General features: G+C 55.0%; 336 protein-coding genes and 17 pseudogenes (1 of these 353 cut by a window edge). 170 read left to right on the top strand and 183 right to left on the bottom strand.

Features of this window, described 5'->3' with window-relative positions:
* The 3 genes from D5066_RS07825 to D5066_RS07835 all read right to left on the bottom strand — a co-directional run.
* Nucleotides 1-55 carry the 5' end (the start) of an NAD(P)H-dependent oxidoreductase gene (locus tag D5066_RS07825; RefSeq protein ID WP_119915565.1) on the bottom strand. It extends 545 nt beyond the left edge of the window, so the window shows 55 of its 600 coding nt (coding positions 1-55); the start codon lies at nucleotides 53-55; the stop codon falls past the left edge of the window.
* A 74-nt stretch (nucleotides 56-129) separates the two neighbouring features.
* Nucleotides 130-723, bottom strand: coding sequence for a TetR/AcrR family transcriptional regulator (locus tag D5066_RS07830; RefSeq protein WP_119915566.1), 594 nt, complete (start codon nucleotides 721-723; stop codon nucleotides 130-132).
* Nucleotides 724-812: 89 nt separating this feature from the next.
* On the bottom strand, nucleotides 813-1,280 hold the full coding sequence (locus tag D5066_RS07835) for a nuclear transport factor 2 family protein (protein WP_119915567.1): 468 nt from the start codon (nucleotides 1,278-1,280) through the stop codon (nucleotides 813-815).
* 104 nt (nucleotides 1,281-1,384) lie between these two features.
* Here D5066_RS07835 and D5066_RS07840 point away from each other — a divergent pair, with 104 nt between their 5' ends.
* On the top strand, nucleotides 1,385-1,960 hold the full coding sequence (locus tag D5066_RS07840) for a TetR/AcrR family transcriptional regulator (protein WP_119915568.1): 576 nt from the start codon (nucleotides 1,385-1,387) through the stop codon (nucleotides 1,958-1,960).
* 54 nt (nucleotides 1,961-2,014) lie between these two features.
* Here D5066_RS07840 and D5066_RS07845 read toward each other — a convergent pair whose 3' ends face one another.
* Nucleotides 2,015-2,794, bottom strand: coding sequence for an SDR family oxidoreductase (locus tag D5066_RS07845; protein ID WP_119915569.1), 780 nt, complete (start codon nucleotides 2,792-2,794; stop codon nucleotides 2,015-2,017).
* Nucleotides 2,795-2,883: 89 nt separating this feature from the next.
* Here D5066_RS07845 and D5066_RS07850 point away from each other — a divergent pair, with 89 nt between their 5' ends.
* The gene (locus D5066_RS07850) at nucleotides 2,884-3,261 is read left to right on the top strand and encodes a winged helix-turn-helix transcriptional regulator (RefSeq protein ID WP_080327179.1); all 378 of its coding nucleotides are present in this window, start codon (nucleotides 2,884-2,886) and stop codon (nucleotides 3,259-3,261) included.
* Between the two features lie 75 nt (nucleotides 3,262-3,336).
* Here D5066_RS07850 and D5066_RS07855 read toward each other — a convergent pair whose 3' ends face one another.
* Nucleotides 3,337-4,125, bottom strand: a complete 789-nt coding sequence (locus D5066_RS07855) for a hypothetical protein (RefSeq protein WP_080327178.1) — start codon at nucleotides 4,123-4,125, stop codon at nucleotides 3,337-3,339.
* 1 nt (nucleotide 4,126) lies between these two features.
* A complete protein-coding gene (locus D5066_RS07860) occupies nucleotides 4,127-4,324 on the bottom strand; it encodes a hypothetical protein (protein ID WP_024908361.1) in 198 nt (65 codons plus the stop codon).
* Nucleotides 4,325-4,581: 257 nt separating this feature from the next.
* Between D5066_RS07860 and D5066_RS07865 the strand changes: the two genes are divergently transcribed.
* The 8 genes from D5066_RS07865 to D5066_RS07900 are packed head-to-tail and all read left to right on the top strand — an operon-like array spanning nucleotide 4,582 to nucleotide 10,456.
* The gene (locus tag D5066_RS07865; protein WP_080327177.1) at nucleotides 4,582-5,016 is read left to right on the top strand and encodes a nuclear transport factor 2 family protein; all 435 of its coding nucleotides are present in this window, start codon (nucleotides 4,582-4,584) and stop codon (nucleotides 5,014-5,016) included.
* Complete coding sequence (locus D5066_RS07870; protein WP_119915570.1) at nucleotides 5,013-5,732, top strand: SDR family NAD(P)-dependent oxidoreductase; 720 nt, start codon at nucleotides 5,013-5,015, stop codon at nucleotides 5,730-5,732. Before D5066_RS07865 ends, D5066_RS07870 begins: the two co-directional genes overlap by 4 nt.
* Entirely contained in the window at nucleotides 5,729-6,988 is a 1,260-nt protein-coding gene (locus D5066_RS07875; protein WP_119915571.1) for an NAD(P)/FAD-dependent oxidoreductase, read from the top strand. The genes D5066_RS07870 and D5066_RS07875 overlap by 4 nt, the downstream gene beginning before the upstream one ends.
* Before the next feature lies 1 nt (nucleotide 6,989).
* On the top strand, nucleotides 6,990-7,712 hold the full coding sequence (locus D5066_RS07880; protein ID WP_119915572.1) for a DUF1365 domain-containing protein: 723 nt from the start codon (nucleotides 6,990-6,992) through the stop codon (nucleotides 7,710-7,712).
* Nucleotides 7,709-8,929: an SAM-dependent methyltransferase gene (locus D5066_RS07885; protein WP_119915573.1), complete on the top strand. Its 1,221-nt coding sequence runs from the start codon at nucleotides 7,709-7,711 to the stop codon at nucleotides 8,927-8,929. The genes D5066_RS07880 and D5066_RS07885 overlap by 4 nt, the downstream gene beginning before the upstream one ends.
* Nucleotides 8,926-9,411, top strand: a complete 486-nt coding sequence (locus D5066_RS07890) for a DUF2878 domain-containing protein (protein WP_119915574.1) — start codon at nucleotides 8,926-8,928, stop codon at nucleotides 9,409-9,411. Before D5066_RS07885 ends, D5066_RS07890 begins: the two co-directional genes overlap by 4 nt.
* Nucleotides 9,408-9,932, top strand: a complete 525-nt coding sequence (locus D5066_RS07895; protein ID WP_119915575.1) for a chalcone isomerase family protein — start codon at nucleotides 9,408-9,410, stop codon at nucleotides 9,930-9,932. The genes D5066_RS07890 and D5066_RS07895 overlap by 4 nt, the downstream gene beginning before the upstream one ends.
* Nucleotides 9,929-10,456 (top strand): DUF3833 domain-containing protein, encoded by a 528-nt coding sequence (locus D5066_RS07900; protein WP_119915576.1) that lies wholly within the window; start codon nucleotides 9,929-9,931, stop codon nucleotides 10,454-10,456. The genes D5066_RS07895 and D5066_RS07900 overlap by 4 nt, the downstream gene beginning before the upstream one ends.
* A 2-nt stretch (nucleotides 10,457-10,458) precedes the next feature.
* On the opposite strand, the gene D5066_RS07905 is transcribed toward D5066_RS07900, so the two are convergent.
* Nucleotides 10,459-10,917: a DMT family transporter gene (locus tag D5066_RS07905; protein WP_119915577.1), complete on the bottom strand. Its 459-nt coding sequence runs from the start codon at nucleotides 10,915-10,917 to the stop codon at nucleotides 10,459-10,461.
* Nucleotides 10,918-10,921: 4 nt separating this feature from the next.
* Complete coding sequence (locus D5066_RS07910) at nucleotides 10,922-11,356, bottom strand: DMT family transporter (RefSeq protein WP_119915578.1); 435 nt, start codon at nucleotides 11,354-11,356, stop codon at nucleotides 10,922-10,924.
* A gap of 99 nt (nucleotides 11,357-11,455) precedes the next feature.
* Between D5066_RS07910 and D5066_RS07915 the strand changes: the two genes are divergently transcribed.
* Nucleotides 11,456-12,394, top strand: coding sequence for a LysR family transcriptional regulator (locus tag D5066_RS07915; protein ID WP_119915579.1), 939 nt, complete (start codon nucleotides 11,456-11,458; stop codon nucleotides 12,392-12,394).
* On the opposite strand, the gene D5066_RS07920 is transcribed toward D5066_RS07915, so the two are convergent.
* The 5 genes and pseudogenes from D5066_RS07920 to D5066_RS07940 all read right to left on the bottom strand — a co-directional run.
* On the bottom strand, nucleotides 12,391-13,419 hold the full coding sequence (locus D5066_RS07920; protein ID WP_119915580.1) for a methionine synthase: 1,029 nt from the start codon (nucleotides 13,417-13,419) through the stop codon (nucleotides 12,391-12,393). The two genes, D5066_RS07915 and D5066_RS07920, sit on opposite strands and share 4 nt — an antisense overlap.
* Before the next feature lie 24 nt (nucleotides 13,420-13,443).
* Nucleotides 13,444-14,418, bottom strand: coding sequence for a DUF1852 domain-containing protein (locus D5066_RS07925; RefSeq protein ID WP_119915581.1), 975 nt, complete (start codon nucleotides 14,416-14,418; stop codon nucleotides 13,444-13,446).
* A 179-nt stretch (nucleotides 14,419-14,597) separates the two neighbouring features.
* Nucleotides 14,598-14,696: pseudogene (locus D5066_RS07930) on the bottom strand (type VI secretion system tube protein Hcp); the annotation flags it as partial.
* Between the two features lie 18 nt (nucleotides 14,697-14,714).
* Nucleotides 14,715-14,939 (bottom strand): annotated as a pseudogene (locus D5066_RS23045) (DUF4926 domain-containing protein); the annotation flags it as partial.
* A 23-nt stretch (nucleotides 14,940-14,962) separates the two neighbouring features.
* Nucleotides 14,963-15,778, bottom strand: a pseudogene (locus tag D5066_RS07940) (DUF8093 domain-containing protein); the annotation flags it as partial.
* A 311-nt stretch (nucleotides 15,779-16,089) separates the two neighbouring features.
* On the opposite strand from D5066_RS07940, the gene D5066_RS07945 reads away from it, so the two are divergent.
* Nucleotides 16,090-16,629 (top strand): DUF2058 domain-containing protein, encoded by a 540-nt coding sequence (locus D5066_RS07945; protein ID WP_028013071.1) that lies wholly within the window; start codon nucleotides 16,090-16,092, stop codon nucleotides 16,627-16,629.
* A 7-nt stretch (nucleotides 16,630-16,636) separates the two neighbouring features.
* On the opposite strand, the gene D5066_RS07950 is transcribed toward D5066_RS07945, so the two are convergent.
* Nucleotides 16,637-17,323 carry an RluA family pseudouridine synthase gene (locus D5066_RS07950; RefSeq protein ID WP_119915582.1) on the bottom strand — a complete coding sequence of 229 codons (687 nt, stop codon included), beginning with the start codon at nucleotides 17,321-17,323 and terminating at the stop codon, nucleotides 16,637-16,639.
* Between the two features lie 90 nt (nucleotides 17,324-17,413).
* Nucleotides 17,414-18,019, bottom strand: coding sequence for an FMN-dependent NADH-azoreductase (gene azoR / locus D5066_RS07955; RefSeq protein WP_008502313.1), 606 nt, complete (start codon nucleotides 18,017-18,019; stop codon nucleotides 17,414-17,416).
* A 205-nt stretch (nucleotides 18,020-18,224) separates the two neighbouring features.
* Between azoR and hrpA the strand changes: the two genes are divergently transcribed.
* A complete protein-coding gene (gene hrpA, locus D5066_RS07960; RefSeq protein WP_119915583.1) occupies nucleotides 18,225-22,127 on the top strand; it encodes an ATP-dependent RNA helicase HrpA in 3,903 nt (1,300 codons plus the stop codon).
* 81 nt (nucleotides 22,128-22,208) lie between these two features.
* Here the strand turns inward: hrpA and D5066_RS07965 are convergent, their stop codons facing one another.
* The 4 genes from D5066_RS07965 to D5066_RS07980 form a co-directional block, all read right to left on the bottom strand.
* Nucleotides 22,209-22,868: an O-methyltransferase gene (locus D5066_RS07965; protein ID WP_119915584.1), complete on the bottom strand. Its 660-nt coding sequence runs from the start codon at nucleotides 22,866-22,868 to the stop codon at nucleotides 22,209-22,211.
* 71 nt (nucleotides 22,869-22,939) lie between these two features.
* Nucleotides 22,940-24,319: an efflux transporter outer membrane subunit gene (locus tag D5066_RS07970; RefSeq protein ID WP_119915585.1), complete on the bottom strand. Its 1,380-nt coding sequence runs from the start codon at nucleotides 24,317-24,319 to the stop codon at nucleotides 22,940-22,942.
* Nucleotides 24,316-25,398 carry an HlyD family secretion protein gene (locus D5066_RS07975; protein WP_119915586.1) on the bottom strand — a complete coding sequence of 361 codons (1,083 nt, stop codon included), beginning with the start codon at nucleotides 25,396-25,398 and terminating at the stop codon, nucleotides 24,316-24,318. Before D5066_RS07975 ends, D5066_RS07970 begins: the two co-directional genes overlap by 4 nt.
* A gap of 22 nt (nucleotides 25,399-25,420) precedes the next feature.
* Entirely contained in the window at nucleotides 25,421-27,073 is a 1,653-nt protein-coding gene (locus D5066_RS07980) for an MFS transporter (protein WP_119915587.1), read from the bottom strand.
* 203 nt (nucleotides 27,074-27,276) lie between these two features.
* Here D5066_RS07980 and D5066_RS07985 point away from each other — a divergent pair, with 203 nt between their 5' ends.
* Nucleotides 27,277-28,071 carry a YdcF family protein gene (locus D5066_RS07985; protein ID WP_119915588.1) on the top strand — a complete coding sequence of 265 codons (795 nt, stop codon included), beginning with the start codon at nucleotides 27,277-27,279 and terminating at the stop codon, nucleotides 28,069-28,071.
* Between the two features lie 59 nt (nucleotides 28,072-28,130).
* On the opposite strand, the gene gap is transcribed toward D5066_RS07985, so the two are convergent.
* Entirely contained in the window at nucleotides 28,131-29,132 is a 1,002-nt protein-coding gene (gene gap / locus D5066_RS07990; protein ID WP_119915589.1) for a type I glyceraldehyde-3-phosphate dehydrogenase, read from the bottom strand.
* Between the two features lie 190 nt (nucleotides 29,133-29,322).
* Here gap and cybB point away from each other — a divergent pair, with 190 nt between their 5' ends.
* Entirely contained in the window at nucleotides 29,323-29,853 is a 531-nt protein-coding gene (gene cybB, locus D5066_RS07995) for a cytochrome b561 (RefSeq protein ID WP_119915590.1), read from the top strand.
* 44 nt (nucleotides 29,854-29,897) lie between these two features.
* Here the strand turns inward: cybB and D5066_RS08000 are convergent, their stop codons facing one another.
* From D5066_RS08000 to D5066_RS08020, 5 genes are all read right to left on the bottom strand, one after another.
* Nucleotides 29,898-30,965 (bottom strand): oxidoreductase, encoded by a 1,068-nt coding sequence (locus tag D5066_RS08000; RefSeq protein WP_119915591.1) that lies wholly within the window; start codon nucleotides 30,963-30,965, stop codon nucleotides 29,898-29,900.
* A 13-nt stretch (nucleotides 30,966-30,978) separates the two neighbouring features.
* The gene (locus D5066_RS08005) at nucleotides 30,979-31,722 is read right to left on the bottom strand and encodes a DeoR/GlpR family DNA-binding transcription regulator (RefSeq protein WP_080327151.1); all 744 of its coding nucleotides are present in this window, start codon (nucleotides 31,720-31,722) and stop codon (nucleotides 30,979-30,981) included.
* A gap of 178 nt (nucleotides 31,723-31,900) precedes the next feature.
* Entirely contained in the window at nucleotides 31,901-32,173 is a 273-nt protein-coding gene (locus tag D5066_RS08010; protein ID WP_119915592.1) for an ElaB/YgaM/YqjD family protein, read from the bottom strand.
* A 119-nt stretch (nucleotides 32,174-32,292) separates the two neighbouring features.
* The gene (locus D5066_RS08015) at nucleotides 32,293-32,961 is read right to left on the bottom strand and encodes an epoxyqueuosine reductase QueH (protein WP_119915593.1); all 669 of its coding nucleotides are present in this window, start codon (nucleotides 32,959-32,961) and stop codon (nucleotides 32,293-32,295) included.
* A 122-nt stretch (nucleotides 32,962-33,083) separates the two neighbouring features.
* On the bottom strand, nucleotides 33,084-33,560 hold the full coding sequence (locus D5066_RS08020; protein ID WP_119915594.1) for a GNAT family N-acetyltransferase: 477 nt from the start codon (nucleotides 33,558-33,560) through the stop codon (nucleotides 33,084-33,086).
* Between the two features lie 90 nt (nucleotides 33,561-33,650).
* On the opposite strand from D5066_RS08020, the gene D5066_RS08025 reads away from it, so the two are divergent.
* Nucleotides 33,651-34,577, top strand: a complete 927-nt coding sequence (locus D5066_RS08025) for a LysR family transcriptional regulator (RefSeq protein WP_119915595.1) — start codon at nucleotides 33,651-33,653, stop codon at nucleotides 34,575-34,577.
* 169 nt (nucleotides 34,578-34,746) lie between these two features.
* Here D5066_RS08025 and iraM read toward each other — a convergent pair whose 3' ends face one another.
* Nucleotides 34,747-35,178: an anti-adapter protein IraM gene (iraM, locus tag D5066_RS08030; RefSeq protein WP_336431796.1), complete on the bottom strand. Its 432-nt coding sequence runs from the start codon at nucleotides 35,176-35,178 to the stop codon at nucleotides 34,747-34,749.
* Between the two features lie 590 nt (nucleotides 35,179-35,768).
* Here iraM and D5066_RS08035 point away from each other — a divergent pair.
* The 3 genes from D5066_RS08035 (at nucleotide 35,769) to D5066_RS08045 (ending at nucleotide 39,046) form a co-directional block, all read left to right on the top strand.
* Nucleotides 35,769-36,044 (top strand): metal/formaldehyde-sensitive transcriptional repressor, encoded by a 276-nt coding sequence (locus D5066_RS08035; protein ID WP_080327146.1) that lies wholly within the window; start codon nucleotides 35,769-35,771, stop codon nucleotides 36,042-36,044.
* 31 nt (nucleotides 36,045-36,075) lie between these two features.
* Nucleotides 36,076-37,194 carry an S-(hydroxymethyl)glutathione dehydrogenase/class III alcohol dehydrogenase gene (locus D5066_RS08040; protein ID WP_080327145.1) on the top strand — a complete coding sequence of 373 codons (1,119 nt, stop codon included), beginning with the start codon at nucleotides 36,076-36,078 and terminating at the stop codon, nucleotides 37,192-37,194.
* Nucleotides 37,195-37,354: 160 nt separating this feature from the next.
* Complete coding sequence (locus tag D5066_RS08045) at nucleotides 37,355-39,046, top strand: methyl-accepting chemotaxis protein (protein WP_119915596.1); 1,692 nt, start codon at nucleotides 37,355-37,357, stop codon at nucleotides 39,044-39,046.
* A 90-nt stretch (nucleotides 39,047-39,136) separates the two neighbouring features.
* Here the strand turns inward: D5066_RS08045 and D5066_RS08050 are convergent, their stop codons facing one another.
* The 4 genes from D5066_RS08050 to D5066_RS08065 all read right to left on the bottom strand — a co-directional run bounded on the left by D5066_RS08050 (nucleotide 39,137) and on the right by D5066_RS08065 (nucleotide 44,222).
* Complete coding sequence (locus D5066_RS08050) at nucleotides 39,137-41,518, bottom strand: glucose/quinate/shikimate family membrane-bound PQQ-dependent dehydrogenase (protein ID WP_119915597.1); 2,382 nt, start codon at nucleotides 41,516-41,518, stop codon at nucleotides 39,137-39,139.
* Between the two features lie 259 nt (nucleotides 41,519-41,777).
* The gene (locus tag D5066_RS08055; RefSeq protein WP_080327142.1) at nucleotides 41,778-42,701 is read right to left on the bottom strand and encodes a LysR substrate-binding domain-containing protein; all 924 of its coding nucleotides are present in this window, start codon (nucleotides 42,699-42,701) and stop codon (nucleotides 41,778-41,780) included.
* A 182-nt stretch (nucleotides 42,702-42,883) separates the two neighbouring features.
* The gene (locus D5066_RS08060) at nucleotides 42,884-43,768 is read right to left on the bottom strand and encodes an SDR family oxidoreductase (RefSeq protein ID WP_119915598.1); all 885 of its coding nucleotides are present in this window, start codon (nucleotides 43,766-43,768) and stop codon (nucleotides 42,884-42,886) included.
* A gap of 64 nt (nucleotides 43,769-43,832) precedes the next feature.
* On the bottom strand, nucleotides 43,833-44,222 hold the full coding sequence (locus tag D5066_RS08065; RefSeq protein WP_080327140.1) for a YdeI family stress tolerance OB fold protein: 390 nt from the start codon (nucleotides 44,220-44,222) through the stop codon (nucleotides 43,833-43,835).
* Nucleotides 44,223-44,360: 138 nt separating this feature from the next.
* On the opposite strand from D5066_RS08065, the gene D5066_RS08070 reads away from it, so the two are divergent.
* Genes D5066_RS08070 through D5066_RS08085 form a run of 4 tightly spaced genes read left to right on the top strand, consistent with a single transcriptional unit; the run spans nucleotide 44,361 to nucleotide 46,854 of the window.
* Complete coding sequence (locus D5066_RS08070; RefSeq protein WP_119915802.1) at nucleotides 44,361-44,864, top strand: hypothetical protein; 504 nt, start codon at nucleotides 44,361-44,363, stop codon at nucleotides 44,862-44,864.
* Nucleotides 44,865-44,873: 9 nt separating this feature from the next.
* Nucleotides 44,874-45,320, top strand: a complete 447-nt coding sequence (locus tag D5066_RS08075; protein ID WP_080327139.1) for a DUF421 domain-containing protein — start codon at nucleotides 44,874-44,876, stop codon at nucleotides 45,318-45,320.
* Between the two features lie 11 nt (nucleotides 45,321-45,331).
* Nucleotides 45,332-45,850, top strand: a complete 519-nt coding sequence (locus tag D5066_RS08080) for a 2-oxo-tetronate isomerase (protein ID WP_080327138.1) — start codon at nucleotides 45,332-45,334, stop codon at nucleotides 45,848-45,850.
* Nucleotides 45,851-45,867: 17 nt separating this feature from the next.
* Entirely contained in the window at nucleotides 45,868-46,854 is a 987-nt protein-coding gene (locus D5066_RS08085; RefSeq protein WP_119915599.1) for an SDR family oxidoreductase, read from the top strand.
* On the opposite strand, the gene D5066_RS08090 is transcribed toward D5066_RS08085, so the two are convergent.
* From D5066_RS08090 to D5066_RS08125, 8 genes are all read right to left on the bottom strand, one after another.
* Nucleotides 46,855-48,480 carry an alpha-amylase family protein gene (locus D5066_RS08090; protein WP_119915600.1) on the bottom strand — a complete coding sequence of 542 codons (1,626 nt, stop codon included), beginning with the start codon at nucleotides 48,478-48,480 and terminating at the stop codon, nucleotides 46,855-46,857.
* A gap of 8 nt (nucleotides 48,481-48,488) precedes the next feature.
* Nucleotides 48,489-49,499: a cytochrome d ubiquinol oxidase subunit II gene (cydB, locus tag D5066_RS08095; RefSeq protein WP_119915601.1), complete on the bottom strand. Its 1,011-nt coding sequence runs from the start codon at nucleotides 49,497-49,499 to the stop codon at nucleotides 48,489-48,491.
* Entirely contained in the window at nucleotides 49,499-50,902 is a 1,404-nt protein-coding gene (locus D5066_RS08100; RefSeq protein ID WP_119915602.1) for a cytochrome ubiquinol oxidase subunit I, read from the bottom strand. The genes cydB (D5066_RS08095) and D5066_RS08100 overlap by 1 nt, the downstream gene beginning before the upstream one ends.
* Nucleotides 50,903-50,967: 65 nt before the next feature.
* The gene (locus D5066_RS08105; protein ID WP_080327133.1) at nucleotides 50,968-51,840 is read right to left on the bottom strand and encodes a manganese catalase family protein; all 873 of its coding nucleotides are present in this window, start codon (nucleotides 51,838-51,840) and stop codon (nucleotides 50,968-50,970) included.
* A gap of 15 nt (nucleotides 51,841-51,855) precedes the next feature.
* A complete protein-coding gene (locus tag D5066_RS08110) occupies nucleotides 51,856-52,362 on the bottom strand; it encodes a ferritin-like domain-containing protein (protein WP_080327132.1) in 507 nt (168 codons plus the stop codon).
* A 25-nt stretch (nucleotides 52,363-52,387) separates the two neighbouring features.
* Nucleotides 52,388-52,591 carry a hypothetical protein gene (locus D5066_RS08115; RefSeq protein ID WP_013096662.1) on the bottom strand — a complete coding sequence of 68 codons (204 nt, stop codon included), beginning with the start codon at nucleotides 52,589-52,591 and terminating at the stop codon, nucleotides 52,388-52,390.
* A 23-nt stretch (nucleotides 52,592-52,614) separates the two neighbouring features.
* Nucleotides 52,615-53,109 (bottom strand): YciE/YciF ferroxidase family protein, encoded by a 495-nt coding sequence (locus tag D5066_RS08120; protein ID WP_080327131.1) that lies wholly within the window; start codon nucleotides 53,107-53,109, stop codon nucleotides 52,615-52,617.
* Between the two features lie 94 nt (nucleotides 53,110-53,203).
* Complete coding sequence (locus D5066_RS08125; protein WP_004150795.1) at nucleotides 53,204-53,389, bottom strand: con-10 family general stress protein; 186 nt, start codon at nucleotides 53,387-53,389, stop codon at nucleotides 53,204-53,206.
* A gap of 508 nt (nucleotides 53,390-53,897) precedes the next feature.
* Between D5066_RS08125 and hglS the strand changes: the two genes are divergently transcribed.
* Nucleotides 53,898-55,241, top strand: a complete 1,344-nt coding sequence (gene hglS, locus D5066_RS08130; RefSeq protein ID WP_080327129.1) for a 2-oxoadipate dioxygenase/decarboxylase HglS — start codon at nucleotides 53,898-53,900, stop codon at nucleotides 55,239-55,241.
* A gap of 43 nt (nucleotides 55,242-55,284) precedes the next feature.
* Nucleotides 55,285-56,790, top strand: coding sequence for a carboxylesterase/lipase family protein (locus D5066_RS08135; RefSeq protein ID WP_119915603.1), 1,506 nt, complete (start codon nucleotides 55,285-55,287; stop codon nucleotides 56,788-56,790).
* On the opposite strand, the gene D5066_RS08140 is transcribed toward D5066_RS08135, so the two are convergent.
* Nucleotides 56,777-57,619, bottom strand: coding sequence for a LysR family transcriptional regulator (locus D5066_RS08140; RefSeq protein ID WP_119915604.1), 843 nt, complete (start codon nucleotides 57,617-57,619; stop codon nucleotides 56,777-56,779). The genes D5066_RS08135 and D5066_RS08140 overlap by 14 nt on opposite strands.
* 114 nt (nucleotides 57,620-57,733) lie before the next feature.
* Here D5066_RS08140 and D5066_RS08145 point away from each other — a divergent pair, with 114 nt between their 5' ends.
* From D5066_RS08145 to rimL, 4 genes are all read left to right on the top strand, one after another.
* A complete protein-coding gene (locus D5066_RS08145; protein WP_119915605.1) occupies nucleotides 57,734-58,903 on the top strand; it encodes a pyridoxal phosphate-dependent aminotransferase in 1,170 nt (389 codons plus the stop codon).
* A 10-nt stretch (nucleotides 58,904-58,913) separates the two neighbouring features.
* Nucleotides 58,914-59,687 (top strand): transporter substrate-binding domain-containing protein, encoded by a 774-nt coding sequence (locus D5066_RS08150; RefSeq protein ID WP_080327125.1) that lies wholly within the window; start codon nucleotides 58,914-58,916, stop codon nucleotides 59,685-59,687.
* 242 nt (nucleotides 59,688-59,929) lie between these two features.
* Nucleotides 59,930-61,585 (top strand): glucan biosynthesis protein D, encoded by a 1,656-nt coding sequence (locus D5066_RS08155; protein WP_080327124.1) that lies wholly within the window; start codon nucleotides 59,930-59,932, stop codon nucleotides 61,583-61,585.
* Nucleotides 61,586-61,630: 45 nt separating this feature from the next.
* Nucleotides 61,631-62,179: a 50S ribosomal protein L7/L12-serine acetyltransferase gene (gene rimL / locus D5066_RS08160; protein ID WP_119915606.1), complete on the top strand. Its 549-nt coding sequence runs from the start codon at nucleotides 61,631-61,633 to the stop codon at nucleotides 62,177-62,179.
* On the opposite strand, the gene ydcK is transcribed toward rimL, so the two are convergent.
* The gene (gene ydcK, locus D5066_RS08165; protein WP_119915607.1) at nucleotides 62,174-63,154 is read right to left on the bottom strand and encodes a YdcK family protein; all 981 of its coding nucleotides are present in this window, start codon (nucleotides 63,152-63,154) and stop codon (nucleotides 62,174-62,176) included. The genes rimL and ydcK overlap by 6 nt on opposite strands.
* 122 nt (nucleotides 63,155-63,276) lie before the next feature.
* Here ydcK and tehA point away from each other — a divergent pair, with 122 nt between their 5' ends.
* Both tehA and tehB read left to right on the top strand, forming a co-directional pair.
* The gene (gene tehA, locus D5066_RS08170) at nucleotides 63,277-64,278 is read left to right on the top strand and encodes a dicarboxylate transporter/tellurite-resistance protein TehA (protein ID WP_080327121.1); all 1,002 of its coding nucleotides are present in this window, start codon (nucleotides 63,277-63,279) and stop codon (nucleotides 64,276-64,278) included.
* Nucleotides 64,278-64,871 carry a tellurite resistance methyltransferase TehB gene (gene tehB / locus D5066_RS08175; RefSeq protein ID WP_080327120.1) on the top strand — a complete coding sequence of 198 codons (594 nt, stop codon included), beginning with the start codon at nucleotides 64,278-64,280 and terminating at the stop codon, nucleotides 64,869-64,871. Before tehA ends, tehB begins: the two co-directional genes overlap by 1 nt.
* On the opposite strand, the gene pepT is transcribed toward tehB, so the two are convergent.
* Nucleotides 64,868-66,097 carry a peptidase T gene (gene pepT, locus D5066_RS08180; protein WP_119915608.1) on the bottom strand — a complete coding sequence of 410 codons (1,230 nt, stop codon included), beginning with the start codon at nucleotides 66,095-66,097 and terminating at the stop codon, nucleotides 64,868-64,870. The genes tehB and pepT overlap by 4 nt on opposite strands.
* 111 nt (nucleotides 66,098-66,208) lie before the next feature.
* On the opposite strand from pepT, the gene D5066_RS08185 reads away from it, so the two are divergent.
* On the top strand, nucleotides 66,209-67,804 hold the full coding sequence (locus D5066_RS08185; RefSeq protein WP_119915609.1) for an ABC transporter substrate-binding protein: 1,596 nt from the start codon (nucleotides 66,209-66,211) through the stop codon (nucleotides 67,802-67,804).
* A gap of 134 nt (nucleotides 67,805-67,938) precedes the next feature.
* The gene (locus tag D5066_RS08190; RefSeq protein ID WP_119915610.1) at nucleotides 67,939-68,613 is read left to right on the top strand and encodes a DUF3313 domain-containing protein; all 675 of its coding nucleotides are present in this window, start codon (nucleotides 67,939-67,941) and stop codon (nucleotides 68,611-68,613) included.
* A gap of 34 nt (nucleotides 68,614-68,647) precedes the next feature.
* Here the strand turns inward: D5066_RS08190 and D5066_RS08195 are convergent, their stop codons facing one another.
* A complete protein-coding gene (locus D5066_RS08195) occupies nucleotides 68,648-69,544 on the bottom strand; it encodes a DMT family transporter (RefSeq protein WP_119915611.1) in 897 nt (298 codons plus the stop codon).
* Between the two features lie 174 nt (nucleotides 69,545-69,718).
* Between D5066_RS08195 and D5066_RS08200 the strand changes: the two genes are divergently transcribed.
* Complete coding sequence (locus tag D5066_RS08200) at nucleotides 69,719-70,591, top strand: helix-turn-helix transcriptional regulator (protein WP_119915612.1); 873 nt, start codon at nucleotides 69,719-69,721, stop codon at nucleotides 70,589-70,591.
* Here D5066_RS08200 and D5066_RS08205 read toward each other — a convergent pair.
* Nucleotides 70,571-71,818 carry a benzoate/H(+) symporter BenE family transporter gene (locus D5066_RS08205; RefSeq protein WP_080327114.1) on the bottom strand — a complete coding sequence of 416 codons (1,248 nt, stop codon included), beginning with the start codon at nucleotides 71,816-71,818 and terminating at the stop codon, nucleotides 70,571-70,573. The two genes, D5066_RS08200 and D5066_RS08205, sit on opposite strands and share 21 nt — an antisense overlap.
* 11 nt (nucleotides 71,819-71,829) lie before the next feature.
* Between D5066_RS08205 and D5066_RS08210 the strand changes: the two genes are divergently transcribed.
* A complete protein-coding gene (locus tag D5066_RS08210; RefSeq protein ID WP_119915613.1) occupies nucleotides 71,830-72,357 on the top strand; it encodes a helix-turn-helix domain-containing protein in 528 nt (175 codons plus the stop codon).
* A gap of 80 nt (nucleotides 72,358-72,437) precedes the next feature.
* The gene (locus D5066_RS08215) at nucleotides 72,438-74,402 is read left to right on the top strand and encodes a peptidase U32 family protein (protein WP_119915614.1); all 1,965 of its coding nucleotides are present in this window, start codon (nucleotides 72,438-72,440) and stop codon (nucleotides 74,400-74,402) included.
* Here the strand turns inward: D5066_RS08215 and D5066_RS08220 are convergent, their stop codons facing one another.
* Nucleotides 74,403-74,633, bottom strand: coding sequence for a DUF2554 family protein (locus tag D5066_RS08220; RefSeq protein ID WP_080327111.1), 231 nt, complete (start codon nucleotides 74,631-74,633; stop codon nucleotides 74,403-74,405).
* Between the two features lie 242 nt (nucleotides 74,634-74,875).
* On the opposite strand from D5066_RS08220, the gene D5066_RS08225 reads away from it, so the two are divergent.
* Nucleotides 74,876-75,238 carry a hypothetical protein gene (locus tag D5066_RS08225; protein WP_119915615.1) on the top strand — a complete coding sequence of 121 codons (363 nt, stop codon included), beginning with the start codon at nucleotides 74,876-74,878 and terminating at the stop codon, nucleotides 75,236-75,238.
* Between the two features lie 155 nt (nucleotides 75,239-75,393).
* Here D5066_RS08225 and ftrA read toward each other — a convergent pair whose 3' ends face one another.
* On the bottom strand, nucleotides 75,394-76,401 hold the full coding sequence (ftrA, locus tag D5066_RS08230; RefSeq protein WP_080327109.1) for a transcriptional regulator FtrA: 1,008 nt from the start codon (nucleotides 76,399-76,401) through the stop codon (nucleotides 75,394-75,396).
* 73 nt (nucleotides 76,402-76,474) lie between these two features.
* Here ftrA and D5066_RS08235 point away from each other — a divergent pair, with 73 nt between their 5' ends.
* The 8 genes from D5066_RS08235 to zinT all read left to right on the top strand — a co-directional run bounded on the left by D5066_RS08235 (nucleotide 76,475) and on the right by zinT (nucleotide 84,493).
* Nucleotides 76,475-76,888 carry a rhodanese-like domain-containing protein gene (locus tag D5066_RS08235; protein WP_119915616.1) on the top strand — a complete coding sequence of 138 codons (414 nt, stop codon included), beginning with the start codon at nucleotides 76,475-76,477 and terminating at the stop codon, nucleotides 76,886-76,888.
* Between the two features lie 155 nt (nucleotides 76,889-77,043).
* Nucleotides 77,044-78,147: a cobalamin-independent methionine synthase II family protein gene (locus D5066_RS08240; protein ID WP_041910011.1), complete on the top strand. Its 1,104-nt coding sequence runs from the start codon at nucleotides 77,044-77,046 to the stop codon at nucleotides 78,145-78,147.
* Between the two features lie 202 nt (nucleotides 78,148-78,349).
* Complete coding sequence (gene urtA / locus D5066_RS08245) at nucleotides 78,350-79,621, top strand: urea ABC transporter substrate-binding protein (protein ID WP_119915617.1); 1,272 nt, start codon at nucleotides 78,350-78,352, stop codon at nucleotides 79,619-79,621.
* A gap of 24 nt (nucleotides 79,622-79,645) precedes the next feature.
* A complete protein-coding gene (gene urtB / locus D5066_RS08250; RefSeq protein WP_119915618.1) occupies nucleotides 79,646-81,220 on the top strand; it encodes an urea ABC transporter permease subunit UrtB in 1,575 nt (524 codons plus the stop codon).
* On the top strand, nucleotides 81,220-82,293 hold the full coding sequence (gene urtC, locus D5066_RS08255; protein WP_119915619.1) for an urea ABC transporter permease subunit UrtC: 1,074 nt from the start codon (nucleotides 81,220-81,222) through the stop codon (nucleotides 82,291-82,293). Before urtB ends, urtC begins: the two co-directional genes overlap by 1 nt.
* A complete protein-coding gene (gene urtD, locus D5066_RS08260; RefSeq protein WP_119915620.1) occupies nucleotides 82,293-83,090 on the top strand; it encodes an urea ABC transporter ATP-binding protein UrtD in 798 nt (265 codons plus the stop codon). The genes urtC and urtD overlap by 1 nt, the downstream gene beginning before the upstream one ends.
* 9 nt (nucleotides 83,091-83,099) lie before the next feature.
* On the top strand, nucleotides 83,100-83,798 hold the full coding sequence (gene urtE, locus D5066_RS08265) for an urea ABC transporter ATP-binding subunit UrtE (RefSeq protein ID WP_119915621.1): 699 nt from the start codon (nucleotides 83,100-83,102) through the stop codon (nucleotides 83,796-83,798).
* A 53-nt stretch (nucleotides 83,799-83,851) separates the two neighbouring features.
* Nucleotides 83,852-84,493, top strand: coding sequence for a metal-binding protein ZinT (gene zinT / locus D5066_RS08270; protein ID WP_119915622.1), 642 nt, complete (start codon nucleotides 83,852-83,854; stop codon nucleotides 84,491-84,493).
* 46 nt (nucleotides 84,494-84,539) lie between these two features.
* Here the strand turns inward: zinT and ydeE are convergent, their stop codons facing one another.
* A complete protein-coding gene (gene ydeE / locus D5066_RS08275; protein ID WP_119915623.1) occupies nucleotides 84,540-85,757 on the bottom strand; it encodes an efflux MFS transporter YdeE in 1,218 nt (405 codons plus the stop codon).
* A 196-nt stretch (nucleotides 85,758-85,953) separates the two neighbouring features.
* Between ydeE and eamA the strand changes: the two genes are divergently transcribed.
* Nucleotides 85,954-86,853, top strand: coding sequence for an O-acetylserine/cysteine exporter (gene eamA / locus D5066_RS08280; RefSeq protein ID WP_119915624.1), 900 nt, complete (start codon nucleotides 85,954-85,956; stop codon nucleotides 86,851-86,853).
* Nucleotides 86,854-86,891: 38 nt separating this feature from the next.
* Here eamA and marB read toward each other — a convergent pair whose 3' ends face one another.
* Genes marB through marR form a run of 3 tightly spaced genes read right to left on the bottom strand, consistent with a single transcriptional unit; the run spans nucleotide 86,892 to nucleotide 87,978 of the window.
* On the bottom strand, nucleotides 86,892-87,110 hold the full coding sequence (marB, locus tag D5066_RS08285; RefSeq protein ID WP_119915625.1) for a multiple antibiotic resistance protein MarB: 219 nt from the start codon (nucleotides 87,108-87,110) through the stop codon (nucleotides 86,892-86,894).
* 32 nt (nucleotides 87,111-87,142) lie between these two features.
* The gene (marA, locus tag D5066_RS08290; RefSeq protein WP_008502237.1) at nucleotides 87,143-87,523 is read right to left on the bottom strand and encodes an MDR efflux pump AcrAB transcriptional activator MarA; all 381 of its coding nucleotides are present in this window, start codon (nucleotides 87,521-87,523) and stop codon (nucleotides 87,143-87,145) included.
* A 20-nt stretch (nucleotides 87,524-87,543) separates the two neighbouring features.
* Nucleotides 87,544-87,978: a multiple antibiotic resistance transcriptional regulator MarR gene (gene marR / locus D5066_RS08295; RefSeq protein ID WP_080327098.1), complete on the bottom strand. Its 435-nt coding sequence runs from the start codon at nucleotides 87,976-87,978 to the stop codon at nucleotides 87,544-87,546.
* A gap of 256 nt (nucleotides 87,979-88,234) precedes the next feature.
* Between marR and D5066_RS08300 the strand changes: the two genes are divergently transcribed.
* On the top strand, nucleotides 88,235-88,900 hold the full coding sequence (locus tag D5066_RS08300; protein ID WP_119915626.1) for a MarC family NAAT transporter: 666 nt from the start codon (nucleotides 88,235-88,237) through the stop codon (nucleotides 88,898-88,900).
* A gap of 44 nt (nucleotides 88,901-88,944) precedes the next feature.
* Here the strand turns inward: D5066_RS08300 and D5066_RS08305 are convergent.
* Nucleotides 88,945-90,141: pseudogene (locus D5066_RS08305) on the bottom strand (sugar transporter).
* 177 nt (nucleotides 90,142-90,318) lie between these two features.
* Between D5066_RS08305 and D5066_RS08310 the strand changes: the two are divergent.
* The 3 genes from D5066_RS08310 (at nucleotide 90,319) to D5066_RS08320 (ending at nucleotide 92,502) form a co-directional block, all read left to right on the top strand.
* A complete protein-coding gene (locus tag D5066_RS08310; protein WP_119915627.1) occupies nucleotides 90,319-91,107 on the top strand; it encodes a PhzF family phenazine biosynthesis protein in 789 nt (262 codons plus the stop codon).
* A 26-nt stretch (nucleotides 91,108-91,133) separates the two neighbouring features.
* Nucleotides 91,134-91,928 (top strand): PhzF family phenazine biosynthesis protein, encoded by a 795-nt coding sequence (locus tag D5066_RS08315; RefSeq protein WP_119915628.1) that lies wholly within the window; start codon nucleotides 91,134-91,136, stop codon nucleotides 91,926-91,928.
* Nucleotides 91,929-92,019: 91 nt separating this feature from the next.
* Nucleotides 92,020-92,502: a GNAT family N-acetyltransferase gene (locus tag D5066_RS08320; RefSeq protein WP_119915629.1), complete on the top strand. Its 483-nt coding sequence runs from the start codon at nucleotides 92,020-92,022 to the stop codon at nucleotides 92,500-92,502.
* On the opposite strand, the gene ptrR is transcribed toward D5066_RS08320, so the two are convergent.
* A complete protein-coding gene (gene ptrR, locus D5066_RS08325; protein ID WP_119915630.1) occupies nucleotides 92,456-93,334 on the bottom strand; it encodes a putrescine utilization regulator PtrR in 879 nt (292 codons plus the stop codon). The genes D5066_RS08320 and ptrR overlap by 47 nt on opposite strands.
* Nucleotides 93,335-93,432: 98 nt before the next feature.
* On the opposite strand from ptrR, the gene sad reads away from it, so the two are divergent.
* From sad to D5066_RS08370, 9 genes and pseudogenes are all read left to right on the top strand, one after another.
* Complete coding sequence (gene sad, locus D5066_RS08330; RefSeq protein ID WP_119915631.1) at nucleotides 93,433-94,821, top strand: succinate-semialdehyde dehydrogenase; 1,389 nt, start codon at nucleotides 93,433-93,435, stop codon at nucleotides 94,819-94,821.
* 107 nt (nucleotides 94,822-94,928) lie between these two features.
* Nucleotides 94,929-96,518 (top strand): annotated as a pseudogene (locus D5066_RS08335) (methyl-accepting chemotaxis protein).
* A 62-nt stretch (nucleotides 96,519-96,580) separates the two neighbouring features.
* Nucleotides 96,581-97,507: a glutaminase B gene (gene glsB / locus D5066_RS08340; protein WP_080327089.1), complete on the top strand. Its 927-nt coding sequence runs from the start codon at nucleotides 96,581-96,583 to the stop codon at nucleotides 97,505-97,507.
* Nucleotides 97,507-97,869: a DUF4186 domain-containing protein gene (locus tag D5066_RS08345; protein ID WP_119915632.1), complete on the top strand. Its 363-nt coding sequence runs from the start codon at nucleotides 97,507-97,509 to the stop codon at nucleotides 97,867-97,869. Before glsB ends, D5066_RS08345 begins: the two co-directional genes overlap by 1 nt.
* A 107-nt stretch (nucleotides 97,870-97,976) precedes the next feature.
* Nucleotides 97,977-99,425, top strand: coding sequence for a GGDEF domain-containing protein (locus D5066_RS08350; RefSeq protein ID WP_119915633.1), 1,449 nt, complete (start codon nucleotides 97,977-97,979; stop codon nucleotides 99,423-99,425).
* 110 nt (nucleotides 99,426-99,535) lie between these two features.
* Complete coding sequence (locus D5066_RS08355) at nucleotides 99,536-100,501, top strand: sensor domain-containing diguanylate cyclase (RefSeq protein ID WP_119915634.1); 966 nt, start codon at nucleotides 99,536-99,538, stop codon at nucleotides 100,499-100,501.
* An 82-nt stretch (nucleotides 100,502-100,583) separates the two neighbouring features.
* A complete protein-coding gene (locus tag D5066_RS08360; RefSeq protein ID WP_119915635.1) occupies nucleotides 100,584-101,111 on the top strand; it encodes a GNAT family N-acetyltransferase in 528 nt (175 codons plus the stop codon).
* A gap of 116 nt (nucleotides 101,112-101,227) precedes the next feature.
* Nucleotides 101,228-102,679 carry a tagaturonate reductase gene (locus D5066_RS08365; protein ID WP_119915636.1) on the top strand — a complete coding sequence of 484 codons (1,452 nt, stop codon included), beginning with the start codon at nucleotides 101,228-101,230 and terminating at the stop codon, nucleotides 102,677-102,679.
* Nucleotides 102,680-102,879: 200 nt separating this feature from the next.
* Complete coding sequence (locus D5066_RS08370; RefSeq protein ID WP_119915637.1) at nucleotides 102,880-103,794, top strand: bestrophin family protein; 915 nt, start codon at nucleotides 102,880-102,882, stop codon at nucleotides 103,792-103,794.
* On the opposite strand, the gene D5066_RS08375 is transcribed toward D5066_RS08370, so the two are convergent.
* Nucleotides 103,782-104,330 carry a GNAT family N-acetyltransferase gene (locus tag D5066_RS08375; protein ID WP_119915638.1) on the bottom strand — a complete coding sequence of 183 codons (549 nt, stop codon included), beginning with the start codon at nucleotides 104,328-104,330 and terminating at the stop codon, nucleotides 103,782-103,784. The genes D5066_RS08370 and D5066_RS08375 overlap by 13 nt on opposite strands.
* 187 nt (nucleotides 104,331-104,517) lie before the next feature.
* Between D5066_RS08375 and D5066_RS08380 the strand changes: the two genes are divergently transcribed.
* From D5066_RS08380 to D5066_RS08405, 6 genes are all read left to right on the top strand, one after another.
* Nucleotides 104,518-104,988 (top strand): GNAT family N-acetyltransferase, encoded by a 471-nt coding sequence (locus D5066_RS08380; RefSeq protein WP_119915639.1) that lies wholly within the window; start codon nucleotides 104,518-104,520, stop codon nucleotides 104,986-104,988.
* A 12-nt stretch (nucleotides 104,989-105,000) separates the two neighbouring features.
* Nucleotides 105,001-105,441: a GNAT family N-acetyltransferase gene (locus D5066_RS08385; RefSeq protein WP_119915640.1), complete on the top strand. Its 441-nt coding sequence runs from the start codon at nucleotides 105,001-105,003 to the stop codon at nucleotides 105,439-105,441.
* Between the two features lie 145 nt (nucleotides 105,442-105,586).
* Nucleotides 105,587-106,582, top strand: a complete 996-nt coding sequence (locus tag D5066_RS08390; RefSeq protein WP_119915641.1) for an alpha/beta fold hydrolase — start codon at nucleotides 105,587-105,589, stop codon at nucleotides 106,580-106,582.
* 44 nt (nucleotides 106,583-106,626) lie between these two features.
* Nucleotides 106,627-107,367, top strand: a complete 741-nt coding sequence (locus tag D5066_RS08395; protein WP_080327080.1) for a response regulator — start codon at nucleotides 106,627-106,629, stop codon at nucleotides 107,365-107,367.
* A complete protein-coding gene (locus D5066_RS08400; protein ID WP_119915642.1) occupies nucleotides 107,364-108,662 on the top strand; it encodes an ATP-binding protein in 1,299 nt (432 codons plus the stop codon). The genes D5066_RS08395 and D5066_RS08400 overlap by 4 nt, the downstream gene beginning before the upstream one ends.
* 135 nt (nucleotides 108,663-108,797) lie before the next feature.
* On the top strand, nucleotides 108,798-109,988 hold the full coding sequence (locus D5066_RS08405) for a cytochrome c biogenesis protein/redoxin (protein WP_119915643.1): 1,191 nt from the start codon (nucleotides 108,798-108,800) through the stop codon (nucleotides 109,986-109,988).
* 6 nt (nucleotides 109,989-109,994) lie between these two features.
* On the opposite strand, the gene tam is transcribed toward D5066_RS08405, so the two are convergent.
* On the bottom strand, nucleotides 109,995-110,753 hold the full coding sequence (gene tam, locus D5066_RS08410) for a trans-aconitate 2-methyltransferase (RefSeq protein ID WP_119915644.1): 759 nt from the start codon (nucleotides 110,751-110,753) through the stop codon (nucleotides 109,995-109,997).
* 76 nt (nucleotides 110,754-110,829) lie between these two features.
* Nucleotides 110,830-111,414 carry an NUDIX hydrolase gene (locus tag D5066_RS08415; RefSeq protein ID WP_119915645.1) on the bottom strand — a complete coding sequence of 195 codons (585 nt, stop codon included), beginning with the start codon at nucleotides 111,412-111,414 and terminating at the stop codon, nucleotides 110,830-110,832.
* A gap of 86 nt (nucleotides 111,415-111,500) precedes the next feature.
* On the opposite strand from D5066_RS08415, the gene D5066_RS08420 reads away from it, so the two are divergent.
* Complete coding sequence (locus D5066_RS08420) at nucleotides 111,501-112,262, top strand: DeoR/GlpR family DNA-binding transcription regulator (RefSeq protein ID WP_119915646.1); 762 nt, start codon at nucleotides 111,501-111,503, stop codon at nucleotides 112,260-112,262.
* 31 nt (nucleotides 112,263-112,293) lie between these two features.
* Here the strand turns inward: D5066_RS08420 and D5066_RS08425 are convergent, their stop codons facing one another.
* From D5066_RS08425 to D5066_RS08455, 7 genes are all read right to left on the bottom strand, one after another.
* Complete coding sequence (locus D5066_RS08425) at nucleotides 112,294-112,656, bottom strand: TIR domain-containing protein (RefSeq protein ID WP_119915647.1); 363 nt, start codon at nucleotides 112,654-112,656, stop codon at nucleotides 112,294-112,296.
* A 117-nt stretch (nucleotides 112,657-112,773) separates the two neighbouring features.
* A complete protein-coding gene (locus tag D5066_RS08430; RefSeq protein WP_119915648.1) occupies nucleotides 112,774-113,217 on the bottom strand; it encodes a PACE efflux transporter in 444 nt (147 codons plus the stop codon).
* 285 nt (nucleotides 113,218-113,502) lie between these two features.
* Nucleotides 113,503-114,807 (bottom strand): type II toxin-antitoxin system HipA family toxin YjjJ, encoded by a 1,305-nt coding sequence (gene yjjJ, locus D5066_RS08435; protein ID WP_119915649.1) that lies wholly within the window; start codon nucleotides 114,805-114,807, stop codon nucleotides 113,503-113,505.
* 44 nt (nucleotides 114,808-114,851) lie between these two features.
* The gene (gene silA / locus D5066_RS08440) at nucleotides 114,852-118,028 is read right to left on the bottom strand and encodes a Cu(+)/Ag(+) efflux RND transporter permease subunit SilA (protein ID WP_119915650.1); all 3,177 of its coding nucleotides are present in this window, start codon (nucleotides 118,026-118,028) and stop codon (nucleotides 114,852-114,854) included.
* Between the two features lie 10 nt (nucleotides 118,029-118,038).
* Nucleotides 118,039-119,289 (bottom strand): efflux RND transporter periplasmic adaptor subunit, encoded by a 1,251-nt coding sequence (locus D5066_RS08445; protein WP_119915651.1) that lies wholly within the window; start codon nucleotides 119,287-119,289, stop codon nucleotides 118,039-118,041.
* A gap of 12 nt (nucleotides 119,290-119,301) precedes the next feature.
* Nucleotides 119,302-119,643, bottom strand: coding sequence for a cation efflux system protein CusF (gene cusF / locus D5066_RS08450; protein WP_119915652.1), 342 nt, complete (start codon nucleotides 119,641-119,643; stop codon nucleotides 119,302-119,304).
* Nucleotides 119,644-119,666: 23 nt separating this feature from the next.
* Nucleotides 119,667-121,052 (bottom strand): efflux transporter outer membrane subunit, encoded by a 1,386-nt coding sequence (locus tag D5066_RS08455; protein ID WP_119915653.1) that lies wholly within the window; start codon nucleotides 121,050-121,052, stop codon nucleotides 119,667-119,669.
* A gap of 157 nt (nucleotides 121,053-121,209) precedes the next feature.
* Between D5066_RS08455 and D5066_RS08465 the strand changes: the two genes are divergently transcribed.
* Both D5066_RS08465 and D5066_RS08470 read left to right on the top strand, forming a co-directional pair.
* Nucleotides 121,210-121,893, top strand: coding sequence for a copper/silver response regulator transcription factor (locus tag D5066_RS08465; protein WP_080329131.1), 684 nt, complete (start codon nucleotides 121,210-121,212; stop codon nucleotides 121,891-121,893).
* The gene (locus tag D5066_RS08470; RefSeq protein ID WP_119915654.1) at nucleotides 121,883-123,337 is read left to right on the top strand and encodes a Cu(+)/Ag(+) sensor histidine kinase; all 1,455 of its coding nucleotides are present in this window, start codon (nucleotides 121,883-121,885) and stop codon (nucleotides 123,335-123,337) included. Before D5066_RS08465 ends, D5066_RS08470 begins: the two co-directional genes overlap by 11 nt.
* A gap of 4 nt (nucleotides 123,338-123,341) precedes the next feature.
* On the opposite strand, the gene D5066_RS08475 is transcribed toward D5066_RS08470, so the two are convergent.
* Nucleotides 123,342-124,247, bottom strand: a complete 906-nt coding sequence (locus D5066_RS08475) for a LysR family transcriptional regulator (RefSeq protein ID WP_119915655.1) — start codon at nucleotides 124,245-124,247, stop codon at nucleotides 123,342-123,344.
* Nucleotides 124,248-124,363: 116 nt separating this feature from the next.
* Here D5066_RS08475 and D5066_RS08480 point away from each other — a divergent pair, with 116 nt between their 5' ends.
* On the top strand, nucleotides 124,364-125,761 hold the full coding sequence (locus D5066_RS08480) for an MFS transporter (protein WP_119915656.1): 1,398 nt from the start codon (nucleotides 124,364-124,366) through the stop codon (nucleotides 125,759-125,761).
* 56 nt (nucleotides 125,762-125,817) lie between these two features.
* Here the strand turns inward: D5066_RS08480 and D5066_RS08485 are convergent, their stop codons facing one another.
* The 3 genes from D5066_RS08485 to D5066_RS08495 are packed head-to-tail and all read right to left on the bottom strand — an operon-like array spanning nucleotide 125,818 to nucleotide 128,528.
* Nucleotides 125,818-126,813: a DUF2891 domain-containing protein gene (locus D5066_RS08485; protein ID WP_119915657.1), complete on the bottom strand. Its 996-nt coding sequence runs from the start codon at nucleotides 126,811-126,813 to the stop codon at nucleotides 125,818-125,820.
* A 9-nt stretch (nucleotides 126,814-126,822) separates the two neighbouring features.
* Nucleotides 126,823-127,809, bottom strand: a complete 987-nt coding sequence (locus tag D5066_RS08490; protein WP_080329136.1) for a DUF979 domain-containing protein — start codon at nucleotides 127,807-127,809, stop codon at nucleotides 126,823-126,825.
* Nucleotides 127,806-128,528 (bottom strand): DUF969 domain-containing protein, encoded by a 723-nt coding sequence (locus D5066_RS08495; protein WP_025756467.1) that lies wholly within the window; start codon nucleotides 128,526-128,528, stop codon nucleotides 127,806-127,808. The genes D5066_RS08490 and D5066_RS08495 overlap by 4 nt, the downstream gene beginning before the upstream one ends.
* A gap of 201 nt (nucleotides 128,529-128,729) precedes the next feature.
* On the opposite strand from D5066_RS08495, the gene D5066_RS08500 reads away from it, so the two are divergent.
* On the top strand, nucleotides 128,730-129,275 hold the full coding sequence (locus tag D5066_RS08500) for a winged helix DNA-binding protein (RefSeq protein ID WP_119915658.1): 546 nt from the start codon (nucleotides 128,730-128,732) through the stop codon (nucleotides 129,273-129,275).
* Nucleotide 129,276: 1 nt separating this feature from the next.
* Here the strand turns inward: D5066_RS08500 and glgX are convergent, their stop codons facing one another.
* From glgX to treZ, 3 genes are read right to left on the bottom strand one after another with little or no spacing between them, the layout of a single operon-like run.
* Nucleotides 129,277-131,352: a glycogen debranching protein GlgX gene (gene glgX / locus D5066_RS08505; protein WP_119915659.1), complete on the bottom strand. Its 2,076-nt coding sequence runs from the start codon at nucleotides 131,350-131,352 to the stop codon at nucleotides 129,277-129,279.
* A gap of 15 nt (nucleotides 131,353-131,367) precedes the next feature.
* Nucleotides 131,368-133,836, bottom strand: coding sequence for a malto-oligosyltrehalose synthase (treY, locus tag D5066_RS08510; protein ID WP_119915660.1), 2,469 nt, complete (start codon nucleotides 133,834-133,836; stop codon nucleotides 131,368-131,370).
* Nucleotides 133,833-135,620 carry a malto-oligosyltrehalose trehalohydrolase gene (gene treZ / locus D5066_RS08515; RefSeq protein WP_119915661.1) on the bottom strand — a complete coding sequence of 596 codons (1,788 nt, stop codon included), beginning with the start codon at nucleotides 135,618-135,620 and terminating at the stop codon, nucleotides 133,833-133,835. Before treZ ends, treY begins: the two co-directional genes overlap by 4 nt.
* A gap of 132 nt (nucleotides 135,621-135,752) precedes the next feature.
* On the opposite strand from treZ, the gene D5066_RS08520 reads away from it, so the two are divergent.
* The 4 genes from D5066_RS08520 to D5066_RS08535 all read left to right on the top strand — a co-directional run bounded on the left by D5066_RS08520 (nucleotide 135,753) and on the right by D5066_RS08535 (nucleotide 139,158).
* A complete protein-coding gene (locus D5066_RS08520; protein ID WP_119915662.1) occupies nucleotides 135,753-136,280 on the top strand; it encodes a GNAT family N-acetyltransferase in 528 nt (175 codons plus the stop codon).
* Nucleotides 136,281-136,365: 85 nt separating this feature from the next.
* Nucleotides 136,366-137,115, top strand: a complete 750-nt coding sequence (locus tag D5066_RS08525; protein WP_373274474.1) for a 5'-nucleotidase, lipoprotein e(P4) family — start codon at nucleotides 136,366-136,368, stop codon at nucleotides 137,113-137,115.
* A 137-nt stretch (nucleotides 137,116-137,252) separates the two neighbouring features.
* Nucleotides 137,253-138,239, top strand: coding sequence for an MBL fold metallo-hydrolase (locus D5066_RS08530; protein ID WP_119915664.1), 987 nt, complete (start codon nucleotides 137,253-137,255; stop codon nucleotides 138,237-138,239).
* A gap of 1 nt (nucleotide 138,240) precedes the next feature.
* Nucleotides 138,241-139,158, top strand: coding sequence for a LysR family transcriptional regulator (locus tag D5066_RS08535; protein ID WP_119915665.1), 918 nt, complete (start codon nucleotides 138,241-138,243; stop codon nucleotides 139,156-139,158).
* Between the two features lie 16 nt (nucleotides 139,159-139,174).
* Here the strand turns inward: D5066_RS08535 and D5066_RS08540 are convergent, their stop codons facing one another.
* Together D5066_RS08540 and D5066_RS08545 are read right to left on the bottom strand one after the other, a co-directional pair.
* The gene (locus tag D5066_RS08540) at nucleotides 139,175-140,095 is read right to left on the bottom strand and encodes a hypothetical protein (RefSeq protein ID WP_119915666.1); all 921 of its coding nucleotides are present in this window, start codon (nucleotides 140,093-140,095) and stop codon (nucleotides 139,175-139,177) included.
* 28 nt (nucleotides 140,096-140,123) lie between these two features.
* Nucleotides 140,124-140,621 carry a hypothetical protein gene (locus tag D5066_RS08545; protein ID WP_119915667.1) on the bottom strand — a complete coding sequence of 166 codons (498 nt, stop codon included), beginning with the start codon at nucleotides 140,619-140,621 and terminating at the stop codon, nucleotides 140,124-140,126.
* Between the two features lie 163 nt (nucleotides 140,622-140,784).
* On the opposite strand from D5066_RS08545, the gene D5066_RS08550 reads away from it, so the two are divergent.
* Together D5066_RS08550 and D5066_RS08555 are read left to right on the top strand one after the other, a co-directional pair.
* The gene (locus D5066_RS08550; protein ID WP_119915803.1) at nucleotides 140,785-141,072 is read left to right on the top strand and encodes a VF530 family protein; all 288 of its coding nucleotides are present in this window, start codon (nucleotides 140,785-140,787) and stop codon (nucleotides 141,070-141,072) included.
* A gap of 7 nt (nucleotides 141,073-141,079) precedes the next feature.
* Nucleotides 141,080-142,372, top strand: a complete 1,293-nt coding sequence (locus tag D5066_RS08555; RefSeq protein ID WP_119915668.1) for a glycoside hydrolase family 10-like protein — start codon at nucleotides 141,080-141,082, stop codon at nucleotides 142,370-142,372.
* A 40-nt stretch (nucleotides 142,373-142,412) separates the two neighbouring features.
* Here D5066_RS08555 and dsbG read toward each other — a convergent pair whose 3' ends face one another.
* The 6 genes from dsbG to D5066_RS08585 all read right to left on the bottom strand — a co-directional run bounded on the left by dsbG (nucleotide 142,413) and on the right by D5066_RS08585 (nucleotide 147,345).
* On the bottom strand, nucleotides 142,413-143,171 hold the full coding sequence (gene dsbG, locus D5066_RS08560; protein ID WP_080329147.1) for a thiol:disulfide interchange protein DsbG: 759 nt from the start codon (nucleotides 143,169-143,171) through the stop codon (nucleotides 142,413-142,415).
* 41 nt (nucleotides 143,172-143,212) lie between these two features.
* Complete coding sequence (locus tag D5066_RS08565; protein WP_119915669.1) at nucleotides 143,213-143,824, bottom strand: DsbA family protein; 612 nt, start codon at nucleotides 143,822-143,824, stop codon at nucleotides 143,213-143,215.
* Between the two features lie 6 nt (nucleotides 143,825-143,830).
* Entirely contained in the window at nucleotides 143,831-145,855 is a 2,025-nt protein-coding gene (locus D5066_RS08570) for a protein-disulfide reductase DsbD family protein (RefSeq protein ID WP_119915670.1), read from the bottom strand.
* A gap of 48 nt (nucleotides 145,856-145,903) precedes the next feature.
* Nucleotides 145,904-146,272 (bottom strand): hypothetical protein, encoded by a 369-nt coding sequence (locus tag D5066_RS08575; RefSeq protein WP_080329150.1) that lies wholly within the window; start codon nucleotides 146,270-146,272, stop codon nucleotides 145,904-145,906.
* A gap of 87 nt (nucleotides 146,273-146,359) precedes the next feature.
* Nucleotides 146,360-146,920, bottom strand: coding sequence for an RNA polymerase sigma factor (locus tag D5066_RS08580; protein WP_119915804.1), 561 nt, complete (start codon nucleotides 146,918-146,920; stop codon nucleotides 146,360-146,362).
* Between the two features lie 5 nt (nucleotides 146,921-146,925).
* On the bottom strand, nucleotides 146,926-147,345 hold the full coding sequence (locus D5066_RS08585; protein WP_119915671.1) for an HMG-box domain-containing protein: 420 nt from the start codon (nucleotides 147,343-147,345) through the stop codon (nucleotides 146,926-146,928).
* 567 nt (nucleotides 147,346-147,912) lie between these two features.
* Here D5066_RS08585 and D5066_RS08590 point away from each other — a divergent pair.
* Nucleotides 147,913-149,631, top strand: coding sequence for a DUF262 domain-containing protein (locus D5066_RS08590; protein ID WP_119915672.1), 1,719 nt, complete (start codon nucleotides 147,913-147,915; stop codon nucleotides 149,629-149,631).
* A 548-nt stretch (nucleotides 149,632-150,179) separates the two neighbouring features.
* On the opposite strand, the gene D5066_RS08595 is transcribed toward D5066_RS08590, so the two are convergent.
* From D5066_RS08595 to D5066_RS08630, 8 genes are all read right to left on the bottom strand, one after another.
* Entirely contained in the window at nucleotides 150,180-151,730 is a 1,551-nt protein-coding gene (locus D5066_RS08595) for a methyl-accepting chemotaxis protein (RefSeq protein WP_080329158.1), read from the bottom strand.
* Between the two features lie 89 nt (nucleotides 151,731-151,819).
* On the bottom strand, nucleotides 151,820-152,836 hold the full coding sequence (locus D5066_RS08600; RefSeq protein WP_119915673.1) for a LacI family DNA-binding transcriptional regulator: 1,017 nt from the start codon (nucleotides 152,834-152,836) through the stop codon (nucleotides 151,820-151,822).
* A 28-nt stretch (nucleotides 152,837-152,864) separates the two neighbouring features.
* Nucleotides 152,865-154,271 carry a sucrose-6-phosphate hydrolase gene (locus D5066_RS08605; RefSeq protein ID WP_119915674.1) on the bottom strand — a complete coding sequence of 469 codons (1,407 nt, stop codon included), beginning with the start codon at nucleotides 154,269-154,271 and terminating at the stop codon, nucleotides 152,865-152,867.
* Nucleotides 154,271-155,641 (bottom strand): sucrose-specific PTS transporter subunit IIBC, encoded by a 1,371-nt coding sequence (locus tag D5066_RS08610; protein WP_119915675.1) that lies wholly within the window; start codon nucleotides 155,639-155,641, stop codon nucleotides 154,271-154,273. Before D5066_RS08610 ends, D5066_RS08605 begins: the two co-directional genes overlap by 1 nt.
* A 65-nt stretch (nucleotides 155,642-155,706) precedes the next feature.
* Nucleotides 155,707-157,224, bottom strand: a complete 1,518-nt coding sequence (locus D5066_RS08615; protein WP_119915676.1) for a carbohydrate porin — start codon at nucleotides 157,222-157,224, stop codon at nucleotides 155,707-155,709.
* Nucleotides 157,225-157,396: 172 nt separating this feature from the next.
* On the bottom strand, nucleotides 157,397-158,287 hold the full coding sequence (cscK, locus tag D5066_RS08620; protein WP_119915677.1) for a fructokinase: 891 nt from the start codon (nucleotides 158,285-158,287) through the stop codon (nucleotides 157,397-157,399).
* 88 nt (nucleotides 158,288-158,375) lie between these two features.
* A complete protein-coding gene (locus D5066_RS08625) occupies nucleotides 158,376-159,587 on the bottom strand; it encodes a diguanylate phosphodiesterase (RefSeq protein WP_119915805.1) in 1,212 nt (403 codons plus the stop codon).
* Between the two features lie 94 nt (nucleotides 159,588-159,681).
* Nucleotides 159,682-161,163, bottom strand: a complete 1,482-nt coding sequence (locus D5066_RS08630) for an alpha/beta hydrolase (protein WP_119915678.1) — start codon at nucleotides 161,161-161,163, stop codon at nucleotides 159,682-159,684.
* Nucleotides 161,164-161,429: 266 nt separating this feature from the next.
* Between D5066_RS08630 and D5066_RS08635 the strand changes: the two genes are divergently transcribed.
* From D5066_RS08635 to D5066_RS08665, 7 genes are read left to right on the top strand one after another with little or no spacing between them, the layout of a single operon-like run.
* A complete protein-coding gene (locus D5066_RS08635; RefSeq protein ID WP_080329165.1) occupies nucleotides 161,430-162,284 on the top strand; it encodes a MurR/RpiR family transcriptional regulator in 855 nt (284 codons plus the stop codon).
* Nucleotides 162,285-162,296: 12 nt separating this feature from the next.
* Nucleotides 162,297-162,872: a D-alanyl-D-alanine dipeptidase gene (ddpX, locus tag D5066_RS08640; protein ID WP_048959010.1), complete on the top strand. Its 576-nt coding sequence runs from the start codon at nucleotides 162,297-162,299 to the stop codon at nucleotides 162,870-162,872.
* A 14-nt stretch (nucleotides 162,873-162,886) separates the two neighbouring features.
* On the top strand, nucleotides 162,887-164,419 hold the full coding sequence (locus D5066_RS08645) for an ABC transporter substrate-binding protein (RefSeq protein WP_119915679.1): 1,533 nt from the start codon (nucleotides 162,887-162,889) through the stop codon (nucleotides 164,417-164,419).
* A gap of 23 nt (nucleotides 164,420-164,442) precedes the next feature.
* Nucleotides 164,443-165,465, top strand: a complete 1,023-nt coding sequence (locus D5066_RS08650; protein ID WP_119915680.1) for an ABC transporter permease — start codon at nucleotides 164,443-164,445, stop codon at nucleotides 165,463-165,465.
* Nucleotides 165,462-166,355: a D,D-dipeptide ABC transporter permease gene (gene ddpC / locus D5066_RS08655; protein WP_119915681.1), complete on the top strand. Its 894-nt coding sequence runs from the start codon at nucleotides 165,462-165,464 to the stop codon at nucleotides 166,353-166,355. The genes D5066_RS08650 and ddpC overlap by 4 nt, the downstream gene beginning before the upstream one ends.
* On the top strand, nucleotides 166,355-167,341 hold the full coding sequence (locus D5066_RS08660) for an ABC transporter ATP-binding protein (protein WP_119915682.1): 987 nt from the start codon (nucleotides 166,355-166,357) through the stop codon (nucleotides 167,339-167,341). Before ddpC ends, D5066_RS08660 begins: the two co-directional genes overlap by 1 nt.
* Nucleotides 167,334-168,263, top strand: a complete 930-nt coding sequence (locus D5066_RS08665; protein WP_119915683.1) for an ABC transporter ATP-binding protein — start codon at nucleotides 167,334-167,336, stop codon at nucleotides 168,261-168,263. Before D5066_RS08660 ends, D5066_RS08665 begins: the two co-directional genes overlap by 8 nt.
* On the opposite strand, the gene D5066_RS08670 is transcribed toward D5066_RS08665, so the two are convergent.
* Nucleotides 168,260-169,009, bottom strand: coding sequence for an SDR family NAD(P)-dependent oxidoreductase (locus D5066_RS08670; RefSeq protein ID WP_119915684.1), 750 nt, complete (start codon nucleotides 169,007-169,009; stop codon nucleotides 168,260-168,262). The genes D5066_RS08665 and D5066_RS08670 overlap by 4 nt on opposite strands.
* 112 nt (nucleotides 169,010-169,121) lie before the next feature.
* Between D5066_RS08670 and D5066_RS08675 the strand changes: the two genes are divergently transcribed.
* Entirely contained in the window at nucleotides 169,122-170,027 is a 906-nt protein-coding gene (locus D5066_RS08675; protein ID WP_119915685.1) for a LysR family transcriptional regulator, read from the top strand.
* 23 nt (nucleotides 170,028-170,050) lie between these two features.
* Here the strand turns inward: D5066_RS08675 and D5066_RS08680 are convergent, their stop codons facing one another.
* Entirely contained in the window at nucleotides 170,051-170,479 is a 429-nt protein-coding gene (locus D5066_RS08680; RefSeq protein ID WP_119915686.1) for an OsmC family protein, read from the bottom strand.
* A gap of 115 nt (nucleotides 170,480-170,594) precedes the next feature.
* Here D5066_RS08680 and D5066_RS08685 point away from each other — a divergent pair, with 115 nt between their 5' ends.
* The gene (locus D5066_RS08685; protein ID WP_119915687.1) at nucleotides 170,595-171,554 is read left to right on the top strand and encodes a hypothetical protein; all 960 of its coding nucleotides are present in this window, start codon (nucleotides 170,595-170,597) and stop codon (nucleotides 171,552-171,554) included.
* Between the two features lie 7 nt (nucleotides 171,555-171,561).
* On the opposite strand, the gene D5066_RS08690 is transcribed toward D5066_RS08685, so the two are convergent.
* Entirely contained in the window at nucleotides 171,562-172,437 is an 876-nt protein-coding gene (locus tag D5066_RS08690; RefSeq protein ID WP_119915688.1) for a LysR family transcriptional regulator, read from the bottom strand.
* A 110-nt stretch (nucleotides 172,438-172,547) separates the two neighbouring features.
* Between D5066_RS08690 and D5066_RS08695 the strand changes: the two genes are divergently transcribed.
* The 9 genes from D5066_RS08695 (at nucleotide 172,548) to adhP (ending at nucleotide 180,967) form a co-directional block, all read left to right on the top strand.
* Nucleotides 172,548-173,399: a Vmh family MBL fold metallo-hydrolase gene (locus D5066_RS08695; RefSeq protein WP_119915689.1), complete on the top strand. Its 852-nt coding sequence runs from the start codon at nucleotides 172,548-172,550 to the stop codon at nucleotides 173,397-173,399.
* A gap of 231 nt (nucleotides 173,400-173,630) precedes the next feature.
* Entirely contained in the window at nucleotides 173,631-173,846 is a 216-nt protein-coding gene (gene bdm / locus D5066_RS08700; RefSeq protein WP_119915690.1) for a biofilm-dependent modulation protein, read from the top strand.
* A gap of 95 nt (nucleotides 173,847-173,941) precedes the next feature.
* Nucleotides 173,942-174,079: a stationary-phase-induced ribosome-associated protein gene (sra, locus tag D5066_RS08705; protein ID WP_008501714.1), complete on the top strand. Its 138-nt coding sequence runs from the start codon at nucleotides 173,942-173,944 to the stop codon at nucleotides 174,077-174,079.
* A gap of 176 nt (nucleotides 174,080-174,255) precedes the next feature.
* Nucleotides 174,256-175,953 carry an NAD-dependent malic enzyme gene (locus tag D5066_RS08710; protein WP_119915691.1) on the top strand — a complete coding sequence of 566 codons (1,698 nt, stop codon included), beginning with the start codon at nucleotides 174,256-174,258 and terminating at the stop codon, nucleotides 175,951-175,953.
* A gap of 334 nt (nucleotides 175,954-176,287) precedes the next feature.
* Nucleotides 176,288-176,977: a hypothetical protein gene (locus tag D5066_RS08715; protein WP_119915692.1), complete on the top strand. Its 690-nt coding sequence runs from the start codon at nucleotides 176,288-176,290 to the stop codon at nucleotides 176,975-176,977.
* Between the two features lie 5 nt (nucleotides 176,978-176,982).
* The gene (locus D5066_RS23050) at nucleotides 176,983-177,171 is read left to right on the top strand and encodes a hypothetical protein (protein ID WP_080329708.1); all 189 of its coding nucleotides are present in this window, start codon (nucleotides 176,983-176,985) and stop codon (nucleotides 177,169-177,171) included.
* A 34-nt stretch (nucleotides 177,172-177,205) separates the two neighbouring features.
* The gene (locus D5066_RS08725; protein WP_119915693.1) at nucleotides 177,206-177,685 is read left to right on the top strand and encodes an Hcp family type VI secretion system effector; all 480 of its coding nucleotides are present in this window, start codon (nucleotides 177,206-177,208) and stop codon (nucleotides 177,683-177,685) included.
* Between the two features lie 363 nt (nucleotides 177,686-178,048).
* The gene (locus D5066_RS08730) at nucleotides 178,049-179,761 is read left to right on the top strand and encodes an ABC-F family ATP-binding cassette domain-containing protein (protein WP_119915694.1); all 1,713 of its coding nucleotides are present in this window, start codon (nucleotides 178,049-178,051) and stop codon (nucleotides 179,759-179,761) included.
* 195 nt (nucleotides 179,762-179,956) lie between these two features.
* Nucleotides 179,957-180,967, top strand: a complete 1,011-nt coding sequence (gene adhP / locus D5066_RS08735) for an alcohol dehydrogenase AdhP (RefSeq protein WP_119915695.1) — start codon at nucleotides 179,957-179,959, stop codon at nucleotides 180,965-180,967.
* A 38-nt stretch (nucleotides 180,968-181,005) separates the two neighbouring features.
* Here the strand turns inward: adhP and araJ are convergent, their stop codons facing one another.
* The gene (gene araJ, locus D5066_RS08740; protein WP_119915696.1) at nucleotides 181,006-182,181 is read right to left on the bottom strand and encodes an MFS transporter AraJ; all 1,176 of its coding nucleotides are present in this window, start codon (nucleotides 182,179-182,181) and stop codon (nucleotides 181,006-181,008) included.
* 165 nt (nucleotides 182,182-182,346) lie between these two features.
* Here araJ and ppk2 point away from each other — a divergent pair, with 165 nt between their 5' ends.
* Entirely contained in the window at nucleotides 182,347-183,165 is an 819-nt protein-coding gene (ppk2, locus tag D5066_RS08745) for a polyphosphate kinase 2 (protein ID WP_119915697.1), read from the top strand.
* Nucleotides 183,166-183,225: 60 nt separating this feature from the next.
* Here the strand turns inward: ppk2 and fdnI are convergent, their stop codons facing one another.
* Genes fdnI through fdnG form a run of 3 tightly spaced genes read right to left on the bottom strand, consistent with a single transcriptional unit; the run spans nucleotide 183,226 to nucleotide 187,818 of the window.
* On the bottom strand, nucleotides 183,226-183,882 hold the full coding sequence (fdnI, locus tag D5066_RS08750; RefSeq protein ID WP_080329188.1) for a formate dehydrogenase-N subunit gamma: 657 nt from the start codon (nucleotides 183,880-183,882) through the stop codon (nucleotides 183,226-183,228).
* Nucleotides 183,875-184,759, bottom strand: a complete 885-nt coding sequence (fdxH, locus tag D5066_RS08755) for a formate dehydrogenase subunit beta (RefSeq protein ID WP_080329189.1) — start codon at nucleotides 184,757-184,759, stop codon at nucleotides 183,875-183,877. The genes fdnI and fdxH overlap by 8 nt, the downstream gene beginning before the upstream one ends.
* Before the next feature lie 11 nt (nucleotides 184,760-184,770).
* Entirely contained in the window at nucleotides 184,771-187,818 is a 3,048-nt protein-coding gene (fdnG, locus tag D5066_RS08760) for a formate dehydrogenase-N subunit alpha (RefSeq protein ID WP_119915698.1), read from the bottom strand.
* Between the two features lie 221 nt (nucleotides 187,819-188,039).
* Between fdnG and yddG the strand changes: the two genes are divergently transcribed.
* Together yddG and D5066_RS08770 are read left to right on the top strand one after the other, a co-directional pair.
* Nucleotides 188,040-188,918 (top strand): aromatic amino acid DMT transporter YddG, encoded by an 879-nt coding sequence (gene yddG, locus D5066_RS08765; RefSeq protein ID WP_119915699.1) that lies wholly within the window; start codon nucleotides 188,040-188,042, stop codon nucleotides 188,916-188,918.
* 475 nt (nucleotides 188,919-189,393) lie between these two features.
* A complete protein-coding gene (locus tag D5066_RS08770; protein ID WP_061098128.1) occupies nucleotides 189,394-190,503 on the top strand; it encodes a porin OmpC in 1,110 nt (369 codons plus the stop codon).
* Nucleotides 190,504-190,562: 59 nt separating this feature from the next.
* On the opposite strand, the gene D5066_RS08775 is transcribed toward D5066_RS08770, so the two are convergent.
* On the bottom strand, nucleotides 190,563-192,050 hold the full coding sequence (locus tag D5066_RS08775) for an MFS transporter (protein WP_119915700.1): 1,488 nt from the start codon (nucleotides 192,048-192,050) through the stop codon (nucleotides 190,563-190,565).
* 117 nt (nucleotides 192,051-192,167) lie between these two features.
* On the opposite strand from D5066_RS08775, the gene D5066_RS08780 reads away from it, so the two are divergent.
* From D5066_RS08780 to narI, 6 genes are all read left to right on the top strand, one after another.
* A complete protein-coding gene (locus D5066_RS08780) occupies nucleotides 192,168-192,743 on the top strand; it encodes a TetR family transcriptional regulator (RefSeq protein WP_119915701.1) in 576 nt (191 codons plus the stop codon).
* Between the two features lie 210 nt (nucleotides 192,744-192,953).
* Nucleotides 192,954-194,339 (top strand): NarK family nitrate/nitrite MFS transporter, encoded by a 1,386-nt coding sequence (locus D5066_RS08785; RefSeq protein WP_119915702.1) that lies wholly within the window; start codon nucleotides 192,954-192,956, stop codon nucleotides 194,337-194,339.
* Between the two features lie 67 nt (nucleotides 194,340-194,406).
* Nucleotides 194,407-198,147, top strand: a complete 3,741-nt coding sequence (locus D5066_RS08790; RefSeq protein WP_119915703.1) for a nitrate reductase subunit alpha — start codon at nucleotides 194,407-194,409, stop codon at nucleotides 198,145-198,147.
* Complete coding sequence (narH, locus tag D5066_RS08795; protein WP_119915704.1) at nucleotides 198,144-199,688, top strand: nitrate reductase subunit beta; 1,545 nt, start codon at nucleotides 198,144-198,146, stop codon at nucleotides 199,686-199,688. The genes D5066_RS08790 and narH overlap by 4 nt, the downstream gene beginning before the upstream one ends.
* Nucleotides 199,688-200,383 carry a nitrate reductase molybdenum cofactor assembly chaperone gene (gene narW, locus D5066_RS08800; RefSeq protein WP_119915705.1) on the top strand — a complete coding sequence of 232 codons (696 nt, stop codon included), beginning with the start codon at nucleotides 199,688-199,690 and terminating at the stop codon, nucleotides 200,381-200,383. The genes narH and narW overlap by 1 nt, the downstream gene beginning before the upstream one ends.
* Nucleotides 200,380-201,060, top strand: coding sequence for a respiratory nitrate reductase subunit gamma (narI, locus tag D5066_RS08805; RefSeq protein ID WP_080329198.1), 681 nt, complete (start codon nucleotides 200,380-200,382; stop codon nucleotides 201,058-201,060). Before narW ends, narI begins: the two co-directional genes overlap by 4 nt.
* 79 nt (nucleotides 201,061-201,139) lie before the next feature.
* Here the strand turns inward: narI and nhoA are convergent, their stop codons facing one another.
* Nucleotides 201,140-201,985, bottom strand: coding sequence for an N-hydroxyarylamine O-acetyltransferase (nhoA, locus tag D5066_RS08810; protein ID WP_119915706.1), 846 nt, complete (start codon nucleotides 201,983-201,985; stop codon nucleotides 201,140-201,142).
* A gap of 108 nt (nucleotides 201,986-202,093) precedes the next feature.
* On the opposite strand from nhoA, the gene D5066_RS08815 reads away from it, so the two are divergent.
* From D5066_RS08815 to D5066_RS08825, 3 genes are all read left to right on the top strand, one after another.
* Nucleotides 202,094-202,666: a flavin reductase family protein gene (locus tag D5066_RS08815; RefSeq protein WP_119915707.1), complete on the top strand. Its 573-nt coding sequence runs from the start codon at nucleotides 202,094-202,096 to the stop codon at nucleotides 202,664-202,666.
* Nucleotides 202,667-202,792: 126 nt separating this feature from the next.
* Nucleotides 202,793-203,155, top strand: a complete 363-nt coding sequence (locus D5066_RS08820) for a CHAP domain-containing protein (RefSeq protein WP_119915708.1) — start codon at nucleotides 202,793-202,795, stop codon at nucleotides 203,153-203,155.
* Entirely contained in the window at nucleotides 203,155-203,580 is a 426-nt protein-coding gene (locus D5066_RS08825; RefSeq protein WP_119915709.1) for a DUF3828 domain-containing protein, read from the top strand. Before D5066_RS08820 ends, D5066_RS08825 begins: the two co-directional genes overlap by 1 nt.
* Nucleotides 203,581-203,644: 64 nt before the next feature.
* Here the strand turns inward: D5066_RS08825 and fusA are convergent, their stop codons facing one another.
* Nucleotides 203,645-205,747, bottom strand: coding sequence for an elongation factor G (gene fusA / locus D5066_RS08830; protein WP_119915710.1), 2,103 nt, complete (start codon nucleotides 205,745-205,747; stop codon nucleotides 203,645-203,647).
* Between the two features lie 160 nt (nucleotides 205,748-205,907).
* Between fusA and D5066_RS08835 the strand changes: the two genes are divergently transcribed.
* On the top strand, nucleotides 205,908-206,213 hold the full coding sequence (locus tag D5066_RS08835; protein WP_119915711.1) for an ArsR/SmtB family transcription factor: 306 nt from the start codon (nucleotides 205,908-205,910) through the stop codon (nucleotides 206,211-206,213).
* Nucleotides 206,214-206,274: 61 nt separating this feature from the next.
* On the opposite strand, the gene D5066_RS08840 is transcribed toward D5066_RS08835, so the two are convergent.
* The 12 genes from D5066_RS08840 to D5066_RS08895 form a co-directional block, all read right to left on the bottom strand.
* The gene (locus D5066_RS08840) at nucleotides 206,275-207,276 is read right to left on the bottom strand and encodes a Kdo(2)-lipid IV(A) acyltransferase (protein WP_119915712.1); all 1,002 of its coding nucleotides are present in this window, start codon (nucleotides 207,274-207,276) and stop codon (nucleotides 206,275-206,277) included.
* Nucleotides 207,277-207,471: 195 nt separating this feature from the next.
* Nucleotides 207,472-207,702: a tautomerase PptA gene (gene pptA, locus D5066_RS08845; RefSeq protein ID WP_080329217.1), complete on the bottom strand. Its 231-nt coding sequence runs from the start codon at nucleotides 207,700-207,702 to the stop codon at nucleotides 207,472-207,474.
* Nucleotides 207,703-207,739: 37 nt separating this feature from the next.
* A complete protein-coding gene (locus D5066_RS08850; RefSeq protein WP_119915713.1) occupies nucleotides 207,740-208,357 on the bottom strand; it encodes a glutathione S-transferase family protein in 618 nt (205 codons plus the stop codon).
* Between the two features lie 93 nt (nucleotides 208,358-208,450).
* Nucleotides 208,451-209,224 (bottom strand): amino acid ABC transporter ATP-binding protein, encoded by a 774-nt coding sequence (locus D5066_RS08855; protein WP_080329219.1) that lies wholly within the window; start codon nucleotides 209,222-209,224, stop codon nucleotides 208,451-208,453.
* Nucleotides 209,208-210,134 carry an amino acid ABC transporter permease gene (locus tag D5066_RS08860; RefSeq protein ID WP_119915714.1) on the bottom strand — a complete coding sequence of 309 codons (927 nt, stop codon included), beginning with the start codon at nucleotides 210,132-210,134 and terminating at the stop codon, nucleotides 209,208-209,210. The genes D5066_RS08855 and D5066_RS08860 overlap by 17 nt, the downstream gene beginning before the upstream one ends.
* A gap of 9 nt (nucleotides 210,135-210,143) precedes the next feature.
* Nucleotides 210,144-210,653 carry a GNAT family N-acetyltransferase gene (locus D5066_RS08865; protein ID WP_080329221.1) on the bottom strand — a complete coding sequence of 170 codons (510 nt, stop codon included), beginning with the start codon at nucleotides 210,651-210,653 and terminating at the stop codon, nucleotides 210,144-210,146.
* A 9-nt stretch (nucleotides 210,654-210,662) separates the two neighbouring features.
* Nucleotides 210,663-211,595: an ABC transporter substrate-binding protein gene (locus tag D5066_RS23385; protein ID WP_080329222.1), complete on the bottom strand. Its 933-nt coding sequence runs from the start codon at nucleotides 211,593-211,595 to the stop codon at nucleotides 210,663-210,665.
* Between the two features lie 14 nt (nucleotides 211,596-211,609).
* Nucleotides 211,610-212,926 (bottom strand): LLM class flavin-dependent oxidoreductase, encoded by a 1,317-nt coding sequence (locus D5066_RS23390; protein ID WP_119915715.1) that lies wholly within the window; start codon nucleotides 212,924-212,926, stop codon nucleotides 211,610-211,612.
* 16 nt (nucleotides 212,927-212,942) lie between these two features.
* Entirely contained in the window at nucleotides 212,943-214,064 is a 1,122-nt protein-coding gene (locus D5066_RS08880) for an amidohydrolase (RefSeq protein ID WP_119915716.1), read from the bottom strand.
* Nucleotides 214,061-215,062, bottom strand: coding sequence for an LLM class flavin-dependent oxidoreductase (locus D5066_RS08885; RefSeq protein WP_119915717.1), 1,002 nt, complete (start codon nucleotides 215,060-215,062; stop codon nucleotides 214,061-214,063). The genes D5066_RS08880 and D5066_RS08885 overlap by 4 nt, the downstream gene beginning before the upstream one ends.
* A gap of 110 nt (nucleotides 215,063-215,172) precedes the next feature.
* A complete protein-coding gene (locus tag D5066_RS08890) occupies nucleotides 215,173-215,712 on the bottom strand; it encodes a P-loop NTPase family protein (RefSeq protein ID WP_119915718.1) in 540 nt (179 codons plus the stop codon).
* A gap of 74 nt (nucleotides 215,713-215,786) precedes the next feature.
* Nucleotides 215,787-216,185, bottom strand: a complete 399-nt coding sequence (locus tag D5066_RS08895; protein ID WP_080329227.1) for a (R)-mandelonitrile lyase — start codon at nucleotides 216,183-216,185, stop codon at nucleotides 215,787-215,789.
* Between the two features lie 112 nt (nucleotides 216,186-216,297).
* On the opposite strand from D5066_RS08895, the gene D5066_RS08900 reads away from it, so the two are divergent.
* Together D5066_RS08900 and ansP are read left to right on the top strand one after the other, a co-directional pair.
* Nucleotides 216,298-217,188, top strand: a complete 891-nt coding sequence (locus tag D5066_RS08900; RefSeq protein WP_080329228.1) for a LysR family transcriptional regulator — start codon at nucleotides 216,298-216,300, stop codon at nucleotides 217,186-217,188.
* A gap of 398 nt (nucleotides 217,189-217,586) precedes the next feature.
* Complete coding sequence (gene ansP, locus D5066_RS08905; RefSeq protein ID WP_014883943.1) at nucleotides 217,587-219,083, top strand: L-asparagine permease; 1,497 nt, start codon at nucleotides 217,587-217,589, stop codon at nucleotides 219,081-219,083.
* 51 nt (nucleotides 219,084-219,134) lie between these two features.
* On the opposite strand, the gene yncE is transcribed toward ansP, so the two are convergent.
* Nucleotides 219,135-220,196, bottom strand: coding sequence for a 7-bladed beta-propeller protein YncE (gene yncE, locus D5066_RS08910; RefSeq protein ID WP_119915719.1), 1,062 nt, complete (start codon nucleotides 220,194-220,196; stop codon nucleotides 219,135-219,137).
* Nucleotides 220,197-220,438: 242 nt separating this feature from the next.
* On the opposite strand from yncE, the gene pqqU reads away from it, so the two are divergent.
* Entirely contained in the window at nucleotides 220,439-222,553 is a 2,115-nt protein-coding gene (gene pqqU / locus D5066_RS08915) for a TonB-dependent receptor PqqU (protein ID WP_119915720.1), read from the top strand.
* Nucleotides 222,554-222,670: 117 nt separating this feature from the next.
* Here pqqU and D5066_RS08920 read toward each other — a convergent pair whose 3' ends face one another.
* The 3 genes from D5066_RS08920 to D5066_RS08930 all read right to left on the bottom strand — a co-directional run bounded on the left by D5066_RS08920 (nucleotide 222,671) and on the right by D5066_RS08930 (nucleotide 225,275).
* Complete coding sequence (locus D5066_RS08920) at nucleotides 222,671-223,339, bottom strand: GntR family transcriptional regulator (RefSeq protein ID WP_119915721.1); 669 nt, start codon at nucleotides 223,337-223,339, stop codon at nucleotides 222,671-222,673.
* Between the two features lie 254 nt (nucleotides 223,340-223,593).
* Nucleotides 223,594-224,634 carry an NADPH-dependent curcumin/dihydrocurcumin reductase gene (curA, locus tag D5066_RS08925; RefSeq protein ID WP_119915722.1) on the bottom strand — a complete coding sequence of 347 codons (1,041 nt, stop codon included), beginning with the start codon at nucleotides 224,632-224,634 and terminating at the stop codon, nucleotides 223,594-223,596.
* Between the two features lie 65 nt (nucleotides 224,635-224,699).
* The gene (locus D5066_RS08930) at nucleotides 224,700-225,275 is read right to left on the bottom strand and encodes a helix-turn-helix domain-containing protein (RefSeq protein ID WP_080329233.1); all 576 of its coding nucleotides are present in this window, start codon (nucleotides 225,273-225,275) and stop codon (nucleotides 224,700-224,702) included.
* A 148-nt stretch (nucleotides 225,276-225,423) separates the two neighbouring features.
* On the opposite strand from D5066_RS08930, the gene D5066_RS08935 reads away from it, so the two are divergent.
* The gene (locus D5066_RS08935; RefSeq protein ID WP_080329234.1) at nucleotides 225,424-225,942 is read left to right on the top strand and encodes a GNAT family N-acetyltransferase; all 519 of its coding nucleotides are present in this window, start codon (nucleotides 225,424-225,426) and stop codon (nucleotides 225,940-225,942) included.
* Nucleotides 225,939-226,388: a DMT family transporter gene (locus D5066_RS08940; protein ID WP_080329235.1), complete on the top strand. Its 450-nt coding sequence runs from the start codon at nucleotides 225,939-225,941 to the stop codon at nucleotides 226,386-226,388. The genes D5066_RS08935 and D5066_RS08940 overlap by 4 nt, the downstream gene beginning before the upstream one ends.
* Here D5066_RS08940 and D5066_RS08945 read toward each other — a convergent pair whose 3' ends face one another.
* Both D5066_RS08945 and D5066_RS08950 read right to left on the bottom strand, forming a co-directional pair.
* Nucleotides 226,389-226,622: a YdcY family protein gene (locus D5066_RS08945; RefSeq protein WP_080329236.1), complete on the bottom strand. Its 234-nt coding sequence runs from the start codon at nucleotides 226,620-226,622 to the stop codon at nucleotides 226,389-226,391.
* A 55-nt stretch (nucleotides 226,623-226,677) separates the two neighbouring features.
* Entirely contained in the window at nucleotides 226,678-228,276 is a 1,599-nt protein-coding gene (locus D5066_RS08950; RefSeq protein WP_119915723.1) for an ABC transporter substrate-binding protein, read from the bottom strand.
* A gap of 283 nt (nucleotides 228,277-228,559) precedes the next feature.
* Between D5066_RS08950 and D5066_RS08955 the strand changes: the two genes are divergently transcribed.
* The 3 genes from D5066_RS08955 to D5066_RS08965 are packed head-to-tail and all read left to right on the top strand — an operon-like array spanning nucleotide 228,560 to nucleotide 235,069.
* The gene (locus tag D5066_RS08955; protein ID WP_119915724.1) at nucleotides 228,560-229,912 is read left to right on the top strand and encodes an SrfA family protein; all 1,353 of its coding nucleotides are present in this window, start codon (nucleotides 228,560-228,562) and stop codon (nucleotides 229,910-229,912) included.
* Nucleotides 229,913-229,916: 4 nt separating this feature from the next.
* The gene (locus D5066_RS08960) at nucleotides 229,917-232,898 is read left to right on the top strand and encodes a virulence factor SrfB (protein ID WP_119915725.1); all 2,982 of its coding nucleotides are present in this window, start codon (nucleotides 229,917-229,919) and stop codon (nucleotides 232,896-232,898) included.
* Nucleotides 232,895-235,069 carry a virulence factor SrfC family protein gene (locus D5066_RS08965; RefSeq protein WP_119915726.1) on the top strand — a complete coding sequence of 725 codons (2,175 nt, stop codon included), beginning with the start codon at nucleotides 232,895-232,897 and terminating at the stop codon, nucleotides 235,067-235,069. Before D5066_RS08960 ends, D5066_RS08965 begins: the two co-directional genes overlap by 4 nt.
* A gap of 56 nt (nucleotides 235,070-235,125) precedes the next feature.
* Here D5066_RS08965 and D5066_RS08970 read toward each other — a convergent pair whose 3' ends face one another.
* Both D5066_RS08970 and D5066_RS08975 read right to left on the bottom strand, forming a co-directional pair.
* Complete coding sequence (locus D5066_RS08970) at nucleotides 235,126-235,881, bottom strand: alpha/beta fold hydrolase (protein WP_119915727.1); 756 nt, start codon at nucleotides 235,879-235,881, stop codon at nucleotides 235,126-235,128.
* An 86-nt stretch (nucleotides 235,882-235,967) separates the two neighbouring features.
* Nucleotides 235,968-236,141 (bottom strand): GhoT/OrtT family toxin, encoded by a 174-nt coding sequence (locus D5066_RS08975; protein WP_003856960.1) that lies wholly within the window; start codon nucleotides 236,139-236,141, stop codon nucleotides 235,968-235,970.
* A 244-nt stretch (nucleotides 236,142-236,385) separates the two neighbouring features.
* Here D5066_RS08975 and D5066_RS08980 point away from each other — a divergent pair, with 244 nt between their 5' ends.
* The 3 genes from D5066_RS08980 to D5066_RS08990 are packed head-to-tail and all read left to right on the top strand — an operon-like array spanning nucleotide 236,386 to nucleotide 237,280.
* Nucleotides 236,386-236,712 carry a TehB family protein gene (locus tag D5066_RS08980; RefSeq protein WP_080329709.1) on the top strand — a complete coding sequence of 109 codons (327 nt, stop codon included), beginning with the start codon at nucleotides 236,386-236,388 and terminating at the stop codon, nucleotides 236,710-236,712.
* 27 nt (nucleotides 236,713-236,739) lie between these two features.
* Nucleotides 236,740-237,093: a TehB family protein gene (locus tag D5066_RS08985; RefSeq protein WP_119915728.1), complete on the top strand. Its 354-nt coding sequence runs from the start codon at nucleotides 236,740-236,742 to the stop codon at nucleotides 237,091-237,093.
* A gap of 4 nt (nucleotides 237,094-237,097) precedes the next feature.
* Entirely contained in the window at nucleotides 237,098-237,280 is a 183-nt protein-coding gene (locus D5066_RS08990; RefSeq protein WP_003856955.1) for a DUF1869 domain-containing protein, read from the top strand.
* Nucleotides 237,281-237,318: 38 nt separating this feature from the next.
* Here D5066_RS08990 and patD read toward each other — a convergent pair whose 3' ends face one another.
* The 7 genes from patD to ymcF all read right to left on the bottom strand — a co-directional run bounded on the left by patD (nucleotide 237,319) and on the right by ymcF (nucleotide 244,638).
* Nucleotides 237,319-238,743: an aminobutyraldehyde dehydrogenase gene (gene patD, locus D5066_RS08995; protein ID WP_119915729.1), complete on the bottom strand. Its 1,425-nt coding sequence runs from the start codon at nucleotides 238,741-238,743 to the stop codon at nucleotides 237,319-237,321.
* Nucleotides 238,744-238,767: 24 nt separating this feature from the next.
* Nucleotides 238,768-239,574, bottom strand: coding sequence for an ABC transporter permease (locus tag D5066_RS09000; RefSeq protein WP_080329244.1), 807 nt, complete (start codon nucleotides 239,572-239,574; stop codon nucleotides 238,768-238,770).
* Entirely contained in the window at nucleotides 239,564-240,508 is a 945-nt protein-coding gene (locus D5066_RS09005; protein ID WP_119915730.1) for an ABC transporter permease, read from the bottom strand. Before D5066_RS09005 ends, D5066_RS09000 begins: the two co-directional genes overlap by 11 nt.
* A gap of 1 nt (nucleotide 240,509) precedes the next feature.
* Nucleotides 240,510-241,523: an ABC transporter ATP-binding protein gene (locus D5066_RS09010; protein ID WP_119915731.1), complete on the bottom strand. Its 1,014-nt coding sequence runs from the start codon at nucleotides 241,521-241,523 to the stop codon at nucleotides 240,510-240,512.
* A gap of 17 nt (nucleotides 241,524-241,540) precedes the next feature.
* Nucleotides 241,541-242,686 (bottom strand): putative ABC transporter substrate-binding protein YdcS, encoded by a 1,146-nt coding sequence (ydcS, locus tag D5066_RS09015; RefSeq protein ID WP_119915732.1) that lies wholly within the window; start codon nucleotides 242,684-242,686, stop codon nucleotides 241,541-241,543.
* Between the two features lie 271 nt (nucleotides 242,687-242,957).
* Nucleotides 242,958-244,367: an aminotransferase-like domain-containing protein gene (locus D5066_RS09020; RefSeq protein WP_080329248.1), complete on the bottom strand. Its 1,410-nt coding sequence runs from the start codon at nucleotides 244,365-244,367 to the stop codon at nucleotides 242,958-242,960.
* A gap of 82 nt (nucleotides 244,368-244,449) precedes the next feature.
* Nucleotides 244,450-244,638, bottom strand: a complete 189-nt coding sequence (gene ymcF / locus D5066_RS09025) for a cold shock small protein YmcF (protein ID WP_028013309.1) — start codon at nucleotides 244,636-244,638, stop codon at nucleotides 244,450-244,452.
* Between the two features lie 461 nt (nucleotides 244,639-245,099).
* On the opposite strand from ymcF, the gene D5066_RS23060 reads away from it, so the two are divergent.
* From D5066_RS23060 to hslJ, 6 genes are all read left to right on the top strand, one after another.
* Nucleotides 245,100-245,471, top strand: coding sequence for a hypothetical protein (locus D5066_RS23060; protein ID WP_119915733.1), 372 nt, complete (start codon nucleotides 245,100-245,102; stop codon nucleotides 245,469-245,471).
* Complete coding sequence (locus D5066_RS09035) at nucleotides 245,468-245,962, top strand: DUF3828 domain-containing protein (protein ID WP_244288134.1); 495 nt, start codon at nucleotides 245,468-245,470, stop codon at nucleotides 245,960-245,962. Before D5066_RS23060 ends, D5066_RS09035 begins: the two co-directional genes overlap by 4 nt.
* A 121-nt stretch (nucleotides 245,963-246,083) precedes the next feature.
* Nucleotides 246,084-247,484 carry a cytochrome ubiquinol oxidase subunit I gene (locus tag D5066_RS09040; RefSeq protein WP_119915734.1) on the top strand — a complete coding sequence of 467 codons (1,401 nt, stop codon included), beginning with the start codon at nucleotides 246,084-246,086 and terminating at the stop codon, nucleotides 247,482-247,484.
* Nucleotides 247,484-248,494 (top strand): cytochrome d ubiquinol oxidase subunit II, encoded by a 1,011-nt coding sequence (gene cydB / locus D5066_RS09045; protein WP_119915735.1) that lies wholly within the window; start codon nucleotides 247,484-247,486, stop codon nucleotides 248,492-248,494. The genes D5066_RS09040 and cydB (D5066_RS09045) overlap by 1 nt, the downstream gene beginning before the upstream one ends.
* Nucleotides 248,494-248,622, top strand: coding sequence for a DUF2474 domain-containing protein (locus D5066_RS09050; RefSeq protein WP_119915736.1), 129 nt, complete (start codon nucleotides 248,494-248,496; stop codon nucleotides 248,620-248,622). The genes cydB (D5066_RS09045) and D5066_RS09050 overlap by 1 nt, the downstream gene beginning before the upstream one ends.
* 126 nt (nucleotides 248,623-248,748) lie before the next feature.
* A complete protein-coding gene (gene hslJ / locus D5066_RS09055) occupies nucleotides 248,749-249,186 on the top strand; it encodes a heat shock protein HslJ (RefSeq protein WP_119915737.1) in 438 nt (145 codons plus the stop codon).
* Here the strand turns inward: hslJ and D5066_RS09060 are convergent, their stop codons facing one another.
* A complete protein-coding gene (locus tag D5066_RS09060) occupies nucleotides 249,187-249,453 on the bottom strand; it encodes a putative hemolysin (protein WP_032658293.1) in 267 nt (88 codons plus the stop codon).
* Nucleotides 249,454-249,723: 270 nt separating this feature from the next.
* On the opposite strand from D5066_RS09060, the gene nifJ reads away from it, so the two are divergent.
* Nucleotides 249,724-253,248: a pyruvate:ferredoxin (flavodoxin) oxidoreductase gene (nifJ, locus tag D5066_RS09065; RefSeq protein WP_119915738.1), complete on the top strand. Its 3,525-nt coding sequence runs from the start codon at nucleotides 249,724-249,726 to the stop codon at nucleotides 253,246-253,248.
* A 389-nt stretch (nucleotides 253,249-253,637) separates the two neighbouring features.
* Nucleotides 253,638-254,765, top strand: coding sequence for a porin OmpC (gene ompC, locus D5066_RS09070; protein ID WP_119915739.1), 1,128 nt, complete (start codon nucleotides 253,638-253,640; stop codon nucleotides 254,763-254,765).
* Nucleotides 254,766-255,099: 334 nt separating this feature from the next.
* Here ompC and D5066_RS23065 read toward each other — a convergent pair whose 3' ends face one another.
* The 4 genes from D5066_RS23065 to D5066_RS09085 form a co-directional block, all read right to left on the bottom strand.
* Complete coding sequence (locus D5066_RS23065; RefSeq protein ID WP_223239581.1) at nucleotides 255,100-255,177, bottom strand: hypothetical protein; 78 nt, start codon at nucleotides 255,175-255,177, stop codon at nucleotides 255,100-255,102.
* Between the two features lie 68 nt (nucleotides 255,178-255,245).
* Nucleotides 255,246-255,668, bottom strand: a complete 423-nt coding sequence (locus tag D5066_RS09075; protein ID WP_119915740.1) for a GFA family protein — start codon at nucleotides 255,666-255,668, stop codon at nucleotides 255,246-255,248.
* A 3-nt stretch (nucleotides 255,669-255,671) separates the two neighbouring features.
* Nucleotides 255,672-255,869, bottom strand: a complete 198-nt coding sequence (locus tag D5066_RS09080) for a hypothetical protein (RefSeq protein ID WP_080329258.1) — start codon at nucleotides 255,867-255,869, stop codon at nucleotides 255,672-255,674.
* A gap of 120 nt (nucleotides 255,870-255,989) precedes the next feature.
* Nucleotides 255,990-256,334, bottom strand: a complete 345-nt coding sequence (locus tag D5066_RS09085) for a DUF1294 domain-containing protein (RefSeq protein ID WP_119915741.1) — start codon at nucleotides 256,332-256,334, stop codon at nucleotides 255,990-255,992.
* An 805-nt stretch (nucleotides 256,335-257,139) separates the two neighbouring features.
* Here D5066_RS09085 and D5066_RS09090 point away from each other — a divergent pair.
* On the top strand, nucleotides 257,140-257,502 hold the full coding sequence (locus D5066_RS09090) for a hypothetical protein (RefSeq protein ID WP_119915742.1): 363 nt from the start codon (nucleotides 257,140-257,142) through the stop codon (nucleotides 257,500-257,502).
* A 43-nt stretch (nucleotides 257,503-257,545) separates the two neighbouring features.
* Here the strand turns inward: D5066_RS09090 and D5066_RS23320 are convergent, their stop codons facing one another.
* The 3 genes and pseudogenes from D5066_RS23320 to D5066_RS09100 all read right to left on the bottom strand — a co-directional run.
* Nucleotides 257,546-257,680 (bottom strand): lysis system spanin subunit, encoded by a 135-nt coding sequence (locus tag D5066_RS23320; RefSeq protein ID WP_419179112.1) that lies wholly within the window; start codon nucleotides 257,678-257,680, stop codon nucleotides 257,546-257,548.
* Nucleotides 257,650-257,982, bottom strand: a pseudogene (locus D5066_RS09095) (lysis system i-spanin subunit Rz); the annotation flags it as partial. The pseudogene D5066_RS09095 and the gene D5066_RS23320, both read right to left, overlap by 31 nt.
* Nucleotides 257,979-258,290, bottom strand: a pseudogene (locus D5066_RS09100) (lysozyme); the annotation flags it as partial. The pseudogenes D5066_RS09100 and D5066_RS09095, both read right to left, overlap by 4 nt.
* Between D5066_RS09100 and D5066_RS23070 the strand changes: the two are divergent.
* From D5066_RS23070 to D5066_RS09120, 4 genes and pseudogenes are all read left to right on the top strand, one after another.
* Nucleotides 258,272-258,550, top strand: a pseudogene (locus tag D5066_RS23070) (site-specific integrase); the annotation flags it as partial. The pseudogenes D5066_RS09100 and D5066_RS23070 sit on opposite strands and share 19 nt — an antisense overlap.
* Before the next feature lie 286 nt (nucleotides 258,551-258,836).
* Nucleotides 258,837-259,517: pseudogene (locus tag D5066_RS09110) on the top strand (SOS response-associated peptidase).
* 395 nt (nucleotides 259,518-259,912) lie between these two features.
* Complete coding sequence (locus D5066_RS09115) at nucleotides 259,913-260,428, top strand: hypothetical protein (protein WP_119915743.1); 516 nt, start codon at nucleotides 259,913-259,915, stop codon at nucleotides 260,426-260,428.
* On the top strand, nucleotides 260,425-260,856 hold the full coding sequence (locus tag D5066_RS09120) for a hypothetical protein (RefSeq protein WP_119915744.1): 432 nt from the start codon (nucleotides 260,425-260,427) through the stop codon (nucleotides 260,854-260,856). The genes D5066_RS09115 and D5066_RS09120 overlap by 4 nt, the downstream gene beginning before the upstream one ends.
* A gap of 446 nt (nucleotides 260,857-261,302) precedes the next feature.
* Here the strand turns inward: D5066_RS09120 and D5066_RS09125 are convergent.
* The 6 genes and pseudogenes from D5066_RS09125 to D5066_RS09150 all read right to left on the bottom strand — a co-directional run.
* Nucleotides 261,303-261,625, bottom strand: a pseudogene (locus tag D5066_RS09125) (DUF4113 domain-containing protein); the annotation flags it as partial.
* A gap of 64 nt (nucleotides 261,626-261,689) precedes the next feature.
* Nucleotides 261,690-262,358, bottom strand: a pseudogene (gene gpJ, locus D5066_RS09130) (TipJ family phage tail tip protein); the annotation flags it as partial.
* A 69-nt stretch (nucleotides 262,359-262,427) separates the two neighbouring features.
* Nucleotides 262,428-262,979 (bottom strand): annotated as a pseudogene (locus D5066_RS09135) (C40 family peptidase); the annotation flags it as partial.
* 1 nt (nucleotide 262,980) lies between these two features.
* Nucleotides 262,981-263,736 (bottom strand): phage minor tail protein L, encoded by a 756-nt coding sequence (locus D5066_RS09140; protein WP_119915745.1) that lies wholly within the window; start codon nucleotides 263,734-263,736, stop codon nucleotides 262,981-262,983.
* Nucleotides 263,676-263,906 (bottom strand): phage tail protein, encoded by a 231-nt coding sequence (locus tag D5066_RS09145; protein WP_208861679.1) that lies wholly within the window; start codon nucleotides 263,904-263,906, stop codon nucleotides 263,676-263,678. The genes D5066_RS09140 and D5066_RS09145 overlap by 61 nt, the downstream gene beginning before the upstream one ends.
* A 35-nt stretch (nucleotides 263,907-263,941) precedes the next feature.
* A pseudogene (locus tag D5066_RS09150) lies at nucleotides 263,942-265,206 on the bottom strand (phage tail length tape measure family protein).
* A gap of 125 nt (nucleotides 265,207-265,331) precedes the next feature.
* Between D5066_RS09150 and D5066_RS09155 the strand changes: the two are divergent.
* Nucleotides 265,332-265,643, top strand: coding sequence for a hypothetical protein (locus tag D5066_RS09155; protein WP_119915746.1), 312 nt, complete (start codon nucleotides 265,332-265,334; stop codon nucleotides 265,641-265,643).
* 745 nt (nucleotides 265,644-266,388) lie between these two features.
* Here the strand turns inward: D5066_RS09155 and D5066_RS23075 are convergent.
* The 3 genes and pseudogenes from D5066_RS23075 to D5066_RS09175 form a co-directional block, all read right to left on the bottom strand.
* The gene (locus D5066_RS23075; protein WP_419179113.1) at nucleotides 266,389-266,574 is read right to left on the bottom strand and encodes a lysis system i-spanin subunit Rz; all 186 of its coding nucleotides are present in this window, start codon (nucleotides 266,572-266,574) and stop codon (nucleotides 266,389-266,391) included.
* Nucleotides 266,511-266,654, bottom strand: a pseudogene (locus D5066_RS23220) (hypothetical protein); the annotation flags it as partial. The pseudogene D5066_RS23220 and the gene D5066_RS23075, both read right to left, overlap by 64 nt.
* A 388-nt stretch (nucleotides 266,655-267,042) precedes the next feature.
* On the bottom strand, nucleotides 267,043-267,267 hold the full coding sequence (locus D5066_RS09175; RefSeq protein ID WP_119915747.1) for a DinI family protein: 225 nt from the start codon (nucleotides 267,265-267,267) through the stop codon (nucleotides 267,043-267,045).
* Between the two features lie 338 nt (nucleotides 267,268-267,605).
* Here D5066_RS09175 and D5066_RS09180 point away from each other — a divergent pair, with 338 nt between their 5' ends.
* The gene (locus tag D5066_RS09180; RefSeq protein WP_119915748.1) at nucleotides 267,606-268,598 is read left to right on the top strand and encodes a TIR domain-containing protein; all 993 of its coding nucleotides are present in this window, start codon (nucleotides 267,606-267,608) and stop codon (nucleotides 268,596-268,598) included.
* A gap of 434 nt (nucleotides 268,599-269,032) precedes the next feature.
* Here the strand turns inward: D5066_RS09180 and D5066_RS09185 are convergent, their stop codons facing one another.
* The 4 genes and pseudogenes from D5066_RS09185 to D5066_RS09205 form a co-directional block, all read right to left on the bottom strand.
* Nucleotides 269,033-269,698: an AtpZ/AtpI family protein gene (locus D5066_RS09185; protein WP_119915749.1), complete on the bottom strand. Its 666-nt coding sequence runs from the start codon at nucleotides 269,696-269,698 to the stop codon at nucleotides 269,033-269,035.
* A gap of 35 nt (nucleotides 269,699-269,733) precedes the next feature.
* Nucleotides 269,734-270,546 carry a toll/interleukin-1 receptor domain-containing protein gene (locus tag D5066_RS09190; RefSeq protein WP_119915750.1) on the bottom strand — a complete coding sequence of 271 codons (813 nt, stop codon included), beginning with the start codon at nucleotides 270,544-270,546 and terminating at the stop codon, nucleotides 269,734-269,736.
* Nucleotides 270,547-271,293: 747 nt separating this feature from the next.
* Nucleotides 271,294-274,836, bottom strand: a complete 3,543-nt coding sequence (locus tag D5066_RS09200) for a hypothetical protein (protein WP_119915751.1) — start codon at nucleotides 274,834-274,836, stop codon at nucleotides 271,294-271,296.
* 166 nt (nucleotides 274,837-275,002) lie between these two features.
* Nucleotides 275,003-275,278 (bottom strand): annotated as a pseudogene (locus D5066_RS09205) (replication protein P); the annotation flags it as partial.
* Between D5066_RS09205 and D5066_RS09210 the strand changes: the two are divergent.
* From D5066_RS09210 to ttcA, 6 genes and pseudogenes are all read left to right on the top strand, one after another.
* A pseudogene (locus D5066_RS09210) lies at nucleotides 275,278-275,826 on the top strand (PD-(D/E)XK nuclease-like domain-containing protein); the annotation flags it as partial. The pseudogenes D5066_RS09205 and D5066_RS09210 sit on opposite strands and share 1 nt — an antisense overlap.
* Before the next feature lie 9 nt (nucleotides 275,827-275,835).
* Nucleotides 275,836-276,921 (top strand): RecT family recombinase, encoded by a 1,086-nt coding sequence (locus tag D5066_RS09215; protein WP_119915752.1) that lies wholly within the window; start codon nucleotides 275,836-275,838, stop codon nucleotides 276,919-276,921.
* A gap of 38 nt (nucleotides 276,922-276,959) precedes the next feature.
* A complete protein-coding gene (locus D5066_RS09220; protein ID WP_020882485.1) occupies nucleotides 276,960-277,202 on the top strand; it encodes a DUF4060 family protein in 243 nt (80 codons plus the stop codon).
* Between the two features lie 64 nt (nucleotides 277,203-277,266).
* Nucleotides 277,267-277,479: an excisionase family protein gene (gene xisR / locus D5066_RS09225; protein WP_014884030.1), complete on the top strand. Its 213-nt coding sequence runs from the start codon at nucleotides 277,267-277,269 to the stop codon at nucleotides 277,477-277,479.
* A gap of 1 nt (nucleotide 277,480) precedes the next feature.
* The gene (locus D5066_RS09230; protein WP_119915753.1) at nucleotides 277,481-278,719 is read left to right on the top strand and encodes a site-specific integrase; all 1,239 of its coding nucleotides are present in this window, start codon (nucleotides 277,481-277,483) and stop codon (nucleotides 278,717-278,719) included.
* Between the two features lie 49 nt (nucleotides 278,720-278,768).
* Nucleotides 278,769-279,704, top strand: a complete 936-nt coding sequence (gene ttcA, locus D5066_RS09235) for a tRNA 2-thiocytidine(32) synthetase TtcA (protein WP_080329263.1) — start codon at nucleotides 278,769-278,771, stop codon at nucleotides 279,702-279,704.
* Nucleotides 279,705-279,746: 42 nt separating this feature from the next.
* Here ttcA and dbpA read toward each other — a convergent pair whose 3' ends face one another.
* From dbpA to D5066_RS09260, 4 genes are all read right to left on the bottom strand, one after another.
* Nucleotides 279,747-281,120: an ATP-dependent RNA helicase DbpA gene (gene dbpA / locus D5066_RS09240; protein WP_119915754.1), complete on the bottom strand. Its 1,374-nt coding sequence runs from the start codon at nucleotides 281,118-281,120 to the stop codon at nucleotides 279,747-279,749.
* Nucleotides 281,121-281,147: 27 nt separating this feature from the next.
* Nucleotides 281,148-281,330: a proline-rich small protein YnaL gene (ynaL, locus tag D5066_RS23090; protein WP_119915755.1), complete on the bottom strand. Its 183-nt coding sequence runs from the start codon at nucleotides 281,328-281,330 to the stop codon at nucleotides 281,148-281,150.
* 273 nt (nucleotides 281,331-281,603) lie between these two features.
* Nucleotides 281,604-282,587: a zinc transporter ZntB gene (gene zntB, locus D5066_RS09255; RefSeq protein ID WP_080329266.1), complete on the bottom strand. Its 984-nt coding sequence runs from the start codon at nucleotides 282,585-282,587 to the stop codon at nucleotides 281,604-281,606.
* A 155-nt stretch (nucleotides 282,588-282,742) separates the two neighbouring features.
* Complete coding sequence (locus D5066_RS09260; RefSeq protein ID WP_119915756.1) at nucleotides 282,743-283,885, bottom strand: methyl-accepting chemotaxis protein; 1,143 nt, start codon at nucleotides 283,883-283,885, stop codon at nucleotides 282,743-282,745.
* Between the two features lie 455 nt (nucleotides 283,886-284,340).
* Here D5066_RS09260 and D5066_RS09265 point away from each other — a divergent pair, with 455 nt between their 5' ends.
* The 3 genes from D5066_RS09265 to D5066_RS22910 all read left to right on the top strand — a co-directional run bounded on the left by D5066_RS09265 (nucleotide 284,341) and on the right by D5066_RS22910 (nucleotide 288,010).
* The gene (locus D5066_RS09265; protein WP_119915757.1) at nucleotides 284,341-286,470 is read left to right on the top strand and encodes a putative bifunctional diguanylate cyclase/phosphodiesterase; all 2,130 of its coding nucleotides are present in this window, start codon (nucleotides 284,341-284,343) and stop codon (nucleotides 286,468-286,470) included.
* Between the two features lie 92 nt (nucleotides 286,471-286,562).
* Nucleotides 286,563-287,795 carry a sensor domain-containing diguanylate cyclase gene (locus D5066_RS09270; protein WP_119915758.1) on the top strand — a complete coding sequence of 411 codons (1,233 nt, stop codon included), beginning with the start codon at nucleotides 286,563-286,565 and terminating at the stop codon, nucleotides 287,793-287,795.
* A gap of 74 nt (nucleotides 287,796-287,869) precedes the next feature.
* A complete protein-coding gene (locus D5066_RS22910; RefSeq protein WP_165853336.1) occupies nucleotides 287,870-288,010 on the top strand; it encodes an Ecr family regulatory small membrane protein in 141 nt (46 codons plus the stop codon).
* Nucleotides 288,011-288,200: 190 nt separating this feature from the next.
* Here the strand turns inward: D5066_RS22910 and D5066_RS09275 are convergent, their stop codons facing one another.
* Complete coding sequence (locus D5066_RS09275; protein WP_119915759.1) at nucleotides 288,201-289,100, bottom strand: LysR family transcriptional regulator; 900 nt, start codon at nucleotides 289,098-289,100, stop codon at nucleotides 288,201-288,203.
* A gap of 142 nt (nucleotides 289,101-289,242) precedes the next feature.
* On the opposite strand from D5066_RS09275, the gene D5066_RS09280 reads away from it, so the two are divergent.
* On the top strand, nucleotides 289,243-290,229 hold the full coding sequence (locus D5066_RS09280; RefSeq protein WP_119915760.1) for an aromatic alcohol reductase: 987 nt from the start codon (nucleotides 289,243-289,245) through the stop codon (nucleotides 290,227-290,229).
* Here D5066_RS09280 and D5066_RS09285 read toward each other — a convergent pair.
* Nucleotides 290,165-291,034, bottom strand: coding sequence for an AraC family transcriptional regulator (locus D5066_RS09285; RefSeq protein WP_119915761.1), 870 nt, complete (start codon nucleotides 291,032-291,034; stop codon nucleotides 290,165-290,167). The two genes, D5066_RS09280 and D5066_RS09285, sit on opposite strands and share 65 nt — an antisense overlap.
* Before the next feature lie 157 nt (nucleotides 291,035-291,191).
* Here D5066_RS09285 and D5066_RS09290 point away from each other — a divergent pair, with 157 nt between their 5' ends.
* Nucleotides 291,192-291,947 (top strand): SDR family NAD(P)-dependent oxidoreductase, encoded by a 756-nt coding sequence (locus tag D5066_RS09290; protein WP_119915762.1) that lies wholly within the window; start codon nucleotides 291,192-291,194, stop codon nucleotides 291,945-291,947.
* A 97-nt stretch (nucleotides 291,948-292,044) separates the two neighbouring features.
* Here D5066_RS09290 and D5066_RS09295 read toward each other — a convergent pair whose 3' ends face one another.
* Nucleotides 292,045-293,661, bottom strand: coding sequence for a peptide ABC transporter substrate-binding protein (locus D5066_RS09295; RefSeq protein WP_119915763.1), 1,617 nt, complete (start codon nucleotides 293,659-293,661; stop codon nucleotides 292,045-292,047).
* Nucleotides 293,662-293,846: 185 nt separating this feature from the next.
* Between D5066_RS09295 and mpaA the strand changes: the two genes are divergently transcribed.
* Nucleotides 293,847-294,560 carry a murein tripeptide amidase MpaA gene (mpaA, locus tag D5066_RS09300; protein ID WP_119915764.1) on the top strand — a complete coding sequence of 238 codons (714 nt, stop codon included), beginning with the start codon at nucleotides 293,847-293,849 and terminating at the stop codon, nucleotides 294,558-294,560.
* Here the strand turns inward: mpaA and ycjG are convergent.
* Nucleotides 294,551-295,516: an L-Ala-D/L-Glu epimerase gene (gene ycjG / locus D5066_RS09305; protein ID WP_119915765.1), complete on the bottom strand. Its 966-nt coding sequence runs from the start codon at nucleotides 295,514-295,516 to the stop codon at nucleotides 294,551-294,553. The two genes, mpaA and ycjG, sit on opposite strands and share 10 nt — an antisense overlap.
* A 108-nt stretch (nucleotides 295,517-295,624) precedes the next feature.
* Here ycjG and tpx point away from each other — a divergent pair, with 108 nt between their 5' ends.
* Together tpx and D5066_RS09315 are read left to right on the top strand one after the other, a co-directional pair.
* Nucleotides 295,625-296,131, top strand: a complete 507-nt coding sequence (gene tpx, locus D5066_RS09310) for a thiol peroxidase (RefSeq protein WP_119915766.1) — start codon at nucleotides 295,625-295,627, stop codon at nucleotides 296,129-296,131.
* A gap of 274 nt (nucleotides 296,132-296,405) precedes the next feature.
* Entirely contained in the window at nucleotides 296,406-297,614 is a 1,209-nt protein-coding gene (locus tag D5066_RS09315; RefSeq protein ID WP_119915767.1) for an aldose 1-epimerase family protein, read from the top strand.
* 33 nt (nucleotides 297,615-297,647) lie between these two features.
* Here the strand turns inward: D5066_RS09315 and tyrR are convergent, their stop codons facing one another.
* From tyrR to D5066_RS09330, 3 genes are all read right to left on the bottom strand, one after another.
* Nucleotides 297,648-299,189: a transcriptional regulator TyrR gene (gene tyrR, locus D5066_RS09320; RefSeq protein WP_119915768.1), complete on the bottom strand. Its 1,542-nt coding sequence runs from the start codon at nucleotides 299,187-299,189 to the stop codon at nucleotides 297,648-297,650.
* Nucleotides 299,190-299,301: 112 nt separating this feature from the next.
* A complete protein-coding gene (locus D5066_RS09325; protein ID WP_119915769.1) occupies nucleotides 299,302-300,354 on the bottom strand; it encodes a YcjF family protein in 1,053 nt (350 codons plus the stop codon).
* Nucleotides 300,351-301,748 (bottom strand): YcjX family GTP-binding protein, encoded by a 1,398-nt coding sequence (locus D5066_RS09330; protein ID WP_119915770.1) that lies wholly within the window; start codon nucleotides 301,746-301,748, stop codon nucleotides 300,351-300,353. Before D5066_RS09330 ends, D5066_RS09325 begins: the two co-directional genes overlap by 4 nt.
* Before the next feature lie 155 nt (nucleotides 301,749-301,903).
* Here D5066_RS09330 and D5066_RS09335 point away from each other — a divergent pair, with 155 nt between their 5' ends.
* Nucleotides 301,904-302,914: a LacI family DNA-binding transcriptional regulator gene (locus tag D5066_RS09335; protein WP_080329282.1), complete on the top strand. Its 1,011-nt coding sequence runs from the start codon at nucleotides 301,904-301,906 to the stop codon at nucleotides 302,912-302,914.
* A 33-nt stretch (nucleotides 302,915-302,947) separates the two neighbouring features.
* Here D5066_RS09335 and D5066_RS09340 read toward each other — a convergent pair whose 3' ends face one another.
* The 15 genes from D5066_RS09340 to pspA all read right to left on the bottom strand — a co-directional run bounded on the left by D5066_RS09340 (nucleotide 302,948) and on the right by pspA (nucleotide 317,384).
* A complete protein-coding gene (locus tag D5066_RS09340) occupies nucleotides 302,948-303,862 on the bottom strand; it encodes an OmpG family monomeric porin (RefSeq protein ID WP_119915771.1) in 915 nt (304 codons plus the stop codon).
* 66 nt (nucleotides 303,863-303,928) lie between these two features.
* Complete coding sequence (locus tag D5066_RS09345; protein ID WP_119915772.1) at nucleotides 303,929-305,011, bottom strand: ABC transporter ATP-binding protein; 1,083 nt, start codon at nucleotides 305,009-305,011, stop codon at nucleotides 303,929-303,931.
* 13 nt (nucleotides 305,012-305,024) lie between these two features.
* Nucleotides 305,025-305,690, bottom strand: a complete 666-nt coding sequence (gene pgmB / locus D5066_RS09350) for a beta-phosphoglucomutase (RefSeq protein WP_080329285.1) — start codon at nucleotides 305,688-305,690, stop codon at nucleotides 305,025-305,027.
* A complete protein-coding gene (locus tag D5066_RS09355; RefSeq protein WP_119915773.1) occupies nucleotides 305,680-307,959 on the bottom strand; it encodes a glycoside hydrolase family 65 protein in 2,280 nt (759 codons plus the stop codon). The genes pgmB and D5066_RS09355 overlap by 11 nt, the downstream gene beginning before the upstream one ends.
* Nucleotides 307,953-309,011, bottom strand: a complete 1,059-nt coding sequence (ycjS, locus tag D5066_RS09360; RefSeq protein ID WP_119915808.1) for a D-glucoside 3-dehydrogenase — start codon at nucleotides 309,009-309,011, stop codon at nucleotides 307,953-307,955. Before ycjS ends, D5066_RS09355 begins: the two co-directional genes overlap by 7 nt.
* Before the next feature lie 11 nt (nucleotides 309,012-309,022).
* Nucleotides 309,023-309,811, bottom strand: a complete 789-nt coding sequence (ycjR, locus tag D5066_RS09365; protein ID WP_119915774.1) for a 3-dehydro-D-guloside 4-epimerase — start codon at nucleotides 309,809-309,811, stop codon at nucleotides 309,023-309,025.
* A gap of 17 nt (nucleotides 309,812-309,828) precedes the next feature.
* Complete coding sequence (gene ycjQ, locus D5066_RS09370; RefSeq protein ID WP_119915775.1) at nucleotides 309,829-310,881, bottom strand: D-guloside 3-dehydrogenase; 1,053 nt, start codon at nucleotides 310,879-310,881, stop codon at nucleotides 309,829-309,831.
* 29 nt (nucleotides 310,882-310,910) lie between these two features.
* Nucleotides 310,911-311,753, bottom strand: a complete 843-nt coding sequence (locus D5066_RS09375; protein ID WP_119915776.1) for a carbohydrate ABC transporter permease — start codon at nucleotides 311,751-311,753, stop codon at nucleotides 310,911-310,913.
* Complete coding sequence (locus tag D5066_RS09380; protein WP_119915777.1) at nucleotides 311,740-312,621, bottom strand: carbohydrate ABC transporter permease; 882 nt, start codon at nucleotides 312,619-312,621, stop codon at nucleotides 311,740-311,742. Before D5066_RS09380 ends, D5066_RS09375 begins: the two co-directional genes overlap by 14 nt.
* Nucleotides 312,622-312,643: 22 nt before the next feature.
* Nucleotides 312,644-313,936 carry an ABC transporter substrate-binding protein gene (locus D5066_RS09385; protein WP_119915778.1) on the bottom strand — a complete coding sequence of 431 codons (1,293 nt, stop codon included), beginning with the start codon at nucleotides 313,934-313,936 and terminating at the stop codon, nucleotides 312,644-312,646.
* Nucleotides 313,937-313,949: 13 nt separating this feature from the next.
* Entirely contained in the window at nucleotides 313,950-315,647 is a 1,698-nt protein-coding gene (locus D5066_RS09390) for a sugar phosphorylase (protein WP_119915779.1), read from the bottom strand.
* A 194-nt stretch (nucleotides 315,648-315,841) separates the two neighbouring features.
* Nucleotides 315,842-316,066, bottom strand: a complete 225-nt coding sequence (pspD, locus tag D5066_RS09395; protein ID WP_080329292.1) for a phage shock protein PspD — start codon at nucleotides 316,064-316,066, stop codon at nucleotides 315,842-315,844.
* A gap of 12 nt (nucleotides 316,067-316,078) precedes the next feature.
* Nucleotides 316,079-316,438 carry an envelope stress response membrane protein PspC gene (gene pspC, locus D5066_RS09400; RefSeq protein ID WP_061098018.1) on the bottom strand — a complete coding sequence of 120 codons (360 nt, stop codon included), beginning with the start codon at nucleotides 316,436-316,438 and terminating at the stop codon, nucleotides 316,079-316,081.
* Entirely contained in the window at nucleotides 316,438-316,662 is a 225-nt protein-coding gene (gene pspB, locus D5066_RS09405; RefSeq protein ID WP_080329293.1) for an envelope stress response membrane protein PspB, read from the bottom strand. Before pspB ends, pspC begins: the two co-directional genes overlap by 1 nt.
* 53 nt (nucleotides 316,663-316,715) lie before the next feature.
* Nucleotides 316,716-317,384: a phage shock protein PspA gene (pspA, locus tag D5066_RS09410; RefSeq protein WP_119915780.1), complete on the bottom strand. Its 669-nt coding sequence runs from the start codon at nucleotides 317,382-317,384 to the stop codon at nucleotides 316,716-316,718.
* Between the two features lie 166 nt (nucleotides 317,385-317,550).
* On the opposite strand from pspA, the gene pspF reads away from it, so the two are divergent.
* From pspF to D5066_RS09445, 7 genes are all read left to right on the top strand, one after another.
* Complete coding sequence (gene pspF, locus D5066_RS09415; protein ID WP_080329295.1) at nucleotides 317,551-318,528, top strand: phage shock protein operon transcriptional activator; 978 nt, start codon at nucleotides 317,551-317,553, stop codon at nucleotides 318,526-318,528.
* A gap of 88 nt (nucleotides 318,529-318,616) precedes the next feature.
* The gene (gene sapA / locus D5066_RS09420) at nucleotides 318,617-320,257 is read left to right on the top strand and encodes an ABC transporter substrate-binding protein SapA (protein WP_119915781.1); all 1,641 of its coding nucleotides are present in this window, start codon (nucleotides 318,617-318,619) and stop codon (nucleotides 320,255-320,257) included.
* The gene (gene sapB, locus D5066_RS09425) at nucleotides 320,254-321,219 is read left to right on the top strand and encodes a putrescine export ABC transporter permease SapB (protein WP_119915782.1); all 966 of its coding nucleotides are present in this window, start codon (nucleotides 320,254-320,256) and stop codon (nucleotides 321,217-321,219) included. The genes sapA and sapB overlap by 4 nt, the downstream gene beginning before the upstream one ends.
* Complete coding sequence (sapC, locus tag D5066_RS09430; protein ID WP_119915783.1) at nucleotides 321,206-322,096, top strand: putrescine export ABC transporter permease SapC; 891 nt, start codon at nucleotides 321,206-321,208, stop codon at nucleotides 322,094-322,096. Before sapB ends, sapC begins: the two co-directional genes overlap by 14 nt.
* On the top strand, nucleotides 322,096-323,088 hold the full coding sequence (gene sapD / locus D5066_RS09435) for a putrescine export ABC transporter ATP-binding protein SapD (RefSeq protein WP_047958816.1): 993 nt from the start codon (nucleotides 322,096-322,098) through the stop codon (nucleotides 323,086-323,088). The genes sapC and sapD overlap by 1 nt, the downstream gene beginning before the upstream one ends.
* A gap of 1 nt (nucleotide 323,089) precedes the next feature.
* A complete protein-coding gene (gene sapF, locus D5066_RS09440; protein ID WP_080329299.1) occupies nucleotides 323,090-323,896 on the top strand; it encodes a putrescine export ABC transporter ATP-binding protein SapF in 807 nt (268 codons plus the stop codon).
* Nucleotides 323,897-324,058: 162 nt separating this feature from the next.
* Complete coding sequence (locus D5066_RS09445) at nucleotides 324,059-324,973, top strand: ATP-grasp fold amidoligase family protein (RefSeq protein WP_119915784.1); 915 nt, start codon at nucleotides 324,059-324,061, stop codon at nucleotides 324,971-324,973.
* 14 nt (nucleotides 324,974-324,987) lie between these two features.
* Here the strand turns inward: D5066_RS09445 and D5066_RS09450 are convergent.
* A pseudogene (locus D5066_RS09450) lies at nucleotides 324,988-326,053 on the bottom strand (ATP-binding protein).
* Nucleotides 326,050-326,754, bottom strand: coding sequence for a response regulator (locus D5066_RS09455; protein WP_119915785.1), 705 nt, complete (start codon nucleotides 326,752-326,754; stop codon nucleotides 326,050-326,052). The pseudogene D5066_RS09450 and the gene D5066_RS09455 overlap by 4 nt, the downstream one beginning before the upstream one ends.
* 271 nt (nucleotides 326,755-327,025) lie before the next feature.
* Between D5066_RS09455 and crrC the strand changes: the two genes are divergently transcribed.
* The 9 genes from crrC (at nucleotide 327,026) to osmB (ending at nucleotide 338,847) form a co-directional block, all read left to right on the top strand.
* Nucleotides 327,026-327,412: a colistin resistant protein CrrC gene (crrC, locus tag D5066_RS09460; RefSeq protein WP_165853337.1), complete on the top strand. Its 387-nt coding sequence runs from the start codon at nucleotides 327,026-327,028 to the stop codon at nucleotides 327,410-327,412.
* 229 nt (nucleotides 327,413-327,641) lie between these two features.
* On the top strand, nucleotides 327,642-330,737 hold the full coding sequence (locus tag D5066_RS09465; protein ID WP_119915787.1) for a multidrug efflux RND transporter permease subunit: 3,096 nt from the start codon (nucleotides 327,642-327,644) through the stop codon (nucleotides 330,735-330,737).
* A gap of 264 nt (nucleotides 330,738-331,001) precedes the next feature.
* Nucleotides 331,002-331,790: an enoyl-ACP reductase FabI gene (gene fabI, locus D5066_RS09470; RefSeq protein WP_003856831.1), complete on the top strand. Its 789-nt coding sequence runs from the start codon at nucleotides 331,002-331,004 to the stop codon at nucleotides 331,788-331,790.
* A gap of 155 nt (nucleotides 331,791-331,945) precedes the next feature.
* On the top strand, nucleotides 331,946-332,932 hold the full coding sequence (locus D5066_RS09475) for a CMD domain-containing protein (RefSeq protein ID WP_119915788.1): 987 nt from the start codon (nucleotides 331,946-331,948) through the stop codon (nucleotides 332,930-332,932).
* A gap of 88 nt (nucleotides 332,933-333,020) precedes the next feature.
* Complete coding sequence (locus D5066_RS09480) at nucleotides 333,021-334,955, top strand: exoribonuclease II (RefSeq protein WP_119915789.1); 1,935 nt, start codon at nucleotides 333,021-333,023, stop codon at nucleotides 334,953-334,955.
* Nucleotides 334,956-335,278: 323 nt separating this feature from the next.
* Nucleotides 335,279-337,270 carry a cyclic di-GMP phosphodiesterase gene (pdeR, locus tag D5066_RS09485; RefSeq protein ID WP_119915790.1) on the top strand — a complete coding sequence of 664 codons (1,992 nt, stop codon included), beginning with the start codon at nucleotides 335,279-335,281 and terminating at the stop codon, nucleotides 337,268-337,270.
* 117 nt (nucleotides 337,271-337,387) lie between these two features.
* Nucleotides 337,388-337,570: a YciZ family protein gene (locus D5066_RS09490; protein ID WP_080329307.1), complete on the top strand. Its 183-nt coding sequence runs from the start codon at nucleotides 337,388-337,390 to the stop codon at nucleotides 337,568-337,570.
* A gap of 43 nt (nucleotides 337,571-337,613) precedes the next feature.
* Nucleotides 337,614-338,366: a DNA-binding transcriptional regulator YciT gene (gene yciT / locus D5066_RS09495; RefSeq protein ID WP_119915791.1), complete on the top strand. Its 753-nt coding sequence runs from the start codon at nucleotides 337,614-337,616 to the stop codon at nucleotides 338,364-338,366.
* A gap of 262 nt (nucleotides 338,367-338,628) precedes the next feature.
* The gene (gene osmB, locus D5066_RS09505) at nucleotides 338,629-338,847 is read left to right on the top strand and encodes an osmotically-inducible lipoprotein OsmB (RefSeq protein ID WP_008501216.1); all 219 of its coding nucleotides are present in this window, start codon (nucleotides 338,629-338,631) and stop codon (nucleotides 338,845-338,847) included.
* Between the two features lie 103 nt (nucleotides 338,848-338,950).
* On the opposite strand, the gene yciH is transcribed toward osmB, so the two are convergent.
* The 5 genes from yciH to pgpB form a co-directional block, all read right to left on the bottom strand.
* Complete coding sequence (gene yciH / locus D5066_RS09510; protein WP_063942363.1) at nucleotides 338,951-339,277, bottom strand: stress response translation initiation inhibitor YciH; 327 nt, start codon at nucleotides 339,275-339,277, stop codon at nucleotides 338,951-338,953.
* Nucleotides 339,277-340,014 carry an orotidine-5'-phosphate decarboxylase gene (gene pyrF, locus D5066_RS09515; RefSeq protein WP_119915793.1) on the bottom strand — a complete coding sequence of 246 codons (738 nt, stop codon included), beginning with the start codon at nucleotides 340,012-340,014 and terminating at the stop codon, nucleotides 339,277-339,279. Before pyrF ends, yciH begins: the two co-directional genes overlap by 1 nt.
* A 185-nt stretch (nucleotides 340,015-340,199) precedes the next feature.
* Nucleotides 340,200-341,369: a lipopolysaccharide assembly protein LapB gene (lapB, locus tag D5066_RS09520; protein WP_080329309.1), complete on the bottom strand. Its 1,170-nt coding sequence runs from the start codon at nucleotides 341,367-341,369 to the stop codon at nucleotides 340,200-340,202.
* 6 nt (nucleotides 341,370-341,375) lie between these two features.
* Nucleotides 341,376-341,684 (bottom strand): LapA family protein, encoded by a 309-nt coding sequence (locus tag D5066_RS09525; protein ID WP_080329310.1) that lies wholly within the window; start codon nucleotides 341,682-341,684, stop codon nucleotides 341,376-341,378.
* A gap of 148 nt (nucleotides 341,685-341,832) precedes the next feature.
* On the bottom strand, nucleotides 341,833-342,600 hold the full coding sequence (gene pgpB / locus D5066_RS09530; RefSeq protein WP_119915809.1) for a phosphatidylglycerophosphatase B: 768 nt from the start codon (nucleotides 342,598-342,600) through the stop codon (nucleotides 341,833-341,835).
* A gap of 197 nt (nucleotides 342,601-342,797) precedes the next feature.
* On the opposite strand from pgpB, the gene ribA reads away from it, so the two are divergent.
* Nucleotides 342,798-343,388: a GTP cyclohydrolase II gene (gene ribA, locus D5066_RS09535; RefSeq protein WP_028013401.1), complete on the top strand. Its 591-nt coding sequence runs from the start codon at nucleotides 342,798-342,800 to the stop codon at nucleotides 343,386-343,388.
* A 36-nt stretch (nucleotides 343,389-343,424) separates the two neighbouring features.
* Here ribA and acnA read toward each other — a convergent pair whose 3' ends face one another.
* The 6 genes from acnA to topA all read right to left on the bottom strand — a co-directional run bounded on the left by acnA (nucleotide 343,425) and on the right by topA (nucleotide 350,912).
* Nucleotides 343,425-346,100 (bottom strand): aconitate hydratase AcnA, encoded by a 2,676-nt coding sequence (gene acnA / locus D5066_RS09540; protein ID WP_119915794.1) that lies wholly within the window; start codon nucleotides 346,098-346,100, stop codon nucleotides 343,425-343,427.
* A gap of 163 nt (nucleotides 346,101-346,263) precedes the next feature.
* Nucleotides 346,264-346,362, bottom strand: a complete 99-nt coding sequence (gene ymiC, locus D5066_RS23095) for a small membrane protein YmiC (protein ID WP_244288137.1) — start codon at nucleotides 346,360-346,362, stop codon at nucleotides 346,264-346,266.
* A 138-nt stretch (nucleotides 346,363-346,500) separates the two neighbouring features.
* The gene (locus tag D5066_RS22915; protein WP_165853338.1) at nucleotides 346,501-346,671 is read right to left on the bottom strand and encodes a YciX family protein; all 171 of its coding nucleotides are present in this window, start codon (nucleotides 346,669-346,671) and stop codon (nucleotides 346,501-346,503) included.
* 2 nt (nucleotides 346,672-346,673) lie between these two features.
* The gene (locus tag D5066_RS09545) at nucleotides 346,674-346,814 is read right to left on the bottom strand and encodes a YmiA family putative membrane protein (protein WP_217478758.1); all 141 of its coding nucleotides are present in this window, start codon (nucleotides 346,812-346,814) and stop codon (nucleotides 346,674-346,676) included.
* A gap of 338 nt (nucleotides 346,815-347,152) precedes the next feature.
* A complete protein-coding gene (gene cysB, locus D5066_RS09550) occupies nucleotides 347,153-348,127 on the bottom strand; it encodes an HTH-type transcriptional regulator CysB (RefSeq protein ID WP_006175683.1) in 975 nt (324 codons plus the stop codon).
* A 187-nt stretch (nucleotides 348,128-348,314) separates the two neighbouring features.
* Nucleotides 348,315-350,912, bottom strand: coding sequence for a type I DNA topoisomerase (gene topA / locus D5066_RS09555; RefSeq protein WP_080329313.1), 2,598 nt, complete (start codon nucleotides 350,910-350,912; stop codon nucleotides 348,315-348,317).
* 399 nt (nucleotides 350,913-351,311) lie between these two features.
* Here topA and D5066_RS09560 point away from each other — a divergent pair, with 399 nt between their 5' ends.
* Nucleotides 351,312-351,563 (top strand): YciN family protein, encoded by a 252-nt coding sequence (locus tag D5066_RS09560; protein ID WP_080329314.1) that lies wholly within the window; start codon nucleotides 351,312-351,314, stop codon nucleotides 351,561-351,563.
* A gap of 34 nt (nucleotides 351,564-351,597) precedes the next feature.
* Here D5066_RS09560 and sohB read toward each other — a convergent pair whose 3' ends face one another.
* On the bottom strand, nucleotides 351,598-352,644 hold the full coding sequence (gene sohB / locus D5066_RS09565) for a protease SohB (RefSeq protein WP_080329315.1): 1,047 nt from the start codon (nucleotides 352,642-352,644) through the stop codon (nucleotides 351,598-351,600).
* Between the two features lie 252 nt (nucleotides 352,645-352,896).
* Here sohB and D5066_RS09570 point away from each other — a divergent pair, with 252 nt between their 5' ends.
* Both D5066_RS09570 and cobO read left to right on the top strand, forming a co-directional pair.
* On the top strand, nucleotides 352,897-353,658 hold the full coding sequence (locus D5066_RS09570) for a YciK family oxidoreductase (RefSeq protein ID WP_119915796.1): 762 nt from the start codon (nucleotides 352,897-352,899) through the stop codon (nucleotides 353,656-353,658).
* A complete protein-coding gene (cobO, locus tag D5066_RS09575) occupies nucleotides 353,655-354,245 on the top strand; it encodes a cob(I)yrinic acid a,c-diamide adenosyltransferase (RefSeq protein WP_119915797.1) in 591 nt (196 codons plus the stop codon). The genes D5066_RS09570 and cobO overlap by 4 nt, the downstream gene beginning before the upstream one ends.
* Before the next feature lie 34 nt (nucleotides 354,246-354,279).
* Here the strand turns inward: cobO and rluB are convergent, their stop codons facing one another.
* On the bottom strand, nucleotides 354,280-355,155 hold the full coding sequence (gene rluB / locus D5066_RS09580; protein WP_008502809.1) for a 23S rRNA pseudouridine(2605) synthase RluB: 876 nt from the start codon (nucleotides 355,153-355,155) through the stop codon (nucleotides 354,280-354,282).
* 253 nt (nucleotides 355,156-355,408) lie between these two features.
* On the opposite strand from rluB, the gene D5066_RS09585 reads away from it, so the two are divergent.
* Nucleotides 355,409-356,892 (top strand): tyrosine-type recombinase/integrase (locus tag D5066_RS09585; RefSeq protein WP_119915798.1); only part of this gene is annotated, 1,484 nt, incomplete at its 3' end.

Genomic DNA, 356,892 nt, shown 5'->3' on the forward strand with positions numbered 1-356,892 from the left:
CGACAGGATGAGCCGTCACGATCAGCGCGTTGTTTGTAGCGTGTGTTGCAGACATAGCGACCTCGAAGTGGGTGAGAATTTGTATCTATATTACTATTGGTAACTTAGCTGTCAATTCGCTCCCAACGATCATTTTGTGCTATTCGCGTAGGTCTCCAGCACGCCCGACATCGCGCCGCTGAGCATATCTTCTGCAACATTGCGGGCCAGCACGCCGTTACCGGCGGCGGTGCTGAGCGCATCCGCCGCGCCAATGATGGCCGTCAGTGCGGCTTCTCCCTGAACGCCTTTCAGCACGATAAACGGGGAAAGCGCGGTGCGCAGGCAGTCGGCGCACTCGGCCACGCACGCCTCACGAAACGTCTGCAGCGCGCGGGAGCCGGACAGCGCCGCCGCAATCGGACCCGTTTCAGGCCCGGCGGTAATGGCGCAGTCAATATAGGCAGCGCTGAAAAAGCGGATCGTTTTCTCCAGCGTTTTGCTGTCGACCGCCAGCGTCTCCCTGAACTTCGCCAGCTGCCGATCGCTATAGTCCTGGTAGAGCGCCATCAGCAGCCCTTCGCGATCGCCAAAGTGATCGTAGGGAATAGGCTTCGTCACGTTGGCCCGCTCCGCCAGGTAGCCCAGCGTCAGCGCCTCCGTGCCTTGCTGACGAACGATTCCGCGCGCCACTTCCAGCAGCTGCACGCGGCGATCCTCTTTTCTTAAGCGCTTAACAACCATGCTTTCCTCGGGTCAGTTATCTACTCATGGTAGTTTACGCGTTTAGGCAGGGTGCTGCACCCGTTGTTTCCCGGAGCGGAACCGGAACTTCAAAGCCCAAGTTCGCTCAGAGAAGGGTGATCGTCCGGGCGTCTGCCCAGCGGCCAGTGGAACAGACGTTCAGATTCTTTTATCGGCATATCGTTTACGCAGGCAAAGCGGCGCTTCATCAGCCCGTCCGGCTCAAACTCCCAGTTCTCATTGCCGTAAGAGCGGAACCAGTTGCCGGAATCATCGTGCCATTCATAGGCATAGCGCACCGCGATCCGGTTATCCGTGAATGCCCAGAGCTCTTTAATCAGGCGGTAATCCAGCTCTTTTTTCCATTTCCGCGCCAGAAACGCCTGGGCTTCCTCGCGGTTGGTGGCGAACTCCGCGCGGTTGCGCCACTGGGTATCCAGCGTATAGGCCAGCGCGACTTTTGCCGGGTCGCGGCTGTTCCAGCCGTCTTCGGCCAGTCTGACTTTTTCGATGGCGCTTTCGTGAGTGAAGGGCGGTAATGGAGGACGTGTGTTCATTGCGATAACCTCAGTGTTGAATTAAGTAGACAGGTCTGTCTACCTGATGTAATGTATGCCTGAAAAATAACGCTGTCAATATCCGTTTTGAGGCCGTCGAAAAAATGAAATCAGAATCCGCAAGTAACGAAACAAAAGTCAGCGTCAGGGATAAAATATCACTTACGGCGCACGATCTGTTTTATTCCACAGGCTTCAGGGCGACGGGGGTGGATACGCTGATTAAGGCGTCAAAAGTCACCAAGGTGACTTTTTATCGCCACTTTCCGAGTAAAAGTTTGCTTATTCTCGCCTATTTGCACTATCGGCATGAAATATGGATTAGCTGGTTTGAAGCTACGTTACGTCGACATCTGGACGAAGGCGAATCACCTTCTGATGCGATATCCGCAACGCTTCACGAATGGTTTATCTCACCCGATTTTCATGGCTGCGCGTTTATTAACGCCAGCGCAGAGGCAAAATCCGAAGAGATTGAGAATGAAATAAAAGAGATATGCCGAGACCATAAAACAGAAACAAAGAAAAAAATCGAAATGCTCGCCGGTATAACGGATGAAAAGACCTGTAACGACATTATGATGCTTATCGATGGGGCTATTATCCATGCCCAAATGGGAATGGATACAGAATCAGTAATAAACGCGTTGAAAACGGGCCTGGAAAAGCTGACGGGCTAATGACATGACCCTGTGCTTAATCAGCCCTCATCCGGGGCCGATTAAGCACCCGCGTTACACCGTCGGGATGGTGCCGCCATCAATGACAAATTCAGTACCCGTAATACTCGCAGCATGCGATGACGCGAGGAAGACGATGAGGTTAGCCACTTCAATCGGCCTGGCAGGGCGTCCCAGCGGTATTCCACCCAGCGACTTCATAATAATCTGCTTGCCGCCTTCGTAGTCTGTGCCTGCCTGCGTAGCCAGCCTCTCCGCCAGCGCCACCGCGGCCTCGGTTTCGATCCAGCCGGGCGCGACGCGTACAACACGAACCCCCTTAGGCGAGACTTCTTTTGAAAGGCTTTTACTGTAGGTCGAGAGTGCCGCTTTAGCCGCTGCATACGCGGTGGTTGATTCCGGTAACGGCAGTTCGCGCTGAATAGAGGTCACATGAATAATTACCCCGTTTCCCTGAGCAAGCATTCCGGGAAGCAGGGCGCGATCCAGGCGAACGGCGGGCAGCAAATTAAGATTGAGCTCCTGCTGCCACGCTTCTTCTCCCAGCGCAGCAAAACCGCCAACGGGTGAAGTGGAACCGCCTGCCACATGAATAATCACGTCGACGCCTCCCATCTGTTCCTGAACGGCCGATGCGACCAGGTCACATCCTGCAGTTGTCGTAAGGTCAGCGGTTACGAATGTATCTGCGATATTGACCTCCGGCTCATGGCGCGCCGTGGTAAATACCGTTGCACCAAGTTGTTTTAAAAGCCCGACGACTGCTTTTCCCAGCCCTTTTGTGCCAGCGGTAACAAGCACGCGCTTGCCTGTGAAATTAATATCTAATGACATGACCATAACTCCCGTTATTTACAGTACGGGTATATTCAACATAGACTGAGAAATTGACAAGTACGCACGAAAAAGTGAGTTACTAAATTATGAGTAAGTTTTATAGTCCGGAATCTGCCGCAAGCGGCGTGGAGCAAGTATTACGGCTGCTCGAAGGCCGCTGGAAATTAATTATTCTTTTTCATCTTTTTGACGGAAAAGTGCAGCGTTACTCTGATTTCGAAAAACTGATCCCCGGTATTTCCCAGAAGATGCTGGCGCAGCAGCTTCGACAGCTTGAGTCCGACGGTATCGTTTCGCGGATGGTCTATCCTCAGGTACCACCAAAAGTGGAATATCGACTCACCGAATGGGGGCAGGCATTATGCCCGGCGCTCGATGCCATGCTGAAATGGGCAGAAAAACGCGAGGATTACGCGAGCCCGGCATCCGATGTAAGCGCTATAAAGATCCCCAACGGAGAATGACGCCTTAAACTAATGTCATTCGCCGTTCGTTAATGCGGGTTATTAGCATCCCCTCACAGCAGAGCATACTCAGGATTATGGGGATGTCTCTTTAGAAAGAGGGGGGGCGTCCCGCTGCGCCAGGGACAGCGCGCTGGCGCTGGCGGGGTCGAACAACGAGATGCTCTCAATCTGATTGAGCAAAATCACCTTTCGGAAAGACATGGCGCTGCGGGGTTCTGAATCGAGCGTGATGTCATGCTCCGCATACCACTTGCTGTAATTATTCTCGATGCGCAGATTCATCGTTTTCTCGTCTCTGTATCCGCTTAACATCGGGATCAGCACAATATTGGCCGTTTTTTCATATTCCAGCGTCGCGGTGTGGATCATGCCGATGTAAATCCGCCGCGACCGGAGCGTCACCTGCGCCAGCTCGCCTTGCTCCATACACTGATACAGCAGCTGTTCAATACCGCTCGACTGGGCAAGACGCTTGTAGAGCTTTTTCCGGCTTTCACCGTCCAGCCTGGCGCTGCCTGCCCAGTTAGAACGGTAGAGGCAAAACAGGATGGCAAACGCCAGCATCACCACCACCGGCGCCTGAATGCCTAAAAAACTCCAGTTCATAAAGTCGACTTGCCAGTCGGTATATTTCAGTGAGGCAAAATGGAAAGCGTTGTTGGCGGCGGAAAGGGTGAACAGCAGCAGCCAGAGTAATCCCGTGGCGATTACGCCCTGCAGAACGAAAATACAGCCGTACAACGCAACGAGAAAATAGACGTCCCAGCCGAAAGAACGCTTGATTTTAAAGCGGGTCGACAGGTCGCGGCTGGTATACCAGTACCCGCAAACCATCAGCACCATAAATATCGCCGTTCCCATATCAGGCCCTCTTCAGCGTGTTGACGTGACGCAGAAAATCCTGCCTCACCTCGTTGCTTTTGTAGTTCACCGACGCGTTCCCGTCCTGGTCGATAATGATGCGATCGCCGTCTTCGACGGCTTCAATAATTTCCTGCTGGCTCATTACCTGGAGCAAGGATTCGGGGCTGGAGAAAAGCGAGAGAAAGAAACGTTTCATGTCAGGCATCCTTATGAATAAAAAGGATAAGCCTGGAAGATGACGGCTGAGTTTGCCTTAAGGATAACCTGAAAGTGAAAGCGGGGTGGCGGCTACGCCTTACCCGGCCGACAAAACCGTCAAAGGAATGAGTTGTCAAATCGTTGATATTTATAGCTAATAAAAAATAAATTTGCACAAACTTGGACAAGTAACATTAATTGTGTAAGTTTTAATTATGCGATTACGCCACGTTGTTTACAGCCAGGATGTGACCCATGAGCACTTTGCCCTCTGTCGTGAGTCGGTTTGTTGAGTACTACACCGCACTGGATAGCCAGCCGCCTTCGGCGCTGGTCGGGCTTTACCATTCGAATGCCGCGCTTATCGATCCGTTTGGCGAACACGACGGCATCTTCGCGCTTCAGCGCTATTTCACCCATCTGCTGGCTAACGTCGAGCATTGCCGTTTTACCATCGATCCGCCGCTGTGCAGCGGGAACCGGTTCGTTGTCACCTGGGTAATGCACTGGTCGCATCCGCGCATTGCCGGAGGGGAGCCTCTTGAACTGCCCGGATGTTCGGTAGTGGACACCGAAAACGATCTCATCACGCGTCAGCGGGATTACTACGATGCGGGAGAAATGATCTACGAACATCTTCCACTGCTGGGCTGGGCGGTACGCGGCGTGAAGCGGAGGGTCAAATCATGAAGACGGTGCTGATTACCGGCGCAAGCTCGGGCATTGGCGCGGGGCTGGCGAAGTCCTTTGCCGCTGACGGCTACCACGTGATTGCCTGCGGGCGCGATCCGGCGCGCCTCGAAACGCTGCATCAAACCTGCCCCAATCTCACCGTTCGGCTGTTTGATATGACAGACAGGGACGCCTGTCGCCAGGCGCTGAGCGGCGTTTACGCCGATCTGGTTATTCTCTGCGCCGGTACCTGCGAATATCTCGACGGCGGCGTGGTGGATGCGGCGCTGGTGGAGTGGGTCATGAACACCAATTTTCTCGGGCCGGTGAACTGCCTGGCCGCGCTGCAGCCGCAGCTGGCTGCCGGCAACCGCGTGGTGCTGGTGAGCTCGATGGCCCACTGGCTGCCTTTTCCACGGGCAGAGGCCTACGGCGCGTCCAAAGCGGCACTGAGCTGGTTTGCTGAGAGCCTGAGGCTGGACTGGGAGCCAAAAGGGATTGCCGTGACGGTGGTCTCTCCGGGCTTTGTCGATACGCCGCTGACGCGAAAAAACGATTTTGCCATGCCCTGCAGGGTGAGCGTCGACGAGGCGGTCAAGGCGATCCGTACCGGTCTGGCGAAGGGCAAAATGCATATCGCGTTTCCGGTCGGGTTTGGCCTTATTTTGCGGCTGCTCTCCGGGCTGCCTGCGTTTCTTCAGCGCGCGCTGCTGCGCAGGATGGTGCGTTCATGAACATTGCGATTATCGGCAGCGGCATCGCCGGGCTGACCTGCGCCTGGCGCCTGGCAGGGCACCATCAGGTCACTCTGTTTGAAGCGGGATCCACGCCCGGCGGCCATACCGCAACGGTTGACGTCTCAACGCCACAGGGCACATACGCGATCGATACCGGGTTTATCGTCTACAACGATCGCACCTATCCGCGTTTTATGGGCCTGCTCAGCGAGCTCGGCATCAGCGGGCAAAAAACGCAAATGAGCTTTTCGGTGCACAACCCCGTGACGGGGCTTGAGTACAACGGTCACACCCTGACGTCGCTGTTTGCCCAGCGCCGAAACCTGGTGAATCCGGCATTCTGGCGGCTCCTCGCGGAGATTGTCCGCTTTAACCGCCTGGCGAAAGCGGCGCTGGGCGGGGAGGTGGACCCGAACGCCACGCTGCAGACGTTTCTGGACCAGCACGGCTTCACGCCGTTTTTTGCGCGCCACTACATTCTGCCGATGGGGGCCGCCATCTGGTCATCGTCGCTGCAGGAGATGAAGCGCTTCCCGCTGCCGCTCTTTTTAGGTTTCTTCCACCACCACGGCCTGCTGGATATCACCCAGCGCCCGCAGTGGTACGTGGTGCCGGGCGGCTCGCGGGAGTATATCCGCGCCATGCTCGACAAGCTGGGCGACCGTCTGAAACTGCATCTCAATTCTCCGGTGCAGCGCGTGAGCCGCCACGCGCACGGCGTTACGCTTCAGCTCGAAAACGGTAGCCAGGGTTTCGACCAGGTTATTTTTGCCTGCCACTCCGCCACTGCCCTGGCGATGCTTGAGGATCCTACGCCCGCAGAGCGCGAAGTGCTGGGCGATATCGGCTGGCAGCGCAACGAGGTTGTTTTGCACAGCGATCCGCGCTGGCTACCGGTGCGGCAGCGCGCGTGGGCGAGCTGGAACTATCGCCTGAGCGCGCAGGAACAGGCCAGCGCCTGCGTCACCTATAACATGAACATCCTGCAGGGGCTGCCTGCGGGCAGCCCGCTGTTCTGCGTCACCCTGAACCCGGACACGCCGGTGGATGAACGCTTCATCCTGCAACGCTTTGTCTATGAGCATCCGCTGTTTAACCCGCAAAGCTGGCGCGCGCAGGCGCGGCGCGGCGAGATCAACGGTCAGAACCGGAGCTGGTTCTGCGGCGCTTACTGGTACAACGGCTTTCATGAAGACGGGGTACGCAGCGCGCTGGACGTGGTCAATGAAATCGCCGCCGGGGAGGGGAACTGAGATGAACAGCTGCCTCTATCACGGCGTACTTCGTCACCGCCGCCTTCAGCCGAAAACCCACGAATTTAGCTACGGCGTTTTTATGGCCTGGCTGGATCTCGATGAACTGCCGCTGCTGGCGTCCGTCGGCGTGAGGCGCAACCGCTTTGCCGCCGCCGCGTTCCATGACGCGGACTATCCGCTCGGCACGCCGCTTAAAGAGAACGTACTGAACAGGCTGGAGAGCCTGACCGGGGAACGTCCAGCAGGGCGGGTCATGCTTCTGACGCAGTTGCGCTACTTCGGGTTTCATTTCAATCCGGTCAATTTTTACTACTGCTATGACCAGGACAACACGCTTCGCTGGGTGCTCGCCGAGGTGCGCAACACGCCGTGGAACGAGCGTCACTATTACGCGGTCGACGGGCAAAATGCTCAGCCCACGGAGAAAGCGTTTCACGTTTCCCCCTTCAACCCGATGGACATGATCTACCACTGGCGCTTCAACAACCCGGACAACACGCTGCATATGCACATTGAAAATCATCAGGAAGTAAAGGTATTTGACGCCACGCTGGCCCTGCGCCGGGAGCCTCTGACCCGTCCGGCGCTGCGCTCGCTGCTGCTGCGCATCCCGCTGATGACCCTGAAAACCGTTCTCGCCATTTACTGGCAGGCGCTGCGGCTGTGGCTCAAGCGCGTGCCGCTGTATAACCATCCCGTCCGCAGGAGTGAACGCTCATGACCGATCCCGTCTTTGCGCTCGAACCCGATATCCCGCGCAACGTCCGCGTGGCGCGCTGGCTGCTGTTCCGTCTGTTAAGCGGCATTCGCGGCGGCTCGCTCACGCTGCGTGAAGGTGCGCAGACCTTTCATTTTGGCGAGATATCCTCCGCGCGACATGCCGAGGTGCAGATCCTCACCCCCGGTGTCTACTGGCGTATCTTAACGGGCGGTAGCCTCGCGGCTGCAGAAGCCTGGATGGATGGCGAATGGGAAACCGCGCACCTCACGTCGCTTCTGGAACTGCTGGCGCTCAACGGCGAGGTGCTCGGACGTCTGGAAAACGGGTTTCGCCTGCTCGGCAGGCCGCTGGAACGCCTGCGCCACTGGACGCGGCGCAATTCTCGCGCGCAGGCGCGTGAAAATATTGCCGCCCATTACGACCTGGGTAACACCTTTTATAGCCATTTTCTGGATAAAGAGCTCCTCTATTCCAGCGCGCTGTTTACCGCTGACGAGCAGGATCTTACCGTGGCGCAGCAGGCCAAAATGGCGCGCCTGTGTGACCAGCTGGCGCTAACCCCCGGTGACCATCTGCTGGAAATTGGCACCGGCTGGGGTGCGATGGCGGAATACGCGGCCCGCCACTTCGGCTGTCGGGTCACCACCACCACGCTGTCGCAGGAGCAATACATCTGGGCGACCGAGCGCATTGCCCGCGCCGGGCTGCAGGATCGGGTTGAGGTACTGCTCTGTGACTATCGCGATCTGACCGGACAGTATGACAAGCTGGTCTCGATAGAGATGATCGAAGCCGTCGGGCAACGGTATCTACCCACATTCTTCCGTACCTGTCAGGCGCGGCTGCGTCCGGGAGGACGAATGGCAATTCAGGCCATCACCATTCAGGACCAGCGCTACCGCGACTACAGCAAAAGCGTCGATTTTATCCAGCGCTACATTTTCCCCGGCGGCTTCCTGCCGAGCATTACCGCGATGAACGAGCTGATGACGCGCCACACCGATTTCGTGGTACGCAATCTCTACGACATGGGGCCGGACTACGCCCGCACGCTGGCCCACTGGCGGCAGCGCTTTGTCCACGCCTGGCAGGAGATCGAAAAACTCGGCTTTGATGAACGGTTCCGCCGGATGTGGCTTTACTACTTCGGCTACTGCGAAGCCGGGTTTAACGCCCGCACCATCAGCGTGGTGCAGCTCACCGCCGAGCGCGTATGAGACGTTACCTTCAGGTCTTCCTGCTGGCCGTGGCGTTCGATCTCTACTGGGCGCTGGTGGTGATGTTTCGCGAACAGGGCCTGATTATCTGGCTCGGGCTGGCGATCCTGGCGTGCCTGTCCTTGCCGGCAGCTTACCGTCTGTACGCGGTAGGGCTCGCCGCGGCGGGCAGCCTGCTGGATGCGCTCTGGGCGCTGACGGGGCTGATTGCCTTCACGGGCGACGCCCTGATGCCGCTATGGATGGTGGCGCTGTGGCTGATGTTTGCCACGGTCTGGACGCAGCTGACGCGCACCACCACGTTACCCGGCTGGCTGCTGACCCTGCTGGCCGCCGTGGGGGGACCGGTGGCGTATCTGATTGGCGAGCGGCTGGGTGCCATCACGTTTCTGGAGCCGACCTTTATCGTCGTCAGCTGGATGGCGCCGGGCTGGCTGGTGCTGATGCTGTTTTTCCACCTGCTGATGGGGAGACAAAAATGAGGGCTATGGCTCTGCTGATTTGCCTGATAATCGCGGCACCCGCCGTCCGGGCCGCCGACTGGCTGGCCTGGCAAAAGGTGGGCGACGCCACGCTGACCTGGGGGCCGTTCACGGTCTATACCTCCCAGCTGCGGACCCCGGACGGTCGGTATCGCGCGGAGGAACCGGATCTGGCGTTGATCATCACCTACGCACGCGATATTGATCGCGATGAGCTGGTCGATGCAACCCGCGATCAGTGGCAGGCACTGGGAATTCTGGCGCAGGAAGCGCAAAGCGAAGCCTGGCTGCGCATGCTCCAGTCCCTGTGGCCGGATGTCCGACCGGGTTCACAGCTGGCGTTTGTCCTCAATGATAAGCAGGGTCAGTTCTGGTACCGCGCGTCTATGGCGCAAACATCCTTTATTCCGCTCGGGCCGCGTCAGTCGGAAGCGTTCAGCACCCGCTTTCTGGCCATCTGGCTCGATCCCCGCACGCAATACCCTGAGCTGCGTCAGCAGTTGATCGGAGGCCAAAAATGAAACGTATCCTGATGATGGCGCTGGCATTGACGATGCTGCTGGCTGGCTGCAGCACCGAGGTGACCGAGTATCGCGAGCAGCAGCCGCGGCTGGATATCTTCCACTACTTCCAGGGTAAAACCGAAGCGTGGGGCATGGTGCAGGATCGCAGCGGCAAGCAGATCCGCCGCTTTCACGTTGAGATCGCCGGGGACGTTATCGGCGATACGCTGACGCTCAACGAGCACTTTGTTTACGACGATGGCGAAAAACAGCAGCGGGTCTGGCACATTCGCCGCGTGGGGAACGACCGCTACGAGGGAACGGCAGGAGATATTGAAGGCGTTGCCACCGGGCAGGCCGCAGGCAACGCCTTTAACTGGCATTACAGCATGAATGTGAAGGCCAACGGCATAACCTGGCTGCTGAACTTTGACGACTGGATGTACCTGCAGGATGAGACGCATCTGTTCAATAAAACCGAGATGAAGAAATTTGGCGTCACCGTCGCCACGGTGACGCTGTTCTTTACCCGTAAGACCTAAGCTTAGCCGCGGGCATTACCGGTTTTGCTGCTGGAGTAAATGAAGTAGAGGGCAATCCCCAGGCAAACCACCGCGCCCAGACGGCTCGGTGAAAACGGAATCGCGGGATTGTTCAACCAGCCAAAGTTATCAATCAGCATGCTCATGGTGAGCTGACCGAAGATCACCGCCACCGTGGCGACGGCGGTGCCGATGCGCTGAACGGCGAGCACCATTATTACGATATAGGGCACGCCAAACATCGCGCCGAGGAGCTGCCATTTCGGCACGTCCAGCAGCGTGACCGCTTGCCTGGGCTCAAAGAAGAAAATGAGCAGGGCGGTCACCAGTGCGCCGACGGAAAAGGTCAGAAACGCGCTTTTGAAGACCCCCACACTGCTGCCGAGCTGTCCGTTAATCGCGGCCTGAATGCTCAGCGTCGCGCCCCCGCAAACGGCCAGAATTATCATCATCAGTGTCATACGTTTACCCCTGTGCGACCAGTACCAGTGCGGCAATAATAAAAACCAGCGCCACGATGCGTTTTGCGTTTATCTTCCTGTGCGGCGTCCCTAGCAGGCCAAAGTGGTCAATGATCAGGCTTTTGAAAACCTGGCCCGCCAGTATGCCGATCATCGTCATGGCGATACCGATGGCTGGCGTGGCGATAGTCAGAATGACCACGTACACCGGGCCAAGCACCCCGCCGAGCAGCTGCCATCCGGGCTGTGCGAAAAACGACGGACTGTTGCGCGGGCTGAAAAACAGCATCAGCAGAAACGTCAGCGCGGCACCCACGCCGAAGATGCTGAACGTGGCCCATAAATCACCCACTTCGCCGCCCAGCGGTCCCAGCAGGCCCGCCTCTATGGACAGTCCCATCCCGCCAGCAATCACCAGTAAAATTAAAATAAGTTGCATTGCACATACTCTCTCGTTGCTCAGGCGATGAAGAATAATGCGTATCAGCAGTGAGAAAAATGCCATAATGCAGGAAACACCATTGCAGGAAATGCACTAATGATTGATGCCGGAAATATCAGCATTCGCGCGCTGCTGATCTTTATCGCGGTTTATGAATCGCAGAATTTCTCCGTGGTTGCGCGCAGGGAAGGGATCTCCGCTTCACAGGTTTCACGTGTCATCCACCAGCTTGAGGACGCGCTTGGCCAGCAGCTTTTTTATCGCAACACGCGGGCCGTGATACCGACGGAAAGCGGGCATCTTTTCATTCGCTACGCCCGGACGATGGCGGGAAGTCTTGAAGAGGCGCGCCGGGAGCTGGATGAGAGGTCTATCGAGCCAACGGGCCTGATTCGCATTAACTGCCCGGTATTTTTTGGACAGCGGCACGTTGCTCCCGGCCTGGCGGGACTGTCGGCGCGCTACCCCCGGCTCACCCTGGATTTGACGCTCACCGATGATTTTATCGATCCGCATCGGGATGCCGCCGACGTGCTGTTCCGCATCGGCACGCTGACGGACTCCTCGTTTCACGCGCGGGTGCTCGGGCAGCAGCTTTATCATCTGGCGGCGTCGCCGTCCTACCTGCGACAGCACGGCGCGCCTGATGGGCCGGAGGACCTGACGCAGCACAGCTGCCTGGTGTATCGCGGATCGTCCGGGCCTAACCGCTGGCTTATTCGCCGCCCTGATGCGCCATGGGTTCACTATCCCGTTGCGCCGCTGATGACGTCCAACAACGCCGAAACGCTGCTGATTGCCGCGCTGGGGGGGATGGGGATCGTACTGTTCCCCGACTGGCTGGTGAGTGAAAGGCTAAAAAGTGGCGAGCTGGTGTCGTTCCTGCCGGAGCATGAATGCGGGATCAACACGGAGCCGCAGACCATCGCGGCAATTTACCCGAACGCGCGTCATCCGCCCCTTAACGTCAGGGCGGTGATTGATTATTACGTGGAACTGTTCGGCACGCCGCCGTACTGGCAGCGTGAACGTTAGCGGGTGAGTTCCTTGCGGATAATCTCCGCACCAGCGCTGAGCGCCTTCAGCTTGCCGTTGGCAACCTGGCGGGAGAGCGGGGCCATACCGCAGTTGGTGGACGGATACAGCCTGTCGGCATCGACAAACTGCAGCGCTTTGCGCAGCGTATCGGCCACTTCCTCCGGCGTTTCGATGTGGTTCGTCGCCACGTCGATCGCTCCGACCATGACTTTTTTACCGCGGATCAGCTCCAGCAGATCCATCGGTACGCGGGAGTTATGGCACTCCAGGGAGATGATGTCGATGTTAGAAGTCTGCAGCTTAGGGAAGGCCTCTTCATACTGTCGCCATTCTGAGCCGAGCGTTTTTTTCCAGTCGGTATTGGCTTTGATGCCGTAGCCGTAGCAGATGTGTACCGCGGTTTCGCACTTCAGCCCTTCGATTGCGCGCTCCAGCGCGGCGATGCCCCAGTTGTTGACCTCGTCGAAGAAGACGTTAAACGCAGGCTCGTCGAACTGGATGATATCGACCCCGGCGGCTTCCAGCTCGCGCGCTTCCTGATTCAGGATTTTTGCAAATTCCCAGGCCAGCTTTTCGCGGCTTTTGTAGTGATCGTCATAGAGGGTATCGATCATGGTCATCGGCCCCGGCAGGGCCCATTTGATCGGCTTGTCCGTGAGCTGGCGCAGGTACTTTGCATCGTCCACGAATACCGGCTTCTGACGCGCAACGGCAGAAACCACGGTGGGCACGCTGGCGTCATAGCGGTTACGAATGCGCACGGTCTGGCGGTTTTCAAAATCGACGCCGCTCAGGTGTTCAATAAAAGTGGTGACGAAGTGCTGGCGGGTCTGCTCGCCGTCGCTGACGATATCAATGCCCGCACGGATCTGCTCGTCCAGAGACAGGCGCAGGGCATCCTGTTTACCCGCCAGTAATTCATCATTCTGGAGTTTCCACGGTGACCACAGCGTTTCAGGTTGCGCAAGCCAGGTTGGCTTAGGCAGGCTGCCAGCCGTAGAGGTCGGGAGCAATGTTTTCATAATAAAAGACCTTTTTTTGATGAATTAAAGCGTGTAGTTATCAGACCACTGCTCAAGAATATGTTGGTAAGGCTTAATGAAATACGCTTCGGTAAATCGGCCCTGTTCAATCGCCAGTCGGCTTCGCTCTTCGCGGTCATACACAATTTTGGTTAATGAATGATCCTGCTGGTTCAGATCCGGGCGGTAGTACAGACCCGCCGCCGAGTTCGCGTTATAGATTTCCGGACGGTAGATTTTCTGGAATGTTTCCATGGTGCTGATGGTGGCGATCAGTTCCAGATCGGTGTAATCGTTCAGCAAGTCCCCGGTGTAGAAGAAAGCGAAGGGTGCCACGCTGTTTTCCGGCATGAAATAGCGAACATTCAGGCCCATTTTGGCGAAGTACAGTTCCGTTAACGACTCGCCGTCCGGCGCGTACTCCATACCCAGCACCGGATGCTGGTTACCGGTACGGCGGTAGGTGTCTTTGCTGGAGACGCTCAGGCAAATCACCGGGCCCTTTCTGAAGTTCTCTTTGTATTCCGGCGAATTCATAAAATGACGGAAGATATTGCCGTGAAGTTCGCCAAACTTTTCCGGAACAGTGAAGTGCTGCTGATTCTTATTGTGTTCCAGCAGCAGAACGCTGAAATCATAGTCCCGTACGTAAGAGGAGAAGTTATTCCCGACAATCCCTGCAATGCGCTGGTTATTTTTTTTGTCGACAATGTACGTCTGCAAAACCTCAATGGCCGGGAATGACTTTTCCGCGCCTATGTTCAGGTCGACGGAGATGATTTCAAGCTCAACCGCGTAGCGATCGGCGTTTGGATTATCCCAGCGCGCTAAAGCGTTGAAGCGGTTGTTGATCATCACCAGCGTATTGCGCAGGTTTTCCTGACGTTTTTCCCCGCGCGCCAGGTTGGCAAAGTTGGTGGTCGTACGCGTATTTTCGGACGGGTTGTAATTCTCATCGAAGCAACTGCGCTTAAGGGTATAGGTGAAAGCTTTGCTCATTGTGGTTGTGCATCCTAAGTTCATGTTGCTAAGAAGTTACTAATGCATAATTTATGCCTGAGCCCGCGGCGAAGGGGAAGTGACTTAATTTCAATGCAACATGAGCGAAGTTCATGAACGGTATTGCGCACAGACTGGAGAGGGAAGTGAGAGAGTAAGGGGCATTGAGCCCCTTAGCGTTATGCTGTAGGACGTTCGTTCCAGGCGTCGCTGTGCATGATGTTCCCGTCGACGATGCGCCAGGTGATTTTTTCATATTGCAGGCTTACGCTTTTGATCACACTTTATTCAGGGCGAACCAACCGTGTTTTGAGGATGCCAGGAGTGAAATAACTCTTTAGCTGAGCGGGTAGCAAAGCAGGCATTGCTATTGTTCTTCCTTCTTCGTCGCAAAATTCGACAAGATAGCCCAGTGTCGGGGTATCGAAAACCATAACAATCGTACCAACAGCCCCTTTTACCAGTCCTTCATCCGGTAAATCTTCGTCTAAAACCACAACGTCTAATTCGGCTCTTTTCATTTTTGTTTTCTCATTTAACGAATATCGATAATGGCGTGTTCAGCGTTCAGCAACGTACCGCTCTCAGATGTGAAACCTTTTACATATGGACTTTCTAGCGCGGGTATTTTACTGAGACCCGATATTTCATCTATTTCGCTTAAAGGGCTCAACCTGCTCATTGTTAATCCTGCCACAACGGAGGCGCCCGTAATGATTAACCCTTTATTGTTCATGATTTGATCGTAACCGGCTGAAGCATGCCCACCAAGCTGTTGCGCGGTTTTATGAAAACCCTCAATATTGCCGTTATACACACCACCAGCAGCGAGCAGTCGGCCCACAGCTTTACTATTCAGCGTTTTCCCCGATGGTGCTGTTGTTGGTCCGTAATAATCATAATGCATCCGTTGAGTGGGAGCAGGCTTCCTGCCTTGTCGATCGGCAATAACGTGCCGGTAGGCACTCATGATTTCGTCCTTATACCATGAATGCCAGGATGAGGCTGTAAGGGTAAACATCAGATCGCCGTTGTCGTCGATGTAAAATGGATTCCTGTCGCTGCTCCAGCGCCTGGAGGTATCTACTCCAACAAGCCAGCCAATTTGAAGTTCGCGTTCTACTTGATCATAAATGGGATCTGCGTAGCTGCATTGCCGTCGTTCATATGGTTTTTGATGTGGAGATATGCTGTATTTTCTTTTGGGAAGACCAAAAGAGAGGCTATGACCGTTTGCTTCATAAGACAGATCATAATGTATACACGCCTCTTTCAGCGAACCTGCTGGCGTGAGAATGTATTGAAAATCTTCAGGGTTTAATTGCCGTGTTAAATCATGTGACCGGTAGAGTCGGAACATGCGGAATCCTTATCGTTAAGCATCATTCTTCCTTTTAAGGGCATATTTTTTCTTCATACTCTTAATAATAAAAAACAGCATACGGCTGAAGCGATAACAATTATTCAATCCACATCATATTCACGAACAGCTCTTTTTTTTTAAGAAAATGACCTGGCAATTTTTAACCACTCTTCATGCATTAACGAGAGTAGATACTGTATGAATAATGAGCCTGACTCAGCGAACAAAACGGTGCGCCTACTTCTCTGGCACACGCTCCGCAATTCCCGCTATAATCCCCAAAATTTCCAACCGGTTTAGAAACAATCATGACAAAACTCACCCTCCAGGAGCAGATGCTGAAAGCGGGCCTGGTCAGCAGTAAGAAAGCGGCGAAAGTGCAGCGCACGGCAAAGAAATCGCGCGTTCAGGCGCGTGAGGCGCGTGAAGCGGTAGAAGAGAACAAGAAAGCGCAGATCGAGCGTGACAAGCTGCTGAGCGAGCAGCAAAAGCAGGCCGTGCTCGCAAAAGAGTTTAAAGCCCAGGTGAAGCAGCTGATCGAGATGAACCGCATCACCGTGGCGAAGGGCAACATCACCTTTAACTTCACCGACGGTAATCTGATCAAAAAAATCGAGGTCGACAAGCAGACGCAAACTCAGCTGATCAACGGCCGTCTGGCGATTGCGCGCCTGGTGCTGAATGCAAACGGTGACTGTGAGTACGCGATTATCCCGGCGGTGGTGGCCGATAAAATTGCCCAGCGTGATGCCGACAGCATTGTTCTTAACAGCGCGCTCAGCCAGGAAGAGCAGGACGAAGACGATCCGTACGCGGACTTCAAAATCCCTGACGATTTGATGTGGTAAAACGCATTCAGAACGGGGCGGCGTGACGGGCGTTAACCGGCTCTCCGCTCACGGGATGAATAAAATTCAACTCGCTGGCATGCAGCATCAGCCGGGACGTCGTTTCGACGCCTGGCCATTCAAGACCGCCATACAAATCGCAGCCCAGAATAGGGTGCCCCAGCTGCTGGCAGTGGATGCGCAGCTGATGGGTTCGCCCGGTTTCCGGCGTAAGTACCACCCGCGTTAACGGCACGCCCGTTCCCTGATAAAAACGTTCAATAACCCAGTAGCGGGAGCGCGCTGGTTTACCCGTGACGGCGCAGATCGACATCAGCGGGAACAGCGCCGGGTCTTTGGCAATCGGCGCGTCTATTATTCCTTCGTCATTTTCCAGATGCCCGCAAAGCAGGGCACTGTAAACTTTCTCCACGCTGCGCTGGCTGAACTGCTGACAGAGCGCCGCGTTGATGGCTTTATCGCGCGCAACCACCATCAGCCCGGAGGTGCCGAAATCCAGACGGTGTACCAGCGTGCAGCCGGGGAACGTCTGGACCAGACGATAATGGACAGAATCGATGTTTTGCGGGTTTTTGCCCGAGAGGCTGAGCAGGCCAGAAGGCTTATTAATCAGCAGCAGATGTTCATCCTGCCAGAGGATCTCAATGTCGTCGTGACACGGTGGGGCAATAAAGGAATCGATAATCGCAGACATCAGGCCGCCCGGCTGGAGAGTGGGAGCGGATGATAACGAAATGCGGAGGAAAAGAAAAACCCTCCCACCGGGCGGTGAGAGGGGGAAATCTTACGCGGCTACCAGGCTGTCGATGGCGGCTTTCGCATCGGTCTGCGCTTTGGTCGCCACTTCCGGACCGTAAGCGATACCTTCCGCGAACACGAAGTTCACGTCAGTGATGCCGATGAAGCCCAGGAACAGGCTCAGGTACGGCGCAACCAGGTCAGTTGGGGTATCTTTATGGATACCGCCACGGCTGGTCAGAACGATGGCACGCTTGCCTTTCACCAGACCTTCCGGGCCGTTCTCGGTGTAACGGAAGGTTACGCCAGCGCGCGCCACCAGGTCGAAGTAATTCTTCAGCTGGGTAGGGATGTTGAAGTTGTACATTGGCGCGTTGATGACGATAACGTCGTGCGCCTGAAGCTCAGCAATCAGCTCGTCGGACAGGGCCAGGGCTTCCTGCTGACGCGGAGACAGCGGCGCATCGCTCGGACGCAGCGCGCCAACCAGCTCGCCGTCGAGCACAGGAATCGGGTTTGCCGCCAGGTCACGCACGGTGATTTCATCCGCAGAATGCTGTTCACGCCACTGTTCAACGAAGTAATCAGACAGCTGACCAGACTGAGAGTACCCTGCCAGAATACTGGATTTCAAAACTAATACTTTGCTCATGGGTGATTCCTGTTTTTGCATTTGATTGAAGGGGGTTGCCCCGTTGCTTGTTGACACTTTATTCACAATCCTGCCACAGGGATAGCGCAATATATCGAAGTCTATGTTCGAATTTTTTGAATAAGGCGCTAAAAGCCCGGATGTGGTACTCTATATCAATCATTAAAAAGAGATTTTATCCGGCAGTGCACTGCCCGTTAACGCTATGACAGAACAACAAAAATTAACCTTCCCGATGCTCCTGCAACAGCTGGATTCACTGATGCTGCGCGATAAACAGCGCTTTGCGCGCCGTCTGCACGGGGTGAAGAAGGTTAAAAATCCTGATGCACAACAGGCCATTTACCAGGAGATGGCGAAAGAGATTGAACAGGCGGCTGGGAAGGTTGTGCTGCGCGAAGCCGCGCGCCCGGCGATTACCTACCCGGAAAACCTCCCCGTCAGCCAGAAAAAACAGGATATCCTTGAGGCCGTCCGCGACCACCAGGTGGTGATTGTCGCGGGGGAAACCGGGTCGGGGAAAACCACCCAGCTGCCGAAGATCTGTATGGAGCTGGGGCGCGGGGTGAAAGGGCTGATTGGCCACACCCAGCCGCGTCGTCTGGCCGCGCGCACCGTGGCGAACCGTATCGCGGAAGAGCTGCAAACGGAGCCGGGCGGCTGCATCGGTTATAAGGTGCGATTCAGCGACCACGTCAGCGATAACACCATGGTCAAGCTGATGACCGACGGTATTCTGCTGGCGGAAATCCAGCAGGATCGCCTGCTGATGCAGTACGACACTATCATTATCGATGAAGCGCACGAGCGCAGCCTGAACATCGACTTCCTGCTCGGCTACCTGAAAGAGCTCCTCCCGCGTCGCCCGGATCTGAAAATCATTATTACCTCCGCGACCATCGACCCGGAGCGCTTCTCAAAGCATTTCAACAATGCGCCGATTATCGAGGTGTCAGGCCGCACGTATCCCGTGGAAGTGCGCTATCGCCCGATTGTAGAAGAGGCGGATGATACCGAGCGCGATCAGCTTCAGGCCATCTTCGATGCCGTTGACGAGCTGGGCAACGAAAGCGCGGGCGACATCCTGATCTTTATGAGCGGCGAGCGCGAAATTCGCGATACCGCCGATGCGCTCAGCAAGCGCGACCTGCGCCACACCGAGATCCTGCCGCTTTACGCGCGCCTGTCGAACAGCGAGCAGAACCGCGTGTTCCAGCCGCACGGTGGACGCCGCATCGTGCTGGCGACCAACGTGGCCGAGACCTCGCTGACCGTGCCGGGCATTAAATATGTCATCGACCCGGGCACGGCGCGCATTAGCCGCTACAGCTACCGCACCAAGGTTCAGCGCCTGCCGATTGAGCCGGTCTCGCAGGCGTCCGCTAACCAGCGTAAAGGCCGCTGCGGCCGCGTGTCGGAAGGGATCTGTATTCGTCTCTATTCCGAAGATGATTTCCTGTCGCGCCCGGAATTTACCGACCCGGAAATTCTGCGCACCAACCTGGCGTCCGTTATCCTGCAGATGACCGCGCTGGGGCTGGGCGACATCGCGGCGTTTCCGTTCGTCGAAGCGCCGGACAAGCGCAACATTCAGGACGGCGTGCGCCTGCTGGAAGAGCTGGGCGCGATTACCACCGACGAACAGGTGACGGCCTATAAGCTGACGCCGCTGGGCCGCCAGCTCAGCCAGCTGCCGGTCGATCCGCGTCTGGCGCGCATGGTGCTGGAAGCGCAAAAGCACGGCTGCGTGCGCGAGGCGATGATCATTACGTCTGCGCTCTCCATTCAGGATCCGCGCGAGCGCCCGATGGACAAACAGCAGGCGTCTGACGAAAAGCACCGTCGCTTCCACGATAAAGAGTCTGATTTCCTGGCCTTTGTGAACCTGTGGAACTACCTCGGCGAGCAGCAGAAAGCGCTCTCTTCGAATCAGTTCCGCCGCCAGTGCCGCGTGGATTTCCTCAACTACCTGCGCGTGCGCGAGTGGCAGGATATCTACACCCAGCTGCGCCAGGTGGTGAAAGAGCTGGGCATTCCGGTGAACAGCGAACCGGCGGAGTACCGCGAAATTCATATCGCGCTGCTGACCGGCCTGCTGTCCCATATCGGGATGAAGGATGCGGATAAGCAGGAATATACCGGCGCGCGCAACGCCCGTTTCTCCATCTTCCCGGGTTCCGGCCTGTTCAGGAAGCCGCCGAAGTGGACCATGGTCGCCGAGCTGGTGGAAACCAGCCGCCTGTGGGGGCGCATTGCCGCGCGCATCGATCCGGAATGGGTCGAGCCGGTGGCTCAGCACCTGCTGAAACGCTCGTACAGTGAACCACACTGGGAGCGCGCGCAGGGCGCGGTGATGGCGACCGAGAAGGTGACCGTTTACGGCCTGCCGGTGGTCGCCGCGCGTAAGGTCAACTATAGCCAGATTGACCCGGCGCTCAGCCGCGAGCTGTTTATCCGCCACGCGCTGGTGGAGGGCGACTGGCAGACGCGCCACGCGTTCTTCCGTGAAAACCTGAAGCTGCGCGCCGAGGTGGAAGAGCTTGAGCACAAATCCCGCCGCCGCGACATTCTGGTGGACGATGAGGCGCTGTTTGAGTTTTACGACCAGCGCATCAGCCACGACGTTATCTCTGCCCGCCACTTCGACAGCTGGTGGAAAAAGGCCAGTAAAGAGACGCCGGACCTGCTCAACTTTGAAAAGAGCATGTTGATTAAGGAAGGAGCGGAGTCGGTCAGCAAGCTCGACTACCCGAACTTCTGGCATCAGGGCAACCTCAAGCTGCGTTTGACCTATCAGTTTGAGCCGGGCACGGACGCGGACGGCGTGACCGTCCACATTCCGCTGCCGCTGCTGAACCAGGTGGAGGAGAGCGGGTTCGAGTGGCAAATTCCCGGCCTGCGCCGCGAGCTGGTGATTGCACTGATCAAATCCCTGCCGAAACCGGTGCGCCGAAACTTTGTGCCTGCGCCAAACTATGCGGAAGCATTTTTAGGCCGCGTCACGCCGCTGGAGATGCCGCTGCTGGACGCGCTTGAGCGCGAGTTCCGCCGCATGACCGGCACCACCATCGACCGCGAAGACTGGAACTGGGATCAGGTGCCCGATCACCTGAAAATCAGCTTCCGCGTGGTGGACGACAAAAACAAAAAGCTGCAGGAAGGCCGTTCTCTGACGGAGCTGAAAGAGGCGCTGAAAGGTAAAGTCCAGGAGACGCTCTCTGCGGTGGCCGATGACGGCATTGAGCAGAGCGGGCTGCATATCTGGAGCTTTGGTCAGCTTCCGGAAAGCTATGAGCAGAAGCGCGGCAACTATAAGGTCAAAGCCTGGCCCGCGCTGGTGGACGAGCGCGACAGCGTGGCGATCAAACTGTTTGATAACCCGCAGGAACAGCAGCAGATGATGTGGCGCGGGTTGCGTCGCCTGCTGCTGCTCAACATCCCGTCGCCGATCAAGTATCTGCACGAGAAGCTGCCGAACAAAGCCAAGCTGGGGCTCTACTTTAACCCGTACGGCAAGGTGCTGGATCTGATTGACGACTGCATCTCATGCGGCGTCGACAAGCTGATCCACGAGGCGGGCGGCCCGGTCTGGACGGAAGAGGGCTTTGCTCAGCTGCATGAAAAGGTGCGCGCGGAGCTGAACGACACCGTGGTGGAGATAGCCAAACAGGTCGAGCAGATCCTCACCGCCGTGTTCAATATCAACAAGCGCCTGAAGGGGCGCGTGGATATGACCATGGCACTGGGGCTGTCGGACGTGAAGGCGCAGATGGCGGGACTGGTTTACCGCGGCTTTGTTACCGGCAATGGCTTCAACCGTCTCGGCGATACGCTGCGTTATCTGCAGGCAATTGAAAAACGGCTGGAGAAGATGGCTATCGATCCGCACCGCGATCGCGCACAGATGCTGAAAGTGGAGAGCGTGCAGCAGGCGTGGCAGCAGTGGTTAAACAAGCTGCCGCCAGCTCGCCGCGACGATGAAGACGTGCAGGCGATCCGCTGGATGATCGAGGAGCTGCGCGTCAGCTTCTTTGCCCAGCAGCTCGGTACGCCGTATCCGATTTCGGATAAGCGTATTCTGCAGGCGATGGAGCAGATTTCCGGTTAAACCCTTGCCCGGTGGCGCTGCGCTTACCGGGCCTACGGGAGAACTGGTAGGCCCGGTAAGGCGTAGCCGCCACCCGGCTGGTTATTGTTCTACAATCGCCAGCGTAAACCCATCCCAACCCTTAATCCCCACCGTTTGCAGCGCGGTGGCGGTTAAGCGGGGGGTATCTCCAGTCATCTCAATAAAACGCCGCACGCCCAGCACGCGCGCGTCGTCGCTTTCCCCGTTAATGACCTCGCCGTCGCGCACCACGTTATCGCCGATAATCACCGTACCCGGGCGGGAGTAGTGCAGCGACCACTCCAGATAGCCGGGATTGTTCGGCTTATCGGCATCAATAAAGATCAGGTCAAACGGCAGAACGTCGCCGAAATTCTCCAGCGACTTCAGCGCCGGGCCTTCTATTAATTCAATACGATCGCTTAGCCCCGCGAGGCGAATATTCTGGCGGGCAACATCGGCATGCGTCGGGTCAGCCTCAAGCGTAATCAGCTTTCCGTCCGGCGGCAGGGCGCGCGCCATCCAGATTGAGCTATAGGCACCCAGCGTCCCGATCTCAAGAATGCGTCTTGCCTGCGTCATGCGCACGAACAGCGCCAGCAGTTGCCCCTGATTGGCGGCGACATCGTGTTCAGGTAACCCGGCGCGTTTGTTGTTTTCAAGAACCTTCTCAAGAACCTCATCCTCAGGGATAAGCGAAGAAATCATGTAATTATCTACTGCAGACCATTGTTGTTGCATAGATTGACTCCTTGTGGGATTACCGGATGCGAAATGTACGCCCGGTAAGCGAAGCGCCACCGGGCAGGTTTTCAGGCACTGACCCAGCCCCCGCCCAGCGCCTTATACAAATCAATCTGCGCCAGCAGCAGGTTATTTTTCACCTGCACGACGCTGGTTTGCACCGAGAACAGCGTGCGCTGCGCGTCCAGCACGTCAAGATAGGAGGAGTAGCCGTTGCCATAGCGGTTCTGCGCAATGCGCAGCGTCTCCTGCGCCACATCCTGCTGGGCAAGCAGCTCCGTCAGCTGTTCCTGATAGCGCGTAATAGCGTCAAGGCTGTTGTTCACTTCGGCAAACGCGTTACGCACGGTTTTTTCATACGCATATAGCGCCTGGTTACGCTGGGACTGGGAAATATCCACCTGCGCATTCAGCGCCTGGCGGTTAAGCAGCGGGGCGAGAATACTGCCGCCTGCGCTCCAGAGCTGAAGCGGGTTGTCCAGCAGGCCGGAAAGGGTGCGATCCTGTATCGATCCGGTTGCGGTCAGGTTGATCGACGGCAGCAGGCTGGCGTGTGACGCGGCAAGCGAGGCGTCAGCCGCAACCAGCTGTCGTTCAGCCTGAACGATATCCGGCCGACGGTTCAGGAGCGTGGAGGGCAGCTGCGACGGCAGGGTGAGCGGCGTCAACGTTTCAAAACTTTTGCTGCGCACCACCGCGCCGGGGTTGCTTCCCAGCAGCAGGCTCAGGGCGTTCTCCTGCTGCGCAATCTGATGCTGCAGCACCGGCACCTGCGCTCGCGTTGAGCGCAGTTCGGAATCCGACTGCATCAGCTCCAGGCGCGAGCTGTAGCCCGTCTCAAACTGGCGTTTCGCAAGGTTAAATGCCTCTTCACGCGCTTTCAGCGTCGATTCGGTCACCCGCAGTTGCTCGTCAAGCGAGAGCAGGGTGACATACCCGGACGCAACGGACGACGCGACCGTCAAATCTGCGGCGGCGGCAGCGGCTTTTTGCGCTTCCAGCGAGGCCTCCGCGGCATTGGACGTACTGCGGTTGACGCCCCAGAGATCAACGTCATAGCTCGCCGTCAGGCTACCTCTGTACAGCGTGCCGTAGACCGGTAGCCCGGTGGCGGCAGATTGCGAACGGGCGCGCGTTCCGGTTACGCCCGCGTCAAGCGACGGAAACAGGCTGCCGTCGGCGGCAAAGACCCGCGCCTGATACTCGTTTATCCGCTCGCGGGCGATCAGCACATCGCTGTTGTTCTTCAGCGCCCGATCCACATACCGGTTAAGATTGTTGTCATGGAAATTGCGCCACCAGAGCTGTTCCGCCGGGCTGGCAGGGCCGGAATCGGCGCGCCACTGCGCAGGGATGTGCAGCGTCGGCTGCGCCGGTTTTACGTCGACGGACTGGCATCCGGCCAGCGTTACCGCCAGCACCAGCGCGGCTATCGGGCGGAGGGTCATGGCTTCGCCTCCCGCGTATCAATCGTCACCTGCACCGACATGCCCGGGCGCAGCAGCGCAGACTCTTCAGGCTTGCCGAGCACCTCGATGCGCACCGGAATACGCTGGGCGATTTTGACAAAGTTCCCGGTGGCGTTGTCCGGCGTGATGGCGCTGAACTCAACGCCGGTAGCCGGGGAGATGCTCTCTACGCGGCCCTGATACGCTTTGTCGTTCAGGGCATCGACGGTGAATTTCACCGGCTGACCGACGCGCAGCTCCGCCAGCTGGGTCTCTTTGATATTGGCGATCACCCAGTGTTGCGACGGAACCAGCGTTGTCAGATGTGTTCCGGCGGTGACATACGCGCCAAGACGCACGGCGATCTGGCCCAGCTGGCCGTCGCGCGGGGCGATAATGCGGGTGTTTTGCAGGTCAATCTGCGCCAGCTCCAGCGCCGCTTTGGCGTTTTCGACGTCCGCCTCCAGCGCCCCGCGGTTCACAATCACCGTCTGCAGATCCTGACGCGACATCTCAAGCGTGGCTTTCGCCTGATCGATATCCGCGCTGCCCTGGGCCGCACTGGCCAGCGCGGCATCGCGTTCGCGAATGGAGAGCGAACCGTCAGCCGTCAGATCCTTCACGCGCTTTAAATCCGCCTGGGTTTTCAGGCTCTGGGCGCGGGCATTTTTCAGCGCGGCTTCATTTTTGGCGATGGTCGCTTCGGCACTTTTACGCTGCTGCAGGTTGTTATTGAGGGCGGCAATTTTCATCGCCAGCTGCGCCTCGGCCTGATGGACGCGCTGACGATAAATACGGTCATCAATCTGCAGCAGCAGGTCGCCTTTTTTAACTTGCACAAAGTCCTGAACCTTCACCTCGGTGATATAGCCATTCACCTGAGGGCTGATAAACGTCGTCTGACCGCGCACGTAGGCGTTGTCGGTAAACTGCGCGTGGCGGGTGAACGGCGGTAGCTGCCACGCGTAGAGGATCACCAGCACGCCGACAATACCGATGGCGGCGGCGGTGAAAACGGAAACAATGCGCACATTTTTGCGGGTGTTGGCCTGCTCTTTGGCGGCATCCTGCTGACTCATACATTCTCCAGAAATATTACAATTATTTGTTGCCGGTGGCGTTCTTCAGCGCCATACGGGCAGTGATGCGCAGGCGCAGCAAGCGCCATAAAATCCAGACCAGCGTGGCGGCTGCAATGCTCGCCGTCAGCAGATAAGTATCGTTGTAAGCCAGAATATTCGCCTCCAGCGTGGTGACCGTTTGCAGCTGCGTTATCGCCTGCGTTCCCAGCAGCGAACTGTCGCCAATCAGGCTTTTATACATCTGGGTATAAAGCTGAATCCGCTCGTTGACCAGCGGGTTGAGCGTGGTGAGCTGGTCTGCGAGCAGGCTGGAGTGGTATTTCTCGCGCCAGGTCTGGAAGGTGCCGAGGATCGCGGAACCCAGCAGGCCGCCAAGGTTCTGGCTCATGCCAAACATCACTGAGAAGCTGACGAGGTTGCGCGGGTCGGCAATCACCCCGCCAATGGCGGCCAGCATGGCTGGCGCCAGGAAGAAGGCGCTGCCAAAGCCCAGCAGGAACTGGCTGACCATCAGCTGATCAGGACGGGTCAGGTTATTGGACTGGCTGTCCAGCAGCGAGGCCACAATCATCAGCGCCAGAGAGGTGATGATTGGCCACGCCAGTTTGGTAGGCTTAATCGTGAGACAGCTGGTGACGATCCCGCAGACGATCCCGGCGAAAATGGACCACGCCAGGTGGGTCATCTGCTCATTCTGTAACCCAACATACTGCAGCCAGCCGATGACGCCGGTGTTTTGCTCTGCCAGCACGATACGGATCAGCAGCATAATGAGCCCCAGACGGACGATGCTGCCGCTCGACAGCCAGCGGGTGTTCAGCAGCGGGTTGGCGCGGTTATGTTCAAACACGATGGCGGAAACAATCAGCACCAGCGATAGCGCCAGCGACCAGCCGATCCACGGCGCCTCGAACCACCAGTCAAGACGGCCTAACGAGAGCACGGCGCAGAGCAGGGCCATCCCGGGGGCCAGTAAAAAGAAGGTGATAAAGTCTTTCTTCTCAAAGACCTTGCGTCGGTCACCCGGCGGCAGCTTTAAGGCGATTACGCAGGCCAGGGAGATCAGCGCCAGCCCCAGTTCAAAGAAATAGAGGCCACGCCACTCGTCCAGCTGGAGAAGTTCGGTGGAAAACAGGCGCGCCAGCGGAATGGCGAGCGACGACCCGGTAATCCCGATGGTGAGCGCCTTCAGGCGGTGCTTCGCAGGCCAGGCCTGGATCTGGTAGTAAATCCCCAGCGAACTGAGCGCTGCGGCCACCATCCCGTGCGCGGCGCGCACCATCAGCGCGGAGCTGAGGTCGTTAACGAACAGGTGGAAAAACGTGACCAGCACGTACAGCACCAGAAAACCTTCGGTGAAGGCGCGCAGTCCGTACTGCTGGCGGAACTTGACCAGCAGCAGGTTGATGGAGATGTTGGTCATGACGTAGACCGCGGGCAGCCAGGCGATTTCAGTCGACCAGGCCCCGAAGGTTCCCTGCAGGTTTTGCAGGTTGGCGGTCACCACCGCATTACCCAGCGCCCCCGTCAGGCACACCAGCAGGCCAACCACGCCGTAGGCAATGCGTTTTGGCGTACTGTGTTCGGGTGTGGAGGGCGAACCCAGCAGGGCGGGTTTCTCATGTGGCTGCCACTCGCGAGGAGCATAAGGGTCGCGTTCGGGCAGGCGCATAACGTCGGTTACCTTAGAAAAGTGGAATAATTAGCAGGCTGGGGATTCTACGTCTGCCGCAAAAGATAATTCAAGTGAATATGATTTATGTATGTTAATCAAATGTTGAGGGAAAAGTTTAAGGAAAAAGAGCGGCCCGAGGTCGCCGTTGTGTTGAGAAACTGAAGCCGCTACCCTGAAGGGACAGAGAGGAGGAGTTCACCATGGATCAGACCCATTTCCCCATCCTGCCGGATGCCACGCTGGCGGCCATCAATACTGTCGGTGAATGGCTGGCGCAGGACGACCTGAGCGGCAGCCGGCAACTCCCGGACATTGACGCGGTAATTCTGGCAGGAAACGCGGTGATCCCGACCATCGACGCCGCCTGCCGTATTGCCGCGATGAAAGAGGTGCCGCTGCTGATTAGCGGTGGCATTGGCCATTCGACCACGTTTTTATATGAGGCTATCCGCCATCACCCGCGATATCACACCGTACCGGTCGACGGGCGATCGGAAGCGCGTATTCTTGCCGACATTGCGCGGGAGTTCTGGCAGATCCCCGAGGCGCGCCTGTGGATTGAAGACGGATCCACCAACTGCGGTGAAAACGCGCGTTTTAGCTGGAACATGCTGAAACAGCACCAGCAGACTGGTGGACGCATGCTGGTGGTGCAGGACCCGACGATGCAGCGCCGCACGATGGCGACCTTTGCCCGCGTGTGCCGCGATGAGCCCGCCTCACCGCAGTGGATAAGCCATCCCGGGTTTACGCCGATGCTGCAAAACGGCAAAGAGTGCATGGAATTTATCGGGGGCAACGCCGGGCTGTGGCCCGTTGAGCGCTACCTTTCACTGGTTCTGGGTGAGCTGCCGCGGCTGTATGATGACGTTAACGGCTATGGCCCGGCCGGGCGTGATTATATCGCTCACGTTGCCTTTCCGGAGGCGGTGACTGCCGCGTGGAAACAGCTACAGCAGGATCCTGTCCTGAAGAGCGCACGTAAAATAATTTAGGCACGGAACAATCCCCTCGCCCCTTTGGGGAGAGGGTTAGGGTGAGGGGGGGGTGGAAATCACAGCGCCGCAAACTTATCCAGCGTGCGCACCAGTTGGGTAACGAAACCGTACTCGTTGTCATACCACGCGACGGCTTTCACCAGCTGTAGCTCGCCCGCTTCAGACACCTCGGTCTGGGTGGCGTCAAATACCGAGCCATAATGCGAGCCAATCACATCTGAAGAGACAATCTCGTCATCGGTATACCCGAACGATTTATTCCCCTGGGTCGCCTTTTTCAGCGAGGCGTTGATCTCCTCGACGGTCACTTTCTTGCCCAGAATCGCGACCAGTTCGGTCACGGAGCCGGTTTTAACCGGCACGCGCTGCGCGTGGCCTTTGAGCTTACCGCTGAGCGCCGGGATCACCAGCCCGATAGCTTTTGCCGCACCGGTGGTATGCGGAATAATATTTTCTGCCGCCGCCCGCGAGGCGCGGAGATCTTTCCCGCGCGGGCCATCTACCAGCGCCTGGGTGCCGGTATAGGCATGAATGGTGGTCATGGTGCCCACTTTAATTTCAAACGCGTCGTTCAGGGCTTTTGCCAGCGGGGCGAGGCAGTTGGTGGTGCAGGACGCGACGGAGATAATGGTATCTGCGGCGTCAATGGTGTCGTCATTCACGCTATAGACGATGGTCTTCATGTCGCCCGCCGGCGCTGAGATCAGCACCTTCTTCGCGCCGGCATCGAGGTGCGCCCGCGATTTCTCTTCTGAGGTATAAAAGCCGGTGCACTCCACGACGATATCCACGCCAGCGGCTTTCCACGGTATATGCTTCGCCTCTTTTTCGGCGTACACCGCAATGGTTTTACCGTCCACAATCAGCGCATCCTCGGTGAAATCCACGCTCCACGGGAAGCCACCGTAGTTGGAATCATGCCTGAGCAGGTAGGCCAGGACTTTCGGGGAGGTGAGATCGTTGATGGCGACAACGGTGTTGCTGTCCTGGGTTTCAAGAAGGCGGCGCAGTACAAGGCGTCCAATGCGTCCAAATCCGTTAATACCAATTTTACTCATAGCATTCTCCTGGTAAATGTGTCGATACGACCGTTTGAACTCATCCAGGCTTAGACCATCACGGGAAGGGCGGCAATTGAAGATGCTTCATACGGGAGGAAGTAATTGAAAAACCATACAGAAAAGTTAATGAATTTTTAAGGAAAGGAGATTATGTTGGCGCGGTAACTGTTTTTTTTCAGGAAATCCCATGCGCACTAAATATACAAGCCTGCAAATCGCGATTCACTGGCTGGTGTTTATGTTAATCGTCGTCGCCTACTGCGCGATGGAGTTCAGAGGCTTTTTCCCGCGTACCGACCGCCCGCTTATCAACATGATCCACGTCTCCTGCGGCATCTCGGTTCTGGTGTTGATGGTGGCGCGATTGCTGATCCGCCTGAAGTTTCCCGCTCCACCTATTCAGCCGAAACCCAAAGCGATGATCACCGGTATGTCCCACCTTGGGCATTTGATCGTTTATCTGCTTTTTATTGCGCTGCCGCTGATTGGCATTGTGATGATGTATAACCGCGGAAATGACTGGTTTGCCTTCGGGATGCTGATGCCGCACGCGGCGGAGGGGAATTTTGACCTGGTGGATGTGCTGAAAGAGTGGCACGAGACGCTGGCGAACCTGGGCTATTTTGTGATTGGCCTGCACGCGGCGGCGGCGCTGATGCATCACTATTTCTGGAAAGATAACACCCTCCTGCGCATGATGCCGAAAAAGCGTCAGTAGTCTATAACGCTTGCCGGGTGGAGCAGCGCCACCCGGCTTGTTTTTTAACCCAGCAGAGCATGCTCCTCAGCCGTTAACGCCAGCGTCTGCGTCGCACCCGTATCCGACGATTTCACCGCCGCTTCCAGCACGGCCATGACCGCTAGCGCCTCGACAGGGTGAACGGGATTGGTGATTTTCCCGAGCAACGCATCACGTACGTTGATGTAATACTGGCGCTGATCGCCCTTCGGTGTCGTTATCGTCTGCGGTTCGCCGTTAGCGCCAAAGAACACCATGCTGTCGTCGTCTTCACCCCAGGCTTCACTGCCGGGGATCACGCCAGCAAGCAGTTGCGCCTCCTGCTGATCGATTCTGGCTTTCACCACGCTCCCTTTATCTCCGTGGACGGAAAAGCGTGCCGTACCGCCAGCCACCAGCATGCTGGCGTGCAGAACCACCTTATGTTCCGGGTAATTGAGGACCACGTGCGCCCAGTCATTCACCTCTGCGCCGTCGCGCAGCGTCGCGATATTGCCCTGAACCGACTGCGGCAGGCCAAAGATCTGAAGCGTCTGGTCAATCAGGTGCGGACCAAGGTCAAACCACAGGCCGCTGCCGGGCACGTTCTGCTCGCGCCAGCGCACGCGGACTTCCGGGCGGAAGCGGTCAATATGCGACTCCAGGTGCTTAACCTTGCCGAGCGTGCCTTGCTCAATAATCTGTTTAATGCCGAGGAAATCGCTGTCCCAGCGGCGGTTGTGAAAGACGGAAAGCAGAAGCTGCTTTTCATCCGCCAGCGTAATCAGGTCGCGGGCCTCCTGCATGTCGAGGGTAAAGGGCTTATCCACGACGACATGCTTACCTGAGTTCAGGGCCAGCGTCGCCAGCGGCGCGTGCGTGGCGTTAGGGGAAGCAATCACCACCAGGTCGATATCAGGGTGTTGAATGGCTTCTTCCGGCGTGGCTACCACCAGTACGTCCGGCAGATCGCGTTTGACCTTCTCTTCATCACGAGAAGAGACCACCGCCAGCTTAAGCCCATCCACGGACTGGATCAGCGGGGCATGGAAGGTTTTACCGACAAAACCATACCCGATCAGCGCAATGTTAATTGTTTTAACTGTACTCATGACCTTCTCCACGTTATTGCGCGCACACCGTGACCTGCAATGCGCTATGGTCCCCAAGCTCAGGCCAGGGACGATCTAAAAAGAGTTGTTGAATGTCAGATAACCCGGAAACCAGATACGGTTCGCAGCGGTTAACTTTCAGATGATCGGCGACGATCCAGTGCGCATGGCTTGCCGCCAGCATCGCGCGCTTAACCTCGGCATCCGCTTCTTTACCGGCACTCAAACCGAGTTCGGCATGAATAGCACACGCCCCAAGAATGGCGATGTCTGCCCGGTAGCGGGACAGCAGCGACAATGTGGCGCTTCCGGCAAACAGGCGCTGCTTCGGGTCCCATTTTCCGCCGAGCAGGATCAGCTCAATATCTTCGCGGTCACTAAAATGCTGGGCGATATCCAGCGAAGTGGTGATCACGGTGTGAGGTCCCTGAAGAAAAGTGGCGACGGCCATCACCGTGCTGCCGGCATCCAGAAACAGGGTGGAACCGGATGGAATCGCCTGCGCGACCTGCTTACCTAAACGCTGTTTGGTTTCCGGCAGGAGCGTGTTGCGGTTATGACGATTCATGGCGGAAAGATTCAGCGCGATAGCCCCGCCGTGGTTCTTCTGCGCCAGACCCTGGTTTTCCAGGTCGGTGAGATCCCGACGGATGGTATCCGCTGACACCTGCAGCTTGTCTGCCAGGTCGGTGATGCTGGCCTGGCCTTGCTCACTGAGGAGGTCAAGAACATAGCGTTGACGCGCGGTTTTGTGCATGGGCAGCAATCCTGCAAAATGTCGCAATAGTTTGCATAATACAGCATTTTGACGCAGAGGGAAGAGGGCTGACAGGGGCAAGATGCAGGAGGATGAATCAGATGAGGAATGATTTCGGTGATATTAAGGAAATATCGGAATAAATGGAGAGGGAAAATAAAGCCCCGAAGGGCTGAAGTTATTTACGTCCCAGCAGCAGACCGAGAACAATACCCACTGCACCGGCAGCAATCAGCCCGGTTAGTGGATTATTTCTGACCGCTTCCGTCACATCAGAAACGGCATCGCTGGCCTGAGCAGCATATTTTTTAGCAGCACCTTTAACCTGATGTTTTGGTGAATCAACGAATTCACCAAACTGCTGCTGCGCTGAACCTGCAAGTTCATCAAATTTATTTTTTGCTTTGTCTTCAGCAAATTGCGTGTTTTTATCAGTATCGAAATCAGACATTTTGGCCTCCTTTTGTAGATACATAAAGGATAGCCTCTCTCGGAAAAGATGAGAGGCGAAACGCTAAATTACGGGGCAAATACGCCTGTTTTCAGATATATCTCCATGTCAGGAGCGCGTTATTTGTCGTTCTCATCCTGACCGTAATAGAGTTTGCCGATCCGGATAAGCGGACGGCTCTGAGATTTACGGTGCAGGTTACTGTCCCGAAGGGAATATACGCAGCCGCAATACTCCTGCTGGTAAAACTGTTCCCGCTTGCTGATCTCAATCATGCGTGAGGAGCCGCCCTGTTTGCGCCAGTTATAGTCCCAGTAGACCATGCCCGGATAGTGGGCCGCTGCACGCTGGCCGCAGTCATTGATCTGCTGCATATTCTTCCAGCGGGAGATCCCCAGCGAGCTGCTGATAACGCTAAAACCATTCTCTGCCGCATAAAGCGCGGTGCGCTCGAACCGCATGTCAAAGCACATGGTGCAGCGGACGCCGCGCTCGGGTTCCCACTCCATGCCTTTCGCGCGTTCAAACCAGTTATCGGTGTCGTAGTCGGCATCGACAAACGGCACGCCGTGTTTTTCGGCAAAACGAATGTTTTCCTCCTTACGGATGAGGTATTCCTTTTGCGGATGGATGTTGGGGTTATAGAAGAAAATGGTGTAATCAATGCCCGAAGCCTGAATCGCTTCCATGACTTCACCGGAGCAGGGGGCGCAGCAGGAGTGCAGCAGAAGTTTATCAGCGCAGTTCGGCAGGGTGAGTTGCGGGCGGATGAAGGGAGTTGTACTCATGTTGTTCTACAATATGTTAATGAAATTTATGGAATTGTAGCACAAGTTATCAGTCTCTTCAGACTGTACTGATGGGAACGGAAGATCCCGCCTGGTCGGGATCCTCGCGCTGAGCGGCGCCGCTATTCGGCAAATTTGAGCAGCGCTTCGCCGTCAAGACGGTAGCGTACCCATTCGGGCTGCGGCAGCGCGCCGATGCTCAGGTAAAAATCAATGGCGGGCTGGTTCCAGTCCAGCACGCTCCATTCAAGGCGGCCACACTGCCGTTTTACCGCGAGCTGTGCGATATGTTTCAGCAGCGCTCTGCCCGCGCCTTTACCGCGATACGCCGGGGAAATGTACAGGTCTTCCATATAAATCCCGTTGCGTCCAAGCCAGGTCGAATAGCTGGTGAAGAATACGGCATAGCCGACGATCTTGCCTTCAAATTCCGCGATCAACGCCTCGGTTTTACTGCCCGCCCCAAAGAGGGTTTCCCGGATCTCTTCCGGCGTGGTTACCACCTCATCAGGTGCTTTTTCATATACCGCCAGCTCATAGATCATGGCGTAAATGGCTGCGGCATCTTCGGGACGGGCCTGACGAAGGGTTATGCTCATTGTTTTTCCTGTTTTTTTGCATCTGTTTCGATTGATGGCGTCAAGCATACGGAGTATTGTCCGAAGAATTAAGTGCAATGAAATCAACAAATGATGAATATTATGCATCCGGCGCTGAAACGTCTTGATTTAAACCTGCTGCCCGTTTTTGACGCCATTTACCGCCACCGTTCGGTTCGCCTGGCAGCCGACGAGCTGGCCATGAGCACTTCAGCACTGAGCCATGCGTTGTCGCGTTTGCGCACGACCCTCAACGATCCGCTCTTTTTTCGGGAAGGGCATCGTATGTCCCCCAGCGTGTATGCCGCTCAGCTTGCGCCTTCCATTGCTTCCGCACTGTCGTTTCTGAATCATGAGTTGACCCCGCAGCCGGAGTTTGACGCGGCCAGCAATACTGAAAGCTTACAAATTGGAATTACGGACTTTACCGCGCTGTGCATTTTCCCAGCGCTGATGCACAAACTGCAGCTTGCTGCCCCTGGGTTGCGTTTCGAATTGCGCTATCTGCCGCACAGCCCGGCGCTGACGGAACTGCTGGCGGGCGAAGTGGATCTCGCGCTGGGGTTCAGCACCCAGGATGATATCCGTCATCCGGAACTGGAAGAGATCGACTGGTTTAAAGATGAGTATGTGGTCATCAGCAACGCGCGTCGGACACGGTTGACGCTGAAGGATTACCTCGCTGCCCGACACCTGGTGGTGACGCCGTGGAATGAGAAGCAGGGCGTTCTTGACGTGCGGCTTGAGCAGCTGGGCTATACCCGCCAAATCGCGATCAAAACGCCGTCGATGCTCAGCGCGCCGTTTATCGTTGCGGAAAGCGACCTGCTGATGGCGATTCCTCGTTATGCCGCAGAGAAACTGATTGCGGCAGCGGAACTGAGGATTTTTCCTTTACCGTTTTCGATACAACCTTTTGAAGTGAAAATTTACTCGCATAAGCGCAGCGGTCAGCGGGGCGCAACCCGCTGGCTTAAAGAAGCGCTGCAGGTGCTGGCGCAGCAGGGGGAAAATTGATTAATGACATAGGCTATCTGAGTGATGCCCCGCGCTGCCGCAAGCAATCGACAGGCGCGCGGGGACCGTAACTGATAGGTTTCAGTGGGTATCTCAGTAAAATATATGTTAAGCATGCGGTCCCTGTAATGAGGGGGACAGCGGATCAAAAAGTTAATTCATTAAATGATTAGCTATTGCGGGGAACTCTTATTATCAAAGGCGTTGTCTCAAATCCGTGCGGGCATTTGCGCGCATTGCAATGCTCAGCATATGAGCAGTCTTCTGAATCCGGTTCTTTATTAAAAGGACAGGCCATTTTGTTTTTTATTTCGTGCCACAGGTTCTCATTGTATGGCGAGACGTTATAAAGGGTTATTTGGTTAAACACACCATTTACAAAAATTCCATTTTTTGCTGCATGTATTCTGTCTCCGGGCAAAAGATAGATGTCACTCTCGTACCAAATTATTAATCTTAATAATTTTAAACCCACTATGTGCGAATAAACGACGCCTGTGTTAGGACAAATGACAGAACTTAATACTCGCCACGACATCATGCTTTTCTCCATCCATAAGATATTTTTACCTGGATTTAGGTTTAGCACGTGATGAGACATCGATCAATATTGTAACTCATTGATATTGATCGTTATTTTAAAGTTCTCTGCTTTTTATCTATATATAACAATGATTTGCGAAACATGGTTTTGATAATTGTTATGAATTATTTATCAAACATGAAAAGAGGAGTGGTTTGATTTTGACCGTTTACAGATTCTGAACGCAAAAAATAACATTCCTGAGAGGGGTTTATTATTAAACAAAATTTAGTCATGGCAGAAATGATTTCATTTCAATATGTTACCAGGTTTAAAGTTTAGAAAGTTTTTTGAATTATTATCAACGCTGCTTATTGATTCACCGAATAAAGGGTACTACAGGCGCTTTTTCCTGGGTTAGCCATAGAAAAGGACTGAATTCGAATGCAGATGCCAGCATTTCAAAGAGAAATTATTCAGAATGCCTTATGTATGATTATGCTCTTCCAGAGCCTGGTTAGGTTTCTTACCGTCAACGCATCGCTATCCGAATCAAACTGTGCTGTATAGGCAAACACATTCAGGCTGATGCGTATCCAGAACGACTGTTTACATCAGGTTGCTTAAGCAGGTACCATACCCCCCTATAGTATCTCAGCGGAGGGCGTATGCCGCATTCACCCGAAGATAAAAAACGTATTCTTACCCGCGTCCGCCGCATTCGGGGCCAGGTTGATGCCCTTGAGCGCGCGCTGGAGTCGGGCGAGCCTTGTCTGGCCATTCTGCAGCAAATTGCCGCCGTGCGCGGGGCTGCCAATGGCCTGATGGGCGAAATGGTTGAAATTCACCTCAAAGATGAGCTGGTGGCGGGAGAGACCACGCCGGATCAGCGAGCCGTACGCATGGCGGAAGTCGGCCATTTGCTGCGCTCTTATCTAAAATAAACCCACACACCTGACAAAAAGGGAAGACATGATGAAATCTCGCGCAGCTGTTGCATTTGGCCCCGGCCAGCCGCTGAAAATCGTCGAAATCGACGTCGCACCGCCGAAAAAAGGCGAGGTGCTGATCAAAATTACCCATACCGGCGTGTGTCACACCGATGCGTTTACGCTTTCCGGTGATGACCCGGAAGGCGTCTTCCCGGCGGTGCTGGGTCATGAAGGCGGTGGCGTTGTGGTGGAAGTGGGCGAGGGCGTGACCAGCCTGAAGCCTGGCGATCACGTTATCCCGCTGTACACCGCAGAATGCGGTGAGTGTAAGTTCTGTAAATCCGGCAAAACTAATCTTTGCCAGGCCGTGCGCGCCACTCAGGGCAAGGGCCTGATGCCGGACGGTACCACCCGTTTCTCCTACAACGGTGAGCCAATTTATCACTACATGGGCACCAGCACCTTCAGCGAATACACCGTTTGCGCGGAGATTTCGCTGGCGAAGGTGAACCCGCAGGCGCCGCTGGATAAAGTCTGCCTGCTCGGCTGCGGTGTGACCACTGGCATTGGCGCGGTGCATAACACGGCCAAAGTCAAAGAAGGCGACACCGTGGCGGTGTTCGGTCTCGGCGGCATCGGCCTGGCGGTGATTCAGGGCGCGGTACAGGCGAAGGCCGGTCGTATCATCGCGGTCGATACTAACCCGGAGAAATTCAAGCTGGCGGGCGAAATGGGCGCGACCGATTTCGTGAACCCGAAAGATCACGAAAAACCGATTCAGGACGTCATCGTTGAGATGACCGACGGCGGCGTGGACTTCAGCTTTGAATGTATCGGCAACGTCAACGTAATGCGTTCCGCGCTGGAATGCTGCCATAAAGGCTGGGGCGAGAGCATCATCATCGGCGTGGCCGGGGCGGGTCAGGAGATCAAAACCCGTCCATTCCAGCTGGTGACCGGGCGCGTCTGGCGCGGTTCTGCGTTTGGCGGCGTGAAGGGGCGTACCCAGCTTCCGGGCATGGTTGAAGATGCGATGGTTGGAAAGATTCAGCTCGATCCGTTTATTACCCACCGTTTACCGCTGGAGCAGATCAACGAAGCTTTCGATCTGATGCACGAAGGAAAATCCATCCGTACCGTCATTCATTTCGGCGACAAGTAACTCTTCTGCCAGCGGTTTTTCGCCGCTGGCATTTCTTTAATAATCTTTACTAAAGTGTGACCAGTGCGGCGTTTTTAGCCGTAATTTAAATCTCAACCGTGCCGATGACTATCTAACAGGCGTGTTTTTACGCATCTTACCTATAAGAGAGTCGACGGTCATGGACAACACTACTTCGATGCAGGCGCAGCGCAAGCTGAGCTTCCTGCATCACATCAGGCTGGTTCCGCTGTTTTCCTCCATTCTCGGTGGCATTATTCTGCTGTTTGCCTTGAGCTCAGGTCTGGCGGGGTACTTCCTGCTGCAGGCAGATACCGATCAGCAGGATGTCACATCAGAAATTCAGGTGCGTATGGGGCTGTCCAACAGTTCAAACCATCTGCGCACCGCGCGTATCAATATGATCCACGCCGGGGCGGCAAGCCGTATCGCGGAGATGGATGCCATGAAGCAGAACATCCGCGAGGCAGAAACGCGTATTAAGCAGTCTCAGGATAGCTTTACCGCCTATATGAATCGTTCCGTGCGCAGCGCTGCGGACGAAGCGCTGGATGCGGACCTGAAAGCACGCTATGACGCCTATATTGCGGGGCTGCAGCCGATGGTCAAATTTGCCAAAAACGGCATGTTCGAGGCCATCATCAATCACGAAAACGAAACTGCGCGCCCGTTGGATGACGCCTATAATGCGGTATTGCTGAAAGCGATTAAGATCCGCACCGACCGCGCGAATGCCCTGACGGCGCAGGCGCACAGCCGCACGCAGTTGGGCCTGATGTTTATGGTAGGCGCGTTTGCGCTGGCGCTGGTGCTGACGGCGCTGACCTTTATTGTGCTGCGCCGGACGGTCATTAATCCGCTCCAGCGTGCCGCCACCCGCATCGAGAATATCGCGAAGGGCGATTTAACGATGCCTGACGATGCGACGAGCCGCAGCGAAATTGGCCGACTGACGCGTGACCTGCAAACCATGCAGCACTCTCTGGAGACCACCGTTGGTACCGTGCGTCAGGGGGCAGAAGAGATCTACCGTGGAACCAGCGAAATTTCCGCCGGTAACACCGATCTCTCTTCGCGCACCGAGCAGCAGGCTGCCGCGATTGAACAGACTGCCGCCAGCATGGAGCAGCTGACCGCGACGGTGAAACAGAACGCCGATAACGCGCATCATGCCAGCAAGCTGGCGGAAGATGCCTCCGGGAAAGCCAGCCGCGGCGGTCAGATGGTTTCCGGCGTGGTCAAAACCATGGGCAATATCTCCAGCAGTTCGAAGAAAATCTCTGAGATTACCGCGGTGATTAACAGCATCGCCTTCCAGACCAATATCCTGGCGCTTAACGCGGCGGTAGAAGCGGCGCGCGCGGGCGAGCAGGGACGCGGGTTTGCCGTGGTGGCGAGCGAAGTGCGTACCCTGGCCAGCCGCAGCGCCAACGCAGCAAAAGAGATTGAAAGCCTGATTAACGAATCGGTATCGCTGATTGACCAGGGGTCTGGCGAGGTCGTTGCCGCAGGCAACACCATGAATGAAATCGTCGAAGCGGTGAAGCGCGTCACTGACATCATGCTGGAGATCGCCGCCGCGTCTGACGAGCAGAGCCGCGGTATCGTGCAGGTCAGCCAGGCCATTTCTGAGATGGATAAAGTGACGCAGCAGAACGCCTCGCTGGTGGAAGAGGCCTCCGCGGCGGCGGCGTCGCTGGAAGAACAGGGCGCACGATTGACCGAGGCGGTTGGCGCGTTTCGTCTGAACGGCACGAAGACTGGCCGCGTGGTAGCGTCTGCGCCAGTGGCAATGAGCACGCCGCTGCGTCCGGCGGTGACGGTTTCGGGGGATAACTGGGAGACGTTCTGACTCGCCAGCCGTGTCGGGTGGCGCTTCGCTTACCCGACCTACCAAAGCTGGCCTACAAAAAAGGGACCTTTCGGTCCCTTTTTTCATCCGTTACTGCTTATCGGGTAACGCATACGCGATAACGTAATCACCGCGATCCGGTGACTGGCGCGCACCGCCCGCGTTAATGATGATGTACTGTTTACCGGTTTTCGGCGAAACGTAGGTCATCGGGCCGGACTGGCTGCCGACCGGCAGACGGTCCTTCCAGATCTCTTTCCCGGTGGCGGTGTCAAACGCGCGCAGATAGAAATCCTGGGTGCCGGCGAAGAACAGCAGGCCGGACTGGGTAGAAAGCGATGCGCCCAGCGTCGGCATCCCGATGGGGATCGGCATGTGCATGCGAATGCCCAGCGGACCGGTATCTTCCACGGTACCAACCGGTACCTGCCACACCAGCTTGCCGGTTTTCAGATCAACGGCCGACATGGTGCCGAACGGCGGCTTCTGGCACGGAATACCCAGCGGCGACAGGAAGCGTTCGCGCATTGCGCCGAACGGGGTACCGTCCATCGGGACAATGCCCATCTCGATGCCGCTGGCGTTTTTCGCCACGTTAGCGCGCGGCACCATGTAGTTTGCCAGCCCCAGGCGCATATCGTTGACGAACATCAGGCTATTGTTCGGGTCAACGGAGACGCTGCCCCAGTTCATCCCGCCGAGCGAGCCGGGGAACTGCAGGGAACGGTCGAGACCAGGCGGGGTGAAGACGCCCTGATGGCGCATCTCTTTGAACTGAATACGGCACAGCAGCAGGTCAACAGGCGTCGCCCCCCACATGTCGGATTCGGTCAGCGTCTGGTTGCCAATCATCGGCATGCCCACGGAATACGGCTGGGTCGGGGAGTAGCGTTCGCCTTCGACGTTACCCGCCGGGACAGGACGTTCTTCTACCTTCGCCACCGGCTTGCCGGTTTCACGGTTAAGCATAAAGATCATGCCCTGCTTGCTTGTCTGCACCAGCACCGGCGTGGTGCCGCCTTTGCCGTCAGGCAGGTCGTACAGCAGCGGCTGGGAAGGCAGGTCGAAATCCCACAGATCGTGGTGGGTGGTCTGGAAATGCCAGCGCACCTGTCCGGTGGTGGCGTCCACGGCGACGATGGAGGAGCTGTATTTATCGTCCAGCGCGGTACGTTCGCCCGCCCAGAAGTCCGGGGTGGCGTTGCCGGTTGGCAGATAGATCAGGTTCAGCTTTGCATCGTAAGACATCGCAGACCAGACGTTCGGCGTACCGCGTGTGTAGGTCTGGCCTTCTGGCGGCAGGCCGGTGAGGTTCGGGTTACCCGGATCCCACGCCCAGGCAAGCTTACCGGTGTGAACGTCGTATGCGCGCACCACCCCCGGCGGTTCGCCGGTGGAGAAGTTATCCGCGACGCGACCGCCGACGACAACGACGTTTCCGGCCACCAGCGGCGTGGAGGTCTGCTGATAATAGCCCGGCTTGATCTCGCCCATGCCGACGCTCAGATCCACGGTGCCATGGTCACCGAAGTCTTCACAGACCTTGCCGGTATCCGCGTTGATGGCAATCAGGCGGGCATCGGTGGTTGGCAGGAACAGACGGCGAGGGCAGGCGGCAGGCTGCGTCTCGGTATGTGACGTTGTCACGCTGGAGCGATCTTCAAAATAGCCCAGACCGCGGCAGCGCTGCCAGTTAGGCGCTGTTGCTTTGGAATCATAACGCCATTTTTCTTTCCCGGAATCCACGTCCAGCGCCAGCACTTTACTGTACGGGGTGCAGACATACAGCGTATCGCCAACCTGCAATGGCGTGTTCTGATCTTCCGCACCGGAGCCATTGCTCTGCGGAATATCCCCGGTGTGCGCCACCCACGCGACTTTCAGGTCGCTGACGTTTTGCTTGTTAATTTGATCCAGCGCGGCGAAGCGGTCGCCATGGGTGGTGTTGCCCCAGTGCTCCCAGTTCTTTTGCTGCTCGCCGGGTGTGACGGGCTTCACCGGAACGGGCTCGTTCGCCGTCACCAGGGTTTGCGGCTTAAACATCCACCCCAGGCTGACCAGCATCGCCACCGCCAGAACGGCCGCAACGGTAAACGCCGGTGCCTTATTCGAGGCGTTGTGGTTTGCCGCGCGCAGGAAAGGCCAGACGATGGCGCAAAGGAAGGCCAGTACGGCAAAGGTAAAGAGGCGTGAGAAGAGCGGCCAGAAATCCCAGCCCGCATCGCTTACCGCCCAGATCAGCGAGGCGATAAACGCGATGCCATAAAGCACGATCCCGCTGCTGCGATTGAGGAAAATCAGGAGCGCGGCAATGACCATCACCACGCCCATTATTACGAAGTAAAAACTTCCGCCTACGGTGGCGAGCTTAAAGCCCAGTCCGCCGACCGCCAGACCGATGAGCAACATCAGTCCGGCAAGGAGCCACTGCAGAATACGAGGTATTCCACGCGGCGCGCTGCCAAATGCCATTTCTGTCTCCTGTAAATCCCCCTTCGCGCTGTATATGTACCAGTTGGGTAACAAAAGCGAGGGAGAAATGATTAATACGAATGAATCCGTGGTTATCAAACGATTTCACGAACCATTTGGTGAATTCACCGTTATGATAAAACTGTTAAATTGTTTTACGCAATTGTTAATGAATCATTCCGCATTATTTGATTAAGGCACAGGACAGTTCCCTCTCCCCTAAGGGGAGAGGGTTAGGGTGAGGGGGGTGTGAGAAGGGTCAAACCGGCATAGATTTACGGATAGCGCTCAGCAGCGTCTGCGCGCCTGTTGAGAGTGGCGCGTCAACCCGGGTCAAAATGCCGATGGGTTCACCGGCACCAGGAGAAGTGATTGGCAGAGCGGTCAGCGTGCCCTGGCGTAAATCATCTTTTACCGCGCCCGAGGGGACGAACCAGACGTAGTCATAATCCAGCGTGAGCTGGCGTGATAAGGAGGCCGACAGCGTTTCGATACAGCCAGAAGGCAGCGTACAACCTTGCATCTGCAGCAGTGCTTCCGCGGTCTGACGCGGGACGGTGCCTTTCGGGCAGACCACCACAGGCCATTCCATCACGCGGCTTAACGTCACGGTGTCCTGCAGCAGCGGGTGATCGGGACGAACCACCAGCTTCAGCGATTCCAGGAACAACAGTTCGTAATTGAGACCGCCCATCAGTTCAGGGTCGGACATTCGACCGATACCGAGATCCAGTTCGCCGGATTTCAGCCCCGCGAGCAGCATGGTGTTATTCATGGTGGCAACCTGGATCGTGGTATGCCGCTGCTGTTTGTGGAACTGGCCGATAACGGGCGGCAGAATGCCCAGCGCCGCGGTTGGCAGGGCACCCACGCGCACCACCTCGCTGGATTGCTCTTCTTTTCGATGCAGAGACTGGCCTGCGGTATTGAGGGCATCCAGCACCTTCACGGCGTGGGTGAGGAACTGTTCGCCGACCAGGGTGAGCTGAGCGCCCAGCCGACCGCGATCGAACAGTCGGGCGCCGGTCAGTTGTTCCAGCTCGTTCAGCGTTTTCGAGAGAGCAGGCTGGCTCAGGTTGAGAGTTTCAGCCGCGCGCCCCAGCGTTCCCTGTTGAGCGACGGCCACAAATGTATGCAAATGGCGCAAGCGTATGCGCTGACTGAACAGACCATTTTTTTCCATAGGCGATGTTAAAAACAGAGCGATGCGGGTGACAAGCTAAGTTGTTTAATTTTGATAACCTGATAGCAAAATATTTTTAACATCTGATCTGTTTGAGTTACAACATATTTTTCGGGAGTGGCGATAAGCGAACGTCCTTGTTCATTTATTGCTCATTGCGGAGGGGTAAATTGCAAACCGGTTTAGATCACGCCGTCACCGCCGTCAGAACACCAGACCTGACCAGACGTAAATGAACATTCATCCGAGGCCAGCGTGACGTACAGCGGGGCGATCTCCACGGGCTGGCCCGGACGCCCCAGCGGGGTATCGCCGCCGAACTCCTTCACTTTCTCCATTGGCTGGCCGCCGCTGGACTGCAGCACCGTCCAGTAAGGGCCGGGCGCAACCGCATTCACGCGAATGCCTTTCGGCCCCAGCTGTTTGGCTAAAGATTTGGTAAACACGGCCAGACAGGCTTTCGTCTGGGCGTAGTCCAGCAGTACGGGGCTGGGCTTCACCGCCTGAACGGAAGAAGTATTAATGATAACGGACGATGCTTTCAGGTGGTGCAGGGCCGCCTTGGTGATCCAGAACGGGGCGTAAACGTTGGTTTTAAACGTCGCGTCAAAGTCTTCGGTGGTCAGCTCTTCCAGGGATTCCCGGTACTGCTGGCGACCGGCGTTATTGACCAGAATATCAAGCCCGCCCAGTTTCGACACGGCTTCCTCGACCATATTCTGGCAGAAGGTTTCGTCCCGGACGTCCCCCGGCAGCGCGATGGCCTTGCGACCTTCCGCTTTGATCAGGTCGATGACCTCGGCGGCATCTTTCTCTTCTTCAGGCAGATAGTTGATGGCAACGTCTGCCCCTTCACGGGCATAGGCGATCGCCACTGCGCGGCCAATACCGGAATCCCCACCGGTGATCAGCGCTTTTTTACCGGCAAGACGACCATGTCCTTTATAGCTTGTTTCGCCGTGGTCAGGGACGGGTTGCATTTCGGATGCCAGACCCGGCGGCGTTTGCGGCTGCTCCGGGAACGGGGGCTGCGGGTAAGCGTTCGTACGTTGTGTCGTATCACTCATAGCTGACTCCTTAAGCCAAGGGGTGAGATTTGATGGATAATTGCAGCGTTAACGCTTCGCAGAATTATTTCTGCATATGATCAACACGCACGACGGCAGGGGATGATTTTTTATCAAGCGAACCGTTGATGCTGATCATCTGGTCGGGTTTGACCGTTCTGCCGTCGAAAACTGCCTGGGGAATAATAACGTCGATTTTTCCGGTTTTATCCTGAAATACAAACTTATCGCCGCTACCGTCAATAAGATTACCGCGCAGTGAAATAGTCGCACCGTCGTGCATTTGTTTTGCCTGGTCGATTGTCATAATACGCGCGTCGTCGGTTCCGCGATATCCGCTGTCAAGGGCGTGTGGAGGCGGCGGCGCTTCACCTTTCTGTAACCCGCCGTTATTATCTGCCCATGCGGCTGGAACCAGAAATATCAAAAAAGCGGAAATAAGTGATAATTTCATCTGATATCCTTCATTTTAAGTGTCTTGACTTATTAAGTATTGTTGCTATTTCTTTATGTGGCAAATGTGATAAGTCCTAAAAACATTCGCGTTAGAAATCAAAAGTATCGGATAATAAGCGAAACGGTGACGATGGCCATGAAACGTGAAAATGAAAGCTTACCCGGGATAGATGAAAGTTATCGCCTGCTGAGGTTTGAATATGCATTTCGTCAGGTGGGTTTTGTCGTGCTCCTGGGTATTATCATTGCAGCCGTTGCCGGTCTGTTTTCCAGCGGAATGGTCAGCGATACGGCTAAAACGAATACTGCTGAATCCCTCACTGTTAACTATGAACGCTTTGGCAGACGGGAGACCGAGACCCGGATGCAGTTCGCGTTTCCGGTGAAGGTCGAGGGGATGAATACCATAAGCATCACCAGCGAAAGCAGCGATGCGTATGAGCCGGGCAGCGTCTGGCCGCAGCCAGACAAAATGTATAGTCACGAAAAAACCCTCTTTTTGGTCTATAACGACCTGAAAAAGTCTGACAGTTTCTCTGTGTTGTTCTTCACGACGCCTTCCGGAGCCGGTAAATGGAACACCGTCATCCGCGTCAACAACGAGCCGGAGGTTAACGTCTGGCAGTTTATTTACCCGTAGGAGCCTGATATGGATATGGTCTTTCGTGCGCTGGCGATTTATCTGTTCCTCGTGGTGGTATTTAAAGTAGCCGGACGACGCGCACTGCTGCAGATGACCAGCTTTGATCTCATTCTGCTTTTAATTATTAGTGAAGCGACCCAGCAGGCGCTGCTGGGGCAGGATTTTTCGGTCACCGGCGCGATGATTACGATTACCACGCTGGTGGTGGTTGACATTATTTTTGGTCTGATGAAAAAGTATTTTTCTCCGGTGGAGAATATTCTGGACGGCACGCCCGTGATTCTGGTTGAGGATGGCATCCCCTTAGCGGATAAACTTAAAAAAGTCGACGTCTCTTGCGATGATATTCTGGTATCGGCCCGGCAGAATAATGGTATTACAAAGATAGGTGATATTAAATATGCCATACTTGAGCGCAATGGACATATTTCAATCATTCCTTTCGAGAAATAAGAGGCGGCATAATGAGCAATCTTTTTCACGACCGAAATTATACCGTCAGTGAACTGACTAAAAAACTGGCGAGTAAATTAACCGATGCCGGGCTGCGACTGACGACTGCGGAGTCCTGCACGGGCGGAAAGCTCTCGGTGGCGCTCTGCGCAGAAGAGAACACGGCCGATTTTTACGATGTCGGGCTGGTCGTATTCAGCGATGAAGCAAAACAGCGGATCCTCAGCGTGCGTCCTGAAACGCTGGCGCGGTATACCGCGGTCAGTGAACAGACGGTGACCGAGATGGCTGCCAGTATTCGTGATATCGCGCAGGCAGATATCAGCATCGCCATTAGCGGCTACGCGGGGCCGGAAGGCGGCGATGACGGCACGGCGGCGGGAACGGTCTGTTTTGCCTGGAATATAGGCGGTGAGACGGAAACCCGCACCGTCCTTTTCTCCGGAGACTGTCAGGATGTGGTGGAAAAAGCGGTGCAGTTTGCACTGGCTGAACTGGTGACAAAATTGTCAGACAGCAAAATTGAGTGAACTCATGCGGAGGTTCTATGGCAGTTGTAGTCATTACCGGCGGGACGGCAGGCGTGGGGAAGGCCACGGCGCTGCACTTTGCAAAGGCAGGATACCACGTGGGGATCATTGCCCGTGACGAAGCCAGCCTGCACTCTACTCAGGAAGAGCTGCGCCGCTTTGGCGTCAATGCGCACGCCGTGCAGGCGGACGTGGCCGACAGCCAGGCGGTGGTAGATGCTGCGAACGAGATTGAGTACCGCCTCGGGGCGATTGATGTGTGGGTCAACAATGCCATGGGGGCGGTGCTGGCACCGTTTCGCACCCTTACTCCGGACGAATTTCGCCGCGTGACTGACGTTACCTACCTCGGCTTTGTCAACGGCACCCGCGCCGCGCTGGAGCTAATGGTGCCCCGCGACAGGGGCGTGATTATTCAGGTTGGTTCTGCGCTGGCCTACCGCTCCATTCCTTTGCAGTCGGCCTACTGCGGGGCCAAAGCGGCGATACGTGGGTTTACAGACGCGGTGCGTACCGAGTTGATGCATGAGAACAGCCGGGTTCAGCTTTCCATGGTGCAGATGCCGGGACTCAATACGCCGCAGTTCGAATGGGCAAGGAATAAGTTCGCCTGGACGATGCGCCCGGTGCCGCCGGTCTTTGAGCCTGAAGTGGCCGCCAGCGCCATCTTTAAGGTTGCACAGAAACCGGTGCGTGAACTGTGGGTGGGGAGCAGCACTATCCAGTCGATTGTCGGGCAGTTTCTCTTCCCGGGCTTTCTCGATCGGTTGATGGTGAAAAAGGCGTGGGAAGGACAGATGACCGACGAACTGAACGCGCCGGATCGCCGGGACTATCTCGACCAGCCGGTTAATGACCTGCATAAAATTCACGGGCGTTTTACTGACGAAGCGAAAACGCGTGCGCCCTCCGTTACCTCCGGCATGCCAGGCAAGGTGGCGCTGGGTGCCCTCGCGGTCGCAGGAGTGATGCTGACGCGTCTGATGACCCGCCGGAAAGGGTAATCAGCGCAGCGCGCTGCGGTGGGTCCAGAACCAGCGGTAGCCGTAGCCGCCAATACTGAGTTCGACGGTTTTGCCGCACACCAGCGCGTCGTCGTAGCGTTTGTCCGCGAGGCAGGCGGTCCAGGTGGCGTTGCGGATCCCTCTGGCGCTGAACGTCACCGGCTGGTCGCTAAAATTCACGAACGTCAGGATGCTGCGTTCGTCGGTCTCGTAATAGATCCCCAGCACCGCGTCATGATCGAGAGTGATGAGACGAAAGGGCGCCACGGCAATTTCGGGGAACTCCGAGCGGGTATTAGCAATATCGATAATCCGGTGCAGAAGCGAGTTGCGGTGGAGCAGCGAATCGGCCACGTTGATTTTCTGATAGCGGTAAGGGCCGTGGTCGATAATCGGCGCGATAAATTTTTCAGGATCGGCAGCGGAAAAACCGCCGCCCTGTGAGCCCGCCCACTGCATCGGGGTGCGAACGGCATAGCGCTCCTCCAGCTCCAGGTCGTCACCCATGCCGATTTCATCGCCGTAGCGCATCACCGGGACGCCGGGCAGAGAAAAGAGCACCGCGTGGCAGAACGCCAGCCGCTTTGGATCGCCATTCAGCATCGGCGCCAGGCGGCGGCGGATCCCGCGCTGATAGACGTTCATCTCTTCGTCAGGGGCGAACGTGTCGAGGACAAACTGTTTATCTTTTTTGCTAATTCCCTCGAGATCCAGCTCATCGTGGTTGCGCAGCCAGTTGGCAAAACAGCAGGAATCAGGCGGGACGATCATCTTTTTTACCGCGTTGCGCAGCGGTCGGGCGCTTTTTCTGGCCAGGCTGACGTAGAAATACTTGTTGAGCCAGAAGTTGAGCACCAGATGCAGGCGGTCGTTATTGCCGAAATAGTCTTTATAAACCTCAACGTCTACGTCCACTTCGCCGAGCAGGATGGCGTCCGGGTTACGCTGTTCGATGAGACGGCGCATGTGCTCCAGGATCCACAGCCCCTTTTTTTCATCACCGTTGCCCGCCTGCTTCGTGAGATGTGATGCGGCATCCAGGCGAAATCCCGATACCCCCAGCTTGAGCCAGAAGAGGATAATATTTTCAATCTCTTTAAGCACGGCGGGCGAGGTCAGGTTCAGATCTGGCTCGTGGCGGTAAAACATGTGCCGGTAATATTGTCCGGCCTCGTCATCCCAGCTCCAGATACTTTTTTCCACGCCGGGGAACATGGGGGGCGTGTCGTCGTCGTCGTTATCCGACCAGAGGTAATAGTCGCGATAGGGCGAGGCGGGATTGCGGCGGGCCTGCTGGAACCAGGGATGAGCGTCCGAGGTGTGCTGGATCAGCAGTTCAATAATGACCTGCATGCCCAGTTCACGGGCCTGTTCGATAAAGGCGATGATATCGGCCAGCTTTCCGAAGCGGGGATCCACCTGCAGATGGTCGCTGACGTCATAGCCTTCATCCAGAAAGGGCGTGAGGTAAAATGGGGTGATCCAGATAACCGTCGCCCCCATGCGGCGAATATAGCGCAGCTTGGCCGCGATCCCGGCGATGTCCCCGCAGCCATCGCCGTTCATATCGTAAAAAAGCGCGGTATCAATCTGGTAGATAATGGCCCGTGTATGCCAGTCCGTCATAGCGTTCCTCAGTGATAGCCTTCAGTATCCGAAACTTTGCCCCGGAAGACGTAGTAGCTCCAGGCGGTGTACACCAGAATCACCGGAATGATCAGCAGGGTCCCGACCAGCATAAACAGCTGGCTGGCAGGCGGCGCCGCGGCTTCCCACAGGGTGATGTTCGGCGGAATGATGTTTGGCCACAGGCTGATACCGAGCCCGCTAAACCCGAGGAAGATCAGCCCCAGCGTCAGCAGGAAGGGGCGCGCGTGGCTGGTTGGGGTGCGGGTCAGGCGCCAGATCAGCACGCTGAACAGGCCCACCAGCAGCGGAACCGGCAGGAACCAGAAGAAGTTAGGGAAGGTGAACCAGCGGTCGGCGACGTACTGCCAGCCGAGCGGCGTCCAGACGCTCACCACCGCGATGACCACCATCAGCGCCAGCAGCACGTGGCGGGTCAACTCGCGCATACGGTTTTGCAGCGCGCCTTCACTCTTCATGATGAGCCAGGTGGTGCCCAGCAGCGTATAGGCGACGACCAGCCCGATACCGCAGAAGAGGTTGAAGGGGGTCAGCCAGTCAAGCGCAGAGCCGACGAAACGGCGGCCCTCAACGTCAAAGCCGTTGATCACCGCCCCGACGACGATCCCCTGGCTGAAGGTGGCGAGCAGGGAGCCGCCGGCGAAGGAGTAGTCCCAGAATTTACGGTGCGAGGGCGTCGCTTTAAAGCGGAACTCAAAGGCGACGCCGCGAAAGATAAGGCCGATCAGCATGGCGGTGAGGGGGATGGTGAGCGCATCAATGATCACCGCATAGGCCAGCGGAAACGCGCCGAACAGCCCCGCGCCGCCGAGCACCAGCCAGGTCTCGTTGCCGTCCCAGACGGGTGCCACGCTGTTGACCATCACATCGCGCTCTTTCGCATCGCCCACGAAGTTAAACAGCAGGCCGATCCCCAAATCAAAGCCATCCATAATGATGTACATCAGCGTGGCAAAGACGATGATGGCAAACCAGATAACAGAGATATCGACGCCCATCAGTTTCTCTCCTGTTCCGGAACAGACTCCGCGGCAGACAGCGGACGGGCAGGGGTGCCCGAGGTGTTTGACGTCAGCGTCTCGACGGGCTGCGGCCCTTTCTTAATCAGCCGGATAAGGTACACATAGCCCACGCCAAACACCGACGAGTAGACCACGAAGAACGCCAGCAGGCTAATGCTCATCTGCAGGGTGCTGTGCAGCGATACCGCGTCAATCGTGCGCAGATAGCCGTAGACGACCCACGGCTGACGCCCCACTTCGGTGGTGACCCAGCCAGCGAGCAGTGCCACCAGACCCGCGGGCCCCATGCAGAGGGCAAACCACTGGAACGCACGCGAGTGGTAGAGCCGGTGGCGATAGCGTAGCCAGAGGCTGACCAGCCCAAGGGTAATCATCAGCAGACCCATGCCGACCATGATGCGGAACGACCAGAAGATGATGGTTGAATTTGGACGATCTTCTTTCGGAAAGTCCTTCAGCGCCGGAACCTGTTTGTCCAGGCTGTGCGTCAGGATAAGGCTGCCGAGCGCGGGGATCTCCAGGCCGTATTTGGTGCGTTCCTCGTCCATATCCGGCAGGCCAAACAGCAGCAGCGGGGTGGCCTCGCCGGGCGGATTTTCCCAGTGTCCCTCGATGGCGGCAATTTTGGCAGGCTGATGCTCAAGCGTGTTCAGGCCGTGCATGTCACCCACGACGGCCTGGATGGGGGCAACCAGCAGCGCCATCCACATCGCCATGGAAAACATCGTGCGCACGGCGGGCGTATCGTTACCGCGAAGCAGATGCCATGCACCCGACGCGCCGACAAACAGCGCGCTGCTCAGGAACGCGGCGATGGCCATATGAATAAGGCGGTAAGGGAAGGAGGGGTTAAAGATAATCGCCAGCCAGTCCTGCGGAATGACCTGACCGTTTTCAATGGTGAAACCCTGCGGGGTATGCATCCAGCTGTTAGAGGCAAGGATCCAGAAGGTCGACATCAGCGTGCCGAGCGCTACCATGCAGGTTGAAAAGAAGTGCAGGCCCGGCCCCACCTTATTCCAGCCGAACATCATGACGCCAAGAAAACCGGCTTCCAGGAAGAAGGCGGTTAACACCTCGTAGGTCAGCAGCGGGCCGGTGATGCTCCCCGCAAACTGTGAAAACCCGCTCCAGTTGGTGCCGAACTGATACGCCATGACCAGCCCGGAAACCACCCCCATGCCGAAGTTGACGGCAAATATCTTGAGCCAGAAGTGGTACAGCGAGCGCCAGACGTCGTTTTTGGTGCGCAGCCACATGCCTTCAAGCACGACCAGATAGCTGGCAAGACCGATGGTGATCGCCGGGAAAAGAATGTGAAACGAGACGGTAAAAGCGAACTGAATTCTGGCGAGATGGAATGCATCAAGTTCGAACATGGTCCGTACCTCTGAAGCGATGGGGCACGAGAATTGCCGGGCGATCGGGTTGCCCGGCAAAACGGTTACGGTTTACTCTTTCCGGCACCCAGCTCGGCACCGGTCAGCGGGTCGGAATGGGGATCGGACTTCGTGCGGGCAGACATCGCCTTAACCAGCGTGGCCTGCTCGGTCGTGAGCGTGACGCTGGCGCTACCATCACCGCCATCAACGGCAGGCTGGGGGGACTCAACGTAATCGAAATGTTTATCGCTGTTCCAGCTTCCGCGGACCTCTCCACCTTCTGACATATTGTAGTACTTGTTGGTGAATTCCTCGATTGGCGGCAATTTCCCCGGCGGGAAGTTGTTACGAATTGACTGCAGCGCCTTCTCAAAGGAGAGCTGATGCGCCGCCTCGCGCGTCATCAGAAACGCCAGCGCATCTTTCACTCCGGGATCGTCAGTGACGTTAATCAGCCGTTCATAGATGATTTTTGCCCTTGCCTCTGCGGCCACGTTCGAACGCAGATCCGCCGTTGGCTCGCCGATGGTATCAACGTAGGCTGCCGTCCACGGCACGCCCGCGGAGTTCGTAAGCGGGGTGCCTCCGCCGTAGAGCAGGGAAGTGATATGGCTGTCATTACCGTTTTCGGTCATGGACCTGTACAGCTCAGCCTCATTTTCCACCCCTTCCGCCAGCGCGCCTTTGGCACCTTTATTCAGCATGCCGACCAGCGTACCGATGATTTCGAGATGGCTTAACTCTTCGGTCGCAATATCCATCAGCATATCTTTACGGCCCGGGTCGTCATCGCTCAGCCCCTGAGTAAAGTAACGGCAGGCGGCAGCCAGCTCGCCCTGAGGCCCGCCAAACTGTTCCAGTAAAAGATTGGCAAGGCCAGGGTTCGGTTCAGCAACGCGAACCGTGTACTGCAGTTGTTTTACGTGTCGAAACATACAGACTCTCCTTGGTTATTTTTTCGCTTCGACACCAGATGCGTCTGAACGCAGCAGGAACTGTTCCGTCGTTTGTGGAATATGGCGAATCAGCCAGTCGGCCATTTCACGCTCTTCTGCCAGAATGGTCTCGATGGCAGGCACCGAGGCTGTGTCGCCCGCTTTTTTCGCGGCGGCAAGCAGGGAGGTATAGCAGGCGATCTCAAACTGTTCGAACACATAGCCGCTGATTGAGCCTTTAACGATCTCATCAGAAGGGAACATACCGCCGATGGACTGACCCAGTGCGGCCATTTTGCTCATCGAATCTTTTAAAACCGAACGAGAAATACCATTACGATCGAGAATTTCTTCCAGCAATGTAATTTGCCGTTTTGTCTCATTAATATGTTGCTCTATTCTGGCGCGAACATCAGGATAATTATCAATACGGCTGGCCATAGATTCCAGCATAGATTCGGCTTGCTTTTCCATCGCATGGGCATCGCGTAGCCAGTCATGATAGTGTTCTACGTGATTCATCATTGTATCCTCATTATGGGTTCGCTTATTTGGTCTCACTTTCAGCAGCCTGATCGGCACGCGCAGCACTGTAGCCAGATAAATGGCCGACAATATTGGCGTAAATACTGATGATAATGACCCATAGCACGCTGTTCTTCCACCATATTACGGAAGGGATAGCGAGAATGAACCATATTATAGCTGCCGTTAAATGGCACCGTTTAATTGTCCTGGGACTGATGCTCATTTTATTTAACCTGTGTTATAGCGTCATTTTTGCGCTTTTTGGTTAATATTTCCAACGGCCAGATCGGTGAGTTTAAGGTCGGTCTCTTTTTCTTCTTCCAGCGTTTCGGCAAGAAGTTTAACGGCTTTTTTATAGCCTAGCTGTTCTGCTAAGGTGGCGAGGGTACCGTAACTCGCTATTTCATAATGCTCTACTTTTTGCGCAGCGGCTATTAAGGCAGCATCACGGACTTCATTTTTTTCCGTGCTTTCGATGACTTCATTGGCTTCTTCAATTAAGCCTTCCATCGCCACACATTTCATACGCTTGAGCTTGATACCGTCTTCCTGTTCAACGATCTGGTCGATACGTTCTATCTGACCCTGCGTCTCTTCAAGGTGTGCGGTAAAGGCGGCGCTCAGCTTCTCGCTGGACGCGGCACGGGCAAGCTTGCTTAGCGCTCGGGTAAGCTGCTTTTCCGCACTATAGGTATCGGACAGAAGATGAATAAAGACATCCTCAATACTTTTCATATTCATAATAATTACGCTCCGGTAAAATAAGGAAAGGGTACTGCGAGCCAGGCGGCCCGCAGCATGCTCTCTGGTTTTACTAAAAGTAAATTAAATAAGATCAGGAGTTATCAGATTTACGGCCTCCGCCGTGACTGTTCTGTCCCCCTTTCTTACCCGCTTCAGATGCGCGTTGTGGGTCGTTTTTAAAGTTACCACCGCTATGCTGGCCACCTTTACGACCTGCTTCTGATGCTTTTTCACGGTCTTCTGCGAAATTACCGGAACCACCACGATGCTCTGCCATATTAAACCTCATATTCATATATTGGTTATGTCAGTACGATACGAAAATATTCCGTATCACTCGTCGTTCGATTAATAACTCTAGTCGCTGTGCGTCATTCGTCAAATGCGTTCCGCCATTCGCGGTTGCGTTATTTTTAATTATTGATGCGTTTGCGCTTCGCTTGGACGGAAAATATGCATGGGTGGGAAGGGCTTGTAAATAAAGGTTCGGATTAGTCCTAAGTTTTGGTTAAAAAAACGGATGATTGAGGCTAATAATAATGGCGTAGTCAAATCGAATAATTTGTAAGCGGCAAGCTGGAAAGAGTTACCCCTTTGGGGTTAGTGAAAATAGTCGCTATTAATCATAAGGAAAATCCTGGAAAAAGTGGGCAAGGGTCCCGGTCAGGCGCCGGTAGCACACGGTTTGACCACTGGCGTCTTAAGATCACAAATCAGAAATTCTTCCCCCCGGAAGGAACGGCCTTCTCTACACTCCAGGTAATATTCACTGGAGGCATGACATCATGGCGAACACCATCACGGCTGATGATATTCGGGAACATTTTTCGCAGGCTATGTCGGCGATGTACCAGCAGGAAGTTCCGCAATACGGCACCTTGCTCGAACTGGTTGCGGACGTAAACCTGGCGGTTCTGGAAAATAACCCACTATTACATGAACAACTGGCGAACGCCGACGAGCTGGCGCGCCTGAACGTGGAGCGTCACGGGGCGATCCGCGTTGGTACCGCACAAGAGCTTTCAACCCTGCGTCGTATGTTTGCCATTATGGGCATGTTCCCGGTCAGCTATTACGATCTTTCGCAGGCGGGGGTGCCGGTCCACTCAACGGCGTTTCGTCCGGTTGACGATGCGGCGCTGTGCCGTAATCCGTTTCGTATCTTTACCTCACTGCTGCGCCTTGAGCTGATTGAAAACGTGGCGTTACGCGAGCGAGCGGCAAAAATTCTCTCTCACCGGAACATCTTTACGCCGCGCTGCCTGGAACTTATCGACCTCCATGAGTCGCAAGGTCACTTTACCGAAGCGCAGGCGCATGAGTTTGTGCAGGAAGCTATCGAAACGTTCCGCTGGCACCGCCATGCAACGGTCGACCAGGAGACCTACCTGGCGCTGAGTAACGAGCACCGGCTGATTGCTGACGTGGTCTGCTTCCCGGGGTGTCATATCAACCACCTTACGCCGCGCACGCTGGACATTGACCGGGTGCAGGAGCTGATGCCGAAGTACGGCATTGAGCCGAAAATTTTGATCGAAGGCCCGCCGCGTCGTGAAGTGCCGATCCTGCTGCGTCAGACCAGCTTTAAAGCCCTCGAAGAGCCGGTGCTTTTCGCCGGTGAACATAAAGGCACCCACACCGCGCGCTTCGGTGAAATTGAACAGCGCGGCGTGGCGCTGACCCCGAAAGGCCGTGAACTGTACGATAGCCTGCTGGCGCAGGCCGGAACGGGTAAAGATAACCTCACGCACCAGCTGCATCTGCGGGACATTTTCAGCGCTTTTCCGGACAGCGAGATGTTCCTGCGCCGTCAGGAGCTGGCGTATTTTCGCTACCGCCTGACCCCGGCGGGAGAGGCCCATCGTCACGCGTTTCGCCCAGGCGATGATCCGCAACCGCTGATCGAACGCGGGTGGGTAGTGGCTCAGCCGATAACCTATGAAGATTTCCTCCCGGTGAGCGCGGCAGGGATTTTCCAGTCCAATCTCGGGAATGAAACCCAGGCGCGTAGCCACGGTAATGCCAGCCGCAATGCGTTTGAAGCGGCGCTGGGCTGCCCGGTGTATGACGAGTTTACGCTCTACGAAGAAGCGGAAACGCGCAGCAAACAGCGTTGCGGTTTGCTCTGAAATCGTTACTCTTCAGGGGTGTGATGGAAAAAATAAGGTCGTTATGCAAAATCCTTCCGCCCCTGTGGTTGAGACGCGCCAGGGCGCACTGTCTGGCTTAACCGATGAAAATGTACACTGCTGGTGCGGTATTCCCTTTGCCGCGCCGCCCGTTGGCAACTGGCGCTGGCGCTCGCCACGGCCGCCAGAACGCTGGGATGGCGTTCGCGACGCCACCTCCTTTTCCCCCTCAAGCTGGCAAAGCAGTGAATATTGTCAGGAACTGGGCGGGGGCGATCCCGGTCAGTTCTCTGAAGACTGCCTCTATCTGAACGTCTGGTCTCCCGTCGACCGTACCGGGCCGCTGCCGGTGATGGTCTGGCTGCACGGCGGCGGGTTTACGATCGGCGCCGGAAGCCTGCCGCCCTATAACGGCAAAGCGCTGGCGGCGCGCGGCGTGGTGGTGGTCACGATTAACTACCGTCTGGGTCACCTTGGCTTTTTCGCCCATCCTGCGCTGGAGGGGGAAGAAGAGCGGGTAGTGCATAATTTTGCCCTGCTGGATCAGATCGCCGCGCTCGAATGGGTGCGGGAGAATATCGCCGCGTTTGGGGGCGACCCCAATAACGTGACCCTGTTTGGTGAGTCTGCGGGGGCGCGCAGCGTGCTGTCGCTGCTGGCCTCGCCGCTGGCGGAAGGGTTGTTCCATAAGGCGATTGTGCAAAGCGGATATACCCTGCCGGACACGCCGAAAAAGCAGGCCCTGCAAAAAGGGGAAGCGCTGGCCGCCCATTTCGGCCTGGAAAATGCGACGGCAGAGCAACTGCGCGCTATCCCGCCCGAGGCGTTCTGGCCGCTCACTGCGCCGCTTAACATCGCCCCGGCGCCCATCGTTGGCGATTGCGTCCTGCCCGAGGCCATGCTTGACGTCTTTTTCGCGGCCCGCCAGCATCCCGTGCCGGTGATGATTGGTTCCAACAGCGATGAAGCCAGCGTGATGGCGGTGTTTGGTGTCGATCTCGCCGGACAAATCCAGAAGCTTCGCCGCGAACGGCGCTTTGGCCTGGGGCTGATCAGGCTGCTCTATCCTGGCGTGAAAGGCGATGAGGAGCTGGGCAGGCAGGTGTGCCGCGACATGGCCTTCACCACCATGGGCTACGTGGCGATGCAGGCCCAGCAGCGCGTCGGCGGGCTTTGCTGGCGTTACTGGTTTGATTATGTGGCCGAAGCGGAACACGCGACCTATATCAACGGCGCCTGGCATGGCAATGAAGTGCCGTATGTGTTCGATACCCTCGGCCAGGTGGAGCCTTCGCGCCAGTATGTCAACGAACGGGATCTGGCGTTTGCTGCCCAGGTGGCCGACTACTGGGTGAGCTTTGCGCGAGACGCAGGCCATCGCGACAGCCTGCCCGGGCCGACGCACTGGCCCGCCTGCCGCAAAGGACGGGACGTGCTGTTACGCATCGGAGTGAATAAACATGCAGGTTTCAGGCTTGAAAACCGCTTTATGCGTGCCCGCATGAGCCTCTTTAAGCGGGTAATGAAGCACCACGTCAGCCTCGATTAAGTAAACAGGCGCGAAACGCCGCCAGCCCGTTTTCCAGACCGGGCGTTTCGCGCAGCACCAGCCGGTAGCTCGCGCCGGTTTTGACGCTGGTCTTACAGGGCCGCATCAGCCTGCCTGCGCGGACATCTTCTGCAACCAGCGTTTCGTCGGCAATGGCGACGCCGAGCCCCTGAATCGCGGCGGTAATCGCCAGATCCATCGTGTCGAAGTGTTGATTTTTGTGCATGACAAAGCCCGGACCTTCCTGTTTCGCCAGCCACAGCGACCAGTCTGTTTTATCACGCGTAGGATGAAGAAACGTCAGCGAATCCAGCGCGGCACCTGCCCGCACGGGGCTGAATACCGGGGTTAATGCCTCTTCAAACAGCAGATCGCCCGCGCTCATGTGCGTGCCGAAGACAATCGCTGCGTCGTAAGATTCGGTTTTGAAATTAACGTTATGATCGGTGGTGGTGGTGAGCGCGATCTGCAGATCCGGCTGTTCGCGCTCCACCTCCAGCAGACGCGGCACCAGCCAGCGCATCGCGCAGGTGGGGGCCTTGAGGCGGATCACGGTGTGCGGGCTGCGGGCCTGGTCGGCCACGCTCAGCAGCTGTTCGAAAGCGGACTGCAGTTCCGGAAGCAGGGCGCTGCCCTGCGGGGAGAGGCGCAGCCCGCGCGCGTGGCGCTCAAACAGCGGAAAGCCAAACCACGCCTCAAGGGAGGCGATCTTACGGCTCACGGCCCCTTGAGTCAGACACAGTTCTGCGGCGGCGTGGGTAAGGTTCAGGTGACGCGCGGTGACTAAAAATGCGTCGATGGCATTGAGCGGGAGCGAACGGCGCGACATAAAAACACCTCAGCTATGCATTTTTCTCATGGCTATTATGACAACAATTCGATTGTCCCGGCAATGCAGATGTTGTTTGAATAGTTATGCAACGTCCATGAGAAGGGAAAGAGGATGACTTTACGAACGCCTGTGCAAACCCGCTCCAAACTTCCAGATGTGGGAACCACCATTTTTACCGTTATCGGCCAGCTCTCGGCGCAGCATAACGCGATTAACCTTTCTCAGGGCGCACCGAATTTTTCCTGCGACCCGAAGCTGATCGCGGGGGTCACCCGCGCGATGGAGGCAGGGCACAACCAGTACGCGTCGATGACCGGACTGCAGCCGCTTAAAGAACGTATTGCCGATAAAATTGCCGCGCTCTACGGCACGCAGTATGACCCTGCCAGCGAGGTGCTGGTGACCGCCAGCGCCAGCGAAGGGCTCTATTCGGCCATAAGCGGGCTGGTGCATCCGGGCGATGAGGTGATCTACTTCGAGCCGTCGTTTGACAGCTACGCGCCTATTGTTCGTCTTCAGGGGGCAACGCCTGTCGCCATCAAGCTCACGGTACCGGATTTTGCCGTCAACTGGGATGAAGTGCAGGCGGCCATTACCCCGAAAACGCGTATGATCATCATCAATACGCCGCACAACCCGAGCGGTCAGGTCTTCTCCGCCGATGACCTGCAACAGCTGGCGGCGCTGACGCGCAATACCGACATCATTATTTTGTCTGACGAAGTGTACGAACACGTCGTATTTGACGGCGAGCCGCACCACGGGATGGCCACGTACCCGCAGCTGGCGGAGCGCAGCGTGATTATTTCCTCTTTCGGAAAAACCTATCACGTCACCGGGTGGCGCGTCGGTTACTGTGTTGCTCCGGCGGTACTGATGGACGAGATTTGTAAAGTCCATCAATTTTTGATGTTTTCCGCCGATACGCCAATGCAGTACGCGTTTGCGGAACATATGGTCGACCCGCAAACCTGGCTGTCGCTGGCGGCGTTTTACCAGCGCAAGCGCGATCTGCTGCACAGCCTGCTGGCCGATTCGCCGTTTACTCTGCTGCCGAGCGCCGGATCGTTCTTCATGCTGGCGGACTACAGCCAGTTCAGCGACGAGCGCGACAGCGAGCTGGTGAAACGGCTGATCGTTGAGTACGGTGTTGCCACCATTCCGCTGTCGGCGTTTTATGCCGACGGTACGGATAATAAGTTGATTCGTCTCTCTTTTGCCAAAGATGAGGCAACGTTACGGGCAGGTGCCCAGGCCCTGTGTCGGGTTGAACCACGCTGAGGAGTGTGAAATGAAATTACGCGCGTTAATAGTCGGCATGGGATTGCTGTGTACCTTTTCGTCCTTCGCGGCTACCGAGCTGCGCTACGGTCTGGAAGCGGAATACCCGCCGTTTGAGAGCCGCAATGCGGCAGGCGAACTGGAAGGGTTTGACGTTGAGCTGGGTAATGCCATCTGCAAGGCCGCGGCGCTGAAATGCAGCTGGGTGGAAACCTCGTTTGATGCGCTGATCCCGGGCCTGGTGGCGAAGAAATTTGACGCCATCAACTCGGCGATGAACATTACCGACCAGCGCCGCAAGAGCATTGATTTTACCCAGCCGATCTACCGTATTCCGTCGCAGCTGGTCGGCAAGGCCGGTACGGCAGTTGAAGCCACGCCAGAAGGGCTGAAGGGTAAAACCATCGGCGTGCTGCAAGGTTCCATTCAGGAAACGTACGCGAAAGAACACTGGGAAAAGCAGGGTGTCACCGTGGTGTCTTATAAAGATCAGAATATGGCCTGGGGCGACCTGCTGAATGGCCGCATCGACGCCTCGCTGGTGATGTCCGCGGCCGGGCAGGCAGGTTTCCTCAGCAAGCCGCAGGGTAAAGGGTTTGGCTTCATCGGCAAGCCTGTGTCTGACGACACCATCCTCGGCAGTGGGATCGGCTTTGGGTTGCGCAAAGGTGATGAGGCCACCAAAAAGCAGCTCGATGCCGCGATTGATAAAGTACGTGCCGACGGCACGATCGCTAAACTCGCTGATAAGTACTTCCCGGGTATCGATGTCAGCGTAAAATAACCGCCTCATTCGCCCCGTCAGCTGATGTCCTGACGGGGCATTTTTCTACACATTTTCCAGGCTTTCTTTACACCACTTTCGGGCCGTTCTGGTCGACAGAAAATATTTCTCACTTTGTTCAGATAATCACCGGCCAACAATTGGATTCTTAACCATTTTTGTTTAGGCTGTGCGTTCTTTCTTGCCGTCATTTCGCCGAGCGCGAAACACATTCACACGACCATAAGGACGTTTTTCCAGGCATGAATCGCAGACGTTTTCTAAAAGGCTCGCTGGCAGTGGCAGCCCTGAGCGGCACCTCTGGCCTTGCTTCCCTGTTCTCCAAAGCGGCATACGCTGCTGACTCTGACATCGCTGACGGTCAGAGCCGTCGTTTTGACTTCTCCGTACTGCAATCCATGGCGCATGACCTGGCGAAAACCCCGTGGGGTGGTGCGCCACGTCCGCTGCCGGAGACGCTGGCAACCATGACGCCGCAGGCGTACAACGCCATTCGCTACGATGAGAAGCAGTCTCTGTGGAACAACATTGAAGGGCGTCAGCTGGACGTGCAGTTCTTCCATATGGGAATGGGGTTCCGCCGCCGCGTGCGCATGTTCTCGCTGGACCAGTCCACTTCTATGGCGCGCGAGATCCACTTCCGCCCGGAGCTGTTCAGCTACGGTGAAACGGGGGTGGATACCAAACAGCTGGAAGGGCAAAGCGATCTCGGTTTTGCGGGCTTCCGCGCCTTTAAAGCGCCTGAGCTGGCGCGTCGAGATATCGTCTCATTCCTCGGGGCGAGCTACTTCCGCGCGGTGGACGATACTTACCAGTACGGCCTTTCCGCGCGCGGCCTGGCGGTAGATACCTTTACCGACACGCCGGAAGAGTTCCCGGACTTCACCTCCTTCTGGTTTGAAACCGTCAAGCCTGGCGACACCACCTTTACCGTCTATACGCTGCTGGACAGCCCGAGCATCACCGGTGCCTACAAATTCGTGATCCACTGCGAGAAGAGCCAGGTGATCATGGAGGTGGAAAACCATCTCTACGCGCGTAAAGACATCAAGCAGCTCGGCATTGCGCCGATGACCAGCATGTTCAGCTGCGGTAATAACGAGCGACGCATGTGCGACACCATTCATCCACAAATCCATGATTCCGACCGCCTGGCGATGTGGCGCGGCAACGGGGAGTGGATCTGCCGTCCGCTGAACAACCCGCAGAAGCTGCAGTTTAATGCCTATATGGATAAGAACCCGAAAGGGTTCGGGCTGCTGCAGCTCGATCGCGATTTCTCGCACTATCAGGACGTGATGGGCTGGTATAACAAACGCCCGAGCCTGTGGGTTGAACCGCGAAACGACTGGGGTAAAGGCTCGGTTGGCCTGATGGAGATCCCAACCACCGGTGAAACGCTGGATAACGTGGTCTGCTTCTGGCAGCCGGAAAAAACAGTGAAAGCGGGTGACGAGCTGGACTTCAAATATCGCCTGTACTGGAGCGCCATGCCGCCGGTGCGTTCCCCGCTGGCTAACGTTTTTGCCACCCGTACCGGTATGGGCGGGTTCCCGGAAGGCTGGGCGCCGGGCGAAAATTACCCGAAAGTGTGGGCGCGTCGCTTTGCTATCGACTTCGTCGGGGGCGACCTGAAGGCCGCGGCGCCAAAAGGCATCGAGCCGGTGATTACGCTCTCCAGCGGTGAAGCAAAGCAGGTTGAGATCCTCTACGTTGAACCGTTTGACGGCTATCGCATTCTGTTTGACTGGTATCCAACCTCTGACTCTACCGAACCGGTGGATATGCGTTTGTTCCTGCGCTGCCAGGGCGATGCCATCAGCGAAACCTGGCTGTATCAATATTTCCCGCCAGCGCCGGATAAACGTCAGTATGTTGACGATCGGGTAATGCGTTAACGATCGATTCCCTCTCCCCATGGGAGAGGGTTAGGGTGAGGGGCAATGACCGCAACACAATCCGAAACTATTCCCGTATCTGACGCTCTCGAGCTTCGCGCCGTCGAAGAGCGCTACACTGCCGACCTGCACAATCTCGTCGTCAAAAACAAAACCTTTCTGCAAACCGCCTTTGACTGGGCGCAGCACGTGGGAAGCGAGGACGATACCCGACGCAACGTGCAGAGTAACCAGATGCTGCACCAGCGCGGCTACGCCAAAATGTTTTTGATCTTCAAGGACGATGAGCTGGTCGGCGTGCTGTCGTTCAATGCGATTGAGCCCGCCAACAAAGCCGCGTACATCGGCTACTGGCTGGATGAAGCGCATCAGGGGCAGGGGATCCTCTCGCAGTCTTTACAGGCGTTTATGCGCTACTACGCCGGGCGCGGTGAGATCCGCCGTTTTGTGATCAAGTGTCGGGTGGCGAATCAGAGCAGCAACAGCGTCGCCCTGCGCAACAGTTTTACGCTGGAAGGGTGCCTGCGGGAAGCGGAATACCTGAATGGCGCCTATGACGATGTGAATATCTACGGAAAGATTTATACCCTATAGCGCCCCCAGCAGCGGCGTGCGGGTGATACGCTGGTCGCCGTTAATCACCTTTTCGCCGCGCAGGTGAATAGTTTCCCCGGCAAAGGCTTCAATCACCGCATCATCGGTGATTTCAACCCGATGCTCAATCAGCACGTCACCGCTGATGCGCGCGCGTCCCTGAATCACTACCTTATCATCCAGCATGATCGGCCCGCCGCGCAGCCATGCCTGGCCGCCGATCAGTACGTGGTGCTTGATCACGCAGTTTCCTTCGACCACCGCGTTTTCGGCCACCTGCGAGCTGTAGCGCACGGTCGGGATGGCATCGTCCTCGAAACCGGCAATCACCCGGGCGTTGCCGTACACTTTGGCGCAGTCGCACACCCAGACGTTGTTGAGATCATTACCTTCGAGGATCGCGCAGTCGAACACCTCGGCGCGGTGCTCAACGAAGGCATTATTCACCATCGCCTCACCGTAGATTTGCGCCTGGTGGACAATGCGCGAACGGCTTACCGTCGCCCTGTCATAGATTTGCAGGATCTGGTCATGATCCGGCGTGAGCCCTTTGGCGGCAATGATAACGCTGTTGTGAAGGACGCGAGCGTCACCGTAGATATGGCATTCGCCCCGCACGCAGGAGTGCTGTATAGTGACGTTGTCACTTATTCGCGCCCCGTGGCTGACTTCTGCCGCGTCAAGCCAGCAATTGTCGCCTGCGTGCGCGTCATGGCTCAGGATACACGGCAGGGTAAGGCGCGCGTTGCCGGACACGGATGCCCCGGCGAACACCACGCTGTTTTCATCATAGATCCAGCAGTCTCCCTCCTGGGACAGGGCACGCTCATCGTCAACCCAGCCGCCTTTCGTACCGGTCGTCACATCATTAAAATCTGCCGTGGCGATAATTTGCCGCAACGTGGTCGAGTGGGTTGTTTCGCCATTTTTCCACTGCCAGATCCGGGTTTCATCGCTGAGCCGATATTTGTTCATCATGTTATCCCTGGTGAGCGTCTCCACTAAACGTAGCAAATTTTCGGCTTTCCGTTGTGCTGGCATCCGTCGCGGAAACCCCTTAAAATGGCATTTAAAATACATTTTAAAAATTCAAATTTATGAATAACGTTAACAAATCCCAACAGGTGCTTAACCTTCCCGCAGGGTATTTTGGCATGGTGCTTGGCATCATCGGCATGGGGTTCGCCTGGCGATACGCCAGCACCCTGTGGCCGGTGACGCGCTGGCCGGGTGAGATTCTGGTCGCTCTCGCGGTTACATGCTGGTTTTTACTGACGGCAGCGTTTATTACCCGTGCAATTCGTTTCCCGCACAGCGTGCTGGCAGAGATGCGCCACCCGGTGATGAGCAGCTTCGTCAGCCTTTTTCCGGCCACGACTATGCTGGTCGCCATCGGTTTTGTCCCCTGGTTCCGTCCGGTATCGCTGGCGCTGTTTGGCGTGGGCGTGGTGGTGCAGCTTGCCTATGCTGCCTGGCAAAGCGCCGGGCTATGGCGGGGGACGCACCCGCACGAGGCCACCACGCCGGGATTATATCTGCCGACGGTGGCGAATAATTTTATCAGCGCAATGGCGTGCGGAGCCCTGGGGTTCAACGACGCAGGGCTCGTCTTCCTCGGTGCGGGCGTCTTTTCCTGGCTCAGCCTGGAGCCGGTGATCCTCCAGCGTCTTCGCAGCGCCGGAGAGCTTCCCTCCGCGCAGCGTACCTCTTTAGGCATTCAGCTGGCGCCCGCGCTGGTGGCATGTAGCGCCTGGTTTAGCGTCAACGGTGGAGAAGCCGACACCTTCGCCAAAATGCTGTTCGGCTACGGCCTGTTGCAGCTGCTGTTTATGCTGCGCCTGCTGCCGTGGTATTTGTCTCAGCCGTTTAACGCCTCCTTCTGGAGTTTTTCGTTCGGCGTGTCGGCTCTGGCTACCACGGGGCTGCATCTGGGGCACGGCAGTTCGTCTGGATTCTTCCACGCCATTGCCGTGCCGCTGTTTATCTTTACCAACCTCATCATTGGGATGCTGTTGGTTCGTACATTTATCCTGCTGATACAGGGCAAACTTCTGGTGCGCACTGATAAAGCACTGCTTATGCAATCTGAGGAAAAATAATGGCTGTCGATGAAAATTACTTCACTGAGAAATATGGCTTAACCCGTACGCATTCCGAGGTGCTGTACAGCGCGGGGATCGTTAAGCCGGGTAAAACGCTGGATCTGGGCTGCGGCAATGGCCGCAACAGCCTTTACCTGGCGGCTAACGGCTACGATGTCACCGCCTGGGATAAAAACCCGATGAGCATTGATAACATCGAGCGCATCAAAGCGGCAGAAGGGATAGCCAACCTGCATACGGCGATTAAGGATCTCAACAGCCTGAGTTTTGACGGCGAGTACGACTTCATTCTCTCCACCGTGGTGCTGATGTTCCTGGAGGCGAAAACCATCCCGGGCCTTATCGCCAATATGCAGCGCTGCACGAAACCCGGCGGCTATAACCTGATCGTTGCCGCGATGGACACGGCGGATTATCCGTGCACCGTCGGCTTCCCGTTTGCATTTAAAAGCGGTGAACTGAGCAACTACTACGAAGGCTGGGAGTTGCTCAAATACAACGAAGAGGTTGGCGAGCTGCACCGCACCGATGAAAACGGCAACCGCATTAAGCTGCGCTTTGCCACCATGCTGGCGCGCAAGCCCGCTTAACGGGCGGCCAGCAGGCAGATCTGCAGGGCAGTCCTGTAAGACGCCTCGAAGGACGACAGCGGCAGGAATTCAAACTTCGAGTGGAAGTTATGCGCGCCGGTGAAGAAGTTCGGGGTGAGTAACCCTTTTGCTGACAGCGCCGCGCCGTCCGTGCCGCCGCGCATGGGGATGGGTTTTGGGGTAATGCCGAGCGATTCCATCGCCTCAAACATCAGGTCGATAGCGCGCCGGTCTTCACCAATCGCATTGCTGATATTGCTGTAGGTATCCTCAATGCGATACTCCACCTTTGCCGTCGGGTGTTGGGCGGCAATCAACGCGGCGACGTCCGCGATCTGCTGCTTGCGGGCGGCAAAGCCGGTTTTATCAAAATCACGAATGTTGGCCTTTAACACGGCGTCGTTTTGCCCGGCCTGGATGCCGTTAAACCAGATATAGCCCTCGCGGCCCTCGGTGCACTCTGGCGTTTGCTGGCGGTCGAAATGGCTGATGAAATCGGTCGCCATCAGTAACGGGTTCACCAGTACGCCTTTGGCGGACATCGGGTGCGCCGTCACGCCGGTAAAGCGGATCTCAGCGGCTGCCGCGTTAAAATTCTCGTAAACAATTTCCCCCAACTCGCAGCAGTCGATGGTCCAGGCAAAATCAACGTCGAAGCGTTTCAAATCCAGCGCCTTGGCGCCGTTAAGGCCAATCTCTTCATCGGGCACAAACGCGACCACAATGTCGCCATGCTGATGTTCAGCGGTGAGGTTTTCCAGCACGGTCATCACCACGGTTACCGCTGCTTTATTATCTGCGCCTAATACGCTGGTACCGTCGCTGAAAATAATCTCTTCATCCGGATAAGCCAGAATTTCCGGGTGCTCATTCACGCGCAGCCAGATGTCTTTATCCTTATTCAGACAGAGATCTTCACCACGAAACGTTAATATTTGCGGATGAATATCCGGTGATAAACCGACGTCAACGGTATCAATATGGGTAATAAAGCCGATGCGCGGCGCGCCGGGCACATTGCCTTTTTTTACCGCCGTCACGGTAGCGAATTCGTCAATCACGATGTCGTTTAACCCCAGCTGTGCCAGCTCTTGCGCCAGTTCCCGCGCCATGTCGTGCTGGCCCGGCGTCGAGGGCAGGGTTTTCACTTTCGGATCGCTCTGGCTGGTAATAGCGAGATAGCGGAAAAAACGGTGCGTTAATTGTCTGGAAAGAGGCGAGCCCATAGTGTTTTCTTCCTTATTTATTTTTCGGGTGTTTGCCACTTCACTTTAATGTTATTTATGAAATGGCAAAAGAATTAATTAGCCGTCGAATTAAAAAGACAGGAATAAATGATGACAAGCAAACGCACAATGTTAACGCTGGCACTCGCTGCGCTTACGGTCAGTTCCTCCGTTGCCGCGAAAACGCTGGTGTATTGCTCCGAAGGGTCGCCGGAAAACTTTAATCCTCAGTTATACACATCGGGGACCAGCGTGGATGCCAGCGCCGTGCCGGTCTATAACCGGCTGGTCGATTTCAAACCCGGCACCACGGAGCTGGTACCGAGCCTGGCAGAGCGCTGGGAGGTGAGCGACGACGGCAAGGTTTACACCTTCCATCTGCGTAAAGGGGTGAAGTTCCAGAGCAATAAATTGTTCACGCCGACCCGGGATTTTAACGCCGATGACGTGATCTTCTCGTTTATGCGTCAGAAAGACGTGAACCATCCCTATCACAACGTCTCAAACGGCAGCTATTCCAACTTTGAAAGTCTGGAGTTTGGCAGTCTGATAACCGCCATTGATAAAGTCGATGACCACACGGTGCGCTTTACCCTGGCACACCCGGAAGCGCCGTTTGTTGCCGATCTGGCATGGTATTTCGCCTCGATCCTCTCCGCGGAATATGCCGATGCGATGCTGAAAGCGGGCACGCCGGAGAAGGTGGATATGCAGCCCATCGGCACCGGGCCGTTTAAGCTGGCGCAGTATCAGAAAGATTCCCGCATTCTGTTTACGGCATTTGCCGACTACTGGCAGGGGAAATCGAAGCTGGATCGGCTGGTCTTTACCATCACGCCGGATGCCTCCGTGCGTTTTGCCAAAATTGAGAAAAACGAATGCCAGGTAATGCCGTTCCCGAACCCGGCGGATCTGCCGCGCATGAAGGCAAATAAGGATATTAACCTGATGAGCAAGGCGGGGCTGAATACCGGTTTTCTGGCGTTTAATACCCAAAAGCCGCCGCTGGATAACGTGAAGGTTCGTCAGGCGCTGGCGATGGCGATCAACAAACCGGCCATTATCGACGCGGTATTCCACGGCACGGGCACCGCGGCGAAAAACCTGCTGCCGCCCGGCGTCTGGAGCGCTGACAGCGAGCTGAAAGATTACGATTACGATCCTGAAAAAGCGAAAGCGTTGCTGAAAGAGGCCGGTTTTGCCAACGGGGTGAGCATCGATTTATGGGCGATGCCCGTGCAGCGGCCCTATAACCCGAATGCGAAACGCATGGCGGAGATGATTCAGGCCGACTGGGCAAAAGTGGGCGTGCAGACCAAAATTGTCACTTACGAATGGGGCGAATACCTTAAGCGCGTGAAGGGTGGTGAACATCAGGCCGCGCTAATGGGCTGGACGACCGCAACGGGCGATCCGGATAACTTCTTTGGCCCACTGTTTACCTGCACGTCTGCCAACGGCGGATCGAACTCGGCCAAATGGTGCTACCCGCCCTTTGATAAAATTATTGCCGAGGCAAAATCGATAACCGATCGCGACAAACGTGTGGCGCTGTACAAAGAGGCGCAGCAGATGATGCATGACCAGATGCCAGCGGTGATGATTGCACATTCAACGATTTTCGAACCCGTCCGCAAGGAGGTGACCGGCTACGAAATCGACCCGTTTGGCAAACATTTGTTCTGGCAGGTGGATATTCAACCGTAATTTTCACTGCCCGGTACGCTTCCGGGCAGTCTTTTCGCAATTTGTGCTCCCCGCATCATTTTTTGTCACAACAAACCCACCAGACTTTTGCTATAACTTCAAATGCATACTTGCAGATAACATGGAAAACTATCATGCGTACTCAAACTTTTTTTAAAGTTGCAGTGCTTACTGGTTTATTGGCAGTGGCGGGCTGTTCTTCAAAAGTCGCGGCTCCCGAACAATATTCAGGCTTTTTAAAAGATTATTCCGGCTTGCAGCAGACGACGTCTGCGACAGGTAAACCCACGCTGCGTTGGGTTGATCCTTCCTATAACGAAGCCAACTACGACAGCATTATCTGGACGCCAATTACCTATTATCCAGCGCCAAAACCAACGACGCAGATTGGGCAGAGAACGCTTGATGAACTGTTGAATTACACCAATAACAAAATGAAAACGGCGATTGGTACCCGTAAGCCGATTGTGACCACGCCAGGTAAACACAGCCTGATTTTCCGCGGTGCAATCACCGGGGTGAGTTCGCAGAAAGAAGGCCTGCAGTTCTATGAAGTGGTGCCGGTCGCGCTGGTGGTAGCAGGTACGCAGATGGCAACCGGCCATCGCACCATGGATACCCATCTCTTCTTTGAAGGCGAGCTGATCGACGCGGCCACCAATAAGCCGGTGATGAAGGTCGTTCGTAAAGGCGAAGGTAAAGAGCTGAATAACGAAAGTACGCCGATGACCTTTGCGACGCTGAAGCAGGTTGTTGACGACATGGCGACGGATGCCACCATGTTTGACGTGAAGAAAACCACCAAATAACGTAAAACGGCCTGCATCGCGCGGGCCGTTTTTCTTATACCGTACGCAGGCGCCTGAACCAGGTTTCTGGTTTCGTAAACATCACCATATTCCCGCCCAGAATCAACAGTAAACCGACGATGCCGTTGATATGCCAGACGTAGCCTTCATACACCGTTGAGATGGAGAGCGCCACCAGCGGGAAGAGCAGCGTACTGTAGGCCGCTTTCCCGGGGCCAATGCGTCCTACCAGGGTGAAGTAAGCGCCAAAGGCAATAACCGAACCAAACAGGGCCAGATAAAGCAGCGCGCCCATGTAACTCACCGTCCATTCCGGGGCAAAACTGTCGCCTCTGAAAAGCGCAATACATCCCATAACCAGCGTACCGTAAAGCATCGCCCAGGCGTTGGTGGTCATGGTTTCCAGACCTCTGCGCTGATGCCGCATGCTGATCATATTGCCCAGCGAAAAACCGTACGTGCCGAGGGCGGAAAGACCAATGCCCGTCAGCAGCGAGGCGCTCCAGCCGCTGGCCAGCAGGTCGTCCCAGAAAAGGATAACAATCCCGATAAGACCCAACGTCGCCGCCGTCCAGAACCGCGCAGGCGGGCGCTGACCGAAGAAAATAAAGCAGTTAATGGCGTTGTAGAGCACCGCCATGGAAAAGATCACCGATTCCAGCCCGGTGTTGATATGCGCCGCCGCGGTATAAAAACACCAGAAGTTAAAGCAGAACACGCAGCATCCCTGCAACATGCAAAACAGATGATCGCGCAGCGCCAGCTTGCGCAGTCGGCGCAGGGCGAGCAGCACAACCATCATCGTGGCGCTGGCCACGGCGAAGCGCCAGAAAATAGACACCGGGGCCGGCACGGGGCCTTGCTGCAGGAAAATGGCAATCCAGGTGGTTCCCCAGATGATCACGACCAGTCCATATAATAATGCGTTCATACCTTTTCTCTTCTTAAACCACAGAAGCCGCCAGTATGGCGCTGGGATCGGTCAGGGGCTTTCAACGGCTTGCGGTGGACTTGCAAAATCTTGCGCTTTTTTCTTTTCCGGGGGCTGGCAACGGGAGAAAACAATTCTTAGACTGACAGTTCACTCAATAACGCGCTAACGGTTATGTCTCACGCTTACGATACCTTTGAAACGCTACGCCAGCAGAATGCGGTGCTCCGGGAAACGGTCGCGCTCAATTCCGGCATTCAGCTGGCGGCGTGGTACAACAAGCACGACACGATAACGGTTAAAAGCAACCATCACACCCTCAGCCTGTACGTGGCCGACGGCTACGAGAGCTATCAAAAAACGCCGGGCGGCTGGAAGAACGGCGGGGGACCGGACCGTTTCTGTCTGATGCCGAAAGAGAGCGAATCGACGTGGGACATCCGTGATGACCTGTCGTTTGTGCATCTCTGCTGCACCGATGAACATCTGCGCGATGTGGGGGAAAAAATCTGGGACAAACGGCCGCTCTCGCTGACGCTGGACGAGCGCATTTTTGGCAGCGATCCGAAGATCACCGCGCTGTACCGCCAGTTTTTGCTTGGCTGTGACTGGCAGCAGCAGGCCAATCAGCTCACCCTGAGTACAGCCTCCACGCTGCTGTTGACCCATTTACTGCAAAACTACGCCAACGTTCAGTGGAAGCTGCCTGTCGTCACCGGCGGGCTATCGCCCTTTGTGTTGCGTAACGTGCTGGCGTTTATCGAAGAGAACCTCGGGCAGCCGCTGACGCTGGCCGAACTGGCGGCGCAGGCCGCCCTCAGCGAATACCATTTTGCCCGCATGTTCCGTCAGTCGACGGGGCAGGCGCCGCATCAGTACGTCATGCAAAGGCGCATGGAAAAAGCGAAAAACCTGGTGCAGCATACCTCGATGCCACTGACGGATATCGCCCTGGCCTGCGGGTTTAACTCCGCCAGCCATTTCAGTAACCGTTTCCGCAGCGTCATGGGCATCACGCCGTCCCAGCTACGCGCGACGAGCGCGTGAGAACAGAGCATAGCTTACGCCGCCCAGCACCAACCCCCAGAATGCCGAGCCGATGCCCAGGATCGTGACGCCGCTTGCGGTCATCAAAAACGTGACGATAGCCGCGTCGCGCTCCGCTTCATGATTCAGCGCCTGGTATAAACTCCCACTGATGGTACCCAGCAGCGCCAGACCCGCCAGCGTCTGGATCCAGCTGAGCGGCAGCGCAGCCATTATCCCGGTGATGGAACCGCCGAACACTCCCGCCAGCAGATAAAACCCACCGGCCGCGATGGCCGCCAGCCAGCGTTTACCGGCATCCGGATGGGCATCCGGGCTTTGACAAATGGCGGCGGTAATCGCCGCAATGCAGATGGAAAAGACGCCGAAAGGAGAAAGCAGCAGCGCCAGCCCGCCGGTAAAGATGATGAGCGGTGAGACCGCCACCGGGTAACCGGAGGCTTTCATCGTCGCGAACCCGGGAGCATTCTGCGAGGCCATGGTCACCAGGAAGAAGGGGACGCCGATGCTCACCAGGCTGGTGAAGGTGAACGTGGGCGCAATAAACTGAGGCATCACGAGAGAAAACGTTAGCTTATCGGTGACAACGTCACCTCCCGTCCACGCTACGATCCCCCCGACCAGCAGCGTCACCACGATGGCATAGCGCGGAGCCAGCGCTTTTGCCAGCAGCCACGCCGCAATCATGCTGCCGCACAGCAAAAAGTGTCCCTCAAGATGCGCAAACGCATGCAGGCCAAACTGTAGCAACACCCCAGCCAGCATGGCCGCAGCCAGTGAATGCGGGACAAGCTTCATCAGGCGGGCGAAAAGCCCGGTAATACCGCAGAGTAAAATGAGCGCGTTAGCAAAAATGAATACGCCGATCGTTTCGGCCAGCGTCACGCCGTGCAGGCTGGTGGCAAGCAGCGCCGCGCCGGGCGTCGACCAGGCTGTCAGCACCGGCGCTTTGTACCACCAGGAAAGCGCCAGCGTGCTGATGCCCATCCCAATCCCCAGCGCGGTCATCCAGCCCGCAATTTGCTGCGCGCTGGCGCCTGCCGCTGCAGCAGCCTGCCAGATGATGGCGGCCGAACTGGCGTAACCGACCAGCACGGCGACAAAGCCAGCCAGGACGGCTGGCACGAGATGAGATGAAGGGCGCATGGAAACTCCGTTGTGCGTTATAACGTCCGCGATAAGGTAACACTGTGCGCTATAGCGTACAAGTGGTATGCTGATCGCCATCAGGAGGGCACATGGACATCACACTACATCTTGCAACAACGCTGAAAACGCTGCGTCAGGCGCGCAGCTGGAGTTTGTCGAAGCTGGCGGAAGAGACGGGCGTTTCAAAAGCGATGCTTGGGCAAATCGAACGTAATGAATCGAGCCCGACGGTATCAACGCTGTGGAAAATCGCCACCGGGCTGAACGTTCCGTTTTCTGCGTTCATCACGCCGGAGGCGGACAGGCAGGCTGTTTTTGACCCTCAGCAGCAGGCGATGGTGGTGAAACCGCTTTTTCCCTGGGATGAGACGCTCCGGTTCGATCATTTCTCCATCACGCTGGCGCCTGGTGCCCTGAGTGAGTCCACGCCGCACGAGGCGGGAGTGATTGAACATGTGGTGGTCATCAGCGGCGAGCTGGAGATGAACATTAACGGCGAGTGGCAGACGCTTTCAGCCGATTCGGGCATCCGTTTTGCCGGGGATAAACCGCACGCGTACCGCAACAGCAGCGACCGGCCGGTGCATTTTCACTCTCTGATCCATTATCCCCGCTGACGCTACGCAAAACTGTTTCGCTGGCGCAGACTTCTGACTACAATAGCCGCCATTTTGACCATAACGGATAACGACGAAGTATGCGCCTGCAATCCCATCATCTTGAACTTTTAAGCCCGGCCCGCGACGCCGCCATTGCCCGTGAAGCGATCCTTCATGGTGCTGACGCCGTCTACATCGGCGGCCCTGGCTTCGGTGCCCGCCATAACGCCAGCAACAGCCTGCGCGATATTGCCGAGCTGGTGCCGTTCGCCCACCGTTTTGGGGCGAAAGTGTTCGTAACCCTGAACACCATTCTTCATGATGATGAGCTGGAACCTGCGCAGCGTCTGATTACCGATCTCTACCAGACCGGCGTCGATGCCCTGATTGTTCAGGACATGGGCGTTCTGGCGCTGGATATTCCACCTGTCGAGCTCCATGCCAGCACCCAGTGCGATATTCGCACGGTTGAGAAGGCGAAGTTTCTTTCCGATGTGGGCTTTTCGCAGATCGTTCTGGCGCGCGAGCTGAACCTCAATCAGATCCGCGATATTCACCAGGCCACCGACGCGACGATTGAATTCTTTATCCACGGCGCGCTGTGCGTGGCCTATTCCGGTCAGTGCAACATTTCCCACGCCCAGACGGGGCGCAGCGCCAACCGCGGCGACTGCTCGCAGGCCTGCCGTCTGCCGTATACCCTGAAAGACGATCAGGGCCGCGTGGTGGCGTTTGAGAAACACCTGCTCTCCATGAAGGATAACGATCAGACCGCCAACCTGGGCGCGCTGATTGATGCAGGCGTGCGTTCCTTCAAAATTGAAGGGCGCTACAAAGACATGAGCTACGTGAAGAACATCACCGCGCACTATCGCCAGATGCTGGATGCCATCATCGACGATCGCGGAGACCTGGCGCGCGCCTCGGCTGGTCGTACCGAGCATTTCTTTATTCCGTCGACGGACAAGACCTTCCACCGCGGCAGCACGGACTATTTCGTGAATGCCCGTAAAGGGGATATCGGCGCGTTTGATTCACCGAAGTTTATCGGTTTACCGGTCGGCGAAGTGCTTAAAGTGGCGAAAGATCATCTGGACGTCGAAGTGACGGAGCCGCTGGCAAACGGTGATGGCCTGAACGTGATGATCAAGCGTGAAGTGGTGGGTTTCCGCGCTAACACTGTCGAAAAAACCGGCGAGAACCGCTACCGCGTATGGCCGAATGAAATGCCTGCCGATCTCTACAAAGCGCGACCAAACGCGCCGCTCAACCGTAACCTGGATCACAACTGGCAGCAGGCATTGCTGAAAACCTCCAGCGAGCGTCGCATCGCGGTGGACATTGAGCTGGGCGGCTGGGAAGAGCAGCTGATCCTGACCATGACCTGTGAAGACGGTATCAGCGTAACGCATACGCTCGATGGCCAGTTCGAGGTGGCAAATAACGCGGAAAAAGCGCTTAACAGCCTCAAGGACGGCGTGGCGAAGCTGGGTCAGACGATTTACTACGCGCGCGCTATCGAGGTTAATCTGCCGGACGCGCTGTTCGTGCCGAACAGCCTGCTTAACCAGTTCCGCCGTGAAACGGCAGAGATGCTGGATGCCGCACGCCTGGCGCACTATCCGCGCGGCAGCCGTAAGGCCGAATCTGTTCCTGCACCCGTGTACCCGGACACCCATTTATCCTTCCTGGCGAACGTTTACAACCATAAAGCGCGTGAATTCTACCATCGCCATGGCGTGCAGCTGATCGACGCGGCCTATGAAGCGCATGAAGAGAAGGGCGATGTGCCGGTAATGATCACCAAGCACTGCCTGCGCTTTGCTTTTAACCTGTGCCCGAAACAGGCGAAAGGGAATATCAAAAGCTGGAAGGCAACCCCCATGCAGCTGGTCAACGGTGACGAAGTCCTGACTCTGAAGTTTGACTGTCGTCCTTGCGAAATGCATGTTATCGGCAAGATGAAGAACCACATTTTCAAAATGCCACCGCCGGGCAGCATCGTTGCGTCCGTGAGCCCGGACGATCTGATGAAAACCCTTCCGAAACGTAAGGGCAGTTAATTACCTTACGTGGGTGTCCGGTTTGCGCGATTTCTGCCACAGGTGGTGTTCGCGCAAACCCTCCGCTGACTCTTCTGCCGCGCTGCGTAGCTCGTCGCTGTCGGCCTCATGCCGCAGCTGATGCTCCACATTCTTTACCCAAATATATTCATGGCCTTTGTGCCCGGCCATCAGCTGGCCTGAAAATAGCGCACAAATAAGCATAATAAGAGATAACCCTTTTTTAAACATGGATTCACCGCTGAATGATATCGCGGAATAATCATGCCGATTATTTCTTCTTGTTATTATTCAATAATTCAAATTAGCGCAAAGAAAGTGTCAAATAATGTGCGTCTGGATTTTTTCTTAGGAAATATCCTAAATATGAATCGAGCTGTGTAAACTACCTGTTCTGGTACGCAAACAGACGTTTACTTTAAGGATAATCCTATATAATAGAGATTCTCTGGCTAAGGAATGAGTCTTAATAAATGAAAAAAATAATCGCACTTGCGCTCCTCGTGGCGGCCGTTGGAGCAACGGCTGGGGTTCGCTATATGGGTAATGATGAACCAGAATATATTCAGTCCGCGAAAGTCCGCGTTGGTTCCTATTTAACCAGCGACTATGGACGCGTAGCCTGTAATAGCAAAAAAGTAAACGAACAACGCTGGGAATTAGACTGCACGCATCAGGCAGGGGGGAAAACATTCCAGTTTGCGGTGTATCCCTCTGAAAAAGCACCTTATGGTGTTTCGCGACCATTTTATCTCGAAGCCCTGAATGATGATGCAAAACAGAGCGCTCAGCAGGGCCTGATGCGCTATTTACAGATCAATACCCGGGCGAGTTAATAAGTCTGTTGAGCTTTCGTTAAGATAATCAGTGTTAGTTTGTAGGGGATCCGCTGCCCGACCATGGAGCGTCGGGGACGTAGAGACCAAAATACAAATCTATCCATGCAAGCATTTACCGCCAGATAATGGCGGTTTTTTTTGCCTTTTTTCCGCTAGCGGGCCGTCTCAGAACGAGAAAACTGTTTACGATACTGAGCCGGAGAAAGCGCGAACTGCTGACGAAAATGATGGCGCAGCGTCGACGCCTGGCCAAACCCGGTCTGCTCGGCGATGCTGTCGATGCTTAAACGGCTGCTTTCCAGATAATCTTTTGCTCTTAGCAGGCGCTCATTGAGCAGCCAGCGTGCGGGCGTCGTGCCCGTTGCCGCCTCGAAGCGGCGCAGGAAGGTGCGCTGGCTCATGCCGACCCGACGCGCCAGGGAGTCGACGCTGTGCGGCTCGACAAGGTGCGTGTGCAGAAAATCAAACAGCTGGCCCAAACGCTGGCTTTCACGCAGCTGCGCTACCGGGCGGCTCAGCTGTTGCGGCTGTGAACCGTCCCGGTGAGGGGGGATGACCAGCCTGCGCGCCACGCTGTTGGCGGTCTCCATGCCATAATCCCGACGCACAACGTGCAGACAGAGATCGATTCCCGCCGCGCTGCCTGCGGACGTCAGGATGTCACCCTCGTCCTGGTAGAGCACGTCCTCAACCACATGGATTTCGGGATAATGCGTTTTCAGCGCCTCGATGTAGCGCCAGTGGGTTGTCGCTTTACGGCCGTTCAGCAGCCCCGTAGCGGCCAGTACGAACACGCCCGAGCAGATGGACAGCAGCTGACATCCTCGCGCGCTGGCCTGGCGCAGCGCCTCGCAGAGCGCCGGAGGAACCGGTGAGTCCAGCCCCCGCCAGCCGGGAACCACGATCAGATCCGCCGATTCAAGCAGGCTTAAATCGCCATCGGTAACGATGCGGATCCCACCGGTCGCCCGCAGTTCTCCGCTATCCACGCTCGCCACTGCAAAACGATACCAGTTGTCGCCCAGTTCCGGGCGCGGCAGGCCAAAAATCTCAACCGCCACGCCAAACTCAAAGGTACATAGCCCGTCATAGGCAAGCACGACGACGCCAGGGCGGGCAATTTGTCTTAAGTTTGTCATCTTTTTGCTGTTTTCTGGCATAAGCGAACGCATTCACGGGCCGAATTTGTGGATAGAGTAGTGTTAACACAAACGCCAAAGATGAGGAAGGATCATGAGCTATGTTACTGAATTTCCGGCTGCCGAGCCGCAGGAAGCCGTCACCCATTTTCTGCGTCGACTAAGCGTCGAAACCGACTGTGCCGACGTGCATCATGCCATCGCCAATAATGAGCAGGACTTCGAGCTGCTGCACGTGGTGGGGAGCCCGGAACAGTTTGCCCGTCGCCATGTCCCGGGTGCGCTGCATATGCCCTGGAGTCAGATAACCGCTGAACGGATGTCCCAGTGGCAGGAAGGGACGCTGTTTGTCGTTTACTGTGCGGGGCCACACTGTAACGGCGCGGACAGGGCGGCGCTCAAGCTGGCGCGTCTCGGTCTGCCGGTGAAAATCATGCTCGGCGGCATCACCGGCTGGGAAGATGAACGCTACGCGTTTGCCAGCCAGGAGCCCGCTGCCGCACTGTGAAGATGAATTTTTTTCAACACCCGTGAAATTTTCTCGTTTGCCGGAGCCGACGAGGTATGACATCTTTTTTGGACATTTAGACATCCAGAAGTCTAAATATTCAAATGATGAATTATCACTGCGGGCAATTAATACCGGCAGACGAGGAGATTTCCATGCAACGACAGCACGCCCCATACCGCGCCGATGTAGTCGGCAGTTTTTTACGCCCGGATGCCATCAAGCAGGCTCGCCTAAAGTTCGCCAGCGGTGAGATTGATGCCGGACAGCTTCGCGCGGTGGAAGATGAGGCCATTCGCCACGTCGTCGAGCAGCAGTGCGCGTGCGGCCTGCATGTGGTCACCGACGGTGAATTCCGCCGTGCGTGGTGGCACTTCGATTTCTTCGATGGTCTGCAGGGCGTTGAGCGTTACGATTCACAGCAGGGCATTCAGTTCAACGGAGTGCAAACCAAAGCCCACGGCGTGCGCGTGACCGGCAAGCTGGGCTTTGGCGACCACCCGATGCTGGAAGACTTCCGCTATCTGAAAAGCATCAGCGGCAATGCCCAGCCGAAAATGACCATTCCCAGCCCAAGCGTGCTCCATTTCCGCGGCGGGCGCAAAGACATCGACGCGACGGTGTACCCGGATCTGAACGACTATTTCGACGATCTGGCGACCACCTGGCGCGACGCCATCCGGGCATTCTACGACGCGGGCTGCCGTTATCTGCAGCTGGACGACACCGTCTGGGCCTACCTCTGCTCGGACGACCAGCGCCGTCAGATCCGCGAGCGCGGCGACGACGCCGATGAGCTGGCGCAAATCTACGCCCGCGTGCTGAACAAGGCGCTGGAAGGTAAGCCGGAGGATCTGACCATCGGGCTGCACGTCTGTCGCGGTAACTTCCGTTCCACCTGGATTTCTGAAGGGGGCTACGAGCCGGTGGCGGAAGTGCTGTTCGGGACGGTTAACGTTGACGCCTTCTTCCTCGAATACGATAACGACCGCAGCGGGGATTTCGCGCCGCTGCGCTTCGTTCGCCCGGGCAAGCAGCAGGTGGTGCTGGGCCTGATCACCACCAAAAACGGTGAGCTGGAGAACCCGGAAGGCGTGAAGGCCCGTCTGGAAGAGGCGGCGAAATACGTGGCGAAAGAGCAGATCTGCCTCAGCCCGCAGTGCGGCTTTGCCTCCACCGAAGAGGGCAACAGCCTGAGCGAGTCCCAGCAGTGGGATAAAGTCCGTCTGGTGACGCAGATCGCCAGCGAAGTCTGGTAAGACCGCTTCCTCAGCGCTGCATTATAAAAGTGCAGCGCTGTGCCATTCTGAGTCGTTCTCTTTACATCCTGCCTTCCGTCTCCTGCAATAGCGCGTTCTACATCCTGGCATCCTTTTTGCTCCTGCTTCGCTGACACCTTTATTTCCGCGTCCATGCCATAACGGACGTTTTCGCACAGCGTTCTTTTTCAGGAGTGAAAATATGCAGCGTCGTACCTTATTAAAAGCCTTTGCGTTATCCGCGTCCGTCGTGGCGATGGGAATGAGTTTTGGCGTGCAGGCGGCCGACACCATCAAAGTGGGGATCATGCACTCTCTGTCCGGCACGATGGCCATCTCTGAAACCCCGCTGAAGGACGTCGCCCTGATGACCATCGACGAGATCAACGCCAAAGGCGGCGTGCTGGGTAAAAAACTGGAGCCGGTGGTGGTGGATCCGGCCTCAAACTGGCCGCTGTTTGCCGAGAAGGCGCGCCAGCTGCTGAGCCAGGATAAAGTCGCCGTGGTGTTTGGCTGCTGGACGTCGGTTTCGCGCAAATCCGTGCTGCCGGTGTTTGAGGAGCTGAACGGTCTGCTGTTCTACCCGGTGCAGTATGAAGGCGAAGAGATGTCGCCAAACGTCTTCTATACCGGTGCGGCACCGAACCAACAGGCCATCCCGGCGGTGGAATACCTGATGAGCGAGGACGGCGGCGGGGCGAAGCGCTTCTTCCTGCTGGGTACCGACTACGTTTACCCGCGCACCACCAACAAGATCCTGCGCGCCTTCCTGCATTCGAAAGGCGTTGAGGATAAGGACATCGAAGAGGTTTACACCCCGTTTGGCCATAGCGACTACCAGACCATTGTCGCCAGCATCAAGAAATTCTCCGCAGGCGGCAAAACCGCCGTGGTGTCGACCATCAACGGCGACTCCAACGTGCCGTTCTACAAAGAGCTGGCTAACCAGGGGCTGAAGGCCACCGACGTGCCGGTGGTAGCGTTCTCCGTAGGTGAAGAAGAGCTGCGCGGGATCGACACCAAACCGCTGGTGGGTAACCTGGCGGCGTGGAACTACTTTGAATCCGTGGATAATCCAACCAACCAGACATTTGTGGCGGATTACAAAGCCTATGCGAAGGCGCACAAGCTGCCGAATGCCGATACCGTCGTCACAAACGATCCGATGGAAGCCACATATGTAGGCATCCATATGTGGGCGCAGGCGGTGGAAAAAGCGGGCACCACCGACGTGGATAAGGTGCGCGCGGCGATGGCCGGTCAGTCGTTTAAGGCGCCGTCTGGCTTTACGCTTACCATGGATGCCACCAACCATCATCTGCATAAGCCGGTCATGATCGGTGAAATCGAAGGCAACGGCCAGTTCAACGTGGTCTGGCAGACGGAGCAGCCGGTGCGCGCCCAGCCGTGGAGCCCGTTCATCGCCGGGAACGATAAAAAGCCCGACCAGCCGATGAAAACCGCCAGCAATTAAGCCATCACCGCAGGGAGAAACGTCATGAACGCCATGCGCATGTTCATCGCTCTTGTATGGCTTTCCGGACTGCTGCCAGGGATGGCGCAGGCATCGGATGCCGATCGTTTTGTTGCCGCCAGCCGCGGCCAGCAGGCGGAACTTCTCACGCAGTGGGCCGCTGCGCCGGATGCCGCCAGGCTTCCGCTGCTTCAGTCCTTGCAAAAGGAAAACCTGTATACCGACAGCCAAAAGCACGCCTTTACGCAGCGTAACGGTGAAATGGTTTCGCTGGGTGACGCTACGGCAACCGTAGGGCAAACCAAAGCCGTGCGCCTGACGAACCGGCTGCGCGTGCTGGCTGCAACGGCCATCGCCACGCATCAGCTTGTTAGTGACAGTGTCACAGAAAGGCGTGCGGCAGCGCGTCAGCTCCAGCGCGACGCCCAGCCCGACATGCTCGCTTTTCTGGAAAAGCGCGTTGGGGATGAGACGGACGCTGTCGCGCGTCAGGCGCTGTTGCTGGCGGTGGCAAACCTCCAGCTGGCAAGCCCGCAGCCGGAGGTGCGCCGCAGGGCCGTCGAACTGCTGGGCCAGTCAGACGATCCGGACGTGCAGTCCAGACTCACTCCGTTTACCCAGGCGCAGACCGAGCCGGACGCCAGCGTTCGCGCGGCCGCAGAAGAGAGCCTTAACCAGATTACGCATCGCCTGATGTGGGGCGATCTGCTGGGTCAGGCGTTTATGGGGCTTTCTCTGGGGTCGGTGCTGCTGCTGGCCGCGCTGGGGCTTGCCATCACCTACGGTCTGCTCGGCGTCATCAATATGGCGCACGGCGAGATGTTGATGCTGGGGGCGTATGCCACGTGGATGGTGCAGCAGGCGATGGTCGGGCTTGCGCCCCAGTGGCTGGCGCTCTATCCCGTTATCGCGCTGCCGGTAGCGTTCTGCCTGACGGCGGGCATCGGAATGGTGCTTGAGCGCACCGTGATCCGTCATTTGTACGGTCGTCCGCTGGAAACGCTGCTGGCGACGTGGGGTATCAGCCTGATGCTTATCCAGCTGGTGCGCATGACCTTTGGCGCCCAGAACCTGGAGGTGGCGAACCCCGCATGGCTCTCCGGCGGGGTGCAGATTTTTGCCAACCTGACGCTGCCGTGGAACCGCATTGTGGTGCTGGGCTTCGTGCTGCTGGTGCTGTTCTTTACCTGGCTGATTCTGAATAAAACCCGTCTGGGGCTCAACGTGCGCGCGGTGACGCAGAACCGCAGCATGGCCGCCTGCTGCGGGGTACCGACAGGTCGCGTCGATATGCTGGCGTTCGGGCTGGGCTCAGGGATTGCCGGGTTAGGCGGCGTGGCGTTATCCCAGTTGGGTAACGTCGGGCCCGAGCTGGGTCAGGGTTACATCATCGACTCGTTCCTCGTGGTCGTCCTCGGCGGCGTAGGCCAGCTGGCAGGCAGCGTGGCCGCCGCGTTCGGGCTGGGCATTTTCAATAAAATCCTCGAGCCGCAGATGGGGGCGGTGCTGGGCAAGATCGTGATTCTGGTGGCGATCGTCCTGTTTATCCAGAAGCGCCCTCAGGGGCTGTTTGCGCTGAAAGGGAGGGTGATTGACTGATGAGCCAGCCGCTGACCTTAACGCTGGCGCGCAAAGCGCCGCGCACAACGCAGATTGCCGGCAGCCTGCTGGTGGCGTGTCTGCTGATAATACCGTTTTTCGCCTTACTGCCTGCGACGCATCCGCTGGCGCTGTCGACCTGGATGCTGACGCTTATCGGCAAGATCCTTTGCTATGCCGTCGTTGCGGTGGCGCTGGATCTGGTGTGGGGCTACGCCGGGATGCTCTCTCTTGGACACGGCATCTTCTTCGCCCTGGGCGGCTATGCGATGGGCATGTACCTGATGCGCCAGGCGGCGGGTGACGGACTGCCCGCATTTATGTCTTTTCTCTCCTGGAGCGAGCTGCCGTGGTTCTGGTGGGGCACCCAGCATTTTGCCTGGGCGCTGGTGCTGATTGTGATGGTGCCGGGCCTGTTGGCGCTGGTGTTTGGCTGGTTTGCCTTCCGCTCGAAGATCAAAGGAGTTTACTTCTCGATTATGACCCAGGCGCTGACCTACGCGGGCATGCTGCTGTTCTTTCGCAACGAAACCGGCTTTGGCGGCAATAACGGCTTTACCGGCTTCACCACGCTGCTCGGGTTTTCGGTGACGGACACGACCACCCGTATCGGGCTGTTCCTGGCGACGGTGCTGTTGCTCATTCTGGCGTTGGGTACTGGATTTGCGCTGGCGAAGAGCAAGTTTGGCCGCATCCTGACCGCCGTTCGCGACGCGGAAAACCGCCTGACGTTCTGCGGGTACGATCCGCGCGGGTTCAAGCTGCTGGTGTGGACGCTCTCCGCAGTGCTGTGCGGCCTGGCGGGGGCGCTGTACGTCCCGCAGGTCGGCATTATTAACCCCGGAGAGATGTCGCCGACCAACTCGATAGAAGCCGCCATCTGGGTGGCGCTGGGCGGACGCGGCACGCTGGTCGGGCCGGTGATTGGCGCGGCGCTGGTGAACGGGGCAAAGAGCTTCTTCACCGTCGCGATGCCGGAGTACTGGCAGCTGTTTCTGGGGCTGATTTTTATCGCCGTCACGTTGTTCCTGCCGCGCGGCGTCTACGGTCTGTTGCGTAAGGGGGATAAATAATGCAGCCATCGGAAGAGTTATTTACCCGCCAGTTGCCCGGCGATCGCTACCGGGACCAGACCGACCCGGTGCTTCAGCTTGAGGCCATAAACGTCAATTTTGATGGATTTCAGGCGCTGACCGATCTCTCGCTGAATATCGGCGTGGGGGAGTTGCGCTGCGTGATTGGCCCCAACGGGGCCGGTAAAACCACGCTGATGGATGTGATTACTGGCAAAACGCGGCCAAAGAGCGGGAGAGCCATTTACGACCAGTCTATCGACCTGACCGCGCTGGAGCCTGCGGCTATTGCCCGTCAGGGGATTGGTCGAAAATTCCAGAAGCCCACGGTCTTTGAAGCGCTGACGGTGTGGGAGAACCTTGAGATCGCCATGAAAACCGATAAATCCGTCTGGGCAAGCCTGCGGGCAAAACTCAACGGCGAGCAGCGGGACCGCATTGACGAGATGCTGGTTCTTCTGCGCCTTGGCAGCGAGCGGGACCGTCGCGCCGGGCTGCTTTCGCACGGGCAGAAACAGTTTCTGGAGATCGGCATGCTGCTGGTGCAGGAGCCGCATCTGCTGCTGCTGGATGAACCCGCCGCCGGGATGACCGACGCTGAAACGGAATACACCGCCGAGCTGTTCAAAACCCTGGCGGGTAAGCACTCCCTGATGGTGGTGGAGCACGATATGGGCTTTGTTGAAACGATTGCCGACCACGTCACGGTGCTGCATCAGGGACGCGTGCTGGCGGAAGGCTCGCTTCGCGAGGTGCAGGCCAACGAGCAGGTGATTGAGGTCTATCTGGGGCGCTAAGGAGCGATGATGTTACAGGTTAACGAACTGAATCAGTATTACGGCGGCAGCCATATCCTGCGCGGCGTGAGCTTTGAAGCCGCCACCGGTGAAGTCACCTGTCTGCTGGGGCGCAACGGCGTCGGGAAAACCACGCTGCTGAAGTGCCTGATGGGGCTGATCCCGGCGAAAACCGGGGAGGTCATCTGGCAGGGAAAAATGATCACCCACAGCAAGCCGCACCAGCGTGTGCAGTCTGGCGTGGCGTATGTCCCGCAGGGTCGCGAGATTTTTCCGCGCCTGACCGTGGAAGAGAACCTTCTGCTGGGGCTGTCGCGCTTTTCCGCCCGCGAGGCAAAGCAGGTGCCGGATGAGATCTGGCAGCTGTTTCCGGTACTTAACGAGATGAAGCACCGCCGCGGGGGCGATCTCTCCGGCGGGCAACAGCAGCAGCTGGCGTTTGGTCGCGCGCTGGCGAGCCGTCCGCAGCTGCTGATCCTCGACGAACCGACCGAAGGCATACAGCCTTCCGTCATCAAAGAGATTGGTCAGGTGATCCGTACCCTGGCAAACAGAGGCGACATGGCGATCCTGCTGGTCGAGCAGTTTTACGATTTTGCCGCCGAGCTGGCTGACAGCTATTTGCTGATGTCGCGCGGCACCATCATCCAGCGCGGACGGGGCGAAGATATGGAGCAGGAGGGCGTGCGCGGGCTGGTTGCGATCTGAAATGTTATAATATAACATCCATCATTCTTATAAAACGGAATGAGGGCGTTACTTTGGCTGCACATATTGGGAAATTTGCCATGACTCTGGGGGCGCTGCTGGTCAGCGGCCAGCTGTTTGCTCACTCGCACGGCCATCAGATGACCGAAGCGGAACAGAAGGCGGCAAACGGCGTGTTTGAGGATAAAGACGTAAAGGACAGAGCGCTGTCTGACTGGGACGGCACCTGGCAGTCGGTCTATCCGTTCCTGCTGGACGGTTCGCTGGATCCGGTCTTTAAACAGAAAGCGCAGAAGGATAAAAGTAAAACCTTTGACGAGGTGAAAGCGTATTACCGCAAGGGATATGCGACGGACGTGGATGCCATCGGCATTGAAAATAACGTGATGGAATTCCACAGAGGCAACGCGGTCAGCAGCTGTAAATATGACTACAGTGGCTACAAAATCCTGACCTACGCCTCAGGCAAAAAAGGTGTTCGCTATCTGTTTGAGTGTAAGGATGCCGACAGCCAGGCGCCGAAGTTCGTGCAGTTCAGTGACCACATCATCGGGCCGAAAGCCTCATCCCACTACCATATTTTTATGGGCAATACCTCCCACGAGGCGCTGCTGAAAGAGATGGACAACTGGCCGACCTATTATCCAAACGAGATGTACAAAGAGCAGGTGGTGGAGGAGATGCTGCACCACTGATCTGTTGCTTTTGCCGGATGGCGGCTAAGCCTTATCCGGCCTACGATTAGGGTTTCGTAGGTCGGGTAAGCGCAGCGCCACCCGACACGCTATCTGCACTTTTCACGCTCATTCCCCGCAAAATCATCAGCCAGGCAACCACGATAGCAACCATCATGATCGCAAACAGCGACCAGTGCGGCAGGTTGGTCAGGATAATGCCGGTGATCATCGGGTTTGCTGCCGCGCCGAGCCAGCCCAGCGCCTGTGCGGAAAAATAGCTCGCTTTCATCCCCGGCGGGGCGATGTTATCGATCAGCATGTATTCACCCGGCGCATAGATAATCTCACCCAGCGTAAAAATGGCGGCGGCGATGCCCCAGTAAATCAGGTTCTCCCCGGAGAGCATAAAGCCGCCCAGCCCCAGGATAAAAAACAGCGTTGCGGCGGTCATTAAAGGCCGAATATTGCTGGCGGAGATCTTGCGCCCCAGCGCGTACTGCAGCGTCACCACCACGGCGGCGTTAACGGGCAGCACCACGGCGACCACCTTCTGGGCAAAATCGCTGTCGGCATTGGCGGCCAGCACGTACTGCGAAATGCAGCTGGCGAACGATCCGCCCACATAGGAGGCGAGCAGGCCGGAGAGGGTGAACCAGAACAGGGCGCGGTCTTTCAGGAGCACCGACGGTTGCCAGGGCATTTTCTCTTCGGCGGTATCCAGCGCGACGCTTTTTTGCACGAAGAAATGAATAAACCCGAGCGGCAGCGCGGCGCAGAAGGCCGCCAGCCAGAACGGCAGCTGCAGGCTGTACATCACCAGCAGGGTGCCAATCGGCGGCCCGATCGTCCAGCCAATGTTCAGGAAGCTGTAGTTGAGCGAGAAGACGCGCGCTTTCTGGCTTGAGGTCAGCACATCCGAGAACCAGGCTTTCAGCACCGTCGAAAAGACGGAATAGGCGCAGTTGATCAGGGAAAAGAACAGCACCACCAGCGTGACGTTATCCGCCAGCGGGATCGCGACAAACCCGGCGATAAAAGCCACGATCGCGATCAGCATGTAGCGTTTTTTATCAAACTTATCGGCCAGAATGCCAAATCCCAGGCTGAACACCACGCCAACGGTCAGCGCAATCGTCAGGGCATAACCAATATTCTCGACGCTCATGTTAAACACGCGCGTGAGATAAATGGTCATGAACGGCAGCGTTGCCCCCCGACCAATGGTTAATAACAATGACGATGCCAGCAGCGCTGCGGTTGAGCGCCTGAGAGATGGTTTCATATTCCTGCCCGACGGTTGCTTATGCTTTTTTTTTAGACGTGTGTTAAAAGGATTACCATGACATAAGGGGCTTGTATAGCGCCCAATTTATCCCTAAGTGCTTCAGCTGCCTGCCAGAAATAATGATCTTCTCGCGGCACACTTTTTTCTGTTACCTTGAAGTGTTAACAAATTATTAATAATTCAGGGGCAGGGTATGACGCGTAAAGACGGACTGCTGGCGTTGCTGGTGGTCGTGGTGTGGGGGCTCAATTTTGTGGTCATCAAGCTGGGGTTGCACAACATGCCTCCGCTGATGCTGGCCGGTTTGCGTTTTATGCTGGTGGCGTTCCCGGCGCTCTTTTTCGTCGCCCGTCCGAAAATCCCGTTGAAACTCCTGCTGGGCTACGGTCTGACCATCAGCTTTGGCCAGTTCGCGTTTCTCTTCTGCGCCATCAAGTTCGGCATGCCGGCCGGTCTTGCCTCGCTGGTGCTACAGGCGCAGGCGTTCTTTACCATCATTCTCGGCGCGTTCGTCTTTGGCGAACGTCTACAGGGAAAACAGCTGGCGGGGATCACGCTCGCGGTGTTTGGCGTGCTGGTGCTGATTGAAGCCAGCCTGAACGGACAGGATGTGGCGCTGCTTGGGTTTATGCTCACGCTGGCGGCGGGGCTGAGCTGGGCGTGCGGCAACATTTTCAACAAGCTGATTATGCAGCACGAGGCGAGACCGCAGGTGATGTCCCTGGTGGTCTGGAGCGCGCTGATCCCGATAATCCCTTTTCTGGCGGCGTCGTTTATTCTGGATGGCCCCGAGGTGATGCTGAAAAGCCTGGTCGACATCGATCTGACCACGATCCTTTCTCTTATCTATCTTGCGTTTGTCGCCACCATCGTGGGTTACGGGATCTGGGGCTCGCTTCTGGGGCGCTATGAGACCTGGCGCGTGGCGCCGCTGTCTTTGCTGGTTCCGGTAGTAGGGCTTGCCAGTGCGGCGATACTGCTGGATGAAACGCTGAGCGCGCTGCAGCTGCTCGGTGCCGTGCTGATCATGGCCGGGCTGTACATCAACGTATTTGGCCTGCGGGTACGCCGAACGGCGCGGGTAAGAGGATAGGGCATAAAAAAGCCCCGCGGCTGCGGGGCAAAAACGAATCAGAGGCCGTGCGCGTGATAATAAGGCACGCCTAATTCGTCGGATTTGTCGCTACCAGCACCCATGTGGTTGAAATCGTAAGGTGACTGGTCATGTGCTGACGGCAAAATCATCGTATCGCGATTATTTTGCTGCGTTGCACCTGGGGTTTGCTCCGCGAAGGTCTGGCTGGAAAACAGCACCAGCAAGGCGAGGGCGGCGGAGGCGGTAACTTTCATTTTTTCCTCGGTTACGTCTTTACAGGCGATAATTAACTACAGTGTTTTAACGGATACAGGTATCGGGATTCACCCGGCACGCTGGTGATTCGGTACTTATGAGGCGGCACGTCAAAATAGTTCTTGAACGTACGCGTGAGGGTCTGTTGTGATTCAAACCCGTAGCGCTCCGCCAGATAAAGGATCGGCTCATTGCTTTCTTTCAGTTTCTGGGCAATTTCCGTCAGCTTGCGGCTGCGAATATATTGACCTAATGAATGGCCGGTCTCTTTTTTGAACATCCGTTGCAGGTGCCATTTGGAGTAACCTGAACGCTCTGACACTTTTTCAAGGGAGAGCGGCGATTCCAGGTTATCTTCGATCCAGTCCAAAATGCTATGAATAGTGATAGCGTCAGTATTGCGTCTGGACATCGTCATACCTCTTTTTCTGTTTACGGCAGTATTTTCTTCAGCAAGAGCTCAAGGGTTGCCACTTCATCTGCCGTTAAGTTTTTTGTTAGTTCCTGATGCAGTGTTTGTCCTACTAATTGATGACATTGTTCACACATGTCCGCGCCATCGCTGGTCAGCCTGACCAGTACGCCGCGTTTGTCATTCGGGTTAGGGCTTCGTTCTACCCATCCTTTGCAGACGAGACGATCGAGCATGCGGGTTAACGCACCCAGATCGACAGAGAGTACCTTTTTCAGCTCAACCGGCGTGATACACCCTTCGCAGCGAATGGAACACAGCACTTTGAACTGTGTTGCGGTGATATCCAGCGGTGACAGATAGTCATTGAGCAGGCGGTCTTTTTTCTGATTAACCATATGAATAAGACGACCCAGCGGAACAACGTCGTTAAAGATATCACTGGTGCTTTTCACAATGGTTGCCCTGGCAAGTAGTTTAATCACGGCAGATATTATTGCTCAGGCAAGTATAAGTCAACTGAATGAATCAGCCGATGCCACGAATTGCTAAAACGTTTCATGAACGAATTTTGCAACCTTTCAAATCAGGAAGATAACAAACGGGTATCGTTCCCGGAGGAAAACAATCGTTACGTTGCGCCGATGGCTGAACGTCACACTTTCACCCTATAATTGCGATGTTAAATGTGGATAAGGACAACGACGCACTATGTTGGATTTGATTAAAGCAATTGGTCTCGGACTGGTGGTACTGCTGCCGTTGGCTAACCCGTTAACGACGGTGGCGCTGTTCCTGGGGCTCGCAGGGAATATGAACAGCGCCGAGCGAAACCACCAGTCGATGATGGCTTCGGTGTATGTATTTGCCATTATGATGGTGGCCTATTACGCCGGACAGCTGGTGATGAACACCTTCGGGATTTCAATTCCCGGGCTGCGTATTGCCGGAGGGCTGATCGTGGCGTTTATCGGCTTCCGCATGCTGTTCCCGGCGCAAAAAGCGCACGAGTCTCCCGAGGCGGCCAGCAAATCCGAAGAGCTGGAGTCCGAACCGAGCGCGAATATTGCTTTTGTACCGCTGGCCATGCCGAGCACGGCCGGGCCGGGTACTATCGCGATGATCATCAGTTCCGCGTCGACGGTGCGCGACAGCTCCACCTTCCCGGACTGGGTACTGACCGTTGCGCCACCGCTGATTTTCGCGCTTATCGGGGTTATCGTGTGGGCGTCTCTGCGCAGTTCCGGTGCGATCATGCGCTGGGTGGGCAAGGGCGGTATCGAGGCGATTTCCCGTCTGATGGGCTTCTTACTGGTCTGTATGGGCGTGCAGTTTATTATTAACGGCGTGCTGGAGATTATTAAGACTTATCATTGATGTGATTGCCGGGTGGCGCTGCGCTTACCCGGCACAAACACACGTCATCCATGCTGCCCCTGTTCCTCCAGCGCCACCGGCCACTTGCGGAAGATAAGCACTGACCAGACAAGCGCGACGAGGGCCGGAATGGCCCCCAGATAGCCAATCGCCGACATCGACACATGCAGGCTAATCTGATTGCCCACCAGCGCCCCCGCGCCAATCCCAAGATTAAAGATCCCCGAGAACAGCGACATCGCCACGTCCGTGGCATCCGGCGCCAGGGCCAGAACTTTCACCTGCATGCCGAGACCAATAATCATGATCGCCACGCCCCAGAACAGGCTCAGGATCGCCAGCTGGCTTTCGCTGCCTGATGCAGGCAACAGCAGCACCAGACACGCCAGCAGCAGACCGATGGCGCTGCTCACAAGCGTGGAGGCATGCTGGTTGCCGAGCTTGCCAAACAGCACGCTGCCAATAATGCCCGCGCCGCCGAGGATAAGCAGCAGGAGAGTGGCAAAGTTAGCGCTAAAGCCCGCGACGACCTGCACAAACGGTTCAATGTAGCTGTACGCCGTGTAATGCGCGGTGACCACGATAACCGTAAGCAGCTAGATACTCATCAATGCCGGGCGACGCATCAACAGCGGAAGGCTTTTCAGCGAGCCGGAGTGTTCGCTTGGTAGTTTTGGCAGCAGCTTAACAAGGCATACCAGCGTCACCAGCGCGCCCATGCCGATGGCAAAGAAGGTGGTACGCCAGCCGAAGTACTGCCCCACGATGCGGCCAATCGGCAGACCCAGCACCATCGCCAGCGCGGTACCGGTGGCGATCAGGCTTAAGGCCTGGGCGCGTTTCCCCGCCGGTGCCAGCCGTATTGCCAGCGACGCGGTGATCGACCAGAACACCGCGTGGGCAAAAGCAATCCCGATGCGGCTTATGACCAGCACCGTAAAGTTCCACGCCATAAACGACAGCACATGGCTGGCGATGAACAGGACAAACAGTCCGATCAGCAGCCTGCGCCGCTCCATCTGGCTGGTCAGCAGCATAAACGGCAGCGACATCAGCGCCACCACCCAGGCGTAGATGGTTAACATAATCCCCACCTGCGCCGTTTCCATCTGGAAACTGTCGGCGATATCAGACAACAGCCCAACCGGAACAAATTCTGTGGTGTTGAAAATAAATGCGGCAATGGCCAGCGTGACCACGCGTAGCCACGCGACCCTGCGGGAAACTGTGTTCGTTGTCATAGGGATGTCGGAGATTCGTTGCTGGAAAGACGAGAAAGCGATCTTAAAACGTCATGCGGCGAAAACTCAACCATTATGTGACGCAGATCTCAATATTTACCTTATGAAAGCGGTAGCCGGGGACGTTGTTTTCATTGAATATAAAAGTACAACACAGCAAAAACAGGCGGTAAGACAATGCAGGAGATTGATTTTTATCTGGTAGATGCGTTCAGCGATACCTCGTTCGGCGGCAATCCGGCTGCGGTGTGCCCGCTGAACGAATGGCTGCCGGATGAAACGTTACTGAAAATGGCGCAGCAGCATAATCAGTCAGAAACCGCATTTTTCGTCTGCACTAAGGGTGGCATTGAGCTACGCTGGTTTACCACGCTCACCGAAGTCAATCTCTGCGGACACGCGACGCTGGCCGCCGCGTACGTCCTGTTTACTGAACTGGATTATCCCGACTCGCGGATCCATTTCGATACCGCGTCTGGCCGCCTGACGGTCAGCCGGCAGGGAGAGTGGATGACGCTTGACTTCCCGGCTAGCCCCACCCGGGAGGAAACGCCGCAGCCGGAGATGCTGTCGGCGCTCGGTATCCAGCGCTACGTTGACGCGCGCAAAGGGCGTGCGTGGGTTATCGTTCTGGAGAACCGCCAGCAGGTGGAAGCTCTTGAGCCGAACCTGTCGGCGATGACGCCGGGCGAGCATAAAGTGAGCGTGACGGCGCGAGGAGAGGGGGAATATGACTTTGTCAGCCGCTTCTTCTCGCCGGGCGTTTCCGTTCCGGAAGATCCGGTGACCGGATCCGCACATACGATGCTGATCCCCTACTGGAGCGAAAAGCTCGGTAAAGCGACGATGTTTGCCCGCCAGGTATCAGCACGCGGCGGTGACGTGCGCTGCGAGCTGCGAGGGGAACGCGTCCTGATGAGCGGCCAGGCCTCATGCTATCTGAAAGGCTCCGTCTATTTGCGCTAAAAACCATAACAAGAGAGGAAGAGACAATGCGGGAAATTGATTTTTATCTGGTGGATGCCTTCAGCGACAAAACTTTTGGCGGCAACGCTGCGGCGGTATGTCCTCTGGAAGAGTGGTTGCCTGACGAGACGCTGCTCAAAATGGCGCAGCAGCATAACCAGTCGGAAACCGCCTTTTTCGTGCGCACCGACAGCGGGTTTGAGCTGCGCTGGTTCACCACGCTGCATGAAATTAACCTCTGCGGCCATGCGACCCTTGCGGCATCACACGTCATTTTTGAATATCTGGATTATCCGCATACGGAAATTCGCTTTAGCACCCGCTTTGTCGGCGAGCTGACGGTCAAACGCAGCGGCGACTGGCTGACGCTGAACTTTCCCGCGTGGTCAACGGAGGCGGTCGATAACCCACCGGCAGCGCTGTTTAGCGCGCTGGGCATCCCGGAGGCAAAAGAGGTGCGCGTCGGGCGAGACTACATGGTCGTGCTGGAGAGCCAGCAGCAGGTGGAGGCGTTAACGCCGGATATTGGCGCGATGGTTCCGCTGGACAAAATGGTCTGCGTGACCGCGCCGGGCGAGGGGGAATATGACTTCGTCAGCCGCTTCTTCTGCCCGGGCGAAGGGGTGCCGGAAGATCCGGTTACCGGGTCCACGCACAGCATGCTGATCCCCTACTGGAGTGAAAGGCTGGGTAAGACGTCGCTCAACGCCCGCCAGGTGTCGTACCGCGGCGGGGATCTTCGCTGTGAACTGAAGGGCGACCGCGTGCTGATTGGCGGCCAGGCCACGCTGTATCTGAAAGGACGTATCTTCTTACGCTAGCCGGACAGCGCTATAAGTTAATACTATGAAGCACCCTGGCAGGGCTGCGCTATGTTGGAATTGAGTCTCAAAAACAAGCAAGGAGCCTGCCATGTATTCCATTACCTCTGAATCTGCCCGTCATCCTGACATTCTCAAACTGATAGCGGCGCTTGACCGCTATCAGAGCGAACTCTATCCCGCTGAAAGCAATCATCTGCTCGATCTGGCTGCGCTGCCGGAGATGTCGCTCATCCTGATGATCGTCCGCGACCAGCAGCTACAGGCCGTGGGCTGTGGGGCCATCGTGCTCAACGGCGACGGAACGGGGGAGATGAAGCGGGTCTATATCGATCCAGCCCATCGTGGGCAGCATCTCGGAGAGACGCTGTTGGCCGCCCTGGAAGACGAGGCCCTGAGCCGTCACTGCCACACGGTACGCCTGGAGACGGGGATCAAACAACCCGCCGCGATTCGTCTCTATGAACAGTGCGGATACGATGTGCGTCCGGCGTTTCCCCCGTATGCTGACGATCCGCTCAGCCTGTTTATGGAGAAGGCGCTGGTTGAAGACGTTCGTTTAGCAGCGCTATGAACGCTTCCAGCTGGCGGGTCATCGCCCCGCGTCGCCACACCAGCCAGGTAGTGAGCCAGCGCCAGTTTTCCGCCAGCGGCCAGGCTTCAACCTGATGGTGGCCCGGCATACTCTCCAGCATTGAGCGCGGCATCAGCGCGATGCCCGCGCCCGCAATGACGCAGGCGAGCATACCGTGATAGGACTCCATCTCGTGAATGCGTCCCGGCGTGGATCTGTCCGCGTGAAACCAGCTTTCCAGGTGTCGGCGATACGAGCAGTTTGCGCGAAAAGCATAAACGTCGCAGCCGCTCACCTGTGTAGCGCGTGTCACCTCTGCATGCCCGGCGGGCGTGACCAGCATCATCTCTTCGCGGTAGACCGGCATTCCCTCCAGCTCCGGGTGCGACAGCGGCCCGTCGACAAAGGCGGCGCTTAAGGTTCCCTCCAGTACGCCATCAATCATCGTTCCGGACGGCCCGGTAGAAAGGGCAAACTGGATGCGAGGATAGCGCTGGTTAAACTGCGCCAGTGTTTCAGGGATGCGCACGGCGGCGGTGCTCTCCAGCGCGCCGAGGGCAAACAGCCCCTGCGGTTCATCGCCCGCGACGACCATGCGTGCTTCATCAACAAGCGCCAGGATCTGCCTGCTGTAGCGCAGGAAGTTATGCCCGGCGGGGGATAAGCGCAAACGCTGGTTCTCGCGAATAAACAGCTCAACGCCAAGATCGGCCTCCAGCTGACGAATGCGGGTCGTCAGATTCGAAGGAACGCGGTGCACCTTCTGCGCCGCCTGGGTGATGCTGCCCGTCAGCGCGACGGCGTTAAACATTTCAAGCTGGGTTAAATCCATAGCATTCTCGTTTCGTGAATAAGGTGGTCAGTATTATTCATTTTTAAGAAATAGCAGAGTGAGCCACACTTAATCAACAGAAATGCGTGGAGAACATCATGAAATATTCATCTGCTACACATGCCCTGTCCGTTAACCCGGCAACGGGCGAAACGCTCGCTGCGTATCCGTGGGCGACGCCGCAAGAGGTTGAACGTGCCATCGCGCTGGCTGATGCGGGCTTTCGTCAGTGGCGGCGCGAAAGCGTTGCCCACCGGGCGCAGAAGCTGCGCGATCTCGGCGCTGCGCTGCGCGGTCGTGCGGAAGAGATGGCCCGGATGATGTCCCTGGAGATGGGTAAACCCATTCTTCAGGCACGGGCTGAGGTCGCTAAATCTGCCGGACTGTGCGACTGGTATGCGGAGCATGGCCCGGCGATGTTGAATGCTGAACCCACGCAGGTTGAGAATCACAATGCGGTCATAGAGTATCGTCCGCTGGGGCCGATTCTGGCAGTCATGCCGTGGAACTTCCCGCTCTGGCAGGTGCTGCGCGGCGCGGTGCCAATTCTGCTGGCGGGCAACAGCTATCTGCTTAAACACGCCCCCAACGTGCTCGGCTCGGCGGAACTTATCGCGCAGATTTTTGCGGATGCCGGTCTTCCTGAAGGTGTTTTCGGATGGGTGAACGCCACCAATGATGGCGTAAGCCAGGCGATTAACGATCGCCGCATTGCGGCCGTGACCGTCACCGGCAGCGTGCGTGCCGGGGCCGCTATTGGCGCGCAGGCCGGGGCGGCACTGAAAAAATGCGTGCTTGAGCTGGGTGGCTCCGACCCGTTCATCGTTCTCAACGATGCCGACCTGGATCTTGCCGTGAAGGCGGCGGTTGCGGGGCGCTACCAGAACACCGGACAGGTGTGCGCGGCGGCCAAACGCTTCATTGTAGAAGAGGGTATTGCAGATACCTTTACCCGACGCTTTGTTGACGCCGTCGCCGCGTTGAAGATGGGCGCGCCCGATAAAGAAGAGAACTACCTTGGCCCGATGGCGCGTTATGACCTGCGCGATGAACTGCATCAGCAGGTACAGGCGAGCCTGGCAGAAGGGGCAACGCTGCTGCTGGGCGGAGAGAAAATCAGCGGTGAGGGGAATTATTACGCACCAACCGTGCTGGCAAACGTCACTCCGTCGATGACGGCCTTCCGTCAGGAGCTGTTTGGTCCGGTCGCGGCCATTACCGTTGCGAAAGACGCGGCGCACGCCCTGACGCTTGCCAACGACAGCGACTTTGGCCTCTCCGCCACCGTTTTTACCGCTGACGCAGCGCTTGCGGATAAATTCTCTCGCGAACTGGAGTGCGGTGGGGTGTTTATTAATGGCTATAGCGCCAGCGACGCGCGCGTGGCCTTTGGTGGCGTGAAGAAAAGCGGCTTTGGCCGCGAGCTTTCCCATTTTGGTTTGCACGAGTTCTGTAATGTGCAGACGGTCTGGAAGGATCGCGTGTAATTTATTCGGCCCTCATCACGAGGGCCGCTGTCATTTATCTGCAATGGTTCTGTCATTTTCGTTTCGTAGACTCGCACGCGTCTAACGTCTTGTTACTGAAGAAAATTATGAACCTAACGCAAATTTTTCGTCGTATTGCGCAGCGTCTTATCCCGCGTCAGTTTGGCCTGTTGACGGGTATCTTTTGTATTATTGGCCTTTTCTCCGCGCTGCAGCTCTCCTCATCCTTTCTGCTGAACGCCTCCCTGAAGGAAGCTCAGCGCAACGAACAGCAAAATCTTCTGGCGTATCAGCAGCAGAGCAAGCTGGATCTGGCGCGCGTCTCCCTGCTGGCGGCGAGCGATCTGCTCAACCGCTCCGGCGTCTGGTTTATGCAGGATAAAGAGACCGGCTCGGAAGGAAGCTGGCACAGCCTGATGGACGACGCGCAAAAGTCGCTGGCGGTGTCTCAGCAGGCGTGGAAGGCCTGGATGGCGCTCAGTCCGCCAAAAGATGAGGCGCTGGTGAACAGCTATCAGCTTTTCTACGATGCCATTAAAGAGCAATCCGAGGCGCTTGTCAGGACCAACTCGATTGATGCCTTTTTTGCCGTACCGGCGCAGGCGTTTCAGACCGATTTTAACGACAACTACGCGCGCTATCAGCAGGCCAGCGAGAAGCAGGCGATGCAGGGGCGTCAGACCTTAATGGCGCAGCTTTCCGATCTGCAAACGTTGTTCCTGCTGGCGCCGGTGCTGTTGCTCGCCATCGCCGTTGCCGTCTGGTTCGGCATGTCCAGGTGGGTGATTACGCCGCTGCGTCGGCTTATTGCGCACATCAACCAGCTGGCCGCCGGAGATCTCTCCGGCACACCGCCCGATGTTATGCGCTTTAACCGGGAGACCGGGCAGCTTAGCGACAGCATTGCGACCATGCAGCACGGCCTGCAGCAGCTGGTGACGCAGGTCAGCCATGCAACGACGGCGATGGTTGAGAATATTGGTTCCCTGGCGCAGGGAAACCAGAAGCTGTACCAGCAGTCGGCTCGTCAGGCAAAAGAGCTGGAAGAGGTTACGGCACACATCGCGTCGCTGGAAAACCATGTGGAAGGGAATACCGGCTATGCCAGGCTCGCCAGCTCGCGGGCGGATGAAGCGCGTCAGGCCGCGGTAGGGGGGGACAAGATGATGTCGACCGTGAATGCCTCCATGCAGGCGATCGTCGAGTGATCGTCCGAGATGCGCGGGATCGTGGCGATGATCGACAGCGTGGCGTTTCAGACCAACATTCTGGCGCTGAATGCCGCCATCGAGGCCGCCCATGCCGGAAACCAGGGACGCGGGTTTGCCGTCGTCGCCCGCGAAGTGGGCCTGCTTGCCCGAAAGAGCAGCCACTCCACGCAGACTATTCAGGCGCTGATTAATCGCTCCGTGCAGGGTATCGAAGACGGTTCCCGCGCCGTGAACCTGATGGAAGAGAATCTGCAGCAGGTCACCGGTCTGGTGGGTAATTTAAGCAGCCTTCTGAATGAGATCTCAACCGCCACGCTCAGCCAGGGGGAGAGTATTCATCAGATGACGCACCAGCTTCAGGCGCTGAATCAGGTCTCCCGCCAGACGGATTTGCTGGTCGCTGACGCCTCAGAGGCCTCAGAACGTCTGCAAAAGCAGTCCGATCTTTTATTGCAGGCCGTTTCGCGTTTTCGTCTTAGCGCCTGACGCAATACATAAGCCTCTGTTATACTCGCAGCCCGTTTTAGCCTGAGGGCAAGGAGCAAAGTGTGGCTGCGGTCATCCATAATGAGATGCTGGACGAGATTCTGGCACAGGTTCGTCCGTTAATTGGAAAGGGGAAGGTTGCCGACTATATTCCGGCCCTTGCCTCGGTCAGCGGGAATAAGCTGGGTATTGCTATCTGTACCATTGACGGACAACGATACCAGGCAGGTGATGCAACGGAGCGTTTTTCCATTCAGTCCATTTCTAAAGTGCTGAGTCTGGTCGCGGCGATGCGTCAGTATGAGGAAGAAGAGATCTGGCAGCGCGTGGGGAAAGATCCGTCCGGCCAGCCTTTTAACTCACTGCTTCAGCTCGAAATCGAACAGGGTAAGCCGCGTAACCCCTTTATCAACGCCGGGGCGCTGGTGGTTTGCGATATGCTGCAAAGCCGCCTCAGCGCACCGCGTCAGCGAATGCTTGAGATTGTCCGCCAGCTCTCGGGTGTGGACGATATTGCCTACGATCCGGTCGTGGCGCGCTCTGAGTTTGAGCACTCGGCCCGCAATGCGGCCATCGCCTGGCTGATGAAATCCTTCGGCAATTTCCACAACGACGTGGCGACCGTGCTGCAAAACTATTTCCATTACTGCGCCCTGAAAATGAGCTGCGTCGAACTGGCCCAGACGTTCCTGTTCCTTGCGCACCAGGGGCACGCACCGCATCTCGATCAGGAGGTGGTTTCCCCTTTGCAGGCACGTCAGGTCAATGCCCTGATGGCAACCAGCGGGATGTATCAAAATGCCGGGGAGTTTGCCTGGCGCGTCGGGCTTCCGGCTAAATCCGGCGTTGGCGGCGGAGTGGTGGCGATTGTGCCGCATGAAATGGCAATTGCCGTCTGGAGCCCGGAACTGGATGAAACCGGGAATTCGCTTGCCGGCGTGGCGGTTCTGGAGAAACTGACCCAACGGCTGGGACGTTCCGTATACTGATGTCTGATCTGGGTCCCCTCTTTTCCCGTCTGGCGCGATCGCCATTTCGCTCGCGCTTCCGCTTAGGCAATAAAGAACGGCAATACTGCTGGGACAAAGGCCCCGAAACCATTGACCAGCATGCCGCGGATTTTGTCGCTAAGCGTCTTGCCCCCGCGCACCCCGCAAACGATGGCAAACAGACGCCCATGCGCGGCCATCCGGTGTTTATCGCCCAGCATGCCACCGCCACCTGCTGCCGGGGCTGTCTGGCAAAATGGCATCACATTCCGCAGGGCGTTCAGCTTACCGCGCAGCAACAGCAGTATATCGTCAGCGTGATCCACCACTGGCTGGTGATACATATGAACGCCCAAATTTGACGAGTTATGATCCTGTAGTAATTGTGTTATAGATGCAGGTTAAGTGAGTCCCGATCGTGCTGACGACCGCAATAATTGCCATAAGCTTCCATATGGAATGATATTTTATGCGTCCTGCTCTTACCGCCTTCAGGTTGTTCCAACCCGATACGCCGCTGCGTAATGCCTCGGCAATCTTTATTCTGACGACGCTGTTTTATTTTGTGGGGGCGGAATTACGGCTGGTCGAGGCGTTATCGCTGTTCTGGCCGCTGAATGGCGTGATGGCGGGGATTTTTGCCCGCTATGTTTACCTGAATCGGCTGCATTACTACGCGGTGTCCTATGTCGCAATGCTGATGTACGACGCGGTAACAACGAGCTGGGGAATGGCCTCAGTGACGATCAACCTTTCTAACATGATCTTTATCGTCGTTGTCGCCGTGCTGGTGCAGCGCGACAGGCGGCTGATGAAGAAAACGCCCGATCCACTTAATGCGCTACGCCTGTTTAACTATTGCCTGATTGCCGCGCTGCTTTGTGCCTTGCTCGGCGCGGTGGGGTCGGTTGGTATTGACAGCCACACGTTCTGGCCGCTGTTTGCCGACTGGTTTAGCGAACAGTTCTCGACCGGTGTGCTCGTGGTGCCATGTATGCTTACGTTACGTATGCCCGCGCGTGAACTCAGGCTGCGTCTGGAGCAGTTGCTGCCGGTCATCGCGCTGATTATTTCGGTGTTCGCGTCGGTGGTGATAGGCGGCGCGGGGAGTCTGGCATTCCCGCTGCCTGCGCTTATCTGGTGTGCGGTACGGTACGCTTTACCAACGACCTGCGTGCTGACGTTTATGACGGGGGCGACTGAAATCATTCTGGTCGCCAATTCCATTATCAATATTGCCGTGGCGACGCCACTGTCGACCCCAATGATGTTCTCCGCCAGGCTCGGCATTGCCACCATGGCGATCTGCCCGATAATGGTATCCGTCAGCATGGCGGCGATTAATTCCCTGATCCGCCAGGTTTCCCTGCGGGCGGATTATGACTTTCTGACGCAGGTTTACTCGCGTTCGGGGCTTTACGAGGCGCTGAAACGCGAAGAGACGCACCGCCATTCGCGTTTTCTGACCGTGATGCTGCTGGATATTGATTACTTTAAAAGCATCAATGATAACTACGGCCACGAGTGCGGGGACCGCGTGCTGGCCTCGTTTGCCCGTCAGGTTCAGCGAGTTGTTGGCGAAGACGGGATGGTGGCGCGGATGGGCGGGGAAGAGTTTGCCGTGGTCGTGAACTCCGGCGACGCACAGCATGGTTTTGAGCTGGCTGAACGCATCAGAACTACCGTCGCTAAACATCCTTTCACCTGGCGTCAGCAAACGCTTTCCCTGACGGTCAGTATTGGCCTGGGAAGTGGAAAATCTGAGTCATGGCGGCTGACCGAGGTCTTTAACAAGCTCATGGCCGAAGCGGACGATAACCTTTATCGTTCAAAAAAAGCGGGCCGAAATCTTACCAGTGCCCGGGGACCGGACGAACACGTTACGGTCGCTACCGGAAGCGAAACCGAACTGCGTTAATCGTCATAAGGCATTGACGAGAATAATAAGCGGCATAACAGGATGTTGGCACACTGACAATGTCTCTGTTTAAGCTACGCTTTGAGTAACGCTTTACGTCAGGAGACATTATGAAAGCACCTGCAACCCCTGAAAATGAAACGGAACGTCTGAACTCGCTGCGCGAATCGGGTCTGCTTGATATTGACAGTTCCCCCGCGTTTGACCGCTTAACGCGTCTGGCAAAACGTTTTTTCCAGGTACCGCTGGCGATGGTCAATCTCATTGATGAGCATTCGCTGATCGTTAAGTCGGCTGATGGCCAGGCGCCAGATTCCGTTCCACGCCATATTTCATTCTGTGGCCATACCATTCTCAGCGAGGCACCGCTGGTGGTGGGGGATATGCTGCAGGACGATCGCTTTGCGGATAATCCGCTGGTGGCCGGTGAGCCGCGCGTGCGGTTTTACGCGGGTTTCCCGCTGCGCTTACGTAACGGCGCAAGCGTCGGATCGCTCTGCCTGATTGACTACGCCCCCAGGGAGTTTTCAGCCGCCGATCTTGCCGTGCTGGGCGACCTGGGCGCGCTGGCTGAGGATGAGTTTGCCGCAGTCAGCGCGGCAACCACCGATGAATTGACCGGGTTATTCAACCGACGGGGCTTTAATCAGTTCGTTCGGTTCACGCTTTCCATCGCCCGACGCCGTGCCGAGCCGTTGACCCTCGGCTGGCTGGATCTGGATCGTTTTAAAGAGATTAACGATCGCTACGGACATGAAGAAGGTGACAAGGCGCTGAAAGTGATGGCGCAGCTGATGCGCACCTCTTTCCGCGAAGCGGATCTGCTGGTCCGTTTTGGTGGCGATGAGTTTGCCGTGCTGTTTGCCGATACCGATGAAAAGGGCGCGTGGATTGCCATGCAGTATCTTACCGAGCAGGTCGAAAACTATAACGCGCGCAAGCTGCACCCCTGGTCGCTTCATTTCTCATGGGGGCTGAGCGAATTCGATCATAACGGCAATGACCTGCAGCAGTGGCTCAAAGACGCCGACGAAAAGATGTATGCCATGAAGCAGCAGCGGTCGCGCGCCCGGTGACATAATTAAAGCGTATGACCGAACCGTTTGCGTTAAAAAAATGTTAAATGCAAAGTGTGGGTATTCAACGTAAGGAAAAGAAATGAATACCTCACTGCAAATCAAAAACCTCACCCGGGACGATATTCTCACCCATCTTGATGCGCTGGCCGGGATCCTTGAAAACTGCGTCAAGGGCGGCGCGTCGGTCAGTTTCATGTTGCCATTTAGCCTCGCTAAGGCGCGCGCTTTCTGGTGCGGCATCGCTGAAAGCGTAGGGCGGAATAAACGCGTTGTGCTTGCCAGTATTGATCCACTGCTGGGCGTGATGGGTACGGTGCAGCTGATTACCGACCAGCCGGAAAACCAGCCGCATCGTGCAGATGTGGCGAAGCTTCTTGTGCATGAAAATGCACGTCGTAAAGGCGCCGCAATGGCGCTGATGGAAGCGCTTGAAGCTGAGGCCCGGGCCAGGAACATTTCGGTTCTGGTTCTCGATACTTCCACCGGTAGCGGGGCTGAAACTTTTTACCAGCGGGCTGGCTGGCAAAAAGTGGGTGAGATCCCACGCTATGCCCTGATGCCGGACGGTGCGATGACGGCCACCTCCGTGTTCTATAAATTCTTATAAATATTTTCACAACCACGCAATGGATTGATCGAAACAGGGTTCCTGGTCGTAAAGTTTTGGTAAGTTATCGTACCAATCTTATCAGGCTGTATGACTAATCATAAAAGGAACCCATTGTGAACACGCTCAACCGTCGTGATTTCCCCGGTGCGCAGTATCCCGACCGCATCATTCAGTTTGGTGAAGGCAATTTCCTGCGTGCGTTTGTCGACTGGCAAATTGACCTGTTAAACGAACATACCGATCTCAATGCCGGCGTGGTTATCGTTCGACCTATTCAAAGTGATTTCCCGCCGTCGCTGAGTACCCAGGATGGTCTTTATACCACCATCATTCGCGGCCTGAACGAGCAGGGCGAGGCGGTGAGCGAGAGCCGCGTCATCCGCTCCGTTAACCGGGAGATTAGCGTCTACAGCCAGTATGATGCGTTCCTGAAACTGGCTCACAACACAGATATGCGCTTTGTATTCTCGAACACGACCGAAGCAGGGATCGGCTATCACGCGGGGGATAAGTTCGAAGATGCCCCGGCTGTGAGCTATCCGGCGAAACTGACGCGCCTGCTGTTTGAGCGTTTTAGCCACTTCAACGGTGCGCCGGACAAGGGCTGGATAATCATCCCCTGTGAGCTTATCGACTACAACGGTGATGCGCTGCGTGAACTCGTCCTGCGTTATGCTCGCGAGTGGGCGCTACCTGCTGTTTTTATCCAGTGGCTTAACGAGGCAAACCACTTCTGCTCAACGCTGGTTGACCGTATCGTGACAGGTTACCCGCGCGACGAAGTGGACACGCTTGAGGCTGAGCTGGGCTATCACGACGGTTTCCTGGACACGGCTGAACATTTCTATCTGTTTGTGATTCAGGGGCCAGCCTCACTTGCTCATGAACTGCGCCTGGATAAGTACCCGTTAAACGTGCTGATTGTCGACGACATCAAGCCTTATAAAGAGCGCAAAGTTGCCATTCTCAACGGTGCGCACACGGCTCTGGTGCCGGTGGCCTATCAGGCCGGGCTGGATACCGTAGGCGAGGCGATGAACGATGAAGACGTATGCGCCTTCGTCGAAAAAGCGATTTATGAAGAAATTATTCCGGTTCTCGATTTGCCGCGTGACGAGCTGGAATCTTTCGCCAGTGCGGTTACCGGGCGTTTTCGTAACCCTTACATCAGACACCAGCTGCTTTCCATTGCGCTCAACGGCATGACTAAGTACCGCACGCGTATTCTGCCGCAGCTGCTGGCAGGGCAGCAGGCAACAGGTCAACTGCCAGCGCGTCTGACGTTTGCGTTAGCAGCACTGATCGCGTTTTATCGCGCGGAGCGTAACGGAGATAACTACCCGGTGCAGGATGATGCGTTCTGGCTGGAACGTTATCAACAGCTCTGGGCCCGGCATCGAGACCAGCAGTTGAGTACCCATGACCTGGTGCAGTCGGTACTGAGCGTGCGCGAGCACTGGGAACAGGATCTGACGCAGGTGAATGGTCTGGTTGACCAGGTGACGCGGGATCTTGATACCATTCTGCTAAAGGGGATGCGCGCAGCGGTCAAACCGCTTTGCTGATAACGTGACCCGGCTTCGGCCGGGTTTAAATACAACCTCATTAGTTACAACATACTATCCCCTTTACTCTTTAAAAATCCATGCAGCACCGTGCGCTTTTCGCTATTCAGGTGAGAAAATGCAATGTCCCGTTAACAAGCTTGCAACTGTGAGGGGGATCACGTTTAATAGCCACGCTCTTTTCTTGCCTGAAACTCACTATGATTGTTCGTCCTAAACAGCACTGGCTACAACTGATTTTTGTCTGGCACGGTTCGGTACTTCCCAAGATTTACACCCGACTGCTGCTCAACTTCCTGCTTTCTATTGCCGTTATCCTGATGCTGCCGTGGTATACCTCGCTGGGCATCAAATTTACCGTGGCACCATTTAGCATTCTCGGCGTGGCGATCGCGATCTTTCTGGGTTTCAGAAACAATGCCTGTTATTCACGCTACGTTGAGGCTCGCCAGCTGTGGGGGCAACTGATGATAGCGGCACGCTCGCTGTTTCGCGAGGTAAAAAACACCTTGCCTGACGATAAGCACCTGGGCGAGTTTGTCCGCCTGCAGATCGCCTTTGCTCACTGCCTGCGCATGACTCTGCGCCGGGACACCCGCGCCGATCGGCTGGCGCCTTATCTCACTCCTGATGATTTACGCAAAGTGATGGATGCCAACTCGCCGGCGAACCGTATTTTACTGATCATGGGGGAGTGGCTGGCCGTGCGGCGGCGTAACGGACAGCTTTCGGACATCCTGTTCCACAGCCTGAACAACCGTCTGAACGATATGTCCATCGTCCTTTCCGGCTGTGAACGTATTGCGACAACGCCCGTACCGTTTGCCTATACGCTGATTTTGCACCGCACGGTGTATCTCTTCTGCATCATGCTGCCGTTCGCGCTGGTCGTTGACCTGCACTATATGACGCCGTTCGTCTCAGCCCTGATCTCTTACACCTTTATCTCGCTGGACACCCTGGCGGAAGAGCTGGAAGACCCGTTTGGGACAGAAGATAACGACCTGCCGCTGGACGCCATCTGCAACATGATGGAACGCGATCTGCTGCAGATGAACGATGAAGAGAACATTCCCGAAAGAATGATGCCGGATAAGTATTATCAGCTGACCTGACGGGCGTTCCATTCGTCTCGGGTGATCTCCCACAGCTCGGAGTCCAGCATCCCGCTGACGTAGGCTTTCTTTTCCGTTCGGATAAGCCGCATGCCGCTACTGTCTGAAATACGACGGGAGCGGCTGTTAGCGGCGGCCTTCGGGGCACGTAAAACCGGTTTGTTCAGGGTGTTAAACCAGTAATCCGTCGCCGCAATGCTGGCCTCGCGCATATATCCCTGTCCCTGAAACTCCGGCGCCAGCCAGAATCCGCGGTTGTTATCGTCAACGTCGTACAAACAGATAATGCCCATCAACGCATCCGGCACCTCACGACGTCGGATGCTCCAGAACCAGGCAATCCCTTTTGCCATATCCGGCAGCGCGACGTTATTCACATAGTTTTCTGCGCCGTTTTCCGGGTAGGGCCAGGGCACGGAAGAGACCATATAGCGGACAATCTCCCAGCGCGGATAAAGCTTTTGAATCTGAACCGCATCTTCGGCAACCAGCGGTTTCAGCAGGAGGCGTTCTGTCGTGAGGGTCGGTATTTTCATCTGCGGATCTCCTTATTTAAGCGTTATGTTTTTGTTTGCGTTCTGGTATTTTCACTTCTATCACATTCTATATACGTTCTGGTCTCTATCCGAAGCGCTTTCCAACCGGACCGGTTCAGGTTGAGCTCACACGTCAACTTGGATAAGTGATTACAAGTGCCGCGGAACTAGCAGGGAGAGAGGTGAAATGACGTTACGAAAAGCTAAGCCATCTGAAGCCGAAATACTCTGGAATATTCGCAATCAGGCGATTCGTCACGGCTGCAAAACCAGCTACGAGGCTGACGTGATTGCACGCTGGACGCCGGATCTGATGCCCGAGCATTACCGCCAAATGGTCATTGAATATCCTTTTTACGTGGTGGAAGACGAGAAGGGCGTGATTGCGGCAACCGGTTATCTGGATCTTGATACACATTGCCTTGAGGCCATATTCACCTTGCCCGCAGCCACCGGAAAAGGCATGGCGTCCCGAATTATTGAGGCGCTTATACACGAGGCGCGCAGCCACGGCATAACCCGCCTGAGGTTAGATGCAACGCCTAACGCCCAGACCTTTTATCAGAAGCTGGGGTTCGTGACGCTACGCGAAAACTATCATCACTCGCGTATGGCGGGGGCTGATTTACGCTGTTTTGAAATGGCAATCGACTTGTAATGTGAGGAACGCATGGCTGTCACGGTAAGATCTCTACACGAAGACGACTATTCCCAGTGGCGACCGCTGTGGGATGGCTACACCCATTTTTATGATTGCTACCTCGAGGAGTCCGTTACCGCATCGACATGGGAAAGGGCGCTCTCAGCGCATTCTCCGATGTTCTGCCGCGTGGTAGAGAAAGACGCAAAGGTCATCGGTTTCGCAATGTGTGTTCTGCACGAAGGAACCTGGTCAACCGCACCCATCTGCTACCTGGAAGATCTGTTTGTTGATGCCGCCGAACGCGGTGCTGGAGCAGGAAAAGCGCTCATCGATGCCCTGATAGCGGAAGGAAAGCGCGAAGGGTGGTCAAAGCTCTACTGGGTCACCCGGGAGAACAATCCGGCGCGTAAACTCTATGACCAATACGGTGACGCTGACGACTACGTCCGCTATCGTCTCTCTCTTTAAGGCAAAAACGCCTGTGTTTGTATCACACTGTATCTGTATTCCGGATACATACACAGGCTTGCAATAAAGTCGTTTCCGCACATATCCGCTATACATTGCGGTGTTGATATATCCCCGTGAATTGTACTCAACCGGAGATATCAACATGTTCAGCAAACTTGCTTACTCAACTCTCGCACTGACCGTTTCTCTTGGAACCGTAATGTCCTGTCAGGCCGAAGTCACCGGCACAAATTTCGCGGCAGCCTTTGATCACCCGCAGCAAATTAATGCCGGCGATCTTAACGTCGGGTATGTCGACATCGGTCCGAAAGACGGCCAGCCGGTCATTTTATTACACGGCTGGCCCTACGATATTCACAGCTACGCCGACGTCGCGCCCGCACTGGCGGCAAAAGGCTACCGCGTAATTGTGCCTTCTCTGCGCGGCTACGGCACTACGCGTTTCCTGTCAGCCAAAACGCCGCGCAACGGCCAGCCTTCCGCAATGGCGAAAGATATTGTGAACCTGATGGATGCCCTGAACATTAAACAGGCCGTGTTCGCAGGATACGACTGGGGTGCCCGCACCGCGGATATCGTTGCGGCATTATGGCCAGAGCGCGTTAAGTCACTCGTTTCGGTGAGTGGTTATCTCATCAGCAGTCAGCAGATCGGTAAACAGCCGTTGCCGCCAAAAGCGGAGCAGCAGTGGTGGTATCAGTTCTATTTCGCCACAGAACGCGGTGCTGAAGGCTATGCTAAAAACACCCATGACTTCGCGCGTTTGATCTGGTCTCAGGCCTCGCCGGACTGGAAATTTAGCGACGCAGTTTTTAACGCCAGCGCCAAATCCCTTGATAACCCGGACCACGTCGCGGTGACGCTCAGTAACTATCGCTGGCGGTTAGGGCTGGAAAAAGGCGAGCGCAAGTACGATGCCTACGAGCAAAAACTGGCCACGCTGCCAAATATCACCGTACCGACAATCACCATCGAAGGCGGAAACAACGGTGCGCCGCATCCGGCACCGCAGGCCTACGCGGGTAAATTCACCGGTAAGTATGAACACCGTACCTTCGGCGCAGCCGTGGGGCACAATCCGCCTCAGGAAGATCCGCAGGATTTCGTCAAGGCAGTTGTTGACGCTGACAAACTCTGAAATGTGCTATTTTCAGTACGTTACCCTTCGGTCTGGAGAGTTCGGTGGAGCATATTGATCATATCCTTGTCGTCGATGACGACAGGGATATTCGTGAACTGATTATCGACTATCTCGTCAAGTCCGGTTATCGCGCCTCTGGCGCGGCAAACGGCAAAGAGATGCGCGTCGTGCTGGATAAACAGCATATCGACCTGGTGGTGCTGGACGTGATGATGCCCGGGGACGATGGTCTTACATTGTGCAGGCAGCTACGCAGCGGTAAACACAAAGATTTGCCCATCCTGATGCTGACGGCACGCAACGAGGAGACGGACAGGATCCTGGGTCTGGAAATGGGGGCCGATGATTACGTCGTGAAGCCTTTTGTCGCGCGGGAATTGCTGGCGCGTATCAAAGCCATTTTACGGCGTTTTCGCACGATGCCGCCCAATTTACAGGTCACGGAGGCAGGGCGGCTGGTGATGTTCGGGGAATGGCAGCTCGATACCGTTGCCCGTCACCTGATCGACCCGGAAGGAGTTATTGTGGCGCTCAGCGGGGCGGAGTATCGCCTGCTGCGCGTTTTCCTTGACCATCCTCAGCGCGTATTGACCCGCGATCAGCTGCTCAACCTGACGCAGGGGCGCGACGCCGAGCTGTTTGAACGCTCAATCGACCTTCTGGTTAGCCGGGTCCGTCAGCGGCTGAATGAAGATGCCCGCACGCCCGCGTATATTAAAACCGTGCGCAGCGAGGGCTACGTATTTACCATGCCGGTTACTATCAAAGAGGCCAACGAATGACACTCTGGCCACGCTCTCTGCTGGCCCGCCTGCTGATCATTGTGCTTCCCGGCCTGTTGCTGGCCAACGCCCTGAGCCTGACGCTGGTCATGATTGAACGCATGCACAGCGCACGCACGGTGATGCTCGGTAATCTGGAATACGATGTCGCAACCAGCGTGGCCATTTTAGACCGCTTGCCGGCCAATGAACGTGCGGCCTGGCTGCCGCGCCTCGAACGGGGCAATTATCGTTACATCCTCGGTCCAGGGGAACCCGGCAACGCGCCGACGGACAAGCGTTCGCGGGACGCCATCCGTACCTTAAAAGCGACGCTCGAAGCACAGTACCCGCTCAGCTTCACCGCTGTTCCCGGGCCCATTTCGCACATTCAGGCGCACCTTAGGTTACGCGACGGCGCGCCGTTGACCATTGACCTGATCCCACGCATGCCGCCGGTCGCCAGCTGGCTACCCGTTGTCCTTATCCTGCAGCTGTTGTTGCTTGCGGCCTGCTCCTGGATCGCCGTGCGGCAGGTGATTCGGCCTTTTTCGCAATTCACCCGCGCGGTTGACTCTCTGGACCCGGCGGCCAGCACGCCGATGACGGAAAAGGGGCCGCTGGAGGTGCAAAGGGCCGCCCATGCCTTCAACGCGATGCAGGCGCGTATCCAGTCTTATCTCAGGGAGCGGGCGCAGATTCTGGCCTCCATTTCGCACGATCTGCAGACGCCGATCACCCGCATGAAGCTGCGCGTCGAAATGGCGGAGCAGCCTGAACTTCGCGACAAGCTCTTAAACGATCTTGATAATATGTCGCGCCTGGTGCGGGAGGGTATAGCGTATGCCCGGTCATCAGAATCCCTGGAAGAGACCTCGCTGAAGCTGGAACTGAACGCCTGGATCAACAGCATCGCCTGCGATTATCAGGACATCGGAAAAAACGTGCAGTTTCAGGCAGGCGAGACCCGTATACCCATTGTGACGCGGCCGCAGGCGCTTCGTCGGGTGATGACCAACCTGCTGGATAACGCCCTGAAATTTGGCGACTACGCCACCATTACCATTGATGACTCGACTACCGGAGAGGTGGTGATTCACATTATGGACGGCGGGCCGGGAATACCGGATGCCGAGCTGGAGGCGGTATTACAGCCGTTTTATCGGGTAGAAACATCACGCAACCGCGACACCGGCGGGACAGGACTCGGCCTGGCGATCGCTGCGCAGCTCACCGCTCAGCTGGACGGAAAGCTAAAGCTGGCGAACCGCGCACAGGGCGGGCTGGACGTTTCGATTACTCTCCCGCGCCGTTAATTGTACGGTTCTGTATCTTCGCGCATGGGCGATACAGAGCCAGACAAAACCCACGCTTTTACACATATCCTGAACACATCCGTACGTTGAAATAGCCTCACTGCAGCGTCGCAGGACTTGTATTGTGAGGTGTCTATGTTTCTGATAATTGCTTTCCTGGGCGGGATGATAAGCCTGCTCAGTCCATGTACGCTCCCGGTTATTCCTCTTCTGTTCGCCGGTTTTCAGGGGCAGCGGCGACACATTCTGGCGCTGCTCGCGGGGATGATCGTCATGTTCACCCTGGTGGCGATGGCCGTCACCGTTGCCAGCGAGTGGATAGCAGAGGCAACTATCGTCGGGCGCTGGATCGCGCTTATCGTCCTGGCCACGGCCGCGCTGGCGTTAATTTTTCCCTCCTTCGCCCAGCGCATCGCCGGGCCTGCGGTCAGCGCGGGAAATCTCCTGAATAGCCGAAGCGGTAAGACGCGCGGTATGGTTTCCGCTTTTCTGGCCGGTCTGGCGGTCGGGCTGCTCTGGTCTCCCTGCGCGGGGCCTATTCTTGGCGCCATTTTCAGCATCAATATTGCAGGGCATTCAGCCATCGCCACCGGGGCGTTGCTGGCCGCCTACGGTAGCGGCTGCGCGCTGATGCTCGGCCTGCTGGTTCTCGGTGGCCGCACGCTGATGGCACCGCTGAGAGCAAAATCTTCGCTGATGGAAAGGTTACGTCAGGCCGCGGGCGTGGCGATGTTAGCGGCTGTCGTCGTTAATGCCACCGGAATGACCTCGGCTCTGAAAGGCGCAAACGGCGTGGCGGATCGCCTTGAAACCACGCTGCTGAACCTGGCAAAACCGGTCAATCAACCGGCGAAGCTCCAGCCGGTCGTTATGACCGAGCCCAGCAGTCAGCTGCCTTCGTTAAGCGGTGGAACGGGGTGGGTAAACGGTGACCCTGTCACGTCTGAAGCATTGCGAGGGAAGGTGGTTCTGATCGATTTTTGGACATGGGACTGCATTAACTGCCAGCATACGCTTCCACACGTGCGTGACTGGGCGACAACGTACCAGTCTCAGGGGCTGGTCGTCATCGGTGTTCACACGCCGGAATACCCCTGGGAAAAACCGATCGCCTCGGTGAAAAATGCGGTTAATAAATGGCAGCTGCCGTACCGGGTCGTAACGGATAACAATTACCAGATCTGGAACGCTTTCGGCAACCAGTACTGGCCCGCGCACTACTATTTCGATGCTAAAGGGCAGCTCCGCTATACCTCATTTGGCGAAGGAAATTATGAGCAGCAGGAAAAGGTTATCCAGCAGCTGCTCAAAGAAGCCCGTTCATAGCCCCGTTCAGGGCTGACGCTGAGCCACCATAAACAGCCGTGGAAAAGCCAGCAGTATCTGCCCGTTTTCCTGGAGCGGATACTGCTCTTCCAGCAGTTCATGGTAGCGTTCCAGGAATCGATGCTGCTCGCTCTCGTTCAGTTCCTGGAGCCACGGGCGCAAACCGGTGGCGCTTACCCAGTCAATAATGGCCTGGTGGGAGCGCATTTTATGGAAATAGGTTGTCCGCCAGATATCCACTTCGCAACCGGCCTCCGACAAAATATCGTAATAGGCATGTACGCCAGGCAGCGGTTCGCGGCCACGGTCCGGGTAGCCTTGCTCAAGGGCCACTTCACGCATCGCGACATGCGTGGGCTCAAGCCAGTTGTCCGGCATCTGGATCGCCAGCACGCCATTGAGCGTGAGCAGTGACACCAGGTGCGGCAGGAGATCGTAATGGTCAGGGATCCACTGTAGCGATGCGTTCGCATAGATGAGTTTCAACGGCTGGCCTGGCTTGTACTGGCGGATATCAGCCTCAACAAAGTGGCAGTCGGGCAGCGCATTACGTGCCTCTTCCAGCATCGCCGGTGAGTTATCGACCCCGGTGATCTGCGATGACGGCCAGCGGTGCCGCAACAGCGCGGTGCTGTTTCCCGGCCCACAGCCCAAATCGGCGATGGTGCCGACGTCACTCAGTGGAATTCTGGCAAGCAGCTCGGCGGCAGGGCGCGTTCGTTCAGCGCCGTATTGCAGATAAAGAGAAGGGTTCCAGTCGGCCATCTTCAGATCTCCGTTTTGCGTGTTTCAGGAAGGATAGCACAGGCCGACACCTGCACCGGAACAGGCGTCGGGCAGGTTACAGAATGCCTTTCAGAGCAACGTGATAGAGCAGCATGATGGTTTTTCCGTCGACGATTTTACCCGTATCAATTCCCCGCAATGCCTCTTCAAAGGGCATTTCCAGCACGTCGATATCTTCTCCCTCCGCTTTGATACCGCCGCCTGCGCTGGTTTTGTCCTTCGGCTGATACTCGGCAATATAGAAATAGAGTTTCTCCGTGACGGAGCCTGGGCTCATGTAGGCTTCAAAGATTTTCTGCACGCTCGACACCTTAAACCCGGTCTCTTCTTCCGCTTCAGCCTTAATGCGACTTTCCGGATCCATGTTATCGAGCAAACCGGCCGCCGCCTCAATCAGATCGTCCTCATGGCCATTAATGAACACCGGAAAGCGGAACTGGCGGGTCAGAATCACCGTTTTTTGGTCACGGTTGTAGAGCAGGATCGTGGCACCGTTCCCGCGGTCATAAACTTCACGCGTTTGCCGCTGCCATTCGCCATCGCGTCTCTGCAGGTCAAAGGTATATTTTTTAAGTAAGTACCAGTTATCGGACAGGGTTTCACTGTCAATGATGCGCACATCTGCACGTTTTGATTGCACGTTTCGTCCTCCTTACGTAGAGTAACTATCAATATCAGCATTAACGTGCAGTTTCAAGATTAAACATGCAAGATCAGGAATCCAGGATGCTCACCAGTCAGCGAAAACAGTTAATCCTTGAAAAGCTCGGCGCCGAAGGTCAGGTCCAGTCAAAAGCGCTCAGCATTCTCTTCGACGTCTCTGAAGACACCATCCGACGCGATTTGCGCGAGCTGGCAGCAGAAGGGCGTTTACAGCGGGTTCACGGCGGCGCGCTGCCGTCGTCTTCCGCTATTGTGCCTTTCGCGGAACGACAGTCCGTTAAAATGGATGCCAAAAGAAAGGTGGCGCAGAAGGGAGCGCAGCTGATTTCTTCAGGCCAGGTGGTGATCGTTGACGGTGGAACGACCACCTCAGAACTGATCGCCTTTTTACCGCATGACCTGCGCATTACCGTGGTGACGCACAGTCCGAGCATTGCCCTGGGGCTTGTTAATCATCCTTTTATTGAGGTGATTCTGATCGGCGGCCGTTTGTATAAACACTCGATTGTCGCCGTCGGCGCGGCGGCCATCGAAGGTATCGAAAATATTCATGCGGATCTGTTCTTTATGGGCGTGACCGGCATCCATCCGGAAGCAGGCCTGACGACCGGAGATTTCGAAGAGGCGAACATCAAACGTGCATTTTCCGGCAGAGCCGCCGAGACGGTTGTCCTGGCGTCGCCGGAAAAAATAAATACGGCGTCATCATTTGTGATTGGCGATGTGGCACTGGCGAATACGATTGTGGTTGAAGGCGATACCGATCAAGGCTGGATTACGGCAGTATCGGAAAAAGGGGTATCGGTCGTATTGGCTAACGCGTGAGCCAGCCAGAAACTGGCTGGCGCGGGCGCCGTTAAGCCTGAGGAATGCTTTCAAGCGTGGTATAAATCGTGAGGCCGTGTTTCCGGGCAACCTCTATGTCCATATCCGCGCCCTGAGACGCGCCGGCAATACGATAAATCGCATCGCATTTTGCGATAAGCCGGTGTGCAACGGGATACAGCATCGATTCTGCAATTTCATCGCCAACCGACGTCGAGCCCGCGGCCTTCGCCAGTGGAAGCGCCAGCCATTCACCAATCACCGGAACGTGGCCGCGCTGGTAAACGGCTAATGCAGCTCGTTCAAGACGGGCAAGATTTTCATCAATGCGGGCCTGAATGCCATCGGTACCGCTTCGATAGGGGCCAGCAATCAAAATCAACTGTTGCGTCATATCCACCTCGTTAAGTGTTTTTGCATGAAGTTGCAGGTTTGTGTGTCATATCACGAGGATGATAATCGGCATTATCGTGCAGTATCAAGCATAATCAGGCAGGCGGGTGAAATCTCGCTACACAGCAGACCGTTTACTCCCAACTAATGTCCAACGAAGGTAATCATAGAGCCAGTTAAAGAGCATCGTGTATGGCAGGAAAAACAGCACAAGGCCAATCTCGACAAAAAATGCCTCTGCGATCGTTAAATTCAGCATGAACATGGCCACAGGGATCAAGGTGACGATAAGGCCCGTTTCAAACCCAACCGCATGGATGGTGCGAACGAGGAACGTTCGTTGAAACTGATGTTTTTTCTGCAGGGAGTCAAAGAGCTTATTGAAGATAAAATTCCAGACTGTTGCGGTAAGTGCGGATATCACGGACAACGAACCGGACTGGAGTACCGAAACGTTCATCAGCCATGCAAGAGACAGAGCGATGATAACGTTAGCCGTCACTTCAAAAATGACAGCGTGGAAAATCCTTTCTTTGAAGCTTTTATCGAGTTCAATTTCCATAAGTCTACAGCAGCGGTGGTCAAAGCCTGGAGTATATCAAACGTCTTTTAACCTTATATAAACGTAGAAGTTGGTAGCCAGCAAGCTTTCAATGACCAGGGCAATCATGGCTGTAGAAAGGCAGATTTTGCCAAATCTTACATTGGTGCGCATAATGTATATTATGTTAAATACGATATTGAAGCCACATATCTATACCGGCCTAAATCCAACAAGTCATTAATTTCTGCCCTCCCGTTGCAACCTGATAAAAATCCCGCCATACCCTGGCGGGATTCATGCTCATTATCCCAGACGCGATATCCTTGACCTCGCCTCGTCAAGATGTGCGCGTAATGCCGTCACGCATGGTGCAAAGCTGGCAGAGAAATGTTCGCAACCGCTGACTAAAGTAAAAAAGCGTTCAGCCAGTTCCAGAGCTTCATGCCAGATCTCTCCCTCTATTGCATCAAGTAGCGATGCCGGGCGAAGCGTATTCACGATCTCACCACCTGACTTCGGCGCGAATCCCATGGGCAGAACGTCATAGGCTGGCGCAAGATGATATGGACGACCATGCGCACTGATGAAAGACAGATTACCGTGGTGCATGTCGGTATTGCCAATCAGCATACCAAACGCCCAGAGTCGTGCTGTTCCGGCCACTGCATCAGGATGAACGCAGCCCTGCTTAACCAGCTCATTAACCAGAACAGGCCACGCCTCTCTCGCACGGCCAACAAACTCAGCCTCAAGAGCCCGCAAAGAAAAAAGCCCCTTACGCCCAAGCAGGCCTGTGCGATCGAACCGCGGGATTTCAAGAAAACGCCGTCCACCGAAATCAAATACCTCTGTTTCGACACCAAGAACGTTTAAAGCAAGATGTTCGGCGAGCAACAAATCTCGCCAGCGCTCGCTGATGGGATTTTCGTCCGCGGCTGTAAATTTGACTATGACGTGGCCACGTTCTGTATAGGTGCAAAATTTTGGTTGTTCGCCGCCAGCAGACGAACCCGGTACATCTCCGGAACTCACGGCCAGAGCCAACGACGGATATGCCGTGGCCCTGTCCACTGCAACAGGCGACGGCATATCCACAAAATGGTTTCGTGCCTGTTCTCCTATTAACAGATTTCCAACCGCATCGTGCCCATGCGCCAGCAAGGCCCTGATAACATCAGAGTCACTCCAGATCTCTGGATTTGCCGGCAGGCCAAGTTCGGATGAAAATCGGGATGCATACGCGCGACCAAGATATCCCTGAGGCCGCATATCAAACAACCACCACGGCAGCCCGTCGCTATGGAGACAGACATTGTCCGTTTGTTCCATCACAAATCCATCTGGATAAACCGGAATGAGCCGTCCCAGCGGTTTGACCTTCCCCTCTTCAGTTATGCGATATATGGGGGCCGAACTGAACCCACGAAACGGGTCTCGCAGCACATAGTGAATAGATGGACCGGCGCCAACGCGTACAACCTCATCACCCAGTGCTTTTATCGCTCTGGAGATGGTTGGCTGACTAATCCCCATAACATCAGTAAGTTGCCTCACTGATGTTGGGCCTTGCCTCAGCAACTGTCGTATCGTTTCGGACCGGTTTGTCATGAAGATGAATCACTTTATGAATAGGTAATTGAATAGCTAATTTATCAGCTAATGTTTACCCTGTCATCTTCAGGAAATGCTGTCATTTTTCTCTGCCTGCGCAACCAAATTAACTTATACGCCGCCGGAATAATAAACAGCGACAGCAGCGGCGCCGTAATCATTCCGCCAATCATGGGTGCCGCTATCCGGCTCATGACTTCCGACCCTGCCCCCGTCCCCCAGAGTATCGGCAACAGGCCAGCAATAATCACCGCCACGGTCATCGCCTTTGGCCGCACGCGCAGCACGGCGCCATGATAAAGCGCGTCATCAAGCCCCTTTTCGGTGAACGTGCCCCGATGGAACAATACCGAATTCGCCTCAATGGCATGACGCAAATACATCAGCATGACGACCCCGAACTCAGCCGCCACACCGGCCAGGGCGATAAATCCGGTGCCGGTCGCGACCGACATATGGAAGCCCTGCCAGTACAGGAACCAGATGCCACCGACCAGGGCAAACGGCAGACTCATCAGGATCAGCAACGCCTCATCCACGCGCCGGAAGGCCAGATAAAGCAGTATGAAAATGATCATCACCGTCATCGGCACCATCAGCTTCAGCTTCTTGTTGGCGTGCTCGAGCAGTTCAAACTGCCCGGAGAATGACACGCTGGTCCCCGGTTTCAGCTTCACGTTCTGACTGATAGCCGTCTTAATGTCGTTCACCACCGACACCATATCCCTGCCCCGCGCATCGATGTAAATCCAGCTGGCAGGCCGCGCATTCTCCGTTTTCAACATGGTCGGGCCAGAAACGACCTTAATATCAGCCACATCCCCCAGCGTGATCTGCTGCTTCATCGGTGTCAGAATCGGCATCTCTCTCAACGTCTGCGGGCTGTTCCGGTAGTCCTGCGGGTAACGAATGTTTATCGGGTACCGGGCCACACCCTCTACCGTTTCCCCCATCGTCGCGCCGCCGATGGCCGAGGAGACAAACAGCTGCACGTCACCCACCGTCATCCCGTAGCGGGACGCTTTTTCCCGGTTGATATCAATATCAATGTAGCGCCCGCCCTCCAGACGTTCAGCCAGGGCTGACACCACGCCCGGCACGGTTTTCGCTACCGCCTCGATGCTTTGCGCCGTCGCGTCGATATCAGACAAAACGGTACCGGACACCTTGATACCTATCGGGCTTTTGATCCCGGTTGAGAGCATATCAATGCGGTTTCGAATAGGCGGCACCCAGAGATTTGCCAGGCCGGGCAAACGAACGGTTTTATCCAGCTCGTCAACGATCTTGTCCATCGTCATGCCTGGCCGCCATTGATCCTCCGGCTTAAGCTGAATGGTGGTTTCCACCATTTCGAGCGGTGCGGAATCCGTTGCCGTTTCCGCCTTACCGGTCTTGCCAAAAACAGAGGCCACCTCGGGCACGGTTTTGATGAGTTTGTCCGTGGTCTGCAATAGCGCAGCAGCTTCTGCCGGCGACACGCCGGGTAACGTGGACGGCATATACAGCAGATCGCCCTCGTTGATCTTCGGCAGAAACTCGCCGCCCACCTGGCTTAAGGGCCAGATCACCGTAAGGATAGATAAAGCGGCAACGAACAGCGTTGTTTTGGGCCAGTGCAGCACCCGAACCAGCAGCGGATGATAAGCTTTAATCAGCAGTCTGTTCAGCGGGTTGCTGGTCTCGGCGGGAATTTTTCCCCGGATCCAGAATCCCATCAGAATCGGAATCACAATGATGGCCAGCGCGGCTGCACCCGCCATGGAGTACGTTTTGGTAAAGGCCAGTGGACCAAACAGCCGCCCTTCTTGTCCCTCCAGGGTAAAGATGGGAATGAACGACAAGGTAATAATCAGCAGGCTGATAAACAGCGCGGGCCCCACTTCCACAGAGGCGTTAGTGATCACCTTCCAGCGAGTAACATTATCAATCTCTTCTCCCGGATGCTGGTGATCCCACTCTTCCAGCCGTTTATGCGCGTTTTCAATCATCACGATGGCAGCATCCACCATCGCCCCGACGGCAATGGCGATCCCGCCCAGCGACATAATGTTGGCGTTCAGCCCCTGGAAATGCATGACGATAAAGGCAATACACAGGCCAAGCGGCAGAGAAACAATCGCCACCAGCGCGGAGCGGACGTGCCAGAGAAACAGCGCGCAGACGATGGCCACCACAATGAACTCTTCGAGGAGTTTGTAGCTCAGGTTATCAATAGAACGGTCAATTAACTGGCTGCGATCGTAGGTTGTGACAATCTCAACGCCCTCCGGCAGGCTGGCCTTCAGCGTGTTGAGTTTATCTTTCACCGCAGTGATAACGTCGCGTGCGTTTTTGCCAGAGCGCAGGATCACCACGCCACCCGCCACTTCCCCCTGCCCGTTCAGCTCGGCAATGCCGCGCCGCATTTCCGGCCCCGTTTGTACGCGGGCGACGTCGCGGAGATAAACCGGAACCCCGTTCTCGCCGGTTTTCAGGACGATGTTATTGAAATCATCCAGCGCCTGTAGATAACCGCTGGCGCGGACCATATACTCCGCTTCCGCCATTTCAACCGACGATCCCCCTGCTTCCTGGTTCGACGATTCAAGCGCCTGCTTAACCTCCGGCAGGCTGATGCCGAACTGAGTCAGCTTTAGCGGATCTACCTGAATCTGATATTGCTTAACCACACCGCCCACCGACGCGACCTCGGCCACATTCGGGATGGTTTTCAGCTCAAATTTCAGGAACCAGTCCTGCAATGAACGCAATTCGGCGAGATCGTGTTTTCCGCTGCGATCCACCAGCGCATACTCAAATATCCAGCCCACGCCCGTGGCATCAGGGCCGATTTCAGAGCTCACCCCGGCAGGCAGTTTGCCCTGAACCTGATTCAGGTACTCCAGCACGCGCGAACGGGCCCAGTAGAGATCGGTGCCATCTTCAAATATGACGTACACATACGAATCGCCAAACTGGGAAAAACCTCGCACGGTCTTTGCGCCGGGAACCGACAGCATGGTGGTCGTGAGCGGATAGGTGACCTGGTTTTCAACAATCTGCGGGGCCTGGCCGGGATAGCTTGTTTTGATAATCACCTGAACATCAGACAGATCCGGCAAGGCATCGACCGGGGTGTTGATGATGGTCCATGTCCCCCAGACGCTGAGGAACAGCGCCCCCAGCATGACCAGGAAACGGTTGGCGACCGATCGCCGGATAATCCATTCAATCATCATCCTCTCCTTAATGGCCGGAATGCGCGTCGTCAGCGGTGTCAGTCTGACGCATACGCTCCAGCGCGCCGGTAATATTGGCCTCCGAGTCAATCAGGAACAGGCCGCTGACCACCACCGACTCCCCTTCTTCCAGCCCGCTACCAATACCGGACAGCTGCTGAGATTCATGCAAAACGTGGATCGGTTTCGGCACAAAGCGCCCGTCAGCATTAACGGTAATCACTCGCTGTTCTTTACCGGTATCAATCACGGCCTGTGACGGGATGAGCAGCATCTCCTGGCTTTGCGTATTCAGCTTCAGGTACGCGTTCATGCCCGGCTTCAGCAGTTCGTCCTTATTAGAAACCTGCAGACGCACCTGCAGCGTACGGGTGGTTTGATCCACGCTCGGCAGAAGACTCCATTTCTCCACCGGGAAAGATTTATCCGGCCAGGCCGGTATCGAAACAGCAAACTGTGAGGTATCTTTCAGCAGATATGCGACAGACTCAGGCACCGCCGCGCTGATCCAGACCGGATCCATGCCCTGAATTTGCGCCACCACCTTATCTTTGGAAATATTCATTCCGGTACGCAGATCGAATGCCGTGATCACCCCGTCGATGGGAGCCTTAATGGTAAAACGGGTCTGGATGGTGCGGGTCGCGCGCAGTCTCTGAATATCGTCGTCCGGCATACCGGCCAGCCGCAGCCGTTCAAGCACCCCTTTAATCTGCGTGGGCGTACCGCCGGTGCCGGATAACAGTAAAAATTCACTCTGCGCTTCTACCCAGTCCGGGATAGTCATATCAACGAGCGGCGTACCTTTCTTCACGCGATCGCCGGTCGTCAATGGATATACTTTCTCAACGAACCCTTCCGCACGGGCCTGCACAATAACAAACTGATAGTCGTTATAGCTGACGTTAGCCGGGATCGTCTGGGCATAATTCAGCGTTCCGCGCGTCACCTTTTGCGTTTTTAAACCCAGGTTCTGAACCTGGGTCGGGTCAATACGTATCCCGGCACTGCTTTTATTCTCGTTTTCATCCGCATATTTCGGCACCAGGTCCATATCCATAAACGGGGATTTACCGGGCTTATCAAATTTAACGTCTGGCTTCATCGGGTCATACCAGAACAGCACCTTTCTTTCTGTCGCGCTATTTTCCGTTTTTTCAGATGAATGAAAAGCCTGCCATGCCGTCACGGATATCAGCCCTCCTGCAATAAGGCTGCAGAGTATGATGGCAGCATATTTTATGTTTAATGAGGCCATGCCGTATCTCGCCTATTTAATGCTCTTGAGTAAAGAGATATTTCCCTGCTGAACAAAGGTAAAATCGACCGGGCTGCCAGGCTTCAGCGCGTTAATACTCTCGTCAGCCTTGATGAACGTGAAGCGCATGGTCATTGCAGGCCAGTCGACCGCCGGGATAGCGTCATGAGAAATGGTGATTTTTTTATTCGTAAGATCGATCGCTTTTACGACACCCTTACCGTGGATAATTTGCTCTGAAGCCGCGTCGCTGGCGGCACTCATCCCCTCGTGCTGATGAACCTCAGCCTGGAGGGTGGCAGAAAACATCACGGCGATTGCGCCGAACGCAACGGCTTTAAGTGAATTACGCATTTTTATTTTCCTCTTTGATTAATTTATTCGACCCAACCACCACCCAGCGCAGTGAAGAGATTAATTTCATTCACCTGACGGGCATAAATAAGGTCGAGAATAGTTTGCTGCGTGGAAAAAAGAGAACGTTCCGCATCGAGCACGTCGATATAGCTAACGGCACCGCCGGAATATAATCCTCTGGCACGCTGTACAGTAATATGCAGTGAAGCAAGATACCGCTGCTGCGCGTCAATTTGCTGGTTAATACTGTCCCGCAGCGCAAGCGCGTCCGCGACCTGTTTGAAGGCGGACTGAATTTTTTGCTCATAATTCACCACCGATTGCTGCTGGCGAATTTCCGCTAATTTCAGGTTGGCGTTATTCCTGCCCGCATTAAAGATGGGGATCTCAATTTTAGGGATAAAATTCCACATTCCGCTTCCCGTGGTGAACAGGCTTGATAATTCCGTACTGCCTGTTGAAAGCCCGCTGGTCAGTGAAATGGACGGGAAAAAGGCCGCGCGCGCTGCGCCAATATTCGCATCAGCCGCTTTTAGCTGATACTCCGCCTCCATAATATCCGGGCGCTGCAGCAGGATTTCTGATGAAAGATGAGGCGGCAGTTTTACCGGCGTAATATCCCGGGCATTCATTCCGCCATCATCCGGCAATGCGCGATAGGTTCCCAGGACCAGATGCAGGGCGTTACTGGCCTGCGCCAGTTCCCCCTCTCTTTTGGCGATCTCTGCCTGGGTACTTTCAATCTGGCCACGGGCCTGCTCCAGCGCCAGAACGTTCGTACTGCCCGTCACCAGCTGCCGCTCAACGAAAGCATAAGACTGCCGGTAATTTTTCAGGGTATCCCGTGCAATACGCAGCTGTTTAAACGCCAGCTGCTGATTGAAATAGCTTTGCGACACGTTTGCGATGAGCAAAATATGCACCGCGCGACGCGCTTCTTCACTGGCGAAATAGTTTTGCCGGTCGGCCTCGCTCATGTTTCTGAGCCTGCCGAAAAAGTCGAGATCGTAGCTAAGCGCCAGGCCCGCGTCATACTCCTGCGCGGTGGGTTTGTCACTTTTCAGCCCGCCGCGGTAGGTAATACCCGAGGAGGCATTCAACTGAGGATAACGATCCGCATCCGTCACGTTGAACTGCGCCCGGGCCTCTTCGACCTTCAGGGCGGCCATTTTTATATCGCGGTTGTTCTTCAGGGCTTCTGTAATCAGCCCCGCAACCTGAGGATCGGCAAAAAAGTGACGCCAGCCAGTGTCCTGATAGCCTGAAGCCGCGGGCATCAGGCCGTTGCGGGAAAGCGAAAACTGCCGGGGTACCGGTGATGCGGGCCGCTGGTACTCGGGGGCCAGCGAGACGCAGCCTGCAAGGATAAATACCGTACTGATGCTTAGTCGTTTTAACAGGAACATAACGCTTCTCGTCCAGAGTTTGACGAGGGCTACTCTACGGAACGCATCCTGTTTGACGGGTGACAGGATAATGACAATGTTGTCATCTTTAACGTATGTCATTGTTAATGATCGCGGGCACAATAGAATGTCCTCAGCAGCCAGCCTGGGGAGCAAGATGAAATTACTGATCGTTGAAGACGAGATTAAAACCGGTGAGTACCTGAGTAAGGGGCTGACTGAAGCGGGGTTTGTGGTGGATCGCGCGGACAACGGCCTGACCGGCTACCATCTCGCCATGACCGCTGATTATGATTTGCTGATCCTGGATATCATGCTACCCGATGTGAACGGCTGGGATATTGTCCGCATGCTCCGCTCAGCGGGCAAAGGGATGCCCATACTGTTACTCACGGCGCTCGGCACCATTGAACACCGGGTGAAGGGGCTTGAGCTGGGCGCGGACGATTATCTGATTAAGCCGTTTGCCTTTGCGGAGCTGCTCGCCCGGGTCAGGACGCTGTTAAGACGCGGAAATACGGTGATCGCAGAAAGCCAGCTTCAGGCGGCTGACCTGACGGTCGATCTCGTTTCGCGAAAAGTCAGCCGCGCAGGAAACCGGATCCTGCTCACCAGCAAAGAGTTCAGCCTGCTGGAGTTTTTCCTGCGCCACCAGGGAGAAGTGCTGCCCCGCTCGCTGATTGCCTCCCAGGTCTGGGACATGAACTTTGACAGCGACACAAACGCGATTGATGTGGCGGTAAAGAGGCTGCGCGCGAAAATCGATAACGATTTTGAACCGAAGCTGATCCAGACCGTGCGCGGCGTGGGCTATATGCTGGAGGCACCGGATGCGCGCTAAGCTCTTCAGGCGCCCTTTCTCGCTTGCCCTGCGGCTGACCTTCTTTATCAGTCTCTCCACCATCCTGGCCTTTTTCGCCTTTACCTGGTTTATGCTGCAGTCCGTTGAAAAGCATTTCGCCGAGCAGGATATCAGCGACCTGCAACAGATCAGCACCGCGATGCACCGCATCCTGCAGTCTCCGGCCGATCCCGACCAAAAGAAAATCAGCAAGCTTAACGAGTCGATTGCCAGCTACCGCAACGTGGCCGTCCTGCTTCTCGATCCGCAGGGAAATGTCCTTTTCAGCTCGGCGCAAGGGACGGCATTACGCCCCGCGATGAATACGACGGATTTCAATGCACACCGTCGCGCGCAGGAGGTGTTTCTCTGGACGGTCGAAGACTCTGCTGATCCCATGCATGCCGGGTCCGGCATGCAAATGGAAACGTACCGGATTATCGCCTCTTCGGGAACGGTGACGTTGCAGGGTAAAACGCAGGGCTACGTGATGCTGATCGGGCTCTCGATTAATTTTCATCTGCATTACCTCGATGCGCTGAAAAAGAATCTGTTTGCCATTGCCGCAGCGATGAGCCTGCTGATTATTTTTGTCATTCGCGTTGCGGTACGCCAGGGGCATTTGCCCCTGCGCAACGTCAGTACCGCCATTAAAAATATCACCTCGGAGAATCTTGACGCACGCCTGGAGCCCTCGCGCGTGCCCGTTGAGCTGGAACAGCTTGTCATCTCCTTCAACCATATGATTGAAAAGATTGAAGATGTCTTTACCCGACAGGCCAATTTCTCTGCCGATATCGCCCACGAGATCAGAACCCCCATTACCAACCTGGTGACGCAAACCGAAATCGCGCTGAGCCAGAACCGCTCTCAAAAAGAGCTTGAAGACGTTCTGTACTCCAGCCTTGAAGAGTACAACCGGATGACCCGGATGGTCAGCGACATGCTTTTCCTGGCACAGGCGGACAATAATCAGCTGATCCCGGATCGGGTGATGTTTGATTTGCGTGCGGAAGTCATGAAAGTGTTCGATTTCTTCGAAGCCTGGGCCGAAGAACGCAACATCACGCTGAAATGTAACGGGCTGCCGTGCCTGACGGAGGGGGATCCGCAGATGTTCAGAAGAGCGATTAATAATCTGTTATCCAATGCCCTGCGCTATACCCCGGAGGGGAAAACGGTGACCATCTCGCTCAGGGAGCAGGAAAGCGATGTTGAACTGGTGGTGGAGAACCCCGGCACCGCCATCCCGGAAGCACATCTGCCGAGGCTGTTTGACCGTTTCTACCGGGTGGATCCGTCAAGACAGCGTAAAGGCGAAGGCAGCGGAATTGGTCTTGCCATCGTCAAGTCCATCGTTACCGCACACCACGGAAAAATCCGCGTGGAGTCTGACGCGGTATCAACGCGATTCATCCTCAACGTGCCGAAAAAAACTGTTTGAGCGGTCAGCGCACGGCCTGGCATACTTCCAGCACTTTCTCCCTGAGCCACCGGTGGCCCGGGTCCCTTTCCATGCGCGGATGCCACATTTGTGACACTGTAATGCTTCTGGCCTTAAAGGGCAGTTCAAAAACATGCACGTGTTCAGACATCGGCTGATTGAGCAAATAGAGCGCCGGAACCAGCGCAATCAGATCGGACGTCAGCGCCACGGATAGCGCCGTTGGAAAACCGGGCACCACGCTGGCGATTTTGCGTTTCATCCCGCGCTCCGCCAGCGCGTCATCGACAAACCCGTGCAGGGATCCGTCTGGCGAGGCCACCACGTGTCCCCATGAAACATAATCGTCAAGACTAACTGACGACAGCAAGACCAGCGGATGGCCCTGCCGTACTGCGCCAACAAAGCGATCCTGAAAAAGTCTTTGCAGACGTATTTCAGGCCCCATATTGCTCTGCACGCCAATTTCCAGATCAACCAGTCCTTCGCGTAAATAGCGCGACGTTTTCTCAGGTTTCGGCGAGAAACGGATGCACACCCCGGGCGCCGCCTTCGCCACTGCGGCAATGAGCATGGGCCCAAACGCCACCACAAAACCGTCGTTGGCCCTGATGGTGAAGAGGCGCTCCATACGCTCAACATTCAGCGTTTCCGTGGAGGGCAGCAGGACCGCCCTCGCCTCATGCACAGCGCTTCTGGCGCGATCCCGGGTGGCTTCGGCCCAGGGGGTCAGGACCATATGCCGACCGGCCCTCACCAGAATAGGATCGCCGGTCACCTCCCGCAGCCTGTTCAGGGTGCGGCTCATGGCGGAGGTGCTCAGGTTTAAGCGTCGCGCCGCGCCCGCTACGCTGGCCTCAGCCAGCAGGACGTCGAGGGCAACAAGCAGATTAAAATCAGGATCCGACACGATGACTCCTTATATAAGGCGTTGTGTGCAACGATTAAGTGCAAACGCTGCGTCTTCCGCCCTGTATATCCCATGATTATAGTTTCGTCATCACTATTCTTCTCTGGAGTCAAACGATGACACTCTTCTCCAACCAACCCGGTGATGAAGGCTTGCCCGGCCATGAACGCGCGCGGGTAATGATCGCACTGATGACCACCACGCTGATGGGCGTCTTTGACGGCACCATGATTAACGTTGCGCTGCCTTCGATGGCAAACGCAATGAAGGTTTCTGCGGATATCGCGGTATGGTTTGCCAACGGTTACCTGCTGTCGGCGGCGATGACGCTGGCCATCTTCGCGGCGCTGGCGGCGCGCGTGGGCTATCGTTCGGTATTTCTCGCCGGGCTTGCCACCTTTACGATCGCCTCGCTCGGCTGCGCGCTGGCAACAACGCCAGACGTGCTGATCGGAATGCGTATTTTGCAAGGCATAGGCGGCGCGGCCACGCTGAGTATCGCTCCGGGGATACTGCGCTCCGTTTTTCCCGGGCGACTGCTTGGCCGCGTTCTGGGGCTCCACGCCCTGCTGATTGCCGCCAGTACGGCCATAGCCCCCGTGCTCGGCGGTACGATCCTTGAGGCGCTGCGCTGGGAATGGCTGTTTGCCATTAACATTATTCCGGGAAGCGTTGCGCTGCTGCTGGCCTGGAAGGCATTACCGCGTGGATCCGCTTCTCAAAAAATGCCCTTTGACACGGCTGGCGCGGTGCTCTCGGCAATCCTGTTAGGTTCAACAATCGTGACCGCTAACCATTCCCGGCACATCAGTCAGGAGACCACTTGCTGGGCGATGCTTGCCATACTTAGCGCCATCGCCTTTATCTGGCATATTCGACGGACCCGAAGCCCTTTGCTGCCCCCCGTGATGTTCAGCAATGGCCGCTTCACGCTTGCCGCCCTGACCTCACTGGCCTCGTTTGTCAGCCAGGGCATTACGTTTGTCGCCCTGCCGTTCCTGTTTCAGAGTGTGTATGGCTATACCCCGCTCGAATCCGCGCTGCTTTTTACTCCGTGGCCGATTGGTATCGTGATCATCGCGCCACACGCGGGGCGCTGGGCGGATACGATTTCCGCGCCGCTGATTTCAACCATTGGGCTGATCGTTTTTGTCTGCGGCCTGATTCTGCTGGCGACGATGCCGGAAAACCCTTCGGCATGGAATATCTGCCTGCGCAGCCTGGTGTGTGGGATAGGTTTTGGGTGCTTCCAGAGCCCCAATAACCGGGAGATGCTCGCTAACGTGGCGCGGGAATATGCCAGCTATGCATCGGGCGTGTTGTCTATCGTCAGGACGTTCGGCCAGTGCCTTGGTACCGCCGCGGTGGGCGTGCTGCTTGCGACGACCGAATCAGACCATGACCGGGCCGTACATTTTGCGCTGTGGATAGCCGTCATCGCCTCGACGGGGGCGGTTTTGTTTAGCGTGAGCAGGCTGCGCCCGGCGGCGCTACGCTTGCACGGGCCTACGTAGTGCGGTAGGCCGGGTAAGGCAAAGCCGCCACCCGGCAAAAAAGACGACTCGTTCGTTTATTCAAGAGCCAGCAGCGCAAAACTCGCCAGCCAGTGCCCGCCGCTGTAGTGGCTGCCCACCACATGCTCCACGCTTGCCGTCAGGTGTTTCGCCACGGCATCACTCAGCGCCTGCTGCGCCGGATGATGTGCGGGAAGCGCGCGGGCAATATGCTTCATACACCACGCGCGGCTGAGGTTTAACCCGTCCAGATGAGCAATTTTCGGGTCGGTTCGGTCGCTCACTTCCGCCGGGTTCATCAGCGCCGCAATGGAGCCAATATCCGGAAGAAACCCGTCGAACCAGGCCGGGAAATTCTCTGCGACCTTGCTCATCAGCAGCGCTTCCGTCAGCGCGCCGGAAATGTACTCATCGCCACCGGGTTCGTAATGGGCCGGATAGCGCGTATCCGCGAGGTAAAACCGCTCCGCCGCCGTCACAATCGCCTGCCCAAGCGCGCTATCTTCCACGGCTCGGGCGTAGTCCAGCCCCAGCGCGAGGGCAAACGCGGTGTTGTAGTGCGTCCCGACGCGGATCGGATAGGTAAGCTTGCTGAGGTAATCCACCAGCCGGTTGCGAATATCCTGGGTTAACGGCTCCAGCGTCTGGTACCAGCCTGCGGCCTGCGGCAGAGACGATTGTTTCAGCTCCTGGGCCAGCGCCAGCAGCCAGCCGTAGCCATAGGGGCGTTCGAACGAGGCGCGGAACGGCGCGGTGAAATAGGCCAGCTCCTTCGCCACGTTCTGCTCGGTCAGGTGCTCGTCGAAAAGCGCAACGATGTCATTCCGGCTCGGCAGTTCCGGGTAGAGGCGCACGCAGCGCAGCAGCAGCCAGTAGCCGTGCACCGCCGAATGCCAGTCAAAACAGCCGTAGAAAATCGGGTGCAGCTCGCGAGGCGGCAGAACGTCACCATCATCATTCAGCAGATGCATGATGTGGTTCGGGTATTCCTGGCGCAAATAGGTTAAAGGCATGCGGGCAAACGCGTCAGCCTGATGTTGCGTCAATTCCATAACAGCTCCTTAGCGAAACACGAGGAAATACATGAGGAACACGTTCACCACCAGCAGGGTTAACGCGGTCGGGATCTGGATTTTGATCACCTGATATTTGTCTTTCAGCTCCAGCAGCGCGGCGGGAACGATATTGAAGTTCGCGGCCATCGGCGTCATCAGCGTGCCGCAGTAGCCCGCGTACATGCCAATCGCCAGCAACGGTGCCGGATTACCGTGATGCACGTTGATCAGGAACGGCAAGGCGATCCCCGCGCTCAGCACCGGAAATGCCGCAAAGGCGTTACCCATGATCATGGTAAACAGCGCCATGCCCACGCAGTAAATCACCACCAGCATGAAGCGACTGTCCGGGTTCACGAACAGGCTCACCACCTTCTGCACCGAATCACCGGTATTGGCCGCCACGAACACGCCGCCGAGCATCGCCAGCATCTGCGGCAGGATCACCGCCCAGCCGATGGTATCGACAAGACGACGAGACTGACGAATGGCGTGCAGCGGCGTGCCTTTGGTCAGCCACCAGCCGGTAAGGATCGCCGCGACGCAGGCCACGCAAAGCGCCGCAAGAGTAAGCTGTTTCTGGTCGAGAAGATAAACGCCACCAATCGACACGCCCTTCAGGAACAGCGTCCCGATAACCGTCACCACCGGGATCATCAGCGCGGGCAGGAACAGCCAGTTTTTGAGCCGGTTCGATGAGGCAACGCGTTCCTCGTCGGAGGCCATTTTATAATGCCCTTTCCCGACAAGCCCGAAACCCGCCAGCAGCGCGATAGCGATGACGCACCCGCCAACGATCCGGTACGCCAGCGATTTCCCCAGCTCCTGAACCATCAGGTCACCAAACAGGAAGATCCCGCCGAATAAGAACCAGAACAGCGCGGTGGTAAAACGCTTCGGATTAGCGCGGTCGCGCAGGGTCATCACAACCAGCAGCATGACGACAAAGCCGATCAGATAGTACACGCGGTTAATGGTGATAAGCGTCATCATTGCGCGGCCTCCTGCGTACCCTGCTCTGCTCGCCAGGCCATGACGTCGCGACGGATGCTGGCATCCAGGCGCAGCAGGCGCGTCATATGAATAATCAATGCAGCAATGGCAGTTGGAATGGCCCACAGGCCGATGTGCAACGGCTCGATCCCTTCAATTCCGTTTTCCTTCAGGAAGGCGTCAATCAGCAGCACCGCACCAAAGGCGATAAAGATATCTTCCCCAAAGAAGACCGCGATGTTGTCGCACGCGGCGGCATGGGCTTTGATTTTGTCGCGGATGTGCTGCGGCAGCTCGCCATATTCGTTCAGCGCGGCCCCTTCGGCCATCGGCGCCAGCAGCGGGCGCACCGTCTGGGCATGACCGCCAAGGGACATCAATCCCAGCGCCGCCGTACCTTCACGCGCCACAAAGTAGAGCATCAGAATACGCGCCGAGGTGGCGCTGGCGATCTTCGCCACCCAGGCCTGGGCGCGCTCTTTAAGCCCGTAATACTCCAGCAGACCGATCACCGGCAGGATCAGGATGAAGGTCGCCAGCGATCGGCTATTCACAAACTTCTCGCCGAAGGTCTCCAGCAGCATCCCGAAATCCATGCCGACCAGCAGTCCCGTCGCCAGCCCCGCCACTACGACCACCAGCAGCGGGTTGAAGCGCAGTGCAAAACCAATAACCACGATCGGTATCCCGATCAGCGGCAGCAGCGTAGTACCGTCCATAAACGTTTACCCTATCGAAAGTGAGCGTCGCGCGCCGACGGCTATTTTTTTAATTTGCGGCGAGCGATGTTGTGTTTTTTCGTCAGGCTTCGAAAAACCTGCGCTAAAAAGCTATATCTGAACCTCAAAAACATGTAAACAATTTATCAATAAAATGTTCTTATTTTATCGACGAGTTTACATTTCTGGCTAAGGAACGTTATGACCGCAAAAAAGAGTGCCTTACCCCATCACGACGATATCAACGATGGCCGGATCGTCTCTTCCCGCCATCTGGTGTCCGAGCGCTGCGCGGAACTGTCAGAGCTGGAGTACGCGCTGATCATGACCAGCAACGCGTTTAACAAATGGATGGTGCGCTGCATGACCGCAGCCGGAGAGCCGGATATGGGCGCTTTTGACGTTTCGCTTCTCCACCACGTAAACCACCGCGACCGCAAGAAAAAGCTGGCCGATATCTGCTTTGTTCTCAACGTGGAAGACACCCATGTGGTGACCTATGCCCTGAAAAAGCTGGTCAAAGCGGGCTACGTGACGAGCGAGAAGGCGGGGAAAGAGCTCTTTTTCTCCACCACGGACGAAGGGAAAGCGCTGTGCATGAAATACCGGGACGTGCGGGAAGCGTGTCTGATCGCGATCCACGCGGAGAGCGGCATTTCCGGGAAATCGATCGGCGAAACCGCGCAGCTGTTACGCGCGATCTCCTCCCTGTATGACACCGCCGCCCGGGCGGCGGCATCACTCTGAATCACGGACGTCTGAACAGGGTAATACTGCGTCCGGCCAGGTCGTACTCTACGGTTTCGGTGATCGCTGTCCCGGCGGCAGCGTCATCCGCCGTAGACAGCTCCAGCACCCATCCTCCTTCACCAAACTGCGGGATCTGGAACGGAACCGTCCCTTCGAACGGATTGAACAGCATCAGCACGTCGTGCCAGATGCCTTCCTCCTGAGCAAGGTCGGGCCTGCTGATGGAAACCCCGAGCGTCGAGCCTTCATCCCACTGCTCCGCCTGCTGCGGCCCCCCTCCGGCATTGAACCAGCGGATCTCCAGCCCGTCGCGCCAGCTTTCACGACGCAACAGCGGCTGCGATGCGCGAAGCGCAATGAGATGGCGGGTAAAGTCGCGCAGCGCCGCGTCGTATTCGGACAGCCCGTTCCAGTCGATCCATGAGATCTCGCTGTCCTGACAGTAGCCGTTGTTGTTGCCCTTCTGCGTGCGGCCAAACTCATCCCCCGCCAGCAGCATCGGCGTGCCGTGGGAAAACAGCAGCGTAGTCAGGAAATTACGCTTCTGCCGTTCGCGGGTGGCAATAATATCCGGGTTCTCCGTCGGCCCTTCTTCACCATAGTTGTACGAGCGATTATCGTTATGCCCGTCGTTATTGTCCTCGCCGTTATCGGCGTTATGCTTCTCGTTGTACGAGACCAGGTCATTCAGCGTAAAGCCGTCGTGAGCGGTGATAAAGTTGACGCTGGCCCACGGGCGACGACCGCGCAGATCGTACAGATCACCGGAGCCCAGCAGGCGCGCGGCAAAGTCCGTCGAGACGTTGTCCCCCTTCCAGTACTCACGAACGGTATCGCGGTATTTATCGTTCCACTCGCCCCAGCCCGGCGGGAAGCCACCGACCTGATAGCCGCCGGGGCCGATATCCCACGGTTCGCCGATCAGCTTGAGTTTTGATAGCACCGGATCCTGGGTGACGGCATCAAAGAAACCGCCGCGTGGGTCAAACCCTTCGGGCTCGCGGCCCAGTATCGTCCCCAGGTCGAAACGAAAGCCGTCAATGTGCATGGATTCGGCCCAGTAGCGCAGGGAATCCATCACCATCTGCAGCACGCGCGGGTGCGAGGTATTCACCGTGTTCCCCGTCCCGGTGTCGTTAATGTAATACCGGTGCTGGTCCGGCAGCGTGCGGTAGTAGCTGTAGTTATCAATGCCCTTGAACGAGAGCGTTGGCCCCAGCTCGTTACCTTCCGCCGTGTGGTTGTAAACTACGTCCAGAATCACCTCGATGCCCGCGTCATGATACGCGCGCACCATATCGCGAAAGCCCTGGATCCCTGCCGGGCCGTAGTAGCGCGACGCCGGGGCAAAAAAGCCGAGCGTGTTATAGCCCCAGAAGTTTTTCAGGCCGCGGTCGAGCAGATGCTGATCGTCCGGGAACCAGTGAACCGGCAGCAGCTCTACCGAGGTAATGCCGAGGCTTTTGATGTAGTCGACCGAGGCTTTGTGCCCCATGCCCTCAAACGTGCCGCGCAGTTCGGGCGGAATGGCCGGGTTCATCTGGGTAAAACCCTTCACGTGGCTCTCATAGACGACGGTATGCGGCCAGGGCACGTTTGGCCGGTTGTTGTCCTGCCAGTCGAAAGCGTTCGGGTCGATAACCCTGCATTTTGGCGTGAACGGCGCGCAGTCCCGCGTATCGAAGCTAAGATCCAGCTCCTCATGTCCCAGCTCATAGCCGAAATGGGCGTCGTTCCAGTCGATATCACCCACCAGTTCTCGGGCATACGGGTCGATAAGCAGCTTATGCGGGTTGAAGCGGTGGCCGTTTTCCGGATCGTAGGGGCCGTAGACGCGATAGCCATAAAGCGCACCGGGTTTCAGATCGGGCACATAGCCGTGCCAGACCTCATGGGTATACTCCGGCAGCTCCAGCCGGGCGATTTCGGTTTTCCCGGACGGGTCAAACAGACAGAGCTCCACCCGCTCAGCGTGCGCGGAGAACAGCGCGAAGTTGACCCCTTTCCCGTCATAATTAGCACCCAACTGCTGGCCATGACCGGCCCGAATTTCAAACGTAGTATCCTTTGCCATTTTCGTTCTCCACGATTATTCGCAGGTAAGCAGAACTAATAAACATCCCGTTTCAGACGTTAAATCCAGCGTCTCTTGCAGAATGCGGCTTTCACCGCTGAACAGATCCCGATAGCGTTTCCCCGCCAGCTCCTCGGGTATCGCTACCCTGGTATTGACCCATAGTTTTGCGTTGTCGGTGACGCCAAAGACCAGCCGCGGCACGGCAACAATCAGCGCCTCCTCGTCCTTAACCCGCGCATAGACAATCAGGTTCTCCTCGCGCTCGCCGGAAACCTTGAGCGGCAGCCAGTCGCCGTAGCGGAAAAGCGCGTCGTAATGCGGCCGCAGCCGCAGCAGCGTGGCGGTGACAAATTGCTTAACCCTGCCGTCCCGCCAGCACGCCGGGTTGTCGAACACCGTGGCATCCGCCGCGCTGAGGTTGTGCACCAGCGCGTTGAAGTCCGGCTCACGTCGGTTATCCGGGTCGACGAGGCTAAAGTTAAGCGCTTCACTGCCCTGATAGATATCCGGCACGCCGGGAGCCGTCAGCTTGATCGCCGTCTGGCTGAGGCTGTTCATCAGTCCGGCACGGATAAAGGGCTGCATCGCCTCGCTGAAATCCTGCAAAAAGAGCGTGTTATCCGGGGACAGCAGATGCCGCGCGTAGCTCAGCACCACGCTCTCATAGCTCTCGTTGCTGTCTGTCCAGTCGGTGCGCTGCTTTGCCTCGCGAAGCGCTTTCTCAAGGAAGCCGAGGAAACGCGTCTCCAGCGATGCAAGCCCTTCGGCATCATCATGCGACAGCGTGGCGGGCCAGACCCCCGCCAGCGCCTGATAGATCATCCAGGTATCGGCAGCGTTGGGTGCGGTGCCGTCGTTGAGAAAACGCACCTGGGTCTGGTTCATCTGTCGCCAGCGGGCGAGATTCTCACCCCAGCGTTCCGGCGCCTCCGTCAGGGTGTAGAGCCGCGCACGGGCGTCCTCTCCGCGCTTGGTATCGTGCGTGGAGGTGCCCAGCAGCGCGTCGGGCTGACGGGCGAGACGAATGCGCATCTCCTGGTGAAAACGGGATAACGAGAACGCGCGCGGCGTCGGGTCAGCGCCCACTTCATTGAGCGCCAGCTCCAGGTTGTGGCGAAAGAACAGCGTGTCCTCCACCGACTTCGCCATCAGCGGCCCGGTCAGTTGCTGGAAACGGGTTCTGAACAGCGCGGCGGAGTCGCGGCAATCTTCCGGCAGATCGCCGGTAAGAATGCGCACAATCAGGCTCAGGGCCGCTTCGGACGTATTTACCCCGGCGACCACGCGGCTAAGCAGCGCCACGTCCGGCGGGGTTAACCCCTCGCGAGTGCCGTAGGTGCGGTACACCGGAAAGGCGATAAGCAGCTCGTGCAGCGCGTGGCGGATCTCCTCGCGCGGCAGCGCAACGTCATTGCGTTGGGCCAGATCGTCCGCAAGGTTTAGCAGCGTGGTGAACTCGCCCTCAAAATTACGATCGGTCATCAGGCCCTTGGCATCGCGCAGTTCAGCGTGCCGATCGACCGTGACGCCCAGCGTCTCGTCGTGGATGGTCTCCAGGCGCGAGAGGTTATCGTCGTCGACCAGCACCTCCGCCAGCGAGGCGATAAACTCGTACCCGGTGGTGCCGGATACCGGCCAGTCTGCGGGGAGCTGTTCTCCCTTCGCGAGAATTTTTTCAACCGTGATGTAGCAATCGGGTCCGGTTTTCTGCCGCAGGCGCTGCAGATAGCCCAGCGGATCGGCCAGGCCGTCGACGTGGTCAATGCGCAGGCCGTCTACCACGCCCGCGTGGACCAGCTCCAGGATCAGCCGGTGCGAATCGTCGAAGACGGCGTCATCTTCCACCCGAACGCCGACCAGACCGGTGATCTCAAAGAAGCGCCGCCACGAGAGCTGCTTCGGCGCCTCCCGCCAGGACATCAGCCGCCAGCTTTGCGCGTCATGCAGTTCAGCGATGCTCTTATCCTCGCTGTACGTGCCCGGGTTGAGCGGATACTCGGCGTCATAATAGACCAGAGCGGCTTTTTTCGTGACAGTGTCACGTTTTAAAGTGATGGCCCCCTTCTCCAGTTCCGCCTCAAAGGTATCGCCGAGAAACGGTAGCGTAAGGGGGCGCGACGCGTCGATATCGAAATAGCGGAAATAGCGGCTCTGCTGGCCGTATTCAATCACGTCCCGCCACCAGGCGTTTTCCAGCGTGGTGGACATATGGTTCGGGACAATATCCAGAATCAGCCCCATGCCGGCCTGCCTGAGCGCCGCGGCCATGCGGTCAAACCCTTCCCGACCGCCAAGTGCGGGGTCAATTTCATTCGGGTTGGTCACGTCATAGCCGTGGGTGGAACCCGTTGTGGCAGTAAACACGGGCGAAGCGTAGAGGTGGCTGATGCCGAGGTCTTTCAGATACGGCACCAGCTCGACAACGCGGTCAAACGTCATGCCGTTGCGGAACTGGATACGGTACGTGGCGGAAGGGATCATAACGATGCGTCTCCATCAGCAAAGCGAACGACAATACTGTTCGGCGGCAAAACGTCCTTTACCTCCGGCCAGGCGAAGCGTGTCTCCCCTGCGATCGCGGGCAAGTCGACAGGCTTAGGGCCGATATTGAGCGCCAGAGAGAGCGTCCCGGAGGGGAAGCGCCAGTTCACCGCTACCATGCCGGGCGCGGTCTCGATCGCCTTGCCCTTAACGGTGCCGCCCTGATGCAGAAGCGGAACGATATAGCGATGGCGCAACGTCAGCAGATGGCGCGTGAAGCGCAGCCACGTTTTCCCTTCGTCGGTGGCAATCTTATGCCAGTCGAGCTTTGAACGAACAAACGTGTTCACGTCGTTCGGATCCGGGACGGTGTCATCGTGCCCGGCATGGCCGGTAAACTCTTTTGCGCGCCCTTCCCGCACCGCCTTTGCCAGATCGCCGTGAAAATCGGTGAAGAACAGGAACGGGTGCGTTTCACCGAACTCCTCGCCCATAAACACCAGCGGGATATGGGGGGAAAGCAGCAGCGCGGCAAGCAGCACCCGTGTCTTATCGGCCCCCGCGAGGGTGATAAGCCGCTCCCCCTGGGCGCGATTCCCGGTCTGATCGTGGTTCTGAATGAAATCGATGAAGAACTGCGGCGGCTGGGTGCGGCACTCCACCCCGCGCGATTCCCCGGTTTGCAGCGAAATCTCGCCCTGGTAGACAAACCCTTCCGCCAGCGCGCGGGCGAATTTTTTCTCCGGCTCACACGCAAAATCCTGGTAGTACGCGTGCGTTTCGCCGGTGGCAAACACGTGTGCAGCGTTGTGAAAGTCATCATTCCACTCGGCGGTGAACAGCGGGGTGTTGCCCTGTTCGTCGCGCGGGTGCAGGAAAATGACGTTGCGGCTGTCTTCCGTGGTCAGGTGAACGTGACGGTGCGGGATCGCCTCGCGGATCTTCTCTGCGATCTCCTGAAGGACGTGCGTCTGCGAGCTGTCTTTAATCTGGTCGATGGCATCAAACCGTAAGCCGTCCAGACGATATTCCGTCAGCCAGTAGAGCGGCGCGTCGGTGATGTACTGCCTCACCGGCTCGCGCTCGTAAGCGATGCCGTTGCCCCACGGCGTCATTCGATTCGCATCGAAAAACGCGGGCGACAGTAGCGGCAGGTAGTTCCCCTCCGGGCCGAAGTGGTTGAGCACGATATCCAGCACCACGGAAAGCCCCAGCCCGTGTGCGGCATCGATAAACGCGTGGAAATCCTCCGGCGTACCGTAGGCAGAGTGCGGGGCATACAGCAGCACGCCGTCGTAGCCCCAGCCGCGGGATCCGCCAAACTGGGAAACGGGCATGACTTCGATCTGGGTTATGCCAAGCTCGGCAAGATACGGCAACTTATCGATAGCCGCCCGGAAGGTGCCTTCCGGGGTAAACGTGCCGACGTGCAGTTCGTAAATGACCGTCTCTTCCCAGGGACGTCCTGCCCATTCCCGGTTAACCGGTTGATAGCGCCGGGGATCGATAACAACGGAGGGGCCGTTAACGTCGCCCTTTTGCGCGCGCGAGGCCGGGTCGGGCACCGTCATGCCGTCCTGCAAGACAAACTGATACTCTGTACCGTGCGCGACGCCGTTCACGTCGGCCTGGAACCAGCCGCCGCCGACGGCACTCATCGGCATATCGGTGGCGGCAAGTCGTAGCGTAAGTTCTTTCTGTCCTTCTGCCCAGACGCGAAAACGTACCACGTCATCGGAAATAAACTCAGCACCCCACTGCTTTTGAAATGTCCTGAATTCCATTCATTGTCCTCGAATGACCCACATTTTACGCGGAACGAAGTACAAGCTTAGTTCAGGATCACAAGTGTGTTACCTCAGCGGTTTTAACCGCTTCGTCTATTCTTTATGAAATAACTCACTACCGGGAATACTATGCAGATTCGAAAAGGATTAAATACCGATCTCCCACGCCTTGAATGCTGTGACTTTTCTTTCACCATTAGCCGCATCGCCAGAGAGCCTTTTATCCACGGTGATTTGCATATTGAAACCGTTGCCGAGCCCTGGATTAAAACCTACGAGCTCGATATCCAAACCCTTGAAAACCACTGCGTTAATCCGGACGCCATCTTTCTTGTCGCCGAAACGGATGACGGTGAAATAGCGGGATTTATTACCGCGTCAATCGGCTGGAATAAGTTTATTTCGGTGGACTACATCGCCGTGGAGCGCACGAAACGCCGAACCGGCGCCGCGCAAAAACTGATGGCCGCCGCGCACGTCTGGGCCCGAAGCGTAAACGCGCCGGGACTACGGCTTGAAACACAAAATGTGAACGTCTCTGCCTGTCTGTTTTATCGCCATTACGGGTTTACCCTGGGCGGATACGATCGCTATCTCTACAACGCCTTACCGGAAAAAGACGAGGTCGCCCTGTTCTGGTATTACATGCTGGTTTAGCAACGCGCCTTCATATTTCTGTCATTGAATTTCATTACGCTTTCGGAATTTTAACCACGGTGTAAAGGAAAGAAGTGTGAATTCAATGGCTAAGGCATTACTGCTGGCATTACCTGTTTTGAGTGCAACGGCAACGGCGACGGCCGCCGGGGGCGACCTGTGTGAACCCAAAGCGTACGAAATGGCGCTGCGCTATCAGCAGAAATCAGCAGAGATCATGGCTCTTCAGCTGCAGACGTATCGGTTTGCCACCGAGCGTTTCAACGAAAAGTTAAAAGATCTGAAAACGCCTGAAAATTACGCCGTGGTAATGGATCTGGATGAAACGGTACTGGATAACACCCCTCTGCTGGTGCGCGATACGGAGCAGTGTCACGACTTTACAAAATGGGACACCTGGAGCGACTGGGAAAAACAGGGAAAACCTGGCTTAATTCCTGGTGCGAAGGCGTTTCTTGACCATGTGAATCAAAGCAAGGTCCGTATCTATTATGTCTCGGACCGCATGCAGGAAAATAAAGCCGATACGCTCAGAACGTTAACAGCCCTGGGACTTCCGCAGGTGTCCGATGAAAGCGTGCTTCTGGATACGGTCAGCAAGGAAGAGCGTCGCCAGAGCATCCTCAAAAAGCAGCAGATCGTGATGCTGTTTGGCGACAGCCTGCCGGATTTCGCCGTGCAGTTTAAAAACAAAAAGCCGAGCGAGCAGCAGCGTGAGCTGGTTGAGGCCAGCGCCGAACACTTCGGTAACGACTGGATTGTGCTGCCTAATGCCGCTTATGGCTCCTGGTCGAAAGCCACCCCGGACAGCTGGAGCGCGCCGCTGAAAAAATAACGTTTTATGAGCCGGGAAAGGTTACCTCCCCGGCTTTTGCGCTTTGCTATTTATCCCGTTTATAGGTCCTATCATTTCCGGGCAGGTTCTTATAATTTTACGAAGAAGTAAGATGAGCGCTTTCAAAGGAGACTCGTATGCTTACCGTGAAAAAACTTGCCCTGTCCACGTTGATTTCCAGCTCATTGCTTTTCTACCCTGCGCTGCAGGCATCGGCAGAGACGCCGCAGCACGTCGTTAAACAACCGGCGGGTGGATACAGCGTTCAGGTCGGCGACGTTCTGGTCACCTCGTTTACGGACGGGACCGTCGCGCAGGATCTACATAAACTGCTGCGCCGGACAACGCCGCAAAAAATTGATGCGCTGCTCGCGAAAAATTTTCAGACCAACCCGCCTGAGGTGTCCATCAACGCGTTCCTGATTGCGATGCCCGGACATAAAATTCTTGTAGATACGGGCTCAGGCCAGCTCTTTGGCCCCGGCAACGGCGGACGTCTGATTGAGAGCCTCGCCACCCAGGGGATTAAACCCGAGGACATCACTGAAGTCCTGCTGACCCACGCCCACTCCGATCATGCAGGCGGCCTGGTGAAAGACGGCAAGGTGGTGTTCAGCAACGCGCGCGTTTACCTCGGCAAGCCGGACGTCGACTTTTTCTTTAACGATGAAAATCAGAAAAAAACCGGCTACGGCAAGAACTACTTTGACATCGCTCAGAAGACCTTAGAGCCTTACCTTGATGCCGGTAAAGTAACGCCTTTTAGCGGCACATCAGAGCTTCTTCCGGGCATTACCGGCACGGTTCATCCTGGCCATACGCCGGGTTCAGCCTTCTATACGCTGACGAGCAAAGGCGAGAAGATCACCTTTATCGGCGACATCATTCATGCCGCGGCGGTTCAGTTCCCGCACCCTGACGTGACCATTACCTACGATGAAGATCAGAACAAAGCGGCAAGCGTGCGCGAACATGCGTTTGCGGACTTTGTGAAAAACAAAGACCTGGTTGCCGCGCCGCATCTGCCTTTCCCGGGCATCGGCTATGTGACGAAAGGAGAGAAAGGCGGCTATGCCTGGGTCCCCGTCACCTATACCAACCGGGACGCCAGCAGCGCGAAATAAAATGGTGCCCGTTTCTGAGATGGACATAGACCTGCTTCTGACGCTGGACGCTCTGCTTCAGGACAGGAACATCACTCATGCGGCCACGCGACTGGGCATCAGCCAGCCCGCGCTGTCCGCCCGCCTGGCGCGTCTGCGCACGCTCTTTGGCGAACCGCTGTTTATCCCCTCCCCACATGGACGCGGGGTGTTACCCACCCCGAGAGCGGAGGCGCTGAAGCCGCAGGTTGAAAGCGTTTTACGCGGCATCAGCGCGATGTTTGCTCCCACCGCGTTTGATGCGAAGACCAGCACCCGGACCTTTGTTATCGCGCTACATGAAAACCCGGCGCTGATGCTGGGCAGCGAATTGCTGAACCAGATAAGCACCGATGCGCCGGGGATACGTCTGCGCTTCGCCCTGCCTGATATGGCCAAACTGCCGCAACAGCTGGAATACGGTGACGTAGATATTTACATCGGCGTAAGCGCGGGGGCGCATGACGGCTGGGTCAGGCGCAAACTGCTCGACGACGCGTTTGCCACCGCCCAGCGTAAAGAACACCCGCGCGGGACAGGTCCGCTGGATCTGGAAAGCTACTGCGCCCTTGCTCATCTGGTGGTGTCATCGGAAGGCGATCCGTTTACCGGCTTTGTCGATCAAACCCTGGCCGGACTCGGCCATCAACGTAATGTGGTGATGTCTACTCAGAGTTACGCTATGGCGCCTCCGCTGGTCGCCAGCACCGACCTGGTATGCACCCTGCCGGGACGGATGCTGCGACAGTTTGCGGCGACGCTGGATATATTCCCGCCGCCGCTGCCGCTCCAGCCGATTATCCTTTATATGTACTGGCACCCGAAAAACGGTCAGGATCCGGCGAGCGTCTGGCTGCGTGAGCAACTGCTGCAGGCCGCCGGACGTCAGGAGCGATCGTGACTTTTACGACCCATCGTTACAGGCGGGGTTTCTTTGGTCTGTTTGGAGACTTACTTTTCGGCGTAGCCCAGGGATCATCATAACCCGGCAGTGGCGCGGTACGCGTCAGTCCGCCCCATGGCGAACGGTGTCTCTTTATTGATTCCGGTAATGTGTCGGCTAACAGGTATTCTTCCAGGAGAATGATTTCCGCCAGGGGCTTAAGCGCGAGGGAGTCCGCCAGGCTTTTTAAAAAATGGCCATAATTATTTTCAGTTATTTTCCTGTACTGTTCCAGCGTAGGTTTTACTCTCTTAATAACATTGCGTAGTTCTGTTCGGGAAGGAAATAACTCAGCGAGTTTTACCAGACCCTCTTTGAAATAACCTGCCTCGTTATTCTCAACAAGCTTAAGATCAATCACCTCTTTCAGCGCAAGATAAATCCCAAGGCTGGATTTTATTTCATCCTTGAACTTCAGGTATGTTTTGGGAATACCAAACTGAACGTCGTCATATTCTGGCGCGTGGACAAATACCCATTCATCCATTCCTTCTATCTCGTGTTTACGGCTTGTTTCAATAGCGGACAGGGTATCGTAAAGACTGATTAACGTGAGTTTTGAGAGAAGAGTGCAAACGTCGGGATTGATAATAAGGGGCTGTGCATGGTCCGGGACAGGATCAACAACGTCGATGGTAATATCCTTGTCTGCATCGATCGAGGCATGAGTACAGACAAAGGTCAGGATCTTTTCAGGTGTGCCTGCTTTACGGACAACATGGGTAACACTTTTTAATTGTTTGACTGCCTCTTCTATCCTTTGCCATCGAGAGGCATGTCCTCCACCTTTACTCTCAAAAACATGCCATTTACCCTTGCGCGTTTCAATAAGATAATCCGGCGTTTTTCGCTTCTCCTTATCCGGGTAAAACTTTAAAGAAGCTTTCTTAATCAACCCTGCGTGAATAAAATGTGCGATCTGCTCATGTCTGGACGTCAGCCAGTAAGTTGCCGATTGATAGCAAAAAAAAACCACCGAGGATAAAGGATATGGTCGCTTTTTCTGAGGACTCAATGCACTGATAAAAATCTCGCATTTTGAATGCCTTGCCCTGACTTATTTCAACGCATGTTCCGGCAAGTCTTAATCTGTTGCGTGCATACCAGCCAATCCATTTGTAAATATTCTCATCTAAAATGCCATCAGCCGTCCAGTCTATACACTGTGAATATCCACATTCCAGTGCACCGGGAGTCGCAAGCAATGACGTTTCAGCTATAAATCTTTCCTGCGGTTTTTCCATGCTCTTAGGTTTGGAATAAATAATGCAGGTTTCTTCGTATGACGGGTAAGGGATCCTTTTATTCTTATTACTTAATCTCTGCGCATCAATGTTTGCTTTTTTTTGATTCCTTTCACTCACTAACTGTGCCGAAACCTCAAGCCAGGTAAAGACGTTCCCATTTTCATTCATAATCATTTATCCCTGAACACAAATTGTAGGTTATTGAGCCAGCGTTATTATACCGTTCTGGATAAAATTCATGACGCTCAAATAAGGTAGGTTTGTTGCCGCTTCCCCTGCTTTCTTGTACCCTTTCACCGGTAAACTCACCCCACTAAAACTGAGACCTTCGATGCCTATGACTGCACACATTTCCAAAGACCCTTTACATGGCGTAACGCTGGAGATGATGGTCAACGCCCTGGTGGCGCGATACGGCTGGAGCGAGTTGGGCGACCGCATCAAAATTAACTGTTTCAGAAAAGATCCCAGCGTTAAATCGAGCCTGAAGTTTCTGCGCCGCACCCCGTGGGCGCGTGCGGAAGTTGAAGCCATGTATCTGGATTCCCTCATCGATGAGGTAAATACAGAGCAGGCGGCGCCCGCCTTTAATCCCTGGGCTAACAGTCGGATTCTTAAGAGCTAATACGCAAATGACGCGACACGTAAAACGGATCGGTGCGCTGGGTGCCTGCGCGCTTTTACTTGTAAGCTGCTCCTCAAAACCACCTAAATCATTGGTTACCCCTCTTCCCAACGCGAGCAAGCCGACGCCGCAGGCAAACGAGCCGATGCGCGGGATCTGGCTGGCGACCGTCTCTCGCCTTGACTGGCCCCCGGTGGCCTCGGTGAATGGCCGCAGCGCCGACCAGCGCATCGCGATGCAGAAACAGGCGCTGACCAGCAAGCTCGACAACCTCAAGCGCCTCGGCATTAACACCGTATTTTTCCAGGTGAAGCCGGACAGCACCGCGTTGTGGTCATCAAAAATTCTACCGTGGTCGGATATGCTGACGGGCACCATCGGCGAATATCCGGGTTACGATCCGCTGCAGTTTATGCTGGATGAAGCGCACAAGCGCGGCATGAAGGTCCATGCCTGGTTCAACCCGTACCGCGTGTCAACCAATACGAAGCCGTCAACCATCGCCGCCCTGAACCGGACCGCATATCTTTCCCCGTCCAGCGTTTATGTCCAGCATCCGGAATGGGTGCGCGTCTCCGGCGATCGTTTTGTTCTCGACCCGGGCATTCCGGACGTGCGCGACTGGATAACCAAAGTGGTGACCGAAGTGGTGGCAAACTACCCGGTAGACGGCGTGCAGTTCGATGACTACTTCTATACCGAATCGCCAGGATCCGCGCTCAATGACGCGCAAACCTGGCGGCAGTACGGCCAGGGATTTGCCTCAAAGGCCGACTGGCGCAGACACAACACGCAGCAACTGATCGTGCAGGTGTCCCGCGCAGTGAAACAGACGAAGCCCGGCGTAGAGTTTGGCGTCAGCCCGGCGGGCGTGTGGCGAAACCGCTCCTTTGACCCGGCGGGTTCGGATACCCGCGGCGCCGCGGCCTACGATGAATCCTACGCCGATACGCGTCAGTGGGTGCAGCAGGGCTTGCTGGACTACATTGCCCCGCAGATATACTGGCCATTCGCCCGTGATGCGGCGCGCTATGACGTGCTGACCAGGTGGTGGGCCGACGTCGTCAAGCCGACCCACACGCGCCTGTATATCGGCATTGCCTTCTACAAGGTGGGGGAGCCGTCGAAAAATGAGCCGGACTGGACGGTACAGGGCGGCGTGCCGGAGCTGAAAAAACAGCTCGATCTTAACGATTCGCTGCCCAACGTGAACGGCACCATCCTGTTCCGGGAAGATTATCTCAACCAGCCGCAGACCCAGCAGGCGGTGAACTACCTGAAAGGACGCTGGGGTAGCTGAGTGAAGCTCGGGCAGAAACGCCCCGTTTCTGCCCGATTTTTTACGGCTTCGGCCCGAACATCGCCTCAAGCTGCTGCGCGTCCGGCATACCAACCACCTGCTGCAGCTCGTTTTCCGCGTTCAGATAGTAAATAGCCGGCGTGGCGTTAGCGCCCAGGCTGTCCATCAGCGCCTGATGTTTCTGCAGGATCTCGACCGTTTCGCGGGAAGCGTCCCCTTCAGGCTTCGGCAATTTTTTCCCACCGGAAAGCTCGTATTCGCGCCAGGCCGAAACCGGATCTTTCGCATTCAGGATCGCGGAGGCGTTGCGCCCGCTGTTGGGGTTAAGAAACGCCACCAGCAGCGTGTTGAGCTGCACCTTGCCCGCCTTCACCCACGGCTGCGCTTCGGACCAGAACTGCTTGCAGTACGGGCAGAACGGATCGGCGAAGACGAAGACCTTACGCGGGGCGTTATCGGCCCCTTCCTTCAGGGGATGCGCCGCATTAAGGTTCTTCCACATCTCGCGACCCATCGGAGCGTAGATCTCTTTCTGGAAATAGCCTTCGCTGAGGTTTTTTCCTTTGTCATCGTACAGATAGCCCGAAATAACGTGCTTGCCGTCCGGCGTTAAAAAAAGCGTCACGCCCATGTCCTGATATTGCCCCAGCCAGGCCGGTGCGCCGCCGGGAGCATCCAGTTTCTTAATAATTTTGATCTGCTGCTGCTCGCTGAACTGCTTCACCACATCCGGTATGGCCTCAGCGGCCTGGGCCAGCCCTGAGGTCGCCAGCGCCGAAAGTAACAGTAATTTTTTCATTTCCCTCTCCGGTTTGTCGGGGGCATTCCGCCCCCTTCAGGTTAGCGGTTTTTCAGTGCGTCACTGACAATTTCGTCGAACTCTTCAAAAGGCACCCAGCCGGGCAACAGCCCTTCGCCGATAAGCGTGGCGGGCGTGCCCTGAATTCCCATTTTTTCTGCGACGATCAGGCTGCGCTTAATCGTTATCATGCTCTCCTCATCCGGCGTCGTGATGCTGACACCTGCCCGCTTCTGCGCCTCCTGAATGCTGGCGTCATCGTGGTATCCCTTTTTGGCCATCAGGGTATGGTTCAGTTTCATAAACTGCCCGGGATCTTTACGCCAGAGCGTTAACGCATCACGCGCGGCGGTCAGCGAACTTTCCGAGCGGAAAGGCAAAAACTTAAAGACCACCGCCACATCCGGGTGTTTTTCGACGATCTTCTCCAGGTACGGATCGAATTTCTTACAGTACGGGCAGTTGTAGTCGGTAAACACCACCAGGGTGAGCTTTGGATTTTTCGCGCCGATGCGCGGGGAGTTCGGATCGTTAAACAGGAAATCCGCGATCATCTTCTGCGCACGCTGCTCCTGGTCCGGCGTCAGCGGCTGGGCTGCCATCACCTGAACCGAGGCCAGCAGGAGCATAAGCGTAATAAAGAATTTTTTCATGATGCATTAGCCTTTTGCGTTATTCAGGGTGGTGACCAGAGTGTGCTTGTCCAGCAGCGGCGAGAGGATCTCTCCGTCAGGCGTGCCGGGGCCATAGATCGCGTTAAACGGAATGGCGTAACGATTTCGCTTCGCCAGAAAGTCCGCAATAAACGCGGAGGGCTGGCTCCAGTCTCCGCGCAGGGCCACCACGTCCGGCTGGCTCAGCGCGGCAATAACGTCCGGCTGACGCAGTACCCGGTGCTCGTTAACTTTGCAGGTCACGCACCAGTCTGCCGAAATATCCACAAACACCCGTTTCCCCTGCGCCAGCGCCTGCTGGATGGCTTCCTCGCTCAACGGCTGCCACGGGATGGTCTGTGCCACGCTTTGCGTGGTGGCGTCAGAGTGTGAGTTGAGCAACCCGCGCAGCTGATACCCGCCAGACACCGACAGCGCGATGACCACGACCCAGAACAACGGCGAGGAGGTTTGCCCCTTCTTCGTGAACAGCGCCAGCGCGATAACGATCAGCACCAGCATCACGATCTGGCTGGCCGCTTCACCCAGATGCACGCTCAGTAGCGTCACCAGCCAGAGGCTGGAAACCAGCATCATCAGACCCAGGATGATTTTTAGCGTGTTCATCCAGCGGCCCGGTTTCGGCAGCAGCATGGCCGTTTTCGGTACCAGGGCAACAAACAGCCACGGCAGGCTCATGCCCACGCCGAGCATCAGGAAGATAAGCCACAAAGAGTACAGCGGCGCGCCAAGCGCAAAGGCAACCGCCGTACCGAGGAACGGCGCGGAGCACGGCGTGGCCAGCAGCGTGGCGAACATCCCTTCACAGAAGCTGCCGCCAGGCCCCGCGCCCCCTGCCGTCGCCAGCCGACCGGCGGCGGCAGATGGCAGAAGCATCTCAAACGCCCCGAACAGGTTCAGCGCAAACAGGAAGGTCACGGCAACCATCAGGCCGATAAACCACGGGTTCTGGAACTGAATGCCCCACCCCAGCGACGCTCCGGTCAGCTTAAGCGCGGTCACCATCGCGGCCAGCAGCATAAAGGAGGTGATGATCCCGGCGCTGGTGGCCAGGAAGCGCAGCCTGATGGCGCGCCTGTCCGATCCCGCCTGCAGGATGCTGTTAAGCTTCATGCCCATTACCGGCAGCACGCAGGGCATCAGGTTCAGGATCAGCCCGCCCAGCAGGGCAAAAAGCACCATTTTGCCCGTTCCGCCCGGTGCGGAAGGCTCTGCGGGGGCAGCCCCAACGGTCATAGTGGTTTGCTGCGCGTTACCGCCATTGGTCAGCACAAACGACAGCTTCTTGCCTTCCAGCGAGGCGGGTTTATCGCCCCATTCGTCGGTCACGGGTACCGTCACCCGAAGCGTATTGCCGTCGTGTCTAACGATCGGCTCACCGGGAAGAATGTCACCCTCCAGCGGGTCAAAGTAGATCCCCGGATTATCCCACTTCCCGTCCGTGGTGCCGGTAATCACCAGCTTGTCGTCAGAGAGCCAGGCGGACAGATCCGTGGATACGCCCGACGTGCCCGGAACGGCGCGCATCGCTTGCTGGAAGGCGGCCTGGAAGCCCTCATCCACCGGCTGGTTAAAATCGAGATGCAGCGGGTAGTCCGTCAGCAGGCAAACGTTACTGCACGTGGAGAGCGTGAGCGTCCCGCCCAGCGTGTCGCTCTTCACCCCGTCGAGAACGATCGGGATCGTGACCTTGTCGTGATACCCCTGCGTGGTCATGCCGGAGATATCGAAGCGCGACGGCACCGGCCAGGACCAGCTGTCCGTTACGCCTTCCGGCCAGCTGATTTTCGGGGCCACGCCGCCCTCGCCCGGCGATCGCCAGTAGGTTTTCCAGCCGGGCTTTAGCTCAACGGTGAGCAGGCCTTTAATGTGCGTTTGCTCCCTTTCCGCCTGGAAGCGGATGCGGGCGTGATCGTTTTGTGGGGAGACCAGCCAGCCGGTGTCTGCCGCATGGACAATGCCGATGCAGGCCAGCCACAGGAAGACGAATCCCCTGAAGAGGTTAACCATGTTTTACTCCGTGAACAGTGAAAAATTATCGTGTTAAGACGATGATTTTCATTCACGGAAAACGCAGTTTTTAAGGTGTATTCGGGGAGGCGGTGCCTGAACGGGCTGTTCCGCGGGAGCAAATGCCCGCCCTTGCGTCAGCAGCTGTAACAGCGCGAAGAAGATAATGATGGCCGGCAGCGCGCCGTCGAAGAACAGCGGCTGGGCACAAAGAAGCGACTGGGCGCCTAGCTGGCAGGGCGATGGCCCGGACTGCTCAGTATTGCTTTGCGTTGGGGCATCTGCACTCAGTGAAATCTGCGGATCCAGTCCCTGTAAAAAATGGTTGAGATACACCGCACGCTGCACGAGGCAAAGCGCCATCGCGAGACAGGTGATGATCAAAAGCCATTTTCCGAGGAGCTGACGGTTGCGCATAATATTCCAGAATAACAAGACGCCCCGATCATAAACGATAGTGATGAATCTACAAGTGTCCGGAGTGTAAGGTTTTGTCTGTCGCCGCTATTCACCCGTCAGCGCGTCGTAGATATCCCGCAGCCGCGTGCGCAGAAACAGCACCGCCTTGTGCTTGCGGGATAACAGCGCCTGCTCGCTGGCCCCCGTCTCCTCTGCCAGCTTTTTAATGCTGTAGCCGTGCAGCTCGGTCTTTTCAAACACCTCGCGCTGCGGCGGCGGGAGTTCTGACAGCGCCTGCCCCAGCTCTTCCCACAGCAGCGTTTTGAGATACTCCTCCTCCGGCGTTTGCGGTACGCCGAACAGGGTTTCGGCCAGCTCGTCTTCGGGGAACCCCTCTTCGTCTTCGCCCGTAAAATAGCCGGAGAACGACACCTCGCGCTTTTTACGCGCCCGGTCGGTCATCTCGTTACGCGCCGCGCGGAACAGCCAGGCCGCGACGTTTTCAACCGGCTGCTCCACTTTCATCAGCTGATAGGTCACTTCCTGCAAAATGTCGTCGGCATCATCGCGAACGGACGTCCGTCCGCGAATGAAGGCTTTCAGCCGGGCGCGGCAGGCACTGAGCGCCGACATCAGCATGGAACCGCCCGCCTCACCAGCTTTCATCTCGCTCACTCTGCTTCCGGCGTTTTTGGCGCGGCGTCATCGCGCTTATCGTCACGATGGCCGTGCCAGCCGCAGTGCCCGCGCCCGTAGCGACCAAATCCTTCGCGGCGCTGCTGAATAAACGCCTCGCGCTGTTCTGGCGTCATGTTCATCCAGCGCTCGTGCATCCGGCGGTGCGCGCCAAACATCCCCGGGCGGAAACCCAGCCCGCCAAACAAAATGCGGCTCAGCACCAGGATTCCTAATGCCTGCCAGAACCCGATGGCCTTCACGCCGAGGATCGCCGGGAGCAAGGCGTTCCAAAGGGACATCACCAGCAGGCCGAGTACGATGAAAATCACCGCGCCGATGATTAAACCTTTGCCCATGCGGTGGCGACCGAATCCGCGCCCGTGCCCTCTGCCGTGCATTTCAAAATCTCTCATGGTGTTTACCTCGTTTACAGTAACTGATTATGGCTTGTGATGAGGTAGACGGATGAGGGGGGGAAATATTGCTGGGGTGAATATAAATTTTTTGCTCACGACCGGTAGCGTTCTTAAGCAATGGCTGCAATTCCTTGATATTTCAAATTTTTATAACTACGCTAGGTGATACATCCAATGATGGAGAGTTCAGATGAAACGGATTCTTGTTTGGTTCTTAAAGTCGTTCTTTTATCTCATTCCCGCGGCATTAATTGTTGCGTGTATATATCTGTTTGTACGCTATGTTCCGGATTACGCCGCAATCCTGAGCTCCATCTGGATGGTGGCTGTTTCAGTGGTCTATATTATTTTTAACAGGTGGTATTAGTCTGACATAAACATCAAGGATCCTAAATGAATAGTTTGTTAACCTAACTAACGTTGGATTTTTGTTACTAGAGTTTCAACAACCGCCATAGAGTCTCGCTGGAGTTTCGCTCAATAACGGGACGTAAGTTATTGATATTATCTCCATTAAGAGATATGTTTTAGTATACAACCTCATAAAATTGAAAAGGAAAACCAATGAAAATTGAAGCTAATGATAAAGAGATACAAGATATCTTTTCATCAGGATATTTCAAAATTCCCAGATTCCAAAGGCCCTACTCCTGGGAGAAGGATGAAGTAGAAAATTTCTGGGAAGATATAACTAAAAATAATGATGAAAATTATTTCATTGGTTCCATGGTTGTATTTCAATCCGTAAAGCCTTATTTTGGCATTGTTGATGGGCAACAACGTTTAACTACCATAACAATAATTTTATCTGTAATTAGAGATGCATTTCTTACATTAAAGCAAGACAACCTCGCAAGAGGAATACATAAATACATAGAAAAAGCAAACGTCGATAATGAAGATGAGTTTATTTTAAATTCCGAAACATCACTCCCTTTTCTACAAGGAGTTATTCAATCATACAAAAAGAACATTATCAAAGATGAAATTGGGGTAGAAGAAAGCAATCTCCAAAATGCATACAACTTGATAAAAAACAAATTAACCTCATTAATTCCACAGATAACATCTTATGATAATAAACAAATAGAACTTTTCAATGATGTTAAAGATAGTCCTATTCAAAAACTAAAAGACATCAGAGATAAAATACTTGCACTCAAGTTGGTGTTTATTCAACTTGATAATGAAGATGATGCCTATTTAATATTTGAAACTCTTAATGCCCGTGGTCGTGATTTAAAAACATCAGATCTAGTGAAAAACCTTTTCCTTAAAAAATTAAGATCAAACAATTCGCGATTTGATGCTGCAAAAATCTCATGGAATAATCTTGTATCTAAATTCGATAATGATTCAGGTGAGCAAACGTTAGATAATTACCTTCTTCATTATTGGTTGTCGGAGCATAAATACATCACTGATAAGAAGCTCTTCCCGGAGATAAAATCAACGCTAGGAGATGATAATCAGAAAGCCGAAAACCTTTTGAATACCATAATAAAAACAGCCGATTATTATAAACAAATAACTTATCCTAATAGTGTTGAATGGAGTAAACAAGAGTTAAAAATAAAAACGATATTTGAGAATCTCAATTTATTCAAAGTCAAACAACAATCATCAATGACACTTGCTCTTACTCGCGCATGGAGAGAGAATAAGATAACACTAAAAGTCCTTAAATCGTCCCTTGAAAAAATAGAGTATTTTCATTTTGTATTCAATGCAATAACATCACAGCGTTCATCTGGAGTGATCGCCACAACTTATTCAGAACATGCTATCAACCTAACCGCAACGAGTTCACATGATCAAATACAGTCTATTCTAAATTCATTATTTAAATCCCTAGATTCTAAATTACCTAGCTTTGATGAATTTTATGTTAACTTTGCTGAATTAAATTATCTTTCAAATAAAACAAGAAACAAAAATATAATTAAATACATACTATCGAAGCAGTTGGGTGATGCTATATCCTGTCTTAACATAAACCATCACCTTTTGACTATTGAACATTATATCCCAGAGTCAAACATTAAATCCGGAGTTCCAGGCGATATAATTGGAAGCATTGGTAACCTATTGCTAATCGATGAGGTAACAAATAATAATATATTAAAAAACTCCGTCATCGCTGAAAAATATAGCATATTAAACAAAAGCGGATATCCATTAACCCAAACTTATATAATGAGTCCTTTGTGGGGAGAGCAGGAAATAAAACAAAGGACCGAGATGATTGCAAAGCAACTCTATAATGGCACTAGGTTATTTTAAACAAAAATGCCTGAGCCCCCTCAGGCATTGCCTTAAGTTCTTTCAAAGCCACAATCAATTATAAAACCCTACGCCACTAATGATTTTTCCATATATTCCCTCCTAATTCCACTTTGCTGACGAACATCAAGTTTGATTATACATACAAAAACAAGCATGACGTAAGATAGGTCAGAACCATATAAACTATCGGCACCAATAACACTTAATAAATATTTTACCAAATAACACCCCGGTTATTTTTCACTACATCAACGCCCCCGAAACACTTATATTTAATGATTTATAAAACCCATTCTAATTTACTAAAGAAAAACTCGCAACCTGTATAACCCTGTGACGCGTCAACGAAACAGAATATAATCTCAACACCTAATACTTCTTAGATAAATAATTGCCTGTGAAAGTGGATATTTTAATGCTATCTAAGCGCCGTCTTGACTTATGAATAAAACCTACAAAAAGAGTAGAATAAAAGAGTTGCGTAGCATGCCTTTTCTTTTATACCCGCCACAAAAAAGGCCCCCCAAGGAGCCTCCCACCATCAATCAAGCCTGCACCGGCAACCTAAAACTCGAAATACTCCGTGAAAGCTGCTGCGCCTGCTCTTCCAGCGATGCCGCTGCCGCGGCAGACTGCTGCACCAGCGCGGCGTTCTGCTGGGTTACGCCGTCCATCTCGGTCACCGCCTGCCCGACCTGACTGATCCCGCGGCTCTGTTCTTCAGAGGCGACGGAGATTTGCTCCATCAGCGTATTCACCTTATTCACCGACGAAATAATCGAATCAATCACTTCGCCCGAGCGGTTCACCAGCTCCGCACCGTTTTTGACGCTGGAGACCGACTGCGCAATCAGGCTCTCGATGTCCTTAGCCGCCACCGCGCTTTTCTGCGCCAGAGTTCGCACTTCGCTGGCCACCACCGCAAAACCGCGGCCCTGCGTGCCGGCGCGCGCCGCTTCAACCGCCGCGTTCAGCGCCAGTATGTTGGTCTGGAAGGCGATGCTGTTGATCACGCTGGTAATGTCTTCGATGCGCTTCGAGTTCGCAGCAATGGTGTTCATCGTGTCGATGACTTCGCGGGTCACCGCTTCACCGGTGTGGGCATTGTTCACCGCGTCCTGCACCAGCTTTCCGGCCTGATACACATTATCGGTATTATTCGCCACCGTCGCGCTCAGCTCTTCCATGCTCGCCGCCGTCTGGGTCAACGCGGAAGCCTGCTGCTCGGTACGCGAAGCCAGGTCGATATTCCCGGAGGCAATCTCCTGGGCCGCGTGCGTCACGGTATGACTCGCATCGCGCACCTGGGCGATGGTGGCAAGCAGTGCCTGACGCATCTGCTCCATCGAGCCCATCAGGTGGTCGATTTCGTTATGCGCACTCCCCTTCACCGGCACCGGAATGTCCAGCTTGCCTGCGGCAATCTGGCTGCAGTGCTCGCGCGCCAGGTTGACCGGGGCAAAGACGAAGCGCTTCATGAAGATGCTGACAGCAACGATCACCACCACAAACAGGCAGGCAATAACGGCAATCATCACCAGGCCGGACACGAAATTGCTGCGTGCATCCTCGTTCAGGCTTTTGGCGTATTTCTGGTGGACGGATAGGACCTGGTCGAGAATGATTTCGTACTGCCGATCGAGACGGGAAACTTCCGGGATCAGGGCGTTAAATTTGGCGACATCGTGCGCCGCAGCGGCATCGATCAGCGGCGCCAGCCCCTGATTGCGGTAGTTTTGCCAGGCGTCCTGATAGGCACTCACCAGCGGCGCTTCATCCGTCAGACGCGGCGAAGCCATAAACGCCGCAAAGGCATTGTCCGCTTTGGTCAGCGCCTCTTTCACGGCGGTTAGCTTTACAGACTCGTCCGCCGCGTTGCCCGCTTCCACCATCTTCACGTACTCCATCACCCGCACGCGCAGCGTACGGCTGTGGTTGATGGGGTCAATAATCGACAGCACCACCTGGATCTCTTTGTTCACGTTATCCAGCGAGTTATTACTTTTAATGATGAGGCCAACGCTGGTAACGATGCTGACAACAAAGAAGAAAAGCAGCGAGAACAGGACAATCAGGGACGACTTTTTCAACGACATAAACCAATACCTCAAGGAGAATTATTCCTTATGGTTATCGGCGCTTCCAAAACTTAAATTAATTAAAGTTATTGATGGATCGGACGACGCTATACCCCTGACTTATAGCGCCGCTGCAGGGTGGCATCCAGCTTGCGCTGCAATGGCTGCGGCGTCTCCCCTTCGATCAGTTTGCCAATCAGATCAAAGCAGTGCCACGCCAGCTGGCGGTTGTCCTGGCGAATGGTATCCACCGGGATCGTCAGCGAATCATACAGATAGTGATCGTCAAAGCTGGCTAACCTGATATCGCTTTGCAACAGGTTGTGCTGGCCCATATAGCGCAACACCCCTTCCAGAAGCCCACAGGCGGCGGTGAAAAGCGCTTTTGGCGGACGTCCCAGACGCGCACAAAGTTCAGCAAACATCTCGTAGCCGGAGCTCGGGTGATAGTTGCCGTGAATGATCCACTCGGGGCGCAGTTCCACACCGGCTTCACGCAGGCCTTGCTTAAACCCGTCAAGACGGTCGCGCGTCGGAGAAAGCCGCGGCTGGCCGCCGAGGAAGTAAAATTCATCCGGATGCTGGCGCGCGATGTCCGCTACCAGTGCCGTTGTCGGGGTAATCGAGTCGGTGATCACCAATGGCAGCGCGCTGTCGTTCATATGGCGGTCAAAAAGCACCACGGGCAGCTGCTCGCTGAGCTTCAGGTAGTCCGCATCGTTCAGCATGCTGGAGGCCACAATCAGCCCGTCCACCTGACGCGCCACCATGTTGTTCACCACCACCGTCTCCTGCCCCGGGTTTTCATCGCTGCAGGAGATCAGCAGTTGAACGCCCGCCTCGCGGCACAGCGTCTCCAGCTCGTGAGAAAAGACGGCGAAACCGTAGTTGGTGATTTCCGGAACGACAAGACCAATAGTGTGGCTGCGGTTGTCGCGCAGCGACCTGGCGTGAATGCTGGGCTGATAGTGGTGCTCTTTGGCAATCGCCAGCACGCGTTCGCGCGTCTCTTCCGCCACGCGAAGCTCTTTGCTGCGCCCGTTCAGGACCAGACTGGCGGTGGCTTTTGACACACCCGCCAGCTCCGCGATGTCTTTAATGGTGACGCGTTTTGTTTTTCTCACAACGACTTAGATCCGGCTGCCAAAACCCTCATTCTATCATGCAGGCGCGCAGCGACCAGTAGCGTAATGTGATGTCGGACGCACCTTCGAATCGCACCCGGGCCGGATGGTCAGGAAAATAGCGGCTGCTCATCACCCCTTCGCCGTGATTGATGAAAATTTCGACGCTGGAGCGGTCGCACAGAACGCGTAAATGAGTCACGTCGCCCTGCCAGTAGCGGGTCAACGTTTCACCGGTTTTCAGGCTCGCGCGTTCAAGCCGTATGCCCTGCTCATCGACGCTGAGACGCAGCGCGCCGGCAAAATCAACGCTCGCGTGCGATGCGCCCAGCTCAAACTCCAGGCGCGTCGCATCCAGGTCTGGCGCCTCGCTGGCGCGTCCCTGCCAGCGCTGCTCATCTTTACGCAGCGCCGCCAGCTCGCGGGCCGGGGTCTGCCAGAGCCTGCCATCGCGATAGCGTAATTCACGCGGGCAGGTCATCTGGTGCATCCAGCCGTGCGCCCGCGTCGGCTGAAGCATCTCTTCTCCATCCGGTACGCCCATCCAGCCGATAAGAATGCGTCGACCGTCCTCCGCCTGCGTGGTTTGCGGAGCGTAAAACTCAAAGCCCGCGTCCAGCTCGTGAAGCTCGCCGTGATCAAATGCGGCGCTGGCATAGTCAAACGCCCCGCTCATCCAGGTGGCCGGATAGGTGTTGAGGTAGCGATGCGGCTCGCGCGCCAGCCCCTGCGGGCAGCAGATCAGCACGTGCGTGCCGTCGAGGGCAAACAGGTCCGGACACTCCCACATATATCCCGCATCCGTCAGGTCGTTGACACCGTGACCAGCGATCTCCCCGCAGGACGCCCAGGCGTGCAAATCGGCTGATTTAAACAGCAGCACCTTGCCGCGCTTTTGCACATCCTGCGCGCCGAGAACCATGTACCACTCCCCGTCGTGCTGCCACACCTTCGGGTCGCGTACGTGGCCAGTGTAACCTTCCGGCAGCGCCAGCACCGAACCCAGCTTCTTAAAGGTTCCATCCGCTTGTTCCTCCGCCAGGCATTGCCAGGCGGTGCGGCTGCCGTCATCAAACTTAACGTTGCCGGTGTAGCACAGGGTCAGTACGCCCTGGTTATCCACGGCGCTACCGGAGTAGCAGCCGTTGCGGTCATACTCTTCGTCGGGCATCAGCGCCAGCGGCTCATGCTGCCAGTGCACCAGGTCCGCAGAGCTCCAGTGCCCCCAGCATTTAAAACGATGCTCGCAGGCCAGCGGGTTCCACTGATAGAACAGGTGATAGCGACCAGCAAACCAGATAAACCCGTTCGGGTCGTTCATCAGCCCCGTCACCGGCGCGGGGTGCCACTGCGGATAGTGGCTATCCGCCAGCGCCCGCGGCTGCCCTTTCATAACGGCCTGCAGGATCGCAGGCCAGCGGGAAAGTTGCGTCATTATTCAGAGTCCGTTTTATATTTCAGCAGCAGCGAGACGGTAAACGCCACGCCGAAGGCGATCACCATGCCGATAATATAGTTGAGGAGCGAGCTGGCCTGCACGATAGCCATACCCGGAATAGCGGTCAGCCCCACGGCGGTCATATACACATGGACTGACACCACCCAGGCCCCGCCCGCTGCGCCGCCGATCAGCGCGGCGATAAACGGCTTCACGAAGCGCAGGTTGATACCAAAAATGGCCGCTTCGGTGATGCCCAGCATCGCAGAAAACGCCGACGGTAAGGTAATGGCTTTGATTTTCGCATCTTTGGTTTTAAACCACACCGCCAGACAGGCGCCGCCCTGCGCCACGTTCGCCATGGCCCAGATCGGCAGCAGGAAGTTCACGCCAATCGACGGATTCCCCAGCAGCCCGGCTTCAATCGCGTGGAAGCTGTGGTGAATACCGGTGATCACAATCACCGAGTACAGGCCGCCGAACAGTAGCCCAGCCAGCCAGCCCGCGTGGGCGATCAGCGTGCTCAGGATAAAGGAGATGCCGTCGCCCAGCGCACGCCCTGCCGGGCCGATAATCAGCAAGGCGATAAAGCCGGAGATAACGACGGTGAGGAACGGCGTCAAAATCAGATCCAGGGCGTCCGGGATCGCGCGGCGCAGGTTCTTCTCGACGATGCTCATAAACCAGACGGCCAGCAGCACCGGGAATACCGTGCCCTGATAGCCAATCATCGCAATCTCAAGGCCGAAGAAGTTCATGGTGTGGAAGCCGGAAGCCACGCCCCAGGCGTTGGTCAGCGCCGGGTGCGTCAGAATGCCGCCCAGCGTCGCGCCCAGATACGGGTTACCCCCAAATTCCCGCGCGGCGGTAAAGCCGATCAGGATTGGCAGAATGATAAACGCTGCCGAGCTGCACATATCCAGCATGATGTAGAGCGCGTTATCTGCATTGACCCAGCCGTAGGTTTTCACCATCCCGAGCAGGCCCATCAGCAGACCGGACGCCACAATCGCGGGAATGATCGGGACAAAGATGTTGGAGAGCAGACGCGCAATGCGCTGGAACGGGTTCAGCTTGCGCGCCGCCAGGTCCGCGGCTTCCGACTTACTGGATTCGCTAATCCCCGCCGCCTGAATAAACGCGGCGTAGACTTTATTCACCACGCCCGTGCCGAAAATCACCTGCATCTGCCCGGCGTTACGAAAACAGCCTTTAACGCCCTCGACCTTGCCGATAGCCTGCTGATCGGCAAGCGCGTCGTCGACCAGCACCAGACGAAGACGCGTAGCGCAGTGCGCCGCGCTGGCGATATTTTCCTTGCCACCGAGCAGCGGAATAAGCTCGCGGGCGATTTGATTAACATCCATAGATACCTCTGCCTGACTTCTTTTTATGATGTGCGAAACGCCCCCGCGGGCGGGAGCGTGATGGGTTAAAACCAGGTTTCCATCTGGACCCCAAAGTTCCATTCCCCGCCGGCGTTGAAGCCGCTGCTGCCAAAGGCATCATCGCTGGCGTAATTATCCAGTTTGCTGCTCCAGTCCATCCAGGTGGCGAACAGGCGCAGCTCCGGGCGGCTGAAGAAATCGCCGATTTTGCTCGCTTTTAACGTCGGCGCAAAGGTCAGCTTGTAGAAACTGCCGTTGACGGCGTTGCGGTCCTTATAGCCTTCCGGATTTAAATCCATGTACTGATAGCTTCCCTCAAACGCCAGGGCGAAGTTCTGGGTCACCTCTTTAATCAGGCGGGTGTTGAGCGTCACCCACTCATAGCTATCGCCCTTGACGTAGCGATCTTTACTGCTCTGCGCCAGCACGGCAGGCGCGATACTCCAGCCACCGCCAACAGGCGTGACACCGTAACTTGCGAAGCGCCAGGTATCGGCCTCAGACAGCAGCGCCCCGTCGGAACCGATGCTCTTAACTTCTGCCCCCAGGCCGTGACCGTACAGCAGTGCCGTTTTGGCACTCCCTTCGCGCAGGCCGTAGAAGCTCTCGTTGTGCAGCCCAATCAGCGCATGCACGCCGTTATTGGCCGCGTCGGTTTTGATGAGATCGCCGTTGGTGTCTTTACGGTCGTCGTTATCTTTCGCCCGCAGGCCGCTGACCATCACCTGCAGCGGCCCGGCGAAGTGGTTCATGCTGAGGATATAGTTCTGAACGTTATTGTCGGTCTGTTCCACGCTGCCGAAGTTGCGGCCGTAGATGGAGAAGTTGCTGCGCAGCGAATCGTTCCATTTCACGTCGTAGACGCCGCCGCCGGTACCGGCGAGGAACACCACGTCGGAATCCAGCCAGTGAATGTCAAAGTTGTCGCGGTCAAAGCGTTTACCCGCCCAGAAGGTGCTGCCCTTCAGCGCGCCGGTAAAATCAGGCAGATTGCCCAGCTCCGCGAAGGCCTGGCGAATATTGAGATCGCTGGTATCAGCGGACCAGTCGTTATAGGTTCGCTGACCGTCGGCCAGCATCGCCTTGAAGCGCGTGGTCGCCCCGTTATCCAGAGTTTGCTTGTGCTCCAGGTTCAGCTCGACGTAAGTGTCGGCTTCGTTACCCAGACGCCCTACCGCACCGCCGGTTTCCCCGGCTGGCGTCAGGTACGGGCCGCTTTTGCTGCTGGAGGCCGCGTCGTTCATCAGCAGGCCGGAGCGGGCATAGCCGTGGAACTCAAACCCGCTGCTTTGATCCGCTTTTTGCTCCAGCGCGGTGGTGCGCTGCGCCACCGCCTGGGTTGTGGTTTGCGTCTGCTGCTGGGCGGCGACCAGCTGCTGCGTTTTTTGTTCGGCTTCGGTGGCGCGTTTTTCAGCGACCTGCGCACGCGCTTCAGCAGCCTGAAGGCGCTGCTCCATCGCGGCAAGGCGCGCTTCGATACTTGTCATATCCGTCTGGGCAAAAACAGAGGTACTGCCGGCCAGCATGCCTATCATCACGGCAAGTCTGCGTTTTTTATACATTTTGTCGCATCCCTAAAAGTATTAATCGAACGTGCTAAATTGCTAAACCGGTTTAGGTTGCTGATACTAAACCTGTGAATTTTGGATCGGCAATCTTTTTTGCTAAACCGTTTTAGTAAGTGTGATCGAGGCGACAATTCAGGCCGCCGGATAGCGGCCAGTGAGGGAAGGATTACAGGTCGTGCTGCCAGGGTAACGCGGTCATCGCCCCCTTTGCCGTGGTGGCTAACGCGCCGCAGCGCTGGGCTAAGGCGATTGCCGGGACCAGTTCCTGACCGGCGGCGAGCCCGTAGAGCAGCCCGGAGACGAAGGCATCGCCCGCGCCGGTGGTATCTACGCATTTCACAGGGGTTGCAGGATAGTGTTTCACCGCGCTCTGATGCCAGGCGATAACGCCCTCTTTACCCTGCGTCACCAGCACCAGACGCGCCGGACAGCGCTGCATCAGCGTGTTCAGACCTGCCTGTACCTCCGCATCGCCGGTTAAAAATGCCAGTTCCTCAACGGAGAGTTTGACCACGTCGGCGCTTTGCAGAGCCTGTTCCAGGCAGCGACGCAGCGCGTTCTCATCCGGCCAGAGATCCGGGCGAATATTGGGGTCGAAGCTCACATAACCGCCCGCCTTCCGGATGGCGTCCATCGCCTGAAAGGTCGCCGAGCGGCTCGGCTCTGCGCTTAGCGCTATGGAACAGACGTGAAGCCACTCGCCCGCCCTGAAGGTCGGCAGGTCGGCGGGTTCCAGAAACAGATCGGCGCTCGGGCGCACCATGAAGGTAAACGAGCGTTCGCCGTGGTCGTCCAGATCCACCACCACCGTCGAGGTGCGGTGTGCCGGGTCAAGGCGCATATGCTTCACGTCGACCCGCTCGTCAGCGAGCGTTTTTGCCATAAAGCGCCCGAAGGGATCGTCGCCAACTCTGCCGATAAATGCGCTTTTGCCCCCCAGCCGGGCAATGCCCACCGCCACGTTGGCCGGTGCGCCGCCGGGGCACTGCAGTAATCGCCCTTCACCATCAGGCAGTAAATCCACCACCGCATCGCCCAGTACCCAAATTTTCTTCATGTTATCCTCGCAGCTAAACAATATTAAACCGTTTTAGCTATTTAAGCACAGGCAGGGTAAAGGGGAAATAACGCGGGAGGAAAATTGCCTAGCGCATCATATGCGGCCAGCGAATATCGCCGACGCCGTTAAGCTGCGGACGGGCAAACAGGAAGCCCTGGAAGCGGCGGATCCCGGCCGATTCGAGCCAGCACCACTCCTCTATTTTCTCGATACCCTCTGCGACCAGGGTAATTTCGAGGTCTGAGCAACAGCTGATGATAGAGCGCACAATCGCCTGCTTCGGGCCGCTGAGGTGGATATCGCTGATAATTTCACGGTCGATTTTGATTTTATCCGGCTGGAAGCGGGTCAGCAGCGAAAGACCGGCATAACCGGAACCAAAATCATCAATCGCCAGGCCAACGCCCTCGGCACGAAGCTGTTTAATGGCGCTATTAAATTGATTAAGCCCGGATATCATCTCGTTTTCAGTAATTTCAACGACCACCTGCTCCGGCTGGAGGCCATGTTTTTTAATCTGCTCGACCAGAAATTCCACTGCGCCGGGGACATTCACCAGCGACATCGGCAGCAGATTGACCGCAATTTTATGGCTGCCAATCCCCAGTTTTTCCGCCAGCGCAAAGGCATACGCTTTCGTCTGGAGATCGACTTCGTAGATTTTGTCCGGGTCGAGGGTGCTGAAGAAATGCTCCGGGCTGCCGCCATCGTTGCCGCGTATCAGCGCCTCGAGGGAGCTGATCTTCCCTTCCGAGGGATCGACAATCGGCTGAAACGCAAACTGGCAGGTTTGGCTGTCAAGCAGGCCCAGACTCTCGCCCAGCGGTAAGGTTTCCGTTGCGAGCGTCCATTTTGCCGGATCGTATCGCCCGCCCGCCAGGGCAGAACGTTTGTTAGTAATAAATGTCTGGATAAATTTGAACACCCGGTCATCGGATGTCAGATAGCTGTCGAGCTTGCTGTAATGCAGAACCTGCTGCAGCACCTCTTTTGGGGACTGGATTTGCAGGTCAAAAAGCAGCATACCGACATTTTCGAATCGTCTGCGCGGGCCGTAATCCCGCATCAGTTCAACCACCCCACTGTGCCGTTTGTCATCACGGATGGTATGGAACAGCTTAACTACGCTCTCTTCTGAACCTTCGAGAATTTGCAGCACGTCAGTGCCTTTTGCGAGCAAAACCCCGGTGATATTCAGACTGGCATTGCGGATCCGGGCCCGCTCCACCAGCTCCCTCAATGCGGATGAATGACAGGATAATTTCAACTGGCTTCGGTAAATCAGCGTGGTCAGCACAAAAGGTGTTCCGATGAGAAAGAGCGGTGCATTGAAGCTACTGTTTAACATACTTTAACAATGCGACCTAGCTTATTCACGCCACAAGGGAACGTTACTTTTCCCCGTCCCCGATCCGGCTGTTAATCCTCTCCTGCATATAGTTGTAAAACGGGTTCGAGGTGACCCGCATTAGCGCCTCTTTGCCAACGCTCAGCACGGACGTTTCGCCCCACAGCGCAATCGTCCCCAGGCTGATCCCGTAGCGGTTTTTCACGCCTGGCTCACGACCGTAGAGATCGTCATCCGGCGGGAAAGGCACGGCAACGTGCGAGAGCGAATAGACATCCTGCGGCCAGGACTGCGCAAGCGGCACAACCGTCTCCCGCGTGCTGCCTGCCGGGGTTGTCTTCGCCACCGTCGCAAAACTGTGCTCGCTGGCATTGGTGATTATCGTGACACTGTAACGCCTCTTTGCAACCGGCAGCAGCGCCGAGGTTGCTGTCCACGACGACGGCTTAAACAGCGGGCGGAAGCTCGCCGCCTGGTTGATGTCAAACACCACCAGCTCGCTGCCGTTTGCCGGAAGCTGGTCAAACAGACCGCTCACTACTGCGCGGGTGCTGACCGTAGAATCCATCACCGACTGGAACGCCAGTACCGGCGGCAAATTCGCCAGCCGGTTTTCACGCGCCTCGCGGCCAATCTGCTCCTGCAGGGCCTTCGTCAGCAGCCACGACTGGCGGGCGGCGTTCACCGGGAACGAGTTGTATTTATACGGGTTATATTCCGGAGAGATATTCAGCCACGCCGCTTTGGCAAACGCCGGCAGCAGCGCCGGTAGCCCGGCAAAACCGGCAAAGCGCGCAAAGGCCGTTACGCCGATCATCGGAGACAGCAATACCAGCTGCTGCGGCTGCCGCAGCGTTGGGGAATCAAGCGCATCGAGGGCATATTTCATTGCCAGCGCCCCGCCGTTGGAGTACCCCACCAGATGCAGCGGCACGTTCTCCCCCGCCAGGCGCGTGGCTTCCCGCATGGCACGACGCGTTGCGGCGAGCCACATCTCCCAGTCAACGTCCGTCAGCGCGCCGGGCGCGGTGCCGTGTCCGGGAAGGCGCGGAACCACGGCCACAAAGCCGTGCTGCTGATAGTTCACGGCAAGGTGCCTGACGCTGTAAGGCGAGTCCGTCAGCCCGTGCAGCAATACCACCGCGCCGCGCGGCTTCCCGTCCGGTATCAGCACAAACGATCGGTTGGCATCGGGAGCAAACTGACCGGGCCACACCAGGCTCTGACGATAAAAGCGGTTTAATGGCGTACGTTCCTCGCCCTCTGTTTTCGCCGTCACGGCGCGATCAAGATCGACGAAAATGGCGTTTTCCCGGGCGATATACCCGGCAAAATTGGCGTTATCCATCTCGCGCACGGACATCTCGCCCGCCCGCCAGGTGTGCCAGAGGTGCAGCTCCGGCCCCTGCTGCGAGAGATAGACCCGCACCGCCAGCAGGACGACCAGGACGATCCCCACGACCATCCCTGTTTTCTTTGCAAGCGCCACCAGGCGCACGCTGACTCGCCAGGGCAAATTCGCCATGCCGGGATCCTTTTAGTGTTTTCAGTGCCGCTATCTTATCAAAAATGTGAACGGGCTGACGTATTCACCAAATTCATACCGTCCGGTTCAGCCAGTGCACCAAAAGTGAACTACGCTGCACAAATGTTGATCATCGGTTAACAATTTATTGCGTGAATTTTACAACGCAGCGGGTTTTCACCTCCCTGTGAACATGGCACGCGTCATGCATTGTTAACCCGGTAACACAAATCCAGCTTTTGACAGCCAGTTAACAGCGAGGCGGTATGACGACGAAACCCGAGATGTTGAGCCGTATCGAAGCGACGTTCAGCCAGCTTACGCCCAGCGAAAAGCGGGTCGGAAGCTGGCTGCTGGCGCACGCCGCGCAAATCCCGTTTGAAACGGCGGAGAGCGTCGGTCTGGCGAGCGGGACCAGCGGAATTACCGTCGGACGCTTCCTGCGCAAGCTGGGATACCGCAACCTGGAAGATGCCAAAAAGAGCCTGCGCGATCCGTATCAGCCCTGGGGCATGAACGAGCGGCTGGACTCCTGGCAGCAGCAGCGCCCCCTGCCCAACCGCCTTCAGCACGCCCTGTCGCTGGAAGTGGACGCCATTACGCAGGTGTATCAGCTGGCGCAAACGGACGCCTTCCGTCAGGTGGTGCACAACCTGGCCCACGCCGACGCGGTGTTTGTGCTGGGGATCCAGTCCACGCGCGGGATCGCCAACGCCTTCTTCAGCCACCTTGAGTACCTCCGCCCGCGCGTGAGTTATTCCGAGGGCGCTTCCGGCAGCTGGGTGGAATCCCTGAACTCGGGGTTTTCGCACCCTTACGTTGTGCTGACCGATACGCGCACCTACTCCGCGATGGCCCGCCAGTACTGCCGCGTTGCGAGCGAGAAAGGCGTTCCTCTGGCCTTAATCACCGACATCTGGTGCCCGTGGGCGCGGGATTACCCGATGGATTTACTGCAGGTGAAAACCGATACCGGTCATTTCTGGGATTCACTTGCCCCCGTGAGCTGTCTGTTCAACCTGCTGCTGTCGGGCGTGGTGGAAGCGCTGGGTGATGCGCTTCCGGCGCGCCTGGCGGTAAACCGACAATTACAACAAGAGTTTGGTCAATTCGAACGCTAAAGGAGCGGAGCTATGCCCGATGAGAGTGAACTGATTGATGTGGCGAAGACGTTTCCCACGCTGCATATCGATCTGAAGTACGCCACCGCCGACAACATCACCGGCAGGCCGATCTATCAGGAGGCGCTGTGCCTGCTGCATACCGACGCCGCCACCGCGCTGGCAAAAGCCATCAGCATTGCCGCCCTGGCCGGGCTGAAGCTGGTGGTGTACGACGCCTACCGGCCGCAGCAGGCGCAGGCTCAGCTGTGGGACGCCTGCCCGAACCCGGAATATGTCGTCGATGTGGCAATTGGCTCCAATCACAGCCGCGGCACGGCCATCGACGTCACGCTGATGGATGAGCATAACAGCGTGCTGGATATGGGCGCCGGTTTTGACGAAATGCATGACCGTTCGCATCCGTATCACCCCTCCGTACCGCCGCATGCCCAGCGCAACCGTCTGCTGCTGAACGCCATCATGTTCGGCGGCGGTTTTGTGGGGATTAGCAGCGAATGGTGGCACTTCGAACTGCCGAACGCTGCCAGCTATCCGCTGCTGGAAGACCGTTTTGCCTGTTTTCCCCTGACGCACACCTCTCTTTAACCTGGAGCACTGCCATGAAAACAACGCTTCTCACGACCCTGATTGCCGCCACGCTGGCGTTGAGCGCCCCGCTGGCGCTGGCTGCCGTCCCGAAAGACATGCTGGCAATCGGTAAAGCCGCCGACCCGCAAACGCTCGATCCTGCCATTACCATCGATAACAACGACTGGACCGTCACCTATCCGTCTTACCAGCGCCTGGTCAAGTACAAGCCCGGCTCTACCGAGGTGGAGGGCGATCTGTCGACGGGCTGGAAGGCCTCCGACGATCAGAAAGAGTGGACCTTTACCCTGGCGGATAACGCCAAATTCTCCGACGGTACGCCGGTCACCGCCGAGGCGGTCAAACTCTCCTTTGAGCGCCTGCTGAAGCTCGGCCAGGGGCCATCTGAAGCCTTCCCGAAAGATCTGAAAATTGACGCCGTGGATGAGCATACGGTGAAGTTCACCCTCAGCCAGCCGTTCGCGCCTTTCCTCTACACGCTGGCCAACGACGGGGCGTCCATCATTAACCCGGCGGTGCTGAAGGCCAATGCCGCGGACGACGCGCGCGGTTTTCTGGCGCAAAACACCGCCGGTTCCGGGCCGTTTATGCTGAAGAGCTGGCAGAAAGGCCAGCAGCTGATCCTGGTGCCAAACCCCCACTGGCCGGGCGAGAAGCCGCACTTTAAGCGCGTCTCGGTGAAGATTATCGGCGAGAGCGCCTCGCGCCGACTGCAGCTTTCCCGCGGCGATCTGGACATCGCCGACTCCCTGCCGGTCGATCAGCTTGCGGCCCTGAAGCAGGAAGGCAAAGTCGCCGTCGCGGAATACCCGTCCCTGCGTGTGACCTATCTCTACCTCAACAACAGCAAGGCGCCGCTCAATCAGGTGGATTTACGCCGGGCCATCTCCTGGGCGACGGACTATCAGGGGATGGTGAAAGGCATTCTGAGCGGCAACGGCAAGCAGATGCGCGGCCCGATCCCGGAAGGCATGTGGGGCTTTGACGCCACCGCAATGCAGTACAGTTTCGATGAGGCCAAAGCCAAAGCGGCGCTGGAAAAGGTCAAAGACAAACCCGCCAGCCTGACCTTCCTCTACTCGGACAACGATCCGAACTGGGAGCCAATCGCCCTCTCCACTCAGGCCAGCCTCGGCAAGATCGGCATTAACGTCAAGCTGGAAAAACTGGCCAATGCCACCATGCGCGACCGCGTCGGAAAAGGCGATTACGACATTGCCATCGGCAACTGGAGCCCGGACTTTGCCGACCCGTACATGTTCATGAACTACTGGTTCGAATCGGACAAAAAAGGGCTGCCGGGCAACCGTTCGTTCTATGAGAACAAGGAGGTGGATTCCCTGCTGCAGGCCGCGCTGAAAACCACCGACCAGGCGGAACGCACTAAAGATTACCAGCAGGCGCAAAAGGTGGTGATCGACGAGGCGGCCTACGTCTATCTGTTCCAGAAGAACTACCAACTGGCGATGAACAAAGAGGTCAAAGGGTTCACCTTTAATCCGATGCTCGAGCAGGTGTTCAACATCGCCACCATGAGTAAATAACGGTTCTTGTCGGGGGAAAATGTATGACGTTCTGGAGCATCGTGCGCCAGCGCTGCTGGGGGTTACTCCTGGTGGTGGCCGGTGTCTGTATTATCACCTTTATTATTTCGCACATGATCCCCGGCGATCCGGCGCGCCTGCTGGCCGGCGATCGCGCCAGCGACGAAATCGTGCAGAACATCCGTCAGCAGTTAGGGCTGGATCGGCCGCTGTATATACAGTTTGGCCGCTATGTGGACGCTCTGGCCCACGGTGATTTAGGCACGTCCATCCGTACCGGACGCCCGGTTGCGGAAGACCTGAAAGCCTTTTTCCCCGCCACGCTGGAGCTGGCCTTTTGTTCTCTGCTGCTGGCGCTGGTCATCGGCGTGCCGCTGGGGATTTTATCGGCGGTGTACCGCAACCGCTGGCTGGATCACCTGGTGCGTTTAATGGCGATGACCGGGATCTCCACCCCGGCCTTCTGGCTCGGGCTGGGCGTCATTGTGCTGTTTTACGGGCATCTGCAGATTCTGCCGGGCGGCGGCAGGCTGGACGACTGGCTCGATCCCCCGACCCACGTCACCGGGTTTTATCTGCTGGACGCGCTGCTGGAAGGCAATGCAGAAGTCTTTTTCAACGCGCTGCAGCACCTGATTTTACCCTCACTGACGCTGGCGTTTGTGCATCTGGGCATCGTGGCGCGCCAGGTGCGCTCGGCGATGCTGGAGCAGCTTAGCGAGGACTACATCCGCACCGCACGCGCCAGCGGGCTGCCCGGCTGGTACATCGTCCTGCGCTACGCACTGCCGAATGCCATGATCCCGTCCATTACCGTGCTCGGGCTGGCGCTGGGCGACCTGCTTTACGGTGCCGTGCTGACCGAAACCGTCTTTGCCTGGCCGGGAATGGGGGCCTGGGTGGTAACGTCCATTCAGGCACTCGATTTTCCTGCCGTGATGGGCTTTGCCGTCGTCGTTTCACTGGCCTACGTGCTGGTTAATCTGGTGGTCGATCTGCTTTACCTGTGGATTGACCCGCGAATCGGGCGCGGAGGTGCCGAATGATGTTAACGCAGGAAACGCCCGCCCCGGCGAAAACCGCCAGACAACGCATCAACTGGGCAAAGCTGTTCTGGATGCTGCGTCAAAGCCCGCTCACGATAGTCGGCGGCGTCATTATGATTGCGATGCTCTTCCTGATGGTGGCTTCGCCATGGATTGTGCCGCATGACCCGAACGCGCTGGATCTGACCGCCCGTCTGCAGGCGCCGTCTGCGCAGCACTGGTTTGGTACCGATGAGGTTGGACGCGACCTGTTCAGCCGCGTGCTGACGGGCAGCCAGCAGTCCATTACCGCCGGGCTGGCGGTGGTGGTGATTGCGGGCGGCATTGGCTCGCTGCTGGGCTGTTTGTCCGGTGTCCTGGGCGGTCGCGGCGACGCCGTCATCATGCGGGTGATGGATATTATGCTCTCGATCCCTTCTCTGGTGCTAACCATGGCGCTGGCCGCCGCGCTCGGTCCGAGCCTGTTTAACGCCATGCTGGCGATTGCGATTGTCCGCATTCCATTTTATGTGCGGCTGGCGCGCGGGCAAACCCTGGTGGTGCGTCAGTTTACCTACGTTCAGGCCGCCCGCACGTTTGGCGCCTCCCGCTGGCATTTGATCCGCTGGCATATCCTGCGCAACGCCCTGCCGCCGCTGATCGTGCAGGCGTCGCTGGATATCGGCAGCGCCATTCTGATGGCCGCCACGCTGGGGTTTATTGGCCTGGGCGCGCAGCAACCCACCGCCGAATGGGGCGCGATGGTGGCCGTGGGCCGTAACTACGTTCTGGACCAGTGGTGGTACTGCGCCTTTCCCGGTGCGGCGATTTTGATTACCGCCGTAGGCTTTAACCTGTTTGGCGACGGTATCCGCGATCTGCTGGATCCGAAATCGGGAGGAAAACAGTAATGACCGAACCGGTATTACGTATTGAAGACCTGCATCTGAGCTTCCCGATTTTTCGCGGTGAGGTCCACGCGCTGAACCACGTCTCGCTGGAGATCGGCAGGGGCGAAATTGTCGGCGTGGTGGGCGAGTCGGGGTCGGGTAAATCGGTGACCGCCATGCTCGCCATGCGGTTGCTGCCGGAAGGGAGTTACCGTATTCACCACGGTCAGGTGAAGTTACTCGGCGAAAACGTCCTGACGGCGTCCGAGAAGCAGCTTCGCCAGTGGCGCGGTGCACGAGTGGCGATGATTTTTCAGGAGCCGATGACCGCCCTCAACCCGACGCGGCGGATTGGCAAACAGATGGTGGAGGTGATCCGCCAGCATCAGCCGCTTTCCCGGCGCGAGTCGCAGCAGAAGGCGATCGCCCTGCTGGAAGAGATGCAAATCCCGGACGCGAAGCAGGTCATGTCGCGTTATCCGTTTGAACTCTCCGGCGGTATGCGCCAGCGGGTGATGATCGCCCTTGCCTTCTCCTGCGAGCCGGAGCTTATCATCGCCGACGAGCCGACCACCGCGCTGGACGTGACCGTCCAGCTCCAGGTGCTGCGCTTGCTGAAGCATAAGGCAAAGGCCAGCGGCACCTCGGTGCTGTTTATCAGCCATGATATGGCCGTGGTGTCGCAACTCTGCGACAGAATGTACGTGATGTATGCGGGCAGCGTGATCGAGAGCGGTGCCACCCAAACGCTAATCCACCGCCCTGTGCATCCCTACTCCATCGGCCTGCTGCAGTGCGCACCGGAAAACGGCCAGCCGCGCGACCTGCTTCCCGCCATTCCCGGCACGGTGCCCAACCTCAGCCAGCTTCCGCAGGGTTGCGCCTTCCGCGAGCGCTGCTTTGCCGCCGGAGCGAAATGCAGCGAAACGCCGCGCTTACAGGCCAATGGCGCAGAAGGCCAACAGGCTGCCTGCTGGTATCCGCAACGGGAGAAACACCATGTCTGATCTACTGCTCGAACTGGATAGCGTGCACGTGAACTTTGCGGCGCGCAAAAACTGGCTGGGCCGCGTGACGGAACAGGTCCATGCCCTCAACGGGCTCGATCTTCAGATCCGTCGGGGCGAAACGCTCGGTATCGTCGGGGAATCCGGCTGTGGGAAAAGCACGTTGGCCCAGTTGCTGATGGGGATGCTTAAACCCAGCACCGGCGCATGCCAGCGGGCGCACCACGCGGGCGGCATGCAGATGGTGTTTCAGGATCCGCTCTCCTCGCTCGACCCGCGATTGCCGGTCTGGCGCATCATCACCGAGCCGGTGTGGGTGCAAAAACGCAGCAGCGAGCGCGAACGCCACCAGCTGGCGGCGGACCTGGCGCTGCAGGTAGGCATTCGCCCGGAATATCTCGACCGGCTTCCGCACGCCTTTTCCGGCGGGCAGCGCCAGCGCATTGCCATCGCCCGGGCGCTCTCGTCCAACCCGGATATCATCGTGCTTGATGAGCCCACCAGCGCGCTGGATATCTCCGTGCAGGCGCAAATCCTCAACCTGCTGGTGACACTACAGCAGCAGCGTAATCTGACCTACGTGTTGATCTCGCATAACGTCTCGGTGGTCAGACACATGAGCGACCGCGTGGCGGTGATGTACCTCGGGCAGATAATCGAGCTGGGCAGCGCCGCGCAGGTGCTTGGCGAGCCGCGCCATCCCTATACCCGTCTGTTACTCGACTCGGTTCCCCGCACCGGTGAACCGCTGGATGAAACGCTGGCGTTACGCAAAACGGAGCTTCCCGGCAACCGTCACCTGCCCGAAGGCTGTTATTTCCGCGACCGTTGCCCGATGGCAGCGCCGGGGTGTGAACGTCCCCAGCCGTTACAGCCCTCACGCGAGGGCCGTGACGTCCGCTGCTGGCGCAGTCTGGATTAGATTTGCGCCATCCCGCCGTCCACAAACAGTTCGGTGGCGTTGATAAAGCTGGCCGCGTCGGAGGCCAGAAACGCCACCGCTTTACCCACTTCACCCGGCGCGCCTAAACGCCCCAGCGGTACCTGCGCGGCCAGCGCGTCATACAGCCCCTGACGGTGTTCTTCTGGTACCAGATCGCCAAGACCTGGGGTTTTGATCGGACCCGGGCTTACCACGTTGACGCGGATCCCGCGCCCCTGCAAATCCAGCGCCCAGGAGCGGGCAAAGTTACGCACCGCGGCCTTACTGGCGCTATAGACGCTGAAGTTGGCCGTCCCTTTAATCGACACCGTCGAGCCGGTCAGAATGATTGACGATCCGGCGGAGAGCAGCGGCAGCGCCTTCTGCACCGTGAACAGCACCCCGCGCACGTTGGTGCCAAAAATCCGATCAAACTGCTCTTCGGTGATCGCGCCCAGCGGCAGCATATCGCCGCCACCCGCATTGGCGAACAGGATATCGAGGCGACCTTCATCTTTGGCTATCCGGGCATAGATCTCATCCAGATCGGCAAGCTTTGAGACATCCGCGCGAATGCCTACCGCGGTTGAAGCAATTTCAGCCACCGCCGCGTCCAGCTCGGCCTGGCGACGTCCGGTGATGTATACCTTCGCGCCCTGTGCCGCCAGCTCCTGCGCTGTGGCGAGACCAATACCGGTGCTGCCGCCGGTGACCAGTGCGATTTTTCCTGAGAGAGTCGTGTTCATGTCATTTACCTTTGTGTGTTTGCGTTGGAGAGACTTTAGCCCTTGCGGCATTAGTGAAAAACAGGCAAAAATGAAAATGACTATTCACCTACAGAAATAATCAGAGGCCATCATGGATCAGCTCATGGCGATGCGCGCTTTCACGCGGGTGGTGGAATCCGGCAGTTTTACCCGCGCGGCGGACTCGCTGAATATGCCGATCGCCACCCTGAGCAAGCTGGTAAAATCGCTTGAGGCGCACCTGGCGATACGCCTTCTGCACCGGACGACTCGCCGCGTGGTCGCGACGCCTGAAGGGATGGAATACTATGAAAAAGCGCTCCGGGTACTGATTGATATCGAAGATATCGACACCTCGTTTCGCGTTTCCCGCGCGACGCCCAAGGGGCATTTGCGGGTTGACGTGGGCGGATCCACCGCCAGGGACGTACTCATCCCTCTGCTGCCGGATTTTATGCAGCGCTACCCGGATATCCGCATCGATCTTGGCGTGGCCGATCGTCCGGTCGATCTCATCAGCGGTAACGTAGACTGCGTGATCCGCGGCGGGCCGCTGGACGACTCGACCCTCATCGCCCGCCATATTGGCAACGCCGAAATGGTTACCTGCGCGACGCCGGGTTACCTGAAAAATCACGGCGTTCCGGCCTATCCGCAGGAGCTGCGCAATGGCCACAAGCTTATTAGCTATCTCTCGCCCGTCACCGGGCGGCCATTTCCGTTTCGCTTCCGGCGGGACGGCGAGGCGCTGGAAATCACTATTCCGCACTATCTCGGCGTCAATGAAAGTAACGCTCATCTGGCAGCTGCCACTGCGGGGCTGGGGATCGTTCAGACCTTTGAGTATTCAGCAAAGACCTATTTGCACTCGGGAACGCTGGTGGCGATTCTGGGTGACTGGCAACCTGCCGCGTACCCGTTTCACGTGGTATACCCGCAGAACCGGCATTTAACGCAGAGACTGAAGGTGTTTATTGCCTGGCTGGCGGAGGTGTTCCCCGCCGCGCTGAAAGGATAGCCGGGCGCGAACCCGGCTGTGGTTTAGTTAAGCTTGTAGTCCAGAGTGATCTCGGCTTTCAGGAGCTGCGATACCGGACAGCCCGCTTTCGCTTTCTGAATAATGCCATCAAACTGCGGTGGCGTAATGCCCGGAACGGTGACCTTGCTCTGCAGCGCAACCTTCGTGATGGCAAAGCCGCCATCGGTTTTATCCAGCGAGACGTCCGCGGTCGTATCAATCGAATCAGCGGTGTAGCCCGCTTCACCCAGCATCAGCGACAGCGCCATCGAGAAGCAGGCCGCATGTGCCGCGCCAATAAGCTCTTCCGGGTTGGTCCCCTTTTCACCCTCAAAACGGGTATTGAAACCATAAGGCTGTTGATTGAGAACGCCGCTCTCAGTGGAAACCGTTCCTTTTCCGTGCTTAATGTCGCCAGACCAGTGTGCTGAACCGTGCTTATGAATCGTCATTCTTGCTCTCCTTTTGGCTTACAAAGGGTTAAGTATAGACTACGCATCTGACACGCCCTGGAACACAGACGATTCCGGGTCTTTCACCTGCTGTACCGACAACAAGGATAAAAATATGACGCTAAAAATCAGGATGGCCGTCGCGGTAACCACGCTGGCTCTCTCTCTTTCTTCACTGGCCAAAACGCCGGAAAACTTTATCTATACCAGCTCAGGCGACCTCGACGCGGCGCTCCCGCTTGTTGCGCGTGGCGACATCGGCGGCGTACAGATCGTATACAACTGGCGCCTGCTTGAACCCGAGAAGGACAGCTATGACTTCTCACGGATTGAACAGGATCTGGCGCGCGTTAAGGCCGCCCGAAAAAAGCTCTTTATTCAGATCCAGGATCGTTTTTTTGAGCCGGAAGCCCGCTACGTTCCGGACTATCTGATGCACGATAAGCAATACAGCGGCGGGATTGCGCCGCAGTTCGATAACCCCGGCGAGGGCAAGCCTGTCGGCGCGGGATGGGTAGCGCGTCAGTGGGACCCCGCGGTGCGCCAGCGCTACCAGGCACTGCTGGCTGCGCTCGCAAAACGCTTTGATGGCGAGGTGTATGGCGTAAACCTGCCCGAAACCGCGATTGATATTGACGAGAAAAATCCGCCAGCGGGCTTTACCTGCGACAGCTATTTCGCGGGTGAGATGGAAAACCTGGCCTTTGCGCGTAAGGTCTTTCAGAAATCACACGTGGTGCAGTACGTGAACTTCTGGCCGTGCGAGTGGGATAACGACCACAACTACATGGGGCGTCTGTTTGCGTATGCCAGCGCCAACAATATCGGCCTCGGTGGGCCGGACATTGTTCCCAACCGCAAGGCGCACATGAAGAATGCTTATCCCTTCTTCCATAAAAATAAACAGACGCTGCCGCTTATCGCCATGGCGGTTCAGGAACCGACTCTGACCTATAAGGATCCTCAAACCGGTAAGCCCTTCACCAAAGCGGAGTTTGTCCGCTTCGGCGAAAATTATCTCGGGGCCGATGTTATTTTCTGGAGCACGGCCTCTCCCTGGCTAAAGGCAAAGTAATTGCCCCTCAGGCAAGGCTGCGGGACAGTTCGTCGAGGAACGCTCGCAGCGCGGCAGGCTGGTATTCCCGTGACTGATAAATGCCATGGATGGCAAGCGGTTTCGGCACCAGCGACTCCAGTACCGGCACCAGTAATCCTTGCTCCAGCGCGGCGCGCGCTTCGCGCTCCGGCAGCATGGCAATACCGCAGTGCTTGATCGCCGCATCCATCAGCAGCGACGAGATGCTGGCGCTCAGATTGCCGCTGACGGCCACGCTCAGACTTTCGCCTTCCGGCGTCAGAAAGTGCCAGGACTGCCCGGCGAAAAAGCTGTAGTGCAGGCAGTTATGCTGCGCTAGTTCTTCGGGGCTGGCGGGCGTCCCATGCTGCGCCAGATACGCCGGCGAGGCGCAGAGCACAGAGCGACATTCCCCCAACCTGCGGGCAATCATGCCGGGCTCGGGGTTGTCGGTAATGCGCACGGCGACATCAATGCGCTCTCCCACCAGGCTGACCGGGTGGTTATTTACATCCAGCTCGATACGTAACTGCGGGTAGCGCGAGAGCAGGCCGGGCAGGACCGGCGAAATCAGGTGCATCGCAGTAAAATGTGCACAGGCTACCCGCAACGTGCCGGACGGCAGATCTTTTTCCGACTGACCTTCAATCTCCTGCGAGATCTGCGAGAGCGTCCGGGTTTTTTGCAGCACTTTTTCCCCTGCTGCGGTCAGCGTCAGCTTGCGCGTGGAGCGGTTTACCAGCCGCGTTCCCGCCCACTTCTCCATTTGTTCCAGGTAGCGGCTCACCATCGGTCGGGAAATACCCAGCGCGCGGGCCGCCGCGCTCAAACTTCCCAGCTCGCATATCCGGTTGTAGACCTGAGCGGCGATAACGCGATCCATATAAGCTCCATCTGCTCGATTTATGAAACTAAGCATGTCTTGTTTCAGGAATTCTGGCAAATGAGAATATCCGTAAAATAACGATATTCCTGAACAACAGAGACAACAGCATGAAACTCACTCATATTGCCCTGCTTTCCGCCCTTTTCGCTCCGGCCGTTTTTGCCGCACCGTTGACGATTGATGCCTATAACCCGCAGGAAAAAGGCATTTTCGCGGTCTCCTCCACGCTCGTTTCCGGCCCGAAAGAGGCGGTGCTGTTTGACGCGCAGTTCAGCGTGAAGGATGGCGAAGCGCTGGTAGAGAAAATCCGCCACAGCGGTAAAACGCTGAATAAGATTGTGATCACCTCCGGCGATCCAGATTTCTATTTTGGCCTGCAGCCGCTGGTGAAAGCCTTCCCGAATGCCAAAGTGGTGGCCACGCAGCAGGTGGTTGACCATATTAAGGCCACCAAAGACGCCAAGCTCGCCTTCTGGGGCCCGCAGATGAAAGACGGGGCGCCAACGGAGCTGGTGGTGCCGCAGGTGCTCGCCTCCACCACGTTTATGGTTGACGGGGAAAAAATTGATATCGAACAGCCGGACAGCTACGCGGCCTACGTGTGGATCCCGTCCGCGAAAACCATCCTCGGCGGCACCGGAGTAGCCTGGGGGATCCACGTCTGGACGGCAGATACCCAGACCCCGGCTCGCCGCCTGCAGTGGCAGCAAACCCTGGATAACATGGCCGCGCATAAACCGGAACGCGTGATCCCGGGCCACTATCTGGGCACGCCACCGGCGGGAACCGGGGCTATTGATTTTACCCGTGGCTATCTGCAGCATTTTGAACAGGCGTTGTCGGCACATAAAGACTCTGCCAGCGTCATCGGAGCACTGAAAAAACAGTATCCGGGTCTGGCCGAAGAGAGCTCGCTGGAATTAAGCGCTAAGGTGAATACCAGCGAAATGAAGTGGTAATTTAAAAACGGCTCCTGCTATATTTTCATGATGGCAGGAGCCCCCGCAAATATCCACACCGTCACACATCAATATATCCCCACGCTTTAAAAGCGCATAAAAGCATGCACTTATGTCATTTTTATTTCTAAGATGAATCTGAGACACAACCGGAAAAATATTTGCCATTCTGTTTATGAATTAAATTTTTTGCGAGCCGTACCATTAAACAGACAACGACACGGAGGCAGCATGTTTACTTTTTACCCGGCTAATACTGCAGCAGCACAACCTGAACTCGTTAACGCGATTGCGCAGGGTCTTCACGCCGAGCACGGTGCTGTGACTGAAGATGACATTTTGATGGAGCTGACCAAATGGGTTGAATCCACAGATAATGACATCCTCAGTGACATCTACCAGCAGACCATTAACTACGTCGTCAGCGGGCAAAACGCACCATTGTAAAAACCTGCTAAGCTGGATCTGCAACCTAAGGGGTTACATTTCGTTTGCGCAAGCAAACTGGTCCTTAAAACTATCAACAGGATTGAGGAGTTAATATGAAATCGAACCGTCAGGCACGCCATATTCTGGGACTGAACTACAAGCTTTCTAATCAGCGTAAAGTGGTGATTGAAGGCGACCATGAAACGCAAGTCACTCACGCCACCGGCAGAAAACGCCACGCGGGCAAGTAAGTTCCAGACTGAGATCCAGAACACCATCGGCAAAACCGATGGTGTTTTTGTTTATGTGTTGCGGTAATTAATATTTAGCTCCTTTATAATACCGCCCGACCGCACCCCGCAGCACAGGCCAGAAAGATGACAAACAGCAGTGTCAGGGACGGATCTTCAAAATAAGAGTGAGTGACATGGACAACAAACTGAAAAAACATCGTTCCTTATATATCCCATACGCCGGACCCGTTTTACTGGAATTCCCCCTGCTCAACAAAGGCAGCGCCTTCAGCATGGAAGAGCGCAGCAGCTTTAACCTGCTTGGCCTGCTGCCGGAAGTGGTTGAAACCATTGAAGAACAGGCGGAGCGCGCGTGGATCCAGTATCAGGGGTTCAAAACTGAGATCGACAAGCACATCTACCTGCGCAACATCCAGGACACCAATGAAACCCTCTTCTACCGTCTGGTACAAAATCATCTCGAAGAGATGATGCCGGTGATCTACACCCCAACGGTGGGTGCGGCGTGCGAACGCTTCTCTGAGATCTACCGTCGCTCACGCGGCGTCTTTATCTCTTATCAGAACCGTCACAACATGGACGATATTCTGCAGAACGTGCCTAACCACAATATCAAAGTGATTGTGGTAACCGACGGCGAACGTATTCTTGGCCTCGGTGACCAGGGCATTGGCGGGATGGGGATCCCAATCGGTAAACTCTCTCTCTACACTGCCTGCGGCGGCATCAGCCCGGCGTATACCCTGCCGGTAGTGCTGGATGTCGGTACCAACAACCAGCAGCTGCTTAACGATCCGCTGTACATGGGCTGGCGTCATCCGCGCATCACCGACGACGAGTACTATCAGTTTGTCGACGATTTCATCCAGGCCGTGAAGCACCGCTGGCCGGACGTTCTGCTGCAGTTTGAAGACTTTGCGCAGAAAAACGCGATGCCGCTGCTGAACCGCTATCGCGATGAGATCTGCTCCTTTAACGACGACATCCAGGGCACCGCAGCGGTGACCGTGGGCACGCTTATCGCCGCCAGCCGCGCGGCCGGCAGCCAGCTGAGCTACCAGAAAATCGTCTTCCTGGGCGCAGGCTCTGCGGGCTGCGGTATCGCCGAGCAGATTATTGCCCAGACGCAGCGCGAAGGCTTAAGCGAAGAGCTGGCCCGCTCCCGCGTGTTTATGGTGGACCGTTTCGGCCTACTCACCGACGCTATGCCGAACCTGCTGCCGTTCCAGACCAGGCTGGTGCAGAAGCGCGAGAACCTGAAAAACTGGGATACCGATAACGAAGTGCTCTCCCTGCTGGACGTGGTGCGCAACGTGAAGCCGGATATTCTGATCGGCGTTTCCGGGCAAACCGGTCTCTTTACCGAAGAGATTATTCGCGAGATGCACAAGCACTGCGAGCGCCCTATCGTGATGCCGCTCTCTAACCCGACCTCCCGCGTGGAAGCGACGCCGCAGGACATCATCGCCTGGACCGAAGGTAACGCGCTGGTCGCCACCGGCAGCCCGTTCGATCCGGTGGTGTGGAAAGATAAAACCTATCCGATCGCCCAGTGCAACAACTCATACATCTTCCCGGGCATTGGTCTGGGCGTGATCGCCTCCGGCGCGTCCCGCATTACCGATGAGATGCTGATGTCAGCGAGCGAAACCCTCGCGGGCTACTCGCCGCTGGTCAACAACGGTGAAGGGCTGGTGCTGCCGGAGCTGAAAGACATTCATAAGGTGTCGCGCGCTATCGCGTTTGCGGTGGGTAAAATGGCACAGCAGCAGGGCGTGGCGGTGAAAACCTCTGCCGACGCGCTGCAGCAGGCTATTGATGATAACTTCTGGATGCCTGAATACCGCAGCTATCGTCGTACCTCGATTTAATTCTGCACTCGAACCGTTCCCTCTCCTCTTAGGTGAGGGAACGTGAATATCCTCCTTCCTTTATTGTCTTTGCTTCTACTGCAGCATTTCACTGAATATTATTTGAATAATTAATATTCCAACAACAATACATATCTCTTTGAAATATAAATATTTTGCATAACATTTTTTGCCTAATAAACAGATTGTTTTGAGGGTTTAGTAACGTTCGGCATTACTAATAAAAGGTATTTTGAAATGGCAATCCCGGTTTGTTGTTGGGTGAAAAGTGATGGAAGTGCGGACATCAAAAGCGCTATTGCTTTGCAAATCGCGAGGGGAGCAAGGAGCGGTTATGTACTATAGCGATGAAGTGATCCGTTATTTACAGGCGAATAACATCCTTGCGTTAAAACTCGACCACGCATTAACGGGTGTAGGAAAATCCGTATCAAATCAGATTGAAACGATCGGCGCAGGTGCTACGCGCGCGCTGTATTATACGTCTTGCTTTACTGATGAATATCAGGATGTTTGTCAGAAACAAAAGTCCGAGGACATCCGATTTGCTAAGGGTGTTTATCATATAATATTTGATGGAGATGTTGTATATGAAATGCTCAAAATCTATTTTGAAGAAGTATTCCGGCACAAAACCTCCGACCAGCTAGAGCACATCAAACAATTGCTAATGACTGTAAATATTCATATCGCCGCAAGTTCACTTACAAACGCGGGATTTGCTTTAGCAACAGCATCATTTGTTGCCGCGGGCATGAGTTTAAGTCTTGAACTCAGTGTACTGACAGGACGAAGTGCAGGCGGGTTTGTTGGGATTATTGGCGTATATGGCGTTGTGCAGAAAGCGGCAGATAGCGCAAGTCGTCTTCACATTACCTACCCAGACTACTACTCGGCGTTATATGCACAAGAATTGGAAATGATGTACTTCCTGATAGAACCATTGTTTGAACGAGCTGGGGCGTTTAAAGCACAATGGGGATCGGATGGTGAAATTGCAGATATCATCAGAAGGCTGATTTGATGAACATGATGATTCTTATTAAACGGATTTTCATGCGGATATTCAGGTCATTGATATCGATGTACGGCCCTGCCTTATTGACACTTGCATTTGCTGTTGTCTTTTTTCAATTTTTCCCTGATGGACCGATATGGCCTGTCCCCATATTCTGCATTTTCGTGATCGTTGTCTTTTATCGATATGTCAAATGGTAGCCGTCAAAGGCTATCTTATTTATAAGGAAATATTATGTCTACCCCCGCACACTTATGGCTTGAAGATGAAAATGGTTCACCTATTGTTGGCAGTTGCCTTATGCCACTTCGCCTGGGGTCTATCGAGTTAAAATCCTTCTCTCACGGTGTCACTATCCCGGTAGATACAAGCTGGGGAAAACTGACAGGAACGCGTGTCCATCGCCCTATCACGATAGTGAAGGAGTTTGATCAAACAACACCACTTTTGTACCGTGCTGTCTGTGAAGGCCGCACTATGAAAAAAGCTACAATTAAAATGTACCGTATTCTGGAATCAGGCATTGAGGCCGAGTATTTCAATATCATTCTGGAAAACATCAAATTCACAACGGTTGCACCATACCTATCTCCAAACAGTATGAGTAGTACTCATCTTGAAACACTCGAATTGCGTTATGAAGCGATTACCTGGAAGTATACGGAGGGTAATATTATCTATCGTGATTCATGGAACGATCGTTGTTGCGCATGATGACGAAGGAGGCAAAGGATGCTTTATCTTCTTTGCCTCTAATGAATAGTGAAAATCCTCACTTTAACCGCAGACCAACGATAAGAAGCAAAGTTAGGCTTATGCTTAAAAACGTTATATAGTGTTAGTTACCTGCAAACTCAAAACCTATAAGGAGGCCAATTATGCTGTATCGTGAAATTTTCAATGTTTCACATACACTTGGTGATCGCACCAGCTCAAGCGTTATCGGTATCGTGCTGCGATAACTTCTGCTTGAGCGAAGACACCAACCCCTTAAATCCCTTCTCTCGGGCTTACTGAGTTATCGTCAGCGATGTTTGACGAGGCATAAACATGCCTGTAACTCTTGGGTAAGCAACAATGAGCACTTTACTCACTGCACAATCTTTACGCGTTGATACGGCGTTTGGCACGCTCTTCGACTCACTCTCCTTTACGCTGAAAAAAGGCGACCGCATTGGCCTGCTGGGCGACAACGGCTGCGGCAAAAGTACTCTTTTAAAGGTGCTGGACGGAACAGATATCCCTGCCGCCGGAACAGTAGCGCTGGCCGGGCATTGCCTGATGGCACGCGTGGAGCAACATCTCCCGGACGCTATTTTCCCGCTGACCATGCTGGATGCTGTACTCGCGCAACTGCCTTTAGCTGAGCGCGACAGCCTGCGCTGGAAAGCCGAAACGCTGCTGGCAAGCATGGGCTTCACGCCGCAGGATATGACGCTGCAATCCGCCACGCTGAGCGGCGGACAGCACACGCGCCTGCTGCTGGCGCGAGCGCTGATTCACGAGCCGGACCTTCTGCTGCTGGATGAACCCAGCAACCACCTCGATTTGCCGACCATGCTCTGGCTGGAACATTTCTTACAGAACTGGTCAGGCAGCTTCGTACTGGTCTCGCACGACAGACAGCTGCTTGATGCCGTGACCAACGGCAGCTGGATCCTGCGCGATAAAACGCTGCACTACTTCGCCCTTCCCTGCACGGCGGCCCGAAAGGCGCTTGAAGCAAAAGATGAAAGCGACGCGCAGCGCCATAAGGCGGAGCAAAAGGAGATTGACCGGGTGACCGCCAGCGCGAAGCGGCTGGCGACCTGGGGCAAGGTTTATGACAACGAAGACCTGGCCCGCAAAGCCAAACAGATGGAAAAACAGGTCGAACGGCTGAAGGAGAGCCAGACGGCGCTCACGGCAGGCAGCCCGTGGACGTTAACCCTGCGCGGTGACGCGCTGCGGGCAGACAGGCTGCTGGAAATGGAAAATCTCGGCGTGCCGCCTGCACCGGGGCTACTGCCGCTGTTTAGCATTGAAACGGCGCGGCTGAAAAGCGGCGATCGCGTGGCGATTGTCGGTCGTAACGGCTGCGGTAAATCGTCGCTGATGAAGCTTATCTGGCGCGGCTTTACCGGGGAACTGGCAAACGCGGATCTGAAACTGCACCCGCGCGTGTCGGCTGGCTATTACGATCAAACGCTCAACCAGTTGCCTGATGATGCCACGCTGCTCGACGCGCTGGAGCCTTTTGCACCGGATCCGCAGAACCGCAAAATGGCATTGATAAGCGCGGGATTCCCGTGGGCGCGTCATGGGCAAAAAGTCAGTACGCTCAGCGGCGGCGAGCGCTCTCGCCTGCTGTTCGTCGGGCTGACGCTTGCCCGCTATAGCCTGCTGATGCTGGATGAACCGACCAACCATCTGGACATGGAAGGCAAAGAGGCGCTGGCGGAAACGCTGCAACAGTTCGAAGGCGGCGTGCTGTTGGTCAGCCATGACCGTCAGTTAATCAGCCAAAGCTGCAACCGTTTCTGGTTGGTTGAAGAGGAAATGCTGAGCGAGTGGCACGATGCTGAAGCGGTGTTTGAGCAGCTGCGTGAAAGCGCTGGGTTGGTGACATCCACCGCGTCCGTCATCGCCGCTGCAACGGCTCAACCCTCGCCGTACGACGATCTGCTTGAACGGTTGATCGCACTGGAAACGCTGCTGGAAGAAGACCTGGCACGTAAGCCGAAGCATCAAAAGCCGCAGCTGCAGGCACAATGGCGTAAAGAGATTGAGGAGATAGAAGCACAGCTGTAACGCTGCGCCCGGCGAGGTTCTCGCCGGGCCAGTTATTTCCCCCTAAATTATTAGAGGAACGCCGTATTCTTAATCTGAAAACGAATTAAATGATGACATTATGTTGCTGCAGCCTTGCATTACCAGGCTAATGAATTAATCCTTAAGAGGTATTACCCTGCTGCGCAGATTCTTATCATGAACAAGGAGAAACACATGAAGGCTGCTGTTGTCACTCAGGATCACCAGGTCAACGTCACCGAAAAAACCTTACGCCCGCTGAAGCACGGGGAAGCCCTGCTGAAGATGGAGTGCTGTGGCGTATGCCATACCGATCTTCACGTGAAGAACGGTGATTTCGGCGATAAAACCGGGGTGATTTTGGGACATGAAGGGATTGGGATTGTAAAAGAAATCGGCCCTGGCGTGACGTCGCTGAAAGTCGGCGATCGCGCGAGCGTGGCGTGGTTTTTTGAAGGCTGTGGCCACTGCGAATACTGTAACACCGGCAATGAAACCCTGTGCCGCGATGTGAAAAATGCCGGTTACTCCGTCGATGGCGGCATGGCCGAAGAGTGCATCGTCACCGCGGATTACGCGGTCAAAGTCCCGGACGGTCTGGATTCGGCTGCGGCAAGCAGCATTACCTGTGCAGGCGTAACCACCTATAAAGCGGTGAAAGTCTCCGGTATTAAACCGGGCCAGTGGATCGCAATTTACGGCCTGGGCGGGTTAGGCAACCTTGCTCTGCAGTATGCCAAAAACGTCTTTAACGCCAAAGTCATCGCCCTCGACGTTAATGACGAACAGCTCAAGCTGGCGGCCAGCATGGGGGCGGATTTAACCATTAACTCCCGCAGCGAAGATGCCGCGAAAATTGTGCAGGAGAAAACCGGCGGCGCGCATGCTGCGGTGGTCACTGCCGTCGCCAAAGCGGCCTTCAACTCAGCGGTTGACGCGGTTCGTGCCGGTGGCCGCGTGGTCGCAGTTGGCCTGCCGCCGGAAGCGATGAGCCTCGACATCCCGCGTCTGGTGCTGGATGGCATTCAGGTGGTGGGTTCACTGGTCGGCACCCGTCAGGATCTGCAGGAAGCCTTCCAGTTCGCCGCTGAGGGCAAAGTGGTGCCGAAAGTCACAATGCGTCCGCTGGAGGATATCAACGCCATCTTTAAAGAGATGGAACAGGGTCAGATTCGTGGCCGTATGGTGATTGACCTGCGTTCATAATCTCCTGCCCTCATCACCGCTCCCTCCGGGAGCGGTTTTCATACTACCGCGCGCGCCTTAAGCTGCATCTGTCTTGCCCGCAGGTACCCGTAAATAAGCAGCGCACTCATGGCCGAGAAAGAGAGAACCGCCGCTGGCAGCGTGACGTAACGCCAGCTAAAGCCCAGGGTAATCATCATCCCGCCGAAGTACGCGCCAATCGCACTGCCGAGATTAAACGCCATTTGTCCCCCTGCTGCCCCCAGCATCTCACCGCCCTTCGCATTTTGCAGAAGCAGGATTTGCAGCGGCGCAGAGAGCGCAAACAGCCCGGCGCAGCAGATAAAGCCCATCATCAGTGAGGCCGTTTTTTGTTCACCAAAGGTGAAAAGCAGCAGCAGTGAGGCGACAATCACCATGTCGGTGGTGGCCGCAATGCGCAGCGGGCTAAACCGGCCGGAGAGCTTACCGCTCAGCAAATTGCCCAACACCATGCCCAGCCCCATCAGCATCATGATGGCCGTCATCACCCCTTCCGAAAAACCGGAGACGTTGACCATAAACGGCTTAACGAAGCTAAACCACGCAAACACGCCCGCGTTGCCAAACATGGTGGCAGCAAAAATCAGCCAGGGTTCCGGTTTCTTGAGGAAATGGAACTGCTCAGTCAATTTGATTTCTGATTTGTCGTGGATATCCGGCACCCAGAGGAGAACCGAGAGGATCACCAGCGCGTCGAAGACAGCAATCAGGAAAAAGGTATAACGCCAGTTAAATGCATGCCCCAGCCATGTACCCAGCGGAACGCCCATCAAATTGGCGACGGTCATGCCAGCAATCATTCCAGAGACCGCAACCGTCACCTTCCCCGGTGGCGCAATTTTCGAAAGGATTATCGCCCCGACGCCAAAAATGGCCCCGTGTGGAAAGCCGGAAATCAGCCGCCCCACCGCCAGCCAGAAATAGGACGTCGAAAACGTAAACAGAGCATTGCCGACCGCGCACATGGCCACCAGAAACAGCAGCGTGGTTTTTAACGAAAACTTTCCCGAAAACAGCGCCACAATCGGGGCGCCGACCACCACGCCGAAAGCATAAAAAGAGATCATATTCCCGGCGGAGGGAATCGAAATACCGGTGTCGTGCGCCAGTTCGGTTAGCACACCCATAATGCCAAACTCAGCCATGCCCAGGCCAAACGTGCCAAGCGCCAGCGAAAAAATTGTCTTTTTCATACCGCAACCACAGGTTAATACTCGCGACGGGCATTATTGAACAATCTTGTATGGTGAGCCAGTTCAAATCAGCCAGCTGACACATTAATCCATTAATTCAGGTGGATTACACTTCATAGTGCGGTCTCGCTTTTTCCCGCGCCGGACAACCTGAGGATGACAATTATGGGAAGTAAAAAGAAAGCCCCTGTCGCTGTTGAAGTCGTAAAGAGTGCTCCGCTAAAGACTAAAGAATATGAAAAAGAGCTGCGCCGCCTGCACGTTGAACTTGTCAAGCTCCAGCAGTGGGTCGTCGCCAAAGGATTAAAAGTGTGCATCGTTTTTGAGGGCCGCGACGGTGCCGGGAAAGGCGGCACCATAAAAGCAATTACCGAGCGCGTCAGCCCGCGTGTTTTTCGCGTCGTCGCGCTCCCCGCGCCTACCGATAAAGAGAAAAGCCAGCTCTATTTCCAGCGTTACGTACCGCATCTGCCCTCTGCAGGTGAAATCGTCATCTTCGACCGCAGCTGGTATAACCGCGCGGGCGTCGAGCGCGTGATGGGCTTCTGCACCGAAGAACAGGTGGAGAAATTTCTGGACGGCACGCCGGTTATGGAAAAAGCGATGGTCGATGCCGGGATTATTCTGCTGAAATACTGGCTGGAGGTGACGCCGAAAGAGCAGGAACGCCGCCTGCGCGATCGCATCAACGATGGTCGCAAAATCTGGAAGCTGTCCCCGATGGACATCAAATCCTTCAATTTGTGGGATGAATACACGCTCGCCCGCGATGCCATGTTTGAAGCCACCGATACCGCCTGGGCACCGTGGTTTGTCGCGCGTTCAGAAGATAAAAAGCGCGTGCGCCTGAATATTATTTCGCATTTGCTTTCACAGATCCCCTATAAAGAAATTCACGTCGATAAGGTGGATTTACCGAAACGAAAAATTGGTAAGGTGAAGCCTACTAAATACCCTTTCCGGTATGTTGAGGAGCGGTTCTGATATAGCAGGAGTAGGCCCGCGCAAGCGCAGCGCCGCCGGGCAAAGCCGACGGCGCAGGTCTTACTTGATCCCTTCCGTACTTTCCTGTTTCGCTTCCAGCCGCTCGACATCACGGTACCAGCGCGGGTGGTGTTTCTGCGCCCAGCGGCGGCTCACCTTCCCTTCAATCATGCCTTTAATCGAGCCTTTAACCCAGAACGCCATATACATATGGATCAGGATTGCGTGGATCAGAATAATGGCCGACGTGGCGTGGATCAGCAGCGCGTAGCGAATCACCTGAATCGGGAAATAGTGCGCAAAATACGGACGCCAGATAATCACCCCGGTCACCAGCAGCACAAAAATCATGCTCATGATGGTCCAGAACATCATCTTCTGCCCGGCGTTATACTTGCCTACCTTCGCGACTTTATGCTCGTTGCCCTTCAGAACTTCGACAATCCCTTTCAGCCACGGAATGTCCTGTTTGTCCGGGATGTTGTGATGGACAAAGCGCACGAACATAAACATCAGCACCACGAAAATCAGCACGCCGAAGAACGGATGCAGAATGCGCCCCATCTGCGGCGTACCGAAGGTTTCGGTCAGCCACTGCAGCGTCGGGAAGAAGAACGAAATCCCCGACACCGCCACCAGGAAGAAGCAGATCACCACCGTCCAGTGACAGGCGCGGTCGATAAACTTCGTGCGCACGATCATTTTCGACTTACTCATGGTGTTCCTCCTCATCGTCATCCACCTCTTTGTTTGGCCCGATACCGATGTAGTGATAAATCAGCCCGGCAAAGGTAGCGATAAAGCCCGCCGCTGAGAGCGGTTTGAGCGCCCCTTTCCACAGGTTGATCGACGTGTCGATCGCCGGTTCCTTCGGCAGATTGTGGTACAGCTCCGGTTGGTCGTTGTGATGCAGAACGTACATCACGTGCGTACCGCCCACGCCCTGCGGGTTGTAAATGCCCGCCTTGTCGTAGCCGCGCGCTTTCAGCTTGTCCACACGCTCTTGCGCCACGTCGAGCATCTCTTTCTTGGTGCCGAAGTGGATCGCGCCGGTGGGACAGGTCTTCACGCAGGCAGGCTCCTGCCCGACGCTGACGCGGTCCACGCACAGGGTGCATTTATATACCCGGTTATCCTCTTTATTGAGGCGTGGGATATTAAACGGACAGCCCGCGATGCAGTAGCCGCAGCCGATGCAGTTATCCTGCTGGAAGTCGACGATCCCGTTAGCGTACTGAATAATCGCCCCGGCAGACGGGCACGCCTTCAGGCAGCCCGGATCTTCACAATGCATGCAGCCGTCTTTGCGGATCAGCCACTCCAGCTTGCCGTTCTGGTCGGTTTCGCTAAAGCGCATCACCGTCCAGGATTTGGCGCTCAGATCCGCCGGATTGTCGTAGACCCCAACGCAGTGCCCCACCTCGTCGCGGATATCGTTCCACTCCGAACAGGCCACCTGGCAAGCTTTACAGCCTACGCAGGAGGAGACGTCGATCAGCTTGGCGACTTCTGCCTTGTAGTCCCGCGCGCGGGGCGCGGGGGTTATCGGGTTGGTCGCGGAGCGTTTAATAATGTCTTGTGTTTCCATCGCCATTTAATCGCTCCTTACGCTTTCTCGATGTTGACCAGAAACGCCTTGTACTCCGGCGTTTGCGAGTTCGAATCGCCGACGTTTGGCGTCAGGGTGTTGGCGATGTAACCTTTCTGCGCCACCCCCTCAAAGCCCCAGTGCAGCGGGATGCCGACGGTTTCAACCTGCTGGCCGTGCACGTTCAGACTTTGCAAACGACGGGTCACCACCGCCACCGCGCGAATAAAGCCGCGCTTGCTGCTCACCTTAACGCGGTCGCCGTTGGTAATGCCTTTCGCCTTCGCCAGCGTTTCGCTTATCTCCACAAACTGTTCCGGCTGCGCGATGGCGTTAAGCCGCGCGTGCTTGGTCCAGGTATGGAAATGCTCGGTCAGGCGGTAGGTCGTCCCCACGTACGGGAATTTGTCCTTTTTGCCCAGACGCAGCACGTCCTCTTCGTAGATGCGCACCACCGGGCTGGAGACCACGTTCGGGTGCAGCGGGTTAGTGCCGAGCGGCGTTTCCATCGGCTCGTAGTGTTCCGGGAACGGCCCTTCCGCCAGCTTGTTGAGGGCAAACAGGCGCCCCAGCCCTTCCGGCTGCATGATGAACGGCCCGGTGTTGCTGCCCGGTGCGGCGGTGTTATAGTCCGGGATGTCGTTCCCCGTCCACTTCGCCCCGTTCCACTGGATCAGCATGCGCTTCGGATCCCACGGCTTGCCGTTGATATCCGCCGAGGCGCGGTTGTACAGCACGCGACGGTTAAGCGGCCACGCCCAGGCCCAGCCCAGCGTGTTGCCCAGACCTGACGGGTCAGCGTTATCGCGGTTCGCCATCTGGTTACCCTGCTCCGTCCAACTGCCGGTGTAGATCCAGCAGGATGATGCCGTGGTACCGTCGTCACGCAGCAGCGCAAAGCTGTTCAGCAGCTGGCCTTTCTTCGCCACCAGGTTGCCGCTGGCGTCATAGAGATCCGCCAGCGCCACGCCGTTGTTCTCTTTGGCGACTTCCTCAGACTCCGGACGATCCGGCTGCTTGTAGTGCCAGCTCATCTTCAGCAGCGGTTCAGCGCCTTTGCCGCCTTCGGTGCGGTACATTTCGCGCAGGCGATGGTAAATCCCGGCCAGGATCTCACCGTCGTTACGCGCTTCGCCCGGTGCGTCCTGCCCTTTCCAGTGCCACTGCAGCCAGCGGCCGGAGTTGGCAATAGAGCCGTCCTCTTCCGCAAAGCAGGTGGACGGCAGGCGGAACACTTCGGTCTGAATCGACGCCGGATCGACATCGTTTGATTCACCGTGGTTCTGCCAGAAGGTGGAGGTCTCGGTCACCAACGGATCGATAACGACCATGTACTTCAGCTTGCTCAGGCTACGAACGACTATGTTTTTGTCAGGGAAGGAGGCCACCGGGTTAAAGCCCTGGCAGATATACCCCGTGACGTTACCCTTATCCATCATATTGAAATACTTGATGACGTCGTAAGCCTGGTCCCATTTCGGCAGCCACTCAAAGCCCCAGTCGTTCTCTTTCTGCGCCGCGTCGCCGTAGAAGGATTTCATCAGGCTGACGTAGAACTTCGGATAGTTGCTCCAGTAGTTCACCTGGTCCGGCAGCGTTGCTTTTGGCGTATTGGCCTCAAGATACGTTTGCAGATCGGCCTGCTTTTCCGACGGCAGCGTCAGGTAGCCCGGCAGGCTGGTGGAGAGCAGACCGAGATCGGTGAGCCCCTGAATATTGGAGTGACCGCGCAGCGCGTTCACGCCGCCACCCGCCATCCCCATGTTACCGAGCAGCAGCTGGATCATCGCCATGGTGCGGATGTTCTGCGCCCCAACGGTGTGCTGCGTCCAGCCCAGTGCATACAGGAATGTGGTGGTTCTGTCTGCGGCGCTGGTGGAGGCCAGCACCTCGCACACTTTCAGGAAGTCCGCCTTCGGCGTGCCGCAGATGTTCTCCACCACGTCCGGCGTATAGCGGGAAACGTGCTGCTTCAGCAGGTTCCACACGCAGCGCGGGTGCGTCAGCGTTTCATCCCGCATCGCATAGCCGTTTTCATCGAACTGATAGTTCCAGGACGTTTTGTCGTACTGGCGTTTTTCGGCGTCATAGCCGCTGAACAGCCCGTCATCGAAGGCAAAATCATCCCGCACCAGCAGGTTCGCGTTGGTGTAATGCTTAACGTATTCCGCGTTAATTTTGTTGTTTTCGATCAGGTACAGCAGAACGCCGGACAGGAACGTAATGTCCGTACCGGAGCGGATTGGCGCATAGATATCGGCCACCGATGCCGTACGCGTAAAGCGCGGATCGACGACGATAAGCGTCGCATCGTTGTTGTTTTTCGCTTCCATCGCCCAGCGGAATCCCACCGGATGGGCTTCTGCAGCATTACCGCCCATTACCACCACGACGTTAGCGTTTTTGATATCAACCCAGTGGTTGGTCATCGCACCGCGACCAAATGTTGGAGCAAGACTTGCTACCGTTGGTCCGTGTCAGACGCGCGCCTGGTTGTCTACCGCCAGCATGCCGAGAGAGCGCACAAATTTTTGCGTCAGCATGCCGGTTTCATTGCTTGCCGCAGAGGCGCATAACATGCCGGTGGATAACCAGCGGTTAACCGTTACGCCCTGCGCGTTCTTTTCAATAAAGTTGGCGTCGCGGTCGGCTTTCATTAATTTGGCAATGCGGGAGAAGGCCTCATCCCAGGAGATGCGCTGCCATTTATCCGAACCCGGCGCGCGGTATTCCGGGTAGCGGAGGCGGTTTTCACTGTGGACATAATCCAGCAGGCCCGCCCCTTTCGGGCATAATGCCCCGCGACTCACCGGATGATCCGGATCCCCTTCAATATGGTAAATCGCTTCTCTGGCGTTCTTCGCGCCATCGCCCAGGCTATACATCAAAAGCCCACAACCTACGGAACAGTATGTGCAGGTGTTACGGATCTCTTTCGCGCGCAGCAGCTTATAGTTGCGTGCCTGAGCCAGCGCCATTTTGGGAGCAAATCCCAGCATTGCGGCTGTTGTTCCGGCCATACCGCCCGCGCAGATTTTGAAAAATTGTCTGCGGCTGACGTCCATTGTTGTCCTCGTTATCTGATAAGACTTCGCGCCGCAAACTAACAGCAAAGCCCCTGTTTTTTTTGCGTCAAATCAAGGTCTCCCGACTTCGCCCCCTTAATAGTCAGCGCTACCGTGTTTGAATAATCCTTTAGGGTTAAACCCTTGAGAGAATTATTCGCGACAGGGTCTGGATTAATGCTATACATTTTTCCTTTGAATTTATTAGCGATGAAGACGAAATGGACAGAAAGAGAGCAACGCTAACGGGACTGGCGGCGATACTGTTATGGAGCACAATGGTGGGCCTGATTCGTAGCGTAAGCGAAGGGCTGGGGCCCGTCGGCGGCGCGGCGATGATATACACCCTCAGCGGATTATTGTGCCTGGTGACGGTAGGATTTCCTGATATTAAACGTTTTTCACCCGGGTATCTTATTGCAGGCAGCGTGCTGTTTGTCAGTTACGAAATTTGTCTGGCGCTGTCATTGGGCTATGCCACATCAAGGCCGCAGGCTATTGAGGTAGGAATGGTAAATTATCTCTGGCCGAGCCTGACGATACTCTTTGCCATTTTGTTCAATGGACAAAAATCAACGCTGTGGGTGATTCCTGGTTTAGCGATCTCATTGCTCGGCGTGTGTTGGGTATTAGGGGGTGAGCAAGGGCTACATATTGATGAAATAACCCGCAATATCGTCTCTAACCCGCTCAGCTATGCGCTTGCCTTTGCGGGAGCATTTATCTGGGCCGCCTACTGCACCGTAACCGCCAAATTTGCCAAAGGGCAAAACGGTATTACCCTCTTTGTTTTGCTCACTGCGCTGAGCCTGTGGGTGAAATATGCCGTCAGCGATCAGCCTGAAATGGTATTCAGCTTTCCGGTTATCGTGAAACTCATTATGTGCGGCATTGCGCTTGGGTTTGGCTATGCGGCATGGAATATTGGCATTCTGCACGGTAACGTCACCGTACTGGCTGCCGTATCCTATTTTACTCCCGTGCTCTCTGCTGCGCTTGCTGCCTCGCTGCTGAGCGCCCCCCTCTCTTTTTCGTTCTGGCAAGGCGCAGTGATGGTCTGCGCAGGCTCGTTGCTCTGCTGGTACGCCACGCGAAAATAAGATTCAGAAGCTTGCCGGGTTCGATTAAACCCGGCAGAAAAATTAACATAAATTTAATATGTGATCACATCGTAATATATTTATCAGAACATTAGTGCGTTTGTTGATGTTCTGTTTATATTACTTCCCTTCGTCAGTTTCCAGACATTAAATTGACATAACCTGACACCGCTGCGTAACTACTTCCCTGCGAATATTACCGCCGTCAATAACACGAAACGCAATAATACCCACCATAGTAGCCGCCAGAAAAATAATCTTTTTTTGATTAAATAATCATCACATCATTTTATTCAGCCGCCATTAATCCGATCTCGATCACACTAAATGAAATTATTACTCATATTTTGAAACTTATTATTGAAAGACAACTACAAGATTTTTAAAAATAGCGTGCCATTGACGAGCAGCCTCGTTTAGAAATCGTTCAAAATGGTTCAGGAAATACTGAAAAAAATTATAAGGAATATTTAAGATGAAACTTAAATTAGTTGCAGTGGCAGTCACTTCCATGTTGGCAGCGGGCGTTGTAAACGCCGCTGAAATTTATAACAAAGACGGTAACAAGCTGGATCTGTACGGTAAAGTGACAGGTCTGCACTATTTCTCTGATGACGCTGGCGCAGACGGTGATAAAACCTACATGCGTATCGGCTTCAAGGGTGAAACTCAGGTTAACGATCAGCTCTCCGGTTACGGCCAGTGGGAATACCAGATTCAGGGTAACAAAGACGAAGGCGACAACCAGTCCTGGACGCGTGTGGCCTTCGCAGGTCTGAAGTTCGCTGAAGCCGGTTCATTCGATTACGGTCGTAACTACGGCGTGATTTACGACGTGACTTCCTGGACCGACGTTCTGCCAGAATTCGGCGGTGACACCTACGGTGCCGACAACTTCCTGCAGTCTCGTGCAAACGGCGTGGCAACTTACCGTAACCAGGACTTCTTCGGTCTGGTTGACGGCCTGAACTTTGCCCTGCAGTACCAGGGTAAAAACGGCAGCGTCAGCGGTGAAAACACCAACGGCCGCAGCCTGCTGAACCAGAACGGCGACGGCTACGGCGCGTCCCTGACTTACGATCTGGGTGAAGGCTTCAGCGTCGGGGGTGCAATGTCTTCCTCCAAACGTACCGCTGACCAGAATGCGGCTGGCGTATACGGTGAAGGCGACCGCGCAGAAGTGTACAGCGGTGGCGTGAAGTACGACGCGAACAATATCTACCTTGCCGCGCAGTACTCTCAGACCTACAACGCGACCCGCTTCGGTACCTCTAACGGCAACCGCAGCGACATTTACGGTTTCGCCAACAAGGCGCAAAACTTCGAAGTTGTGGCTCAGTACCAGTTCGACTTTGGTCTGCGTCCATCCATCGCCTACCTGCAGTCCAAAGGTAAAGACATCGAGAACTTCGGCGACCAGGATCTGGTTAAATACATCGATGTTGGCACCACCTACTATTTTAACAAAAACATGTCCACCTACGTGGATTATAAAATCAACCTGCTGGACGACAACCAGTTCACTCGCCAGGCAGGTATCGGTACCGACAACATCGTTGCGCTGGGTCTGACCTACCAGTTCTAAATTTTGTCTGTGAAAAAGCCAGCTGAGTAAGCTGGCTTTTTTTGTTTCTGCAAAATGTATTACTGCGAGTTTACCTTTGCCAGGCTAAACCAAATCCCGACGGCCAGAAGCAGCAGCATTCCTCCTGCGCTCCCCAGCGCCACGCTGTGGGAGGTGATAAACGCCGCTTTCGCCGCCTCAATCACCGACTCCGCCAGCGCTGGCGTCAGCTCCTGTGCCACCTTCATCGCCTCACCAATGGATGACGACGCGCTGTCGACGAGCGTTGCGTTCAGCCCCTTCGGCAGTTCAATCGACGCCGAGAAGCTGCGGGTGAGCAGCAGACCAAAAATCGCGATCCCCAGCCCAGCGCCCAGTTCATAGGACATGGTTTCAATCGCCCCGGCGGCAGCCGCTTTCTCTTTCGGTGCCGCAGCCATAATTGCCGATGTTGAAGCCAGCAGCGCGCTGGCGGCGCTGAAGCCGAGTAGCACCATCAGGCACCATGCCTGCCACTGTTGCGTACTGAAATCCAGCATTGACAGGCCGATGAAGCTGACCGCACTGAGCCCCATCCCCCCGGCTGCGACAATGCGCAGCCCCAGGCGGCCCACCAGCACACCGGCAATCGGCCCGCTGAATCCGCTTGCCACCATCACCGGGAGCATAAACATTCCCGCCTCGAACGGGGTAAAGCCGTGGACAAACTGCAGCTCCTGCGCCATCAGCAGCTCAAAGCCCACCAGGGCGATCATCGCCGTCATCGCCATCACCACGCCGCTTAAAATGATGCGGTGGCAGAACAGGCGCATGTCGATCATCGGCACGCGGGCGCGCAGCTGAATGCGCACGAAAATAAACAGCATCGCGGCTCCCGTGAGCAAGGTGCATGCCACCAGCCACGGCGACAGCGCGCCCTTCAACGCGGTTTTGGCGCTATAAACCAGCAGCAGAATGGCCACAATCAGCATGATCGCGTGGCTGATATTTAACGGCTGCTCAGGACGCCCTTCCTGCTGCGGAACAAAGCGCGCGGCAAGGGTAACGACGATAAGCACAATCGGCACGTTGATCAAAAACACCGAGCCCCAGTAGAAGTGCTCCAGCAGCATACCGCCAATCAGCGGGCCAAACGCCGCCCCACCGGAACCGACCGCCGCCCAGACGCCAAGCGCGATGTTACGATCCCGCGCGTCGAGAAACAGCGTGCGGATCCCTGCCAGGGTGGCGGGAATGATCATCGCGGCACCAATCGCCAGCGAGGCGCGCGCCGCAATCAGCCATCCTGCAGAAGGTGCAAACGCGGCCGCCAGGGACGACAGGCCAAACAGCGTGCTGCCGATCATCAGCAGCCGTTTAAAACCAATGCGGTCACCCAGCGCGCCCATCAGCAGCACCATCCCCGCCATCACCAGCGAGTAAATATCGATGATCCACAACAATTCGTTACCGCTGGCGCCCAGCGTCATGCTCAATGTTGGCGCCGCCACGTGCAGCACCGTCGCGTCAATCGCCACCGGGATGTACACCAGCACGATAATTACTAACGCTAACCACTGACGAAACATAAATTTCCTTATCATTTTCATTCATGGACACATGTCCAGGATGCGATCCTACGGAATGTTGAACGCATGTCCAGCTTTTTGTTACACTCGTTTCATTCCCATTGAGAGTAGAAATAAATGCGATATTTGAGCAAGGAAGAGCGGCGGGAAGCGATCCTGCAGGCCGCGATGCGCGTGGCGCTGGCCGAGGGGCTGGCCGCCATGACGGTACGGCGCATTGCTGCAGAAGCGGGCGTCGCAACCGGGCAGGTCCACCACCACTTTGCCTCTGGCGGTGAGTTAAAATCACTGGCGTTTGTGCGCCTGATCCGCGAGTTACTGGATGCCGAGGTGGTGGGTGAAAACGCCAGCTGGCGGGAACGGCTGCACAGCATGCTCGGCAGCGACGACGGTGGGTTTGAACCCTACATCCGCCTGTGGCGGGAAGCACAAATCCTCGCCAGCCGGGATCCCGAGATCAAAGCGGCTTATGTCCTGACCATGGAGATGTGGCACCAGGAGACCGTGGCGATTATCCGCGCCGGGGCAGATGCCAACGCGTTCACGCTTAACGATCGGGCGGAAAATATTGCCTGGCGTTTGATAGGGCTGGTTTGTGGCCTGGATGGGATCACCATATTAAATATGCCCGAAATGGACGATGCGGCATTTAATAAGCATCTCGACAAACTTATCACCCTGGAATTGTTTTAATACTCCTTCCGGAGTATTAATTTCCGCAGAATGTTACAATTAGTAACACATTAAGCGAGCCCTTATTTCCATTCTAATCTCAGGGGTTCGCTTTTTTATCTATCCTTTCAGATGTATCCCAAAGCATCCAAAAAAACCAATAACACACTCCCACTCATCTTTTTGTTTTAACTTCATTTTTCTCTCCATTATGGTAAGCAAGAGGGCGATATGTCGCAACAAAGTGAAAAGAGTAACCCACATCTGTTGAGTAACTGGAAACCTGAAAATGCGCAATTTTGGGAGAATAAAGGAAAACATATCGCACGAAGAAACCTATGGATTTCGGTAGCTTGCCTGCTATTAGCGTTTTGCGTCTGGATGTTATTTAGCGCCATCGCGGTCAACCTGAATAAAGTCGGTTTTAATTTCACCACCGATCAGCTTTTTATGCTAACGGCATTACCTTCTCTCTCCGGCGCGATATTGCGCGTCCCCTACTCGTTTATGGTGCCGATATTTGGCGGGCGTTACTGGACGGTATTGAGCACCGTCATCCTGATTATTCCCTGCGTCTGGCTGGGGATTGCCATTCAGGACAACGCTACGCCTTACTGGGTCTTTATTGTCATTGCCCTGCTCTGCGGTTTCGCTGGGGCTAACTTTGCCTCCAGCATGGGCAACATCAGTTTCTTCTTCCCGAAAGCCAGACAGGGCAGCGCGCTGGGCATCAACGGCGGGCTGGGCAACCTGGGCGTCAGCGTCATGCAGCTGGTTGCGCCGCTGGTCATCTTCCTGCCGATGTTTACCTTCCTCGGCGTGCACGGCGTACCGCAGGAGGACGGCTCAACGATGTGGCTGGGCAACGCGGCCTGGATCTGGGCGCCACTGCTGCTTCTGGCAACCCTTGCGGCGTTTTTTGGCATGAACGATATCGCCAGCTCAAAAGCCTCCATCGCCAGCCAGCTTCCGGTGCTTAAGCGCTTCCATCTCTGGCTGTTGAGCCTGCTTTATCTCGCGACCTTCGGCTCGTTTATTGGATTCTCGGCGGGCTTTGCCATGCTGTCGAAAACCCAGTTCCCGGACGTGAACATCCTCCACCTCGCCTTCTTTGGCCCCCTGATCGGCGCGCTGGCACGCTCCGCGGGCGGGATGATCTCGGACAGGCTGGGCGGCGTGCGCGTCACGCTGATTAATTTTATCTTTATGGCCATCTTCAGCGCCCTGATCTTCCTGACGCTACCCGGCTCTGGCTCCGGCAGCTTTGTCGCCTTCTATCTGGTGTTTATGGGCCTGTTCCTCACCGCCGGGCTGGGCAGCGGATCGACCTTCCAGATGATCGCGATTATCTTCCGCCAGATCACCCTCGACCGCGTCAAAAAGCAGGGTGGCACAGATGAACAGGCACAGCACGAAGCGGTGACGGAGACCGCCGCCGCGCTGGGCTTTATCTCCGCCATCGGTGCCGTTGGCGGGTTCTTCATCCCTAAAGCCTTTGGTACATCGCTGGCGATGACCGGATCGCCGGTCGGAGCCATGAAAGTCTTCCTCGTGTTTTACATCGTCTGCGTGCTCGTCACCTGGCTGGTGTATGGCCGCAAATCCGCACAAAAATAAAAACTACATCTTCGCCGGAGCGTGATGCAGCACCCTCCGGCCATGCTATCGAAGCAGGAGAAATGTCATGAGCAAACTGTTGGACCGCTTCCGTTACTTCAAAACAAAAGGCGACAGTTTCGCCGATGGGCACGGGCAGGTGTACCACACCAACCGCGACTGGGAGGACAGCTACCGCCAGCGCTGGCAGTTCGACAAGATTGTGCGATCCACCCACGGCGTAAACTGTACCGGCTCCTGCAGCTGGAAGATTTATGTCAAAAACGGCCTGGTGACCTGGGAAACCCAGCAGACCGACTACCCCCGCACCCGCCCTGACCTGCCCAACCACGAGCCGCGCGGCTGCCCGCGTGGCGCAAGCTACTCATGGTATCTCTACAGCGCCAACCGTCTTAAATACCCGCTGGTGCGCCGTCGGCTGATTGAGCTCTGGCGCGAGGCGCTGGCGCAGCATACCGATCCGGTGCTGGCCTGGGATGCCATCCAACACGATCCGCAAAAGGCGCAGAGCTACAGGAAGGCACGCGGTAAAGGCGGGTTTATCCGCTCGAACTGGAAAGAGCTAAACCAGCTAATTGCCGCCGCTAACGTCTGGACCATCAAAAATTACGGCCCGGACCGCGTGGCCGGTTTCTCCCCTATTCCGGCGATGTCGATGGTCTCTTACGCCGCCGGTACGCGCTATCTTTCCCTGCTGGGCGGCACCTGCCTGAGCTTCTACGACTGGTACTGCGACCTGCCACCCGCGTCGCCGATGACCTGGGGCGAGCAGACCGACGTGCCGGAGTCCGCCGACTGGTACAACTCCAGCTACATTATCGCCTGGGGCTCGAACGTGCCGCAGACGCGTACTCCGGACGCCCACTTCTTCACCGAGGTGCGCTACAAGGGGACCAAAACCGTCGCCATCACGCCGGACTTCTCGGAGGTAGCGAAGCTGAGCGACCAGTGGCTGGCCCCCAAACAGGGCACCGACAGCGCCCTCGCCATGGCGATGGGCCACGTGATCCTCAAAGAGTTCCACCTCGATAACCCGAGCGATTACTTCCTGAACTACTGCCGCCGCTACACCGACATGCCGATGCTCGTGCTGCTGGACGAGCAGGCAGACGGTCGCGTGGTGCCGGGCCGGATGCTGCGCGCCTCCGACCTCGTCGACGGGCTGGGGGAAGCCAATAACCCGGAGTGGAAAACTGTCGCCTTTGATATTGCCGGTAACCTGGTGGTGCCAAACGGCTCGATTGGCTTCCGCTGGGGAGAAAAAGGCAAATGGAACCTGGAATCGCTTGCCGCAGGACAGGAAACCGAGCTGACGCTTTCTCTGCTCATTACCCACGACAGCGTGGCGGACGTCGCCTTCCCCTACTTTGGCGGCAACGAAAACCCGCATTTCCGCAGCGTGAAGCAGGAGCCGGTGCTGACGCGCCGCGTGCCGAGCAAAACCCTGACGCTCTCCGACGGCAGCCAGAAACGGGTGGTCAGCGTTTACGATCTGGTGCTGGCTAACTACGGTCTCGATCGCGGTCTGGAAGACAGTAACGCCGCAGACAGCTATGACCAGATCAAAGCCTACACGCCCGCCTGGGGCGCGCAGCTCACCGGCGTGCCCGCGTACCTGATCGAAAAGATCGCCCGCGAGTTCGCCGACACGGCGCACAAAACGCACGGTCGTTCGATGATCATCCTCGGTGCCGGGGTGAACCACTGGTACCACATGGACATGAACTACCGCGGGATGATCAACATGCTGGTCTTCTGCGGCTGCGTCGGGCAGAGCGGCGGCGGCTGGTCGCACTATGTCGGCCAGGAGAAGCTGCGCCCGCAAACCGGCTGGCTGCCGCTGGCCTTCGCGCTGGACTGGAACCGCCCGCCGCGCCAGATGAACAGCACCTCCTTCTTCTACAACCATGCCAGCCAGTGGCGCTACGAGAAGCTGACCGCGCAAGAACTGCTCTCCCCGCTGGCGGATGCCTCGAAATTCACCGGACACCTGATCGATTTCAACGTCCGCGCCGAGCGCATGGGCTGGCTACCTTCGGCCCCGCAGCTCAACCTTAACCCGCTTCACGTGAAGGCGCGTGCGGATGCGGCGGGCATGACGCCGCAGGAGTACACCGTTCAGGCGTTAAAATCCGGCGATATCCGCTTCGCCTGCGAACAGCCGGACAACGGTAAGAACCACCCGCGCAACCTGTTCGTCTGGCGCTCTAACCTGCTCGGCTCGTCCGGGAAAGGCCATGAGTACATGCTGAAATACCTGCTCGGCACCGAGAGCGGCATTCAGGGTGAAGACTTAGGCTCAACGGACGACGTGAAGCCTGAAGAGGTGGAGTGGCAAACTGCCGCCATCGAGGGCAAGCTCGACCTGCTGGTGACGCTCGATTTCCGCATGTCCAGCACCTGCCTGTTCTCGGATATCGTCCTGCCGACCGCCACCTGGTATGAAAAAGACGACATGAATACCTCGGACATGCATCCGTTTATTCACCCGCTCTCCGCCGCCGTTGACCCGGCGTGGGAATCGCGCAGCGACTGGGAGATCTACAAAGGCATCGCCAAAGTCTTCTCCGAGGTGTGCGTTGGCCATCTGGGTACCGAAACCGACGTGGTGCTACAGCCGCTGCAGCATGACTCCCCGGCGGAGCTGTCGCAGCCGTTTGATATTCAGGACTGGCGCAAAGGCGAATGCGATCTTCTCCCAGGCAAAACGGCGCCGAACATCGCCGTGGTCGAACGTAACTACCCGGAAACTTACGAACGCTTCACCGCCCTCGGCCCGCTGATGGACAAGCTCGGCAATGGCGGAAAAGGCATTTCGTGGAACACGCAGAACGAGGTCGATTTCCTCGGCAAGCTGAACTACGTCAAGCTCGACGGCCCGGCCAAAGGCCGCCCGCGCATTGAAACCGCCATTGATGCCTCCGAGGTGATCCTCGCTCTGGCACCCGAAACCAACGGTCAGGTGGCGGTGAAGGCCTGGGAAGCGCTCGGGGAACTGACCGGGCGCGACCACACCCATCTGGCGCTGAACAAGGAAGACGAGAAGATCCGCTTCCGCGACATTCAGGCGCAGCCGCGCAAAATCATCTCCAGCCCGACCTGGTCCGGACTTGAGAGCGAGCACGTCTCCTATAACGCAGGCTATACCAACGTCCACGAGCTGATCCCGTGGCGCACGATTTCAGGCCGCCAGCAGCTGTATCAGGATCATCCGTGGATGCGCGCCTTTGGTGAGAGCCTGGTGGCCTATCGTCCGCCGATTGACACCCGCAGCGTCAGCCATATGCGCGAGATCCCGCCGAACGGCTTCCCGGAAAAAGCGCTCAACTTCCTGACGCCGCACCAGAAATGGGGCATTCACTCCACCTACAGCGAAAACCTGCTGATGCAGACCCTGTCGCGCGGCGGGCCTATCGTCTGGATCAGCGAAACCGACGCGCGCGAGCTGGGCATTGAGGACAACGACTGGATCGAAGCCTTCAACGCCAACGGCGCCCTCACCGCCCGTGCGGTGGTCAGCCAGCGCGTGCCGCCGGGTATGACCATGATGTACCACGCCCAGGAGCGCATCCTGAACATCCCGGGCTCGGAAGTGACCGGACGGCGCGGCGGGATCCACAACTCGGTTACCCGCGTCTGCCCGAAACCGACGCACATGATCGGCGGCTACGCCCAGCTGGCGTACAGCTTTAACTATTACGGCACCGTCGGCTCGAACCGCGACGAGTTCATCATGATCCGCAAAATGAAAAACATTAACTGGCTGGACGGCGAAGGTCGGGATCAGGTACAGGAGGCGAAAAAATGAAAATACGCTCACAGGTTGGCATGGTTCTGAATCTTGATAAATGCATTGGCTGCCACACCTGCTCGGTCACCTGTAAGAACGTCTGGACCGGGCGTGAAGGGATGGAGTATGCGTGGTTTAACAACGTGGAGACCAAGCCGGGGATTGGCTATCCGAAAAACTGGGAAGATCAGGACGAGTGGCAAGGCGGCTGGATCCGTGGCATTCACGGTAAGCTGACCCCGCGCCTCGGTGGCAAGATGGGCGTGCTGTCGAAAATTTTCGCCAACCCCGTTCTGCCGCAGATTGATGATTATTACGAGCCCTTCACCTTTGACTATCAGGATCTGCACCGCGCGCCGGAGGGCGATCACCTCCCTACCGCCCGCCCCCGTTCACTGATTGACGGCAAGCGGATGGACAAAATCGTCTGGGGCCCCAACTGGGAGGAGCTGCTGGGCGGCGAGTTCGAAAAACGCGCCCGCGACCGCAACTTCCAGAAGATCCAGAAGGAGATGTACGGCCAGTTCGAAAACACCTTCATGATGTACCTGCCGCGCCTGTGCGAGCACTGTCTGAACCCGAGCTGCGTGGCTACCTGCCCGAGCGGCGCGATTTACAAGCGCGAAGAGGACGGCATTGTGCTGATTGACCAGGACAAATGCCGTGGCTGGCGTCTGTGCATCAGCGGCTGCCCGTACAAGAAAATCTACTTCAACTGGAAAAGCGGCAAGTCAGAAAAATGCATCTTCTGCTACCCGCGCATTGAGTCCGGCCAGCCGACCGTCTGCTCGGAAACCTGTGTCGGGCGCATCCGCTATCTCGGCGTGCTGCTGTACGACGCGGACCGCATTGAAGAGGCCGCCAGCACCGAGCATGAGACCGATCTGTACGAACGCCAGTGCGACGTGTTCCTTAACCCGAACGATCCGGCGGTGATTGAGGAAGCGCTGAAACAGGGCATTCCGCAGAACGTGATTGACGCCGCCCAGCGTTCGCCGGTCTACAAAATGGCGATGGACTGGAAGCTCGCCCTGCCGCTGCACCCGGAATACCGCACCCTGCCGATGGTCTGGTACGTGCCTCCGCTGTCGCCGATTCAGTCCTACGCGGACGCAGGCGGCCTGCCGCAGAGCGACGGCGTTCTGCCTGCCGTGGAAAGCCTGCGCATTCCGGTGCAGTACCTGGCAAATATGCTCAGCGCGGGCGATACCGGCCCGGTGCTGCGCGCCCTGAAGCGCATGATGGCGATGCGCCACTATAAACGCTCCCAGACCGTGGAAGGCGTGACCGATACCCGCGCCATTGAAGAAGTGGGCCTGACCGAAGCGCAGGTTGAGGAGATGTACCGCTATCTCGCCATCGCGAACTACGAAGACCGCTTCGTGATCCCAACCAGCCACCGCGAAATGGCGCGCGACGCCTTCCCGGAGAAAAACGGCTGCGGCTTCACCTTTGGCGACGGTTGCCACGGCTCCGACACCAAATTCAACCTCTTTAACAGCAGCCGTATCGACGCGATCAACATCACCGAGGTGCGCGAACACGGGGAGGGAGAATAATGCAAATCCTCAAAATCATCGCGCTGCTGATTGAGTATCCCGATGAACTGCTGTGGGAAAACCGCGATGAGGCGCTTTCCCTGGTTCAACAGGACGCGCCCATGCTGCTGCCGTTTGCGCAGCAGCATCTGAGCGCCCCGCTGCTGGATAAGCAGGCCGAATGGTGTGAAGTCTTCGAGCGGGGGCGCGCAACGTCCCTGCTGCTGTTCGAGCACGTACACGCCGAGTCCCGCGACCGTGGTCAGGCGATGGTTGACCTGATGGGCCAGTACGAGAAAGCCGGGCTACAGCTGGACTGTCGGGAGTTGCCGGACTATCTCCCGCTCTATCTGGAATACCTGAGCATCGTTTCAGACGACGAGGCGCGCGAAGGGTTGCAAAACGTCGCGCCGATCCTGGCCCTGATTGGCGGCCGTCTGAAGCAGCGCGGCGTGGCGCACTATCAGCTGTTTGATGCCCTGCTGACGCTGGCCGGTACGCGGCTTTCCAGCGACAGCGTGGCGAAACAGGTGTCCGGTGAAAAACGGGATGATACCCGCCAGGCGCTGGATGCCGTGTGGGAAGAGGAACAGGTGAAGTTTATCGAAGACAACGCCACATCGTGCGACAGCTCGCCGATGCAGCAATATCAACGACGCTTTAGCCAGGACGTCGCGCCGCAGTACGTGGACGTCAGCGCCGGAGGCCCAAAATGATCCATTACCTGAACGTGTTTTTCTATGACATTTACCCCTACATCTGCGCCACCGTGTTTTTCCTCGGCAGCTGGCTGCGCTACGACTACGGGCAGTACACCTGGCGCGCCTCGTCAAGCCAGATGCTCAGCAAGCGCGGCATGAACTGGGGCTCGAACCTGTTTCATATCGGCATTCTGGGGATCTTCTTCGGTCACCTGTTCGGCATGTTAACCCCGCACTGGATGTACGCCTGGTTTTTACCCGTCGCGGTGAAACAGCAGTTAGCCATGATCGCGGGCGGGATTTGCGGCGTGCTGACGCTGATTGGCGGGTCAATGCTGCTTTACCGCCGCCTGTTCAACCAGCGGGTGCGCGCTACCTCCACCACGCCGGATATCATCATCATGAGTATCCTGCTGATCCAGTGCATCCTGGGGCTGTCGACCATTCCTTTCTCCGCCCAGTATCCTGACGGAAGCGAGATGATGAAGCTGGTCGGCTGGGCGCAGGGGATCGTGACGTTCAAGGGGGGCTCGTCGGAGATGTTGAGCGGCGTCGCGCCGATCTTCCGCGTTCATCTGGTGCTGGGGATGACGATTTTCCTTATCTTCCCGTTCACCCGTCTGGTGCATGTGTGGAGCGCGCCGTTTGAGTATTTCACCCGGCGATACCAGGTGGTGAGATCGCGCCGTTGATTTTGTCGGGTGGCGGCTTTGCCTTACCCGACCTACATTCACACTCCCGTAGGCCCGGTAAGGCGTAGCCGCCACCGGGCTATTTCCCTGCCTGCGGATGCGTATCAAACCCCGCCATCACCGCCGTCAGTTCTGCCAGCGTAAAGCCGTGCTTCGGATCTTCAACGCCGAGCCCAAAGCGTTCCTGCAACAGCTGGTACAGTGCCCCAGCATCCGGCAGATGGATCTGTTCCTCCACGTGACCGTTCTGCCAGTGGGTGAAGTTGAAGTTGGTCAGCGTCAGCTTGCCGCCGTCCGGCAGGTGGCGGCACATCAGCAGATGATGACGAAAATGCGACTGCGGCCAGTGCGCCGACCAGAAGTTCCCCATCACGTAATCGCTAAAATACTGCGTCGTCAGGTCAAAATGGTACATCGACTGCCAGTGCTCGTGGTGGCGGAACTGCAGCACCCAGTCGTTGCCCTCGCTCAGCAGACGGTACATGTCGTGCGGGGTCTCCTGCTCCTCGTTGGCGAGCAGGCGAATCGGCGCCGTCAGCGTCTGTCCGCCAAACCCCACGTCGGCAATCCAGCGCTCGCCGTTCAGCTCGACCAGCAGCAGGCGGTGCGTGCGCGGCGGCATTTGCGCCGGATTTGCCAGCACGACCCGCCCCAGCACGCTGCGCACGGTAAACCCGACTTCACGCAAGACGCGCTCAAAAAGACCGTTTTGCTCAAAGCAATATCCCCCGCGTCGCGCCGTCACCAGTTTGTCGACCAGACAGCGATCGTCAAGATGAATTTCGCGCGGCAGGACGACATCAATATTTTCGAAAGGGATGGCGCAGTTGTGGTGTATATGCAGCGCGCGCAGGGTATCGATATCAACCTCCGTCGGCTGCGTCCAGCCGATGCGAGCGAAATAGGCGGTCAGAAATGGAGACATACATCATTTTCCTTTGATTGTGATGTTCTGTTTATAAACTAATTTTACGCACTCACTTTGATTTACGTGCTTTTTCGCCATACTCATCGGTGTAGATGAGGAGATCCTATGAGCCACTTTCGCCCTGTTGAATTACGTCATGCCAGCCGTCTGCTCAACCACGGCCCCACCGTGCTTATCACCAGTCGGGATGAAAACCTCGACAGACGCAACGTGATGGCCGCCGCGTGGTCAATGCCCGTTGAGTTTGAACCGCCGCGCATCGCGATCGTCGTGGATAAAAGTACCTGGTCACGCGAGCTTATCGAGCGCAGCGGAAAGTTTGGCATCGTCATCCCCGGCGTGGCGGCGGCCAACTGGACGTTCGCGGTGGGTAGCGTCAGTGGGCGCGACGAGGATAAATTTAACTGCTACGGGATCCCGGTCGTGAACGGCCCTGAACTTGGCCTGCCGGTGATTGAAGAGAGATGTCTGGCGTGGATGGAGTGCCGGTTATTACCCGTCACTTCCGCGGCAGAAAAATACGATACGCTGTTTGGCGAAGTGGTTTCCGCAGCAGCGGATGAAAGCGCGTTTGTCGCCGGACGCTGGCAGTTTGACGGGGATAAGCTAAATACACTGCATCATTTGGGCGCGGGGACGTTTGTGGCGAGCGGGAAGATGGTGAAGGCGCTGGATTGATTTACTTAATCATATCCCACTGAATTATTAAAAATTTCTATGGCATTTTATGTTTATCATGGCGATGTAAAACGGAGGATATTTCAGAAGTTGTTGCATAAACAATCTTTCATTAAGGAAATATCAATGTCATGGAATAAAGATGGTGCAATATCATATGCGAAATCCCACGCGCAACCCAAGAGCACGGGTTATTGTGCTCGCTACGTAACCGAAGCGATCAGAACGGGTGGCAGATTGAAAATCCCCAACACGCATCTGGCAAAAGATATGGGTCGCACATTAGTCAACGCAGGCTTCCGCCTGGTATACGATCAACCCCATGCAGGCGACGTCGCAGTTATTCAAAATATTGTTGGTCATGATAGCGGTCACGTTTGCATATACGATGGTCAGCAGTGGATCAGCGATTTTGTTCAACGCACCATGTACCCAGGGCAGGCTTACCGCAACATACAACCACATTACGAACTGTTCAGGCATGATTAATGAAAACACTCTGCATTTTACTTTTAGCCCTTTCTCCGCTCGCGGCCGCAGAAAACGTTTATGCACCCGGTCAGGCGGCGCTTAAATTCAATCAATGGTATATCGCGCAGTTAGATCAGAACAAACCGCCCGTACTTAACCCAGATATTATGAATGATTACGTTGCCTCGGGAACAATTGCAGCAATAAAAGAATTGTATTCAGGTGACAGTAACGAAAAAGATATGCCCGATGCCGATATGTTCATCAAATCACAGGATTGGGATGAGGACTGGAATCAGATAACCGTCCTGCACTCTGATTTTGACGCCGTTTGCACAAACGTCTATATCGCGTTTGGTAAGAAACAAGATCACGTTGTTGCAGATTGTCTTGTTGAAGAACAAGGGAAATGGAAAGTCCGCTCGGCAACGCTAATTAAGTAACATGCATAATCTCCGTGCCGTATAAAAAGCACATGGTAGCCAAACGACTACCATGTGTAATTAATTAACTCTTCGCACGCTTCGCAATAATCTCATCCGCAACATTCCGCGGTGCTTCCGCAAAATGATGGAACTCCATCGTATACGTCGCGCGACCCTGGGACATCGAGCGCAGCGCGGTGGCGTAACCAAACATCTCCGCCAGCGGTACGTCAGCGCGAATAATCTGGCTTCCGTACTGCTCCGCCATCCCCTGCACCATGCCTCGGCGGGAAGAGAGATCGCCCATGATGTTCCCGGCGTACTCTTCCGGCGTTTCCACCTCCACGTGCATGATCGGCTCAAGAATAACCGGATCCGCCCTGCGAGCGCCCTCCTTGAAGCCGAGGATCGCCGCCATGCGGAACGCCATCTCCGAGGAGTCGACGTCGTGGTACGATCCAAACGTCAGCGTCGCTTTAACGTCGACCACCGGATAGCCCGCCAGCACGCCGCTGTTCATCGCCTCCCGCAGCCCTTTCTCAACGGACGGGATATACTCGCGCGGCACCACGCCGCCCTTGGTGGCATCTTCAAATTTAAAGCCACTTCCGGGCTCCAGCGGCTCCAGGCTCAGGACCACATGGCCATACTGCCCTTTACCACCGGACTGACGGACGAATTTACCTTCGATATCCTTCACCGCCTTGCGCAGGGTCTCGCGGTACGTCACCTGCGGACGACCAATATTCGCCTCGACGCCGAACTCACGTTTCATGCGGTCGACGATGATCTCCAGGTGTAACTCACCCATCCCGGAAATAATCGTCTGGCCGGACTCTTCGTCGGTATGCAGGCGGAACGACGGATCTTCCGCCGCCAGACGCTGCAGCGCGATCCCCATTTTCTCCTGATCGCCTTTGGTTTTCGGCTCAATTGCCAGCGAGATAACCGGGTCCGGGAACTCCATGCGCTCAAGCGTGATCACGGCGTTCGGATCGGTGAGCGTGTCGCCGGTGGTCACGTCCTTCAGCCCCACGCAGGCCGCGATATCCCCGGCGCGCAGTTCGTCCACCTCATGGCGATCGTTGGCGTGCATCAGCACGATACGCCCGATACGCTCTTTCTTCCCTTTCACCGGGTTGTACACCGCGTCGCCTTTACGCAGCACGCCGGAGTACACGCGGATGAAGGTCAGTTGTCCGACGTACGGGTCGCTCATCAGCTTGAACGCAAGGGCGGAGAAAGGTTCGTCATCGCTTGGATGACGTTCCGCGTGCTGCCCTTTTTCATCCACGCCGTCAATGGCCGGCACGTCCAGCGGCGACGGCATCAGCTCAATCACCGCATCGAGCATGCGCTGCACGCCTTTGTTTTTAAAGGCGCTGCCGCACAGCATCGGCTGGATTTCGCCCGAGATGGTGCGAATGCGCAGCCCCCTGATAATGTCCGCTTCCGACAGATCGCCCGTCTCCAGATATTTATCCATCAGTTCTTCGCTGGCTTCCGCCGCGGCAGAGACCATTTTTTCCCGCCACTCCTGGGCGGTAGAGACTAAATCATCCGGCACGGGCGCATAGGTAAATACCATGCCCTGCGTCGCATCGTCCCACAGAATGGTGCGCATCTTGATGAGATCCACCACGCCGGTGAAATGATCTTCGGCACCCACCGGGATAACAATCGGTACCGGATTGGCCTTCAGGCGCTCCTGCATCATCCGCACGACGCGGAAGAAATCGGCACCCGGACGGTCCATTTTGTTGACGAAGGCCAGCCGCGGAACGTGATATTTGTTGGCCTGACGCCAGACGGTTTCCGACTGCGGCTGGACGCCGCCCACGGAGTCATACACCATCACGGCGCCGTCGAGCACGCGCATGGAACGTTCCACCTCAATGGTGAAGTCCACGTGCCCCGGGGTGTCGATGATGTTGATCCGATGCGGCTCAAAGCCTCTGTCCATGCCAGGCCAGAAGCAGCTGACCGCTGCGGAGGTGATCGTGATCCCGCGCTCTTGCTCCTGCGCCATCCAGTCAGTGGTTGCCGCGCCATCGTGTACTTCACCCAGCTTGTGGCTCATCCCGGTATAAAACAGGATGCGCTCAGTGGTGGTGGTTTTACCGGCATCGATATGCGCGGAGATACCGATGTTGCGATAACGTTCGAGAGGAATGGGTCGGGGCATGATATTTCCTTAGTCACTATGACGTGTTTGTGACGACCGGGATGGTCGTGCATTGGTTCGTTTGCTATAATAGTCCTATTGTACGCGTATTATCGAACTATTTTTTAAGGGTTGGCCTATTGTTGATATAGCTCAATCTGACATCACGCGCAGGAAAACGATGATCCCTAACCACCCTGAAACTGAACAAATACTGCTGGAAAATGTGCTGTTTGCCCTCGGCAACCCGCTCCGGCTATCGATTATTCGCCGACTCGCCGACGGCAGCGAACTCAGCTGTAACGCGCTGCGCCCGGACGATGTGGTGAAGTCCACGATGACCCACCACTGGCGCGTGTTGCGCGACAGTGGGGTCATCTGGCAGCGTCCGCAGGGGCGAGAAAATATGATTTCATTACGAAGAGAGGATCTGGATGCCCGCTTTCCGGGGCTGATGGAAATACTGCTGACAACAGCAACGTATTGATATTTCGCACATTGTAGGCCGGGTAAGCGCAGCGCCACCCGGCAAGAAGTGAGAGACGCTTTTAGTGCTGTATGCCCGACCGGTCAGAAAGATCCCCGGCAGAGAGGATATCAACCCGCGATGCCCCACGCTTGCGGCGGGCGTACCTGTCCGGCTGACCTTCCGGACGCGTTTTGAAGCGACGGTGCAGCCACATATACTGCTCTGGAGCCATCATCACCGCCTGCTCAATCGCCCGGTTCATCTGCGCTGCAACCGACGTTTTATCCGCGCCCTGCAATGAAGCACTGATATCCTCAAGAATAATCAGCTCGTACCCGGTACCGTCCGCCCTGCGGCGCGGCACGAACGGAATGACGGCAGGCTTTGCGCTTTTTACCAGCATATAGCTGCCCGCCGTCGTGGCGGCATCCGGAACCGCGAAGAAAGGCGCAAACACGCTGTTGGCTTTGCCATAGTCATGATCCGGCGCGTACCAGAGAATTTCATTCTGCTTCAGGGCGCGGATCATGCCCTTTAAGTCATGGCGATCCAGCATGGTTTTATTTGAACGCAGACGCCCGCGCGTTTGTAGCCAGTCCAGCAGCGCATTATTGTTGGGACGATAAACCCCTATTCCAGGGTTAAGCATGCCAAATATCCGCGCGCCCAGCTCAAGGGTCAGAAAATGCATGCCGATCAGCACCACGCCTCTTCCCTGCGCCCTGGCCTGCTCCATATGTTCATACCCACGCACGGTAAAGCATTTACGCACGCGCCACTCGGGCCAGAACCACGCCATGCCGGTTTCGATTACCCCCATCCCCACGGATTCAAAATTACGCTGCAGTAAGGCTTCACGCTCTTCCGCTTTCATCTCCGGGAAGCAAAGTTCAAGGTTGCGGCGGGCAATGTCGACGCGGCGAGGCAACAAACGCATGGCTAACCGCCCCAGGCGATGCCCAATTCTGTATAGCACCGGGTACGGCAGCAGCATGATGAGCCAAAGCGCCGCGATGCCTGTCCAGCTTAGCCAGTAACGAGGGTGAAAAAAGGCGGATGAAAACCGGGGTAATTTTGTCATGAGAAAATTATCCTTTAACGTTGCTGTCCTTAACGTGATTCTGTGCCAGATCTTTCCTAAGGATGTATAAAATGTCAGTCAGAAACGTAAAGTGTAACGGATAAGATAAAACTCATTTTTATCGTTTTTTGCGAAAAAGAAAGCATTGAGGCAGGTAAAGCCGGGGACGACGCAGCCCTTCCCCGGCAAACGGGCTTACATTGAATACCCTGGTTTTTTAATTAATGCGTCCAGCTTCGGCCCTATTTCGGTATCCCAGACCTGCGCTTTCCAGTCTTCCGGGTTTACCTGGTTCAATGCCACCGACACTGAACTGTCTTTGCTGTTGAAGTGGCGAATAATCACCTCGGCAATATCCGCTGCCAGGGCAGTTTTTTGTTCGTCATTCAGATCGCGGGGAAAACATTTAATATCGACATGTGGCATATGCAGGCTTCCTGTTATGTGTGGGCATTCCACGTTATCAGATAATGTTGTTTGCCTTTAACACCTTGTGCAGTTCCGGCAGTGCGCAAACGGAATCGGCGATGGCCGTAATATTGGGCGTGTTTGCCGCAAACCATTCATGACGCGGCCCCCAGGTACGCGCTACTGCAATATAGACGTCCAGCAGCGTCAGCCGTTCACCCAATGCGAATGGCGAGGCTTTCAGCTGGCTGTCAAACCACAGGTAAAGTGATTTCCGGTACTCGATGCAGTTTTTCTGCAGCTGTTCCGGCGCATCTGGCACCCAGCGTTCGGGGTAGTCGGCGTAAGTAAAGGTGGGATAGACGTTCGCCACAAACCAGATAAGCAGACGCTGAAACTGCTGACGTTCGGCCTGCCCCACGGGCGGAGCGAGATCGGGACATCTGTCGAGCACCATCAGGGCGATGGCCGCAGTTTCGGTCATGATCGCGCCATTTTCCAGCTCAAGCGTGGGCACCTGACACAGCGGATTGAGTTTTTGCAGCAGCTCGCGCTGCGGGCCGGGCTGGTCAAACCCGTCCACGTTCACAAACTGATAAGGGATATCTGCCAGGGTTAGCATCACTTCACCGATTGCCGAGCCCCAGCCGGGTACGCCATAGAGTTTCATCATGTTGCCCCCTCAGGAATAAAAACCCTAAGTGTAGAGCACGATGAGCAGGTTATCCCAGGCGGGTTGACCGCCTGTTTTTTTCATCTGCGATCCTTACAGCACTTTAGAGAGGAACTGGCGCGTGCGTGGGTGCGACGGACGGTTCAAAACCTCGTCGCTGCTCCCCTGCTCAACGATTTTCCCGTCAACCATAAACACCACCTGGTCCGCCACCTCGCGGGCAAAACCGATCTCATGGGTGACCACCACCAGCGTGGTGCCGGACCGGGCGAGCTTTTTGATCACGTCCAGCACTTCGCCGACCAGTTCAGGATCCAGCGCCGAGGTCGGCTCATCAAACAGCATCACGCGGGGGCGCAGCGCCAGCGCACGGGCAATCGCGATGCGCTGCTGCTGACCGCCGGAAAGATGCCGTGACCAGGCGTCAGCCTTATCCCGCAGCCCAACCACGTCCAGCAGGCTGTACGCCCTTTCCACCGCCTCTTTTTTGCCGAGCTTCTTATGCGCGATGGGCGCTTCAATCAGGTTTTCCAGCACCGTCAGATGCGGAAAGAGATTGAAGTTCTGGAACACGTAGCCCACGTTGACGCGCTGTTTGAGGATCTCCTTCTCCTTCAGCTCGTAGAGTTTGTCACCCTGGCGGCGATAGCCGATGTAATCCCCGTCTATCTGAATAAAGCCTTCGTCGACGCGCTCCAGGTGATTAATGGTGCGCAGCAGGGTTGATTTGCCCGAACCGGACGGCCCGAGGATCACCGTCACGGACCCCGGCGGGATCTCAAGCGAAACGTTGTCGAGCGCCTTATGGCGGCCAAAAAACTTGCTGACGCCGGTAATCGAAATATGTCCTTCAGGAGAGGCTTGCATGAACGGGCTCCTGTGCTGGCGTGGTGGTCACGGAACGGACGCGGCGAGTGTCGCGGTTCTGATTTACGGCAGAGCGGCGTTCGCTGCGGGCGAGACCGCGCTCAACAACGTACTGAATGGCTGACAAAACAGTGGTAATGACCAGGTACCAGGCGGCCCCGACCATCAGCAGCGGGATCACCTCCTGGGTGCGGTTGTAGATCATCTGGATGGTATAGAACAGCTCCGGCATCGCCAGGACGTAGACCATCGCCGTCCCCTTGGCGAGGCTGATAATTTCATTGAACCCGGACGGCAGAATGGTGCGCAGCGCCTGAGGCAAAATGATGCGCACCGTGCGTCGCCAGGCAGGCAGGCCAAGCGCGGCGGCCGCTTCATACTGGCCGTGATCCACGCCGAGGAAGCCCCCTCGAATAATCTCGGCGGTGTAGGCGCTCTGCACCAGCGTCAGCCCTACCACGGCGGTGGAAAACTGCCCGAGTACGTTAATGGTTTCAAAGCTGCCCCAGGTGATGCCGGTGAACGGCACGCCGAGAGAGAGCGTGTCGTAGAGATAGGAAAAGTTGTAGAGGATGATCAGCACCACAATCAGCGGCAGCGAGCGAAACAGCCAGATATAGCCCCACGCCAGGCTGCTCAGCAGCCAGGACGAGGAAAGTCTCGCCAGCGCCAGCATGCCGCCCAACACCACGCTCAGCGCGGTACCGATCAGGGTAAGCAGCAGGGTCTGCCCTACGCCTTCAAGGATAACCGGGTCAAAGAACCAGCGGGCGAACACCGCCCACTCCCAGCGCGGGTTGAAGGCGACGGACTGGATCACGACCGCCAGCACAAACAGCGCCACCGCGGCGCCGACTGTCCGCAGCGGATAACGCGCCGGGACCACCTTAATGGTTTCAGGGTTGCTCATCGTCGTTCCTCATGCGGTTTTGCTGAACGCTTCGCGTACCAGCGTCTTAGTGAAGCGCAACCGACCGTCAAACGGCGGCTGGCTGTACTCTTCCGGATCGCGGTTGAGATCAAACTGTGGCTGGTAGCCCTGGCTGAGATACAGCCGCACCGCTTCCGGCTGGCGAAAACCGGTGGTCAGGTAGATCTGGCTGTAACCCGCCAGCACCGCCCTGCGCTCCAGCTCCTGCACCACGCGCCCGGCGAGCCCCTGCTGACGCAGGGTTTTGTCCGTCCAGATGCGTTTGATCTCCGCAGTGCGTTCGTCGAAGGGTTTATACGCACCGGTGGCAATGATTTTTCCGTCGCGCTCCAGCACGATAAACAGCCCCTGTGGCGCTAAATACCACTCGGTGAGCTCCACCTCAGCATCTTTGGAAAAATAGTCCCCGTAGCGGGCGGCATATTCACCGAATAGCCCCTCGATAACGGGCTGGAGTTCGGCATCTTCCGGTGAAACGTCACGAAATTGTTCGCGCATATCGCCTCCTTAATCACCCAGGCCCGCAGGGTTCACTTCTGACTGCGGAATGCGCTCAACCCCTTCCCCCCAGCGGTTGAGCACTTTGTCGTAATCGCCGTTTTTGATCACCCCGTTCAGCGCGGTTTGCACCGGCTCAACCAGCCCGCTGCCTTTCTTCAGCGTCACCGCAATGTGCGCTGCCTTCGGCCAGCCACCGTCGACGCTGCCCACCAGTTTTGTTTTCCCGGTCAGCGCCGCTTTCCATGCACCAATCACGTTCGGACCAAAGTAGGCATCCGCGCGCCCGGACTGCAGTGCCAGCGTTTGCGCCGCATCGTCTTTGGTATAGATCGGCGTAAAGGGCTTCAGCCCCTTCTTCAGGTTGTCGGCATTCCATGCGAGCAGGATGGCTTCCTGGTTGGTGCCGGAACCAACGATAATCCGCAGCCCGGCGATGTCCTCCGCTTTCTGAAGCGACTCGATCGGGCTGGTCGATTTCACGTAGAAACCGAGGGAGTCCTTACGGTAGGTGGCAAAATCGAACTTCTCTTTGCGCGCTTTGGTGACGGTAATATTGCTGATGGCGGCATCGTATTTCCCGGACGCCACGCCCAGCGGCCAGTCTTCCCACGAGGTCGGCACCACGTTCAGCTCCAGCCCGAGGCTGTCGGCGACCAGACGGGCGACGTCAACCTCGCTGCCGAGCAGCGTTTTGTTGTCGTCGGAAAATACCGTCAGCGGCGGTTGATTGAGGCCCGCTATCGCCACGGTAAATTTCCCCGGCACGGCAAAACGATAATCTTTCGGCAGCTGCGCCACCGCCTCGCTGTTTTTGTCGGTATTGATCGGTGTTTTATTGGCCTCGATGCTCACGCCGGTGCCGTTAATGTTCACATTCTCTGCCCAGACGGCAGGGGTAAAGGCCAGCGCAAGCGCCAGAATAAGCGATGTTTTCTGCATAGCGGTTTTCTCTTTTATTGTTGTATGAACTGGTTTTTCGGTTGGTCTAAGCCAAGGCTTTCGCGCAGCGTGGTGCCGGGGTAGTCGGTGCGGAACAGGCCGCGGGCCTGCAAAACGGGCACCACCTGGTCAACAAAGCGCGGAAAGGTATCCGGCGTACCGCCCTGAATAATGAAGCCGTCCGCCGCGTAGCCTTCAAACCAGGCCTGCAGGCCGTCGGCGACCTCCTCCGGCGTGCCGGAAAAGCGCGGGCGCGGTGACGCGGCCTCAAGGGCCACCTGGCGCAGGGTTAAGTTGCGCTCGGCGGCATTGCGCTTGATTTCATCGGTGGTGCTGCGGAAGCTGTTTTTGCCCAGGTCGCCGATATCCGGGAACGGCTCATCGAGCGGATACTGACTGAAATCGTGATGTTCAAAATAGCGCCCCAGGTAATTGAGGGCATCGTTAATCGACACCAGCGCCGCCGTGGTTTGATACTGGTTTTCCGCGTCCTCGGCATCTTTACCCACGATTACGCTGACGCCCTGGAAGATATGCAAATCTGACGCGCGGCGTCCGTTTGTTTCCAACTGCTGCTTCACGTCCTGGTAAAAGGCTTTGGCCTCGTCGAGCGTTTCGTGATGAGTGAAAATGGCGTCGGCATGTTTTGCCGCCAGCTTTTTCCCGTCGTCCGACGCGCCCGCCTGAAAAACAATCGGACGACCCTGCGGGGTGCGACCAATATTCAGCGGCCCGGCGACCTGAAAGAAGTCGCCCCGATGATCGAGCGTATGCAGCTTAGCCGGGTCAAAAAACTGACCGCTCTCTTTGTTGCGGATAAACGCGTCGCCTTCCCAGGAGTCCCACAGCCCTTTCACCACGTCGAGGTACTCATCGGCAATGCGGTAGCGCAGGGCATGTTCCGGGTGTTTTTCGCGGGAAAAGTTCTTCGCCGAGCCCTCCAGCGGCGAGGTCACCACGTTCCAGCCCGCACGTCCGTTGCTCAGATGATCGAGGCTGGCGAACTGGCGCGCCGTGGTAAAGGGCTCGCTGTAGGAGGTGGATAAGGTTCCCACCAGCCCCAGACGCGAGGTGATGCTTGCCAGCGCGGATAATACCGTTAACGGCTCAAAGCGATTTAAAAAATGCGGAATGGATTTCTCATTGATATAGAGGCCGTCGGCAACGAACAGAAAGTCGAGTTTGCCCTCCTCCGCCTTTAACGCCGTCTCCCTGACGAAATCAAAGTTGATACTGGCGTCAGCGGTCGCCGCAGGATGACGCCAGGCGGACATGTTTCCGGATGCACCATGCAAAATGGTCCCAAGCCGCAGTTGACGATGTGCAGACATATTTACCTCTCCAGTATTAAACGTGTTGCAGGGCTTTTTCCGCCAGCTGGGCAAAATAGCGGGCAGCGGGCTCAATTAATGCTTCGTCCGGGTTAAACGCCGGGTGGTGTAAACCATACGGGCTGTTGCTACCGATGCTGACAAACGCGCCGGGAACAGACTGCAGATAGACCGCAAAATCTTCCCCGCCCATATGCAGCTCTGCGTGCCGGGTTTCGTAGCCCGCCTCACGGGCAACCGAGGTCGCAAAGTCAGCCCAGCGCTCGTCGTTCACCAGCGCGGTGGGTCCGGCATACCAGGTGATGTCGATCTGCGCGCTGAAGGCGCTGGCAAACCCGGCGGCGATTTCGCCCACGCGGGCCTTCACGTTCTGCTGCACCTCCGTGCGGTGGGTGCGCAGCGTGCCCTCCAGCTCCACGCTTTCCGGCAGCACGTTCCAGGTGTTCCCCCCGGCGATGCGCGTTACGCTCAGTACCACCGAATCCAGCGTGTTGACGTTACGGCTGGCGACGCTTTGCAGCGCCGTTATCAGCTGGCTCGCCAGCACAATGGCGTCGTTGCCTTCGTGCGGACGCGCGGCGTGCGCGCCTTTACCGGTAATGCGGATCACGAAGCGATCGACGTTGGCATAAAACGGCCCGCCGCGGGTGGCGAACTCCCCGACCGGCAGGCCGGGCTCGTTGTGCATACCGAAAATCGCGCTCACGTCGCGCAGGGCACCGGCACGCACCATGCTCTTCGCCCCTCCAAAGTTCTCTTCGGCAGGCTGGAACAAAATCCGCACCCGGCCGTGGAGCGAGGTTTCGCGCTCTTTCAGCTTTAACGCGGCGCCGAGGATCACGCTGGTGTGGATATCGTGTCCGCAGGCGTGCATCACGCCTGCACGATGCGAGCTAAACGGCACGCCGCTGCGCTCCTCAATCGGCAGGGCATCAATGTCTGCCCGCAGCGCAATCAGCTTGTTACCGGTTCCGATTTCCACCACCAGCCCGGTCGGCAGATCGTATGGCTGTGGGGGAATACCGGCATTCGTTAGCCACTGGCGCAGGCGAGCGGTGGTCTCCACTTCCTGGCCGGACAGCTCCGGGTTCCGGTGCAGCTCACGACGCCAGGCAATCAGTTGTTCGCCAAAGCTCATACGGTGACCTCCCTGTTAAGACGCACCTCGGCCAGCAGACGCAGCGACGAGATGCGCGTTGCCCCCTCCGCGATCGGCGTGTCGATGATGAATTCGTCAATGCCCCACTGTTCGTGCAGCCCGTTAAGCTGTTCGAGCACCGATTCCGCGGTTCCCGCTAGCAGAGACTGCGCCCTGCGGGCAATGCGCACCGGCTCGCTGCCCGCCTGACGGGCAAACGCGTAGGCCTGTTCTTCGCTTGCCACGGTGACACGCTGTCCGTTTGCCAGCTCAACGCCCCACACTTCGACCTTCTGCGCCAGCGCGTCTGCCTCGGCCTGCGTCGGCGCGACAATCGCCTGCACCGCCACAATCACGTCCCGCGCGCTATTATTCCGCCAGGCGGTGACTACCTCGCGCAGCAGTTCCGGGTCACCGTTCAGATGTGCGGCAAAGACGAAGTGCCAGTCGAGTGAGGCGGCGAGCAGCGCGCTTTCGGTGCTGGCACCCAGCAGAAAGCCCTGGGCAGGGACCGGCGGCAACGGCGTGGCGCGAACGGCCTCTTCCGCCGACTGGTTTTCAGGGCGGATCCAGCGATCAAGCTGCGTCAGCTGTTCGGCAAAGCTGCCTTTTTCCTGGGGATGCAAGCCAGTCTGCAGCGCGCGGGTCGAGAGCGGCAGTCCGCCGGGGGCTTTCCCGACGCCCAGATCCACGCGGCCCGGGGCCAGCGCGGCCAGCACGTTGAAGTTTTCAGCGACTTTATAGGGGCTGTAGTGTTGAAGCATCACGCCGCCGGATCCGACGCGGATGCGCTTTGTCTGCCCGAGGATCCAGGCAATCAGTAGCTCCGGCGAGGGGCTGGCGAGCTGTGGTGTGTTGTGGTGTTCGGCAATCCAGAAGCGGTGATAGCCCAGATTTTCTGCCTGCTGCGCCAGCGCTAACGTCCGCGCCAGCGCATCGGCAGCCGTTTCATTTTCAGCGATGGGGCTTTTATCCAGAATGCTGATTCGCCATGACATGTTGCGTTCTCGTTTGACTTAACATGTCGACATTATTAAAGGCGGATTTCACCACTGAGAAACAATTAATTTACATTTGGTTTGCCGGAAAACAGAAAAGCATAACCTTGCTAACGGTGTGATTTTAGCGATGAAATCAGCGCGTCGGCCTGCGGTCGGGAGGTAATGCGGACAAACTGAATATGGCTGTACTGCGGGTTTTGCATGTCGGCTTCGTAGCGTTTGCGGTTGCTGCGCCACGTTTTAATTGTCCAGATGATGATGGACTCCCGGCTGAAAAATGAGCGGCGGAAGCTTTCGCGGTTTCCGGTGCCGGGCCACAGCTCCTGCCGGTGCCATGCGCGTTTGAATGCGCGCGTGACCGCCTGCCGGAGCGTGCGGGTGAAGCCGCAGTCAACCCACACGACCATATCCACATCACGCCACTTCACAGGGCGCGTCCGGTTGTAGTTACCGTCGAGCACCCAGCCAGGCGTGGCATCCAGCGTATTCGCCAGCGTATCAAGCAGCTCCTCATCGGGCGTTCCCTGCCAGTCGGGCCGCCAGTAAAGCCTGTCCATCTCAATGTAGGGAAGCGCCAGTTCCGCCGCGATGCGTTGGGCAAGCGTACTTTTTCCGCTCCCGCTGGTACCAATAATATTGATTTTCACCGTTCCGCCTGGACATGCTGAAGAAAACGGATCGCATCATAGCGTTTTCGTTTTGTTATCGAAACGCTAAACGGCTATTCGTTTTTATACTGCGCGTCGGTGACTTTCTCCAGCCATTCAACCGGACTACCATTTACCGCTTCGGCGATGGCAATATGGGTCATCGCCGTTTGCGCACATGCGCCGTGCCAGTGCTTGACGCCCGGCGGAATCCACGCGATGTCACCCTGATTCAGCGGCTCCGCCTCTTTGCCCCACTCCTGCAGCCAGCCACGCCCCTGGGTGACAATCAGCGTTTGCCCAAGCGGATGGGTGTGCCAGGCAGTTCGCGCGCCAGGCTCGAAGGTCACCGTAGCTCCGCCTACTTTTGCTGGTTCTGTCGCCTGGAACGGCGCATCAATGCGCACGGTGCCGGTGAACCAGGCTTCTGGCCCCTGGACGGAAGGTAATGAACCGCTACGAATAATTTTCATACTTTACTCCTCGTTGGCTGTTCCGCTAACAGTAGCGCAAAGGTGCCGTGAGCATTAGACTGCATAATCAGAAAGGAACCATGAGCACAATTCATAAATGAGGTAAGCCGCGATGCTAAAAGACAATTTTAACGATTTACTCTCTTTTATGGTTGTCGCCCGCGAGTGCAACTTCACTCGCGCGGCAGCGCAGCTGGGCGTTTCGCAATCGGCGTTAAGCCACGCGATGCGAAATCTTGAAGCGCGTTTGGATGTTCGCCTGCTGACACGCACCACCCGCAGCGTTGCCCCTACCGAGGCCGGCGAACGGCTCTTCATGCGTTTAAGTCCGCATCTGATGGAGATTGAGCAGGAGCTTGCCACGCTGCGGGATACCCGCGACAAACCCGCGGGGAATATCCGTATCACCGCAGGGGAGCATGCGATGAGCGCCGTACTGTGGCCGGTACTGAAAGCCTTTATGATGAAATATCCCGACATTCATGTTGAGGTGACGGTCGATAATGGCCTGACGGATATCGTCGATGGTCGATTCGACGCGGGGGTTCGTCTGGGGGAACAGGTCGCAAAGGATATGATAGCCGTGCGAATCGCACCGGATATGCGCATGGCCGTTGTTGGTTCTGCTAATTATCTCGAGCACCATGGCGCGCCGGAAACACCCGAGCAGCTGGCTGCGCACCGCTGTATCAATATGCGTCTGCCCACGCGCGGGGGGCTATACGCCTGGGAGTTTGAACGCAACGGACACGAGATCCGCGTGCGGGTTGAGGGTCAGCTCACGCTTAACAGTCTGCCGCAGCGCATTGATGCCGCCGAGAACGGGCTGGGGCTGGCTTACGTGCCGGAAGACACCGTCCAGGAGGCTATCGCGCAGGGACGTTTAATTCGGGTACTGGAGGCGTGGTGCCCGGCGTTTGACGGCTATCATCTTTACTACCCAAGCCGCCGCCAGCACACCACGGCCTTCGCCCTACTGGTTGAGGCGCTACGCAAAGGGTAGCTTACTTCCCGAAACACGCCAGAAGATACTGCGGATAGCGGTCACCACCATAACGAATATTCACTCTTTATCAATTACACCCTTCAACTATTAAGCGAACCTGATGATTAAAGCAGCATATGCGTGACAGCTTTGTCTAAAAACTCACCACGATTCAGCGCGTTGTAATCCTTGTCTGCTCTGACCACACGATTTCCTTCGACGTGCATCACTTTCGGCACGGTTATATTTTGCGTCGCTTATGAATTGCAGGTAGGATGCCTCGCCATGTTTCGCCTTATCCATACGCAGAATGACTGGGAAGGCGGCATGTGTTTGCGCAGAAGCAATCGTTTGTATTGTGCTCTGCCAGGCAGGACTAACACGATAATGGTTCAGACAGGCAAACAGGTAACTCAATGAAAACAAGCAATAAAAGCGCAGCCGATCATCATGCTGCTAAACGTCGCTGGTTGAACTCCCACGAAGAGGGCTACCACAAGGCGATGGGCAACCGTCAGGTTCAAATGATCGCCATCGGCGGCGCTATCGGAACGGGTCTGTTTTTAGGTGCTGGCGCACGTCTGCAAATGGCTGGCCCGGCTCTCGCCCTGGTCTATCTGGTGTGCGGGATCTTCTCTTTCTTCATTCTTCGTGCGCTGGGCGAACTGGTACTGCATCGCCCGTCCAGCGGAAGCTTTGTCTCTTACGCCCGCGAATTCCTCGGTGAAAAAGCCGCCTACGTGGCAGGCTGGATGTACTTCGTTAACTGGGCGATGACCGGTATCGTCGACATCACCGCCGTCGCGCTGTATATGCACTACTGGGGCGCGTTCGGTGATGTGCCGCAGTGGGTCTTTGCCCTTGGCGCGCTGGCGATCGTCGGCACCATGAACATGATCGGCGTGAAGTGGTTCGCCGAGATGGAGTTCTGGTTTGCGCTGGTCAAAGTGCTGGCGATTGTGATCTTCCTGGTCGTCGGTACCGTCTTCCTCGGCAGCGGCAAACCGCTGGATGGCAATGCCACCGGCTTCCACCTGATAACCGATAACGGCGGTTTCTTCCCGCACGGTCTGCTGCCCGCGCTGGTGCTGGTTCAGGGCGTCGTGTTTGCCTTTGCTTCTATCGAGCTGGTGGGTACCGCTGCGGGTGAATGTAAAGACCCGCAGACGATGGTGCCAAAAGCGATTAACAGCGTGATCTGGCGTATCGGTCTGTTCTACGTCGGCTCCGTGGTGCTGCTGGTTCTTCTGCTGCCATGGAATGCCTACCAGGCCGGTCAGAGCCCGTTTGTCACCTTCTTCTCTAAGCTCGGCGTGCCTTACGTTGGCAGCATCATGAACATCGTGGTACTTACCGCGGCGCTCTCCAGCCTGAATTCCGGTCTTTACTCTACCGGGCGTATCCTGCGCTCCATGTCAATGGGCGGTTCGGCGCCGAAGTTCATGTCGAAGATGAGCAAGCAGCACGTGCCGTATGCCGGTATTCTGGCTACGCTGGTGGTGTACGTCTTTGGCGTGTTCCTGAACTACCTGGTGCCGTCTCAGGTCTTCGAAATCGTTCTGAACGTGGCCGCACTCGGTATTATCGCCTCCTGGGCCTTTATCGTGGTCTGCCAGATGCGTCTGCGTAAAGCCATTAAAGAAGGCAAAGCCGCTGACGTCAGCTTCAAGCTGCCGGGCGCGCCGGTGACCTCCTGGCTCACCCTGCTCTTCCTGTTCAGCGTGCTGGTGCTGATGGCGTTCGACTACCCGAACGGTACCTACACTATCGCCACCATTCCGCTGCTGGCCGTGCTGCTGATTGCTGGCTGGTTCGGCGTGCGTAAGCGCGTTCACGAAATTCACAGCACCGCGCCGGTTCATCCGGATGATGAAAAACACGACGCGCCGCTGGTGGAAGAGACCTCGCGTTAAGCATCCAATAAGCATTAAAAAGGGAAGGCAAATGCCTTCCCTTTTTTTATATTACAGCGCGATACGAATCACGTCGTCAGGCTGGGTCGCTTCCTGCTGGCGGGTAGATTTCTGCTTCACCGTCACGTACAGGGTTTTGCCATCCGCCGAGAGCGCCAGGCTGTTCGGGTAGACCGGCGTATCGAACGTTTTCGTCACTTTGTAGGTTTTCGCGTCAATCACGCTCACCTTACCGGCTTCACGGTGCGTCACGTAGGCTTCATTGCGGGCCGGGTTAAACAGGACGGCCAGTGATTCAGGCGCGGCGATCTTCTCGATCACGCTGCCGTCTTTCAGGCTCACCGCCAGCACTTCCGGCTGTTTTGAATCGGTCAGGAACGCACGCTGACCGGCGGTGTCCAGGCTCAGGTTCAGGTAGAAGTGCTCTTTACCGTCGTCCTGCACTTTTTTGCGGCTCAGAATTTTGTTGGTGGCGGTATCAATGGTGACCAGCTCGCCGTCAGCATTGGTGGTGTACAGGCGTTTTGCCTTAGCATCCAGCGCCAGACCGGTGCTGTATGTGCCGGTATTAGCAATGGTTTCTTTCAGCTTCAGCGTTGCGCCATCCACGACCCAAATCACGCTCTCTTTACCCACACCGGTGATGTAAATCGTGTTGCTCGCCTCATCCGCCACCAGCTGGCGCGGCTGCAGCGGTTTGACGGTTTCACTGCGCTGGCGGCTATCGAGCACCAGACGCCCTTTCACGTCGCCCGTTTTCGCATCAATCGCCGTCACCGCGCCGTTGATGGTGTTGCCAAACCACAGGGTTTGCGTCGCGCCGTCGAGGGTGGCGCCAAACGGTTTGAGATCGCTATGAATGGCTTGCGTCACGTCCAGCGTCGTCGGGTCAAGACGATAAATAACGCCACCCTTGTCGAGTTTACGGCTTTGTGACGTGGCAACCCACAGCGCGTTCTCCTGCTGGCTGATCGCCATTTCATAGGCACCTTTACCTACCGCTTTACGCAGCATCTCTTCGGCGGCATGCGCCTGGAAGGTTCCGGCAAAGAGTAAAGCGGCAGAGAGCAGAGACGTGCTCAGGCGTGGCGAGCACAGATGGCGTAAAGACATAACAATTCCTTTTTTAACAGTGGGTGTACTACTGACATCGCTTCCGGCTGGCAACGTCATGGCATTGCCGTTCTGATAATGAGAATAGTAATCATTAATAGATTAAATGTGGAGTATTTCTTTCTCTTGCTGCCTTCCATTAACGCAATGTGCGGTTATAGTTTTCAAAACATTTACAAAACCTTTAACATGTATGGACATGTTCCATTTGGTTCGTTTATACACCACAACCGGTTTTACTCATGAAAATCATTTCTGCCCGTAAGGCATCACTCCCGCTGCTGCTGGTTCCCGTTGTTTTTGCGCCTCTTGATGCGATGAGCGCAGAGGAACAGACCATGATCGTCAGCGCCACGCCGCAGACCGTATCAGAGCTTGATACCCCGGCAGCGGTCAGCGTCGTGAATGGCGAGGATATGCGTCATGCCGCGCCGCGCATTAATCTCTCCGAATCGCTTGGCAGCGTTCCGGGACTACAGATTCAGAACCGCCAGAACTATGCCCAGGATCTCCAGCTTTCGATGCGCGGGTTTGGTGCCCGGTCAACGTTTGGCGTGCGCGGCATCCGCATGTACGTCGACGGTATTCCTGCCACCATGCCGGACGGACAGGGCCAGACCTCCAACATCGATCTCTCCAGCATTGACAGCGTTGAGGTGCTGCGCGGCCCCTTCTCCGCCCTGTACGGAAACGCCTCTGGCGGCGTGATTAACATCAACACTCAGACCGGACAGCAGCCGCCGACCATTGAGGCCAGCAGCTATTACGGCAGCTACGGAACATGGCGCTACGGCATGAAAGCCACCGGCGCAATGGGGGACGGGACGCACGCGGGGGATGTGGATTACACCGTATCCACCACCCGTTTCACCACCAAAGGCTACCGCGACCACAGCGGTGCGCGGAAGAACCTCGCTAATGCCAAACTGGGCGTACGCATTGACGACGCGAGCAAGCTGACGCTGATTTTCAACAGCGTGGACATGAAGGCCAACGATCCGGGCGGCCTGAGCTATCAGGAGTGGCAGAATAACCCGCACCAGTCTCCGCGCGGCGATCAGTACAATACGCGCAAGACCATCAAACAAACCCAGGCCGGACTGCGCTATGACCGCCAGCTCAGCGCGCAGGACGATCTCAGCGTGATGATGTACGCCGGCGAGCGTGAAATGACGCAGTACCAGTCGATCCCTTATCAGCCGCAGCTGAGGCCTTCTCACTCCGGCGGCGTGATTGATATGCAGCGTCATTATCAGGGCGTTGATACTCGCTGGACGCACCGCGGCGAACTGCTAGTGCCGGTCACCTTCACCACCGGTCTGAACTATGAAAACATGAGTGAAGACCGCCGCGGGTACGAGAACTTCGTGATGAACAACGGCGTGCCGGACTACGGCGTCAAGGGTGATAAACGCCGGAACGAACGTAACCTGATGTGGAACGTTGACCCTTATCTGCAAACCAGCTGGCAGCTGACGCAGAAACTGTCCGTCGATGCGGGCGTGCGTTACAGCTCGGTCTGGTTTGATTCTAACGACCATTACGTTACGCCGGGAAACGGCGACGACAGCGGTGACGCGAGCTATCACAAGTGGCTCCCGGCGGGCTCCGTGAAGTATGCGGTGACGGACGCGTGGAACATTTACGCTGCCGCAGGACGTGGCTTCGAAACGCCAACCATCAACGAGCTCTCTTATCGCGCCGATAACCAGGGCGGCCTGAATATTGGCCTGCAGCCCTCCACGAACAACACGTATGAAGTGGGGAGTAAAACCCGCGTGGGCAACGGCCTGCTGACGGCAGCGCTGTTCCGCACCGATACGGATGACGAGATCGTGGTGGATGCCAGCTCTGGCGGCCGTACCAGCTATAAAAATGCCGGAAAGACCCGCCGTCAGGGTGTGGAAGTTTCTCTCGATCAGCAGTTTGCGGAGAACTGGAAGCTGAAAATGGCGTGGACCTATCTTGATGCCACCTACCGGACCAACGTCTGCGGCGACGCGGACTGTAACGGCAACCGTATGCCGGGCATCGCCCGCAATATGGGCTATGCGTCGTTTGGCTGGCAGCCTGAAGAAGGCTGGTACGCGGGCTCGGACGTGCGCTATATGAGCGATATCATGGCCGACGACGAAAACACGGCGAAAGCGCCATCGTACACGGTGGTTGGGCTGAATACCGGCTACAAATTCAACTACGGCAACTGGGGAATGGATCTCTTTGGCCGCGTTGATAACCTTTTCGACAAAGAGTATGTCGGCTCAGTGATTGTCAACGAATCCAACGGGCGCTATTACGAGCCAGCACCAGGCCGTAACTACGGCGTGGGGCTGTCGGTCTCTTATCGTTTCGAGTAAGAAAACAGTAAAGTTTATTTTATAAATGAAATAACCCCTGATGGCTTATTGCCATCGGGTGTTATTCATCAGATAAATAATTGGATGACGTATATAGTCGCTCTGTTAAATAATCTCTCAGTTAAAATATTGTCGCTGTAAAAGCGTATTCGCGTCATCAATCAACTTATCAATCGCCTTCTGGCTGGCGTCAACATCCCGGCGTTCCAGGGCAGAAAGCAGTTCATCATAGTGATAGGTCGTCTCTTTAATGTCGTTAAGCTCCTGGTGCAGATAGTTAATGCAAGGGCCGATGCGCACCCAAAGCTGTTCAATTAACGCATTCAGCGTGGGCATTTCCGCGTACTGATAAAGCGTAAAACGGAAGACGCGATTCGCATGCAATGCCTGCTGGACGTTGCCGTTGCGCATGGCGTCATGAAACGCATCTGACAATTTGCGCAACGTCTCCAGTTTGCTATCAGACATATTCTGACAGGCCGCAGCAACCGCCATGGGCTCAAGCTGCTTGCGGATGGCGTTAATCTCGTTATAGCGCTCCAGCGTGACTTCTGGCACCAGAAATGCCTGGGCTGGTGTGGCCTGTAACGCCCCTGCCGACACCAGGCGCAACAGCGCCTCGCGAACGGGGGTAATGCTGGTTCCTAATTTATCGGCGATCTCTTTCGTAATCAGTCGCGCGCCAGGTTTGAGTGAGCCTGTAATTAACGCTCCCTTCAAACTCAGTTCAACTTGCATGGTAAGACTGATCCTTTGCGCTTTTTCTAAATGATCCAAATCAAGCATGTTCAATTCCTGTAGCTAAAACTTAATGCTATTTTTAAACGTCAGTTTAAATAAAACGACGCTGGTCCGATATATCCTGTATCGTCATGCCTGGTGGTGGGAAGTACGTAAAAACAGCAAAAAATGCAAAATGATTTTTTTATCAGTTTCGGGCGCATCCGGGATGATGGCGCGAAAAGCTATGTCCATTTATTAAAGACAATATATCGTATCTTCACAAATAAATATGACGGGAAACCCCGTCATATTGCTGTTTATTTATTGTCAGGCGCGACGCGAATCACGACTTTGCCGAAGTTTCGTCCTTCCAGCAGGCCAATCAGCGCCTCGGGGGCGTTCTCCAGCCCGTCGGTGACCTGTTCACGGTAGTGGATTTTGCCCTCCTGCACCCAGCGCCCCATCTCTTCCTGGAACTCATGAATGCGATGGCCGTAGTCCTGGGCAATGATAAAGCCCTGCATCCGGATGCGTTTCTTCAGAATGGTACCCATCAGAAGCGGTAAACGATCTGGTCCGTCAGGCAGCCCCGTTGCATTGTAGCCGCTCACCAGGCCACAAACCGGCACGCGCGCAGAGGTGTTCAGCAGCGGCAGAACGGCGTCAAACACTTTCCCGCCGACGTTTTCATAGTAGACATCAATGCCTTTCGGACAGGCGCGTTTCAGCTGCTCAGCGAAATCCGCCGCGTGGTGATCCAGACACACGTCAAACCCGAGAACCTCAACGGCGTGGCGGCATTTTTCTGCCCCACCGGCTACCCCGACCACGCGGCAGCCTTTGATTTTACCGATCTGCCCGACTGTTGCCCCAACCGGGCCCGTCGCTGCAGCGACCACCAGCGTTTCACCCGCTTTCGGTTGTCCGATATCCAGCAGCCCCATGTAGGCGGTAAAGCCCGGCATCCCAAGAATGCCCAGCGCCCAGGAGGGATGGGAAGGATTATCGCCCAGTTTAACCAGGCCGCTGCCGTCCGAAAGCGCGTACTCCTGCCAGCCGCTGTAGCTCAGCACCCATTCACCCGCTTTATAGTCGGGATGGTTTGACTCTTCGACGCGGCTAACCGTTCCCCCTACCATCACCGCACCAATTTCAACCGGCGGTGAATAAGATGGCGCATCGCTCATGCGGCCTCGCATGTAAGGATCCAGCGACAGCCAGACGGTACGAAGCAGCAGCTGCCCCGCCTGAGGTGCCGGAACAGGCTGTTCTTCCAGACGAAAATTCTCCGCCACCGGCGCGCCCTGTGGACGAGAGGCCAGCACCCAGCGGCGGTTTTGCGAAACAGAGTGATTCATCGGGTTCTCCTTCTGGTACAAATGTCATTACAGCCTGGCTCACGATCGGCATTATCGCCTTAACATTACGAGCCAGACTGGTTAAGCCGTACAACCAGATAGATACAGGTTTCGTTCGTTTCGTTGATGAAACGGCAGTCGTTTGGCGGCCCCAGCTCCAGACAATCTCCGGCTTTCATCTCATGGCGGGTATCGCCCTCCTGAAAGACCAGCTCGCCGGACTGCAGCCAGATCAGCTGCCGCGCCAGCGCGTAGGACGATGCCGGCATCGGGACGTCGCTCCCCGCTGGCAGCTCAATCTGAACGAGGTCGATAGGCAGATCGGTACGGGGAGATACGTGGCGACGAAGATAGTGGGTTTGTGGATCGCGCCAGACGGGCTGGTTCGCCAGACGCAGGAGTTTTCCCTCTTGCATCTCGGCTCTGGCAATCAGGGTCGACATGCTGATCCCAAACGCGCCTGACAGGCGGGCAAGCAAAGTTGCTGTCGGGCTGCTGTCGCCGCGCTCTATTTTGTGGATCATGGCGCGTGAAACGCCAGCCCGCTCCGCCAGTTCGCTCAGAGACCAGCCGCGTGATTCGCGCTCAAGGCGAATTCTGGCGCTAATACGCTGATTCATTGTGTCTGTTATTGTATTCATGACGTAATACTATAGTGTATGAATGGCTTTTCAATGGGGTTCTGATAACAAAAAATTAGGGCTTATAACGTAGCGTACATGCGATACACTTGTGTAATATCGTAGCAGTAACGTAATACTATAGTGAACAACTCGCTGAGGTTTAATCATGATCGTTCGTCATGCCTGCAAAGAAGACTGCGCTGCAATTGGAGAGATATACAACCACGCGGTGCTGCATACTGCCGCGATCTGGAACGATAAGACCGTCGATACCGATAACCGAATCGCCTGGTTTGAGGCGCGCACGCTCGCGGGTTACCCGGTTCTGGTGTGTGAGGAAGACGGTACGATCACCGGGTACGCCTCTTTCGGTGACTGGCGGGCCTTCGACGGTTTCCGTCATACGGTCGAACATTCGGTCTACGTTCACCCCGATCACCAGGGCAAGGGCATTGGCCGCAGGTTAATGAACGCGCTGATCAACGAAGCCCGCGCTATTGGCAAACACGTGATGGTCGCCGGTATTGAAGCGCAAAATCAGGCCTCCATTCACCTCCACGAAACGCTCGGGTTCGTGACCACCGGCCAAATGCCGCAGGTGGGAACCAAGTTTGGCCGCTGGCTGGACTTAACCTTTATGCAGCTGCAGCTGGACGAGCGCAGCGACCCGGACGCAATCCCATGAACCAGTCGCTGACGCTGGCGTTCCTGGTGGCGGCGGGGATCGGTCTGGTGGTGCAAAACACCTTAATGGTGCGCATCACCCAGTCCTCCTCCACCATTCTTATCGCAATGCTGCTGAACTCCCTGGTTGGCATTGTGCTGTTTGTCAGCATTCTGCTGCTGAAACAGGGCTTCGCCGGGTTCAGTGAACTGGCCGCAACGGTGCGCTGGTGGACGCTGATCCCGGGGCTGCTGGGGTCGTTTTTTGTGTTTGCCAGCATCAGCGGGTATCAGCACGTTGGCGCAGCAACGACCATCGCCGTACTGGTGGCAAGCCAGCTGATTGGCGGGCTGGTCCTTGACGTGCTGAGAAGCAACGGCATTCCTCTGCGCGCCCTGATCGGCCCGGTATGCGGCGCGGTCATGCTGGTCGTCGGAGCCTGGCTGGTGGCGCGACGTCAGTTTTGATTACAGTATGGTGCCGCCCTTGGTCAGCTGTTCCTGGCGCGCGTCCATCTCCTCTTTGTGCTGCTTACCGTGGTGCGAAATCGCGGTACGCAGACGCTGCTGTTGGGCGTAACGGTCTTCACGGCTGAGATCGGCATCATCGCTCAGTTCAATCAGCAGTTCGTTCATGTGGGCGATGACGCTCTCTTCAATGGCAGCATCCACGCGGGCGATAACTTCGTTTAAATGTGACATTGTCACTCCTTGTGAATTGCCGGGTGGCGGCTTCGCCTTACCCGGCAATAAATGCTTAGTTCAACTTCGTTTTAGAGAAATCGCTGCCCATCAGGCTTACGCTGTATCCGGTCACGTTGCTGCGGGTCGCGTAGAACGTTTTGCCGTTTGCCAGCGCGATCCACGGTGCCTGCTGGTAGAAAATCTCCTGCGCCTGGCCGTACAGTTTCGCACGCTCGGCAGGGTTGCTGGTCAGCTTCGCTTTTTGCACCAGAGCATCATAACCCTTATCGCACCAGCGCGCGGCGTTTGACCCGGTTTTAATGCTGTTGCAGCCCAGCAGCACATCGGCGAAGTTGTCCGGGTCGCCGTTATCGGACATCCAGCCAAACAGCGCCGAGTCGTGCTCGCCTTTGCGCATCCCGGAGAGGTATTCGCCCCACTCATAAGAGACAATTTTGGCCTTCACGCCCACTTTCGCCCAGTCGCTCTGGATCATCTCCGCGATACGACGTGAGTTAGGGTTATATGGACGCTGAACCGGCATTGACCACAGTGTGACCTCGGCGCCCTTCTCCAGCCCGGCCTGCTTCAGCAGCGCTTTTGCTTTTTCAGGATCGTAGCTGTAGTCCTGCAGATCTTTATTAAAGCCCAGCATATTTGGCGGGATCGGCGATTTTGCCACCGTACCGGAGCCCATAAAGACCGCATTGACGATAGCCTTCTTGTCGGTCGCGTAGTTCAGCGCCTGCCGCACCAGCACGTTATCAAACGGCTTTTTCTCAGTGTTAAACGCCAGATAGCCGACGTTCAGCGCATCGACCGAGTGCAGCGTCAGGTCTTTGTTCTTTTTAATCACGTCAAACTGGACCGGAGACGGCGCAGGGATAATCTGACACTCGTTGGTCTGCAGCTTGGCCAGACGGGTTTCCACGTTTGGCGTGATGGAGAAGATAAGATGTTTGGTCGGCACCTCGCCATCCCAGTAGTTCGGGTTAGCGACGTAGCGGATCAGGGAATCCACCTTGTATTGCTGGAGCACATAAGGCCCGGTACCGATCGGCCAGGTATCCACGTTCTCCGGTGTGCCTTTTTTCAGCATCGCATCGGCGTATTCGGCGGAGAGGATCGAGGCGAAATCCATTCCCCAGTCAGCCAGGAACGCGGCGTTTGGTTCACTCAGGGTGAACTGGACGTGGTAATCATCAACCTTTTTAACGTCCTGAATCAGCTTGTCGAGCCCGACGTCATTAAAGTATTCATAGTTGCCCTGCGAGACATTGTGGTAGGGATGCTTAGGGTCTTTCTGACGCATCACCGAGAAAATAACGTCATCGGCGTTAAAGTCGCGGGTTGGCTTGAAGTATTTATTGCTGTTGAACTTCACCCCTTTACGCAGGGTAAACGTATAGGTCTTTCCATCCGGCGAAATCGTCCAGGATTCCGCCAGTGACGGTACCGGGGTGTTTTTCACCGGGTCGAAATTGATCAGGCGGTTGTACAGCACCTGTGAGCTGGCCACAAATGACGGGCCGGAGCTGGCAATTTGCGGGTTGAACGACTCGGGGGATGCCTCCGAGCAGTAAATAAGGGTGTCGTTGTTTGCCGCCCATGCGGCACCGGCTGGTAAAAGAGCGCTCAGCGCAAGGGCGAGCAGCGTTTTCCCTGTAGACATGGTTATAACCCTTTCGGTTTTATTATAGTGGACAGTAATAACAGCACAGCCGTTATGACCTGGCAAATAACGAAACACTATCAGGTTATTCTAAAGCCGCTTTTTTTGCTGGTTTTGCCGCCAGTGCAGAAAAAGGCGATTTGCCTTAAGGCCCGTTATTCGTCAAGCACAACCGTCACGATCTATGCCGCAAGAAATCGGCGCTTTTAGCGTCTCTTCCTCCGTTTGTTTGCTTCATCGTTTGGTTAAAGTAACGGTGTGAAGAAGTATATGGGATCAAATCGTGGCAAAAACTCTTTTACGCAGCGGTAATCTGGATGATTTTCAGGCCGTTGGCGGCGGCGGACAGGCCGTTTTTGAATCAGCGTTACAAATCCGGGAAGCGCTCCGGTTGCGCAAACAGCAGGCCATTGTCGACTGTCTGGCTATTCCTCAGGTCAACGACAGCGGCGACCGCGTAGACTGGTATTCTCCGGTGGAGGGAAGCGTCACCAGCTGGAAGGCAGCCAGTGAAGACGACCGCTATCGCGCCCTGCGCTACCTAGAAAGTACGCTTGCCAGCGTTGAGTCATTAAGCAAAAAATGCCTCCAGTCGCCCAAAACGGCACAACAGCTTTTCGGATCTCTGCTGTCGAAGGCGTTTCAGTTTCCCGGCGAGAATTTTGTTTATCTGATCGATGGAAAGCCGATCCTCTGCTTCTGGGGCTTTGTAAACCTGAATGAAAACGCACGAGACGATGTGCTCGACTGTTTGCGTGACTCGCTGATCCCTGAGCCTGCCCCGGTTATCATTGAAGAGCCCGAGCCCGAGCCCGAGCCCGAGCCTGAGCCCGAACCGGCCATCACCTTTGAAAAAGCAGACGAGCCGCTGATTGCGCCCGTCGCCGCCGTGCGTATTACGCCGGAAGAACTGTATGAGCCGGAGCCCGCGCCGGTTGTTGCGCAACCTACTCAGGAGCCAGCGCCTGTTGCCGCCACGAAAAAGCGTCGCGTTCCCTTGTGGACCCTGCCGGTTGCCGCCGTGATTGTGGCAGCCGTTGCCGCGCCGCTGCTGTGGCCAAAACAGGCCCCTTCGGCAGAGCCTGCTCCGGCACCGGTTCCTGAGCCCGTGGCTATCGCACCAAAACCGATCAAAGCGGTGGAGCCGCTGGCCATGAATTTACCGCTGCACCAGGCTGAGGTCGTGGCGAGCAAAGAAAAAGAACCCGCGCCTGCACCTGAAGCCGCGCCGGTGGTGATTGTCGCGATCCCGAAAGATGCCATGGTGATGGAAGCCAGTCAGGTTAAAGCCGGTTCAACGCGCTTCCTCAACGGCACCTGGCGCGCCATCCTGGACGTGAAAGATCCGATAACCGGCAAACCGCCGTCAATGCGCTATCAAATCCAGAACAATAAAGGCTTCGCCCGCGTCGTGCACGGCGACAACATCGTCTGCCGCGCCGAGATCTTCTCCGGGCTGCACAGCAATGGCGAATTGATGATTAAAAGTCGCGGTCATGCCCGCTGCACCGACGGTTCCCGCTACCCGATGCCGGAAGTCGCCTGTAAAGCCGGGGCCAGCGATATCGCAGAATGTCGCGCTCGCTATGATGCCAACACCGTCGTTCCACTGACGTTCAAGAAAGCAGGTGCCTGATCCTATGCTGGTAAATCTTTGCGACTATAAACAAAGCGTCACGCTTATCGCCAACAGCGGCGTGCAGTTCCTGGATTTCGGCCTGACGCCGCAGGACACCGCCAGCAACGGGCGCTTCGTACGTAAAACCGCGAACGGCCCCCTTTTGCGACTCGATTTCGACCTGGTGAACGGGCGCTATACCCTGCCGGGGACAAACGGCGGGCAGCCTGAAGTGGTTAAGCCGGAAACGACAATCCCGCTGCATCAGTCCCTTGCGGTGCTTGACGGTGTCTGGCTTCCCTTGCCCTTCCTGCGCTTCAACCCGCCGCGGACCTTTGTGGAAGGACCGGATAACTGGGCGCGCGTTCAGGTGCGCAAGCTCGATAAGCCCGACACGGCTGGCAACACCCACCGCGTCACCCTCGCGCTCGACAGCCAGATCGCGGAGCATGCCACCTCCGTCCTGTCGCCGGTTGAAAACGATATCCTGAACGGAACCCGCTTTGCGCTGGCCTGGCGCGATAATGAGGTAGAAAGCTTCCTCGACCAGACCTGGATTGACGGCTGGCTGCGCGAGGCATTTACCCAGTATGCCGACGGCGTAGAAAACCGCTCTGAACGTGACCTGCATCAGGCGATGCGCAGTTTTGAATATCAGGCCCACTGGCTCAATGTACTGACCATGCTCGGTGAACAGCTTACCGTGCCGGAGGTGAAATTTGTCACCCATACGCTCAGTACCCCAGCCATTCCTGTCGATCTGATCCTCGACGTGGGCAACACTCACACCTGCGGCGTCATTATCGAAGACCACGGTGATGCAAACGACGGGCTGCGGCAGACCGCCGAGCTGCAGGTCCGTTCGTTAAGCGAGCCGCAGTTCCTCAACGAACCGCTGTTCACCAGCCGTCTCGAATTCTCCGAAGCGCGTTTCGGCAAGCAGCACTTCTCGGTGGAAAGCGGCCGCGAAGATGCGTTTGTCTGGCCGTCGATTGTTCGCGTGGGTGATGAGGCCCGCAAGCTGGCGATGCAACGCCTGGGAACCGAAGGCAACAGCGGTATCTCCAGCCCGCGCCGCTACCTGTGGGATGAAACGCCGGTTGTGCAGGACTGGCGCTTTAGCCAGATGAACGGCAAAACCCAGCGTGAACCTCTCGCCACGGCGTTTCCGCTGATGAACCTGATGAACGATGACGGTGAGCCGCTGTTTACGCTGCCGCGGGATGAGCGCCTGCCGGTCTTTTCGCCGCAGTACAGCCGCAGCACGCTGATGACGCACATGCTGTGCGAGCTGCTGGCGCAGGCGCTGGGGCAGATCAACAGCGTTGCTACGCGCCTGCGTCTGGGCTTCCCGGCCTCGCCGCGCCAGCTGCGCACCCTGATCCTGACCCTGCCCTCGGCCATGCCAAAACAGGAGCGCGAGATTTTCCGTCGCCGCATGTTTGAAGCTATTGCCATCGTCTGGAAAGCGATGGGCTGGCACCCGCAGGACGAGGATTTTGCCACCCGCAAACAGCAGGAAAAAAGCGTGGTGCCGGTCCCTGAAATCCAGATGGAGTGGGATGAAGCCAGTTGCGGTCAGTTGGTCTGGCTGTATAACGAAGCGATTTCCCGTTTTGGCGGCCAGACGGAAGCCTTTTTCGCCTCCCTCGCCCGCACGGACCGTGAACCCGAGCCGGGCGTGCAGCCGGGGCGCGCCTTACGCGTCGCGTCTGTCGACATCGGCGGTGGCACCACGGATATGGCGATAACCCATTACCAGCTTGATGACGGCTCCGGTAATAACGTCAAAATCACGCCGCAGCTGCTGTTCCGCGAAGGGTTTAAAGTGGCGGGCGACGATACCCTGCTGGACGTGATTCAGCGCTATGTTCTGCCCGCCCTGCAAACGCAGCTGCAGAAATCAGGCATTGCGGACGCCTCGCTGCTGATGGCGTCGCTGTTCGGTGATTCTGGCCGCATTGATACCCAGGCCGTACTGCGCCAGCAAACGGCGCTTCAGCTCTTTATGCCGATTGGTCATGCCATTCTTTCCGCGTGGGAAGCCAGCGACATCGACGATCCGCTGGCGGGCCTGCATGCCACCTTCGGCGAGCTCCTGCCGCAGAAACCAACCCGCAACGTGATGAATTATCTCCAGCAGGCAATCGATCATGCTCTGCCGGCGGGCTCAGAGGCGTTCGACCTGTTCGCCGTGCCGCTGCACGTGAACTTCCGCGAAATGCAGGATGCGATGCTGGCCGGCCAGTTTACGCTCACCTCGCCGCTCCACGCGGTGTGCGAGGCGATTTCCCACTACAGTTGCGATGTTCTGCTGATCACCGGGCGTCCTGGCTGCCTGCCTGGCGTTCAGGCGCTGATTCGACACCTGCAGCCGGTGCCGGTCAACCGCATCGTCTGGCTGGACAAATACCAGGTTCATGAATGGTATCCGTTCAGCCAGCAGGGACGCATTGGCAACCCGAAATCGACCGCCGCGGTCGGGGCCATGCTCTGCAGCCTGGCGCTCGACCTGCGTCTGCCGCGCTTCAACTTTAAAGCCGCGGACATAGGCGCGTATTCCACCGTGCGGTATCTCGGCGTGCTGGATAACACCGTCAATACCCTGCGTGAGGAGAACGTCTGGTATCAGGATATCGACCTGGATAAGCCGGGCGCGAAGCTCGACGCGCGGCTGCACTTCCCGCTGCGCGGTAACGTCACCCTCGGCTTCCGCCAGCTGGCGAACGCGCGCTGGCCCGCCACGCCGCTTTATACGCTCAGCATCAACTCGGCTGAACTGGCAAAAGCGATTGCCGGCGACGGCGTCCTGAACGTGCGGCTTAAGCTCTGCGGCGGCAGCAAGCAGGAAGGCCCGGAGTCCTTCGAGCTGAGCGATGCCTGGCTGCAGGATGGCACACCGGTTGCGCCTGACGCACTAACCTTCAAACTGAATACTCTGGCCGATCGCCGACACAGCGGTAGCCACTACTGGATCGATAGCGGGAGCGTATACCTCAAATGACAGCGACGACCACCACCACTCAGGCCTTAATTGGGTGGATTAATGAGACGCGCCTGAACGCCCCTGTGCTGGATAACGATGCTGACGCCCTGCTTGCTCGCATTAACGCGGTGCAGGCGCGGGAGCAGGCCATCGAACGTGCTCTGATCCGCCGGAGCAGCATTGGGCTTTACGGTCATTCGCAAAGCGCCAAAGCGCACCTGCTGCAGTCGCTGTGCGGCAGCGGCAATGGTCGCCTGAACGTGACGCCGGGCCAGCGCACCTTTGACTATTTCTCGCATATCAATCCGGGGCACGCTCTGACAAACATGGCTATCCGCTTCACCCGGGAAAACGCAGAAGTAACGGATGAGGCGTTCCCGCTGCGTCTGAGTCTGGTCACCGAGGCCGAGCTGGTACAACTGTTTATTGCCCGCACGACGCTGCATCCGCAGATTCGCGCGGTGGATAAGGCAGTGATTGAAACGCGGCTGGAGAAATGGCGCGGCCTGCGCCAGCCTCAGAGCGTGCCCGGTATCACGGCACAGGAAGTGGGTGCAATTGCGCGTTTCTGGCAAAGCACGGTACCCGCCGCGAAACAGCAAATTGATGATGCCCTGTGGCATCAGTTTGCCCAGCTGGTCCCATCGCTCGATCTCAGCACCCGCGCCAGCGTCTGGTCGCTGCTGTGGGGTGAGCAACAGGAGTTAACCCAGCAGTGGCTGAAGCTCGCCCACGTGCTGCATCAGACCAGCCATGCGCGCGAGCTGGCCGCGCCGCTGAGCCTGCTGGTAGACAGCTTTGGCCTGCCCGGAGAAGGGTTCCTGACACACGGCACCTTAACCCAACAGGAAGCCCAGGAGACGCTGCTGCATCCGCTGAATGACGGCGAATTGCTCAACGCAATCAGCGTCCCCGTCGACGTGCTTGCCTTCCTGACCCGCGAGCTGGTTTTGCCTGTTGAGAACTGCGCGCTGGACAACGTAGACATTATTGATATTCCTGTCTTTGAAGACAGCCGTGCCGATCCGCTGCTGCAGGCTAAATACCCGTGGTTGCTTGAGCATTACCGTCAGCAGCTGCAGCCCGATGTCCTGGTTATCTGCAATGTGACAGCGCATCACGAGCAGACGGCCAAAAAAGCAAAAGCGTTAACGAACTGGGTCAAAGAGACCCAGCTTTCCGAGGAATCTGCCCTGCCGGGTCTGGTGTGGGCGATCACCCCGCATGACGCTCGTTTCACCACCCGACAGAATCTCGATGAAGCCGTACAGCATCTGCTGGGCAAGCCAGGCCTGCACTGGGGAACACTGCAGGCGCTGGACAGCCACAGCCTGTTGCGCGTTGTCGAATGGCTGTCGCAGGCGACGCTACCCGCCCAGCGGCAGAAGCGTCTCAGCTCGCTGAAAGGCCTGTTGCGCCAGGAGCTCTCGGCGCTGATGCAGGGTTATCTGGCCCCGCTGGTTGAGGAGCCGGGTACCCGGCGTGCTCAGGCCGAAAACATGGTGCGCACGCTGCAAAGCAGCGCCGCCCGCCACGGCGAGCTACTGGAAGGTCTTCTTCCGCCCCTGAAAGCGTTTGAGGCACTGCTGGCCGTACAGCAGCCTCGCGAGGAGCAGGTCAACGGACTGTTTACGGATGCGATTGACCTGTTCGCCGATACTCCTCAGGAAAATGCTGGCCTGCACCAGACAAAAGACAAAGCGCGTCTGGCGCACAGAGTCTGGATAAATCATCTGCGTCAGTGGAGCCGCAACGAGGCCGCTGCCGCGCGGCTTGGGCTTGAGACGGCAATGTTGCAGCACATCGCGGATGTTCTGGTGGTGACCAGCTACCGGCTGGATCTGCCTCAGCAGCTACGGCGCATTGTCGACGCGGATAAAAGCAGTGCTGCGCAACTGCATGCCGTGATGGGCAATTTCGTTGGCTGGCTGGGCTACGACCAGACGCCGTCAGCTGAGCGTCCGGCAAGCCGCATCCGCAAAGGTCAGGCAATCTTTGTTACGCCCGTGGTTAGCAGTGCCGCGCCGCGCCTGACGCGTCTTGGGGAGCAGCCTGTTCATGCGGCCACGGCGTACGTTTACGACTGGCTGGTTGCGCTCTATAGCAGGGCAATAGAGAACATTGATTATCAGAACCCGCATGATGTTCAGCCTGACGCACGTCGGGCACTACGGGCTTTAATCAAGTAGCCGCCTTTCCTGCCGGGTGGCGCTGCGCTTGCCCGGCCTACATTCCGCAACGATAATTACGCCGCCATACACTCCGCTAACGTCTGCGCCAGTGCCGACGGGTTTTCCCACGACATGGAGTGCCCTGCAGCAGGGATGATTTTGACCGCAACGCCCTTCTGCTTTAGACGATCCACATCGTCATCCGGCAGTGAGAGTTCGCCAAAAATCAACGTCACCGGGCAAGGCAACGACAGAAATTGCGTTTCCCAGTCCGGCTTAACGCCCGCCACCAGGCTCGATGCGCCGCGCCAGACAGCATAAGGTGCATTACTTTGCAGACACCCGGCCCATGCCGTTTTTTCTGCACGGAGCATGTTACCGTAACCCTGCGCCACAAATTGTTGTTCGGTTTGCGCCGCAATAGACCGGCTGAACATGCCACCGCCAGCGTGAAAATTGGGCTCCGACACGATCAGGCCTTTAACGCGCGTTGCCAGCAGCCCCGCTGTTTCTATCGCGATGCTGCCGCCCATGCTGTGGCCGTATAACCAGAAGGCATCCAGTTTAAGATGGTCAATCAGCTCCGCCACAACGCGCGCCTGATCGGTGGTTTTGTAGCTGTAGTGCTCAGGCTTATCGCTGTAACCGCTGCCGGGTAAATCGATGAGAATCGCTCTGCGCCCGTCAAACTGAGGGTCACGAACGACGCGGGGATATTCGTAGGAAGAGGCGCAGCCCAATCCGTGGATGAAGAGTACGGGATCGCCTGAGCCGGGCAAATCATGCCAGCGGACGGTGCAACCCGCTTGCTGCGAGTAAAAACTGTTCATAAGCACTCCTTTTACGATGCACTGTGTATTTATACAGTCATGATATCCGGAATGCCATAATCATCTTTTAAAAATGGAAGCGTGCTTCAGAAAAGCGATATCAGGAGCGCGACGGGGAAGCTCATCGGCCAGGTTGATCCCACCAGAAACGCGCTGAGCAGACGGATGCGTTTGCGGTCTTTAGAGAGGAACCAGGTAATTAATGCGCAGATGGAAGCCATGATTGCGTAAAAAACCAACATCTTTTGATACAACGTCATTCTTAATACCAGAGCCGAAAAAATAACCGCACGCAATATGCGTCATATGTTGATACAGATCAAGTTTTTTCATTACATAATAACCACTTAAAGATTAAGGCTAATAACAACTGAGTATTTTGTATAACAAACAGGGGGAGCCACCCATTATCTTTATTGATAAGATGCATGTTAAATGCACTTTTTGATAAATTTTCTCTTCTGCAAAGGCGTCTAATAAAAGCAGACATACATGGGAGGCAATATGCTACGTATTCCGCAGAGTTGTATTCATACCCGCTCCACCCCTTTCTGGAATAAAGACACCGCCCCCGCCGGGATCTTTCAGCGTCATCTCGACACGGGTACCCGTCCGGGCGTTTATCCCCGCCTCTCCGTTATGCAAGGTGCCGTCCGCTACCTGGGTTATGCTGATGAACATGCCCCTGAGCCCGACAGCACATTGATTATCAGGGCTGGCCACTTCGGTGTTTTTCCCCCTGAGAAATGGCATCACATCGAGGTGATGAGCGACGACACGCTGTTCAATATTGAATTTTTCGTCGAACCAGAGGTGTTGAAGTCGCTTTAAGCGGCTTTTATTTACGAGGTAACCCTTATGCTACGTATCCCTGAGAATTTTGTTCATACCCGCTCCACGCCATTCTGGAACAAAGACACCGCGCCAAAAGCCCTTTTCACCCACCATAATACGAAAGCCAGCGTATATGGCCGTTTGTCGGTGATGCAGGGGGCGGTGCGCTATTTTGGCTTCCCGGACGCTGACGCGACCGAACCGGATCTTGAGCTGGTGATTGAAGCCGGATCGTTTGGCATCTCACCGCCGGAAAAATGGCACCGCATTGAGCTACTGACCGACGATACCTGGTTCAATATCGACTTTTTTGCCGATCCTGCTGTTACGCTTCAGGGCGCAGGCATCGGCAAAGTGGTCAATACACATAAGGAGTAACCGCGTGGGCAAAGCAACGTACACAGTGACCGTGACCAACAACAGCAACGGCGTCTCGGTGGATTATGAGACAGAGGCTCCGATGGAGTTGCTCATCCCCGACGTCGCCGCAGACGTAGTGAAAGATCTGGTGAATACCGTCCGCGCTTACGATACGGAAAATGAGCACGAGGTGTGTGGCTGGTAAAGCAAACGCCCGGCGATGCAAACCGCCGGGCATGATTTCTAGTGTTTTATCATCACGTGCCGGACAACCGTATAATCCTCAAGCCCGAACACCGACATATCCTTTCCATAGCCGGACAATTTCATGCCGCCGTGCGGCATTTCGCTCACCAGCATAAAATGGGTATTCACCCAGGTGCAGCCATACTGCAGGCGTGCGCTCAGGCGATGGGCGCGGCCAACGTCCTGAGTCCAGACTGACGACGCCAGGCCGTACTGCGAATCGTTCGCCCAGGCCAGCACCTGCGCTTCATCGTCGAATTCGGTGACGCTCACCACCGGGCCAAACACCTCGCGCTGAACGATGGCATCCTCCTGTTTTGCCCCGGCCAGCAGAGTTGGCTGGAAATAGTAGCCCGCTCCCTCTTTTTTGCTTCCGCCCGTCACCACGCGGATATGGCCGAGCGCTTTCGCCTCATCAACCGCCTGACAGACGCGTGAAAGATGGGCAGCGGAGCTCAGCGGACCGAGTTCAGTAGACTTATCCTCCGGGGCACCCATTTTGAGGCTGGTGACGGCGGCGCCGAGCTTTTCCACCAGTTGGGCATAGATCCCCTTCTGGGCATAAATACGGCAGGCCGCCGTACAGTCCTGCCCGGCATTGTAGAAACCAAACGTCCGCACCCCTTCGACAACCGCGTCCAGGTCAGCATCGTCGAACACGATAACCGGCGCTTTACCGCCCAGTTCCATGTGGGTGCGCTTAATGGTGGACGCCGTGTGGCCGATGATATGCTCCCCGGTAGCAATCGACCCGGTCAGCGAAACCATGCGCACTTTTTCATGCCCGGTCAGCGGATCGCCCACCGTTTTACCGCGGCCAAACAGCACGTTGAGAACGCCTGCCGGGAAGATATCTTTCGCCAGCTCCGCCAGCTTTAACGCCGTCAGCGGCGTGATTTCAGAAGGTTTGATGACCACACAGTTGCCGGCCGCCAGCGCAGGCGCCAGCTTCCATGCCGCCATCATCAGCGGGTAGTTCCACGGCGCGATAGAGGCAACCACGCCCACCGGGTCACGGCGGATCATCGACGTGTGGCCTTCCAGGTACTCGCCCGCAGCCAGCCCGTTCAGGCAGCGCGCGGCCCCGGCAAAGAAACGGAAAACGTCGACCACTGCCGGAATTTCATCGCCCAGCGCACAGTGCAGCGGCTTCCCGCAGTTGAGGGATTCAAGCCGGGCAAAGTCCTCCCAATGCGCTTCAATGGCATCCGCCAGCTTCAGCAGGCACTCGGCGCGGGTCTTCGGTGTCGTTTGCCCCCATTCCGCAAAAGCCAGGTCGGCGGCCTGAACCGCCGCGTCGACCTGAGCCGCTGAGGCCTCAGCAATCTCCAGCAGCACCTCACCGGTGGCCGGGTTATACACCGGCTGTTTCTCTCCCTCTCCGGCAACCAGTTCACCCTTTATCAGCAGATGTGTTTGCATAGCATTGTCCTGTTCTAATCAATGTTATTTCCCGCTACCGGCAATGTTCTCGCCGTCGCGGGTTAGCCACCAGGCTCCCAGAATGGGGATGGTTGTGACCAGCATCACCAGCAGTGCAACGACGTTGGTGACCGGCACGTCGCGCGGACGACCAAGCTGGTTGAGCAACCACAGCGGTAACGTGCGTTCGTGTCCCGCCGTAAACGTTGTGACGATGATTTCGTCAAACGAGAGGGCAAACGCCAGCATTCCCCCCGCCAGCAGCGCTGAACCCAGATTGGGCAGCACCACATAGCGAAAGGTTTGCCACCCGTCAGCCCCGAGATCCATCGACGCCTCGACCAGACTCCAGGAAGTGCGTCTGAATCGGGCGATCACGTTATTAAAGACCACCACCACGCAGAACGTGGCGTGTCCGACCACGATGGTGAAAAAACCCGGCTCAAGGTCGATCGTTTTGAACGCGGTCAGCAGCGCCAGGCCGGTGATGATCCCCGGCAAGGCTATCGGCAGCAGCAGCAACAGCGAGATCGCGTTTTTGCCAAAAAACTCGCTTCGCCAGAGCGCCGCTGCAGCAAGCGTGCCAAGCACCAGGGCGATCGCGGTGGAGAGTGCCGCAATTTGAAGTGACAACGTCACGGATTCAATGATATCTCCACGCCCCGCTGCCACGCTAAACCACTTCAGGGTCAGCCCCTGCGGCGGAAAGCTGAAGGCTGCGTCTTCGGTGTTAAAGGCATAGATTGCGATAATCAGCAGCGGGAAATGCAGGAAGATCACCCCTCCCCAGGCTGCCACTTTCAGGAACAGAGGTGCGCGTTCAGAGTGCATCGAATGCTCCCAGACGTTTCACGAACGCCAGATAGAGTGAAATCAGCACGATAGGCACCAGCGTGAACGCGGCGGCCATGGGCATATTGCCAATCGCTCCCTGCTGTGAATAGACCATATTGCCGATGAAATACCCCGGCGGCCCCACCAGCTGCGGCACAATGAAATCCCCCAGCGTCAGGGAAAAGGTGAATATCGAGCCCGCGGCAATGCCCGGAATAGCCAGCGGCAGAACGACGTAGCGGAATGTCTGACGAGGACGCGCGCCGAGATCGGCAGATGCCTGCAGTAAGGAGGCAGGCAGGCGTTCCAGCGCCGCCTGGACCGGCAGGATCATAAACGGCAGCCAGATGTAGACGAAGACCAGAAACCGTCCCAACCCGGAGGTGGACAAAGTGTTGCCTCCAACCGCGGGTAGCGTAAGGATCGAGGACAGGATAGGCTCCAGCCCCAGATGGTTGAGAAACCACTGTGCCACGCCGTCCTTCGCCAGCAGAAGCGTCCAGGCGTAGGCTTTGACGATGTAGCTTGCCCACATTGGCAGCATTACGGCGATATAAAAAAACGCTTTCCACTTGCCGCGGGTGTAGCGCGCCATGTACCAGGCCATCGGGAATGCCAGGATCGCGCTGGCAATCGTCACCGCAATCGCCATCGTTAACGTGCGCAGAATGATGTCGTAGTTTGCGGGGTTGAAAAGCGCCAGAATGTTCGCCAGGGTCAGATCCGGCGTGACTGCCATGGTGAAATCGTCAAAGGTGTAAAAACCCTGCCACAAAAGGGTCAGCAACGATCCTAAATAGACGATGCCAAACCACATCAGCGGTGCAAGCAGAAGCAGGAACAGCCCGAGCGACGGTTTACGCCAGAACAGAGCCGTGATGCGGCTTACGCGACCGTGCGGGGCGGGAGGATGAGCGACACTCATAGCCATTTCACCTCTCCTCGTGAAGACGGATCATGGCGTCGCGCGACCACGACGCCGTGACGGCCTGCCCCGGCGCAATGCCGCTCAGCGGCGAGAGCTCGCTGAGGTTGGCCTGGCTCACCAGCAGTTTGGCACCGTCGGCGAGCTTCAACTCCAGCCGCGTGGCCGCCCCCTGATACTGAACGGCCTGCACGCACCCCTGAACCTGAATTTCACCGCTCTCGTTAAGGCGAATATGTTCCGGGCGCAGCGAATAAGCGCCTTCCATGCCGCATAGTTTCTGCGCAAGGGCTGTATCAAAAACGTTGGACGTGCCGACAAAACCGGCGACAAACGGCGTGCGCGGGCGCATATAGAGATCGCGCGGGGTATCGACCTGCTCGATGCGCCCATTATTGAATACCGCCACCCGGTCCGACATGGAGAGGGCTTCACCCTGATCGTGGGTGACGAAAATAAAGGTGATGCCGAGTTCCTGCTGAAGTTTCTTCAGCTCGAACTGCATCTGTTCACGCAGTTTGAGATCGAGCGCGCCTAACGGCTCGTCCAGCAGCAGGACGCGCGGTTCATTCACCAGCGCCCGGGCGATGGCGACTCGCTGGCGCTGGCCGCCGGAAAGCTGCGAAGGCTTACGGGCGACGGCGAAGCTCAGGCCCACTTTTTCCAGCGCATCACGAGCCTGCGCATGGCGTTTTTTCTTATCGACGCCTTTCACCATCAGCCCATAGGCGACGTTATCGAGGATCGACATATGCGGGAACAGCGCGTAATCCTGGAACACGGTGTTCACATCCCGCTCCCACGGGGTCAGCGCGCTCGCCTCTTTACCAAAGATAGATATCGTGCCGCCTGACAGCTGCTCAAAGCCGGCAATCAGGCGCAGGCAGGTGGTTTTGCCGGAGCCCGAAGGCCCCAGCATGGAGAAGAATTCTCCGTCACGAACGGCAATGGTGACTCCATCCACCGCCCGTACGTCGCCGTACAGACGGGAAACGTTGTTAAATTCTACCGCGTACGTCATGTTCCGCTCCCGGGCAATTAACGACCGCCCATGATGGCGATGTAATCCTGCGTCCAGCGGCTGTAAGGCACAAATTTTCCGCCTTCTGCGATGGGGGTTTTCCAGAACATGATTTTGTCAAAATAGTTATAGCCGTTGGTTTCGCAGCCCTTGTCACCCAGCAGTGTGCTGGCCTTACACCCTTCAGGCACGACGGGCAGCGAGCCAAACCATGCCGCCAGATCGCCCTGCACTTTTGGCGTGAGCGACCAGTTCATCCATTTGTAGGCGCACATCGGGTGTTTTGCCTGCGCGTGAAGCATGGTGGTGTCCGCCCAGCCGGTCACGCCCTCTTTCGGGAAGACGGTGGCAACGGGCTGGTTCTCGGCCTTCAGGGCATTCGCCTGATACGGCCAGGCGCTGGAGGCCACGACGCCTTCATTTTTGAAGTCGCTCATCTGGACGGTGGTGTCATGCCAGTAGCGGTGGATCAGGGCATGCTGGTCGCGAAGCACCTTGAGCACGGCGGCATACTGCTGTTCAGTGAGCTGATACGGGTCGCTAATACCCAGCTGTGGCTGAGTGGCTTTGACGAACAGCGCCGCATCGGCGATATAAATCGGGCCGTCGTACGCCTGCACGCGTCCCTGATTGGTTTTGCCGTCTGGCAGATCCTGCTTCGTAAAGACCACGCTCCAGCTGTCCGGCGGCGTCGGGAAGGTTTTGGTGTTGTACATCAGCAGGTTGGGTCCCCACTGATACGGCGTGCCGTAGACTTTACCGCCCACGTTAAACCATTCGCCCTTCACGATGCGCGGGTCGAGGGTTTTCCAGTTGGGGATGAGTTCCGGGTTAATCGGCTGAACGCGTTTGCCCATAATCAGGCGGAGCGAGGCATCGCCCGACGCGGTGACAAGGTCGTAACCTCCCTTCGCCATCAGGCTGACCATCTCATCGGAGGTGGCCGCCGTTTTGACGTTAACCGCGCAGCCGGTCTCTTTTTCAAACTGGGTGACCCAGTCATAATTTTTATCCGTCTGTCCGCGTTCGATGTATCCCGGCCAGGCGATAATATCCAGTCGGCCTTCCCCGTCGCCAATGGCCTTTGGTGGTTCTGCGGCTTGCGCGGCCATGATAGTCATACCGAGCGCGCACAGGCTGCTGCGGGCAAATTTTTTGCTCATAAGAGTTACTCCTGTCGCAATGAAATTTAGCGGCAGCCGTGCCGTAAAAATATCTCCCTTATTAAACGTAGACCGCGCAAATGCGCCGCACCGTACGGCTTAAGGAAATTTCATCAAGGTGTGACCGGGGACGCATTCCCTGTTAACTGGATTATAGACAAGGAGTTAGCCGCGAAAGACGGTATGCAGATTTCCTATGATACGACACCGCAAAATATTCGCAGCGCCGCCATCAGGATAAGAAATGATTATTTAAATAAGATCGAAAAGATTATTCCAGCATCGCGCTAATGAGTTTTCCTAACTGTATGACCGCCTGCTCTTCCCGCTCTCCCCACGCCCAGGAGGTATTAAAACGGAAAAACGGGGTCCAGGCGTCAGAGGTGGAAAACATCTTTCCGGGCGCAATGCTGATGTGGTGGGTTAAGGCCTTCTCACTCAGCAGCCCCGCGTCCAGCTGCGCAGGTAGCTCCAGCCATAAAAAGTAGCCGCTTTCGCTGTGATGAATTTTGACACCGGCAGGCATATGACGCAGAAGCGACTGCCACGCCTGCTGTTTCCGCTCGGCGAGGGTTCGTCGCAGGCGGCGCAGATGGGCGTCGTAGCGTTTTGTCGCCAGGTAATCCACCAGCGCCAGCTGCATGGGAGAACTGGTTGAGAGCGTGCTCATCAGTTGCAGCTGCTGAATGCGGCGCGCGTGTTTTCCTGCCGCCACCCAGCCGATGCGAAACCCCGCCACCAGGCATTTTGAAAAGGAGGAGCAGTGAAGCGTCATGTCACTCCGATCCCAGGCTTTCGCCGGAAGGGGTTTTTCCCGGCCAAAATAGAGTTCGCTGTAGACGTCATCTTCAATCAACGTGACGTTATGTTTCGTCAGGAGTGCGACCAGACGCGCTTTTTTCTCCGCGCTCAGCGTGAAGCCAAGCGGGTTTTGGCCGTTAGTCATGAGCCAGCAGGCTTTTACGGGATAGTCATTCAACGCCAGCTCCAGCGCATTGAGGTCGATCCCCTCGCGGACGTCTGTGGCGACGGATAACGCTTTCAGCTTAAGACGCTCCAGCGCCTGCAGCGCACCGTAAAAACAGGGGTTTTCAACAATCACCCAGTCTCCGGGCTCCGTCACCGCCTGCAAACTGAGGTTCAACGCTTCGAGGGCACCTGCGGTAATGACGATCTCGTCCGGCGAGATGTTCATCCCCTGCTGCGCATAGCGGCGTGCGATGGCGTGGCGGAGTTCAGCGTTACCGGGCGGCAGATTTTCAATCACGCTCATTGCGGTAGCCGTTTTGCTGACGTTTGCCAGCGAGCGGTTGAGCTGCTGAAGCGGGAAAAGCCGGGGGTCGGGAAACGCGGAAGCGAAAGGAACAACGGACGGATCGCGGCTGGCCTGTAAGACCTCGAAGATATAGGTGTTGATATCTACCGCTTCATCGCGCATCACCTGAGCAGGTGGCGCAGGCTGTTGTGCGGTCGGGCGCGAGGCAACGTAATAGCCCGACTGCGGCCTGGCGACAATGCGCCCCTGGCTTTCCAGCATCTGATACGCGTGGCCAACGGTCATAAAGCTCATGCCGCTACTTGCCACCTGCTCTCGCAGGGAAGGCAGCTTATCGCCCGGCAGCCATACGCCAAGCTCGATCTGCGAGATAATTTGTTGCGCCAGACGCTGGTATTTTTTCATCAGATTCTCCTTATTGCCGACAGTGTATATCAGCAGGAGAAAAAGAGAAGATTTAGCTAACTGTTATAGTTCGCGAAATAAATTACTTACGGTACTCGGTAACGTGGCTTTGCGCCTGGCGTGCAGCGGCCAGGTGATCGAGCGTGATCATTGACGATTTGCAAAAGATGCATTTCGCACCGAGCGGGTTTTTCTCAGACACATCAAAGACTGAGGTACGGTACTGCGAACCATGACAGCATGGGCAGCGGAAATGTATATAAGAAGTCATAGGATTCTCCTGTGAACGTAAAAACGTAAATTACTCATGAGCCGATCAGGCAATAATGGTTTTAAACAAAACTAATCGGAATGTAGATAAAGACCCAAGAGAGGCTGCGGAGAGGCACAACGTGATGAGAACTGCTTTATGAAACTACGTCAGATATTTTTTTGGACTCAAAACCAGAGAACCATTAACGCACGGCGATGACGACAAAGCAAGCGGTTTAATGCGGAAAATTCATAAAAAGAATGTTTTTATTCCCTGATACTCGTCCATGTTATTAAATATTGATGTTTACAATTCCCGGCTATGCATACATAACCACATGAAATATAAATATAATATATAACATTTTTTGCCTACTCATCTCACCAACCGCAGAGTATTAACAACAGGCTAATGTACACTCTGCTACTTGTCTTGCTCGAGCAGAAATTTCGCTCTTACCTTACAGAAAGGAATTATCAATGAGTTGGAATAGAGACGCGGCTGTTTCTTACCTCCGCTCGCATGCCCTTGGACACTCTCATAACGAATGCGCGAAATTTACACGTCGTGCCATAATCGCTGGCGGCATTACGCTTGAACGTACACATGATGCGAAGGATTATGGACCAAAACTTTTGCGTGCAGGTTTTAGGGAGGTTCCTCCCGGTTCGACGTTGCTTAGCGGAGATGTCGCTGTAATTCAGCCCTATCCCGGAGGAAACTCAAGCGGCCATATGACAATGTTCGACGGCACTCGCTGGATCTCAGATTTTACCCAGCTCAGCATGTACCCTGGGCCGGGTTACCGCCGCGCGCAACCTACCTATAAGATTTACAGGATGAGTCGATGATGAGGGGGTTTATAATTACTGTGGCGCTATTATTATCTGCTTGTACGGGTGTACCTAAGCAGAATGCTGCCGAACGGGCGGAAGAATTCTATTCCACATATCTGACGTTTTTTGCAGAAAGTGATGGTGAATATCCTCAGCTTAGAGAGTACGTTGCGGCTGGTACACTATCCCGGCTTAACGAGATAGAGTCTATTCCTGAACAGGAAATCGTGGGATCAGATTATTTCGCTTATGTTCAGGATTATGACCCATCCTGGGTGAAGGGGCTTGAAGTGGGTGTGGCGCACCAATTCATGAATGGCGAAGTTCTTCCTGTCAGGATTGGTATTGAGAACGGCGGCTTTCTTAATCTTGAAGTCTATATGCGTCTTGAAGATGGAAAGTGGAAAATTTACCGCGTGAGAGACGTAACCGATAGCTACGAGCATCCCATATTTAATGCGGGAGCAATTACTCAAGCAAAGGCATCAGCGGAAAGCGGACTTTAAGCGCATCGATAAATATTACACTGGGCAAACTGTTATAGTTAAATAGGCCGGGTCTGTTTCTGCAACCCAGCGCTGGCGCGGCTTAGAATGGCATCGACATAAATACATCGCGGAGTTTTGCATGTTTGGTTTAGATGCTTTTCACCTTGCGCGGATACAGTTTGCCTTTACCGTATCCTTTCACATTATTTTCCCGGCCATCACCATCGGCCTGGCCAGCTACCTTGCCGTACTCGAAGGGCTGTGGCTGAAAACAAAAAATCCGGTCTGGCGCTCGCTGTACCATTTCTGGTCGAAGATTTTTGCCGTCAATTTTGGCATGGGCGTGGTCTCAGGGCTGGTGATGGCCTATCAGTTTGGTACCAACTGGAGCGGATTTTCGCAGTTTGCGGGCAGTATTACCGGCCCGCTGCTGACCTATGAAGTGCTAACCGCCTTCTTCCTTGAAGCCGGCTTCCTCGGCGTGATGCTGTTCGGCTGGAATAAAGTCGGGCCGGGACTGCACTTTTTCTCCACCTGCATGGTGGCGCTGGGCACCATTATCTCCACCTTCTGGATCCTCGCCTCAAACAGCTGGATGCAGACCCCGCAGGGCTATGAGATCGTCAACGGGCAGGTGGTACCGGTGGACTGGTTTGCGGTGGTGTTTAACCCCTCATTCCCTTATCGCCTGCTGCATATGTCGATAGCCGCGTTCCTCAGCAGCGCGCTGTTTGTGGGTGCCTCCGCGGCATGGCATCTGCTGCGCGGAAATAATACCCGCGCCATACGCGCAATGTTTTCGATGGCGCTGTGGATGACCCTGATTGTCGCCCCCATCCAGGCCCTGGTTGGCGATATGCACGGGCTGAACACCTTAAAGCACCAGCCTGCGAAGATTGCCGCCATTGAAGGGCACTGGGAGAATCCGCCGGGTGAGCCTACCCCGCTGCTGCTGTTTGGCTGGCCGGATATGGAGCAGGAGCGCACCCGCTTTGGACTGGAGATCCCGGCACTGGGCAGCCTTATCCTGACGCACAGTCTGGATAAACAGGTTCCGGCGCTCAAGGAGTTTCCGAAGGAAGACCGCCCGAACGCCACCATTGTCTTCTGGTCATTCCGCATTATGGCAGGCCTGGGCATGCTGATGCTGCTGCTCGGGGTGATGGCGCTCTGGTTGCGCTACAAAAAACGCGTGTATTCGTCGCGTCCTTTCCTGTGGTTTGCGCTGCTGATGGGGCCAACCGGGCTGATTGCCATCCTTGCCGGGTGGGTCACTACCGAAGTGGGCCGCCAGCCGTGGGTAGTCTACGGACTCCAGCGAACGAAGGATGCGGTTTCTGCCCATGGCGATCTCCATATGAGCGTGAGTCTGCTGGCCTTCTTCGTTGTATACACCTCGGTATTTGGCGTGGGCTACAGCTATATGGTGCGCCTCATCCGAAAAGGCCCGCAGCCGCACGAATCATTCGCCACCGAGTACGACGGACGTCCGGCGCGCCCGCTTTCTGCCGTCACAGCTGAACATAAGGAGCTGCCATAATGGGTATCGATCTTTCCATTATCTGGTTTGTCATCATCGTTTTCGCCACGCTGATGTATATCGTGATGGACGGTTTTGATCTGGGGATCGGTATTCTGTTCCCTGCCACACAAGACGCTGACGATCGCGACGTGATGGTCAACAGCGTCGCGCCCGTCTGGGACGGGAATGAAACCTGGCTGGTGCTTGGCGGAGCCGCCCTGTTCGGCGCATTTCCGCTGGCCTATGCGGTGATCGTTGATGCTCTGACCATTCCGCTGACGATAATGCTGATCGGACTTATATTCCGCGGCGTGGCGTTTGAGTTTCGCTTTAAAGCCACCCCGGCGCACCGTCCTTTCTGGGATAAGGCGTTTATTGGCGGCTCAATTCTGGCGACGTTTACCCAGGGCGTGACGGTGGGGGCCGTCATTAACGGCTTTACCGTCACCGGTCGGGTCTATACCGGTGGACCCTTTGACTGGTTTACCGCGTTTAACCTCTTTTGCGGCGCGGGTCTGGTGGTGGCCTACGCGCTGTTAGGCTCAACCTGGCTGGTGATGAAAAGCGAAAACGCGCTGCAGCAGCGGATGCGTGAGGTATCGAAAACGCTGTTAATCATACTGCTGGCGTTTATCGCGGCGATCAGCCTCTGGACGCCGCTGGCACACCCGGCCATCGCTGCACGCTGGTTTACGCTGCCGAATCTGTTTTATCTGCTGCCAGTCCCTGCCCTGGTCGTCATGTTTAGCTTCTACCAGTGGCGCTGCCTGAGTAATCCTGACAGCCATGCTCGCCCGTTTATTCTGACGCTGGGGCTAATATTTCTCGGCTTTAGCGGGCTTGGGATCAGTATCTGGCCGCATATCATACCGCCGTCAATCACCCTGTGGCAGGCCGCCGCGCCGACGCAAAGCCAGGGCTTTATGCTGGTGGGCGCACTGTTGATCATTCCCGTTATTCTGGTCTACACCTTCTGGAGCTATTACGTATTTCGCGGCAAAGTTCAGTCTGGGGAGGGTTATCACTGATGCAACAACCTGTCTGGAAAAGATTGCTGTGGCTGGCCATTATCTGGGGCGGCTGCGTACTTGCGCTGGCAGCAGTCAGCATGCTCTTTCGCATGCTGATGACGGCTGCCGGGTTTAAATCGCATTAAACTTCATTCCGGGCAGCCCTGCGCTGCCCGGCACCACCCCGCACTTTCAGATAAACCCCATTAACGCACCGCAGAGTATCGTTACACTGGTAAAAGATTCACAGAATTTATTATTTGAGAAGAAAAATGAAAAAGCTCATCGCGTTAAGTGTTATCAGCCTTGTCCTCAGCGGCTGCGTTAATCCGGGCAAAGCATCCGTTCAGCCGGATCAGCTGAAGAGCCACCGTTTTGTTCTGGAAAACGTGGACGGCAAATCCGTGAAGGGCATGACAACGCAGCCTGAGATCGCTTTTAACGCGCTTCCCGACATTAGCCTCATTGATAACATTAGCGTTTCGGGCCAGATGTGTAACCGCTTCAACGGACAGGGAAAATTGTCTGAAGGCGAGCTAAAAGTGAAAGCGCTGGCGATGACGCGCAAACTTTGTACCGAACCACAGATGAACGAGCTGGATCAGGCCATCGGCGACATGCTGCGCAAAGGGGCGCAGGTCGACCTGACTGAAGACCAGTTGACGCTGGCGACTGCCGATAAAACGCTGATGTTTAAGCGTGCTGAATAATCAGTAGTTACCGCAGCTTCCAACGGCAAGCGACTGTTCACTGCAGCGTTTGCCGTTTGGCAAGGCGCACATCCCAATAGCAGAGCCATCAAGCTGGCGAGCAACAGACAGTGAGCCGCCAATCATGGCGCAGTTGGCCTGGCCTGAACTGGACATTGCCGCTTTCATTCCCGGCGCCACGTGGGCCGCCGTGGCCTGCTGCACAGGTTCACTGCTACATGCCGACAACAATAATGCGGCACACCCTACCAAAAATGCTGAACGCATGCTCTCTCCCCCTTATTTTGTGCGAAACCTATGCATCATAGGCATCACATCCCGTGTCGTCGAGAGCAGAAGTGCGTATTTATGCGCTACTGAAACAATTTCTCGCATTTTTTTCGCCCTAAGTTTGATCTAACCATTGATGGCGAGAATACTGAGGACACAAAAGCGAAAATTGTAAAACCCCCCGTTTGCTAGACTACAAAGATAATATTCAGGGTTTGTCGCCTTATGACAGCCCCCTATTTTTGCGCAATGTAAGGGTGTCGTTCTATGCAAACTATTGACGGTAATGGTGCAGTTGCCTCAGTCGCGTTTCGCACCAGTGAAGTTATCGCCATCTACCCGATCACGCCGAGTTCCACCATGGCTGAACAGGCGGATGCCTGGGCGGGAAACGGATTAAAAAACGTCTGGGGCGATGTCCCGAGAGTGGTTGAAATGCAGTCTGAAGCGGGAGCCATTGCCACGGTACATGGCGCGCTTCAGACAGGCGCACTCTCGACGTCGTTTACCTCTTCTCAGGGATTGCTGTTAATGATCCCAACCCTGTATAAGCTCGCCGGACAGCTGACCCCCTTCGTCCTGCACGTCGCGGCGCGTACCGTTGCTACTCACGCGCTTTCCATCTTTGGCGATCACTCCGACGTGATGGCCGTGCGCCAGACCGGGTGCGCGATGCTGTGTGCCAGCAGCGTTCAGGAAGCGCAGGACTTTGCCTTAATTTCGCATATCGCCACGCTTAAAAGTCGCGTGCCGTTTATTCACTTCTTTGATGGTTTCCGCACCTCTCACGAAATCAACAAAATCGTCCCACTGGCGGACGAGACTATCCTGGATCTGCTGCCGCAGGCGGAAATTGACGCGCATCGCGCCCGCGCCCTGAACCCGGAACATCCGGTTATCCGTGGGACATCGGCAAATCCGGATACCTATTTCCAGTCCCGCGAGGCCACAAACCCGTGGTACAACGCGGTTTATGACCACGTCGAGCAGGCAATGAATGACTTTGCCGCCGCAACAGGACGCGAGTACAAACCGTTCGAATACTACGGTCATCCGCAGGCCGAGCGCGTGATTGTGCTGATGGGCTCGGCTATCGGCACCTGTGAAGAGGTGGTCGACGAGCTGTTAACCCGCGGCGAAAAGGTCGGCGTGTTAAAAGTGCGCCTTTATCGCCCGTTCTCTGCTAAACATCTGCTCTCTGCCCTGCCGGAAAGCGCGCGCGCGGTGGCGGTGCTCGATCGAACCAAAGAGCCGGGCGCACACGCGGAACCGCTGTATCTGGACGTGATGACCGCGCTGGCAGAAGCCTTTAATAACGGCGAACGTGAAACGCTACCGCGCGTTATCGGCGGTCGCTATGGCCTGTCTTCCAAAGAGTTTGGGCCGGACTGCGTGCTGGCCGTGTTCAACGAGCTAAGGGAAGCGAAACCCAAGCCGCGCTTCACGGTCGGCATTTATGACGACGTAACGAATCTTTCCCTGCCCCTGCCGGAAAATACCCTGCCTGCAACAGCCAAACTCGAGGCGCTGTTTTACGGTCTGGGCAGCGACGGCAGCGTCTCGGCTACCAAGAACAACATCAAGATCATCGGCAATTCGACGCCGTGGTACGCCCAGGGCTACTTCGTCTACGACTCTAAAAAAGCGGGCGGACTGACCGTTTCTCACCTGCGCGTCAGCGAGCATCCTATTCGCTCGGCCTACCTTATTTCTCAGGCCGACTTTGTTGGCTGTCACCAGCTGCAGTTTATCGACAAATACCAGATGGCTGAGCGCCTGAAGCCCGGCGGTATTTTCCTGCTTAATACGCCGTACAGCACGGACGAGGTCTGGGCGCGCCTGCCTCAGGAAGTGCAGACGGTGCTTAACCAGAAAAAGGCCCGTTTCTATGTGGTCAACGCGGCGAAAATCGCGCGCGAATGTGGCCTGGCTGCGCGTATTAACACCGTAATGCAAATGGCCTTCTTCCATCTGACCCAGATCCTGCCGGGCGACAGTGCGCTGGTGGAACTGCAGGGTGCGATAGCCAAAAGCTACAGCAGCAAGGGCCAGGAGCTGGTAGAACGTAACTGGCAGGCGCTGGCGCTGGCACGCGAGTCACTGTTCGAGGTGCCGCTGCAGCCGGTCAATGACGCCAGCCCGAGCCGCCCTCCGGTGGTCTCTGATGCCGCGCCTGATTTCGTGAAAACCGTGACGGCCGCCATGCTGGCCGGGCTGGGTGACGCCCTGCCCGTCTCCGCGCTACCGCCGGACGGAACCTGGCCGATGGGCACGACGCGCTGGGAAAAACGCAATATTGCCGAAGCGATCCCGATCTGGAAAGAAGAGCTCTGTACGCAGTGTAACCACTGCGTAGCGGCCTGTCCGCACTCGGCCATTCGGGCCAAAGTGGTTTCACCGGATGCGATGGAAGATGCTCCGGCCAGCCTGCACTCGCTGGATGTGAAATCCCGCGATATGCGCGGCCAGAAGTATGTCCTGCAGGTTGCGCCGGAAGACTGTACCGGGTGTAACCTGTGCGTCGAGGTCTGCCCGGCGAAAGACAGGCAGAACCCGGACATCAAGGCCATCAATATGATGTCGCGTCTTGAGCACGTTGAAGAAGAAAAAGTGAACTATGACTTCTTCCTGAACCTGCCAGAAATCGATCGCAGCCAGCTGGAACGTATTGATATTCGCACCTCGCAGCTGATCACGCCGCTGTTCGAGTACTCCGGCGCCTGCTCCGGCTGCGGTGAAACGCCGTACATCAAACTGCTTACCCAGCTGTACGGTGACCGAATGCTGATCGCTAACGCCACCGGCTGCTCATCCATCTACGGGGGCAATTTGCCTTCTACACCGTACACCACCGATGCGAATGGTCGCGGCCCGGCATGGGCAAACTCCCTGTTCGAGGATAACGCCGAGTTCGGGCTCGGCTTCCGCCTGACGGTTGACCAGCACCGCGCGCGCGTGATGCGTTTGCTGGAACAGTTTGCCGACCAGATCCCTGACGAACTCAATGTTGCACTTCACGCCGAAGCAATGCCAGAGGTGCGCCGTGAGCAGGTGGCTGAGCTGCGTCGCGCCCTTCAGGGTGTTGCAGGCGCAGAGCAACTGCTGACCGACGCTGATGCCCTGGTCGAAAAATCGATCTGGCTGATTGGCGGCGACGGTTGGGCTTACGACATCGGCTTTGGCGGGCTGGATCACGTGTTAAGCCTGACCGAAAATGTCAACATTCTGGTTCTGGATACGCAGTGTTATTCCAACACCGGTGGTCAGGCATCGAAAGCCACGCCGCTGGGCGCCGTCACGAAATTCGGTGAGCACGGCAAACGCAAGGCGCGTAAGGATCTCGGCGTGAGCATGATGATGTACGGCCACGTTTACGTCGCGCAGATCTCGCTGGGCGCGCAGCTCAACCAGACGGTGAAAGCGATACAGGAGGCGGAAGCCTATCCGGGTCCGTCGCTGATCATCGCCTACAGCCCGTGCGAAGAACATGGTTATGACCTGGCGCTCAGCCATGATCAGATGCGTCAGCTGACGGCGACCGGCTTCTGGCCGCTCTACCGGTTCGATCCGCGCCGTGCGGACGAGGGCAAATTACCGCTGGCACTGGATTCACGTCCGCCGTCAGATGCCCTGGCAGAGACGCTAATGCAGGAGCAGCGCTTCCGTCGTCTGAATGCGCAACAGCCAGAGGTGGCAGAACAGCTCTGGAGAGATGCCGCAGCCGATTTGCAAAAACGGTATGACTTCCTGGCGCAGCTGGCAGGAAAAGCCGAAAAATCCAGCAGCGACTAAACCCTCTGCCCGGCTCGTCCGGGCATTTTTTTGCTATAAAAAAAGCCCGATGTATTCACATCGGGCTCGTCCAGATAATTAATGAATATCACTTTAGTTTCCTAAATAACATTCATACTAATTATGGATAAATAATCTTAAAGGCATATAACGGGGCAAAGATTACCTGACTTAACCGCTAATTAATAATTTTTATTTAATATGATTGAATTTAAATCATTCACCAAACAAATGATCATTACCGCGGATTTATTCAGTTTAGATTTTACTTAATTCGTAACAATTATATTTTATTACTATCCCGCAGGTGTGATTTAGCATGGGACAACTTTCTTATTGGGAAAGTTCAACAGGTAATTAAATAAAAACAACTGCAAAGGAATATCACAATGCAAAGAAAAGTACTGGCTCTGATGATTCCGGCTCTGTTAATGGCTGGCGCTGCGCACGCAGCAGAAATTTATAATAAAGACGGTAACAAGCTGGATCTGTACGGAAAAGTAGATGGCCTGCACTACTTCTCCGATGACGCGTCTAAAGATGGCGATCAAACCTATATGCGTCTGGGTTTCAAGGGTGAAACACAGATCAACGACATGATGACCGGTTACGCGCAGTGGGAATACAACATTCAGGCGAATAACACCGAAGGGTCTGATAATCAGTCCTGGACGCGTCTGGCCTTCGCCGGTGTAAAAGTGGGTGACTATGGTTCCTTTGACTACGGCCGTAACTATGGCGTTCTGTACGACGTTGAAGGCTGGACAGATATGCTGCCTGAGTTTGGCGGCGATTCTTACACCTATGCCGATAACTTTATGACCGGCCGCGCCAACGGTGTAGCAACCTACCGTAACACCGACTTCTATGGTCTGGTGCAGGGTCTGAACTTCGCGCTGCAGTATCAGGGCAACAACGAAGGCAGTAATTGCGATGAGAACAACAATTGCTCTCAGGAAGGCACCAACAACGGCCGCGACACGCGTCATGAGAATGGGGACGGCTTCGGTATCTCTACCACCTATGATTTTGGCATGGGGATCAGTGCCGGTGCCGCCTACACCTCTTCTGACCGTACCAATGACCAGGTGACGCAAACCACAGCGGGCGGTGACAAAGCAGATGCCTGGACTGCAGGCCTGAAATATGACGCCAATAATATCTATCTGGCGGCAATGTATTCTGAAACCCGCAACATGACGCCTTATGGTGATAACGCCGACGCCGTGGCGAATAAGACTCAGAACTTCGAAGTGACCGCGCAGTACCAGTTCGATTTCGGTCTGCGTCCGGCCATTTCTTACCTGCAGTCAAAAGGTAAAGATCTGGCTAACGGCCAGGGCGATCAGGACCTGGTTAAATATGCAGACGTAGGCGCGACCTACTATTTCAACAAGAACATGTCCACCTACGTTGATTATAAAATCAACCTGCTGGATGAAGATGACAGCTTCTACAAAAACAACGGCATCAGCACCGATGACGTCGTTGCATTAGGCCTGGTGTACCAGTTCTGATAATGAGAGCCCGCAGCATGATGCGGGCTCCTCTTTTTGATGTTCGTCTCACAACAGCATATTATCGCGATATTGTTGAGGGTAAGTTGAATAAAAGCGGGTTAGACTGCGCCGATATCCCCCTCTTCATTAAGGATAACAGCGTTGTTTGGTCGTGTATCCGTTGCCATACTGACACTCTTAGCGTGCTTGTGGATGGCGTTAATTTTTGATTTTTTTGGTATTGTTGGGCATCTCGGTGCACTGTTAAACCATCTGGATCGTCATTGACGGTGAGTCTCTGAAAACAAAAAGCCACCAGCAGGGCCGGTGGCGGTCATACTCGTTGCGAGTATTACTTTTTCACGGGTTGAGGTTTTTTATCCCCTGATTCGGGAGCCTCACGCGGATCGTCTTTTTCTACACAGAGCATAATTTCTCCTGTTTTAGAAACCCACTTCCCACTATAGCCAGGCTGATAAAAAAAAGGCCAGGCGGTAATTAACCTTTATTGGTCTCTTTTTTGCGAAACGAGAGATAGCCAAATACGCCGCTTTCACCATCGCTCGGATGGTTTACGCCATCCATCACCGTCACTTCGGGGAAGTCAAACGGCGACACGTTTTCAAAACAGGCGACATTTACGCCGTATTCATTTGGGTTCGAACGACGCTGATGGAACGTGTAAATCCCGCAGACCGAGCAGAAGAAATGCCGCGCCGTCCCCGTGTTAAAACGGTACTCCGTCAGCTTATCCTCACCTCTGGTCACGGTAATACCCGACAGCGGTGCAGAGACCACAACCGCGCCCCGCATACGGCAAAAAGAGCAGCTGCAGCGCCGCGCGGTATTAAAGCCGTCAGTGAGTACGACGGTATATGCCACCGCACCACAATGGCACTGTGCATGACGAATGTCAGCCATCGGTTATACCCCTTTTCTCACCAGCTCGGCGGCCTTAACGAAAACCTCATCTTCTACACCATCGCCTTTCTGCCTGCCCAGCCTGACCAGTTCGTTGACAATGCTGTCGCGATCGATCGGTTTCTGCGATGAAACCAGCCCAATGACAGCGGCACCAATCGCCAGCCCCACTAATCCTGTTTGTTCGTCTTTGTTCTTCATACTCATGCTCCTGATACAACAAACAAGCGTAGCAGGAATTTTAATGACGCAACGTCAGACCATCTTAGAAGCTCAGGTAAACCTGAGGTCAACGTTCACTTTGTGCGTTCCTGATGATGCTCAAAAAAGAATAAAGGGACAGAAATAATACAGCGCCCCCGTGGCCAGGATGCTCACGACGGCACTTACGTAAAACCAGGTTTTAAACGGCTGCTTCTGCGTTTTATGGCGAAAGAGCTGTTGACCCAGGATGGCGCCGGGCCACCCTCCCACCGCGCCAAACGCCAGTAAAGTGACTTCCGGTATCCTGCGCATCCCTTTTCGTACCGCCGTTTTATCGACGCCATAAATCGCTATCGTCAGCATATTGATCAGCAGAAACCATATGGCAAAGGGATACGAGGTAAAAAGGCTGCCGATCGCAGCGACGATCAGCAGGACACAACAAAAGCGATTCAATGTCATAGGGGCAGTCGTGGAAGTGTAAGTGCATGTCGTGAAAGCATTTATGTCTTGTCGAAGATTTTATATTAAAGAATGCCTGAATTAAACACGGCGACAGTCCGGGAAGATGAGGGGTATAAAGATCGGACCACTCTTTAGATCACCGCATTCCATAAGCTGGCTAAACACGTTTTTTTTGTGTAAAAAGGTGGACTCATTCAGCAGGTGCTCAACGTGAAATCCATTCGGCTAATTTTAAAGCTCATAGCAGCATCATTTTATGTGTTCGCGGTTGTTTTTGTCTCTGGATTTGTAGGTTCGAGTACAGCCAGTGCAATTAATTTTGAAACACTTAACCTAAATTACGCATTAATCGCAAAGAACTCGGCGGTATACGCAATCTGCGCAACTGGTGCGACATTGGTTGTTCCACCTGCCCTATATTTAATCCAGCATTATGTCTGGTCAGTGTTGAAGTTTATCGGCCTTAAGATTCGCTACTTCTTTCATGGATACTAAACCTCCGTAACTGACGAGTCGTCACTTATTTTTCTCGTTACTCTATGGATGGACGTTCGCATTGCTTTAGCGAGGCTTTATATTTACGCCTTCATCAATCGCTGAACCGACGTCCTATAGACTGATCGGAGGTGTATCATGACTGCATCATTGCTCTTGGGTGCCAGTTATCCCCTTAAAAGCTTCATGGGCGATCCTCTCGTAGGGATCCCCATGGCGTTATGCGCTAGCGGGGAGATTCGCCGTAGAATGGATCTTACCTGGCTAATTGCAATAGTATGCTTGTTATAAAAACCATGGAGGTGACATGTTTTCCTTTCTCAACACATTTAAACGGCTCATAGGCAAGCAGCAGGCGGTGCCGATCGTCCAGCCAGAGTATTCAGATGAACAGCTTTTGCAGTGGGCTACCGGTTGCATGTTAGAAGGTTTGCCAGATGAATTTTATGAGGCGAGAATTTCATGCTTCCGTAACATCGATAGTGAAGGACGCATAGCAGTTGCAGCTATACATGACTTCAAATTAAACAGCGAAAGCGAATATACATCCTTCACTCCGCCAGATGATCTTTACGCCACGCAATGTATTGAGAAAATACTTAACGAAAAGGACTGGAGCCAAGCCACTATAACTTTCGACCCACAAAAGACTCGATTTCAGTGGCAATAAAAAAGCCTGTTCAAAACCATAAGAGTCTTAATTGGGTGGCGGGTCACCTCATACACTGAGTGTAGATATATTCCTGAAGTGTTCTCAATGCTGTTTGGTCACTAATAATTCCATCTCTGGTACCGAGAACGTTTCGTCCAGCAGCATTAGAGAGTTCGACGGTTTCATCATTGCCCACGCTGGAGAGCCTGGGGTATCGGTTGTGGCTGGAACTGGACAGCGCCCTTTGACGAGCACCCTACTACCATAATCAAGCTTGCGCTGCAGAATATAATTTTCAGCTTTCGCATCGGCCAATTCCTTCGTGTATTTTGTATCCAGCGCAACGGCATCGCGCTGGCGTTTCTGCATATCTTTCATTGCAGTGTTTGCCAGGCTGAGTTTCTCAGTTGTTTTGTCGCGGTAGTAGTTAATCGCCCATGTCATGGAAACCAGCCGGAAGATAACGACAGCGCAAATGATGGCGGTCAATCGGCTCATTTCTGACCCCACACGCAGACTTCGCGCTCAATCTCGCGACAGGTCATCAGCTTCTTCCACTGCTTGCCACCGGCATACGTCCAGCGCTGCAGTTCTTTGCATGCACCCGGAACGTCGACGGAATTTCACTTTTTAAGCAGCGTCGATCTGCTAAACGCTCTAGTTCCCACGTTGTAGGTTAAAGAGTAAAGTGCGGCACGAGTGGTTTCGTGAACATGAACCTTAATCAGCGGGTCGATAGCTGCAGCAAACTTGCGCAGGTCTAATTGAAGCAAAGCACCACATTCTTTATCGGTGTAGCGGTGACCGTCAGCACCACAGCCCAAAACCGAGATGTTTTCATCACCGTGAGTATGGTGCGATGGAATATCAAAACCTGCGATTTGTTTTCATGCACAGGATGCGCAAGGACAAATAGAAAGCCTACCACTCTTTATCGAGTATCGGCTCCAGATTTAACGCAGCTGTAAAACGTGCTGGTATTCGCCGCCGGAATCTGTACCATACGCGACATATCTTTGCCTGCTGGCTTTTATTTGCTGGCGCTAACCCATCTCTCGCCGCTACTGGCTCCGAAAGTAGTAATAAATGCAAGAAAATCAATCAAATACAAAGAAAGAGCAATACAACCTGAATAAGCTACGCTGATTTTGCCAACCCATTGATGTCATTTGATTTATCATTTAATTCAATTAGTTATAGCATAATAACTTCTCCCTAAAGCTACCCAGAACTACATTTTTAGTGCCCTTTTTTTGCCCCTATTCCACAATTTTGCCCCTAATTTTAGTCAGTGCGCACCTCTTTTTCTCCCTGCCCTATACTTTCATTCTGACATCTGGTTCGAGGTTTCTATGTGTGGACGTTTTGCACAAGCTCAAACGCGTGAAGAATATCTGGTTTGCCTGGCCAATGAAGCCGATCGCGACATCGCGTACGGCCCTGAACCAATCGGACGTTACAACGTGGCACCCGGCACAAAGGTGTTGCTGCTGAGCGAACGTGACGAACTGCTGTATCTTGATCCTGTATTTTAGGGCTACGCGCCCGGGTGGTGGGACAAGCCGCCTTTGATTAATGCTCGTGTAGAAACCGCGGCCACCAGCAGAATGTTTAAACCTCTGTGGCAACATGGCCGGGCGATATGCTTTGCAGATGGATGGTTCGAATGGAAGAAAGTAGGTGACAAGAAACAGCCTTATTTTATCCATCGGGTAGACGGTCAGCCGATTTTTATGGAGGCGATCGGCAGAACACCGTTTGAGCGAGGCGATGAAGCAGAAGGTTTTCTGATAGTAACGTCTGGCGCTGGCAAAGGCCTAGTGGATATTCACGGCCGCCAGCCCCTGGTCCTATCGCCAGAAGCGGCCCGGAAATGGATGCGCCAGGATGTTGGAGGAAAAGAAGCGGAAGAGATAGCAGCCGACGGTGCTGTCCCCGCCGACAAATTCATATGGCACGCCGTGACGCGCGCCGTGGGAAATGTGAAGAATCAGGGACCGGAGCTAATCGAATTTTCCATGAGAAGTGCTTAAGAAGAGCCATTGTGACTTTGTTTACATTAAGAGTGCAGTTTATGGATATTAATGGTTTTTTTGGCTGGTTATTTGATAAGATTGAGAGCGTATATAAACATACTTCTATGAGTAAATCATACCATATGGAATTATTAAGTTTCAAAAATTCAACCTGATAAATGTATTGCAGCTTTAGCGTATTTTATGTCAGCGGAGCTAATTATGCTTTTTTAATGTGCATAGTATTACTCCCTTGCTAGAGTCCCTTCAGGTGGAATGAACGGTGGAAAATCAAGCACCTCCCCACTGTTAAAAACAGCCATATTTAGTAGTAGACTTTTATTTTAAAAAGATATAATAAAGCAAAAGTATCGGCAGAGTACATTACAGATAAAATCGATAAGGAATGATGAATGAGTCGAAAAAACAGACAGCTTGTATCCTTAACTGAAACTCTCAGAGAGTTTAAAGCGCTATCAGAACTAACGATATCAAGGATATCCAGTGTTAGTGGTTTGGATAAAGATATAAATAGTAAATTTGATGATGGTGATATGATAGCTGGCGGCTTTAAGTACGAGGATGTTGGCTTTACATTTATTGATAGATGCTCCGATGATATGGGTTTGCATCGATTATCATGTCAGTTCACATTCGATTTAGAAGATCTAAATACTAATTTATCAAAAACATCAATCCAGAGCGCAATAAAGAGATTCGAATTACTAAAAATAGGTATAAAAGCTATTGAGCTGGATGCTGATGAAAAAAAATTCGTTATTTCATTTTGTATAGACATGATTAGCTCAGGGGACAAAAAAATTGTAGATAGAGATTCTGTGATATCTTACATTAAGATATTAAAAACTTCTGCTGACTTTTTCTGGGCACTGTATGAGAAATCAACTAAGGATTTAAATGATAAATGACATGGTCAAAAGTTATCTCATTTATAATAAACCTGATTGGTTCATCATTAATATCCTTTATACTCTCAAAAGGAACTTGGGATGTTAAGGTTGCAGGTTCCGTATATGCGGCATACACATTAATCTATATGCTTTGTTCTGATTACTTGGCTGGCTTGGATAAAAATACATCTATCTCAAAAGCTAAGTCTGAGTTAGAAGACGCAAAGAAAATGCTGCTAGCTTATGAAATATGTATGCTGGATGCCCATCATTGCGCCTTAAGTTGCATAACAAACAAATTGAAAGGCGAAGGACTTATTTATCAACTTAACTACATTGTAACAATGTTATCAGAAGTTAAGCACAATGCCAGTAACAAAGGGAATGAATATAAAAGGAGAGAACCGAAAAGTGATGATATGGCCGAATTCATAGCTGGTAAGTAGCAACCAGGGCGTAGCTTCGTTATGTGCGCCTTCTTTAATTTACCATCCACCACATTACACTATCTATTTCTAACTTGGGTCTATACATTCAATCCATTTCTATAAAAAGACACCTGCAGCTATAAATGGTTGCACTGCAAATGAGTATCATCGCCCACCCTATCGCTATGAGATAGAGAATTTTATACATAGGATTAATAGACATTTTCAGAATCCTGCGAATTCAAGACACTCATTAAAAATTGAGTTTCAAGTTTGAAAGTCCCTGTATTTTTCGCATAAGTAATTGGCGAACTCATCTATAATCTGTATGCCAACCCACAATATCAGGAAAAGCACTCAACACTGAATGTTATTAATAAGAAATTTTCTAATTAATTTTTAACTTAAACTAATTACGCTCATTTTTTTTCAAGAAAATCATAGTGGTCATATATCTTAAAAGCCTATCTTACTCTAAGAAGATCGGAATATCTTGTAGTATATCGAGGCGACTGCATTTCTCGCTTCATTTGCCACTGCTGTTGTATGCCCTGCCCGGCAAAGTAAAGTGTTCCTTTCCCGTCTTTCGCGTTGAGATGATCGAGGACCTCCATCAACTTATCGCTTCCTGCGCGTGGCGCGTTCTCATCGAACAAGTTGAGCAGGCCACACCCTGGCTGAAAAAATCCCCAAGCATGATCCCCGCCTTCTGGTACCTGTGGCCACCCTTCCAGATTTTGTTCAGGCACTTTACTGCAGCGTTGATGATGTCGCGGCTATCGCCGGTGTTTTCCGGGAAACCCCCAGTTCAGACGAATACCCCAGTTAATGCCCGTAGCCATAAATCCCACTGGCATGGGCGGATTGGCGTCGATTACTTCCGTAAAGCTTTGCAGCGTCATCGTGTCGCCAGTCTTCGCGCTATTAGCATCGGCTGTAATCTTGCGCTGCCTGATGGCCTAGGTGCTGCCAGCCTGAGGTAAATCATTACGTTGGCTGCGTTCATAACCTGAAGTGGTTTTCCCGATCACGCTTGTATTTAGCACCGTCTGCCAGGTCCCGACATCTATCTGCAGGTCAATTGCGTAGTTGACCGAATAGCCAACCAGATCGCCATCGTCCTCCTGTTTGAATAGAGAAGGCCATTTTAGACGCAGACGAACCGCAGAAAGTTGGGTGTTGGTAAAAGTACGCGTCCATGCGGTGGTGCTGGAAATTTCGGAACCTACATTGATTTCGTTTCCGGTACCCGGGATCCCTTGAATGTATTTTTGCGCCTGAGTTACAGAACGAAACTCCCAAGCCACACCGCTGAAGTTCTGTGAACCATCTTCGTTCTCAAGTGCGGTGCCATCGGGATAAATATCGCGCGCAGTAAGGCTACCAGCAAACTCCCCCTCTCCCAGCGCGAGAAGGATTTTTGCCTTGGCTACTGACTGCAGATCGTCTGGCTGTTCTGAAGGAGTTCTTGAGCTTGAACTGCCGCCCTTGCGGCTTTTAATAGCGATTGCTATAGCCATATTGCGCCCATAAAAAAAGCCACCGGGAGGTGCCTTGTTGATAAATCTATTTACTGTTGGTCTTCTACATATGATCAAATCGCCCGGCATTGGCGATCCAATGAATTCTCGGAACCCACATTCGTACCAGTAATCCTGATAAAAATTATCCGGATAGGAGTCCTCCCACCACGGATAATCAACACGGTAATCCTTAAGTTCGACATCATGCTCCTGCCGGAAATAGCTCATCACCAGCCCCCAACAGTCGTAGTGTCCGAGCACAAACGGGCGCCCGAGCAGCGGCAATTCGCCGCGAGGAGTAATGGTGCGAAAGTCTCCCTCCGGCCAACTGACAATATGCCAGGGCAGCAACGTTGCATCGCATTGAGCCTTGTCCAGTTCGCTTGGTTGAGTCGTCGCGTCCGGGTGGCTATGAACGATTCCCGTTATCGTGCCCCAATCTTCAGCAGCAGCGTAATCCTCTGGCGCAAGGTGAAACTGTTCCGTTGGTTCGGCAGCCAGATTACGGCATGGGAAATAGCGTTCCACCCGGCTTTTCTGTGCTATCACACCACAGCATTCGCGGGGATATTCTTTCGCTGCATGCGCTAGGATGGCCTGAATCGTTTTCTGACGCATATTAGCTTCTGATCAAAGATGTTCCCGGAAAACCACCGAAAGGAAGTTCATTGTGTTCACCAAACCGAAGCTTGCAGGCGGTAAGCGTGCCGTTGCATTCATTCAATGAGGGATTGCTTACCGGATTGTTGTTTTTGTCGAAGTAAAGCGTGCCGACATAATCGCACCCATCGCCGGTGCGGTACCTATTCCGGATGCACCATGTGCAAAGGGAATGCAGCTGTCTGGTCGGAATCATCAATCCCTGCAGATCCATCGGGCTGGTAAGAACAAACTCGATACTTTCACCGGGAAGCTCGCTATTTTTACCGTCGATATAGAAAACCCGCTTCCTCACCTGCAAGGGATCTGCTGTTGGATTTCCATCCGAGAAATTGCGCGCATCCAGGTAATGCGCAAAAGTGTCATGAATCGTAACTTTGGCCTGCAGCATATCGTTATAGGCCAGACAGAGCGCAGTGATAGAGCTGTCAATGTTGGCAACGGTGAGCGTCGGCTGGGCGCTACTGCCATCGGTTGACGCTTCCAGTCCCACGAGCTTATATGGCCAGGCACCATACTCTTCGCCCTGCCACCAGATACTCTTCGCCTTTAACTTTGATTCGTCGCCAGCAGCAGCCGCAATCTCTTCTTCAGTATGCGGGAGGTTATAAGCGTGAAAGCGCAGAACGTCGTCCAGACCAAACGCAGAACCGTCTACCTCAAGAAGACGTATTTTTTCACCCGGTTCGAGGCGTTGATAATCTTCAGTAATAATGGTGCGTATGCCTGTTTGAAGGTTGCTTTTATGGTCATCACTTTGCTGGATAGCGGCTGGGCTTTAATGGAATCAGCTTCAATCCGGTATAAACCGGTTTCGCCAACAGGAGACGTCCAGATAAAGGATTTTGTGATGTACTTGCGGCAAAAACTCAGCGCATCGAGCATCTCTGCTTTTTTCCCGTTAAGGTCCCAGTCTTTTTTCAGCTGGAGACGCTGTCATCATATGCGCCGGCCATTTGTTCGTTGTAGTCCTGCCATCCCTGCAAAATATCTGTTTTCGCCCAGTCGGGAACGAGGTTAATCGCAGCAGCGATAGAGGAAGAAATGATCTGGTTCAGCTTCTGGAAAACGATCACAACGCTGTAATAAATTGCGTTGAATTCCTTCAGTGTGTTTGATGCCAGCTCAGCTACCCACTGACCGATACTTTGCATGGCCTTAGACGCCCAGCCCTTGATATTCAGCCACAGGCGACCAAACGGCGTCAGCGAGTCGTAAGCCTGTTCTCCACGTTGTGCCATCGTATCGCCAAACAGGTCCATGGCCTGTGTAAGTGCAGCGGTCTGGTCCCTCTGCTTCGCCAGCTCATCAATATGCTTAAGCTGCGAAACAGTCAGGAAGTTGTATTCTTCGTTTAGGCTCTGAAGGGCTTTAACCGGATCCTTTTCAATATCCTGATATGCCTTGGTGATGTCCTGCGCCGAAACAATACCGGTTTGAACGGCAAGTGCCGTAGAGCCCGCTGCTTTTTCAAGCTGCTGCTGTGTCAGCGATCCCATGCCAACCAGTTCAGTCATCAGACTTTGAACGGTTCCTACAGTAGCACCAGTAGAGGCAGCAATAGACTGGGAGGAAGCCATGATCTGAAGCGCTGACGTGCCGGCAATGTTGCCAGTCCTGATAATGGCCTTATTGATTTCGTCGTAGGCGGTGAAGTAGTCCGATCCCGCTTTGGCTGCAATCAGTACAGCGCCAGCCAGGCCACCAATGGCCACTCGGGCAGGGGTCACTATCGACAACATCGCTTTCAGCGCATTGCCTACACCGCCAAACGAGTCACGTAGCTGACCGCCCTGCTGAATAGCAACCATATAAACCGGCATACCGGAAGCCTGCGCAACGTTAGGATTCGCTATGAGCTGACGACCGTAGTTTGGGTCTCTATAACCAGCACGCGCAGCGGTGGATGTGGTGTTATTGTCCTTCAGGTATTCAGCAATGAAGCGCTTTACCTTCGCGCTAAGCCTTATCTCCACCAACTCTTCTGCGCTTTGTTCTTTCTGCGCAGTGCGCACTTTTTCTGCGAAGGTATTTGCGCAATTTGCGCAGAAGGTTTTTTGATATATCGACGTGCGGTAGCGTAGTTCAGTCCCTGCGCTTCACACCATTCCTTCGGTGATACGCCGGTTGCGGCATGTTCGGACAGGAACCGTTGCTGAAGCTCGCCCCAGTCCGGTTTTGCCATAATGTCCTCTAGTTTTTGGTTTGGAATTGAGAGATATTAATAACTTGAATTGATGAGGGACTCGCTATAGAACATTTCTTGTTTGTCGGCGAGTGCCATGTTTAATACTAATGGAAATTGTGGTTATGGAAAAATACTCAAAAGAATACATGGACAACCTAGCTAATATTGCTGCATGTATTGTTGGTGCCGGTATCGCGGCTTCACAAATGATACAAAATACGATGAAAAGAAATAGTGTACTGGAAAAGCAGAAAGAAGCGCTCATCGCATTGGAAGAATTTGGCTATTCTCTTCATCATCAACAAGAGGATATTGGCGAAATCAAGTGCCCTGAGTACTTAGTCGTTGATATTCATAGCGGGATGACCATCCTTAAATTCAATGAGGGCTACAATATGGTTACTTGGTGGTACCATAAACTTACTTCGTATTGATAATACCATAACCAAATTAACGCAACTCACTAGCACATGGGCCTTGTGACGAAGACCATTATCTAAAACTTCATTCGGTTAAGAGGAATTTTGGCTGCGTAAGCGAAAGTATCTGATCAAACTTTAGGGCAGAAGTATCTTCTCTCGCTTGCGCGCATTCAACATTTTACTGCCGATGCGCGCTTTCACTTCGGACGTGACGACCTATAGAGTATGGTGTTGTAGGGCATTTCCTCCCTTTTCATGCCATTGAGTTAATTGCTCAGACATGCAGTTAACTGCCTGAATATAGTGAAATTTGTTAGCATTGCTGAAGCACCAGTAAAGCCCATGACCACCAACATGTAATCGTCCTTTGTCAGTATGGACATGAGCTTAGTATCGCCATTTTTATCAATGAAATCAGCCACCTAAAAATTGAGGGAAGCGAATTCTGGTGGGCATCCCGATTTCACATGTCTGATTTTCCGAAGTTCGTTGTCATGACGCTAACCGAAGTAATCAGCGATCTTCTGAGTGGTAGCACTAACTGACATCCTCAACAGCTCATTCCAAAGGGTCAGGTTCGGTGGTTAATCTGCACATGCGGTGCGCATTTTTCTACGGTCATAATAATCCCCGCATTTCGCGAATGCTTAATTCGATCATTTAAATTCAGATAGATAAAATCAATGATTGAATAAGTATTTGTTATGTTGTATAGCTTTAAATTGACATGATCACCTAATATATTTTTATCTTTTGTTTATTTAAGGCACTGCACTTTTATGTAGTCCTGCAAATATCCGACTTGCTTAGTCACTGTGATGATTCTTTCTCTGAGGGTGAAATAATCCCGTTCAGCAGAGTCAGTAAGTCGGGGGCCGGAAGCATCGCCCATGCCGCCGGTGTTGGCCGTTCCGTTCGCGGGACATCTGGCGTTGACGTGCAGCCCACACTTACTAGTGCTAACGCAACGCTGCAGATCAGTATTCCTGAGTGGTGTTTGATAAGTTGTAATTCTAGCGCCATGGTTCTCTCCGTGGCGCATCAGGTATAGGGTGTTCAGGCCTATGAAAGAATAATATCAGACGGTGATGTAACTCGGTACCCCAGTCGTTTTGCAAATTGCATAAACCCGTTGAGAGTGAAGATTTCTTCCTCTTCGAGTAACGGTCGTAATGAAACTATTCCATTTACTCGATAAACCAGATATCTCCCTTCCGCCGGGAAGCTATAGATAACTGCTTTATCGGCCCTTCTGACCACGTCGTACCATTGATCATCTGCATTAAAGGCATCTGCACTACACACTATTTCCCCCAGAGCGACTTATTGACGCGGTAAACAGTAATCGGGAACAGCCAGGGGAACGCAAACAGCGATACTCTTTGAAACTGCTCCAGTGAAATTCACGCGATTAATAAAACCACTCGTCCGCGCTTTCCCAGGTCTCCTGCACGATATGTTCGACTTCTTTCTTGTCCCCCCCGAAAACAGTCAAACCATCATTACTGGCACGCCTAAGCGTAAGCTGGCAATCATCAAACTGCTTGCTGAGTCTATTGAGCAGTTCTGACTCGAGCGCAGGTATAACCCCATCAGGAAGTTTCTTCATGCGATCAATGGTTAACGCGATTCTCATTTTTCCCCCCACAACGGATTACTGTGTTTATATACAGTATATTTATAAACTTATCTCATGATTTTTGCAACGTTTTGAGGTTGTATATTCAAGACTAGCGGCACTGAGTTGTAGATGCATGGTAAAGGGTATTTAACGTAGCGTTACGTCTAGTGAATAAGGGGCCTGGACAACGACCTTCCTTCTGCGCAGAAGCTTATGCTGTATTAATTTTGGGAGCTCTCGGGCTAAAAACACAATTTTACTTGATTTATTTACTTAACAAAGATAAACATGAATCGGAATGTTATTGATTATTTAATGTCTTACTTTTTTTTTGAAAATGAGGAATGCAATATATGTCAAGCGTAAGAGAGTATGAAATTGCTCTTTCATTCGCAAATGAAGAAAGAGATTACGTCAAACAGGTAGCCGATCTATTAATACAATCTGGTGTAAAGGTATTTTACGATGCATTCGAAGAAGAAAAACTTTGGGGAAAAGACCTATATACTTATCTAACTGAGATATATAAAGAAAAGGCTCTTTATACTATAATGTTCATTTCATCGAATTATGCCCAAAAACTATGGACAAATCATGAAAGAAGAGCAATGCAAGCAAGAGCATTCCAAGAAAGTGCTGAATACATACTTCCTGCACGATTTGATGATACAGAAATACCTGGTATATTGCCCACAATCGGTTTCATATCTCTTCTAAATCGCTCTCCTCAAGATTTTGTAGAAATAATCAATAGAAAACTGGTGAACAGTGGAAGAACTATCCCTTCTGAATCAATAAGAAAAGCTTACTTCTCAGTGTCCCCACTTCCCAAAATAAACCCATTGCATTTAAGAGTGGTTGTGAAATCTTCTACAGGAGAAATAGTCCCCGCTGCAACAGTAGTTGCAATTGCAGACAACGATACTATTAAACAAGGAACGACTGATGCAAATGGCTCATTGACTTTAGAAATTTTTACTCGAAGAAGTTACTCTATTTTAGTAGCCCACCCCAATTTTGCAGGTGCAATATATCCTAATGTAGATCCCGCAATAGATATTGAAATAATTCTTCATGCCACTGAAACCATTGGTTCTGTAATTATTAATGGGATTGGGTATATAAATGGTTTAGAGGGGCGATTAAATCCTATAATGGATAGCAGTAACAGAACATATCTTTATGCAGATAATATAGCTATTAATGATGGAGAAATTCAACCCGTGCCTTTTGAAATAAACTCACCAATCACTTTAGAGGATTGTAATGGCGTAATAATCGAAGCAGTTTTCAAGCACATCCAAGGGAAATCTTCTTTAATTCAATTTTTTCATCCGCGAAAATAACACCTGTACATTTCGCAAGAGATTTTGAGCTTAATATAAATTCAGTCTCCTTGATAGCATGTAATGCATCGTGGGTGTGATAAACTGTACCATTAATGCCATAATGTCTACCGCTGGCATAGTTTATCAAACATCGTCAAGATTTGATTTTCTTTATTTATTGAAGCAAGTCAAATGAGCATAAATTATTTAAACATAGCTGACGCAGAGTAAATTAATATAAAAGAGACCTTCCTCATGGAGGGTCTCTTTTAAGATAGCCCCTTACTTTTTATGGGACGGGGTTTATCTATTATTTGATTGCATCTAAAATAAAGACCGCTATCGCTCTCACTTAATATTAACCGTACCAAACAACCAACTGTTTATTCAGGAGTTTTAATATCTTTTAGTATAAAACTCTAACGAGAACATATAAATTAATGACACATTATTTAGTTACATGTTTTCACAATAGGCTTTGAAATTAATTTCTTATTAGGTTTCGCGGATTCATAACGTTCATTATCAATCGTGATATTATTCTCAATTCTATAACGGAGATCACATGAAGTTGACCTACCATCTAAATAACTCAGTATTTCCTTCTGTATTTTCTCTTGTGACTCCAATAAATCAATCAATCTAGAACTGGTTGTTGCATTTTTAGAGTCGTTTTGCAGATTAGTTTTCACATCATAAACAACAGACACAACCAATATGTATATTACATATACGACAATATAGAAACCCCATATGCTCACGGACTTTAAGGCATCGAGATCATACTTTTTTAAATAAGGTTTCCAGTTAAAAAAATTCACGTTTTGATCTGTATCTTCATCACTTAAAGCCTCGTATACATGCCTATACTTTTTCTCAATAGACAGATAATAGGAATCTATTAGAGCGAAAAATAACGTTACAAAGAAGAAAGGAATGAACTTTTGCCATAAAGGAAAGTTTCCATCCAACCAATAGCCAGTAATAAAAAAACCAAAAACCGTGATAAATATTGTTTTTATACTTATCGAAACCGTACCCATGCGGGTTATAATTGTTTGTAGTGTTGATAACGAAGCTATTTTTGCAGCCAAACTCGTATTGTTATCCTGAACCATAGAATCCCCTACACTTAGAAAATTAGCGTTACATATTATTTATGCATTTCTCTATATATTGAATTTAACCAATAAAAACACTTATCATCTTGATACTTTAAATTTCCGATATCGCCAATTTCATTATCCATTATCAAATTCATCGTATTTTCAGATACAGGAATTAAGTGTTCTAATGGTGCAATATATTCAACACTAACATTTGCAGACTCAGATATCTTCTCCATTTCTTGTCCTGCTTTTATAAATGATTCAGTAGCAACAAACTTTCTTTTTGGATGCCATCTTCTTTCAATAACAGATGTGTATTTTAACTCACTATATATCCATGGAGAAAAGGTTGCCATCTCTAGTGTGTCCGTACAGTGGATTGAGTTAGGAGTATTCAAAAACCAACAAGAGTCACTAAGATTTATTGCATCTAATAAAGCATCCGCCAGTATTAAATAGAAATTACTTGCAACTTTCATACAAGAGTCGTAGATCAAGTACTCATTATTATCCCCGCAAGGAAAATGCTCATGATTTATTTCTGAAATAATCGAATCAACATGCCCCCAGAATTCAGAATCAATAAAACTTTTAATCCCATAGTTGTCATAGAGTTTATTTGCTATATATTTAGCCGTATTAGCATCTTTGTGACTATGTGAAATAAATATATGATAACCACCCTTCGGAAACCAGTTCTTAACAACATCAGAATGTTTGTAAATGACAGAAATGTCTTTTTTATCAATTGCATCTTTTATAACTTTCTTTAATTCTTTATTAAAATCTGATGTTTCATATTTCAGCGTTTGCTCATCAAAAAGCCTATCAAAAGTTATATTAAATCCGAATTTCATTTCGCAATCCCTTTTTATTTATAAAAGTCTATACTATTGCGCCATGCGAGAGTTTGTCAAGAATGAAACGATAATCATACAATAAAAGTGATGGATTTAGGTTAAGTTTCCTTCAAGCTAATCATTGTTATCAAAGTTTATCCTAATCATTATCTTTTAACTCACTACTGTAAACGAACCAATCAACCAAAAATATAACATCTCCACAATTACACACACGCATAATAATTCCATCAATTGACTATTGGAATTGATATATTCTCTCGCATTTGCTTGGGGTAACTTTATCAAACACTCCTCGGGTGGCTACAGCAACTTGGATTGTGCTTCCATGCTATATGACTCATACACTCACCACCCCTAAGATCATTTGACCACTAAAATAATTTGGATATAACTCTTTTGTTCTTATATCAGCGTACAGGAAATGTGCCTTTAAACCATCATGTAGTCAGTAACTTAGGTGCTCACGCCGAAATCCCCTTTCCTCTTGCCAGGTTAATTCTGGCAACGCATTCCCTTAATGCTTTAACTTGCTACGGGAAGAGTTCTGATTCATCAATGTGGGCCAGAAGCACGTTGAGGGAGCGCTCAATATCGATTTTAGTCAACCGTAACAGATTACCTTAACCCAACGTGGCGAGAACTTGCTGAGACCGATTGCTCTTGTGACGCGTAGTTTCATGAGATGCCTCTTAACCGCCAGTGGTGGCGATTTGTAACCACGCTTGTAACATAATGTTTAGGTTAATTATCTTCACGGTTTTTTTGATCACTTATTACTCGCTCCGCTTCCCGGTCGTAGCCATCTGCTAAAACTCTTAAGGTAACGGCGAATCGTTGATAACCTGCATCTTCTACTGCCTCTGCTTTTGTCCGGAACGTATCCGCCAGTTTTCTCTCAGCTTGCCCGGTTGGATCGACCCAGTGTGCACCGCGAGAATTGTAGGTCCCTCGTCTATAGCCTTCACGCATGCTTTCAGCATCTCGGTCATTTAATGCAGAAGCGATCGCTCGGTTTATCCATAAGCCATCAGGATCGGAGGGTGCATTAATTAGAACTTCGCCGATTTTGCTTAGTGCAATCTCCAAATGATCTGATTCTGTTGCATATTCCTTAACCTTCTCAAGCCATTTAGTAAAGTTATCTGCGCTAAATGAACCATTTTGTTGGCTGCCCGGTGGAGTCTCCCATTTATCCAAGAGTCGCCATGCATTTCTTGCAATGGCTTTCGATTGCTCAGTGGGTTCACTGGCTGAAGCATCCTCTTTTTCGGAACGGAAAATAAGTCGAATTATCTCGCAGAAAAACTCGGGATCAGTAGCCATCCTGTTTTCCAGTAACTGGGGCACAGTACCTCTATGACCATCCAGCAGAGGAATATATGCCCACTCAACGCTAAATAGATCATCCTGATCTACATCAGATTTAGTCTGAAGATATTTGATTAAAGTCGTTATGTGGTATGTGTCCATATTGGAGCTTGATTCATCAGTTGAAAGGGCCGCCAGCAACGCACGAACACACTGATTTGCATCGATGGGCTGCTTGTTCTGTTGCATTCTGTACAGACAGTGGATTGCCGCATGGGGTCTGCCATGTTCAATCAGTTTATCAATGGCACCAGCCAGCTCCCCTTCAGACTGATAAGCATTAGCATCGGTACGGGTCCAGTATTCGCTTTCGAAAGCTTGAAGGTATTGAGAAGCTCGTCCCCATGTCTCTCCGGAAAAAGGTAAATAGGCAAGGAACTGGCCTAGCTGTTTAGGAGTCCAGCCAGATTTGCTTAGATTGTCGCACCACTCCCAGCCTTTGAGCCAAAAACGCTTCCAGATAAAGGCACTTACCAATGCCTTGTGCTTATTTTCTGTTGTATCCAAGAAATGAGGTAACAGGATGGTTTCGAACACATCATTGCTGAACGTTCCAAGTACACTGCCGACCTTGTCGGGTGCAGAAACGTTGTCAGCAAATCGCATAACACCCTCAGCCCCATTAAGCCGAAAAATTTCCGAAATTGCGGATTCGCGCCTCGCTTCGATTTTCTTTTGCTGTTCTTCCCAGTCACCATTTTCATCGTAGAGATCAAAATCCTGGTTTGAGAAAAGATGCTGGTATAAGTTAAATGGATTGGTAGGAGCCAATTGCTCGGCAACATTTTCGATGCTGTTGATCAAATTATCAGGCAAAGCCCACTTGGCATCAGAGTATCGCCTGTGTTTATTTGATAACTGATTGAGATGCTCCCATATCAAAACACGTTTTTCTTCATGCAAGTCGATAATAGGTTTAGAGGAGAGAACCTCAAGAAGTTGCTCGGAAGCAGGGGCTGGCAGATGATCAAAATGGTCAATTAATTCGATCAGGCGACCTATATCTTCTCCGGCGCTCGCTACGGCAAGCTCGGCATAAAACAATGTCTGCTGCCAGTACTCCTGATTCGTTACTTCGTTTTCCCAGTCATCGGGAATGGTTCGACGCCAAGAAGGTTTGTGTGTCCCAAAAGAGGTTTGTTGTTGGCCAGGTAAAAGCCGAACAAGCAAATTCCAGGCAATATCAGGCCATTCTTTAATAATGACTTTTACAGCAACCTGTCGCTTTTCAATTGATGCGAGTGTTCGCGGCAACCACGGCAATAATATAGTGGAAAGCGAATTGGATGGCCGGTTAGACCACTTCCCTCCCGGGTCGTGACTGGAGAGTTCAGCAAGCACAGCACAGACCCTGACCAAATGTTGTTCATCCCAGGCTAACCCTTCCAGGGCCCATAGCAGCCCAGTTAGATAATTTCCACCAGTAATGCCATTTCCCTCTTGAGAGAATAGCTCATCGAATGCACAGGGTGTCTGGTGCATTGCCTTCTCAACTGCATCAAGAAATTTTGCGGGAGCAGCTTCAGCGAGCGTGGGTAATAAGCCGTTCAGGCTACCCCATAAAACCCAGTCCGCTTCATTTAAAATTTCACGAATTGCCACATTACTGCAAGCTTCAGCCTTTCCCTGAGAACAGTTAATGCAAGCCTCTGGTTGGCTCCCCAGGATAGCCATACCCTCAGCTATACCTTGTCGCAACATAGGTGAAAAATGAAGTACCTTTCCATAAATGTTCGCAGCGTAACGCTCTTCAGCGGGTAATTCAAAAACAGGGTCTGGCTCTTTAAGTACTGATATTGTGAGAGACTTGAACAAATCGAGATTCTGGTCAAGTATACGGGACCCCAGAATACTCCACAGTTCAATTCGATTAGCTACTTTCCAGACGCCATTTCTGACAGACAAAGGACTGTCTGGTGCATGTAATATTTCTCGCGCCTTCCTTAACCATTCGTCATAACTAATACCAAGTAATTGGGTCAGCACTTCCAGATCATATTCATTTTTTTCATTCCACCTCCCGACCAATACTGCGATGGCTAAACAGGAAGCATCAGGATGGTGGGCCCAGTCGGTTTTTACTGCCTGCGGTACCGTCCTTAATTCTTCAGGAATCGTAGCAACGACTCTTTGTTTGAAGACATCTAAAAGATCGTCTGGGATCTTGCTGGGTGTGATAGTTCCAGCATCCTGATTCCACGTTTGCACAATATCGACTATCCGCGACCAGACCCATTGAGGATATTGCTGATGAAATTGCGCGATGTGGGAATGCAGCAGAGACAGAACAACACCGAATTCATTACCCAGATCGTAGCCGAGCAAGTGGAAATGGTTCAAAAATTCATACAGTTCATCATCTGTTAGATCGGTACCGTCATTTGCTACCTTCAGGTGATACTGGAAGACCTCCAGTTTCTCATTGCTTCTGGCTGGGCTAAACTTAGCTTGCCGCACGTTCCTTAGAAATTCATCCACATTTTTGGTATGCCTAGCTTGACTAAGCAGCCATTTCACATTGTGGGTATCGGTCGAACTTAGAGGACCGGTGATCAGCGCAATGACATCATTCTTCCTGTTGAATACCTCAGGATTATTGAAATCATTCCAGGCGGCCTGTATCACCTCCCCAAATATCGCGCTACCTTGTGTAATTGAAATAGAATGCTTGATTTGCCCAAGAAGTTTCTGCTTTTCTTTACTGGTAGGATTCTCAACAACGACAATGAGATCGTCGGTATCAAAACCTTCAATTTTTCCCTGAAGTTTGATTTCTACAATAGGCCAGCAAGGAAGACATGGGGCATTGCCGCAAGTGAGCATCAGTGCAACAAACGACGCCTGAACATGTGCCTCAAAATGAACACCGCCACCGCCTGTAGAAAAAGGATTGCTCAGATTTTTTGTATTTGCCATAAACAACCACTTCCGTATTTTTGATTCAGAATAAATCAGAAATTGGCTAACTCAAACTTTATTCCGCTCGTAACGTAAATTGCGATTGTTTATGTATACATTCTTATGGGGTCAGTCCACTGTCCAATAAATGTCCGCTGATCGCTCATAGCAGACCATTTCATCCCTATGCTCCACCATCAGCTTTCATACGCTCATATTTAGCTTTAAGAAGTTCAGCTGGTGTTGGCCCTCTCGATGCCACTGGAGTTGCCAACGCCCGACGAATAGGCGGAATCGGCTTCCCGGCTAGCACCCGCTTTTCCCACCTATCCAGAATATCACCGGCCTCACGCTCAAGCTCTTTGTGACTGAGTTGGCCATCAGTTCCGCGACGCCGCAGCTCGAGGCAAATGTGGTAATAAACCGGCTTCGGCCAGGGGTACTGCTCACTGCTCGGGTACCCGCCAGCAGTTGGCCACAGCGCGGGCAATTCAGTCTGCACTTATGGGGCACCCGACCGCCGGCATGCTGCTGACACATCCAAGCCGCGCCGTTGAAGTGAGCTACTTCGGTTTTGACGACGAAACCGGATTAGAAGTGCGTGTACGCCCCGATCTCGAGATTGAACTGGACGGCGTGCGCATCGGTGCTGACCTGAAAACCATCAGCATGTGGAATGTGAAGCAGGAAAGCCTGCGCGCCAGGCTGCACCGGGAAATCATAGACCGTGACTATCACCTCAGCGCGGCTATGTATTGCGAGACCGCGGCGCTGGACCAGTTCTTCTGGATTTTCGTCAACAAAGACGAGAACTACCACTGGATCGCCATCATTGAGGCGTCCACCGAACTACTGGAACTGGGCATGCTCGAGTACCGCAAAACGATGCGCGCCATCGCCACAGGTTTCGACACGGGCGACTGGCCAGCGCCGATCACTACCGATTACACCGATGAACTGAACGACTTTGACCTGCGCCGCCTCGAAGCGCTGCGCACTCAGGCTTAAGGGGGATTTATGCATAACACTAACGTTACCGTTGCTGACCAGAACACCGTTATTAACTCCAACGTGGCTCTGTTCGATTCCCAGTATCTGAACGCAATCAGCACATTTGCGCAGATCATGGCGCAAGGCACCGCGACTGTTCCTAAACACCTGCAGGGCAACCAGGCCGACTGCATGGCAGTTGCGATGCAAGCGGCACAGTGGCAGATGAATCCCTTTGCCGTGGCGCAGAAGACGCACCTGATTAACGGTGTGCTCGGGTATGAAGCGCAGCTGGTTAATGCCGTGATTTCGCGCAGCGGCGTGCTGGCCAGCCGCTTTGAATATGAATGGTATGGGCCATGGGAAAAGGTCGTTGGAAAATTCAATATCCGAAAAGACGACAAAGGCGAGTACCGCATCCCGGGCTGGACCCTGGCTGACGAAGCCGGGATCGGCATCGTTATCCGCGCAACGATTAAAGGTGAAGATCAGCCTAGAGAACTCGATTTGCTGTTGGCTCAGGCCCGTACCCGAAATTCTACTCTCTGGGCTGACGACCCACGCCAGCAACTGGCGTACCTGGCCGTCAAACGCTGGGCGAGACTGTTCTGTCCGGATGTGATTCTGGGTGTATATACCCCGGATGAACTCGATGATCGCCGTGAAGAACGAGAGGTAAATCCGGCACCGGCGCAGCACGTAAGCCTTGCAGACATTTCAGGTGACAACGTCACTACAACGCAAACGGCTCAGGAATCAGCTCAAAACATCGATGCACTTGCTGATGATTTCCGTGACCGCATCGAGGCGGCTCAGGATGTGGATAGCGCTAAAGCTCTACGCGCTGATATTGAAACCGTGAAAGCAACTTTGGGTTCTGCTCTGTTCACTGAGCTGAAAAACAAGGCCGTGAAGCGTTATTACCTGGTGGACGCACGCAACAAGGTTGAGGCCGCAATTAACTCCCTGCCCCAGCCTGACGAGCCGAATGCCGCCGAACGGTTCGCGGAGGCCGAGCGCGTACTGGCATCTTCAAAGCGTCACCTGGGCGACGAACTGCATGGTCAGTTCAGCATCACCCTGGCGGATATGAAACCTGAATACGTGGACTAACGAGACCGGGAGGGGAAACCCTCCCTCAAGGAGAAGAAATGCGACTGATTAATCGAGGCAGTAAGCAATCCCCTTTGGCTCGCCAGGCATGTGAAATCGCACTCGCAGCCCACCAGCAAAGATACGGCGACTATGGGCGCAGCAAGATGAAAGAGACCTATACGGTGAGAGTGGAAGGCGTGAAGGTCTGGGTTGAAGTGGTCAACTGCAAGGCAAGCTACGTGGCCACCGCAATGACCGGCATGCGCCGACTGCGTTCCCTGCCCGGTCAGGCAAACTGAAACTGAAATATCAACGACTGAAGACCGGCATATCTATACTCATGCCGGTTACCTGAGGTGAACCATGTCGCAGGTAATTTTTAACGAAGAATGGGTTGTTGGCGCAAGGCTCACAGAAAAAACAGGCCTGACCGAACGACAGATTGAGAAGTATCGCCAGGGCTGCTGGGTGGAAGGAGTCCATTTTAAACGGGTATCTCCTTCAGGAGAAAAAACCTTGCGTGGCACAACCTGGTATAACTATCCGAGAATTAATCAGTTAATAAGGGATGCGTAAGATGGCAGCTTTGCCTACAGGTGTCGAAATCAGAAACAATAAGATTTGCATCTGGTTTATGTACCGGGGAAAGCGTTGCCGCGAAATTCTAAAAGGTTGGATTAACACCCCGGCGAACATCAAAAAAGCCGGGAATCTTCGGGCTGTGATCGTTAGCGAGATCAACCTTGAAGAGTTTGATTACCACCAGCGCTTTCCTTCATCTTCCAGAGCAAAAAAAACCGTAACCACTGTTTCAGTTCAAACCTTTTCAGAGCTATGTGAACTGTGGACGAACATTAAAGAAACAGAAATTAGCGCGAATACGATGCGTAAGACGCGCTCACAACTCGGTACGTTAATGCACATCATTAACAAAGACACGCCGGTTTCAACTATACGCCACAGCGACATTCTGAAATACAGAAAGGAACTATTGAACGGTGAGACACTTTACCTGGCAAATCCCAGAAGCAACAAACAGGGACGCACTGTGCGTACCGTGAATAACTATATATCGCTACTGTGCTCCCTTCTTCGGTTTGCACACAAATCAGGCTTTATCAGTGGCAAGCCCTTCGAAGGGATCAAGAAATTACACAAAGGGAAAGTAAAACCGGATCCTTTAACGAAGCAGGAATTTAGTTTGCTTGCGGAATCCGAGCGTGGCCAAAGCCTGAATATGTGGACGTTCGCAGTATATACTGGCGTCCGTCATGGAGAGCTCGCAGCACTTGCCTGGGAAGATATCGATTGGGAAAAAGGTACGGCTCATATACAGCGCAATCTTAATGCGTTGGGCATGTTCGGCCCACCAAAAACCGAAGCAGGTAACCGGATTATCACCCTATTAGAGCCGGCACTTGAAGCCTTGAAAGCACAGCGCAAGCTGACGGCGCTGCAGCCTAAAACCGAAATTGTCTTTAATCATCGCGAGTATGGCGCAGTGGAACATCAAAGTCTGCGATTCGTTTTCATACCCCGGATGCGCAAGGGAGAACAGAAAGCCTACTACTCTTTATCGAGCATAGGTGCGAGATTCAACGCAGCTGTAAAACGTGCTGGTATTCGTCGCCGGAATCCGTACCATACGCGGCATACTTTTGCCTGCTGGCTGTTATCTGCCGGCGCTAACCCGTCTTTCATAGCCAGCCAGATGGGGCATGAAAACGCGCAAATGGTTTATGAAGTCTACGGTGCGTGGATTGAAGAAATGAATGGCGAACAGGTGCTGATGCTTAACGATAAGCTGGCACGCTGAAAAATTTTTGCCCCTATTATGCCTCTATTGGCTCCGAAGGTAGTAATAAATGCAAGAAAATCAATCAAATACAAAGAAAGAACAATACAACCTGAACAAACTGCAAAAGCGCCTGCGCCGTAACGTGGGCGAGGCCATTGCAGACTTCAACATGATTGAAGAAGGCGACCGCATCATGGTTTGCCTGTCAGGGGGTAAAGACAGCTACACCATGCTGGAGATCCTGCGTAATCTTCAGCAAAGCGCACCGGTGAATTTTTCGCTGGTGGCGGTCAACCTTGACCAGAAACAGCCGGGCTTCCCGGAGCACATTCTGCCGGAATACCTGGAAGAGCTGGGCGTTGAGTACAAAATCGTCGAAGAAAACACCTACGGCATCGTGAAAGAGAAGATCCCGGAAGGGAAAACGACCTGCTCGCTTTGTTCCCGCCTGCGCCGTGGCATTCTGTATCGGACCGCAACTGAGCTGGGCGCGACCAAAATTGCGCTGGGCCATCACCGTGACGATATCCTGCAAACGCTGTTCCTGAACATGTTCTACGGCGGCAAGATGAAAGGCATGCCGCCTAAACTGATGAGCGATGACGGCAAGCACATTGTGATCCGCCCTCTCGCCTACTGCCGCGAAAAAGATATTGAGCGTTTTTCTCAGGCTAAAGGCTTCCCGATCATTCCATGCAACCTGTGCGGCTCTCAGCCGAACCTGCAGCGTCAGGTTATTGGCGACATGCTGCGTGACTGGGATAAGCGTTATCCGGGTCGTATCGAAACCATGTTCAGCGCGATGCAAAACGTGGTCCCTTCACACCTCGCAGACGTTGAGCTGTTCGACTTCAAAGGCATCAATCATGATTCTGAAGTGGTCAATGGCGGCGATCTGGCGTTTGATCGGGAAGAGATTCCGATGCAGCCAGCGGGCTGGCAGCCGGAAGAGGATGACAATCAGTTTGAAGAGTTACGTCTGAACGTGCTTGAAGTGAAATAAGCGGACAGCGTCTCAGAAAGACCTTCTGAGACGCTTTATGCCTTATTTTAGCAGACGTACGCGGCAGGTTTTACCTTTAATCTTGCCGTTTTGCAGCTGCTTCCACGCCTTATGCGCAACCGCCTGGCGAATCGCTACGTACACATGTGCCGGATGAACCGCAATCTTCCCGATATCTGCGCCGTCCAGACCGATATCCCCGGTCAGCGCCCCTAACACATCACCCGGACGCATCTTGGCTTTTTTGCCGCCATCGATGCACAGCGTCGCCATCTCGGCCTCCAGCGGCACGAGCTTGACGCTGCCCGGCGCACTCACCCAGTTCAGTTTGATCTGCAACATTTCAGAAAGAATATTGGCACGCTGCGCCTCTTCTGGCGCGCAGAAGCTGATGGCCAGCCCGCTATTACCGGCGCGAGCAGTACGACCAATACGGTGGACGTGCACTTCAGGATCCCATGCCAGCTCATAGTTCACCACCAGCTCAAGGGATTTGATGTCCAGACCGCGCGCGGCGACGTCGGTCGCCACCAGTACGCGGGCGCTGCCGTTAGCGAAGCGCACCAGCGTCTGATCGCGATCGCGCTGTTCCAGATCGCCATGCAGCGACAGCGCGCTCTGTCCCGCCGCATTCAGAGCGTCACACACTGCCTGGCAGTCTTTTTTGGTATTACAGAACACCACACAGGATGCAGGCTGGTGCTGGCTCAGCAATTTCTGCAGGAGCGGGATTTTTCCCTGCTGCGACGTTTCAAAGAACTGCTGCTCGATGGCAGGCAGTGCATCAACGCTGTCAATCTCGATCGTGAGCGGGTTTTTCTGCACGCGACCGCTGATCGCGGCGATGGCTTCCGGCCAGGTCGCAGAGAACAGCAGCGTCTGACGATCGACCGGCGCGAAGCGGATCACCTCGTCAATCGCATCGCTGAAGCCCATATCCAGCATCCGATCCGCCTCATCCATCACCAGCGTGCTTAATGCATCCAGCGATACGGTGCCTTTTTGAAGGTGATCCAGCAGACGGCCAGGCGTCGCAACAATAATGTGCGGCGCGTGCTGGAGTGAATCACGCTGCGCACCGAATGGCTGTCCACCACAAAGGGTTAAAATCTTGGTGTTGGGCAGGAAGCGCGCCAGACGACGCAGTTCGCCCGCGACCTGGTCTGCCAGCTCGCGGGTCGGGCACAGGACCAGTGACTGGGTCTGAAACAGCGACGCGTCAATATGCTGCAGCAGACCAAGACCGAAAGCGGCCGTTTTCCCGCTACCCGTTTTCGCCTGCACGCGTACGTCACGGCCCTCAAGAATGGCGGGCAAAGCGGCCGCCTGTACAGGCGTCATCGTGAGGTATCCCAACTCGTTGAGGTTGTCGAGCTGGGCGGCAGGCAGAACATTCAGGGTAGAAAAAGCGGTCACAATAGTCTCTCGTGGTGATCTTTACGGTCAGATGGCGCGTATCCTCGCAGATCTCGGGGTTCGATGCGACAATTTAATCGGTTCTTCATCCGGCGGCGGGTCTGGCATCGGCTGCGGACGCGGAATGGGATCGGGCATCGGCACGGGATCGGTGGGGACAGGATCGGACTGACGCGATTGTTGCAGTAGCAGAGCGAGTAAAATGCTCATCTTTCCCTCCAGGGTTTGCTGTCGTCCCTTTTAGGGTAGACGCTCAGAAACAGGAGGCAAAAAAAAGCCGACTATAAAGTCGGCGTCGTACGAATCAATTGTGCTATGCAGTAATTCAAAAAAGGAAGTAAGACAATATGGAGCGCAACGCCCATCGCTTGACGTTGCATTCACCTGCGGGAGCAATATTGCACCTTACGGGGGTGATGTTTATTGACTTCGCTCAATTAAAAGAGCGTTTTAATCCTCGAAAAAGGTGAAAAAAGCGTAAATTTACAGCCATTTACTACGATGCAACCACCATGCAACACCACCAATCAAAACAACTAACATGACGCAAAACGCGGTGAAGCCGTATCGATATTCGCCGCCGGGTATACCGCCCAGATTGACGCCAAAAAGCCCTGTCAGAAACGTGCTGGGTAAAAAGACCATCGCCATCAGGGACATCGTGTAGGTTCTTCTCGCCAGTGACTCCTGCATCACCTGCGCGATTTCATCCGCCATCACCGCCGTTCGGGCGATGCAGGAATCAATCTCATCCAGCCCGCGGCCAAGCCTGTCGGCAATGTCCTGCATTCTGCGGCGCTGATCGTCATTCATCCAGCTGAGTCTTTCGCTGGCCAGACGGGCATACACATCCCGTTGCGGCGTCATATAGCGACGCATCACGATCAGCTGCTTTCGCAATAATGCCAGAAAACCGCGCGGTGGGATCTGCTGATCGAGCAGGTTATCTTCAAGGTCGATTATTTTATCGTGCAGCTCTTCAATAAACTCGCTCGCATGATCGGTCAGGGCGTCACAGACATCCACCAGCCAGCTGCCACAGTCAACCGGCCCGGTCCCTTCTTTGAGATCGTTCACAATGTCATCCAGCGCCAGAACTTTACGCTGGCGGGTTGAAACAATCAGCCCATCGTCCATGTAGACGCGCATCGCAACCAGCTGATCGGGACGTTCATCCGTGCTGCCGTTGATACAGCGCAGGGTGATAAGCGTGCCGTCCCCCATTCTGCTTACGCGGGGCCGCAGGCTTTCGCCCGCCAGCGCATCGCGCACGTTGTTAGGCAGGAGCGGGGTCGAGGCCAGCCAGTCGGCACTGTCCGGGTGGGTATAGTTCAGATGGAGCCAGCAAGGATGATCTTTATCAATAACATCATTATCTTCCAGCGGCCTGGCACCGCCGCGGCCATCCAGCACCCACGCAAAAACTGCGTCAGGAACGTTAAGTTCAGATCCTTTAATGCTTTCCACAGCGCCTACCCCTCTTTAGCTCTTTCGATGTCAGTCTAGCTTCCGTCAGGGGTTAAGCAACAACTATGTCTCGCATCGCGCTGAAATCGCTCAGGAATTGTACATATTGTTTCAGAGGCGTAAAAAAGCCTGGCATGCCAGGCTTCGGGTCGCGCTCAGAGCGAGTGCTCAGGTCGCTGAAGGAAGGAGGCCGGGCCGGGCAATGGTGACTGAGGCGCGCCGTGGTCCAGCCTGAAGTTGCGGGTCCGCGCCTGCAGTTCAATCACCTGATTACGCAGCACATCAGACGAACCGTTAAGTTCCTCCGCCATTGCCACATTGCTTTGCGTGACCCGCTCCAGCTCGGAGAGCGCCAGCGTGATCTGGGAAATCCCCTTCTCCTGCTCTGCGGTCGAGGTAGAAATCTCATCCATCAACCGGCTGACATTCCCGGAACCGGTCACGATTTCATGCATATTCTTTTCCGCTTCCGACACTACGCTCGCCCCCTGGGTCACATTGCTGCTGGTGACTTCAATCAGCGTTTTGATATTTTTCGCAGCTTCCGCGCTCCGGTGCGCCAGATTTCGCACCTCCTCCGCCACCACAGAAAAGCCTTTTCCGTGATCGCCAGCCCGCGCAGCTTCAACCGCGGCGTTCAGCGCCAGGATGTTGGTCTGGAATGCGATACCGTCGATCAGAGAGATGATTTCCGTCATCTGCTGCGCACATTCAGTGATGGATTGCATATTAGTGGCAACCTGCCCCATCAGCTCGCCGCCCTTCCGCGCCTGCAACGTCGCGACATTTGCCTGCTCGCTCGCCAGCCGGGTGTTATCGGCATTGTTTCGGGTGCTTGCAGCCATCTGCTCCATGCTGGCGGCAGTTTGCACCAGAGACGCAGACTGCTGCTCGGTTTTCACCGAGAGCTGGGCGCTGCGGGAAGAGAGTTGATCCGATAAGGTCATCGCGTTTTGAGATGAAGACCTGATCTCACGCACCAGCGTAGCAATGTTGCTGGAAAGACTGTTAATCCCGGGAATTAACCGCCCCGCGCAGTTATTGCCAAATTCGGGGATAGCGACACCTAGATTGCCTGCGGTCACTTCTTCAATACTTTTTTTCACAGTATTGATCGGCGTCACAAGATACTTCGTCATATATCCCCAGAGCAAAAATAGCGCGACGGAATTCACCAGATTAATCGAAATAAAGAGAGAGGAATTGCTGTTAAATAGAACAACCACACCCGCATTCACCAAAAAAACGCATAAAAGGAACCAGGCAATGAAGGTTCTGACACTAATATTTCTTAGCATGATTTTATCCACGGCTTTATATTTTTGGTCGGCATTAAGACTTATAGCATTCGCCTTTGAATTTGTCCTCACATACTACGCTGGTTTCTCGTTTCGCCGTTAGCTACCTGATATTTAACTTAAGTAAGGTAAAAAGAGCGTATTATGAGAAATGTTCTGTGCCGCATGCTGCGCCACTGGTCCGAAACCACCTGAAGCGATACCATCATCCACGCAGAGACGATACGTTCGCCCTCATATTTAAGGCGCTTTGCTATAATTATTCGTCTATGTTTAGCCATGCTTAATACGTTAATAAAAAGAATATATTTTATATTCTGCATGAGTTTGATGCTTTATATCACCGAACATTTTTCACGATAAATAACTAATATGATTGAACGCGCATGTTCGTTGCCAGATAAAGATGTGCCGGCAGGCGAAACCGGTAACCCTCTCACAGGTGGGATTGCATAATGCTCAATATATCGTGGGACCCTGTCTTAATCGCTGTCTCTTATCTTGTGGCGTTTATCGCCTCCTTTGTGGCCCTGGACAGCGCCGGGAAAATCCCCCTTTCCAGCAGAAAGGCGGCTCTGTTCTGGCGCATTGCCGGAGGGGTCACGCTGGGCATCGGGATCTGGTCCATGCACTTCATTGGCATGCTGTCGATGCAAATGCCCATGATAATGAGTTACGACCTGTGGTTAACCCTTGCGTCTCTCGGCGTGGCGGTGGTTGCCTCCACCACGGCCATTAATATTGCCGTCACGGGCAAACATCTCTCTCTCTTTCGGCTGTTGTTCGCCACGCTCATTCTCAGCGCTGGCGTGGTCGCCATGCACTATATCGGCATGGCCGCGTTGATGCTGAAAGATAGCATCCTCTGGGATCGGCGCATTGTGGGTCTGTCCGTGGCGATTGCCGTCGTCGCCTCCGGCGTGGCGCTGTGGCTGGCTTTTCGTCTCAGGGATAAGCACAAAGGGGTCTTTGTTAATCGCATTCTCGCCGCTTTCGTCATGAGCGCCGCCATCTGCGCAATGCACTATACGGGCATGAGTGCCGCGCATTTCCATGAAACCGCACACACGCTTCCCGGCGGGGTCAGCGAACTGGGATTATCCATCTGGGTTTCCGTCACCACGCTCACCCTGCTCGGCGTGATGTTAATTATATCGCTTATTGATTCGCACTGGCGCACCACCCGGCTGACGGACAATTTGCGCCAGCTCAATCGTCAGCTTGAGCTTCAGGCACGCTTTGACGCCCTCACCGGCCTCGCAAACCGTCACCAGATGGATATGCGTATGCAGGATTGCCTTCGCAGCGCATTGCTGAGTAAGAAACCCTTCGCCGTGATTTTCCTGAACGTCGACCACTTCAGGCGCGTTAACGACACCTGGGGCCATAACGTCGGCGATGAACTGTTGATCACCATTGCCCAGCGCATTACGTCCCGGCTTACCCGCGAGATGACGCTGGCCAGGCTGGGTGGGGATGCCTTTATTCTGCTGGTTCCTGAATGTGACGATGAAAAGCTCAACACTTTGCTCACCACCCTGCTGGCGGATATGCGCCGCCCGCTTTCACTTTGCGGACACACCCTGAGTACGACCCTCAGCGCGGGTGTCAGCCTCTATCCTCAGGATGGCGAAACGCTGCACGAGCTGAAATTTAAGGCAGATGCTGCCTTACATCACATTAAACAAGACGGACGCAACGGCTGGGCATTTTACCGCCCGGAGATGTCAACGGCGGTTCCGGCTAAACCCGGCTTTCTGCAGGATCTTTCTCAGGCGCTGGAGCGCGATCAATTTGAACTGTGGTATCAGCCAACCTGGCATGCGGAAGATAAGACCATCCACGGTTTTGAGGCCCTTTTGCGCTGGCGTCATCCTGAACAAGGGGTTTTGCTGCCGGGGCTGTTTTTACCCACGCTGGAACAAACGGGTTTAATTATTCCTGTCGGCAACTGGGCTATCGAAGCCGCATGTCGCCAGCTTCATTTCTGGACTGAACAGGGTTTCAGCCAGTGGACCTTATCGTTCAACTTATCCCCAGTACAGTTCGAACAGCCGGATATCTTTCATATCGTCTCGTCGATGCTGGAAAAATATCAGCTCTCTCCCTCCCGCCTGGTCCTCGAGGTGACGGAGAGTACCGCGCTAAAAAACCTCGACCGCAGCATCGAGTTGCTCAATGCCTTTAACCATGCGGGGATCACCGTCTCCATTGATGATTTTGGCACGGGCTATTCCAACCTGCTGATGCTGAGCGTTCTTCCGGCAAAAGAGCTTAAAATCGACAAGAGTTTTGTGGCGTCAATGCTGGAAAATGAAAAAAGCCGCAAGCTGGTAGAAACCATTATTAATATCGCCCGCACCATGGAGATGAATGTGGTTGCCGAAGGGATCGAGACGGACGAACAGCAGGCAATCCTGACCCACCTCGGCTGCGACTATCTTCAGGGATTCCTTTTTTCCCGCCCTTTACCTGCCGATCAGGTTCCGTGGCTGCTGTTGCAGAAAAACTCAGAGAAACAAATTATACCCATGAGTCAAATGCGTACGGATCCCCCATTTATTTCACAAAAAAATCATGCCTGACGGGATTAAGTAGAGTATGTTTCAAAGGAGTACACGCGAGTCAATTCTTTCATGATTGTCAGGCAAATTGTACCGATGAACAGGAAATCCCTATGTCGCAAAATGGTTTTGATGCGCTGAATGCAATTAAAACGCCCGTGTGGCTTATTTCTCCTGTTTCAGAACAGATCATTTTTGCAAATGTGACCGCGACACTGCTCTCAGCCAGTAAAACCGTGGACGCCCTGCGTAAAGGCACCTATTCTGCAAGTGCGCATACCGCCCTGTCGATGTATGTTTCTGAACTGAAAAACGATCAGGATATTGTCGAGATCTGGACAATTAGCCGCGATGGGCATGACGCGCCGCTTAGCTGTCGCCTCTCTCTCACTCACTCCCCACAATACGGCGACCTTATCGTGTTTGAGGGGATCGCTTCGCAAGCCCCGTCAGGCCTGAAGGCCAGCCGCTCCGCAACCTATCAGCGTAAAAAACAGGGCTTGTACGCGCGCTTTTTCCTGACCAACAGCGCGCCGATGCTGTTGATCGATCATGCCCGCGACGGGCATATTGTCGATGCAAACCTGGCGGCGCTCAGCTTCTATGGCTATTCCCATGACGAAATGTGCAGCAAACATACCTGGGAAATAAACACTCTGGGAAGAGATGTCATGCCCATCATGACGGAGATCGCCGCGTTGCCCGGTGGACATAAGCCGCTCAATTTCGTCCACCGCCTTGCCGATGGCTCCACCCGCCATGTCCAGACCTATGCCGGCCCTATTGAGATCTACGGTGACAAACTGATGCTGTGCATAATCCATGATATTACCGAGCAAAAGAGGCTTGAGCAGGAGCTGGAAAATGCTGCATTGCGTGACGCAATGACGGGTTTACTCAACCGGCGACAGTTCTACAACGTTATCGACCAAACCAACCTGAGCCACCTTTCCGCACAGCAGCAATTTAGCCTGCTGCTGGTCGATACCGATCATTTTAAAAACATTAACGACCTCTTCGGTCACCTGAAGGGCGATGAGGTGCTTATCGCACTCTCCCGAACGCTGGAAGCATGCAGCCGGCAGGATGACCTGGTGTTCCGCTGGGGCGGTGAAGAGTTTGTTATCCTGCTTCCGCGCACGTCCCTCGAAACGGCCCTGAAAATTGCTGAATCCGTCCGGGCGGCCGTTGCCCGTATCACCATTGCGGGCTTACCGCGGTTTACGGTTAGCATTGGCGTGGCGCGGCATGACCCGGCAGAAAGTATTGATGAGCTGTTTAAACGCGTCGACGATGCGCTCTATCGCGCTAAAAATGATGGGCGTAATAAAGTCCTCGCTGCATGAAACTGGAGTATAGGGAAAAGCCCCGCTACAATGCCTGGCTTAAGTAAATTAACGACAGGTGGGTAGTAGCGATAATGGGAAAAACAGAAATAATACTCACCATAATTATTTTACTGCTTATTATATTTGGCTTATGGTTTATTTTCAGTGGTGAGATCTGGTACTTCGTTGAATATCTGGAAAACAGCCTCTACCCCACTTTTGACGCGCTGTAGTGCATGTTTAATTTATTGTTTCACCTACCGTATTTGTCAGGTATCAGCATAACCCAGAGCCGCGTAAGATACGCGTCGTTATCCTCCAACAACGTTGATAACGAATCACTAAATCATTTGCTTATTTCGCCCGTTCTCTGACGGGCTTTTTTTATTTCCGGCGATTAAGCAAAACTGGCGCTATCGAGCGTCAGTCACCATGTTGGTGTAGCACCGCTCTGCTCCAGTCATAAAAGGCGCGTACCGAAGGCGGGAGATAGCGGTTTTGTGGATAGACAAGCGAAAGCGGTAAATCGAAAGAGACGTCCTCCATACAGCGAACCAACGCCCCGCTCTTCAGATACGGCTCGGCCAGATAGCTGGCCACGCGAATTAATCCAAGCCCTTGAATTCCGGCCTGGATATAGGCGTCGGTGTCATCGACGATTAATGTTTCTTTCATGCGGATTGCGCAATCGCCGTCATCACGCGTAAAAAACCAGTCGATAGTACGCCCGGTGCGGTGGTTCAGGTAGCCGACTGCATAATGCTTTTCCAGTTGGTCGAGATTTTTCGGCTTACCACAGGCGGCTATATAGTCCGGAGAGGCCAGAACAACCCACCTGAAGTTAGCCAGAGGTCGCGCGACCAGCGTCGTTGAATCTTCAATCCTTCCGGTGCGAATTACGCAGTCATACCCTTCCTGAATAATGTCCTCTACGCTATCGCTGGAACAGAGTATCAACTCCAGCTCGGGATACTGGCGCAGAAATTCCGGGAGCACGGGAAGAATGGAATGTCGGGCGAGAGACTGCGGCATCCCCACTTTAAAACGGCCTCTGGGCCGTGCGGATCTGCCGGGAAAGGAAGACTCCATCGTTGCGATATCCGACAGCAGTCGTTTGCTCTCGTCATAGTAACGCTGGCCCTCTGCGGTCACATTGAGTTTCCGGGTGGTACGTTGTAAAAGTTGGATACCCAGGAAGGTCTCCAGTTCCTTAACGACCCGCGATACGGTTGAACGCGGTAGCCCCAGCACTTCTGCCGCTCTGGCGAAGCTATGGGTATCGACTACGCAAACATAGACCCGCATTGATTCCAGTTTATCCATATTCCCACCGCGCCTGAAAAGGTCAATTATCCCATTTATACGAACAGTCTAACTTATGCCTGTTGTCTTATCGAATACGTTCAGCTGACATAACCTTGCTCAAGCCGAAGTAGACAGGCGATTTAACAAAGCGAGGCTCAGCATGAAAGAACGTGATATCAAAACAGGTGAAAAAGTATTAGTGCTTGGTGCAGGACAATTGGGCGCTGCCGTTCTGGACTATCTGGTTCCTGCAGTCACGCAGCGCGATGGCGCTGTCTCCGTTATCGTATCGCCAGGCTCCTGGGACAGCCGGGGTAAGCTTCAGTCTGAAATTCATCAAAAACTGGCTGATGCAGGAGCAGAATTCATCGCGGTCGATGTCGCCGACAGTTCCACTGAAACGTTAAAAACCCACTTTCTGGATTTTGATACCGTGATCAACTGCATGGGGTTTGTTGCCGGAGCAGGTACACAGATCAAAATTACCCGCGCGGTACTGGAAGCCGGTGTAAGCCGCTATTTCCCATGGCAGTTCGGCGTGAATTACGATGTGGTCGGCAAAGGAAGCGGCCAGCCCGTCTGGGACGAGCAGTATGATGTCAGGACGCTGTTGCGGGAACAGGACGCGACGGAATGGGTGATTGTTTCAACCGGTATGTTTACCAGCTTTCTCTTCGAACCGGCATTTGATGTGGTGAATTTATCCGAAAAAACCATTAATGCGCTCGGAGGATGGGACACACAAGTTACCGTGACAACACCTGCGGATATTGGCCGACTCACCACCGAAATTTATTTGCATCAGCCGCGGATCGTAAATGAAGTGATATTTGTCGCAGGTGAAACGACATCATACGGAAAACTGGCAGAAACCGTAGAACGCGTGACAAATCAAACCTTCACCAAAGATGTATTGACCCTACCCGCGCTACTGGATGCACTGCATTTAAATCCGGATGACCAGATGCTTCGCTATCGGGCGGCCTTCGCCCGAGGAGACGGGATGTGGTGGCCGATGAGTAATACCTGGAATGTACAGAAGAATATACCGACTCAAGGTATTGAATCATGGCTTAAAAACGTTATGTCGCCCTGCGTTTATCCCGACCCGGTGGCGCGCCAAACATGCGGGCATATTCGCGGGTAAACTGCGAAACACTGGCATAACCGACCGTATACGCCGCCTGCGCGATCTTTGTGCCATCGACATGCATCAGGCGGCGGGCATGGATAAGGCGGAGTTGTTTCTGGAATTGCAGGGGGGAAATCGTGGTTATAGCGCGGAAATGCTGATGGAATACGGACACGCTCATGCCCGCCACGCCAGCAAGCTCCTCAACGCTTATCGTACGTGTAAACTCCTTACGCAACATTGCGACCACGCGGCTAATCCGCCCTGAGTGGCTATCCGCCGCCCCCAGGGCGCGAATAGCAGGACCATGGACACTGCGAAGCAACCAGTAATGCAGCTCTCGCCGTAGCCCATCCCCAAGAACCGCCATCGCCTCCGGTTGTTCAAACAACCTTGCCAGCCGGTAAGCCGCATCCGTCACGTCAGCATTCATTGGCTCAACCCCAACGCAAGGGGCTCCCCCCTGCTTCGCTGGTACAGCATCCTGCAACTCACGCAGGATGGCGATATCCAGTTCCAACACCAGTGAATAGTAGGGATGGCGAAGGCTGGCCTGGGTAATCTGACTGAGGGTCGGCACATCAGCGGCAATGACCATCGCCTCTCCGGGGCCATATTCAAAACTTTCCGTCCCCGTAGCGACGCGTTTGCGGCCCTGTAAAAGCATCGCCATCAGCGGTCTGTTGATCGCCGCCTGCAATTCGCCAGGATGCAAAGCCCGGATAATCGTCAACCCTGGAACCGGCGTTACGGCAACCCCGCTACGGTCGACGTGAGCATCGGCATACCGGCGGCAAAGATCGAACAGGAGATCGCGCATAGACACTCTTTCAGGCAAGTTTTTAAGCCATAGTATGCTGCCATTCTCTTCAGAACAAACCATGAAAAGAGAAACAGGCAAAAGATAACCAGAATCAGGCAATGTGGATGAGTGCCCTTCTCCTACTGTAAAAGCTCCACCAAACAGAGGATACACCATGAGTAAAATTGCACTTATCACCGGCGCCAATCGTGGTCTCGGCCGTAACACCGCCCTCTCTATCGCGCGTCAGGGTGGTGATATTATCGTCGCTTACAGAGGAAATACCCACCAGGCTGAAGCGGTAGTCGCGGAAATCCGCACCCTTGGTCGCAAGGCGATCGCGCTTCAACTGGATATGGCGCAGACGACGAGTTTTCCGGCATTTGCCAAAACGCTACGTCAACAACTCGCCGAAGTCTGGCAGCGCGACACCTTCGACCACCTGATAAATAACGCAGGTCATGGCGAGTTTGCCGGGGTGGCCGAGACCACCGAAGCGCAGTTCGACGGGCTGTTCAATGTCCATGTCAAAGGGGTATTTTTCCTGGTCCAGAGCCTTTTACCTCTGCTGGCGGACAGCGGGCGCATCATTAACTTCTCGTCCGGCCTGACCCGGGTATCGTACCCTGGGTTCTCCGCTTACGCGGCGGCAAAAGCGGCTGTGGAAATGCTCAGCGTTTATCTGGCACGCGAGTTGGGCCCGCGCGGCATCACCGTCAATACCATCGCGCCAGGCGCCATTGAAACCGATTTTGGCGGCGGCCTTGTTCGCGACAACGCTGATGTCAACGCGCAGTTTGCCGCGATGACTGCGCTCGGGCGGGTCGGCGTTCCCGACGATATCGGACCGATGGTCGCCAGCCTGCTGCGTGATGATAACCGCTGGGTAACCGCACAGCGCATTGAAGTGTCGGGCGGGCAAACCATCTGAATACGCAAAAAATACCGTCAGAAAAATGATGCTTTCTGCTGTAGCGGGTGATGATCAGAAAAGAGGAACTGGCGCCGCAAGCCGCGCCAGTACTTGATTAGTGCTTTTCAATATACATCGTCCGGCTATACGCCACGTCTTCCGGGTTATTGATCGGGTAGCCTTTCACCCAGGGCTTAATCAGGCGACCGTTGGTGTACTGATAAATTGGCGCGATGGGCGCCTTCTCCATCAGGATTTTCTCCGCCATGTTGTAGTCCGCATTGCGCGCCTTCGCCGTCGTTTCCAGCGTCGCCTGCTGGATGATCTTATCGTAGGCAGGGTCGTTAAAGCGGGAGATATTGCCGCTGTGGGTGGAAGTCAGCAATGACAGGAACGTTGATGGCTCGTTGTAATCACCCACCCATGACGCGCGGATCACATCAAAGTTGCCGGTGTTACGGCTATCAATGTAGGTTTTCCACTCCTGGTTTTGCAGTTTGACATCCACACCGAGATTTTTCTTCCACATGGAGGCCACCGCGATCGCGATTTTCTGGTGGTTTTCCGAGGTGTTATACAGCAGGTTCAGCTTCAGCGGACGCTGAGGACCGTAGCCTGCGGCCTGCAGCAAGGTTTTTGCCTGAGCGTTCAGCTCCTGCTGCGACATCTGCTCAAATGGCGAGGCGTCCGGGGTGAACCCTGCCGTCACGTCAGGAGTGAAGTGCCAGGCGGGCTTCTCTCCCGTCCCTAACACCTTTTCCGCCATGATACGACGGTCGATGCTCATACTCAGCGCCAGACGAACCCGTGCATCCGCCGTCGGGCCTTTTTGGGTGTTAAAGGCATAGTAATATGTTCCCAGCTGAGGCGGCGTATAAACCTGTCCCGGAATGTCCTTCAGGAGCTTCTGATACATGTTTTTTGGGAACGATTCGGTAATATCAATATCCCCTGCCAGGTAGCGTTTGGTGGCCGACGATTCCTGATTAATCGGCACGAAGGTCACTTTTTGCAGCACCGTTTTGGCATTGTCCCAGTAGTGCGTATTGGGCACCACAACCAGTTTTTCATTGACCACGCGATCCTTCAGAACGTAAGCGCCGTTCCCCACTAACGCGCCCGGTCGTGTCCACTCTTTCCCGCTTTCGACGTTGGCTTTTTGCACCGGATAAAAGGCAAAGTTAGCCGTCAGGTTGCTGAACCACGGCAGCGGTTTGTCCAGCTGAACGCGTAACGTTCTGGCATCTACGGCGGTTACCCCCAGCGTATCGGGCGCGGCTTTACCATCAATAATGGCTTGTGCGTTGTGGATGCCCGCCAGTGCCGCAAACCAGGCAAACGGCGAAGTGATCTTCGGATCAACCAGACGCTGCCAGCTGTAGACAAAATCCTCGGCGGTGACGGGCGTACCGTCAGACCATTTCGCGTCGTCGCGCAGGCTAAACGTCCAGATTCGGTTATCGTTGCTCTGCCAGCGCGTCGCCACGCCCGGCGTCAGCTCACCTTTCTCATTCTGATTAACCAGGCCTTCAAAGAGATCGCGAATCACCTGAATCTCTGGCAGCCCCACGGCTTTCGCCGGATCCAGCGACGCGGGCTCATCTTTAATGTGTCTGACCAGCTCCTGCTTTTGCGCCAGCGCCGTGCCCTGCGGCACATCGGCAGCGTAGGAAAGTGAAGTAAGTCCGCACAGGCACAATGCGGCAAAAAGACGCGAAACAGGATGCTTCATAAGATCCCCTCTAAAGAATTCAGGTAACAGGCAGTTGCGTAATTATTTGTTTCGACAAAAAGAAATGCAAATAACTTACGCCTGAATAGTGATTTAAGGCAATTCTCAGCCGTTACGGAAACTATTTGATTAACCGCGGGTTTTGCACAACACTGCCAGTAGTGACTTCTTTATCAGGATTTCGTATGGCAACCACCCGACCGAGAGCGGAACGCGGCGCCTTTCCGCCGGGCGCTGAGCAATATGGCCGTTCATTTTTAGGCGCATCGCTGATCTGGTTTCCCGCCCCCGACGCAGACCGCGAAAGCGGCTTGATTCTTGCCGGCACGCACGGGGATGAGAACTCCTCCATCGTGACGCTTTCCTGCGCGCTGCGGACGCTGACGCCTTCATTGCGACGTCATCACGTGATTCTGGCGGTTAACCCGGACGGCTGTCAGCTTGGGCTTCGCGCCAATGCGAGAGGCGTTGACTTAAACCGTAATTTCCCGGCAGCAAACTGGCGCGCCGGGGAAACGGTGTACCGCTGGAACAGCTCCGCCGAGGAGCGTGATGTGGTGCTGTTGACGGGAGACAAACCGGGCTCAGAGCCGGAAACGCAGGCGTTGTGCCAGCTTATACATAAGATCCACCCGGCATGGGTGGTATCCTTCCACGATCCGCTGGCCTGCATTGAAGATCCGCGCCACTCTGAGCTAGGGGCATGGCTGGCAGACGCGTTCGCCCTGCCCCTCGTCACCAGCGTGGGCTATGAAACGCCGGGATCGTTCGGAAGCTGGTGCGCCGATTTGAGCCTGCCCTGCATTACCGCTGAATTCCCGCCGATCTCCTCCGACGAGGCCAGCGAAAAATACTTAAAAGCCATGGTTGAGCTTTTGCGCTGGCAGCCTCAGAGATGAAGCACGCCGCTGGTAAAACTGAGTGCTGGCGACACGTCAACCGCCAGCCATGTCGGACCATCCAGATCGGCGAAACTGACCTGATTCACCAGCGGCAGCGCCGCGCCGATCGCCCGGGAGGTACAGAGCATACAGCCCAGCATCAGTGAAAAACCCTGCGCCCGGGCTTCTTCCGCCAGGGCCAGCGCCTCTGTCAGCCCGCCGGTCTTGTCGAGCTTAATATTAATCATCTCGTAGCGGCCCTGCAGCTCGCTTAAACTCTCGCGTGTGTGGCAGCTTTCATCCGCACAGATGGGCAACGGATGGATAAAATTCTTCAGCGCCGCGTCATCCTTCGCGGGCAAAGGCTGTTCCAGCATGGCCACGCCCAGGTCAGCCAGCAGCTGACAGCGCGCGGCCAGCCCTTCGGGATGCCATGACTCGTTGGCATCAACAATCAGCGTGGCTGCGGGAACCGCCGAGCGAATGGCGACCATCCGCTCGCTGATCAGACGATCGTCGAGTTTTACCTTCAGAAGCCGGGCCCCGGCGTCATAGAGCGCTTTCGCACTGGCTGCCATTTGGTCCGGCTCGCCAATCACCACCGTTTGCGCCGTAACGATCGCCTCCGGCAGAGCCACACCTAACAGCGACGTCAGCGATTGCTGCTGTTTAGCGGCCTCCAGGCTCCAGAGCGCGCAGTCGATGGCGTTACGCGCCGCCCCGGCGGGTAACCGCTGCTGCAATGCCTCACGCGTGAGCCCTGTTTGCAGGTCTGGCACCAGCGTCATGATATGCGCCATCACCGACGCAATGCTTTCCCCATAGCGCGGGTAAGGCGTGCATTCCCCGACACCTTTAAAACCGTCCTCTTCAATTTCAACCACCACCACGCTGGCTTCACTTCGGCTGCCGCGGGAGATCACAAACGGGGTATGCAATGGCCAGGCTTCTTCATAGACCTTAACGCTTCTCATCACTGACTCCTTGCGGCCCGGTAAGGCGAAAAAATTTGGTTTGCCGTGTTATCTGCTGATGACATACACTAGCCCCGACGTTAACTATATGTAAACAGGAAGATATCTATGTCACAACTCGTTCATTTCCAGGGCAACCCGGTTGCTGTTGCAGGTTCCATTCCGCAGGCTGGCAGCAAAGCGCAGGCTTTTACTCTGGTGGCTAAAGATCTGTCTGACGTCACACTGGCTCAGTTTGCGGGTAAACGCAAAGTGCTGAACATTTTCCCAAGCATTGATACCGGCGTTTGCGCCGCATCCGTGCGTAAGTTCAACCAGCTGGCCACTGAAATGGACAACACCGTTGTGCTGTGCATTTCTGCTGACCTGCCGTTCGCCCAGTCTCGCTTCTGCGGCGCTGAAGGCCTGAGCAACGTTATCACCCTCTCCACCCTGCGCAGCCCGGATTTCCTCGAAAACTACGGCGTCAGCATCGCCGAAGGCCCACTGAAAGGTCTGGCAGCACGCGCTGTACTGGTTCTTGATGAAAACGACACCGTTGTATTCAGCGAACTGGTTAATGAAATCACTACCGAGCCGGATTACACCACCGCGCTGGAAACGCTGAAAGCATAATCATTACTTAGCATTGTATACCGCTTTTTCAAAACCTCGCCATGGCGGGGTTTTTTATTACCTTCTTGCTGAATCGTTAAATCATTAATGGGTATTTCTCACAGTTTTTATGCAAGATACATTTATAAATTCAGAAAATTAGCGATCTAATTCGCAACAAATTCGTTAAAACTTCGTATATTCGCCCACAGTGAGACATATCACATTTCTTTTTCGCCAAAACATTAGATTTGCTTACGAAAGAAAATAATCGTTTCAGCAAAAAGGGATAAATATGAAAACAAAACTGGCTTTAACGCTCCTTGCGGTACTGGTTTCTGGTCATGCCTCGGCAAAAACCTGGGTGCTGACCAGCGCTGAAAGCAGTGTGGAAAAAGGAAACTGGAAGATTTCCAGCGATGAGCTGAAAATTAACGACAGGACGTTCAGCATTGAGCAAAAAGTGCTGCACGGCGGAAAGCAGGAAGGCAGTAAAGTTATCGTCATTAGCAGCAAAAACGGCCTGACAATCACCTTAAGCCCGTCGCGCGGGATGAACCTTCTGCAAGTGGAAGGGTTTGGCACCAGGCTGGGGTGGAATTCGCCTGTTAAAGAGGTCGTCAACCCGGCATATATCAATCTTGAAAGTCGAAACGGACTCGGCTGGCTGGAAGGTTTCAACGAGATGATGGTCCGCTGTGGCTACGAATGGACGGGGCACCCGGTTACCGCTGACGGCCAGATGTATACCCTGCACGGCAAGGCGGGGAATACGCCGGCATCCCAGGTAGAGGTGGACGTTGCAGATGCCGCCCCGCATGAAATTCGTATTCGCGGACTCATCAAAGAGAGCACGTTCAAAAAAGCGGATCTGCAAACCATGACCGAACTGCGTTACGTTCCAGGAACCAACCAGTTCAGCCTGCATGACGTTCTGACAAACCATGCCGATTACCCTCATGATTACCAAATCATCTATCACAGCAACTTTGGCACGCCAATCCTCGAAGAAGGCGCGCGCTTCCTTGCCCCGGCGGCAAGCGTAAGCCCGTTTAACGACTACGCGAAAGCAGGCGTTAACGACTGGCAAACCTATGCGGGGCCGACAAAAGGCTTTGATGAGATGGTCTTTAACATCAAACCGCTCGCGGACACCAACCACGAAACTCTCGCGGCGGTGGTGAACAAAGCCGGTGATAAAGGCGCGTCAATTCAGTTTGATACCCGCCAGCTGCCCGTGCTGACCTTGTGGAAAAACACCGATACACCAAAACAGGGGTATGTGACGGGGATTGAGCCAGGCACCAGCTATGCCTACCCCGTCACGATTGAACGTGAGCAAAAGCGCGTTAAACAGCTTCAGCCCGGTGCCAGCGCTCAGTTTGATCTGACCTATACCCTGCTTCACAGTCCGCAGCAGGTAAAAGAGGTGGAAAGCAGGATTGCGGCCATTCAGGGAGAGGCCAAAACCGAGATTGTTACCACGCCGCTGGCAAAGGAATAAGCGTAAAAAAAGCCTCTTTACAGAGGCTTTTTGTTATTCATCACCCTTCTTCTGATTCAGACCATATTCACGCAGCTTGTTCGCAATCGCCGTATGCGAGACGCCAAGGCGTTTTGCCAGTTTGCGCGTACTTGGGTAGTTGCGATAAAGCTGCGTCAGCACTGAACGTTCGAAGCGGCTGGTGATCTCATCCAGCGAGCCTTCCATCGCCTCTTCGCCGACCGATACCGTTCCCGCGTCGTAATCCGGCAACAGAATGTCCTGCGGACGCAGTTCATAGCCTTCCAGCTGCGTCAGCGCACGATAAACGGCGTTTTTAAGCTGACGAATGTTGCCCGGCCAGCCGTAGCGCATCAGAACCGTGCCGAGATCCGCTGAGAGCTTCGGACGTGGAACGCCCTGCTCGTCGGCAAAGCGGGCCACAAACAGCTCTGTTAACGGCATGATATCCTGCGGGCAGTCGCGCAGCGGTGGAATATTCAGCGTCAGGACGTTGAGACGGTAGTAGAGATCTTCGCGGAAAATCCCCTTTTGCACCAGCTCCACCAGGTTTTTCTGGGTGGCGCAAATGACGCGCACGTCCACATGCACTTCGTGATCTTCACCGACGCGGCGGAAGGTGCCGTCGTTCAGGAAACGCAGCAGTTTGGCCTGCATACGCGGCGACATTTCGCCGATCTCGTCCAGCAGTACGGAGCCGCCGTTGGCCTGCTCGAAGAACCCTTTTTTACCCTCCGGCGCGTGCCCAAACAGCTCGCTTTCGACGGCATCTTCCGGAATAGAGGCGCAGTTAAGCGCCAGATACGGTTTTGCCGCACGCGGGCTTGCCAGATGCACAGCGTGGGCCAGCAAATCTTTCCCGGTGCCGGTACCGCCGGTTATCAGCAGCGGCGCGGTCAGACTGGCGAGCTTGCGCGCCTGGTCAACCACGTGGCGCATTTTCGGGCTGACGGCAATAATCTGGCTGAATGCGCCAACGTCCTGGCTGGAGAGGTTTTGCAGCTGGCGCCCCATACGTAACGTCGAGCGCAGCATGATCACCGAACCTGTCAGTACACGGGTATTTCCTTCCCCTTTCAGATAGACCGGGGTGATCTCCATCAGGAAATTTTGTCCGTTTATCACCACATGCTCGCTGTGCGTGTTCTGTGGGTTGCTGTCCAGCCAGCGCTGGAAATTAAAACCCGGGATCAGCTGCGCGGCGTGGTGGTTGCTGAGCTTCTCCTGACTCTGCGCGAAAAGCTGACAGCTCGCGTGGTTGACGCGCTCAACTTTGCTTTTCAGATCAAGGGAGAGGAATGGCTCAGGCATCGCTTCCAGCAGTGCGCTCAGGGCCAGATGCTCACGCTCGGATGGCATCCAGGGAATGGTGCGTACATCCGTAACGCCAGCGATACGGCGGATTTCCGCCATCAGGCTGCTGAAGGTATTAAATTCAATTTCGGCAAAATTGAGGTAAATTCGCCCGACAGGATCGATCTCAATGCCACGTAAATCAATGCTACGTAAAACAAGAAGATCGAGTAACTCGCGGGTCAGACCGAGACGGTCTTCACAGAAGACTTCAAGACGCATGGGAAATTCACCGTTTTAAGCCAATAACGTTAAAATGATATGTCAGATCACGGTGAACCGGAAGATGGCTGTCAACAAATATTGACAGCCAGCACGATTAGTGAACAAAACCTCACGGAGCCGGTTTTTTATTGAGCGTCTCTTTGAGCTGGCCGATCAATTCACGCCTGAAATCGCCCAGCCTCGGCTTATCGCCATCAATCCAGGGGAGCGGACGGCACACTTCCATCGCTTTGATACCCAAACGCGCCGTCAATAATCCCGCGCCGATACCCTGCGCCGCGCGGGCGGAGAGACGCGCCGCCAGATCCTGCGACATCCAGTCCATCCCCACTTCGCGCACCAGCTCACTCGCACCGGCAAACGCAATATTGAGCAGGACCAGTTTGAACAGTCTGATCCGGCTGTAGTAACCCAGCTCTATGCCGTAAAGGTTCGCGATACGGTTGATGAGGCGCAGGTTACGCCAGGCGATAAAGGCCATATCCACCAGCGCCAGCGGGCTGACGGCAATCATCAGCGTGGATTCCGCCGCCGAGCGGCTAATCTCACGCCGCGCCTGGGCATCCAGCACCGGCTGAACCATATGGGAATAGAGCGTGACCACCTCCCGGTCATTCTGGGTTTCATGGATAGCGGCATACCAGCGCTGAAGCGCCGGATGCGACTGATCGATACCCGCCTGGCTGGCCAGCTTTTCACAGAAGGCGCGGCCTTTTCCTGTGCCATGGCTGTGGAGCAGATCCCGTGCTTCATCACGTTCATGCGCGCGCTGCCGCAAACGCCACAGGCGGCGCCACTCGGTGGCAACCGACCCGACGCCCGCCCCCACGATCAGCGCCCCGGCGGCACATCCACCCAGCGCCACCCAGTCCTGGGTTTGCCAGGCATTCATCGTCCACTGCACGCCCTGCCCAACCACGCTTACGCCAAACAGCGCCAGACCAGCGGTGACCATCCTGCGCCACAGGCTGCGTTTTGGGCGCAGGGCGGCCTCCACGACCGCCTCCGCCGGACCTTCCTCAACGGCGGGATCGTCCGGCAGCGCCGGGGCAAAATTATCTGCCTGCGCGCCGCTGAACGTCTGCGCCGTTTTAAACGCATCCTGATGCTCTTGCTCCAGCGTACCGGTAAAGTCGATGCGCGGTTTTAATGGTTCCGTCATCGCAATTTATCTCCTATCAAAAACTCCAGCGCCGCATCCAGACGGATGTGCGGTAATGGCCTGTCGACGCTCATGGCCTGCGGGCGGAAGGCTTCAAACTGGAAGCCCTGATTCTGCCAGAAGGCCTGCCCCGGCAGCCGCGCGGGCACTTCGCCCGGATACACGGTAAGCGGTTCGCCGTCGCTGAGCCGGTTCCCGCGTAATGCCGGTATTTTCTCGCCGTTAAGGTCAATCAGCCCGCTTTGCGTCGCCTGCACCGAGGCGAGCCCAAGGCAATCCATACTGATGCCTTCAAACGCGGCGTTTTGCCAGGCATCCTGCACCAGCTGCTGCAGCAGAGAAACCATGTTGGCGTGCTGATCGACCGTAACGTGATCGGCTTTTGTGGCTGCAAACAGCAGCTTGTCGATCACCGGCGAAAACAGACGGCGAAACAGTGTTCGCTGTCCGTAATGGAAACTCTGCATCAGCTGCGTCAGCGCGAGGCGCATATCATTAAATGCCTGCGGCCCGCTGTTAAGCGGCTGCAGGCAATCCACCAGCACAATCTGGCGGTCGAAACGCAAAAAGTGGTTTTTATAAAAGCCTTTGACCACCTTTTCGCAGTAGTAATTGTAACGCTCGCGCAGCATGCCAGCGTTCGTGTGCTTGTCGGCCTGCGCCAGCTTCGACTCGCCTGCGCCGTCCACATCCGGCCACGGGAAGAACTGCAGCGCGGGCGCGCCCGCTAAATCCCCCGGCAGGACAAAACGGCCCGGCTGGATGAAGTGCAGGCCTTCCTGCTTACACTGATGCAGATAGTCCGTCCAGGCTTCGGCAATGGCCGCCAGACGGTTTTCATCCGCAGGTGCCAGCGGATCCAGCCCTTCGCACAGCTGTCGCCATTTGGCTGACCACTCGGCGCGCGGCCCCAGCAACAGCCCCGTCATCTGCCGGGACCAACTGAGGTAATCCTGCGCCAGCATCGGCAGGTCGAGCAGCCATTCGCCGGGGTAATCGACGATTTCCAGGTACAGGGTGGAGGTATCCTTAAAGTGGCGCATCAGGGATTCATTTGAGCGAAAACGCAGCGCAAGGCGAATTTCACTGACGCCACGCGTCGGCGTCGGCCACGCGGGCGGATCGCCGTAAAGCTGCGCCAGTCCTTCGTCGTAGGTAAAACGGGGAATGCCAAAATCACGCTGAGGTACGCGCTTAACGCCCAGCAGACGCTCTTCCCGTACCGCGCTGAGCAACGGCAGCCGCGCGCCGGCATGCAGATTCAGCAGCTGGTTTACCATCGCGGTAATGAACGCCGTCTTGCCGCTTCGGCTCAGCCCAGTTACCGCCAGACGCAGATGTCGGTCAACGCCGCGGTTCACCAGTGAATTGAGTTCGTTCTTAAGTCGCTTCATCGCCATCCTTCGTTGCCCGGAAGCCTGGAATGCATGGCTTCAGAATACAATAAATGGGGGCAGATCGTTGATTATCAATTCTTATTTATTGCTATTGCCGTTTTCTCTCCAGTAAGATGAACGGCATTGCAGTCAGTCCGGAGTGAGTAAGGTGTATGTCACCCACCATCTATGATATCGCACGGGTTGCGGGCGTATCGAAATCAACCGTTTCCCGCGTTCTGAATAAACAAACGAATATTTCTCCTGAAGCGCGTGACAAAGTGCTGAAGGCAATAGACGAATTAAATTATCAGCCCAACAAACTGGCTCGCGCCCTGACCTCTTCTGGCTTCGACGCCATTATGGTTATTTCGACCCGTTCGACCAAAACCACTGCTGGTAACCCTTTTTTCTCCGATGTCCTTCATGCCATTACGGCAAAAGCGGAAGAAGAAGGGTTTGACGTTATTTTGCAAACTTCAAAAAGCAGTGAAGACGATCTGCTGAAATGTGTAAGTAAAATAAAGCAGAAGATGATCAAAGGGATCATCATGCTGAGTTCCCCGGCAAACGAATCTTTTTTCACTACGCTGGATGAATACGGCGTGCCCGTGGTCGTTATCGGGAAAGTGGAAGGTGAATATCAGAATATATATTCCGTCGATACGGACAATTTCCAGGATAGCGCCATATTGACAGAGTCGTTTATTAAACATGGACGCACTAAAATTGCCTGTCTGCATGCCCCGCTCGATTATCACGTTTCTATCGATCGCCTTGCGGGCTATAAATCCAGCCTTGAAAAACAGGGCATCGCCATTAATCCGGAATGGGTTATTGATGGCGGATATACCCATGAAAGCGCGCTCCAGGCGGCCTGCAAATTACTTTCGTCTGATAACCCGCCCGATGCCGTTTTTGCCACTGACAGCATGAAATTGTTGGGCCTTTATCGAGCAGCGGATGAGTTAAATCTGAAGGTTCCCGAACAGGTTGCCATGGCAGGATACAGCGATCCGATGCTGTCTCTCGTTTTAACCCCTGCGCCAGGCGGGTTTGATATCCCGACGAGAAAGCTGGGTGAAGAGAGCTGCAACGTGTTGTTTAAGCGTATTGCGGGTAACCCTGCGCCGCATAAGGTATTGGTTGAAACGCATTTTTCGGATGCGGCTGCATTACGCTAAAAACCAGGGGCAAACGCCCCTGGTAAATCATGTTCAGAACGCGTAATTCACGCCAACACCCGCATAGTGGAAGCGATCGCTCTCACCTTCATCGTGGTTTTCCCATTCATAGGCATATTCCAGCGTCATGGATAATCCGTTGTTAAAATCATAGGCGTACAGCATACCCAGACGGTTGAAATCATGTCCTTCACGTTCAGGATCGTCCTGCCAGTCCCAGTTTGACCAGCGATCGAGTCCCAGACGGGTATAAGGCGTTAACGTCGTCTGACCCAATGAAATTGGCAGATAGGCGCGAATTTCCTGGGTAGAAAACTCGCCGTTATTACGTGAGCTGTCCATATTGAAACCGCGCTCTAAATAGTAATTCACTTTCGCAGAGACGGTTTCGTTGATGGTCCAGGTAAAACCGGTTTCGGTCTCAACGCGGCTGTCAGAATAGCCGGTTTTTTCCAGATCGTTGGCAAACTGATACATGGCAAACCAGCCGCCAAAGCGCCAGTCGTCGGTTAATTTAATATCCCAGTCAGGCTGAACTTTGTAGCGCTGCATATTGGCACTGCCGTCTTTAGCGCCGTGCTCATCTTTAAAGTGATAACCATAATTACGGAAGCCACCGGTCAGACCGAACGTAAAATCATCGGTGCCGATAAAGCGATAGCGTAATTCAAATTCCGGGCGATCAAAATAGGTGCCACGCGTCATGCTGCTGTAATCAACTGGCCCCTCCTGATACATCGCCAGAGAGATCGTCCATGCATCCCACGTCGCATTAAACCACACGGAAGGTTCATACAATCCATCTTTATCGTCGCCCTGACCCTCGACGTTTTCAATTTCGTACATGGCACCAATATTAAACGCCCACTGCTTTGCGGTTTCTGTTGCTTGCGCGCAGCTAACCCCTGCGCACAGAACGAGCGCAGCACTTCTTAGTAGAGTACTCATTAAATATTCCCTTTATAATTAACAAACAAAAAAACCGGAAATTTGCATTTCCGGCAAACACCTTTCTTATCTAATAGCCGCTTCGGAATCAGCGTCGAAGAAATGGCACTTATTCATATCGAACTGAATGCCGATATTATCTCCGGCTGCGTAGTCATTTGCCGCGCCCGCGCGGACAACCAGTTCATGTCCACCCACGGCGGCATAGAGCATAAATTCGGCTCCGGTCAGCTCAGCGACGCTGACTTTTGCCGTAATCTCCTCCCCGCTGCTCTGCAGGGTGACAATGTCTTCCGGGCGGATGCCGAAGACGACCGCTTTGCGCTGGTAACCCTGCGCATTCAATACGGCGAGCTTGTCCTCAGGGATCTCCAGACGCAGCGTTTCCGTCACGAAATAGCGGTCGTCGATAGCGCCACGAATAAAGTTCATCGCTGGTGAGCCGATGAAACCTGCGACAAACATATTTGCAGGCTCGTTGTACACCTGCTTCGGTGCCCCCACCTGCTGAATAATGCCGTCTTTCAGGATCACGATGCGGGTCGCCATCGTCATGGCTTCCGTCTGGTCGTGCGTGACATAAATCATGGTGGTATTAAGCTTCTGGTGCAGCTTGCTGATTTCAGCGCGCATCTGAACGCGAAGCTTGGCATCGAGGTTGGATAACGGCTCATCCATCAGGAAGACGCCCGCTTCACGCACGATCGCCCTGCCGAGCGCCACGCGCTGGCGCTGGCCGCCGGACAACGCGCCAGGCTTACGCTGCAGGTATTCGCGTAATCCCAAAATCTGCGCCGCCCAGTTAACGCGCTCTTCAATCACCGCAGGCGCTATTTTTTGCATTTTCAGGCCAAACGCCATGTTGTCGTAAACCGTCATATGCGGATAAAGCGCATAGTTCTGGAATACCATTGCGATATCGCGCGATTTGGCAGGCACGTCATTCATGCAAACGCCGTCGATAATCAGTTCACCCGCGCTGATCTCCTCAAGACCGGCAATCATTCGCAGCGTCGTGGATTTACCACAGCCCGATGGACCGACGAAGACAATAAATTCTTTGTCTTCAATTTCGAGGTTGAAATCCTTAACCACGTGGACCTGGTTATCATAGATTTTCTGAATATGTTTCAGAGACAGTTGAGCCATAATTTATTCCTTATCAATACGCCCGGGACGCCCAGAACGCTGTCAGGCATGTCCAGGTCAGTTCCCGCGTTGAATGAAGTTGTAATCCCGCATGGTTAAGGCCAGGCCCAATCCCTACTGACAGCATCCCCGCGGCGTTGATTGCATCAACGCCCGCGGCGGCATCTTCAATACCGATGGCCTCTTCAGGACGCACGTTCAGCCCTGCACAGGCGGCGAGGAAGATCTCCGGGTCTGGCTTGGAGCGGCGAATGCGGGAAGCATCGGCGCAAAAATCGAACGCCTGATGGATCCCCAGCGCGTGCAGGATCCCCGGAGCATTGAGCGAGACGGAGGCCAGCCCAATTTTGACCTTCGCGGCGCGGATCTCCGCCAGCACGTCGCGGATCCCTGGAAGCAGCGAATCCTGCGTCAGTGATGCCAGCGACTGGACATAAAGCGCGTTTTTTTTCGTCGCAAGCGCGAGGCACTCCGCCTCGCTAAACATCCCCTCTTTTCCGCCATGCTTCAGAATGCGCAGGAGAGAATCCATGCGGCTTATTCCCTTCAGCTGTTCGTTAAAGACTTCATCGAAGGTGATGCCAATTTCTTCCGCCACGGCGCGCCACGCCAGAAAATGAAGATGTGCGGTATCGGTGATCACACCGTCCAGATCGAATACAACAGCGTTAAGCGTCATGGCACCCCTCCGTGGTAGCGGTCCCATTAACAGGTGCAAGAAAGTCCTTATAAGCGCAGACCTTCCGCCCCGTGATAGTTAGCGTTTGACCCCACAGCGTCAGCGTGACAGGTGCGGAGGATTCGATGGTTAACACCTCGTTTTCACAGGTGAAGTGCATGGTTACGTTCCGCCACCGCAACGGGAAGGCGAGCTTCTGCCAGTGCGCAGGCAGCTTCGGCGCAAGATGCAATTCCCCTTCAATAATTTGCAGGCCAGCAAATCCCTGAATGGCACCAGACCAGATCGCGCCGGTGGCCGCAGCGTGGATACCCTCATCGCTGCTGTGCGGATCGTCGCCCAAATCAATGCCGATGCCGTCACGCCAGAAGGCATAAGCCCCTTCGGTGTCGCCGCAACGCGCGAGCACAATCCCGTGAATGGCTTTGCTCAGCGACGAGTCATGGATGGTACGCGGTTCATAGAACGCCAGATTGGCAGCGCATTGCTGCGGCGTAAACCGTTCCGGCAGCAGGTAGTTCAGCATCACCACATCGGCCTGCTTAAGGATCTGCATTTCGTTCACTTCCGCGCGGGAGTAATCGAGCAGTATGGTTTGCTTACCCGCTTTGGCTTTATAGCGGCTCAGATCGATAGCAGGTTTTGCCATAAAGGTATCATCCTGCGGGATCACACCGTCCGCGTCGGCCTCTGGCAGCCACAGGCGCGCCAGGAACCGTGCGGCATTCTCTTTAAAACGCGCATCCTCACGTCCAAACATCGCCATAAATTGGGTCGCGCAGGCAACGTTGTGCCAGGCCAGATAGTTGGTATAGGCGTTGTTGTTTACATGCTCGGTGTATTCGTCCGGCCCGATCACGTCATGGATTTCCAGACGACCGTTGACTTCCGTTGCGCGTCCCATCCAGAACGCGGCGGTTTCCATCAGCAGCGTCAGGCCTTCGTTACGCATAAAAGCATCGTCGCGTGTCGCCTGCCAGTAAGTGACGACGGCCCAGGCAATATCTGCCACGATGTGGTGTTCAGCGAGCGCGGAGGCCACCTTCTGGCGTACCCCGGTACGGATGTTAATCGCCGCGAATTCTGGCGTCTCTTCCTCTCCGCTTGCGGCACTTTCCCACGGGAACAACGCGCCAGGCCAGCCGTTCCGACGGGCTTTTTCCCGTGCGCCTGAGAGATTAAGCCAGCGATAGCGCAGCAGGCTGCGGGCAATCTGCGGGCGGGTGAACAGATGGAAAGGCAGCAGGAAAATTTCGGTATCCCAGAATACGTGGCCTTTATACCCCTCTCCCGTCAGCCCCTTCGCAGCGATACTGCTGCGCTCGTCATGGGCTGGCGTCATTGCGGTCAGATGCCAGACGGCGTAATCCAGCGCCATTTGATCCTGATGCTCTGCTGAAGCCACCTCCACCCGGGCGTGACGCCAGACCGCGTTCCAGGCATACGCTGAGCTCTCAAGCAGCGCGTCGTAGCCTCTTGCGGCAGAGACTTTGAGATCGGCCAGCGCGTTGCGCGCGAAAGACTCCTGTGACAGCGCTTTATCACTGCGATGCGTCAGCCAGACGATTTTCTCAAGCGTGACAGTGTCACCCTGAGCGATCGCCAGAGAATGGTGAACGCTGAGACGGCGATTTTTGGCGGTGAAACAGCTGTCGCTCTTCGCTGAGAGCTGACAAAACGCCGAAACAACAACCTCAGATGCCCGGTCCTGGGTTTCATACACGCCCTGCATGTAGTGCTGGTCAAAGACCCTGACCGAGATCTCATCCAGATGCTGTCTGCCGCTGTTCGTTTGTGTTGCGTCGATGCCGGTTTTCAGCACCGCCTGCGTGGCGCCATCAAGGGGCGTGATCGAGAGCTGCATAGCCACTAAGGGCAACTGGTCCAGCGAAACGAAACGACGACTCTCCAGCCGGTAGCGTTTTCCGTCCGGTGAACGCCAGACAACGTTACGGTGCAGTTCGCCGTTGGCAAAAGCCAGCTCGCGCTGCCACTCAAGAATGTCGCCTGACAGGAGCGTGAAATTGACGCCGTCCAGCTCAACATCCATCCCGGTGACATCCGGCAGATTGACCAGCTCTGTGGTTTCGTTGCGTCCCGCGCGATGATACAGCCCCGCGAGATACATGCCTCTGGTCTGCTGGGTGTACTCTTCTTCATGCGCGGCGCGAATACCCATGTAGCCATTGCCGCATGCCATGATGGAGGCGTATTTATTCAGGCTGTGTGGACAAAAGCCCGGATCGGTTAATACAGAGACGTTCAGCATAGTGTCACGCTTTCCCCTGTTTCTGCGGATTCATAAAGCGCGCCAACAAGCTGCTGAATAACCAGTCCCTGTTCCGCATCAGCGATCATCACGGGCTCTCCCAGCACGTGACGCACGAAGGCATCCATACTGCGCAGATGACGCTGATCGTCAGCCTCTTCACGCTGGGTCAGGGTTTCTAAAACACCGGCTTCGTCGTTATAGATGTGCGCCGGGAACAGCGTTGCACCCGCTTTTTCTCCGCAGAAAGAGACGTTCATGATCGACTGCTCGCGGATGTTGAGCGCAAAGGAAGTGTCAAGACGCAAAATGCCGCCGTTGCAGAATTCAATCGTGCCAAACAGGGCATCTTCCACGGTAAACTGCGTGGGATCCCACTCGCCAAACTGACCGGTGCTTTTACGGTTTCCCAGCTTCTGGAAGCTGTGCGCGGTCACCCGTTTTACCGCAGGGAAACCCAGGACATACATTGCGGCGTCTAGCATATGGATGCCGATATCAATCAGCGGTCCACCGCCCTGTAGCGATTTGTTGGTAAAAACGCCCCACCCCGGCACACCACAGCGACGCAGCGCCTGCGCAGACGTGAAGTAAATTTCTCCGAGCGTTCCGTTCATTACCGCATCGCGCAGGAGCTGGGTGTCCAGGGCAAAGCGGTGGTGAAAATCATACGCCAGGACTTTTCCAGCCTTGCGCGCCGCAATGCGCATCTCATCAGCCTGCTGCGGCGTCATCGCCGGGGGCTTTTCGCACATCACATGGCATCCCGCCTCGAGCGCCGCCATCACATGTTCAAAATGGAACCGGTTAGGCGAACAGACGCTCACCACATCCGGTTTTACTGCCTGCAACATCTCGTGAGCGTCCTGCCATGCCGATGGAATAGCATAACGTTCCGCGAACGCCTGTGCCTGCTCAAGGCGGCTGTCCATGACAGCCACCATTTGAACATCACTGCGCGTGGCGTAATACGAGGCATGCACTTTGTCCGCAACCTGCCCGGCGCCAATAATGGCGACGCGCAGAGGCGAAGGTGTAGAAGCACTCATCACGCTCGTCATCCTTAGCATTCACGCAAATAAGTGAGGGAGTCCTGATAAGCCTGAGCCGGATCCTCGGCGCGAACGCGGCACTCATACACGACATAACCCTGATAGCTATCGGCACGCAGCTGATCGAACAGGCTGGCAAAATCAAGGCTGCCGCTGCCCGGCTGGTAGCGGTGGTTATCCGCGATGTGCACATGGCCCAGCAGATCGCGGTTCTGATGCAGCGCATCCGTCAGCGAGTCTTCTTCGATGTTCATATGATAGAAATCACCGATGATCTGCACGTGCTTCAAGCCGTTCTCTTCGATATAACGACGCGCGTCAGCCAGGGTGTTGATCATATGATCCTGATAGCGGTTCAGCGGCTCCAGGTAGACGGTGGTGCCGGTGCGCGCGGCCGCGTCATCCAGCCAGCGAAGGGAGGCGCTTACGGCTTTGCGGTCACCGTCCAGGCTGCGTGGAGAGGTCATTGGCGGCAGACGGAAAGTAAACATCCCCCATGCGGCAGGCACGATAATGCCCTTTCCGCCCACTTCGGCCAGCGCTTCCAGAATGCGTTCGATCTGCTGTAACCCGTTCAGACGGCGCTCTTCGATGAAATCACCGATCCAGCCATCGTATCCGCCGCACGCGGTTGTTACCGGCAGGCCAGTGGCCTTGATAGCGGCTTTTACTTCATCGAGGTTTTCCACCAGCAGGCGGCCATCAATTTCGTAGCCATCAAAGCCCATCGCTTTGATGTACTCGAATTTTTCCATGATGTTGGTCGGGAAAAAGGCCTGGTTTTGTGTTGCGATCTTCATGATTTGCTGTCCTTAGCTTAAAAAGTGACGCCCATTTTGATACTGAGTTCCGGGTGCTGATCGACATACGTCATATAGCTTTCCGGGCTGGTGGCGAAGGTCACGACCGGGTCGATCAGATCTTCACAGTTCAGATAACCGTTCATCAGCAATTCCCAGCAGGTCTCTTCGATACGCTTGCGGCTCCAGCGCGGGTAGTCCGGGTTGGGTTCGCTGCAGGCGCGGGAGAAGACAATCTTCGCGTTGTTGAAATGCGCTTCGCGGCCAAGGTTGAAGCCCGCCGCAAACGGTTTGGCAAAAGCCACGTAGGAGATGGTTCCGCCGTAGGCGAGCCCGCGCAGAGCAGACTGCAGCGCATCGGCAAAACCGCTGGTTTCGATGATCACGTCCGCGCCCTGCTTGCCGGTCAGCTTCTTAATTTCCAGGCCAACGTCGGTACCGATTGGGTTCAGGCAGTGATCGGCACCGTGACGGCGCGCGATCTCGCAGCGGTGTTCAATAGGATCGACGCCGATTACGACTGACGCTCCGGCTTTTTTCGCCAGTTGGATGGCAATCTGACCAATCGCGCCCAGACCCACAACCACAACGAAATCCCCTACGCGAACGTTGGCATCACGCACGCCGCTCATGGCGAATTGCGCCGGATCGTAGCAAACGGCGTTTTTCCAGGACGCGCCCTGCGGCATTTTGCGCAGCTTATAGTTATTAACCGCGTTAACGATCACCGTCTCCTGCAGCGGACCGTAGCAGCAGACGCTGTCGCCGACCTGGTATTCCGTCACGTCTGCGCCACATTCAACAATGTCGCCAACGATCATGTTGCCCAGCTGGAATTTACCGAATTCGATACCGCGCGCTGCGCCCTCTTCACGCGGGGTGAACATCTGCCACTCCGTGTTGAACTCTTCATCAATAAACGGGCTTGCCGCGCGGAAATCCACGACTTCGGTGCCGTGCTTCGGTGCGCCAAAGCGGGCGCGAATTTTCACTTCATGTGCTTCAACAGCACGATCTTCATATTCCACCAGCGCCGCTACGCGTGGCGCTGTCGCAACTAACTTCTTCATAACTTGCTCCTGATAAAAAATTGGCCGCCTTAGCCCTTGACGCCACCGGCGGTCAAACCACTTTTAATAAAACGTTCAGAGAGTGCGTACATGATGACCACCGGAAGCGCCGTCACCAGTGATGCCGCCATCATGCGACCCCAGATATAATCTGGCGTGCTAAAGAGCGTGTTCAGCCCGACCGGCAAGGTAAAGTTGCTGGCACTGGACAGGAAAATGGAGGCAAACAGGTAGTCGTTCCACGCCACCATGAAGCAGTAAACAAACACCGACACGAGACCGGAAATCGCCAGCGGCACGGTAATACGGAAGATGATTTGCAGACGGTTCAGACCATCCATCATCGCCGCCTCTTCTATTTCGTCCGGAATGGTGTCGAAATAGCTGCGCAGCATGAATACCGCCGTCGGCAGCGTCTGGGTCACCATGGTGATGATCAGCGCCATTTCGGTGTCATAAATGCCGAGCGCGGTGATGATTTTGAACAGCGGTACCACCAGCAAAATCCCGGAGAACATATAGACGGTATAGAAGCTCGCGTTGATCGTCGTGCGTCCTTTAAAACGCAGTTTGGACAACGCATAAGCGCCCAGCGTACCGAGAAACACCGCAATGACCGACGACGTCAGCGACACCACCATGCTGTTGCGGAAGTAGTCCACAAACGGGAAGATCAGCGGGTTAAAGATGTCGACGTAATGCTGAAACGTCCATGCCTGCGGCAGAATCGTCGGGTTCAGCGATATCGCCTCTTTCGCGCTTTTGAACGACGTCATCAGCATCACGAAGAACGGGAACAGCGTGATAATCAGAAATACCGCCAGCCCGAGATAAAAACCAATACGGCCCAGCATGCGTTTATTTGTTGCCATTGAGGTTTACCCTTTTTCTGGTCAGCAGGATCACAGCAAAGATGATCACGAACAGCACCACAGAGATTGCCGCCGCTTTGCCCAAATCGTTGAAAGCAAACGCGGTTTTGTAGAGATAGACGCCCAAAATATCGACCTTGGTGGTCAGCAGGTAGACATCCGCAAACATGTAGAACATCCAGATGGTTCGCAGCGTCACCACCGTTGCCAGCACCGGCATGACGGCAGGCAACGTGACGATACGAAAACGCTGCCAGGCGTTGGCTCCGTCCATCTCTGCCGCTTCGTACAACGATTTATCAATGGTCTGTAAAATCGCCAGGAATGAGATAAAGGCATACGGGAAGTAGCGCCAGATGGCGAACAGCACCACCAGCACAAAACTGCTGCCAGGGTTGTCGAACCACAGCGGTGCCTGGTCATAAAGATGCAGCAGATCGACGCCCAGATAGTTCACAATCCCGTAGCCGTTGTTGAACATGTATTTCCAGGCAAACACCAGGGAAATAGACGGCGTTACATAGGATAAAATCACCAGCGAACGCGCCGTTTTCCGCAGACGGAACTCACGGTTAAAGAAGATGGCGACGGCAAGCCCCAGCCCGGTACTGCCGAGCACGACCAGCGCCGTATACCAGAACGTCATCCACAGCGAGTGCCAGAACGCAGCATCCCCAAGAATGCGGATGTAGTTATCCAGGCCGACGAACACCGCATCAATACGCGGGTTAAGCGGCAGACGTAAGAAACTGATTTCAATATTGGAAATCATTGGCCAGGCCACCAGGCCCCCCAGCAAAATCAGGCTGGGGGCCAACAGCAGCATGGCGAAAGGCATATCTGAACGACCAGAAAACAACGTCTTCATAATTTCCTTCCGCAGAGCGCTCCTATCGTTGTGAAATCAGGTCAGTCAGTCGCTTCTGGCTATTGCTAAGCGTGGCGCTGAGATCTTGTTTACCCACCGTGACGTTATGCACCATGGAGCTGATAATGCCGGACCCTGTTACATCGCCCATGCGCGTGAAGTTTTTATCCCCTACCGCACCAAATACCTGCACGTTCGGGAACTGGGCGATCAGCTCGTAAGGCAGCTGGCCAAACGCTTTAATCACGTCGTTGTTTTTCCAGGTATCCGTACCCACCACCAGCTTGTTCACCGGCAGCGCCGCGCCTGGCGACATCATGACCCAGTCGGTTGCGTTTTGAGCTTGCTCCATCCAGGTGACAAACTTTTCAGCCGCCTGAGTTTCATCGTCAGTTTGACCGGTGGTGATCGTCAGGGAGGTAACCATGCCGTAAACGGCAGAGGATTTTTCTGTCGGAACGACAAAGCCAAGGTTGGCTGGGTTCCCGTCCTGGAATACCGCTGGCAGGATGTAGGTGGAATAGACGGCCATCGGTGCAGAACCGTTCATGAAGGCATCTTTGATCTCCATGACGTCGTTCGAGCCCGGCATGGTGGTCGCGGCCAGCGCTTTATAGAGCGTCAGCGCTTTCGCCATTTCAGGGGTATCAATTTCAACGTTCCCGTTGGCGTCAAAAACGTTCGCGCCGCCGGACAGCGCAAACTGGGAGAATGCCTGCTCGGTCATCACGCTTTCTGCGGTAGGTAGCGCAATACCGTAATGTTTATTGGCCGGGTCGCTCAGTTTCTGACTGGCGTTAAGCAGTTGTTCCCAGTTATGCGGTTCCTCAATGCCCGCAGCGGCAAGCACATCTTTGTGATACCAGACGCCGGACAGCCAGGCACTCATTGGTACTCCCGTCCAGGCGGTGCCGTCTTCTGTGCGCACCACGCGCAGGATCCCGTCATAGAAGGTATTTTCGCCTACCGCTTTAATGACCTCGCCGATTGCGTTGCGATCCAGCAGTTGCTCTTTGTCCATGACTTTCGCGTAATCATGGCTGATTTCAATCACCTCAGGCAGCGCGCCCGTCCTGGCGAGCGTAATCACTTTGGTGTTGTAGGCATCCTCTTCTACCGGCACCTGCTTCACGGTGATGCCAGGGTTCTCTTTCTCGAATTTTTCGATCAGTTTCGTAATAACTGCCTGACGCTCCTGCTCTACCGATGAGTGCATAAACTCGATGGTGACAGTAGAAGGTTTGTCATCCTTACAGCCTGATAACAGGGCGCACGAAACCAGTGCTGATAACAGCACAATTTTGGGCATTTTCATTTCAGGGTCCTTTTTAGTTTTCTTTAATCCACATAACCTGCCATGGATTGAGGGTCAGTTCCTTACCGCTAACAGCTTGTCCTGATAGCAATTCCGTACCGTTTAGCGTTTCTTCATTAACGGTATGAACGTTATTACTAAAATTAAACAGCGCTGTAATTCTCTCGCCATTTTCCGCCACGCGAATAATTTTAAGAATTTGTTCATCCAGGGATTCAAATAATGCCTGACTATCAGGATGGAATGCACGTTCCCCGCGACGGACCGCAACAAGCTCGCTTAAGCGAGAATAAATTTTATGACGAATACTATTCGTAGTATTGAGTTCCTGGTCAACCTGACCGGCAGTGTATTTCTTCCGGTTTATTGCGCGGTTATATCCAAGACGCTCGACGCCTTCGTAATCGTTACGGGAACCAAGAATGCTTTGAATATAAATAGCTGGAACACCAGGAAAACTTAACAGTACGGCATGCGCCAGAATAAATCGCGCAATGCGTTCATCATCCGAACTGTTTTGCGAACTTAACGCGTCCAGATAGGTCACGTTAATTTCGTAAGGGCTGCGCGTTCCGTCAGGGTTATTTTTCCAGTTGACCAGCGCACCTTCCTGCTGAAGTTTTTCGACCAGTGAAAGGATTTCTGATTCCGGAAGAATGCCGCGTAGCGGATTCAGACCGATACCGTCGTGAGAGGCCAGGAAGTTGAACCAGGTCGTTTTTGTCGAAGGCAGCGCCAGCGACCCTGCCCACTGGCAGAGGGCGTTGACATCCTGACGGTGAACAGCATGCAGCACCAGCGGCGGTAAGGAGAACTGATAGACCATCTGGGCTTCGTTTTCACCGTCACCGAAGTAGGAGATATTGTCTTTGTGCGGGACATTCGTCTCGGTAATGATCACCGTTCCCGGCGCCACGAGTTCAGTAATCGCGCGGAAAAGCTGAATAAGGCAATGCGTCTGTTCCAGATGGATGCAGCTTGTTCCTGGGATTTTCCACATAAACCCGACGGCATCCAGACGGATATAACGCGCCCCTTCCGCAAGGTAATGAAGCAGGACGTCAACCATCGCAATCAGCACCTGAGGTGAGGCGAAGTTGAGATCGATCTGATCATCACTGAAGGTGGTCCACAGATGACGTACGCTGCCGTCATGCAGTGTAAAAGGCGTCAGCAGTGGTAATGCGCGAGGACGCGTTACTGCCGATAAATCAGTTTCAGGATCGACTGAAATAAAGAAATCTTCGTAGCCCGGTTTCTGCGCCAGATAATTAGCAAACCATTCACTTTTTGCTGACATATGGTTGCACACAAAATCAAACATTAAGCTGGCAGACTGTTTTAATTCAGCCACATCTCGCCAGGTTCCGGTTTCGGGCGCAACAGCGTGGTAATCAATAACGGAAAAGCCGTCATCAGATGACCACGGATAAAAAGGCAAAAGGTGGACATGGGAAAACGTACGCGCAAGCCACTCATTATAAAAACGGGTAAATACCGGCAGGGCTTTCTCCCCTTTCGCGGAGAACTGATCGGCATAGGTGATCAGGACAACATCTTTTTCATCCCATCCTGTTTTACGTTTTTCTGTAATATCAACGGCGGCTTGTTCGAGCTTTGTTAATAATACTTTAAAATGTGCTTCAGAAAATGATTCACCGTAAATATGATTGATAAGATTTTTAATTTTTGCGTTCACATTATTTTCCATGGTAGCGGTCCCACGACGGGCAATCTACTCTCCTGAAAAATATCTGTCAACGGAACGGGAGGCTGAAAAAGACAATTGCAAAGCAGCTCTGTGCAGTAATGTGAGCTGCCGCAAAAAAAGTGAGGTAACAGGCGAAAAAACGGGAATGGCCGTTAGCCCCTCTCAGGAGGAGAAAGGGCTAACGCGAGCGAGATTTACCGGGATAAATAGCGGCGTGACAGCCGTTTCGCCGCTTTCTGCAGCAGAGGTTCGAGCGCCACGGCCAGCAACATTCTGATCGGTTTGCGGGCAACAGATTTGATCGCCCAACCCGCCACACCTGCCGGGCCGTAACGTAACGCCGTCATCAGAACCAGTTTACCTGCGATTTTCAGGCCGGGTTTTACCTTCTGACCGGCCTGTTGCCAGTTTTGTTTCATGTATTTTCTCTCTTAAAGCTGACGAAAACGACTTCTCAGCGTAAAGGTATCGGAGGTGACATAACGCTCCATCTCACGTAACCGCTTCTCCCCGGCAGCCAGCTGATCGTCCACCGCATTGAGAAGATCGTTACTGGTAGGGGCGCTTTCTGCGGCCAGCTCACCTTCCGGCATTGGGTCAAGGACAAACGACAGCACGATGTAGGCGACGAAGGTGATAAACGCCAGACCGAAGAATATCGACAGCACAGTGACCACACGCACCAGTTTTACCGGAACGTCAAGATAATGGGCCAGCCCGGCACAGACACCACGCACCATGCCCTGCTGCGGAATTCGCCACAATTTTTTGTTCAGATTCAGTCCCGACATTAACGGTCCCTCCAGTTTGGATGTTCTGCATCCAGGATTGCTTCCAGCGCCTGAATGCGGTCGCGCATCTTGTTTGCCTGTTCGGTAAGCTGGGCCAGACGTTGTTGTTCACTCTGGGATAAATCGTTCCCTGAAGAACGGTTGCTGTAGTGAAGCCATAGCCAAATCGGCAAAACAAACAGCACGAAAATCGTCAGGGGAATGGCCAGAAAAAGCGCGCTCATGTGTACTCCTTGTCTTAGGATGCTTAGCGGCACGCTCAGGTGCCGCAGCTTTATTATTGGTTATCTTGCTTCATTTTGGCTTTCAATGCCGCCAGCTGCTCGCTGATGGCATCGTCCGCTTTCAGGTCAGCAAACTGCTGATCCAGCGACTTTTGCTTACCAATGCTGTGGCTCTCTGCTTCCGCTTCCATCTGATCGATACGACGTTCAAAGGATTCAAAACGCGCCATCGCCTCATCCAGCTTGCCGCTGTCCAGCTGACGACGCACGTCGCGGGAGGAGCTTGCCGCCTGGTGACGCAGGGTCAGCGCCTGCTGACGTGCGCGGGTTTCGCTCAGTTTGTTCTCAAGCTCACCAATCTCTTTCTTCATGCGGATAAGCGTGTCATCTACCAGCGTCACTTCATGCTCAAGCGTAGCGATCATGTCCGCCAGCTTCTGCTTTTCAATTAACGCCGCGCGAGCCAGATCTTCTTTATCTTTGCGCAGCGCGAGCTCTGCTTTTTCCTGCCATTCATTGAGCTGGGCGGTCGCCTTCTCAATACGGCGCGTTAACTGTTTTTTCTCAGCCAGCGCGCGGGCGGAGGTAGAACGCACTTCAACCAGCGTGTCTTCCATCTCCTGAATCATCAGGCGCACCAGCTTCTGCGGATCTTCCGCTTTCTCCAGCAGTGAGTTGATGTTGGCGTTCACGATGTCGGCAAAACGAGAAAAAATACCCATAATCAAATCCTCATAGTTCTGTTATCGGGCTATGCCCTGCTGTATCGATAATACAATTCCCGTGCCAGTTTTATATCTTATTGATTTTATTCAGCGTGATTGATTTTTACTCATCACAGAACTATGCTAACCTGGTGAATATCGCTAAGGAGTGGTTAATTTCATCATGGCTGGATACAAAGACAATTTACTCGGTGAAGCAAACAGCTTTCTTGAGGTGCTCGAACAGGTCTCTCGCCTCGCTCCGCTCAACAAACCGGTGCTGATAATCGGCGAGCGCGGTACGGGTAAGGAATTGATTGCTAACCGTCTGCATTATTTATCCGGACGCTGGGACGGCCCCTTTATTTCGCTGAACTGTGCGGCGCTGAATGAAAACCTGCTCGACACCGAGCTGTTCGGCCACGAAGCGGGCGCGTTTACTGGCGCTCAGAAACGCCACCCGGGGCGGTTTGAGCGCGCCGACGGCGGCACCCTGTTCCTTGATGAACTCGCCACCGCGCCGATGCTGGTGCAGGAAAAACTGCTACGCGTGATTGAGTACGGCGAACTGGAACGCGTCGGCGGCAGCCAGCCTCTACAGGTAAACGTACGTCTGGTGTGCGCCACCAACGCCAATCTGCCGGAGATGGTGGCAGAAGAAAAATTCCGTGCCGACCTTCTTGACCGCCTGGCCTTTGACGTCGTTCAGCTTCCGCCGCTGCGCGAGCGAAGAAGCGACATTATGCTGCTCGCCGATCAGTTTGCGATTCAGATGTGCCGCGAGCTCGGTCTGCCGCTCTTCCCTGGCTTCAGCGATCATGCGCAGGAGACGCTGCTGGCTTACCACTGGCCGGGGAATATTCGCGAACTGAAAAACGTTGTGGAGCGTTCTGTTTACCGCCACGGCAGCAGCGAGACGGAACTGGACAATATTATTATCGACCCTTTTCAGCGCAGTCTGCCGCCGGTTTCCTCCCCGTCATCATCAGGCGATACTCCCGCGCTTCCCCTTGATTTGCGCCAGTTCCAGCACGAGCAGGAGCAACAGTTGCTGGAGCAGAGCCTGAAAGCGGCGAAATATAACCAGAAACGGGCAGCTGAACTCCTGGGCCTGACCTACCATCAGTTACGGGCATTGCTTAAAAAGCATCAAATGCGCTGACAATATCGGCACTTACCCGCAGACATTTTTACGAAGCAGGCGTAAGTGCGATACACTTTGCAGATCGAACCTAAAAACCTTAAAAATTATGCGTCTGGTTTTATCGTCCTTATTTGCACTCGGTCTGTTCAGCAGCCAGGCGTTTGCCGCGCCCGGCCAAACGCCGCAGCCCGACATTCGCGACAGCGGCTTCGTCTATTGCGTGAGCGGCCAGGTGGATACCTTCAACCCGCAGAAAGCGGGCAGCGGCCTGATTGTGGATACGCTTGCTGCACAGCTGTATGACCGTCTACTTGATGTTGACCCGTACACCTACCGCCTGGTGCCTGAGCTGGCGGAAAGCTGGGAAGTGCTGGACAACGGTGCAACCTACCGTTTTCGCCTGCGCGACGATGTCGCGTTTCAGCGCACGCCGTGGTTTACCCCCACGCGCAAGCTGAACGCGGATGACGTGGTCTTCACCTTCCAGCGAATCTTTAACCGCAACCACCCGTGGCATAACGTTAACGGCAGTAACTTCCCCTATTTCGACAGCCTGCAGTTTGCCGACACCGTGAAAAGCGTGCGCAAGCTCGATAACCGGACGGTTGAGTTTACCCTGACGCGCCCGGATGCCTCTTTCCTCTGGCATCTGGCGACCCACTATGCCTCCGTCATGTCTGCTGAATACGCGGCGAAGCTGACGAAAAAAGATCGTCAGGAGCTGCTCGACCGTCAGCCGGTGGGTACCGGCCCGTTCCAGCTGGCCGAATACCGCGCGGGGCAATATATTCGCCTGCAGCGCCATGAACATTTCTGGCGCGGTACGCCGTTGATGCCGCAGGTGGTGGTCGATCTCGGTTCAGGCGGAACGGGACGTTTGTCAAAACTGCTGACCGGGGAATGCGATGTGCTCGCCTGGCCTGCCGCCAGCCAGCTCACCATTTTGCGCGACGATCCGCGCCTGCGCCTGACGTTACGCCCGGGAATGAACATCGCATACCTCGCGTTTAACACCGATAAGCCGCCGCTGAACAACCCTGCCGTTCGTCACGCCCTGGCGCTGGCAATCAACAACCAGCGTCTGATGCAGTCGATCTACTACGGTACGGCGGAAACCGCCGCCTCTATTTTACCGCGCGCCTCGTGGGCCTATGACGGTGAGGCTAAAATTACGGAGTACGATCCGGCAAAGGCGCGTGAGCAGCTTAAAGCGCTGGGTGCGGAAAACCTGACGCTCCAGCTTTGGGTGCCCACCAGTTCCCAGGCGTGGAACCCCAGCCCGCTGAAAACCGCCGAGCTGCTGCAGGCGGATATGGCGCAGGTAGGCGTCAAAGTGATTATCGTACCGGTTGAGGGCCGTTTCCAGGAGGCGCGCCTGATGGACATGAATCATGATTTAACCCTGACCGGCTGGGCGACCGACAGTAACGACCCGGACAGCTTCTTCCGGCCGCTGCTGAGCTGCGCTGCGATTAACTCGCAGACCAACTACGCCCACTGGTGTAACCGGGAGTTCGACGCCGTGCTGCAAAAAGCGCTCTCTTCCCAACAGCTGGCCTCGCGCATCGACGCTTACGATGAAGCGCAGAAGATCCTCGCACAGGAATTACCCGTGCTGCCGCTGGCCTCTTCCCTGCGCCTCCAGGCCTATCGCTATGATATTAAAGGTCTGGTGCTGAGCCCGTTTGGCAACGCCTCGTTCGCCGGCGTGTCGCGCGAAAAAGAACAAGAGGTGAAAAAACCATGATTATTTTTACCTTACGTCGACTCCTGCTGCTGCTGGTGACGCTCTTTCTGCTGACCTTCGTTGGCTTCAGCCTGAGCTACTTCACGCCGCACGCCCCGCTTCAGGGGTCATCGCTGTGGGATGCCTGGCTGTTCTGGTTTAACGGTCTGCTGCACTGGGATTTCGGCGTGTCCAGCATTAACGGGCAGCTTATCTCTCAACAGCTGAAAGAGGTGTTCCCGGCGACAATGGAGCTGTGCATTCTGGCCTTCGGCTTTGCCCTGATGGTGGGCATTCCCGTGGGCATGCTGGCCGGGATCTACCGCAACAAATGGCAGGATAAGTTTATCAGCGCCCTCGCCCTGCTCGGCTTCTCCATACCGGTCTTTTGGCTCGCGCTCCTGCTGACGCTGTTCTTCTCTCTGACAATGGGCTGGCTACCGGTCTCTGGCCGTTTTGATCTGCTCTATACGGTTAAAACGGTGACGGGTTTTGCCATCATTGACGCGTGGCTGTCCGACTCCGTGTGGCGTCATGAGATGATCGTCAGCGCCCTGCGCCATATGGTATTGCCGGTGCTGACGCTGGCGGTTGCACCCACCACCGAAGTGATCCGCCTGATGCGCCTTAGCACCATCGAAGTGTTTGACCAGAACTACGTCAAAGCCGCCGCCACGCGCGGATTGTCGCGCCTGACCATACTGCGCCGCAATGTCCTGCACAACGCCCTGCCGCCGGTGATCCCGCGTCTGGGATTACAGTTTTCCACCATGCTCACTCTGGCGATGATCACTGAGATGGTCTTTAGCTGGCCAGGGCTGGGACGCTGGCTGATTAACGCCATCCGCCAACAGGACTACGCCGCGATTTCCGCAGGCGTAATGGTGATTGGTTCGCTGGTCATTATTGTTAACGTGTTTTCCGATATTCTGGGTGCCATGGCTAACCCTCTGAAGCATAAGGAATGGTATGCCCTACGATAGCGTATACAGTGAAAAGCGCACACCCGGTGCGCTACGTACCGTGTGGCGTAAATTCTATGGTGATACCACGGCAATGATCGGCCTTTATGGCTGCGCCGGGCTGGTATTGCTTTGCGTCTTTGGCTCGTGGTTTGCGCCTTACGGCATCGACCAGCAGTTCCTTGGCTATCAGCTGCTGCCGCCTTCCTGGTCACGCTACGGCGAAGTCTCTTTCTTCCTGGGCACTGACGACCTCGGACGTGACGTGTTGAGCCGCCTGTTAAGCGGTGCTGCCCCAACGGTGGGCGGCGCGTTTGTGGTGACCCTCGCGGCGACGATTTGCGGACTGGGCCTGGGGATTTTCGCGGGCTCCACGCATGGCCTGCGCTCGGCGGTGCTGAACCATATTCTGGATACGCTACTGTCGATTCCGTCTCTGCTGCTGGCGATCATTGTGGTTGCCTTTGCCGGTCCGCATCTGTCGCACGCCATGTTCGCCGTCTGGCTGGCTATCCTGCCCCGCATCGTGCGCTCGGTTTACAGCATGGTGCACGACGAGCTGGAAAAAGAGTATGTCGTTGCGGCCCGTCTGGACGGTGCGACAACCTTCAATATTCTTTGGTTTGCCGTTCTGCCGAACATCGCCGCCGGGCTGGTCACCGAGATCACCCGCGCCCTGTCGATGGCGATCCTGGACATCGCTGCGCTCGGCTTCCTTGACCTCGGCGCACAGTTGCCGTCCCCTGAATGGGGTGCGATGCTCGGTGACGCGCTGGAGTTGATCTACGTGGCGCCGTGGACGGTTATGCTGCCGGGAGCGGCGATTATGGTAAGCGTGTTGCTGATCAACCTGCTGGGCGACGGTATTCGCCGTGCAATTAACGCGGGGGTGCAATAATGCCGCTTCTTGATATTCGCAACCTCACCATCGAGTTTAAAACCGGTGAAGGCTGGGTTAAAGCCGTCGACCGCATCAGTATCACCCTCGCCGAGGGCGAGATTCGCGGGCTGGTAGGCGAATCCGGCTCGGGGAAAAGCCTGATCGCTAAGGCCATCTGCGGCGTGGCAAAAGACAACTGGCGCGTGACCGCCGACCGTATGCGGTTTGACGATATCGACCTGCTGCGCCTCTCCCCTCGCGAGCGTCGCAAACTGGTCGGCCATAACGTCTCGATGATCTTTCAGGAGCCACAGTCCTGTCTCGATCCGTCCGAGCGCGTGGGCAAACAGCTGATGCAGAACATCCCCGGCTGGACCTATAAAGGCCGCTGGTGGCAGCGTTTCGGCTGGCGCAAACGCCGCGCCATCGAGCTGTTGCACCGCGTTGGGATCAAAGATCACAAAGACGCGATGCGCAGCTTCCCGTATGAATTGACGGACGGCGAGTGTCAGAAAGTGATGATTGCCATCGCGCTGGCCAATCAGCCGCGTTTGCTGATTGCAGATGAGCCGACGAACGCGATGGAGCCGACCACTCAGGCGCAAATTTTCCGCCTGCTGTCGCGGCTGAATCAGAATAACAACACCACCATTTTGCTGATCAGCCATGACCTGCAAATGCTGAGCAAGTGGGCGGATAAAATTGACGTGATGTACTGCGGACAAACGGTCGAAACTGCTCCCAGCGAAGACCTGATCACCGCTCCACACCATCCGTACACGCAGGCGCTTATCCGCGCCATTCCCGATTTTGGCAGCGCCATGCCGCATAAGAGCCGCCTGAATACCCTGCCCGGAGCGATTCCGCTGCTGGAATCGTTGCCGATAGGTTGTCGTCTGGGGCCGCGTTGTCCGTATGCTCAGCGTAAATGTATCGAGACGCCGCGCCTGACCGGCGCCAAAAATCATCTTTACGCCTGTCATTTCCCGCTGAACATGGAGAGAGAGTGAAATGGTCGAAACCTTGCTGGAAGTCCGCAACCTGAGTAAGACCTTTCGCTATCGTACGGGCCTGTTTCATCGTCAGACGGTCGAAGCGGTTAAACCCCTGAGCTTTACGCTGCGTGAAAAGCAGACGCTGGCGATCATTGGTGAAAACGGCTCCGGGAAATCCACCCTGGCGAAGATGCTTGCCGGCATGGTCGAGCCCACCGCCGGAGAAGTGTTGATTGACGATCATCCTCTGCACTTTGGTGATTACTCGTTCCGTAGCCAGCGCATCCGTATGATTTTCCAGGATCCGTCAACCTCGCTAAATCCACGCCAGCGCATTTCGCAGATCCTCGATTTTCCGCTGCGGCTGAACACCGACCTGGAGCCAGAGGCGCGCCGTAAGCGCATTGTTGAAACCCTGCGCATGGTTGGGCTGCTGCCGGACCACGAAAGCTACTACCCGCATATGCTGGCTCCCGGGCAGAAACAGCGTCTCGGTCTGGCACGCGCGTTGATTTTACGTCCGAAAGTGATCGTTGCTGACGAAGCCCTGGCCTCGCTGGATATGTCGATGCGTTCGCAGCTGATTAACCTGATGCTCGAATTACAGGAAAAGCAGGGTATCTCCTATATCTACGTCACTCAGCATCTGGGGATGATGAAACACATCAGCGACCAGGTAATGGTCATGCACCAGGGGGAAGTCGTCGAGCGCGGCAGCACCGCGGATGTGATGGCCTCCCCGCTTCATGAGCTGACGAAAAGGCTGATTGCCGGTCATTTTGGTGAAGCGTTGACGGCTGATGCATGGAGAAAAGACCGTTAAGCGCGGCGGTAAACACAGATTGCTTCGCTCAAATAAGGATTAAATAGCCTGCGTGCGCTATTTAATCCTTTTATTTTTTTGTCTCCATCCCTGCTCCACATTTTAAGCAATATCATTCAATAGTTCTTCTCCAGAATACCGGAACATTACGGAGGAGAAGAAATGAACACCACCACTTATGTTCTAAAATACACAGAGTATCTCATCAGAAAATGCCGCTCATATTTCATGACGGACCTGAATTTTCATACTGCAAGACTCAAAAAGACATCAGGCAGAACCCCTGACATTAAATCACCCACTACGTTGAGTGAAAAAATATGTCATCGCCTGGTTTATGACCATAATAATCTCTATACAATGCTTGCCGATAAACTCGCCGTCCGCGAATACGTTGCGTCCAGAACAACGCGCGTAAAAGCGGTGCCTTTGATTGGGGTATACCGCAGGTTTTCGCATATTGATTTTTCAACACTGCCCGATCAATTCGTCCTTAAGTGCAATCATGACAGTGGTAGCACAATAATCTGTACAAACAAAGATCAGTTCAATTACCGGCAGGCCCGAAAAAAGATCACTCTCGCATTAAAGAAGAATTTGTATTACACCACGCGTGAGTGGCAGTACAAAAATATTACACCCGTTATATTGTGTGAGCCTTATGTCGATCTTTTCAATAATGCGGACAGGAACAGCACGCCGGAAATGCTGCGAATTCACTGTTTTCACGGCGTCGCACACTATGTTGAGGCCGATTATACGGATGACCGCGGCAGAGAGTTTATCAACGTTTACGACCGATACTGGAATTTACAGCCCTTCCAGATGGAATATCCTAATACACCAGTTGCGCCCGGCGAGCCGAAATTGTTCCGTGAGGCTTTGCTGGCCGCTCAGGAGCTGGCGAAGGGTCTTGACTACTGCCGCGTTGACCTCATGTTGAAAAGCGATGAAATTTACTTCAGTGAAATAACCTTAAGCCCAAAACGGGGCAAACTGCGTATTACCCCTCTGGATTGGGATACAAAATTAGGCGATATATGGCAGTTAACGCTATCGGCGGGCAGGCCAGGCTGACCTGCCGCCAGGGCTCAGGCGTCGGGCCAGGTCAGTTTGAAAATGGAGTGGTTTTGCTTCGATAAGGTATACGTTACATCGCCACCATGAGCCAGCATGATGGCTTTTACCACCGATAAGCCTAGACCACATCCTTCAGGATTCACATCTCTGGCACCATTATCCCGCTGGAAGGGCTGAAATAAGTAATCATGAAATTCCCTTGGGATGCCCGGCCCGCCGTCCTGAATAAGGATATAATTGCCTTTATCAGAGACGCCATTTTTTACGATGAGTTTCCGCGAAGTTGAATAATGTAATGCGTTGTCAAACAGAACGGCCAGACACTGATTAATGCGTAATGGATCGAATACGCATCGCTGTTCCCTTAATTCTGTCTTAATCGCAAACTGGTTGCGTTTGAACTCGGGCATGAAAGTATCAAGCGCATCCTGGATTGTGCCTTTTGAGGTCCGTTCTGGATTTATACAACGTGTAACCCGCCCCGCCGTCAGAGCTGATGACCCGAAGATCTTCAATCAAACGGGTTAACCCCTCAGTCTGCTTGAGAAGATTATTAAAAAGCAGCGGATCCGGCTCAAAAACGCCGTCAACCAGCCCCTGAAGCCGCCCGCGTAAAATCGTGACCGGGGTTCTCAGCTCATGGGCAATGGCGGCATTCCAGGATTTCCTCTGAATATCCAGCGTCTGGAGTTTTTCCGCCATTTCATTGAAATCTGTGACCAGATGATTGACCTCTCCCAGCCGGGAACTGGCGCAATAAGCCCGGGCGTCCAGCTGGCCCTGAGAAATTTTTCTCAGGCTGGACGCTACCGCGTTTAACGGGGTGAGTATTCGCGAAGAAAGTTTTATCGTTAAAAATATCGCAATTATCAGACTGATTGTTGTCGCGGTCCCGATCCACACCCAGTCCCACATCGTCATTTGCTCGTCATCACCCGCAGCGGCACCGCCGGGGAGGTGATCGAGAATAAACGAGTAAAAAAACCAGGAGCCCAGTACCACAATGGCAATGATCATAAACGTCAGCAACAGCATATACGTTAAGATCTGTCGACTCAGGACAGAGTCTCTGTTCATTTTTTCTCCCCAAGCCGATAGCCCATCCCCCTGATGCTTTCAGGAACGCCATAAAGGCCTGCAAGCTCCAGCTTTTTACGCAGCTTACTCATATGGCTGTCTACCGTTCTGTCGAGCGCATCGCCTTCCGGCAGACACGCGTTGAGTAACTCTTCGCGGGAACAGACCTTTCGCGGGAATCTCACCAGATAAGTCAGAAGCTTAAATTCCGTGGTCGTTAATACTGGCGAGACCACTTCTGCGCCCACGGTGACCTCAACGTAGAAATCGTCCGGATAGACCGTAATAAAAGTCGTCCTGAGAGGCGCGGCCTCCGCCTGCTGGAGAGCGGGTCTGGTTCTGCGCAGCACGGCTTCAACCCGCGCGACCACTTCGGAAGGGTTGAAAGGTTTGATGACGTAATCATCCGCGCCAAGCCTCAGCCCCATCAGTTTATCCACGTCCTGATCGAGTGCGGACACCATAATGACGGGCACAGAACTTTCCTGACGGAGCGTCGTGAGTACGCTCCAGCCATCGCATACGGGCAGATGGATATCCAGCAAGATAAGATCCGGTTTATGGAGTCGATTGAGCGCTATCGCCTGCTCGCCCTGTCGGGCTCTCAGCGTTTTCATCCCAGAACGCTCTAAGTAACTCATCAGTATATCGGCAATTTCGTTTTCATCTTCAACAACAAGGGTTAGAGTATTTTTGTTCATTTTATCTCCGCGGGTAAAATCCCTTTGAGCACGCTATCAGATATCTTTAGCGCAATAAGACACAGGCTCCGGGAAAAAGTGCCGTGGCCGTGAAAATTTCCTGAATTAATTTAAGCGCCCGGCAATTTCTCCATACAGCCTACACATTCCGTCAATAAAGACTCGACAATGTCAGTCCACAATAGTTATTCGGAGTTAAACCGTCTTCCGTTTAACGTGGTAAATACCCTCGACGCGTAAAGGCTTTCTGAATTTGGTTGAGATAATGAGCATGGAACTTTCGAAATACTTCTCTCCTAAAAAAATCTGCATATTTTCTCTCTTCCTGCTGCTATCGTGGGGATTACTTTATACCTGGCTGGTACTGATGCATAAAATGGATGAAAAAGTCGCCGCAACGCTACCCTCTTCCCCCATTATCTATGGCTGCATTGCCCTTTCGGTTGTCTCTCTGATAATACAAAACAAAGCAGGCGCGTTCACAGAATTATTACTCATCGCCTTCTGGCTAATGGTGATTTTTGTTTATCTCATTATTACGTTCACTGTGCTGCTGAACGCTACGCCAGATTTTAACGATCTGGTGTTTTACTATGAGTGTTATTTAATTCTCTTTTTTGGCGGTTCACCGCTGTACCTCATCATGAGAATGATATAAACAACCGCGTTGTTTCGCTCCACACTCTCTCCATAAACCGCCCATGTCCGCTAAACAGGCGAGTTGTAGACTTTCCACCACACCACTTTGAACAAAAATAACTCACTGAAATAGCCACATACCCGTTACCCATAATGATGAACCTTACTAATAACCGTCGTTCTCCTCAGGGGTATCGGCAAGCGCGTATCAACCGACGACGAAATTCACGTATCTGGAAGTTAAATTAATGCCTCATTTTTTTATTGAACGTCCCGTTTTCGCCTGGGTAGTGGCGCTTTTTATCGTCCTGGCGGGCGTATTGTCTATCCCCCGACTGCCGGTTGCACAGTATCCGGCGGTGGCACCGCCAGGGATCATTATTTCTGTCACCTACCCGGGCGCCAGCCCCGATATTATGAATACATCGGTGGTGTCGTTAATTGAGCGCGAAATATCTGGCGTCGATAATCTGCTCTACTTCGAATCGTCCAGTGACACAACCGGTTCTGCGTCTATTACCGTGACCTTTAAGCCCGGCACGGACATCAAGCTGGCGCAGATGGACCTTCAGAACCAGATCAAAATTGTTGAACCGCGTTTGCCACAGGCGGTCAGGCAAAATGGTATCAATGTCGAGGCGGCCAATTCCGGATTTTTAATGATGGTGGGGCTGAAGTCCGCAACCGGTAAATTTGAGGAAGCCGACTTAAGCGATTATTTTGCCCGGCACGTGAGCGACGAGCTTCGCCGCGTACCTGGAGTAGGGAAAATTCAGCTGTTTGGTGGCGAAAAAGCGCTGCGCATCTGGCTGGACCCGATGAAGCTTCATAGCTACGGACTTTCGGTGAGCGATGTTCTTACCGCTGTTGGCCAGCAAAATGCCCTGGTTTCGCCCGGCAAAACGGGAGATGAACCGGCATCTGAAGGGCAAGGCGTAACGTATCCGATCACCGTGAAGGGGCAGCTCACTTCCGTAGAGGCTTTCAGGAATATTACCCTGAAATCAGAAGCGTCCGGTGCAAGGCTGAAGCTGTCCGACGTCGCGCGCATTGAGTCCGGCCTGCAAAGCTACGCTTTCGGTATCCGCGAAAATGGGCTGCCCGCAACGGCTGCGGCAGTCCAGCTATCACCTGGCGCCAATGCGATGAGCACGGCTGCAGGCGTACGCGCGCGCATCGACGAACTTTCTCAGGTGTTGCCGGAAGGAATGACGTTTACGGTTCCCTTTGATACCGCGCCTTTTGTGAAGCTCTCCATCATGAAGGTGGTGCAGACGTTTGTTGAAGCGATGGTCCTGGTCTTCCTCGTGATGCTGCTGTTTCTGCATAAGATACGCTGTACGCTTATCCCGGCGATTGTTGCCCCCGTCGCACTGCTTGGCACCTTCACGGTGATGCTATTGAGTGGATACTCCATCAATATTCTGACCATGTTCGGCATGGTTCTGGCGATTGGGATTATCGTAGATGACGCTATTGTGGTCGTGGAGAACGTCGAGCGCCTGATGGAAGAAAAACAACTCTCTCCGCGCGATGCGACCCGGGAGGCGATGAATGAAATCACGCCGGCAATTATCGGGATCACGCTGGTGCTTACCGCCGTCTTTATTCCCATGGGTTTCGCCGAAGGATCCGTCGGGATTATTTATCGACAATTTTGTATTTCCATGGCGGTATCCATACTGTTGTCGGCATTTCTTGCCCTCACGCTTACCCCCGCGCTTTGCGCGACGCTACTTAAGCCTCACAGCGCAGCAAAGCACGGTGGTGGCGGGTTCGCGGCAGGGTTTAACGCCCGCTTTCGTACCCTCACGACGTGGTACGAATCCGGGCTGGGCACGGTACTCAGACGAACCGGGCGTATGCTGCTGCTGTACGTTGCGCTTTGTGCTGCGCTGTTTTTTGGGCTTTCTTCGCTGCCCTCGTCCTTTCTTCCGGATGAAGATCAAGGCTATTTTATGTCCTCCATTCAGCTGCCTTCCGATGCCACCATGCAGCGCACCCTGAAAGTAGTGAAAAAATTTGAAGAGGAAATTGCGACCCGGCCGGATATTGAAAGCAACATTATGATTTTGGGATTCGGGTTTTCAGGCTCGGGACCGAATTCGGCCATGGCCTTCACCACGCTGAAGGACTGGAAAGATCGGCAGGGTTCTACCGCACAGAATGAAGCCGACCATATACAGGCCAGCATGGCTAACTTCTCTGATGCCGTCACGATGAGCCTTCTCCCGCCAGCCATTTCGGATATGGGCACCTCCTCAGGCTTCACCTGGTACGTACAGGACAGGGCGGGACTGGGCTATGGAGCGTTAAAGAGAGCGGCCGATGCGCTGGTTGTGAAGGCTAATCAACGTCCTGAACTGAGTGACGTGTATATAGACGGTCTGCCGGAAGGAACAAGCCTGGCCCTTCAGATTGACCGGGAAAAAGCGGAAGCGCTGGGCGTTTCATTTGATGAAATCAACCAGACGCTCTCGGTCACCATGGGGTCGAACTACGTTAATGACTACACCAACAACGGCCGCGTTCAGCAGGTCATTATTCAGGCCGATGCCCCTTACCGCATGCAGCCTGAGCAGATCCCGAAATTATCGGTAAAAAACCGTATGGGGCAGATGGTGCCAGTCTCTACATTTGCAATGCTTTCCTGGAACGTTGCGCCGCAGCAATTGACGCGTTATCAGGGATATTCTGCTATCCGCATTACCGGCAGTGCGGCCCCGGGCACATCCAGCGGTACCGCAATGAAGGTTATGGAGACGTTGTCACGGGATTTACCGCAGGGGATGGCCGGCGAGTGGGCCGGGAGTTCATTGCAGGAGAGAAAATCCGAATCTCAACTCCCGGGTCTGATCGTTCTGTCGATACTGGTCGTGTTCATGGTGCTCGCCGCTCTGTATGAGAGCTGGTCAATTCCCTTTGCGGTCATGCTGGTCGTTCCCCTGGGGCTTATCGGTGCGGTAGTTGCCGTCTCCGTTGCGGGCATGACGAATGATGTTTTCTTTAAGGTCGGTCTTATTACCCTGATAGGCCTGTCCGCCAAGAACGCCATTCTGATTGTCGAGTTTGCAAAGCAGCTCCATCGGGAAGGACAATCCCTGCTGGCGGCAACGATACAGGCCGCAAGCCTTCGTCTGCGCCCTATTCTGATGACATCGTTAGCCTTTACGTTAGGCGTGGTGCCACTGATGCTGGCGCGTGGCGCGAGTGACAGCACGCAGCACGCTATCGGCACCGGGGTGTTTGGCGGCATGATTAGCGGCACGCTTCTCGCGATCTTCTTCGTCCCGGTATTTTTTATTGTTGTTGCGCGTTTCGTTGAAAACACCAGGAAAGTGTGAATACCGCTGAGCGGAACCTTGCTGGTTGGATGAGGCGAAGCTGCTGCCGGGTGATATACTGGACGAATGCTGAAATTTTGAGCCCCTGCCAGCCCGCGCCTCACCTTTTGGTGCATTCGTCTTCGGAGATCGGCAAGAAATAGCGTGACACAAGGGGCTGTGTGTGGGCTATAATTTCGAGCTAATTTCGAATGATTTTGAAATACTGCCTGTAACGCTATGAATTACAAGGCAAAATAAGCAATGAATATAAGGATTAAAGCTATGGGTTTTCTTTCCGGTAAGCGCATTCTGGTGACTGGCGTTGCCAGCAAACTGTCCATCGCATACGGCATCGCTCAGGCAATGCATCGCGAAGGCGCTGAGCTGGCGTTCACCTACCAGAACGACAAGCTGAAAGGCCGTGTTGAAGAATTTGCCGCGCAGCTGGGTTCCAGCATTGTTCTGGAATGTGACGTTGCACAAGACGAAAGCATTGATGGCATGTTTGCTGAACTGGCAAAAGCATGGCCAAAATTCGACGGTTTCGTTCACTCCATCGGCTTCGCGCCTGGCGACCAGCTGGACGGCGATTACGTGAACGCGGTTACCCGTGATGGCTTCAAAATCGCGCACGACATCAGCTCCTACAGCTTCGTTGCGATGGCGAAATCTTGCCGCGCGATGCTGAACCCGGGCGCAGCGCTGCTGACCCTGTCCTACCTGGGCGCTGAGCGTGCTATCCCTAACTACAACGTGATGGGCCTGGCAAAAGCGTCTCTGGAAGCTAACGTACGCTACATGGCGAACGCAATGGGCCCAGAAGGCGTGCGCGTTAACGCCATCTCTGCGGGTCCTATCCGCACTCTGGCGGCGTCCGGCATCAAAGATTTCCGTAAAATGCTGGCACACTGCGAAGCGGTTACCCCGATTCGTCGTACCGTTACCATTGAAGATGTCGGTAACTCTGCAGCATTCCTGTGCTCTGACCTTTCCGCAGGTATCTCCGGCGAAGTGGTTCACGTTGACGGCGGCTTCAACATCGCTGCAATGAACGAGCTGGAAATTAAATAAGCTGTTGCTCTCTTCCCGCACGGGAAGAGAGCTTTCCCCCTCCGCGCCATCCCTTCGTTATTCCGTTCTGCTATTTGTTATCACCTAACAATATTTTTCCCTTTATCAGCCTTACGCCAGGATATTGATCGCCATTTTGAGATCAAGGAACGCCCATGGAACAACGCCGTTTTTCCGGCAAAGGCCACTGGTATCATGAAACCCAGTCAAACCACGCGCAGTCGGATGTGCTGCCCCTGGTGCCCGAAGCCGCTAACGTCGACGATCGTTTTTTGCTCGATTTAGCCCTCCCTGACGAGATTGTCGGCGCCTGTACCGGCTGGCTTGCCCCTGCCAGAACCTTATGCCACCAGCTGTTCCCGCTCTCACTTCCCCTAAACCGCCTGCGAACACTCAGCGCCTATGACCGGTTAAGCACCGCATTGACGGTTGCCCAGGCCTGCGGCATTCAGCGGCTGTGTAACCATTACGCTGCCCTTCTTGCCCCGCTGCCGGGCCCTGACTCCTCGCGCGAAAGCAACCGACGGCTGGCACAAATCACCCAGTATGCCCGCCAGCTCGCCAGCTCGCCTGACGTCATTGATGATAAAGCGCGGACCCAGCTGGATGAGGTGGGGCTGACAACCTATGACATAGTGGCGATCAATCAGATTATCGGCTTCACTGGCTTTCAGGCGCGCGTGGTCGCAGTCTTTCAGGCCCTGCTCGGCCACCCCGTTCGCTGGCTGCCGGGCCATCATATTCAGCCGCATACCCTGCCAGCGTGCACCGAGGCGTGGGTGGCGCTTCTGCCCGTCGTCGAGCTTCGCTATGCGAGTGCGCATCAGCTTGAGTCACTTTCCCGCTGGCAGGCAGAACCCGCGCTTGAGGGACTGACGCCGGTGCTGTGCCACGAGCCAACGCTGCTCGACCTGACGGGAGAGATCCTGCTAAATAGCAGGGTCACGACGCCACACGCCTCTCCGGCGCTTGCGGCAGCAGTCGACTTACTGGCACGTTCACCGGACCGCTTCAGCGCCGCACAGTTTACTCCGCTCACGGAAGGCGGACTGACTGCCGTCCAGGCGATAGCCCTGCTCACCCAAAGCGCGTTTGAGGGGTGGATCAACCGACTGAAAGTCGCGTCTGGCAAAGCGGAATAACCCTACTCATACCCTAAAGACCGCTTGCTGTAGCAGTGAGAATCGCGTAAAACTGTCAGCCGCTCAATGGCTACGAAAATAGAACATTATGTTTCAGGACAACCCGCTGCTAGCGCAGCTTAAACAGCAACTGCATTCCCAGACGCCGCGTGCAGAAGGGGTCGTAAAAGCCACGGAAAAGGGCTTTGGCTTCCTTGAAGTTGACGCGCAGAAAAGCTACTTCATTCCGCCACCGCAGATGAAGAAAGTCATGCATGGCGATCGCGTCATGGCCGTCATTCATACCGAGAAGGAGCGTGAGTCCGCCGAGCCGGAAGAACTGATCGAACCGTTCCTGACCCGCTTTGTGGGCAAGGTACAGAGAAAAGACGATCGCCTTTCTGTCGTGCCGGATCACCCTCTGCTGAAAGATGCCATTCCCTGCCGGGCCGCACGCGGCGTTGAGCATGATTTTAAAGACGGTGACTGGGCCGTGGCCGAAATGCGCCGTCACCCTCTGAAAGGCGACCGCGGATTTTACGCGGAACTGACCCAGTTTATCACCTTCGGTGATGACCATTTCGTTCCGTGGTGGGTTACGCTTGCGCGCCACAATCTTGAAAAAGAAGCGCCAGACGGCGTGGCAACCGAGATGCAGGACGAAGGTCTGACGCGTCGCGATCTTACCGCGCTGGAATTTGTCACCATCGACAGCGCCAGCACCGAAGATATGGACGATGCGCTCTACGCTGAAGAGAGCGACGACGGCAAACTGCATTTAACCGTCGCCATCGCCGACCCTACGGCCTGGATTGTGGAAGGCAGCAAGCTGGACGATATGGCCAAAGTGCGTTCGTTCACTAACTACCTGCCGGGCTTTAACATCCCGATGCTGCCGCGCGAACTGTCTGACGATCTCTGCTCGCTTCGCCCAAATGAAGTGCGCCCGGTTCTCGCCTGCCGCATGACCATTGCCGCAGATGGCACGATTGAAGACGATATCGAATTCTTTGCTGCCACCATTGAATCAAAAGCCAAGCTGGCATATGACAATGTCTCCGACTGGCTGGAGAACACGGGTAGCTGGAAACCTGAATCCGACGCCGTTGCGTCACAGATTCGCCTGCTGCACCGTATCTGCCTGAACCGCAGCGAATGGCGTAAAACCCACGCGCTGGTCTTCAAGGATCGCCCGGATTATCGCTTTGTTCTGGGCGAAAAAGGTGAAGTGCTGGATATCGTGGCCGAGCCGCGACGCATTGCTAACCGCATCGTCGAAGAAGCGATGATTTCCGCCAACATTTGTGCCGCGCGCGTGCTGCGCGACAGGCTGGGCTTTGGTATTTACAACGTTCACACCGGATTCGACCCGGCCAATACCGAAGCGCTGGCCGCCCTGCTGAAAAATCACGATGTGCATGTTGATCCGGAAGAAGTGCTGACGCTGCCGGGCTTCTGCAAGCTGCGCCGCGAACTGGACGCGCAGCCGTCCGGTTTCCTGGACAGCCGCATTCGCCGGTTCCAGTCCTTCGCGGAGATCAGCACCGAGCCAGGCCCGCACTTCGGCCTCGGCCTGGAAGCCTACGCCACGTGGACATCCCCTATCCGTAAGTATGGTGATATGGTTAACCATCGGTTGCTGAAAGCGATCATCAAAGGCGAAACCATTGCACGTCCTCAGGACGACACGACCATTCAGATGGCCGAGCGTCGCCGCCTGAACCGCATGGCAGAGCGTGACGTGGGTGACTGGCTGTACGCGCGTTTCCTTAAGGATAAAGCCGGTACCGATACCCGCTTCGCGGCGGAGATCATTGATATCAGCCGCGGGGGGATGCGCGTCCGTCTGGTGGATAACGGTGCTGTCGCCTTTATTCCTGCCCCATTCCTGCACGCCGTTCGCGATGAACTGGTCTGTAGTCAGGAAAATGGCACCGTGCAAATTAAAGGTGAAACAGTGTACAAGGTCACGGACGTGATCGACGTAACTATCGCTGAAGTTCGTATGGAAACCCGCAGTATTATCGCGCGCCCTGTTGCCTGATAACCTGCTAAATTGTTGGCCGTTTCTTCTCGGAATGGCCGACAATTTTTCTTTTTTCTCTCCTCCGTAAATTCATCATTTTTTCTTACTATTTCCTGCCTCCGCCCGCCCAAAATTGCCATAATTATCTACAGTAAAAGAGTGCCGTCATATTCGGTTACGTGAATTTATATACGCTGTGTATTCTTTTTTACCTGACTCGTTTTATGATAATAAAACAGGGAAAAACAATAAGTTCACTTCGGTTTTGCCGCTGTTTTACAACGGAAAAGTCGACTGCAAATGAATAATTTGTGCGCTAATGAATAGCGGCGGGAGAAATCATGATTGACGACCTGGAGCAGAATTTGCTGTTTCGTTACATGGGTACTCACAGCCCGTGGTGGCGATTGTCCGCTGACAGCAACACTCTGCATCTTGCCGCCAGCGAAAATGCCGATGTTACTCAGGTCGTGACGCTGGATGATGAACAGGCTCTCCTGATTCGTCAGCTCACGGTGATCACCTCCAGCATTTCTCTGAACCTTTCCCTTTACGGCGAAGAGGTTCCCGTCCATCTTGTCGGGCGCAAAATTACCCGTAATGAATGGGCCGGTACGGCTTCCGCCTGGAACGATACACCCTCCGTGGCACGCGACCTGGCGCAGGGGCTTTCTTTCGCGGAACAGGTTGTTTCTGAAGCGAACTCCGTCATCGTTATTCTCGACCAACACGGTAATATCCAGCGTTTTAACCGCCTGAGCGAAGAGTACACCGGCCTGAAAGAACACGAAGTCATCGGCCAGAACGTGTTTAAACTCTTCATGAGCCGCAGCGAAGCGGCTGCCTCGAAGCGTAACATCGCGGGTTTCTTTCGCAACGGCAGCTCTTATGAAGTTGAACGCTGGGTGAAAACGCGCAAAGGACAACGATTGTTTCTGTTCAGAAACAAATTTGTGCACAGCGGCAGCGGTAAAAATGAAATTTTTCTTATCTGTTCCGGGACCGACATTACGGAGGAACGCCGGGCGCAGGAGCGTCTGCGCGTGCTGGCCAACACCGATACCATCACCGGCTTGCCAAACCGCAATGCCATCCACGAACTGATTTCTGACGCCATCCGTAGCCGCGGCGAAACGCAGATTGGCGTGGTGTATCTCGACCTGGATAACTTTAAAAAGGTCAACGATGCCTACGGGCATATGTTTGGCGATCAGCTGCTCCAGGCGGTTGCGCTCGCCATTCTGAGCTGTCTTGATGAAGGACAGGTGCTGGCGCGGCTCGGCGGCGATGAGTTTATCGTGATGGCCACCAATACCTCTCAGGGTTCGCTGGAAGCGATGGCGTCGCGCATTCTGACCCGCCTGCGCCAGCCGTTCAGAATCGGTCTGATCGAGGTTTACACTGGTTGCTCCCTGGGGATCGCCCTCGCACCGCAGCACGGGAACGATCGGGAAAGTGTAATTCGCAATGCCGACACTGCCATGTACACTGCCAAGGAAAACGGTCGGGGTAAATTCTGCGTCTTTTCCCCAGAAATGAACCAGCGCGTATTTGAGTATCTGTGGCTGGACACCAACCTGCGTAAAGCGCTGGATAACGATCAGCTCCTGATCCACTACCAGCCCAAGATGACCTGGCGCGGAGAAGTGAGAAGTCTTGAAGCGCTGGTTCGCTGGCAGTCGCCCGAGCGCGGCCTGATCCCGCCGCTGGAATTCATCTCCTACGCCGAGGAGTCGGGGCTGATTGTGCCGCTGGGCCGCTGGGTCATGCTGGATGTGGTTCGCCAGGTGGCGAAATGGCGTGACAAGGGGATTAACCTGCGGGTGGCCGTGAACGTTTCTGCACGTCAGCTGGCCGACCAGACCATATTCAGTGACTTAAAGCAGGTGCTGAAGGATCTGCGTTTTGAGTACTGCCCTATCGACGTAGAGTTAACCGAAAGCTGTCTTATTGAAAACGAAGAGCTGGCGCTCTCCGTGATCCAGCAATTCAGCCGCCTCGGGGCACAAATTCATCTGGATGATTTTGGTACCGGCTATTCTTCCCTTTCCCAGCTGGCGCGTTTTCCAATCGACGCCATTAAACTCGATCAATCCTTTGTCAGGGATATCCACAAGCAGCCGATCTCACAGTCTCTGGTACGCGCCATTGTCGCAGTAGCCCAGGCGTTAAACCTGCAGGTGATCGCCGAAGGGGTGGAGAACGCAAAAGAAGACGCCTTTCTGACCAAGAACGGCGTCAACGAACGGCAGGGTTTTCTTTTTGCTAAGCCGATGCCCGCTGCCGCATTCGAGCGGTGGCTAAAACGATATCAAGCGCGACAACAGCGTTGAGCCATACAGAGGTTCATTTTCGTTTATGTAATTTCGTTAGGGCGTTTTTTCCCTTCTCTTTTGAACCTATTTTCTGCATCATTGAAAATATTCACTTTTCGCTCATGGGGAGAGATTATGTCTACTATTGATCCACAAGCTGTAGCACAACGTATTGATACCGTGCTGGATATCCTGGTGGCGGGTGATTATCACTCTGCGATCCGTAATCTCGAGATCCTGAAGTCTGAACTTCTTGCTCAGAATGGAGCCGACAATGCTCCTGAAAACAGACAGCCAAAAGCGCCGTGGGAAGTGTAATCCCGCCCTTTCCGACCTCATTTCGCTTCACTAATTGGATGCTATGAATTCCCGACAACAACTCATTTTGCAGATGGTCATCGATCAGGGACGCGTAAGCGTTGTTGATCTTGCGAAAACCACCGGCGTTTCGGAAGTAACAATCCGTCAGGATCTCAACCTGCTGGAAAAACAGAGCTACCTGCGACGTGCGCATGGCTACGCCGTGCCGCTGGATAGCGAGGACGTTGAGACGCGCATGATGAACAACTATGCGCTCAAACGTGAACTGGCAGAATTCGCCGCGTCGCTGGTAAACAATGGTGAGACGGTCTTTATTGAAAACGGCAGCTGCAACGCGCTTCTGGCGCGCACGCTTGCTGACCAAAAAGACATTACCATCATCACCGTCAGCAGCTATATCGCCCATTTGCTCAAAGAGACGCGCTGTGAGGTCATTTTGCTTGGTGGCATTTACCAGAAAAAAAGCGAAAGCATGGTCGGCCCGCTGACCCGGCAGTATGTCCAGCAGGTCCATTTCAGTAAGGCCTTCATCGGTATCGACGGCTGGCAGCCGGAGACAGGCTTCACCGGCCGGGACATGATGCGCTCCGACGTGGTTAACGCCGTGCTGGAGAAAGAGTGTGAAGCCATTGTGCTCACTGACAGCTCAAAGTTTGGCGCCGTCCACCCTTACACCATGGGTCCAGTCTCTCGCTTTAGCCGCGTAATTACCGATGAAAGATTGAGTGACGCGCACCGTAATAAACTGGAAGAAGACGGTTTAATCGTCGATATTATTAACACGGCCTCCTGAATCATCTTCGCGCCCGTATTTCGGGCGCACGTTTCGCCCTTCGTCTGAGATGATTCCTATCCCTCCTTTAAGAGTTTTTACCTGTTTAACCTGCCCTAAAGTCGTAAAATTAATGTTAGCGATATAACAGGAAGTGACTATCACCTGCGTGATTACGTAACGCCTGCGCGACAAGCTTTCACGGAAAAAGAATTAGGTATTCATTTTGGCTATACTTAACGTGTACATCTTTCCGTGAATCGATAATTCAGGAGAAAGTATTATGACCTTAACCAGCAAAAAATTAGCCGCCGCTGTTCTGGCAATCACTGTAGCAATGTCCCTGAGCGCGTGCTCTAACTGGTCTAAACGTGACCGTAACACCGCTATCGGTGCCGGTGCCGGTGCGCTCGGTGGTGCAGTATTAACAGATGGTAGTACGCTGGGTACATTAGGTGGCGCTGCTGTCGGTGGTATTATCGGTCACCAGGTTGGCAAATAATTATTCTATAGCCTTCCCGGATATTGCGCATTTGAACGCATTTCAGGTCTGACTTACGCACGTATATAACACGAGCCACGGCATTTGCCGTGGCTCATTTATTTTAACCGCCCGCCAGTTTAACTTTCATGCCTTTGGCTTCGAGCAGCGATTTAATTAAATCGCGTTTATCACCCTGAATCTCAATAATGCCGTCCTTCACGGCACCACCGCAGCCACATTTCTTTTTCAGTTCCGCTGCGAGCTTGTTCAGCTCTGCATCATCCAGATCAATCCCGGAGATAAGGCAAACCCCTTTTCCTTTTCGCCCACTGGTTTGACGCTGGATACGAACAATGCCGTCACCTTTCGGACGTTCCGCTTTCATTTTCGGCTCGTCTATGCGCCCGCTCTCCGTTGAGTAGACCAGACGACTATTGGAATCAGTCATTACGCCCCCTTTTTCAATGATGCGTTGATAGCCTTAAGCGTTTCTGCCGGGTTTGCTGACTGTGTCACCGGCCGCCCGATTACCATGTAATCGACGCCCGCAGCCAGGGCCTGCTCAGGCGTCATAATGCGGCGCTGATCGCCCACGTCGCTGCCAGCAGGACGAATGCCTGGCGTGACCAGTTTAAAATCTTTGCCCAGTTCTGTTTTAAAGCGTACCGCTTCCTGCGCGGAGCAGACGACGCCATCGAGACCGCAATTCTGCGTCAGACGCGCGAGACGTTCAGCATGATCGGCAGGTGACAACGTCACGCCAAGATCGCGTAAATCGCTTTCGTCCATACTGGTCAGTACAGTGACCGCAATCAGTAATGGGGCATCATTGCCGAACGGCAAGAGCGCTTCACGCGCTGCGGTCATCATTCTCGCCCCACCTGAGGCATGGACATTGACCATCCACACTCCCAGATCTGCGGCGGCGGCTACGGCGTGCGCCGTGGTGTTCGGGATATCATGGAATTTGAGATCGAGGAAAACATCGAAACCGCGCTGCTGCAGATCGCGGACGATTTGCGGCCCAAACAGCGTGAACATCTCTTTTCCAACTTTCAGACGGCAATCGCGAGGATCGATACCGTCAACAAAGGCCAGTGCTGCGTCACGCTTATTGTAATCAAGCGCAACAACAACAGGAGAATCCGTAATAACGCGGGAAGTGGAGGATGTAACAGACGTCATGACCAGCCCTTTTCGTCTATGGGCGCGCAGCGGCGCGGAACAGATAAACGGCCAGCATTCTACCTGCCGCCGCCGCAAAATGACAGAAGCCATTTACGCCCCTGCCAGGCCAGCAAACCGCACGGTGTCCAAAGAGTGGTAAAACCAATCAGTATGTTGTAACTAAAATGATCTGTTTTAAAAAATTACTGCCCGTCCAGGCCACGGATTGGCTTGATGGTGGACCATGCCCGGCAGGAAGGACAGTGCCAGTAGAGCGTATAGGCGGTAAAGCCACACTTCTGACAGCGGTAACGCGGCTTGCTGCGTACCTGCTCGCCAACCATGTCGCGCAGCACCATCAGGCTCTCTTTGGCGCGCCCTTCTTCCGCATCATTCAGGTGGTAATCCATCAGCTTATGGAAAACCCGCATGGTAGGATGACGCTGCAGCTGGCGCGTAATATACACCTGCGCGGTATCGCTCCCCTCATACTGTTCAACCACGTCTGAAAGCATCAGCTCAGCGGTCGCGCCGGTATTCTCTTCCACACAGCGGCGCAGGAATGCCACCCACTCTTCCTGCTTGCCCAGCTGCTGGTAGCAGGTTTGCAGCATTTCCAGCGTTTCACTGACCAGCTCTTTATCCTGGTCGATGACCCGCAGCAGGCTTTCAACAGCTTTAGCGTAATCGCCATTCGCCATGAAGACGCGCCCCATCATGATGGAGATACGTGCGCTATTGCGATCCGCGGCGGCGCCTTTCTTCAGCAACGCCATGGCTTTGTCCATGTCATCGTTACCCATCTGCTGAAGCGCAAGCTCACAGTAGAAATGGGCGATTTCAACGCGCTGCTTATCTTTACCCAGCTTCACCAGGCGTTCGGCAGTATCAATGGCTTTCTGCCAGTCGCTGGTGGCCTGATAAATCTGCAGCAGCTGCTGCAACGCGCCGATACGGAAATCCGTTTCATCCACCAGTTGCGTGAACATATCTTCAGCGCGATCGTACAGCCCCGCCGCCATATAATCCCGCCCCAGCTGTTGTACCGCCAGGAGTCGTTGATCGTAGGTCAGGGAGGCGCTTTCCATCAGGGTCTGGTGGATACGGATGGCGCGATCTACCTCGCCGCGCGAGCGGAACAGGTTGCCGAGGGTAAGATGGGCTTCGACGGTGCCGGTATCCTCTTTCAGCATATCGAGGAACAGGTCTACCGCTTTATCCTGCTGATTGCTCAGGAGGAAGTTCACCCCTGCAACGTAGTCACGGGAGAGTCGGTTTGCCTCATCCTGCTTTGTTTGTTGCGCACTTCTGCGGCCCATATACCAGCCATAGGCAGCGGCTACAGGCAAAAGCAGAAACAACAACTCCAGCATAGTCGATTATTCCTTCACGACCGGCACACCAGAGCTTTCCGGAATGTCGGACGCAGGCGCAATGTGCTGTTCAAGTCGTTTAATTTTACGTTCAGCGCGCGCAAGAGAAACACGAACTTTCAACCAGAAAAGACCACAAACCAGCCAGCCGATGGCAAAGCCCGCAGCAAATAAGACCGCCAGCAGGCTAGAGACCCGATACTCACCCTGCGCCAGCAGATAGTTAAACGTTACCTGTTGATCGTTTTGTGCACCCAATGTGACTGAAATGACAAAAATCGCCAATACCAGTAAGAAAATGAGTAAATATTTCACATTACTTCCCGTTATGTGGTTCAAGCGAATAAAGTGTGTTCAACTCACCGCAATCAGCCTTATAAACTACCATTTTAGCGACGGGCGCGAAACGGAAAAAGTAACGCGCACGTCATGGATTTATGGGCGAAATGCACAATATCAACCGTCAGGCGTCGCTTTGCTCCCGTTCGGCGATCTCTTCTTTCTCTTCAGGCGGCGGCGTGAGCGGGCCGCAGAACCGTTCCGCAAGCCAGGTGGCCAGCGTTACCAGCATCCAGGAGAGCAGCGTAGCGACCACCAGATCCCGCGGCCAGTGCATCCCCAGCAATAAGCGGCTACCCATTACACCCGTTGCCCAGGCCAGTAACACCGCGATGGTGATTGTGCGTCGCCTTGGCCAGAGCAGCCCGACGGCCAGCAACGCCCAGCTTGCTGCAAACATTGTGTGGCCAGAAGGAAACGCGAAACCCGTCTCTTTTTGCCAGTGTTTACGCAGGAATTTAGGAATATCGTCCTGTTCCGCAAGCTGTTCTTTTACCAGCGCACCGCGATCTTTACGCTTTAAAGTGTAGAACTCATCCACCGGAACATGGTGTGCTTTTTCCAACCAGACGACAAACGGCCTGGGCTCCTGAACGTGGTCTTTTACCCATGACTTCACGCCCTGCCCAATAACGATTGCGCCACCGAGGATGGCAAAGAGCATCAGCGCCGCGCGCAGTCGAAAGCGCAGACACCACAGAAACCAGCCGCAGAGAAGGACGTGGGTAATAATTCCCCACGGCTGCGTGACCGTTTCCGTCACCCAGTACAACGTTTTAAGCCAGGTAACATTCTGTCCGGGCTGCCACATCCAGCCGGATACCCATACGGCCAAAGGCATAATCAGTAAAATGGCCGCACCTGCTGCCGTACGTCTGGCGATAGAAAGCATGTCTTCTCCTTTTTCGCTAAGCCCCACAATCATAACTGAAATTCATTCAATGAGTGGATATGTCGGATCGTGCGTTTAACGTTCATATAGCATGGTGCCCATTAGGCGAACGTGCTGAGCTTGTGGCAAAATGAACAGATACAGAAAGCAAAACAGGCGCAAGGCACGAAACGTGTCAGCCTACTCTGGAGAATCACATGCAGCTTAAACGTGTGGCAGAAGCCAAACTGCCAACCCCATGGGGCGATTTCCTGATGGTGGGATTTGAAGAACTGGCAACCGGACAGGATCATGTCGCGCTGGTCTATGGTGACATTTCAGGACAGACGCCGGTGCTGTCCCGCGTCCATTCGGAGTGTTTGACGGGCGATGCGTTGTTCAGCCTGCGCTGTGATTGCGGTTTCCAGCTGGAAGCGGCCCTTACCCATATCGCCGAAGAAGGCCGCGGCGTGCTGCTTTATCACCGTCAGGAAGGTCGTAATATTGGTCTGCTGAATAAAATCCGCGCTTACGCGCTTCAGGATCAGGGCTACGATACGGTTGAAGCCAACCATCAGCTTGGCTTTGCCGCTGACGAGCGTGATTTCACCTTGTGCGCCGATATGTTCAAGCTGCTGGGCGTGGACGAAGTTCGTCTGCTGACCAATAACCCGAAAAAAGTGGAGATCCTCACCGAAGCCGGGATCAACATCGTCGAACGCGTGCCGCTGATTGTGGGCCGCAACCCGAAAAATGCCCACTACCTCGATACCAAAGCCGCCAAAATGGGCCATCTGCTGAAAGAGTAAAAGTAAAAAGCCCGGCGGAAATGCCGGGCTTTTTTATCAATCCAGCATCTTACGGATCACGTAATGTAAAATTCCGTCATTCTGGTAATAGGTTAGCTCGGTTGCCGTATCAATGCGACACCGGCATTCCAGCACCTCGCTTTTCCCATCCGCGCGCGTTAACTTCACCGGCACCGTTTTGCCAGGCTCCAGGTTTTGCAGGCCGCTAATATCAATCTGCTCTTCTCCGGTCAGGCCCAGCGTTTTACGCGTGATGCCCTGCGGGAATTCAAGCGGCAGGATCCCCATGCCGATCAGGTTTGAGCGGTGAATACGTTCGAACGATTCGGCGATAACCACGCGAACGCCGAGCAGGCGCGGACCTTTTGCCGCCCAGTCACGGCTGGAGCCGGAACCGTACTCTTTCCCGGCGATCACCGCCAGTGGCGTACCTTCCTGTTGATATTTGACGGCCGCATCATAAATCGACACGACTTCCGTCCCTGGCAGATGGCGCGTCATGCCCCCTTCCACGCCCGGCACCATTTCGTTGCGGATGCGGATGTTGGCAAACGTCCCGCGCATCATTACTTCATGGTTACCACGCCGTGAGCCGTAGGAGTTAAAATCACGGCGTTCAACGCCCCGGCTTTGCAGATAACGGCCCGCCGGGCTGTCGGCTTTAATGCTGCCCGCAGGCGAAATATGGTCGGTTGTGACGGAATCTCCCAGCATCGCCAGAATGCGCGCACCGTGGATATCCCGAAGCGGTGCAGGCTCGGCCAGCATTTCATCGAAGAACGGTGAGAGGCGAATATAGGTCGAGTCGTCCTGCCAGTCATAGGTATCTGAACCCACAACGTTGATGGCTTTCCATTCCGGCGTGCCTTCAAACACTTCCGCGTACTCCTTGCGGAACATCTCGGTGGAGACTTTTTCAACCGCCAGCGCGATTTCACGCGCGGACGGCCAGATATCTTTCAGGTAGACCGGGTCATTCTTGCGGTCATGGCCAATAGGATCGGTCGCCAGGTTGATATTCATGTTCCCGGCCAGCGCGTACGCCACCACCAGCGGTGGCGAGGCCAGCCAGTTGGTTTTCACCAGCGGATGAATACGTCCTTCAAAGTTACGGTTACCGGAAAGGACTGCGCCAACCGTCAGATCGCCCTGCTTGATCGCCGTTTCAATAGGCTCAGGCAGCGGGCCGGAGTTACCGATGCAGGTGGTACAGCCGTAGCCCACGAGGTTAAAGCCCAGCTCGTCAAGATACGGCGTCAGTCTGGCCTGCGCCAGGTAATCCGATACCACCTTAGAGCCAGGTGCCAGCGAGGCTTTAACCCAGGGCTGTGGTTTAAGCCCCAGCTCAACCGCTTTTTTGGCCAGCAGACCGGCCGCCATCAATACACTGGGGTTTGAGGTGTTGGTGCAGGAGGTAATGGCGGCAATGACAACCGCGCCGTCCGGGAGCTGATACTGATGCCCGTTCAGAACATAGTCGATTGGGCGATGGTCCTTCTTCGCCACGTTGACTTCCAGCTCGTTACTGGCGGCAAACGCTTTTGGCACGTCGGTTAACGCCACGCGATCCTGCGGACGTTTTGGTCCAGCGAGGCTCGCCTCCACGCTCCCCATGTCCAGCTCAAGCGAGCTGGTGAAGACCGGTTCATCGCCTGGATTGCGCCACATTCCCTGCGCTTTGGTGTAGGCCTCAACCAGGGCAACCTGCTCTTCGCTGCGTCCGCTCAGACGCATGTACTCCAGCGTGACATCATCAATGGGGAAAAAGCCGCAGGTTGCGCCATATTCCGGCGCCATATTTGCAATTGTTGCGCGATCGGCGAGCGGCAGTGAATCCAGCCCGTCGCCATAGAATTCGACAAACTTGCCTACCACGCCATGCTTACGCAGCATCTGGGTGACGGTTAGCACCAGATCGGTGGCGGTAATGCCTTCAGACAGTTTGCCTGTCAGCTTGAAGCCCACGACATCAGGAATGAGCATGGAAACCGGCTGACCGAGCATGGCGGCTTCCGCTTCGATTCCGCCGACACCCCAGCCCAGCACGCCAAGGCCGTTAATCATGGTGGTGTGGGAGTCGGTGCCCACCAGCGTGTCCGGATAAGCCACCCACTCTTTGTCCTGTAATTCACTCCAGACGGCTTTGCCCAGATACTCAAGATTAACCTGGTGGCAAATACCGGTTCCCGGTGGAACCACGCTAAAGCGGCTGAACGCCTGCTGGCCCCACTTCAGGAAAACATACCGCTCGTGGTTACGTTCCATTTCCAGACGCACGTTTTCACCAAAGGCGTCGTCATCACCAAAGTGGTCAACGGTTACGGAGTGGTCAATCACGAGGTCGACGGGGGAAAGCGGGTTCACTTTAGCCGTATCGCCGCCGAGGCGTTTAACCGCCTCACGCATGGCGGCGAGATCCACCACGGCAGGCACACCGGTAAAGTCCTGCATCAGGACCCTTGCCGGGCGGTAGGCAATTTCTCTGTCGGCATGGGCATTCTTAAGCCATCCCGCCAGCGCCTGAATATCGTCGAGAGTAACGGAATCACCGTCCTGCCAGCGTAAGAGGTTTTCCAGCAAAACTTTCAAGGACTTGGGTAAACGCGAAATGTCCCCAAGTGTTCTGGCAGCCAGCGGCAGGCTATAGTAGTGCCAGGTTTTATTTTCTGCCTGTAACGTGTCCTTACTGGCTTCGCGTAGGGTTAACGACATAAGCTCCTCCTTAATTACAGAGATGTCCTGACAATCATCAGGGCCGTAATTAAAGATAACACAAAGATGTCGTAACGTTTTGATAACAACCCAAATTGATAAATTTAGGAATGGTCCAGAGGGCACTAAAACAAAAAACCTCGCCGCAGCGAGGTTTTATCATTTAGCGGAAGGCCAGCCAGATGAGCTGACTCCAGAACAGAATCGACAGGGTAAAAACGCCGATCCATGACCAGTATTTGTGAGACGTCATGTTATTCATCATAGGGACACCAGGCATTATTTATTAAACATTCCGAGGCAGGTCCTCAGTGCTATATTGCTGATGTGTATTTATTAAAGAGTACAAAAGTGCACAGTCATTATTCAGACTAAATGCATCATTACGCAATAAACTAAATTATTGTTTTTTGGGTTCGTCTTCTGCGAACACATCAATAAAAGCTTGCTGCTGTGGCGTCAGCTTCCAGGATGCAGGCACGACTGTTGCGGGCGCCTTACGTCCTTTGTGAACCGTGTCATGAGGCTGACACATCTTTTTTACCGTTTCGGTGCGTACCGTCACTGCCATATTTAACCCCAAAATTTCCAGGCCAGGAGAGCAACCATCACCCAGAACAGGGCGGAGACGAGAAAGACCGCCAGCCAGGCTTTACGCTTGAGCGCAGGATCCCTTTGCGGTTCTTCACTTCCTGAAGGCATTGCTAACCTCATACAATCGATATCACTTATCATTTAGGACCAAACAATTGGTACAATTAATCATCTGTTGAGATAAATCCTAAAGAAACTTTAGCCGAAAAGCCAGTGAATTTACGCATCAGGAGGTATGAAATATTCAATCTTTTGACCAGAAATAAATAATTGAAAAGAAAAATTTGCGTAGCGGTTAATTAGTTTCTATTTTTGTCGCCAATTCACGACATTAAAACCACAACAACCAAAAGGATAATGACAATATATGGCAGGGGAAGTGCAGATGATGATAATTCTAATTTAGCTTTAAGCGGATATTTCGGTATCTTTCCCTGTGGGAAAGATACCGGGAGTGATTATTTTGCGGGGAGTTTGATATCTTTAAACATCTCTTCAATATCTTCATTTGAGCGTAATGCCACGGCGGTATCAACCACGTCGCGCGTTAAATGCGGGGCAAAGCGCTGAATAAAATCATACATATAGCTACGCAGGAAGGTGCTGCGACGGAAGCCAATTTTTGTCGTGCTATGGCTGAAAATATCATGCGCATCAAGACGCACCAGGTCAGGGTCGGACACCGGGTCGACCGCCATGCTGGCAATCACCCCTACTCCCAGCCCAAGGCGCACATAGGTTTTAATGACGTCGGCATCGGTAGCGGTAAAGACAATGCGCGGCGTTAAACCTGCCCGGTTAAAGGCAGTATCAAGCTCGGAGCGCCCGGTAAAGCCAAATGTATAGGTGACTAAAGGATATTGCGCCAGCTCTTCGATCGTCACCGACCCTTTACCCGCCAGCGGGTGATCGGGTGTGACCACGATGGAGCGGTTCCAGTGATAGCACGGGAGCATGACCAGATCGTCGTACAGGTGGAGCGCTTCCGTCGCGATGGCGAAATCAGCATTGCCCTTCGACACCGCCTCAGCAATTTGCGTCGGTGAGCCCTGATGCATATGTAAAGAGACGCGCGGGTAACGCTCAATAAAGCCTTTAATAACGCCAGGCAGTGCATAGCGCGCCTGGGTATGAGTGGTAGCAATATAGAGCGAGCCCTTATCAGGCCAGGTGTGCTCACCTGCCACAGACTTAATTGCATCAACTTTGGAGAGGACTTCTCGCGCAATGCGGATGATCTCCTGCCCCGCGGGCGTCACCTGCGTAAGATGCTTACCGCTGCGGGCGAAAATCTGAATACCTAATTCGTCCTCCAGCATGCGAACCTGCTTGCTGATGCCCGGCTGAGAGGTATATAACCCTTCTGCGGTGGAAGAGACATTAAGGTTGTGATTTACCACCTCAACGATATAACGAAGCTGCTGTAATTTCATGCCAGACCATCCGATTTAGCGCACGCGGTCAATCGCTTAAGACGATTTGATAATAAGAAAAGGATTAACTATAACCACTATATCATTTATAGCCTGACTGTATAGTACGGAACAAAAAATAATAATAAGGTAATAAAAAAGGGCCGGATGTCCGGCCCTTTCACAGGTAAGTTACGGTAAGGGAAGATTATTTCTTGCCTTCAACCCATTTCCCGTCAACAAAGAAGGCTGACCATCCGGTCGCTTTGCCCTCTTTCTCTGCCGCTACGTACTGCTGCTTCGTTTTACGGCTAAAACGGACCACCGTCTTATTGCCTTCTGGATCCTGCTGTGGCGCATCGGCCAGATAACGCAGCTTCTCAGGCAGACGATCGCGGAAGCGATGCAGTTCTTCCACCAGCGGGGCGCGCGTTTCACGTGATTTCGGGAAGGTGTTGGCGGCCAGGAAGACACCTGCGGCACCATCACGCAGCACAAAGTACGCGTCGGATTTTTCACACGGCAGTTCTGGCAGCGGAACCGGATCTTCCTTCGGCGGAGCCACTTCACCGTTACGCAGAATTTTGCGCGTGTTTTTGCACTCGTCGTTGGTGCAAGCCATGTACTTACCGAAACGCCCCATTTTCAGGTGCATTTCAGAGCCACATTTCTCGCACTCCACAATCGGGCCGTCATAGCCTTTAATGCGGAACTCACCCTCTTCGATCTCATACCCGTCACACGTTGGGTTGTTACCACAGACGTGCAGCTTACGTTTAGGATCGATCAGGTAGCTGTCCATTGCCGTGCCGCATTTTTTGCAGCGGCGTTTCGCGCGCAGGGCGTTAGTTTCCGCATCGTCACCTTCTAGCACGTTGAGAACTTCGTTCTCCGGCACCAGATTGATGGTGGTTTTGCAGCGCTCTTTTGGTGGTAGCGCGTAGCCAGAGCAACCAAGGAACACGCCCGTGGTTGCGGTACGGATACCCATCTTGCGACCACAGGTCGGGCAGTCGATGCTGGTCAGAACCATCTGGTTAGGCAGCATGCCACCCTCTTCAGGATCTTTCTCGGCTTTCTCAAGCTGGTCGGTAAAGTCGCTGAAGAAGCTGTCGAGAACTTTCTTCCACTCCGCTTTATGGCTGGCAACCTCGTCGAGGCTGTCTTCCATCTGCGCGGTGAAGTCGTAGTTCATCAACTCGCGGAAGTTGGCTTCCAGACGGTCGGTGACGATTTCACCCATTTTTTCCGCATAGAAACGACGGTTCTCAACACGCACGTAGCCGCGATCCTGAATCGTCGAGATGATTGACGCGTAGGTCGACGGGCGACCAATACCGCGTTTTTCCAGCTCTTTAACCAGGGATGCTTCACTAAAACGCGCAGGCGGCTTGGTAAAGTGCTGGGCAGGCACGAGGTCAACCAGAGAGAGCTCATCACCTTTATTCACCGCGGGCAGCGTACGGTCTTCATCACCTTTACGCAGCGCTGGCATCACTTTTGTCCAGCCGTCGAAGCGCAGGATACGACCGCGTGCCTTGAGACGGAAATCGCCCGCGCCGACAGTCAGCGTAGTGGAATCATATTTCGCTGGCGTCATCTGACACGCAACGAACTGACGCCAGATGAGCTGATACAGTTTCTGGGCGTCGGCTTCCATATCCTTCAGCGACTCGGCTAATACAGAGACATCAGAAGGACGAATCGCTTCGTGCGCTTCCTGAGAATTCTCTTTGCTGGCGAACTGGTTAGCGGTTTCCGGCAGATATTTTTTACCGAAATTGTCGCTGATGTATCCGCGCACCATATTCACAGCGTCCTGGCTCAGGTTGGTGGAGTCAGTACGCATATAGGTGATGTAACCCGCTTCATACAAGCGCTGCGCCATCATCATGGTTTTCTTCACGCCATACCCCAGACGGGTGCTCGCCGCCTGTTGCAGCGTGGAGGTGATGAACGGCGCGCCAGGCTTGCTGCTGGTCGGTTTATCTTCACGATCCAGCACCTGATAGCGCGCTTTTTCCAGCAGCGCCACGGCGGCCATGGTCTGGTCGCGGTTTTCAGGGCGGAAAGGCTTGTCGTTGTGGTGGCTTACCTGCAGCGGCAGCGCATCGCCACCCGGCGTGGTGACATTGGCGTCGACTTCCCAGAACTCTTCCGGCACGAAGGCTTTAATTTCGCGTTCACGCTCAACGACAAGACGCACGGCTACAGACTGCACACGTCCTGCAGACAGACCACGTGCAACCTTTTTCCACAGCAGTGGAGAAACCATGTAGCCCACAACGCGGTCCATAAAGCGACGCGCCTGCTGGGCGTTGACACGGTCGATATTCAGTTCGCCCGGCTTCTCAAACGCCTGACGAATCGCATTCTTCGTAATTTCGTTAAACACTACGCGGCTGTAGCGTTTGTCATCACCCCCGATCACTTCCCGCAGGTGCCAGGCAATGGCTTCCCCTTCGCGGTCAAGGTCGGTTGCGAGATAGATGTGGTCTGCTTTTTCAGCAAGCTGCTTCAGCTCGTTAACGACTTTTTCTTTCCCGGGCAGCACTTCATATTGTGCGTCCCAGTTGTGCCATGGGTTCACACCCATGCGGTTGACAAGCGCGCTACGTTCATCCTTTTTAGGCTTTTTAGCCCCTTTGGTGGAGGTAGAGTCTGCGCTCTTTTTGCTGGCTGAGCCACTGGTCGGCAAATCGCGGATGTGACCCACGCTGGACTTAACCACGTAGTCATTACCCAGATACTTATTGATCGTTTTGGCTTTTGCCGGGGACTCAACGATGACGAGAGCTTTACCCATATTCACCTTTACCTAATTTAATTCTTCCAGGAATACGCCGCACGTTGATTTCCCTTCCGCTGACGACGTGCCACTGATATTGCGACTGCGTCAGGGGATATCAACCCCTATGTCTTACCGAACGTCAGAATGGCGACATCCAGGTCATTGAGTTATCGGGCATTTTTCTCATATCACAGTTCATTCGTGACGAATTCCCGGTTGAATGTCAAGCAATTCTGTTGCCAGAATGACGAAAGCGCACACTGTACCTGATAAAATTCGTTACGCAACTTTATTAGCATGCAAAAGCAAATCACGCCAACCTGCCCCCTGTCCCTTACCCCCTCACATTACAGGGAAAATTTGCCCCCAAAGCGCCTGCGGCGTAGACTATTGTCACTGTTTAAGGAGTGGATTATGCAGAATACGACCCAACCCATTGACCGTGCCTCTCTGCTTATCGAGGCGAACAAGCTCATTCGTGACCATGAAGATACGCTGGCGGGCATTGAAGCCACCGGTGTTGAACAGCGTAATGGCGTGCTGGTGTTCAGCGGTGAATACTTCCTTGACGAGCAGGGGTTACCTACCCCGAAAAGCACCGCCGTGTTTAACATGTTTAAATACCTGGCACATGCGCTTTCAGAGAAATATCACCTGGTCGATTAATGCAAAACGCGAGGCTTGTGCCTCGCGTTTTTGTTTACAGCAACGGTTTTTGTCCGCGCTGTAGCCAGCGAAGCAGCAGGCGGTCCGCGCTTTCTGCCGCACTGTTGGTAAAGCGGTCCATCAGTCGCTTACGCTGGGTAAAGCGCACGCCTACCAGTTCCCGGCCTTCCATCAGGTTGAGCAGCAGGTCGTCGCTGGTACCCACTTCATCCACCAGCCCTTTTTCCTGCGCCTGGATGCCGTACCAGTGCTCACCCGTTGCCACCTGCTCAATATCCAGCGTTGGGCGCATGCGGTGTACGAAGTCTTTAAACAGATGGTGGGTTTCATTCAGATCTTCACGGAATTTTTGACGCCCTTCTTCCGTGTTTTCCCCCAGCAGCGTCAGCGTGCGTTTGTACTGACCCGCCGTGTGAAGTTCGATATCAATCTCTTTATTTTTCAGGAAGCGGTTAAAGTTGGGGATCTGTGCAACCACGCCAATTGAACCAATGATGGAGAACGGCGCCGCAACAATTTTGTCCGCTACGCAGGCCATCATATAGCCGCCGCTCGCTGCGACTTTGTCTACGGCAACGGTCAACGGGATCTGCTTCTCCCGCAGGCGCTGCAGCTGTGAGGCCGCCAGTCCGTAACCGTGCACCACCCCGCCCGGGCTCTCAAGACGCACCACCACCTGATCCTGCGGTGTTGCCACCGCCAGAACGGCGGTCACCTCTTCGCGCAGCGAGGCGACTTCGTGTGCATCCATACTGCCTTTAAAATCGATCACATAGACGCGGGGTTTTGCGTCAGCCTGAGGCGTCGCGAGCTTTGCTTTCGCCTTCGCGGCTTTGGCTTCCTGCTTATGTTTTTTCTTCTGGGCTTTCAGCCACAGCTTCTGCTGATGGCTATCAAGCAGCGAGAGGGACATCTCTTCCTGCATCTCTTTATACTGCTCGCTCAGGCGGGTAATGCGTAACTCCCCACGCTGACGTTTGCGCTGCGTCAGGTTGACAATCAGAACGGCAACCACGGCAATGGCAATCACCACCGTCGCGATTTTGGCCAAAAACAACCCATATTGAGAAAGTAATTCCACGCGTTCCACCTTGATTTAACCACGAATCTTTTACGGCAGTGTACAACAGCCCCTGCCTTTGCGTCTCGCCCGTGACATTACCTCTGCGAGCCGCCTTCAGGAATCCCCACGCTGCGGTTTAAATATTTGCAAATTGTTAATTTTACAGTAATACGTCCTGTAGACTGATTGAATTCTCATGCTAATTCGGGCATAAAGCCGAAAAGTCATTATGAAGGCGTCATTGAGACAGCGTGCGCCTGAGGAGTCACCGTGCATTATCAACCGCAAAAAAACCTGCTGCAGAACCGAATCATTCTTGTCACTGGTGCCAGCGATGGCATTGGTCGCGAAGCAGCCCTGACATATGCTGATTATGGCGCAAGCGTTATTCTGATTGGGCGCAATGAAGAAAAGCTGAAAGGTGTTGCTCTGGAGATCGAAGCCGCAGGCGGTGCGCCAGTCCGCTGGTACACGCTTGATTTGCTTAGCTGCACGCCCGCGGTGTGCCAGGAATTAGCCCAACGCATCAGCACCCACTATCCGAGACTCGACGGCGTGCTGCATAACGCCGGTTTGTTAGGCGAAGTGCGCCCGATGGATGAACAGGATCCTGATATCTGGCAGCAGGTGATGCAGGTTAACGTCAACGGCACATTTTTCCTCACGCAGGCATTGCTTCCTTTATTACTCAAATCCGAGTCAGGTTCTCTGGTCTTTACCTCTTCCAGCGTGGGCCGAGAGGGACGCGCAAACTGGGGAGCGTATGCTGTCTCAAAATTCGCGACCGAGGGCATGATGCAGGTGCTGGCGGAGGAGTATCAGAGCCGCCATCTGCGCGTAAACTGCATTAACCCGGGCGGCACGCGCACCAAAATGCGCGCCAGTGCGTTCCCGACGGAAGATCCGCAGAAGCTGAAAACCCCGGCTGATATCATGCCGCTCTACCTCTGGCTGATGGGCGACGACAGCCGCCGCAAAACCGGAATGACCTTTGATGCCCAGCCGGGCCGCAAACCGGGGATTTCGCAATGAGTGAAGAACGCCATCAGCAGCGCCAGCAGCGTCTGAAAGAACAGGTCGATGCGCGCGTCGCGGCAGCTCAGGACGAACGAGGGATTGTCATTGTTTTTACCGGAAACGGTAAAGGGAAAACCACTGCCGCGTTTGGTACCGCCACCCGCGCAGTCGGCCACGGGCAAAAAGTCGGCGTTATTCAGTTTATCAAAGGCGAGTGGCCCAACGGCGAGCGAAACTTACTTGAGCCTCACGGCGTTGAGTTTCAGGTGATGGCGACCGGGTTTACCTGGGATACCCAGAACCGTGAAACCGATACCGCAGCCTGTCTCGCCGTCTGGGAGCATGCAAAGCGAATGCTGGCCGATCCCTCGCTGAATATGGTTCTGCTGGATGAGATCACCTACATGGTCGCCTACGACTATCTGCCGCTGGACGCCGTGCTGGACGCTCTGAACAACCGCCCTGCGCATCAGACGGTGATTATCACGGGCCGCGGGTGTCATCGGGATATTCTGGAAATGGCAGATACCGTCAGCGAGCTGCGACCGGTCAAACATGCGTTTGATGCAGGAATCAAAGCGCAAATAGGTATTGATTACTAAAGAAAAAGCCCGGTGCATTCACCGGGCTTTTCGATTAACCGTTGTTATTCCGGCTGCCAGAGCGGCGATTGCTGCTGACCTGGCTGTGACGCTTCACCGCACGGCGGATCTGATTCGCCTTCATGCGGCGACGATCTTTTTCAACCGCCACTTTAGAAGTGGTTTCTGGCGTCAGGCCAACCAGCTCGCGCAGGTAGTTAGTCTGGGTAAGATCCAGTTCGGTATAACCACCGCGTGGCAGACCTTTTGGCAGCAGAATGTCGCCATAGCGAACGCGGATCAGGCGGCTCACCTGCACACCAACCGCTTCCCACAGACGACGCACCTCGCGGTTACGGCCTTCGGTCAGGGTCACGTTGTACCACTGGTTAATCCCTTCACCACCGGTAAATTTGATGGTTTTGAACGCCGCGGGACCGTCTTCCAGCTGCACGCCACGCGACAGGTCGCGCAGTTTATTTTCGTCAACCTGGCCGAAGACGCGAACGGCGTATTCACGCTCAACTTCACGGCTTGGGTGCATCAGCCGGTTTGCCAGTTCACCATCGGTGGTAAACAGCAGCAGACCACAGGTGTTTACGTCCAGACGACCGACGGCTATCCAGCGAGCACCACGCAGTTTAGGCAGACGGTCAAATACCGTCGGACGACCTTCCGGGTCGTTGCGGGTACACAGCTCACCCTCCGGCTTGTAGTAAGCCAGCACGCGGCAGATCTGTTCAGCGGACTCTTTCACGGAGATAAGATGACCGTCGATGCGGATCTTCAGCCCCGGTACGATTTCTACGCGGTCACCCAGCGTGGCGATTTTACCGTCCACACTCACGCGGCCCGCTTCAATAATGGCTTCGATTTCACGGCGTGAGCCGTGGCCGGCGCGCGCCAGCACTTTCTGTAACTTCTCGCTCATTGAGCTTCCTCAGGTGTCGCCTTCACAGGCGTCTGGTATACTTTCTAAAACAACGAGTTAGCCAATAAATCGACTTAACTCACTGATCTGTAACTCTTTCATGGTACACAGCATGGCAAACAACGTGTCACACAAGCTGTCACACACAATGATTCGTGGGCGCACATACTACACTAACTTTAGACTAAATGATTCAACAAGTTTTGTGCGTCTGAGTCTCGGTACTGATAGCCGAAAGCAAGCAGAAGTGATCATGAATCAGATCCGCCCTTTCATTCCCCTTGTGCAGAATGGAACGATGAGCCTCGAAGAGTTCAAACGCAAAATGCAAGGCTACCGAGCTGCCACTAAGCAGGACTTTGACAACTATCTTCTACATGCACTCGAAAAAGATATTGCAGAGGTGGAGCGTCTGCCGGAGTTAGGACAGTGGCACAGAAACATACATCCTAATTGTCTATTATCTGCTTCAGATACGGTAGAAGCCGCACAAGGCTATTCGGAAGCTCACTTCCAACGCATGGTTAATGGTAGCGATCAGACAGCAAACGAAGTGCTTGCAAGTCTTCACATGAAGAAACTTGAACTTTCCAAGGGAGATTTGCCCTTTGCGAATCAAGTAGGTGCTGCACTTGATATGAGCCGCGCGACCGTCGCGCAAGCCTATGAAGCATTCTATTCGAAAGATTTGCTACGATATCGCCAACTCATTGCAACACTGCAAAATCAGTTAGAAGAGCAGAAACTAAAATCTTCACCCCAAAGTAGGGTTGAAACAAACCAGGCTTTTTCAACGGAAGTTAAAGATACCGCAAGCCAAGCAATCAAACTTTCCGAAGCATGGACGCAGTATGTTGAAGAAAAAGGTCAAAAATGGCGAGCAAGCATCGCTAACGAGAACCAGCGTTTCTTTGATGTGCTGATTTACGTTATTGGTGATAAACCGATTGATCGGGTTACTAAGCAAGATATTCGTGAAGCGCTGAAAGTGACCGAAAACTTACCTACTCGTACTAAGCTGCCATACAAGCGCCTATCTTTGCCTGAATGCATTGATTATGACGTACCAGAGGAAGATCTGATCAGTAGTCAGCATGTTGAAAAACATCTCAAGATCTGGCGCTCGCTTTTTAAAACTTACCTCGTCGAAACCAAAGACCAGTTAGAGAAATCCCCAACCGATGGAATCACATATGAGGTGAAGCCTAATCGGAGAGGTCATTTCAGCAACACTGAGTTGAGTAAGCTTAAAACCAAGCTGTTCTCACTGGAAAATAACGATTGGCGCAAATGGTACTTCCTCACCCTCATTTATACTGGTGCTCGACGTGGCGAGATTGCCTCTATCAGAAAGCGGGACATCCGTTTAGATGAAGAAACTTCACGCTGGTACATTTATATAGAAGACGGGAAAACCGAACATGCCCAACGCCAGATACCACTCAATAAGGTTTTAGAGTCAGGTTTACTCAGTCTTGCCGATGCTCTAAACGATGGTGATCTGATTTTCAGTGACTTACCTAACTACACCACAGCAACAGTCGAATGGGGTAAGTTGATGAATGAAACAGGTATCCCTGATTATGATGAGTTTGGGCTAAAAAGGCGCATACATAGTCTTCGTCACACCTTCGTAAGCCATTGCCTTGCATCTGGGGGCGTGTCTTTACCTTTGATGCAGTTTGTAGTTGGTCATTCCCGAACCCAAAGTTTAGGCGTCACCTCTATTTACACGCA

The organism is Enterobacter chuandaensis (assembly GCF_003594915.1).
Taxonomy (GTDB): Bacteria; Pseudomonadota; Gammaproteobacteria; order Enterobacterales; family Enterobacteriaceae; genus Enterobacter; species Enterobacter chuandaensis.

Coding starts and splice junctions, on each gene's coding strand:
- D5066_RS07830 (WP_119915566.1), bottom strand. CDS start 723: ATGGTTGTTAAGCGCTTAAGAAAAGAGGATCGCCGCGTGCAGCTGCTG.
- D5066_RS07835 (WP_119915567.1), bottom strand. CDS start 1,280: ATGAACACACGTCCTCCATTACCGCCCTTCACTCACGAAAGCGCCATC.
- D5066_RS07840 (WP_119915568.1), top strand. CDS start 1,385: ATGAAATCAGAATCCGCAAGTAACGAAACAAAAGTCAGCGTCAGGGAT.
- D5066_RS07845 (WP_119915569.1), bottom strand. CDS start 2,794: ATGTCATTAGATATTAATTTCACAGGCAAGCGCGTGCTTGTTACCGCT.
- D5066_RS07850 (WP_080327179.1), top strand. CDS start 2,884: ATGAGTAAGTTTTATAGTCCGGAATCTGCCGCAAGCGGCGTGGAGCAA.
- D5066_RS07855 (WP_080327178.1), bottom strand. CDS start 4,125: ATGGGAACGGCGATATTTATGGTGCTGATGGTTTGCGGGTACTGGTAT.
- D5066_RS07860 (WP_024908361.1), bottom strand. CDS start 4,324: ATGAAACGTTTCTTTCTCTCGCTTTTCTCCAGCCCCGAATCCTTGCTC.
- D5066_RS07865 (WP_080327177.1), top strand. CDS start 4,582: ATGAGCACTTTGCCCTCTGTCGTGAGTCGGTTTGTTGAGTACTACACC.
- D5066_RS07870 (WP_119915570.1), top strand. CDS start 5,013: ATGAAGACGGTGCTGATTACCGGCGCAAGCTCGGGCATTGGCGCGGGG.
- D5066_RS07875 (WP_119915571.1), top strand. CDS start 5,729: ATGAACATTGCGATTATCGGCAGCGGCATCGCCGGGCTGACCTGCGCC.
- D5066_RS07880 (WP_119915572.1), top strand. CDS start 6,990: ATGAACAGCTGCCTCTATCACGGCGTACTTCGTCACCGCCGCCTTCAG.
- D5066_RS07885 (WP_119915573.1), top strand. CDS start 7,709: ATGACCGATCCCGTCTTTGCGCTCGAACCCGATATCCCGCGCAACGTC.
- D5066_RS07890 (WP_119915574.1), top strand. CDS start 8,926: ATGAGACGTTACCTTCAGGTCTTCCTGCTGGCCGTGGCGTTCGATCTC.
- D5066_RS07895 (WP_119915575.1), top strand. CDS start 9,408: ATGAGGGCTATGGCTCTGCTGATTTGCCTGATAATCGCGGCACCCGCC.
- D5066_RS07900 (WP_119915576.1), top strand. CDS start 9,929: ATGAAACGTATCCTGATGATGGCGCTGGCATTGACGATGCTGCTGGCT.
- D5066_RS07905 (WP_119915577.1), bottom strand. CDS start 10,917: ATGACACTGATGATGATAATTCTGGCCGTTTGCGGGGGCGCGACGCTG.
- D5066_RS07910 (WP_119915578.1), bottom strand. CDS start 11,356: ATGCAACTTATTTTAATTTTACTGGTGATTGCTGGCGGGATGGGACTG.
- D5066_RS07915 (WP_119915579.1), top strand. CDS start 11,456: ATGATTGATGCCGGAAATATCAGCATTCGCGCGCTGCTGATCTTTATC.
- D5066_RS07920 (WP_119915580.1), bottom strand. CDS start 13,419: ATGAAAACATTGCTCCCGACCTCTACGGCTGGCAGCCTGCCTAAGCCA.
- D5066_RS07925 (WP_119915581.1), bottom strand. CDS start 14,418: ATGAGCAAAGCTTTCACCTATACCCTTAAGCGCAGTTGCTTCGATGAG.
- D5066_RS07945 (WP_028013071.1), top strand. CDS start 16,090: ATGACAAAACTCACCCTCCAGGAGCAGATGCTGAAAGCGGGCCTGGTC.
- D5066_RS07950 (WP_119915582.1), bottom strand. CDS start 17,323: ATGTCTGCGATTATCGATTCCTTTATTGCCCCACCGTGTCACGACGAC.
- azoR (WP_008502313.1), bottom strand. CDS start 18,019: ATGAGCAAAGTATTAGTTTTGAAATCCAGTATTCTGGCAGGGTACTCT.
- hrpA (WP_119915583.1), top strand. CDS start 18,225: ATGACAGAACAACAAAAATTAACCTTCCCGATGCTCCTGCAACAGCTG.
- D5066_RS07965 (WP_119915584.1), bottom strand. CDS start 22,868: ATGCAACAACAATGGTCTGCAGTAGATAATTACATGATTTCTTCGCTT.
- D5066_RS07970 (WP_119915585.1), bottom strand. CDS start 24,319: ATGACCCTCCGCCCGATAGCCGCGCTGGTGCTGGCGGTAACGCTGGCC.
- D5066_RS07975 (WP_119915586.1), bottom strand. CDS start 25,398: ATGAGTCAGCAGGATGCCGCCAAAGAGCAGGCCAACACCCGCAAAAAT.
- D5066_RS07980 (WP_119915587.1), bottom strand. CDS start 27,073: ATGCGCCTGCCCGAACGCGACCCTTATGCTCCTCGCGAGTGGCAGCCA.
- D5066_RS07985 (WP_119915588.1), top strand. CDS start 27,277: ATGGATCAGACCCATTTCCCCATCCTGCCGGATGCCACGCTGGCGGCC.
- gap (WP_119915589.1), bottom strand. CDS start 29,132: ATGAGTAAAATTGGTATTAACGGATTTGGACGCATTGGACGCCTTGTA.
- cybB (WP_119915590.1), top strand. CDS start 29,323: ATGCGCACTAAATATACAAGCCTGCAAATCGCGATTCACTGGCTGGTG.
- D5066_RS08000 (WP_119915591.1), bottom strand. CDS start 30,965: ATGAGTACAGTTAAAACAATTAACATTGCGCTGATCGGGTATGGTTTT.
- D5066_RS08005 (WP_080327151.1), bottom strand. CDS start 31,722: ATGCACAAAACCGCGCGTCAACGCTATGTTCTTGACCTCCTCAGTGAG.
- D5066_RS08010 (WP_119915592.1), bottom strand. CDS start 32,173: ATGTCTGATTTCGATACTGATAAAAACACGCAATTTGCTGAAGACAAA.
- D5066_RS08015 (WP_119915593.1), bottom strand. CDS start 32,961: ATGAGTACAACTCCCTTCATCCGCCCGCAACTCACCCTGCCGAACTGC.
- D5066_RS08020 (WP_119915594.1), bottom strand. CDS start 33,560: ATGAGCATAACCCTTCGTCAGGCCCGTCCCGAAGATGCCGCAGCCATT.
- D5066_RS08025 (WP_119915595.1), top strand. CDS start 33,651: ATGATGAATATTATGCATCCGGCGCTGAAACGTCTTGATTTAAACCTG.
- iraM (WP_336431796.1), bottom strand. CDS start 35,178: ATGTCTCATCACGTGCTAAACCTAAATCCAGGTAAAAATATCTTATGG.
- D5066_RS08035 (WP_080327146.1), top strand. CDS start 35,769: ATGCCGCATTCACCCGAAGATAAAAAACGTATTCTTACCCGCGTCCGC.
- D5066_RS08040 (WP_080327145.1), top strand. CDS start 36,076: ATGAAATCTCGCGCAGCTGTTGCATTTGGCCCCGGCCAGCCGCTGAAA.
- D5066_RS08045 (WP_119915596.1), top strand. CDS start 37,355: ATGGACAACACTACTTCGATGCAGGCGCAGCGCAAGCTGAGCTTCCTG.
- D5066_RS08050 (WP_119915597.1), bottom strand. CDS start 41,518: ATGGCATTTGGCAGCGCGCCGCGTGGAATACCTCGTATTCTGCAGTGG.
- D5066_RS08055 (WP_080327142.1), bottom strand. CDS start 42,701: ATGGAAAAAAATGGTCTGTTCAGTCAGCGCATACGCTTGCGCCATTTG.
- D5066_RS08060 (WP_119915598.1), bottom strand. CDS start 43,768: ATGAGTGATACGACACAACGTACGAACGCTTACCCGCAGCCCCCGTTC.
- D5066_RS08065 (WP_080327140.1), bottom strand. CDS start 44,222: ATGAAATTATCACTTATTTCCGCTTTTTTGATATTTCTGGTTCCAGCC.
- D5066_RS08070 (WP_119915802.1), top strand. CDS start 44,361: ATGAAACGTGAAAATGAAAGCTTACCCGGGATAGATGAAAGTTATCGC.
- D5066_RS08075 (WP_080327139.1), top strand. CDS start 44,874: ATGGATATGGTCTTTCGTGCGCTGGCGATTTATCTGTTCCTCGTGGTG.
- D5066_RS08080 (WP_080327138.1), top strand. CDS start 45,332: ATGAGCAATCTTTTTCACGACCGAAATTATACCGTCAGTGAACTGACT.
- D5066_RS08085 (WP_119915599.1), top strand. CDS start 45,868: ATGGCAGTTGTAGTCATTACCGGCGGGACGGCAGGCGTGGGGAAGGCC.
- D5066_RS08090 (WP_119915600.1), bottom strand. CDS start 48,480: ATGACGGACTGGCATACACGGGCCATTATCTACCAGATTGATACCGCG.
- cydB (WP_119915601.1), bottom strand. CDS start 49,499: ATGGGCGTCGATATCTCTGTTATCTGGTTTGCCATCATCGTCTTTGCC.
- D5066_RS08100 (WP_119915602.1), bottom strand. CDS start 50,902: ATGTTCGAACTTGATGCATTCCATCTCGCCAGAATTCAGTTCGCTTTT.
- D5066_RS08105 (WP_080327133.1), bottom strand. CDS start 51,840: ATGTTTCGACACGTAAAACAACTGCAGTACACGGTTCGCGTTGCTGAA.
- D5066_RS08110 (WP_080327132.1), bottom strand. CDS start 52,362: ATGAATCACGTAGAACACTATCATGACTGGCTACGCGATGCCCATGCG.
- D5066_RS08115 (WP_013096662.1), bottom strand. CDS start 52,591: ATGAGCATCAGTCCCAGGACAATTAAACGGTGCCATTTAACGGCAGCT.
- D5066_RS08120 (WP_080327131.1), bottom strand. CDS start 53,109: ATGAATATGAAAAGTATTGAGGATGTCTTTATTCATCTTCTGTCCGAT.
- D5066_RS08125 (WP_004150795.1), bottom strand. CDS start 53,389: ATGGCAGAGCATCGTGGTGGTTCCGGTAATTTCGCAGAAGACCGTGAA.
- hglS (WP_080327129.1), top strand. CDS start 53,898: ATGGCGAACACCATCACGGCTGATGATATTCGGGAACATTTTTCGCAG.
- D5066_RS08135 (WP_119915603.1), top strand. CDS start 55,285: ATGCAAAATCCTTCCGCCCCTGTGGTTGAGACGCGCCAGGGCGCACTG.
- D5066_RS08140 (WP_119915604.1), bottom strand. CDS start 57,619: ATGTCGCGCCGTTCGCTCCCGCTCAATGCCATCGACGCATTTTTAGTC.
- D5066_RS08145 (WP_119915605.1), top strand. CDS start 57,734: ATGACTTTACGAACGCCTGTGCAAACCCGCTCCAAACTTCCAGATGTG.
- D5066_RS08150 (WP_080327125.1), top strand. CDS start 58,914: ATGAAATTACGCGCGTTAATAGTCGGCATGGGATTGCTGTGTACCTTT.
- D5066_RS08155 (WP_080327124.1), top strand. CDS start 59,930: ATGAATCGCAGACGTTTTCTAAAAGGCTCGCTGGCAGTGGCAGCCCTG.
- rimL (WP_119915606.1), top strand. CDS start 61,631: ATGACCGCAACACAATCCGAAACTATTCCCGTATCTGACGCTCTCGAG.
- ydcK (WP_119915607.1), bottom strand. CDS start 63,154: ATGAACAAATATCGGCTCAGCGATGAAACCCGGATCTGGCAGTGGAAA.
- tehA (WP_080327121.1), top strand. CDS start 63,277: ATGAATAACGTTAACAAATCCCAACAGGTGCTTAACCTTCCCGCAGGG.
- tehB (WP_080327120.1), top strand. CDS start 64,278: ATGGCTGTCGATGAAAATTACTTCACTGAGAAATATGGCTTAACCCGT.
- pepT (WP_119915608.1), bottom strand. CDS start 66,097: ATGGGCTCGCCTCTTTCCAGACAATTAACGCACCGTTTTTTCCGCTAT.
- D5066_RS08185 (WP_119915609.1), top strand. CDS start 66,209: ATGACAAGCAAACGCACAATGTTAACGCTGGCACTCGCTGCGCTTACG.
- D5066_RS08190 (WP_119915610.1), top strand. CDS start 67,939: ATGCGTACTCAAACTTTTTTTAAAGTTGCAGTGCTTACTGGTTTATTG.
- D5066_RS08195 (WP_119915611.1), bottom strand. CDS start 69,544: ATGAACGCATTATTATATGGACTGGTCGTGATCATCTGGGGAACCACC.
- D5066_RS08200 (WP_119915612.1), top strand. CDS start 69,719: ATGTCTCACGCTTACGATACCTTTGAAACGCTACGCCAGCAGAATGCG.
- D5066_RS08205 (WP_080327114.1), bottom strand. CDS start 71,818: ATGGCGATCAGCATACCACTTGTACGCTATAGCGCACAGTGTTACCTT.
- D5066_RS08210 (WP_119915613.1), top strand. CDS start 71,830: ATGGACATCACACTACATCTTGCAACAACGCTGAAAACGCTGCGTCAG.
- D5066_RS08215 (WP_119915614.1), top strand. CDS start 72,438: ATGCGCCTGCAATCCCATCATCTTGAACTTTTAAGCCCGGCCCGCGAC.
- D5066_RS08220 (WP_080327111.1), bottom strand. CDS start 74,633: ATGTTTAAAAAAGGGTTATCTCTTATTATGCTTATTTGTGCGCTATTT.
- D5066_RS08225 (WP_119915615.1), top strand. CDS start 74,876: ATGAAAAAAATAATCGCACTTGCGCTCCTCGTGGCGGCCGTTGGAGCA.
- ftrA (WP_080327109.1), bottom strand. CDS start 76,401: ATGCCAGAAAACAGCAAAAAGATGACAAACTTAAGACAAATTGCCCGC.
- D5066_RS08235 (WP_119915616.1), top strand. CDS start 76,475: ATGAGCTATGTTACTGAATTTCCGGCTGCCGAGCCGCAGGAAGCCGTC.
- D5066_RS08240 (WP_041910011.1), top strand. CDS start 77,044: ATGCAACGACAGCACGCCCCATACCGCGCCGATGTAGTCGGCAGTTTT.
- urtA (WP_119915617.1), top strand. CDS start 78,350: ATGCAGCGTCGTACCTTATTAAAAGCCTTTGCGTTATCCGCGTCCGTC.
- urtB (WP_119915618.1), top strand. CDS start 79,646: ATGAACGCCATGCGCATGTTCATCGCTCTTGTATGGCTTTCCGGACTG.
- urtC (WP_119915619.1), top strand. CDS start 81,220: ATGAGCCAGCCGCTGACCTTAACGCTGGCGCGCAAAGCGCCGCGCACA.
- urtD (WP_119915620.1), top strand. CDS start 82,293: ATGCAGCCATCGGAAGAGTTATTTACCCGCCAGTTGCCCGGCGATCGC.
- urtE (WP_119915621.1), top strand. CDS start 83,100: ATGTTACAGGTTAACGAACTGAATCAGTATTACGGCGGCAGCCATATC.
- ydeE (WP_119915623.1), bottom strand. CDS start 85,757: ATGAAACCATCTCTCAGGCGCTCAACCGCAGCGCTGCTGGCATCGTCA.
- eamA (WP_119915624.1), top strand. CDS start 85,954: ATGACGCGTAAAGACGGACTGCTGGCGTTGCTGGTGGTCGTGGTGTGG.
- marB (WP_119915625.1), bottom strand. CDS start 87,110: ATGAAAGTTACCGCCTCCGCCGCCCTCGCCTTGCTGGTGCTGTTTTCC.
- marA (WP_008502237.1), bottom strand. CDS start 87,523: ATGTCCAGACGCAATACTGACGCTATCACTATTCATAGCATTTTGGAC.
- D5066_RS08300 (WP_119915626.1), top strand. CDS start 88,235: ATGTTGGATTTGATTAAAGCAATTGGTCTCGGACTGGTGGTACTGCTG.
- D5066_RS08310 (WP_119915627.1), top strand. CDS start 90,319: ATGCAGGAGATTGATTTTTATCTGGTAGATGCGTTCAGCGATACCTCG.
- D5066_RS08315 (WP_119915628.1), top strand. CDS start 91,134: ATGCGGGAAATTGATTTTTATCTGGTGGATGCCTTCAGCGACAAAACT.
- D5066_RS08320 (WP_119915629.1), top strand. CDS start 92,020: ATGTATTCCATTACCTCTGAATCTGCCCGTCATCCTGACATTCTCAAA.
- ptrR (WP_119915630.1), bottom strand. CDS start 93,334: ATGGATTTAACCCAGCTTGAAATGTTTAACGCCGTCGCGCTGACGGGC.
- sad (WP_119915631.1), top strand. CDS start 93,433: ATGAAATATTCATCTGCTACACATGCCCTGTCCGTTAACCCGGCAACG.
- D5066_RS08345 (WP_119915632.1), top strand. CDS start 97,507: ATGTCTGATCTGGGTCCCCTCTTTTCCCGTCTGGCGCGATCGCCATTT.
- D5066_RS08350 (WP_119915633.1), top strand. CDS start 97,977: ATGCGTCCTGCTCTTACCGCCTTCAGGTTGTTCCAACCCGATACGCCG.
- D5066_RS08355 (WP_119915634.1), top strand. CDS start 99,536: ATGAAAGCACCTGCAACCCCTGAAAATGAAACGGAACGTCTGAACTCG.
- D5066_RS08360 (WP_119915635.1), top strand. CDS start 100,584: ATGAATACCTCACTGCAAATCAAAAACCTCACCCGGGACGATATTCTC.
- D5066_RS08370 (WP_119915637.1), top strand. CDS start 102,880: ATGATTGTTCGTCCTAAACAGCACTGGCTACAACTGATTTTTGTCTGG.
- D5066_RS08375 (WP_119915638.1), bottom strand. CDS start 104,330: ATGAAAATACCGACCCTCACGACAGAACGCCTCCTGCTGAAACCGCTG.
- D5066_RS08380 (WP_119915639.1), top strand. CDS start 104,518: ATGACGTTACGAAAAGCTAAGCCATCTGAAGCCGAAATACTCTGGAAT.
- D5066_RS08385 (WP_119915640.1), top strand. CDS start 105,001: ATGGCTGTCACGGTAAGATCTCTACACGAAGACGACTATTCCCAGTGG.
- D5066_RS08390 (WP_119915641.1), top strand. CDS start 105,587: ATGTTCAGCAAACTTGCTTACTCAACTCTCGCACTGACCGTTTCTCTT.
- D5066_RS08400 (WP_119915642.1), top strand. CDS start 107,364: ATGACACTCTGGCCACGCTCTCTGCTGGCCCGCCTGCTGATCATTGTG.
- D5066_RS08405 (WP_119915643.1), top strand. CDS start 108,798: ATGTTTCTGATAATTGCTTTCCTGGGCGGGATGATAAGCCTGCTCAGT.
- tam (WP_119915644.1), bottom strand. CDS start 110,753: ATGGCCGACTGGAACCCTTCTCTTTATCTGCAATACGGCGCTGAACGA.
- D5066_RS08420 (WP_119915646.1), top strand. CDS start 111,501: ATGCTCACCAGTCAGCGAAAACAGTTAATCCTTGAAAAGCTCGGCGCC.
- D5066_RS08425 (WP_119915647.1), bottom strand. CDS start 112,656: ATGACGCAACAGTTGATTTTGATTGCTGGCCCCTATCGAAGCGGTACC.
- D5066_RS08430 (WP_119915648.1), bottom strand. CDS start 113,217: ATGGAAATTGAACTCGATAAAAGCTTCAAAGAAAGGATTTTCCACGCT.
- yjjJ (WP_119915649.1), bottom strand. CDS start 114,807: ATGACAAACCGGTCCGAAACGATACGACAGTTGCTGAGGCAAGGCCCA.
- silA (WP_119915650.1), bottom strand. CDS start 118,028: ATGATTGAATGGATTATCCGGCGATCGGTCGCCAACCGTTTCCTGGTC.
- D5066_RS08445 (WP_119915651.1), bottom strand. CDS start 119,289: ATGGCCTCATTAAACATAAAATATGCTGCCATCATACTCTGCAGCCTT.
- cusF (WP_119915652.1), bottom strand. CDS start 119,643: ATGCGTAATTCACTTAAAGCCGTTGCGTTCGGCGCAATCGCCGTGATG.
- D5066_RS08455 (WP_119915653.1), bottom strand. CDS start 121,052: ATGTTCCTGTTAAAACGACTAAGCATCAGTACGGTATTTATCCTTGCA.
- D5066_RS08465 (WP_080329131.1), top strand. CDS start 121,210: ATGAAATTACTGATCGTTGAAGACGAGATTAAAACCGGTGAGTACCTG.
- D5066_RS08470 (WP_119915654.1), top strand. CDS start 121,883: ATGCGCGCTAAGCTCTTCAGGCGCCCTTTCTCGCTTGCCCTGCGGCTG.
- D5066_RS08480 (WP_119915656.1), top strand. CDS start 124,364: ATGACACTCTTCTCCAACCAACCCGGTGATGAAGGCTTGCCCGGCCAT.
- D5066_RS08485 (WP_119915657.1), bottom strand. CDS start 126,813: ATGGAATTGACGCAACATCAGGCTGACGCGTTTGCCCGCATGCCTTTA.
- D5066_RS08490 (WP_080329136.1), bottom strand. CDS start 127,809: ATGATGACGCTTATCACCATTAACCGCGTGTACTATCTGATCGGCTTT.
- D5066_RS08495 (WP_025756467.1), bottom strand. CDS start 128,528: ATGGACGGTACTACGCTGCTGCCGCTGATCGGGATACCGATCGTGGTT.
- D5066_RS08500 (WP_119915658.1), top strand. CDS start 128,730: ATGACCGCAAAAAAGAGTGCCTTACCCCATCACGACGATATCAACGAT.
- glgX (WP_119915659.1), bottom strand. CDS start 131,352: ATGGCAAAGGATACTACGTTTGAAATTCGGGCCGGTCATGGCCAGCAG.
- treY (WP_119915660.1), bottom strand. CDS start 133,836: ATGATCCCTTCCGCCACGTACCGTATCCAGTTCCGCAACGGCATGACG.
- treZ (WP_119915661.1), bottom strand. CDS start 135,620: ATGGAATTCAGGACATTTCAAAAGCAGTGGGGTGCTGAGTTTATTTCC.
- D5066_RS08520 (WP_119915662.1), top strand. CDS start 135,753: ATGCAGATTCGAAAAGGATTAAATACCGATCTCCCACGCCTTGAATGC.
- D5066_RS08525 (WP_373274474.1), top strand. CDS start 136,366: ATGGCTAAGGCATTACTGCTGGCATTACCTGTTTTGAGTGCAACGGCA.
- D5066_RS08530 (WP_119915664.1), top strand. CDS start 137,253: ATGCTTACCGTGAAAAAACTTGCCCTGTCCACGTTGATTTCCAGCTCA.
- D5066_RS08535 (WP_119915665.1), top strand. CDS start 138,241: ATGGTGCCCGTTTCTGAGATGGACATAGACCTGCTTCTGACGCTGGAC.
- D5066_RS08545 (WP_119915667.1), bottom strand. CDS start 140,621: ATGATTATGAATGAAAATGGGAACGTCTTTACCTGGCTTGAGGTTTCG.
- D5066_RS08550 (WP_119915803.1), top strand. CDS start 140,785: ATGACTGCACACATTTCCAAAGACCCTTTACATGGCGTAACGCTGGAG.
- D5066_RS08555 (WP_119915668.1), top strand. CDS start 141,080: ATGACGCGACACGTAAAACGGATCGGTGCGCTGGGTGCCTGCGCGCTT.
- dsbG (WP_080329147.1), bottom strand. CDS start 143,171: ATGAAAAAATTACTGTTACTTTCGGCGCTGGCGACCTCAGGGCTGGCC.
- D5066_RS08565 (WP_119915669.1), bottom strand. CDS start 143,824: ATGAAAAAATTCTTTATTACGCTTATGCTCCTGCTGGCCTCGGTTCAG.
- D5066_RS08570 (WP_119915670.1), bottom strand. CDS start 145,855: ATGGTTAACCTCTTCAGGGGATTCGTCTTCCTGTGGCTGGCCTGCATC.
- D5066_RS08575 (WP_080329150.1), bottom strand. CDS start 146,272: ATGCGCAACCGTCAGCTCCTCGGAAAATGGCTTTTGATCATCACCTGT.
- D5066_RS08580 (WP_119915804.1), bottom strand. CDS start 146,920: ATGAAAGCTGGTGAGGCGGGCGGTTCCATGCTGATGTCGGCGCTCAGT.
- D5066_RS08585 (WP_119915671.1), bottom strand. CDS start 147,345: ATGAGAGATTTTGAAATGCACGGCAGAGGGCACGGGCGCGGATTCGGT.
- D5066_RS08590 (WP_119915672.1), top strand. CDS start 147,913: ATGAAAATTGAAGCTAATGATAAAGAGATACAAGATATCTTTTCATCA.
- D5066_RS08595 (WP_080329158.1), bottom strand. CDS start 151,730: ATGTCGTTGAAAAAGTCGTCCCTGATTGTCCTGTTCTCGCTGCTTTTC.
- D5066_RS08605 (WP_119915674.1), bottom strand. CDS start 154,271: ATGACGCAACTTTCCCGCTGGCCTGCGATCCTGCAGGCCGTTATGAAA.
- D5066_RS08610 (WP_119915675.1), bottom strand. CDS start 155,641: ATGGATGTTAATCAAATCGCCCGCGAGCTTATTCCGCTGCTCGGTGGC.
- D5066_RS08615 (WP_119915676.1), bottom strand. CDS start 157,224: ATGTATAAAAAACGCAGACTTGCCGTGATGATAGGCATGCTGGCCGGC.
- cscK (WP_119915677.1), bottom strand. CDS start 158,287: ATGAAGAAAATTTGGGTACTGGGCGATGCGGTGGTGGATTTACTGCCT.
- D5066_RS08630 (WP_119915678.1), bottom strand. CDS start 161,163: ATGGCGAATTTGCCCTGGCGAGTCAGCGTGCGCCTGGTGGCGCTTGCA.
- D5066_RS08635 (WP_080329165.1), top strand. CDS start 161,430: ATGACGACGAAACCCGAGATGTTGAGCCGTATCGAAGCGACGTTCAGC.
- ddpX (WP_048959010.1), top strand. CDS start 162,297: ATGCCCGATGAGAGTGAACTGATTGATGTGGCGAAGACGTTTCCCACG.
- D5066_RS08645 (WP_119915679.1), top strand. CDS start 162,887: ATGAAAACAACGCTTCTCACGACCCTGATTGCCGCCACGCTGGCGTTG.
- D5066_RS08650 (WP_119915680.1), top strand. CDS start 164,443: ATGACGTTCTGGAGCATCGTGCGCCAGCGCTGCTGGGGGTTACTCCTG.
- ddpC (WP_119915681.1), top strand. CDS start 165,462: ATGATGTTAACGCAGGAAACGCCCGCCCCGGCGAAAACCGCCAGACAA.
- D5066_RS08660 (WP_119915682.1), top strand. CDS start 166,355: ATGACCGAACCGGTATTACGTATTGAAGACCTGCATCTGAGCTTCCCG.
- D5066_RS08665 (WP_119915683.1), top strand. CDS start 167,334: ATGTCTGATCTACTGCTCGAACTGGATAGCGTGCACGTGAACTTTGCG.
- D5066_RS08670 (WP_119915684.1), bottom strand. CDS start 169,009: ATGAACACGACTCTCTCAGGAAAAATCGCACTGGTCACCGGCGGCAGC.
- D5066_RS08675 (WP_119915685.1), top strand. CDS start 169,122: ATGGATCAGCTCATGGCGATGCGCGCTTTCACGCGGGTGGTGGAATCC.
- D5066_RS08680 (WP_119915686.1), bottom strand. CDS start 170,479: ATGACGATTCATAAGCACGGTTCAGCACACTGGTCTGGCGACATTAAG.
- D5066_RS08685 (WP_119915687.1), top strand. CDS start 170,595: ATGACGCTAAAAATCAGGATGGCCGTCGCGGTAACCACGCTGGCTCTC.
- D5066_RS08690 (WP_119915688.1), bottom strand. CDS start 172,437: ATGGATCGCGTTATCGCCGCTCAGGTCTACAACCGGATATGCGAGCTG.
- D5066_RS08695 (WP_119915689.1), top strand. CDS start 172,548: ATGAAACTCACTCATATTGCCCTGCTTTCCGCCCTTTTCGCTCCGGCC.
- bdm (WP_119915690.1), top strand. CDS start 173,631: ATGTTTACTTTTTACCCGGCTAATACTGCAGCAGCACAACCTGAACTC.
- sra (WP_008501714.1), top strand. CDS start 173,942: ATGAAATCGAACCGTCAGGCACGCCATATTCTGGGACTGAACTACAAG.
- D5066_RS08710 (WP_119915691.1), top strand. CDS start 174,256: ATGGACAACAAACTGAAAAAACATCGTTCCTTATATATCCCATACGCC.
- D5066_RS08715 (WP_119915692.1), top strand. CDS start 176,288: ATGTACTATAGCGATGAAGTGATCCGTTATTTACAGGCGAATAACATC.
- D5066_RS23050 (WP_080329708.1), top strand. CDS start 176,983: ATGATGATTCTTATTAAACGGATTTTCATGCGGATATTCAGGTCATTG.
- D5066_RS08725 (WP_119915693.1), top strand. CDS start 177,206: ATGTCTACCCCCGCACACTTATGGCTTGAAGATGAAAATGGTTCACCT.
- D5066_RS08730 (WP_119915694.1), top strand. CDS start 178,049: ATGAGCACTTTACTCACTGCACAATCTTTACGCGTTGATACGGCGTTT.
- adhP (WP_119915695.1), top strand. CDS start 179,957: ATGAAGGCTGCTGTTGTCACTCAGGATCACCAGGTCAACGTCACCGAA.
- araJ (WP_119915696.1), bottom strand. CDS start 182,181: ATGAAAAAGACAATTTTTTCGCTGGCGCTTGGCACGTTTGGCCTGGGC.
- ppk2 (WP_119915697.1), top strand. CDS start 182,347: ATGGGAAGTAAAAAGAAAGCCCCTGTCGCTGTTGAAGTCGTAAAGAGT.
- fdnI (WP_080329188.1), bottom strand. CDS start 183,882: ATGAGTAAGTCGAAAATGATCGTGCGCACGAAGTTTATCGACCGCGCC.
- fdxH (WP_080329189.1), bottom strand. CDS start 184,759: ATGGCGATGGAAACACAAGACATTATTAAACGCTCCGCGACCAACCCG.
- yddG (WP_119915699.1), top strand. CDS start 188,040: ATGGACAGAAAGAGAGCAACGCTAACGGGACTGGCGGCGATACTGTTA.
- D5066_RS08770 (WP_061098128.1), top strand. CDS start 189,394: ATGAAACTTAAATTAGTTGCAGTGGCAGTCACTTCCATGTTGGCAGCG.
- D5066_RS08775 (WP_119915700.1), bottom strand. CDS start 192,050: ATGTTTCGTCAGTGGTTAGCGTTAGTAATTATCGTGCTGGTGTACATC.
- D5066_RS08780 (WP_119915701.1), top strand. CDS start 192,168: ATGCGATATTTGAGCAAGGAAGAGCGGCGGGAAGCGATCCTGCAGGCC.
- D5066_RS08785 (WP_119915702.1), top strand. CDS start 192,954: ATGTCGCAACAAAGTGAAAAGAGTAACCCACATCTGTTGAGTAACTGG.
- D5066_RS08790 (WP_119915703.1), top strand. CDS start 194,407: ATGAGCAAACTGTTGGACCGCTTCCGTTACTTCAAAACAAAAGGCGAC.
- narH (WP_119915704.1), top strand. CDS start 198,144: ATGAAAATACGCTCACAGGTTGGCATGGTTCTGAATCTTGATAAATGC.
- narW (WP_119915705.1), top strand. CDS start 199,688: ATGCAAATCCTCAAAATCATCGCGCTGCTGATTGAGTATCCCGATGAA.
- narI (WP_080329198.1), top strand. CDS start 200,380: ATGATCCATTACCTGAACGTGTTTTTCTATGACATTTACCCCTACATC.
- nhoA (WP_119915706.1), bottom strand. CDS start 201,985: ATGTCTCCATTTCTGACCGCCTATTTCGCTCGCATCGGCTGGACGCAG.
- D5066_RS08815 (WP_119915707.1), top strand. CDS start 202,094: ATGAGCCACTTTCGCCCTGTTGAATTACGTCATGCCAGCCGTCTGCTC.
- D5066_RS08820 (WP_119915708.1), top strand. CDS start 202,793: ATGTCATGGAATAAAGATGGTGCAATATCATATGCGAAATCCCACGCG.
- D5066_RS08825 (WP_119915709.1), top strand. CDS start 203,155: ATGAAAACACTCTGCATTTTACTTTTAGCCCTTTCTCCGCTCGCGGCC.
- fusA (WP_119915710.1), bottom strand. CDS start 205,747: ATGCCCCGACCCATTCCTCTCGAACGTTATCGCAACATCGGTATCTCC.
- D5066_RS08835 (WP_119915711.1), top strand. CDS start 205,908: ATGATCCCTAACCACCCTGAAACTGAACAAATACTGCTGGAAAATGTG.
- D5066_RS08840 (WP_119915712.1), bottom strand. CDS start 207,276: ATGACAAAATTACCCCGGTTTTCATCCGCCTTTTTTCACCCTCGTTAC.
- pptA (WP_080329217.1), bottom strand. CDS start 207,702: ATGCCACATGTCGATATTAAATGTTTTCCCCGCGATCTGAATGACGAA.
- D5066_RS08850 (WP_119915713.1), bottom strand. CDS start 208,357: ATGATGAAACTCTATGGCGTACCCGGCTGGGGCTCGGCAATCGGTGAA.
- D5066_RS08855 (WP_080329219.1), bottom strand. CDS start 209,224: ATGCAAGCCTCTCCTGAAGGACATATTTCGATTACCGGCGTCAGCAAG.
- D5066_RS08860 (WP_119915714.1), bottom strand. CDS start 210,134: ATGAGCAACCCTGAAACCATTAAGGTGGTCCCGGCGCGTTATCCGCTG.
- D5066_RS08865 (WP_080329221.1), bottom strand. CDS start 210,653: ATGCGCGAACAATTTCGTGACGTTTCACCGGAAGATGCCGAACTCCAG.
- D5066_RS23385 (WP_080329222.1), bottom strand. CDS start 211,595: ATGCAGAAAACATCGCTTATTCTGGCGCTTGCGCTGGCCTTTACCCCT.
- D5066_RS23390 (WP_119915715.1), bottom strand. CDS start 212,926: ATGTCTGCACATCGTCAACTGCGGCTTGGGACCATTTTGCATGGTGCA.
- D5066_RS08880 (WP_119915716.1), bottom strand. CDS start 214,064: ATGAGCTTTGGCGAACAACTGATTGCCTGGCGTCGTGAGCTGCACCGG.
- D5066_RS08885 (WP_119915717.1), bottom strand. CDS start 215,062: ATGTCATGGCGAATCAGCATTCTGGATAAAAGCCCCATCGCTGAAAAT.
- D5066_RS08895 (WP_080329227.1), bottom strand. CDS start 216,185: ATGAAAATTATTCGTAGCGGTTCATTACCTTCCGTCCAGGGGCCAGAA.
- D5066_RS08900 (WP_080329228.1), top strand. CDS start 216,298: ATGCTAAAAGACAATTTTAACGATTTACTCTCTTTTATGGTTGTCGCC.
- ansP (WP_014883943.1), top strand. CDS start 217,587: ATGAAAACAAGCAATAAAAGCGCAGCCGATCATCATGCTGCTAAACGT.
- yncE (WP_119915719.1), bottom strand. CDS start 220,196: ATGTCTTTACGCCATCTGTGCTCGCCACGCCTGAGCACGTCTCTGCTC.
- pqqU (WP_119915720.1), top strand. CDS start 220,439: ATGAAAATCATTTCTGCCCGTAAGGCATCACTCCCGCTGCTGCTGGTT.
- D5066_RS08920 (WP_119915721.1), bottom strand. CDS start 223,339: ATGCTTGATTTGGATCATTTAGAAAAAGCGCAAAGGATCAGTCTTACC.
- curA (WP_119915722.1), bottom strand. CDS start 224,634: ATGAATCACTCTGTTTCGCAAAACCGCCGCTGGGTGCTGGCCTCTCGT.
- D5066_RS08930 (WP_080329233.1), bottom strand. CDS start 225,275: ATGAATACAATAACAGACACAATGAATCAGCGTATTAGCGCCAGAATT.
- D5066_RS08935 (WP_080329234.1), top strand. CDS start 225,424: ATGATCGTTCGTCATGCCTGCAAAGAAGACTGCGCTGCAATTGGAGAG.
- D5066_RS08940 (WP_080329235.1), top strand. CDS start 225,939: ATGAACCAGTCGCTGACGCTGGCGTTCCTGGTGGCGGCGGGGATCGGT.
- D5066_RS08945 (WP_080329236.1), bottom strand. CDS start 226,622: ATGTCACATTTAAACGAAGTTATCGCCCGCGTGGATGCTGCCATTGAA.
- D5066_RS08950 (WP_119915723.1), bottom strand. CDS start 228,276: ATGTCTACAGGGAAAACGCTGCTCGCCCTTGCGCTGAGCGCTCTTTTA.
- D5066_RS08960 (WP_119915725.1), top strand. CDS start 229,917: ATGCTGGTAAATCTTTGCGACTATAAACAAAGCGTCACGCTTATCGCC.
- D5066_RS08965 (WP_119915726.1), top strand. CDS start 232,895: ATGACAGCGACGACCACCACCACTCAGGCCTTAATTGGGTGGATTAAT.
- D5066_RS08970 (WP_119915727.1), bottom strand. CDS start 235,881: ATGAACAGTTTTTACTCGCAGCAAGCGGGTTGCACCGTCCGCTGGCAT.
- D5066_RS08975 (WP_003856960.1), bottom strand. CDS start 236,141: ATGACGTTGTATCAAAAGATGTTGGTTTTTTACGCAATCATGGCTTCC.
- D5066_RS08980 (WP_080329709.1), top strand. CDS start 236,386: ATGCTACGTATTCCGCAGAGTTGTATTCATACCCGCTCCACCCCTTTC.
- D5066_RS08985 (WP_119915728.1), top strand. CDS start 236,740: ATGCTACGTATCCCTGAGAATTTTGTTCATACCCGCTCCACGCCATTC.
- patD (WP_119915729.1), bottom strand. CDS start 238,743: ATGCAAACACATCTGCTGATAAAGGGTGAACTGGTTGCCGGAGAGGGA.
- D5066_RS09000 (WP_080329244.1), bottom strand. CDS start 239,574: ATGCACTCTGAACGCGCACCTCTGTTCCTGAAAGTGGCAGCCTGGGGA.
- D5066_RS09005 (WP_119915730.1), bottom strand. CDS start 240,508: ATGGCTATGAGTGTCGCTCATCCTCCCGCCCCGCACGGTCGCGTAAGC.
- D5066_RS09010 (WP_119915731.1), bottom strand. CDS start 241,523: ATGACGTACGCGGTAGAATTTAACAACGTTTCCCGTCTGTACGGCGAC.
- ydcS (WP_119915732.1), bottom strand. CDS start 242,686: ATGAGCAAAAAATTTGCCCGCAGCAGCCTGTGCGCGCTCGGTATGACT.
- D5066_RS09020 (WP_080329248.1), bottom strand. CDS start 244,367: ATGAAAAAATACCAGCGTCTGGCGCAACAAATTATCTCGCAGATCGAG.
- ymcF (WP_028013309.1), bottom strand. CDS start 244,638: ATGACTTCTTATATACATTTCCGCTGCCCATGCTGTCATGGTTCGCAG.
- D5066_RS23060 (WP_119915733.1), top strand. CDS start 245,100: ATGAGTTGGAATAGAGACGCGGCTGTTTCTTACCTCCGCTCGCATGCC.
- D5066_RS09035 (WP_244288134.1), top strand. CDS start 245,468: ATGATGAGGGGGTTTATAATTACTGTGGCGCTATTATTATCTGCTTGT.
- D5066_RS09040 (WP_119915734.1), top strand. CDS start 246,084: ATGTTTGGTTTAGATGCTTTTCACCTTGCGCGGATACAGTTTGCCTTT.
- cydB (WP_119915735.1), top strand. CDS start 247,484: ATGGGTATCGATCTTTCCATTATCTGGTTTGTCATCATCGTTTTCGCC.
- D5066_RS09050 (WP_119915736.1), top strand. CDS start 248,494: ATGCAACAACCTGTCTGGAAAAGATTGCTGTGGCTGGCCATTATCTGG.
- hslJ (WP_119915737.1), top strand. CDS start 248,749: ATGAAAAAGCTCATCGCGTTAAGTGTTATCAGCCTTGTCCTCAGCGGC.
- D5066_RS09060 (WP_032658293.1), bottom strand. CDS start 249,453: ATGCGTTCAGCATTTTTGGTAGGGTGTGCCGCATTATTGTTGTCGGCA.
- nifJ (WP_119915738.1), top strand. CDS start 249,724: ATGCAAACTATTGACGGTAATGGTGCAGTTGCCTCAGTCGCGTTTCGC.
- ompC (WP_119915739.1), top strand. CDS start 253,638: ATGCAAAGAAAAGTACTGGCTCTGATGATTCCGGCTCTGTTAATGGCT.
- D5066_RS23065 (WP_223239581.1), bottom strand. CDS start 255,177: ATGCTCTGTGTAGAAAAAGACGATCCGCGTGAGGCTCCCGAATCAGGG.
- D5066_RS09075 (WP_119915740.1), bottom strand. CDS start 255,668: ATGGCTGACATTCGTCATGCACAGTGCCATTGTGGTGCGGTGGCATAT.
- D5066_RS09080 (WP_080329258.1), bottom strand. CDS start 255,869: ATGAAGAACAAAGACGAACAAACAGGATTAGTGGGGCTGGCGATTGGT.
- D5066_RS09085 (WP_119915741.1), bottom strand. CDS start 256,334: ATGACATTGAATCGCTTTTGTTGTGTCCTGCTGATCGTCGCTGCGATC.
- D5066_RS09090 (WP_119915742.1), top strand. CDS start 257,140: ATGTTTTCCTTTCTCAACACATTTAAACGGCTCATAGGCAAGCAGCAG.
- D5066_RS09115 (WP_119915743.1), top strand. CDS start 259,913: ATGAGTCGAAAAAACAGACAGCTTGTATCCTTAACTGAAACTCTCAGA.
- D5066_RS09120 (WP_119915744.1), top strand. CDS start 260,425: ATGACATGGTCAAAAGTTATCTCATTTATAATAAACCTGATTGGTTCA.
- D5066_RS09145 (WP_208861679.1), bottom strand. CDS start 263,906: ATGCTCGATGCGCTGAGTTTTTGCCGCAAGTACATCACAAAATCCTTT.
- D5066_RS09155 (WP_119915746.1), top strand. CDS start 265,332: ATGGAAAAATACTCAAAAGAATACATGGACAACCTAGCTAATATTGCT.
- D5066_RS09175 (WP_119915747.1), bottom strand. CDS start 267,267: ATGAGAATCGCGTTAACCATTGATCGCATGAAGAAACTTCCTGATGGG.
- D5066_RS09180 (WP_119915748.1), top strand. CDS start 267,606: ATGTCAAGCGTAAGAGAGTATGAAATTGCTCTTTCATTCGCAAATGAA.
- D5066_RS09185 (WP_119915749.1), bottom strand. CDS start 269,698: ATGGTTCAGGATAACAATACGAGTTTGGCTGCAAAAATAGCTTCGTTA.
- D5066_RS09190 (WP_119915750.1), bottom strand. CDS start 270,546: ATGAAATTCGGATTTAATATAACTTTTGATAGGCTTTTTGATGAGCAA.
- D5066_RS09200 (WP_119915751.1), bottom strand. CDS start 274,836: ATGGCAAATACAAAAAATCTGAGCAATCCTTTTTCTACAGGCGGTGGC.
- D5066_RS09215 (WP_119915752.1), top strand. CDS start 275,836: ATGCATAACACTAACGTTACCGTTGCTGACCAGAACACCGTTATTAAC.
- D5066_RS09220 (WP_020882485.1), top strand. CDS start 276,960: ATGCGACTGATTAATCGAGGCAGTAAGCAATCCCCTTTGGCTCGCCAG.
- xisR (WP_014884030.1), top strand. CDS start 277,267: ATGTCGCAGGTAATTTTTAACGAAGAATGGGTTGTTGGCGCAAGGCTC.
- D5066_RS09230 (WP_119915753.1), top strand. CDS start 277,481: ATGGCAGCTTTGCCTACAGGTGTCGAAATCAGAAACAATAAGATTTGC.
- ttcA (WP_080329263.1), top strand. CDS start 278,769: ATGCAAGAAAATCAATCAAATACAAAGAAAGAACAATACAACCTGAAC.
- ynaL (WP_119915755.1), bottom strand. CDS start 281,330: ATGAGCATTTTACTCGCTCTGCTACTGCAACAATCGCGTCAGTCCGAT.
- D5066_RS09260 (WP_119915756.1), bottom strand. CDS start 283,885: ATGCTAAGAAATATTAGTGTCAGAACCTTCATTGCCTGGTTCCTTTTA.
- D5066_RS09265 (WP_119915757.1), top strand. CDS start 284,341: ATGCTCAATATATCGTGGGACCCTGTCTTAATCGCTGTCTCTTATCTT.
- D5066_RS09270 (WP_119915758.1), top strand. CDS start 286,563: ATGTCGCAAAATGGTTTTGATGCGCTGAATGCAATTAAAACGCCCGTG.
- D5066_RS22910 (WP_165853336.1), top strand. CDS start 287,870: ATGGGAAAAACAGAAATAATACTCACCATAATTATTTTACTGCTTATT.
- D5066_RS09275 (WP_119915759.1), bottom strand. CDS start 289,100: ATGGATAAACTGGAATCAATGCGGGTCTATGTTTGCGTAGTCGATACC.
- D5066_RS09280 (WP_119915760.1), top strand. CDS start 289,243: ATGAAAGAACGTGATATCAAAACAGGTGAAAAAGTATTAGTGCTTGGT.
- D5066_RS09285 (WP_119915761.1), bottom strand. CDS start 291,034: ATGCGCGATCTCCTGTTCGATCTTTGCCGCCGGTATGCCGATGCTCAC.
- D5066_RS09290 (WP_119915762.1), top strand. CDS start 291,192: ATGAGTAAAATTGCACTTATCACCGGCGCCAATCGTGGTCTCGGCCGT.
- D5066_RS09295 (WP_119915763.1), bottom strand. CDS start 293,661: ATGAAGCATCCTGTTTCGCGTCTTTTTGCCGCATTGTGCCTGTGCGGA.
- mpaA (WP_119915764.1), top strand. CDS start 293,847: ATGGCAACCACCCGACCGAGAGCGGAACGCGGCGCCTTTCCGCCGGGC.
- ycjG (WP_119915765.1), bottom strand. CDS start 295,516: ATGAGAAGCGTTAAGGTCTATGAAGAAGCCTGGCCATTGCATACCCCG.
- tpx (WP_119915766.1), top strand. CDS start 295,625: ATGTCACAACTCGTTCATTTCCAGGGCAACCCGGTTGCTGTTGCAGGT.
- D5066_RS09315 (WP_119915767.1), top strand. CDS start 296,406: ATGAAAACAAAACTGGCTTTAACGCTCCTTGCGGTACTGGTTTCTGGT.
- tyrR (WP_119915768.1), bottom strand. CDS start 299,189: ATGCGTCTTGAAGTCTTCTGTGAAGACCGTCTCGGTCTGACCCGCGAG.
- D5066_RS09325 (WP_119915769.1), bottom strand. CDS start 300,354: ATGACGGAACCATTAAAACCGCGCATCGACTTTACCGGTACGCTGGAG.
- D5066_RS09330 (WP_119915770.1), bottom strand. CDS start 301,748: ATGAAGCGACTTAAGAACGAACTCAATTCACTGGTGAACCGCGGCGTT.
- D5066_RS09335 (WP_080329282.1), top strand. CDS start 301,904: ATGTCACCCACCATCTATGATATCGCACGGGTTGCGGGCGTATCGAAA.
- D5066_RS09340 (WP_119915771.1), bottom strand. CDS start 303,862: ATGAGTACTCTACTAAGAAGTGCTGCGCTCGTTCTGTGCGCAGGGGTT.
- D5066_RS09345 (WP_119915772.1), bottom strand. CDS start 305,011: ATGGCTCAACTGTCTCTGAAACATATTCAGAAAATCTATGATAACCAG.
- pgmB (WP_080329285.1), bottom strand. CDS start 305,690: ATGACGCTTAACGCTGTTGTATTCGATCTGGACGGTGTGATCACCGAT.
- D5066_RS09355 (WP_119915773.1), bottom strand. CDS start 307,959: ATGCTGAACGTCTCTGTATTAACCGATCCGGGCTTTTGTCCACACAGC.
- ycjR (WP_119915774.1), bottom strand. CDS start 309,811: ATGAAGATCGCAACACAAAACCAGGCCTTTTTCCCGACCAACATCATG.
- ycjQ (WP_119915775.1), bottom strand. CDS start 310,881: ATGAAGAAGTTAGTTGCGACAGCGCCACGCGTAGCGGCGCTGGTGGAA.
- D5066_RS09375 (WP_119915776.1), bottom strand. CDS start 311,753: ATGGCAACAAATAAACGCATGCTGGGCCGTATTGGTTTTTATCTCGGG.
- D5066_RS09380 (WP_119915777.1), bottom strand. CDS start 312,621: ATGAAGACGTTGTTTTCTGGTCGTTCAGATATGCCTTTCGCCATGCTG.
- D5066_RS09385 (WP_119915778.1), bottom strand. CDS start 313,936: ATGAAAATGCCCAAAATTGTGCTGTTATCAGCACTGGTTTCGTGCGCC.
- D5066_RS09390 (WP_119915779.1), bottom strand. CDS start 315,647: ATGGAAAATAATGTGAACGCAAAAATTAAAAATCTTATCAATCATATT.
- pspD (WP_080329292.1), bottom strand. CDS start 316,066: ATGAAACAAAACTGGCAACAGGCCGGTCAGAAGGTAAAACCCGGCCTG.
- pspC (WP_061098018.1), bottom strand. CDS start 316,438: ATGTCGGGACTGAATCTGAACAAAAAATTGTGGCGAATTCCGCAGCAG.
- pspB (WP_080329293.1), bottom strand. CDS start 316,662: ATGAGCGCGCTTTTTCTGGCCATTCCCCTGACGATTTTCGTGCTGTTT.
- pspA (WP_119915780.1), bottom strand. CDS start 317,384: ATGGGTATTTTTTCTCGTTTTGCCGACATCGTGAACGCCAACATCAAC.
- pspF (WP_080329295.1), top strand. CDS start 317,551: ATGGCTGGATACAAAGACAATTTACTCGGTGAAGCAAACAGCTTTCTT.
- sapA (WP_119915781.1), top strand. CDS start 318,617: ATGCGTCTGGTTTTATCGTCCTTATTTGCACTCGGTCTGTTCAGCAGC.
- sapB (WP_119915782.1), top strand. CDS start 320,254: ATGATTATTTTTACCTTACGTCGACTCCTGCTGCTGCTGGTGACGCTC.
- sapC (WP_119915783.1), top strand. CDS start 321,206: ATGCCCTACGATAGCGTATACAGTGAAAAGCGCACACCCGGTGCGCTA.
- sapD (WP_047958816.1), top strand. CDS start 322,096: ATGCCGCTTCTTGATATTCGCAACCTCACCATCGAGTTTAAAACCGGT.
- sapF (WP_080329299.1), top strand. CDS start 323,090: ATGGTCGAAACCTTGCTGGAAGTCCGCAACCTGAGTAAGACCTTTCGC.
- D5066_RS09445 (WP_119915784.1), top strand. CDS start 324,059: ATGAACACCACCACTTATGTTCTAAAATACACAGAGTATCTCATCAGA.
- D5066_RS09455 (WP_119915785.1), bottom strand. CDS start 326,754: ATGAACAAAAATACTCTAACCCTTGTTGTTGAAGATGAAAACGAAATT.
- crrC (WP_165853337.1), top strand. CDS start 327,026: ATGGAACTTTCGAAATACTTCTCTCCTAAAAAAATCTGCATATTTTCT.
- D5066_RS09465 (WP_119915787.1), top strand. CDS start 327,642: ATGCCTCATTTTTTTATTGAACGTCCCGTTTTCGCCTGGGTAGTGGCG.
- fabI (WP_003856831.1), top strand. CDS start 331,002: ATGGGTTTTCTTTCCGGTAAGCGCATTCTGGTGACTGGCGTTGCCAGC.
- D5066_RS09475 (WP_119915788.1), top strand. CDS start 331,946: ATGGAACAACGCCGTTTTTCCGGCAAAGGCCACTGGTATCATGAAACC.
- D5066_RS09480 (WP_119915789.1), top strand. CDS start 333,021: ATGTTTCAGGACAACCCGCTGCTAGCGCAGCTTAAACAGCAACTGCAT.
- pdeR (WP_119915790.1), top strand. CDS start 335,279: ATGATTGACGACCTGGAGCAGAATTTGCTGTTTCGTTACATGGGTACT.
- D5066_RS09490 (WP_080329307.1), top strand. CDS start 337,388: ATGTCTACTATTGATCCACAAGCTGTAGCACAACGTATTGATACCGTG.
- yciT (WP_119915791.1), top strand. CDS start 337,614: ATGAATTCCCGACAACAACTCATTTTGCAGATGGTCATCGATCAGGGA.
- osmB (WP_008501216.1), top strand. CDS start 338,629: ATGACCTTAACCAGCAAAAAATTAGCCGCCGCTGTTCTGGCAATCACT.
- yciH (WP_063942363.1), bottom strand. CDS start 339,277: ATGACTGATTCCAATAGTCGTCTGGTCTACTCAACGGAGAGCGGGCGC.
- pyrF (WP_119915793.1), bottom strand. CDS start 340,014: ATGACGTCTGTTACATCCTCCACTTCCCGCGTTATTACGGATTCTCCT.
- lapB (WP_080329309.1), bottom strand. CDS start 341,369: ATGCTGGAGTTGTTGTTTCTGCTTTTGCCTGTAGCCGCTGCCTATGGC.
- pgpB (WP_119915809.1), bottom strand. CDS start 342,600: ATGCTTTCTATCGCCAGACGTACGGCAGCAGGTGCGGCCATTTTACTG.
- ribA (WP_028013401.1), top strand. CDS start 342,798: ATGCAGCTTAAACGTGTGGCAGAAGCCAAACTGCCAACCCCATGGGGC.
- acnA (WP_119915794.1), bottom strand. CDS start 346,100: ATGTCGTTAACCCTACGCGAAGCCAGTAAGGACACGTTACAGGCAGAA.
- ymiC (WP_244288137.1), bottom strand. CDS start 346,362: ATGAATAACATGACGTCTCACAAATACTGGTCATGGATCGGCGTTTTT.
- D5066_RS22915 (WP_165853338.1), bottom strand. CDS start 346,671: ATGGCAGTGACGGTACGCACCGAAACGGTAAAAAAGATGTGTCAGCCT.
- D5066_RS09545 (WP_217478758.1), bottom strand. CDS start 346,814: ATGAGGTTAGCAATGCCTTCAGGAAGTGAAGAACCGCAAAGGGATCCT.
- cysB (WP_006175683.1), bottom strand. CDS start 348,127: ATGAAATTACAGCAGCTTCGTTATATCGTTGAGGTGGTAAATCACAAC.
- topA (WP_080329313.1), bottom strand. CDS start 350,912: ATGGGTAAAGCTCTCGTCATCGTTGAGTCCCCGGCAAAAGCCAAAACG.
- D5066_RS09560 (WP_080329314.1), top strand. CDS start 351,312: ATGCAGAATACGACCCAACCCATTGACCGTGCCTCTCTGCTTATCGAG.
- cobO (WP_119915797.1), top strand. CDS start 353,655: ATGAGTGAAGAACGCCATCAGCAGCGCCAGCAGCGTCTGAAAGAACAG.
- rluB (WP_008502809.1), bottom strand. CDS start 355,155: ATGAGCGAGAAGTTACAGAAAGTGCTGGCGCGCGCCGGCCACGGCTCA.